This window comes from Bacillus sp. FSL L8-0358 (genome assembly GCF_038593095.1).
Classification (GTDB): domain Bacteria; phylum Bacillota; class Bacilli; order Bacillales; family Bacillaceae; genus Bacillus; species Bacillus subtilis.
In genome coordinates, this window is the sequence record NZ_CP151962.1 from 280,344 (window position 1) to 625,000 (window position 344,657).

General features: G+C 43.9%; 322 protein-coding genes, 9 tRNA genes, 1 rRNA gene, 11 pseudogenes and 2 riboswitches (2 of these 345 cut by a window edge). Of the genes and pseudogenes, 224 read left to right on the forward strand and 119 right to left on the reverse strand.

The window, feature by feature from the left end:
* The 3 genes from natA to NYE49_RS01575 all read left to right on the forward strand — a co-directional run.
* On the forward strand, window positions 1–614 hold the 3' portion of the coding sequence (natA, locus tag NYE49_RS01565; RefSeq protein ID WP_342410832.1) for a sodium ABC transporter ATP-binding protein NatA. It extends 127 nt beyond the left edge of the window; the window shows 614 of its 741 coding nt (coding positions 128–741); its start codon lies beyond the left edge, outside the window; it ends in the stop codon at window positions 612–614.
* On the forward strand, window positions 615–1,775 hold the full coding sequence (gene natB / locus NYE49_RS01570; protein ID WP_047182033.1) for a sodium ABC transporter permease NatB: 1,161 nt from the start codon (window positions 615–617) through the stop codon (window positions 1,773–1,775). It begins immediately after the preceding gene.
* A gap of 135 nt (window positions 1,776–1,910) precedes the next feature.
* On the forward strand, window positions 1,911–2,843 hold the full coding sequence (locus tag NYE49_RS01575; protein WP_047182034.1) for an aldo/keto reductase: 933 nt from the start codon (window positions 1,911–1,913) through the stop codon (window positions 2,841–2,843).
* A gap of 38 nt (window positions 2,844–2,881) precedes the next feature.
* On the opposite strand, the gene NYE49_RS01580 is transcribed toward NYE49_RS01575, so the two are convergent.
* Together NYE49_RS01580 and NYE49_RS01585 are read right to left on the reverse strand one after the other, a co-directional pair.
* Window positions 2,882–3,946, reverse strand: coding sequence for a DUF4352 domain-containing protein (locus NYE49_RS01580; RefSeq protein ID WP_003234750.1), 1,065 nt, complete (start codon window positions 3,944–3,946; stop codon window positions 2,882–2,884).
* 22 nt (window positions 3,947–3,968) lie between these two features.
* The gene (locus NYE49_RS01585) at window positions 3,969–4,100 is read right to left on the reverse strand and encodes a hypothetical protein (protein ID WP_003246334.1); all 132 of its coding nucleotides are present in this window, start codon (window positions 4,098–4,100) and stop codon (window positions 3,969–3,971) included.
* Window positions 4,101–4,273: 173 nt separating this feature from the next.
* On the opposite strand from NYE49_RS01585, the gene NYE49_RS01590 reads away from it, so the two are divergent.
* Together NYE49_RS01590 and NYE49_RS01595 are read left to right on the forward strand one after the other, a co-directional pair.
* Window positions 4,274–5,695 (forward strand): YcdB/YcdC domain-containing protein, encoded by a 1,422-nt coding sequence (locus NYE49_RS01590; protein WP_047182035.1) that lies wholly within the window; start codon window positions 4,274–4,276, stop codon window positions 5,693–5,695.
* 186 nt (window positions 5,696–5,881) lie between these two features.
* Entirely contained in the window at window positions 5,882–7,243 is a 1,362-nt protein-coding gene (locus tag NYE49_RS01595; protein ID WP_047183527.1) for a YcdB/YcdC domain-containing protein, read from the forward strand.
* Between the two features lie 7 nt (window positions 7,244–7,250).
* Here the strand turns inward: NYE49_RS01595 and cwlK are convergent, their stop codons facing one another.
* The gene (cwlK, locus tag NYE49_RS01600) at window positions 7,251–7,754 is read right to left on the reverse strand and encodes a peptidoglycan L-alanyl-D-glutamate endopeptidase CwlK (protein WP_047182036.1); all 504 of its coding nucleotides are present in this window, start codon (window positions 7,752–7,754) and stop codon (window positions 7,251–7,253) included.
* Window positions 7,755–7,876: 122 nt separating this feature from the next.
* On the opposite strand from cwlK, the gene rapJ reads away from it, so the two are divergent.
* The 6 genes from rapJ to znuB all read left to right on the forward strand — a co-directional run bounded on the left by rapJ (window position 7,877) and on the right by znuB (window position 14,289).
* Complete coding sequence (gene rapJ, locus NYE49_RS01605; RefSeq protein WP_015715201.1) at window positions 7,877–8,998, forward strand: response regulator aspartate phosphatase RapJ; 1,122 nt, start codon at window positions 7,877–7,879, stop codon at window positions 8,996–8,998.
* A 107-nt stretch (window positions 8,999–9,105) separates the two neighbouring features.
* Window positions 9,106–9,882 carry an SDR family oxidoreductase gene (locus NYE49_RS01610; protein ID WP_015382686.1) on the forward strand — a complete coding sequence of 259 codons (777 nt, stop codon included), beginning with the start codon at window positions 9,106–9,108 and terminating at the stop codon, window positions 9,880–9,882.
* Window positions 9,883–9,906: 24 nt separating this feature from the next.
* Window positions 9,907–11,592 carry an alpha-glucosidase gene (locus tag NYE49_RS01615; protein WP_047182037.1) on the forward strand — a complete coding sequence of 562 codons (1,686 nt, stop codon included), beginning with the start codon at window positions 9,907–9,909 and terminating at the stop codon, window positions 11,590–11,592.
* Between the two features lie 187 nt (window positions 11,593–11,779).
* Window positions 11,780–12,739 carry a metal ABC transporter substrate-binding protein gene (locus NYE49_RS01620; RefSeq protein WP_047182038.1) on the forward strand — a complete coding sequence of 320 codons (960 nt, stop codon included), beginning with the start codon at window positions 11,780–11,782 and terminating at the stop codon, window positions 12,737–12,739.
* A 54-nt stretch (window positions 12,740–12,793) separates the two neighbouring features.
* Complete coding sequence (znuC, locus tag NYE49_RS01625) at window positions 12,794–13,489, forward strand: zinc ABC transporter ATP-binding protein ZnuC (protein WP_014475714.1); 696 nt, start codon at window positions 12,794–12,796, stop codon at window positions 13,487–13,489.
* The gene (gene znuB, locus NYE49_RS01630) at window positions 13,447–14,289 is read left to right on the forward strand and encodes a zinc ABC transporter permease ZnuB (protein ID WP_047182039.1); all 843 of its coding nucleotides are present in this window, start codon (window positions 13,447–13,449) and stop codon (window positions 14,287–14,289) included. The genes znuC and znuB overlap by 43 nt, the downstream gene beginning before the upstream one ends.
* Window positions 14,290–14,326: 37 nt before the next feature.
* Here znuB and NYE49_RS01635 read toward each other — a convergent pair whose 3' ends face one another.
* Window positions 14,327–15,322, reverse strand: coding sequence for an LLM class flavin-dependent oxidoreductase (locus NYE49_RS01635; protein ID WP_047182040.1), 996 nt, complete (start codon window positions 15,320–15,322; stop codon window positions 14,327–14,329).
* Window positions 15,323–15,605: 283 nt separating this feature from the next.
* Between NYE49_RS01635 and NYE49_RS01640 the strand changes: the two genes are divergently transcribed.
* The 7 genes from NYE49_RS01640 (at window position 15,606) to niaP (ending at window position 22,374) form a co-directional block, all read left to right on the forward strand.
* Window positions 15,606–16,205: a TerD family protein gene (locus NYE49_RS01640; protein ID WP_015482760.1), complete on the forward strand. Its 600-nt coding sequence runs from the start codon at window positions 15,606–15,608 to the stop codon at window positions 16,203–16,205.
* Between the two features lie 21 nt (window positions 16,206–16,226).
* Window positions 16,227–16,808, forward strand: coding sequence for a TerD family protein (locus tag NYE49_RS01645; protein WP_003234723.1), 582 nt, complete (start codon window positions 16,227–16,229; stop codon window positions 16,806–16,808).
* A 34-nt stretch (window positions 16,809–16,842) separates the two neighbouring features.
* A complete protein-coding gene (locus tag NYE49_RS01650; protein WP_047182041.1) occupies window positions 16,843–17,421 on the forward strand; it encodes a TerD family protein in 579 nt (192 codons plus the stop codon).
* 51 nt (window positions 17,422–17,472) lie between these two features.
* A complete protein-coding gene (locus NYE49_RS01655; protein ID WP_003246458.1) occupies window positions 17,473–18,246 on the forward strand; it encodes a TerC family protein in 774 nt (257 codons plus the stop codon).
* Window positions 18,247–18,329: 83 nt separating this feature from the next.
* A complete protein-coding gene (locus tag NYE49_RS01660; RefSeq protein ID WP_047182042.1) occupies window positions 18,330–19,943 on the forward strand; it encodes a YceG family protein in 1,614 nt (537 codons plus the stop codon).
* Window positions 19,944–19,958: 15 nt separating this feature from the next.
* Window positions 19,959–21,050, forward strand: a complete 1,092-nt coding sequence (locus NYE49_RS01665; protein WP_015382693.1) for a toxic anion resistance protein — start codon at window positions 19,959–19,961, stop codon at window positions 21,048–21,050.
* A gap of 121 nt (window positions 21,051–21,171) precedes the next feature.
* Window positions 21,172–22,374 (forward strand): niacin permease NiaP, encoded by a 1,203-nt coding sequence (gene niaP / locus NYE49_RS01670; protein WP_047182043.1) that lies wholly within the window; start codon window positions 21,172–21,174, stop codon window positions 22,372–22,374.
* 287 nt (window positions 22,375–22,661) lie between these two features.
* Here niaP and NYE49_RS01675 read toward each other — a convergent pair whose 3' ends face one another.
* The gene (locus tag NYE49_RS01675; RefSeq protein ID WP_015382694.1) at window positions 22,662–23,834 is read right to left on the reverse strand and encodes an MFS transporter; all 1,173 of its coding nucleotides are present in this window, start codon (window positions 23,832–23,834) and stop codon (window positions 22,662–22,664) included.
* Between the two features lie 68 nt (window positions 23,835–23,902).
* Complete coding sequence (locus tag NYE49_RS01680) at window positions 23,903–24,205, reverse strand: metalloregulator ArsR/SmtB family transcription factor (protein ID WP_080344148.1); 303 nt, start codon at window positions 24,203–24,205, stop codon at window positions 23,903–23,905.
* 289 nt (window positions 24,206–24,494) lie between these two features.
* Here NYE49_RS01680 and opuAA point away from each other — a divergent pair, with 289 nt between their 5' ends.
* The 3 genes from opuAA to opuAC are packed head-to-tail and all read left to right on the forward strand — an operon-like array spanning window position 24,495 to window position 27,482.
* Complete coding sequence (gene opuAA / locus NYE49_RS01685; RefSeq protein WP_015382695.1) at window positions 24,495–25,751, forward strand: glycine/proline betaine ABC transporter ATP-binding protein OpuAA; 1,257 nt, start codon at window positions 24,495–24,497, stop codon at window positions 25,749–25,751.
* A 1-nt stretch (window position 25,752) separates the two neighbouring features.
* Window positions 25,753–26,601 (forward strand): glycine/proline betaine ABC transporter permease subunit OpuAB, encoded by an 849-nt coding sequence (opuAB, locus tag NYE49_RS01690; protein ID WP_003234703.1) that lies wholly within the window; start codon window positions 25,753–25,755, stop codon window positions 26,599–26,601.
* Window positions 26,601–27,482: a glycine/proline betaine ABC transporter substrate-binding protein OpuAC gene (gene opuAC / locus NYE49_RS01695; RefSeq protein ID WP_015382696.1), complete on the forward strand. Its 882-nt coding sequence runs from the start codon at window positions 26,601–26,603 to the stop codon at window positions 27,480–27,482. Before opuAB ends, opuAC begins: the two co-directional genes overlap by 1 nt.
* 37 nt (window positions 27,483–27,519) lie before the next feature.
* Here the strand turns inward: opuAC and NYE49_RS01700 are convergent, their stop codons facing one another.
* The gene (locus NYE49_RS01700; RefSeq protein WP_047182044.1) at window positions 27,520–28,671 is read right to left on the reverse strand and encodes a M20 peptidase aminoacylase family protein; all 1,152 of its coding nucleotides are present in this window, start codon (window positions 28,669–28,671) and stop codon (window positions 27,520–27,522) included.
* Window positions 28,672–28,820: 149 nt separating this feature from the next.
* On the opposite strand from NYE49_RS01700, the gene NYE49_RS01705 reads away from it, so the two are divergent.
* The 5 genes and pseudogenes from NYE49_RS01705 (at window position 28,821) to NYE49_RS01725 (ending at window position 35,893) form a co-directional block, all read left to right on the forward strand.
* Window positions 28,821–30,254 carry a YfcC family protein gene (locus NYE49_RS01705; protein ID WP_003246402.1) on the forward strand — a complete coding sequence of 478 codons (1,434 nt, stop codon included), beginning with the start codon at window positions 28,821–28,823 and terminating at the stop codon, window positions 30,252–30,254.
* Between the two features lie 115 nt (window positions 30,255–30,369).
* Window positions 30,370–30,989 (forward strand): annotated as a pseudogene (locus tag NYE49_RS01710) (DUF6773 family protein).
* A 125-nt stretch (window positions 30,990–31,114) separates the two neighbouring features.
* Entirely contained in the window at window positions 31,115–33,094 is a 1,980-nt protein-coding gene (gene amyE / locus NYE49_RS01715; protein WP_047182045.1) for an alpha-amylase, read from the forward strand.
* Between the two features lie 176 nt (window positions 33,095–33,270).
* Window positions 33,271–34,236: an L-lactate dehydrogenase gene (locus NYE49_RS01720; RefSeq protein ID WP_047182046.1), complete on the forward strand. Its 966-nt coding sequence runs from the start codon at window positions 33,271–33,273 to the stop codon at window positions 34,234–34,236.
* Between the two features lie 31 nt (window positions 34,237–34,267).
* Entirely contained in the window at window positions 34,268–35,893 is a 1,626-nt protein-coding gene (locus NYE49_RS01725) for an L-lactate permease (protein WP_047182047.1), read from the forward strand.
* Window positions 35,894–35,937: 44 nt separating this feature from the next.
* Here the strand turns inward: NYE49_RS01725 and bmr3 are convergent, their stop codons facing one another.
* Window positions 35,938–37,476 carry a multidrug efflux MFS transporter Bmr3 gene (gene bmr3 / locus NYE49_RS01730; RefSeq protein ID WP_047182049.1) on the reverse strand — a complete coding sequence of 513 codons (1,539 nt, stop codon included), beginning with the start codon at window positions 37,474–37,476 and terminating at the stop codon, window positions 35,938–35,940.
* Between the two features lie 112 nt (window positions 37,477–37,588).
* Between bmr3 and NYE49_RS01735 the strand changes: the two genes are divergently transcribed.
* The 3 genes from NYE49_RS01735 (at window position 37,589) to NYE49_RS01745 (ending at window position 39,587) form a co-directional block, all read left to right on the forward strand.
* The gene (locus NYE49_RS01735; RefSeq protein WP_003246360.1) at window positions 37,589–38,053 is read left to right on the forward strand and encodes a MarR family transcriptional regulator; all 465 of its coding nucleotides are present in this window, start codon (window positions 37,589–37,591) and stop codon (window positions 38,051–38,053) included.
* A 73-nt stretch (window positions 38,054–38,126) separates the two neighbouring features.
* Complete coding sequence (locus tag NYE49_RS01740) at window positions 38,127–38,756, forward strand: LysE family translocator (RefSeq protein WP_003246469.1); 630 nt, start codon at window positions 38,127–38,129, stop codon at window positions 38,754–38,756.
* Window positions 38,757–38,825: 69 nt separating this feature from the next.
* The gene (locus NYE49_RS01745; protein ID WP_015382704.1) at window positions 38,826–39,587 is read left to right on the forward strand and encodes a YqcI/YcgG family protein; all 762 of its coding nucleotides are present in this window, start codon (window positions 38,826–38,828) and stop codon (window positions 39,585–39,587) included.
* Window position 39,588: 1 nt separating this feature from the next.
* Here NYE49_RS01745 and NYE49_RS01750 read toward each other — a convergent pair whose 3' ends face one another.
* Entirely contained in the window at window positions 39,589–40,929 is a 1,341-nt protein-coding gene (locus NYE49_RS01750; protein WP_015382705.1) for an amino acid permease, read from the reverse strand.
* A 129-nt stretch (window positions 40,930–41,058) separates the two neighbouring features.
* On the opposite strand from NYE49_RS01750, the gene NYE49_RS01755 reads away from it, so the two are divergent.
* Window positions 41,059–41,655: a DUF1989 domain-containing protein gene (locus NYE49_RS01755; RefSeq protein ID WP_003246345.1), complete on the forward strand. Its 597-nt coding sequence runs from the start codon at window positions 41,059–41,061 to the stop codon at window positions 41,653–41,655.
* A 129-nt stretch (window positions 41,656–41,784) separates the two neighbouring features.
* Window positions 41,785–42,603 (forward strand): ammonia-dependent NAD(+) synthetase, encoded by an 819-nt coding sequence (nadE, locus tag NYE49_RS01760; protein WP_003246440.1) that lies wholly within the window; start codon window positions 41,785–41,787, stop codon window positions 42,601–42,603.
* A 49-nt stretch (window positions 42,604–42,652) separates the two neighbouring features.
* On the opposite strand, the gene tmrB is transcribed toward nadE, so the two are convergent.
* The gene (tmrB, locus tag NYE49_RS01765; protein WP_047183529.1) at window positions 42,653–43,246 is read right to left on the reverse strand and encodes a tunicamycin resistance ATP-binding TmrB; all 594 of its coding nucleotides are present in this window, start codon (window positions 43,244–43,246) and stop codon (window positions 42,653–42,655) included.
* A gap of 277 nt (window positions 43,247–43,523) precedes the next feature.
* On the opposite strand from tmrB, the gene NYE49_RS01770 reads away from it, so the two are divergent.
* Window positions 43,524–44,084 (forward strand): shikimate kinase, encoded by a 561-nt coding sequence (locus NYE49_RS01770; RefSeq protein ID WP_047182050.1) that lies wholly within the window; start codon window positions 43,524–43,526, stop codon window positions 44,082–44,084.
* A 27-nt stretch (window positions 44,085–44,111) separates the two neighbouring features.
* Here NYE49_RS01770 and NYE49_RS01775 read toward each other — a convergent pair whose 3' ends face one another.
* Entirely contained in the window at window positions 44,112–44,873 is a 762-nt protein-coding gene (locus NYE49_RS01775) for a class I SAM-dependent methyltransferase (RefSeq protein WP_047182051.1), read from the reverse strand.
* A 116-nt stretch (window positions 44,874–44,989) separates the two neighbouring features.
* Between NYE49_RS01775 and NYE49_RS01780 the strand changes: the two genes are divergently transcribed.
* From NYE49_RS01780 to putR, 7 genes are all read left to right on the forward strand, one after another.
* On the forward strand, window positions 44,990–45,964 hold the full coding sequence (locus tag NYE49_RS01780; protein ID WP_342410847.1) for a LysR family transcriptional regulator: 975 nt from the start codon (window positions 44,990–44,992) through the stop codon (window positions 45,962–45,964).
* A gap of 71 nt (window positions 45,965–46,035) precedes the next feature.
* Window positions 46,036–46,992, forward strand: coding sequence for a cephalosporin C deacetylase (cah, locus tag NYE49_RS01785; RefSeq protein WP_015715213.1), 957 nt, complete (start codon window positions 46,036–46,038; stop codon window positions 46,990–46,992).
* An 85-nt stretch (window positions 46,993–47,077) separates the two neighbouring features.
* Window positions 47,078–47,860: a nucleotidyltransferase domain-containing protein gene (locus NYE49_RS01790; RefSeq protein WP_047183530.1), complete on the forward strand. Its 783-nt coding sequence runs from the start codon at window positions 47,078–47,080 to the stop codon at window positions 47,858–47,860.
* 189 nt (window positions 47,861–48,049) lie between these two features.
* A complete protein-coding gene (gene putB / locus NYE49_RS01795) occupies window positions 48,050–48,961 on the forward strand; it encodes a proline dehydrogenase PutB (RefSeq protein WP_080030710.1) in 912 nt (303 codons plus the stop codon).
* Window positions 48,962–48,977: 16 nt separating this feature from the next.
* Complete coding sequence (gene pruA / locus NYE49_RS01800) at window positions 48,978–50,525, forward strand: L-glutamate gamma-semialdehyde dehydrogenase (RefSeq protein WP_003234655.1); 1,548 nt, start codon at window positions 48,978–48,980, stop codon at window positions 50,523–50,525.
* Window positions 50,526–50,648: 123 nt separating this feature from the next.
* Window positions 50,649–52,070 (forward strand): sodium/proline symporter PutP, encoded by a 1,422-nt coding sequence (putP, locus tag NYE49_RS01805; RefSeq protein WP_234398237.1) that lies wholly within the window; start codon window positions 50,649–50,651, stop codon window positions 52,068–52,070.
* 152 nt (window positions 52,071–52,222) lie between these two features.
* Window positions 52,223–53,458: a proline utilization transcriptional regulator PutR gene (putR, locus tag NYE49_RS01810; RefSeq protein WP_015382716.1), complete on the forward strand. Its 1,236-nt coding sequence runs from the start codon at window positions 52,223–52,225 to the stop codon at window positions 53,456–53,458.
* Between the two features lie 36 nt (window positions 53,459–53,494).
* On the opposite strand, the gene NYE49_RS01815 is transcribed toward putR, so the two are convergent.
* The 3 genes from NYE49_RS01815 to NYE49_RS01825 form a co-directional block, all read right to left on the reverse strand.
* Entirely contained in the window at window positions 53,495–54,352 is an 858-nt protein-coding gene (locus NYE49_RS01815) for a TIGR03943 family protein (protein ID WP_047182053.1), read from the reverse strand.
* A 4-nt stretch (window positions 54,353–54,356) separates the two neighbouring features.
* Window positions 54,357–55,238, reverse strand: a complete 882-nt coding sequence (locus NYE49_RS01820; protein ID WP_080344253.1) for a permease — start codon at window positions 55,236–55,238, stop codon at window positions 54,357–54,359.
* A gap of 100 nt (window positions 55,239–55,338) precedes the next feature.
* Window positions 55,339–56,193: an alpha/beta hydrolase gene (locus tag NYE49_RS01825; protein ID WP_047182055.1), complete on the reverse strand. Its 855-nt coding sequence runs from the start codon at window positions 56,191–56,193 to the stop codon at window positions 55,339–55,341.
* Window positions 56,194–56,358: 165 nt separating this feature from the next.
* Between NYE49_RS01825 and ffoR the strand changes: the two genes are divergently transcribed.
* A complete protein-coding gene (gene ffoR / locus NYE49_RS01830) occupies window positions 56,359–57,369 on the forward strand; it encodes a ferredoxin--NADP(+) reductase (protein WP_047182056.1) in 1,011 nt (336 codons plus the stop codon).
* 31 nt (window positions 57,370–57,400) lie between these two features.
* Here the strand turns inward: ffoR and cobA are convergent, their stop codons facing one another.
* The 5 genes from cobA to nasB form a co-directional block, all read right to left on the reverse strand.
* A complete protein-coding gene (gene cobA / locus NYE49_RS01835; RefSeq protein ID WP_080344149.1) occupies window positions 57,401–58,852 on the reverse strand; it encodes a uroporphyrinogen-III C-methyltransferase in 1,452 nt (483 codons plus the stop codon).
* A gap of 60 nt (window positions 58,853–58,912) precedes the next feature.
* On the reverse strand, window positions 58,913–59,233 hold the full coding sequence (nirD, locus tag NYE49_RS01840; RefSeq protein WP_014475751.1) for a nitrite reductase small subunit NirD: 321 nt from the start codon (window positions 59,231–59,233) through the stop codon (window positions 58,913–58,915).
* Between the two features lie 31 nt (window positions 59,234–59,264).
* Window positions 59,265–61,682, reverse strand: coding sequence for an NADPH-nitrite reductase (gene nasD, locus NYE49_RS01845; protein WP_047182058.1), 2,418 nt, complete (start codon window positions 61,680–61,682; stop codon window positions 59,265–59,267).
* Window positions 61,683–61,802: 120 nt separating this feature from the next.
* Window positions 61,803–63,935 carry an assimilatory nitrate reductase catalytic subunit gene (gene nasC, locus NYE49_RS01850; RefSeq protein ID WP_047182059.1) on the reverse strand — a complete coding sequence of 711 codons (2,133 nt, stop codon included), beginning with the start codon at window positions 63,933–63,935 and terminating at the stop codon, window positions 61,803–61,805.
* A 6-nt stretch (window positions 63,936–63,941) separates the two neighbouring features.
* Window positions 63,942–66,257, reverse strand: coding sequence for an assimilatory nitrate reductase electron transfer subunit NasB (nasB, locus tag NYE49_RS01855; protein WP_174616573.1), 2,316 nt, complete (start codon window positions 66,255–66,257; stop codon window positions 63,942–63,944).
* A 179-nt stretch (window positions 66,258–66,436) separates the two neighbouring features.
* Here nasB and NYE49_RS01860 point away from each other — a divergent pair, with 179 nt between their 5' ends.
* The 5 genes from NYE49_RS01860 (at window position 66,437) to zinU (ending at window position 70,882) form a co-directional block, all read left to right on the forward strand.
* Window positions 66,437–67,642 (forward strand): nitrate/nitrite transporter, encoded by a 1,206-nt coding sequence (locus tag NYE49_RS01860; RefSeq protein WP_015252853.1) that lies wholly within the window; start codon window positions 66,437–66,439, stop codon window positions 67,640–67,642.
* A 116-nt stretch (window positions 67,643–67,758) separates the two neighbouring features.
* On the forward strand, window positions 67,759–68,673 hold the full coding sequence (gene folE2, locus NYE49_RS01865) for a GTP cyclohydrolase FolE2 (RefSeq protein ID WP_174616572.1): 915 nt from the start codon (window positions 67,759–67,761) through the stop codon (window positions 68,671–68,673).
* Entirely contained in the window at window positions 68,670–69,254 is a 585-nt protein-coding gene (locus NYE49_RS01870) for a L,D-transpeptidase (protein ID WP_015382728.1), read from the forward strand. Before folE2 ends, NYE49_RS01870 begins: the two co-directional genes overlap by 4 nt.
* 218 nt (window positions 69,255–69,472) lie before the next feature.
* Window positions 69,473–69,661 carry a hypothetical protein gene (locus tag NYE49_RS01875; protein ID WP_047182062.1) on the forward strand — a complete coding sequence of 63 codons (189 nt, stop codon included), beginning with the start codon at window positions 69,473–69,475 and terminating at the stop codon, window positions 69,659–69,661.
* Between the two features lie 27 nt (window positions 69,662–69,688).
* Complete coding sequence (zinU, locus tag NYE49_RS01880; RefSeq protein ID WP_047182063.1) at window positions 69,689–70,882, forward strand: zinc metallochaperone ZinU; 1,194 nt, start codon at window positions 69,689–69,691, stop codon at window positions 70,880–70,882.
* 48 nt (window positions 70,883–70,930) lie between these two features.
* On the opposite strand, the gene NYE49_RS01885 is transcribed toward zinU, so the two are convergent.
* Complete coding sequence (locus NYE49_RS01885) at window positions 70,931–71,611, reverse strand: amino acid ABC transporter permease (protein WP_003234624.1); 681 nt, start codon at window positions 71,609–71,611, stop codon at window positions 70,931–70,933.
* A gap of 9 nt (window positions 71,612–71,620) precedes the next feature.
* Entirely contained in the window at window positions 71,621–72,484 is an 864-nt protein-coding gene (locus NYE49_RS01890; RefSeq protein WP_080344150.1) for a transporter substrate-binding domain-containing protein, read from the reverse strand.
* Between the two features lie 161 nt (window positions 72,485–72,645).
* Here NYE49_RS01890 and NYE49_RS01895 point away from each other — a divergent pair, with 161 nt between their 5' ends.
* The 7 genes from NYE49_RS01895 (at window position 72,646) to bglC (ending at window position 76,848) form a co-directional block, all read left to right on the forward strand.
* Complete coding sequence (locus NYE49_RS01895; protein ID WP_144052033.1) at window positions 72,646–72,843, forward strand: hypothetical protein; 198 nt, start codon at window positions 72,646–72,648, stop codon at window positions 72,841–72,843.
* Between the two features lie 50 nt (window positions 72,844–72,893).
* Window positions 72,894–73,319, forward strand: coding sequence for an RDD family protein (locus tag NYE49_RS01900; RefSeq protein ID WP_047182064.1), 426 nt, complete (start codon window positions 72,894–72,896; stop codon window positions 73,317–73,319).
* A gap of 81 nt (window positions 73,320–73,400) precedes the next feature.
* Window positions 73,401–73,733, forward strand: a complete 333-nt coding sequence (locus tag NYE49_RS01905) for a YckD family protein (protein WP_047182065.1) — start codon at window positions 73,401–73,403, stop codon at window positions 73,731–73,733.
* Window positions 73,734–73,844: 111 nt separating this feature from the next.
* Window positions 73,845–74,267: a MarR family transcriptional regulator gene (locus NYE49_RS01910; protein WP_174616579.1), complete on the forward strand. Its 423-nt coding sequence runs from the start codon at window positions 73,845–73,847 to the stop codon at window positions 74,265–74,267.
* Window positions 74,255–74,596 carry a DUF3147 family protein gene (locus NYE49_RS01915; protein ID WP_032724911.1) on the forward strand — a complete coding sequence of 114 codons (342 nt, stop codon included), beginning with the start codon at window positions 74,255–74,257 and terminating at the stop codon, window positions 74,594–74,596. Before NYE49_RS01910 ends, NYE49_RS01915 begins: the two co-directional genes overlap by 13 nt.
* 18 nt (window positions 74,597–74,614) lie before the next feature.
* A complete protein-coding gene (locus tag NYE49_RS01920; protein WP_021481826.1) occupies window positions 74,615–75,343 on the forward strand; it encodes an AAA family ATPase in 729 nt (242 codons plus the stop codon).
* Between the two features lie 71 nt (window positions 75,344–75,414).
* Window positions 75,415–76,848, forward strand: coding sequence for a 6-phospho-beta-glucosidase (gene bglC, locus NYE49_RS01925; RefSeq protein WP_047182066.1), 1,434 nt, complete (start codon window positions 75,415–75,417; stop codon window positions 76,846–76,848).
* A 36-nt stretch (window positions 76,849–76,884) separates the two neighbouring features.
* Here the strand turns inward: bglC and nin are convergent, their stop codons facing one another.
* From nin to hxlA, 5 genes are all read right to left on the reverse strand, one after another.
* Window positions 76,885–77,283: a DNA-entry nuclease inhibitor gene (gene nin, locus NYE49_RS01930; RefSeq protein ID WP_015252845.1), complete on the reverse strand. Its 399-nt coding sequence runs from the start codon at window positions 77,281–77,283 to the stop codon at window positions 76,885–76,887.
* A 26-nt stretch (window positions 77,284–77,309) separates the two neighbouring features.
* Window positions 77,310–77,759 (reverse strand): DNA-entry nuclease, encoded by a 450-nt coding sequence (gene nucA / locus NYE49_RS01935; RefSeq protein WP_014475770.1) that lies wholly within the window; start codon window positions 77,757–77,759, stop codon window positions 77,310–77,312.
* 167 nt (window positions 77,760–77,926) lie between these two features.
* The gene (gene tlpC / locus NYE49_RS01940; protein WP_047182067.1) at window positions 77,927–79,648 is read right to left on the reverse strand and encodes a methyl-accepting chemotaxis protein TlpC; all 1,722 of its coding nucleotides are present in this window, start codon (window positions 79,646–79,648) and stop codon (window positions 77,927–77,929) included.
* Window positions 79,649–79,758: 110 nt separating this feature from the next.
* Entirely contained in the window at window positions 79,759–80,316 is a 558-nt protein-coding gene (gene hxlB, locus NYE49_RS01945; RefSeq protein ID WP_047182068.1) for a 6-phospho-3-hexuloisomerase, read from the reverse strand.
* Between the two features lie 5 nt (window positions 80,317–80,321).
* Window positions 80,322–80,954, reverse strand: coding sequence for a 3-hexulose-6-phosphate synthase (gene hxlA, locus NYE49_RS01950; protein WP_047182069.1), 633 nt, complete (start codon window positions 80,952–80,954; stop codon window positions 80,322–80,324).
* Between the two features lie 231 nt (window positions 80,955–81,185).
* Between hxlA and hxlR the strand changes: the two genes are divergently transcribed.
* From hxlR to NYE49_RS01990, 8 genes and pseudogenes are all read left to right on the forward strand, one after another.
* Complete coding sequence (hxlR, locus tag NYE49_RS01955) at window positions 81,186–81,548, forward strand: transcriptional activator HxlR (protein ID WP_047182070.1); 363 nt, start codon at window positions 81,186–81,188, stop codon at window positions 81,546–81,548.
* Between the two features lie 575 nt (window positions 81,549–82,123).
* Window positions 82,124–92,887: a surfactin non-ribosomal peptide synthetase SrfAA gene (gene srfAA / locus NYE49_RS01960; protein WP_342410859.1), complete on the forward strand. Its 10,764-nt coding sequence runs from the start codon at window positions 82,124–82,126 to the stop codon at window positions 92,885–92,887.
* Window positions 92,888–92,899: 12 nt separating this feature from the next.
* Window positions 92,900–95,992: pseudogene (srfAB, locus tag NYE49_RS01965) on the forward strand (surfactin non-ribosomal peptide synthetase SrfAB); the annotation flags it as partial.
* A 43-nt stretch (window positions 95,993–96,035) separates the two neighbouring features.
* Window positions 96,036–96,176, forward strand: a complete 141-nt coding sequence (gene comS / locus NYE49_RS01970; RefSeq protein WP_010886404.1) for a competence protein ComS — start codon at window positions 96,036–96,038, stop codon at window positions 96,174–96,176.
* Window positions 96,122–103,651 (forward strand): annotated as a pseudogene (gene srfAB / locus NYE49_RS01975) (surfactin non-ribosomal peptide synthetase SrfAB); the annotation flags it as partial. The gene comS and the pseudogene srfAB (NYE49_RS01975), both read left to right, overlap by 55 nt.
* 36 nt (window positions 103,652–103,687) lie before the next feature.
* A complete protein-coding gene (srfAC, locus tag NYE49_RS01980; protein WP_174616560.1) occupies window positions 103,688–107,515 on the forward strand; it encodes a surfactin non-ribosomal peptide synthetase SrfAC in 3,828 nt (1,275 codons plus the stop codon).
* Window positions 107,516–107,543: 28 nt separating this feature from the next.
* On the forward strand, window positions 107,544–108,272 hold the full coding sequence (srfAD, locus tag NYE49_RS01985) for a surfactin biosynthesis thioesterase SrfAD (protein WP_047182074.1): 729 nt from the start codon (window positions 107,544–107,546) through the stop codon (window positions 108,270–108,272).
* Window positions 108,273–108,372: 100 nt separating this feature from the next.
* Complete coding sequence (locus tag NYE49_RS01990) at window positions 108,373–109,599, forward strand: MFS transporter (protein WP_047182075.1); 1,227 nt, start codon at window positions 108,373–108,375, stop codon at window positions 109,597–109,599.
* Window positions 109,600–109,613: 14 nt separating this feature from the next.
* Here NYE49_RS01990 and NYE49_RS01995 read toward each other — a convergent pair whose 3' ends face one another.
* A complete protein-coding gene (locus NYE49_RS01995) occupies window positions 109,614–110,171 on the reverse strand; it encodes a YcxB family protein (RefSeq protein WP_047182076.1) in 558 nt (185 codons plus the stop codon).
* A gap of 53 nt (window positions 110,172–110,224) precedes the next feature.
* Window positions 110,225–111,163: a DMT family transporter gene (locus NYE49_RS02000; RefSeq protein ID WP_047182077.1), complete on the reverse strand. Its 939-nt coding sequence runs from the start codon at window positions 111,161–111,163 to the stop codon at window positions 110,225–110,227.
* A gap of 123 nt (window positions 111,164–111,286) precedes the next feature.
* Between NYE49_RS02000 and NYE49_RS02005 the strand changes: the two genes are divergently transcribed.
* Window positions 111,287–112,621, forward strand: coding sequence for a PLP-dependent aminotransferase family protein (locus tag NYE49_RS02005; RefSeq protein ID WP_047182078.1), 1,335 nt, complete (start codon window positions 111,287–111,289; stop codon window positions 112,619–112,621).
* Here NYE49_RS02005 and NYE49_RS02010 read toward each other — a convergent pair.
* The 6 genes from NYE49_RS02010 to bsdA form a co-directional block, all read right to left on the reverse strand.
* Entirely contained in the window at window positions 112,616–113,290 is a 675-nt protein-coding gene (locus NYE49_RS02010) for a 4'-phosphopantetheinyl transferase (protein WP_047182079.1), read from the reverse strand. The genes NYE49_RS02005 and NYE49_RS02010 overlap by 6 nt on opposite strands.
* 104 nt (window positions 113,291–113,394) lie before the next feature.
* Window positions 113,395–114,042 (reverse strand): YitT family protein, encoded by a 648-nt coding sequence (locus tag NYE49_RS02015; protein WP_003234545.1) that lies wholly within the window; start codon window positions 114,040–114,042, stop codon window positions 113,395–113,397.
* Window positions 114,043–114,360: 318 nt separating this feature from the next.
* Window positions 114,361–115,104, reverse strand: a complete 744-nt coding sequence (gene tcyC, locus NYE49_RS02020) for a cystine ABC transporter ATP-binding protein TcyC (protein WP_047182080.1) — start codon at window positions 115,102–115,104, stop codon at window positions 114,361–114,363.
* Between the two features lie 13 nt (window positions 115,105–115,117).
* Entirely contained in the window at window positions 115,118–115,822 is a 705-nt protein-coding gene (gene tcyB / locus NYE49_RS02025) for a cystine ABC transporter permease TcyB (protein WP_003234541.1), read from the reverse strand.
* The gene (tcyA, locus tag NYE49_RS02030) at window positions 115,809–116,615 is read right to left on the reverse strand and encodes a cystine ABC transporter substrate-binding lipoprotein TcyA (protein ID WP_015382752.1); all 807 of its coding nucleotides are present in this window, start codon (window positions 116,613–116,615) and stop codon (window positions 115,809–115,811) included. The genes tcyB and tcyA overlap by 14 nt, the downstream gene beginning before the upstream one ends.
* A 115-nt stretch (window positions 116,616–116,730) precedes the next feature.
* Window positions 116,731–117,603: a transcriptional regulator BsdA gene (gene bsdA, locus NYE49_RS02035; RefSeq protein WP_003234533.1), complete on the reverse strand. Its 873-nt coding sequence runs from the start codon at window positions 117,601–117,603 to the stop codon at window positions 116,731–116,733.
* 89 nt (window positions 117,604–117,692) lie between these two features.
* On the opposite strand from bsdA, the gene NYE49_RS02040 reads away from it, so the two are divergent.
* The 5 genes from NYE49_RS02040 to NYE49_RS02060 all read left to right on the forward strand — a co-directional run bounded on the left by NYE49_RS02040 (window position 117,693) and on the right by NYE49_RS02060 (window position 121,347).
* Window positions 117,693–118,307, forward strand: a complete 615-nt coding sequence (locus NYE49_RS02040; protein WP_014478815.1) for a non-oxidative hydroxyarylic acid decarboxylases subunit B — start codon at window positions 117,693–117,695, stop codon at window positions 118,305–118,307.
* A 2-nt stretch (window positions 118,308–118,309) separates the two neighbouring features.
* A complete protein-coding gene (gene bsdC / locus NYE49_RS02045; RefSeq protein ID WP_047182081.1) occupies window positions 118,310–119,731 on the forward strand; it encodes a phenolic acid decarboxylase BsdC in 1,422 nt (473 codons plus the stop codon).
* 16 nt (window positions 119,732–119,747) lie between these two features.
* Window positions 119,748–119,975, forward strand: coding sequence for a phenolic acid decarboxylase subunit BsdD (gene bsdD, locus NYE49_RS02050; protein ID WP_010886405.1), 228 nt, complete (start codon window positions 119,748–119,750; stop codon window positions 119,973–119,975).
* On the forward strand, window positions 119,972–120,436 hold the full coding sequence (locus NYE49_RS02055; protein WP_080344152.1) for a pyridoxamine 5'-phosphate oxidase family protein: 465 nt from the start codon (window positions 119,972–119,974) through the stop codon (window positions 120,434–120,436). The genes bsdD and NYE49_RS02055 overlap by 4 nt, the downstream gene beginning before the upstream one ends.
* Window positions 120,437–120,501: 65 nt before the next feature.
* Window positions 120,502–121,347, forward strand: coding sequence for an alpha/beta hydrolase (locus NYE49_RS02060; RefSeq protein WP_047182082.1), 846 nt, complete (start codon window positions 120,502–120,504; stop codon window positions 121,345–121,347).
* Between the two features lie 40 nt (window positions 121,348–121,387).
* Here NYE49_RS02060 and NYE49_RS02065 read toward each other — a convergent pair whose 3' ends face one another.
* Entirely contained in the window at window positions 121,388–122,866 is a 1,479-nt protein-coding gene (locus tag NYE49_RS02065; RefSeq protein WP_015482789.1) for a peptide MFS transporter, read from the reverse strand.
* Window positions 122,867–123,145: 279 nt separating this feature from the next.
* Between NYE49_RS02065 and NYE49_RS02070 the strand changes: the two genes are divergently transcribed.
* Window positions 123,146–124,900 carry a right-handed parallel beta-helix repeat-containing protein gene (locus tag NYE49_RS02070; RefSeq protein ID WP_047182083.1) on the forward strand — a complete coding sequence of 585 codons (1,755 nt, stop codon included), beginning with the start codon at window positions 123,146–123,148 and terminating at the stop codon, window positions 124,898–124,900.
* 14 nt (window positions 124,901–124,914) lie between these two features.
* Here NYE49_RS02070 and NYE49_RS02075 read toward each other — a convergent pair whose 3' ends face one another.
* Entirely contained in the window at window positions 124,915–125,136 is a 222-nt protein-coding gene (locus NYE49_RS02075) for a hypothetical protein (protein ID WP_015715241.1), read from the reverse strand.
* Window positions 125,137–125,261: 125 nt separating this feature from the next.
* On the opposite strand from NYE49_RS02075, the gene gerKA reads away from it, so the two are divergent.
* The 3 genes from gerKA to gerKB are packed head-to-tail and all read left to right on the forward strand — an operon-like array spanning window position 125,262 to window position 129,255.
* Window positions 125,262–126,896, forward strand: coding sequence for a spore germination protein GerKA (gene gerKA / locus NYE49_RS02080; RefSeq protein ID WP_174616557.1), 1,635 nt, complete (start codon window positions 125,262–125,264; stop codon window positions 126,894–126,896).
* Complete coding sequence (gerKC, locus tag NYE49_RS02085; RefSeq protein ID WP_174616556.1) at window positions 126,886–128,109, forward strand: spore germination protein GerKC; 1,224 nt, start codon at window positions 126,886–126,888, stop codon at window positions 128,107–128,109. The genes gerKA and gerKC overlap by 11 nt, the downstream gene beginning before the upstream one ends.
* 24 nt (window positions 128,110–128,133) lie before the next feature.
* A complete protein-coding gene (gerKB, locus tag NYE49_RS02090) occupies window positions 128,134–129,255 on the forward strand; it encodes a spore germination protein GerKB (RefSeq protein WP_174616555.1) in 1,122 nt (373 codons plus the stop codon).
* Between the two features lie 104 nt (window positions 129,256–129,359).
* Here gerKB and NYE49_RS02095 read toward each other — a convergent pair whose 3' ends face one another.
* Together NYE49_RS02095 and NYE49_RS02100 are read right to left on the reverse strand one after the other, a co-directional pair.
* Window positions 129,360–130,040, reverse strand: a complete 681-nt coding sequence (locus NYE49_RS02095) for an ABC transporter ATP-binding protein (protein ID WP_342410875.1) — start codon at window positions 130,038–130,040, stop codon at window positions 129,360–129,362.
* 15 nt (window positions 130,041–130,055) lie between these two features.
* Window positions 130,056–131,510 carry an ABC transporter permease gene (locus NYE49_RS02100; protein WP_342410877.1) on the reverse strand — a complete coding sequence of 485 codons (1,455 nt, stop codon included), beginning with the start codon at window positions 131,508–131,510 and terminating at the stop codon, window positions 130,056–130,058.
* Between the two features lie 211 nt (window positions 131,511–131,721).
* On the opposite strand from NYE49_RS02100, the gene yclJ reads away from it, so the two are divergent.
* The 4 genes from yclJ to phrC all read left to right on the forward strand — a co-directional run bounded on the left by yclJ (window position 131,722) and on the right by phrC (window position 135,230).
* A complete protein-coding gene (yclJ, locus tag NYE49_RS02105) occupies window positions 131,722–132,405 on the forward strand; it encodes a two-component system response regulator YclJ (RefSeq protein ID WP_003246532.1) in 684 nt (227 codons plus the stop codon).
* Complete coding sequence (yclK, locus tag NYE49_RS02110; RefSeq protein ID WP_080344153.1) at window positions 132,392–133,813, forward strand: two-component system sensor histidine kinase YclK; 1,422 nt, start codon at window positions 132,392–132,394, stop codon at window positions 133,811–133,813. Before yclJ ends, yclK begins: the two co-directional genes overlap by 14 nt.
* A 162-nt stretch (window positions 133,814–133,975) precedes the next feature.
* Window positions 133,976–135,124, forward strand: a complete 1,149-nt coding sequence (gene rapC, locus NYE49_RS02115) for a response regulator aspartate phosphatase RapC (RefSeq protein WP_014475800.1) — start codon at window positions 133,976–133,978, stop codon at window positions 135,122–135,124.
* Window positions 135,108–135,230, forward strand: coding sequence for a phosphatase RapC inhibitor PhrC (gene phrC, locus NYE49_RS02120; protein ID WP_003224994.1), 123 nt, complete (start codon window positions 135,108–135,110; stop codon window positions 135,228–135,230). The genes rapC and phrC overlap by 17 nt, the downstream gene beginning before the upstream one ends.
* A gap of 99 nt (window positions 135,231–135,329) precedes the next feature.
* On the opposite strand, the gene NYE49_RS02125 is transcribed toward phrC, so the two are convergent.
* From NYE49_RS02125 to NYE49_RS02135, 3 genes are all read right to left on the reverse strand, one after another.
* On the reverse strand, window positions 135,330–135,419 hold the full coding sequence (locus tag NYE49_RS02125; protein WP_015482794.1) for a YjcZ family sporulation protein: 90 nt from the start codon (window positions 135,417–135,419) through the stop codon (window positions 135,330–135,332).
* An 83-nt stretch (window positions 135,420–135,502) separates the two neighbouring features.
* Window positions 135,503–135,616, reverse strand: a complete 114-nt coding sequence (locus NYE49_RS02130; protein ID WP_003234495.1) for a YjcZ family sporulation protein — start codon at window positions 135,614–135,616, stop codon at window positions 135,503–135,505.
* A gap of 152 nt (window positions 135,617–135,768) precedes the next feature.
* A complete protein-coding gene (locus tag NYE49_RS02135; RefSeq protein WP_342410880.1) occupies window positions 135,769–137,133 on the reverse strand; it encodes an aspartate kinase in 1,365 nt (454 codons plus the stop codon).
* A 384-nt stretch (window positions 137,134–137,517) separates the two neighbouring features.
* On the opposite strand from NYE49_RS02135, the gene yclN reads away from it, so the two are divergent.
* Genes yclN through yclQ form a run of 4 tightly spaced genes read left to right on the forward strand, consistent with a single transcriptional unit; the run spans window position 137,518 to window position 141,135 of the window.
* Complete coding sequence (gene yclN, locus NYE49_RS02140; RefSeq protein ID WP_015382768.1) at window positions 137,518–138,468, forward strand: petrobactin ABC transporter permease YclN; 951 nt, start codon at window positions 137,518–137,520, stop codon at window positions 138,466–138,468.
* A complete protein-coding gene (gene yclO, locus NYE49_RS02145) occupies window positions 138,461–139,408 on the forward strand; it encodes a petrobactin ABC transporter permease YclO (RefSeq protein WP_014475805.1) in 948 nt (315 codons plus the stop codon). The genes yclN and yclO overlap by 8 nt, the downstream gene beginning before the upstream one ends.
* Window positions 139,402–140,160 carry a petrobactin ABC transporter ATP-binding protein YclP gene (gene yclP, locus NYE49_RS02150; protein ID WP_003234487.1) on the forward strand — a complete coding sequence of 253 codons (759 nt, stop codon included), beginning with the start codon at window positions 139,402–139,404 and terminating at the stop codon, window positions 140,158–140,160. The genes yclO and yclP overlap by 7 nt, the downstream gene beginning before the upstream one ends.
* 21 nt (window positions 140,161–140,181) lie before the next feature.
* The gene (yclQ, locus tag NYE49_RS02155; protein WP_063336060.1) at window positions 140,182–141,135 is read left to right on the forward strand and encodes a petrobactin ABC transporter substrate-binding protein YclQ; all 954 of its coding nucleotides are present in this window, start codon (window positions 140,182–140,184) and stop codon (window positions 141,133–141,135) included.
* Between the two features lie 45 nt (window positions 141,136–141,180).
* On the opposite strand, the gene NYE49_RS02160 is transcribed toward yclQ, so the two are convergent.
* The 4 genes from NYE49_RS02160 to NYE49_RS02175 all read right to left on the reverse strand — a co-directional run bounded on the left by NYE49_RS02160 (window position 141,181) and on the right by NYE49_RS02175 (window position 144,714).
* Window positions 141,181–142,599, reverse strand: coding sequence for an MDR family MFS transporter (locus NYE49_RS02160; RefSeq protein ID WP_014478836.1), 1,419 nt, complete (start codon window positions 142,597–142,599; stop codon window positions 141,181–141,183).
* A gap of 19 nt (window positions 142,600–142,618) precedes the next feature.
* On the reverse strand, window positions 142,619–143,497 hold the full coding sequence (locus NYE49_RS02165; RefSeq protein ID WP_174616552.1) for a TetR/AcrR family transcriptional regulator: 879 nt from the start codon (window positions 143,495–143,497) through the stop codon (window positions 142,619–142,621).
* 163 nt (window positions 143,498–143,660) lie between these two features.
* Window positions 143,661–144,410, reverse strand: a complete 750-nt coding sequence (nfsA, locus tag NYE49_RS02170) for an oxygen-insensitive NADPH nitroreductase (protein WP_003234479.1) — start codon at window positions 144,408–144,410, stop codon at window positions 143,661–143,663.
* A gap of 16 nt (window positions 144,411–144,426) precedes the next feature.
* On the reverse strand, window positions 144,427–144,714 hold the full coding sequence (locus tag NYE49_RS02175; RefSeq protein WP_003234477.1) for a putative quinol monooxygenase: 288 nt from the start codon (window positions 144,712–144,714) through the stop codon (window positions 144,427–144,429).
* Between the two features lie 139 nt (window positions 144,715–144,853).
* Between NYE49_RS02175 and NYE49_RS02180 the strand changes: the two genes are divergently transcribed.
* Entirely contained in the window at window positions 144,854–145,168 is a 315-nt protein-coding gene (locus NYE49_RS02180; RefSeq protein WP_003234476.1) for a metalloregulator ArsR/SmtB family transcription factor, read from the forward strand.
* Window position 145,169: 1 nt separating this feature from the next.
* Here the strand turns inward: NYE49_RS02180 and gabR are convergent, their stop codons facing one another.
* A complete protein-coding gene (gabR, locus tag NYE49_RS02185; RefSeq protein WP_174616551.1) occupies window positions 145,170–146,609 on the reverse strand; it encodes a transcriptional regulator GabR in 1,440 nt (479 codons plus the stop codon).
* Window positions 146,610–146,714: 105 nt separating this feature from the next.
* Here gabR and gabT point away from each other — a divergent pair, with 105 nt between their 5' ends.
* From gabT to gdh, 4 genes are all read left to right on the forward strand, one after another.
* Window positions 146,715–148,025, forward strand: a complete 1,311-nt coding sequence (gene gabT / locus NYE49_RS02190; protein ID WP_174616550.1) for a 4-aminobutyrate--2-oxoglutarate transaminase — start codon at window positions 146,715–146,717, stop codon at window positions 148,023–148,025.
* Window positions 148,026–148,093: 68 nt separating this feature from the next.
* Window positions 148,094–149,482: a succinate-semialdehyde dehydrogenase gene (gene gabD, locus NYE49_RS02195; RefSeq protein ID WP_174616549.1), complete on the forward strand. Its 1,389-nt coding sequence runs from the start codon at window positions 148,094–148,096 to the stop codon at window positions 149,480–149,482.
* A 122-nt stretch (window positions 149,483–149,604) separates the two neighbouring features.
* The gene (glcU, locus tag NYE49_RS02200; RefSeq protein WP_003234455.1) at window positions 149,605–150,468 is read left to right on the forward strand and encodes a glucose uptake protein GlcU; all 864 of its coding nucleotides are present in this window, start codon (window positions 149,605–149,607) and stop codon (window positions 150,466–150,468) included.
* 19 nt (window positions 150,469–150,487) lie between these two features.
* Window positions 150,488–151,273, forward strand: coding sequence for a glucose 1-dehydrogenase (gene gdh, locus NYE49_RS02205; protein WP_014475815.1), 786 nt, complete (start codon window positions 150,488–150,490; stop codon window positions 151,271–151,273).
* Between the two features lie 44 nt (window positions 151,274–151,317).
* Here gdh and NYE49_RS02210 read toward each other — a convergent pair whose 3' ends face one another.
* From NYE49_RS02210 to ycnK, 3 genes are read right to left on the reverse strand one after another with little or no spacing between them, the layout of a single operon-like run.
* Window positions 151,318–151,932 carry a DUF1775 domain-containing protein gene (locus NYE49_RS02210; RefSeq protein ID WP_063336066.1) on the reverse strand — a complete coding sequence of 205 codons (615 nt, stop codon included), beginning with the start codon at window positions 151,930–151,932 and terminating at the stop codon, window positions 151,318–151,320.
* A 12-nt stretch (window positions 151,933–151,944) separates the two neighbouring features.
* The gene (gene ycnJ / locus NYE49_RS02215) at window positions 151,945–153,570 is read right to left on the reverse strand and encodes a copper transporter YcnJ (RefSeq protein ID WP_174616562.1); all 1,626 of its coding nucleotides are present in this window, start codon (window positions 153,568–153,570) and stop codon (window positions 151,945–151,947) included.
* A 34-nt stretch (window positions 153,571–153,604) separates the two neighbouring features.
* Window positions 153,605–154,177: a copper uptake transcriptional regulator YcnK gene (gene ycnK / locus NYE49_RS02220; RefSeq protein WP_047182098.1), complete on the reverse strand. Its 573-nt coding sequence runs from the start codon at window positions 154,175–154,177 to the stop codon at window positions 153,605–153,607.
* 164 nt (window positions 154,178–154,341) lie between these two features.
* Between ycnK and NYE49_RS02225 the strand changes: the two genes are divergently transcribed.
* The 6 genes from NYE49_RS02225 to lepB all read left to right on the forward strand — a co-directional run bounded on the left by NYE49_RS02225 (window position 154,342) and on the right by lepB (window position 159,735).
* On the forward strand, window positions 154,342–154,695 hold the full coding sequence (locus NYE49_RS02225; RefSeq protein ID WP_123372807.1) for a hypothetical protein: 354 nt from the start codon (window positions 154,342–154,344) through the stop codon (window positions 154,693–154,695).
* Window positions 154,696–154,867: 172 nt separating this feature from the next.
* Window positions 154,868–156,304, forward strand: a complete 1,437-nt coding sequence (locus NYE49_RS02230; RefSeq protein ID WP_010886406.1) for a PTS mannitol transporter subunit IICB — start codon at window positions 154,868–154,870, stop codon at window positions 156,302–156,304.
* Window positions 156,305–156,328: 24 nt separating this feature from the next.
* The gene (locus tag NYE49_RS02235; protein ID WP_003246714.1) at window positions 156,329–156,760 is read left to right on the forward strand and encodes a PTS sugar transporter subunit IIA; all 432 of its coding nucleotides are present in this window, start codon (window positions 156,329–156,331) and stop codon (window positions 156,758–156,760) included.
* Between the two features lies 1 nt (window position 156,761).
* Window positions 156,762–157,883 carry a mannitol-1-phosphate 5-dehydrogenase gene (locus tag NYE49_RS02240; protein ID WP_047182101.1) on the forward strand — a complete coding sequence of 374 codons (1,122 nt, stop codon included), beginning with the start codon at window positions 156,762–156,764 and terminating at the stop codon, window positions 157,881–157,883.
* A 90-nt stretch (window positions 157,884–157,973) separates the two neighbouring features.
* Window positions 157,974–159,038: a tartrate dehydrogenase gene (locus NYE49_RS02245; RefSeq protein ID WP_003234436.1), complete on the forward strand. Its 1,065-nt coding sequence runs from the start codon at window positions 157,974–157,976 to the stop codon at window positions 159,036–159,038.
* 133 nt (window positions 159,039–159,171) lie between these two features.
* Window positions 159,172–159,735 (forward strand): signal peptidase I, encoded by a 564-nt coding sequence (lepB, locus tag NYE49_RS02250; RefSeq protein WP_015382785.1) that lies wholly within the window; start codon window positions 159,172–159,174, stop codon window positions 159,733–159,735.
* Window positions 159,736–159,803: 68 nt separating this feature from the next.
* Here the strand turns inward: lepB and NYE49_RS02255 are convergent, their stop codons facing one another.
* Complete coding sequence (locus NYE49_RS02255; protein ID WP_047182102.1) at window positions 159,804–160,412, reverse strand: dienelactone hydrolase family protein; 609 nt, start codon at window positions 160,410–160,412, stop codon at window positions 159,804–159,806.
* Window positions 160,413–160,497: 85 nt separating this feature from the next.
* On the opposite strand from NYE49_RS02255, the gene NYE49_RS02260 reads away from it, so the two are divergent.
* Window positions 160,498–160,890 (forward strand): 3-hydroxyacyl-ACP dehydratase FabZ family protein, encoded by a 393-nt coding sequence (locus NYE49_RS02260; protein WP_003246580.1) that lies wholly within the window; start codon window positions 160,498–160,500, stop codon window positions 160,888–160,890.
* A gap of 32 nt (window positions 160,891–160,922) precedes the next feature.
* Here the strand turns inward: NYE49_RS02260 and NYE49_RS02265 are convergent, their stop codons facing one another.
* Window positions 160,923–161,087 (reverse strand): hypothetical protein, encoded by a 165-nt coding sequence (locus NYE49_RS02265; protein ID WP_003234425.1) that lies wholly within the window; start codon window positions 161,085–161,087, stop codon window positions 160,923–160,925.
* Window positions 161,088–161,219: 132 nt separating this feature from the next.
* Here NYE49_RS02265 and NYE49_RS02270 point away from each other — a divergent pair, with 132 nt between their 5' ends.
* The 9 genes from NYE49_RS02270 (at window position 161,220) to NYE49_RS02310 (ending at window position 168,643) form a co-directional block, all read left to right on the forward strand.
* Complete coding sequence (locus NYE49_RS02270) at window positions 161,220–161,969, forward strand: phosphoglycolate phosphatase (RefSeq protein WP_003234424.1); 750 nt, start codon at window positions 161,220–161,222, stop codon at window positions 161,967–161,969.
* Window positions 161,970–162,175: 206 nt separating this feature from the next.
* Window positions 162,176–162,949 (forward strand): 5-oxoprolinase subunit PpxA, encoded by a 774-nt coding sequence (gene pxpA, locus NYE49_RS02275; protein WP_047182103.1) that lies wholly within the window; start codon window positions 162,176–162,178, stop codon window positions 162,947–162,949.
* A 14-nt stretch (window positions 162,950–162,963) separates the two neighbouring features.
* A complete protein-coding gene (locus NYE49_RS02280; protein WP_003234422.1) occupies window positions 162,964–164,178 on the forward strand; it encodes an NRAMP family divalent metal transporter in 1,215 nt (404 codons plus the stop codon).
* A gap of 23 nt (window positions 164,179–164,201) precedes the next feature.
* Window positions 164,202–164,975: a putative hydro-lyase gene (locus tag NYE49_RS02285; protein WP_080344254.1), complete on the forward strand. Its 774-nt coding sequence runs from the start codon at window positions 164,202–164,204 to the stop codon at window positions 164,973–164,975.
* A gap of 44 nt (window positions 164,976–165,019) precedes the next feature.
* On the forward strand, window positions 165,020–165,742 hold the full coding sequence (pxpB, locus tag NYE49_RS02290; RefSeq protein WP_029317303.1) for a 5-oxoprolinase subunit B: 723 nt from the start codon (window positions 165,020–165,022) through the stop codon (window positions 165,740–165,742).
* A 2-nt stretch (window positions 165,743–165,744) separates the two neighbouring features.
* Window positions 165,745–166,752 carry a 5-oxoprolinase subunit PxpC gene (pxpC, locus tag NYE49_RS02295; protein ID WP_174616561.1) on the forward strand — a complete coding sequence of 336 codons (1,008 nt, stop codon included), beginning with the start codon at window positions 165,745–165,747 and terminating at the stop codon, window positions 166,750–166,752.
* 15 nt (window positions 166,753–166,767) lie between these two features.
* Window positions 166,768–167,520 (forward strand): IclR family transcriptional regulator, encoded by a 753-nt coding sequence (locus NYE49_RS02300; RefSeq protein ID WP_014478857.1) that lies wholly within the window; start codon window positions 166,768–166,770, stop codon window positions 167,518–167,520.
* Between the two features lie 63 nt (window positions 167,521–167,583).
* The gene (gene lipC, locus NYE49_RS02305) at window positions 167,584–168,213 is read left to right on the forward strand and encodes a spore germination lipase LipC (protein WP_047182106.1); all 630 of its coding nucleotides are present in this window, start codon (window positions 167,584–167,586) and stop codon (window positions 168,211–168,213) included.
* Between the two features lie 184 nt (window positions 168,214–168,397).
* A complete protein-coding gene (locus NYE49_RS02310) occupies window positions 168,398–168,643 on the forward strand; it encodes a YczI family protein (protein ID WP_003240256.1) in 246 nt (81 codons plus the stop codon).
* Between the two features lie 5 nt (window positions 168,644–168,648).
* Here NYE49_RS02310 and NYE49_RS02315 read toward each other — a convergent pair whose 3' ends face one another.
* Window positions 168,649–168,936 carry an antibiotic biosynthesis monooxygenase gene (locus NYE49_RS02315; RefSeq protein WP_003234413.1) on the reverse strand — a complete coding sequence of 96 codons (288 nt, stop codon included), beginning with the start codon at window positions 168,934–168,936 and terminating at the stop codon, window positions 168,649–168,651.
* Window positions 168,937–169,086: 150 nt separating this feature from the next.
* On the opposite strand from NYE49_RS02315, the gene pbpC reads away from it, so the two are divergent.
* The 4 genes from pbpC (at window position 169,087) to NYE49_RS02335 (ending at window position 176,089) form a co-directional block, all read left to right on the forward strand.
* Complete coding sequence (pbpC, locus tag NYE49_RS02320; RefSeq protein ID WP_047182107.1) at window positions 169,087–171,093, forward strand: penicillin-binding protein 3; 2,007 nt, start codon at window positions 169,087–169,089, stop codon at window positions 171,091–171,093.
* Between the two features lie 100 nt (window positions 171,094–171,193).
* On the forward strand, window positions 171,194–172,096 hold the full coding sequence (locus NYE49_RS02325) for an aldo/keto reductase family oxidoreductase (RefSeq protein WP_047182108.1): 903 nt from the start codon (window positions 171,194–171,196) through the stop codon (window positions 172,094–172,096).
* 185 nt (window positions 172,097–172,281) lie between these two features.
* Entirely contained in the window at window positions 172,282–174,366 is a 2,085-nt protein-coding gene (gene mtlR / locus NYE49_RS02330; protein ID WP_342410883.1) for a mannitol operon transcriptional activator MtlR, read from the forward strand.
* Between the two features lie 211 nt (window positions 174,367–174,577).
* A complete protein-coding gene (locus NYE49_RS02335) occupies window positions 174,578–176,089 on the forward strand; it encodes a class I adenylate-forming enzyme family protein (RefSeq protein WP_015382796.1) in 1,512 nt (503 codons plus the stop codon).
* A 19-nt stretch (window positions 176,090–176,108) separates the two neighbouring features.
* Here the strand turns inward: NYE49_RS02335 and NYE49_RS02340 are convergent, their stop codons facing one another.
* Window positions 176,109–176,705 (reverse strand): class I SAM-dependent methyltransferase, encoded by a 597-nt coding sequence (locus NYE49_RS02340; protein ID WP_047182110.1) that lies wholly within the window; start codon window positions 176,703–176,705, stop codon window positions 176,109–176,111.
* A gap of 155 nt (window positions 176,706–176,860) precedes the next feature.
* On the opposite strand from NYE49_RS02340, the gene NYE49_RS02345 reads away from it, so the two are divergent.
* The 5 genes from NYE49_RS02345 to amj all read left to right on the forward strand — a co-directional run bounded on the left by NYE49_RS02345 (window position 176,861) and on the right by amj (window position 180,695).
* Window positions 176,861–177,721, forward strand: a complete 861-nt coding sequence (locus NYE49_RS02345) for an SDR family oxidoreductase (protein WP_042977133.1) — start codon at window positions 176,861–176,863, stop codon at window positions 177,719–177,721.
* Window positions 177,722–177,736: 15 nt separating this feature from the next.
* Window positions 177,737–178,240, forward strand: coding sequence for a D-lyxose ketol-isomerase (lyxE, locus tag NYE49_RS02350; RefSeq protein ID WP_003234400.1), 504 nt, complete (start codon window positions 177,737–177,739; stop codon window positions 178,238–178,240).
* An 88-nt stretch (window positions 178,241–178,328) separates the two neighbouring features.
* On the forward strand, window positions 178,329–178,880 hold the full coding sequence (locus NYE49_RS02355; RefSeq protein ID WP_047182111.1) for a GNAT family protein: 552 nt from the start codon (window positions 178,329–178,331) through the stop codon (window positions 178,878–178,880).
* Between the two features lie 77 nt (window positions 178,881–178,957).
* Window positions 178,958–179,380, forward strand: coding sequence for a pyridoxamine 5'-phosphate oxidase family protein (locus NYE49_RS02360; protein WP_003234396.1), 423 nt, complete (start codon window positions 178,958–178,960; stop codon window positions 179,378–179,380).
* A gap of 505 nt (window positions 179,381–179,885) precedes the next feature.
* Window positions 179,886–180,695, forward strand: a complete 810-nt coding sequence (gene amj, locus NYE49_RS02365; RefSeq protein WP_015715258.1) for a lipid II flippase Amj — start codon at window positions 179,886–179,888, stop codon at window positions 180,693–180,695.
* 44 nt (window positions 180,696–180,739) lie between these two features.
* Here amj and NYE49_RS02370 read toward each other — a convergent pair whose 3' ends face one another.
* The gene (locus NYE49_RS02370) at window positions 180,740–181,030 is read right to left on the reverse strand and encodes a DUF3817 domain-containing protein (protein WP_015252794.1); all 291 of its coding nucleotides are present in this window, start codon (window positions 181,028–181,030) and stop codon (window positions 180,740–180,742) included.
* 184 nt (window positions 181,031–181,214) lie between these two features.
* On the opposite strand from NYE49_RS02370, the gene lrpC reads away from it, so the two are divergent.
* From lrpC to NYE49_RS02420, 10 genes and pseudogenes are all read left to right on the forward strand, one after another.
* Window positions 181,215–181,649, forward strand: a complete 435-nt coding sequence (lrpC, locus tag NYE49_RS02375; RefSeq protein WP_003246585.1) for a transcriptional regulator LrpC — start codon at window positions 181,215–181,217, stop codon at window positions 181,647–181,649.
* Between the two features lie 64 nt (window positions 181,650–181,713).
* On the forward strand, window positions 181,714–183,897 hold the full coding sequence (locus NYE49_RS02380) for a DNA topoisomerase III (protein ID WP_047182112.1): 2,184 nt from the start codon (window positions 181,714–181,716) through the stop codon (window positions 183,895–183,897).
* A 202-nt stretch (window positions 183,898–184,099) separates the two neighbouring features.
* Window positions 184,100–185,188, forward strand: a complete 1,089-nt coding sequence (locus tag NYE49_RS02385) for a hypothetical protein (RefSeq protein WP_047182113.1) — start codon at window positions 184,100–184,102, stop codon at window positions 185,186–185,188.
* Window positions 185,169–186,020, forward strand: coding sequence for a cyclic-di-GMP receptor EpsK (gene epsK / locus NYE49_RS02390; RefSeq protein ID WP_047182114.1), 852 nt, complete (start codon window positions 185,169–185,171; stop codon window positions 186,018–186,020). Before NYE49_RS02385 ends, epsK begins: the two co-directional genes overlap by 20 nt.
* A gap of 10 nt (window positions 186,021–186,030) precedes the next feature.
* Window positions 186,031–187,740 (forward strand): DUF2334 domain-containing protein, encoded by a 1,710-nt coding sequence (locus NYE49_RS02395; RefSeq protein ID WP_080344257.1) that lies wholly within the window; start codon window positions 186,031–186,033, stop codon window positions 187,738–187,740.
* Complete coding sequence (locus NYE49_RS02400; protein WP_047182116.1) at window positions 187,733–188,995, forward strand: glycosyltransferase family 2 protein; 1,263 nt, start codon at window positions 187,733–187,735, stop codon at window positions 188,993–188,995. The genes NYE49_RS02395 and NYE49_RS02400 overlap by 8 nt, the downstream gene beginning before the upstream one ends.
* Window positions 188,996–189,000: 5 nt before the next feature.
* Window positions 189,001–191,112, forward strand: coding sequence for a cellulose biosynthesis cyclic di-GMP-binding regulatory protein BcsB (locus tag NYE49_RS02405; protein ID WP_174616548.1), 2,112 nt, complete (start codon window positions 189,001–189,003; stop codon window positions 191,110–191,112).
* A gap of 135 nt (window positions 191,113–191,247) precedes the next feature.
* Window positions 191,248–191,391, forward strand: a riboswitch (cyclic di-AMP (ydaO/yuaA leader).
* A 192-nt stretch (window positions 191,392–191,583) separates the two neighbouring features.
* Window positions 191,584–193,407, forward strand: a complete 1,824-nt coding sequence (gene kimA / locus NYE49_RS02410) for a potassium transporter KimA (RefSeq protein ID WP_003234374.1) — start codon at window positions 191,584–191,586, stop codon at window positions 193,405–193,407.
* A 58-nt stretch (window positions 193,408–193,465) separates the two neighbouring features.
* Window positions 193,466–193,918, forward strand: a pseudogene (gene mutT / locus NYE49_RS02415) (8-oxo-dGTP diphosphatase MutT).
* Window positions 193,919–193,981: 63 nt separating this feature from the next.
* Window positions 193,982–195,706 (forward strand): pyruvate oxidase, encoded by a 1,725-nt coding sequence (locus tag NYE49_RS02420; RefSeq protein ID WP_047182118.1) that lies wholly within the window; start codon window positions 193,982–193,984, stop codon window positions 195,704–195,706.
* 63 nt (window positions 195,707–195,769) lie between these two features.
* Here the strand turns inward: NYE49_RS02420 and NYE49_RS02425 are convergent, their stop codons facing one another.
* The 5 genes from NYE49_RS02425 to NYE49_RS02445 form a co-directional block, all read right to left on the reverse strand.
* Window positions 195,770–195,910: a hypothetical protein gene (locus tag NYE49_RS02425; protein WP_046340207.1), complete on the reverse strand. Its 141-nt coding sequence runs from the start codon at window positions 195,908–195,910 to the stop codon at window positions 195,770–195,772.
* A 28-nt stretch (window positions 195,911–195,938) separates the two neighbouring features.
* Window positions 195,939–196,205: a hypothetical protein gene (locus NYE49_RS02430; protein ID WP_009966591.1), complete on the reverse strand. Its 267-nt coding sequence runs from the start codon at window positions 196,203–196,205 to the stop codon at window positions 195,939–195,941.
* A gap of 103 nt (window positions 196,206–196,308) precedes the next feature.
* Window positions 196,309–197,586 carry an Nramp family divalent metal transporter gene (locus NYE49_RS02435; protein ID WP_046340208.1) on the reverse strand — a complete coding sequence of 426 codons (1,278 nt, stop codon included), beginning with the start codon at window positions 197,584–197,586 and terminating at the stop codon, window positions 196,309–196,311.
* Window positions 197,587–197,815: 229 nt separating this feature from the next.
* A complete protein-coding gene (locus NYE49_RS02440; protein ID WP_003246519.1) occupies window positions 197,816–198,073 on the reverse strand; it encodes a GlsB/YeaQ/YmgE family stress response membrane protein in 258 nt (85 codons plus the stop codon).
* A 77-nt stretch (window positions 198,074–198,150) separates the two neighbouring features.
* Entirely contained in the window at window positions 198,151–198,603 is a 453-nt protein-coding gene (locus tag NYE49_RS02445) for a DUF2188 domain-containing protein (RefSeq protein ID WP_047182119.1), read from the reverse strand.
* Between the two features lie 117 nt (window positions 198,604–198,720).
* Here NYE49_RS02445 and NYE49_RS02450 point away from each other — a divergent pair, with 117 nt between their 5' ends.
* From NYE49_RS02450 to NYE49_RS02465, 4 genes and pseudogenes are all read left to right on the forward strand, one after another.
* Window positions 198,721–199,539, forward strand: a complete 819-nt coding sequence (locus NYE49_RS02450; RefSeq protein ID WP_047182120.1) for an EcsC family protein — start codon at window positions 198,721–198,723, stop codon at window positions 199,537–199,539.
* Window positions 199,540–199,667: 128 nt separating this feature from the next.
* Window positions 199,668–200,039, forward strand: a complete 372-nt coding sequence (gene gsiB, locus NYE49_RS02455) for a glucose starvation-inducible protein GsiB (RefSeq protein WP_015382813.1) — start codon at window positions 199,668–199,670, stop codon at window positions 200,037–200,039.
* 131 nt (window positions 200,040–200,170) lie between these two features.
* On the forward strand, window positions 200,171–200,503 hold the full coding sequence (locus tag NYE49_RS02460) for a cupin domain-containing protein (protein WP_015482823.1): 333 nt from the start codon (window positions 200,171–200,173) through the stop codon (window positions 200,501–200,503).
* A gap of 2 nt (window positions 200,504–200,505) precedes the next feature.
* Window positions 200,506–200,864, forward strand: a pseudogene (locus NYE49_RS02465) (YdbC family protein).
* A gap of 36 nt (window positions 200,865–200,900) precedes the next feature.
* Here the strand turns inward: NYE49_RS02465 and NYE49_RS02470 are convergent.
* Together NYE49_RS02470 and dctB are read right to left on the reverse strand one after the other, a co-directional pair.
* Complete coding sequence (locus NYE49_RS02470) at window positions 200,901–201,722, reverse strand: manganese catalase family protein (protein WP_015382816.1); 822 nt, start codon at window positions 201,720–201,722, stop codon at window positions 200,901–200,903.
* A gap of 84 nt (window positions 201,723–201,806) precedes the next feature.
* Window positions 201,807–202,859, reverse strand: coding sequence for a C4-dicarboxylate TRAP transporter substrate-binding protein DctB (gene dctB, locus NYE49_RS02475; RefSeq protein WP_047182121.1), 1,053 nt, complete (start codon window positions 202,857–202,859; stop codon window positions 201,807–201,809).
* A 69-nt stretch (window positions 202,860–202,928) separates the two neighbouring features.
* On the opposite strand from dctB, the gene dctS reads away from it, so the two are divergent.
* From dctS to NYE49_RS02520, 9 genes are all read left to right on the forward strand, one after another.
* Complete coding sequence (gene dctS / locus NYE49_RS02480) at window positions 202,929–204,536, forward strand: two-component system sensor histidine kinase DctS (RefSeq protein ID WP_015382818.1); 1,608 nt, start codon at window positions 202,929–202,931, stop codon at window positions 204,534–204,536.
* Window positions 204,526–205,206, forward strand: coding sequence for a two-component system response regulator DctR (dctR, locus tag NYE49_RS02485; protein ID WP_047182122.1), 681 nt, complete (start codon window positions 204,526–204,528; stop codon window positions 205,204–205,206). The genes dctS and dctR overlap by 11 nt, the downstream gene beginning before the upstream one ends.
* 120 nt (window positions 205,207–205,326) lie before the next feature.
* Window positions 205,327–206,592, forward strand: a complete 1,266-nt coding sequence (dctP, locus tag NYE49_RS02490; protein WP_014475862.1) for a C4-dicarboxylate transporter DctP — start codon at window positions 205,327–205,329, stop codon at window positions 206,590–206,592.
* A 148-nt stretch (window positions 206,593–206,740) separates the two neighbouring features.
* The gene (locus NYE49_RS02495; protein WP_003246523.1) at window positions 206,741–207,793 is read left to right on the forward strand and encodes an AI-2E family transporter; all 1,053 of its coding nucleotides are present in this window, start codon (window positions 206,741–206,743) and stop codon (window positions 207,791–207,793) included.
* A 119-nt stretch (window positions 207,794–207,912) separates the two neighbouring features.
* Entirely contained in the window at window positions 207,913–208,077 is a 165-nt protein-coding gene (locus NYE49_RS02500) for a hypothetical protein (protein WP_014475863.1), read from the forward strand.
* Complete coding sequence (locus NYE49_RS02505; protein ID WP_003246573.1) at window positions 208,070–208,996, forward strand: ABC transporter ATP-binding protein; 927 nt, start codon at window positions 208,070–208,072, stop codon at window positions 208,994–208,996. The genes NYE49_RS02500 and NYE49_RS02505 overlap by 8 nt, the downstream gene beginning before the upstream one ends.
* A complete protein-coding gene (locus tag NYE49_RS02510; RefSeq protein WP_015715273.1) occupies window positions 208,989–209,756 on the forward strand; it encodes an ABC transporter permease in 768 nt (255 codons plus the stop codon). The genes NYE49_RS02505 and NYE49_RS02510 overlap by 8 nt, the downstream gene beginning before the upstream one ends.
* A 94-nt stretch (window positions 209,757–209,850) precedes the next feature.
* Window positions 209,851–210,186, forward strand: a complete 336-nt coding sequence (locus NYE49_RS02515; RefSeq protein WP_003225151.1) for a hypothetical protein — start codon at window positions 209,851–209,853, stop codon at window positions 210,184–210,186.
* A gap of 127 nt (window positions 210,187–210,313) precedes the next feature.
* Window positions 210,314–211,459, forward strand: a complete 1,146-nt coding sequence (locus NYE49_RS02520; RefSeq protein ID WP_047182123.1) for an acyl-CoA dehydrogenase family protein — start codon at window positions 210,314–210,316, stop codon at window positions 211,457–211,459.
* Between the two features lie 23 nt (window positions 211,460–211,482).
* Here the strand turns inward: NYE49_RS02520 and fbpB are convergent, their stop codons facing one another.
* On the reverse strand, window positions 211,483–211,662 hold the full coding sequence (gene fbpB, locus NYE49_RS02525; RefSeq protein ID WP_080344154.1) for a Fur-regulated basic protein FbpB: 180 nt from the start codon (window positions 211,660–211,662) through the stop codon (window positions 211,483–211,485).
* Window positions 211,616–211,780 (reverse strand): Fur-regulated basic protein FbpA, encoded by a 165-nt coding sequence (locus tag NYE49_RS02530; protein ID WP_003225157.1) that lies wholly within the window; start codon window positions 211,778–211,780, stop codon window positions 211,616–211,618. Before NYE49_RS02530 ends, fbpB begins: the two co-directional genes overlap by 47 nt.
* A gap of 246 nt (window positions 211,781–212,026) precedes the next feature.
* Here NYE49_RS02530 and NYE49_RS02535 point away from each other — a divergent pair, with 246 nt between their 5' ends.
* Window positions 212,027–212,899 (forward strand): cation diffusion facilitator family transporter, encoded by an 873-nt coding sequence (locus NYE49_RS02535; RefSeq protein WP_014475869.1) that lies wholly within the window; start codon window positions 212,027–212,029, stop codon window positions 212,897–212,899.
* A 14-nt stretch (window positions 212,900–212,913) separates the two neighbouring features.
* Here NYE49_RS02535 and NYE49_RS02540 read toward each other — a convergent pair whose 3' ends face one another.
* A complete protein-coding gene (locus NYE49_RS02540; RefSeq protein WP_003234326.1) occupies window positions 212,914–213,234 on the reverse strand; it encodes a thioredoxin family protein in 321 nt (106 codons plus the stop codon).
* A 153-nt stretch (window positions 213,235–213,387) separates the two neighbouring features.
* Between NYE49_RS02540 and NYE49_RS02545 the strand changes: the two genes are divergently transcribed.
* From NYE49_RS02545 to NYE49_RS02565, 5 genes are all read left to right on the forward strand, one after another.
* On the forward strand, window positions 213,388–214,473 hold the full coding sequence (locus tag NYE49_RS02545; protein ID WP_014475870.1) for a D-alanine--D-alanine ligase: 1,086 nt from the start codon (window positions 213,388–213,390) through the stop codon (window positions 214,471–214,473).
* 71 nt (window positions 214,474–214,544) lie between these two features.
* Complete coding sequence (gene murF / locus NYE49_RS02550; RefSeq protein WP_047183533.1) at window positions 214,545–215,918, forward strand: UDP-N-acetylmuramoyl-tripeptide--D-alanyl-D-alanine ligase; 1,374 nt, start codon at window positions 214,545–214,547, stop codon at window positions 215,916–215,918.
* A 399-nt stretch (window positions 215,919–216,317) separates the two neighbouring features.
* A complete protein-coding gene (gene cshA, locus NYE49_RS02555) occupies window positions 216,318–217,802 on the forward strand; it encodes an ATP-dependent RNA helicase CshA (RefSeq protein ID WP_003246685.1) in 1,485 nt (494 codons plus the stop codon).
* 172 nt (window positions 217,803–217,974) lie between these two features.
* The gene (locus tag NYE49_RS02560; protein ID WP_015382829.1) at window positions 217,975–218,454 is read left to right on the forward strand and encodes a PH domain-containing protein; all 480 of its coding nucleotides are present in this window, start codon (window positions 217,975–217,977) and stop codon (window positions 218,452–218,454) included.
* Window positions 218,444–219,925 (forward strand): PH domain-containing protein, encoded by a 1,482-nt coding sequence (locus NYE49_RS02565; protein ID WP_038428384.1) that lies wholly within the window; start codon window positions 218,444–218,446, stop codon window positions 219,923–219,925. The genes NYE49_RS02560 and NYE49_RS02565 overlap by 11 nt, the downstream gene beginning before the upstream one ends.
* 196 nt (window positions 219,926–220,121) lie before the next feature.
* On the opposite strand, the gene NYE49_RS02570 is transcribed toward NYE49_RS02565, so the two are convergent.
* Window positions 220,122–220,721 carry a rhomboid family intramembrane serine protease gene (locus tag NYE49_RS02570; RefSeq protein WP_015482831.1) on the reverse strand — a complete coding sequence of 200 codons (600 nt, stop codon included), beginning with the start codon at window positions 220,719–220,721 and terminating at the stop codon, window positions 220,122–220,124.
* Between the two features lie 94 nt (window positions 220,722–220,815).
* Here NYE49_RS02570 and acpS point away from each other — a divergent pair, with 94 nt between their 5' ends.
* From acpS to NYE49_RS02640, 14 genes are all read left to right on the forward strand, one after another.
* Window positions 220,816–221,181, forward strand: coding sequence for a holo-ACP synthase (gene acpS / locus NYE49_RS02575; protein ID WP_015252768.1), 366 nt, complete (start codon window positions 220,816–220,818; stop codon window positions 221,179–221,181).
* Window positions 221,182–221,346: 165 nt separating this feature from the next.
* Window positions 221,347–222,363, forward strand: a complete 1,017-nt coding sequence (locus tag NYE49_RS02580) for an outer membrane lipoprotein carrier protein LolA (protein ID WP_080030712.1) — start codon at window positions 221,347–221,349, stop codon at window positions 222,361–222,363.
* 114 nt (window positions 222,364–222,477) lie between these two features.
* Window positions 222,478–223,647 (forward strand): alanine racemase, encoded by a 1,170-nt coding sequence (alr, locus tag NYE49_RS02585; RefSeq protein ID WP_015252766.1) that lies wholly within the window; start codon window positions 222,478–222,480, stop codon window positions 223,645–223,647.
* Window positions 223,648–223,762: 115 nt separating this feature from the next.
* On the forward strand, window positions 223,763–224,044 hold the full coding sequence (gene endB / locus NYE49_RS02590; protein ID WP_003225183.1) for a type II toxin-antitoxin system antitoxin EndoAI: 282 nt from the start codon (window positions 223,763–223,765) through the stop codon (window positions 224,042–224,044).
* Between the two features lie 4 nt (window positions 224,045–224,048).
* Complete coding sequence (ndoA, locus tag NYE49_RS02595; protein ID WP_003156187.1) at window positions 224,049–224,399, forward strand: type II toxin-antitoxin system endoribonuclease NdoA; 351 nt, start codon at window positions 224,049–224,051, stop codon at window positions 224,397–224,399.
* A 115-nt stretch (window positions 224,400–224,514) separates the two neighbouring features.
* On the forward strand, window positions 224,515–225,339 hold the full coding sequence (gene rsbRA / locus NYE49_RS02600; RefSeq protein WP_009966610.1) for an RsbT co-antagonist protein RsbRA: 825 nt from the start codon (window positions 224,515–224,517) through the stop codon (window positions 225,337–225,339).
* Between the two features lie 4 nt (window positions 225,340–225,343).
* Complete coding sequence (gene rsbS, locus NYE49_RS02605; protein WP_003225190.1) at window positions 225,344–225,709, forward strand: RsbT antagonist protein RsbS; 366 nt, start codon at window positions 225,344–225,346, stop codon at window positions 225,707–225,709.
* A 3-nt stretch (window positions 225,710–225,712) separates the two neighbouring features.
* On the forward strand, window positions 225,713–226,114 hold the full coding sequence (rsbT, locus tag NYE49_RS02610) for a serine/threonine-protein kinase RsbT (protein WP_003246640.1): 402 nt from the start codon (window positions 225,713–225,715) through the stop codon (window positions 226,112–226,114).
* An 11-nt stretch (window positions 226,115–226,125) separates the two neighbouring features.
* Window positions 226,126–227,133: a phosphoserine phosphatase RsbU gene (gene rsbU / locus NYE49_RS02615; RefSeq protein ID WP_047182124.1), complete on the forward strand. Its 1,008-nt coding sequence runs from the start codon at window positions 226,126–226,128 to the stop codon at window positions 227,131–227,133.
* A gap of 61 nt (window positions 227,134–227,194) precedes the next feature.
* Window positions 227,195–227,524, forward strand: coding sequence for an anti-sigma factor antagonist RsbV (rsbV, locus tag NYE49_RS02620; RefSeq protein WP_003234298.1), 330 nt, complete (start codon window positions 227,195–227,197; stop codon window positions 227,522–227,524).
* Complete coding sequence (gene rsbW, locus NYE49_RS02625) at window positions 227,521–228,003, forward strand: anti-sigma B factor RsbW (protein WP_003234299.1); 483 nt, start codon at window positions 227,521–227,523, stop codon at window positions 228,001–228,003. The genes rsbV and rsbW overlap by 4 nt, the downstream gene beginning before the upstream one ends.
* A complete protein-coding gene (sigB, locus tag NYE49_RS02630; protein ID WP_003246715.1) occupies window positions 227,969–228,757 on the forward strand; it encodes an RNA polymerase sigma factor SigB in 789 nt (262 codons plus the stop codon). The genes rsbW and sigB overlap by 35 nt, the downstream gene beginning before the upstream one ends.
* Window positions 228,757–229,356: a phosphoserine phosphatase RsbX gene (gene rsbX, locus NYE49_RS02635; protein ID WP_015382836.1), complete on the forward strand. Its 600-nt coding sequence runs from the start codon at window positions 228,757–228,759 to the stop codon at window positions 229,354–229,356. Before sigB ends, rsbX begins: the two co-directional genes overlap by 1 nt.
* Before the next feature lie 108 nt (window positions 229,357–229,464).
* Window positions 229,465–231,624 (forward strand): Tex family protein, encoded by a 2,160-nt coding sequence (locus NYE49_RS02640; protein ID WP_047182125.1) that lies wholly within the window; start codon window positions 229,465–229,467, stop codon window positions 231,622–231,624.
* 9 nt (window positions 231,625–231,633) lie between these two features.
* On the opposite strand, the gene cmpA is transcribed toward NYE49_RS02640, so the two are convergent.
* On the reverse strand, window positions 231,634–231,747 hold the full coding sequence (gene cmpA / locus NYE49_RS02645; protein WP_003225207.1) for a cortex morphogenetic protein CmpA: 114 nt from the start codon (window positions 231,745–231,747) through the stop codon (window positions 231,634–231,636).
* A 103-nt stretch (window positions 231,748–231,850) separates the two neighbouring features.
* Here cmpA and NYE49_RS02650 point away from each other — a divergent pair, with 103 nt between their 5' ends.
* The 8 genes from NYE49_RS02650 to NYE49_RS02685 all read left to right on the forward strand — a co-directional run bounded on the left by NYE49_RS02650 (window position 231,851) and on the right by NYE49_RS02685 (window position 233,143).
* A complete protein-coding gene (locus NYE49_RS02650) occupies window positions 231,851–232,303 on the forward strand; it encodes a SprT family protein (RefSeq protein WP_047182126.1) in 453 nt (150 codons plus the stop codon).
* 122 nt (window positions 232,304–232,425) lie between these two features.
* Window positions 232,426–232,500, forward strand: a tRNA-Asn gene (locus tag NYE49_RS02655).
* Window positions 232,501–232,504: 4 nt separating this feature from the next.
* Window positions 232,505–232,595 (forward strand) — tRNA-Ser (locus tag NYE49_RS02660).
* Between the two features lie 29 nt (window positions 232,596–232,624).
* Window positions 232,625–232,696, forward strand: a tRNA-Glu gene (locus NYE49_RS02665).
* 11 nt (window positions 232,697–232,707) lie between these two features.
* Window positions 232,708–232,782: transfer RNA gene (locus NYE49_RS02670), tRNA-Gln, on the forward strand.
* Between the two features lie 27 nt (window positions 232,783–232,809).
* Window positions 232,810–232,885, forward strand: a tRNA-Lys gene (locus NYE49_RS02675).
* 11 nt (window positions 232,886–232,896) lie between these two features.
* Window positions 232,897–232,978: transfer RNA gene (locus NYE49_RS02680), tRNA-Leu, on the forward strand.
* Window positions 232,979–233,059: 81 nt separating this feature from the next.
* A tRNA-Leu gene (locus NYE49_RS02685) sits at window positions 233,060–233,143 on the forward strand.
* A gap of 84 nt (window positions 233,144–233,227) precedes the next feature.
* Here the strand turns inward: NYE49_RS02685 and NYE49_RS02690 are convergent.
* From NYE49_RS02690 to NYE49_RS02700, 3 genes and pseudogenes are all read right to left on the reverse strand, one after another.
* Window positions 233,228–233,757 (reverse strand): annotated as a pseudogene (locus tag NYE49_RS02690) (site-specific integrase); the annotation flags it as partial.
* Window positions 233,758–234,029: 272 nt separating this feature from the next.
* On the reverse strand, window positions 234,030–234,494 hold the full coding sequence (locus NYE49_RS02695) for a GNAT family N-acetyltransferase (protein ID WP_047182127.1): 465 nt from the start codon (window positions 234,492–234,494) through the stop codon (window positions 234,030–234,032).
* 424 nt (window positions 234,495–234,918) lie between these two features.
* Window positions 234,919–235,017, reverse strand: a pseudogene (locus NYE49_RS02700) (Replication initiation factor); the annotation flags it as partial.
* A 28-nt stretch (window positions 235,018–235,045) separates the two neighbouring features.
* Here NYE49_RS02700 and NYE49_RS02705 point away from each other — a divergent pair.
* The 3 genes from NYE49_RS02705 (at window position 235,046) to NYE49_RS02715 (ending at window position 237,158) form a co-directional block, all read left to right on the forward strand.
* On the forward strand, window positions 235,046–235,543 hold the full coding sequence (locus NYE49_RS02705) for a phage integrase SAM-like domain-containing protein (RefSeq protein ID WP_052771588.1): 498 nt from the start codon (window positions 235,046–235,048) through the stop codon (window positions 235,541–235,543).
* A 104-nt stretch (window positions 235,544–235,647) separates the two neighbouring features.
* Window positions 235,648–236,637 carry a bifunctional lytic transglycosylase/C40 family peptidase gene (locus NYE49_RS02710; RefSeq protein WP_047182128.1) on the forward strand — a complete coding sequence of 330 codons (990 nt, stop codon included), beginning with the start codon at window positions 235,648–235,650 and terminating at the stop codon, window positions 236,635–236,637.
* Between the two features lie 14 nt (window positions 236,638–236,651).
* A complete protein-coding gene (locus tag NYE49_RS02715) occupies window positions 236,652–237,158 on the forward strand; it encodes a hypothetical protein (RefSeq protein WP_047182129.1) in 507 nt (168 codons plus the stop codon).
* Window positions 237,159–237,502: 344 nt separating this feature from the next.
* On the opposite strand, the gene NYE49_RS02720 is transcribed toward NYE49_RS02715, so the two are convergent.
* On the reverse strand, window positions 237,503–237,601 hold the full coding sequence (locus NYE49_RS02720) for a putative holin-like toxin (protein ID WP_186437250.1): 99 nt from the start codon (window positions 237,599–237,601) through the stop codon (window positions 237,503–237,505).
* A 245-nt stretch (window positions 237,602–237,846) separates the two neighbouring features.
* On the opposite strand from NYE49_RS02720, the gene NYE49_RS02725 reads away from it, so the two are divergent.
* Window positions 237,847–238,233 (forward strand): cystatin-like fold lipoprotein, encoded by a 387-nt coding sequence (locus tag NYE49_RS02725; protein WP_047182130.1) that lies wholly within the window; start codon window positions 237,847–237,849, stop codon window positions 238,231–238,233.
* A 113-nt stretch (window positions 238,234–238,346) separates the two neighbouring features.
* Here the strand turns inward: NYE49_RS02725 and NYE49_RS02730 are convergent, their stop codons facing one another.
* A complete protein-coding gene (locus NYE49_RS02730; protein ID WP_047182131.1) occupies window positions 238,347–239,873 on the reverse strand; it encodes a hypothetical protein in 1,527 nt (508 codons plus the stop codon).
* A gap of 20 nt (window positions 239,874–239,893) precedes the next feature.
* Window positions 239,894–240,328, reverse strand: coding sequence for a hypothetical protein (locus NYE49_RS02735; RefSeq protein ID WP_047182132.1), 435 nt, complete (start codon window positions 240,326–240,328; stop codon window positions 239,894–239,896).
* A 374-nt stretch (window positions 240,329–240,702) separates the two neighbouring features.
* Between NYE49_RS02735 and NYE49_RS02740 the strand changes: the two genes are divergently transcribed.
* Together NYE49_RS02740 and NYE49_RS02745 are read left to right on the forward strand one after the other, a co-directional pair.
* Window positions 240,703–241,878, forward strand: coding sequence for an aspartate phosphatase (locus NYE49_RS02740; protein WP_047182133.1), 1,176 nt, complete (start codon window positions 240,703–240,705; stop codon window positions 241,876–241,878).
* Window positions 241,879–242,069: 191 nt separating this feature from the next.
* Window positions 242,070–243,347 carry a hypothetical protein gene (locus tag NYE49_RS02745; protein WP_047182134.1) on the forward strand — a complete coding sequence of 426 codons (1,278 nt, stop codon included), beginning with the start codon at window positions 242,070–242,072 and terminating at the stop codon, window positions 243,345–243,347.
* Window positions 243,348–243,650: 303 nt separating this feature from the next.
* Here the strand turns inward: NYE49_RS02745 and NYE49_RS02750 are convergent, their stop codons facing one another.
* Entirely contained in the window at window positions 243,651–244,109 is a 459-nt protein-coding gene (locus tag NYE49_RS02750) for an SMI1/KNR4 family protein (protein WP_047182136.1), read from the reverse strand.
* A gap of 12 nt (window positions 244,110–244,121) precedes the next feature.
* Window positions 244,122–245,918: a T7SS effector LXG polymorphic toxin gene (locus NYE49_RS02755; RefSeq protein WP_047182137.1), complete on the reverse strand. Its 1,797-nt coding sequence runs from the start codon at window positions 245,916–245,918 to the stop codon at window positions 244,122–244,124.
* 242 nt (window positions 245,919–246,160) lie between these two features.
* Here NYE49_RS02755 and NYE49_RS02760 point away from each other — a divergent pair, with 242 nt between their 5' ends.
* Both NYE49_RS02760 and NYE49_RS02765 read left to right on the forward strand, forming a co-directional pair.
* On the forward strand, window positions 246,161–247,459 hold the full coding sequence (locus NYE49_RS02760; RefSeq protein WP_250540419.1) for a DUF3427 domain-containing protein: 1,299 nt from the start codon (window positions 246,161–246,163) through the stop codon (window positions 247,457–247,459).
* Between the two features lie 297 nt (window positions 247,460–247,756).
* The gene (locus NYE49_RS02765) at window positions 247,757–247,915 is read left to right on the forward strand and encodes a cystatin-like fold lipoprotein (protein WP_250540421.1); all 159 of its coding nucleotides are present in this window, start codon (window positions 247,757–247,759) and stop codon (window positions 247,913–247,915) included.
* 305 nt (window positions 247,916–248,220) lie between these two features.
* Here NYE49_RS02765 and NYE49_RS02770 read toward each other — a convergent pair whose 3' ends face one another.
* Window positions 248,221–248,709, reverse strand: coding sequence for a DinB family protein (locus tag NYE49_RS02770; protein ID WP_174616604.1), 489 nt, complete (start codon window positions 248,707–248,709; stop codon window positions 248,221–248,223).
* A 461-nt stretch (window positions 248,710–249,170) separates the two neighbouring features.
* Here NYE49_RS02770 and NYE49_RS02775 point away from each other — a divergent pair.
* From NYE49_RS02775 to NYE49_RS02795, 5 genes and pseudogenes are all read left to right on the forward strand, one after another.
* Window positions 249,171–249,522 (forward strand): annotated as a pseudogene (locus NYE49_RS02775) (tetratricopeptide repeat protein); the annotation flags it as partial.
* A gap of 10 nt (window positions 249,523–249,532) precedes the next feature.
* Window positions 249,533–249,652, forward strand: a complete 120-nt coding sequence (locus tag NYE49_RS02780) for a hypothetical protein (RefSeq protein ID WP_047182139.1) — start codon at window positions 249,533–249,535, stop codon at window positions 249,650–249,652.
* 198 nt (window positions 249,653–249,850) lie between these two features.
* Entirely contained in the window at window positions 249,851–250,375 is a 525-nt protein-coding gene (locus NYE49_RS02785; protein WP_045206853.1) for an NAD(P)H-dependent oxidoreductase, read from the forward strand.
* Window positions 250,376–251,120: 745 nt separating this feature from the next.
* Entirely contained in the window at window positions 251,121–254,870 is a 3,750-nt protein-coding gene (locus NYE49_RS02790) for an isopeptide-forming domain-containing fimbrial protein (RefSeq protein ID WP_158336007.1), read from the forward strand.
* 6 nt (window positions 254,871–254,876) lie between these two features.
* Complete coding sequence (locus tag NYE49_RS02795; protein ID WP_047182140.1) at window positions 254,877–255,449, forward strand: class D sortase; 573 nt, start codon at window positions 254,877–254,879, stop codon at window positions 255,447–255,449.
* A 429-nt stretch (window positions 255,450–255,878) separates the two neighbouring features.
* Here the strand turns inward: NYE49_RS02795 and NYE49_RS02800 are convergent, their stop codons facing one another.
* Window positions 255,879–256,907 carry a fatty acid desaturase gene (locus NYE49_RS02800; protein WP_047182141.1) on the reverse strand — a complete coding sequence of 343 codons (1,029 nt, stop codon included), beginning with the start codon at window positions 256,905–256,907 and terminating at the stop codon, window positions 255,879–255,881.
* A gap of 718 nt (window positions 256,908–257,625) precedes the next feature.
* Between NYE49_RS02800 and cspC the strand changes: the two genes are divergently transcribed.
* Window positions 257,626–257,826 (forward strand): cold shock protein CspC, encoded by a 201-nt coding sequence (gene cspC, locus NYE49_RS02805; RefSeq protein ID WP_003234247.1) that lies wholly within the window; start codon window positions 257,626–257,628, stop codon window positions 257,824–257,826.
* A gap of 689 nt (window positions 257,827–258,515) precedes the next feature.
* On the opposite strand, the gene NYE49_RS02810 is transcribed toward cspC, so the two are convergent.
* Together NYE49_RS02810 and NYE49_RS02815 are read right to left on the reverse strand one after the other, a co-directional pair.
* Window positions 258,516–258,977 carry a CarD family transcriptional regulator gene (locus NYE49_RS02810; RefSeq protein ID WP_029317377.1) on the reverse strand — a complete coding sequence of 154 codons (462 nt, stop codon included), beginning with the start codon at window positions 258,975–258,977 and terminating at the stop codon, window positions 258,516–258,518.
* A gap of 653 nt (window positions 258,978–259,630) precedes the next feature.
* A complete protein-coding gene (locus NYE49_RS02815; RefSeq protein ID WP_047182142.1) occupies window positions 259,631–260,518 on the reverse strand; it encodes an AraC family transcriptional regulator in 888 nt (295 codons plus the stop codon).
* A 113-nt stretch (window positions 260,519–260,631) separates the two neighbouring features.
* Between NYE49_RS02815 and NYE49_RS02820 the strand changes: the two genes are divergently transcribed.
* Complete coding sequence (locus NYE49_RS02820; RefSeq protein WP_047182143.1) at window positions 260,632–261,591, forward strand: DMT family transporter; 960 nt, start codon at window positions 260,632–260,634, stop codon at window positions 261,589–261,591.
* A 151-nt stretch (window positions 261,592–261,742) separates the two neighbouring features.
* On the opposite strand, the gene NYE49_RS02825 is transcribed toward NYE49_RS02820, so the two are convergent.
* A complete protein-coding gene (locus tag NYE49_RS02825) occupies window positions 261,743–262,615 on the reverse strand; it encodes a GyrI-like domain-containing protein (protein WP_047182144.1) in 873 nt (290 codons plus the stop codon).
* Between the two features lie 227 nt (window positions 262,616–262,842).
* Here NYE49_RS02825 and NYE49_RS02830 point away from each other — a divergent pair, with 227 nt between their 5' ends.
* The 4 genes from NYE49_RS02830 (at window position 262,843) to NYE49_RS02845 (ending at window position 267,111) form a co-directional block, all read left to right on the forward strand.
* Window positions 262,843–264,231: a PLP-dependent aminotransferase family protein gene (locus tag NYE49_RS02830; protein WP_047182145.1), complete on the forward strand. Its 1,389-nt coding sequence runs from the start codon at window positions 262,843–262,845 to the stop codon at window positions 264,229–264,231.
* A 111-nt stretch (window positions 264,232–264,342) separates the two neighbouring features.
* The gene (locus NYE49_RS02835) at window positions 264,343–265,623 is read left to right on the forward strand and encodes an MFS transporter (RefSeq protein ID WP_015482844.1); all 1,281 of its coding nucleotides are present in this window, start codon (window positions 264,343–264,345) and stop codon (window positions 265,621–265,623) included.
* Between the two features lie 222 nt (window positions 265,624–265,845).
* A complete protein-coding gene (locus NYE49_RS02840; RefSeq protein ID WP_015482845.1) occupies window positions 265,846–266,220 on the forward strand; it encodes a hypothetical protein in 375 nt (124 codons plus the stop codon).
* A 297-nt stretch (window positions 266,221–266,517) separates the two neighbouring features.
* Window positions 266,518–267,111: a YdeI family protein gene (locus NYE49_RS02845; RefSeq protein ID WP_015382851.1), complete on the forward strand. Its 594-nt coding sequence runs from the start codon at window positions 266,518–266,520 to the stop codon at window positions 267,109–267,111.
* Window positions 267,112–267,485: 374 nt separating this feature from the next.
* Here the strand turns inward: NYE49_RS02845 and NYE49_RS02850 are convergent, their stop codons facing one another.
* Window positions 267,486–268,145 carry a hypothetical protein gene (locus tag NYE49_RS02850; protein ID WP_015482846.1) on the reverse strand — a complete coding sequence of 220 codons (660 nt, stop codon included), beginning with the start codon at window positions 268,143–268,145 and terminating at the stop codon, window positions 267,486–267,488.
* A 182-nt stretch (window positions 268,146–268,327) separates the two neighbouring features.
* On the opposite strand from NYE49_RS02850, the pseudogene NYE49_RS02855 reads away from it, so the two are divergent.
* Window positions 268,328–268,423: pseudogene (locus NYE49_RS02855) on the forward strand (TetR/AcrR family transcriptional regulator); the annotation flags it as partial.
* 143 nt (window positions 268,424–268,566) lie between these two features.
* Here the strand turns inward: NYE49_RS02855 and NYE49_RS02860 are convergent.
* The gene (locus NYE49_RS02860; protein WP_015382853.1) at window positions 268,567–269,430 is read right to left on the reverse strand and encodes a DMT family transporter; all 864 of its coding nucleotides are present in this window, start codon (window positions 269,428–269,430) and stop codon (window positions 268,567–268,569) included.
* A gap of 154 nt (window positions 269,431–269,584) precedes the next feature.
* On the opposite strand from NYE49_RS02860, the gene NYE49_RS02865 reads away from it, so the two are divergent.
* Window positions 269,585–270,976, forward strand: a complete 1,392-nt coding sequence (locus NYE49_RS02865; RefSeq protein ID WP_015382854.1) for a PLP-dependent aminotransferase family protein — start codon at window positions 269,585–269,587, stop codon at window positions 270,974–270,976.
* A gap of 193 nt (window positions 270,977–271,169) precedes the next feature.
* The gene (locus NYE49_RS02870; protein WP_003234221.1) at window positions 271,170–271,595 is read left to right on the forward strand and encodes a MaoC family dehydratase; all 426 of its coding nucleotides are present in this window, start codon (window positions 271,170–271,172) and stop codon (window positions 271,593–271,595) included.
* 52 nt (window positions 271,596–271,647) lie between these two features.
* On the opposite strand, the gene NYE49_RS02875 is transcribed toward NYE49_RS02870, so the two are convergent.
* Both NYE49_RS02875 and NYE49_RS02880 read right to left on the reverse strand, forming a co-directional pair.
* Window positions 271,648–272,220 carry an alpha/beta hydrolase gene (locus NYE49_RS02875; RefSeq protein WP_015382856.1) on the reverse strand — a complete coding sequence of 191 codons (573 nt, stop codon included), beginning with the start codon at window positions 272,218–272,220 and terminating at the stop codon, window positions 271,648–271,650.
* An 81-nt stretch (window positions 272,221–272,301) separates the two neighbouring features.
* Window positions 272,302–272,631: a winged helix-turn-helix transcriptional regulator gene (locus tag NYE49_RS02880; protein ID WP_015482847.1), complete on the reverse strand. Its 330-nt coding sequence runs from the start codon at window positions 272,629–272,631 to the stop codon at window positions 272,302–272,304.
* A gap of 254 nt (window positions 272,632–272,885) precedes the next feature.
* On the opposite strand from NYE49_RS02880, the gene NYE49_RS02885 reads away from it, so the two are divergent.
* Window positions 272,886–273,758: a YitT family protein gene (locus NYE49_RS02885; protein ID WP_015482848.1), complete on the forward strand. Its 873-nt coding sequence runs from the start codon at window positions 272,886–272,888 to the stop codon at window positions 273,756–273,758.
* A 148-nt stretch (window positions 273,759–273,906) separates the two neighbouring features.
* On the opposite strand, the gene NYE49_RS02890 is transcribed toward NYE49_RS02885, so the two are convergent.
* Window positions 273,907–274,293 (reverse strand): winged helix-turn-helix transcriptional regulator, encoded by a 387-nt coding sequence (locus NYE49_RS02890; protein ID WP_003242640.1) that lies wholly within the window; start codon window positions 274,291–274,293, stop codon window positions 273,907–273,909.
* 110 nt (window positions 274,294–274,403) lie between these two features.
* On the opposite strand from NYE49_RS02890, the gene NYE49_RS02895 reads away from it, so the two are divergent.
* A complete protein-coding gene (locus tag NYE49_RS02895; protein ID WP_015252732.1) occupies window positions 274,404–274,997 on the forward strand; it encodes an NAD(P)H-dependent oxidoreductase in 594 nt (197 codons plus the stop codon).
* Window positions 274,998–275,140: 143 nt separating this feature from the next.
* Here the strand turns inward: NYE49_RS02895 and NYE49_RS02900 are convergent, their stop codons facing one another.
* Entirely contained in the window at window positions 275,141–276,328 is a 1,188-nt protein-coding gene (locus tag NYE49_RS02900) for an MFS transporter (protein ID WP_047182146.1), read from the reverse strand.
* A 206-nt stretch (window positions 276,329–276,534) separates the two neighbouring features.
* Here NYE49_RS02900 and NYE49_RS02905 point away from each other — a divergent pair, with 206 nt between their 5' ends.
* From NYE49_RS02905 to NYE49_RS02925, 5 genes and pseudogenes are all read left to right on the forward strand, one after another.
* Window positions 276,535–277,131 carry a TetR/AcrR family transcriptional regulator gene (locus NYE49_RS02905; RefSeq protein ID WP_020425115.1) on the forward strand — a complete coding sequence of 199 codons (597 nt, stop codon included), beginning with the start codon at window positions 276,535–276,537 and terminating at the stop codon, window positions 277,129–277,131.
* Window positions 277,132–277,892: 761 nt separating this feature from the next.
* The gene (gene aseR, locus NYE49_RS02910; protein WP_015482851.1) at window positions 277,893–278,228 is read left to right on the forward strand and encodes a metal-responsive transcriptional regulator AseR; all 336 of its coding nucleotides are present in this window, start codon (window positions 277,893–277,895) and stop codon (window positions 278,226–278,228) included.
* 12 nt (window positions 278,229–278,240) lie between these two features.
* A complete protein-coding gene (locus NYE49_RS02915; RefSeq protein WP_015482852.1) occupies window positions 278,241–279,548 on the forward strand; it encodes an arsenical efflux pump membrane protein ArsB in 1,308 nt (435 codons plus the stop codon).
* Between the two features lie 58 nt (window positions 279,549–279,606).
* Window positions 279,607–279,851 (forward strand): annotated as a pseudogene (locus NYE49_RS02920) (hypothetical protein).
* Window positions 279,852–280,038: 187 nt separating this feature from the next.
* A complete protein-coding gene (locus tag NYE49_RS02925; protein ID WP_080030713.1) occupies window positions 280,039–280,830 on the forward strand; it encodes a GNAT family N-acetyltransferase in 792 nt (263 codons plus the stop codon).
* Between the two features lie 69 nt (window positions 280,831–280,899).
* Here NYE49_RS02925 and NYE49_RS02930 read toward each other — a convergent pair whose 3' ends face one another.
* The 6 genes from NYE49_RS02930 to NYE49_RS02955 form a co-directional block, all read right to left on the reverse strand.
* The gene (locus NYE49_RS02930) at window positions 280,900–281,787 is read right to left on the reverse strand and encodes an LCP family protein (RefSeq protein WP_015482854.1); all 888 of its coding nucleotides are present in this window, start codon (window positions 281,785–281,787) and stop codon (window positions 280,900–280,902) included.
* A gap of 155 nt (window positions 281,788–281,942) precedes the next feature.
* The gene (locus tag NYE49_RS02935) at window positions 281,943–282,770 is read right to left on the reverse strand and encodes a polysaccharide deacetylase family protein (RefSeq protein ID WP_031315635.1); all 828 of its coding nucleotides are present in this window, start codon (window positions 282,768–282,770) and stop codon (window positions 281,943–281,945) included.
* Window positions 282,771–283,016: 246 nt separating this feature from the next.
* Complete coding sequence (locus NYE49_RS02940) at window positions 283,017–284,156, reverse strand: hypothetical protein (RefSeq protein ID WP_080344159.1); 1,140 nt, start codon at window positions 284,154–284,156, stop codon at window positions 283,017–283,019.
* Window positions 284,153–285,601, reverse strand: a complete 1,449-nt coding sequence (locus tag NYE49_RS02945; RefSeq protein WP_047182147.1) for a HAMP domain-containing sensor histidine kinase — start codon at window positions 285,599–285,601, stop codon at window positions 284,153–284,155. The genes NYE49_RS02940 and NYE49_RS02945 overlap by 4 nt, the downstream gene beginning before the upstream one ends.
* Window positions 285,602–285,604: 3 nt before the next feature.
* Window positions 285,605–286,306: a response regulator transcription factor gene (locus NYE49_RS02950; protein WP_031315634.1), complete on the reverse strand. Its 702-nt coding sequence runs from the start codon at window positions 286,304–286,306 to the stop codon at window positions 285,605–285,607.
* Window positions 286,307–286,524: 218 nt separating this feature from the next.
* Complete coding sequence (locus NYE49_RS02955; RefSeq protein WP_047182148.1) at window positions 286,525–287,451, reverse strand: EamA family transporter; 927 nt, start codon at window positions 287,449–287,451, stop codon at window positions 286,525–286,527.
* Window positions 287,452–287,583: 132 nt separating this feature from the next.
* Here NYE49_RS02955 and NYE49_RS02960 point away from each other — a divergent pair, with 132 nt between their 5' ends.
* Window positions 287,584–289,032, forward strand: a complete 1,449-nt coding sequence (locus NYE49_RS02960) for a PLP-dependent aminotransferase family protein (protein WP_174616606.1) — start codon at window positions 287,584–287,586, stop codon at window positions 289,030–289,032.
* 117 nt (window positions 289,033–289,149) lie between these two features.
* Here the strand turns inward: NYE49_RS02960 and NYE49_RS02965 are convergent, their stop codons facing one another.
* Entirely contained in the window at window positions 289,150–289,773 is a 624-nt protein-coding gene (locus NYE49_RS02965; RefSeq protein ID WP_015482859.1) for a flavin reductase family protein, read from the reverse strand.
* An 89-nt stretch (window positions 289,774–289,862) separates the two neighbouring features.
* Here NYE49_RS02965 and NYE49_RS02970 point away from each other — a divergent pair, with 89 nt between their 5' ends.
* Window positions 289,863–290,543 carry a winged helix-turn-helix domain-containing protein gene (locus tag NYE49_RS02970; protein WP_047182150.1) on the forward strand — a complete coding sequence of 227 codons (681 nt, stop codon included), beginning with the start codon at window positions 289,863–289,865 and terminating at the stop codon, window positions 290,541–290,543.
* A gap of 79 nt (window positions 290,544–290,622) precedes the next feature.
* On the opposite strand, the gene NYE49_RS02975 is transcribed toward NYE49_RS02970, so the two are convergent.
* From NYE49_RS02975 to NYE49_RS02985, 3 genes are all read right to left on the reverse strand, one after another.
* Window positions 290,623–291,066, reverse strand: a complete 444-nt coding sequence (locus NYE49_RS02975; protein WP_015482861.1) for a carboxymuconolactone decarboxylase family protein — start codon at window positions 291,064–291,066, stop codon at window positions 290,623–290,625.
* 85 nt (window positions 291,067–291,151) lie between these two features.
* Complete coding sequence (locus NYE49_RS02980) at window positions 291,152–291,331, reverse strand: hypothetical protein (RefSeq protein ID WP_080030634.1); 180 nt, start codon at window positions 291,329–291,331, stop codon at window positions 291,152–291,154.
* Window positions 291,328–291,477 carry a hypothetical protein gene (locus NYE49_RS02985; protein ID WP_015382874.1) on the reverse strand — a complete coding sequence of 50 codons (150 nt, stop codon included), beginning with the start codon at window positions 291,475–291,477 and terminating at the stop codon, window positions 291,328–291,330. The genes NYE49_RS02980 and NYE49_RS02985 overlap by 4 nt, the downstream gene beginning before the upstream one ends.
* Window positions 291,478–291,719: 242 nt before the next feature.
* Between NYE49_RS02985 and NYE49_RS02990 the strand changes: the two genes are divergently transcribed.
* The 3 genes from NYE49_RS02990 to NYE49_RS03000 all read left to right on the forward strand — a co-directional run bounded on the left by NYE49_RS02990 (window position 291,720) and on the right by NYE49_RS03000 (window position 295,861).
* On the forward strand, window positions 291,720–292,943 hold the full coding sequence (locus NYE49_RS02990) for a sensor histidine kinase (RefSeq protein WP_047182151.1): 1,224 nt from the start codon (window positions 291,720–291,722) through the stop codon (window positions 292,941–292,943).
* On the forward strand, window positions 292,936–293,577 hold the full coding sequence (gene ydfI, locus NYE49_RS02995; RefSeq protein ID WP_015382876.1) for a two-component system response regulator YdfI: 642 nt from the start codon (window positions 292,936–292,938) through the stop codon (window positions 293,575–293,577). Before NYE49_RS02990 ends, ydfI begins: the two co-directional genes overlap by 8 nt.
* Before the next feature lie 112 nt (window positions 293,578–293,689).
* Entirely contained in the window at window positions 293,690–295,861 is a 2,172-nt protein-coding gene (locus NYE49_RS03000; protein ID WP_100506836.1) for an MMPL family transporter, read from the forward strand.
* A 412-nt stretch (window positions 295,862–296,273) separates the two neighbouring features.
* Here NYE49_RS03000 and NYE49_RS03005 read toward each other — a convergent pair whose 3' ends face one another.
* The 4 genes from NYE49_RS03005 to mneP all read right to left on the reverse strand — a co-directional run bounded on the left by NYE49_RS03005 (window position 296,274) and on the right by mneP (window position 299,976).
* A complete protein-coding gene (locus tag NYE49_RS03005; RefSeq protein ID WP_047182153.1) occupies window positions 296,274–297,176 on the reverse strand; it encodes a carboxylesterase in 903 nt (300 codons plus the stop codon).
* A gap of 202 nt (window positions 297,177–297,378) precedes the next feature.
* Window positions 297,379–298,068, reverse strand: coding sequence for a DUF554 domain-containing protein (locus tag NYE49_RS03010; protein WP_015382879.1), 690 nt, complete (start codon window positions 298,066–298,068; stop codon window positions 297,379–297,381).
* 89 nt (window positions 298,069–298,157) lie between these two features.
* Entirely contained in the window at window positions 298,158–298,970 is an 813-nt protein-coding gene (locus NYE49_RS03015; RefSeq protein WP_047182154.1) for a MerR family transcriptional regulator, read from the reverse strand.
* A 112-nt stretch (window positions 298,971–299,082) separates the two neighbouring features.
* Window positions 299,083–299,976, reverse strand: coding sequence for a manganese transporter MneP (mneP, locus tag NYE49_RS03020; protein WP_047182155.1), 894 nt, complete (start codon window positions 299,974–299,976; stop codon window positions 299,083–299,085).
* A gap of 466 nt (window positions 299,977–300,442) precedes the next feature.
* Between mneP and NYE49_RS03025 the strand changes: the two genes are divergently transcribed.
* The 4 genes from NYE49_RS03025 to NYE49_RS03040 all read left to right on the forward strand — a co-directional run bounded on the left by NYE49_RS03025 (window position 300,443) and on the right by NYE49_RS03040 (window position 303,029).
* Window positions 300,443–301,063 carry a nitroreductase family protein gene (locus NYE49_RS03025; RefSeq protein WP_047182156.1) on the forward strand — a complete coding sequence of 207 codons (621 nt, stop codon included), beginning with the start codon at window positions 300,443–300,445 and terminating at the stop codon, window positions 301,061–301,063.
* Window positions 301,064–301,078: 15 nt separating this feature from the next.
* Window positions 301,079–302,017 (forward strand): ring-cleaving dioxygenase, encoded by a 939-nt coding sequence (locus NYE49_RS03030; protein ID WP_047182157.1) that lies wholly within the window; start codon window positions 301,079–301,081, stop codon window positions 302,015–302,017.
* 98 nt (window positions 302,018–302,115) lie between these two features.
* On the forward strand, window positions 302,116–302,505 hold the full coding sequence (locus NYE49_RS03035; RefSeq protein ID WP_003234169.1) for a DoxX family protein: 390 nt from the start codon (window positions 302,116–302,118) through the stop codon (window positions 302,503–302,505).
* Window positions 302,506–302,690: 185 nt separating this feature from the next.
* A complete protein-coding gene (locus tag NYE49_RS03040; protein WP_015482866.1) occupies window positions 302,691–303,029 on the forward strand; it encodes a thioredoxin family protein in 339 nt (112 codons plus the stop codon).
* A gap of 49 nt (window positions 303,030–303,078) precedes the next feature.
* On the opposite strand, the gene NYE49_RS03045 is transcribed toward NYE49_RS03040, so the two are convergent.
* From NYE49_RS03045 to NYE49_RS03060, 4 genes are all read right to left on the reverse strand, one after another.
* Window positions 303,079–303,315: a spore germination protein gene (locus NYE49_RS03045; RefSeq protein WP_015482867.1), complete on the reverse strand. Its 237-nt coding sequence runs from the start codon at window positions 303,313–303,315 to the stop codon at window positions 303,079–303,081.
* 218 nt (window positions 303,316–303,533) lie between these two features.
* A complete protein-coding gene (locus tag NYE49_RS03050) occupies window positions 303,534–303,827 on the reverse strand; it encodes a hypothetical protein (RefSeq protein WP_041517676.1) in 294 nt (97 codons plus the stop codon).
* 32 nt (window positions 303,828–303,859) lie between these two features.
* Window positions 303,860–304,087 (reverse strand): spore germination protein, encoded by a 228-nt coding sequence (locus tag NYE49_RS03055; RefSeq protein WP_015482869.1) that lies wholly within the window; start codon window positions 304,085–304,087, stop codon window positions 303,860–303,862.
* A gap of 123 nt (window positions 304,088–304,210) precedes the next feature.
* Entirely contained in the window at window positions 304,211–304,795 is a 585-nt protein-coding gene (locus NYE49_RS03060; protein ID WP_015382887.1) for a DUF421 domain-containing protein, read from the reverse strand.
* 203 nt (window positions 304,796–304,998) lie between these two features.
* Here NYE49_RS03060 and NYE49_RS03065 point away from each other — a divergent pair.
* Window positions 304,999–305,492, forward strand: a pseudogene (locus NYE49_RS03065) (DUF421 domain-containing protein); the annotation flags it as partial.
* A gap of 14 nt (window positions 305,493–305,506) precedes the next feature.
* On the opposite strand, the gene cotP reads toward NYE49_RS03065, so the two are convergent.
* The 3 genes from cotP to NYE49_RS03080 are packed head-to-tail and all read right to left on the reverse strand — an operon-like array spanning window position 305,507 to window position 306,479.
* Window positions 305,507–305,938: a spore coat protein CotP gene (gene cotP / locus NYE49_RS03070; RefSeq protein WP_015482870.1), complete on the reverse strand. Its 432-nt coding sequence runs from the start codon at window positions 305,936–305,938 to the stop codon at window positions 305,507–305,509.
* A 12-nt stretch (window positions 305,939–305,950) separates the two neighbouring features.
* Window positions 305,951–306,193, reverse strand: a complete 243-nt coding sequence (locus tag NYE49_RS03075) for a spore germination protein (RefSeq protein ID WP_014475957.1) — start codon at window positions 306,191–306,193, stop codon at window positions 305,951–305,953.
* 13 nt (window positions 306,194–306,206) lie between these two features.
* Window positions 306,207–306,479 (reverse strand): spore germination protein, encoded by a 273-nt coding sequence (locus tag NYE49_RS03080; RefSeq protein ID WP_038827544.1) that lies wholly within the window; start codon window positions 306,477–306,479, stop codon window positions 306,207–306,209.
* Window positions 306,480–306,833: 354 nt separating this feature from the next.
* Here NYE49_RS03080 and NYE49_RS03085 point away from each other — a divergent pair, with 354 nt between their 5' ends.
* From NYE49_RS03085 to NYE49_RS03095, 3 genes are all read left to right on the forward strand, one after another.
* Window positions 306,834–307,433: a TetR/AcrR family transcriptional regulator gene (locus NYE49_RS03085; protein WP_047182158.1), complete on the forward strand. Its 600-nt coding sequence runs from the start codon at window positions 306,834–306,836 to the stop codon at window positions 307,431–307,433.
* On the forward strand, window positions 307,430–307,774 hold the full coding sequence (locus NYE49_RS03090; RefSeq protein WP_015482872.1) for a DoxX family protein: 345 nt from the start codon (window positions 307,430–307,432) through the stop codon (window positions 307,772–307,774). The genes NYE49_RS03085 and NYE49_RS03090 overlap by 4 nt, the downstream gene beginning before the upstream one ends.
* 162 nt (window positions 307,775–307,936) lie before the next feature.
* On the forward strand, window positions 307,937–308,410 hold the full coding sequence (locus NYE49_RS03095) for a GNAT family N-acetyltransferase (protein WP_015382892.1): 474 nt from the start codon (window positions 307,937–307,939) through the stop codon (window positions 308,408–308,410).
* A gap of 10 nt (window positions 308,411–308,420) precedes the next feature.
* On the opposite strand, the gene NYE49_RS03100 is transcribed toward NYE49_RS03095, so the two are convergent.
* Window positions 308,421–308,750, reverse strand: coding sequence for an HIT domain-containing protein (locus NYE49_RS03100; RefSeq protein ID WP_174616607.1), 330 nt, complete (start codon window positions 308,748–308,750; stop codon window positions 308,421–308,423).
* Window positions 308,751–309,234: 484 nt separating this feature from the next.
* On the opposite strand from NYE49_RS03100, the gene NYE49_RS03105 reads away from it, so the two are divergent.
* Window positions 309,235–310,416 (forward strand): MFS transporter, encoded by a 1,182-nt coding sequence (locus NYE49_RS03105; protein ID WP_047182159.1) that lies wholly within the window; start codon window positions 309,235–309,237, stop codon window positions 310,414–310,416.
* An 18-nt stretch (window positions 310,417–310,434) separates the two neighbouring features.
* The gene (locus tag NYE49_RS03110; protein ID WP_047182160.1) at window positions 310,435–311,001 is read left to right on the forward strand and encodes a TetR/AcrR family transcriptional regulator; all 567 of its coding nucleotides are present in this window, start codon (window positions 310,435–310,437) and stop codon (window positions 310,999–311,001) included.
* 40 nt (window positions 311,002–311,041) lie between these two features.
* Here the strand turns inward: NYE49_RS03110 and vmlR are convergent, their stop codons facing one another.
* The 3 genes from vmlR to dinB form a co-directional block, all read right to left on the reverse strand.
* On the reverse strand, window positions 311,042–312,670 hold the full coding sequence (vmlR, locus tag NYE49_RS03115; protein ID WP_047182161.1) for an ABC-F type ribosomal protection protein VmlR: 1,629 nt from the start codon (window positions 312,668–312,670) through the stop codon (window positions 311,042–311,044).
* A gap of 322 nt (window positions 312,671–312,992) precedes the next feature.
* On the reverse strand, window positions 312,993–314,369 hold the full coding sequence (locus tag NYE49_RS03120) for an amino acid permease (RefSeq protein ID WP_014475969.1): 1,377 nt from the start codon (window positions 314,367–314,369) through the stop codon (window positions 312,993–312,995).
* Window positions 314,370–314,540: 171 nt separating this feature from the next.
* Window positions 314,541–315,059 (reverse strand): damage-inducible protein DinB, encoded by a 519-nt coding sequence (gene dinB, locus NYE49_RS03125; protein ID WP_047182162.1) that lies wholly within the window; start codon window positions 315,057–315,059, stop codon window positions 314,541–314,543.
* Window positions 315,060–315,227: 168 nt separating this feature from the next.
* On the opposite strand from dinB, the gene NYE49_RS03130 reads away from it, so the two are divergent.
* Together NYE49_RS03130 and NYE49_RS03135 are read left to right on the forward strand one after the other, a co-directional pair.
* On the forward strand, window positions 315,228–315,686 hold the full coding sequence (locus NYE49_RS03130; RefSeq protein ID WP_015252707.1) for a MarR family transcriptional regulator: 459 nt from the start codon (window positions 315,228–315,230) through the stop codon (window positions 315,684–315,686).
* Window positions 315,683–318,340, forward strand: a complete 2,658-nt coding sequence (locus NYE49_RS03135; protein WP_047182163.1) for an MMPL family transporter — start codon at window positions 315,683–315,685, stop codon at window positions 318,338–318,340. Before NYE49_RS03130 ends, NYE49_RS03135 begins: the two co-directional genes overlap by 4 nt.
* A gap of 147 nt (window positions 318,341–318,487) precedes the next feature.
* Here the strand turns inward: NYE49_RS03135 and NYE49_RS03140 are convergent, their stop codons facing one another.
* Window positions 318,488–319,117 (reverse strand): nitroreductase family protein, encoded by a 630-nt coding sequence (locus NYE49_RS03140; RefSeq protein WP_003234135.1) that lies wholly within the window; start codon window positions 319,115–319,117, stop codon window positions 318,488–318,490.
* 15 nt (window positions 319,118–319,132) lie between these two features.
* A complete protein-coding gene (locus NYE49_RS03145; RefSeq protein ID WP_072557150.1) occupies window positions 319,133–319,627 on the reverse strand; it encodes a MarR family transcriptional regulator in 495 nt (164 codons plus the stop codon).
* A 208-nt stretch (window positions 319,628–319,835) separates the two neighbouring features.
* On the opposite strand from NYE49_RS03145, the gene NYE49_RS03150 reads away from it, so the two are divergent.
* Entirely contained in the window at window positions 319,836–321,044 is a 1,209-nt protein-coding gene (locus NYE49_RS03150) for an MFS transporter (RefSeq protein ID WP_342410914.1), read from the forward strand.
* Between the two features lie 36 nt (window positions 321,045–321,080).
* Here NYE49_RS03150 and NYE49_RS03155 read toward each other — a convergent pair whose 3' ends face one another.
* The gene (locus NYE49_RS03155) at window positions 321,081–321,818 is read right to left on the reverse strand and encodes a sulfite exporter TauE/SafE family protein (protein ID WP_015482876.1); all 738 of its coding nucleotides are present in this window, start codon (window positions 321,816–321,818) and stop codon (window positions 321,081–321,083) included.
* Window positions 321,819–322,066: 248 nt separating this feature from the next.
* Here NYE49_RS03155 and NYE49_RS03160 point away from each other — a divergent pair, with 248 nt between their 5' ends.
* The 4 genes from NYE49_RS03160 (at window position 322,067) to NYE49_RS03175 (ending at window position 327,256) form a co-directional block, all read left to right on the forward strand.
* A complete protein-coding gene (locus NYE49_RS03160; protein WP_047182164.1) occupies window positions 322,067–322,741 on the forward strand; it encodes a GntR family transcriptional regulator in 675 nt (224 codons plus the stop codon).
* Window positions 322,742–322,867: 126 nt separating this feature from the next.
* Window positions 322,868–324,130, forward strand: coding sequence for a glycoside hydrolase family 18 protein (locus NYE49_RS03165; RefSeq protein WP_047182165.1), 1,263 nt, complete (start codon window positions 322,868–322,870; stop codon window positions 324,128–324,130).
* 160 nt (window positions 324,131–324,290) lie between these two features.
* Entirely contained in the window at window positions 324,291–325,475 is a 1,185-nt protein-coding gene (locus NYE49_RS03170; RefSeq protein WP_123374420.1) for a glycosyltransferase, read from the forward strand.
* Window positions 325,476–325,855: 380 nt separating this feature from the next.
* Entirely contained in the window at window positions 325,856–327,256 is a 1,401-nt protein-coding gene (locus NYE49_RS03175) for a collagen-like protein (RefSeq protein ID WP_339247213.1), read from the forward strand.
* Window positions 327,257–327,836: 580 nt separating this feature from the next.
* Here NYE49_RS03175 and NYE49_RS03180 read toward each other — a convergent pair.
* On the reverse strand, window positions 327,837–328,544 hold the full coding sequence (locus NYE49_RS03180; protein WP_336155195.1) for a DUF4352 domain-containing protein: 708 nt from the start codon (window positions 328,542–328,544) through the stop codon (window positions 327,837–327,839).
* Window positions 328,545–328,609: 65 nt separating this feature from the next.
* Window positions 328,610–329,998 carry an alkaline phosphatase PhoB gene (gene phoB, locus NYE49_RS03185; RefSeq protein ID WP_342410918.1) on the reverse strand — a complete coding sequence of 463 codons (1,389 nt, stop codon included), beginning with the start codon at window positions 329,996–329,998 and terminating at the stop codon, window positions 328,610–328,612.
* Window positions 329,999–330,329: 331 nt separating this feature from the next.
* Between phoB and fra the strand changes: the two genes are divergently transcribed.
* Window positions 330,330–330,701: an iron chaperone frataxin gene (gene fra, locus NYE49_RS03190; protein WP_174616608.1), complete on the forward strand. Its 372-nt coding sequence runs from the start codon at window positions 330,330–330,332 to the stop codon at window positions 330,699–330,701.
* A gap of 74 nt (window positions 330,702–330,775) precedes the next feature.
* Here the strand turns inward: fra and NYE49_RS03195 are convergent, their stop codons facing one another.
* Window positions 330,776–331,273, reverse strand: a complete 498-nt coding sequence (locus NYE49_RS03195; protein WP_015382906.1) for a YdhH/YoaO family protein — start codon at window positions 331,271–331,273, stop codon at window positions 330,776–330,778.
* 17 nt (window positions 331,274–331,290) lie between these two features.
* Window positions 331,291–331,773 carry a GNAT family N-acetyltransferase gene (locus tag NYE49_RS03200; protein ID WP_080344161.1) on the reverse strand — a complete coding sequence of 161 codons (483 nt, stop codon included), beginning with the start codon at window positions 331,771–331,773 and terminating at the stop codon, window positions 331,291–331,293.
* A gap of 82 nt (window positions 331,774–331,855) precedes the next feature.
* On the opposite strand from NYE49_RS03200, the gene NYE49_RS03205 reads away from it, so the two are divergent.
* Window positions 331,856–332,833, forward strand: a complete 978-nt coding sequence (locus NYE49_RS03205; protein WP_047182170.1) for an HD domain-containing protein — start codon at window positions 331,856–331,858, stop codon at window positions 332,831–332,833.
* A gap of 142 nt (window positions 332,834–332,975) precedes the next feature.
* On the forward strand, window positions 332,976–333,593 hold the full coding sequence (locus NYE49_RS03210; protein ID WP_080344259.1) for a YdhK family protein: 618 nt from the start codon (window positions 332,976–332,978) through the stop codon (window positions 333,591–333,593).
* A 15-nt stretch (window positions 333,594–333,608) separates the two neighbouring features.
* On the opposite strand, the gene pbuE is transcribed toward NYE49_RS03210, so the two are convergent.
* Entirely contained in the window at window positions 333,609–334,775 is a 1,167-nt protein-coding gene (pbuE, locus tag NYE49_RS03215; RefSeq protein WP_003234105.1) for a purine transporter PbuE, read from the reverse strand.
* Between the two features lie 55 nt (window positions 334,776–334,830).
* A riboswitch (purine riboswitch) is annotated at window positions 334,831–334,930 on the reverse strand.
* 176 nt (window positions 334,931–335,106) lie between these two features.
* Between pbuE and NYE49_RS03220 the strand changes: the two genes are divergently transcribed.
* The 8 genes from NYE49_RS03220 to gmuG all read left to right on the forward strand — a co-directional run bounded on the left by NYE49_RS03220 (window position 335,107) and on the right by gmuG (window position 342,353).
* Window positions 335,107–335,418 (forward strand): PTS sugar transporter subunit IIB, encoded by a 312-nt coding sequence (locus tag NYE49_RS03220; RefSeq protein WP_047182172.1) that lies wholly within the window; start codon window positions 335,107–335,109, stop codon window positions 335,416–335,418.
* On the forward strand, window positions 335,418–335,750 hold the full coding sequence (locus NYE49_RS03225) for a PTS lactose/cellobiose transporter subunit IIA (protein WP_015382911.1): 333 nt from the start codon (window positions 335,418–335,420) through the stop codon (window positions 335,748–335,750). The genes NYE49_RS03220 and NYE49_RS03225 overlap by 1 nt, the downstream gene beginning before the upstream one ends.
* 18 nt (window positions 335,751–335,768) lie before the next feature.
* The gene (gene celB, locus NYE49_RS03230) at window positions 335,769–337,097 is read left to right on the forward strand and encodes a PTS cellobiose transporter subunit IIC (protein ID WP_047182173.1); all 1,329 of its coding nucleotides are present in this window, start codon (window positions 335,769–335,771) and stop codon (window positions 337,095–337,097) included.
* A 17-nt stretch (window positions 337,098–337,114) separates the two neighbouring features.
* The gene (gmuD, locus tag NYE49_RS03235) at window positions 337,115–338,512 is read left to right on the forward strand and encodes a 6-phospho-beta-glucosidase GmuD (protein ID WP_047182174.1); all 1,398 of its coding nucleotides are present in this window, start codon (window positions 337,115–337,117) and stop codon (window positions 338,510–338,512) included.
* Between the two features lie 148 nt (window positions 338,513–338,660).
* Window positions 338,661–339,374 (forward strand): transcriptional regulator GmuR, encoded by a 714-nt coding sequence (gene gmuR, locus NYE49_RS03240; protein WP_015382914.1) that lies wholly within the window; start codon window positions 338,661–338,663, stop codon window positions 339,372–339,374.
* A 28-nt stretch (window positions 339,375–339,402) separates the two neighbouring features.
* A complete protein-coding gene (gmuE, locus tag NYE49_RS03245) occupies window positions 339,403–340,302 on the forward strand; it encodes a fructokinase GmuE (protein ID WP_047182175.1) in 900 nt (299 codons plus the stop codon).
* Entirely contained in the window at window positions 340,299–341,246 is a 948-nt protein-coding gene (gene manA, locus NYE49_RS03250) for a mannose-6-phosphate isomerase, class I (RefSeq protein WP_047182176.1), read from the forward strand. Before gmuE ends, manA begins: the two co-directional genes overlap by 4 nt.
* Window positions 341,247–341,264: 18 nt before the next feature.
* A complete protein-coding gene (gene gmuG, locus NYE49_RS03255; RefSeq protein WP_047182177.1) occupies window positions 341,265–342,353 on the forward strand; it encodes a mannan endo-1,4-beta-mannosidase in 1,089 nt (362 codons plus the stop codon).
* A gap of 54 nt (window positions 342,354–342,407) precedes the next feature.
* Here gmuG and NYE49_RS03260 read toward each other — a convergent pair whose 3' ends face one another.
* Complete coding sequence (locus tag NYE49_RS03260) at window positions 342,408–343,262, reverse strand: manganese catalase family protein (protein WP_042976998.1); 855 nt, start codon at window positions 343,260–343,262, stop codon at window positions 342,408–342,410.
* Window positions 343,263–343,608: 346 nt separating this feature from the next.
* Here NYE49_RS03260 and NYE49_RS03265 point away from each other — a divergent pair.
* From NYE49_RS03265 to NYE49_RS03275, 3 genes are all read left to right on the forward strand, one after another.
* Window positions 343,609–343,685: transfer RNA gene (locus NYE49_RS03265), tRNA-Arg, on the forward strand.
* Window positions 343,686–343,699: 14 nt separating this feature from the next.
* Window positions 343,700–343,773: transfer RNA gene (locus NYE49_RS03270), tRNA-Gly, on the forward strand.
* A 160-nt stretch (window positions 343,774–343,933) separates the two neighbouring features.
* Window positions 343,934–344,657: ribosomal RNA gene (locus tag NYE49_RS03275) — 16S ribosomal RNA — on the forward strand (it continues 826 nt past the right edge of the window).

Genomic DNA, 344,657 nt, shown 5'->3' on the forward strand with positions numbered 1-344,657 from the left:
GCAAAACCACGATGCTGAGAATGATTGCTTCCTTGCTTGAACCATCACAGGGTGTAATCACAGTAGACGGCTTTGACACGGTCAAGCAGCCGGCTGAGGTCAAAAAAAGAATCGGTGTCTTATTCGGAGGAGAAACCGGGCTTTACGACAGGATGACCGCTAAAGAAAATCTCCAATACTTCGGCAGGCTGTATGGGCTGAACCGCCACGAGATCAAAGCAAGAATAGAAGATTTATCGAAACGGTTCGGCATGCGCGATTATATGAACCGGAGAGTGGGCGGGTTTTCGAAAGGCATGAGGCAGAAAGTCGCCATTGCCAGAGCGCTGATTCACGATCCGGACATCATTTTATTTGATGAGCCGACAACTGGGCTTGATATTACGTCAAGCAACATCTTCCGCGAATTTATTCAGCAGCTGAAAAGAGAACAAAAAACGATTCTTTTCTCCAGCCACATTATGGAGGAAGTGCAGGCGCTCTGTGACAGTGTCATCATGATTCACAGCGGAGAGGTGATTTACCGAGGAGCGCTTGAATCCCTATACGAGAGCAAGCGCAGTGAGGATTTGAATTACATCTTTATGTCTAAGCTTGTCAGGGGGATTTCTTAAATGCTGAGCCATATTTATAAAAAAGAAATGATCGACGCTTTGCGCGACAGAAAAACGATTTTACTCACAATCTTAGTGCCGATGATTATGATGCTTGGACTTGTCTTCTTTTATGAAAGCATGCTGTCCGACAAAGGGGAGCAGTACACGCTGGCTGTCGGCCATTCGCTTCCGCCCGCACTGGAAAGCAAGCTTAATGAGATTGACGAAATCAGCGTAAAAACATTTGCAAAGCCTGAAGAGGCAGTTGATGAAGGAAAAGCAGATGCCTATCTGAACGTCCCGAAAGAGTTCGACTCTTATGTCAACAGCATGACACCTTTTAAGGTTGATGTTTACGGCAATTCAATCGATCAAGGGTCGTCAAATGCCATGCAGTTTGTGCAGTCTGCCTTAGATCAGTACAAAAATGAAATTGTGCAGCAACGTTTAACAAATAAGCATATTGATCAATCGGTGATCCAGCCGTTTACGATTCAGCAAAAGGAAGCGGATGAGGAGAAAGGGACTTCCGCTATTATGCTTTCCGCCATTCTGCCCATGCTGATTCTGACTTCCATTGTTTCCGGCGCAATGCCGATCGCTCTTGATATCATGGCCGGTGAAAAGGACCGGAAGTCAATCGAGGCGCTGCTATTAACGCCAGTCAGCAGAAACAAAATGCTGGTCGGCAAGTGGCTTGCGGTTTCCACTTTTGGCGTGGCTTCAGGTGTATTGGCTTTGGTGTTTTTGATTTTGTCCACCGTGTTATTTACCGAAAATTTAAAAACGGCCTTCCAGCTGGGAGATCATATGTGGATTGTAATCGGCGCTTCAGCCTTAATCATTGTGCTCTCTGCATTGCTGATCTCTGCGATGGAGCTTTTCATCAGCATCATGTCCAGCTCGGTAAAAGAAGCGCAAAGTTATATGTCTCTCGTCGTCTTTCTGCCTGTGTTCCCGATGTTTTTCATCTTCAGCAAGGCACCGAACCAATTTGACTTATCATACTTTCTCATCCCGTTTCTGAACCTGCATGCGTTATTTAAACAGCTTTTATTCGGGATGGTTGACTCGGCTGCCATTTTGTCTACGTCAGGAACCATCGCCGTGCTCATCGCCATCTTCTTTTTACTAGCCAGAGCCTGCTTCCTGAAAGACAAATGGGTTCTTCCAAAATAAACTTGCGAAAGGAGAAATACACTTTCTCCTTTTTGTATATCCTGAAAAAAGAAGGAAAATAGAAAAAGGATATCTAATACAAAAAGTGACCCTGCACTATTTTTCATCAAAATTGGTTTCAAAGGAGAAGGAACAATGGATCAAACACGTACACTCGGCAAAACGAAGCTGAAGGTGAAGCGGATCGGATTCGGCGCGAATGCGGTCGGCGGGCATAATCTATTTCCAAATCTAAATGATGAAACAGGGAAGGATTTAGTGCGCACGGCATTGGATGGCGGCGTCAATTTTATCGATACCGCCTTTATATATGGATTGGGGCGATCTGAAGAATTAATCGGCGAAGTCTTACAGGAACGCGGCGTGCGGAATGAGCTCATCATCGCCACCAAAGGAGCTCATAAAGAAGTGGACGGCAGCATTGAATTAGACAATAGCCGGGAGTTTCTTCGCAGCGAGGTCGAGAAGAGCCTGAAGCGGCTGAAAACAGATTACATTGATTTGTATTATGTTCACTTTCCGGATGGAAAAACACCTCTCGCTGAAGTGGCGGGCACTTTGAAAGAGCTGAAGGATGAGGGGAAAATCAAAGCAATCGGCGCTTCGAACCTCGATTATCAGCAATTGCAGGAATTTAATGCTGACGGCTATTTGGAGGTCTTCCAGGCCGAATATTCTCTCATACAGCGTGATGCCGAGAAAGAGCTTCTTCCGTACTGTGAAAAACAAGGCATCTCCTTTATTCCTTACTTTCCGCTTGCGTCCGGACTGCTGACAGGAAAATTCACGCGAGACACCGTCTTTGATGATTTCAGAAAGGATAAACCTCAATTTCAGGGTGAAACGTTTATCCACAATCTCAAAAAAGTAGATAAGCTGAAAGCAGTAGCGGAGGAAAAACAAGCGGATACGGCACATGTCGCCTTGGCGTGGCTGTTAACGAGACCGGCGATTGATGCCATTATTCCAGGAGCTAAACGACCTGAGCAATTACAGGATAACCTGAAAACCTTGAACATTGAACTGACCGAAGACGAAGTGAATTTCATCAGCGACATTTTTAAATAAAAAGGAAATAGCCGTCACGGCTATTTCCTTTTGGTGTTTTATTCTTTGATGAATGCTTCGACTAATTCTGCTGCTCTGTAATCATCCATATCAAGCTGCCATTGGTCGATGTCATTTTTCTTCATTTTCACTTCAACTGTTTTTTCAGATGAAGCAGGTCCAAGCTTTTTGAATTCCTCAGGATAGACTTGAAGCGCGTATTTCACTGCCTCTTCATAGCTGGCACTAGAGTTTTTACTGTAGTAGTCTTTCACTTTGTCTTCGATACGGTCTGAAAGAGAAGATGCATCTACAGGTTTAACTGTGGCTTCAACAATTGCTTCGTCTTTAGAGATTGAAGTCGTTTTTGCCTGAATGGAAGAGTTTTTGCTTAATCCCTCTTTAATGCCGTTCACGATATTATCAAGCGCTTTGCTGTCCGCATATGTGCTGGAAAGGCCGGAAGCTGAGAGATAACCGTCTTTGGCTGATTCATTAAAATCATTTACAATTTCATTTTTGTTAGCGCCGGTGATTTTTTCGAAATCGGCGTTATCTTTGCCGAAAAGAAGGACATCAACATAAGCTGATAACGCTTTTGCAGAATCTTGGAGCTTATCTGCCGTCGCCAGGATTTTTTTGTCTTTTCCGTCAATTTTAAAAGTAACTGATTTTGGCTTTTTATCACCGTAAGATTCCGGCGTATAGTTAAGCTCGTATTGCTTGCCTTTATCTACAACGAAGAAAAGATTTCCTTCAACGGATTTGTCAGCGTTAATCGTGCTGCCTTGAAGCTTTTCGCTATAGTCTTCAGGGTCTGTGTCAGACATTTTGGTATCACCTTGATACAATGTGAAATCCATACTGTCTACATTCAGCGGGTCTTTTCCTGTGTTTTTCACCGCGACATTGACTTTTAACACAAGCTGGTCATCTGAAGTGGACTTATCATATTTAGACGGAAGCGTGTAAGAGACATCCTTGATTTTGACTTGAGCTATATCTGAGCTTTTTTCTGTTTCTGATTCTTTCTTCTCCGCGCTTGTTTTGCTGCCGGAACAAGCAGCTGTAAACATCATCAGCAGAAGAATTAGGAAAACAGCGTACGTTTTTTTCTGAAACATTCATTTTTCCTCCTCAAATGGTTTAGGAAAGGGGAGTCTTTTGTCTTTGAGAAATGGATCTTTTTGAATGGATTAGCATCATATAACCAAAAAAATCAGTTCTTTTCTCACGGTTTTCACCGGATTTTCTGGAAACTCCGCCCTCCTTTGTCATGAATGGACCTATAAAAAGTTACAACGGAATTAATTTTAAGATTATTAGCTTTTATATTGAATAGGTTCATCATCCTATTTTTGGTGAAAAATGTTCTGGTAAAACTGGTAAACTCAGAAAACTGTGTATTTTAGACTATTACTTTTTGATTAGTTGGAGGGAACTTAAGAAGGATGAAAGGGGCTGCCTTTGTGAAGAAAGAGGGACTGAAACAAAAAGCACTGGAAATCGGCCGGGTGCCGACACACTTAAAACTGGAAATTGAAGATTATGGCGGTGATGACAAAAAAGCTCATTTTTGTTGGGCAGATCCTCAGGATGAGAATATCGGCATTATCGTGGAACTTGGACCGGACGGAGAGCTGGAATCCCTTTCCCGTGATATTGAACCTGAAAGCGGAGAAAGGCTGTCTGAGGAGAAACTAGAGGATATCATGCGCCAATTTGTCGAGACTCATCATCCGGGGGCACTCTCTGGCTTTGTTCGTGAAGAAAATGACCGTGCATACGGCAATAAAGTGAGATTTTCATATGTTCAAATGGAGGCTGGGCTTCCTCTCCCCATGAGCGGATTTATGGCTGATGTTTCCTTATCAGGTGAGATCGTTTACTTCCGCTATTACGGCGAAGCAGGCAGCATCATCAAGCCAAAGAGGGTCGCGGATGTTGAAGAGGCACTTGCCTTTATCAAGAAGGACGTGGAGTTCGACCTTTTGTTTCAGGTTCTCCATCGTTCTGTTTACGAAAATGGAGATGATCAGCCGCATTTGGTGTATGAGCCTGAATGTAGGGCGATTACCGTACCTGCGGATTTGGTTCAAGAAGAACAAGGAGGAGTTGATGATGACGATAATTACAGGGAGCCTGAGAGCTTTCCTCTCCCTTTATTCGAGGGCATCCACGAAAAGGCCGATCCTGACAGCATGATTGGTATTGAAAATGGGTTTGTCAAAGAGCGGGAAGCGGATTTGGGAGATGGGAGAATCGGAATCGTTTGGCGGAATCCGGATGACCCTGTGTATCAGCCGGCGGATAAAAGCATGGACAGCTGGTTTAAGGGACGGACTCATCAAGTGCTGAAAACCATCTATAACAAAGAAACCGGAAAACTTGAAGGCGTCATGTCATTTATGGAGAAAAAAGGGCCGCTGACAGTAACTTTGGCAGAGTGCGAAAAAATCGCGCTTCGCTTTCTGTTTGCTTTATTTCCGAATGCCGATCAATATTTTAGGATCAGATACGACGAAAAGGATGAAGAAGAAAACGCAGTCGCTGTTTTTACATTTGAAGCGCATTGTCACGGAGTTCCGATCCGATTTGGGCAGATCAAAATTTGTGTCAGCCGCCAGACAGGGTATATCACCGTTTATATGGGACCGGATATTGACCCAAATGAGCTGGCAACCATTAATCCTGTGCCGGCCATTTCAGTTGAACAAGCCAAGTCTATCTTTTGGCAGCATTTTAAAGTTGAGCTTGGCTGGGAAAGAGAATATCACGATAATGAAGAACACAGCTACCGGCTCGTCTATAGGCCGGTGTATCCGCGTTTTATCGATGCACATACAGGAGAGGCTGTCTTCAGCTTATGGTGAAACAGTCAAAAGTCACGCAATTGCCTCGGATATAGAAGAGAGTATGTGATGAAAGTAACAGAAAGAATCTTGAAAAACAATGACAATAATAGAAAAGGACCTTTCTTCACTTTAAATGAAGAAAGGTCTTTTTATATAATAAACAGGATTCTCTTTGTCGTAGACTCTTTGAAAGGGATGACTTCATTGGTTAATAAACAGCTGAAAAAGAAGGCGCAGGAGATCGGAAATGTACCGACGCATTATGAGCTTGAGATAGAAGATTACGACCAAAAGCAAAAGAAGAACGGGCAGGCATATTTTATCTGGAAGGACCCTAAAGATCCGGAAAAGCACATTACAGTTGAACTTAGAAATGACGGCGCTTTGCTCACCTTTTCAACAACTGTCCGCTCCGAGACAGACAAACAACTTCCAGATGCCGAGCTGAAGCTGACGGCTCTTCAGTTTGCCGCTGCCAATCATCCCGGCACATTTATGAATTTTCATTTTCAAGGCAAGGAAGAACGGGGGCAGCACATCCGGTTTGTCTATACCAAAATGGAGCTGGGGCTTCCGATTCCCAATTCAGGCTTTTTAATTGATATGACACGAAGCGGTCAGATTGTCCACTTTCTATATTACGGGGAAGGGCATAAAGCCGAAGTTCCGACAGAATTTGTAGCAAAAGAGAAGGTTGTGTCCCATTACTTAAACACAATGTCTTTTGAGCTGATGTATGATGTCATTGATGGCGAACAGGAACCAAGGCTTGTTTATGAACCGATTCTCCCGGGATACAGCTATCCCGCAGATATAGACGAAATTGTGCCCGACCAGCATATCGCAGATGAAAGAATAGAAAACACGGCGTCACTGCCGCCGCTTCAGAACAAGGAAGAAGTTGATATATTTGCCTTGCTGGGTTTTACCTCTGATATGCAGAAAGTCAGTGAAAGAGACTTTGGAGAACAAATTGGAAGCACATGGCGCAGGGGCGCTGCGCCGGAGCGTAAGGATTTAAGCATAGGAAGCTATTTTGAAACGAGAAATAAAAACACAATCAAAATGAAGACGGATAAAAGAACTGGAAAATTAAAAGCAGCGCTTTCTTTTATGGAGCGGCCGAACAACCGCCAATGCTCCACGGAAGAATGCCAAGAGATAGCGCTTCAATTTTTGTATGCCCTCTATCCGAGAGCGGCTGAGTTTTTCAGGGTGAATCCCGTCCGAATTGATGAGAGAGGGAGAGTCCGCAACCATTTTTCTGTCTGGTATAAAGGAGTGCCGCTGCGGTTCGGCGCTGCCCGCATCATTGTCAATCCGGAAACTGGGTTGATTGACGCTTTTATGGCGCCTGATATTGAACCTGAACAATTGGAAGCGATAAATCACAGGCCGGATGTTTCCGCTGAAGAAGCGAGAGAAGCGTTTTTAGCCGCTTTTGATGTGAAGCTGGAATGGCAGCCCGATTTTACTGCAGGCAGTGACCAGCACTACAAACTTGTCTATAAGCCGGTTTACCCTTCCTATATTGATGCGCACATAAGGAAAAAGAAAAGGCTGTGAGGGGTGTCTAGTTAGGAATCATCTCCAAGTGGGGGTAGTCCTTGAATCGTTTCCAATCCCCGCCCCATTCAAAACCGAGTGTCTTAGCGATCCCGACAACCTCCAGCCAATCTGATTTTCCGTTTTGATTGCCGTCATATTCCATATCCCATATGATGCTTCCATCCTTTTTTTGAAGGGCGAAATCAATCGCTAAACCATAGTTATGATACGATTCCCCTCCTCTTGCATAGGTGACAATATTCCCTTTTTTTGTACGTCCCTGTTTATATAATTCATCTTGTTCCTTAAAGGACCTGAATCCTTCAGTAATGACGACGGTAATGCCTTTATTCGCTGCAGCGGCTTTGAGTGCATCGGCATTCTGCTTCACAATCGGATGAAGATCCGAAGGGACAGGCATGTCCTGCAAGGCGTTTTGAGAATGCCATTCATGCCGAATATAACTAAAACAAAGATCTAGAAGAAATAGAATACATAAGATGACAAATGTTTTTGCGGGTAACTTCATATCGGTCTCACTTTCTCAAGATGTGCTGAATGTTAACGCTTTCAAGTGATTGACTCTCTCTAAAAGCGAACAGCTATGATAAAATATAACATAAATAGTAGCAGGAGGAAGGAGGCAGACCGATGAGAGCAAAGATTCCATCAGAAGAAGTAGCAGTAAAGCTGAATGAATGGTACAAGCTCATTCGCGCATTTGAAGCAGATCAAGCAGAAGCGTTAAAGCAGGAGATTGAATACGATTTAGAAGATATGGAAGAGAACCAGGACTTGCTTTTATATTTTTCTTTGATGGAATTCCGCCATCGAATCATGCTTGATAAGCTGATGCCGGTGAAAGACAGCGACACCAAGCCTCCGTTCTCTGATATGCTGAACGAAATTGAAAGCAATCAGCAAAAACTCACGGGCTTATTGGAATACTACTTTTATTATTTCAGAGGAATGTACGAATTCAAGCAGAAAAATTTCATATTAGCGATCGACCATTATAAACATGCCGAGGAAAAGCTCGAGTATGTCGAGGATGAGATCGAAAAAGCTGAGTTTCTTTTTAAAGTCGCAGAAGTGTATTATCACATCAAACAAACGTATTTTTCCATGAATTATGCGAGCCAGGCGCTTGATATCTATACGAAATATGAACTGTACGGTCGCCGCCGGGTTCAGTGTGAATTTATCATCGCCGGAAATTTGACCGATGTGTATCATCATGAAAAAGCACTGACCCACTTGTGCAGCGCTTTAGATCATGCCAGGCAGCTTGAAGAAGCATACATGATCGCCGCTGCCTATTATAATGTCGGACACTGTAAGTACAGTCTGGGTGATTACAAAGAAGCGGAGGGCTATTTCAAAACAGCCGCCGCCATTTTTGAGGAGCACAACTTTCAGCAAGCTGTTCAAGCTGTATTTTCACTGACCCATATCTACTGTAAAGAGGGAAAATACGACAAGGCAGTAGAGGCGTATGACCGCGGGATAAAGAGCGCGGCTGAATGGGAGGATGACATGTACTTGACGAAATTCCGCCTCATTCATGAGCTGTATCTTGGAAGCGGCGACCTGAACGTGCTTACAGAATGCTTTGACCTGCTGGAATCCAGGCAGCTTCTTGCCGACGCCGAAGATCTGCTGCATGATACAGCGGAACGTTTCAATCAGCTGGAACATTACGAGTCCGCCGCTTTCTTTTACCGCAGGCTGATGAATATTAAAAAGAAGCTTGCCGAGCAGCGTTTTCAATAGGAAATGGCAGAGAACTACAGGTTCTCTGCTTTTTTTGTGCTGTTTTCAACTCGGAAAAACAGGGTATTTTCCACTGCATAGTGAGAAATCAGAGGAGGATATCAAGTATGTACAAAGATTTAACCGGAAAAACAGCGATTGTGACAGGGTCTTCAAAAGGAATCGGGAAAGCCATTGCGGAACGGTTCGGACAGGAGAAAATGAATGTTGTTGTAAACTACCACAGCGACCCGTCTGGAGCCGATGAAACTCTGGAAATCATTAAGCAGAACGGAGGGAAAGCCGTCGCAGTTGAGGCGGACGTGTCAAAAGAAGAGGGGATTCAGGCGCTCTTGGACACAGCTTTAGAGCATTTCGGCACGCTCGATGTGATGGTAAACAACTCCGGTTTTAACGGCGTTGAGGCGATGCCGCATGAGATGAGTCTTGAAGATTGGCAGAGAGTGATTGATGTCAATGTTACCGGAACCTTTCTGGGAGCGAAAGCAGCACTTAACCACATGATGAAAAACAATATCAAGGGCAATGTGCTGAATATCTCAAGTGTTCATCAGCAGATTCCGCGCCCTGTAAATGTTCAGTATTCCACATCCAAAGGCGGCATCAAGATGATGACGGAAACGCTGGCGCTCAATTATGCGGATAAGGGAATCCGCGTCAATGCGATAGCGCCCGGCACCATTGCCACAGAATCAAATGTTGATACGAAAAAGGAAGAGAGCAGGCAAAAACAATTGAAAAAAATTCCGATGAAAGCCTTCGGAAAGCCTGAAGAAGTGGCGGCAGCAGCAGCTTGGCTCGTATCTGAGGAAGCAAGCTATGTGACCGGCACAACACTTTTCGTCGACGGCGGAATGACACTTTATCCATCTCAGCTTGAATAGAAGACAAAACAGGGGGATTGCGGGATGAAAACAGACTGGTGGAAGGATGCAGTGGTGTACCAAATTTACCCGAGAAGCTTTCAGGACAGCAATGGAGACGGAATTGGGGATTTGCGGGGGATTATTTCCCGTCTTGACTACATAAAGGAGCTCGGGGCAGATGTGATTTGGATTTGCCCGATCTATCCTTCTCCGAATGTTGATTACGGCTATGATGTGACAAACCATAAGGCGATTATGGATTCTTACGGAACAATGGACGATTTTCACGAGCTGCTGGACCAGGTGCATCAGCGGGGATTAAAGCTGGTGATGGACTTTGTGTTAAATCACACCTCGGTCGAGCATCCGTGGTTTAAAGAAGCGGAGCTGGACAAAAACAGTAAATACCGCAGCTATTATTATTGGCGTCCCGGCACAAAGAACGGCCCGCCGACGGACTGGCTCTCAGACTATGGATGCCCGGTCTGGCAATACGAAGAGCACACCGGAGAGTACTATCTCCATATGAATGCCGTCAAACAAGCTGATTTAAACTGGGAAAATCCCGAAGTTCGCCAGGCGGTGTATGACATGATGAAATTTTGGCTCGATAAAGGGGTCGACGGTTTGCGAATTGATCAGCTCCATCTCATTTCTAAGAAAGAATATCTTCCTTCGTATGAGGACTATATCAATCAGCAGGCAGAGCCGAGGCCCTTTCAGCCAAATGGCGAAAGAATCCATGACTATTTAAAAGAAATGACAGATGAAGTGTTTTCTCAATATGATGTCATGTCTGTCGGAGAGGTCGGCAGTGTCACACCGGAAGAAGGCCTGAAATATACGGGAACAGATATGCATGAGCTGAATATGATTTTTCACTTTCAGCATATGGAGCTTGATCAGCAGCCCGGAAAAGAACATTGGGATTTGAAGCCCCTTGAGCTTTCTGATTTAAAATCGGTTTTGACAAAATGGCAAAAGAAGCTTGAACATCAAGGCTGGAATACATTGTTTTGGTGCAACCACGACCAGCCCCGGATTGTGTCCAGATTCGGAGACGATGGGGAATACCGTAAAACATCAGCGAAAATGCTGGCAACCGTACTTTATTTTATGAAGGGCACGCCGTATATTTATCAGGGAGAAGAAATCGGGATGACAAATGCGCCGTTTACCCGGATTGAAGACTACAAAGATATCCAAACGATCAATATGTATCATAAACGGGTGTTTGAAAAAGGCTATGATCCAAATGATGTGATGAGATCGATCTTAGCCAAAAGCCGGGATCACGCCCGGACCCCGATGCAGTGGAACAGCGGCAAAAATGCCGGATTTACTGACGGCACGCCTTGGCTGAAGGTCAATCCGAACTTCACCGCAATCAATGTGGAGGAAGCGCAGGGAGATCCTGATTCGGTCTTAATCTATTACAAAAAGCTGATCAGCCTGAGAAAGCAGTACGCTGACCTCATGAAAGGGAGCTTTGATCTTTTGCTTCCGGACGATCCGCAGTTGTTTGTATACATGAGAGAAAACAGTAAACAGCAGCTTTTGTCGGTCAATAATTTTTCAAAAGAGCAGGCTGTTTTTCAGTGGCCTAAGAACTGCGGCAAAGCTCAGGCCTCTCTGCTTCTCAGCAATTATAACAACGATGATCTTGCTGACGAAATGGTGTTCCGGCCTTATGAGAGCAGGGTTTATCTTCTGGACAAAACAAACTAATGATTTAAGTAGCCCGGCATTCTTAGCCGGGTTTTTTTAGTACATATATTCGCTCTGCAGGCGGGAAGAATAAATGAAAATGAAATTTATTCTTGCAAAACGTAATGACTTCGGTTTATTATGATATAGGATTACAAAATCGTTATCATTTTGATTTAAAGTTACTGAAAAAGAGGGGATATACGATATGTTTAAAAAATGGAGCGGTTTGTTTGTGATTGCAGCGTGCTTTTTATTAGTTGCAGCATGCGGCAACTCATCAACAAAAGGGTCGGCGGATTCAAAGGGTGATAAACTGCACGTTGTCACAACGTTCTACCCGATGTATGAATTCACAAAACAAATTGTAAAAGACAAAGGCGATGTGGATCTGTTAATCCCATCTTCCGTTGAACCGCATGATTGGGAACCGACGCCGAAAGACATTGCCAACATTCAGGATGCTGATTTGTTCGTTTATAATAGTGAATACATGGAGACATGGGTTCCATCAACTGAAAAAAGCATGGGCCAAGGCCATGCCGTTTTCGTTAATGCAAGCAAAGGCATTGATTTAATGGAAGGCTCTGAAGAAGAACACGAAGAGCATGATCATGGGGAGCATGAGCACAGTCATGCAATGGACCCTCACGTATGGCTCAGCCCTGTTCTGGCACAGAAGGAAGTTAAAAATATTACGGCGCAAATCGTGAAGCAGGACCCGGATAACAAAGAATACTATGAGAAAAATAGTAAAGAATATATTGCAAAACTGCAGGATCTTGATAAACTATATCGTACAACCGCAAAAAAAGCGGAGAAAAAAGAATTTATCACGCAGCATACAGCTTTTGGCTATCTGGCAAAAGAATACGGCTTGAAGCAGGTTCCGATTGCAGGGCTTTCACCTGACCAAGAACCGACTGCAGCCAGCTTGGCAAAGCTGAAAACATATGCCAAAGAACATAATGTAAAAGTCATTTACTTTGAAGAAATTGCATCCTCAAAGGTCGCAGATACGCTCGCCAGTGAAATCGGCGCGAAGACAGAAGTGCTGAATACACTGGAAGGCTTGAGCAAAGAAGAACAGGATAAAGGTTTAGGGTATATCGACATTATGAAACAAAATCTCGATGCCCTGAAAGATTCACTATTGGTTAAATCATAAGATAGTGTGCGCCGGAGGGTGCACACTATTTCTTTGTGAGAAAGGAAGATTAACATGAATCTCGTCTCATTGAAAGATATCGTTTTCGGCTATTCCCATACGCCTGTTTTAGATAAAGTATCACTTGATATTGAAAGCGGTGAGTTCGTCGGCATCACTGGACCAAACGGCGCCTCTAAATCGACGCTCATAAAGGTAATGCTCGGCATGCTGAAACCGTGGGAAGGCACAGTGACGATCAGTAAAAGGAATACAGAAGGGAAACGCCTGACCATAGGGTACGTCCCGCAGCAAATTTCTTCATTTAATGCCGGCTTTCCGAGCACGGTGCTGGAGCTTGTTCAGTCAGGCCGCTATACAAAAGGGAAATGGTTTAAACGTTTAAATGAAGAAGATCATCTTGAAGTAGAAAAAGCACTGAAAATGGTGGAAATGTGGGAGCTCCGCCATCGTAAAATCGGTGATTTATCAGGCGGACAGAAACAGAAAATCTGTATCGCCAGAATGCTTGCCAGCAACCCGGATCTGCTGATGCTGGACGAACCGACGACAGCTGTTGATTACGACAGCAGAAAAGGATTTTACGAATTTATGCATCACCTAGTGAAAAATCACAACCGCACAGTTGTGATGGTTACTCACGAACAAAACGAAGTACAGCAATTTTTAGATAAAGTGATTCGATTAGAGAGAGGAGAAAAAGGCGGATGGAAATGTTTGACTTGGAATTCATGCGACGAGCTTTTCTAGCAGGCGGCATGATCGCCGTCATGGCTCCGATACTAGGAGTGTATCTCGTTCTCAGAAGACAGGCCTTAATGGCTGACACACTTTCACATATCTCATTGTCAGGTGTTGCCATCGGCTTTTTTCTCAGCACCAATGTAACCGCAGCAAGCATAGTCGTCGTGACCATCGGCGCAATCGGAATTGAATACATGCGGCGGGCGTATCGGACTTATTCAGAAGTGTCCATTGCGATCTTGATGGCAGCTGGTTTGTCCTTCGCGATGTTTTTAATCAGCCTTTCCAAAGGCACAGCCAATATGAGCATCGATCAATACCTATTTGGATCGCTTGTGACAGTAAACCAGCAGCAGGTCTATATTATCAGTATTATCACACTGCTGATCCTGCTTTATTTTATCGTACTGAGAAGGCCGCTCTACCTGCTGACGTTTGATGAAGCAACAGCCAAAACATCAGGAATCAATACAAACGTTCTCTCGTTGTCATTCAGTATTGTCACAGGCCTTGCGATTTCAGTCATTATTCCGATCATCGGGGTCCTTCTTGTCTCGGCCCTGCTCGTATTGCCGGCAGCATTCGCCATCAGAATTGCAAAAGGCTTTAACATGGTTTTCATTACAGCCATACTCATTTCGTTATTCAGTGTATTTACGGGACTGACATCGTCCTATCAGCTCGGGACGCCGCCAGGTCCGTCTATTACCCTGCTATTGATCGTTTTGCTATTAATCGGATTTGCAGTTCAGGGAGTTTGGACGTTTATCAAAAAAGAAGCTCAGCGCAAAAAAAGGCGCCGATAACATGAAAAGCAGTTTTCCCCAGGGAAAACTGCTTTTTTTATAGAAACAATCCGGCAAGGCGCTCATACGATTCTTTTTTCGCCTCAAAATCAAACACATTGCACAGAACCATGATTTCATTTGTTTCATAGCGGCCTGTGAGGTCTAACAGCTGTTGTTTGACAGTGGTTGGAGAACCGATCACCATCCGCTTTCTGTTTTCTTCTATGAGTTTTTTATCGGACGCTGTATAGAGATGGGCTTTCGCTTCCTCGATGCTTGGCACGCGGCTGTCCAAGCCTTTTCCGACGCGAAGAAGCCACAAATCCTGGCTTAATGCGAGTTCTTCTGCCTCTTCATCTGTTTTTGCGCAAATGACAAAAATCGTAAACAGTGCGGACGGATTCGAAAAATGGGCTGAGGGCCGAAAGCTTTCCCGGTAGATGCGGAATGCATTTTCTCCTCGCTCGGGATTAATGAAATGCCCAAATACATATCCAATCCCCTGGTGCGCCGCGCGTCTTGCGCTGTTTTCACCAAGACCGAGCACCCATAGCTCGGGTGCCGTGCCAATAAGGGGCGCCGCTTTGATTCCGGCATACGGATGGTCGGGAGGAAGGGAATCTGTTAGAAAATAAGAGACATCCTGCAGCTGTCTGTTAAATTCGGTTAAGCTTTTTTTCACCCCGTCCGTTAATGCAAGCCTGGTTTTTGTCGTGCCGCCGGGAGAACGACCGACGCCGAGGTCAATCCGGTTTGGATACAGGGCCTCAAGCTGGCGAAAGGTTTCAGCCACTTTAAATGGGCTGTATTGGGGCAGAAGCACGCCGCCTGATCCGACACGAATTGTGTTTGTCTGTGCTGCGATGCGGGCGATCATGATTTCAGGCGCTGTGCTTGCCAGTCCTTTCGTGCTGTGATGCTCGGCAAACCAATAACGCTTATAGCCCCACTCTTCGCTTAATTGGGCAAGCTCAACCGAATGCTGAAGAGTTGTCACAGGGCTTTCTCCTTTAGAAACAGGTGCCTGATCAAGTATGCTTAAATGAATCAAAAGGCCGCTTCCTTTCTGTCTGTTTTTAGATGGTGACACCAGAATAGGCAAAATGACTTGCCCGCGTCAAATGGTTTGTTTAAGAAGCGCACTTTATAGCATTTGCAAATCATATATCAAATATGGAAGTTTTTTTTCGAGGTTTTTCGTCAATTATTCTTAACTTTTACGAAACTTTGATATAATAACAAACGTATATATTAGTAATTTACGGCTTATTTTCCTTGTGAGCGTAAAAATAAATGTGACTATCCTCACATTTCGATGAGTAGGAGTGAATCGTGTGGCAATTTCTTTAGAAAAAGGTCAACGAATTGATTTAACAAAAGGAAAAGCCGGTCTGTCAAAATTGATGGTCGGTCTCGGCTGGGACCCAGTGTCCTCAGGCGGAGGATTCTTCAGCAAACTGCTTGGCGGAGGCGGTCCGAATATCGACTGTGACGCTTCAGTGCTGATGCTGGAAAACGGAAAATTTACCGATAAGAAAAACCTGATTTATTTCGGCAACCTGAAAAGCCGCTGCGGCGGTGTACAGCATACAGGCGACAACCTGACGGGTGACGGTGCGGGCGATGACGAGCAAATTATGATAGATTTAGATAAAGTGCCTGCAAACATCGATAAGCTTGTATTTGTAGTAAACATTTACGATTGTGTCAGAAGAAAACAAGATTTCGGCATGATTCAAAATGCGTTTATCCGCGTAGTTGATCAATCTCATCATGAAGAAATGCTCAAGTACAATTTGAGAGACAATTATGCCGGCAGAACAAGCCTGATTACAGCAGAAATCTACCGCAGCGGCAGTGAGTGGAAGTTTGCGGCGATCGGTGAGGGCACAAACGATACGAGATTAGAAGATATTATCAGCAGATACGTATAAAAGAAAAGGAGTGGATGAAACATGACAATTTCATTGGCAAAAGGACAAAAAGTAGATTTAACAAAAACAAATCCGGGTCTTTCAAAGGTTGTTGTCGGTTTAGGCTGGGATACGAACAAGTATGACGGCGGGCACGACTTTGATCTTGACTCAAGTGTGTTTCTGTTAGACGCTGCAGGCAAATGCGCATCTCCAAACGACTTTATTTTCTACAACCAGCTTGAAGGCGGCAACGGTTCAGTCGTTCATTCAGGCGACAACCTGACTGGTGCTGGCGAAGGCGACGATGAGAATGTAAAAGTAAATCTCAGCGCTGTACCGGCAAACATTGATAAAATCTCATTTGTTATTACCATTCACGATGCAGAAGCGCGCAGCCAAAACTTTGGACAAGTATCAAACGCGTTTGTCCGCATCGTAAATGAAGAAACAAATGAAGAGCTCATCCGTTACGATCTTGCAGAAGATTTCTCTATTGAAACGGCAATCATTGCAGGGGAGCTTTACAGACATAACGGCGAGTGGAAATTCTCCGCAATCGGCTCAGGCTACCAAGGCGGCCTTGCCCGCATTGCAACAGACTACGGTTTGCAAGTCGGTTAAGACAAATACGAAGAGCAGAAAGGAGAGAGGCAGTATGGCCATTCAATTATCAAAAGGACAGCGCATTGATTTAACAAAAACAAATCCGGGACTGACAAAAGCGGTGATCGGCTTAGGCTGGGATACAAACAAGTACTCCGGCGGAGACGATTTTGACCTGGATGCTTCGGCCTTTTTAGTTGATGCGCATGATAACTGCGTAAATGATCTCGATTTCGTCTTCTATAATAACCTTGAACATCCGAGCGGCGGTGTCATCCATACGGGTGACAACCGCACGGGTGAGGGCGACGGAGATGATGAGCAGATTATCGTTGATTTCTCAAAAATCCCTGCTCACATTGAGAAAATCGGCATCACAGTGACCATTCACGACGCTGAAGCACGCAGCCAAAACTTTGGACAAGTTTCCAATGCATTTGTCCGCGTTGTGGATGAAGAAACGCAGAATGAGCTTCTTCGCTTCGATTTGGGAGAAGACTTCTCCATTGAAACAGCTGTTGTCGTTTGTGAGCTTTACAGACACGGCGGCGAGTGGAAATTCAATGCGATCGGCAGCGGATTTTCCGGCGGGCTGGCTGCATTGTGCCGGAATTACGGTTTGCAAGTGTAAGCGAGTGACAAATAGAGAAGTCACCGTTTCAAATTAATAGGAGGAAAAAACTTGGACTTTTTACATCATATTTTGTCTACGTATGCTTCATTTTTCGATTGGAAAATGTGGGGGGAAGTTCTGACTGATCCTGTTTCTTGGGGTTTGATCGGTTCCCTTGTTGTTCTGGAAGGCCTTTTATCGGCCGATAACGCGCTTGTTCTTGCGGTCATGGTTAAACACCTGCCGGAAAAACAGCGGAAAAAAGCGTTAACATATGGTTTGTTTGGAGCTTATATTTTCAGGTTTATTTTCATCGGGCTCGGTATGCTTCTCATTAAATTCTGGTGGATCAAGGTCCTTGGCGCGCTTTACCTGGCTTGGCTCGTCATTAAGCACTTCTGGATAGGCGAAAAAGAAGAGGAAGCGGACGGCATGAAGAAAAACTCTTGGATGGTCCGCACGTTCGGGATCTTCTGGGCGACTGTCATTTCAGTAGAATTAATGGATCTTGCCTTCTCTGTGGACAGCATCCTGGCCGCGTTTGCAGTATCTGAAAAAGTATGGGTGCTTCTGATCGGCGGTATGCTTGGTATTTTAATGATGCGTACAGTGGCAAAAGTGTTCCTTGTGCTGATTGATAAAATTCCTGAGCTGGAAAACACAGCATTCGTCTTAATCGGCATTATCGCGCTGAAAATGGCGGGGAGCGCTTTCCATTACGAAATGCCGCACTCCGTATTCTTCATCATCATTATCGCTGCATTTGCGGTAACATTGATTATTCACTACATCAATAAACAAAAGCAGGTGCGCGAACAAACAGCCGCTTCAAAAGAAGAATAAAACAAAACAAGGAGGGAGGTTCAATGTCCTTCCTTTTTTGTTACCGAAATATCGTTCAATGACAAACCGGAAAGGAGGATATGATGAGACAAGAAGAACTAACCATTCATAAAGCACTTCCGGCTGATGGCGATTGGAAAAGCCTGCTGTTTCAGCCATTGCCGGAGCGGGATCACTATGAAACTGCACAAGGCCTTTCTTTTTCTCGTCTTGCCGGTCAGATATTGGGCACGCCTATTGATGAGACGGACTACTATAACGAGCTGTATGAGCTGTCTGTAAACGACCGCATAACGATTTTGAGTGAAACGCTTGATAAAACAATCGAACCGGAAACATTTCAAAAGCTTCAGCATATTCATTCCATCAATCAGAAAGAAAAAGGGCTGTCAGTCAGCCGCTTTGTTGCCTTTCTGGACGGGGAAAAGCTGATTGCGAAGCACTCAAATCCCCTGATGCACCGCCATTTAAGAAAAGCGCTGATGACGCTTTTACATACCTTTGCGGACAGTCATGAAAAGGGGCTGAATCATCCTGATTTTCGCAGAGTGCTGCTTGATGTCTCGAAGTTTTCCTTAAACCATCTGAACCCTTGGCTTGAAAAAACCGATATAGAGCGGGAGATGCCGAAGGTTGTTTGGTATGGAGATGCGACGAAAAGCCAGCTCTATTTCTTATATTATCTGATGCTAGTCGGCTGTGATGTACTACTGTTCCATCCGGCGGGAACGGATCAGCTGGCGCTTGTCGACCCGAAGCAGGAGCTCGGTTTTACGGAAAAGCTCCCGGATGTTTCGGAGCTTCAGCCGTTTCCGAAAGAAAAACCAGACCGGAAATCAACAGTGGCTTACCGCTCAACAAAGGAAATTGAACATGTGCTGAATCACGAGGAATCCATGCTGTATAAGCCGTGGCAGTTCAGAGATCACACACCGGTGTCCGTTACGCTGAAAACGACCTATGATGAATTGTTTTTAATCACGAAAGAACGCGCCTTTATTCGGCCGAATTTCAAAGCAGATAAACATTCAATTGAGATTCCGAATGTATTCGCCAAAATTATGGGCGTGTCGAAAGACAATAAGGAATATTGGAACAGGCTTCATACTCTAGCGGATTATCAGGAAACAGAAATGGTAAGAAGCTTTCCATTTACAGAAGAAATAAAGTCGAACTATCAATTTCACTACAGCCACGCACTTGATCAAGAAGGGAACATTGATCCGGACAAGCTGATGGCAAGCAATGTGTGGCAGTACAAACAGCTGCCGGCGGGCGTTCAGACTGCCATTGCCAAAACGATTTCGAGAATGTGCAGGCACCCGCGGCTTAAGGCTTTGCATCAGGAACAAGTCAAGGATGTTCAAATCTATTTGTTTAAACAAACAACAAACCTGCCTGCTAATCTGCTGAAATTGATTCAAATGTTCGACTATGCGCAAACCGTTCCGAAACTCGTTTTATATCATACGGAAATGAGCGGCGGACTCACGCGATCGGATGCTGCCGCCCTGCTGTTCCTGAATGAAATCGGAATCGATATCATCACTTATAATCCGCCCGGACACCAAGATATTGAGCAGTTTATTGAAGAGGACCAGTATGATATCCACTGGCTGGACGACATGGTGTTTCAGCAGGACTACAAAGAGCCTTCGCTTGTAAAAAGGCTCTTCAGAACCATTACCCAAAAATAAGGAGAGAAGAAAAGCATGACAACAGAAAATCAAAATCCGCTTGTTCTCGATAAAAATGAAGAGATTTCCCAGCAAAAAGCTGACGATATTCGTCTTCAGCTCCGTCAGGAACCAGAAGTAAAGCGGCTTGCTCAACAAATTGACGTCAAAAACCAAATGGAGCTGCTTGAGTATGGCAAGGAGCCGGCCGTTGAAATATCCAAGTTCTCTGACCGCATCTTGGGGATGATGAAAACAACAAGCGTGACAGACTCCGGCACAATGCTGACTCAGCTTGGGAAAATCATGGACCGCTTCGACAAAAATGATTTTGATGAGCCAAAGGGATTAATGGCGAAAATTTTCAAACGCGGCGGCAGCATGATTGAAAAAATCTTTAAAAAGTATCAGACACTTGGCGGAGAGATTGAAAAAATCCACGTTGAGATTTCAAAATACAAAGATGAGATGACGAAGACGAACTACACGCTCGATGAAATGTATGAAAACAATATCAAATACTATATGGAGCTTGAAAAATACGTCGTTGCCGGGCAGATGAAACTGGAAGAGATGCAGTCGATCCTTCCTTCATATGAGGAAAAAGCGGCAAGCGGGAACCAGCTGGCGCAAATGCAGCTCGATACGTTGCGCAACGGCATTCAGGCGCTTGAGGAACGGGTGTATGATCTGGACATGGCACGGATGGTGGCGCTTCAAACCGCACCTCAAATCCGTCTCCTGCAGCGAGGAAATGCAAAGCTGATCGGGAAAATCAACTCCGCGTTTATCATTACCATTCCGATTTTCAAAAACGGCATTATTCAGGCTGTTACGGTAAAGCGGCAAAAGCTTGTGGCTGATTCCATGAGCGAGCTTGACCGCCGGACAAACGAGATGCTGAAACGAAATGCTGAAAACATCTCGAGCCAAAGTGTTGAAATTGCCAGAATGGCCGGCAGACCGAGCATAGATATTGAAACGATCGAATCGTCTTGGAACACCATTGTCAGCGGCATGCAGGAAACAAAACAAATCGAGGAAGAAAACAAACGCCTCCGCGAAGACGGCGCGAAACGAATTGCACAGCTTCAGGATAATATTAAAAAAGCAGCATTGCAGCAATAATAAAAACCCCGCTTGTGGAACATAAGCGGGGTTTTTCATTTACATCATTTAGTTAATGACAATGTGTAAAGACAGGTGTAAACTTAAACGGTAATCATTTTGCATATCAGAGGTGTTGGCAATGGGAAAACAACAGCCTATATCCCAGCGTAAACTGCTGGGCGTCGCCGGTTTGGGGTGGCTGTTTGATGCAATGGATGTCGGAATATTATCGTTTATTATCGCCGCGCTCCATGTAGAGTGGAATCTGTCGCCCGAGGAAATGAAATGGATCGGAAGCGTCAATTCCATCGGCATGGCTGCGGGTGCGTTTTTGTTTGGTTTGCTTGCTGATCGAATCGGCCGCAAAAAAGTGTTCATCATCACCCTTTTATGCTTTTCCATCGGAAGCGGCATCTCCGCTTTTGTGACGAGCTTATCGGCATTTCTAATCCTTCGTTTCGTGATTGGTATGGGACTTGGCGGCGAGCTTCCAGTCGCTTCAACACTCGTTTCGGAAGCGGTTGTGCCTGAAAAGCGGGGCAGAGTGATTGTGCTTTTGGAAAGCTTTTGGGCCGTGGGCTGGCTCGCAGCGGCCTTGATTTCTTACTTTGTGATACCAAGTTTCGGCTGGCAGGCTGCCCTTCTGTTAACTGCGCTGACTGCTTTTTATGCGCTGTACCTGCGGACGAGTCTGCCTGATTCGCCGAAATATGAATCGCTTTCTGCCAAAAAGAGGTCGGTGTGGGAGAATATAAAAAGCGTCTGGGCAAGACAGTATATACGGCCGACCGTAATGCTGTCGATCGTTTGGTTCTGTGTGGTGTTTTCTTATTACGGCATGTTCTTATGGCTGCCGAGTGTCATGCTGCTGAAAGGCTTCAGCATGATTCAAAGCTTTGAATATGTCCTGCTGATGACGCTTGCTCAGCTACCGGGCTATTTCTCTGCCGCCTGGCTGATTGAAAAAGCAGGCCGGAAGTGGATACTCGTCATTTACTTGATTGGTACAGCAGGAAGCGCCTATTTCTTCGGAACGGCGGATTCCTTAAGTCTTCTGCTTACGGCTGGAATGCTGTTATCGTTTTTCAATCTCGGTGCGTGGGGCGTGCTGTATGCTTATACCCCGGAGCAATACCCGACTGCGATTCGAGCAACAGGTTCAGGAACGACAGCAGCGTTTGGAAGAATCGGCGGCATCTTCGGGCCTTTGCTCGTCGGAACCCTGGCAGCCCGTCATATTTCGTTTTCGGTCATCTTTTCAATCTTTTGCATTGCAATCTTACTCGCGGTTGCTTGTATTTTGATTATGGGGAAAGAAACGAAACAAACTGAGCTAGAATAGGAAAAGCACCTCTTAAAAGAGGTGCTTTCAGCGTGTCGACAAACCCTCGCATTCGTTGTCAGGACTGCGCTTCGGCGCTCAATGCGAAGTGGATCAACGGCTAAATTCTCAGGCGTCCTGCCTAAACGCCGTCGTCATCACATCCTGTGAATGTCCGCTCCTATGCTCGTCCTTCCTAGACTTCAAGGGTTTTCAATCACGCTGAAAAGATGACAAAATCCTAAAATGAAAACCATTTTAGGATTTTGTCAACAATCTGAGGCACCTCTTGAATGAGGTGCTTTTTTTTACAATTGCGCCCGGGCTGCGGATTGGCGTTTCCCGGTTTTACTGATTGTTTGGTAGAGCGTCATAGAAAGTATGAACAGAATGGCAGTAAATCCTGTGACAGCTCCGAAATGCTGTGTGCTTTGATATAAAAAACCTGCAATACTTGTACCGACAGTGGTTCCGGCATACATAGCGGCATTGGAAAGGGAAGCGATGGTTCCTCGCGCATTTGGTGCAATGGATTGAAAGACACTCATCATTAACGGAAAGATGATGCCAGCTGTAAAGAACGTGAGAAAAAAGCCGGCTTCTACAAAAAACAAGTTTGGAAAGAACGGAAGAGCGAAATAGAGAGCGCCCATTAGCAGCATCCCGCTGATCAGTGTTTTAAACATGCCCAGCTTTTCTGAAACCCGGCTGCCGATAAGGCTCCCGAGCATATTTCCCAGTCCGAGTACAAGCATAGCTGCGCCAATTTGTGACACGGTTAAATGATAATCTGCGGAAAGCCAAGTACCCAGAAAGCTGAACGAAGCGAAGTTTCCGGTTTGAAACAGAAAATAGGCAAGCAGAATAACCGATGTTTTCGGCAATGAAAAAAGCTCCCGATAGGGGTTTACAATTGATGGGCGTATCAATTGTTCAGAAGGTCGGATATCAGGCATGACCGCCGCCAGGATCAATAGAAGAATAAGCGAGCACGCTGACAAAACGAAAAATGGCGTATGCCATGTAAAGGAAGCGAGAAACCCTCCAATAGGAAGTCCGAGCATTTGTGAAGCGGCCAAACCTGCTGTCGCAATCCCCATGCCTTTTATGATCTGAGAAGGGTGGACAATGACTGGGATGGACGCCCAAATTTGAGGCGTCACAAACGCAGCGCTAACGCCTGCGGCAAAACGGAACAGGCACATGGCGGCAAAAGAGGGAGCGATGCCGCATAAAAACGTGGATACGATAAAGCCTGCAAGTCCCCACAGCATGACTGTTTTCCTGTTCAGCCGGTCTGAGATTGGGCCTGCAATGAAAGCGAAGAGCGCATAACCGAGTGCATAAGCACTGACCATCCAGCCTGACAAATCAGTAGAAACATGAAACTGATCCTGTAAAAGGGGGAGAAGCGGCGAAAGCAAAAAGGTATCCGTGCCAATGACAAACATGACACTGAAGAAAAGCCAAATGCGATTCAAATTTTATCACTCCTATTGTTTTATAACTTTGAAACTATAAAACAGATATGTATAGAGAAAACCCTTTGTTAGAGGGTTTCCAAAAAGCCAGGCAGGTAAGTTTGAAATGTGTCTTCACGCAGACTGACGTATTTTGTCCGCGAATCTTTCCGAGTTGCCGTCAATCCCGCTTCACGCAGCGTTTTAAAATGATAAGATGCCGTGGTTTTGACAATATTGCACTTTTCACCTACTTCACCGCAGCTGAGTTCTTTTCCGCTGACATAAAGCGTACGAATAATGGCAAGCCTTGATTCATCAGACAGTGCTTTAAAAATTTGCGCTCTGATTTGATCATCTAATTGTTTCATAGTCATGAAACTATAATACATAATGGGTGTTAAAAAAGCAACTTATTTTTCCAGTAAAGGAGCAGGAAGTCATAAGAGGAAGGAGGAATTCAATTCCAATAAAAGCGTTTTCAACTAAAGATAGGCGAAAAATCACCCGTAAAATACAATCATATAGGAGGATTACAGAGCATTTAGAAGCATAAATAAGATTATGTGGTCACATGGATGTTTATAAAGAAATGGTACAGAATAAAAGAGAATATGCTGTTTGTGCGGGGAGTTACATAAATGTTACGGTAATAAAGATTGCTTAATATGGAGGGAAAATATGAGTGTAGATGAGAAACCAATTAAGATAAAAGTCGAGAAAGTCTCTAAGATTTTTGGAAAACAAACAAAGAAGGCAGTTCAAATGCTTGCCAACGGAAAGACAAAAAAAGAGATCCTGAAAGCAACCGGATCAACCGTTGGGGTTAATCAGGCAGATTTTGAAGTATATGATGGTGAGATATTTGTCATCATGGGTCTATCAGGGAGCGGTAAATCAACTTTAGTACGGATGTTAAACCGGCTTATTGAACCGACTGCCGGAAGTATTTACATTGATGGTGACATGATAACAAATATGTCAAAAGACCAGCTCCGGGAAGTCCGCCGGAAAAAAATCAGCATGGTCTTCCAAAAGTTCGCTCTGTTCCCGCACAGAACGATACTTGAAAACACAGAATACGGACTGGAGCTTCAAGGCGTAGACAAACAAGAGCGGGAGCAAAAAGCGCTTGAGTCTCTTAAGCTCGTCGGGCTCGAAGGATTTGAACATCAATATCCAGACCAGCTCTCCGGCGGGATGCAGCAGCGTGTCGGCCTTGCCCGCGCGTTGACGAATGATCCTGACATCCTTCTGATGGACGAAGCGTTCAGTGCGCTTGATCCATTGATTCGTAAAGATATGCAGGATGAGCTCCTTGATCTTCACGATAATGTTGGAAAAACAATTATCTTTATTACGCACGACTTGGATGAAGCGTTGCGGATCGGCGACAGAATTGTCCTAATGAAGGACGGTAACATCGTTCAGATTGGCACGCCTGAAGAAATCTTGATGAATCCATCTAACGAATATGTTGCAAAATTCGTCGAGGATGTTGATTTGTCTAAAGTCCTCACAGCAGGCCACATTATGAAACGCGCTGAAACAGTGCGGATTGATAAAGGGCCTCGCGTAGCATTGACGCTGATGAAAAACCTTGGAATTTCTTCGATTTACGCAGTGGATAAACAAAAGAAATTGTTAGGTGTTATCTATGCGTCTGATGCGAAAAAAGCGGCTGAGTCTGATTTGTCACTTCAAGACATCTTGAATACAGAATTTACGACTGTACCAGAGAATACGTATCTGACAGAGATTTTTGACGTTGTGTCTGACGCGAATATTCCAATTGCGGTTGTAGATGAGAAGCAAAGAATGAAAGGGATTGTCGTAAGAGGCGCGCTGATTGGCGCACTTGCCGGCAATAACGAGTATATCAATGCTGAAGGCACTGACGGACAAACTCAAGATCCTTCTGCACAGGAGGTGAAGTAAGATGGATAGACTGCCTAGAATACCTTTAGCAGATATCATTGACCGTTTTGTTGACTGGATTACGATGACGTTTGGCGGATTCTTCGACGGAATTGCAAACGGATTGGCCGCTTTTGTAAATGGAATTGTCACTGGTCTTGGATTTATTCCATCTATTTTGTTAACGATTATTTTCGCCGCACTTGCGTGGTGGATCAGTACAAGGGGAATTGCGTTATTTACATTGATTGGATTCCTCCTGATCGATTATTTAGGATATTGGGACCCAATGCTGCAAACATTGGCGCTTGTTTTGACATCTGTGATTATTTCGATTGTGGTCGGAGTTCCGATCGGAATTTGGGCGTCCCAGAAAGAAACGGTTCGCCGTATTGTAACGCCAATTCTTGATTTAATGCAGACAATGCCTGCTTTCGTATATCTATTGCCGGCGATTTTCTTCTTTAACATCGGTGTTGTGCCGGGTGTTGTTGCATCTGTTATCTTCGCGATGCCGCCGACAATCCGCATGACTGTTCTCGGTATTAAACAAGTGCCGGCGGATCTGATTGAAGCGACTGAGGCATTCGGTTCTACAACAGCTCAGCGTTTGTTTAAAGTTCAGCTGCCGCTTGCGACAAAAACCATTTTGGCCGGAATTAACCAAAGCATCATGCTTGCGTTATCAATGGTTGTTATCGCCGCAATGGTCGGTGCACCGGGACTTGGTTCTGAAGTATACAGTGCCGTTACACAGCTGAAAACCGGGGTCGGAGTAGAGGCCGGTATCGCCATCGTTATCGTTGCCATTACCCTGGACCGTATTACTCAAAATATTAAAGTGAAGAAGAAAAGCAGGGGGAATGCCTGATGCTTAAAAAAATCATCGGCATCGGCGTTTCCGCCATGCTGGCGCTCTCACTTGCGGCCTGCGGTTCAGAAAACGATGAAAATGCATCCGCAGCAGAACAGGTGAATAAGACCATCATCGGGATTGACCCCGGTTCAGGGATTATGTCCCTGACTGACAAAGCGATGAAGGATTATGACCTGAATGACTGGACATTGATTTCAGCGTCAAGTGCTGCGATGACCGCTACACTTAAAAAGTCATACGACCGTAAGAAACCGATTATCATTACAGGATGGACACCGCACTGGATGTTCTCCAGATATAAGCTGAAATATCTCGATGATCCGAAACAATCTTATGGCAGCGCAGAGGAAATCCATACGATCACACGCAAAGGCTTCAGCAAAGAACAGCCGAATGCCGCAAAGCTTCTGAGCCAGTTTAAATGGACGCAAGACGAAATGGGCGAAATCATGATCAAGGTGGAAGAAGGCGAGAAACCTTCCAAAGTTGCTGCTGAGTACGTCAATAAACACAAGGATCAGATTGCCGAATGGACAAAAGGCGTTCAAAAGGTGAAGGGAGACAAAATCAACCTTGCCTATGTTGCGTGGGACAGTGAGATTGCAAGTACAAACGTCATAGGCAAAGTCTTAGAAGACTTGGGCTATGAGGTAACACTTACTCAGGTAGAGGCTGGGCCGATGTGGACTGCAATTGCGACGGGAAGTGCGGATGCATCCCTTTCCGCATGGCTGCCGAATACCCATAAAGCATACGCCGCTAAATATAAAGGCAAATATGATGATATTGGCACCAGTATGACTGGTGTGAAGATGGGGCTTGTTGTTCCTCAATATATGAAAAATGTCAACTCAATTGAAGATTTGAAGAAGTAATCAAAAAAGCAGCCTGTGTCAGGCTGCTTTTTTTGCGTTATTTTACGTAAGCGGCAGCGGGTGAATCAGCCTTTTGAAAAGTTTTTAATACGGCATTCGCTAAAATGTGAATGCCGTTGAACATCGCATTTCTGTCAAAGGTCATGTGCGGATGATGGAGCCCCGGCTGGAGCCCGCAGCCTAGTCCGAGCATCGTTGTTTTCAGATTCGGCACCTTCACGGCGTAAAAATGAAAATCCTCGCCGCCGGTGGTGACAAGCGGGTCATCAAGCCCCTCAGCCCCGATGATATCTGTAATGGCTTCTGCCATGATCGCTTCAGCTTCTTTGTTTTGTGTTGCTGCAGGAAGGCTGTGTTCTTTTTGCAGCTCGATTTTTGCGCCGAATGCAGCGGCGGCCGCTTCACAGGCTCTTTCTGTTTCGGCGATTAACGCCTCCATGGCTTCATTGGTCTGTGCGCGCAAATCAAGGCTGAACGATGCTTTTCCTGGAATGATGTTAGAGCTTTCACCGCCGGCTTGAAGTTTTGTCATTTTGACGGTATGCGGGATTTGCGGGTCAATATGAATGAGTCCGAGCTTATGTACAAGAAATGCCGCAATTTCAATGCTGTTTTTCCCGAGGTGCGGACGGGCGCCATGAGCCTCTTCCCCGATGATCGTTCCCTCAATGTGCTGGCTTGATCCGTGCAGAATAGACGGAGCGCAGCGGCCGTTCTGTGTTTCCTGAATCGGACGGACGTGAACGCCGTACAAATAGTCGACATCATCAAGCACGCCTTCTTCTATCATTTTCAAGGCGCCGCCGCCTTTTTCTTCTGCCGGCTGAAAGATAAAACGGATTGTGCCCTTCGAAAGCTCAGGTTGTTTTTTGAGCAGCATTAACGTGCCCAATGCCATTGTCATATGTGAATCGTGTCCGCAGGAATGGTTGGCGCGAAATGTGCCGTTAACCTCCTGCCACAGCGCGTCAATATCAGCGCGTACCGCTACAACAGGTGAGCCTGGGCCGATTTCGCCGACAACCCCGGTGCAGTCTGAAAACGTGCGCGTCCGGCACCCTAAATCCTCAAGCTTTTGTTTCAAAAATGAAGTTGTTTCATATTCCTTCCAGCTGACTTCAGGGTTCGCGTGCAGATGCTCGAAGATATCCATAATGGTTTGTTTCATGTCTTCTGAAAGCTTTTGCATGGTAAGAAATACCTCCTTCTATCAGAATGAATTTTTACCTTCTTTACTTTATTTATATTGAAACAGGAAGATAGGCTGTATATAATATAGCACATATTGCTACTTTTCAGAATAATTAATATTTTCAAACAGAGGGGATGGATCGAAATATGAGTATGCCAGCAGCCGAAACACAGCCTAAGAAAAAACGTATGACATTTAAAATGCCTGACGCCTATGTCCTCTTATTTATGATTGCTTTCATTTGCGCAATCGCTTCATATATTGTGCCGGCAGGTGAATTTGACCGCGTGACGAAGGGGGATGTCACGACCGCTGTTCCAGGAAGCTATCATTCAATTGAACAGTCTCCGGTCAGCTTGATCAGCTTTTTTACTTCTCTACAGGATGGAATGGTTGGATCAGCACCCATCATCTTTCTGATTTTATTCACAGGCGGCACCATTGCTATTCTAGAAAAAACGGGTGCCATCAATGGCCTGATTTACAATGTCATCAGCAAATTCCGCACAAAGCAATTATTATTTATTTGTATTGTCGGCGCATTGTTCTCCATTCTCGGAACAACCGGGATTGTCGTGAATTCAGTTATCGGTTTTATCCCCATAGGCCTCATTGTGGCACGATCCTTAAAATGGGACGCAGTCGCGGGAGCCGCTGTTATTTACATCGGCTGCTACGCTGGATTTAACTCCACCATATTATCACCGTCACCGCTCGGTTTATCACAATCAATCGCGGAGCTCCCTCTTTTTTCTGGAATCGGCCTGCGAGTTGTGATATACATATGCTTTTTGCTGTCTTCTATTATTTATATCTATTTGTATACGAGAAAATTAAAAAAATCAAAAGATGCCAGCGTGTTAGGAACAGATTGGTTCCCTGCGGCAGGAATGGGCGAAGCCGGTAAAGAAGAAGATCAGTCAGTGCCGTTTACCGTTCGCCATAAGCTGATTTTGGCTGTGGCGGGACTCTCACTTGTCGGATTTTTATACGGCGCTTTGAAGCTTGGCTGGTCAGATTCCCAAATGGCTGCGACATTTATTTTTATTTCTGTCCTTGCCGGTTTAATAGGCGGGCTTGCGGCGAACGATATTGCCAAAACCTTCATTACGGGCTGCCAAAGCCTTGTATACGGGGCGCTGATTGTCGGGATGGCACGAAGCATTTCCGTTATCCTTGAAAATGGAAAGCTCCTCGATACTGTCGTCAATGCTTTGGCTTCACTTTTGGACGGATTCAGCCCGATTGCCGGGGCAATCGGCATGTATATCGCTAGTGCGCTGCTTCATTTTCTCATCTCTTCAGGGTCTGGCGAAGCCGTTGTATTTATTCCAATCCTGGCGCCGCTCGCTGATTTGATGGGAATCACGAGACAGGTTGCAGTGGAGGCAGTTATGCTTGGAGAAGGGGTCGTCAACTGTGTGAACCCGACATCCGGCGTTCTCATGGCAGTGCTTGCCGCCAGCGGTATTCCGTATGTCAAGTGGCTGCGGTTTATGGTGCCGCTTGCTCTGATTTGGTTCTTGATCGGGCTTGTCTTTATCGTGATCGGCGTCATGATCAATTGGGGGCCGTTTTAACGATTGCTGCCCGCCGGCTTGTACGGCGGGCTTTTGAGTTATTCATTGCAGAAGCGCAGGCTGTTATTGTAACATGTAAGCCATAAGCCATTCGTAAAAGTGCGGGAGGAAGGTCATGAATAATCTGCGTAATAGACTTTCAGGCGTGAATGGGAAAAATAAGAGAGTAAAAGAAAAAGAACAAAAAATCTGGTCGGAGATTGGGATGATAGCGGGAGCATTTGCGCTGCTTGATGTGATCATCCGCGGCATTATGTTTGAATTTCCGTTTAAAGAATGGGCTGCAAGCCTTGTGTTTTTGTTCATCATTATCTTATATTACTGCATCAGGGCTGCGGCATCCGGAATGCTCATGCCGAGAATAGACACCAAAGAAGAACTGCAAAAACGGGTGAAGCAGCAGCGAATAGAATCAATTGCGGTCGCCTTTGCGGTAGTGGTGCTTACGATGTACGACAGGGGGATTCCCCATACATTCTTCGCTTGGCTGAAAATGATTCTTCTTTTTATCGTCTGCGGCGGCGTTCTGTTTCTGCTTCGGTATGTGATTGTGAAGCTGGCTTACAGAAGAGCGGTAAAAGAAGAAATAAAAAAGAAATCATCTTGAAAAATAGATGGTTTCTTTTTTTGTTTGGAAAGCGAGGGAAGCGTTCACAGTTTCGGGCCGCTTTTTTTATAGGAACATTGATTTGTATTCTGCCAAGTTGTTTTGATAGAGTGATTGTGATAATTTAAAATGTAAGCGTTAACAAAATTCTCCAGTCTTCACATCAGTTTGAAAGGAGGAAGCGGAAGAATGAAGTAAGAGGGATTTTTGACTCCGAAGTAAGTCTTCAAAAATCAAATAAGGAGTGTCAAGAATGTTTGCAAAACGATTCAAAACCTCTTTACTGCCGTTATTCGCTGGATTTTTATTGCTGTTTCATTTGGTTCTGGCAGGACCAACGGCTGCGAATGCTGAAACGGCTAACAAATCAAATGAGCTTACAGCGCCATCGATCAAAAGCGGAACCATTCTTCATGCTTGGAATTGGTCGTTTAATACGTTAAAACACAATATGAAGGATATTCATGATGCAGGATATACAGCCATTCAGACGTCTCCGATTAACCAAGTAAAGGAAGGGAACCAAGGAAATAAAAGCATGTCGAACTGGTACTGGCTCTATCAGCCGACATCGTACCAAATTGGCAACCGTTACTTAGGAACTGAACAAGAATTTAAAGAAATGTGTGCAGCCGCTGAAGAATATGGCATAAAGGTCATTGTTGACGCGGTCATCAATCATACCACTAGTGACTATGCCGTGATTTCCAATGAGATTAAGAGTATTCCAAACTGGACACATGGAAACACACAAATTAAAAACTGGTCTGATCGATGGGATGTCACGCAGAATTCATTGCTCGGGCTGTATGACTGGAATACACAAAATACACAAGTACAGTCCTATTTGAAACGTTTCTTAGAAAGAGCATTGAATGACGGGGCAGACGGTTTTCGATTTGATGCCGCCAAACATATAGAGCTTCCGGATGATGGGAGTTACGGCAGTCAATTTTGGCCGAATATCACAAATACATCTGCAGAGTTCCAATACGGAGAAATCCTGCAGGATAGTGCCTCAAGAGATGCTGCCTATGCGAATTATATGAATGTGACAGCGTCTAACTATGGGCATTCCATAAGGTCCGCTTTAAAGAATCGTAATCTGGGCGTGTCGAATATCTCCCACTATGCATCAGATGTGTCTGCGGACAAGCTAGTGACATGGGTAGAGTCGCATGATACGTATGCCAATGATGATGAAGAGTCGACATGGATGAGCGATGATGATATCCGTTTAGGCTGGGCGGTGATAGCTTCTCGTTCAGGCAGTACGCCTCTTTTCTTTTCTAGACCTGAGGGAGGCGGAAATGGTGTGAGATTCCCGGGGAAAAGCCAAATAGGCGATCGCGGGAGTGCTTTATTTGAAGATCAGGCTATCACTGCGGTCAATAGATTTCACAATGTGATGGCTGGACAGCCTGAGGAACTCTCGAACCCGAATGGAAACAACCAGATATTTATGAATCAGCGCGGCTCACATGGCGTTGTGCTGGCAAATACAGGTTCTTCCTCTGTTTCTATCAATACGCCAACAAAATTGCCTAATGGCAGGTATGATAATAAAGCTGGGGCGGGTTCATTTCAAGTGAACGATGGTAAACTGACAGGCACGATCAATGCCAGATCTGTGGCTGTGCTTTATCCTGATGATATTGCAAAAGCGCCTCATGTTTTCCTTGAGAATTACAAAACAGGTGTAACACATTCTTTCAATGATCAACTGACGATTACCTTGCGTGCAGATGCAAATACAACAAAAGCCGTTTATCAAATCAATAATGGACCAGAGACAGCGTTTAAGGATGGAGATCAATTCACAATCGGAAAAGGAGATCCATTTGGCAAAACATACACCATCATGTTAAAAGGAACGAACAGTGATGGGGTAACGAAGACCGAGGAATACAGCTTTGTTAAAAGAGATCCAGCTTCGGCCAAAACCATCGGCTATCAAAATCCGAATCATTGGAGCCAAGTAAATGCTTATATCTATAAACATGATGGGGGCCGGGCAATTGAATTGACCGGATCTTGGCCTGGAAAACCAATGACTAAAAATGCAGATGGAATTTACACGCTGACGCTGCCCGTGGACACGGATACAACCAACGCCAAAGTGATTTTTAATAATGGCAGCGCCCAAGTGCCCGGTCAGAATCAGCCTGGCTTTGATTATGTGCAAAATGGTTTATATAATGACTCGGGCTTAAGCGGTTCTCTTCCTCATTGAGGGCAATGCTAGACGGGACTTACCGAAAGAAACCATCAATGATGGTTTCTTTTTTGTTCATAAATCAGACAAAACTTTTCTCTTGCAAAAGTTTGTGAAGTGTTGCACAATATAAATGTGAAATACTTCACAAACAAAAAGACATCAAAGAGAAACATACCCTGGAAGGATGATTAATGATGAACAAACATGTAAATAAAGTAGCTTTAATCGGAGCGGGTTTTGTTGGAAGCAGTTATGCATTTGCGTTAATTAACCAAGGGATCACAGATGAGCTTGTGGTCATTGATGTAAATAAAGAAAAAGCAATGGGCGATGTGATGGATTTAAACCACGGAAAGGCGTTTGCGCCACAACCGGTCAAAACATCTTACGGAACATATGAAGACTGCAAGGATGCTGATATTGTCTGCATTTGCGCCGGAGCAAACCAAAAACCTGGTGAGACACGCCTTGAATTAGTAGAAAAGAACTTGAAGATTTTCAAAGGCATCGTCAGTGAGGTCATGGCGAGCGGATTTGACGGCATTTTCTTAATCGCGACAAATCCGGTTGATATCCTGACTTACGCAACATGGAAATTCAGCGGCCTGCCAAAAGAGCGGGTGATTGGAAGCGGCACAACACTTGATTCTGCGAGATTCCGTTTCATGCTGAGCGAATACTTTGGCGCAGCGCCTCAAAACGTGCACGCGCATATTATCGGAGAGCACGGCGACACAGAGCTTCCTGTTTGGAGCCGCGCGAATGTCGGCGGTGTGCCGGTCAGTGAACTCGTTGAGAAAAACGATGCGTACAAACAAGAGGAGCTGGACCAAATTGTAGATGATGTGAAAAACGCAGCTTACCATATCATTGAGAAAAAAGGCGCGACTTATTATGGAGTTGCGATGAGTCTTGCTCGCATTACAAAAGCCATTCTTCATAATGAAAACAGCATATTAACTGTCAGCACATATTTGGACGGGCAATACGGTGCAGATGACGTGTACATCGGTGTGCCGGCTGTCGTGAACCGCGGAGGGATCGCAGGTATCACTGAGCTGAACTTAAATGAGAAAGAAAAAGAACAGTTCCTTCACAGCGCCGGTGTCCTTAAAAACATTTTAAAACCTCATTTTGCAGAACAAAAAGTCAACTAACCGCAACTTTAGAGTAAAGGGCTGATTGTCAATGTGGGAGCAGTTGTATGATCCGTTTGGAAACGAGTATGTGAGCGCACTTGTGGCGCTCACTCCGATTCTCTTTTTTCTTTTGGCTTTAACTGTTTTGAAAATGAAAGGAATTCTTGCGGCATTTCTTACCCTAGCCGTCAGTTTCTTCGTCTCCGTTTTGGCATTTCATATGCCGGTTGAAAAAGCGATTTCTTCTGTTTTGTTAGGAATCGGGAGCGGGCTGTGGCCCATTGGCTACATCGTCCTGATGGCGGTGTGGCTGTATAAAATCGCAGTGAAAACCGGGAAATTTACCATTATTCGGTCCAGCATTGCCGGCATTTCGCCTGACCAACGATTACAGCTATTATTAATTGGTTTTTGTTTTAACGCGTTTTTAGAAGGCGCGGCCGGTTTTGGTGTTCCGATTGCGATTAGTGCGGCGCTGCTCGTCGAACTTGGTTTTAAACCGTTAAAAGCGGCGGCGCTCTGCTTGATTGCAAACGCCGCCTCCGGAGCCTTTGGGGCGATCGGGATTCCTGTCATCACAGGGGCGCAGATTGGTGATTTGTCTGCTCTTGAGTTGTCACGGACATTAATGTGGACACTGCCGATGATCTCATTTTTAATACCATTCCTGCTTGTATTCTTATTAGACCGAATGAAAGGAATCAAACAGACATGGCCCGCTCTTCTGGTTGTGAGCGGTGGGTATACAGCGGTTCAGACACTGACAATGGCGGTGCTCGGGCCGGAATTAGCAAACATTTTGGCGGCCTTATTCAGCATGGGCGGGCTTGCCCTCTTCCTCCGCAAATGGCAGCCGAAAGAGATTTACCGCGAGGAAGAGGCCGGCGATGCTGGTGAGAAAAAGGCATACCGTGCCGCTGATATTGCGAAAGCGTGGTCTCCTTTCTACATTTTAACTGCGGCGATCACCATCTGGAGCCTTCCTGCCTTCAAAGCGCTTTTCCAAGAAGGCGGACTGTTATATCAATCAACGCTCCTGTTCAAAATGCCTTTTCTGCATCAGCAAATTATGAAAATGCCGCCGATCGCGCCATCTGCCATGCCGTTAGATGCAGTCTTTAAAGTTGATCTGCTGTCAGCGACTGGTACAGCGATTTTAGCGGCGGTCATCGTGACAGGGCTGTTCAGCAAAAAGTTCTCCTCCCGGGATGCCTTTGCTTCCCTGAAGGAGACAGGAAAAGAGCTGTGGGTGCCGATTATGACGATCTGCTTCGTGATGGGTTTTGCCAATCTGGCCAACTTCGCAGGGCTCAGCTCTTCAATTGGGTTAGCATTGGCGAAAACAGGAGACCTGTTCCCGTTTGTCAGTCCTGTTCTCGGCTGGATTGGCGTGTTTATCACAGGTTCTGTTGTCAGCAATAACGCTTTGTTTGGCCATTTGCAGGTTGTCACCGGAGCGCAGATCGGTGCGGGTTCAGACTTGCTGTTAGGCGCAAATACGGCGGGCGGTGTCATGGCGAAACTTGTTTCTCCTCAATCTATCGCCATCGCTGCCGCAGCGGTCGGCCAAACAGGCAAGGAATCTAAACTGTTTAAAAGGACAGTGGCGTATAGCCTGATTCTGTTATTGATCATTTGTATATGGACGTTTATTCTTGCAAGATTAGGAGTGTAATAGAAAAAAGCAGTACATGCTCAGCATGTACTGCTTTTTTTATGTTAATTTGCTTTCTTTGTCATTTCGGCTGTTGTTTTCACTCTGGCTTTTCCCATAAACAAAATGGTAACCGCCGCGAGGACAATTGGAATCAAAGCGAGCAAAAAGACATACGTAATACTTGATGACATCGCGTCAATAATGCGATTCAGGATCGCATCAGGAATCTGGGAACGTGTTCCCGCTTGGAATATCTCCTGCGGGTCGCCAATATTTTGCGCAGCGCCTGATCCCGCTGAGCCTTTCATACCGCTGAAGGAGTCGGTCAGCTTGTTCGTGAATACGTTTGTTTGCACCGTTCCGAAAATGGTGACGCCTAAGGTCATGCCAAATGATCGCAAAAAGGAATTTGTAGAGTTTGCCGTTCCCCGAAAGCGAGGTTCAAGATCATTCATCGATGCCGCCGGCAGCAGGGAGAAGTTAAAGCCTACACCAAAGCCTGAAATCATCATAAAGACTGTCAGCCATACCCGTGCTGTGTCAGGCGTCATATTGGAAAGAAGCAGCATGCCGATAAAGAAAGCTATAACAGATATCAGCATCAAATTGCGGAAGCTTGCCTTCGTTTGGAAGATTCCGCCGATCATGCTTCCGATGACTGATCCAATCATCATCGGCGTCAGAATGAAGCCCGCGCTTGTCGCCGAGCTGCCGTAGACCGCCTGAACGAAAATCGGAATAAATACCGCTAAAATAATAAATGTTCCGCCATACAGAAAAGCGAGAATCTGCGCTGTGGCAAACAAGCGGTTCTTAAACATCCAGAAAGAAATAATCGGCTCTTCTGCTTTTCTCTCCACAATAAAAAAGGCAATGAAGAAAACGGCGAATACAATAAACAGCCCAATGATCTGAATGGAGTTCCAATCGTATGTTTTGCCGCCAAGCTCAAGGGCGAACATCAGGCATACAATGGATACGACTAAGGTAATCGCGCCGCCCCAGTCTATTTTCTGCTTTCTGTGCTCCAAAGATTCTTTGTAGTAGCGAATAATGAAAAACAATGACAATGCGCCGATCGGCACATTGATGTAAAACACCCAGTGCCAGCTGATCGAATCTGTTATGATCGCGCCTAAGAGCGGACCAAGAACACTGGATAATCCAAATACAGCACCGAACATGCCGGACATTTTTCCGCGTTTTTCCGGCGGAAACAAATCAAAGATAATGGTAAAGGCAATCGGCAGGAGCGCGCCGCCCCCGATCCCTTGAATAGCCCGGAAGATGATCAGCTGATTCATCGTCTGGGCTATTCCGCATAAAGCCGAGCCGATTAAGAAAAAAATAAGTCCAAACAGGAAAAAACGTTTTCGGCCGTACATATCGGAAAGCTTGCCGTAAATCGGCATGCCAGCCATAACCGCCACCATATAGGATGCCGTCACCCAGGCAAATTTATCGAAGCTTCCAAGGTCGGCTACGATATTGCCCATCGCGGTGGCAACAATCGTATTGTCCATTGCAGACATCAAGATGCCCAGCAGGAGACCGAGGACCACAAATTTGGTGGAAGCCTGTTTTGCAATTGTTGTGTCCATTTGTTCTACCTCCTCTTACTTTTCTATGTAAGTTCTGATATCATGATAATAGTTTGATCGTTGAATATCTCGATTATCAAGATAAACTCGATTTTATAGGGAGGACTGTCAGTTGTCAACAAGAAATTCCAGAAGTGAGTTGGAAAAGACTGCTGTTCAGCTTTTTCGAAAACTGGGCACAAGAACGGTTCTGTTTCATCAGGCAGCCGCTCAAGCTCTCGGTCTGTTTCCCACCGATTTGAAATCAGCTGACATTTTAAATGAAGCAGGGCCGATGACGGCCGGAGAGCTGGGAAAAAAAACCGGCCTCAGCACGGGTTCCGTCACGGCGCTTGTTGACCGGCTGGAAAAAGCGGGGTATGTGGCTCGTGAAAAGGACCCGAACGATCGCAGGAGAGTCGTAATCGTCCCTTTGACTGCTTCGAAAAAACATATAAAGGATTTGTTCCGTCCTCTGTCTGAGTCGACGATGGATTTGTGCCGCGAATATACGGAAGAGGAGCTGGAACTCATTTTCAGTTTTGTAGGCAAAGCCGCCGATATTATGGAGGAAGAGCTTGAACGTCTGAAACAGTAAGTGAATTTGTGCATAGCTTGGCCCGTTCCCGAATAAATTGTACAAGTTACATAAGAGAAGGGAGTACGGGCCGGTGAACATTTTTTTGAGCTATATTGTGCTGGGGCTGTCCTTGTCTGCGCCTGTGGGGCCAGTGAATGCGGCGCAAATAGACAAAGGAATTAAAAACGGTTTTTGGCATGCATGGATTTTCGGTTTAGGCGCCATGACAGCGGATGGGCTGTACATGCTTTTTATCTATTTCGGGCTGTCACAGTTCTTGACTGCTCCATTTGTGAAAACGTTTTTGTGGCTCTTCGGCTTTTTTGTCCTGACCTATACCGGAATTGAAACGCTGAAAAACGTCAGAGAACCGATGGATGTGCGAAGCTCGCGGGGGAAACCGTCATACAGGAAAACATTCGCATCGGGTTTTCTCATTTCATTGTCAAACCCATTGAGCATCCTTTTTTGGCTTGGAATTTACGGAAGCATTCTTGCGAAAACAGCAGAGGCCTACAATATGAATCAGCTTCTAATCTATAGCTCCGGCATCATGATCGGCATTTTAATTTGGGATTTCTGCATGGCTATCACAGCCAGTACGTTCAGAAACCTGCTTCATGAAAAGCTATTGAGAGGATTGACCGGAATCGCCGGTGTATCCCTCCTTGTGTTTGGCTTTTACTTTGGTTATCAGGGCATCAAACAGTTATTGGGCTGATTCATGAAGGACAGTCACCTTCCGCCTCCAGTTTTAATATAGTATCCAGATGATACTGGAGGTGGATCAATGGTGAATGGGATTTACACCAAAAGTTTTCTGGAACGTAGTCAAGATGAGCTCCCGGAATGGCAAAGAATCGCTTTTGAGCTGCTGGCAGAAACGCTGGGGGACGAAGCGGATATGTTTCCGTGCATTCCCGGACGTCAGGCGTTTCTGACTGATCAGCTTCGGATTGCTTTTGCCGGAGATCCGCGGGAAAACCGTACAGCGGAGGACCTGGCTCCGTTGCTTGCGGAGTACGGCAAGATATCGCGGGACACGGGAAAATACGCATCCTTCGTTGTGTTGTTTGATACGCCGGAAGATTTGGCTGAGCACTATTCGATTGAAGCGTATGAAGAGCTGTTTTGGCGCTTTTTAAATAGACTGAGTCATCAAGACGAAAAAGAATGGCCGGAAGACATTCCGGCCGATCCCGAGCATTATAAATGGGAGTTTTGTTTTGACGGCGAGCCGTACTTTCTTCTCTGCGCTACACCGGCGCACGAGGCGAGAAAAAGCCGAAGCTTTCCTTTTTTTATGATAACGTTTCAGCCAAGGTGGGTGTTTGAGGACCTAAATGGATCAACTGCATTTGGCCGTAACATGAGCAGGCTGATCCGATCTCGTTTAGAGGCCTATGATCAGGCTCCAATTCACCCGCAATTAGGCTGGTACGGAGGAAAGGATAATCGTGAATGGAAGCAGTATTTCCTCCGTGACGACGAAAAACAGGTATCGAAGTGCCCGTTTTCTTATTTAAAGAATATGTTCAACAAAATGAAATAAATCACGAGCTGGCAGGGCGATCTTTATGACCCTGCTTTTTTTGATAGATCATGGTTACAATGGCGATGATCACGAGAAAACCTATGCTGACGAAAAAACCGGGCCGGCTTGATTTTTCAAACAATGTACCGGACACAGCTGCAGCAATCAGAACCATCGCTAAATAAATTTGCGTTTTTCCCATGCCCTCGGGATCAGTCAGCTTTTTGCTGGAGAACAGGATAAACAGCCAAGTGTATAAAAGCATAAGCCCCGCAGCTGTTGTCATATGCTCATAAATGTTTTTAGGCAGCACTAACGACAGAATAATGGAGAGAACAAGCCCCGCAAACGTCAGCCCAAGTGCCGGCCAGCATATTTTTTTGCCTTCCTTTAGAGTAAAGCATTTCGGCGCGTCGCCGTCATCAGCCATTGTACAAAGCAATGTCGTAACGGCAAAAAGCGAAGCGACAAGGGTCGAGAACCCGGCGATGATGAAAATCCCATTAAATATATCAAGGATGATCTCAAGGTTATATCCTTTTAATGACGTAATGAACGGACTGTCCTGTTCAGTAAACGCGTGTAACGGAACCAAAAGCAGAGCAAGCCCGATTGAAATGATATAAATAATCGCCAGCGTCGCCAGCATCAGTTTCCCTGATTTAGACGCTTCCTCAGGTTTTTTTAAGTGAACCGCCATCAACCCCATGACCTCAATTCCGCCAAAAGCGTAAAACGCGTAGATTAAACCTGTCCACAGCCCCATGACGCCGTATGGGAAAAGCTCTCTCGTCTTATTTGGAACATGTATGCCATGATTTCCGCCGGACAGGATACCGCATAATGCCAGGATGGCAATGACAATAAACATAAAAATAGCAGCTGTTTTAATGACTGCCAGCACGTTTTCTGTTTTTTCAAAGACGGACAGGCCGGTGAAAATAATAAGGAGCCCCAGTACCGCGTAGATTGAGGCAAACACCCATAGCGGCACTTGAGGAAACCAATGCTTCGTAAATAGCGAAATGGCTGTCAGCTGGCTTCCGGTAATCAGCATTTCTGATGACCAGTACACCCAGCCGTTGCTGAAGCCTGCCCATTTGCCGAATGCTTTTCGGGCATACGCACAAAACGAACCTTTCTCCGGCTGCTTCGCCGACAGCTTGGCGAGCTGTTCAAAGACAAAATACGTACCGATCCCTGCGATCAGAAATGAAAGGAGAACGGAAAAACCGCTTTTTACAATAGCGATGCTGGAACCGAGAAAGAAGCCTGTTCCAATCGTGCAGCCGACTCCGATCAGTGACAGCTGCCACCAAGCCAGATTCCCTTTTGGCTGGTCTTTTTTTGTTTGGCTCATTATTTATTCAACCCCTTTTATCTAAGGTTAGATTGTGATCTGTCCGAAGCTTATATACATCGGATTTTTGCCTCTTTTTACATGAAGAAGGAAGCGGACGCTCATACTAATGAAAAAAGGAGCAAACCAATGACACAGCAATATATTGTGGAGCCGAAAAAAGGGCTTGGGCTGAAGCTGAAAAAGGGGCAGATTTTAAAGGTGGTTGATGTAGAAGGGCAGCAGGTGGCTGATTTTGTCGCATACCATGCCAAGGATTTTTATGAACACCTTGATCAGGGAGCGACGATAGACGCCAATCACTCCATTCATGTGAAGGTCAACGACCATCTCTACTCCAACCTGTATAAGCCGATGTTAACCCTGATTGAAGATACGGTCGGCAAGCATGATCTGCTGCTGCCCGCCTGCCGTCCTGATATGAACAGGCTCTTATATGGGAAGCAAAAGGATGAGTTTCAGGATACGTGCTATGACAATATGAACCGTGCGCTTGAGCAGTTTGGCGTACCGAAGCCTCACATGCATTACCCATTTGCGATTTTTATGAATACTGTCCTTGATGAGAAAGGGAATCTGTCTGTGGAAACGCCGCTTTCGAATGCCGGAGATTATGTAAGGCTCAGGGCGGAGATGGATTTAATTGTCGCGTTTTCTTCCTGCCCGATTGAAAAAGGGAAATGCAATGGCGACAGTGTGACATCCATACGGGTTGAAGTCAGCTGATCTCTCTTGTTCACTGTGAATGAAGACCTGTGCTATATTTAATAGGGATACATAACAGTCATGATTCATTTTCATTGATTTGGGGAAATGATCAGTAACAAGGGAAAATGTACAGGAGGAATGATTGGGATGAGCATGCAGGAAAAGATTATGCGTGAGTTACATGTGAAGCCCTCAATTGATCCAAAGCAAGAAATTGAGGACCGAGTCAATTTTTTAAAACAATATGTAAAGAAAACCGGTGCTAAAGGCTTTGTATTGGGAATCAGCGGAGGCCAGGATTCAACACTTGCGGGAAGACTCGCTCAGCTTGCGGTGGAGAGCATTCGCGAGGAGGGCGGAGACGCTCAATTTATCGCGGTCCGTCTTCCGCATGGCACACAGCAGGATGAAGACGATGCCCAGCTTGCTTTGAAGTTTATTAAGCCGGATAAATCATGGAAGTTTGATATTAAATCGACAGTCAGCGCTTTTTCTGATCAGTATCAGCAGGAAACAGGCGATCAGCTGACTGACTTTAATAAAGGAAACGTAAAAGCAAGAACAAGAATGATCGCGCAATACGCGATCGGCGGCCAGGAAGGCCTTCTTGTGTTAGGAACAGACCATGCTGCTGAAGCAGTGACTGGTTTCTTTACGAAGTACGGTGACGGCGGAGCAGACCTCCTGCCGCTGACAGGCTTGACGAAGCGCCAGGGAAGAACCCTGCTGAAAGAGCTGGGTGCACCGGAACGCTTATACTTAAAAGAGCCGACTGCCGATCTGCTCGACGAAAAACCGCAGCAGTCGGATGAAACAGAGCTTGGCATTTCCTACGACGAGATTGACGATTATCTCGAAGGAAAAGAAGTATCAGCGAAAGTATCAGAAGCGCTGGAAAAACGCTACAGCATGACTGAACATAAACGCCAGGTTCCGGCGTCTATGTTTGATGACTGGTGGAAATAAGTTGAAGAAAGCCCGCTCTCGGAGCGGGCTTTTGTTGTGTACAGAAGCTTTATTTGATGCGGATATGATTCAGCTTTACCATTAATCTGTCGGCGAGCCTTCGGAGGCTGCCTCTCGTATCAGGATCTAATGGGAGTTCGGCTCTCGCGGCAATGTTCTCTGCCACATCCTGAATCGACAGGTTGTCTGTTTGAATGTGGTCCTCAAAAATGGGTGATGATAAACCTTCAACGCAGCGGTCAATTTGTTTGGCGGCCCATGAGTTTTTTCCTTCTGCTCTGGTGCGCAGCCTTTTTAACAAGGTTTCCTTTGAAGCCATTAATGTAAAGTGGTGAACGATCCTGCCTTCATGTCTGAGCCTGCCGATGATCTCATTGAAGTATTCAGGATGTACAATCGTCATAGGCACAATAATGATGCCGCGGTATGTATCTGTCAGAGAAGCTAGCAAACTGTAATTGAACGCCCGCCATAAAGGATAGCTTTGAAAATCGTCCTTTGCGATCTCCTGCGGCACCATGGAGCGCAGCGCAAAACCCATTTTCTCGGGATCATACACGTAAGATGGGTTCAGCCTTCTGTGCAGTTCGAAGGCTGTTTGTGTTTTTCCGGAACCGAATGCCCCGTTTATCCAAATGATCATCGCCATTTCTCCCTTCCTATTTATCATACAGAAAAAGACCCTTCCATCGAAGAGTCAGCTGGAAAAACAATAAAGGCGGAAGGTTTTAATGCTTTTTTGCGTCGAAGTATTAAAATACCTGCAGAAATGTTGTACAATGAATGTCATTCAGGCAAAAATGGCTAAACAACAAAGCGCACTATAAGCTTGACCGGTAAAGCCGGTATCTATATAAATATTCGCTAAATAAGCATATAATGAATATAAAATTTCATTCCTTAGGAGGATTTCGCCGAAGATGAACGCTAAACGAGCCATCCCAGTAAGAGAAAGAAATATCGTCCTGATCGGATTCATGGGTGTAGGAAAAACAACAATCGGCCAATTGGTCGCTAAAAAATTATATAGAGATTTTATTGATATTGACCAACAGATCGAAAGGGATTTCAATATGTCAATTCCTGAGATATTTGAGAAAAAGGGAGAAGACTTTTTCCGGAAAACGGAGAAGGAATATATTTTAGACATCTGCCATCATAAACGATTCAAAATCGTATCTCTGGGCGGGGGATCTTTTAAACAAGAAGAAATCAGAAATTGCTGTCTGGAAAACTGTCTCGTGCTTCATCTTGACCTGTCATGGGAGAACTGGAAGCAGCGCGCGGATTTATTGATCGAAAGCCGCCCTGTACTGCATAACCGTTCAATGGATGAAATGGAACAGCTGTTTAACGAAAGAAAAGTCATTTATGACAAGCACAATTCAAAAGTGGCAACAGACAACCTTTCCCCGGAAGAGGTTGCCGATTACATTGTTGAGACATTAAAAATTGGCTGGGATCTTTATCAGCCGATGTAAAAAGCCGTGCGCAGCGCACGGCTTTTTTTATCGTTTTATCCCTTGTATCAAAATCGCTTTTAAACAAAAGGAGACGGGCTGTCCGTTTCGGTTTAATGTAATACAGAACGTGTCGCGTGCTTCGTCTGATGCGTGATTCAAGTGGGTAATGATTTGTTTTTCCCGGTCAGCGGGAGTTCCGCCTCGTTTGATCCAGCTATCGTATTGAATCGGCAAATTCCACTTTTGGATGTCTTGATAGGCCAGTTGATTGGCGCTGAACATCGCCTGCCATTCTGATAATGAGCTTTCTCGAACATGGGAAGGGTCTCGAAGCCGGTTCAACTGATTGACAAACTCATCAAGAATGGGATCTTCAGGCGCGTAATGATCAACTAAGAGAAAACGTCCGTCCTGTTTCAGTACGCGTGCAACCTCGCTGACAGCTTTGCGGACATCTGAAAAATGGTGGGCTGCGTATCGGCAGGTAATGATGTCAAATGAATCGTCGGGGAAGGGGAGTGACTCTGCCGTTCCTTGCTGAAAGCGTACGTTTTCAGCTCCTTTTTCTTGCGCGAAGGAGGACGCAACCTCAACCATCTCTTTCGTCGCATCAACACCGATGCACTCCTGTACATAAGGAGAAAATGCCAGGGCCGTATGGCCGGCGCCCGCTCCGATATCCAGCACCCGATGCTCTGCCCGGCATTCCGCTGTTTTGATCATCAACCCCAAATCTTCCCCCTCGGCAAATACCTTTTCATCCCGATACATCTCGGCGTTTTTAGAAAACGGTGTTTCATTTGTCATTTGAACCAGCTCCTTCTTTTGTAAATGATGATATGGATTATGTTAGCAATTTTTGTTATGATTCGTCCAAGATATAAAAATGATGAAAACGATAGGTTCAACCTATGGGGGCTGAAATGGATATTAAAGTGATGGAATATGCAGCGGAAATTGCCCGGCGCCAAAGCTTTACAAAGGCGGCGGAACATCTTCATATCGCACAGCCGTCTCTCAGCCAGCAAATCAAAAAGCTTGAGGCTGAGCTGGGGCTTACCCTTTTTCACAGATCTCATGGCTCTGTTACACTGACGCCTCACGGCAGGCGTTTCATTGAAAAAGCCGAGGGCATCATTCGTTCCAGAGATGATTTGCTTCGGGAAATGCAGGAGCGATCACAGGGAATCGGTCATAAATTATCCATCGGGATTCCTGCTGTAACAGGGAGATATCTCTTTCCTCCGCTGCTGAAGCAGTTTTTGGCGCGCTATCCTCATGTGGAGGTTCAGCTTGTTGAAAAAGATCCGGTTTCATTAGAGGAGATGACGGCAAAGGGAGAAGTTGACCTTTCTGTTTTATCCTTGCCGATCGAGGATGAACGGCTCTCCATTACACCCTTTCTCACGGAACCGATTGTTCTCGCGGTGCCGAAGGAAAAACAAAGGTGGATGCCGCCGGAAATGGTCGCGCTGATTGAGAAAGCGCTGGAAGAAGATGAGGGACACCAGCCGTGTGTGCCGCTTGACATGGTAAGGAACGTGCCATTTATTCTGTTAAAAGAAGGCTTCGGCTTTCGCAGGACAGTTCTCGATCTCTGTGCGGAAAGCGGCTTTAAGCCGAATGCCGCCTTTAAGACAAGCCATATTGAAACCGCCCAATCTCTTGTGGCTAACGGATTAGGTGTGACAATGGCACCGAATATGGTCAGAAGGGATAAAGATCCGGGTGTGATCTATTTATCGATTCAATCCGCGCCATCACGAACCCTCGTCTTCGTCTTTTTAAAGAACCGCTATGTCAGTCTGACCGCCCGGGCCTTTATGGAACTAAGCCGGGAAAGTCTTAAACAAACGTTTGATGAAGGCTGTCTGGGAAACAATGATGAAAATATTTAGAAAACAAAGCCGAAACGTGGTAGTATAGGAATACAAACTATATCTTATAAAACAAAGGGGAATAATCGGAAATGCAACTATTCGATCTGCCGCTCGACCAATTGCAAACATATAAGCCTGAAAAAACAGCACCGAAAGATTTTTCTGAGTTTTGGAAATTGTCTTTGGAGGAACTTGCAAAAGTCCAAGCAGAACCTGATTTACAGCCGGTTGACTATCCTGCTGACGGAGTAAAAGTGTACCGTCTCACATATAAAAGCTTCGGAAACGCCCGCATTACCGGATGGTACGCGGTGCCTGACAAGGAAGGCCCGCATCCGGCGATCGTGAAATATCATGGCTACAATGCAAGCTATGATGGTGAGATTCATGAAATGGTAAACTGGGCACTCCATGGCTACGCCGCATTCGGCATGCTTGTCCGCGGCCAGCAGAGCAGCGAGGATACGAGTATTTCACCGCACGGTCACGCTTTGGGCTGGATGACGAAAGGAATTCTTGATAAAGATACATACTATTACCGCGGTGTTTATTTGGACGCCGTCCGCGCGCTTGAGGTCATCAGCAGCTTCGACGAGGTTGACGAAACAAGGATCGGTGTGACAGGAGGAAGCCAAGGCGGAGGTTTAACCATTGCCGCAGCAGCGCTGTCAGACATTCCAAAAGCCGCGGTTGCCGATTATCCTTATTTAAGCAACTTTGAACGGGCCATTGATGTGGCGCTTGAACAGCCGTACCTTGAAATCAATTCCTTCTTCAGAAGAAATGGCAGCCCGGAAACAGAAGTGCAGGCGATGAAGACACTTTCATATTTCGATATTATGAATCTCGCTGACCGAGTGAAGGTGCCTGTCCTGATGTCAATCGGCCTGATTGACAAGGTCACGCCGCCGTCCACCGTGTTTGCCGCCTACAATCATTTGGAAACAGAGAAAGAGCTGAAGGTGTACCGCTACTTCGGACATGAGTATATCCCTGCTTTTCAAACGGAAAAACTTGCTTTCTTTAAGCAGCATCTTAAAGGCTGATAAATGTGAAAAGCCGCCGCGCATATCATCAGGCGGTTTTTTTCTGCGAACTGCCGGAATGAGAACAGACTGGAGACGAATAGATATGAAACAAAGAATCATTGATGAATTAAAACGGATCGAGCAGTCATACGGAGTTAAAATCGTGTATGCCGTCGAGTCAGGAAGCCGCGCATGGGGATTTCCCTCGCAGGATAGTGATTACGACGTCCGCTTTATTTATGTGCCGAAAAAGGAGTGGTATTTTTCAATTGAGCAGGAGCGTGATGTCATTGAGGAACCGATTCACGATTTGCTGGATATCAGCGGCTGGGAGCTGAGAAAAACGCTTCGGCTTTTCAAAAAGTCAAACCCTCCGCTCCTCGAATGGCTGTCCTCAGACATTGTGTATTATGAAGCATTTACGACCGCAGAGCAGTTAAGAAAACTGCGGACGGAGGCATTTAAGCCTGAAGCAAGCGTGTATCACTATATCAATATGGCGAGAAGAAACGTCAAGGATTATCTACAAGGACAAGAGGTCAAAATTAAAAAGTACTTCTACGTTCTTCGGCCTATTTTGGCCTGCCAATGGATTGAAAAGCACGGAACCATTCCGCCAATGGACTTTACTGTTTTGATGAATGAACTTATTGCTGAACCCGAGCTGAAGGCTGAAATGGAAACTTTGCTTGAACGGAAAAGAAGAGGAGAAGAGCTTGACCTCGAAGCAAGAATCGATGTTATTCACCAATTCATTGAAACGGAAATCGAAAGAATCATGGAAGCGGCAAAAGAACTGAAGGCAGAGAAAAAAGATATGACACCTGAGTTGAACCGTTTGCTTTTGAATACGGTTGAAGAAGTGTGGAAGGATGGAGGAAGCTGATGTTTTTTATCGCTTCCTTTTCTCCTTTATTCGACAAAATCCCCCCCGACTTTCTAACTATCTGATTGTGGCAAACCCACAAAAATAATCAGAATCTTTGTATTTTGAGAATATTGTGAACGCCGGTTTTGTCCATTTACAATAAACTCATACAAATACTTCTTAGATTGCGGGGTGTTGAGGTTGGAAGTGATCACAAGAGATTTTTTCTTATTTTTATCCAAAAGCGGCTTTCTCAATAAAATGGCGAGGAACTGGGGAAGCCGGGTAGCAGCGGGTAAAATTATCGGCGGGAATGACTTTAACAGTTCAATCCCGACCATTCGACAGCTTAACAGCCAAGGCCTGTCAGTTACTGTCGATCATTTAGGCGAGTTCGTGAACAGCGCCGAGGTCGCACGGGAGCGTACGGAAGAGTGCATTCAAACCATTGCGACCATCGCGGATCAGGAGCTGAACTCACACGTTTCTTTAAAAATGACGTCTTTAGGTTTGGATATAGATATGGATTTGGTGTATGAAAATATGACAAAAATCCTTCAGACGGCCGAGAAACATAAAATCATGGTCACCATTGACATGGAGGACGAAGTCAGATGCCAGAAAACGCTTGATATTTTCAAAGATTTCAGAAAGAAATACGAGCATGTGAGCACAGTGCTGCAAGCCTATCTGTACCGGACGGAAAAAGACATTGACGATTTGGATTCTTTAAACCCGTTCCTTCGCCTTGTAAAAGGAGCTTATAAAGAATCAGAAAAAGTAGCTTTCCCGGAGAAAAGCGATGTCGATGAAAATTACAAAAAAATCATCCGAAAGCAGCTCTTAAACGGTCACTATACAGCGATTGCCACACATGACGACAAAATGATCGACTTTACAAAGCAGCTTGCCAAGGAACATGGCATTGCCCATGACAAGTTTGAATTTCAGATGCTGTACGGCATGCGGTCGCAAACCCAGCTCAGCCTCGTAAAAGAAGGTTATAACATGAGAGTCTACCTGCCATACGGCGAGGATTGGTACGGCTACTTTATGAGACGCCTTGCAGAACGTCCGTCAAACATTGCATTTGCTTTCAAAGGAATGACAAAGAAGTAAAAAAGGAGAGATTATCATGACAACACCTTACAAACACGAGCCATTCACAAATTTCCAAGATCAAAACAACGTGGAAGCGTTTAAAAAAGCGCTTGCGACAGTAAGCGAATATTTAGGAAAAGACTATCCGCTTGTCATTAACGGCGAGAGAGTGGAAACGGAAGCGAAAATCGTTTCAATCAACCCGGCTGATAAAGAAGAAGTCGTCGGCCGAGTGTCAAAAGCGTCTCAAGAGCACGCTGAGCAAGCGATTCAAGCGGCTGCAAAAGCATTTGAAGAGTGGAGATACACGTCTCCTGAAGAGAGAGCGGCTGTCCTGTTCCGCGCTGCTGCCAAAGTCCGCAGAAGAAAACATGAATTCTCAGCTTTGCTTGTGAAAGAAGCAGGAAAGCCTTGGAACGAGGCGGATGCCGATACGGCTGAAGCGATCGACTTCATGGAGTATTATGCACGCCAAATGATCGAACTGGCAAAAGGCAAACCGGTCAACAGCCGTGAAGGCGAGAAAAACCAATATGTATACACGCCGACTGGAGTGACAGTCGTGATCCCGCCTTGGAACTTCTTGTTTGCGATCATGGCAGGCACAACAGTGGCGCCGATCGTTACTGGAAACACAGTGGTTCTGAAACCTGCGAGTGCTACACCTGTTATTGCAGCAAAATTTGTTGAGGTGCTTGAAGAGTCCGGATTGCCAAAAGGCGTAGTCAACTTTGTTCCGGGAAGCGGAGCGGAAGTAGGCGACTATCTTGTTGACCATCCGAAAACAAGCCTTATCACATTTACGGGATCAAGAGAAGTTGGTACGAGAATTTTCGAACGCGCGGCGAAGGTTCAGCCGGGCCAGCAGCATTTAAAGCGTGTCATCGCTGAAATGGGCGGTAAAGATACGGTTGTTGTTGATGAGGATGCGGACATTGAATTAGCGGCTCAATCGATCTTTACTTCAGCATTCGGCTTTGCGGGACAAAAATGCTCTGCAGGTTCACGTGCAGTTGTTCATGAAAAAGTGTATGATCAAGTATTAGAGCGTGTCATTGAAATTACGGAATCAAAAGTAACAGCTAAACCTGACAGTGCAGATGTTTATATGGGACCTGTCATTGACCAAGGTTCTTATGATAAAATTATGAGCTATATTGAAATCGGAAAACAGGAAGGGCGTTTAGTAAGCGGCGGTACCGGTGATGATTCGAAAGGATACTTCATCAAACCGACGATCTTCGCTGACCTTGATCCGAAAGCAAGACTCATGCAGGAAGAAATTTTCGGACCTGTCGTTGCATTTTGTAAAGTGTCAGACTTTGATGAAGCTTTAGAAGTGGCAAACAATACTGAATATGGTTTGACAGGCGCGGTTATCACAAACAACCGCAAGCACATCGAGCGTGCGAAACAGGAATTCCATGTCGGAAACCTATACTTCAACCGCAACTGTACAGGTGCTATCGTCGGCTACCATCCGTTTGGCGGCTTCAAAATGTCGGGAACGGATTCAAAAGCAGGCGGGCCGGATTACTTGGCTCTGCATATGCAAGCAAAAACAATCAGTGAAATGTTCTAAGCGGGACTAAATGGGCATCCTCCCTGCGGGGGTGTCCATTTCATCCATATACTATAAAAAAGAGGAGGAAGTGCCATAGAAAACACACAGCTGATTATTTCGATTTGTATTTATATGGCGGGAATGCTGCTGATCGGCTACTTTGCTTACAAGCGTACGTCGAATCTGACGGATTACATGCTGGGAGGACGCTCTTTGGGTCCGGCAGTAACCGCTCTCAGTGCCGGCGCTGCCGATATGAGCGGCTGGCTGCTAATGGGGCTCCCGGGCGCCATGTTTTCAACAGGTCTGAGCGGAGTTTGGATTGTGTTCGGACTTTGCCTTGGAGCATGGGCGAACTGGCTCTACGTTGCGCCGCGGCTGAGAACCTATACTGAAAAAGCGGGGAATTCAATTACAATTCCCGGATTCCTGGAGAATCGCTTCGGAGATCAAACAAAGCTTCTCAGACTGTTTTCGGGAATTGTCATTTTAGTCTTTTTCACGTTTTATGTATCGTCCGGAATGGTGTCCGGCGGCGTCTTATTCAACAGCATCTTGGGGATGGATTATCACACCGGCCTGTGGATTGTGACGGGTGTTGTTGTGGCATATACCCTGTTTGGCGGCTTTTTGGCAGTCAGCTGGACAGATTTTGTTCAGGGGATCATTATGTTTGCCGCACTCATTCTTGTGCCGATCGTTACGTTTTTCCACACAGGAGGAGCAGGTGATACAGTTGCTGAAATCCGCTCTGTAGACCCTGATATGTTTAATATTTTCAAAGGAACGAGCGTCCTTGGCATTATTTCTTTGTTTGCCTGGGGGCTGGGATACTTTGGCCAGCCGCATATTATTGTGCGTTTTATGGCGATCACGTCTGTCAAAGAGATCAAAAGAGCGCGCAGAATCGGGATGGGCTGGATGATTTTGTCTGCAGTAGGCGCAGTGCTGACCGGTTTGGGCGGAATCGCTTATTACCATCAGCGGGGCATGACACTGAAGGACCCTGAGACGATTTTTATTCAGTTAGGGAATATCTTGTTCCATCCGATTATCACGGGTTTTCTGATTTCAGCGATTTTGGCTGCGATTATGAGTACCATTTCTTCTCAGCTGCTTGTGACATCAAGCTCTCTGGTAGAAGATTTGTATAAGTCGATGTTCAGACGCTCAGCTTCAGATAAAGAACTGGTGTTTTTAGGCCGACTGGCTGTTCTGGCTGTTTCAATTGTCGCGTTGGTTCTGGCTTGGGAGAAAAATAACACCATCCTTGGATTGGTCAGCTACGCGTGGGCGGGCTTCGGTGCATCATTCGGGCCAGTTGTACTGCTCAGTCTGTTTTGGAAACGAATGACCAAATGGGGGGCACTCGCCGGCATGATTGTGGGAGCAGCGACTGTAATCATTTGGGCGAATGCCGGTCTTTCGGACTTTCTGTATGAAATGATACCTGGTTTTGCTGCGAGTCTATTATCTGTCTTTTTTGTCAGCATATTGACGCAGGCTCCGTCACAAGCTGTCACAGACCAGTTCAACGACTACCAAGATACAATGTCACAATAAAGATCGAAAGGAGGAGGAAGGGGCTGTCCCTTTTTCCTCTTTTCTCCTTTTAAGCGGCTATTTTTTTCTTTTGGAAACAAACGTATTTTTTTCTATACAAAAAGACCCCGTATGGATATGATTAAAGTAAAAAAAGTATAGGAGAAAAAGGTATGGAAGAGCTTTTAGAGAGAGTTTTTTCATTTTCAGATGTTGATAAGCTGATTGATTTTATTAGCTATGAGCTGCAAAAGCCAGTGATACTGGAAAGCGCGGATTTCTTTTTGTTAGCCTATAATTCTTACTATATTAACCATTTTGATTCTGCCAACCAGCAGACTATTTTTTCGAAAAAGTGTCCGGTCCAGATTTTTGAGAGGTTTCTGAAGGACGGAATTATTGAAAAATTGAAAACAGAGCCTGAGCCTTTTCGCGTCAATAAAATTGAAAGCATCGGGTTAAACCAGAGGGTGGTCGTGAGTGCAAAGCACAAAGGGGAAGTCATGGGCTACATCTGGATACAGGAGCTGGACCAAAATCTGACGGATGAAGAGCTCGACTTTTTGTACGAGACCTCCTTCCATGTCGGGAAAATCATTTATAAAACGAATAAATTGAAACAGGAAAAGGAAGAAAAAGCAGAGAATCTCATCAAACGGGCGATCTATCAGCAATTTACCTCTGAGAAGGAACTCAGACGGGAAGCTGAAAGGATCAACACCGTGCTGCCTTCCATGTTTTCAGTTGTTATCCTGCACGCCGCAAATGGGGATGGGGAAGCGGTTGAGGATCTAAAGGAAAATATCAGGTCGTACCTGAATTTACGGGATAAGGTCAGTCATGTCTTAACGATCGAATCAAATATTGTCATCGTCGTAGCGAGTTTTTCCCAAAAAAGCTCCGTCTCCTCAGCAGCTTCTGAGTTTATTAACAAGCTGTTAACACATTTTCACTTTCAAAAAATACCTACCCCTATTTATATCGGTATCGGAAACGAATATAATCACCTATTAAAACTTGGCAAGAGTTACACAGAAGCACTTGAAGTCATCAAAGCCGCAGAAATCACCGGCAATCAGGAAAACATTCCATATGAATATGCCAAACTCGGCATTTACCGCTATTTAGAAAGCATCGAACAGAAAAATGAATTTTTAGAATACGAGAATAAAGATTTAGCTTTATTAAAAGCGAAAGACGAAGAAAGCAGCACTGAGCTGCTCAAAACCTTGGAAATCTATCTCCTCAACAACTGCAAAACAAAACCAGCGGCAGAACAGCTGTTTATTCATCAAAATACATTGAATTACCGCATCAAACAGATTACTGAGATGACGTCGATCGATTTAAGCGATTTCAGAACGAGGTGCCAGCTCTATCTCGATTTGATGCTGATGAAAAAGAAATAAAAAAGAAACCAGTACTTGTACTGGTTTCGTCTTCACTTAAAATCCTCTGTAAACATACGGATCATCAGGTTTTTTAATGGTATTCCAGTCAGTTACTTTGACGACAGGGAGAGTTGACTTGAATGGCTGGTAATATTCTGAGGCCAGAGTGCCCTTAATGTGAATCCATTCATCATCCTTGATGTCCATGTCCTTCGGAAATTCCACAAGCATCCCGTACACGCCGGAATCAGCGATACAGTGAATGACGCCAAACCTTAATACGAACAACTGATTTTTGTTAATTGCGTTTCCTTTGTAAGCAAATCCATGAAATTCTATCGTCCGTCCGAGAAATTCACCCGGATAGTTATAGATGGTTTCCATTCCTTTTAGGAAATCGTCATCGGTCAGAGAAATCTCTTTTTTGCTGGAATACTTATTAAACAGCTGTTTCATTTGTTTGTCATAGCTGTCTTGCGCGTAATAAAGGCTGGCATCAGGCCGCAAATACTGTGTTTGGGAGTAGTGATCTCCGCTCTCCATCGCCTTAAACGAGAACCCTTTTGTTTTGACTATGGATGAGTCAAGCGTTGCAATCGGGAAGAAGATGCCTGACACCAAAGGAAAAAGAAAAACAACATAAATCAAATAACGCTGATAAAATGGCTTGTTTTGTTCATGGTCATGCTCATGATCATGGCCGCACCCGCAATCATGGTCATGATGATGCCTTCTTTTTTCAGGCGACTTGATAAATAGGTACGCTTGAACGGCTGTCAAAATGGCCAGCAGGAAGATCGCAATAAAGGATAGATAGGCATATTTCATATTGATATATTTTGTTAGATTTCCTGAGGCATGCAGATGATAAAAGAAAAACGTAAATCCCATCAGCACCAATAAACGAAACATCCAATCACCCCTTTACCAGTAGTGATCCCGCTAAAACAATCACGACAATGTACGTAATCAGCAGGAAAACAAATCGTTTTTTGAAGGCCGCAAGCATCATCAATAGATTCTTAATATCCACCATCGCGCCAAAGACGAGAAAGGCGATTAACGAGCCTAATGAAAATGTGCTGCTGAAGGAAGACGCGATGAACGCATCGACCTCTGAACAAAGCGACAAGACAAACGCCAGTCCCATCATCACGAGTGAAGAGGATACATCATTCTGCCCGATCGCAAGCAAAGTGGATGTTTTGACATACGTCTGCATAGCGGCTGCGATAAAGGCGCCGATGATTAAATATTTTCCCACGGAGAAAAATTCATCAATGGCGTGACGCAAGGTCCCTCCCAGCTTTTGAAGCAGGGTGTGATGATGATGATGGTGGCCGGGTTCATCAGGCTTTAAAAGCTGGTTATCCCTAAATTGATAGGATAAGATGATCCCGATGATCAGCGAGACGGCGAGAGCCAGTCCGCCTCTGTAAAAGACAACGCTCCATCTATTCCCGAACGCAATATAAGTAGAAAATAAAACGATAGGATTAATGATAGGCGCGGTCAGCATGAAAGCAACGCCCGCATGCAGAGGAACTCCCTTTAACAGAAGCCGCCTCGTAATCGGGATGATGCCGCATTCGCAGGCGGGAAATAAAACGCCGGCCAGCGCACCGAATAAAACGGCGAGAAAACGGTTTTTCGGCATGATTCTTGCAATCATTTCTTCAGAAACAAACATTTGAATGATTCCGGAAAGTATGACGCCAATCAGAATAAACGGAATGGCTTCTATTAAAATGCTGATAAAAATAGAATTCAGCTGAAGAAAAGATGATTGTGCTGTCACAATAAAACCTCCGCTCATGTTAAGCTGCCTTTCTTATGATACCAGAAAAAAAAGGCACTGCTTGTTTGACGGAGGAGGGGAAAGGATCGTTTCACTTTGGTTAGGATTCCAAAAAGCCGAGCAGGATACTGTCTGTTTCTGCAGCTTCTTTTCCGAGCCAAATCAGATGCCCCCATGAGTGAAGCAAACAGAGAGAAGCGCCACGAATGTGCTCTTTTGCATGATGTGCATGTGACAAGTCAACCAATCCATCATAAACACTTTGCATAATCAGCACGGGACATATGATGGCTTGCAGCTCTTTTGAAGAGACAGCGGCGGTTTGTGACAAGTCAAGCAGAAATCCTTCACCCGAGCGCTGCCGGCTGTTCATTTTCCGAAATGCTTCTATGTCTTTTTCATCCATCAAGGACTTGATTCGCTGAAACGGAATGGTGCTGAATTGGGGGCTCATAGCTCGAAACATCAAACGCGGGAAAGCGTTATTCAAAGAAGAAATCAGCTTCCATATCCACTTTTCCACCGGCGGGCGGAAGAGAATTCTCCCCAATTTATATTCAGTGTTTTTTGGAGTGAGCCACTCTTTGGTGACCGCGGATTGCAGGGTCAATGTATTTACTCTTTCCGGATAATGTGAGGCAAAGCATATGCCGCTCAGCCCTCCTGCTGAGATGGCGATCACATGGACACTATCGATTTGTAGATGATCTAATAATTTCACATAGAAACGGCAGGCGTTGGCAAGACTTTTTCCAATTTCTTTTGACGTTCGTCCATAGCCGGGCCTTGAAGGCGTAATGATGGAATACCCTTGCAAAATCAACGCTGTGTATCCGAATTCCTCGTAACAATTTGAATGCCCGCCATGCATGACAAGGATTGGGGTTCCCTTGCCTGTCACAGAATATTCTAGTGTACGGCCATCGAAGGTGATCGTTTCGACTCGTCTTTTCATCTGTTTCACCCATTTGTTTTTTGCCTATTATAGAGTTTTCAGCAATTGACCACAAGGTAGAAGAAATGAATAAACAAAGGCCCTTGAAATATGATATACTTTGTATTGATATTCATTCTCAATTAAAATTTTGATATAGATGTGAACAAACGGGAGGCAGGACGCATGGCTGAGAATCAAGAGGTATATGACGTTACGATTATAGGCGGGGGGCCGATTGGGCTGTTTACTGCTTTTTACTGCGGGATGCGGGAGCTGAAAACAAAGGTAATCGAATTTTTGCCGAAGCTCGGAGGGAAGGTGTCTTTATTCTTTCCTGAGAAAATCATTCGCGATATCGGCGGCATACCGGGGATTGCGGGAAAGCAGCTGATCGAGCAGCTGAAGGAGCAGGCGGCAACGTTTGATCCTGATATCGTATTGAATCAGCGTGTGACCGGGTTTGAACGCCTGGATGACGGCACCATTGTACTGACGGGTTCTGAAGGGGAAAAGCACTATACAAGAACTGTGATTTTGGCTTGCGGCATGGGTACGCTTGAGGTCAATGAGTTTGACAGCGAGGATGCGGCCCGATATGCGGGCAAAAATCTTCATTATGGAGTGGAGAAGCTCGATGCGTTTAAAGATAAGCGCGTGGTGATATCAGGCGGCGGAGATACTGCGGTTGATTGGGCTAATGAGCTTGAACCGCTTGCGGCGTCTGTGACTGTCGTTCATCGCCGCGAGGAATTCGGAGGAATGGAAAGCAGCGTGACGAAAATGAAACAATCATCGGTGCGGGTGCTTACTCCTTATTGTCTGGAGCAGCTGAGCGGCGATGAAGAGCGCATCAAAAGCGTGACGATTTGTCATACTGAATCAGGCAAAAGGGAAGATATAGAGGTTGATGAGCTGATCATTAATCATGGTTTCAAAATTGATCTAGGGCCGATGATGGAGTGGGGGCTGGAGATTGAAGAAGGAAGGGTGAAAGCTGACAGACATATGCGAACGAATCTTCCGGGCGTGTTTGTGGCGGGCGACGCGGCTTTTTATGAAAGCAAGCTGAGATTAATTGCCGGCGGCTTTACCGAAGGCCCGACAGCAGTCAACAGCGCTAAGGCTTATTTGGATCCTAAGGCTGAGAATATGGCGATGTATTCAACCCATCATAAAAAATTGGTACATAAATAAAACAGCCCTTGGGGGAAAGGGCTGTTTGCCATCAGCTGTGAAGGAGTTTTCTTTCCGCTTGTTGGTTTTGGATGAAAGCAAACAATTCATCCTGTTCTTGGATGGCTGTGAATCCATAAGCCCCGGCAGCTGAGTCATCGCCTAAACAGACGATAGGAGGCCGGCTTGCTGACGGTTCCGGCGACATGCCAATTTGTTCGCCAGTATTGATCAATTGCTGAACGGACAGCTTGTTCGGGCAAATGACCATGTGCAGCGGGGATTCACTGATGGTACGCTGAATCATGTGGGTGAACCGGTCATCTATGACGTTTTCATGAGTGATATAAAACGAACAGGATTCATGCTTTTGCATGTTTTCCACTGCATGGCGGCTCCCCACAACAAGACGTTTCTCTGAATCAGGCTGAATGGCGGTGATAAGAAAGCCCCGTTTCTCAAGCTCTGTCTTTGCTTGCTCAGATGCTGCACTCAGTTTGGCTGTCAGCTGGCGGATGTCGATTTTCTGAGAAGCCAGTGCTCTGAAAAATTCACAAACCGCCCGGCGCGATGTGAAAAAAACGTCTTCAAAGGTGCCAATCTTTCGAAGAATGTCTTCATTGACTGGCATGTTTTCGGTCCGCCATTTCGGCCACTCGATGACATCGGCGCCGGAATCGCGCAGCTTGTCTGCAAGCGGGTCTTCATCTTCGCCATGAGTCACAACCATCAAATGCCGTCCGATAAGCGGTTTGCTTTCAAACCAGCTGTGTGTTTGAAAGTTGACGATGTCTCCGATGACGATAATCGCGGGGTTTGTAATCTGGTGTTCCTGCACTTTTTGCTGGATGTTCTCAAGTGTTCCTTTCACACTCCGCTGGCGGCCCCACGTTCCCCATTGGATGACAATGACAGGGACAGAAGGCGATTTCCCGTATGAAATAAGCTGCTGGCAAATATAAGACAAGTTCTTGACACCCATGTAAAAAACAAGGGTTTGAACGCTTCGGGCAAGCCCTTCCCAGTCAAGGTTCGGCGTGCCTTTTAATGATTTATCATGCGCTGTAATCATGGCAAAAGACGATGCAAAATCCCGATGCGTGACGGGGATGCCCGCATATAGCGGCGCTGCAATTCCAGAGGTGATTCCCGGCACCATTTCATAGCGAATGCCGTGCTCATGAAGAGCATCTGCTTCCTCGCCGACTCTGCCGAATACGCTCGGATCTCCGCCCTTCAAGCGAACGACGGTTAACCCATTTAATGCTTTTTCAACCAGCAGGGCGTTAATTTCTTTTTGTTTCATAAAATGGCGGTCTGGCAGTTTTCCGCAATAAATAAACTGACAATCCGGTGATGCAAATTCGAGCAGCTTCGGGTTGGCGAGCCGGTCATATAAAATCACATCTGCTTCCTCGAGCGCCTGTTTTCCTTTGATGGTGAGCAGGCCTGGGTCGCCGGGCCCGGCTCCCACGAAATATACGATTCCGTTCTTCATGATCATGTCATCCTTCCGTCACTGTAAAAAATGAAGGACCACTAGAAAAGTGATCCGGTCTTTTGATCAATATACGAGATAAACATGTTCTCCTTCGATCAGCGTTTCATATGTTTTGACGCATCCGTGGTCAGGTTCTTGGACGATTCCGTCTTCTAAGGAAATTTTCCAGTCGTGCATCGGGCAGAAAACATATTCACCGCTGACGATGCCTTCTGCCAGGACGCCGCCCTTATGCGGACAGCGGTTTTCGATGGCGCGGATGCTTCCGTCTGAAAGCTTGAAAACCGCGAGCTCCTTATCTTCAATATACACTGTTTTGCCTAATTGTTCAGGCAATTCTTCAATTTTTCCGATACATACTTTTGTTACGTCTTTGTTTACCATGTCCATTCCTCCTCAATGATTGTTTTTGTCATTATGATGTGGTCACGACATTTTCAAATAATTCTTTAGAGGTTTGTTTATCCTCTAAAAAGTCTTTCCACGGATCCTTGTGGACAGAGAGTGTTTCATTCATTCGGTCGTTAAGCTCCTGCCGCTTTTCCGGATCGTTTAACACGGATTGGACATGGGATAAACCGACGCGCTCAAGCCATGCGGACGTACGCTCCAGATAGTTTGCGGTTTCCCTGTAATATTGCAGGTAAGCGCCTGCGTATTCTAAGACTTCTTCATTTGTTTTCACCTTCATCAGCAAATCGCCGGCACGCAAATGGGTTCCGCCGTTTCCGCCGACATAAAGCTCCCAGCCTCCGTCGATGCCGACAACGCCAAGGTCCTTAATGCCGGATTCCGCACAGTTTCGCGGGCAGGCAGACACGGCCATTTTGACTTTGTGAGGCGTGTTCAGCCCTTCGAATTTTTTCTCAAGCGCAATGCCCAGTGCCATGGAGTCTTGTGTGCCGAAGCGGCAGAATTGCTCGCCTACACATGTTTTCACTGTGCGGAGCGTTTTTCCGTACGCGTAGCCCGACGGCATATCAAGATCTTCCCATACTTTCGGAAGGTCTTCTTTTTTCACGCCGATAAGATCAATTCGCTGGCCGCCTGTCATTTTCACGAGTGGGATCTCATATTTGTCAACGACATCGGCAATCTTGCGCAAATCTGTGGAGTTGGTCACGCCGCCGTACATCCGAGGAACGACTGAGTATGTTCCGTCTTTTTGAATATTGGCGTGCATTCGTTCATTAACAAAGCGGGATGTCCGGTCATCCTCGTATTTGGTTGGATTGATCATGCCTAAGTAGTAGTTCAGAGCGGGCCGGCATTTGGAACAGCCTTCTGGTGTTTTCCAGCCGAGCACATTCATGATTTCTCTTGTATGTGACAGCCCTTTGGCTTTGATTTCTTCTACGACTTCATCTCTCGACAATGTGGTGCAGCCGCAAATGGCTTCTTTTTGCGCTGACGCATCAAAGTCTGATCCGAGCGTATGCTGGAGGATTTCTTCTACGAGCGGCTTACAGCCTCCGCATGAGCGGGATGCGCCAGTGCATGCTTTGATTTCGTCCGTTGACGAGCAGCCCTTTTCCTGTATGGCTTGAATAATCGCACCTTTTGACACGCCGTTGCAGCCGCAGATGATTTCATCGTCGCTCATCGCTGCGGTAATGCTTGTGCCTGCTTCTTGGCTGAGAGGCTGTAAGATTGATATTTTAGAGGTTTCAGAGATATCGGCTTCTTTTTGAATCATAGAAAACAGGCGATTGCCTTCACTGCTGTCGCCGAATAAAACAGCACCGACAATTTGATTGCCTCTCAGGACGATTTTTTTATAGATGCCGTCCTGCTCATCGAAGACTTTAATCGCTTTTTTCTCCTCTGATTCGTTAAAGTCACCGGCAGAGAAGACCTCGACGCCTGATACCTTTAACTGTGTGGAGAGAACGGAGCCCTCATACGGTTTTGTTTCGATGCCGCAAATATGCTTTGCCAGCACTTTTGCCTGTTCATAGAGCGGCGCCACAAGCCCGTAGGCGATTCCGCGGTGCTCGGCACATTCGCCGACCGCGTAAATGTGCGGGATTTCAGTCTGCATATAATCGTTGACGATGATGCCGCGGTTAACCGGAATGCCGCTCTCGGCCCCGAGTGTTGTATTCGGACGAATGCCGACAGCCATGACGACTAAATCAGCTTCAATGCTTGTGCCATCTTTGAAGCGGAGGCCTTCGACACGGTCATCACCGACAATTTCTTCGGTTTGCTTTTCAAGTAAAAAGGTCATACCTTGTTTTTCTAACTCGTTTTGCAGCAGGCGTCCTGCCGTTGCATCAAGCTGGCGCTCCATCAGGAATGGGGCAAGGTGGATGACGGACACATCCATGCCAAGATTCAGCAGTCCGCGAGCTGCTTCCAAACCAAGAAGTCCTCCGCCGATGACGGCTGCTTTTTTATATTGTTTTGACGCGGCGAGCATTGTGTCTGTATCTTTTATATCCCGGAAAGCTGTGACGCCTTTTTTGTCTGCACCCGGAATCGGAAGGATAAAAGGGACCGAGCCTGTCGCCAGAATCAATTCATCGTAAGGCTGGATTCTGTCTGCATCTGTGATGACTGTTTTGTTTTCCGTGTCCACTTTGATGACTGTTTCATTTGTATACAATTGAATGTTGTTTTCTTCGTACCAGTCCCAATCGTTTAACGTAATATCTTTAATATCTGTATCGCCTTGAAGCACTTTTGACAAAAGGATTCGGTTGTAATTGGGATGCGGTTCGGCACCGAAAATTGTGATCTGAAACTCGTCTTTAGCAACACTCAGTATCTCTTCAATGGCCCTTACCCCGGCCATTCCATTACCAACAAGAACTAGCTGTTTTTTTCCCATCAGATGATCCGCTCCTTATCAATGTTTTTTCCAGCGTAGCACAGCAAAAAGGAATATTTAAGATACATGTTATAAAATGTAACAAAATATACGAAAAGTTCTAAAAATTTTATGAAAAATTTAAATAGGTCTGATTCGGACGGCGCATACCTTAAAACCGGGCATTTTACAGGCTGGATCTAAGGCTTCCCCGATTAAATCATTCACATTTTGAGCGTCTGTCCAATGGATGGGAACAAAAACGGTATCTTTTCTGATTTGTTCTGATAATTTGCTGCGGACGGTGATGCTTCCCCGCGGCGATTCTATTTTTACCAGTACACGGTCCTCGATATTGTAGGTCGCTGCTGTTTGCGGATGGATTTCCATAAACGATTCAAAATGTCTCGCGGCAAGGGCGGCGCTTTTTCTTGTTTGGACGCCTGTTAAGTAGTGAGACATGACTCTGCCTGTCGTTAAATAAAGCGGATAATCGGCTGTCGGCTTCTCTTTTGGAACAGGCGGTTCGTTTGGAATCACACTTAATGCCGCTTTTTGATCCGGATGAGCAAATGATTCTGTAAACAAGCGCCGAGTTCCGGGATGATCAGGTTCCGGACACGGCCAATGAATTCCGCCTTCACGTCTGAGCCTGCCGTATGAAATGCCTGAATAATCGGCAATCCCGCCTCGGCTCGCTTCTCTCAATTCATTAAAAATATCCTCCGCTGACGTATAAGAAAAGTAGCGGCCCTTGCCGAGAGCGGATGCGAGATCACAAATGATCTGCCAATCATGCTTTGCTTCGCCGGGACATGGCCGGCTTGCTTCTCTTAATGTCACGCGTCCTTCTACATTTGTCATGGTGCCTTCATCTTCTAAGTAAGAGGAGGCGGGTAAAATCACATCTGCGTATTTCGCAGTCTCAGAAATAAACAAATCGATTGCAACAAAGAATGTCAGTTTACTTAAAGCCTTTTTCACGAGATTCGCATTTGGGCTGGAGACAGCAGGATTGGAGCACATAAGGAACAGTCCTTTGATGTCGCCGTCATTGATTTTTTCCATCATTTCATAGGCTGAGACACCTTTTCGCGGCAGATCATCCTGATGGATTCCCCACACTTTCGCAATATGTGCCCGGTGTTGTTCGTTTTCAATAGATCGATAGCCCGGAAGCTGATCGGCTTTTTGGCCATGCTCTCTTGCACCTTGCCCGTTGCCTTGTCCGGTGATCGCCCCGTAACCTGAGTAAGGCTTGCCGATTTTCCCTGTGATCAGCACCATGTTTAAGAAGCCTTTCACAGCCGCTGTTCCATCGGTTTGCTGTTCAATCCCGCGGGCTGTAAACAGCATGCCGGATGTTTCCTTGGCAAACTTTACAGCAGCTTTTCTTATATCCGCCAGCGGGACACTCGTCTGTTCGGCGATGTCATTCAGGTCCAACGAGTCAGTATGCTGCTTCAGCTCTTCGAATCCATTTGTTCGTGATTGAATGAAATCCTCGTTTATAAGCTGTTCGTCAATGATGATTTTGACGAGGCCGTTGGCAAGAGCGGCGTCTGTGCCGGGTTTGATTTTCAGATGAAGATCGGCGATTTTTGTTGTCGCTGTTTCACGCGGATCAATGGCAATGATGTAAGCTCCGTTTTCTTTCGCTTTTTCAAAATATGGCATAATCGTAGGCTGGCACTCCGCGATATTGGTGCCGGCCAGAATGATCACACGGGTGTGGGGAATGTCTGATAAGGGATTCGTTAAGCCTCTGTCCGCGCCGAATGTTTGGTTGGCTGCGGTTGCTGCGGCGGACATACAAAGCCTCCCGTTGTAGTCGATGTATTTTGTCTGTAAGCCCACCCGTGCGAATTTCCCTAACAAATACGCCTCTTCATTTGTAATCGAGGCGCTTCCGTATACCGCCATGGCGTCATGGCTGTGTTCTGCCTGGATCATCGTCACTTGGTCTTTCATGTAATTCAATGCTTCTTCCCAGGAAACAGGGATAAACTCGCCGTTTTTCTTCAGCAGAGGGCGGGTGATGCGAGAGGAGTTCAAGGCATGCTGGTGAGCATTCATGCCCTTCATGCATAGCCGACCCTGTGTTGTAGGATTATCAATCCCGATCGCAGTGTATTTTTTGCGCGTGACGATGGTTTGTTCCACGAGCTGCATTTTGCACTGCATGCTGCAAAACGGGCATTGAGTGTCATATGTTTTTTCTGATTGGACGTCTTGCTGTTTATCACGGAAATATCTAAGCAGTCGTTCAGTCAAAATGCCTCATCCTTTCTTATATGCGCCCGTCTCTACAGTCGGGTTTTGAATCAGTGACAGATCTGTTTGGAGGCTTTCCAGCAGCTGTGCCCTTAGGTCTTCTTCGAATAGCACTTCTCTGATATGAACGATCCCGAGACGGTCTATCCACTGATGAACAGCTTCTAAGTAATGAGCCGTTTCCCGATAATACTGGATCAGTCCTTTGATCATGCCGGCAGTGCTGTCTTCATTCTCAGTCACGCAAAACAGAGCTCCTGAACGGGCATGAGTTCCCCGGACGCCGCCGATGTAAATGTCCCAGCCAGCTTGTGTCCGAATTGCGCCGACATCTTGCAGGGCGGCATCGGTGCAGTCTGTTTCACATGATAAGCTGATAGAAATGGGAGCGGGTAAGGGAAGCATCTCAAGTTGTCTTTCGATTTGGGCTGCCAGCTGCTGAATCGATCGATTTTGCCCGCATGTACATGCTTTGATGCTTTGCAGCGCGTGTCGGTGTTCATTGGTGTAAACGGGCATTTTCAGGTCTTTTTTTATATTCGGGAGATCCGCAGGCTTGATCCCGGAAAGCTTCAGCCTTTGGCCGTGAGTGATGGATACGTCGGGAATGCTGTATGCCTCAATGATGTTGGCGATGGTTCTTAGCTGCTCCGCGTTTGTCCGTCCGCCGTACATTTGCGGAATCAGGATGCATGCCTCTTCAGTGGCTGGCTCCGGCTGGACAAACCCGGGGTACAGCATTTCCAGATAGTATTGAATCGCAGGAACACAAGTACTGCATCCTTTTTTTGTTTTCCAGTCAAGCTGGTTCATCACTTCTGCCGGATTAGTGAATGGCCTGCGCTGAAGCTCAGCGATGATGTCGTCTTCTGTAAAATCAGTACAGCTGCAAAACGAAGGTGTGCCGGCGGGCTTCGTATATTCGCTGTTGGTCATGTGCCTCAAAAGGTCTTCAACGAGCGGTTTGCATCCTCCGCAGGACCCAGTGGCTTTGGTGCAGTGCTTGACTTCCTCAACAGTTGTTAAGCTTTTCGTGTTCACCGCGTCTTCAATCGCGCCTTTCGTCACTGTGTTGCATTGGCAAATCGTTTCACTGGAAGGCATGGATTCAAATAAAGGGCCGCTTGTCTCCGGTTCGATGATCTGCTTTTTGACAATGGAGATGTCTCGTTGTTTAAGCAGGCTGTCGAGAAGCCGCTGCTTGTCACGGGTGTCTCCGAATAAAATAACGCCGGCCAGTTTGTCATCTACAAAAAGCGCTTTTTTATAAACGCCTGCTTGTTCGTCGTAGATTTTGATGCTCGTCGTGCGTTCATCCTCTTGGATCTTTCCTGCTGACCACACATCGATTCCAGCTATTTTTAACGCCGCAGATGGTGCTGAGCCTTGATATTTCTCACATGGAACGCCGCAAATATGACAGGCGAGAGCTTTTCCCTGCTCATAAAGCGGAGCCACCAATCCGTACACCGTTCCGTTATGCTCGGCGCATTCACCAACGGCGTAGATATTCGGTTCGCTTGTCTGCATGAAGTCATTCACGATGATCCCGCGGTTCACTTTGATTCCAGCGGATACAGCCAATTCAATATTCGGTCTGACGCCGGCCGCCATCACAATCAAGTCTGCTTTTAATGAAGAGCCATCTTTAAAATGGAGTCGGTCTGCCTTGGTGGTGCCGGAAATGGAGACGGTGTCTTTCTCCAAAAGAAAGGTTAGGCCTTTTTGTTCCAGCTCTGTTTGCAGCAGCCGCGCCGCTGTTTGATCGAGCTGTTTTTGCATAATGCCGGCGGAGTGGTGAATGACACTGACATCCATACCGAGATGCTGTAAACCGACTGCAGCTTCCAGTCCTAATAAGCCGGCTCCGATTACCGCAGCCTTTTGAAAGTGCTGGGCCATGTTCATCAGCGCTTGGCAGTCTCCTATTGTCCGAAATCCATAGACGCCTTCTTTGTCTGCCCCGGGGATAGGGAGAATATGAGGGGAGGAACCTGTTGCCACAATGAATTTGTCATAAGACAGGATGCGCTTGCGATCCGTTATGACCTGCTGCTGATCTGTATCAATTTGAATAACCGTTTCGCCTGTGTAAAGCGTGATCCCGTGCTTGTCGTACCAATCCTTGCTGTTCAGTGTAATATCATCGAGTGACGCTTCACCCTGCAATACAGAGGATAAGAGAATGCGATTGTAATTGGGATGCGGCTCGCTGCCGAAAATGACAATCTCAAACATGTGGCGATTCAGCTTTAATACTTCTTCAATACAGCGGATTCCGGCCATGCCGTTTCCCGCTAACACCAATCTTTGTTTCTTCATGTATCAGACCTCCTTTGGCGAAGCTCGTAAGTTTTCTCCTATTAAAAATTATGTCACAATGCACTGTTAACGCATTAAACGTGTCACAAAAACTTACACATGTCTTTTCCAGAAAATAATGGTCCTATATCCTTGATTCAGAAAATGTAAAATAATGAGGGTCTAGAAAGGGGAATCTTATGAAGCTGTCGGAACTGAAAACTAGCGGTCATCCACTCACTTTGCTCTGTTCCTTTTTATACTTTGATGTCAGTTTTATGATATGGGTTATGCTTGGGGCGCTGGGTGTTTATATTTCTCAGGATTTTGGCCTGTCTCCTTTTGAGAAAGGGCTTGTCGTAGCTGTGCCGATTTTATCTGGATCTGTGTTTCGTATCATTCTTGGTATTTTAACGGACAGAATCGGACCGAAAAAAACGGCAGTGATCGGGATGCTGGTGACGATGATTCCGCTGCTTTGGGGGACATTCGGCGGCCGTTCCCTGACTGAGCTGTATGCCATCGGGATTCTGCTTGGCGTGGCGGGGGCAAGCTTTGCTGTAGCGCTGCCTATGGCCAGCCGCTGGTATCCGCCTCATTTGCAGGGACTTGCGATGGGGATTGCTGGAGCGGGGAACAGCGGCACGTTGTTTGCAACCCTGTTTGGCCCTCGTCTGGCAGAGCAGTTCGGCTGGCACATTGTCATGGGAATTGCGCTTATTCCATTATTGATCGTCTTTATTCTTTTTGTATCCATGGCAAAGGATTCTCCTGCACAGCCGGCTCCGCAGCCGCTCAAAAGCTATCTGCATGTGTTCGGGCAAAAGGAAACATGGTTTTTCTGCCTGCTGTACAGCGTCACATTTGGCGGATTTGTCGGGCTCTCAAGCTTTTTATCAATTTTCTTTGTTGATCAATACCAGCTGTCAAAAATTCACGCGGGCGACTTCGTTACATTATGTGTGGCGGCGGGGAGCTTTTTCCGGCCTGTCGGGGGCTTGATTTCGGATCGTGTCGGCGGCACGAAAGTTCTTTCTGTACTGTTTGTCATCGTGGCACTGTGTATGGCCGGAGTCAGCAGCCTGCCATCTCTCTCAATGGTTATTGTTCTATTGTTTGTCGGAATGATGGGGCTCGGAATGGGTAACGGCGCAGTATTCCAGCTCGTGCCGCAGCGTTTTCGCAAAGAAATTGGCATGGTGACGGGAATCGTCGGTGCGGCCGGAGGAATCGGAGGGTTTTTCCTGCCGAACATCTTAGGATCTCTCAAACAGATGACAGGCACATATGCTATCGGTTTTATCACGTTTTCCTGTATCGCGCTGCTGGCGTTTGCACTTGTGCTTGCCGCAGGCTATTACTGGCGGAAAAGCTGGAGCGCGGAAAGCAGCCCGGCGGATGTTTAGGATTTTGACGGACACGCGTTTGTGCGTGTCTTTTTTATTTTCTCTTGATTTTCAACAGTGAACCGATCAAAATAAATAGTAATTATTACGATTTGTTAGCGAGAGGAGTTTTCTGAATGAATCAACATACGCTGCTCCCGAAAAAAACGGAGCGTCTTCAATACTTTGGATCGGTCAGTCCGATCAAAGGCGAGAAACCAGTGGAAAAAGAGAAAATGAAGGACCTGCAAAATATCAGGAAGGATTATTTTTTTGACATTCAGCATGTAGGTGTCGCTAATGTGTCCCATCCAGTGACAATCACTTCTGCCATGATGCCTGCCGAGCAAACAACGGCTGCGAACTTTACAATGACTTGTAATTTGCCGAGAAATCAGAAGGGGATTAACATGAGCCGGTTAACAGAGCTGCTGCAAGTCTATCATCAAAACGGCTGGATTCTCTCATTTTCCTCTCTTCAGCAATTTACGAAAGAGCTTGCAGAAAACATGGACACATCATCTGCCTCAGTTGAAGTGAGGTTTCCGTGGTTTTTCGAACGGAAAAGCCCGAAGCTTGAGAAAGCGGGTTTGATGTATGCTGATATATTCATGTCTGTCACCTATCGCAAAGATCAGCCGTTTAAACAGCGTGCCGGCATCTCAGCAAAAGTAACGACTCTGTGCCCTTGCTCCAAGGAAATCAGCGAATACAGTGCCCATAATCAGAGGGGAACGGTCAGCATTTGGGCGGATATTCACCCGGCCGCATCGCTGCCAAGTGATGTTAAAGCTGATTTGCTTCACGCCGCAGAATCAAATGCCTCTGCGAGACTGCATCCGGTATTGAAGCGGCCTGATGAAAAAGCCGTGACAGAAACGGCCTATGAAAACCCGAGATTTGTTGAAGATCTCGTCCGGCTGATTGCTGCAGATTTGTTTGAGCTTGAATGGGTGTCAGCCTTTGAGATTGAATGCCGCAATGAAGAATCGATCCATCTCCACGATGCCTATGCGAAGCTGTGTTTTTCGAAGGAAGTTGATAAAATATGAAACTCTCATTATTCATTATTGCAGTTCTTATGCCAGCCTGCCTGCTGTCAGCCTGCTCCGATCATGCAGAAGAACACGCAAGTATCAATACAAAGAAAACGGTCGAAAACATAACGGACGTTCGAAAAACAGCAAAAACAAGCATTGATTGGACAAAGCCTTCGGGCGGAGAATACCCGGATATTAAACAGAAGCATGTCTGGATTGATGTGAATGTGAAGGAGCAGAAGGCTTACATCAAGGAAGGAAGCAACACCATCTATACAATGATGATCTCTTCTGGTCTTGATCAAACAAAAGATGATGCTACGCCAAAGGGCACCTTTTATGTAGAGCCTGAACGGGGAGAATGGTTTTTCTCCGAAGGATACCAGGAAGGCGCAGAATACTGGGTATCATGGAAAAATCACGGTGAATTTCTATTTCATAGTGTGCCAATGACTAAGGATCAAAAAGTCATCAAAACGGAAGCAGAAAAACTAGGAACGAAAGCATCTCACGGATGTATCAGGCTGACCATTCCAGATGCGAAATGGGTATATGAAAATATCCCTGAACATACAAAAGTGGTGATCAGCTGAATTGAAAACCGTTGACAAAAAGGAAAAAAGACCATACAATTTAAATCGTAACAATTACGTTTTGTGATAAATGGCTTATCATTGTCTGTATCTGTGAAAAGCGGAAAGGCTAAGGATCTTGCTGTCATTGATCCCCATGAAGCGTCTCTTGAAAACTGGAAACGAAACCCAAGCTACTTTCTGATGAGATAGCGCTTTCCATCGGTTCAGCAACGCAAGTGGAGCAATTGCCTTATGCAAGCTGCGGTTTTCCGATTGTAGGCAAGTATTTGCGATGGGGAAAAGGATTAAACGCGGTTGGAGCCTTTACGGATTTAGAAATCGGGCGGCAACGCGAATGTTTTCGGAGCGCGAAAAGCTGCTCTACACCATTGTACATACGGCGAAGTGTTCAATTTAAATCGTAATCATTCTATTTTAATGGAGGCATTATTATGAAAAAAATTCCGGTTACCGTACTGAGCGGTTATCTCGGTGCGGGAAAAACAACATTGCTGAACAGCATTCTGCAAAATCGCGAAGGCTTGAAAATAGCGGTTATCGTAAACGATATGAGCGAGGTAAACATTGACGCGGGTTTGGTTAAGCAGGAAGGGGGCCTTTCCAGAACAGATGAAAAGCTTGTGGAAATGTCAAACGGCTGCATTTGCTGCACGCTTCGCGAAGACTTATTAATTGAAGTTGAGAAGCTGGCAAAAGACGGACGGTTTGATTATATCGTCATCGAATCGACAGGAATCAGCGAACCGATCCCGGTGGCCCAGACTTTCTCTTATATCGATGAAGAGATGGGAATCGATCTTACAAAATTCTGTCAGCTGGATACGATGGTGACAGTGGTTGATGCCAACCGTTTTTGGCATGATTATCAGTCAGGCGAAAGCCTTCTGGACCGCAAAGAAGCATTGGGGGAAGAGGATGAAAGAGAAATCGCCGACCTCTTGATCGATCAAATTGAGTTTTGCGATGTACTGATCTTAAATAAATGTGATTTGGTCAGCGAGCAAGAGCTCGAACAGCTTGAAAACGTTCTTCGTAAACTGCAGCCAAGAGCCAGGTTCATTCGTTCCGTCAAAGGAAATGTAAAACCGCAGGAGATTCTGCATACAGGGTTATTTAATTTCGAGGAAGCGAGCGGATCGGCCGGCTGGATTCAAGAGCTGACGGCAGGCCATGCGGAACACACCCCGGAAACAGAAGAATACGGTATCTCTTCATTTGTATATAAGAGACGTTTGCCGTTTCATTCTACACGGTTTTATCATTGGATGGATCAAATGCCAAAGAACGTGGTTCGTGCCAAAGGAATCGTCTGGTGCGCATCTCATAACAACCTCGCTTTGCTGATGTCGCAAGCAGGTCCGTCGGTTACGATTGAGCCTGTATCTTATTGGGTGGCGGCGCTGCCGAAGCTTGAGCAGGAGCAAGTCAAACAGCAGGAGCCGGAAATCCTGGAGGAGTGGGACCCGGAGTTCGGCGACCGCCTAACGCAGCTAGTTTTTATCGGAACTGACCTGGATGAAGAAACGATCACGAAAGAGCTTGATCAATGCCTGCTGACTGAGTATGAATTTGATTCCGACTGGTCGCTGTTTGAGGACCCGTTTAAATGGAAGCTGAATCAATAGAAAAAAAGCCGTCCCCTGGGGGAGCGGCTTTTTTAATGAAACGTTTGTTTAAACATAATGAGCGTATTTTTTCTCAAGGATATTCTGAAAGACCGCGGCAATGGAGCAGATGGCCCAATAAATGAGAGCGGTCAGAATATACATGGTCATATAATCAAACTCTCTGCCCCCGATGATTTTCGCATGCTGGAGCAATTCCGGCACTGTAATCATCGCAGCGAGAGAGGACGCCTTGATTAAGTCGAGTAATACATTGGCAAGCGGAGGCAGCGCAATACGTATCGATTGCGGCAAAATGATGCCCCTCATCGTCTGCCAATAGGAAAGACCCAGCGAGGATGCGGCTTCCCACTGCCCTTTTTCGACGGATGAAATGGCTGAACGGTTAATTTCCGCAATGTAGGCGGCGCTGTTTAGGCTAAACCCGATTAAAGCAGCCGTGACAGCGGAAAATTCAATGCCGATATAAGGAAACCCGAAATAAAGGATAAACAAAATCACCAAAATCGGAACGCCCCGCATAAATGAGATATAGAGCTTCGCCGGCCATCTTAACAAAGCAAGCTTTGACATTCTGGCGAGTGATATGAACAGGCCGATCACAGTTCCCGCAAACATGCTTACAAAAGAGATGAGCAGTGTATATCCAATGCCTTTTATGACATAAGGGAACGATTCAATAGCCAGCTTCGTGTTGAAAATATATTCCCACTGAATGCTATTGATCATGGCGTCCGATTACAAATCAACGTCCTGAACGTCGGCATCAATTTTTTTTGATACATCTGCTTTATTGAAGAATTGTTTCGACAGTTTAGTCAAAGAGCCATCCTTGCTCATCTCTTTCAATGCTTCGTTCATCTTTTGCTGAAGTGCCGCATTGCTTTTTTTCATGACAAGGGCCTGTTTGTTCGGCATGTACTTGATGTCAGGATGAATTGTAATGTTGAGATCCGGGAATGCCGCGAGCGCAAGTGTCTGCAGGTAATAGTCGTTTAAAATGACGTCAGTGCGTCCGTTGGCAACATCTTTTAAATATTGCTCATTCGTCGCATTATCATAAATCACTTCTTTGGCGCCGTATTTTCTCGCGACATCCATGTAGACGGTGGTAGCCGCGCCAGCCGCTTTCTTCCCTTTTAAATCCTTAAGCGTTTTAATCCCTGATAAATCGTCTTTTCGGACAATTGCCGTGCCGTATGAATATTTATATGGAGTGGAAAATGCGAACTTCTCCTCACGGTCCTTCGTGACATCGATGTCATTTGCGGCTGCGTCAACCTGTCCGCTGTTCACCGCTGTCAGCATCCCGTCAATGCCCATCTCCTTGAACTCAACCTTCAGCCCCAAGCGTTTTGCCGCTTCACGAACAACTTCAACCTCGTAGCCCGTCAGCTTATCGGAGCCTGAGTCAGTATCGTGATAAGAAGTGGGATAGAGCGTGCCTGATGTAGCGACTACGATTTTCCCTTTTTCCTTGATTTGCTCCCAGCCTGTATCCTTGGAATCGGATTCATTTTTGCCGGAACAGGCTGCCAATATAAGAAAGAAAGCCATTGTGAAACTGAATATAACGGCTTTGGAATGCATGAATGATTTCACCTATAGTTCCCCCAATCTGTTAATCAACTAAAAAGATAGCATTGAACATAAGGGGTTGCAATATGTTGATGACGTTTTCAAAAAGTTCGAATTGTGTATACAAAAGGCATGGGTGGGTGTTTAAAAGCGTCTATGAAGGGAAGAGGTGATGAAAAAAGGAGTTGTCCAAGGATGAATGCCAGGCGTACCAAGGAAACGCATGTGAAAGTGAAGGATGCAGCAGACCCGTCACTCATCTATGCCAATACCGGAAGAAATGGTCAAGAGGCATGAAACCGATCTTCAGAATAAATTTAAGTTTTGCTGATGCCCCTAAGGCATATGATATATTCGATGAGAAAGAAAATGGAAACATTTAAACCATAATGGGGGAGTCAAAATGAATATTTACAAACCAGCCTGATTTTGGATCAGACTTGGAGCTGCATTGTTAGACTACATTATAGTCTCCGTGCCTCTTTTGCTGATCTATTGGCTGATTACAGGAAAAGACCCGAACGACAGCATGTTCATCAGTTTGGTTGTTCTGCTGTACTCTATTTTGCTGCCGGTGTTTTGGCGCGGTTATCTTATCGGAAAAAGGATATGCGGAATCAGAATCGTAAAAAAAGACGGATCACAGGTCAGCCTGTTAACAATGTTTTTACGGGTTATTGTAGCCGGCCTGGTTTACGGTATAACCTTCGGACTCGGCTTGATCGCCAGCCTGATTCTGATTGCCGTACGAGAAGACAAACGGACCCTGCATGATTTAATCGCGGGAACATATGTCACTTATGCGACACCAGGTGAAGAAGAACTTAATGCTGACGAAGAGATTAGAAAGAGCGAATAATGGTTCGCTCTTTTTATTTTTATGCATAAAAAATACAAGGCAGCAAACCATATGAAAAATAGGATTGGAGGAATAAACTGGATGAAACGAATAACCATTAACATCATCACAATGTTCATTGCAGCGGCTGTCATTTCTCTGACCGGTACAGCTGAGGCCGCTGAAAAACAGCAGCAGCCTCCCGCAAATGTTACACTGACAGATCAGCAAAAGAAAGAGGTTGAACAACTGGAAGCAGAGATTCTTAAAAAGCGCAAAGACGTGATCTCAAAGTATGTACAATATGGTGTCCTGCCTAAAGAAAGAGGAGAACACATCAAAAATCACTTGGACAAACACTTTGAAATGATGAAACAAAACGGCTTTGTTCCAAAGCACCATCCTCATCCGCATAAATTTGAAAAAAGACATTAAGATGGTAAGCATCCAATGGGAATTGGGTGCTTTTTTATTGTTAAAAGTTACTGAATGAATTTTCCGAAAATGATTATATCTTATAATAAGATATAAATGGGGTGTATAATGATGGAAATGGATTTAATCTCTAAACTTAATCAGCAGTGGACAGATATTTATTATTTATTACATTATCAACATAAAGATAATATTTCTCACCAGGCAATACGGATTATGCAGCATATTGAAAAGCAAGGTGAGGCGACAATAGGAGCTTTGGCTGAATACTTGTCTGTCTCTCACAATACAGCGTCAGAGCATACTAAACGTTTGATTCAAAAGGGATTTATAGCTAAACGGCGAAGTCAACAGGATGAACGAAAAGTTTTAGTTTTCTTAACACAAGAAGGAAGATCTGTTCTTGAACAGCACACACAGCTAGATAAAGAGAAATTAAAAGAAATAATTGAACGAATGAGCACATCAGAAAAGGAATTACTTGAACAGGCATTTGAACTTTTAAGTAGGGAAGCTAAACAATGGCAGTTTTAAGTAAAGTAATCATCTCTGCGTTGATTATCGGTTTTGTTACTGAAATATCAAAAAGACATCCGACCTATGGCGGCATCATTGCCGCTTTGCCCTTGGTCAGTTTATTAAGCCTTTTTTGGATGCAAATACAAGGTGAAAAAACAGCTCAATTAAGTCAATTTGCATCTGGTGTGCTTACAGGAATCCCAGCTACAGTTTGTTTACTAGCTATTTTGGCTTTTTTGCTGAAAATTCATGTGCCGTTTTGGTTTGCATTATGTGTTGGAATACTAGGATGGGCTATGTTTTTATGGATGCAGAAGATCTTTCTCAATATATTATTTAACTGAGTATAGAAAGGAGATGCTATGTTTTTAAAAAAGGTTACTCTTCTTCGAGATAAGATTTTGGACTTTGACAGATTTCCTTTTACTATCCCAGCTATAAGTCAATTAAATGACATCTTATTTACTAGCCAAGTGACTTTTTTTGTGGGGGAAAATGGATCTGGAAAATCTACTTTGCTTGAAGCGATAGCAGATAAGTGTGAATTCAATACAGCGGGCGGAAGCCGAAATAATGTCTATGAATTACGGGAGTCAGATTCCCATTTAGGAGATTACATACGTTTATCTTGGCTTCCAAAGGTAACAAATGGCTTCTTCTTAAGGGCTGAATCGTTTTATCATCTTTCTCTTCATCTGGATGAGATGGAACTAGATGCTCCTCAGCCATACCGTTCCTATGGAGGGAGGCCGCTACACAATCAATCACATGGAGAGTCCTTTATGTCTCTATTCCGTCATCGTTTTAAAGAGAAAGCGATTTACCTTTTAGATGAGCCAGAAGCAGCACTTTCTCCAGCTAGACAATTAGCTTTTTTGAGAGTTATACATGATTTGGTGAAGGGCGGAAATGTACAGATGATCATTGCGACTCACTCCCCAATCCTACTGGGCTATCCCAATGCTAATATTTTAAGCTTTGATGGTGGAAGAATACATCATATTGAATATGAGAATACAGAGCATGTTCAATTAACACGATATTTTCTTGGACAAAGAGAAAAAATATTAGCTGAGCTGTTCCGCGACTAACATCGAGTTGATATGAAACGCGTTTCATAGCCTATGATAGGTTTATCAATAATTCAGGAGTGATAAACACTATGATCCACCAGCATCCAGAATCTTTTCCGAAACATTTTTTGTGGGGCTCTGCTTCTGCAGCGTACCAGATTGAAGGCGCTTGGAATGAAGATGGCAAAGGCCCTTCTGTTTGGGATGTGTTTACGAAAATACCGGGCAAAACGTTTAAAGGAACCAATGGCGACATTGCGGTTGACCATTATCACCGATTTAAAGAAGATGTCGCTCTGATGGCTGAGATGGGGTTAAAAGTATATCGATTTTCCGTCAGCTGGCCACGGGTTTTTCCAAAAGGAAAAGGAGAGATCAATGAAGCAGGTCTAGCGTTTTACGATAGACTGATTGATGAATTGCTTTCTCATCACATCGAGCCGGTTCTGACTTTATATCACTGGGATTTACCTCAAGCGCTTATGGACGAATACGGCGGGTTTGAATCCAGAAACATCATAGAGGATTTTAATCACTACTGTATTACTCTTTATAAACGTTTTGGAGACAGGGTGAAATATTGGGTTACGTTAAACGAACAGAACTACAATTTTAATCACGGATTTATTACAGCCATGCATCCGCCTGGAGTGAAAGACAGAAAACGATTTTACGAAGCAAACCATATTGCGTTTCTGGCTAATGCAAAAGCCATCGAATCATTTAGAGAATATGTGCCTGAAGGCAAAATAGGTCCTAGCTTTGCTTATTCTCCGGCTTACCCTTTATCAAGCCATCCAGAGGATATACTGGCATTTGAAAACGCCGAAGAATTTATGAACAATTGGTGGCTTGACATGTATTGCTGGGGAACCTACCCGCAAATTCCATTCCGCTACTTGGTAAAACAGGGATGGGCGCCGACAATCGAAGCAGGAGATATGGAGCTGCTTGCCAAAGGGAAGCCTGATTTTGTAGGTGTCAATTATTATCAGACGATCACCTATGAACGAAATCCGCTTGATGGTGTGTCTGAAGGGAAAATGAATACGACAGGCCAAAAGGGAACCAATCAGGAGACGGGGATACCCGGAGTGTTCAAAACGAAAAAAAATCCGCATCTGACAACGAGCAACTGGGATTGGACAATTGACCCAATTGGGCTGCGTATCGGTCTTCGCCGAATTACAAGCCGCTATCAGCTTCCAGTGTTTATAACAGAGAACGGTTTGGGTGAATTTGATAAAGTTGATAACGGCACTGTACAGGATGATTATCGAATTGATTATTTACGTTCGCATCTTGAGCAATGCAGACAAGCCATCAGTGACGGTGTCGATTTAATCGGCTATTGCAGCTGGTCGTTTACTGACCTGTTAAGCTGGCTGAACGGCTACCAAAAAAGATACGGATTTGTATATGTCAATCGTGATGAAGAAAGCACATGCGATTTAAAACGCTTGAAGAAAAAAAGCTTTTATTGGTATCAAGATGTCATCAAGACGAACGGAGAAAGTTTATAAAGAGTCCCTGAGAGTTATTCTCTCAGGGGTTTTTCATTACACAGAAACAGCATCAATAATATAAGTGTCGGCGTGCAAATCTGACATTTCAGCCGGCACAGTCCAGCATGTCAATTGATAGTCTCCTTTAGGCAGATCAAAGGACAGTCTTTTAGACATGATGCTTTCAATATGAATTCCGTTTTCTGTGACATGAAAAGGAACAGTCACTTTTGTTTCGTAGGAGTTTACTGTTTCTGAACTGTTCAGGCGCAAAAGAATAAAGGCCTTTGTATTTCGCTGTGCCTCAAAGGAAATGGCTCCGTCTGCCGCAGCATATCCTTTTTCAATCGCTTCGTCAGTCCAATCCATTACAGGAGGTGTAGAATCCTTTTGAAATACAGTAAATTGATGATATGAAATAGAAAGTTCTTGCGGCTTCCATGATTTGATCAATGTGCTGTTCCTCCTCTATGTACTGTTTACTGAATTGTGAATAAAACCTTTGTGCCGTCTGGGTAATCGGTAAGCTGATGCCCGACCCAAGAGCCTGCTCCGCGGTTGTCAGCGGGAGAAATGTATTCTACAGAAGCTCCCTCACCGCCTTCTTTGCACATGGCCATTGGCCATTCATCTCTGTCATACCCCTTTTTGGAAGGTACGTCCTTTAATGATTGCTCGCGGCGTTCTTCAGCTCCGTCTCTGTCAATAGTGCACACCTCAGAGTGCCCCTCATTTATCGCATCCTTAATATGCTTGGCAGTTTCGGGATACCGGTCAGATGGGAAGGCGATTGTTTCATCATATTCTTTCGTTTGAGACGTTTTTTGATCAGCTGAGAAAAAGTCTCCTTTTATCAGGCCGACAGCTGCAGCTGCTATGATGACGATGACGAGAAGTATCGTTTTTATGATGTCCGTCGTGATGTTCACCTCCCGCTTTTAAAACTGACACAAGAGTAATCCAGAAAGCATTTGGTGTAAAGGTTTAAATTTTATGTTTTACGCTCAGTTTATTGCAGAAATCGTAATTTTAGCAGGTCGAAATATTTGTTTTCAGCAAAATACGATTGCCAATTTACAATAATGATAGTAAGTCATCAGCCGTTTTCGGCTTGATTAATCATTTTAAATTGGCTTATGATACCGGTAAGCTCCTCAGCTAATTGAGAAAGCGTTTCAGAAGCTGCGGTAATCTCCTCCATTGCAGCAAATTGCTCCTCTGTTAATGCAGCCGCTTGCCGGGTATTTTTAGTAGATTCTTTAATGTCGGCCGTATTGGCTGCAAAGGAATCATTTATTTGATGTGCACTGGCTGAAATGTTTGTTACAGATGATGATAAATCACTGATCTCGGCGCTGATTTCACCTGTTGCAGCTGCAATTTCCTTAAATGCATCTCTGGTGCGCTGGATCATGGTGACTCCTTCTGCAGCTTCTGTTTTCACATGCTCAACAGATCTTGCAGACCGGTTCATATCCTTTTGTATTTCTATGATCAGTTTTGAAATCTGTCCCGCAGACTGTTGAGACTCTTCTGCTAATTTCCGTACTTCATCAGCAACAACAGCAAAGCCTTTTCCTTGTTCACCGGCTCTGGCAGCTTCAATCGCTGCATTCAGCGCAAGCAGGTTTGTCTGATCGGCAATTTGGGTGATTACCGATAAAATTTGCTCAATTTGTTTAGAGCGGCCGTCTAACTGGTGTATGATTTCTCCGCTTTTCTGAATTGACTGGTGAATCGCATCCATTTGCGCCTGTACATTTGCAATTTCCTTTTGCCCAATGTCTGCTTTTGATTGAGCGAGCTGCCCTTTGTCAGCGATAGCGGCAGTATTTGCAGAAATATCCCGGATGTCTGCTGAAGCTTGTTTTAATGAGCTTTCACTGTTTTCAATTCGGGCGATCTGATCTTGGGCTCCATTTGCAATCTGCTGTACAGCTTCTGTGATCTTTTCTGAAGCTTGATTTGTTTCCTCTGCTCCGGCTGAGAGCTGCTGAGAGGCTGACGCAAGCTGAAGGGCTGATTGTTGTACGGTTTGTATGGTATCGTTCAGCTTTATTCTCATCTTATTATAATAGTTGCTTAGTTCTGATAGCTCGTCACCGGTTTTGTCTGACACCTCTATTGTCATATCTCCGTTTCCGGCACTTTCAAAGGCGCTTTTTAAAGAGTTCAGCCGCTTATTGATTTTTCTGGTGAAAACCAAGACAAGGATGACTGATACCATAATGACGATAACAAGAACGATAGCGAATTGAGTGAAAAGTGATTGTGTAAGTGATGCTAAAATACTTTGATTAGCTCCGGTATACAGCATGCCGATGATGTTCCCATTTTGATCTTTTAAAGGCATGTATGCAGTCTGATAAGAAGAACCTGCTACATCTGCTTGTCCGTAAAAACGCTTTCCTTTCTTTAAAACAGCGGCAATAACTTCAGAAGAAGCCTGGGTGCCGACAGCTCTTTCGCCATTCTTCATGACATTGGTTGCAACACGAGTATCGCCTTGGAAAATGGTAATTGTATCACCTGTTTTTTCACCAAGCAGATCAACAATATCTTCATTTCCATTGATTTGTGTTTGCCCTTTATAGAGCTTATTGTTTTTCACCTGCCAGTCGCCTGACACGACATCATCAATATAAGTGCTGCTTAAAGCGAGATCACCTTTCGCTTTTTCAGTTGCCATTTGTTTCATGCTTTCTGTAATTTCCTTAAGCATCACAGTGCCAACTGATGCCGAAAACAAAAGAATCACCACGAAAACAAGGCAAAGAATTTTAGTTCCTAGCTTCATCTTAAGTCGTTTTATCAACATAATTCCTCCTTTTACGATTTGTAGGTCATATTACTTATCGGGTTTTTAGGTTTAAAGTTTTATTTTAGAAAAAATAAAACCGGCCTGATCTTCAGGCCGGTTGTGTGATGCTATTCAAGGTTTGCGTGGTGAGTGAACATAGTTTCAGAATCGAGTCCTTTTTTCTCCATGAGTTTTAAAATCACTGCATCATAGAAGAGCAGCAAAGTTTGTTCAAATAATGATCCCATTGGCTGAATGGTTTTATAGCTTCCGTTTGACTGGTCTTTAGGAGAACCAGGCATTCTGATGATGAGGTCCGCTTGTTTTCCGATGCTTGATTCCGGATTGATGGTTAAAGCGGCAACAATTCCGTGTAAGCTTTTTGCTTTTGCTGCGGTATGAATCAAGCTTTTTGTCTCGCCTGATCCTGAGCCGATAATAACTAGATCTCCTTCGCGGAGCGGCGGAGTGAGAATCTCACCGACAATATGGGCGTTGAAGCCCATGTGCATCAATCTCATTGCGAAGGATTTTGCCATCAGGCCAGAACGACCCGCGCCCGCAGTGAAAATTTGATTGGACGAAAGAATGTGATCGGCAAGCTGGTCAGCTTCTTTATTAGAAATATAAGCCGCTGAACGGTGTAACTCATTGAGAATTTCCGTTACGTATTCAGTCGTTTTCATCTGATTTATCCTTGGGCAATAAGCCGCTTCATTTTTGAAGCTGTTTCTGCCTTATCAGCTGCGCTTGTAATTCCGCCCCCAACAATGACAAGGTCAGGCTTTTGCTGGATCACTTCTGGCAGTGTATCAAGTTTGATGCCACCCGCGATTGCGGTTTTTGCGTTTTTTACGGTGTTTTTGATTGTCGTTAATTCTTCGAAAGAGTTTTTACCCTCTGCTTGAAGATCATAGCCAGTGTGGACGCAGATGTAGTCAACACCGAGTGCGTCAATTTCTTTCGCACGGGATTCGATATCTTTCACGTTAATCATGTCCACTAAGATTTTCTTCTTTTGTTTTTTGGCTTCTTCTACTGCGCCTTTAATCGTTGCATCGTCTGTAGCACCTAAAACGGTGATGATGTCAGCGCCTGCTTCCGACGCTTTCATAATTTCGTAGCCTCCAGCATCCATGATTTTCAGGTCTGCAAGAACCTTCAATTGAGGAAATGCTTCTTTTATTTCTTTAACGGCTCTTAGGCCTTCATTAATGACGACCGGTGTTCCGATTTCAACTACGTCGATGTATTGTTCTACCTCTTTGACTAGCTCAATGGCTTCTGGGATGTTGACGAGGTCTAATGCAAGCTGTAATTCCATTGTTGATCCACTCCCTTTTTCGAATTATTGTCCATTCTATAGGTTCCCTCTTTTGTTGAGAAGTAGGCACTTTAAAGTCAACAAGTTACTTGGAGGATACTGTGAGGAGAGGCAATCAGATTTCTTTCGCTTAATTTTATGAGTGAGTATAATGAAAAAAGAGTCTGCAAAAAAGTAAGTAAGTGATGATACGTATCTAACATACAAAAAGGTTACTAAGGGGGGATTCTATTGAGCCGGATGGACGACAAAAGGTTTAATTGTGAGAAGGAATTAACGCTTGCAGTGATTGGCGGTAAATGGAAAATGCTCATTTTGTGGCATTTAGGAAAAGAAGGCACAAAACGGTTCAATGAATTAAAAACATTGATTCCTGATATTACGCAGAAGATCCTCGTGAATCAGCTGAGAGAGCTTGAGCAGGATATGATTGTTCACAGGGAAGTGTATCCGGTTGTCCCGCCGAAGGTTGAATATTCTCTGACCCCGCACGGAGAAAGCCTCATGCCTATTCTTGAAGCCATGTATGAGTGGGGGAAAGGCTATATGGAATTGATTAATATCGACAAAAATATCATGAAAGAATCGTTGTAAGACGCTCTTCGCAAGGGTGTCTTTTTTTTGCCTTTTTTTCGGTTTTTGCGCGGTACACATAGTCATGTAAAGATTGTAAATTGCAGTCAGCAATAAAAAAAGATTGAACGCAGGAGTTTGGTTTAAAAATTTTTATTTTTCTGTAAATAATGTTTAGTAGAAATGATTGCGGCATCCCGCAAAAATATCCCTGTAAATAATCTGGAATCTTTCGGCATCCCGCATGAAACTTTTCACCCATTTTTCGGTGATAAAAACATTTTTTTCATTTAAAGTGAACGGTAGTAAGATAAAAAATATTGAAAACAATGAATAAATAGCCAAAATTGTTTCCTATTAGGATAGGGGATCTTGAGGTCTTTATCCGCTTATGTTAAACGCCGCAATGCTGACTGACGGCTGCCCGTTTTAATAGCGGCAATCTGTTTTTTTGTTTGGAAGCACTGCTTTTTAAGTGTAGTACTTTGGGCTATTTCGGCTGTTAGTTCATAAGCATTAAAAGCTGATATGGATAAGAAAGAGAAAATGCGTTGCACATGTTCACTGCTTATAAAGATTAGGGGAGGTATGACAATATGGAAATAACTTTTTACCCTTTAACAAATGCACAAAAACGAATTTGGTACACAGAAAAATTTTATCCTCACACGAGCATTTCAAATCTTGCGGGGATTGGTAAGCTGGTTTCAGCTGATGCGATTGATTATGTGCTTGTTGAGCAGGCGATTCAAGAGTTTATTCGCAGAAATGACGCCATGCGCCTTCGGTTGCGGCTAGATGAAAACGGGGAGCCTGTTCAATATATTAGCGAGTATCGGCCTGTTGATATAAAACATACTGACACTACTGAAGATCCGAATGCGATAGAGTTTATTTCACAATGGAGCCGGGAGGAAACGAAGAAACCGTTGCCGTTGTACGATTGTGATTTGTTCCGTTTTTCCTTGTTCACCATAAAGGAAAATGAAGTGTGGTTTTACGCAAATGTTCATCACGTGATTTCTGATGGTATCTCCATGAATATTCTCGGAAATGCGATCATGCACATTTATTTAGAATTAGCCAGCGGCTCAGAGACAAAAGAAGGAATCTCGCATTCATTTATCGATCATGTTTTATCTGAACAGGACTATGCTCAATCGAAGCGGTTTGAAAAGGACAAGGCGTTTTGGAACAAACAATTTGAATCGGTGCCTGAACTTGTTTCCTTGAAACGGAATGCTTCCGCAGGAGGAAGTTTAGATGCTGAGAGGTTCTCTAAAGATGTGCCTGAAGCGCTTCATCAGCAGATTCTGTCGTTTTGTGAGGCGAATAAAGTCAGTGTTCTTTCGGTATTTCAATCGTTGCTCGCCGCCTATTTATACAGGGTCAGCGGCCAGAATGATGTTGTGACGGGAACCTTTATGGGCAACCGGACAAATGCGAAAGAGAAGCAGATGCTTGGCATGTTTGTTTCTACGGTTCCGCTTCGGACAAACATTGACGGCGGGCAGGCGTTTTTAGAATTTGTCAAAGACCGGATGAAGGATCTCATGAAGACGCTTCGCCACCAAAAGTACCCGTATAATCTCCTGATCAACGATTTGCGTGAAACAAAGAGCTCTCTGACCAAGCTGTTTACTGTTTCTCTTGAATATCAGGTGATGCAGTGGCAAAAAGAAGAGGACCTTGCCTTTTTGACTGAGCCGATTTTCAGCGGCAGCGGATTAAATGATGTCTCGATCCATGTAAAGGATCGATGGGATACTGGGAAACTCACCATAGATTTTGATTACCGCACTGATTTATTTTCACGTGAAGAAATCAACATGATTTGTGAGCGCATGATTACGATGCTGGAGAACGCGTTAACGCATCCAGAACATACAATTGATGAATTAACGATGATTTCTGATGCGGAGAAAGAGAAGCTGCTTGCGAGGGCCGGCGGTGAATCTGTGAGCTACCGTAAGGACATGACGATCCCCGAACTGTTCCAAGAAAAGGCTGAGCAGCTTTCAGATCATCCAGCGGTTGTATTTGAAGGTCGTACATTGTCCTATCGAACGTTACATGAACAATCCGCACGCATCGCCAATGTGCTGAAACAAAAAGGGGTTGGCCCGGACAGTCCTGTCGCGGTTTTGATTGAACGTTCTGAACGGATGATTACAGCTATCATGGGGATTTTAAAAGCCGGCGGAGCCTATGTGCCGATTGATCCGGGTTTTCCTGCTGAGCGCATTCAATATATTTTGGAGGATTGCGGGGCGGACTTCATCCTGACTGAATCGAAGGTTGCGGCGCCTGAAGCCGATGCTGAGCTGATTGACTTAGATCAGGCGATTGCGGAAGGTGCAGAAGAAAGCCTGAATGCAGATGTGAACGCACGGAACCTTGCCTACATTATTTACACATCGGGAACAACCGGACGCCCGAAAGGCGTTATGATCGAGCATCGCCAGGTTCATCATTTGGTTGAATCTCTGCAGCAGACGATTTATCAAAGCGGCAGCCAAACCCTGCGGATGGCATTGCTTGCGCCGTTCCACTTTGATGCGTCAGTGAAGCAGATCTTCGCGTCGCTTCTTTTGGGCCAAACCCTTTATATCGTACCGAAGAAAACAGTGACGAACGGGGCCGCCCTTGCTGCATATTATCGGAAGAACAGCATTGAGGCGACGGACGGAACACCGGCTCATTTGCAAATGCTGGTAGCAGCGGGCGATTTTGAAGGCCTAAAACTGAAGCACATGCTGATCGGAGGAGAAGGCCTGTCATCTGTTGTTGCGGACAAGCTGCTGAAGCTGTTTAAAGAAGCCGGCACAGCGCCGCGTTTGACTAATGTGTACGGGCCGACTGAAACGTGCGTTGACGCGTCTGTTCATCCGGTTATCCCTGAGAATGCAGTTCAATCAGCGTATGTGCCGATCGGGAAAGCGCTGGGGAATAACCGCTTATATATTTTGGATCAAAAAGGCCGGCTGCAGCCTGAAGGCGTGGCGGGCGAGCTTTATATCGCGGGAGACGGTGTGGGCCGAGGCTATTTGCATTTGCCTGAATTAACGGAAGAGAAGTTTTTACAAGATCCATTCGTGCCGGGCGATCGCATGTACCGGACCGGAGACGTGGTGCGCTGGCTTCCAGATGGAACAATCGAATATTTAGGCAGAGAGGATGACCAGGTCAAAGTCCGCGGATACCGGATTGAGCTTGGGGAAATTGAGGCCGTGATTCAGCAGGCGCCAGACGTTGCAAAAGCCGTTGTTTTGGCACGCCCTGACGAACAGGGAAATCTTGAGGTTTGTGCATATGTTGTGCAGAAGCCTGGAAGCGAATTTGCGCCAGCCGGCTTGAGGGAGCATGCGGCCAGACAGCTTCCTGACTATATGGTGCCGGCTTACTTTACAGAAGTGACAGAAATTCCGCTTACGCCAAGCGGCAAAGTCGACCGCCGCAAGCTGTTTGCGCTAGAGGTGAAGGCTGTCAGCGGCACTGCCTATACAGCGCCGCGAAATGAGACTGAAAAAGCAATCGCAGCCATTTGGCAGGACGTGCTGAACGTTGAGAAGGCGGGGGTCTTTGACAATTTCTTTGAAACGGGCGGGCATTCATTGAAGGCCATGACCCTTTTAACAAAGATTCATAAGGAAGCAGGCGTCGAGATTCCGCTTCAATATTTGTTTGAGCATCCGACGATTGCGGCTCTTGCAGAGGAAGCTGATCACAGAGAAAGCCGGGCATTTTCGGTGATTGAACCTGCTGAAAAACAGGAACATTATCCGCTTTCTCTGGCACAGCAGCGAACATATATCGTCAGCCAATTCGAGGATGCGGGAGTCGGCTACAACATGCCGGCAGCAGCAATTCTGGAAGGGCCTTTAGATATTCAAAAGCTGGAGCGCGCATTTCGGGGGTTAATCCGACGCCACGAGTCATTGAGAACATCATTTGTTCTTGAAAACAGCACGCCGAGACAGAAAATTCACGATAGTGTTGATTTCAACATCGAAATGATTGAAAGAGGCGGCCGCTCAGATGAGGCAATTATGGCTTCATTCGTTCGGACATTTGATTTGGCGAAAGCTCCGCTGTTCAGAATCGGTTTGCTGGGGCTTGAAGAGAACCGTCATATGCTGCTGTTTGATATGCACCATTTGATTTCTGACGGTGTATCCATTGGCATTATGCTGGAGGAGTTAGCACGCATTTATAAAGGCGAACAGCTTCCTGAGCTTCGTCTCCAGTATAAGGACTACGCTGTATGGCAAAGCAGACAGGCTGCTGAAGGGTACAAGAAGGACCAGGCTTATTGGAAGGAAGTCTTTGCAGGCGAGCTCCCGGTGCTTCAGCTTCTGTCCGATTACCCAAGACCGCCTGTCCAAAGCTTTGAAGGGGATCGGGTGTCAATCAAGCTGGATGCGGGGATAAAGGATCGCCTCAATCGTTTGGCTGAACAAAACGGCGCCACTTTGTATATGGTGATGCTGTCCGCTTACTATACGCTTTTGTCAAAGTATACGGGACAGGATGACATCATTGTCGGGACGCCGTCAGCCGGCAGAAATCACTCCGATACAGAGGGCATTATCGGGATGTTCGTCAATACGCTTGCGATTCGCAGTGAGGTGAAGCAGGATGAGACGTTTACCCAATTGATCTCGCGTGTTCGTAAACAGGTGCTGGATGCCTTTTCTCATCAGGACTATCCGTTTGAGTGGCTTGTTGAAGACTTGAATATCCCGCGTGATGTAAGCAGGCATCCGCTGTTTGACACGATGTTCAGCCTTCAAAACGCGACAGAGGGCATTCCGGCTGTCGGCGATCTGTCCTTGTCTGTTCATGAGACCAATTTTAAGATTGCCAAATTTGATTTGACGGTGCAGGCGAGAGAAACCGATGAAGGCATTGAGCTTGATTTGGATTACAGCACGAAGCTGTTTAAACAAAGCACGGCAAACAGGCTGCTTACGCATTTTGCGCGTTTGCTTGAAGATGCTGCGGCTGATCCGGAGAAGCGGATTTCCGAGTATAAGCTTCTTTCTGAAGAGGAGGCTGCTTCGCAAATTCAGCAGTTTAACCCGGGCAGAACACCTTATCCGAAAGACAAAACAATTGTTCAGCTGTTTGAGGAGCAAGCGGCGAAAACGCCAGACCAGCCGGCGCTTCAATATGAAGGTGAAACACTCACTTATCGTGAGCTGAATAAACGGGCCAATCGTTTAGCCCGCGGCATTCTTTCTCTTGGAGCTGGCGAAGGCAGAACTGCGGCTGTCTTATGCGAGCGGTCAATGGATATGATTGTGTCGATCTTGGCAGTATTAAAATCAGGTTCGGCTTATGTTCCGATTGATCCGGAACATCCGATTCAGCGGATGCAGCATTTCTTCCGTGACAGCGGAGCAAAGGTGCTTCTCACTCAGAGGAAATTAAAGGCTTTGGCGGAAGAAGCGGAATTTAAGGGCGTTATCGTGCTAGCCGATGAGGAAGAAAGCTATCATGCCGATGCGCGCAATCTCGCACTGCCTCTTGATTCTGAAGCAATGGCAAACCTGACGTATACCTCTGGAACGACTGGAACACCTAAGGGGAATATCGTGACACATGCCAATATTCTCCGCACGGTGAAGGAAACGAATTATCTCAGCATTACAGAACAGGATACGATTCTCGGTCTTTCCAATTACGTGTTTGACGCGTTTATGTTCGATATGTTCGGCTCTTTGTTAAACGGAGCCAAGCTGGTGCTGATACCCAAGGAAACCGTTTTGGACATGGCTCGCCTGTCCCGCGTCATTGAACGGGAGAACATCAGCATTCTCATGATTACAACCGCTTTGTTCCACTTGCTTGTGGACTTGAATCCGGCGTGCTTGTCAACGCTTCGCAAGATTATGTTTGGAGGGGAACGGGCTTCGGTTGAGCATGTCAGAAAAGCTTTGCAAACGGTTGGAAAGGGCAAGCTCCTTCACATGTATGGGCCGTCTGAAAGCACGGTTTTCGCGACGTATCATCCGGTTGATGAATTGGAGGAGCACACGCTGTCTGTTCCGATTGGAAAACCGGTTAGCAATACGGAAGTATACATTCTTGACCGCACGGGACACGTGCAGCCTGCCGGGATTGCCGGAGAGCTTTGCGTCAGCGGCGAAGGACTCGTGAAAGGCTATTACAACCGTCCAGAACTGACTGAGGAGAAATTTGTTCCCCATCCGTTTACATCTGGCGAACGCATGTATAAAACGGGAGACCTTGCGAGATGGCTGCCGAATGGCGACATCGAATTTATCGGGCGAATCGACCATCAGGTGAAGATTCGCGGACAGCGCATCGAGCTTGGAGAAATCGAACATCAGCTGCAAACCCATGATCGTGTTCAGGAAAGTGTTGTGCTTGCCGTTGATCAAGGAGCGGGAGATAAACTGCTTTGCGCTTACTATGTCGGAGAGGGAGACATCTCATCACAAGAGATGAGAGAGCATGCTGCGAAGGACTTGCCGGCATATATGGTTCCTGCGGTGTTTATCCAAATGGACGAGCTGCCGCTGACAGGGAACGGAAAAATTGACCGAAGAGCGCTGCCGATTCCTGATGCCAACGTTTCAAGAGGTGTTTCATATGTGGCGCCACGCAATGAAACGGAACAAAAAGTCGCAGACATTTGGGCGCAGGTGCTTCAGGCTGAACAAGTCGGCGTTTATGACCACTTCTTTGACGTTGGCGGACATTCATTAGCAGGCATGAAGATGCTTGCCTTGGTTCATCAGGAACTGGGCGTTGAGCTGTCACTCAAGGATCTCTTCCAGTCACCGACGGTTGAGGGCTTGGCACAGGTGATTGCCTCTGCTGAAAAAGGGACAGCCGCAAGTATCAGCCCAGCAGAGAAACAAGATACGTATCCTGTTTCTTCACCGCAAAAACGGATGTACGTGCTTCAGCAGCTTGAGGATGCGCAAACGAGCTATAACATGCCTGCGGTTCTGCGCCTTACAGGTGAGCTTGATGTTGAAAGGCTTAACAGCGTCATGCAGCAGTTAATGCAGCGTCATGAAGCCTTGAGAACCACGTTTGAAATAAAAGATGGAGAAACGGTGCAGCGGATCTGGGAAGAGGCTGAGTGTGAGATAGCCTATTTCGAAGCCCCGGAAGAAGAGACAGAGCGGATCGTTTCTGAGTTTATTAAGCCTTTCAAAATCGACCAACTTCCACTGTTCAGAATAGGGCTGATCAAGCATTCAGACACTGAGCATGTGCTGCTGTTCGATATGCATCACATTATTTCTGACGGTGCGTCTGTCGGTGTGCTGATTGAGGAGCTTTCAAAGCTGTACGACGGAGAAATCCTTGAGCCGCTCCGTATTCAATATAAGGATTATGCCGTGTGGCAGCAGCAGTTCATTCAGTCTGAGCTTTACAAGAAGCAAGAGGAGCATTGGCTGAAGGAGCTGGACGGAGAACTGCCGGTGTTGACGCTTCCGACTGATTACAGTCGGCCTGCCGTTCAAACATTTGAGGGAGACCGCATTGCATTTTCATTAGAAGCAGGCAAAGCTGATGCTCTGCGCAGGCTTGCAAAAGAAACGGATTCCACGCTTTACATGGTGCTTCTGGCTTCATACAGTGCGTTTTTATCAAAACTTAGCGGGCAAGACGATATCATCGTCGGTTCACCTGTGGCCGGACGATCTCAAGCGGACGTCAGCCGTGTCATCGGAATGTTTGTCAATACACTGGCGCTCCGCACGTATCCGAAGGGTGAAAAGACGTTTGCTGACTATCTTAACGAAGTGAAAGAAACGGCACTAAGCGCTTTTGATGCGCAGGATTATCCGCTTGAGGACTTGATCGGAAATGTTCAGGTTCAGCGTGACACAAGCAGAAATCCGTTATTTGATGCAGTTTTTTCAATGCAAAATGCGAACATAAAGGATTTAACAATGAAAGGGATTCAGCTTGAGCCGCATCCGTTTGAACGGAAAACAGCCAAGTTTGACCTCACGCTGACGGCTGACGAAACCGACGGAGGGCTTACATTCGTACTCGAATACAATACAGCTCTGTTTAAGCAGGAAACGATTGAACGATGGAAGCAATATTGGATGCAGCTTTTGGATGCTGTTACTGGGAACCCGAACCAGCCGCTTTCCAGCCTGTCATTTGTCACTGAAACAGAAAAACAAGCGCTTCTTGAGGCATGGAAGGGTAAAGCGCTGCCTGTGCCGACAGACAAAACGGTTCATCAGCTATTCGAAGAGACTGTCCAGCGCCACAAAGACCGTCCGGCTGTCACATACAACGGCCAGTCTTGGACGTACGGCGAGCTGAATGCGAAGGCAAATCGTCTTGCGCGGATTCTGATGGACTGCGGCATCAGCCCGGATGACCGCGTCGGCATTCTCACGAAGCCGTCGCTTGAAATGTCCGCCGCGGTGCTCGGTGTCTTAAAGGCGGGAGCGGCGTTTGTGCCGATTGATCCTGACTACCCGGATCAGCGGATTGAATATATTTTACAGGACAGCGGCGCGAAGCTTCTCTTGAAGCAAGAGGGGATTTCAGTGCCGGACAGCTATACGGGAGATGTCATTCTTCTCGACGGAAGCCGCACGATTCTAAGCCTGCCGCTTGATGAAAACGACGAGGAAAATCCAGAGACGGCTGTAACCGCGGAGAACTTGGCGTACATGATTTACACGTCTGGAACGACCGGACAGCCGAAGGGTGTCATGGTCGAGCACCATGCGCTTGTGAACCTGTGCTTCTGGCACCACGACGCGTTCAGCATGACAGCGGAGGACCGCAGTGCGAAGTACGCAGGCTTTGGGTTCGACGCTTCCATTTGGGAGATGTTCCCGACCTGGACGATCGGTGCTGAGCTTCACGTCATTGATGAAGCGATCCGCCTCGATATCGTCCGCCTGAACGATTATTTTGAAACGAACGGCATAACGATCACGTTCCTGCCGACACAGCTTGCGGAACAGTTCATGGAGCTAGAGAACACATCGCTACGCGTATTGCTCACAGGCGGAGACAAGCTGAAGCGCGCAGTGAAAAAGCCGTACACATTCGTCAACAACTACGGGCCGACAGAGAATACGGTCGTTGCCACAAGCGGAGAAATCCATCCGGAGGAAGGCTCGCTTTCCATCGGACGGGCCATTGCCAATACGAGAGTATATATTCTCGGCGAGGGCAATCAGGTGCAGCCGGAAGGCGTAGCCGGAGAGCTTTGCGTGGCGGGGCGCGGACTGGCACGCGGCTATCTGAATCGAGAAGACGAAACCGCGAAGCGGTTTGTCGCTGATCCGTTTGTGCCGGGTGAGCGCATGTACCGTACCGGCGATTTAGTGAAATGGACGGGCGGCGGCATTGAGTACATCGGCCGGATCGACCAGCAGGTCAAGGTCCGCGGCTACCGGATCGAGCTCTCAGAAATTGAAGTCCAGCTCGCCCAGCTTTCTGAGGTGCAGGATGCGGCGGTGACAGCTGTCAAAGATAAAGGCGGCAACACAGCGATCGCGGCGTATGTCACACCGGAAACAGCTGACATAGAAGCACTGAAATCAGCACTGAAGGAAACCCTGCCGGATTACATGATCCCGGCGTTCTGGGTGACGCTGAACGAGCTTCCGGTTACGGCAAACGGCAAAGTGGACCGCAAAGCCTTGCCTGAGCCGGACATCGAAGCGGGAAGCGGAGAATACAAAGCGCCGACGACCGACATGGAAGAGCTGCTTGCCGGCATCTGGCAGGACGTGCTTGGAATGTCTGAAGTCGGTGTCACCGACAATTTCTTCTCGCTTGGCGGAGATTCCATCAAAGGAATTCAAATGGCGAGCCGCTTGAATCAGCACGGCTGGAAGCTGGAAATGAAAGATCTCTTCCAGCATCCGACGATCGAAGAGCTTACCCAATATGTAGAGCGTGCCGAAGGCAAACAGGCAGACCAAGGCCCGGTGGAGGGCGAAGTCATCCTGACGCCGATCCAGCGCTGGTTCTTTGAAAAGAACTTCACGAACAAGCACCACTGGAACCAATCGGTGATGCTTCACGCCAAGAAGGGCTTTGATCCTGAACGGGTGGAGAAAACATTGCAGGCGCTGATCGAGCATCATGACGCGCTCCGTATGATCTACCGTGAGGGACAGGAAGACGTCATTCAATACAACAGAGATCTTGAAGCTGCTTCAGCTCAATTGGAGGTCATCCAGATTGAGGGCCAAGCTGCAGATTACGAAGACCGTATAGAGAGAGAAGCGGAGCGTTTGCAAAGCAGCATCGACTTGCAGGAAGGCGGCTTGTTAAAAGCAGGCTTGTTCCAAGCGGAAGACGGAGACCACTTGCTTCTTGCCATTCATCACTTAGTGGTTGACGGCGTGTCGTGGCGGATTCTACTGGAGGATTTCGCCGCAGTATATACACAGCTTGAGCAAGGCAATGAACCGGTTCTCCCGCAGAAAACACATTCATTTGCAGAGTATGCAGAGAGATTGCAAGACTACGCGAACTCCAAAGCCTTTTTGAAAGAAAAAGAGTATTGGAGACAGCTTGAAGAACCAGCAGTCGCGGCAAAGCTTCCGAAAGACCGCGAATCTGGTGATCAGCGAATGAAACATACAAAGACAATTGAATTCTCGCTGACTGCTGAAGAGACAGAACAGCTCACCACAAAGGTGCATGAGGCATATCACACAGAAATGAATGATATTTTGCTGACGGCATTCGGATTGGCAATGAAGGAGTGGACGGGTCAAGATCGAGTAAGTGTTCATTTAGAGGGGCATGGACGTGAAGAAATCATAGAAGACCTGACCATTTCCCGCACAGTCGGCTGGTTTACAAGTATGTACCCAATGGTGCTCGATATGAAGCATGCGGATGATCTGGGCTACCAGCTGAAGCAAATGAAAGAAGATATCAGACATGTGCCGAATAAGGGAGTCGGATACGGCATTCTGCGCTATCTGACGGCACCGGAACATAAAGAAGATGTGGCGTTCTCGATTCAGCCGGATGTCAGCTTCAACTATTTAGGTCAGTTTGACGAAATGTCGGATGCAGGTTTGTTTACGAGATCAGAGCTGCCATCAGGACAGTCATTAAGCCCTGAAACAGAAAAACCGAATGCGCTGGATGTTGTTGGATATATCGAAAACGGAAAACTGACGATGTCACTGGCCTATCATTCTCTTGAATTTCATGAAAAAACAGTACAAACATTCAGTGACAGCTTTAAAGCGCATCTTCTCAGAATCATTGAACATTGCCTATCTCAAGACGGTACGGAACTGACCCCGAGTGATCTTGGTGACGACGATTTGACGCTGGATGAGCTGGATAAATTAATGGAAATTTTCTAATAGAGGTGGCATATGAGCAAAAAATCGATTCAAAAGGTGTACGCACTGACACCAATGCAGGAGGGAATGCTGTATCATGCGATGCTTGATCCGCATTCTTCCTCGTACTTCACACAATTAGAGCTTGGGATTCACGGCGCTTTTGATCTTGAAATCTTTGAGAAAAGCGTCAATGAACTGATTCGGTCATACGATATTCTCCGTACGGTATTTGTGCATCAGCAGCTGCAAAAACCGCGTCAGGTCGTGTTAGCGGAACGCAAAACAAAGGTGCATTATGAGGATATCAGTCATGCAGACGAGAACCGCCAGAAAGAGCACATTGAGCGTTACAAACAAGACGTTCAGCGCCAAGGCTTTAACCTGGCAAAAGACATATTGTTCAAGGTAGCGGTTTTCCGCCTTGATGCAGATCAGCTGTATCTTGTCTGGAGCAATCATCATATTATGATGGACGGCTGGAGCATGGGCGTCCTCATGAAAAGCCTGTTCCAAAACTATGAAGCGCTCAGAGCAGGCAGGACACCTGCAAACGGTCAGGGCAAGCCTTATTCCGATTACATCAAGTGGCTTGGAAAACAGGACAATGAAGAAGCGGAGAGCTACTGGAGCGAGCGCTTGGCGGGTTTTGAACAGCCAAGCGTGCTCCCGGGCCGCCTGCCTGTAAAAAAAGACGAATACGTCAATAAAGAATATTCCTTTACATGGGACGAAACATTGGTTGCCCGTATTCAGCAAACCGCAAATCTCCATCAAGTGACAGGGCCTAACCTATTTCAGGCCGTTTGGGGCATTGTTCTCAGCAAATACAACTTTACGGATGATGTTGTCTTCGGAACGGTCGTCTCAGGAAGGCCGTCTGAAATCAACGGAATTGAAACGATGGCGGGGCTGTTTATCAACACCATTCCGGTGCGGGTGAAAGTTGAACGAGATGCTGCATTCGCTGATATTTTCACAGCTGTTCAGCAGCATGCAGTAGAGGCAGAGCGTTACGATTACGTGCCGCTCTATGAGATTCAAAAACGCTCAGCCCTTGATGGCAATCTCTTAAACCATCTGGTCGCGTTTGAAAATTATCCGCTTGATCAAGAGCTTGAAAACGGCAGCATGGAAGACCGCCTCGGGTTTTCGATTAAGGTAGAAAGCGCATTTGAACAAACGAGCTTCGATTTCAACCTGATTGTGTATCCAGGCAAAACATGGACCGTCAAAATTAAATATAACGGAGCCGCCTTTGATTCCGCTTTTATCGAACGGACAGCGGAGCACCTTACCCGCATGATGGAAGCAGCTGTCGATCAGCCGGCCGCTTTTGTGCGTGAGTACGGGCTTGTTGGAGACCAAGAGCAGCGGCAAATTGTCGAGGTGTTTAACAGCACGAAAGCCGAATTCCCTGAAGGAATGGCTGTTCACCAAGTGTTTGAAGAGCAAGCGAAACGGACGCCGGCGAGCACTGCCGTCGTATATGAAGGAACCGAGCTGACGTACCGCGAGTTGAATGCAGCGGCTAACCGTCTGGCGAGAAAGCTTGTCGAACAAGGGCTTCAAAAAGGGGAAACAGCAGCGATTATGAACGATCGCTCAGTAGAAACCGTTGTCGGCATGCTGGCTGTGTTAAAAGCAGGCGCCGCATATGTGCCGCTTGATCCAGCGCTTCCTGGGGATCGTCTTCGTTTCATGGCAGAGGACAGCTCTGTTCGAATGGTTTTGACCGGAAATTCTTATACAGGGCAGGCACATCAGCTGCAGGTGCCGGTTCTTACACTGGACATAGGCTTTGAAGAGAGTGAAGCGGCTGACAATCTCAACCTGCCATCCGCCCCGTCTGATTTGGCGTACATCATGTACACATCCGGTTCAACGGGCAAACCGAAAGGCGTCATGATCGAACATAAAAGCATTCTGCGCCTCGTCAAAAATGCCGGGTACGTTCCTGTTACTGAAGAGGACCGCATGGCGCAAACGGGAGCTGTCAGCTTTGATGCCGGAACGTTTGAGGTATTCGGCGCACTGCTGAATGGCGCAGCGCTTTATCCGGTCAAAAAAGAGACGCTGCTTGATGCGAAACAATTTGCTGCATTTCTGCGTGAGCAAAGAATCTCGACGATGTGGCTGACGTCACCTTTATTCAACCAGCTTGCCGCAAAGGATGCTGGTATGTTCGGCACACTGCGCCATTTAATCATCGGCGGAGACGCACTTGTCCCGCATATAGTCAGCAAAGTAAAACAGGCATCGCCGTCACTTTCATTGTGGAACGGATACGGCCCGACAGAAAACACGACGTTTTCAACCAGTTTTCTGATCGACCGTGAGTATGGCGGCTCTATCCCAATCGGGAAGCCGATCGGAAATTCCACTGCCTACATCCTGGATGAGCAGCAATGTCTGCAGCCAATCGGCGCGCCTGGTGAGCTTTGCGTAGGCGGAATCGGTGTAGCGCGAGGATATGTGAATCTCCCTGAGCTGACGGAGAAGCAATTTCTCGAAGACCCGTTCAGACCGGGTGAGAGAATTTATCGCACTGGTGACTTGGCAAGATGGCTGCCGGACGGCAATATCGAATTTTTAGGCAGAATCGACAACCAAGTGAAGGTGCGCGGCTTCCGAATTGAGCTTGGCGAAATTGAAACAAAACTGAACATGGCTGAGCATGTGACAGAAGCTGCGGTGATCATCCGCAAGAACAAAGCGGATGAAAATGAAATTTGCGCGTACTTCACGGCGGATCGTGAAGTGCCTGTGAGTGAGCTGAGAAAAACACTGTCTCAGTCTTTGCCTGACTATATGGTCCCTGCCCACCTGATTCAAATGGAAAGTCTGCCGCTCACGCCAAACGGGAAAATCAACAAAAAGGAACTGCCTGCACCGCAATCAGAAGCCGTGCAGCCGGAATACGCAGCACCAGAAACAGAGAGTGAAAAGAAATTAGCGGAGATCTGGGAAGGAATACTCGGCGTCAGAGCAGGCGTTACCGATAACTTCTTTATGATCGGCGGTCATTCTTTGAAAGCGATGATGATGACGGCGAAAATCCAAGAGCATTTTCATAAGGAAGTTCCGATAAAAGTGCTTTTTGAAAAGCCGACTATTCAAGAACTGGCACTGTATTTGGAAGAGAACGAGAGCAAGGAGGAGCAGACGTTTGAACCGATCAGGCAAGCACCTTATCAGCAGCATTATCCTGTATCCCCGGCCCAGCGGAGAATGTATATCCTCAATCAGCTTGGACAAGCAAACACAAGCTACAACGTCCCCGCTGTACTTCTGCTGGAGGGAGAAGTAGATAAAGACCGGCTTGAAAACGCGATACAGCAATTAATCAATCGGCACGAAATCCTCCGTACATCGTTTGACATGATCGACGGAGAGGTTGTGCAAACCGTTCATAAAAACATATCGTTCCAGCTGGAGGCTGCCAAGGGACAGGAAGAAGACGCGGAAGAGATAATCAAAGCATTTGTTCAGCCGTTTGAATTAAACCGCGCGCCGCTCGTCCGTTCGAAGCTTGTCCAGCTGGAAGAAAAACGCCACCTGCTGCTCATTGATATGCATCATATTATTACTGACGGCAGTTCAACAGGCATTCTAATCGGTGATCTTGCCAAAATATATCAAGGCGCAGATCTGGAACTGCCACAAATTCACTATAAAGATTACGCAGTTTGGCACAAAGAACAAACTGATTATCAAAAAGATGAGGAATACTGGCTTGATGTCTTTAAAGGCGAATTGCCAATACTGGATCTTCCCGCGGATTTCGAGCGGCCTGCTGAACGGAGCTTTGCGGGAGAGCGCGTGATGTTTGGGCTTGATAAGCAAATCACGGCTCAAATCAAATCGCTCATGGCAGAAACAGATACGACAATGTACATGTTTTTGCTGGCGGCGTTCAATGTACTCCTTTCCAAGTACGCGTCACAGGATGATATCATTGTCGGCTCGCCGACAGCTGGCAGAACACATCCTGATCTGCAAGGTGTGCCGGGTATGTTTGTCAACACGGTGGCACTCAGAACGGCACCAGCGGGAGATAAAACCTTCGCGCAATTTCTTGAAGAGGTCAAAACAGCCAGCCTTCAAGCATTTGAGCACCAGAGCTATCCGCTTGAGGAGCTGATTGAAAAGCTTCCGCTTACAAGGGATACAAGCAGAAGTCCGCTGTTCAGCGTGATGTTCAACATGCAGAATATGGAGATTCCTTCATTAAGATTAGGAGATTTGAAGATTTCCTCGTATTCCATGCTTCATCATGTTGCGAAATTCGATCTTTCCTTGGAAGCGGTCGAGCGTGAAGAGGATATCGGCCTAAGCTTTGACTATGCGACTGCCTTGTTTAAGGACGAGACGATCCGCCGCTGGAGCCGCCACTTTGTCAATATCATCAAAGCGGCCGCGGCTAATCCGAACGTTCGGCTGTCTGATGTAGATCTGCTTTCATCTGCAGAAACGGCTGCTTTGCTAGAAGAAAGACATATGACTCAAATTACCGAAGCAACCTTTGCAGCTCTTTTTGAAAAACAGGCCCAGCAAACACCTGACCATCCTGCGGTGAAGGCTGGCGGAAATCTGCTGACCTATCGTGAGCTTGATGAACAGGCGAACCAGCTGGCGCATCATCTTCGTGCCCAAGGGGCAGGAAATGAAGACATTGTCGCGATTGTTATGGACCGGTCAGCTGAGGTTATGGTATCGATTCTCGGTGTCATGAAGGCGGGGGCAGCTTTCCTTCCGATTGATCCTGATACACCTGAAGAACGAATCCGTTATTCATTAGAGGACAGCGGAGCAAAATTTGCGGTCGTGAATGAAAGAAACATGACGGCTATTGGGCAATATGAAGGGACAATCGTCAGCCTTGATGACGGTAAATGGAGAAATGAAAGCAAGGAGCGCCCATCATCCATTTCCGGGTCTCGCAATCTTGCATACGTCATTTATACGTCCGGTACGACCGGAAAGCCGAAGGGCGTGCAGATTGAGCATCGCAATCTGACAAACTATGTCTCTTGGTTTAGTGAAGAGGCGGGCCTGAAGGAAAATGATAAGACTGTATTGCTTTCATCTTACGCATTTGACCTTGGCTATACGAGCATGTTCCCCGTACTTCTGGGCGGGGGCGAGCTCCATATCGTCCAGAAGGAAACCTATACGGCGCCGGATGAAATAGCGCACTATATCAAGGAGCATGGGATCACTTATATCAAGTTGACACCGTCTCTGTTCCATACAATGGTGAACACCGCCAGTTTTGCAAAAGATGCGAACTTTGAATCCGTGCGCTTGATCGTCTTGGGAGGAGAAAAAATCATCCCGACTGATGTTCTCGCCTTCCGTAAGATGTATGGACATACCGAATTTATCAATCACTACGGCCCGACAGAAGCAACAATCGGCGCCATCGCCGGGCGGGTTGATCTGTCTGAGCCGGATGCATTTGCGAAACGCCCGACAATCGGACGGCCGATTGCGAATGCCGGCGCGCTTGTCTTAAATGAAGCATTGAAGCTTGTGCCGCCAGGGGCGAGCGGACAGCTCTATATCACGGGACAGGGGCTTGCGAGAGGGTATCTCAACAGGCCTCAGCTGACAGCCGAGAGATTTGTGGAAAATCCATATTCGCCGGGAAGCCTCATGTACAAAACCGGAGATGTCGTACGGAGACTTTCTGACGGTACGCTTGCATTTATCGGCCGGGCTGATGATCAGGTGAAAATCCGCGGCTACCGCATTGAGCCGAAAGAAATTGAAACGGTCATGCTCAGCCTCAGCGGAATTCAAGAAGCGGTTGTATTAGCGGTTTCCGAGGGCGGCCTTCAAGAGCTTTGCGCGTATTATACGTCGGATCAAGCCATTGAAAAAGCAGAGCTTCGGAACCAGCTTTCCCTAACATTGCCGTCTCATATGATTCCTGCTTTCTTTGTGCAGGTTGACGCGATTCCGCTGACGGCAAACGGAAAAACCGACAGAAACGCTTTGCCGAAGCCGAACGCGGCACAATCCGGAGGCAAGGCCTTGGCCGCACCGGAGACAGCGCTTGAAGAAAGCTTATGCCGCATTTGGCAGAAAACGCTTGGCATAGAAGCCATCGGCATTGACGACAATTTTTTCGATTTAGGCGGCCATTCATTAAAAGGGATGATGCTGATTGCCAACATTCAGGCGGAATTGGAGAAAAGCGTACCGCTTAAAGCACTGTTCGAGCAGCCGACTGTTCGCCAGCTGGCGGCTTATATGGAGGCGTCTGCCGTTTCAGGCGGCCATCAAGTCCTCAAACCGGCTGACAAGCAGGCTATGTATCCATTGTCATCCGCACAGAAACGGATGTACGTGCTCAATCAGCTTGACCGCCAGACGATAAGCTACAACATGCCATCTGTTCTTCTAATGGAAGGCGAGCTTGATATTTCGCGCCTGCGCGACTCACTCAATCAGCTTGTGAACCGTCACGAATCATTGCGGACGTCATTTATGGAAGCTAATGGTGAGCCTGTTCAGCGCATCATTGAGAAGGCGGAGGTTGATCTTCATGTGTTTGAAGCCAAAGAAGACGAAGCGGACCAAAAGATTAAGGAATTTATCCGGCCATTCGACTTAAACGACGCACCGCTCATTCGCGCTGCTTTGCTTCGAATAGAAGCGAAAAAACATTTGCTGCTTTTAGATATGCATCATATCATCGCAGACGGCGTCTCAAGAGGCATTTTTGTAAAAGAATTGGCGCTGCTTTACAAAGGAGAGCAGGTTCCGGAGCCGGCGCTTCATTATAAAGATTTCGCCGTTTGGCAAAATGAAGCTGAGCAAAAAGAACGACTGAAGGAGCATGAGGCGTACTGGCTGTCGGTTCTTTCAGGAGAGCTGCCAGAGCTTGATCTCCCGCTCGATTACGCCCGTCCGCCTGTGCAAAGCTTTAAAGGAGATACGATCCGTTTCCGTACGGAAAGTGAGACGGCAAAGGCGGTAGAAAAACTGCTTACGGAAACCGGAACGACCTTGCACATGGTGCTCCATGCTGTTTTCCACGTCTTTTTAAGCAAAATTTCCGGACAGCGGGATATCGTCATCGGCTCCGTTACTGCCGGCCGGACGAATGCTGATATTCAGGACATGCCGGGAATGTTCGTCAATACACTTGCCCTGAGAATGGAAGCGAAAGAACAGCAAACATTTGCGGAGCTTTTGGAGCAAGCAAAGCAGACGAACCTGTCAGCGCTTGAGCATCAGGAGTATCCGTTTGAAGATCTGGTTAATCAGCTTGATCTCCCTCGGGATATGAGCCGAAACCCATTGTTTAATGTGATGGTGACGACAGAAAACCCTGATAAAGAACAGCTTACATTGCAAAATCTGAGCATTTCACCTTATGAGGCTCATCAGGGAACTTCTAAGTTTGATCTGACACTGGGCGGATTTACCGATGAAAATGGCATTGGCTTGCAGCTCGAATATGCGACAGATCTGTTCGCAAAAGAAACAGCTGAAAAATGGAGCGAATACGTTCTGCGGCTACTAAAGGCTGTTGCGGATAACCCGAACCAGCCGCTTTCCAGCCTGTCACTGGTCACCGAGACAGAAAAGCAAGCGCTTCTTGAGGCATGGAAGGGCAAATCGCTGCCTGTGCCGACAGACAAAACGGTTCATCAGCTATTCGAAGAGACTGTCCAGCGCCACAAAGACCGCCCGGCTGTCACATACAACGGCCAGTCTTGGACGTACGGCGAGCTGAATGCGAAGGCAAACCGTCTTGCGCGGATTCTGATGGACTGCGGCATCAGCCCGGATGACCGCGTCGGCGTTCTCACGAAGCCGTCGCTTGAAATGTCCGCCGCGGTGCTCGGCGTCTTGAAAGCCGGAGCGGCGTTTGTGCCGATTGATCCTGACTACCCGGATCAGCGGATTGAGTATATTTTACAGGACAGCGGCGCGAAGCTTCTCTTGAAACAGGAAGGCATTTCAGTGCCGGACAGCTATACGGGAGATGTCATTCTTCTCGACGGAAGCCGCACGATTCTAAGCCTGCCGCTTGATGAAAACGACGAGGAAAATCCAGAGACGGCTGTAACCGCGGAGAACTTGGCGTACATGATTTACACGTCTGGAACGACCGGACAGCCGAAGGGTGTCATGGTCGAGCACCATGCGCTTGTGAACCTGTGCTTCTGGCACCACGACGCGTTCAGCATGACAGCGGAGGACCGCAGTGCGAAGTACGCAGGCTTTGGGTTCGACGCTTCCATTTGGGAGATGTTCCCGACCTGGACGATCGGTGCTGAGCTTCACGTCATTGATGAAGCGATCCGCCTCGATATCGTCCGCCTGAACGATTATTTTGAAACGAACGGCATAACGATCACGTTCCTGCCGACACAGCTTGCGGAACAGTTCATGGAGCTAGAGAACACATCGCTACGCGTATTGCTCACAGGCGGAGACAAGCTGAAGCGCGCAGTGAAAAAGCCGTACACACTCGTCAATAACTACGGGCCGACAGAGAATACGGTCGTTGCCACAAGCGGAGAAATCCATCCGGAGGAAGGCTCGCTTTCCATCGGACGGGCCATTGCCAATACGAGAGTGTACATTCTCGGCGAGGGCAATCAGGTGCAGCCGGAAGGCGTAGCCGGAGAGCTTTGCGTGGCGGGGCGCGGACTGGCACGCGGCTATCTGAATCGAGAAGACGAAACCGCGAAGCGGTTTGTCGCTGATCCGTTTGTGCCGGGTGAGCGCATGTACCGTACCGGCGATTTAGTGAAATGGACGGGCGGCGGCATTGAGTACATCGGCCGGATCGACCAGCAGGTCAAGGTCCGCGGCTACCGGATCGAGCTCTCAGAAATTGAAGTCCAGCTCGCCCAGCTTTCTGAGGTGCAGGATGCGGCGGTGACAGCTGTCAAAGATAAAGGCGGCAACACAGCGATCGCGGCGTATGTCACACCGGAAACAGCTGACATAGAAGCCCTGAAATCAGCACTGAAGGAAACCCTGCCGGATTACATGATCCCGGCGTTCTGGGTGACGCTGAACGAGCTTCCGGTTACGGCAAACGGCAAAGTGGACCGCAAAGCCTTGCCTGAGCCGGACATTGAAGCGGGAAGCGGAGAATACAAAGCGCCGACGACCGACATGGAAGAGCTGCTTGCCGGCATCTGGCAGGATGTGCTTGGAATGTCTGAAGTCGGTGTCACCGACAATTTCTTCTCGCTTGGCGGAGATTCCATCAAAGGAATTCAAATGGCGAGCCGCTTGAACCAGCACGGCTGGAAGCTGGAAATGAAAGATCTCTTCCAGCACCCGACGATCGAAGAGCTTACCCAATATGTAGAGCGTGCCGAAGGCAAACAGGCAGACCAAGGCCCGGTGGAGGGCGAAGTCATCCTGACGCCGATCCAGCGCTGGTTCTTTGAAAAGAACTTCACGAACAAGCACCACTGGAACCAATCGGTGATGCTTCACGCCAAGAAGGGCTTTGATCCTGAACGGGTGGAGAAAACATTGCAGGCGCTGATCGAGCATCATGACGCGCTCCGCATGGTCTACCGTGAGGAAAACGGGGACCTCGTTCAGGCGTATAAATCGATCGGTGAGAGCAAGGTCAGCTTCGAAATCGTGGATCTGTACGGCTCCGATGAAGAGATGCTGAGAAGCCAGATTAAGATTCTCGCGAACAAGCTGCAAAGCAGTCTCGATCTGCGAACCGGGCCGCTTTTAAAGGCGGAGCAATATCGCACAGAAGCTGGGGATCACCTGCTCATTGCTGTACACCATCTCGTGGTCGACGGTGTGTCATGGCGGATTTTGCTTGAAGATTTTGCTTCAGGCTACATGCAGGCTGAGAAAGAAGAGAGCCTTGTCTTCCCACAAAAAACAAACTCCTTCAAGGACTGGGCGGAAGAACTGGCGGCATTCAGCCAATCAGCGCATCTTTTACAGCAGGCTGAATACTGGTCGCAAATTGCCGCTGAACAGGTTTCTCCTTTACCGAAGGATTGTGAAACAGAGCAGCGGATCGTCAAGGATACATCATCCGTCCTATGTGAACTAACGGAAGAAGACACGAAGCATCTTTTAACAGATGTTCATCAGCCATATGGAACTGAAATCAACGATATTCTTCTCAGCGCGCTCGGTTTGACAATGAAAGAATGGACAAAGGGTGCCAAAATTGGCATTAACCTTGAGGGACACGGCCGGGAGGACATTATCCCGAATGTGAATATCTCCAGAACGGTCGGCTGGTTTACGGCACAATACCCTGTTGTGCTCGACATATCTGAAGCAGATGCCTCAGCTGTGATCAAAACAGTCAAAGAAAACCTGCGCCGTATTCCGGACAAAGGTGTTGGCTACGGCATTCTTCGTTATTTCACAGAAACAGCGGAAACAAAGGGCCTCACACCGGAAATCAGCTTCAACTATTTGGGCCAATTCGACAGTGAAGTCAAAACCGATTTCTTTGAACCGTCCGCTTTCGATATGGGGCGCCAAGTAAGCGGAGAATCAGAGGCGCTGTACGCTTTAAGCTTCAGCGGCATGATCAGAAATGGCCGGTTTGTGCTTTCCTGCTCCTACAATGAAAAGGAGTTTGAAAGAGCCACGATTGAAGAGCGAATGGAACGGTTTAAAGAAAACCTCCTGATGCTAATCCGCCATTGCACGGAAAAAGAAGACAAGGAATTCACACCAAGCGACTTCAGCGCAGAAGACCTTGAAATGGACGAGATGGGAGATATCTTTGACATGCTTGAGGAGAATTTAAAATAAAACGCAAGGGAATTACAGAAGGCGGGAGCGAAACATATGAGTCAATTTAGCAAGGATCAGGTTCAAGATATGTATTACCTATCGCCGATGCAGGAAGGGATGCTTTTTCATGCCATCCTGAATCCCGGCCAAAGCTTTTACCTTGAACAAATCACGATGAAAGTAAAAGGCAGCTTGAATATCAAATGTCTTGAAGAAAGCATGAATGTCATCATGGACCGGTACGATGTATTTCGTACCGTGTTCATTCACGAAAAAGTAAAAAGACCTGTCCAAGTCGTATTGAAAAAACGGCAGTTCCATATAGAAGAAATCGATCTGACACACTTAACGGGCAGCGAGCAAACAGCCAAAATCAATGAGTACAAAGAACAGGATAAGATCAGGGGTTTTGATTTGACGCGGGATATTCCGATGCGGGCAGCCATTTTCAAGAAAGCTGAAGAAAGCTTTGAATGGGTGTGGAGCTACCACCACATTATTTTGGACGGATGGTGCTTCGGCATCGTCGTACAGGATCTATTTAAGGTATACAATGCTCTGCGCGAACAAAAGCCGTACAGCCTGCCGCCCGTCAAACCGTATAAAGACTACATCAAGTGGCTTGAAAAGCAGGATAAACAAGCATCACTGCGTTACTGGCGCGAGTATTTAGAGGACTTTGAAGGACAAACGACGTTTGCGGAGCAAAGAAAGAAACAAAAGGACGGCTATGAGCCGAAAGAGCTGCTCTTTTCACTGCCGGAGGCGGAAACAAAGGCCTTTACCGAGCTTGCAAAATCGCAGCATACCACTTTAAGTACGGCGCTGCAGGCAGTCTGGAGCGTATTGATCAGCCGCTATCAGCAGTCTGGCGATTTGGCCTTCGGTACAGTTGTTTCAGGGCGTCCCGCGGAAATCAAAGGCGTTGAACATATGGTTGGGCTGTTTATCAACGTCGTCCCGAGACGTGTGAAGCTGTCTGAGGGTATCACATTTAACGGCTTGCTCAAGCAGCTGCAGGAGCAATCGCTGCAGTCTGAGCCGCATCAATATGTGCCGCTTTATGACATCCAAAGCCAGGCTGATCAGCCGAAACTGATTGACCACATCATTGTTTTTGAGAACTATCCGCTTCAGGATGCAAAAAATGAAGAAAGCAGTGAAAACGGCTTTGATATGGTGGATGTTCATGTTTTTGAGAAGTCGAATTATGATCTCAACCTGATGGCTTCCCCGGGAGATGAGATGCTGATTAAGCTTGCCTATAATGAGAATGTGTTTGATGAGGCGTTTATCCTGCGCTTGAAATCTCAGCTTCTTACAGCAATTCAGCAGCTCATCCAGAATCCGGATCAGCCTGTCAGCACGATCAACCTCGTTGACGACAGGGAGAGAGAATTTTTGCTAACCGGCTTAAACCCGCCGGCTCAAGCTCATGAAACAAAGCCTCTGACGGATTGGTTCAAGGAAGCAGTGAACGGCAATCCGGATGCGCCGGCGCTTACGTATTCCGGCCAGACCCTGTCTTATCGCGAATTAGATGAGGAAGCGAACCGCCTTGCACGCCGGCTGCAAAAACACGGTGCGGGCAAAGGCTCTGTTGTAGCGCTGTACACGAAGCGCTCACTTGAACTGGTGATCGGCATTCTCGGTGTATTAAAGGCGGGAGCAGCCTATCTGCCGGTTGATCCGAAGCTGCCAGAGGACCGAATCTCGTATATGCTGGCTGACAGTGCGGCAGCCTGTCTTCTGACGCATCAGGAGATGAAAGAACAAGCGGCTGAGCTGCCGTATACAGGCACAACGCTCTTCATTGATGATCAAACACGGTTTGAAGAACAGGCAAGCGATCCTGCAACCGCGATTGATCCTAATGATCCGGCATATATCATGTACACGTCCGGCACAACCGGAAAGCCAAAGGGCAATATGACCACTCATGCCAATATTCAAGGATTGGTCAAGCATGTAGACTACATGGCATTCTCTGAGAAAGATACATTCTTATCTGTTTCCAATTACGCCTTTGACGCATTTACCTTTGATTTCTACGCTTCAATATTGAATGCGTCACGTCTCATTATCGCAGATGAACATACGCTGCTTGATACAGAACGGCTCACAGATCTGATCCTGCAAGAGAATGTCAATGTCATGTTTGCGACAACCGCACTATTTAACCTTCTCACAGATAGGGGAGAGGATTGGATGAAGGGACTACGCTGTATATTATTCGGCGGAGAGCGCGCCTCAGTGCCTCATGTCAGAAAAGCGCTGCGGGTCATGGGGCCGGGCAAGCTGATTAACTGCTACGGGCCGACTGAGGGAACAGTGTTTGCGACTGCTCACGTCGTGCATGATATACCGGATTCCATCTCCTCATTGCCGATCGGAAAGCCGATCAGCAATGCCAGTGTTTATATTCTGAACGAGCAAAGCCAGCTCCAGCCATTCGGGGCGATCGGTGAACTGTGCATCAGCGGAATGGGCGTGTCAAAAGGATATGTAAATCGTGCTGACCTCACGAAGGAAAAGTTTATTAAGAACCCGTTCAAGCCGGGAGAAACGCTTTACCGCACAGGGGATTTAGCACGCTGGCTGCCGGATGGAACGATTGAATACGCCGGCCGTATTGACGACCAGGTCAAAATACGCGGACACCGGATTGAGCTTGAAGAAATCGAAAAGCAGCTGCAGGAATACCCAGGTGTGAAAGATGCGGTCGTTGTGGCGGACCGACATGAGTCTGGCGATGCATCAATCAATGCCTACCTCGTGAACCGGACGCAGCTTTCAGCTGAAGACGTGAAGGCGCACCTGAAAAAACAGCTTCCTGCTTATATGGTGCCGCAAACCTTTACCTTCTTGGATGAGCTTCCTTTAACGACGAACGGGAAAGTCAATAAACGGCTGCTTCCAAAACCTGATCAGGATCAGCTGGCGGAAGAATGGATCGGACCGCGGAACGAGATGGAAGAAACAATCGCACAAATCTGGTCTGAGGTTCTCGGCAGAAAGCAAATTGGCATTCATGACGATTTCTTTGCGCTCGGAGGGCATTCCTTGAAGGCCATGACCGCCGCTTCCCGAATCAAGAAAGAGCTCGGGATTGATCTTCCAGTAAAGCTTTTGTTTGAAACGCCGACGATCTCCGGCATTTCAGCGTATTTGAAAAACGGGGGCCCTGATGGCTTGCAGGATGTAACGATAATGAATCAGGATCAGGAGCAGATCATTTTCGCATTTCCGCCGGTCTTGGGCTATGGCCTTATGTACCAAAATCTGTCCAGCCGCTTGCCGTCATACAAGCTGTGCGCCTTTGATTTTATTGAGGGGGAAGACCGGCTTGACCGCTATGCGGATTTGATCCAGAAGCTGCAGCCGGAAGGGCCTTTAACATTGTTTGGATATTCAGCGGGATGCAGCCTGGCGTTTGAAGCTGCCAAAAAGCTTGAGGAACAAGGCCGTATTGTTCAGCGGATCATCATGGTGGATTCCTATAAAAAACAAGGTGTTAGTGATCTGGACGGACGCACGGTTGAAAGTGATGTCGAAGCGTTGATGAATGTCAATCGGGACAATGAAGCGCTCAACAGCGAAGCCGTCAAACAAGGCCTCAAGCAAAAAACACATGCCTTTTACTCATACTACGTCAACCTGATCAGCACAGGCCAGGTGAAAGCAGATATTGATCTGTTGACTTCCGGCGCTGATTTTGACATGCCGGAATGGCTTGCATCATGGGAAGAAGCTACAACAGGTGCTTACCGTATGAAAAGAGGCTTCGGAACACACGCAGAAATGCTGCAGGGCGAAACGCTAGATAGGAATGCGGGGATTTTGCTCGAATTTCTTAATACACAAACCGTAACGGTTTCATAAATGAAGTGATGAAAGGAGGAGACAGCCAATGAGCCAACTCTTCAAATCATTTGATGCGTCGGAAAAAACGCAGCTCATCTGTTTTCCGTTTGCCGGCGGCTACTCGGCGTCGTTTCGCCCTCTCCATGCTTTTTTGCAGGGGGAGTGCGAGATGCTCGCTGCCGAGCCGCCGGGACACGGCACGAATCAAACGTCAACTATTGAGGATCTCGAAGAGCTGACGGATTTGTACAAGCAAGAACTGAACCTTCGCCCTGATCGGCCGTTTGTGCTGTTCGGACACAGTATGGGCGGAATGATCACCTTCAGGCTGGCGCAAAAGCTTGAGCGTGAAGGCGTCTTTCCGCAGGCGGTTATCATTTCTGCAATCCAGCCGCCTCATATTCAGCGGAAGAAAGTGTCCCACCTGCCTGATGATCAGTTTCTCGATCATATTATCCAATTAGGCGGAATGCCCGCAGAGCTTGTTGAAAATAAGGAGGTCATGTCCTTTTTCCTGCCTTCTTTCCGATCAGATTACCGGGCTCTTGAACAATTTGAGCTTCACGATCTGGCCCAGATCCAGTCGCCTGTTCATGTCTTTAACGGGCTTGGTGATAAAAAATGCATACGAGATGCGGAAGGCTGGAAGAAGTGGGCAAAAGACATCACATTCCATCAATTTGACGGCGGGCACATGTTCCTGCTGTCACAAACGGAAGAAGTCGCAGAACGGATTTTTGCGATCTTGAATCAGCATCCGATCATTCAACCGTGATCAAAAGCGGACAGCTTCGGCTGTTCCGCTTTTTTTGTATTGAATGCCAATTTTTGCATGGTATAATAGTCGAAATACTCAAATAAAGGCAGGTTGAAACATGCGCACGTCTCCCAGGATGAAATGGTTTGTATTGCTGTTTACGTTTGTTTTCGCCATCGGAATGAACTCATTCAGAAATTCCTTTCAATTTTTTATGCTGCCAATGGCGGATGCCTTCCATGCCGACAGGTCGCTGATTTCGGTTTCTGTCAGCATTTTTATGATCACAACCGGCATCGTCCAGTTTTTTGTCGGTTTTTTCATCGACCGTTTCAGTGTCAGAAAAATTATGGCGCTTGGAGCTGTCTGCATCAGCGCAAGCTTTTTGGTGCTTCCTTATTCACCGAATGTTCATGTGTTTTCCGCCATTTACGGTGTGCTTGGCGGAATCGGCTATTCCTGCGCGGTCGGCGTGACGACCCAGTATTTCATCAGCCGTTGGTTTGACACACACAAAGGCCTTGCGCTTGCTATTTTGACCAATGCCAACTCTGCGGGCCTGCTGCTTCTCTCGCCCATTTGGGCTGCGGCTCCGTATCATGCCGGCTGGCAGAGCACCTATACGATTTTGGGAATCGTCATGGCGGCTGTTCTGCTGCCGCTCCTCGTCTTTGGGATGAAGCACCCGCCACATGCGCAAGCGGAGTCTGTGAAAAAATCTTATGATTGGCGGGGATTTTGGAACGTGATGAAGCAATCCCGCCTCATTCATATCCTGTACTTTGGCGTGTTTACTTGCGGATTTACAATGGGAATTATTGATGCTCACCTCGTCCCGATACTGAAGGATGCGCATGTCTCTCATGTCAACGGAATGATGGCCGCGTTCGGAGCATTTATCATCATTGGCGGATTATTGGCGGGCTGGCTGTCCGATCTCCTCGGCAGCAGAAGCGTCATGCTATCCATCTTATTTTTCATTCGGCTGCTCAGCCTCATTTGCCTGCTCATTCCCATTCTCAGAATTCATCACAGCGAACTTTGGTATTTTGGCTTTATCCTGTTATTTGGACTCAGTTACACAGGCGTGATCCCGCTGACCGCGGCGTCAATTTCGGAAAGCTATCAAACAGGATTGATCGGATCGCTGTTAGGCATCAATTTCTTTATCCATCAGGTTGCCGGAGCTCTCAGCGTGTATGCGGGCGGTTTGTTTTTTGACATGACTCATGGTTATTTGCTGATTGTCGCTGTGTGCATCGTGTTTGTGGGTTTATCGGCTGTAATAGAGCTGGTGCCGTTTTTAGATAAACAAAAGGCAAAAGAAACCCACCAATCAATATAAAAGGATCAGCACTGTCAATGCTGATCCTTTTTAAATTTGAGTTTTTTTGTTTCGGTATTTTTAAGGATAATCTCCTTGAATCTGTTCATTTCCTCTTTGGAATGAAAAAAACGTTTTGGGATCGCAATATATTGGCCGCTTGATGTATTGACCCTGAAGATATTTTTATATTCGAAAACAGCTGTGATTTCATCCCAATTGAAAATGAGGTCATATTTTTTAGAACATATACGAATTCCTTCTTGGTTCAGAGTATATGTTCTTTTAGATTTCATCCGTTCGTTCTTCTTGTATGCTCTGGAAAACTTCACATATAGAAGAAGGAGGAGCAGAAGTGTAAACAGAACGGACATCACGATAATCAACATACTGTTCATAAACAAGTTAAGCGCGTCACTGCCATAAACGATACGGGGCCATCCGTTAATGAAGTTAACTGCAGCAAATATGGCGCAAAACAACAGAAAGTAAAAACATGATAATTTTGCGATTTGATAAAAAAAGATTTCTCTTACATCCTTAAAAGTGATTTCTCCTGGAAGATTGATACTTTCACTAGCATATTGAACCATACGGTAAACCTACACCTCTAACCATGTTTTTCCTTTCAGTCTAGCATAATTTCTCATTTTTTTGCAGGCATACCAGGGCGCTTTGTTTTTTTCTCCAGATTGATATTGCTCCCCACCACGCCAATCATAATACAAACAGCTCCGGCAAGATGATACCAGGCCAGGCTTTCGTTGAGAATCACAACTCCTGCAATCATCGTCACAATGGTAGATACATGATTAAAAGCGCTCATTTTAAACGCCTCAATTCGCGACAGCGTATAGTTAGACAGAAATGAAGTGACGAGTGAAGACAGCACGCCCAAATACACGATGGCGAGAACGAAGCCGGGCTCCCGGAACGGCAGAAAATAAGTGCCGACTGTTCCCGCCGCTCCGTGACGCACAAGGGCGATGGCGTTGAAGACGACAAAGCCGATGGATGACATGATGTAGGTGAGCTCGGTCAGCTTGAACCGCTGTGTCATTTTTCTGGCAGCAGTATTGTACATCGCTGAAGACAAAGCGGACAATAGGATCAGCAAAGACCCTTTTAAGCTGGCTGATTCCACGTCAACGCCTTTCATCACAAAAATAAACATGACGCCGGCAACGGATAAAACCGTGAACCCCTTTTGCGTCCACGTTGGGCGTTCCTTTAAAACATAAGCGGCAAAGACCATCGTGAAAATCGGAATGGCTGCCTGAATAATTCCCGCTTCAGAGGAGGACGAGTACACAAGGCCGAATGCCTGAAAGCTGAAAAATAACGCGGGATACAGCAGGGCGAGCGGCAAAATGGCAATGACGTCCTCTACGCGGATTGATAGCTTTACCCAGCCGAATAAGATCGGTATAGTGGCCGCAGCAAACGCAATGGTGAACCGATGCGCCAAAATATCAAACGGCTCTGCTGTTTGCAGTGCGATTTTTACGAATAGAAAGGATAAACCGATAATGAACGAATATAAAATAGCCGCCATATAAGCGGGGGCTTGCTGATGTTTAACCATAATGGGAAGTGCTCCTTTACCTGAATTGCAGCGCCGGTCGCTCCCTTTATTGTATGGCCGCGGTCAGAACGGTACAATGAGAAAAACAATGAACTGTACCGGTACAAAACAGGGGGAGAAGGCATGGAGAAATATATGAGTCTAGTAACGAGGATAGAGGAGATGATGCAAAGCACCGCCTATCAAGAAGGAGACAGGCTTCCATCTATCCGTCAGATGTCCGCCCGCTACCAAGTCAGCAAAAGCACAGTGATCCGCGCGCTGCAGGAGCTGGAAAAGCGCCACCTTATCTATTCTGTTCCGAAAAGCGGCTATTATATTGTGAAAAAGACAGGAAAAGCCAAAAGCGGGCAGCAGGGTCCCATCGACTTTGCCACATCTGCGCCGGACCCAGATGTGTTTCCGTATCTTGATTTTCAGCACTGTATCAACAAAGCGATTGATACATACAAAAACGATTTGTTTATTTATGGGACGCCAAAGGGGCTTCCATCACTCATCCGTGTACTCCGAAAGCTCTTGGCCAATCAGCAGGTATTTGCGGATGAACGGCATATTTTCATTACATCAGGTGTCCAGCAGGCGTTATCTCTGCTTTGTGCCATGCCATTTCCAAATGGGAAAGAAAAGATCGCCATTGAACAGCCGGGCTACCATTTGATGGTCGAACAGCTTGAGACGCTTGGGATTCCCGCCATCGGGGTGAAACGAACGGAAGAAGGGCTTGATATAGCCGAGGTTGAGCGGTTATTTCAAACAGAATCGATTAAATTTTTTTATACGATGCCCCGCTTCCATAACCCGCTTGGCTGCTCTTTGTCAGAGCGTGATAAACAGGAGCTTGTGAGACTGGCAGAAGCGTATGATGTCTATCTCGTTGAGGATGATTACCTCGGTGATCTGGAGGAAAATAAAAAGGCAGATCCGCTGTACGCATATGATCTGTCCACACATGTCATCTATTTGAAAAGCTTCTCGAAAATGATGTTCCCCGGCCTTCGCGTGGGGGCGGCTGTTTTGCCCGAAGCGCTGACTGACACGTTCTATGCGTACAAAAAGCTGAACGACATCGACTGTTCGATGATTTCTCAAGCGGCATTGGAGATTTACCTGAAAAGCGGTATGTACGGCAGGCATAAGGAGAAAATCAGAGATTCTTATAAAGAGCGGTCGCTGAGGCTACATCAAGCCATTCAAACACACAGGCAGCTGGGAAGCGGCCGCTTTACGTTCTCCAGCGGGCAGGCACCCTGTATGCACACCCATCTGGTGCTTCCTCAGGATCTGCCCGCCTCAAGAGTGATTCATAGACTGAAAAAACAAGGGGTTCTCCTTGAGGCGATAGACCGTCATTATTTATCAGATTATCCGAAAGAAAATCTATTAAAAATCAATATTTCCAATGTGAAAACGGAAGATATTGAGCGCGGTGTCAAGCTGTTGATGAGCCATTTATAAAAGCTCTTCGTACGAGACCATTGTGATATCCTCGGGGAAATCAGGGTGTGCGGCGCATACAGCCATTTTGTAGCCGGAATCGACCTCATACGTTTTGATATAGCATGGGGAATGGCTGTCCGGAAGCTCAATGGATACTTGTCCGTCCTGATGCAGGCGCACTGAAAAGGAATCAAGCGGAAGCGATAAGCCTTTGCCTTCCTGTTTGATAAAGCTTTCTTTCATTGACCATAGATGATAAAAATAGTCTGTCTGCTCGTCCTTGTCTTTTGCTAAAAGGTCGCTGTACTCTGTTTTTGAAAAGAAGCGCTTGGCGATCTCAAGGCTGATCGGTTTCGTTTTTTCGATATCTATGCCGATCGGCTGTGAATCAAACGCGCAAATGACCCAGCGGCCGGAGTGAGAAATGTTGAAATGAGCGTCGGGAAGATCAGGGATGCACGGCTTCCCGTATTCCTGCGTGCTAAAGCGGATATCGGATTTGTCCAACTGATACTGCCTGCTTATGACTGAGCGAACGAGCACATCTCCCAGCAGGGTGCGGTGAGCATCTTCTTTATGATAAAATCTCCGGCATTTCTCCCGTTTTTCAGGTGATATGAAAGACATGAACCGTTCATTTTCTTCCTGTGAAAGCGGGCGGTCCATATAAATTCCGTAAATCTTCATTCTAGATCCTCCGTCTGCAAAAGATTGTCAAAACCATCCTATCATACTTCAACAAGACTCATATAGAGGAGAAAATAAAAAAACAAAGCCAAGGTGGCTTTGTTTTAGTGTACAGGCGGAGATGCTTTCACAGCGGCTGTCCGCCTTGCCACAGCATAATTCAGCAACTGGATTGACTGGGGCAATGAAAAGCGCAAAATAAGTCCGGTGAGGATGGCGGTCAAGATGGTGCCAAAACCGATCGGGCCGCCCATGCCCCATGCCGCAAACAAAATGGTTAATTCCATGCCGTTCCGCACCCATTGCACATTCCATCCGGTCTTTTCTGTAATCAGCATCATCAGTGAATCACGCGGCCCCGCGCCAAGGCCTGCTGATACATAAACACCGACGCCGTAACCGATTAGCACTACGCCGAGAGAGAAGACGATGATCGAGCCTGTGTAGGTCGAGGGGGCAGGCAGAATGAAATTGAAAAAATCTATAAATACACCAATGAGCACCATATTCAGGAGGGCCCCAATTTTCGGCCAAGCTCTCGTAAACAATGACGTGAATCCGACGATGAGCGCTCCAATAATGATGGACCACTGGCCGACGGTAAGCCCGAAGTGCTGAAACAGGCTGTAATGAAATGCATCCCACGGACTAATGCCGAGTGCTTTTCCTTCTATCGTCAGGGATACACCAAAAGCCAAAATGATCAAACCGGCAAAATAAAATGTCCAGCGCAGAACAAGTTCTTGCTTCACGTGAGGTCCCTTCTTTCGTAAAAATCAGTCGATTGTCATTGTAGCACATCTGACAGAAGGGCGGAATAGGCGAAAGGAGCTCAACAAAAAAACAGGGCCGCCGCGGGCGCCCTGTTTCAGCGTGTTGGAAAACCCTTGCATTCGTTGTCAGGCCTGCGCTTCGGTGCTCACGAATTTAACATTCGCTGTGCTCCAATGCTCGCCCTTCCTAGACTTCAAAGGTTTTCAATCACGCTGAAAATGACAAATCCTAAAACGAAAATCGTTTTAGGATTTTGTCAACAATCTGTAACAGGCGCAGGCGCCCTGTTTTTCTTATTACAGCGGGTTCAAAATCCGGTTCAAGAACCGCTGTGTCCGTTCTTCTTTTGGTGCGGAGAAAATTTGCTCCGGCGGTCCTTGCTCCACGATAACGCCGCCGTCGATGAAGATGACTTCATCCGCAACTTCCTGTGCGAACTTGATTTCGTGGGTCACGACGACCATGGTCCAGCCTTCATTGGCCAAGTCCTTGATAACCTTCAGCACCTCTCCGACAAGCTCGGGATCAAGCGCTGAGGTCGGTTCGTCAAACAGCATGAGCTCAGGCTGAATCGCCAGTGCGCGGGCGATGCCGACGCGCTGCTGCTGGCCGCCGGAAAGCTGGAACGGATATAAATCCATTTTGTCCTTCAATCCGACTTTATCAAGAAGCTGAATCGCTTCTTTTTTGACTTCCTCTTTGTTTCGTTTTTGCACCTGAACAGGGCCCTCCATCACGTTTTCGAGGGCTGTGCGGTGCGGGAACAGGTGATACGCCTGAAACACCATTCCGGATTTTCGGCGAAGCTTTAGGATATCCGCCTGTTTCACCTTTTTGGAGAAATCGATGGAGAAATCATCAAATGCAAGCTCTCCGCGATTCGGGATCTCCAGAGCGTTCAGGCAGCGGAGCAGCGTCGTTTTCCCTGAACCTGAAGGCCCAAGTATGGCGATGACTTTTCCTTTTTCAATCTTCATATCTATCTTTTTTAAAATTTCATTTTCACCGAATGATTTGTTTAATCCTTTAACGGTAAGCATACTCGGAACCTCCTTATTTGGCCACGTAGCGGTCAAGACGCCGTTCGATGACATGCTGGACGAGTGAAAGCAGGAAGCAGATAATCCAATAAATAAAAGCTGCTTCAATATAGATCACTAAAATTTGATCAAGATTCCGCGCGCCGATTTCCTGGGCTTTTCTGAACAGCTCAGCGACCAGAATTTGAGAGGCGAGGGATGTATCTTTAATCAGGCTGATAAAGGTATTGGATAATGGCGGGATCGACACACGAAACGCCTGCGGCAAAATGACGCGGAACAGCGTTTTTTGATGTGTCATGCCGATTGTGTAGCCGGCTTCCCATTGCCCTTTCGGCACGGATAAAATAGATGCCCGGATGATTTCAGATGCATAGGCGCCGACGTTTAATGAAAAGGCGATAACTGCGCTTGGAAATGGATCTAATGTGACGTTAAAGGCCGGGAACAGATAGAAAATGATGAACAATTGAACGAGAAGAGGAGTGCCGCGTATTGCGGATACGTATACGCTGAACACCCATCTCAAAGGTCTCACTTTCGACATTCTGGCAAGCGCCGTAATCAGCGCCAAGATCATTCCGAATATAAAGGAAAGAATCGTAAGGGGAATCGTATAGTAGATTCCCCCTGAAAGTATCGGCCAGAATGACTGCTGCACCAGATCCCACGGGATCGCCGTGCCAAGCGTCAATGCCGGCAGATTATTTAGAAACATCTTCGCCGAACCATTTTTTAGATATTTTAGAAAGAGTCCCGTCCTCTTTCATTTCTTTTAATGCTTTGTTGACTTGATCAACAACCTCGCCGCTTCCTTTGCGGAACGTGAAATATGTTGACTGAGGATCACCTGTTTCAAACGCGATTTTCACGTTTTTATTGCCAGATGTTTTTAAGTAGTTCAATACGGCAAGCTTATCGTTGTATGTCATATCGACGCGGCCTTGCTGGATCATTTGAAGGGCCTGCGCCATGCCTTCAACGCCTTCTACTTTAGCGCCGGCATTTGTAGCTAATTTGTTGTAGTTGCTTGTCAGTGATTGAGCTGACGTTTTTCCTTTTACATCTGCTTCAGACTTAATATCGTTGTTGTCTTTTTTCGTTACGACAACGGCTCTTGATGTTGTGTATTTATCTGAGAAATCATATTTGTCTTCACGATCTGTTTTTCCGACTTGGTTGGCAACAACGTCAAACCGTTTGGAATTCAGGCCGGCAAACATACTGTCCCACTGTGTTTCCTTAAAGTCGACTTTAAGCCCGAGGCGTTTTGCGACTTCTGTGATAACTTCGACATCATAGCCAGTCAGTTTATCAGTGTCTTTGTCGTGGTAAGTGAACGGCTCATATGTTCCTTCCGTTCCGACTGTGAGCACACCTTTTTTCTTAATTGAAGCCCAAAGATCGCCATCTTTGGCATTATCTTTTGACTGATTGTCATTTCCTGCTCCGCAAGCTGCAAGAGCTGCAATACTTACGACCATGAATAAAGCCAATAATGCTTTTTTCATCTTATTCCCCACTTTTCTGGTTGATTTTATTGAAATAAAAAAATAGCTTACAAATCTAAAGGATAACTTTTTTTTAGTATGAGTCAAGTAATTGGTTTTCATAAGGCAAAATCTTTTAAAATAAATCCAAAAATTGCTGTGCCGGTTTAGGCAAATAACTGTCCGTTCTCCACATGACAGCCGGTGTCATAATGAAGGGATTATTTTCGATATGAACGGTGTGAACGTGATTTCTCATATGAACGGGAATCATTGTGACAGGCAAAATAGACGCGCCGAATCCGGATGACACGAGGCTGAGCAAAGTTGCAGAGTCGTGGCATTCACAAACAATGCGCGGCTCCAGGTTCAAACGATGAAATTCATTCATGACCTGATTATAGACGCCTTTTCCGTTGACAGGCCTCAGCAGGATCAGCGGAAATGAAGGAATGTCCTCCATCTTAATGGTGTCTCCGCACGGATATCCGGCTTCATCTGAAAGCACGAGCACACATGGAATGTCATCAAGCTGCTTGAATTGTACTGTGTCACTTTTGATCAGTGTTGTCGTGACCGCCGCATCGATTTGCCGGCTTTCCAGCAGTTCCAACAGTGTCGCGGGCTCATTTTCCCAAATATTAAAGGTGAGATGGGGGTATCTCTCTTTGATCTGTGTTACTTTTTCAAGCATCAGAGCCGCGCAATAAATCGTTGATCCCACGGCAAGTGTGCCGGCTACTTCCTCCTTCAGCTCCTGTACCTCAATGACTGCATCTTCAAACCTATGCAGAATCTCTTTTGCTCTTTTTAGAAAAACAGCTCCTTCATATGTAAGAGTCATTTGTTTTTTCTTGTTACGGTCAAACAGAACAACACCAAGTTCGTCCTCCAGCTGTTTGAGCTGCCTGCTTAAAGGCGGCTGCGCCATATGAAGCTTTTTGGCTGCGGACGTAATTTTCTGTTCTTGGGCAATGGTAATGAAGTATCGAAGCTGGCGAATATCCAAAAGAAAGCGCCTCCTTATCATACCTTTTAGGTATTAAATATAGATTTAATAGATATTTTTCATATGGATATATCAGGAGTATGATTGAAATGAAAGCAGAATTCAAGCGTAAAGGAGGGGGCAAAGTGAAACTCGTTGTCGGAATGACAGGGGCAACAGGGGCCATTTTCGGGGTCAGGCTGCTGCAGTGGCTGAAGGCCGCCGGAGTGGAAACCCATCTCGTTGTGTCTCCTTGGGCAAACGTCACGATCAAACACGAAACAGGCTATACCTTACAAGAAGTAGAACAACTGGCCACATACACTTACTCACATAAGGATCAGGCGGCAGCCATTTCAAGCGGGTCGTTTGATACCGATGGAATGATTGTTGCGCCGTGCAGCATGAAATCTCTCGCAAGCATTCGCACCGGCATGGCGGATAATCTGCTGACACGTGCGGCGGATGTCATGCTCAAGGAGAGAAAAAAACTCGTCCTCTTAACGAGAGAGACGCCTTTGAACCAAATACATCTCGAAAATATGCTAGCGCTTACGAAAATGGGCACCATCATTCTTCCTCCGATGCCGGCATTTTATAATCAGCCGAGCAGCTTAGAGGAAATGGTTGACCATATTGTATTCAGAACGTTGGACCAATTCGGCATTCGGCTTCCTGAAGCGAAACGCTGGAATGGGATTGAAAAACAAAAAGGAGGAGCTTGATCATGGCTTATCAAGATTTCAGAGAATTTCTCGCTGCCCTTGAAAAAGAAGGACAGCTGCTTACAGTGAATGAAGAGGTAAAGCCGGAACCGGATTTAGGGGCCGCCGCACGGGCAGCCAGCAATCTTGGCGATAAAAGCCCCGCGCTCTTATTTAACAACATTTACGGCTATCATAACGCGCGAATTGCGATGAATGTCATCGGCTCTTGGCCAAACCATGCCATGATGCTGGGCATGCCGAAAGACACACCGGTAAAAGAACAGTTTTTTGAATTCGCAAAGCGTTATGACCAGTTTCCGATGCCGGTCAAACGTGAGGAAACAGCGCCATTTCATGAAAATGAAATCACAGAAGATATCAATTTGTTCGATATACTGCCTCTTTTCAGAATAAACCAAGGAGACGGAGGCTACTATCTAGACAAAGCGTGTGTTATTTCCCGTGATCTTGAGGACCCTGACAACTTCGGCAAACAAAATGTCGGCATTTACAGAATGCAGGTCAAAGGAAAAGACCGTCTCGGCATTCAGCCTGTCCCGCAGCACGATATTGCAATCCATCTGCGCCAAGCTGAAGAACGCGGCATCAATCTTCCGGTCACCATTGCGCTCGGCTGTGAGCCGGTCATTACAACGGCGGCATCGACTCCGCTTCTCTATGATCAATCAGAATACGAAATGGCAGGTGCGATTCAAGGCGAACCATATCGCATCGTCAAATCAAAGCTGTCTGATCTTGATGTTCCGTGGGGCGCTGAAGTGGTGCTTGAAGGTGAGATCATTGCTGGAGAGCGCGAATATGAAGGGCCGTTCGGTGAATTCACAGGCCATTATTCCGGCGGACGCAGCATGCCAATTATTAAAATTAAACGCGTCTATCACAGAAACAATCCGATCTTTGAACATTTATACTTAGGCATGCCTTGGACAGAATGCGATTACATGATCGGCATTAACACATGCGTGCCGCTTTATCAGCAGTTAAAAGAAGCGTATCCGAACGAAATTGTGGCAGTGAACGCCATGTACACACACGGTTTAATCGCGATTGTTTCCACAAAAAACCGCTATGGCGGATTTGCGAAAGCGGTCGGCATGCGCGCACTCACAACGCCGCACGGACTTGGCTATTGCAAAATGGTCGTTGTCGTTGATGAGGATGTCGATCCATTCAACCTTCCGCAGGTCATGTGGGCGCTTTCGACCAAAATGCATCCGAAACACGATGCGGTCATCATTCCGGACTTATCTGTCCTGCCGCTTGATCCGGGATCCAATCCATCAGGAATCACTCACAAAATGATTCTTGACGCCACTACACCGGTTGCGCCGGAAACAAGAGGCCATTATTCACAGCCGCTTGATTCTCCGCTAACAACGAAAGAATGGGAACAAAAACTAATGGACTTAATGAATAAATAAGGAAAGGATGTTCGAAATGCATACATGTCCTCGATGTGACTCAAAAAAGGGAGAAGTCATGAGCAAATCGCCTGTAGAAGGCGCATGGGAAGTTTATCAGTGCCAAACATGCTTTTTCACATGGAGATCCTGTGAACCGGAAAGCATTACAAATCCCGAAAAATACAATCCAGCGTTTAAAATTGATCCAAAGGAAACAGAAACAGCAATTGAAGTTCCGGCGGTGCCGGAACGAAAGGCTTGATCCGCGTGAACTGTATGTCAGACCGTCTCTTTGAGCTGCTTGACGGGAGCTGCCTGAATGAGAAGCAGCATGAGGCCTTCGTTCTGCAAACAGTATCAGAGGATGGCTGGCCGCATGCCGCTATGATCAGTGCAGGTGAAATTATCGCGCTGAGCCGAACTGATATCCGAATCGCTCTGTGGAAAAACACAATGACTTCGGCCAACATCCTTCGTACAGGAAAAGCACAGTTCACGGCATGGTGGAAGGGAGCGGCCTATTATGTAAAGCTTGAATGCGCGCCTTTACCGCCTTTGAAAGATGCCGAATATGATAGAGACCGTTTTTCCTGCCGCATCGTTTCAGTGAAGGAGGACGTTGCGAAATACGCTGATTTGACTTCTGGTGTCCGTATACAGCTTCATAGAGCTGAAGAGGTGCTGGGCAGATGGGAAAAGACCCTGGAAGATTTAAAGCGGTAATATCGATAGCCTGACGCCATGCGTCAGGCTTTTTTTATATAATGAAAACAAAGGGGGTGTGAAAAATGGAACGTGCGGGGATCTGTCATTCGGACGGCTTTGATTTAGCTTATCGAATTGAGGGCGAGGGTGCACCCATCCTTGTGATCGGGAGTGCGGTTTACTATCCGCGCCTTTTTTCCTCAGATATCAAACAGAAATATCAATGGGTCTTTGTCGACCATAGGGGATTTGCTAAGCCTAAGCGGGAGCTTCGTGCGGAGGATTCGAGGCTTGATGCCGTCTTGGCTGATATCGAAAGGATGAGAACATTTCTTCAGCTTGAGGATGTTACTATCCTGGGACATTCCGGGCACGCTTTTATGGCTTTAGAGTATGCCAGGACATATCCCAAACAAGTTCGGAAGTTGGCGCTCTTCAATACTGCGCCTGATAACAGTGAAGAAAGACAGCGAAAAAGCGAATCATTTTTCAGGGAAGCAGCCAGTCTTGAGAGAAAGAAACGCTTTGAAAAAGACATCGCGAATTTGCCGCAGGACATCGACAAAGATCCTGAAAGGCGCTTTGTGCACATGTGTATTCGCGCTGAAGCGAAAAGCTTTTATCAAGAGCGGCCGCATGCAGCTGCCTTATGGGACGGTGTATTCACGAATATGCCGATCATTGATGAATTATGGGGCAATACATTTGCCCGGCTTGATCTTATTCAGCGGTTAGCTGATGTTCGTATGCCGGTGTATATTGGATTAGGGAGATATGACTATTTGGTTGCGCCCGTTTCGCTATGGGATGCAGTTGACGGTTTATATCCCCATGTGGATAAGGTTATTTTTGAAAGGAGCGGCCATCAGCCGATGCTGGAAGAACCGGAAGCCTTTGATCAAAGCTTCAGCAAATGGCTGGATCAATAAAAAAACAGCCCGCAGATCAAAATCCGCGGGCTGTTTCTGATTATAAGACCCCTTTCATCGCGCGTTTGATCATCGGCGAGAGCAGCAGGAGAATGCCGCCAAGAACGATAGAAATCAAACCGATGGTGCCGAAGTACATTGTTTCAGGAATTTTATCAAACAATCCGGCTACTTGGGCATTGATCGCTTGGGCTGCTGCGTTAGTCAGAAACCACATACTCATTGTCTGTGCAGAGAATGCAGCTGGCGCCAGTTTCGTTGTTACGGATAAACCGACTGGAGACAGGCACAGCTCTCCAAGCACGACAAGCAGGAAGCTGAGAACGAGCCAAAGCGGGCTTACGAGTGCTTCTTTTCCTTGCATAGCAGGGAATACCATAATGATAAAAGACAATCCGGCTAAAATAATTCCGATTGAGAATTTAACTGGTGTAGACGGCTGGCGTTTGCCAAGCTTCATCCAGAGCCATGCGAATATTGGCGCAAAAATGACAACAAACAATGGATTTAATGATTGGAACCATGATGACTGAAGTTCGAATCCGCCCAATGAAAGTCTAATGCGTTCATCAGCGTATACCGCAAGAATGGTCGCCCCCTGTTCCTGAATGGCCCAGAACATGACAGCACCGATAAACAAAGGAACGTAAGCGGCAAGACGGGATTTTTCTGTGCTGTCCGCTTTTTTGCTTGTAAACATGATGATGAAATAAATGACAGGAATCAAAATACCGAGAATACTTACAAGGTCGATAAAACGATTGATCGTCAGCACGCCTGTTTGTACAGAGATAATCACTGCGATCGCCACGATGATAACACCGATTCCGGTGCCAATCGCAGATTTTTTAGACAGCGGATTCGGCACATTGGAACCTGCAAGCCCGAGGTTTTTCTTCCTTGTCAAAGCAAATACGATAAGTCCGAGAAGCATTCCGACCGCGGCAGCTCCGAAGCCGAGATGATAGTTGTACTTCTGTCCGAGTGTTCCGACAATTAATGGCGCAAGTAAACCACCGAGGTTAATCCCCATGTAGAAAATACTGAAACCTGAGTCGCGGCGCGGGTCTTCTTTCGTGTAAAGATCCCCAACCACGCTTGAAACGTTTGGTTTTAATAAGCCTGTTCCGACAATAATAAGCACCATGCTGATATAGAATGCGATCGCGCTGCCCGGATAGGCGAGTGCAATGTGGCCGAACATAATGAATATGCCGCCGTAAAACACGGTGTTTGCGGTACCGAATACCCGGTCAGCGAGCCATCCGCCAATAATGGTGGACATGTATACGAGTGATCCGTAAATCGACATAATGGCAACCGCAGTGCCCTTATCAAAGCCGAGCCCTCCGTTTACCGTCTCTGTATACAAATAGTAAAGTAAGATTGCTCTCATTCCATAGTAAGAGAAACGCTCCCAAAATTCGGTGAAAAATAGTGTAAATAGTCCTCGCGGGTGACCAAAGAACCCTTTTTGCGGGACGCTTTTAATGATACTTTCGTTATCAATCGAAGCCATGTCAGCCAAACCCTTTCTAAAAAAAGTGTATTATAAAAATCATATTCTTATATAATACTTGTGTCAATATAATTTATACTCATTTCAAATAGTTCCATATTGGAAAAATTATAAATACCTAAAAATAGTGATTTCCTCCTAATTTTTAAACTTTTTATCGTGAGATTTTCTTACATAACTCTTCCTTTATATTTTTTTAATAAAATTTTAGAGAAATGTACAAGCAGATCGGGCCTTTGTGAGTAACATGATAGTAATCATAGAGAAGGAGGCTCGCAATTGGCTGAATTCATATTAAATGCAGCGGATTTCGGTGTTCCTGGAGATGGTAAAACGGATTCTACAGAACGGATTAATCAGTGCCTCAGTACAGCTGTATCGAAAGGCTATCATACTGTCTGGTTTCCAAAGGGAACATATTTAATAGACGGAACGCTTGGCGGAGATCTTAATCAGAAGTTTCGAAACGCGGGGATCATTGTTCCCGGCAACCTTGAGATTATGATGGACCCCGAATGTATCATGAAAGTGATACCGAATAGTTCGTGGGGTTATTCCGCATTTTATGTAGGCAAGCAAGAGAATATAACCATTTCCGGGGGACAAATTATCGGCGAACGGGATGAGCATACGTATGCTTCGGCGGGGATAAGATCAACCCATGAATGGGGCTTTGGCATATGTATTGAAGGATGCTCGAATGTTGTCATTGATGATGTGAAAATTTCTGATTTTACCGGCGATGGGATCATAGTCAGCCCAAGGGGATTAAAGACCAATCAAGACTATCGAACGTCAGAGCAAATTATCATCCGCCGCTGTGAGGTTCGGCGGTCGAGGAGAAATAACATTTCCATTACCGGATGTGACATGGTCACGGTGGAGGAATGCTTGATTGAAGATGCCGGAACGGGGAATGGAACAGCCCCGAAATTCGGAATTGACATTGAAGGATATGGCGAAGGTGACGTTGATTATGAGGAACCGATTAATGTATCAATTCGCAATAACCACTTTGTTGGAAACGTTTCAAGTTCTGTGACCAATTTTAACGGGTATGGCATTTTAATAGAAGGAAATCACTCAGACAATACAATCAGCTACGGATATGGGACGCAAACAGTGATCAAAGGAAATATACTGAGACGCCCTGAAGACGCGGCGGCTGCGCCAAGAGTCGGGATAACCGGACTCGGTGTATCACAAGGAAAAGAGTCCAGTGATGCAGTGATCGCTGGCAACCTCATTACCGGATTTTCAACAGGAATTGATGTCAGGGGAAAGAGCGTTCTTGTGACGAACAACAAAATCAGCAACTTTGAAAACACAGGGATATTGGTTTATCAGTCCTCCGACGTAAAGGTAGACGGAAACCAAATTCAAAACGGACTGTCTGAAACAAGGCGCAGCATCGGTCTTCGCGCAGTGCTGTCAGATGACATCGCTTTTCTGAATAACTGTCTCATTCAAGTCGTTGACGGTGTGAACGTTTCCGGCGGCAATATGATCATTAAAGATAATCTCCTGAGAAAATTCAGCCGGGGCATTTGGATTGCTCAAGGGAACGCGGTGATTGAAGGGAATACACTGAATCCTGATGCGTTTGAAGCAGTGCCGGAATCATATTCTGTTTCCGTCACAAACAATGCCGGCGCTATCATCAAAAACAATACATTTAAAGAGTTCAAAAATTACCCCATTTATTGCTCCACAAGTGCAAAAACCTCAATTATCGGCAACCACTTAGAGAGATCTCCGCTTTTGGTCACCATCTATATCAGCGCCGGTGTGCATGAGATTTTTGATAATACCATTTCAGTCAACAGAACAGCCGGGAATCCGATTGTGATTTATATCAATGGCTCGGCAGGCTCTATCATCTCAGGAAACACCATCAATAACCTCTCCGCGGGCACTGCGATAGCTATTCAAACAAACACGGCAACCAATTCTAAAATCATCGGCAACCGCATTTTTAAAGGGACCATCAACAAACACAGCAGTGACACAATAGACGGCAATATTATTGTCTGAAAAAAGCGCCCCCTCTAGGGGTTCTTTTTTTTCGATTTATAGATCACGTACATTTCTCTCACAAGTACTAAAACAAAAAATAAAAGCACGACCCATTCCGCAAATGTTGTCATCTTAAAGCTGGACATATTGTTATAAACGGCTTTTGTTAAACTGAACCCTTGAAGCATGTCCATCAATACAGAAATAGCTAATAAACAAATTAATATAACTCCTGTCACGCCCAATATCTTCATGCTTCATCATCCTCCGTTTTTAGTGTCTATCGTTGGCGGAGAAGTTATACCGCATCTAAACCTAATGCATAATCTCAATTTTAAAAGGAAGAATATGAGAAAACGACAAGGAAAGGTATTTGTGTATGCCTTTATTTTCTAAGCAAAAGAACAATACCGATTCAAAAGACAAGCAGAATACAGACGAAAGGAATCAGGAACAGCAGCAAGAAAAAGAAAGGCCGGTTCTCATTTCTCCAAGTTTGGCAAAGAATATAGCGGAAACGAAAAAGGAAGTCGGAAGCAGCTCTGACGTCATCATTCGTGAGATTAAAATCGGGGAGCAGGATCATGTCCATTTGGCTGTTATTTATATTGCAGGCCTGGTCGATAATAACACAATCCATGAGTCGTTAATCGATCCTTTGGTACAGGATGAGTCTATCCAGAATTCCCATGCGATCCAGCAAATTCTTGAAAAAACGCTCCCGCTGGGCGGGGTGAAAGCGGAAAAGAGCTGGGACAAGCTTTTTTCCGAGTTAATGCTCGGCAATGCGCTCATTTTTGCAGATGGCTATGATGAAGCTTTGATTTGCAGCACTCAAGGGGGAGAGCAGCGCTCCATCCAAGAGCCGAGCACCCAGGTGTCATTCCGCGGCCCGCGCCAAGGGTTTACAGAGTCTCTGCAAACCAATATTTCCATGATCCGGCGATACATTAAAAATCCGAATTTATGGGTTGAAAAAATGAAAAAAGGTTCTGTTACGAATACGGATATCGCTCTCATGTACATTCAAGGAATATGTGATGAAAAGGTGCTGAAGGAAGTGAAACAGCGCCTAGAAAAAATAGATATTGACAGTATTTTGGAATCTGGATATATTGAGCAGCTGATTGAAGATGAAACCTTTACGACATTTCCGACCATGTATCATACAGAACGTCCTGATGTTGTAGCGGGAAATCTGTTAGAAGGAAGATTCGCGATAATTGTGGACGGAACACCGTTTGTGCTTATTGCTCCGGCCTTATTTGTTCAATTTTTTCAGTCTGTTGAGGATTATTATTCACGTTTTGACATTGCGACAAGCATACGGATTCTTCGTGTTTTAGTCTTTTTCATTTCGCTTGTGGCTCCGGCTGTATACGTGGCAGCCACGACGTTTCATCAAGAAATGATACCGACTCAGCTGTTAGTGGTCATTGCGGCCCAGCGGGAAATTGTTCCGTTTCCGGCTGTTGTGGAGGCGCTGACGATGGAGGTTGCTTTTGAGATTCTGAGGGAAGCGGGAGTCAGGCTGCCCCGGGTTGTCGGCTCGGCAGTGTCAATCGTAGGCGCGCTCGTAATCGGCCAGGCTGCCGTACAGGCTGGCATCGTCTCCCCGGCAATGGTTATTGTCGTTGCACTCACCGCGATTGCGAGCTTCGCAACACCTGCGTTCGCGATGGCCATTTCAGCCCGGCTTATTCGGTTTATTTTTATTATTGCCTCAGCTGTTTTGGGTTTTTACGGGCTGATTTTAGGGATCATTATGATGTTTGTCCACTTATGCAGTCTTCGTTCATTCGGCGTTCCATATATGTCGCCGCTTGCACCTTTTTCTTCACAAGGCGTAAAGGACGCGCTTTTCCGTGTTCCGTGGTGGGCCGATGAAAAAAGGCCGGAATCGGTCAGTAAGGAAGATAAGGTGCGGCAGGGGCAAGATCAACGCCCAGAGCCGGCCGCTTCACGAGGAATGGTGAACAAAGATCTGGAAGAAGGGGATCAGAATGGTACGTAAATGTCTATTAGCCGTTCTCATGATTTTGAGCGTCATTGTGCTGCCCGGCTGCTGGGATAAGCGGGAACTGACAGATCTTGCGATTATCTCGGCAATTGGCATCGATCGGACAAACGAAGGCAACTACGTGCTGCATCTTCAAATTATCAATCCCGGAAATGTCGCCGGCGGGCTTCAGGGAGGCGGTGCTGGAGACAGGCCGCCTGTATCTGTCTATTCGATTGAAGGCGACAATTTGACGGAAGCACTCAGAAAAGCCTCCATGAAGGTATCGCGGCGGCTTTATTTTGCCCATACCAACCTGGTCGTAATCAGCGAAAAGCTGGCGAAAGAGGAAGGGCTGGATTTTGTATTAGACAATCTTGACCGGGACACGGAATTCAGGACAACGGCGACCTTCGTCGTTGCCCATAAAACAAAAGCAGAAAATATCGTGAAAATCCTGACTCCGATTGATAAAATTCCGTCAAACAAAGTCAATAAAACACTCGATTTCACGGAGGCGCAATACGGACGGGTGGTCAAAACCAATATTCAGGACGTTTTGAAAACACTTGCCAGCGACACAAGGGCACCGATTATTCCGGGTTATTTGATGATTGGCGATGATAAAAAAGGAGTCAGCATGGAAAACACGCAGGCGACTGACCCGAAAGCCATTCTTCAGGCAGATGGTTTGGCGATTTTTGATAAGGCTGGGTATTTAAAGTATTGGATTGAAGATGATGAAAGCGTGGGGGCAGTCTGGCTTATGAATAAGGTCCAGCATACGTTTATTAATGCTGATTGGGGCAAGACGAAGGATGCGGTCAGCTTGCAGGTTACCCATCAAGATACAAAGCTGGTACCCGATATGCGGAACGGACGTCCGCACATCCATGTGAAAGTGACGGTTGAAGGAATTATAGATGCTGTCAAATACCCTTTCCAATTATCTAATCCGAAGGTGCTGGCCGCTATTGAAAAAGCGCTCAACAAAGAGCTTGAAATGGAAATTAGCCATACTGTGAAAAAAATCAAGAAGAATAAAATAGATTTTATCGGTTTTGGTGACACGATATATAGAAAGTATCCGGAGCAGTGGGAGAAAATGAAGGCCACATGGGACAAAGAATATTTGCCCGAACTGCCTATCGATGTGAAGGCCGAGACGTATATCAGAAGAACGGGATTGCGAAACAATCCGATCAAACACCAGTTTAAAGATGATTAGGTCTGGAGAAAGGGGAAGTGACAGATGGAAAAAGCCAGAATAAGCATCAGGCAGCTGTTTGTCATGATTATCATTTTTGAGCTGGGCAGCTCCTTATTGATTACACCGGGATCAATGGCGGGCAGGGATGCTTGGATCGCAGTTCTGTTAGGGTGTGCAGCCGGTTTGTTTCTTTTCTATTTGTATCAAGGCATTTATCAATGTTACCCGAATTCTTCTCCGAAAGAATATATGGATGATATGCTGGGAACCAAGCTGAGCTGGCTGTTTTCATTTCTCTATATCTTGTACTTTGCCTATATTGCCGCAAGGGTCCTGCGTGACTTTGGAGAAATGCTGCTGACATTTGCTTATCATGATACACCTATCATTATTGTAAATGGTTTGTTAGTGGTAGTTAGCATATACGCCGTAAGAAAAGGAATCGAAGTGCTCGCCCGCGCGGCTGAGCTGCTTTTCGGAGCCATGTATTTACTGGGCGCAATCGGGCTCTTGCTGATTGTTGTCTCAGGTTCTATAGACCCGCATAACTTAAAACCGGTTTTGGCAGACGGCATTTCTCCTGTCCTTTACTCTGTTTTCACTCAGACCATGTACGTTCCGTTTGGCGAAGTCGTTTTATTTGTGATGATTTTCCCTAACCTGAATGACAGAAAAGATGTGAAAAAAGTGGGGATGATCGCCATGGCTATTAGCGGATTGGTTGTGGCGCTCACCGTGGCGATTAATATCAGCGTGCTTGATGTTGATCTTACACTCAGATCCCAGTTCCCGCTTTTAAGTACGATTCAGACAATCAAGGTCGAAGAATTTTTAGACCGGCTCGATGTCTTTTTTATGCTGGCGCTGATCATCGGCGGCTTCTTTAAGGTTAGCCTCTACTTATATGCCACTGTGGTTGGGACATCTACGCTCTTTAAGGAAAAGAACCCCTCTCAATTGGCTTATCCGATGGGATTGGGCATCTTAATCCTTTCTATAACGATCGCTACTAACTTTTCAGAGCACTTGAACGAAGGCTTGAAAGTGGTGCCGCTGTATATTCATTTGCCTTTTCAATTATTGTTTCCGCTCTTTCTGTTTATTGTGGCTGTTTGGAAAAAGAAACGAAGAGAGAAGTCAAAAGGGGCGGAAGCAAAAAAATGATAAAAAGAGCGGGGGGATGCAGCCGCCGCTCTTTTTATGTTCACTTCTATATAAAAGGGGGATATAGGGTGCGCCCCTGTCTGCACTGGCAGAGGCGCGTTTTGTTATACGACTGCGACGTTTTCCTTCACAGTAAAGCTTCCTCTTGAAAGTCTGATATTGATGTCTGACACTTTTGCAATTTGTTCATCGTGCGTCACCATAATGACGCATTTATTTTCCTTGTGCGCCAGATCTTGAAAGAGCCGTACGATCTCTTTTGATGTGTCCTCATCAAGGTTTCCGGTCGGTTCATCGGCTACGATAAGATCCGTGTCACAGCAGAAAGCCCTTGTAATTGATACCCGCTGCTGCTGTCCGCCGCTCAGTGTGAGCACTTTTTGCCGGGCTTGTTTTTCGTTGATGCCAACCTTCTGCAGCATGTCAAGCGCATATGATTCTTTGTTCTTTTCTTTAGAACCTGTGATTTCCATAGCGGTTGTGACGTTCTGCAAAGCCGTCATATACGGGAGCAGATTGTACGCCTGAAAGACGATTGATACATATTGATTTCTGAAATTGGTTAAGCCAATTTTAGAAACTGCTTTTCCGCCGTAAAGGATGTTTCCTTCTTTTGGTGCGTCAAGTCCGCCTGCCAGAGACAGGAAAGTGGTTTTCCCCGTCCCTGATGTTCCGACGATTGTGTAGAATTTTCCTTTTTGAAAGCTGATGTTAATATCCTGAAACAATGGCTGGCTTTTGTCTTTATACCAGTAGCCGACTTGTTGAAATTGTAATAAGCTCATAGGTTCCGCCTCTTTCTATTCCTGTTTTGTCAATATCGTTTTCGGATGAAGCCGCAGTACTGAAATTGACGGCAGCAATGTTGCAATGATTGCGATTAGGATGCCGATCCCGCCAAGAATAAGCATGTCGTTCATAGAAACCGTGACGTTCAGTGAATCGATAACGTCCACGTTTGATGAACTGTGGCCGAACATTTTGCCGCCCATGCCGCCGCCGGGCATTTGTCCGCTTGCGGTTTGCGTTGAATCGGTTGATGAACTGATTTGCTGGGATAAAAGCTGATTTCCAAGCTGATTCGCGACGAGATTTCCTGTCACAGATGCAAGGCCGATAGCGATAACGGCCACGATCAGAATCTCAGTCAAGAACTGTCCAATCAATTTCCATCGTTTTTCACCGATGGCCATTAACACGCCCATTTCGTATTTGCGCTCCCTGATTGACATCATGACAATCAGGCCAAGAATGACGGCGCCTGCCACTGATACAAGATACACCACGTTTTTAGAGAAAGAAGCCACATTTTCAATCGGCCCGACCATTTGCTGGTAAAGCTGATCGTTTGTATTCAGTGTGTACGTATCGAAGTCAATTGATGTTTTCTTCGCTGCTTTTACGAAAGCATCCATATTTTTCGCGTCGTCCATATAGTAAACAGCTGAGTCAACCGTATTTTTATAGTCGTCGCCTTTCAGCGCCGCTGTTGCTGTGTAAGGCGTATAAAGCTTGTTATAAGGATTTAAGAAAGAGAAATTTTGGGCTTGGTCATCACCTGAAGATGTTGTTTTATAAATACCGACGATCTTCAGTTTTACTGTTGTATCCTCATCCGTTGCTGATTCAATTGTGATCGAATCGCCAACGCTTAAATCATTTTCTTGCGCTAATGTTTCATTGATCACTGTTACTTTTTTGCCGACATCTGATTTTGTAATCGCGCGTCCGTCTGTGATTTTTGAATCCCCGTCAGAGAAATCATCAACTAATTCTGTGCTGATGACACCTTCAATAGAAAGATCAGCTTGAACCATTTGCGGTCCGCCTTGTCCTCCGCCTTGACTGTTTTTAGCGTTTGAGCTTGAACTGCTTGAGCTGGAATCACTTGAACTAGAGCTTTCAATCGCATCAAAGTTTCCCGCGTTGGCTGAAGCTGATGTGGTGTAATTGTAGCTCTTCACATGATCAAGTGCTGCAAGCTTATTCGCATCAGACACTTTGATCGGTGTGGATTCGAAGCTGCGTTTTTCACCGCTGTCCTGCTGCTTTTCCATTTGCTTTTGGCGGTCAACCTGAAGTGTCACGCTTCCGCCGAGTTCCTGTCTGGCCAGTTCGCTTGACTTTTGTGCTGCCGACTGGATGGTGAGGCCTGATAGAACAAAGACACATATGACTGTAAACACAAATAATTGCAATAACGTTTTTCCCTTTTTAGCCTTCATATTCCAAAAGGCCCGTTTGATAAAGTTCATTTATGTTCCTCCGTATTGGTATTTTTATGGATAAGACCGCCTCTGGGGGCGCCCGCTTGCTGATAAATTAATAGTAGTCCAAAGGTATGAAAAAAATATGAACAATCTATTTCTAGTTGATGAAATAAAAACTAACAATTGTGAAACGCAAAACCTTCTGTTTAAAATGGTGCTATTATATAAAAAAGCGTCAAAACAACCGGAGGATATAATGAAAATATTAATGATAGAAGATAATGTTAGTGTATGTACGATGACGGAGATGTTCTTTTTTAAAGAAGGTTTTGAAGCGGAATTCGTTCATGACGGGTTAGAAGGGTACCAGCGTTTTACGGAAGAAAATTGGGATCTGATCATTTTGGATATCATGCTTCCATCTATGGACGGCGTGACCATCTGCAGAAAAATAAGAGAGACAAGCACGGTGCCGATTATCATGCTGACTGCCAAAGACACTGAATCAGATCAGGTCATCGGCTTTGAGATGGGGGCGGACGATTATGTCACAAAGCCGTTCAGCCCGCTGACATTGGTTGCCCGCATCAAAGCCGTCATCAGAAGATACAAGGCGACAGGCAAAGCGGTTATTGATGAAGATATGATTGAAACGGAATGCTTTACCATTAATAAGAAGACGAGAGAAGTATTATTAAACGGAGAGCCTGTAGAAAATCTCACGCCGAAGGAATTCGATCTGCTTTATTACCTTGTCCAAAATCCGCGGCAGGTGTTCTCCAGAGAACAGCTGCTTGAGCAGGTATGGGGCTATCAGTTTTATGGAGATGAGCGAACGGTTGACGTTCATATCAAACGGCTGCGGAAAAAGCTTGCCAGCGAGGACAAGCCTTTCCTGTATACTGTGTGGGGAGTAGGGTATAAATTTGATGAAGATTAAATATTTATATCAGCTGCTGCTAAGCCATATCAGCATTTTGATTTTAGCGTTTGTCATTATCATTTCTCTGTTTTCCCACTTTGTGAAGGAATTTGCCTATCAGAACAAAGTAGAGGAATTGACGTCATATGCGGTGCAGATTGCAAATGAATTCCAAGCCGGCCAGGTGGACATGCGCAGGCTCTATCCTTATCAGGACATGTTAAGCACAAGAAAGACGCAGTTTATCATCTTTAATGAAGAGCAACAGCCCTATTTTCTTCCTGAAGGCTTTCATCACCCACCAAGGGAACAGCTGAAGAAATCAGAATGGAATAAGCTAAAAAAAGGGCAGACTGTCATGATCAGGGCAGATGGCCGTTTTGATGATGAAGTGTCACTTGTGGCGCAGCCTATATTTGTTCAGAACGAATTTAAAGGCGCCGTTCTGCTGATTTCTCCGATCAGCGGTGTTGAACAGATGGTCAATCAGGTCAACCTCTATATGTTTTACGCTGTGATCAGCACGCTTGTGATTACGATTCTAGTGAGTTGGCTTCTGTCCAAATTCCATGTCAAGCGGATTCAAAAGCTGAGAGAAGCGACAGATAAAGTGGCTTCCGGCGATTATGACATCCATTTGGAAAACAGCTACGGGGACGAAATCGGCGTACTGGCGTCTGACTTTAATATCATGGCGAAAAAACTAAAGCAGTCAAGGGATGAAATCGAGCGCCTTGAGAAGCGGAGAAGGCAGTTTATCGCTGACGTGTCACATGAATTAAAAACACCGCTGACGACGATCAACGGTTTGGTTGAAGGGTTGAACAGCCATACGATTCCTGAGGATAAAAAGGATAAATGCTTCTCTCTGATCAGTGAGGAAACGAAGCGCATGCTGCGGCTCGTAAAAGAAAACCTGGATTATGAAAAAATCAGATCCCAGCAAATTACCTTGAACAAGCTAGATGTTCCGCTGATCGAGGTGTTTGAAATTGTGAAAGAGCACTTGCAGCAGCAGGCGGAAGAAAAACAAAACAAGCTGATGATCCAAGTAGAGGATCACGTCATCGTACATGCCGATTATGACCGGTTCATTCAAATTCTCGTCAACATTACGAAAAACAGCATCCAATTTACGCAAAACGGTGACATTTGGCTGCGCGGAATGGAAGGTTATAAAGAGACGATTATTGAAATTGAAGACACGGGAATCGGCATTTCAAAAGAGGATATTGAGCATATTTGGGAGCGATTCTATAAAGCAGATATTTCAAGAACGAACACGGCATATGGTGAATACGGACTCGGTCTCTCGATCGTCAAGCAGCTCGTTGAAATGCACCAGGGCACAGTAGAAATCCAGAGTGAAGAAGGGAAAGGCACAAAGTTCATCATCCGCCTTCCTTTAACGGCAAAACAGCAATAGCATACAGGGCGGCGCATCAACTGATGCAGCCGCCTTTTTTGCACACCGCTTCGGTTTATTGCGTGCTCCCGAAAACAAAGATTGCGTGTTTTTCGGGTTGGGACGGTCTATAAACATGATAAAATATGACATAAACAGTTTTTGATGGGAGAGGGTGAAGGAATGAAGAGCGGGGTAATTCCTTCTTCAGCGGTCGGTCAAAAAATTAACGAGTGGTACAGATATATCCGGACATTCAGCGTGCCGGATGCCGAAGTGTTAAAAGCTGAAATCCAGCAGGAACTGAAACACATGCAGCATGATTCCAACTTGCTGCTTTATTATTCACTAATGGAATTCCGGCACCAGCTTATGCTGGATTATCTTGAGCCGTTAGAGAAATTAAATATCGAAGACCAGCCAAGCCTGTCTGAATTATCGAGAAACATTGACAGCAACCAGGCAGATCTCAAAGGGCTTCTCGACTATTACGTGAATTTTTTTCGCGGGATGTATGAGTTTGATAAGCGTGAATTTATTTCTGCTATTACATACTATAAACAGGCGGAGAAAAAGCTCTCCTTTGTCGCAGACCATATTGAACGGGCTGAATTCTATTTTAAAATCGCGGAAGCTTATTATTATATGAAGCAAACGTATTTTTCATTGATTAATATAAAAAACGCCTATGAAATTTACGTGGAGCAGGAAACCTATAATGTGAGAATCATTCAGTGCCACTTCGTGTTCGGGGTCAACCTGATGGATGAAAGAAATTTCGAACAAGCCGCACGCCATTTCAAATTGGCGCTCAACATGGCCCAAGCAGAACAAAAAGCCCAGCTGGTCGGAAGAGCATACTACAATCTCGGATTATGCTATTACAATCAAGACCTTCTAGACCCTGCCATTGATTACTTTGAAAAAGCGGTCTCCACGTTTGAAAGCAGCAGGATCGTCAATTCTCTCCCGCAAGCCTATTTTTTAATCACCCTGATTTATTATAAACAGGGAAAACATGATAAAGCTTCGGAATATCACAAGCGGGGCTATGAATATGCTAAAGAAACAGACGATGCAGACTATGCCGTAAAATTCGAGTTTTTGCAATCCCTATATCAGGATCAGCCCAATGAAGAAGGAATCGAACGATGTTTCCAGTACTTAAAAAATAAAAATATGTACGCTGATATAGAGGATTTAGCCCTAGAAGTAGCAAAATATTACTATGAACAGAAATGGTTTAAACTGTCTGCTTCCTACTTTCTACAAGTTGAAGAGGCAAGAAAACAAATACAAAGGAGTGAAGGTTTGTATGAAATTGAAATCTAAGTTGTTTGTTATTTGTTTGGCCGCAGCCGCGATTTTTACAGCGGCTGGCGTTTCTGCTAATGCGGAAGCACTCGACTTTCATGTGACAGAAAGAGGAATGACGTAAGAACAAGCCCCTTCTCATTAGCGAGAAGGGGTTTTTCTTTTTAAAAAAACACCGCAAGACATAGTCTTGCGGTGCCGCCTTCATGGAGATTACGTTTATTTAGTAGCCTCCTACAAATGCAGTTCCCACAATGATCAAGAGGATAAATAACACAACAATCAAAGCGAAAGAAGTTCCGTAACCTGACATTTTGTGCACCCCCTTCGAGATTGCTTTAGCAAATGCTGCTGCAAAACTGTGGCGGACAGGGTCCCGCAGAGACGGTCAGCAGCTTAGAAGCCGCCAACAAACGCAGTCCCTACGATAATTAAAAGAATAAACAATACAACGATTAAAGCGAAAGAACTGATGCCGCCGTAACCGCCGCCGTTAGAGTATCCTGACATAAGGTTTCACCTCCCTATGAAGGATACTATAAGATATGCTGAACCGATCCATTTGGCAGGGATAATAGTGGACAAGAGAAAAAATGAACAATTCGGCTATAGGAAGGTAATATAAAAAATAGCGGGCGCTGCCGCCCGCTATTTATGTACGATTAAGAGATTAATACGCCCGCGAAAAATTCCTGGTATAACGCTTGAACGGCTTTTCTTTCTTCGGCTTCTTTTACGCCAAACATCATGCTCACTTCAGAAGATCCCTGATTGATCATTTCGATATTCACCTGTGCCTCTGATAATGCTTTGGCGGCTCTTGCCGTTGTACCGACATTGTGGCGCATCGCTTCCCCTACAACCATAATCAGGGCGAGATGATGCTCGACGATGACTTCATCGGCATGCAAATCCTCTTCGATCCGCTTGATGACGCTGCGTTCAGTGGCGGCATCCATTTGCCCCTGCCGTAAAATGATCGTCATGTCATCGATTCCCGATGGAACATGCTCATACGTCAAACCATGCTCCTCCAGGATGTGAAGGGCCCTTCGGCCAAAACCGATTTCTCTGTTCATGAGATACTTGCTGATATAAATGCTGCAAAAACCGGTGTCGCTGGCAATGCCGACGACAGGCCCGTTTTTGTTATCCCGCTTGTTGACGACGCGGGTGCCTTCGGCTGAGGGGTTGTTCGTATTTTTGATCTGAACAGGAATCCCCGCTCTGAATGCCGGAATGAGCGCTTCATCATGAAACACTGAAAAACCCGCGTAGGACAGCTCCCGCATCTCTCTGTATGTCAGCTCGCTGATTTCCTTTGGATTCTGAACGAAGGACGGATTGACAGAATACACAGCGTCTACGTCTGTAAAGTTTTCGTACAAATCGGCTTGAAGTCCGTTGGCAAGAATCGAACCGGTAATATCAGAACCGCTCCGTGAGAATGTGATCACATCGCCATCCTTGCTGAATCCGAAAAAACCGGGAAAAATGATGAGTCCGTCACGTTCCCGAAGACGATAGAGGTTTTGATAGGATTCAGGAAGAACTTGCGCGTTGCCGGGTTCATTTGTCACAAAGAGGCCGGCATCCTTCGGGTTTACATATTCCGCTTTGACGCCTTTATAGCGGAAATAAGCGGCAATCAGCTTGGCATTGTTATCCTCCCCGCTGGCCTTGACTGTGTCAAGGTATTGCTCGGGATTGCTTTTATCTCCTTCTAAAAGCGTAAACAGATCATCTCTGATTTTTTCGATAATGCTTTGCCCCAGCTGAAGCTCATTGGCGATGAGAGCGTACCGTTCCACAACAGCTTCCGCCAGTTCAGGTGCGCTGCCTGTTGCCAAATATTGTTCTGCACATGCGATTAAGAGATCAGTCACTTTCGTATCCTCGGCATAGCGTTTCCCCGGAGCTGAAACGACTACAGCTTTCCGTGCCGGGTCTGAGGTAACGATGTGAAACACCTTGTCAAGCTGGGCACCTGAAGCAAGTGAGCTGCCTCCGAATTTAACGACCTTCATGTTTACATCTCCTAATGTTTAAAATTTTCACACAAATTTAGTATTTATTATCTCTCTTTCAGTCCTGTAAATCAAGGGTTAATTTCTTTCTGGAGAGAACATTTGTATTTTCCACGAGGAATAATGTCAAGTTTGCTGACCGTATACCTGCGTTATAAAGATAAATATGGTAAACAGCCTAACGTTTTGGGATGGAAAATGGTTAGAATGATTAGTAAAATGGATAAATGACTAGGTTAATATTTTTAAAGAATATTGACTAACCCTAAAAAAATGGTAACATGTAAATGATAATGATAATCAATTACTATATGGCCATATTGTTTTGAGTCCTTGCGGAGTAGGAGATACGTTCTTTTTGCTGTAAGGATGTAAGGAGGCAGCATGAAGCTACGTTACTTATTTATTCTACTTATCATATTAGCAGTCACATCTGTATTTATCGGTGTAGAAGATCTGTCGCCGCTTGATCTCTTCGATTTAAGCAAACAAGAGGCGTCAACGCTGTTTGCAAGCCGTTTGCCGCGATTGATCAGCATTGTCATCGCGGGATTAAGCATGAGCATCTGCGGTTTGATTATGCAACAGATCAGCAGAAATAAATTCGTGTCACCGACGACGGCGGGCACGATGGATTGGGCGAGGCTCGGCATTTTAATTTCCTTGCTGCTGTTTACATCCGCCAGTCCTTTAATCAAAATGCTGATTGCGTTTGTCTTTGCCCTTGCAGGAAATTTTCTGTTTATGAAAATCCTTGAAAGAATCAAGTTTAACGACACCATCTTTATTCCGCTTGTCGGTTTAATGCTCGGGAATATCGTCAGTTCAATCGCGACATTTATCGCATATAAATATGACTTGATCCAGAATGTGTCATCATGGCTGCAGGGAGACTTCTCTTTAGTCGTGAAAGGAAGATACGAGCTTCTTTATCTGAGTATTCCGCTCGTCATCATTGCCTATGTGTATGCGGATAAATTCACATTGGCCGGTATGGGTGAAAGCTTTTCTGTCAACCTAGGCCTCAAGTACAAACGGGTTGTGAACATCGGGCTCATTATCGTGTCCCTGATCACGTCCCTTGTCATTTTGACTGTCGGTATGCTGCCGTTTCTCGGTTTAATCATCCCGAATATTGTATCGATTTACAGAGGAGACAATCTGAAGAGCAGCCTGCCGCATACTGCGCTGTTGGGAGCGGTGTTTGTGCTGTTTTGCGATATACTGGGCAGAATCATTATCTTCCCTTATGAAATCTCGATTGGCCTGATGGTCGGAATCATCGGCAGCGGCATTTTCCTGTTTATGCTGTTAAGGAGAAAAGCCTATGCGTAACCAGATGAAAATAGCTTTGCTCGTTGTTTTAGCCATTGTATGTATCGGCTTGTTTTTGTTTTATGACTTAGGCAATTGGGATTACACCCTGCCGAGACGAATCAAAAAAGTCGCTGCCATTGTGCTGACGGGGGGAGCGATTGCGTTTTCGACCATGATCTTTCAAACGATTACGAACAACCGCATCCTGACGCCGAGCATTTTGGGCCTTGATTCTCTCTACATGCTGATTCAGACTGGCATTATCTTTTTGTTCGGTTCTGCGAATATGGTCATCATGAATAAAAACATCAACTTTATCATATCTGTTCTGCTGATGATCCTGTTTTCTCTTGTTTTGTATCAGATCATGTTCAAGGGTGAGGGGAGAAATATCTTTTTCCTTCTGCTTATCGGAATCGTGTTTGGCACGCTGTTCAGCAGCCTGTCTTCCTTTATGCAGATGCTGATTGATCCGAACGAGTTCCAAGTTGTGCAGGACAAGATGTTTGCCAGCTTTAACAATATCAATACGGATTTGTTATGGCTCGCGTTCATCATCTTCCTGCTGACAGGCGTTTATGTCTGGCGTTTTACAAAATTTTTCGATGTGCTGTCGCTCGGACGCGAGCACGCCGTGAATTTGGGCATTGACTACGACAAAGTGGTGAAGCAGATGCTGATCGTGGTTGCGATTTTGGTTTCTGTTTCAACAGCGCTAGTCGGGCCGATTATGTTTTTAGGCCTTCTGGTCGTCAACCTGGCGAGAGAATTCCTGAAAACCTATAAGCATTCATACTTAATCGCAGGCTCCGTTTTCATCAGCATCATTGCGCTGGTCGGAGGGCAGTTTGTGGTTGAGAAAGTGTTTACCTTCTCAACGACGCTGAGCGTCATTATTAATTTTGCCGGCGGGATTTATTTTATCTACTTGCTGTTAAAGGAGAATAAATCATGGTAGAGGTCAGAAATGTAAGCAAACAATATGGCGGGAAAGTTGTCCTTGAAGAGACGTCAGTCACGATTCAAAAGGGCAAAATCACCTCGTTTATCGGTCCTAACGGCGCCGGCAAAAGTACGCTGCTGTCTATCATGAGCCGCCTGATCAAAAAAGATTCCGGCGAGATTTACATAGACGGACAAGAGATTGGAGCATGTGACAGCAAAGAGCTTGCCAAGAAAATGAGCATTTTGAAGCAGGCGAACCAAATCAATATCAGGCTCACGATCAAAGACCTCGTTAGTTTTGGCAGGTTTCCGTACTCACAGGGCCGGCTGACAGAGGAAGACTGGGTTCATATCAACCAGGCGCTTAGCTATATGAAGCTGGAAGACATTCAAGACAAATACTTGGATCAGCTGAGCGGCGGACAGTGCCAAAGGGCATTTATCGCTATGGTCATTGCCCAGGACACAGATTATATCTTTCTGGATGAGCCGCTGAACAATCTGGATATGAAACACTCAGTTGAAATTATGAAACTGCTGAAACGGTTGGTAGAGGAGCTTGGAAAAACGATCGTGATCGTCATTCACGATATCAATTTTGCTTCAGTCTATTCTGACTATATCGTCGCTTTGAAAAACGGCCGAATTGTTAAAGAAGGACCGCCTGAAGAAATGATAGAAACATCAGTGCTTGAGGAAATCTACGATATGACCATCCCGATTCAGACGATTGATAATCAAAGAATAGGTGTCTATTTTTCTTAATATATAGAAGAGGTGAAGAGCATGAAAAAGTTCGCATTACTATTCATCGCTTTGGTGACGGCAGTTGTGATTTCTGCATGCGGAAACCAAAGCACAAGCAGCAAAGGTTCTGATTCTAAGGAAGAACAAATCACGGTGAAACACCAGCTGGACAAAAACGGAACAAAAGTACCGAAAAGCCCTAAAAAAGTTGTCGTATTTGACTTTGGAAGCTTAGATACACTAGATAAACTTGGTCTTGATGATAAAGTAGCGGGACTGCCGAAACAAGCCCTTCCTAAATATCTGTCCAAATTCAAGGATGACAAATATGCTGACGTCGGAAGCTTAAAAGAGCCAGACTTCGAGAAAGTGGCAGATGTAGACCCTGACTTGATCATTATCTCAGGAAGACAATCTGAGTCTTACAAAGAATTCTCTAAAATTGCGCCGACAATTTACCTTGGCGTAGACACAGCGAAGTATATGGAATCATTTAAGTCTGACGCAGAAACAATCGGTAAGATCTTCGATAAAGAAGATGAAGTGAAGGATGAACTCGCAAAAATCGATCATTCAATCGCAGATGTAAAGAAAACGGCTGAAAAGCTTAACAAAAACGGTCTCGTCATCATGGCGAACGACGGGAAGATCAGCGCATTCGGTCCTAAATCAAGATACGGCCTGATCCATGACGTGTTCGGCGTGACACCGGCTGATAAAAACATCAAAGCGTCTACTCACGGACAAAGCGTTTCTTACGAGTACATTTCAAAAACAAACCCGGATTACCTGTTTGTCATTGACCGCGGTACAGCGATCGGTGAAACATCATCTACTAAACAAGTCGTTGAAAATGATTATGTGAAAAATGTAAACGCAGTGAAAAATGATCATGTCGTCTACCTTGATTCTGCTACTTGGTACTTATCAGGAGGCGGTCTTGAGTCTATGGCGCAAATGATTAAAGAAGTGAAAGACGGTTTAGAAAAGTAAAACCAAAAAGAGCCTCCGCTAAATAGCGGGGCTCTTTTTGGTTGATCAGCGTGCCGGCTGCTGTTCGGCAGGGCGCTGAGGTTTCTTTAATGTGAATGAGAGAAGGAAGCCGACAAGTGCAATGACGGCAGCCACAATAAAAGCGGCGTTCATGCCGTGCAGGGCGGCGTGCTTCACATTTGTCGTGCCTGCATGTGCCGCCTGGTTGCTCATCACGGAAACCAATAGTGCGGTTCCGATCGAGCCGCCGACTTGGCGAATCGTGTTGTTCATCGCAGTTCCGTGCGGAATCAAGTGGCGCGGCAGCGCGTTGATTCCGGCTGTTGTCACCGGCATCATGATCATGGCGGTGCCTAAGAGACGAACGGTGTATAAAACGACAATCCAAGCGAGTGACGTATGGTCAGTCAGTTGCATAAACGGCAGAGATGTCAGGAAGATGATGCAGAAACCGGCAATCGCCAGCCCTCTTCCGCCGACTCGGTCAAAAATTCTGCCGATAATCGGCGACATAAAGCCCATCACAACGGCTCCCGGAAGGAGCATAAGCCCTGTATCAAAAGCTGTGACGTCTCTGACATTTTGTGTATAAAGCGGCAGGATGGTTTCCGTACCGATCAATAATGCAAAGACGAGGGTTCCCAGCAGTGTTGTTAAGCTGAAAACGCCAAACGTGAAGACGCGGAATTCCAGCATCGGTTTTTCAAGCTTCATTTGTCTTGTGATAAACAAGAGCAGCGCGATGACACCCACCAGCAGTGAAATCAAGACGGTTGAACTGGACCAGCCGTAAGAGCCGACGCTTGAGAAGCCGTATAGAAGGCCGCCGAACCCAAATGTTGAAAGGATGACTGATAAAATATCAATCTGTGTTTTTCTTAAAGTCGTCACGTTTTTCATCAGGATGCTGGCAAGAATCAAATCAATCACAGCAAACGGAAGAATAATATAAAACAATGATCTCCAAGAGAAAGCTTCGACAGCCCATCCGGAAAGAGTCGGTCCGATCGCAGGCGCGAATGAGATGACCAATCCGACCATACCCATAGCCTGGCCGCGCTTTTCAATCGGAAAGATTGTCAGGAATACAGTCTGCATGAGCGGCATCATAATGCCGGCTCCGGCCGCTTGAATGATACGCGCTGTCAGCAGAACCGGGAAGTTCGGCGCGAACGCTCCGACGACTGTTCCGGCAGTGAAAATGCTCATTGCTGTGATGAGCAGCGCCCGGCTTGTGAATTTCTCAATTAAAAACGCAGTAATCGGAATTAAAATCCCGTTGGTTAACATAAATGATGTAGTCAGCCATTGTGCTTGGTTGGCATCGACATTGAAATCCCTCATGATATGGGGAAGTGCGGTAATCAACAATGTCTGGTTCAAAATCGCCACAAACGCTCCGGCTAACAAAATGCCGACAATGACAGAACGGTTAAAAGGTTTTTGTTCAATACTTGTGTTCAATACATATCCCTTCTTTTCTCTAAGTAATTAACAGTGTTTTTAACATGGAAACAGGCAGTGTTAAAACACCGGTTTGTTCCAGATAGCCAATCAGTGATTTGAGTAAAAAAGCGCGGGGTTCTTCCTTCTTCGCTTCTTCCTCCAGCATGGCGGCTGCGGAAGTCAGTTCATCTACGTCATAGTCCGCGGCGGACAGGGAAGAGATGCCTTTATGTAATTCTTTCAGGCTTTCCGATAATAGGACTGATTTATCCTTTGGCTTGTAGGAGGATGCTGAATGAATATAAAGCTCGATGGCTTCGGGCGGAAGAAGAGACTGGCGGGTTTCCCTGTTTTTGATAATCTGATTGAGGGTGCTGATGATAAACTCTGCGATCGGGTCAAGCTCAAGCGGTTTTTCCTCGATTTTGATCAGCATTAAAAACTCACGCATCATGCCGTGAAGAATGATGACCAAATCCCACACAAACGGGAGAATGGTTTCTCCATACGCCTGGATCAGCGAATCGCGGTGCCAGCAGATAATCGTCGATCTGGTCTGATGGATATGCTGTTTGACCCGGTCATTGTGCAGCTTGGGGTTTTCGTAGGTCAGCATATTGAAAAACTGCTGATTCCGCCTGAAGCCCTCCAGTTCCATTTTGACCTTTTGCGTCAAACGCTCCTCCGGTGTAAGTGCGGTATTTTCCTGAAGTCTTGAGGCCGCAGCCACCATTTGCTTCTGGTTAAATGACAGCAGCTCCAAAAGCAGATCTTCTTTAGATTGGAACAGCTTATATATCGAAGCTTTTGACATCTTACATTCTTCTGCGATCGCCTGCATGGAAACCGACGTAAAATCCTTTTCCGAAAAAAGCTTTCGCGCGGCTAACAAGATATCTGTTTTTTTATCAAGCATCTCATGGCTTCCTTCTTTCTTGAACATTAGAAAACCCATTGGTTCACAGAAAACCAATGAGTAACTATGAAAAAATTTTACCAAATAAACAAAATAGAAGTCAATGGATTTTAACCGGGTAAATGAAAGGCCTGCCGGAAAATCCGACAGGCCGAATAAGAGCTTATTTTTCAACTTTAAATCCTTGTTTTTCAAGCATTTCACGGATGTGCGGATAGTACAGGCGCTCATAGTAAGAAGCGATGCTCTGTGACCAGTTTCTTGTTTCTTTTCCGTTTGTCCGCTTATTCATGTATTCAGACATCTGTTCGTCGTATGCCTGAATGTGAGACGTCAGCTCATCCTGATTCAAATAAGTTTCCTGATGATTGACAGCTTCTTGCGGCAAGCGCGGTTTTTTCGCTGAACGGTCGGCAGGATGCCCAATGACAAGGCCGGATAAAGGGAACACGTATTTTGGAAGCTCTAGCAGTTCGATCAGCTCTTGAGGGTTTCCGCGAACTGCACCGATCGGAACTGTGCCAAGTCCGAGTGACTCAGCCGCTGCTGTTGCTGTGCCGAGGGCAATACCAGCGTCTACTGCGCCGACAAGAACAGATTCCAATCCATTTGTGATTTCCATTTTGAAATCATGCAGATCTTCAAGCGCGATTTTGGCCCGGTTGAAATCTGCGCAGAACAGCAGGAAAACAGGAGCTTGATCGATCCATGGCTGGCCGCCTGCCAGCTCGGAGATTTTCTTTTTGCGCTCTTTATCCTGGACTGTGATCACAGTCACTTGCTGTCCGTTGATAGAAGAAGGGGCTGATTGCACCGCTTCAATGATTTGGTCCAATTGCTCCTGAGCTACAGGCTCATCTGTGTAGCTGCGAATCGAGCGGTGGTCTGTTAAAGATTTAATCACTTCATTCATATAAGACACCCTTCCTTTACTCGCTAAGCTCTGTGCGGACAACATCAAGAGGAGCGCTCAGCAGTTCTTTTCCTTTTGCGACAAATCCTTGGAAATGCGCAGTTTCGTTATGGAATTTCATTGCCGCTTCATCTTTCCATTTTTCAAGCATGACAAATGTATTTTCTTCGCCTACTTTTTCAAATAGGTCGTATTGCGCGTTGCCTTCCTCAGCTCTTGAATGCTGAACAAGTGATTGAGCCTCGCTCAAAAATTCCTCGCGTTTTTCTGGTTTTACTTTGATGTAAGCTTGTAATACGATCATGTAAATCTCCTCCGTTGTTATGTGAATTTATTGTTCGAATTTCATCGAACTAAATGTAACATGTATTCTAAATGAGGTAAAGGAAAAACCCTTAAATAGTAAAATTGTCATTCTAATTGTTGTGTGATACATTTGTGTCATGAACATTCCAAACCATCCAGAAACAGAAACATTGCAGCTGACAAAGGTTCTTCATGCACTTAGTGATCCGCTTCGTTTAGAGCTCGTCAAGCAATTAGCTGAAGCAAAAGAAAAAACGTGCAGCACCTGTGCAGATGTGCAGGTTGCCAAATCGACTTTGTCGCATCATTTTAAAGTTTTGAGAGAATCAGGTATCGCTCAAGTTCGGATAGAAGGAAAGCGCCGGTATTATTCGCTTCGCGCTGAAGACCTTGAAAAGGCATTTCCGGGCCTGCTTGAAGCCGTGCTGAATGTAGACCAGGACCGCTGGTGAATCAATCCCCTGTAACGGGGATTTTTTTATGTCCGTAAACCGCTTTGAAAAGCCGCTGCACACCCTTCTGAATATCTTCTTCCTTCAGCCGTGCAAAGCCGATAATGAGAGCGGGCCTGCCCGTTTGCCGCTTGTTTTCCTTCAAGTTAAATCGGCTCATTCCGAATATTTCAAGCTGCAGCCCGGCAGCATGTGACAGGATGTCTTGTTCGGTGCGCCTGGTATCAAATTCGGTAACAAAATGCAGCCCCGCATTTGCCCCTTTTACGGTAACCTCTCCGCTGAACTCTGCTTCTAAAGCGGTGATCAGGCGTTCTCTCTTTTCTTTATAATGCTGCTTCATTTTTTTTATATGCTTCTGATATTCACCAGACTCGATAAATTCCTGCAGGGTGAGCTGTGTAAGTGATGAGCAAGTCTGCAGATCATAGCCCCGCTGTTTGTATGTCCTCAACAGCTCAGGCGGCAACACCATATAGCTGATCCGCAAGCCGGGGAGAAGGGACTTTGAAAAGGTTCCCATATAGATGACATTTTGAAAACGGTCGAGGCTTTGCAGCGCCGGAATACTGTCTACATCATATGTGAATTCACTATCATAATCGTCCTCAATGATATATCGGCGCGGCTCCTCGGCTGCCCAGTTCAGCAGCTGAATTCTTCTGGATACAGGCATAATCGTTCCGGCCGGAAACTGATGCGACGGGGTGGTCACCAGCACATCAGGCTGCTGTCTGGTGATTTCAGCAATCGACATGCCTTTTTCATCCAGCATGATCGTCTTTACTAGTTTTCCGGCATTCTTCAAAAGCTGATACATGCGCCTGTAGCCAGGCTCCTCCATCGCATACACGGCTTCCTTGGGTAAAAGCTCAGTCAACAGCTGCATGAGCACCTGTGTGCCTGCCCCTATGATCATTTGTTCCGGCCTGCATTTTACACCCCTCGTCAGGGAAATGAGCCTGGTAATGGCCGCTCTCACTTCATATATCCCTTGCGGATGTGACATATCGCCGAGCGTGCGGTATGAGCGGGAGGCCGCTTTTTGCTCGCAGCGGAACCAGCTTTTGATCGGAAAATGGTCTGTATCGGAACTCATGTGTGAAAACGATATCCAATCGCTCTGGTCGATGTGAAACTCTTTTAGATCATCCGGCAGTGCAAATGGAGGGTGCTCCTCGGCGGAAAACATGTCTAGTTCCTCCACGAAGAAACCCTTTCGTTCAATGGCGTACAAATACCCTTCAGCCAGCAGCTGCTGATAGGCTGAATTCACTGAATTTACGCTGACCTTGAGATTTTCAGCCAGCTCCCGCTTGGAGGGAACCTTCGAGTGCGGCAGCAGATTGCGGCTGAGGATTTCTTTTTTCAGCTTTTGATAAATTTGCTGATAGATATAATCGGCTTGTTCTGAACGATCGAGTGTAATCGTGATATCCATTTGTAGTTTCTCCTTCTGATACCATCAAAAAGTTATAATTGGTACTTTTCATCATACCAAAGAGAAGTCAGAATGATAAGAAAATACCGACAGGGGGATATTCATATGAGTCAAACAACAGCAAGCATCACAACTGCACAATGGCAGCAAAAACGGGATCAATTTGTGTCAAAAGGTGTGAGCAACGGCAACCGCAGTCTGGCGGTCAAAGGAGAAGGGGCCGAGCTGTACGATCTGGACGGCCGGAGATTTATTGATTTTGCAGGCGCCATCGGCACGTTAAATGTCGGACACTCGCATCCGAAGGTGGTTGAGGCTGTGAAGCGGCAGGCGGAGGAGCTGATTCATCCTGGCTTCAATGTCATGATGTACCCGACTTATATCGAGTTAGCCGAAAAACTGTGCGGCATAGCACCGGGCAGCCATGGGAAAAAAGCGATTTTTCTTAACTCAGGGGCGGAAGCGGTCGAAAACGCTGTGAAAATTGCCAGAAAGTATACAAAGCGCCAAGGCGTTGTCTCGTTTACGCGCGGGTTTCATGGACGCACGAATATGACGATGAGCATGACAAGCAAGGTAAAACCTTATAAATTCGGTTTCGGGCCTTTTGCGCCAGAGGTTTATCAAGCGCCGTTCCCTTATTATTATCAGAAGCCGGCCGGCATGAGTGATGAAAGCTATGACGATATGGTCATTCAAGCATTTAATGATTTTTTTATCGCTTCAGTGGCGCCTGAAACGGTGGCGTGTGTCGTGATGGAGCCAGTGCAGGGAGAAGGCGGGTTTATTATTCCTTCGAAACGGTTCGTGCAGCACGTCGCTTCATTCTGCAAAGAACACGGCATTGTTTTTGTTGCTGATGAAATCCAAACCGGCTTTGCCAGAACTGGCACTTATTTCGCAATTGAGCACTTTGATGTAGTGCCCGATCTGATCACGGTTTCTAAATCGCTTGCGGCAGGCCTGCCATTAAGCGGTGTGATCGGGCGTGCGGAAATGCTTGATGCGGCAGCGCCAGGGGAGCTGGGCGGCACGTATGCCGGCAGCCCGCTCGGCTGCGCGGCGGCTTTGGCAGTCCTGGATATTATCGAAGAAGAAGGACTGAATGAGCGATCTGAAGAAATTGGCAAAATCATTGAAGACAAGGCGTATGAGTGGAAAGAAGAATTCCCGTTCATCGGTGACATCCGCAGGCTCGGGGCGATGGCCGCAATCGAAATCGTCAAGGATCCAGACACGCGTGAGCCTGATAAAGCAAAAGCAGCAGCGATCGCGGCCTATGCGAATCAAAACGGATTACTTTTGCTGACAGCGGGAATTAACGGTAATATCATCCGCTTTTTGACACCGCTCGTCATCTCAGACAGCCTTTTAAATGAAGGGCTCAGCATCTTGGAGGCGGGCCTGCGAGCTTAATCATTGGAAAGAAAACGGCTGGGTCTGCTATCATTTTAAGTAATCATGAAAAGAAAGGAATGTTCAATATGCCAGATCAATTAACGGTCTACAACCCGGCTACGGGCGAGGAGATCAAAACGATTCCTCAGCAATCAGCCACAGAGGTAGAAGAAGCCATTGAACGTTCACATCAAGCGTTTAAAACGTGGTCTAAAACATCAGCGAACGAAAGAGCGTCTCTTTTGAAAAAATGGTATGAGCTGATTGTTGAACATAAAGAAGAGCTTGCAGATTTAATTACAAAGGAAAACGGAAAACCATACCAGGAAGCAGTCGGCGAGGTACTTTACGGCGCAGGCTATATCGAATGGTTCGCAGAGGAAGCGAAGCGTGTGTACGGAAGAACGGTCCCGGCCCCGACAACTGGTAAACGAATTGTTGTCACACGCCAGCCGGTCGGCCCCGTTGCTGCTATCACGCCCTGGAATTTCCCGAATGCGATGATTACACGCAAAGCGGCGCCTGCTCTTGCCGCTGGCTGTACATTTATCATCAAGCCGGCGCCAGACACACCGCTGTCTGCTTATGAACTAGCGCGCCTCGCATATGAAGCTGGCATTCCGAAGGATGTTCTTCAGGTTGTGATCGGTGATGGAGAAGAAATCGGAAATGTGTTCACAAGCAGTCCGAAAATCCGCAAAATCACGTTTACAGGCTCAACACCTGTAGGGAAAATCCTTATGAAAAACAGCGCGGACACCGTGAAGCACGTCTCAATGGAACTCGGCGGACACGCCCCGCTGATCGTAGATGAAGATGCAGACATTGACCTTGCCGTTGAACAGGCGATGGCGTCCAAATACCGAAACGCCGGCCAAACCTGCGTATGTGCCAACCGCCTGATCGTTCATGAGTCCATCAAGGATGAATTTGCTGCGAAATTGAGCGAGCAAGTGTCTAAGCTGAGAGTCGGAAATGGACTTGAGGAAGGCGTCAATGTCGGACCGATCATCAACAAACGAGGCTTCGAAAAAATCGTCAGCCAAATAGATGATGCGGTTGAAAAAGGCGCAAAAATTATTGCTGGGGGCACATATGACCGAAACGATGACAAAGGGTGCTACTTTGTGAATCCGACAGTGCTCACCGATGTCGATACGTCCATGAACATCATGCATGAGGAAACATTCGGCCCGGTCGCCCCGATCGTCACGTTTTCTGATATTGATGAAGCGATTCAGCTTGCCAACGATACACCGTATGGCTTGGCTGCATACTTCTTCACAGAAAACTACCGCCGCGGCATCTATATTTCCGAGAATCTAGAGTATGGCATTATCGGCTGGAATGACGGCGGACCGTCAGCGGTTCAAGCGCCATTCGGCGGAATGAAAGAAAGCGGCATTGGCCGTGAAGGCGGTTCAGAAGGTATCGAGCCGTACCTTGAAACAAAATATTTGTCCATCGGTTTATAAAAGAATGCAAGCTCCTGAGAGCTGCCGGATTTTCCGGCAGCTCTTTTTGTGTTCCGGCGAATAATCACAACAATTCCAGCCAAAATAACAGCAAATACATTTTGAAAGAAGGTTCCCCAACAATGGATTTATTATTGGCTCTTCTCCCGGCTTTGTTTTGGGGGAGCATTGTTCTCTTCAATGTGAAATTAGGCGGCGGGCCGTACAGCCAGACACTGGGAACGACGATCGGGGCACTCATTGTTTCTATCGTTATTTACTTTTTTGTTCAGCCCGTTCTGTCACTTCGCATTTTTATTGTTGGAATCGTATCCGGCTTATTTTGGTCACTTGGACAGGCCAACCAGCTGAAAAGCATTCAATTGATGGGCGTGTCGAAAACAATGCCGATTTCTACAGGAATGCAGCTCGTTTCCACCTCGCTGTTCGGTGTGATCGTGTTCCGCGAATGGTCAACACCGATTGCGATTACGCTTGGCGTTCTCGCTTTGATCTTTATCATTGTGGGAATCATTCTCACGTCCTTGGAAGATAAGAATGATAAAAAAGAGGGCGAGCCAAGCAATTTGAAAAAGGGCATTTTGATTCTCCTTGTTTCGACTCTTGGTTATTTGGTTTATGTAGTCGTGGCTAGATTATTCAATGTGTCCGGCTGGTCCGCGCTGCTGCCACAGGCAATTGGCATGGTGGTCGGGGGGTTAGTTTTAACCTATAGACACAAACCCTTTAACAAGTATGCGATCAGAAATATTCTCCCAGGGTTAATCTGGGCAGGCGGAAATATGTTTTTGTTTATTTCTCAGCCGCGAGTCGGCGTTGCAACGAGCTTTTCCCTTTCACAAATGGGAATTGTCATTTCTACGCTCGGCGGTATTTTCATCTTGCGTGAAAAGAAAACGAAACGCCAGCTTATAGCAATTGCGATAGGGATTATCCTGATTATTGCCGCTGCCGTATTCTTAGGAATCGCCAAAACAAATTCATAACAAATGGAGGAGGATGTATATGTATCCGGATTTAAAAGGAAAAGTCGTCGCTATTACAGGAGCTGCTTCAGGGCTCGGAAAGGCAATGGCCATTCGCTTCGGCAAGGAGCAGGCAAAAGTGGTTATCAACTATTATAGTAATAAACAAGATCCGAACGAGGTAAAAGAAGAGGTCATCAAGGCGGGCGGTGAAGCTGTTGTCGTCCAAGGAGATGTCACGAAAGAGGAAGATGTAAAAAATATCGTGCAAACGGCAATCAAGGAGTTCGGCACACTCGATATTATGATTAATAATGCCGGTCTTGAAAATCCTGTGCCGTCTCACGAAATGCCGCTCAAGGATTGGGATAAAGTCATCGGCACGAACTTAACAGGTGCCTTTTTAGGAAGCCGTGAAGCGATTAAATATTTCGTAGAAAACGATATCAAGGGAAATGTCATCAACATGTCCAGCGTGCATGAAAGGATTCCGTGGCCGTTATTTGTCCACTATGCAGCTAGTAAAGGCGGAATTAAGCTGATGTCTGAAACGTTGGCTTTGGAATACGCGCCGAAAGGCATTCGCGTCAACAATATCGGGCCAGGTGCGATCAACACGCCAATCAATGCTGAAAAATTCGCTGACCCTAAACAGAAAGCAGATGTAGAGAGCATGATCCCGATGGGCTATATCGGCGAACCGGAGGAGATTGCCGCAGTGGCAGTGTGGCTTGCTTCGAAGGAATCCAGCTATGTTACAGGCATCACGTTGTTTGCGGACGGCGGAATGACGAAATATCCTGCTTTCCAGGCAGGCCGCGGTTAAACATAAAAAGCGACCCAGACATGACATCTGGATCGCTTTCTTTATTAGGCACGCTTTTTCTTTACAAGTGCTGCTACAGATAAAATAATAGCAGCCGCAGACAGCACAATCGCTGTGATGTCCAGAGCTGAAGAACCTGAGTTTTCGGAATCGTCTTCTGTTTTCGTGGCGCCGTGCTCATCTGTCACTTGTTTTGCAGACGTGATGTTTGTAATGGAATGAGGTGTATCGGCATCCTCGTCACCTGTCCACTCAACAATGCTGCCGTCTTTGTAATATTGGTATGCGTCCCAAGCAGCTTCCCCCGCTTTATCAGGGTTTTTGGCAACAAAGGTAAACTGCTGGAACTGTCCTTCCTGAATGCCTCCGTCAGTCGCCTCCCATGTCACGGACACTGATTTGTCATCATGTTTTTGAGTGGAAACCTTCCAGCCCGGAATTGGCTCATATTGCTGGAATTCAACATCCTTCGGCATTTTGAGGACAACCTTCGTTGTCGGCAGATTTTTCTCAGAAGGAACCTTCATTGTATATGTTTCCCAAGAGCCTGCAGCAGACTCAGCCGGTTTTACAGAAACGTGCGCGCTGGCAGGGGCCGTAAAGAATAAGAGGGAGCCGACAATAGCCGGACATAGTGTCAATGCGATTTTTTTCAACAACGTAAACACTCCTTAATTGGTCTTTGTAAACATGATATTGATTTCGTTAAAGTCGCCGGTTAGGCCGTGGACTTTGATCTTCCAGTTTCCTTTTTCATTAATCGACAGGTTTTGATCCTGGAAGACGCCTTTTGTTTTTTCTTTTAATGTAAAGGTGCTTTTGTTTTCGCTGCCTGACAGGCCTGTTTTATAAACGGTTAACGTGATTTGCTGGATGTTTTTCACGGGATCTCCGTTATGGTCGGTGACCCGCAGCTCAAAAACATTTTTTCCGGGCTGGTTTGGGCTGATGCTGAGAGAAACGCTTTGTCCGTTCTCAATCGCTTTGGTTTGGTAGAACGGTTCCGGCGCTGGCTCAGGCGGGCTTGGCAGGCTTGTAAACACGGCCGCTGTGATCAATACAGCGATGCCGATTGCCCACTCCGCTTTCAACGTTTGGCTGATTCCTGTGCGGCGCTGCTTTCTGGTAAGCAGAAAATGAAACGCACCTAAGACCAGCATGAAAACAAACAGCCCGCTTTTCACTAAAAGAGCTTGGCCGTACGCTGTATGGAACAGTGAATCCATTGAACGAATGATGAAAAATCCATTGAGCAAGCCTGAAAACAAAATGACGCCGACTGCAGTGAGCGCCCATGGGGAGAACCGTCTGACCGTCTCCCACGCGAGCGTTTTGTCAGGCTGCCTCCAATCTTTTGAGAGCAGCAAAACAAGTGCCGCTATTCCGCCGACCCAGATGGAAGCGGAAGTTAAATGAAGGAAATCCATCAAAATGCCGACCGTTTTTTCTTCAACGACAGCAGCATGCCCTGTAAACGCCTTGGCAAGCAGGAGACCGAAAAAGAAAATGAGCGGCGCTGTCCAATAGCCAAAGGATGAAAAGCGGTTTTTTCGTATCGCAGGGATTACAGACAATGCGAGCAGCACGAACAGCGCGGCCTGTATGATCCAAATGGAGCCGCCTGCTGTCTCAAACAGTGTTTCTCTGATGTAGCCCAGCTGGAATGCGCTGCCCCAGCCGCCGCCTGCGTTAGCTTTTGTCTGAATCGGAAGCTGAAGCAAAAGCGCCAGACCCAGTGCTGCGATCGAGCCGGTCAGGATACGTCTCGTCCGTTTGACGAGCTGTTCTGATTTCCCTTTATACCAGAAAAGATGGAAGAAAACCGTTCCGATAAACAGAGATAGGGCTGTATACAGAATCGCGCGATCTGCTGCTGTTCCCGGATTCAGCGCTGAATCGGCTGCTTTTTGGCTGCTGAATCCGCCATCCGCTTTCCCGATACTGAACGGAATGACGCCGGAAACAGGATGCCCGTCCGCGGATACGGCATTCCATTCCGCTCTGTACACATCTTTAGACAGATTCTTCTTCAGCTTCACTGTCATGATGTGATGATTATCTTTTCTGATTTCAGTCTTGTCCGTATCCACACGGTCGCCGTTTGAATTATAGACTTTAATGTAATGAAACCCTTCTTCAATCGGTTCATTAAATTCGATTTCCACCTGCGCAGGGGCGCTTTTTAATTCGCTGTTTTCCCCAGGTGAAGATTTGACAATATAGGCGTGAGCAAAGCTTGTTTTCGGCAGGAAAACAAGAAAAAGCAGAAGGATGATCCACCATCTGTTTCGCTTCATCACTCAGACACCACCTTCCGCTGTATGTGTTGTGTTATTTCTTGGTGCAGGTGCAGCGTTTCTTTCTGTCTTGAAGCATGTCTTCCAGCGCTTGGTCGAAAGTGCGGACGGCTCCGCCGAATCCTTTTTGAAATCGTTCGGCATGGTCAAGTGTCGCAAACGGAATGGCCTGCGGCTGGCAGCAGTGCAGGTTTAATTCAGCATTTACGACGAAATAAGCCGAACCGGCACTGACGGTTGTCTGTAACAGAAAATCTCTGCAAATCAAGTGTGAAACCTCTTCCGTTTTATCGGCATAACGCAAAAACGCACAATGTGCGCAGCATAGCTGTTCAATGTCTTGGTTTACCGTAATCATCTGAACCGAATGAGCTTGATTGACGGGCTTCAAGCAATAGCTGCACATATGATCCGTTTGAGGTGTTCTGGCGGGGAGCGTGATGCCGCCGGCCGTTTTAATGACCTGATTTGACTGAACCAGCTGATTGACATCTCTGTATACCGTCATTTCCGAAACGCCAAACTTTGCGCTGATGTCAGAAATTCTGAGCGCGCCTTCTTCTTTCAGCCACTTCAGTATGTGTTGCTGTCTATTAATCGGAAGCATTCATACACCCTCTTCATTAAGATCTATTTAAGCGTAGAGGATTTTAGAGACAGAGACAAGTAAGCTGATGATAAAAAATGTGAAAATGTGTTGAACAGCAACAAAACGAAACAGAAGGGACTCTGGTATAATAGACATATGGAATAGAAAGTGAGGAATACCCTATGAAAGAAACACCATGCCCGAACTGCGGCAAACCTTTGACAGGCGACATGGTCAGATCATCAAATGTGCCTTGTCAATTTCGCTGCGGACACTGCCGGGAACGGCTTTATGAATATAAAGTATCAGCTCCGATTATGCTGGTATCATTAGCTGCCATTGTGCTGCTCATTTATCTTTTGCTGCTCCTCCGCAATGCGGCAAGTTCAATGCTGCCGGCTGTACAGCACGTGCCAATGGCTGTTTTTGCGCTTGTGTGCGCCTATCCCGTTTTTATTGTAAGTGAGCGAATGATCGCAAAGTACGTGATTCAAAACGGCAATATTATTTATAGAGGAAAGAGAAAAGGCTCCTGAAACCAGGAGCCTTTTTATTTTTAAAAAATTGTCACAGTCATGTGCCAAAGTCCTCTTTACTTTCAATTGTATAGGGACTGTAAGCGTTTTAACATATAGTCAAAGGGAAGCATCATTCTCTGAACATATTTTTGTATCTTACAGCGACAAACAAAACAGGGAGGGTTTATATATGCAGCAGCAAGAACAGCAGCAAGGCGGCATGAAAGTGAAAGTGCAGCGCTTTGGGAGTTATTTGAGCGGGATGATCATGCCGAATATCGGCGCGTTTATCGCGTGGGGTATCATTACCGCGCTGTTTATTCCGGCAGGATGGTTTCCGAATGAACAGCTGAACACGCTGGTCAGCCCGATGATTACGTATTTATTGCCGCTTTTGATAGCGTATACAGGCGGAAAAATGATCTACGACCACCGCGGCGGAGTTGTCGGAGCGACAGCGGCAATTGGGGTGATTGTCGGATCGGATATTCCAATGTTTTTAGGCGCAATGATTATGGGACCGCTTGGCGGATACCTCATTAAACAGACTGATAAATTATTCAAGGATAAAGTCAAACAAGGCTTTGAAATGCTGATCAACAACTTTACGGCAGGGATTGTCGGCGCGGCTTTAACGATTCTCGCGTTTTACGCCATCGGCCCGGTTGTCCTGACGCTAAATAAATTGCTGGCGGCTGGTGTGGAAGTCATTGTACACGCTAATTTACTGCCGGTAGCCAGTGTTTTTGTAGAACCGGCGAAAGTATTGTTCCTCAACAACGCCATTAACCACGGAATCTTAAGCCCGATCGGAATCGAGCAAGCATCCCAAACAGGAAAATCAATTCTGTTTTTAGTAGAAGCAAACCCTGGACCGGGGCTCGGCATTTTGCTGGCGTACATGTTCTTTGGCAAAGGATCTTCCAAATCAACGGCTCCTGGTGCGGCGATCATCCATTTCTTCGGCGGGATTCACGAGATTTACTTCCCGTACATTCTGATGAAACCAGCCCTGATTCTTGCAGCCATTGCCGGCGGAGCAAGCGGACTCTTAACGTTTACGATCTTTAATGCCGGACTTGTCGCGGCAGCGTCACCGGGAAGCATTATCGCATTGATGGCAATGACGCCAAGAGGAGGCTATTTCGGTGTATTGGCGGGTGTATTGGTCGCTGCTGCTGTATCGTTCATCGTTTCAGCAGTGATCCTGAAATCCTCAAAAGCAAGTGAAGAAGACCTGGCTGCTGCAACAGAAAAAATGCAGTCCATGAAGGGAAAGAAAAGCCAAGCAGCAGCTGCTTTAGAGGCGGAACAAGCCAAAGCAGAGGAAGCGTCTGAGCTGTCTCCTGAAAGCGTGAACAAAATTATCTTTGCGTGTGATGCGGGAATGGGATCAAGTGCGATGGGGGCATCCATCTTAAGGAACAAAGTGAAAAAAGCAGAGCTTGACATCAGTGTGACCAACACGGCCATTAACAATCTGCCAAGCGATGCGGATATTGTCATCACCCACAAAGATTTAACAGATCGCGCGAAAGCAAAGCTGCCGAACGCGACGCACATATCAGTGGATAACTTCTTAAACAGCCCGAAATACGACGAGCTGATTGAAAAGCTGAAAAAGTAATCTTATAGAAAGAGAGTGATACTCATGCAAGTACTCGCAAAGGAAAATATTAAACTCAATCAAACGGTATCATCAAAAGAAGAGGCCATCAAATTGGCAGGCCAGACGCTGATTGACAACGGCTACGTGACAGAGGATTACATTAGCAAAATGTTTGAACGTGAAGAAACGTCTTCTACGTTTATGGGGAATTTCATTGCCATTCCACACGGCACAGAAGAAGCGAAAAGCGAGGTGCTTCATTCCGGAATCTCAATTATACAAATTCCAGAGGGTGTTGAGTACGGAGAAGGCAACACGGCAAAAGTGGTATTCGGCATTGCGGGTAAAAATAATGAGCATTTAGACATTTTGTCTAATATCGCCATTATCTGCTCAGAAGAAGAAAATATTGAACGCCTGATCTCCGCTAAAAGCGAAGAAGATTTGATCGCCATTTTCAACGAGGTGAACTGACATGATCGCCTTACATTTCGGTGCGGGAAATATCGGGAGAGGGTTTATCGGCGCACTGCTTCACCACTCCGGCTATGATGTGGTGTTTGCGGATGTAAACGACACGATGGTCAGCCTCCTCAACGAAAAAAAAGAATACACAGTCGAACTGGCGGAAGAGGGACGTTCATCAGAGGTCATTGGCCCGGTCAGCGCGATTAACAGCGGCAGTCAGCCCGAAGAGCTGTATCGGCTGATGAATGAGGCGGCGCTCATCACAACAGCTGTCGGCCCGAATGTGCTGAAGCTGATTGCTCCGTCGATCGCAGAAGGCTTAAGACGGAGAAACGCTGCAAACACACTGAATATCATTGCCTGCGAAAATATGATTGGCGGAAGCAGCTTCTTAAAGAAAGAAATATACAGCCATTTAACGGAAGCAGAGCAGAAATCCGTCAGTGAAACGGTAGGTTTTCCGAATTCTGCCGTTGACCGGATCGTCCCGATTCAGCATCATGAAGACCCGCTGAAAGTATCGGTTGAACCATTTTTCGAATGGGTCATTGATGAATCAGGCTTTAAAGGGAAAACACCAGTCATAAACGGCGCACTGTTTGTTGATGATTTAACGCCGTACATCGAACGGAAGCTGTTTACGGTCAATACCGGACACGCGGTGACAGCGTATGTCGGCTATCAGCGCGGACTCAAAACGGTCAAAGAAGCAATCGATCATCCGGAAATCCGCCGTGTTGTTCATTCGGCGCTGCTTGAAACTGGTGACTATCTCGTCAAATCGTATGGCTTTAAGCAAACTGAACACGAACAATATATCAAAAAAATCATCGGTCGCTTTGAAAATCCTTTCATTTCGGACGATGTGACCCGCGTAGCGAGGTCACCTCTCAGAAAACTGGGAGAAAATGATAGACTTGTAGGCCCGGCAAAGAAAATAAAAGAACCGAATGCACTGGCGGAAGGAATTGCCGCAGCACTGCGCTTCGATTTCACCGGTGATCCTGAAGCGGTTGAACTGCAAGCGCTGATCGAAGAAAAAGGATACAGCGGCGTACTTCAAGAGGTGTGCGGCATTCAGTCCCATGAACCGTTGCACGCCATCATTTTAAAGAAACTTAATCAATAACCGACCACCCGTGACACAATGTCACGGGCTTTTTTTACTATCTCGCAATCTAGTATAATAGAAAGCGCTTACGAAAACAGGGGAAGGAGAATGACGATGAAACAATTCGAGATTGCGGCAATACCGGGAGACGGAGTAGGAAAAGAGGTTGTAGCGGCTGCTGAGAAAGTGCTTCATACAGCGGCTGAGGTACACGGAGGTTTGTCATTCTCATTCACGGCTTTTCCATGGAGCTGTGATTATTACTTGGAGCACGGCAAAATGATGCCCGAAGATGGAATACATACGCTTACTCAATTTGAAGCGGTTTTTTTGGGAGCCGTCGGAAATCCGAAGCTGGTTCCCGATCATATATCGTTATGGGGACTGCTGCTGAAAATCCGGAGGGAGCTTGAGCTTTCCATTAATATGAGACCCGCCAAACAAATGGCGGGCATTACGTCGCCGCTTCTGCATCCAAATGATTTTGACTTCGTGGTGATTCGCGAGAACAGTGAAGGTGAATACAGTGAAGTCGGCGGGCGCATTCACAGAGGCGATGATGAAATCGCCATCCAGAATGCCGTGTTTACGAGAAAAGCGACAGAACGTGTCATGCGCTTTGCCTTCGAATTGGCGAAAAAACGGCGCAGCCATGTGACAAGCGCCACAAAGTCTAACGGCATTTATCACGCGATGCCGTTTTGGGACGAAGTCTTTCAGCAGACAGCCGCTGATTATAGCGGAATCGAAACATCATCTCAGCATATTGATGCGCTGGCCGCTTTTTTTGTGACGCGTCCGGAAACGTTTGATGTCATTGTGGCGAGCAACTTGTTCGGTGATATTTTAACCGACATCAGCTCAAGCCTGATGGGAAGCATCGGCATTGCGCCTTCTGCGAACATCAATCCATCCGGCAAATATCCGTCCATGTTTGAACCGGTTCACGGCTCTGCTCCTGACATTGCCGGACAGGGCCTTGCCAATCCGATCGGCCAGATTTGGACAGCGAAGCTGATGCTCGACCACTTCGGAGAGGAAGAATTGGGGGCGAAAATTCTGGATGTAATGGAGCAAGTGACTGCCGACGGCATCAAAACACGCGACATTGGGGGACAAAGCACAACGGCTGAGGTCACTGATGAAATCTGTTCGCGCTTAAGAAAGCTCTGATGAATCAGGCCGGGGCAGATGGCTGCCCCGGCCTGTCCATTTCCTTACGAAAATTTCCACGAAAGTCTAACCAAGCAGTTCCAAATGCTGTATAATAATTTGGAATTCTTAGGAAAGCATCGGGTGAAGGAAGTTGAATGCAAAAACAATCACGTTAAAGAAAAAAAGAAAAGTCAAAACGATCGTTGTACTCAGTATCATTATGATCGCAGCTCTCATTTTTACGATCAGATTGGTGTTTTACAAGCCTTTTCTTATTGAAGGATCATCAATGGCCCCAACGCTTAAAGACTCAGAAAGAATTCTGGTTGATAAAGCAGTCAAATGGACTGGCGGGTTTCACAGAGGCGACATCATAGTCATTCATGACAAAAAGAGCGGCCGCTCATTTGTCAAACGTTTAATCGGTTTGCCTGGTGACAGCATTAAAATGAAAAATGATCAGCTGTACATAAATGATAAAAAGGTGGAAGAACCGTACTTAAAGGAACAACAACAAGAGGTCAAAGAATCGGGTGTAACCTTAACGGGTGATTTCGAGGTTGAGGTTCCTACCGGTAAATATTTTGTAATGGGAGATAACCGTCTCAATTCACTGGATAGCAGAAACGGAATGGGCATGCCTTCTGAGGACGATATCATCGGTACTGAATCTCTCGTCTTTTATCCATTCGGTGAGATGAGACAGGCAAAATAAAACTCAGTGCAACAAAGAACATGGAACGTATGGAACCAAAACACGCGATAATAAAGCACTGTAAGCGATTAATAAATTTCTGATGAAACAGGGCGGAGCCGTTTTTCCGCCCCGTTTTTTATGATAGAAAGCGTTTGGAAGAAAAGGGTCCTGTTGAAATAAACAGAATCAGGATTGGCGAAACCGTGAAGCGCATCGAATTGATAAATCTCAAGATGGGTATGCTGTTTTTCCCGCAGTTTATTGATAAGAAGCGCTACGTCAAACGACGGCTCATAATTAGGGAAAAACAATAGGACCGGGCAGGCTGGCACGTGATGAAGAGAGTCGCGTATCCGGGAACCGTAATAACAAACCGATCCGCTCACCTCAGGCATACTGCTGCATTTCCATGCGATAGTAGCCCCCACGCTGAAGCCAATCACAAAGATGTGCCGTCCGGCGTTTTGCCTGATCACATTCTGGATGATGGTTTCTCCCGTTTTCAGCCGTTCGTGTTTTGTAAATTGTTCGTATGCCGTTTTTTCTTCTTGCAGTGTGTAGACTTCATCTTCGCCGAGCAGGTTGGGCGTCAACACATCATATCCAGCCATTTTGATCAGCCGGCCCATCTTTTTCATATGGCTGTTTACACCGTATATTTCGTGTGCGAGAATGACAAGCGGTTTTGGGGACATAGCGGCCTCCTTTTGTGTTTTTTCCATTATATCCTATCGTTTCGCTTTAGGCTGAGATATAATGGTCAAAAAAAGGAGATATAAAATGAACTCATTATCTTTGCCTCACCGCTATCCATTTTTGTTTATTGATGGCGTGACGGATAGCGAGCCCGGCAAACACGCGGCAGCTTATAAGCTGATTAGTGAGAACGACTGGTTTATCACTGATACGCAAACAGAAATGCCGTTTTCACTTGTGATTGAAGCGCTTGCGCAAACCGCGGCTTTTACAGGAATTACAGATGAGAACAGCTTGGGATTATTGTCTTCGGTGAAGAAAGCGGAAAAGCTGGGAGAAGCTGTGCCCGGTGACCGGCTTGATCTTACGTTTGAAGTCACGCGCAATCGGCGCGGGTTTGTGTTCGGACATGCCAAGGCATCAGTTGGAGAGCAGCCTGTTGCTGAAGCTGAAATCGGCATCTATATTGAAAAATGAAAAAAACCCTTCACAACATTTTGTGAGGGGTTCTATTTTGTGTCGTAATCCCGTTCGCTTTGAGAGTTATCTCTTTGCTGGCGTTTGTGTTTTTCATCATTCATATTTTCCTTCAGCTCTTCATTAGGAATCGGATCGGTTAAGTCGTTGTGCTCGGGGTTTTCATTTGGTTTGTTTTGCTGTTTTTTTTCTGTCATGTTTGATCACCTCATCGTTTGTTTTCCTCTTATCCGTTCTCCTCAAACATAGGAAATCGCTTTTTTGTCCCGCTGGGTATAATGTATTAGAATAGAGAGAAGCACAACAAAAAGATAAAGAGAGGTACATATATGTCTGTTCAAAGAGAAGATGTAGATATCAAGCTGATCGCAATTGATATGGATGGTACACTGCTGAACGACGAGCAGCTGATCTCGGATGAAAACCGCAAAGCCATTCGTGAAGCGGAGGATAAAGGTGTGTATGTGGTGATCAGCACGGGCCGGACGCTGATGACGTGCCGGGAGCTGGCGGAATCGCTAAAGCTGTCATCCTTTCTAATCACGGCAAACGGAAGTGAAATTTGGGATTCGAATTTTAATTTGGTGGAACGGAAGCTGCTCCATACGGACCATATTCAAATGATGTGGGATTTGCGGAATAAGCACAACACTAATTTCTGGGCCTCTACGGTGAATAAAGTATGGAGAGGCGAGTTTCCGGAAAACATTACGGATCATGAATGGCTCAAATTCGGCTTTGACATCGAGGATGATGATATCCGAAATGAAGTGCTGGAGGAGCTGAGAAAAAACAAAGAGCTTGAAATCACAAATTCAAGTCCGACAAACATTGAAGTCAACGCGCTTGGCATCAACAAAGCTGCAGCCCTTGCCAAGGTTACGGAAAAACTCGGCTTTACAATGGAGAATGTGATGGCGATGGGTGACAGCCTTAATGACATTGCGATGATCAAAGAAGCGGGTCTTGGCGTCGCAATGGGCAATGCGCAAGACATCGTAAAAGAAACGGCTGATTATATCACGGATACAAATATTGAGGATGGTGTCGCTAAAGCGATTCGCCATTGGGTACTATAAAAAAAAGAGAGTCCTAAGATGGACTCTCTTTTTTAGTTTGGCAGGTTTTCTTCTGGGACCATGGTAGGTTTTCTGACAAAAGTATTTCACAAACTGATATGATTCACTTATAATGAAATAAAGTTCAAAAATTCGGAATAGTCGTTCCGAATTTCGGGACAATAAATGACATAAAGCATATCGTTTGCTTTGGCAGGAGGGATTCTGTGTTTCAGATTGATTTAAACTGTGATTTAGGAGAAAGCTTCGGAGCCTACAAGATAGGCCTTGACCAAGATATTTTAGAGTATGTGACATCAGCGAATATCGCATGCGGATTTCATGCAGGAGATCCTAGTGTTATGCGAAAAACCGTCGCGCTTGCAGCGGAAAAAGGCGTAAAAATCGGCGCGCACCCGGGCTTGCCGGATTTACTCGGTTTTGGGCGCCGCAATATGGCGATTTCTCCTGAGGAAGCGTATGATCTTGTCGTTTATCAAATTGGCGCGCTCTCTGGCTTTCTAAAAGCAGAGGGACTTCACATGCAGCACGTCAAGCCGCATGGCGCTTTATACAATATGGCGGCAGTCGATCAAAAACTGTCGGATGCTATCGCGAAAGCTGTCTATAAGATTGATCCAGGCCTGATTCTTTTCGGTCTTGCTGAGAGCGAGCTTGTAAAAGCGGGAGAACGGATCGGACTTCAGACCGCAAATGAAGTGTTCGCCGACAGAACATACCAATCGGACGGCACGCTGACACCGCGCTCCCAGCCGGACGCACTCATTGAAAGTGATGATGCCGCCGTCACCCAGGTCATCAAAATGGTGAAAGAAGGGGCGGTCAAATCTCAGCAAGGACATGATGTGCCATTAAAAGCAGATACAGTCTGCATTCATGGAGATGGAGCCCATGCGCTGACATTTGCGCGAAAAATCAGAAAACAGCTCAAAGCGGCTGGAATTGAAGTGACAGCTATTTCAGAACAGAAGTCAACATAAAGGAGGAACAATAGATGGAGCAGCAGAAAAAGACAGCAGGAAAAAAAGCGGGCAGCTGGTCATTGCTGATGGGCGCCGCCTTTTTAATGGCGACATCAGCAATCGGACCGGGTTTCCTCACCCAAACCGCAACATTCACAAACACACTCGCAGCAAGCTTCGGTTTTGTCATCTTAATCTCTATTATTTTAGATATTTTCGCCCAAACCAATGTGTGGCGCATCATCGCAGTTTCTGGAAAACGAGGTCAGGAAATTGCGAATATGGTGCTTCCCGGATTGGGGTATTTCATCGCCATTCTCGTCGTGCTTGGCGGACTAGCTTTTAATATTGGGAATATCGGAGGGGCCGGGCTGGGGCTTCAGGTGCTGTTCGGCATTACACCTGAAACAGGCGCTTTAATCAGTGCCGTTATCGCCATTTTGATTTTTGTCATCAAGGAAGCAGGAAAAGCGATGGACCGTTTTACGCAAATCGCGGGATTCGTGATGATTATTTTAACGGTCTACGTTGCGGCGACGACAGCTCCTCCGGTCGGACAGGCAGTCGCAAATACATTCGTCCCGGAACACATCAGCATATTTGCCATTGTCACCCTAGTGGGCGGAACCGTCGGCGGTTATATCACATTTGCCGGGGGACACCGTTTGCTTGATGCCGGAATTAAAGGGAAGGAATCCATTCCGCAGGTGACAAAAAGCTCGGTTGTCGGCATTTTAATTACATCTGTCATGCGTATCGCTCTTTTTCTTGCGGTTCTAGGCGTTGTATCGAAAGGCCTGCACATCGATGAAAGCAACCCGGCGGCTTCTGTCTTCAAGCTGGCTGCTGGAAATGTCGGTTATAAAATTTTCGGATTGATCATGTGGTCTGCGGCGATTACGTCTGTTATTGGAGCAGCCTATACATCTGTTTCATTTTTCAAAACCTTTTCTCCAAAAATTGAAAAGAATTCACGGGGTATTATTATCGGATTTATTGTGGTTTCTACGTTAGCTTTTGTCACAATCGGCCAGCCTGCGAAGATCCTCGTCCTTGTCGGTTCACTGAACGGCTTAATTCTGCCGATTGCGCTCGGAACGCTGCTTGTTGCCGCCTACAAGAAAAACATTGTCGGTGATTATAAGCATCCGCTTTGGCTGACAAGCACAGGCGCGCTTGTAGTGATTGTAATGGCAGTTATGGGAATCTACACGTTATGTACACAACTTCCTCAATTGTGGAGCTGATATAAGTGGAGCAATTAAACAAAATGGCGCCAAAGGATGTACGCGCCCTGATACGAGAGGGGAAAATAAACGGGCCGACCGCTGGCATGTCCGGCGGCTACGCCCAAGCGAATCTTGTGGTTTTGAAAAAGGACCTTGCGTTTGACTTTCTGCTGTTTTGCCAGCGAAATCAAAAGCCCTGCCCCGTGCTGGATGTGACTGAAGCAGGTTCGCTCGTGCCGTCTCTGGCTGCGCCTGATGCTGATATCAGAACGGACTTTCCGAAATACCGTATTTACAGGCACGGTATCTTAACGGAAGAAGTATCTGATATTACGCCATACTGGGAGGACGATTTTGTCGGCTTTCTGATCGGATGCAGTTTCTCCTTTGAACAGGCACTGATCAATAATGGGATAGCTGTCCGGCATATTGATGAGGGGACAAACGTCTCAATGTATAAAACGAATATCGATTGTGTTCCGGCGGGGGCGTTTCATGGACAGATGGTTGTCAGCATGAGGCCGGTTCCTGAACGGCTGGCTGTACGTGCCGCACAAGTGACCTCGCGTTTTCCGGCTGTGCACGGAGGGCCGATCCATATCGGCAATCCGGGAGCAATCGGGATTCGCGATCTCGGGAAACCGGATTTCGGAGATGCCGTTTCCATTCGTGACGGCGAGGTTCCTGTTTTTTGGGCATGCGGGGTGACCCCGCAAGCCGTGGCTATGAATGTAAAGCCTGAAATGGTCATCACACATGCGCCGGGGCATATGCTCATCACAGATATTCGAGACGAGTCGCTTGCGGTGCTGTAACCTCTCGTCATCCTGATGAACGAGAAATAAAAGAGGTGAGAAAGATGACTGTACGATATCAAATCGAACAGCTCGGTGATTCTGCAATGATGATCCGATTCGGAGAAGAAATCAATGAACAGGTCAACGGCATTGTCCATGCCGCGGCCGCTTATATAGAAGAACAGCCATTTCCGGGATTCATTGAATGTATCCCGGCTTTTACAAGTCTAACCGTATTTTATGATATGTATGAAGTGTACAAGCATTTGCCTCAAGGCATAAGCTCACCTTTTGAGAAGGTCAAGCGCGATGTCGAAGAGCGGCTGGTAGAAATAGCCGAAGACTATGAGGTCAACCGCCGCATTGTAGAAATTCCTGTCTGCTATGGCGGTGAATTCGGTCCGGATTTAGAAGAGGTGGCGAAGATCAATCAGCTGTCACCGGAGGAAGTAATCGACATTCATACAAACGGTGAATATGTGGTGTATATGCTTGGCTTCGCGCCCGGTTTTCCTTTTCTAGGCGGGATGTCAAAACGCATTGCTGCTCCGAGAAAATCATCGCCAAGACCGTCGATTCCCGCAGGTTCAGTCGGTATTGCGGGATTGCAGACAGGCGTTTATCCGATTTCAACGCCGGGCGGCTGGCAACTGATCGGCAAAACGCCGCTGGCTCTTTTCCGGCCGCAGGAAAATCCGCCGACATTGCTGCGGGCGGGAGATACTGTGAAATTCGTTCGCATCTCAGAAAAAGACTATCACGCCTATAAGGAGGAGTCCAATTGAGCATGAAAGTATTAAAGCCCGGACTGCTCACAACGGTTCAGGATATAGGCAGAACGGGTTACCAAAAATACGGCGTTCTGGCCAGCGGCGCTATGGACACGGTTTCACTGCGCATTGCCAATCTGTTGATAGGAAACGGCGAAAATGAAGCAGGTCTCGAAATAACGATGATGGGGCCCGGTCCGTCGTTTCATTTTTCAAAACAGACACTGATTGCTGTGACAGGGGCGGACTTCACGCTGCGTATTAATGACGAGGAAGCGCCTTTATGGAAGCCTGTGCTCATCAAGGAAAACAGCACGGTCAGCTTCGGCCCCTGCAAACTCGGCAGCCGTGCTTATTTGGCGGCAGCCGGCGGCATCGAGGTGCCTGCCGTCATGGAAAGTAAAAGCACATACGTCAGAGGAAGCATCGGCGGACTTCATGGCAGAGCGCTTCAAAAAGAAGATGAACTGAACATTGGAGAGATGTCAGCTCTTTCGCAAACCATCCTTTCCCGCTTAAGTTCGCAGATTGGAAAACAGGGATTTGCAGCACCGAAGTGGTCAGTCAGCCGCGGCAGATTTCTGCCATTGAAGAAGAATCCCGTCATTCGGGTGCTGGAAGGAAAGCAATTTGCCTTTTTCACAGAAGAATCAAAAACGCGTTTTTATGAAGAAGCATTTCGTGTCACGCCGCAGTCTGACCGTATGGGCTACAGGCTCAAAGGAGAACCGCTCGAACTGAAAGCACCGCTTGAGATGGTGTCGGAAGCGGTTTCATTCGGAACAGTTCAGGTGCCGCCTGACGGCAACCCGATTATCCTGCTTGCAGACCGGCAGACGACTGGCGGCTATCCGAGGATCGCGCACATCATATCCGCTGATCTTCCGATTGTTTCCCAAATCATGCCGGGCGAGCACGTCCAGTTTGAGCCTGTGTCCCTTCAGGAGGCAGAAGCGCTTGCGGTAGAACGGGAACAGCATATAAAAGAACTGAAAACGAGAATGAAGATGGAATGGCTGACATAGCAAAGGGGATGAATGATGCAGAATAAAAATAAAACCGTAGTTAAATCTATGGCGCTGCTTAATTTGTTTTTGCATAAACCAAGCCTAACCTTAAGTGAACTGGTGTCGCTGACAGGAATGCCGAAGACCTCTGTTCACCGGATGGTCAGCTCTTTGGAGGAAATGGGGTTCCTCAGTCGGGATGCGTCCGGCGCTTATTCGCTGGGATTGGTGTTTTTGGAATTCGGACAGCTTGTCGCTGACAGGCTGGATATCAGAAAAATAGCGAAACCGGTGATGGAAGAGCTGTGCCGGGAAGTGGATGAAGCCGTGCAGTTGATCATGAGAGACGGCAATGAAGCGATATACGTTGAGAAAATAGAAGGGACACAGACTGTGCGGCTGTATACGGCGATCGGCAGGCGTTCCCCCCTATACGCGGGAGCGTGCGCCAGAAGCATTCTGTCCTTTCTTCCCCGTGAAGAAATCGAAGCATACATCAAACAAACCGAGCTCATTTCGATTGGCTCCGGAACGATTACCGATCCCGAGAAACTGCTTCAGGAGATTGATGCCTCTGTGCAAAATGGCTATACTGTCAGCTATTCAGAGCTCGAAAACTATACGGCGGCGATCGGCGCCCCGATCTTTAACCATAAGCGTCAGGTGGCAGCCGGCATTAGCATTGCAGGCTTTGAAGCGAGATTTACAGAAGACAGGCTGCCCTATTTAACAGAAAAGGTGAAGGACGCCGCTTTACAGATTTCAAGAAAAATAGGATATACATAAGTAGCCAATCTTTTCTCTGCTGCGTACATTAACGTATCGACGTTCAAGAGTGGAGGAAAGAACATGGTGCTTCAATATACAGCTCTGGGCGATTCCTTAACGACAGGGAGAGGCTCCGGGCTGTTTTCACCCGGCTTCGTCCAGCGTTTTGGGGACATGATGGAAGCTGACTTGAAAACAAGAACGGCAATAAACATATTTGCCAGATCAGGCCTGAATACAGAAGAGATTTTGGGACTCCTGTCATATCCCTATGTGCAAAAATGCATTCGAGATGCTGATATGATAACGATCACAGGGTGCGGAAACGATCTCATCGATTCGGTCTTAGCCTACCAAACCTCTAAGGATGAAACGATTTTCAGCCGTGTATCCGCCCATTGCCATGAGAATTTTGAAAAGATGATTGCCAAAATCGCCGAGATTAAAGGAGAAAATCCTTCCCCGTACGCCATCCGAGTGTTCAACTTATACAATCCATTTCCCGGCATTGAAATCGCCGGCAAATGGATCACATCCTTTAATTCACATTTAGAAACACTTGCATCAGCACCCCATGTCAAAATCGCGGATGCCTATAGCATCTTCAAAGGCAAGGAGCGGGAATATCTGTCCTTTGACGGTGTCCATCCGAACTGCAAAGGCTATCAAGCGATGGCTGAAGCCGTTCACAAGTTAGGCTATAAAGAATGATCAGTTTCATAGAAAACGCGCCTCATGACAGGCGCGTTTTTTATGTGTGATCGAAATATTAAAAGAAACTTAAAATTCACTGTCTTCTGTTCTACAGACAAACAAAGTGCGCTAGAATAATGGAGGGCGTAGGCAAATATAGCCATAACGTTCAATATTTCGTATATAAGGAAGGATGGTCCTTTTGTTTCGGATTTTTAAAATGTCTTTTGCGGTTATCATTATTATACTGGCGCTTATTGCTTTTAACTATACGGAACACACCTCTGTTATCCAATCGGTCATGCTCGTCTTTCTTGGCGCCGTCATGTTTATGCAGGGGCTTGAAGAGCGCAAAAAAGAAAACGACGGCTCAGGCGCTTTTAATATTTATACCGCCGTTTTTGTATGGTCTGTCTCCCTTATCGGTTTTACACTTCATATTATATAAATCTATTACACATCCTGAAAATGCTCGACCGTCGGGAACGGGGTATAGAACCGATGAAGCAAGGCTTTCCACTCTTGATACTCTGAAGAACCGCGAAAGCCTTCCGTATGGTCCTCAAGTGTTTCCCACTCCACAAGAAGCAGATATTTATGCGTTTCCTCCATGCATTTTGATAACGAGTGAGTGATATAGCCCTTCATGCCGGAAATAATCGGCGCCGCTTGCCGGAATGCATCCTCAAACTCTTGTTCAAGGCCTTCTTTAATGTGAAGCATTGCTGCCTCTCTGACCATGCTATCCCTTCTTTCTGTCTTTTCAAATAGTCTACAGCAAACGATAGGAGATTTCTGCAAAATCGGTGAACTTTTCCTTCATTTTCAAAAAAATCTTGCACGCACCAATTCAATTAAGAGAAAATAACAAGTGGAAGGCAGGGGAAAGTCATGTTAAAAAAGTGTATTCTACTAGTATTTCTATGCGTCGGATTGATTGGGTTAATCGGATGCTCCAAAACAGATTCACCACAGGATCGCATGGAAGCATTCGTGAAACAGTGGAACGATCAGCAATTCGATGACATGTATCAAAGCCTGACTAAAGATGTCAAAAAAGAAATCTCCAAAAAAGATTTCGTCAACAGGTATAAAGCCATCTATGAGCAGGCCGGCGTAAAAGATTTGAAAGTCACTGCGGGAGAAGTAGATAAGGACGATCAAGACAACAAGACAATGAAACATATCCCGTATAAAGTCAGCATGAACACAAATGCCGGCAAAGTCAGCTTCAAGAATACTGCTGTGCTGAAATTAGAAAAAACAGATGACGAGGAGTCATGGAATATAGATTGGGACCCATCGTTTATTTTCAAGCAGCTGGCTGACGACAAAACCGTGCAAATTATGAGCATTGAGCCGAAACGAGGCCAAATTTACGATAAAAATGGAAAAGGTTTAGCCGTCAATACAGATGTTCCGGAAATTGGAATTGTTCCCGGAGAGCTTGGCGATAAAAAAGAGAAAGTCATAAAAGAACTCGCCCAAAAACTTGATTTGACTGAAGACGACATCAAGAAAAAGCTGGATCAAGGCTGGGTAAAAGACGATTCGTTTGTGCCGCTCAAAAAGGTCAAGCCTGACCAGGAGAAATTAGTTTCTGAAGCGACGTCATTACAAGGCGTAACAAGAACGAATGTCAGCTCCCGCTACTATCCGTATGGCGAAAAGACAGCCCATTTGACAGGCTATGTCCGCGCCATTACAGCGGAAGAACTGAAGAAAAAGAAAGAAGGAACGTACAGCGATACGTCTAACATCGGTATCGCCGGAATTGAAAATGTGTATGAAGACAAGCTAAGAGGCACAACTGGCTGGAAAATCTACGTGCCGCAAACCGGGGAAGTCATCGCTGAAAAGAAAGCAAAGGACGGCGAGGATCTTCACCTCACAATTGATATCAAAACGCAAACGAAGCTTTATGATGAACTGAAGGATGACAGCGGGGCGGCAGTCGCGCTGCAGCCGAAGACAGGCGAAACACTCGCCCTTGTCAGCGCGCCTTCCTACGATCCAAACGGATTTATTTTCGGCTGGAACGATAAGGAATGGAAAAAGCTAAACAAAGATAAAAACAATCCGTTTTCAGCGAAATTCAATAAGACATACGCGCCAGGTTCTACCATTAAACCGATTGCGGCTGCTATTGGAATCAAAAACGGCACCCTTAAAGCCGATGAGAAGAAAACAATCAAAGGCAAGGAGTGGCAAAAAGATTCGAGCTGGGGCGGCTATTCAGTGACACGTGTGTCTGAGAGACTTCAACAAGTCGATTTGGAAAACGCCCTTATTACGTCAGACAATATTTATTTTGCCCAGAATGCGCTTGATATGGGAGCGGACACCTTCACAAAAGGCTTGAAGACATTCGGTTTTTCAGAGGACGTTCCGTATGAATTCCCGATCCAGAAATCGTCTATTGCAAATGATAAGCTTGATTCAGACATTTTGCTTGCGGATACAGGCTACGGACAAGGGCAAATGCAAATGTCTCCGCTTCACTTGGCAGCTGCTTACACGCCATTTGTTGACAATGGAGACCTTGTCAAACCGACGCTGATCAAAAAAGATTCACAAACAGCTGATGTTTGGCACAAGCAAGTGGTCACCAAGGAAGGAGCGGCAGACATTACAAAAGGTCTGAAAGGTGTTGTGGAAGATGAGCGCGGATCAGCGTATCAGCCTGTCGTGAAAGGAATCACAGTGGCCGGGAAAACAGGAACAGCCGAGCTGAAAACATCAAAAGATGATAAAGACGGCACGGAAAATGGCTGGTTTGTCGGCTACGATTACAAAAACAAAGACCTGCTTGTCGCCATGATGATCCAAAATGTGCAGGACCGCGGCGGCAGCCACTATGTCGTTGAGAAAGCGAAAAAGCAATTTCAATCGAATTAAAATGTCTTTTTAAAAGGAGCGAAAGGAAAAAGGGGATATGAGGCCGAATGAACTAGTAAGGGGCAAAACCCGGTTTATACAAAGAAAAGAGGGATTTTGCATGCAGCGTATTCAATTGGCGGAGGATCTTCAATTTTCAAGAGTCATACACGGGCTTTGGCGGCTGAATGAATGGAACTATTCAGATGCTGAACTCCTGAGCCTCATTGAATGGTGTATCGATCACGGCATCACGACCTTTGATCATGCGGATATTTACGGAGGCTATACGTGCGAAAAGCTGTTTGGAAACGCCCTTGCCCTTTCGCCTGGATTAAGAGAAAACATAGAGCTGGTCACAAAATGCGGTATCGTTCTTGAATCGCCTGAACGGCCCGCTCACAGATCGCATCATTATAACACAAGCAAATCGCATATTTTGGCATCCGTTGAGCAATCGCTTATGAACTTAAGGACGGATTATATTGATGTGCTGTTGATTCACAGACCGGACCCGCTCATGGATCCGGAGGGGGTAGCAGAGGCGTTTCAGGCCTTGAAATGCTCTGGCAAGGTCAGGTACTTTGGCGTTTCAAATTTTAAAGATCACCAGTATCGGATGCTGGAATCGTATTTGCCTGAGAAGCTTGTGACCAACCAGATTGAGCTTTCCGCATACGAATTAGAAAATATGCTCGACGGCACTTTGAACCTGTGCCAGGAAAAACGGATTCCGCCGATGGCTTGGTCGCCTCTGGCAGGCGGCAAAGTATTCACTGGAAACACGGATAAAGACCGGCGTGTCCGCACGGCGCTAGAATCTGTCCAAGGGGAAATCGGCGCCGCTTCATTGGGCGAGGTCATGTACGCATGGCTGTTCACGCATCCGGCCGGCATCATGCCGATTGTCGGAAGCGGAAAGCGCGAGCGGATTTCCGCCGCGATAAATGCGTTGTCATACAAGCTTGACCAGGATCAATGGTTCCGCATTTTTACAGCCGTACAGGGTTACGATATTCCATAAAAAGCATCAGCTTACCAGCTGATGCTTTTTCAATATTGTCACACCGCTTAGTGCCAAATTACCATTTATAAGTGATTGATTCTTTCTTGAAAGCGTTTTATATTAAAAGGAAACCTCTCTATATCCTCTACTGCATCTCCTTGCGACTTCATCCGCACATCAAGATTGTCTAGGAGGTCTTTTTTATGTATATGACTGCCAGAGAACAAAAGCTGTTAAAGCACTTATTATTACAAAACAGATATATAACCGTAACTGAGCTTGCTGAGCTGATGCAAGTCAGCACGAGAACCATTCACAGGGAACTCAAATCAATTAAACCGCTGATGGAAACCGTGGGGCTTACATTAGATAAACAGCCCGGTAAAGGGTTGAAAGCAGTGGGAAGTCCCGAGGATAAACAAAAGCTGCTTACTGATTTATCATATGAACAGCATGAATACAGCGCAGACGAACGGAAACTGCTCATTCTTTGTTCGTTATTAGAGTCTCAGGAGCCCGTCAAACTGTACACGCTTGCTCATGATCTCCAGGTGACGAATGCCACGGTCAGCTATGACTTAGATGAGCTCGAGAAGTGGATTTCTCCCTTCGGACTGACACTGATCCGCAAAAGAGGTTTTGGCATCCAGCTCATAGGGCCGGAGAATGCGAAACGGAAAATTGTCGGCAACTTGATTGTGAACCGTCTCGACATCCAAATGTTTTTGGAAGCGGTTGAATTAAACATCAAAGGAAAAACCGATTCTTCAGAGAAAATGTTCGGTGTTGTCAGCAAAGGTGAGCTGCTAAAAATGGAGCGCATCTTATTTCAGCTCAAAGAAAAAATCGCTTTTTCATTGTCCGACAGCTCCTATATAGCGCTTGTCGTCCATCTGACGTATGCGATCGAACGAATTAAGCTTGGGGAAACCATCACCATGGAGGAAAATGAGCTTGAGGAACTGAAGAATGCGAAAGAATACAGTTCGGCTCTTGAAATCGCGGGCGAGCTTGAACGTGCCTTCGGCGTGACGATTCCAGAGGCGGAGGTCGGCTATATTACAATCCACCTTCGAAGCGCCAATCGAAAATATAAAACAGAATATAAAGCGCAGGAAATTGAGCTGGAAACAGCCCTGCAAACAAAGCGGCTCATTGCTTTTATTTCAGACAAAATCAGAATGGATCTGACGAAAAACTACTCTTTATATGAAGGCTTGATTGCCCATTTGGAGCCGGCCGTCAGCCGCATAAAAGAAAATATTGAGATATACAATCCGATGAAGGAACAGATCAAGCGCGATTATTTTCTGCTTTATATGGCGATCGAAGAAGGCGTCGAAAAGTATTTTCCGGGCATGTCCTTTTCTGATGATGAAATCGCTTTTATCGTTCTTCACTTTGGCTCGGCTCTTGAAATCAAAAAAGAAGAAGCAAAAGTGAAAGCGCTTGTCGTCTGCTCAAGCGGGATCGGCTCCTCGAAAATGCTTGCCTCCAGACTGAAAAAAGAGCTGCCGGAAATTGAATCGTTTGATATGTCATCTCTGATCGAGCTAAAGGGGAAGGATGTTCAAGCCTATGATATGATTGTGTCCACTGTACCGATTCCTTATGAAAACATTGATTACATCATGGTCAGCCCGCTATTAAATGAGGAAGACGCAAACCAGGTCAAGCAGTATATCAAGCGGAAGATTCCCCTTATTCTTAACAAAAAAAGAAGCCCGACGGAAGAGGCGCAGCAAGCTGATGTACCTGACATGCTAGAGGCGGCGGAAAGCATAGGGCGGTATATGGAGGTTATCCAAGATGTTCTGCGCCATTTTACGCTAGCTCCACTCAAAACAAATTCGGACCATAGCATGCTTCTGCTAGAGCTTTTTCAACAGCTGAAGAAGGATGGCCTGATCCGTGATCCGGAAAAAGCCGCGGTTTGCCTGGCTGAGCGGGAGAAACAAGGGGGATTGGGAATCCCCGGAACAAACATGGCGCTTTATCATCTCAAAAATGATGAAATCGTCCTGCCTTTTTTCAAAATGTTTGATCTCAGCACCTCCTATGAAGTGGATGGCATGGACGGAAATACCCTCAGGATGACACGCATCCTCGTCATGATGGCGCCTAGCTCATTATCTGCTGAAGGCTCGGAGATTTTAAGCGCGATCAGCTCGGCAATTATCGAGAGCGGAGAAAGCATGGCGGGGTTTCAGGAAGAAGGAGAACAAGAATTGTATCAGCGGTTAAACCGCATATTTTTCACTTGGATGAAAGAAAAAAACATACTGTAAACCTGCATGGCACACGTCAAAAATTTGGCGTGTGTTTTTCTGTGGATGGGGAACAAAATAAGAAAATGTGGGACTATTTTATCATTCAGTATTGGAATAATTCCAAAATGAAATAGTTTTACAAGTTATCTTTTTTGGGTTAAAATGGGTGAGGTAAGGAAGAAAATCTAACAAATTATTGAAGATTCAAGAGAATATAGGAGATGACGATATGGAAACATTACAGCATCTGATTCTGCATGACATGCCGAATAGCGAAGAAATAGAGGCTGTAAAAAGCGGAGACCATACACTGACATATAAAGGTTACCGTAAACGGATTAATCAGCTGGCGAATGCCATGCTTCAAAAAGGAATTCAAAAGGGCGACCGTGTTGCATTGCTTTGCAAAAACGGCCATCCCGCATCAACTGTTATGTTCGCCGCACTTGAAATAGGTGCTGTTGTCGTACCTGTCAGCTGGCAGTTGAAACCATATGAAATGACAGGCATTTTAAAAGCAAGTGAACCGAAAGCGATGTTTTACGGAGCGGAGTTTAAAGAGACACTGGATGAAGTTCTTCCTGAATTGTCCTCACTGTGTGTAACAATGGAAACAGGAACAGCTTACGAAACATCGGCTGAATTTGAAGCGCTGTTTGCAGGTCCTGATCATTTGCCAGAGACGGAAATGGTTTCCCCTGATGATACAGCACTTCTGATGTTTACATCTGGAACAACGGGAAACCCGAAAAGATGCATGATTACACATGGCGGCATATACAGATACGTTAAAAAATCCAACAGCTCAATAGCACGCATGAAGGGCCTTCGTTTTCTCGCGTGCCATCCGATTTATCATACGAGTGCGCTCATTTGCATCATGCTTGGAACGTTTGCAGAAACAACCTTTGTGTTTACAAAGGATCAAGATCCTGTTCACATGCTGAAGGTCATTGAAGAAGAAAAAATTCAAACTGTGATGGCTCTTCCTGTGTTTTACACGTATTTGCTTGAAGCGTGGGAAACGCATCAAACCGACTTATCTTCGCTTGTGATTTTAATGACAGGCGGAACAAAAGTGCCGAGCAGCCTGATCCGCCGCTATCTTGATATCGGCATTCCGCTCGCGCACGGCTATGGAAGCACTGAGGCTTGGGGCATCAGCACATGGCTGCCTGAGATGGGAATGGATAAAGCGGCATCTGCGGGGAAACCTGTGGAAGGCGTTAAAGTCAAAGTCGAAGATCCTGAGACGGGAGAAGAACTCCCTCAAGGAGAAATCGGCGAAATCGTTGTTCACACGCCATTCTTATTTAAAGGCTATGAAGACAATCCTGAAGCAACAGCGAAAGTGCTGAAAAACGGCTGGTTCAAAACCGGAGATTCAGGATATGTAGATGAAGATGGCTTTATTTTCATCACGGGACGCTACAAGGATGTCATTATTTACGGAGGCGATAACGTCTATCCTGATCAGGTTGAAGAAGTTATCCAGCAGATCCCGGGAATCCTTGAAACGGCTGTGGTCGGTATTCCAGACCCGCTTTACGGTGAAAAACCGAAAGCTTTTATCGTGAAAAATGGCGGCCAGCGCATCACGGAAGAGGATGTCATCGCATTTTGTAAAGAACGCCTGTCCGCTTACAAAATACCTGAAGTTGAATTTGTTAACGAACTGCCGAAAAACAACCTTGGCAAGGTGAAAAAAGACGTCCTGCGCAATCAGGCTGTACATTCATAAAAGAAGAAGCCCGCCCACTTTATGTGGCGGGCTTCTTTGCAGTTGCACAGACGGAAAGCTCAGGCTTAATGTTCTTAAATTGTATATCAATGTCTTCGAAGTCGGCTGCTTTAAAGTCAGCAATCATCTGTCTTCCAAATGATTTGGTTTTCTCAGGACTGGCATCCGCTTCCCGCGGCTGCATCGTAATGGCTGCTTTGCCGCCTGGCTTTAATGCCCGATAAATCTGTTTCATGCCTTTTGTTTGGTCATTCCAAATGGTGTAGTTGTTAACGGAAATCACTTTATCATAAAACGAGGCGGGGAGAGGAAATGTCTCGATGCTTCCTTGTATCAGGCGTACGCCCTTTGGTTTCACTCTGCGGGCGGCCAGTTTCAGCATGGCCTCTGACACATCAATCCCATGAAGATGAACATCCTTCTCGCGTTTCAGCATCTGCTGCATGCAGTATCCCGGGCCAAACCCGACTTCTAAAATGCTGTCCCCGCGCGTGATACCCAACTGATTGATTGTCCACTGATTCAGTGTTTGATTTTCAGCAGCCATGATGTACCCGGCAATCATGCCGATGACGCCCTTTGGCCTGCTGAATCTTCTAGAAAGCATGTTAATCATTCAGCAACCAACCCCCTTTTTGAGTTAATTTCCTCCCAGCGTTCCATGTGAAACATTTTTCTGATAAAGCAATGCGAAGGTGCCAAGCCATGTTTATCCAAAGAGTGTGTGAGGTACACAACAAATAGACATGAAAACAAAGGAGGAGAATCATCATGGCAAATTATCCAAAAGAACTGCCGGCACAAACTCAAAGTCGCCAGCCGGGAATTGAAAGCGAAATGAATCCAAGTCCGGTGTATGAGTACGAGGATTATAAAGGGGCAGACAAATTAAAAGGAAAAGTAGCTCTTATTACAGGCGGCGACAGCGGAATCGGACGCGCGGTTTCCGTCGCTTACGCAAAGGAAGGCGCAGACATCGCCATTGTGTATAAGGATGAGCATGAAGACGCTGAGGAGACGAAGAAACGTGTTGAACAAGAGGGCGTAAAATGCCTGCTGATTGCTGGTGACGTAGGTGAAGAGGAATTCTGCAATGAAGCGGTTGAAAAAACAGTCAAGGAACTAGGCGGCCTTGATATCCTTGTCAACAATGCAGGTGAACAGCATCCGAAAGAAAGCATCAAAGAGATTACGAGCGAACAGCTTCACCGCACATTCAAAACAAACTTTTATTCTCAATTTTATTTGACTAAAAAAGCAATTGATTACCTGAAACCAGGCAGCGCCATCATCAATACGACATCCATCAACCCGTACGTAGGGAACCCGACACTGATTGATTATACAGCGACAAAAGGGGCGATCAACGCCTTTACAAGAACAATGGCGCAGGCGCTTGTCAAAGACGGCATCCGTGTAAATGCAGTCGCGCCGGGTCCAATCTGGACGCCACTGATCCCAGCTACGTTCCCTGAAGAAACAGTTGCTCAATTTGGGCAAGATACGCCGATGGGCCGTCCTGGACAGCCTGTTGAGCACGTCGGCTGTTATGTGCTTCTGGCATCAGATGAGTCCTCTTACATGACAGGACAGACCCTGCATGTCAACGGCGGAAACTTTGTGACGACATAAGAGGGAGTGAGACATATGGGCATCACGAAAGAAGAAGTGAACAGCTACTATCAAAAAGCAGGGATTGTATTAACGGACGAGGAAGTAGACCAAATTCAGCTGATGGATTACGGCTTAGGAAAAGAAAGAAAAGTCGGGCTCCAGCTCTTCGTCTACGTCAATACAGACCGTTATTGCTCAAAGGAATTGGTGCTGTTTCCGGGACAGACTTGCCCGGAACACCGACATCCACCGGTCGACGGCCAGGAAGGCAAGCAGGAGACCTTCCGCTGCCGCTACGGAAAAGTGTATCTTTACGTAGAAGGAGAAAAAACGCCGCTTCCAAAAGTTCTCCCTCCTCAGGAAGACAGAGAACACTATACGGTCTGGCACGAAATTGAGCTAGAACCGGGCGGGCAATACACGATTCCACCAAACACAAAGCATTGGTTCCAGGCCGGGGAAGAAGGTGCTGTCGTGACGGAAATGTCATCGACGAGCACGGATAAACATGATATCTTTACCGATCCAAGAATATAAGGATGGGCTTAAACAGCCCATCCTTTTTTTGTATTGAAAAAAACAGAATCATCGCTATAATGGGTAAAAAAGGAAAGAGGGCGAGGCAATGTTCACTTGCAAGGTAAATGAGCACATCACCATCCGATTATTGGAGCCGAATGATGCGGAGCGGCTTGCCGAACTCATTATCCAAAATCAGCAGCGGCTCAGCCAGTGGCTGTTTTTTGCGGAAAATCCAAGCAGCGCTGAAACGTATAGAGAAACACTCATTCCAGATTGGCGGCGGCAATATGCCGACCTGAATGGCATCGAAGCGGGGCTCCTTTATGACGGCAGCCTATGCGGCATGATCGGGCTGCATAACCTTGATCAAGTGAATCAAAAGGCGGAAATCGGATATTGGATTGCCAAAGAATTTGAAGGTCAAGGCATTATTACAGCTGCCTGCCGAAAACTCGTTACGTATGCTTTTGAAGAGCTTGGGCTGAATCGTGTGGCAATCTGTGCGGCAGTCGGAAACAAAAAAAGCAGAGCGATTCCGGAGCGGCTCGGGTTTCTAGAGGAAGGAAGGGCACGGGATGGCTTATACGTAAACGGCAGGCATCACGACCTCGTCTACTACAGTCTGTTAAAGCGTGAATGGGAAGGCGAAAAATAAAGAGCACACTTTCTTGTTTAAATCTTCCCCGGATGTGGAAAAGTAACAGCGGAGACGTTAAAAAGGAGTGATTCGAGATGAATCAGCAAGACATTAAACAAAAAGTGCTTGATGTTCTAGATCACCATAAAGTAGGTTCGCTCGCAACAGTTCAAAAGGGCAAACCGCATTCCCGCTACATGACTTTTTTCCATGACGGGCTGACGATTTACACACCGACAAGCAAGGAAACTCATAAAGCAGAAGAAATTGAGAACAACCCCAATGTCCACATTTTATTAGGCTATGATTGTGAAGGTTTTGGCGACGCATATGTCGAGGTTGCCGGAAAAGCCAAAATCAACAATTCGGCAGAACTCAAGGACAAAATATGGAGTTCCAAATTAGAGCGCTGGTTTGACGGCAAGGATGATCCGAATCTGGTGATTCTTGAAATTGAACCGGAGGATATCAGATTAATGAATGCCGGGGAGAAAACACCGGTCTCACTCGAACTATAAAAAATTTGTGTTTTCAGGGGCAATATGTTATTATGAATAGCTAGTAAGAAAAATAAGCAAATAAAAAAGAAAGTAAACTTCTTTTTTCTGTTTTGAGAGAGAAGCTTACCGCTTCCCAAGCAGCATAACCAGCTGCCCTTATTCTTTTCCTTCATAACAAATCGCCCCTAACGATGAGATGGAAAAAAGACTTTTTTGTTTTACAATTCACACCGGCGCGGCTTCGGAGCCGCAGTGACGATTGAGAGGTAGGGCTTTCGTTGTCTTGTGTTCAAGAAATTTCCATGGTGTTTACTTTCCAGAATGATTCTTCGGAACAATGCTTTTATGAATCTAACCCGCCTGACTTGGCGGATGATATAATCTTTATTTGCGTATAGAAAAGAATAAGACAAACCGCCCGGCGTACGCCGGACGGTTTTTTATTGCAAAAAACACATCGTACTGAAACCTCCTTGTCTTCTTTCTAGTCTTATCTCTAGGATGAAATTGGAGGAAAAATAACGTGCATGTCATTACAACACAAGTACTTTTTATTTTTTGTTTTTTATTGCTGATTCACTCGATAGAAACCTTAGCCTATGCCACAAGGCTTTCCGGGGCCCGCGTTGGATTTATTGCGTCCGCGCTTTCTCTGTTTAATGTCATGGTCATCGTATCCAGAATGTCGAACATGGTGCAGCAGCCCTTTACCGGGCATTTAATTGATGATGCTGGAAAAAACGCACTGGCGATTGTAGGGGAGCAGTTCCGCTTTTTAATTTTCGGATCGACAGTCGGCACCATTTTGGGCATTATCCTGCTCCCGTCTTTTGTCGCTCTTTTTTCACGGGCGATTATTCACTTGGCGGGCGGCGGCGGCTCCGTTTTTCAAGTTTTCCGAAAGGGATTCTCGAAACAAGGATTCAAAAATGCCCTTTCCTATTTGCGTCTGCCGTCTATTTCATATGTAAAAGGATTTCATATGCGCTTGATTCCGAAGCGTTTGTTTGTCATCAACATGCTGATTACATCGATTTATACAATTGGCGTGCTTTCGGCTTTATACGCAGGCCTTCTGGCGCCGGAGCGCAGTACGACAGCCGTCATGGCTTCGGGTTTGATCAACGGAATTGCGACGATGCTGCTGGCCATTTTTGTTGATCCTAAAGTATCCGTTCTAGCTGATGATGTGGCAAAAGGAAAACGAAGCTATCTCTATTTAAAATGGACCTCTGTCACAATGGTCACATCAAGGGTGGCGGGCACACTCCTCGCCCAGCTCATGTTTATTCCAGGGGCCTACTATATCGCTTGGCTGACAAAGTGGTTTTAATAAAAAAGGCTGGATCATAAAAATCCAGCCTTTTTTGCGTTCCCTTATTTATATTTCCTTAATCCGCGGTCGTACAAAAAATTTCCGAATGGGACGAAAGCGGCGACGAAGCCGGCAGCTGACCATTTCAGCGGCCATTTGACAGAGAAGGTTGCATAAGCCAAGACAAGCAAATACAAAATGAACAACCCGCCGTGAACCGAACCGACAATTGTCACCGCAAGCGGAAGGCCTGCCCAATATTTAAGCGGCATAGCGATGAACAACAGGATTAAGAGTGACATTCCTTCAATAAAACCCATCGTGCGAAGTCTTCCGATCGGCGTGTGCAGCATAAATCGCCCTCCTTGTGGACACGTTTTCATTTTATACTATAAACAATCCGGAGGGGCATATGACAGCTTCCAAAAAATGTTCGGAAAACATTCATTTTTACATGCCTTTTCTAGGGAACTGTACTTGTCATTTACAAAAATACCCGAGATAATGTGTACAAAATCAAAAAAGAAGGATGTTGAAATGAAACTTGACCAGATTGATCTGAATATCATTGAGGAGCTGAAGAAGGACAGCCGTTTGTCGATGAGGGAATTAGGCAGAAAAATTAAACTGTCGCCTCCATCTGTAACAGAACGGGTAAGACAGCTTGAATCGTTTGGCATCATCAAGCAATACACGCTGGAGGTCGACCAGAAAAAACTTGGGCTTCCTGTTTCCTGCATTGTGGAAGCAACCGTTAAAAACGCGGATTATGAGCGGTTCAAAAGCTATATTCAAACATTGCCGAATATTGAATTTTGCTACCGGATTGCGGGTGCAGCCTGCTATATGCTGAAAATCAATGCCGAAAGCCTCGAAGCGGTAGAAGATTTCATTAACAAAACATCGCCCTACGCGCAAACCGTCACTCACGTCATTTTCTCAGAAATTGACACGAAAAACGGGCGCGGTTAGAGAGTGCCGCGTGAAGTCTGTTATAATAACAGGATGAGCGCGAAAGAAAGAGAAGTGATCAAGCATGTCAAAAACAGTTGTATTAGCTGAAAAACCTTCAGTCGGCCGGGATTTAGCCCGGGTGCTGAAGTGCCATAAAAAAGGAAACGGTTATCTCGAAGGCGATCAATATATTGTGACCTGGGCTTTAGGCCATTTGGTGACGCTTGCTGATCCGGAAGGCTACGGAAAAGAATTTCAATCATGGCGCCTAGAGGATCTGCCGATTATCCCAGAACCCTTGAAGCTTGTGGTGATAAAAAAAACCGGAAAGCAGTTCAATGCAGTCAAATCCCAGCTTACCCGTAAAGACGTCAATCAGATTGTCATCGCGACTGACGCAGGCCGGGAAGGTGAGCTTGTTGCGCGCTGGATCATTGAGAAAGCGAATGTCCGAAAACCAATCAAGCGGCTGTGGATTTCATCTGTGACGGATAAAGCGATCAAGGAAGGTTTTCAGAAGCTGCGCAGCGGCAAAGAATATGAAAACCTGTACCATTCTGCCGTTGCCAGAGCGGAAGCGGATTGGATTGTGGGGATCAATGCCACCCGTGCACTTACCACAAAATTCAATGCCCAGCTCTCATGCGGGCGTGTGCAGACTCCGACGCTTGCCATGATTGCAAAGCGCGAGGCAGACATTCAAGCGTTTACGCCCGTTCCGTATTACGGCATCCGTGCTGCAGTCGACGGCATGACGCTGACGTGGCAGGATAAGAAATCAAAGCAGACGAGAACGTTCAATCAAGATGTAACAAGCCGTTTGCTAAAAAATCTCCAAGGAAAGCAAGCGGTCGTAGCTGAGCTGAAAAAAACAGCGAAAAAAAGCTTTGCGCCTGCGCTTTATGATTTAACGGAGCTGCAGCGTGACGCCCACAAGCGCTTCGGTTTTTCTGCTAAAGAAACGCTTTCTGTACTGCAGAAGCTATATGAGCAGCATAAGCTCGTCACATATCCGCGGACGGACTCTAGATTTTTATCCAGTGACATCGTCCCGACGTTAAAAGACCGTCTGGAAGGCATGGAAGTAAAACCGTATGCCCAATATGTCAGCCAAATTAAAAAACGCGGCATTAAATCTCATAAAGGATATGTCAATGACGCGAAGGTGTCAGACCACCACGCGATTATCCCGACCGAAGAGCCGCTCGTTCTCAGCAGTCTGAGTGATAAAGAACGAAAGCTGTATGACCTGATTGCGAAACGTTTCCTGGCTGTATTAATGCCTGCATTCGAATATGAGGAAACAAAGGTCATCGCAGAAATCGGCGGAGAAACCTTTACGGCGAAAGGCAAAACCGTGCAGTCGCAAGGGTGGAAAGCCGTTTATGATATGGCGGATGAGGATGATGAGCAGGAGGATGACAGAGATCAGACACTTCCTGCGCTTCAAAAAGGCGACACACTTGCCGTCCGCACGTTAACGGAAACAAGCGGCCAAACGAAGCCGCCTTCCCGCTTTAATGAAGGGACCTTGCTGTCAGCGATGGAAAACCCAAGCGCATTTATGCAGGGAGAAGAAAAAGGCCTCGTCAAAACGCTTGGAGAAACAGGCGGCCTCGGCACGGTGGCAACGCGTGCCGACATTATTGAAAAACTGTTCAACAGCTTTTTAATCGAGAAAAAAAACCAAGATATTTTTATCACTTCTAAAGGAAAACAGCTCCTGCAGCTTGTTCCGGAGGATCTGAAATCACCGGCCTTAACAGCAGAATGGGAGCAAAAGCTGTCTGCGATTGCGGCCGGCAAATTGAAATCGGCTGTTTTTATTAAAGATATGAAGGCTTACGCTCACCAAACGGTAAAAGAAATCAAAAACAGCAGCCAAACCTTCCGACATGACAACATCACGGGAACGGCATGTCCGGAATGCGGCAAAATGATGCTGAAAGTAAACGGCAAACGCGGGACGATGCTCGTGTGCCAAGATCGTGAATGCGGAAGCAGAAAAACGATTGCACGAAAAACAAACGCACGCTGCCCGAATTGCCATAAAAGAATGGAGCTTCGCGGCCAAGGCGAGGGCCAAACCTTTGCGTGTGTGTGCGGTCACCGTGAGAAGCTCTCTGTATTTGAAAAACGAAAAAACAAAGACAAAGCGCGTGCTACCAAACGGGACGTATCCTCTTATATGAAAAAACAAAATAAAGATGAGCCGATTAACAACGCGCTGGCAGAACAGCTGAAAAAACTCGGTTTGGATAAATAATAAAAAAACCTGTGCCTATCGCACAGGTTTTTCTATTGGACTTAGGTCCTGTTTTCTTAATGTTCAAAAAGGGGAAAAAAAGCTAGCAATCTGCATTTTTTTCTTTTATAGTAAATGTACTTTGTAACATGGCAGTCATATTTTCGTCTATAACTATTTGTGAGCGTCTGATTTGCTTCAGGCGACAAAGGGGGATTTGCCTGTGAGGCATGTACTAATTGCTGTCATCTTATTCTTCTTATCTATCGGACTTTCCGCAGGGTGTGCTGAAGCTGGAAACAAGATCCAAAATCAGTCGGCGACAGAAGTGAATGCCAGCCCGCTCCAGCCGGCGGAATATTTCATCTATCACAATTTAATGAATGACAAAGGGCTGATCAAAACCGATTTTTCAGACCAGCCTTCTTACTTGTCGGAATCTCTCGGACTGTGGATGGAGTTTCTGCTCAGCAAAAATGACGCACCGCATTTCCAGGATCAATATCAGCATCTGACTGATTCATTTCTGATGAGCAATCACTTGGTGACGTGGAAGATTCAAAATGGCCAAGCGAGCGGGACGAATGCGCTGATAGATGATATGAGAATTATGCTGTCTCTTGACCAAGCCGCCGCAAAATGGGGCCGCAGCGACTACGCGCAAACGGCTAGGGATATCGGCACGTCTTTGAAGACATACAATATGAACAACGGGTTTTTTACAGACTTTTACGACTCACAGGCCGCTTCAAAGGATGTGACAATTTCATACGTCATGCCTGATGCCTTAGCTGTCTTAAAGAAGAATGGAATCATAGACGAAGAAACAGAACAGCGGAATGCCAATGTTCTCTATTCAGCTCCTTTAAAAAATGGCTTTCTGCCGAAGACATACAGCTCGGAGACGAAGGAATACACATATGATAGTGAAATCAACCTGATTGATCAGCTTTATGCTGCTTGGCATTTGCCGGAAGGGGATGAAAAAGCATCTGTTTTAGCGGACTGGATCAAGCAGGAATTTCAGAAAAACGGAAAGCTGTACGGGCGGTATTCGGCAGATACCAAGGAGCCTGCCGTCCAATATGAGTCTCCATCCGTATATGCATTAGCCGCATTGTTTTTGACAAAACAGCATGAAAACAGTTATGTCATCAAAGCCATATATGACAGAATGAATGACTTTGAAATTCATGATCCGGTGAAATCGTATTATGGAGGCTATATGAGCGGCACTCAGACGCATTCATTTGACAATCTGCTGCCGCTGTTAGCCGAAAGGAAGCTTTTTAATGAAAATATCATTCAGTGAATCACAAAAATTATTTGCTTATTTTTCAGGGCTCATCGCGGCCCTGTCTTTGTTTATTTATTATGTGCCAGCCCAGCAATCAGAAGGTGCTCTGATCCTTTGCATCACATTTGTCGTCATCGCCGCAGGCATCTGGTTCGGCCCGATTTATGCACTGGCAGTGACCTTAATCGTACTCTTTGTTCTCGGCACCTTAATGATGTTTTTCCAGACTGGACAGACATCGCTTTTTCTGGCTGAGGAAGGGCTGCGAATGCTTGTCGTGTGGGGAATCGCGCTTTTGCTGTTTTCTTTTATTTCTGGAAGAATCCACGATATTACAGCAGAGCTTCGACTCTCAATGACACGGCTTCAATCCGAAATTAAAAGCTTTGTTGCTGTTGACAGAGTGACCGGTTTTGATAACAAGCAAAGGATGAAGCTGGAGCTTTCAGAAGAAATCAAGCGGGCGGAGCGCTACGGCAATTCTTTTGTGTTTTTGCTGCTCCATGTGCATTATTTCAAAGAGTTTAAGTCTTTGTACGGTGAAAAAGAAACGGACCGCCTCTTCCAATATGTCAGTCAGCAAATCAGGACAAGTGTTCGGGAAACGGATAAGAAATTCCGTCCCTCTGACGAGCGTATCGGGATCGTGCTGACGCACACGTCTGCTGAACATATGCCGGCAGTTCTGACTAAGCTGAAGAAACAATTGGATACATATCAGCTGGAGAATGGAAAGTATGTGTCGCTTACGTTCCACGTTTGCTTTTTGCCTTACCGCAACGATATCAGAACAGCTGAACAATTTTTAGAAGAACTGGAAAACGAGATGATGATGAATGAACTATAAAGGAATCACACTGCTATGCGTCATGATGCTTCTATTTTCAGCTATTGCGTCTTTTCCCGTTTCTGCGCAAGCGAAAGATCAAGATGCCGGCATTCTCATCATCTATTCAACCTTGGATGGCAAAGAGTCGTCACAAGTCAAAATGCTCGATTTGCTTGCGGGCCACTTTACATCCCATGTGACAGTCAAAAAAGATTCAGACGTTGAAGCGTCGGATTTCAAAGGGAAAGACCATGTGATTTATTACGGCCAAACGAAAAGAAAGCTCAGCAAAAAACTGCTGTCTCTTATCAGCGGCGTAAAAAAACCGGTTGTCGCCATTGGCTATAACGCAGGCCAAATCAGCCAATTTTCCGGGCTTTCATTAGCCCGCAAAGAAAATGTGTTTCAGGTTCACAGCAGGTCGGAAAAGGCCGATGTGTCTCTGGAAAGCGGGCTTAACGTGCTGAGTGTATCAGGCCTGAAAGGAACGGCGCTTTACACCTTCAAAGCCGATGACGGCACAACGCATTCTTTTATATGGAAAACAAAAAAAGGGAATGTGTACATTGGATTAACAAATTTGTTAAATGACAATTTAATCGTGGCGAAACAGCTCAGAGGAGCTTTCGGAGAGAAGGCGGGGACGACGTTATTGTATTTGCGTCTCGAGGATATCAGCCCGATGTCTGATGAAAAATTGCTGCTTCAAGCCGGTACATACCTGCATAAGCGGCATATTCCTTTTATCCTGGCGGTCATTCCGGTTTACTTGAATCCGGAAACAGGCGACAAAGTGTATTTGTCTGATCAACCGAAGATGGTCAAGGTGCTGAAAAAGCTGCAAAGCATGGGCGGCAGTATCATTGTTCACGGCTATACTCACGCTTATCGCTACAGTGAAACGGGAGAGGGCTTTGAATTTTGGGATGCAAAGGCGGATCAGCCGATTACATCCGGAAATGCCGAAGACCCCCCGTCCGTTTTGGAGAAAGAACAGGACTTCCCGAACGAACAAGCCTATCACAGCTATCTCGAACCATTTCGGGAAAAGGAAGAAACGTATACAAAACAAAAACTGACGCGTGCCATTGAGGATTTGACATCATCGGGTCTTTACCCGCTGGCGTTTGAAGCGCCGCATTACACGATGTCCGATTATGGCTATCAAATCGCCTCGCAGTATTTTACAAGCATTTTCGGCCAGGTCCAGCTCAGCAGCACAACATGGAAAACATCCGGTGCACCTCCGTTTGTGACTGCTCCTTCGATATTGCACGGAATGACGCTTTATCCGGAAACGATCGGTTTTGTCGACACATCAAAGCAAAACCCGCTCGGTGAGATGGAGGAGCACATCTCCCAGATGATTGATTTTGAAGGCGGAGTAGCCGGTGGATTTTATCACCCGTACCTTGGGATGAAATATCTGCCGGAGCTGGTTGATCAGATGGAACGCATTCCAGACAGTGAATGGCTTGATTTAAAGAAAACGAAACAAACCGTCAAAACAGACAAAGTGGAAATTCATACAAGCGGTGACGGAACGATTCAGGTGAAAAACGGCGTAAGCGCCATTGACGAGTTTTTCGATCATCACCGGCAAACCCCTCTTGAAAAGGCGTTATGGATTCTCTCCGCTGTTGTGCTCTTATTTGTCATCATGTTTGTCAGTTATACGTTTTACTTGAGAGCCACATTGAAAAAACGAATTTTTAAGGAGAGAAGAAGCCTTGGGTAATACGCTGTTCTTTATTTCGCTAAGTTTAATATGGGTGATGCTTCTCTACCACATGTTCCTCATGCAGGGCGGGTTTCGCCACTATATGACCTTCGAACGGAATATCTCGAAGTGGAGAGAAAACATGAAGGAATTGCCGAAGGTCAGCGTTCTCATCCCGGCGCATAACGAAGAGGTTGTGATTCGGCAGACGCTGAAGGCGATGGTCAACCTTTATTATCCGAAGGACCGGCTGGAGATTATCGTCGTTAATGATAATTCATCAGACCGGACGGGTGATATCGTCAATGAATTTTCCGAGAAATACGATTTCATCAAAATGGTGATTACGAAGCCGCCAAATGCAGGAAAAGGAAAATCCTCTGCACTTAACTCGGGTTTTGCCGAATCGAACGGCGATGTGATCTGTGTGTATGACGCCGACAACACGCCTGAGAAAATGGCCGTGTATTACCTCGTGCTCGGCCTGATGAATGACGAAAAGGCAGGCGCCGTGGTAGGAAAATTCCGCGTCATCAATGCAGCAAAGACGCTGCTGACAAGGTTTATTAATATCGAAACGATCTGTTTTCAGTGGATGGCCCAGGGAGGCAGATGGAAGTGGTTCAAAATCGCCACGATCCCAGGCACCAACTTCGCGATCCGCAGAAGCATTATCGAAAAGCTCGGAGGCTGGGATGACAAAGCGCTCGCTGAGGATACTGAGCTGACCATCCGGGTGTATAATCTCGGCTACCACATCCGCTTTTTCCCTGCCGCCATCACGTGGGAGCAGGAACCGGAAACATGGAAGGTATGGTGGCGCCAGCGCACCCGATGGGCGCGCGGCAATCAATATGTCGTGCTCAAATTTTTGGCGCAGTTTTTTAAGCTGAAACGAAAACGGATTATCTTTGATTTGTTTTATTTTTTCTTTACGTACTTCCTGTTTTTCTTTGGCGTGATCATGTCAAATGCGATTTTTGTAGTGAATTTGTTTTATGATCTGCATTTGTCTGTTGGATTTTTGGCAATGATTCTCTGGATTTTGGCGTTTTTCTTATTTATGACAGAGGTCATGATTACGTTGAGCATTGAAAAAACAGAAATGAACAAGCAAAACTTTTTTATCGTATTTCTCATGTACTTCACATACTCGCAGGCATGGATTGTGCTTGTTATCTACTCTTTATTCGTAGAAATCAAGCACCGTTTATTCAAGCAAGAGGTCAAATGGTACAAGACAGAACGATACAATCAACATAAAAGCGGGTGACCTTTTTGAAACAAATAATGATTTTTCTCACAAGCTTCATGCTGCTGGTGATGACTGGACAAACGGCTCTTGCCAAAGACGTACAGGTCAGCGGTTCGCTCCTCGGGAAAAGCAGCCAAGAACAAGCCAAACAGCAGGTGCTGACAAGCGAGCTGATTACACTGTATGGATCAAAAGACAGCGCAGAGCTGACGTATCAGATCCCGGCAGGCGCCTCTTCGGGCAATCAGCAATTGGTAATCGAATACGAGGCATCAAATCTTTTAATTTCTCCATCATCGTTAACGGCTGTCATTGATGATGAACCGGTCAAGACGTTAAAGCTTGATGGTGATTCCAAACGGAAAACAGTGAAGCTGAATCTGAATAAAAGCCAGTCTGCGCAAGGCTATCACAACGTATCGCTGAAATTCTACGGCGTAATGAAAGAGGGCGTGTGCGTCAGACAGGATACATCAGGCAACTGGATCAAAATTTATCCGGACAGCCGGCTGACACTTGCTGACAGCAGTGAAGCGAAGGGAACGTCGCTGGACCATTATCCGTATCCTTTCGCCCAATCTGGAAATACAGCGGAAGAAACAGCCATCGTCATTCCGGATGACCCAAGTTCGGCAGAAATAGAAGCTGCTGTTAAAACAGAAGGCTATTTGAAAACGGTGGACAGCAGTGTCAGTATTGCGTATGTCACGGAATCTGAACTGAAAAAAATCGATAAGCCGACGATTGTTATCGGTGTGGACAAGCATTGGAACGGCAAAGTGAAAAAACTGTTGAAACAAGCCGGGCTACAGGCAAAAGGAGAAAACCTTCTGCTTGCGGAGCGGGTGCTGAAAGCAGAGGGCAAACAGCAGCCGGTTCTGTTTGCGCAAGCGGCGTCCGAGGACGCGCTCACTAAAAAAATCAGCGTGATGACAGATCAGACATATACAGGCCAACTCAGCGGCGATACACTTTCAATCAGCAAGCTTCAGCAGACTGAAAAAAAAGAAAGCGATAAGCTGACCCTTGAGAATTTTGGAGCGGGCGATATCACAATTGGAGCCGACAAAACATCTTCAGCACATTATTTTTATCCGGCTTCGGCTGTTTTAGATGAAAACCAATCGGCGAAGCTGTCGCTTAAACTGAAAAAGTCTGAAACGATTCAAGCCTCAACGGCTGAAAACGAGTCAGCCTCTCAGGCCGCAGAACTGAAAGTGATGATCAACGGCCAGCCGCACTCGGTCCGACTTGATGAATTAGGAAAAGAAGATAAAAACGGATTCTATCATGTCACAGTGAAAGTGGACCCTAAGCTGCTGCAAAAAAACCGCTACATTGATATTCAGTTCGTCACGACCGGTTTAAAGGAAAACAACCCTTGCAACACCACTGATGAAGAAAAGTGGGTTTTTATCGATAAAAACAGTACATTATCATACGCCATCAAAGGCATGTCTCCGTCAGCGGATTTTCAAGAGTGGCCGCTGCCTTACGCCGGAAACCAGGATCAAACAACGTTAATCGTGCTTCCTGACACCGTAAGCCAATCGAAGCTAGAGGAGCTTTCTCTCGTAACGGAATCCTTTGGCAGCGAAGCACAGCATTCATATACGGTAAAGAAATCATCTGACGTTACAGCAAAGGATGCGAAAGGACGAAACCTCATTTTCATAGGGGGGATCAATCAATTTTCTCTTCTGAAGGAGAAATCATCAGATCTGCTTGTGCCGCAGGAAAAGAACGGCTCGTTTGATGTATCTGGTTTCGAGATGCTGAATGAGACGACAAAACAAGTGGTATTTACCCAAGCATCGGTTTGGGATTCACGCTATACAATGGCTGTCTTTGCACCGTCAAAAGGAGATGGCACGGCTGTCACAAAAGAGATCATCAGTTATCTGAACAGCAACGATGAGTCGGCAACCGTCCTTAATGAAACAAATAGCCAGCAGGTGTTTACAAACCACCAGCAGCTCAAATCGGAAACAAACAGTTCCGACGCAGAACAATCAACACAGGATCATAGCCAGAAATGGATGTATATTGGTGTGCTGGCACTCATTATGGTGATTGCGGCAGTATTCATTTGGATTGCTGTAAGACGCAGAAAAAGAAAGACAGATACAGAATAAAACAGAGGCGATTTTAGCCTCTGTTTTTTTATTTTTGGTAAGTAAATTCCATTTGTGGAACCTGTCATTTTATTTTTTTCTCTCAGCCAATAAGCCTCTTTACAACGTGCGGGAACGGGAGTATGATCTCTTTTAGAAAACAAATCGCTTAATCTGAAATCAGAGCGGGGGACCCAATAGAACGGCTTTTTGCCGTTGGGGTGAATCCTTTTTAGGTAGGGCTAACTCTCATATGCCCGAATCCGTCAGCTAACCTCGTAAGCGTTCGTGAGAGGAGATGAATGAAACCTGTGTTCGATGTTATGGCACAGGGGCATCCGTTTGCCTCTGTGTTTTTTGTTGTTCATTTTTGAATGCAAATCGCATACAGAGACATCATAGCAGAAAGGACTATCATCAACATGTGAGAGCAAGACACTGATGTTTTATTGTTTTAATTGAAAAATGAGAAATTAAAAGGGGAAGACATCGATGTATCATTCAATCAAACGTTTTTTGATTGGGAAACCACTAAAATCCCAAGCAGCTGGAGAGCAAAAACTGACGAAATTAAAAGCCTTGGCTATGCTTTCCTCAGATGCGCTGTCATCTGTCGCATATGGGACAGAACAAATTCTAATCATTTTGGCAACAATCAGTGCTGCCGCATTTTGGTACTCCATTCCGATTGCGGTTGGCGTTCTCATCTTGCTGCTCGCACTGATTCTTTCATACAGGCAAATTATTTACGCTTATCCGCAGGGCGGCGGGGCGTATGTCGTTTCTAAAGAAAATCTCGGTGAAAAACCGGGATTGATTGCGGGCGGTTCATTGCTTGTTGATTATATTTTAACAGTAGCGGTAAGTATTTCCGCAGGCACGGACGCCATCACGTCAGCCTTTCCTGCATTGCATGATTATCATGTGCCGATCGCTATTTTTCTCGTGTTAGTGATTATGATTTTGAACCTGCGCGGGCTTTCGGAATCGGCATCCATACTTGCCTACCCGGTTTATCTGTTTGTGGTGGCGCTTTTGGTTCTCATTGCAGTCGGGTTGTTTAAACTCATGACAGGACAAATAGACCAGCCAGCCCATCATACACCGCTCGGCACACCTGTAGCCGGCATTACGCTGTTTTTGCTGCTTAAGGCTTTTTCCTCCGGCTGCTCAGCATTGACCGGGGTTGAGGCCATTTCTAATGCGATTCCTGCATTCAAAAACCCGCCTGCGCGAAACGCGGCAAGAACGCTTGCGATGATGGGGATTTTGCTGGCGATTCTGTTTTCCGGCATCACGGTGCTCGCGTACGGGTATGGTACGGCGCCGAAGCCTGATGAAACAGTGGTTTCACAAATTGCGTCCGAAACCTTCGGGCGGAATGTGTTCTACTATGTCATCCAAGGTGTCACATCGCTTATTTTGGTTCTTGCGGCAAATACGGGATTTTCAGCCTTCCCGCAGCTTGCCTTCAACCTGGCGAGAGACCAGTATATGCCGCGAATGTTTACAGTCAGGGGCGACCGCTTAGGCTTCTCAAATGGGATTATCTTTTTAGGCTTTGCCTCCATTGTTCTCATTATCTTATTCGGAGGACAGACGGAGCACTTAATCCCGTTATATGCTGTGGGCGTATTTATTCCATTTACGCTTTCACAAACCGGCATGTGCATGAAATGGATCAAGCAAAAACCAAAAGGCTGGATCGGAAAAATGCTGATCAACTCCTGTGGCGCTCTGATCTCATTTATGGTTCTATCCATTCTGTTTGTGACGAAGTTTAATGTCGTATGGCCTGTGTTAATCTTTATGCCTATCGTCGTTTTGCTGTTTTTTGCGATTAAAAATCACTATACAGCGGTTGGCGAACAGCTTCGCATCGTAGACAAAGAGCCGGAAGAAATCAAAGGCACCGTTGTGATTGTGCCTGTGGCTGGTGTCACCACCGTCGTGCAAAAATCGATTCACTATGCGAAATCACTGTCCGATCAGGTGATCGCCGTTCACGTGTCATTTGACAGAGAACAGGAAAAGAAATTCGAAAAACGCTGGGAAGAGCTTAATAACGGCGTGCGTCTCGTGACGCTTCACTCCTCGTACAGAAGCCTTGTCCATCCGTTTGATAAGTTTTTGGAAACAGTTGAGGCAAAAGCGAAGAAGGAGCAGTTTTCCGTTATGGTGCTATTTCCGCAATTTATAACGAAAAAACGCTGGCACACCATCCTTCACAACCAATCGGCCTTCCTCCTCAGAGTCCGGCTGTTCTGGAAAAAGGACATAATGGTTGCCACACTGCCGTATCACTTTAAAAAGTAAAGCTCTAGGACCAAGGGAATTACCTTGGTCCTTTTTTGTTGGAATGGGAGGTATGGCGGTGTATACACAAGGTGCTTTTGTGATCGTACTGAACGAAAGTCAGCAAATTCTGCTGGTGAAACGAAAAGATGTCCCTCTATGAGATTTGCCGGGCGGCAGGGTTGACCCCGGGGAATCGGCTGAGGAAGCGGCAGTGCGGGAGGTATTGGAAGAAACGGGATACAATGCAGCGCTTTCTGCGAAAATAGGTGTTTACCTAAGGCCAAAGTTTCAAGATGAACAGCATGTGTTTTTCGGAAGCATAACAGGCGGACAAGCAATGGCTAACGGCACAGAGACAGCGGGATTAAAGTGGGTTTCTCCGGGGCGTTTGCCGCTTTTTATGGTGCCGAACCGAAAAAGGCAGATCAATGATTTCAAAAACGGCGCTCAAGATGTAAATGTCACCGTCAAGGATATAGGGTTGCTCGCGGCGATCGACCTGTTGAAAAGAAGACTGGGCAAGCGATAAAGGTCTCCGGGTTTTAAAGCCTTTCTCCTGTGGTATTGAAAAAAGGAAAAAGGAGGATACGTTATGACACACAAAACTGCAGGACAAGTAATGACAGAGCTGCTTGAGCAATGGGGAGTTGATCATGTATACGGCATCCCCGGAGACAGTATAAATGAGTTTATTGAAGAATTAAGACACGAAAGAAATCAACTGAAGTTCATTCAAACCCGCCACGAAGAGGTAGCGGCACTGGCAGCCGCGGCTGAAGCAAAACTCACCGGCAAGATCGGAGTCTGTCTGTCAATCGCAGGGCCGGGAGCGGTGCACTTATTAAATGGTTTATATGATGCAAAAGCGGACGGCGCCCCTGTGCTGGCGATTGCAGGACAGGTTTCTTCTGGCGAAGTCGGACGGGACTATTTCCAGGAGATTAAGCTGGAGCAAATGTTTGAGGACGTGGCTGTGTTCAACAGAGAGGTACATAGCGCAGAATCACTTCCGGATCTCTTAAATCAGGCGATCAGGACCGCCTACAGCAAAAAAGGCGTTGCGGTATTGAGCGTGTCAGATGATTTGTTTGCGGAGAAAATCAAACGGGAGCCCGTGTATACTTCACCAGTGTATATTGAAGGGAACCTTGAACCGAAAAAAGAACAGCTCGTCACCTGCGCCCAATATATTAATAACGCTAAGAAGCCGATTATCCTGGCAGGGCAGGGAATGAAAAAGGCGAAACGGGAGCTCTTAGAATTTGCGGACAAAGCCGCCGCTCCGATCGTTGTTACACTCCCGGCAAAGGGTGTTGTTCCCGATAAGCATCCGCATTTTCTCGGCAACCTCGGGCAGATCGGAACAAAGCCGGCTTATGAGGCAATGGAGGAATGTGATTTATTAATCATGCTTGGAACGTCCTTCCCGTACCGTGATTATTTGCCTGATGACACGCCGGCGATACAGCTCGATTCAGATCCGGCAAAAATCGGAAAACGGTATCCGGTGACAGCGGGCCTTGTCTGCGATTCGGCTCTCGGCCTGCGCGAATTGACAGAGTATATTGAACGCAAGGAAGATAGAAGATTCCTGAATGCCTGCACAGAACATATGCAGCATTGGTGGAACGAAATTGAAAAAGATGAGACAGAGGCAACAACACCGCTTAAACCTCAGCAGGTCGTGGCACGTCTTCAGGAAGCGGCAGCCGATGATGCGGTGCTCTCTGTAGATGTCGGCACTGTGACAGTCTGGATGGCGCGTCATTTCAAAATGAACGCGAACCAGGATTTCATCGTTTCCAGCTGGCTTGCGACAATGGGTTTCGGCCTGCCGGGAGCGATCGCAGCAAGCTTGTCCGAACCGGAACGCCAGGCGATCGCCGTCTGCGGTGACGGGGGATTTTCCATGGTCATGCAGGACCTCCCGACCGCCGTCAAATATAAGCTCCCGATCACAGTCGTTATTTTAAACAACGAAAATCTCGGCATGATTGAGTACGAGCAGCAGGTCAAAGGCAATATCGACTATGTCACAAAACTTCAAAATGTCGACTATGCCGCATTTGCAGAAAGCTGCGGAGCAAAGGGCATCAAAGTGACCAAAGCGGAAGAGCTTGCGCCGGCTTTCCATGAGGCGCTGCACTCTGACCAACCTGTCGTTGTGGATGTCATGATTGGAAACGAACCGCCGCTGCCTGGCAAAATCACCTACGGGCAGGCGAAAGGCTTTAGCAAGTACATGCTGAAAAACTTCTTCGAAAACCAAAAATTTGAAATGCCGTCACTGAAGAAAAGTTTGAAACGGTTATTTTAAAAAAACAGAAAACAGAGGCCCCAAAAGGCCTCTGTTTTTTGTTGGAAACAAACGTATTTTCAGCTATAACATGTTTGAATTCATAAAATGATCGGTGTATGTATTAGGAACTGATTTGGCCATACTCAATACAGACAAAAGGACAAATGCATCTTGTTTCAAAGTAATGAGATGCATTTGTCCTTGTATGTTTATTCTTATCAAATCTTACAGAACTCTTCTCATAATAGGGTTATTTCTCTTTTTTCTTCAGCCCGAAGAAGAAAGGAAAAGCAGAACCGACCAAGAAGGTGCCGAATAAAAACATGCCGCCGATAAACACGTGGAAATTTGTGTGTCCGGCCGTAAACGCCGTGATTAGGGAAATGATACTGAGCACGATCATGGCAATGCCGGGCGCGACTCTCATTTTTCCCTTGGATTTATGGGCAGCAACAGAACATAAAATGCCGATAACAATAGGAACAATCCACAAATAAAACAGAATAAATACTGACATCATCAAAACTCCGATTTTTCTTTTATCATAACAAATTTCTGTCAAAAAGGGTATCAATGAGCTTTTGCGAAAAAATAAAAACCGGCTTTAGAAGCCGGTTTTTTTATCGAAACGTATCTACAATTAAAAACACATTCAAAGCGACGATCAATACCGCAATCAGCCAAGACACCACTGTGACCCATTTGGCGTTGATTAGAGATCCCATGATCCGTTTATTGCTTGTAAACATAATAAGCGGAATGAGGGCAAAGGCGATCCCGAAGGACAGCACGACTTGGCTCAGTACGAGAGCGGTCGTCGGATTAACGCCTGACGCGATGATCAAGATCGGCGGAATGATCGTGATAAAACGCCGTACATACAGCGGAATTCGGTAGTTGATAAATCCTTGCATAATCACGTCCCCTGAAAGTGTGCCGACAGACGAACTGGATAGACCGGCAACGAGCAGCCCGATCCCGAATAAAGCCGCAGACATAGGGCTGACTAGATGTCCGAATTGCTGAAATGCGACGTCGAGATCCTCAACAAACAGGCCGTTTTTGAAGAATAATGCGGCAGCCACAATCAGCATACTTGCATTAATAGCCCCTGCAATCAGCATCGCTATTAAAATATCAATAAATTCAAACCTAAAGATTTTTTTTCGTTCTGCATCAGTTTTGCCAATCACCCGCCGCTGTGTAAGGGCAGAGTGTAAATAAATGGCGTGCGGCATAACAGTTGCGCCAAGAATACCCGCTGCAAGAAGCACACTGTCAGTGCCATGAAACGCCGGGACAAAAAGGCCCTTCATCACTGACACGGCATCAGGCTTTGCGAAAAAGGTCTGCAGCGCAAAGGCGATCACGACCACAAACAGCATACCGGCAATACCGGCTTCAAGTGAGCGATAACCGCGGCGCTGAAGCTCCAATATCGCGAAAGAACCGATCGCAGCTATAATAGACGCTTCAAGCATCGGAATGCCGAACAGCAAATACAGTCCCAGAGCCGCTCCGATAAATTCCGCCAGATCAGTTGCGATAATGACCAGCTCGCCCTGAATCCATAATCCGATCGAAACAGGCTTCGGGAATTCTTCACGGGCAACCTCAGGCAGATTTTTGCCTGTCGCAATACCGAGTTTGGCGGATAGGGATTGAATTAAAAGCGCCATGATATTAGAAAATAAGATCACCCATAAGAGCATATATCCGTATTTAGAACCCGCCGAAATATTCGTTGCGAAGTTGCCGGGATCAATATAGGCAATGGCTGCTATAAATGCAGGGCCGAGAAAAGGGAGCAGCCCTCTGAATCCTCTGATTTTCCCGTCAAGCGCATCTTGGACGGCTTTGGAACGGGGAGATTGTGCTGTGATGTCCTTGTTCATCATGTCTCACCTGAATTCTGTTTGTTTTTGCCGTACAACAAAGAGTTTCCTTAAGGCAAATTATTTTATCTACATCATATGACCATCCCGGTTTCTTGTCAACCGAAAATGTTCAAAATACACTTCTGAATTTTTCCCTGTTATGTAACATGATATGTAGGGATTCGGGATAAGGTCCCATATAAAAAGACATCGTTTCAGTTCGAAACGATGCCTTCTGTATCTAATGAGTCTAGGCTTCCTTCCGCAGCCCGCGGAATATAAGGCCCAGCAAGAATACGAAGATGGCTGCCCCGATGATGGCCGGGAAAATAGCAAAGCCGGCGAGGCTCGGTCCCCATGTGCCAAGAAGTCCGTGCCCAATCCAAGCGCCGATCAGCCCGGCAATCATAGAGCCGAAAATTCCTCCCGGCAGCCGGTTTCCTACAATGGCGCTCCCAATTAATCCGATAACAATAGCAACAACTAATGAAACCAAAAAGCTAAGCATCATGATCACCTCTCATAAATGATTTACCAATCAATAACCGCTCCTGATCATTTCGAAACACTTAAAAGCATATTCCTTTATGATCCTGTTTTAATCTTTCTCTGCACACTGCCGTCAGCTAAATGAACAATGACCTCAGTGCCTTTATGCGTCGCGATTTCCTTTGCCCGTTCAATCGCTTCTTTCTTTGTATCCTTGATTTCAGACACACGTTTGGCGCCCTCGGCTTTGACTGCCCAGCCTTTTTTATGCTTAATAACATGCTCTGGTTTATTCATGAGCTCGGGGCCGCTGCCGCTGCTTGGATCAGCATCGCGTTCTGTCTCATCATCATGCGTCAGGAAATCATCAATTTCATCTGTAGAGGCGTTTTCCGCCCATTCCTTCGCTTTGCTTGTCGCAATTGGAATCGCGCGCCCTTCCCCATAGCCTTCATCAATCATCGCATTCGCAATGTCTATCGCCTTTTTTCTCACCGGCTTCTCAAGATTTTTTAATGAAGCAGGATAATCCTTCATCGACCAAGGCATGTCCATCACTCCTTTTCCTTTTATAAAAATGGTACCCGCAGGTGAAAAATAAAAACGCATCCGAAAAAATGAAGGTATACTATATAGTAGAAAAAACGGAAGGGAAGTGCGGGTTGGGTGACAACGGAACGAAAAGAAGACTTACATCAGCAATTAAAAGAGATAGAGAAATGGGAAAAAGATCAGCAAAAAATCTGGTTTTGGGAAAAGCTCAGCCGTCTCCCGTTTCAGCTGCTGGACAAGCTGACACCGGAATTCATCCAGAAAAAGATCGGCAAGCTCTTGGATGAGGTCGGCAGCTTTGTTCAAACAGGCGGACAGTACCTGACATCTGAAAAACAGATTATCAGGATGTTTCAAAAGAAACTGCCGGAGGAGATCTTTGAATCACTGGAGGACATCCGGAAAGCGCCTCTTCCTGTCATGGATGAAATTGCGGAAGGAATGGGCAAAAACAGAACCAACGCAGCAACCGTTCAAGGCGCGACAACCGGTGTGGGCGGCGTGTTTACGCTGGCGGCAGACATTCCGGCAGTGCTTGGCTTATCACTAAAAACATTACAGGATATCGCAGTCGCATACGGCTATGATCCAAAGGAGAAAAAAGAACGCGTCTTCATTGTGAAATGTCTGCAGCTGACGTCGGCTGATGTTGTCGGCAAAAGAACGATTTTGCAGGAATTAAAACACTACGATCAAGACCGTACATATAAGAATGTCGCTTCTCAAATCCAAGGCTGGCGAGAAGTCGTTTTGGGCTATCGAGACACGTTTGGCTGGAAAAAACTTTTCCAGATGGTGCCGGTTGCCGGAATGGTTTTTGGCGCCGCTGCCAATCGCTCAACATTAAACGACATTACCGAGACAGGCATGATGCTGTACAAAAAGAGGCGCATTCTTGAACGACTGAAAGAAACAGAACGAGAGATGGAATAGCAGAAAGCAGACGGACACCGCGATCCGCCTGCTTTTTTTAGTGGAAACATACCCAATGTGTTTTGTTTGTTTAAAAGAATTGTGAGCGGGAATACAACAACCAACACCAATTAAAGGAGGAATTCAAAATGGCAGACGATAACAAAATGAGCAGAGAAGAAGCAGGTAGAAAAGGCGGAGAAACAACAAGCAAGAACCATGACAAAGAATTCTATCAAGAGATTGGGAAAAAAGGCGGAGAAGCCACAAGCAAAAACCATGACAAAGAATTCTATCAAGAAATCGGTGAAAAAGGCGGAGAAGCCACTAGCGAAAATCATGACAAAGAGTTCTATCAAGAAATCGGCGAAAAAGGCGGAGAAGCCACTAGCGAAAACCATGACAAAGAATTCTATCAAGATATCGGCCGTAAAGGCGGAGAGGCTACAAGCAAAAATCATGATAAAGAATTCTACCAAGAAATTGGCTCAAAAGGCGGAAACGCCCGCAACAACGACTAATCAAAAGCATAAAGGCAGACAACCTGTAAATAAAAAAGCGATCCGGCACATCAGCTGGATCGCTTTTTTTTGGAATCTTCTCAATTTATGCCACTATTGCGATACAATAAGTGAAAAAGGGGTTTTCGCTAATGTCCAAGATGCAAAACTTGCTCGCCATCGCAAATGAAGTCAAAGAAAAGCACGCCAATTTTTCAATCTCAGAGGTCAACGACCATTGTGTGCGCCTTGCGGTGTTTACGGGAGAATATGACTGGCACCATCACCCTGACTCAGACGAATTGTTTATTGTTCTTGAAGGTGAGCTGCTGATCGATTTTAAAGACAAAGAAACCGCGGTGCTCAAAGCAAATGACAGCCTGCTGATCCCGAAAGGCACGGTTCACCGCACACGCTCTTACGTCAGGACGGTAAATCTCTGTGTGGAGCATAAACAAGCCGAAACCGTCATCATAGAGGAGTAGCCATGCTGATCAAAAGGATTGTATGTGAAGTAGACGCTGCAAACGCTGAAGCATTTGCAAAAGCGCAGTCACAATGGGGGGCGTTATCGCATATAAGCGGCTTCATCAAACAGGCCGGCGGCTGGCGAAAAACGATAGACGAGCCGCTCACTGCAGAAATCATCAGTGTATGGGAAAACAGAGAAGCCTACGATCATTTTATGGAGAACGAACATGACAGCATATACGAGGAAACGATCAGAAGGCTGTAATTCTTTCGATAGAGGTGACGGTATACGAAGAGGATAAACCGTTCGTTCACGATCTGTTACATAACCCTGATATCCGGTACGAACCAGACTGGACGGTTCTGAAGGCATAATCAAAGCCCAAAACATCATGTTTTGGGCTTGTCTCTTTACTCGCGTCCCGGAAGTGTATTATGAACAAAAGGCGGTGCTGGTTTTAACTCCGGTTTTTCTCCAAACGTTTTTGCTTCTTTCACATATTCAAAGGCTTCTCCGTCCGGCGCTTTTTCATTCAGCCAGTTTTGTTTGGCGCTTTCTTCGCCTTCAGAGAAATTGATAAGCTGATGTGAGAACTCTTGTTTTTCGAGCGCTTTCGGGAATGTACCCGGCACAACCGGACCTTCCTGTGCTTCTAATTCTTTAATGGCGGCGAGCCATTGATTTTGGTGCATCGTGTCACGCGCCAGCAGGAAGCTGAGCATATCTTTGACGCCTTTGTCATCCGTCATTTCAAACAGGCGTGCGACCTGCAGACGGCCCTGAGATTCCGCATTCAGGTTGGCGCGGAAGTCTGCCAGCAGGTTTCCGCTTGCTACGATATAACCGCCGCTCCAAGGTACGCCTGTACTACTTTCCGGCATGGCGCCAAGTCCTGATACAATCGCATGGTGAGGGTTCATGCCGCCCAGGATGGAGCCGATGACCGGATCTTCAGCAGCTTTTTCCTGCTGATCAAGAGGGGCATCCTCAAGAAGCCTGGCAATCATCGTTGCGATCATTTCAACATGCCCGAGCTCCTCAGTTGCCGTATCCATCAGCAAGTCCTTGTATTTTTCATTTCCTCTTGTGTTCCAGCCTTGAAATAAGTACTGCATGGCAACTGAAATTTCTCCGAATTGCCCGCCTAAAATTTCTTGCATTTTTTTAGCGAATAATGGATCTGGACGATCTGGTTTAGCAGGATGCTGCAGCATTTTTGTGTGCTTAAACATGTACCCATCTCCTTTTTCGATTATCTCTTTTTATATTTCCTCTCGATAGAAAGATAAACGAAAAACAGCGTATCGAGATGGGAACTATGAATCTTTTCGCAGCTCCAACAGTTCCCGGATCAGATCCCGGCCAAAGATGGGCTCATACTGCCGGTAAACAGGGTCAAGACGCTTCATCCATTCTTGTTTCTCTTTATCTGACAGCTCATAAATACGTATAGCAGAATTCTTTTTGATTTCTTCCAGCTGCTCCTTGTTCATTTGTTCGGCATACGTTTCATTCCACTCCGTCGTCTCCTTCATCGCTTCAGTCAAAATGCGTCTTGTTTCTGGTGTTTGCGCCTTCCAGAAGTGTTCATCAGTCATGACAGCGTAGCCGAGGTAACCGTGGCTGCTTATTGTCAAATAGTCCTGAACATTATAAAATTTTTTAGAATAGATGTTTGAAATTGTATTTTCTTCGCCATCGACTACATTGTTTTCTAACAGCTGAAAGGTAGAATTGAAGGATTCCTGATGAGGTGTTGCGCCAAGCAGCTTGAACTGATCCTCAATTACATCGCTTTGCATAATGCGCAGATCCTGCCCTTTTAAATCATCAGGTGTTTTGACCGGCCCTTGATTTGTTGTGATTTGCTTAAAGCCGTTCGTCCAATAGGCCAGTCCTTTTAATTGGTTTTTCTTTAGAGAATCAAACAGCTGTGTGCCGATGCTTCCGTTCAGCCCTTTTTTGACGGCGTTGTAATCTGTAAATGCATACGGCAGATCCAGCACTCCCCATTCAGGCGAGAGCATGCCGAGCTTCGATGTGGAGGGGGCGATAAATTGAACATCGCCGTTTTGCAATGCTTCAATTTCTTCAATGTCCGAGTACAGGCTTCCATTCGGAAATACTTCTATTTTTATTTTTCCGCCTGATTTTTCGTTCACCAGATCAGCGAATTTATTGGCGGCCAGCCCTTTTGGCGTATTTTCAGCAACCACGTGGCTGAATTTAAACACGATTTGATCTTGCAGGCCTTCCTGGTCGTCATCATAAACAATCTCTTTATTGCCGGTATGATCATGGAATCCGATAAATAAAGCGGTTGCAATTCCAGCGATCATCAGTGTGAGACATGCAAGCAAACTCTTCATGAAAAGCCCTCCCCTATGTTAAGGATAATGGGGGCAATCACATTCGTAAAGACCCGAAAGGAGAAGCTGATGAACAAAAAGAAGCTCTCAATCCGTTGGAAAATCACGATCTTATCCTATATACTCGTCATTTTCTCCTTTTTGATCGGCGGCATTGTGCTCATCGGCAACATTCAGCATACAGAGGAGCGGGAGCTGAAAAAGCGGCTGATGAATACGGCCCGGACAGTGTCAGAGATGACAGAAGTGAAAGAAGCCTTGGCGCGAAAAAAACAAACAGAAGCTGTTCGCCATGCGGTTGAAGAAATCAGGATGATTAATGAAGCAGACTATATTGTCGTCATGGATATGAATCACATCCGATATACGCATCCTGTCAGCACAAGCATCGGAAAGAAATCAGAAGGTGCAGACGAGGAGGCAGCGTTTGCGGAGCACATTTATTTCTCTGAAGCAAAGGGTGAGATCGGCACGGCGGTTCGCGCTTTTTATCCGGTTAAGGATCAAGACCTGAACCAAATAGGCGTGGTGCTTGTCGGAAAAACGCTGCCGGGGATCGCTGACATCCTGCTTCATTTAAAGCGTGATATCGCATTCATCGTTGTGCTGACACTCGGCTTCGGCCTTGCGGGTTCCTTTTTGCTGGCCCGCCATATCAAAAAACAAATGTTTCAGCTTGAACCTCATGAGATTGTCCGAATGTATGAAGAACGGACAGCGACGTTTCACTCGATGAATGAAGGGGTGATCGCCATTGACAATCGTCTCATCATTACGATTTTTAATGAAAAAGCGAAACAGATCTTTGAAGTGCAGGGGGATCTGATCGGCAAGGTGATTTGGGAGGTTCTCAAGGATTCGCGCCTGCCCGAAATCGTGGAGCGGAACAAAGCGGTTTATAATGAAGAAATTCGTGTCAGCGGAAAAGTCATCATGAGCAGCAGAATTCCGATCGTCATGAAGAAAAAAGTGATCGGCGCCGTTGCGATTTTTCAGGACAGAACGGAAGCGGCCAAGATGGCAGAGGAATTGACTGGTGTCAGAAACTTTGTGGAGGCGCTCCGTGTCCAAAACCATGAGCATATGAATAAGCTGCACACGATCGCCGGTCTCATCCAGCTGGGGAAATCTGAAAAAGCCTTGCAGCTTGCATTCCAGGCGTCAACTGAGCAGGAAAATGTGACTGAATTTCTGCACCGCTCGATTCAAAATGACGCTGCGGCAGGCCTTCTATTAAGTAAAATCAGAAGGGGAAGAGAGCTCGGCATTGCTGTTCATATAGATGAAAACAGCAGTCTTCAGCAATTTCCCGAGCATGTTGATCAGCATGATATCGTCGTGCTTTTGGGGAATCTGATTGAAAATGCCTTCGGCTCATTTGAAACCGTTCAATCTGAAGACAAAAGAATTGACATTAGTATCGAACAAACAGATGATATCCTTGCTATTTTAATAGAAGATAACGGCTGCGGAATTGATCCGGCACATATGCCTCGCCTTTACGACAAAGGTTTTACGGTCAATAAAACTGGCGGCACAGGCTATGGCTTGTATCTAGTGAAACAAATCATAGACAAAGGATCGGGCACGATAGAAGTTGATTCACATGCGGGGCAGGGGACATCTTTTTCTATCGTTTTTCCAATGAAGGGGGAGGAAGCACAGCATGGCTCGTAAAGAATGGAAGGTTCTGCTCATTGAAGACGATCCGATGGTTCAAGAGGTCAATAAGGATTTTATTACAACTGTTAAAGGCGTTACTGTCTGTGCAACGGCAGGAAACGGAGAGGAAGGCATGAAGCTGATTAAAGAAGAACAGCCGGATCTCGTCATTCTCGATGTGTACATGCCGAAAAAAGACGGCATCAAGACCTTGCAGGAGATCAGAAAGCAAAAGCTTGAAGTGGATGTCATTGTCGTCTCCGCTGCAAAAGACAAGGAAACGATCTCACTCATGCTGCAAAACGGGGCGGTTGACTATATCTTAAAGCCGTTTAAGCTTGAGCGAATGAGACAGGCGCTCGAAAAGTACAAGCAATATAAACAAAAAATCGAAGCGAATGATACGCTCTCCCAGGAACAGCTCGATGCGATCCTGAATATTCCGCAGCAGGCCGTACAGGATCTGCCGAAAGGGTTGAATCACTTCACGATGAATGAAGTCACTGCTTTTTTGAAACAGCAAACCGCATCCCTTTCTGCTGAAGAGGTTGCCAAGGCGCTCGGCATCGCCAGAGTGACAGCCAGACGATATCTTGATTACTTAGAAAAAACCGGGGCCATCCAATTGGACGTTCAATACGGAGGAGTCGGCCGGCCGGTCAACCGCTACGTGTTAAAAGGATAAACCTGAGACCAAAAAGACCAAAATGTCCGTTATGATCATAAACTTCCCCAGACGTTATGAAAACGCTATCATTCTAGTAAGAAAGACACAAAAGGCGAATAGGACAGGGGGATGAAGGATATGAAACTGTTTAAAAATTTAACAGTTCAAGTCATAACCGCGGTCATCATCGGGGTCATTGTCGGGCTGGTCTGGCCGGATGTCGGCAAAGAAATGAAACCGCTTGGCGATACATTTATCAACGCTGTTAAAATGGTGATCGCACCAATTATTTTCTTCACAATCGTTCTCGGGATTGCAAAAATGGGCGATATGAAGAAGGTTGGAAAAGTAGGGGGAAAAGCGTTTATCTATTTCGAGGTTGTCACCACCCTCGCACTCATTATCGGTTTATTTGTCGTCAATATTATGAAGCCGGGTGCGGGTCTTGATTACAGCAAGCTTGAAAAGGGAGATGTATCACAATACACGCAAAATGGCGGTCAGGGAATCGACTGGATTGAATTTGTTACACACATTGTTCCATCCAACATGGTTGATGCCTTCGCAAAAGGGGACATTTTGCAGGTCTTATTCTTTTCTATTCTTTTCGGAGTGGGTCTTGCGGCATTAGGTGAAAAAGGGAAAAGCGTCATTGATTTCTTCGACAAGGTTTCTCATGTTTTTTTCAAAATTATCGGCTACATTATGCGTGCCGCGCCAATCGGGGCATTCGGGGCGATGGCGTATACAATCGGACACTTCGGGCTCGATTCCATCAAACCGCTGGCAAGCTTAATGATGTCTGTTTATATTACGATGTTCCTGTTCGTATTTGTTGCTTTAAATATCATCTGCAAGCTTTACGGATTCAGCCTGTGGAATTACCTTCGCTTCATTAAGGATGAGCTTTTGATCGTGCTTGGCACAAGCTCTTCCGAATCGGTGCTTCCGCGTATGATGGATAAAATGGAGCGCTACGGCTGTTCCAAATCAGTTGTCGGGCTAGTTATTCCGACGGGCTATTCGTTTAACCTCGACGGCACATCCATTTATTTATCAATGGCGACTGTCTTTTTGGCACAGGTGTTTGGAGTAGACCTCAGCATCGGCCAGCAAATTACGATTATCCTCGTTCTGATGCTGACATCGAAGGGAGCGGCAGGTGTGACGGGAAGCGGATTTATCGTCCTTGCCTCAACGCTGTCAGCGCTGCAGGTCATTCCGCTGGAGGGTCTTGCACTCCTGCTCGGGGTCGACCGTTTCATGAGTGAAGGAAGAGCCATTGTGAACCTGATCGGAAACGGAATCGCCACGATCATTGTTGCAAAAAGCGAAAATGAATTTGATGAAGCAAAAAGCGTAGAGGCTGTTGAAGGCATGAAAAAAATGAAAACAGCAGTCTGAAAAAAGAACGGCCCATCCATGGGGCCGTTTTTTTAATTGTTTAAGAATTATTAAGGTAAGGACAGAGACCTCAGCATTTTTTTGTTATATAATTTACAAATGGATACTATATTGAATGAAGGACGTTTGTCCTAACAGGAGTGTATAAATGGCCGCTTTAGTTAAATTTTTTCAGCACCCGGGAGTAAGGCGTTTCTCCATCTTTGTCGTGTTAACTGGTGTGTTATATCTATTTAAGAGCATGATCAACTTAATATTGCTTACCTTCATTTTCACATTTCTAATGGATCGTTTGGAGCTTGTCGTGCGGCAGTTTGTAAGCCAGTTCTTCCGCGTGAGCCAGCGGGTTGTCATTACGTTTCTTTACATGTTGCTGGCTGTGCTGCTTACAGTCGGGGGCTTTGTGTTTTATCCGGTCGTCGCGGCGCAGATCCAGCAGCTGGTAAAGCAGATTAAACATATTGCGTATCATCCTGACAGCATCCCTTTCTTTGATGAGATCACCAGTGTCTTCGGAGATATTAACATCAGTTCATATGTCAAAGAGGGCTTCAATGTAGTGTATACGTATCTGGCCGATATCAGCACATTCGGTTTGCAGGTCGTGATGGCGCTCATTCTCAGCATGTTTTTCTTATTTGAGAAAAAACGGCTTTCTGAATTCATGGCGAAATTTAAAACGAGCAAACTGAGGGTCTTTTATGAGGAGATTGCTTTTTTCGGAAGCAAATTTGCAAGAACGTTCGGCAAGGTGCTCGAGGCTCAATTTATCATTGCGCTCGTCAACTGTATTCTGACGTTTATCGCGCTTTGGATTATGCATTTTCCGCAGCTGTTTGGGCTTTCGATTATGGTGTTCTTCCTTGGATTGATCCCTGTAGCAGGCGTCGTCATTTCCCTGATTCCGCTCAGCATTATCGCCTACAGCACTGGCGGTGGAATGTATGTGCTCTACATTGTCCTTGTCATATTCGCCATTCATGCGATCGAAACATATTTCTTAAATCCGAAGCTGATGTCGGCGAAAACAGAGCTGCCAATCTTTTTCACCTTCACTGTACTCATTTTCTCTGAACACTTTTTTGGCATATGGGGTTTAATTATCGGGATTCCGATCTTTGTGTTTCTCCTTGATATTCTGGATGTCACCAACAAGGAAGATAGGTCTAAAGGACCCCGAGAGAATAGCGATAAAAAGTAGTTTAAAATCGAATAATGAGTGTGCCTCGATCTCCCGGCCTGCCTGTTCAGGGCATGGAATTAAGACTCGGAATCGGGGCTTGGCATTGCTTCGCACAGTGGTGAACACAACAGGTGACAATGCCTGTCATCATTACAGAAACTGAAAAGAACAAACAGTCGGAGCAAACGCTCATCATCGGTTTAACCAAACATTTGGAAGCAACAAATGCTATAATACAAACAGTGCCTAATGTTGGGCACTGTTTATTTTTTGTCGAAAAAGGAGGAAGGCTTTATGGCTGAGCCGATTTTACATATTGAAGGCCTCGATAAAAAGATTGGGTCTAAACAGATTTTAAAACAGATCAGCATGGACGTCATGGAGGGTGAAATCATCGGCTTGCTCGGTCCGAATGGTTCCGGAAAAACAACACTCATCCGTATCATCGTCGGGCTGCTGAAACAAAATAGCGGAAGCGTGACAATCAGCGGATTCCAGCATGATACAGAGTTTGAAAAAGCGATGGAGGCGGTTGGAGCGATTGTTGAGAACCCTGAGTTCTATCCGTACCTGACAGGCTGGGAAAACCTCAAGCACTTTGCGAATATGCACAAAAAAATAGCGGATGAACGGCTTGATGAAGTGGTGGAACGTGTCGGGCTGACGTCAGCGATTCATGATAAGGTGAAAACCTATTCCCTTGGGATGCGCCAGCGTCTGGGAATCGCCCAGGCCATTCTTCACCGGCCGAAGCTTCTCATTCTAGATGAACCGACAAACGGCCTCGATCCTGCGGGGATGAAGGATTTTCGCGATCATATTAAGGAACTCGCAGAAATGGAAGGAACAGCTGTCCTGTTCGCCACTCATTTATTGCGCGAGGTTGAAGACTTGTGCGATCGTGTCATCATCATTCAAAAAGGTGAGATCAAAGCGGAAGTCAGCTTACAAGGAACTGATCAAACCACAGAAAAAGCGATTATAGAAGTGCAGCCGCAAGAAAAAGCGCTCAATTGGCTGACAGGCAATCAATATCAAGCTGAGAGCCAAGACGGGACGATTGTAGTTGAGGTGGCAAAAGAAAACATACCGGAGCTGAACCGATCACTTGTCGGACAAGATCTGAATGTATTTTCCATTACGCCTTACACGCAGTCACTGGAAGACGAATTTATAAAAGCGACAACAGCTCATCAAGAGGAGGGAGAAGAGCTTGTCTAAATTAATTTGGAATGAACATATGAAACTTTTTAATCGGAAGGTCACTTTGGTTTCCCTTATCCTGATGGCTGTCTTTCAATTCTTCATGGCATTGATCATTAAACGGATTGTCATCAGTGCCGGAACAGATGAAAACTTCATCGGCTATTTATCGTATACACCGAGCCTGAACATTTTGCTGCAGGCTTTAACGATCGTAATTGCAGCAACAATTGTTTCGATGGAATTTGATAAAAAGACGATCAAATTTTTGCTCATTCGTCCGGTTAAACGCCAAAAGGTCTTTTGGTCAAAATTAATCACAGTCGTGATGGTCAGCTTCTATTTGTATCTGGCATACTACATTCTGGCATTATTATTCGGTCTCGTGTTTTTTGGCACATCGGTGACTGCGGAATCAAAGACATTGCTGGTCAACACTTTGGCGCTGATCGGGTCAAACTGGCTTGAAGCTGTAATGATGGGATTATTCGGGCTGCTTTGTTCTTCGCTGTTCCGCAATAGCGCGGTAGCAGTTGTTGTTTCTTTTGTCGTTTTATACGGAGCGAGTACACTTGTTCAGCTCATGAAGTTGTTTGAAAACAAGTGGGGCAGCTTTTTGCTTTTTGCGAACACTGACTTTACGCAATACAGAAGCGGAGAGACAGCGTTGTTTTCAGGTATGACGCCATTGTTTTCAATTGGAATTCTCATCATACATGCCATATTCTTCATCGTTGTTGGCTGGTGGTGCTTCTGTAAACGGGATGTTCGGGTCTAAAGGCAAGGAATGACATTTTTGTGAAAAAGCTCACGTAAATCAATATCAAGTGATATTTTGGTTTATACTAAAGGTACTGACGGAGGTGTCTCGATTGAGGAACTTTATTACCGCTTTACCGATTGTATTGCTGCTTGGATTCTCATTTGTGTCATTCATGTTTCAGTTTGAACATCTTGTTTATTTCAGGCTCGCGCTTGGGTTGTTTTCTCTCGTGGGACTGTACATGATATATAAAATGAAGACGGGCATCCGCTATTTTATCATCTATCTGTATGCCAGCTGGATTGTGTTGGCCGCAGTGACCGCTTTTGAAGAGCCGATTTTCTCAAGCTTTTTCTTTGGCGGCCTGGTGATGACGATGGGTTACCTGACATATATGCTGATTTATCTCGGCATGAAACAAGACCGGGATGCAAATCCTGTGTAATCGCGCTGTTCCCTTGGGGAACAGCGTGTTTTTCTATACTGGGCAAAAGATTAACAGTTGCGGAAAAATGGCAGGAAATCTATAATACATATTAAATTTATCGGAATTAAAACTGGGGGGCTGCCGGATGTCATTATTTATACAAAACGATCAACAGCGGCAATGGATGGAGAAAATCGGACGGATTGCGGATGAATTTCAGCAAACAGCTGCTGAAGATGACGAGCAGGGACGTTTTCCTGCAGAGAAAATACAAAAACTGCGTGATGCTGGGTATACAGCATTAACATTGCCGGTATCTCATGGCGGAGGGGGCATTTCTGTTTACGATATGCTCCTGTTTCAAGAACGGCTTGCACGGGGAGATGCTCCTGCGGCTCTTAGCATCGGCTGGCATTTGAGTGTAATCGGGGAGCTTGGAGAAGGCAACAGCTGGGATAAAGACGTGTTTGCGTTTGTTGCCAAGGAAGTCCAGGATGGTGCTGTCATTAACAGGGCGGCGACTGAAGCGAAAACCGGAAGCCCGACAAGAGGAGGGCGCCCCGGTACACACGCCGTCAAAAAGGATGGCAAATGGGCAGTGAACGGAAGAAAAACCTTTACGACGATGTCACAAGCACTGGATTATTTTTTAGTAACCGCATGGATTGAGGAAAAACAAACAACAGGCGTGTTTCTCATTCATAAAGATGATCCCGGTTTGTCGATTGAAGAAACGTGGAATATGATGGCGATGCGGGCGACTGGAAGCCATGACCTCGTACTGAACGAAGTCATGCTTGATGAGAATAAGCTGGTGGAACTGCTTCAAGGGCCTCGCGGAGCTAAGCCGAATGGCTGGCTGCTTCATATTCCGGCGATTTATCTTGGTGTTGCTCAAGCTGCTCGTGACTATGCAGTGCAATTTGCATCTGAGTATTCTCCAAACAGTTTGAATGGACCGATCAAGAATGTCCCGGCCGTACAGCAAAGAACAGGCGAGATGGAGCTTGAACTGCTCAATGCCAGACACTTTCTATTCCATATCGCTCAATTGTATGACGATCCGGAGCGGCGTCCACACTTGACCAGCGAGCTAGGTGCGGCGAAACATATCGTCACAAACGCTGCGCTGTCTGTTGTTGATAAAGCGATGAGAATTGTCGGGGCCAAAAGCCTGGAACGAACCAACCCGCTTCAACGCTATTACCGTGATGTGCGCGCCGGTCTTCACAACCCGCCGATGGATGACGCCGTGATACACAAGCTGGCAGCTGAAGCATTTGAGTCATAAAAAAAGAGCCTTACCGGCTCTTTTTATGTATTGTTTTGCTCCTGCAGATTTTTTTGATGCTTGCTGTCGATCCTGTCATAAATAACGTTCATCAGCTTTGGATTGCCCATAATCGCCTCTTTGTTTTCCTGGATCAGCTGTTGGTAAGTTTTCACTTTACGCTTCGGCATGCTCCGGCGCCCTCCTGACATGTTTGTATTCACTTTCTAACTCCGTCAGCGACAATTCATACAGATGACGCTTTGACTTTTTGTATATACCATTCTGTATTAACAGATGAATGAGCTGTTTTTTTCTGATTTCTGCAGACTGAGGTGTCATTGTGTCACCAACCTCCAATCAAACGATATTGATAATCATTATCAATTAACTTCAGTATACAATGTCCGCAATAGCCTGTAAAGATGAAAAGAGTCCTATTCTTGGCCAATTTACAAACATTCAACAAATCGACAAAAAGTTTCCCGGGCAATAATGTGCTGTCGAAATATTCCGCTTCATTGAACGCGTCCTGCTATTTTTCATGTTTTGAACCATACTATGTAATAGAATGGAGGCTGGTATTCAATGGAGCGGACAGAAAATCTGAAAAAGGGAGAAAAAGGGGCGCTCCTCAATATTTTTGCATATGTCATTCTTGCTGTTGTAAAGCTAGTCATCGGGATTCTATATCATTCTGAAGCGCTGAGAGCAGACGGGTTAAATAATGGAACAGATATTGTTGCGTCAGTAGCAGTGCTGATAGGATTGCGGATTTCTCAAAGACCGGCTGACAGCGATCATCCATACGGCCATTATCGGGCTGAAACAATTTCGTCTCTTGTTGCGTCTTTTATTATGATGGCAGTCGGCATTGAAGTGTTAATCGGCGGAGGAAAAGCGATTGCGGGCGGCACAACGGAAACGCCAAATCTTATCGCGGCATGGACGGCGTTAGGCAGTGCTGTGTTTATGTATGGCATCTATTTATATAACAAAAGGCTGGCAGCGTCCATTAAAAGCTCTGCCCTGATGGCAGCGGCAAAGGACAGCAGGTCAGACGCTTTTGTAAGTGCCGGCGCGTTTATCGGTGTTTTTTCGTCCCAGCTGAAGCTGCCGTGGATTGATCCGGTAACGGCTTTTATCATCGGCATCATCATTTGCAAAACTGCTTGGGATATCTTTAAAGACGCTTCACATTCCTTAACAGACGGCTTCCATTTAAAAGATCTTGAGCCTTACAAACAGACAGTCGGCAGGATCGAAAATGTGCATCGCCTAAAGGATGTGAAAGCGAGGTATTTAGGCAGTACAGTTCATATTGAGATGGTCATTACGGTTGATCCGAAGCTTACAGTAGAAGAAGGCCATGGAGTGGCGGATGAAGTAGAAGACAAAATAAAACATGAACACGATGTCACTCATGTTCATGTTCATGTAGAGCCTGACGACATAAAATAAGGCTGTTTAACGAATTAGCTTATATGTTCAGATAAAAATTCAGTCACTTCTTCAGGCGTTTTGGCATTGGCGCTGTGAAGGTGAGCTGTTTTTTCACCGTTTTTGAAGATAAGCAGGCTGGGAATGCCCATTACTTGGTATTTTTCAGCCAGGTCAGGAAGCTCGTCCTTATTCAGCTCATACCAATCGTTTTGGTTATACTCTTCCAAAATATCGCCGATGAACATATTCATGCGTGTGCAGTCTGGGCACCAATCAGCATAAAACTTTACAATGATTTCTTTATCGGATTGAATCAGTTCATTAAATTGTTCGTTTGTTGTGATTTTTTTCATATGTCACATCTCCTTTTCAATGCCATTTTAATATAAAATAAAAAGGAATTACATACAAATGCATTCAACATCAGCATGCCCAAAAATAATTAGATCATTTTCCGGTGAAAATGATAAGATAGTAAAGATGAATTGTAGTGGGGGGAGTATCCATTGAAAACAAGTCTAGGATTAGTGTACGGAGGAAAGTCGGCAGAACATAATGTTTCCCTGCAGACAGCTCTGGCTGTAATCAAAGCGCTAAATACTGAGAAGTTTGATATACATCCGATTTATATAACAGAAAAAGGCGAATGGGTTAGAGGCGCCCGTTTAACTGAGCCTGTTTCAAACGTGAAAATGCTTCAATTTGAGCAAGGAGGCAGTGCTTTTTCTCCAGCTGCCCTGAACCAGGAGATGTTTCCGCAGGAAGCGTCACAGCAAAATGAAGCCATCGACGTCGTATTCCCGCTCCTCCACGGACCGAACGGAGAAGACGGTACGATCCAGGGAATGCTCGAGCTGTTGAACATTCCTTATGTCGGCAACGGAGTGCTTGCTTCCTCAGCTGGCATGGATAAAGTTGTCATGAAACATTTATTTGCGCAGGCCGGCCTTGCTCAGGCTAAATACGCAGCTTTCCTTAAGAAAGACTGGACTCGTTCTCCGAAAGAAAGCTGTGAGCAGGTTGAACAGGAATTAGGCTACCCTTGCTTCGTAAAACCGGCGAACCTCGGCTCAAGTGTCGGAATCAGCAAATGCCGAAACCGTGAAGAACTGCAAAAAGCGTTTGAGCTTGCTTTCCAATATGATCGCAAAGTCGTCGTTGAAGAAGGAATTAACGGCCGCGAGATTGAGATCGGCGTTCTTGGAAATGACGATCCTAAATGCTCTGTTGTGGGAGAAATCGCACCGAAGACAGATTTCTACGATTACAAAGCGAAATATGAGGATGGAGATACTGATCTGATGATTCCGGCAATTGTGACCGATGAGGAATACGCAACAATCAGTGATATGGCGATCAAAGCGTTTAAAGCGATCGATGGTTCAGGACTCGTCAGAGCGGACTTTTTCCTGACAGCTGACGGCGAAGTTCTGATCAATGAAGTCAACACAATGCCTGGCTTTACACCTTTCAGCATGTTCCCGCTGCTCTGGAAAGAAGCCGGAGTGGAATATGCTGACCTGATTGAACAGCTTGTGGAGCTTGCAAAAGAACGCCACGCTGAAAAACAATTGATTAAGCATACATTCTAATGAAGAAGGACACTGCCGGTAAAAGGGCAGTGTTTTTTCCCGTATATACAAAAGAAAGAGAGGGACCTTACTTGATTAAGCGAACAGTAAAAAACATTGCCGAAATGGTTAAAGGCACACTAACAAATCCGCAATATGAACAAACAGTCATTCATGGAGTGGCAACCGATACAAGAAAACTGGAACAACATCAGCTCTTCATTCCGCTGAAAGGGGAACGTTTTGACGGCCACACTTTTGTGGAGCAGGCTTTTGAAGCTGGTGTAGCGGCTGTTCTTTGGGATCGGTCAGAACCAAATCCGCCCGAGAATCACGCCGTCATTTTAGTGGACGATACCCTTACCGCACTTCAGCAGCTTGCAAAAGCCTATTTGCAGGAGCTTGGCACGCGTGTCATCGGAGTAACTGGAAGCAATGGCAAAACGACAACAAAAGATATGATTCACGCCGTACTGGGGACCCAGTACCGTGTTCACAAAACAGGAGGAAACTTCAATAATCACATCGGTCTGCCGCTGACGGTTTTAGCGATGCCTGAAAATACGGAGATCGCCGTATTGGAGATGGGAATGAGCGCCAAAGGAGAAATTGACCTCTTGAGCCGACTGGCAAACCCGGATGCGGCAGTGATTACGAATATCGGCGAATCGCATATGCAAGACCTGGGCTCTAGAGAGGGCATCGCGGAGGCGAAGCTTGAAATCATTAACGGGCTTAAAGAAGACGGAGTGCTGATTTATATCGGGGACGAACCGCTTCTTCAAAATGCATACAGCTGCCAGACGAAAACGTACGGGACGGGAGCGCATAATGATTATCAGCTTCAGGATGTCAGCCAGAGTGAGGAAGGAACCCATTTTACAATCAAAGGGATAGAACAAACGTTTTTTATTCCGATTCTCGGCAAGCACAATGTGATGAACGCCATGGCTGCGATTGCTGCAGGGGCTTATTTTGGCATCACGCCTGAGGGTGCGGCAAAAGGACTGAGCAGCCTAAAGGTAACCGGGATGAGACTTGAACTCATCAAAACAGACAGCGGCCTTTCGATAATCAATGACGCTTATAATGCGAGCCCGACTTCCATGAAAGCTGCAATTCAATTGACAGAAAGCCTCGAAGGCTACGGCAAAAAAATGCTCGTGCTCGGTGATATGCTTGAACTCGGCGATCTTGAAGAAACGTTCCATAAAGAGTGCGGCGCTGTGATCAGCCCTGAGAAGATCGACCGCGTCTTTACGTACGGAAAACTGGGAGCTTTTATCGCGGAAGGCGCCCTGAAACACTTTGAGAAAGACCGCGTCAGCCATTACACTGAAAAAAAAGATCTCCTCCAAGCTGTGAAGGAAAACGCATCAAAAGGCGATTTGATTTTAATAAAAGCGTCCAGAGGTATGAAGCTTGAAGAAATCGTTAAAGATTTAATAGAGAGCCCGCTTTCATAAGAAAATATTTTGCGAAAAAACGCATATTGCATCATAAAATAACATGATATGCAAACACTAATGTATGCCGGCCGAAAATTATGTATATCTGGCCGGCTGCGGCTATGATACAATATATATAGGTTATTTCGCGATACGAACATATTCGTCCGGACTTTTCATCGTGACCCGAAGTTCTCCGCCGGATTCTTGGGAGCGGATGGAGCAGCAGCCGGCATATTCGAGATGCCGATCTGCTTCTCATCTTATTGAAAAACAAATAGTGTAATGGTAAGATAAAACTTAAAGTAATTCGGGCTTTGTATACGGATGGATCCTGTCCTTCTTGTCTAAAGGGCAGTTTTATAAGTGGTAAATCACGACATTACTGAAACAGCAATTAGAAGGAGTTTGAATAATTTGACTATAACGTTTCAAGATTTTAATTTAAGTTCTGATCTCATGAAAGCAATTAATCGTATGGGATTTGAAGAAGCAACACCGATTCAGGCACAAACGATACCGCTCGGACTTTCAAATAAAGACGTCATTGGACAAGCGCAAACAGGTACAGGTAAAACAGCTGCGTTTGGTATACCCCTTGTTGAAAAAATTAACCCCGAGTCTCCTAATATTCAAGCAATCGTAATCGCGCCAACCCGTGAATTAGCCATTCAAGTATCTGAAGAATTGTATAAAATCGGACAAGATAAACGTGCGAAGGTTCTTCCTATTTACGGCGGACAGGATATTGGACGGCAAATCCGGGCGTTAAAGAAGAATCCGAATATTATTGTCGGAACACCTGGACGTCTTCTTGACCACATCAACCGCCGCACAATTCGTTTAAACAATGTAAATACCGTTGTAATGGATGAAGCGGATGAAATGCTGAACATGGGATTCATTGATGATATTGAATCTATTCTTTCAAACGTGCCAAGCGAGCATCAGACACTTCTGTTCTCTGCCACAATGCCTGCGCCGATCAAACGCATTGCAGAGCGATTCATGACTGAGCCGGAACACGTAAAAGTAAAAGCGAAAGAAATGACGGTTTCTAACATTCAGCAGTTCTATTTGGAAGTGCAAGAACGCAAAAAATTCGATACACTGACTCGCCTTCTTGACATTCAGTCTCCTGAGCTTGCGATCGTATTCGGACGTACAAAACGCCGTGTCGATGAGCTTGCTGAAGCCCTGAACCTTCGCGGATATGCAGCTGAAGGAATTCACGGTGACTTAACGCAGGCGAAACGTATGGTTGCGCTTCGTAAATTTAAAGAAGGCGCAATCGAAGTTCTAGTCGCAACTGATGTTGCCGCTCGCGGACTTGATATCTCAGGTGTTACACACGTATACAACTTCGACGTGCCTCAAGATCCTGAAAGCTACGTTCACCGTATCGGAAGAACGGGCCGTGCAGGAAAAACAGGTATGGCGATGACGTTCATTACACCGCGTGAGAAAAGCATGCTTCGCGCAATTGAACAAACAACAAAACGCAAAATGGACCGCATGAAAGAGCCTACACTTGATGAAGCGTTAGAAGGCCAGCAGCAGGTTACTGTTGAACGTCTTCGCACAACAATCAGTGAAAACAACCTGAACTTCTACATGACAGCGGCAGCTGAGCTGCTTGAAGATCATGATGCAGTAACAGTGGTTGCGGCGGCTATCAAAATGGCTACAAAAGAGCCAGACGACACACCGGTTCGCTTAACAGACGAAGCGCCGATGGTCAGCAAACGCTACAAGAACCAGCGCTCTTCTAAACGCAGAGACGGACAAGGCGGCGGCTACCGCGGCGGAAAAGGGAAAAGCAACAACCGTTCTTCCTATGACAAAAAGCGTTCAAACGATCGCCGTTCTTCAGGTGACAGACGCCAGAAAAAATCTTACTAATTTGATCGATTCAGAGCCCAAAACATGATGTTTTGGGCTTTTTTATGTTCGCGATTTGTTATTCAGCAAACTTTCAGCTGACGGAAGCCATTTTTCTCTGTATGCTTAAGAATGAAACCTTTCTGTAAAAGAGACGTATAAATAACGACGAAAAAAAGGGAGGTAGGTATTTTTGAGAGAGCAGCCAAAAAACCAAATCAGTCCAGACGGATTAAAGGTTTGGCGACTTCAAGAGATCATCATATCCGCTGTTTGCTTGCTTATTGTCATTGCAGTTGCAGTGTTAAGCTATTATTTTCATTGGCCGTACTGGATCAGCAGCGTGCTCGGCGCGGTTTGGCTGCTGGGATCGATTGTGACGGTCTTTATCATTCCGAAAGTCCGTCATAAGGTGTGGCGATATGAAGTCCATGAACATGAAATAGATATTCAGTCAGGTATTTTTGTGGTGACACGTGTGATTGTTCCGATGGTCAGAGTTCAGCACGTCGATACGTCACAAGGTCCATTATTGAAAAAATACAACCTGGCAACGGTGAAAATTTCCACGGCCGCGACCGTTCATTCGATCCCCGCTTTAGAGATGGAGGAAGCGGATCGGCTGAGAGACTCCATTTCCCGTCTGGCAAGGGTGACTGACGATGATGTCTGAACCGAAACGCCTGCACCCGGCAGCAGTTATTTTGAATTTATGCCATACCATTATTCAAACGATAAAAAATATCATTCTGCCATTCTTTTTTGTGTATATTGTCAATTCAAACCATACTGTCCGTTTTTACGGGGCCATTGCGCTCGGTGTGCTGTTCATCTGGCTTGTAGCGGCAAGCATTATCAAATGGAGAAGGTTTACCTATCGAATTGAAGATGATGAATTTAGAATCGAAGAAGGCTTATTTGTGACGAAAAAGCGATACATATCGATTGATCGCATTCAAACGATGAATACAAGCGCAGGCCTTGTACAGCAAATCTTTAAGCTTGTGAAGCTGCAAATTGAAACAGCAGGCGGAGGCAAGGAGGCAGAAGCCGTCCTTTCTGCTATTTCTGTTGAAGAAGCCGAGCGCATCAAAGAAGCTGTCTTTAAGAAAAAAGCGCAAAGACGAGAAAATGAACTTGATGAAGAACGGCTTGAAGCTGAAGAGGAGTTGGTTCCGGCCGTTGAGGTGCAAGAGCACTATCGCATGAACGCGAAAGAATTGCTCATGGCCGCTTCTACCTCCGGCGGAATCGGAGTCATTATCTCCGCTGTATTTGCACTTATTTCCCAGCTTGATGAAGTGCTGCCAATGGATTGGTTATTCGATAAATTTTCCTTCCTTCAGCACGCCAGTATTGGTATTTACGCGGTACTCATTTTTATCGGTTTATTTATCGCCTGGATTTTCAGTATCGCGGGCATGATGTTTAGATACGCGAACTTTCAAATTATAAAAAAAGAGCAGGAACTGGTGATTTCAAGGGGAATTATTGAAAAACATCAAGTCACGATTCCGCTGCGAAAAATACAAGCCATTAAAATCAAAGAAAATATTATTCGCCAGCTTTTCGGATTTGTAACGGTGTCCATCGTCAGCGCAGGAGGCGGCGACCGGGAAAAAGAAGAAGGCGCTTTGACCATTCTCTTTCCAATGATTCATAAAAAAAAGCTTCCGCACATGCTCCGAACATTTACGCCGGAATACACGCTGGAAGAAAACTGCCGCCGCCTGCCGCGGCGCGCGTTGAAACGCTATTTGTTCCGTTCTGTCATTTTTTCACTCTTTTTAATCATTCCGTTATGTATCTTCTTTCAGCCATGGGGCTATCTGTCAGTCATCCTGCTGCCGATAGAATTGTTCTTCGGCTATCTCGCGTATAAAGAGGCTGCATGGACGATCAACGGGGACCGTCTTCAGCTGACGTCTAGATTTATAGGCAGAACAACCGCCATTGTATTGAAAAAACGAATGCAGGTCTGCAAGTTCAGCCAATCCTATTTCCAAAAGAAAGGCCGCTTGTATACCATTTCTACTTCGGTGAAATCATCGAGCCACATGGAAGAATTAACGGTGAGGGATGTAGGTGAAGAGGATGCAGCCTTCATTTTAAAGTGGTACTCATATGAAAAAGCGGACGGTTAATACCGCCGCTCCAGCGTGTCGGCAAACCCTCGCATTCGTTGTCAGGACTGCGTTTCGGTGCTCACGAATTAGAACATTCGCTCCGCTCCTATGCTCGTCCTTCCTAGACTTCAAGGGTTTTCAATCACGCTGAAAAGATGACAAAATCCTAAAATGAAAACCATTTTAGGATTTTGTCAACAATCTGAAGCGGCGGTTAATACCGCCGCTCTTTTTTTTGCACGCATAAAAACGAAAGAAGAAACCCGCCGCATAGTCCAAACAGATGGGCCATCATGTTAATATTGGAGTTGATAAACGACATGAGAACGGCAAATGCGAGCAGTGTGATGATCATTTTGGAATGCTCCTGCCCTATTAGCTCATTGCGAAAAAGAACCATAAACAGGTACACGCCGAATAGCCCGAAAATTGCGCCTGAAGCACCGACATGCACGTAATCAAGCGGCTCTGTAACATAAGTGCCGATATTGCCGATGATGCCGGAGCCGGCGTATACAAGAAGGAAACGCGCTTTTCCCAGCATGCGTTCCAAAGCCGGGGCAAATAAAAAGATGGACATGGAATTAAACAGCAGATGTGTGAAACCGGCGTGCAGCAAAATCGGTGTGATCAGCCGCCACCATTCACCGTTTGCGACACCTAGATTATAGCCTGTGACGGTATCCCTCCATAACACGACTGAATGGGCAGGAAGTGAAAAAAACAGCCAGAGAACAGCTTGCAAAGCCAATATAAAGGTGACAACGGGGTAAAACCTGATAAACGTTTGAAAATTTTCAGTCCGTATAAACATTCCGAGCCCCTTTTCTTCATTTTGGTATATCTATAGTAACACGTTTATGAGACAAACCATTTAAATAGTACGTACGCAAAGGAGGTTATCATACATGATTTACGGCATTGGGCTGGACATTACCGAGCTTAAACGGATCGCCTCTATGGCTGGACGCCAGAAAAGGTTTGCCGAGCGGATTTTGACGCGAAGCGAGCTTGACCAATACTATGAGCTTTCAGAGAAAAGAAAAATCGAATTTCTCGCGGGCAGATTCGCGGCAAAAGAAGCTTTCTCGAAAGCGTTTGGCACCGGCATTGGGAGACAGCTCAGCTTTCAGGACATTGAAATTAGGAAAGACCAAAATGGCAAGCCCTATATCATTTGCACGAAACTGAGCCAGGCTGCCGTTCACGTATCGATCACTCATACAAAAGAATACGCTGCCGCGCAGGTTGTGATTGAAAGGTTGTCAAGCTAGTCTGCATATTAGGGAAACCCCACTCATATATTTGATAGTGCATTAAGGGAGACAAGTTGTTTGAGGCTTTTATGGTACGCATCTGTTCTGCCTAAACGTGTACCGAGCGTACCGTTAAAGTCAAACAAGCGATTTCTTCCTTTTACATCAATTGAGAAAAAGGGGTTGAAAAAGGTGAGAAAAAGCTTTGTTTTGCTTTTAACGGGACTGCTTGCTGTTCTTATTCTTTCTGCCTGCGGGCAAAAAACACAGCAAGATATTGTGGCCGGGTTAGATGAAAAGGCGAAAGAATACACCTCGTACAAAGCAAAAGCGAAAATGACCATCGAGACAGGGAGTGAGCCTCAAGTATACAATGTGGAAATCTGGCACAAAAAGCCGTCTCTGTACAGGGTTTATTTAGAAAATCCGAAAAAGGACCAAAACCAAGTCATTTTACGAAATGAAAACGGAGTATTCGTTCTCACGCCGTCTTTAAATAAGAGCTTCAGATTTCAAAGCGATTGGCCGAACAACAGCAGCCAGGTTTATCTGTTTGAATCGCTCGTAAAGGATGTTCAAAACGATTCGGATGCAGTTTTCACAGCGAAAGAAAAGAAATACGTATTCGAAACAAAAACAAACTATCAGCATAACAAAATGCTGCCCACGCAAGAAATTACATTTAACAAAAAAGATATGAGCCCGTCATCTGTCAAAGTGATGGATACTGACCGGAAAGTGATGGTCAAAGTAGAATTCAGCAGCTTTGAATTTAATAAACAATTTGATAAAGAATCATTTGATGAAAAGAAAAATATGACCCTTTCTCAAATGGATGTCGCCACAAGCGCGAAGCCTTCCGATACATTTGCGGTCAAAACGCCGCTGGAACTGCCGCTTGGCGTCAAGTTGCTTGAAGAAAAAGATCTATCTACTGAAGACGGGAAGCGCATCATCATGACGTACGGAGGAGAAAAATCATTTACGTTAATTCAGGAAAAAGCCCAGATTGCCAAGGCTTCCTCCTCCGTTACGCTGAACGGCGAACCGGTAAATCTCGGCTACACCATCGGCGCCCTGTCGGATGCATCATTATCATGGACATATGACGGCGTAGATTACCTTCTCTCTTCTAAAGATCTTTCTAAAGAGGAAATGGTGACAGTAGCGAAAAGCATGCAGGGACAATCATCGAAATAACCGCCAAAGGCCAAACATGATTTGGCCTTTTTTTCGTTAGACATCGTTTCCCTTTAGCCTTTAATTTTAGTATGATATGTAAATGATATTGAATAAAAGCTAGGAAGTGTCGTAATGAGCACAAAACCTTTTTACAGAGATACGTGGGCGGAAATTGACTTGTCCGCGATAAAGGAAAATGTCAGCAATATGAAAAAACATATCGGTGAACATGTCCACTTGATGGCAGTTGTGAAAGCAAACGCCTACGGGCATGGTGATGCAGAAACAGCAAAGGCTGCTCTTGACGCAGGTGCTTCATGCTTGGCTGTGGCCATTTTGGATGAAGCGATTTCACTGCGCAAAAAGGGCTTGAAGGCGCCTATATTGGTGCTTGGCGCGGTTCCCCCGGAGTATGTGGCAATCGCTGCTGAGTATGATGTGACCTTAACAGGTTATTCTGTTGAATGGCTTCAGGAGGCAGCCCGCCACACGAAAAAAGGTTCTCTTCATTTTCATCTGAAGGTCGATACGGGGATGAACAGGCTTGGTGTAAAAACAGAGGAAGAAGTTCAGAACGTGATGGCAATTCTTGACCGCAACCCTCGTTTAAAGTGCAAAGGGGTATTTACCCATTTTGCGACAGCGGATGAAAAAGAAAGAGGCTATTTCTTAATGCAGTTTGAGCGTTTTAAAGAGCTGATTGCTCCGCTGCCGTTAAAGAATCTGATGGTCCACTGCGCGAACAGCGCCGCCGGACTCCGGCTGAAAAAAGGCTTTTTTAATGCAGTCAGATTCGGCATCGGCATGTATGGCCTTCGCCCGTCTGCTGACATTTCGGACGAGATACCGTTTCAGCTGCGTCCGGCATTTACCCTGCATTCGACGTTGTCACATGTCAAACTGATTAGAAAAGGCGAGAGCGTCAGCTACGGAGCCGAGTACACAGCAGAAAAAGATACATGGATCGGGACGGTGCCTGTAGGCTATGCGGACGGGTGGCTCCGAAAATTGAAAGGGACCGACATCCTTGTGAAGGGAAAACGCCTGAAAATTGCCGGCCGAATTTGCATGGACCAATTTATGGTGGAGCTGGATCAGGAATATCCGCCGGGCACAAAAGTCACATTAATAGGCCGGCAGGGGGATGAATATATTTCCATGGATGAGATTGCAGGAAGGCTCGAAACCATTAACTATGAGGTGGCCTGTACAATAAGTTCCCGTGTTCCCCGTATGTTTTTGGAAAATGGGAGTATAATGGAAGTAAGAAATCCTTTATTGCAGGTAAATACAAGCAATTAACTTACCTAAATGGAGAATTCATAAAACAGCTTTGCTTGAAGAGTGAATAATGGTATCATTATCACTGGATGGATAAAAGAGTCGTATCCGTAAGTTTGGTGGAGGTGTATGTTTTTTGTCTGAATCCAGCGCAAGAACCGAAATGAAAATCAGCTTGCCCGAAAACCTAGTAGCTGAATTGGATGGTGTAGCGATGCGGGAGAAACGAAGCAGAAACGAACTGATATCACAAGCAGTGAGAGCGTATGTCAGCGAACGAACAACTCGTCACAACCGTGATTTGATGAGACGCGGCTATATGGAAATGGCGAAAATCAACCTGAATATTTCTTCTGAGGCTCACTTTGCGGAGTGCGAGGCTGAAACGACAGTTGAGCGCTTAGTCAGCGGAGGATAATCATTTGATTGTGAAACGCGGCGATGTTTATTTTGCTGATTTATCTCCTGTTGTTGGCTCAGAGCAAGGCGGGGTGCGCCCGGTTTTAGTGATCCAAAATGACATCGGAAATCGCTTCAGCCCAACTGCTATTGTTGCAGCCATAACAGCACAAATACAGAAAGCGAAATTACCAACCCACGTCGAAATCGATGCAAAACGCTACGGTTTTGAAAGAGATTCCGTTATTTTGCTGGAGCAAATTCGGACGATTGACAAGCAAAGGTTAACGGATAAGATTACTCATCTGGATGATGAAATGATGGATAAGGTTGATGAAGCCTTACAAATCAGTTTGGCACTCATTGATTTTTAGACATATTTGCAGGTTGCTCACGTAGAGCAACTTTTTTTGTTTTCAAAAAACATAAGCGATATAATAGTGAAATAACGAAAAAAATATGTTGTTTTTTATTGGGAGGTAAGCGAATTTGATGTCGAATCAGACTGTATACCAGTTCATTGCCGAAAATCAAAATGAACTGCTCCAACTGTGGACTGACACACTAAAAGAATTAAGCGAGCAAGAATCCTATCAGCTGACTGACCAAGTGTATGAAAATATATCTAAAGAATATATCGACATTCTGCTGCTGTCTGTTAAGGACGAAAACGCTGCTGAAAGCCAAATCAGCGAACTGGCGCTTCGAGCGGTCCAAATCGGACTATCTATGAAGTTTTTGGCTACTGCGCTTGCTGAATTCTGGAAGCGTCTCTACACGAAAATGAATGATAAGAGATTGCCAGATCAAGAGAGCACGGAATTAATCTGGCAGATTGACCGCTTTTTCAGCCCGATTAACACAGAAATTTTTAATCAATACTCAATCTCATGGGAAAAAACAGTATCCCTGCAAAAAATCGCGCTGCAAGAGCTGTCTGCGCCGCTTATCCCGGTGTTTGAAAATATCACTGTGATGCCTCTTGTCGGAACAATTGATACCGAACGCGCGAAACGAATTATGGAAAACCTTCTTAATGGCGTCGTCAAACACCGTTCCCAAGTCGTGCTGATTGACATTACAGGTGTCCCTGTCGTCGATACGATGGTTGCCCATCATATTATTCAGGCATCAGAAGCTGTAAGGCTTGTCGGAGCAAAATGCCTGCTGGCCGGAATCCGCCCGGAAATTGCTCAAACAATCGTCAACCTGGGGATTGATTTATCCCAAGTTATAACTAAGAATACCCTGCAAAAAGGAATTCAAACAGCATTGGAAATGACGGATCGAAAAATCGTTTCATTGGGGGAATAACATTTTGAGACATCCGAAAATCCCGATCTTGAAACTGTATAATTGCTTATTAGTATCCATTCAATGGGAACTTGATGACCAGACAGCATTAACTTTTCAAGAAGACTTATTAAATAAAATATACGAAACAGGTGCTAACGGAGTCGTCATTGACCTGACATCTGTGGATATGATTGATTCATTTATCGCGAAAGTGCTGGGCGACGTCATTACAATGTCTAAGTTAATGGGGGCTAAAGTCGTCTTGACCGGAATTCAGCCTGCTGTGGCAGTGACGCTGATTGAACTTGGAATCGCACTTGAGGAAATCGAAACTGCGCTCGACTTAGAGCAGGGGCTTGAGACATTGAAGCGGGAATTGGGGGAATAGCGAATGAACGACCAATCCTGTGTAAGAATCATGACAGAATGGGATATTGTGGCCGCCAGACAGCTGGGACGAAACGTTGCAAAAGAACTGGGTTTCGGCACGGTAGACCAGGCTAGAATTACAACGGCTATTTCAGAATTAGCCAGGAATATTTATTTATATGCCGGCAAAGGGCAGATTGGAATTGAACAGGTCGCAGACAGAGGAAAAAAAGGCCTGAAAATCATAGCGGAAGACCAAGGGCCGGGAATTCCTGATATCCGAAAAGTCATGGAAGACGGGTTTTCAACGTCTGGAGGACTTGGTGCGGGACTTCCCGGGGTCAAAAGGCTGATGGATGAATTCAGCTTAAATTCCGTAGCGGGGGAAGGAACAGAGATACAAGCCATCAAATGGCTTCGGTAGGAGGTAAGAACGTGGATTTTAGGGAGGTTATTGAGCAGCGGTATCATCAGCTGCTTAGTCGATATATAGCCGAATTAACAGAAACATCTTTATATCAAGCCCAAAAATTCAGCCGAAAAACAATCGAGCACCAAATTCCTCCGGAAGAAATCATCAGCATTCACAGAAAAGTGCTGAAGGAGCTGTATCCAAGTCTCCCGGAAGATGTGTTTCATTCGCTGGATTTTTTAATAGAAGTCATGATTGGTTATGGAATGGCTTATCAGGAGCATCAAACCCTTAGAGGGATACAGCAGGAAATCAAATCAGAAATTGAAATCGCGGCAAATGTCCAGCAGACGCTGCTCGGAACTAAAGTTCCTCAGGAGGAAGCGCTGGATATCGGCGCCATCAGTGTTCCCGCTAAACAGATGAGCGGTGATTACTACCACTTTGTCAAAGACAAGGAATCCATCAATATCGCAATCGCGGACGTGATCGGAAAAGGCATTCCAGCGGCTTTATGCATGTCCATGATTAAATACGCGATGGACTCTTTGCCGGAAACGGGCATACACCCTTCTCAAGTGCTGAAAAATTTGAATCGTGTTGTTGAACAAAACGTTGATGCCAGTATGTTTATTACGATGTTTTATGCGAATTACAATATGGACAAGCATCAATTTACATATGCTTCAGCGGGACATGAACCGGGATTCTATTATTCTCAAAAAGACAACACGTTTTACGATTTAGAGGCCAAAGGACTCGTTCTCGGCATCTCGCAGGACTATGACTACAAACAATTCGATCAGCATCTGGAAAAGGGCGATATGATTGTTTTATTTTCTGACGGCGTCACAGAATGCAGAACGGATAACGGTTTCTTGGAGCGTCCTGATCTGCAGAAGCTCATTGAGGAACATATGTGTTCCTCCGCGCAGGAAATGGTCAAAAACATTTATGACAGCCTCCTCAAATTGCAGGATTTTCAGCTTCACGATGATTTTACGTTAATTGTTTTGCGGAGAAAGGTTTAACGTCTGTCAGACGAGGGTATAAAGCAACTAGTGATTTGAAGGAAAATTTGAGGTGATACGAATGAATATAAATGTTGATGTGAAGCAAAACGAGAATGATATACAAGTAAACATTGCAGGAGAAATTGATGTATACTCAGCACCGGTGCTTAGAGAGAAGCTCGTTCCTCTGGCAGAACAAGGAGCTGACTTAAGAATTTGCCTGAAAGATGTCAGCTACATGGACAGTACCGGATTGGGCGTTTTTGTAGGGACCTTTAAAATGGTGAAAAAACAAGGTGGTTCGCTGAAACTTGAAAATCTTTCTGAACGGCTGATCCGACTGTTTGACATTACAGGCTTGAAGGACATCATTGATATTTCTGCAAAGTCAGAAGGTGGAGTGCAATGAAGAATAATGCTGATTACATCGAAATGAAAGTGCCGGCCCAACCTGAATATGTGGGAATTATAAGACTGACGCTGTCAGGGGTCGCAAGCAGAATGGGCTATACGTACGATGAAATTGAAGATTTGAAAATCGCAGTCAGCGAGGCGTGCACAAATGCGGTTCAGCACGCTTACAAAGAAGATAAAAATGGGGAAGTGTCAATCCGATTCGGTGTGTTTGAAGACCGTTTAGAGGTTATTGTGGCGGATGAAGGAGACAGCTTTGACTTTGATCAAAAGCAGCAGGATCTAGGGCCGTACACACCTTCGCACACAGTTGATCAATTATCAGAAGGAGGGCTCGGTCTATATTTAATGGAAACGCTCATGGATGAAGTCAGAGTGCAAAACCACTCCGGCGTCACCGTAGCGATGACAAAGTATTTAAATGGGGAGCGAGTTGATCATGACACAACCATCAAAAACTACGAAACTAACTAAAGATGAAGTCGATCGGCTCATAAGCGATTACCAAACAAAGCAAGATGAACAGGCGCAGGAAACGCTTGTGCGGGTGTATACAAATCTGGTTGACATGCTTGCGAAAAAATACTCAAAAGGCAAAAGCTTCCACGAGGATCTCCGCCAGGTCGGCATGATCGGGCTGCTAGGCGCGATTAAGCGATACGATCCTGTTGTCGGCAAATCGTTTGAAGCTTTTGCAATCCCGACAATCATCGGTGAAATTAAACGTTTCCTCAGAGATAAAACATGGAGCGTTCATGTGCCGAGACGAATTAAGGAACTGGGTCCAAGAATCAAAATGGCGGTTGATCAGCTGACCACTGAAACACAAAGATCGCCGAAAGTCGAAGAGATTGCCGAATTCCTCGATGTTTCTGAAGAAGAGGTTCTTGAAACGATGGAAATGGGCAAAAGCTATCAAGCCTTATCCGTTGACCACAGCATTGAAGCGGATTCGGACGGAAGCACCGTCACGATTCTTGATATCGTCGGATCACAGGAGGACGGATATGAGCGGGTCAATCAGCAATTGATGCTGCAAAGCGTGCTTCATGTCCTTTCAGATCGTGAAAAACAAATCATAGACCTTACGTATATTCAAAACAAAAGCCAAAAAGAAACTGGGGACATTCTCGGTATATCTCAAATGCACGTCTCGCGCTTGCAGCGCAAAGCTGTGAAGAAGCTCAGAGAGGCCTTGATTGAAGATCCCTCGATGGAGTTAATGTAATGATCCAGGTTGAAGAAAACGAGCATATTCAAACTCTAGTATATCAACTGAATAAAGAAGGGAAATCGATTTGCGGTGACAGCTTTTTTATGAAAGCTGATGATAAGGAGTTAATTTGTGCGGTTGCTGACGGACTGGGAAGTGGATCACTTGCTAACGAATCCTCTGCAGCCATCAAAGACTTAGTGGAAAACTATGCGAATGAAGACGTAGAAAGCATTATCGAACGCTGTAATCAGGCGATGAAAAACAAAAGAGGCGCTACAGCATCTATCCTGAAAATCAATTTTGAGCAAAGGCAGTTTACGTACTGCTCTGTCGGAAATGTACGGTTTATTCTGCATTCCCCGTCTGGTGAAAGCTTTTATCCTCTGCCGATTTCGGGCTATTTATCAGGCAAGCCGCAAAAATACAAAACGCACACCGCCACCTATGAAAAGGGTTCAAAGTTCATTATACATACAGATGGACTCAACGTACCTGATATCCGCTCCCATTTGAAAAAAGGCCAATCGGTAGAAGACATATCGAATTCGCTGAAAATGTATACGACATCGAGAAAAGATGACCTGACCTATATTCTCGGACAGCTGTCCTAAGAGAATAAGAACAAGAAGAAGCTGGAATACCGGCTTCTTTTTTTTATGTGTTTTTTTCGGTTTTTGATACACTAGAGAAAGAACGACAAAATTGGAGGCTTTGGTTACATGGAAACGTCAGCCCTTTTAAAACAGCAAATTGCGAAAGAAATAGGTTTATCACAAAAACACGTTGAAAGTGTCATCCGCCTGCTTGAGGACGGCAATACAGTCCCGTTTATTGCCCGGTATCGAAAAGAGCAGACGGGTTCAATGGATGAGGTTCAGATTCAGACGATTTCTGAACGCTGGCAATACATACAAAACCTGAATCAGCGAAAAGAAGAAGTCATCAGGCTGATTGCAGAGCAGGATAAACTGACAGATGATCTAAAACGTAAAATCGAGCAATCGGTGAAGCTTCAGGAAGTGGAAGACCTTTACCGCCCTTATAAACAAAAGCGTAAAACAAAGGCGACAGTCGCCAAAAGCAAAGGCCTTGAGCCGCTTGCCGACTATATCCTGACACTTCCCCAAGATGATCGTCTGGCAGCAACAGCAGACCAATACATCAGCGAAGAAAAAGAAGTGTTCACACGAGAAGAAGCGATTGAAGGCGCCAAGCACATTATTGCGGAACAAATCTCAGACGAGCCGACCTTCAGAAAGTGGATTCGTCAGGAAACCTTCAAAAGAGGAACCATTAAGTCTGCAGCCGGAAAGTCGGCAGACACCGATGAGAAAAATGTGTATGAAATGTATTACGAGTATGAAGAGCCAATTGCAAAAGTCGTTCCGCATAGGGTGCTGGCAATGAACCGCGGCGAAAAAGAAGACATTTTAAAGGTGTCGATCGAACCGCCTGCGGATCACATTAAGGCGTATTTAGAAAAACAAATCATCAAAAATCGCTCAACATCCGTAAAAGAGATTTTGCAGGAGACAATTGAAGACAGCTATAAAAGGCTGATCCAGCCGGCAATCGAGCGTGAAATCAGGAAAGAGCTCTCAGAAAAAGCTGATGAACAGGCGATTCATATTTTCTCAGAGAATTTGAGAAAGCTTCTTTTGCAGCCGCCGATGAAAGGCAAAACCGTTCTCGGTGTTGACCCAGCCTTTCGAACTGGCTGTAAGCTCGCTGTGTCAGATGAGACCGGAAAAGTCTTGAAAATTGATGTGATCTATCCGCATGCGCCAGTCAACAAAACAAAAGAAGCCCATGAAAAAGTAAAAAAGATTCTTGAGCAGTATCAAGTCGAGATGGTGGCGATCGGAAACGGCACAGCATCCAGAGAAACAGAGCAATTCATCGTAAATGTACTGAAAGACATGCCGCGCAAAATTTATTATGTGATTGTCAATGAAGCGGGAGCAAGCGTCTATTCGGCTTCAGAGCTTGCCAGAGAAGAATTCCCTGACCTTAAGGTTGAAGAGCGCAGTGCCGTATCTATTGCGCGAAGACTTCAAGACCCGCTCGCGGAGCTCGTTAAGATCGATCCGAAGTCTGTTGGTGTTGGGCAGTATCAGCATGACGTCAGCCAAAAACGCTTAAATGAATCTCTGCGGTTCGTCGTCGAAACGGTCGTAAACCAGGTGGGAGTAAACGTTAACACAGCCTCCGCCGCGCTGCTTCAATATGTAGCTGGATTATCGAAGTCTGTAGCAGGCAACGTTGTCAAAAAACGTGAGGAAATCGGAAAGTTTTCAAATCGAAAAGAACTGAAGGACATCCCGAGGCTCGGTGCGAAAACCTATGAGCAATGTATCGGTTTCTTAAGAGTGCAGGAAGGGACAGAGCCTTTGGATAGAACAGGCATCCACCCGGAAAGCTATAAAGAAACAAAAGCGCTTTTGAAAAAACTCGGACTTTCAACAGAACATATCGGCACGGCGGAATTGAAGGATAAAATCAATCAGCTGGCGCTTTCTGAAACGGCAAAAGAGCTGGGAATCGGAGAAATCACTCTGAAAGATATTTGTGAACAGCTGACAAGGCCGGAACGCGATCCACGTGATGAGGTGCCTAAGCCTTTGCTGAAAACAGACGTCCTTCAGCTGGAAGATTTGAAAGAGGGAATGGAACTGCAGGGCACCGTGCGCAATGTAGTGGACTTCGGAGCGTTTGTTGATATCGGAGTTAAACAAGACGGGCTTGTGCATATCTCAAAACTGAGCAATCAATTTGTTAAGCATCCTCTTGATGTCGTATCTGTCGGCGATATCGTGACAGTTTGGGTTGACGGCGTAGATGTACATAAAGGCAGAGTATCGCTGTCTATGGTAAAATAAAAGCACTGCTTACGAGCAGTGTTTTTTCCTATAGAAATACCAGCATTGATTCAGCAGTTTAATTTGGTAATTATCTTTTTCAAGGAACGCTTTTTGCATCTGCTTTTTAAGCCAATTTGGCATAGGCTCATTCCTCCTCAGCTTTTATCATAAGAGGGACGGTGATTACCATATTGTATGCGAACGGTGAATTGTCCCGTTCAATGTTTTTTAAGTGAGGTGCACTATGGATAATATAGAGCTTCAAAAGCTGACAGAGGATATTTCTAAAACATATTTTAAAAAGCCGTTCCGCCATCAGGCGCTTTTTAATGACAGGCTTAAAACCACGGGCGGAAGGTACCTGTTAACCTCCCATAACATTGAATTGAACAGAAAATATTTGATTGAACACGGCAGGGAGGAACTGGTCGGCATCATCAAGCATGAGCTCTGCCATTATCATCTTCATCTTGAAGGAAAAGGGTACAAGCACAGAGACAGAGATTTTAGAATGCTTTTGCAGCAAGTCAACGCGCCGAGGTTCTGTACACCCCTTAAGAAAAAAGCGGAAAACAAAAAAACTTATATGTATATCTGTACGGCCTGCGGCCAACAGTATATAAAGAAGCGCGCCATGAACCCTGACAGATACAGGTGCGGAAAATGCCGCGGAAAAATAAAAAGAATTTTTTCGTGAAAAAGGTTGACGAATATGGCAAGCCTGTGTTACATTATAAAAGTCGTTACGAGAGATAAATAAAAACATTTACCTCTTGACACTGTAAATCAAGGTTGATATAATAAGTCTTGTCTCATTATTCCACAGTAGCTCAGTGGTAGAGCTATCGGCTGTTAACCGATCGGTCGCAGGTTCGAATCCTGCCTGTGGAGCCATATTGGAGAAGTACTCAAGTGGCTGAAGAGGCGCCCCTGCTAAGGGTGTAGGTCGCGTAAGCGGCGCGAGGGTTCAAATCCCTCCTTCTCCGCCATAAGATTTCGATATAAGTTCTCAACCATCGGCCCGTTGGTCAAGCGGTTAAGACACCGCCCTTTCACGGCGGTAACACGGGTTCGAATCCCGTACGGGTCATTCCATTTCGTTGGGCTATAGCCAAGCGGTAAGGCAACGGACTTTGACTCCGTCATGCGTTGGTTCGAATCCAGCTAGCCCAGCCATTTTTATTTTTTAAAATCTAATAGTAAGAGCCATTAGCTCAGTTGGTAGAGCATCTGACTTTTAATCAGAGGGTCGAAGGTTCGAGTCCTTCATGGCTCACCATTTATCTTTTTGCGGGTGTGGCGGAATTGGCAGACGCGCTAGACTTAGGATCTAGTGTCTTACGACGTGGGGGTTCGAGTCCCTTCACCCGCACTTTATTTACAAAGTGCACGCAAATAGTTTTTAATAGGTTAAGAGCCTACTAAACCAGCACAAACACAATTTCATGATCACGCGGTCGTGGCGGAATGGCAGACGCGCTAGGTTGAGGGCCTAGTGGGTGAATAACCCGTGGAGGTTCAAGTCCTCTCGGCCGCATCAATGATACCAAGGGTTGTAGACCCCTGGTATTTTTTTATGCTCTCTTTTAATTTTAAGGTTTACTCCTTTTTACTCCACTTGTTAGAATAATTCATCCAGCTATCAGCAGTTTCTTTTTGTTTATTAGGAAAGAGATGACCATAAACCTCGATTGTTGTTTTGATGGAAGCATGTCCTAGTCGTTCTTATATTGTGATGTAATCTTCCCTTTGATGAATTAACAATGCGACATGTGAATGTCTCAGATCATGAAGGCGGATCGGTTCTACCTCTCCTCGCGCACAAATTGTTTTGATTTTTCGGCTAAAAATGTCTTTATTGGCTGGGCTCTCTTTGTATTGAAAAATAAAAGTGTTATCTGATGATGATACTTGAAGTTTTTCTAATATGTCTTTTTGTTTCTCTTTCCACTCCAGTAACATTTCAAGTAATTTTGTATTAACACTGATCCTTCTATTAGAATTTTTGGTCTCTGGTGGAGTGATTTTATATTCACCTTTAATAAATGATAGTGACTTATACACATTTATTTCTTTTCTTACGCTATCAATATCATTCCAAGTCAAAGCGAGCAGTTCTCCACATCTCATTCCCGTGAAATAAGCAACAGAGTCGGGCCTGATTCAACAGATTAATGTTAAACATCTTATCCCTCCGATTTAAGTTCTTGGGTTTCACCCAAACCCACCAACGGAAGCCCGTTGGATTGCTGTTTAATCTAATTTTGCACACGCAAAAAAGAACAGCAGAATTAACACTCATACTGTTCTTAAACGTTTTTTTCGATTGGTAATATTATGACAAATGACCATAAAACAAGGATCCTTAATTTATTCATGATAAATCTTTATTGAAATAAGCACTACCTAGCTGATTAAGATTACTATTCCAATTTCATTTTTAATCCTTCATGCGTCGATTTAAAACCTAATCGTTTATAAAAACGTAATGCGTCGACTCTGTGCTTATCTGTTGTAAGTTGAATTAAGTGACAACCACGTTTCTTTGCACGTTGAATTGCCCATTTTATAAGTTCAGTTCCAACCCCCTTACCACGCACGGATGAGGCTGTTCTAACTCCTTCAATAGTAGATCTCCATCCACCTTGGTGTGTAATATACGGAGTAAATGTAATTTGAAGTACACCGATCACTTCATCGTCTTGAAAAGCTACTACCAACTCATTATTAGGGTCAGACGTGATAGCTCGAAATGCTTTTGTATAACTTTCCGGAAGTGGTTGTTCATAACGCTCACGAAGCCTTCCCAATTCATCATCAGCAAGCATTTTCACAATTCTATCTAAATCTAGTTCAGTAGCTATTCTAAACTTGGTTTCTTGTTCCAACAAATTTCCCTCCTTAATGAGCGCTGAATCATTTTAACTAAAATTCTACCTCATTAAATCCCATACGTTAACATTTGTTTTCCAATGGTATTACATAAGTAATTCTTATAAATTTCCTCTCCAAACATAAAATCATTGTTAAAATATTACATGCAAAATGTGAAATAATTACTTAAAACTTTTGGGTTTCACCCAAACCCACCAACGGAAGCCCGTTGGATTGCTAATATTCTATCCCCCTATTCCCCCGAATCATCGGGGGACTCTCTCGCCGGTAGGCAGGAACAAACGGTTGTTTGTTCAATGCCAAGAGGGTTTTGGTGGCGCTGAATATGTCAACTCCTTATCCTCACTTCGTTCCGGTACCGTTGACACATACGTTTAATCGCATCACTTATGTTTATAAAGGTTTAGCAGCTTGTTTTTAAACGACCATATCAGCAACATCAGCTATAAACACATTCAACATTTTTTCATGTTTTTCCGCCAGTTCAGCTTCTGCGATCATATCTGACAGCAAAGTCGAGGCATTTGGATAGGAGTTGACAGTCATGCCAATTAAAAAGCTGAAGAACGGTTCATACAAAGTAGATATAAGCGTCGGTGTAGATCCAGTTACAGGAAGGCGCAGAAGAAAAATAAGAATGGCAAAAACAAAAAAAGAGGCAGAAGAATTGTACATTGCACTCAAACATAAATACAATTCTGGCTTACAACCAAGCCAAAGAAACTTAAGTTTTAACGAGGTGAAAGATATATACTTGGAGAATTGCACACTTCACAACAAACCTAACTATTATCAGATTCAGTTATACACAATTGATAAACATATTACTCCTCACTTTATAAATAGTAATATCAAGAAGCTTACTCATACAGAAATAAGACTTTTTCAGAAACAATTGATTGATACAGGATTATCTAACAAAACTGTTAACAACATAATGATCATATTAAAAAAGTTATTTGATACCGCAATTAATGAAAAAATTATTAATGCAAATCCATGCGATGGAGTACCTAATCTTTCAATACTAAAAAACAAATGAAATTTTGGACACCTGAGCAATTTAAAACATTTATAAAATTAATAGATAAAAGTGAAGAGCAGCTTTTTAAAGTATTCTACACTGAGAAGGGATGAAAGAACAAAATGATAAGTAAAAAGGTAGTTCTTCCTGTGGTGTTCTCGGCTCCTTTTATCTTCTATTTTGTTTTATGTATCGTAGTGGTTATGACGATATCAAGAGAAAATCAAGTCGGAGACGATTTCATAGGCGGCGGGGATGGCGAATATGAGACGGTTGGCATTGCGCCGAAAGTCGAACGATTTAGGGCTGTATTTGAGAAGTACGCCCGTCAGGAAGGTGTTTTTGATCAAGTGAATATTATTATGGCGCTCACCATGCAAGAAAGTGGTGGGCGTTCTTTAGATATCATGCAAAGTTCCGAGAGTATCGGTTTACCTCCAAACTCCATAACTGACCCAGAACGTTCGATTGAAGTTGGCATTAAACATTTTAAGAAGGTTTTTAAACAGGCTGGCGGTGATGTTCGTTTAACCTTACAGGCATACAATTGCGGTTCTGGATTTATAGACTATGTGAAAAAGAATGGCGGGAAATACACTAAGAAATTAGCACTTGATTTTAGCCGACTGCAAGCTTTTAAAATGGGCTGGAAAAGCTACGGTGACCCAAGTTATGTTGACCATGTCATGAGGTATGTGAAAGGCTCTGATAAAAATGTAAAGCCTGTGAACGGTTCTATGGATTTCTATGAAACGGTCATGAAAGAAGCTTTGAAATATGAAGGGCAACCGTATGCCTGGGGCGGTTCAAACCCGAAAACTGGATTTGATTGTTCGGGCCTTGTTCAGTGGTCTATTGCGAAAGCTGGAATTACTCTTCCTAGAACAGCACAAGAACAACATGGGGCAACAAAGAAAATAAGTGAAAAAGAAGCGACTGCGGGTGACTTGGTGTTCTTTTGCGGCACATATGAAGGAAAAGCCATTACTCATGTTGGCATCTATGTAGGCAATGGCAGAATGTTTAATTCAAATGACAGTGGAATCGAATATTCTGATCTGAAATCAGGTTATTGGAGAGATCACCTTGTATCTTTTGGAAGAATCAAATAACTAGGGGTGAAAGCATGAAAACACATATTGCATGGGCTTCAGCTTGTTTATTATTGATATTGCTGACCGGATTTTTTACGAATGGACAGCAAACGTATAAGATTGAAAAGTTAAAGGATCAAAATGAAGTTCTCACAGAAAAAATCAAGGAATTGAACCATATAGAATCAACTAGTAGCGCTTCGGAAAATAAGGCATTTTTTGAAGTGTTTTTTAATTACTCCGATATAGATAAGCGGTATGAAACAGTTAAGAAGTATACAACTGGAAAAGGATTTGACTATGCATTCCCTTCTCGTTCTGATCAAAAACATACAGTCAGCGTGCAAAGTGAATTACTTTCATTAGAGAGCTATTCAAAGCCGTTAGATAAGTCCCGGGAATTGTTTTTAAATATTGTTGAAATCTCAACGACTGCAAATTCAGTCACTACGAATCAAGTGTTGATTGTTCAAACGACTATGAAGAAAGAAAAAGATGGTTGGTTAGTCGATAATGTGCAGGTCAAGGGAAATGGATAACCCTTCAATTGTCCGTGTAGGATTCTGAAAGAAGGGAGCAAGATTCCTCTTTAGGGCTTTGTGTTCCCTTTCAGGGTAGACAAAGCAATAAGTTTGTTGCTAAAATGGAAGTGTGTTACACGAGATGACACAGTGACACACGAGATAGCACAGAAACACACGAGTAATACAATTCAAAGTACATGAATATAATTTGTTTTAAAGAGTATACTGTGAATAAAAAAGATCGAAGATGCTGGTAACATCTCCGATCTGCAATAGAAAGCTCCTGCAAGGGAGTCGGCTTTTTTCCAAAAGTCTAATTTATGAGTAGGAACGCCAAGATGTAGGAGTCAGGGGCGTTCTTACTTTTTTTTGTTTGTGAAATTATAGGCTAACGTCAGAATCGCTACAATTAGGATTCCAAAAGAAAGCATCAATTGAATTGCACTTTCTACTGCCATATTCTCACCTCCCTTCTTTCCAAACATGGAGGTGAGCCGAACGCCCCTACAAAAGCCGATCTATCGCTAAGTTTTACTTTATAGGAACTTAATGGAGAATACAAGTAGCAAAGTTGGTTTTATAAATACTCATAGCTTTGGGATTGATTCTTTTAAGACGTACTTAATTTGTATCATTCTGGATAAAAAGTGGAAAAGTTCAAATTGTTTGTTTATACTAAATATTGAAAAAGGAGGGAATGATTTTGAAAAACCTTTTTATTTTTCTTAGTTTGATGATGATGTTTGTTTTAACTGCATGTGGTGGAAACAAGTATGATGATGCTATAAATGAAGTTATTGATCTAGACAAAAAAAGTGCAAAAGAATCGGGCGCTGATACTAGTATATATACAAGAGAGAATGCTTTAATTCGAGTGTATGATGGGGGGAAGTATATACAAGTTGCATTTTATCTTCCAGAAGATCATTCTCGTGAACTTTCACCATATGATTACTTTGAAAAACAAGGTGATAAATATGAAGAAATGGATAGCATGCCTGGAAACGGAGAGAATGATAGATTGGGTTTGTCAAAGAAAACACCAGACTATGAAGAAGCAAAAGGTGAGGAGACAAAGTTAGAGGAGTAGACACACTGTGTTTGCTCCTCTTTTTTCTGTTTATAAAAGGATTGCGTAATGTTGATGTCAAGTCGCAAAGTATTGTTATAAAAGCAAATAAATCGTAAAGAGTGTAGATATAATCATTTATTTTGATGAATTGCTAATAGATAAAAATGATTTAAAGCATGATCAATACTATCAATTAACTCATAAATTAATTTAGAGTTTTCTATAATAGCATGAAAAATTTTATAATCTACAACTTCTTTGTACGTCTTTGGCAAAACGTACTGGGGTGTAAGCAAATGGAAATGATTTTGTCGAGATTTATAGATTTCCTTGAAAGCAGAATTACTTTGAATACGATTACATATCTTCATTGGTGGGAGTCCACTATAGAATTTCTCATTTAATCGAATGTATTCAATCGTGCCTTCAAACGTTTTTCTTTTTGGATTAACCTCAAATAACTCCTGAATAACAATGGCTAATTTATCGTATACTGAATATACACGTAATAGTGAACTTAACAAAAAGTAACGGTAGTTTAAACCATCAAAATGTATCCAGTATTCCTCAGGATGTGAGTAATGCTGTAAACCAAACTCATGCATATCAACCATTTGAGCTAGACTGCGTGCTGCTTCATGGAGTCTAACTGAAACATCGAACAATCTATAATAGAGTAATGCAATTGGAGGAGAAGAATATTTTAATTTCCAACTTTTTGCTTCTAATAAACGTGATGAATATTTAAGGAGGTAGACTTTTGATTTCTCCTGATAGGTTTCTAAATCTTTTATTTTTATCTTTTCTTGAATTTTAATCATATTCTTCTTATATAATTTTTCATCTACTTCTGGTAATTTAAATTGAAAATCAATTACGAACTTTTCGGGAGAAACTCTCATACTTTTTTTAAATAAGTCAATGCAATCTTCTAAGCATTTATATAATGAACTACAGTGTTTAGATAGTGTATTTACAATGTTAGTTGTTGCAAAAATATCACTCCCAGCTTCATAAGATAATTTGTGATCGTAGGTCTTCCTTGTTTCATCAATATCTTTGAATAAACTTTTACTTTTTAAAACATATAATTCTTTATAAGTAATGGTTTTTAGATAATCAGTTTTGTTTAGCTTTCGTTGTAGGTTCACTAAGGTATTTCTTTTTTTATTCTTATCAAAAGTAATACCAAAATAGAGCGAATGAAACCGTATGATCTTCTCCCAAGCTCCAATAACTTTGGAAACTGCATTCCTTTGAAAAAAATGATCAGAAAAAAAACTTTTATCTTCCTCTTTAAAATAGTTAGTATAAAGTATACATTCGTAACTTGCCTCATATGAAAATTTATGAATTTCCTCTAGTAGCGAAAACATATATTTACGTAATTCTATCGACCCTTTATGTAATGTGCTTTTTTGAAGTTGATTTGAGTTTACAAAAATGTAATCAAATTCATCTTTAGCGACTGAATCTAGCAGGGCATTTAAATGAGTATTTTTCTGAATGTTTTCCAACGACTTATTTTGAATTTCTGATATTAGTTTTAGTTGTTGAGTTTCACATTCTTTACATAATTTATTAATAGAGCTATCGTTTTTGAGAGTAAAGGTTGGAACCTGTTTGAAACAACTTAAGCACTGGTTTAATGGATTCAATGGGAATGACTCCAATCTTATTAAAGATTCATATAATTTCCTGTTTCACGATTGTAATCTAAATCAGAAAAAAACTCACATACTATTTTTGAAGTTTCAATTTCGTCAGTTTCATCCCAAAAATGATGAACAAATTCTTCAAGTATACAAATAAGTTTTTGTCTATTATCGTAATTAGCCCATATTGAATAATTAAATGCCGCATAGTTACCTTGGGAACCTATTTGGTTAGGGGGGAACGTAAGAGTAAAACTTCCACTATTCGTAAAAATAACTGTAAGAATTCTCTTCCTTAAATTAGGGAACTCTGGATGGCTTGCTAGTCTAGTTGTTGCTTCTGCAAACAGATATTGCTCCTCTTCAGTTAATTCGACAGTTGCCATGTAATTTATTAAAGGCAGTACATCTTTATGGGCTATATATTCTGCCCCTAGTAGTGCATTTTCAAGTATCATTACTATCATCCCTTCAATTTTTTGTAGCTGCTTTTATATTAACATTTTTTTGGTCGCGCTTTCATTAATATTGAGAATACATAGCAATTATTTATAACGTTGAGGGCGTAGTAGGTGAATAGCCCTTGAGGAAGTATGTGAATTTTTCAGATAAAGACTCTAGGATAAGTAAAATCAAAGAGAGGCATTTTAGTTTTTTTTGTTTGCGTTGTTACTGTCAAGTCGCAAAAGAATTGCTATGACCGCAAAAAAACCGCAGAGGAGTAGATATAATGTACCTTTTTGCAATTCATCTTTGTATACTTAGTTTAAATCTGACATAATACAATTAATGTAAAAAATAAGACAATTTATGTAAGGGTGGGGGATATTTCTTGCGTCCGATTCTTTTAGATAAAAATAAAATTCCGTATGATCTAGTTACGAAAAAATTAAATGCTTGGTACACTTCGATAAAGAATGAACAGGTTGAAAAAGCTGAGAGAATAAAAAAGGAAGTTGAAGCTGAATTAGTAAATATGGAAGAGAACCAAGACGCTTTGTTATATTATCAATTGTTAGAATTCAGACATGAGATAATGTTATCTTATATGGAATCGAAAAAAATAGATGATCTAAATAGTGCTTATGAAACGATAAAGGAAATAGAAGAGCAAGGGCAACTGACAGGAATGCTTGAATATTATTATTTCTTTTTCTTGGGTATGTATGAATTTAGGCGAAAGGAGTTAACTACTGCTATTAGCGCTTATAGGATTGCGGAAACTAAGTTATATCAGGTTGAGGATGAGATAGAAAGGGCAGAATTTTTCTTCAAAGTGTCGTACGTTTATTATTATATGAAACAGACTTATTTCTCAATGAATTATGCTAATCGAGCGCTAAAGATATTTAAGAAATATGATGAATATGCTGTTCAGACATTAAGATGTCAATTTATTGTAGCAGGTAATTTGATTGATTCTTTAGAGTTTGAAATGGCTTTACAACAATTTTTAAAGGCTTTAGATATTGCAAAGGATATAAAGGTTGATCATTTGATTGGCATGTCTCAGATGAATATTGGAATTTGTTATGAGGAATTAAAGGATTACGATAATGCTGCTAATTATCTAGATTCATCGATTAAAATTTTCGAAAAATCTGAACATAGTTTTTTAACAAAAGCTTTATTTGCTATGGCTCATGTTGAGGCGAAAAGAAGTAATTTTAAAGTTGCTCAGAAATACTTTTTGCAGGGTAAAGAGGTAGCTGAAAAGAACAAGGATAAGGAATACACAGCAAAGTTTAAAATTTTGGAAGGACTTTATTTTTCGAATGGTGAATATCATTTAATTAATGAAGCATTTTCTTATCTTACAGACAGAAAAATGTTTGCTGACGTTGAAAATTTCGCTACTGAAATTGGGCATTATTTTCATCATCAGGGTAATTTAGAGCTATCAAATGAGTATTATCGTATTAGCATTGAGGCGAGACGAAAAATAAAGAAAGGAGAGATTATAAATGAAAATCAGCCAAGTTCTATTAACAGTAATGGTATTAAGTAGCTTCTTAACATTTAATCACTTTTCTGATACAGATAGTGCTTTAAATGGTGATTTCAAAATTGCAGCAGATCGAGTTGGTGCATAAAGAGAAGGGGTTAACCCTTCTTTTTTGTGTTTTTTTGTAAAAAAAAGAGTATAATATTACTAGTACAATAGACTGTTTATTATATGAAAAAGTTGGAGGCGTTTCTATGAGCAAAATAAAAGCAAGTCAAGTATTCACTCCGGGTTTGGTTCCTGAGTATACATACAATGATAGGAAAGAAAAAAAACTTGAAAATGATCTTCAAATCGAACTAGAGTTTGGAGGAAAGATAATAGTTCTATCAGGCCCTTCTAAAATTGGAAAAACAGTTTTAGCGAAAAAATGCTTGCCGGCTGACAAGGTGGTCTTTATTCAACCAAGTGATTTAAAAGGGGAAATCCTAGAAGAAGTTATAGCATCTTTAATTGAGGTTCCTAGTAATGAAACTAATACAGTTAAAACTAAAGGTGCTGTTGATACAAATATTTCTGCTGGAGTAGAATTATCTATGGGGAAAACATTTCTTCATTTTTTTAAAGCTAAGTTTAACAGTTCAGCAGGAATTAAAGGTGAAATGAGAAGTGAAAATGAAGTTACTCAAGAATATAAAAAAAGTTTGCTCAAACAAACGACAAAGTATCTAATAGATAATGATTTTATATTAGTATTTGATGATTTTCATTATTTAGAACCACACGAACAAACTGAAATAATACATAAGTTAAAACCATACATACTGGAGAAACTCCATGTTTGTATTATATTAATTCCTAATAGAGGTGAGGATGTAGTTAAAGCTGAAAGAGATATGGAAGCTAGAATTAAGAACATTAGAGTACCTGAGTGGGAAGAAAAGGAACTAGAGTTCATACCGACATCCGGTTTTGAAAAATTAAATATTCTGCTTGAGGAAGATGTTATTAAATCTTTCATAGAGAACAGCTTTAAAAACCCTTATCTTATGCAAGAGATTTGTGCACATTTTTGTAAAGAATATGGAGTACGAGAGCAATTTGATAGTGAGTATAAAATTAATTTAGATTCCAAGGATCTGAAAAACATTTATTCTAACTTGCCTCAAACTAATGTAACCTTGTTAGAGCGATTAAAAAACGGAAAAGTTACTAAAGGTCAAAAAAGAAACTTGTATAATATGTTAGATGGTTCAAAGTTAGACTCATATGAGATTATTCTTAAAGGACTTGCAAAAGTAGCACATCATGAAGAGATCCCTATTAAATCCTTTGTAAAAGTAATAAACGACTTATGTATTCCGACAGAAAAGGATATATCTAGAAGTCATACAGTATATACATTAAATAAAATGGTTGATATCTGTAAGGAAACTTCTCCTTTAGAGCCTGCTTTAGATTATAATACTGATACAGAAAAAATTATTATGAACGATCCATTTTTTCGTTTTGGTGTTAGATGGCAGGTATAACTTTAATTGCAATGATTTATTTCACATAACATCAGAAATTTGGAGAGATACAGGACTCGATTTAGAGGAAGGTACAAAACCATATTAGTAACTTTATTATCTTTGCTTTAGAGTTATAAGTCTCTATAGTATCTATTCAAATTTAATCATTACCAAAAACTCATAAAAAACGTAATAAATGATGGGAATGAAAAAGGAATTGCCATGAATATAGATTTCAAAAGGTGAGAGTCTATCTTAGAAAACCATACCAAAACATCTTGGTATGGTTTTCTAACACCTTTATTTTGAGAATTGTTAAGATTAATCTCCCCAATCCTCATCTTCATCTAAGTCCTCTTTACCTTTTTCAAGTCGCTGAAGAAAAAATTCAAGAAAATTACTTGCAGCAGTAAAACCATATCCTTCATGGTTATCCCAAAGAATAACTGGACACTCTCCATCTACCATTCTGTTTGTATCAAGACAATAAGAGAATTCATCTATATACTCTATAACAACAAGACCTGGTATAAGACCGTAAAATGTTCTGTATTCTTTTGTTTGCTCTACAACTTCAGCGCCTTCAGAGTCATAACCAAGGATCATTGTTCCGTATGCACCACCAGAACCATACTCTTTTAAAAACCATTTATAACTTTCGGGGAGAGAAACTTCAAGTTCTTCTTCTATCTCAAAAATCTCTTTCTCGCTGACTCCTCCAGTGATGATAGAGAATTCTTTGTTTTCTTCTAAAAACTTTTGTATTGTTGAGTAATCCATAACATTCACCTCTTACTGTTGTTTTTCAAATTGTTGTGCTCTCCACTTCCAATATCTCTTTCTAAAACTGTCGTATTGAGCAGAAAGTTCGGGATTGTTTCTAAAACTTTGCCCGTTTTCCTTTAAACCATGGAGAATATTGTGATATTTTTTGTGCAGGCTTTCAGGAACTTCAACCATTGTACCAGGTTCTTCTTGGATTAAATGATGTAGGTTTATTTGTGTTCCGTCCTTTGCAAAAGGTGCATTGCCAAGTTTCATTAATTGAAGATTTGTTTGGCCTTTACGATTTTTTTGATTTAGGTCTATATCTTTTAACATATACACTTTTCGGCTTACGTCTTTTATATTTCCTTTAGCTTTCACTTTTCCTTCTATTTCAGCAGCAGTATATTTTTCTTTATTTAACCAAGGAACATCAATGTATTTCCCCGTAAAAGGTTTTCGAGTTACATCAGCTACCTTTTTGGAAAACTGATGAAATGATTTTTTATAACTCTCCCCATCTATTGTGTTGAATGGAAAAGTCCCTGAACCACCAGCCATTGCATACTGTTGTTCAAAAACATTTGGTATTTTAACGTATTCGCTACCTTTTTTTATTCCTGCTTTTGAAGCTTCAAGTGTCTTAATTGCAGCAACTTTTGAACCGGCTTTTGCAACTTTGGATACTTTATCAATACCCTTCGGACCAACTATTGCAAGAACAACAGTACTGCCTACATAGGAAACCCATTTTGCTCTGCTGTAGCTATCTCCATTAATCATATCACGTTGAAATGTGTCTTCTATGTCTTTTGCTATGATCTTATAAGTATCGATTGGATGTAAGGCTGCGTTCACAGTTCCAGAAAGTGATTCAATCGGGTGTCTTGCAAGTTGATAGAGACCCATCACTGTATCTTTACCTGCTTCATACATTCCCACTGCAATACCTTTTCCAATTTCAGCTTTTTGTTGGAGTTCTTCGAGTTGGCGGAAATAAACTAGCTGCTCAGGTTCCAAATTCTCGTATCCTATTTTCTTCGCAATTTTTAAATACTCGTCTGGATCTGTTACCTTTACAAGCTGCTTTTTCAAATCTTTTATTTCACGTTTGTTAGCTTCTTCTTTTTTTATCTTTAAATATGCTTCAGATTGCTTTTCGATATTGCCTTTTTTCTTATGTATATCGCTCTCACGATATGCCTTGGCATTATAGTGAAGGGGTGTAGCATTCTTGCCCTTACCTGTTGATTCCTGTAACTTTTGAAAGTCTGCTTTAATGAATTGTTCGTTAGGTTCAGTTATTGCATATTCAGTTTTTAAGTTTTCGTCCACATCGCCTATTTTATCAACAGTCTTTTTCCGTTTGTTTTCGGCAGAAGAGAGCTCATCCTTAAAAGTCTCTGTTGAAAATAAATCAAGTGGAAGAATGTCATCAATGTCATTCAGAATATCTTTCATTGCTTTCTTCTGTTCAGACATAATTGATTTTGATTTTTTATATGCGTTTGCTAGTTCATGTTCTAAGAATGATTCTTCGACATATGCATCGGATAGGCTGGCATCTTCTAGAACACCGGAGATACTAGTAAGGAAAGCGATCTTCATTTCAATTAAATCAATCCATTGATCAGTGACACCCACATGATCGTGATAAAATGCTTTGATATTGTTTGCTCCCTTGCCAGAGAACTCACTGTCATCCAGATCAGCAACAGCCTTAAATGCTTTTCTTAGCTTAATCATTTGATTTTTCAATTCTTTATAATCTTTTGCTCGATTTTCAGCTTCAGATAACAAAGACTTAGCTTCAAATACCTTCATTGTCCAATCCTTTCAGTGATTTTATATCTAAATATTACCATGGAATAGATGTGAAAGTTTTAAAAAAGTTTAAGGGGAGAGAACGAATTTTTAGATCACTTGGCATAATGTAAGTTGGAGAAGTAACAGTTGTTTATATTCAAAATATATTTGTCTTTCATTTTTGAAACGGAATCAAAAACATTTAATTAAATTCCGAAGATAGTGTTAGGAAGACTGTATAATAAAAAGAGATACAGAATATGGGGGAACTAAAAGTGAGTTTAGGGAAAACAATTGCACTAAACATAAAAGAAAAACAAGCCATTAAACCGACAGGGTTCTGGACATTTTTCTGTAACCCAAAGGTTTGGGCTATTGATGATTTTTTGAGTTCGAACCAAATAGAAGATACATTTTCCATTACAAGTTGGCAAAAAGAGTGGTTTAAGGAAGGTCAACAAGGGATTATTAGAGTTGGACATGATAACCGGAATAAAGAAATGTTAAATGGTAAACCAAAATTAAATCGAGGTATTTATGCGGTAGTAGAAATAACGGGAAAACCCGTCTACTCATCTGATAAGGATGAAAATTATTATTATGAAGAAAGTGATCATTTCAATTACCGAGTACCAGTTAGATACATAAAGAATTTGCTGCATTCGCCAATCTTACTTGAGGATCTAGACTTTGAAAATGATGAATATGATAAATACTTAATAAAAGGATTTCAAGCCTCATCAATGCCGTTAAATCCAAAAACATTTACAAAAATAACTTCATTGATTCATAACACTGATGCACATCCTTTGAAAATTGGAGAACAATACTCAAGAAAAGATATATACAAGATTTTTAACGTACCAGAAGGTAAACAGGGCGGGAATTGGAACACGGGGTATACTTCATTTAATAATGACGTATTTGTCTTTGTTAATATAAGTTCAGCCGGAAGAACGGGGCATGATTACGACAATAAATTTATCGGAGATGACCTTCAATGGTTTGGTAAGAATAGTCACTCATTACAAAATGCTTCTATTCAGTCTATGTTAAAACCAAAAGGTAATATTTATATTTTCACACGTGAAGATAGTAATATTCCCCTCTTTACTTACCAAGGAAATGCCAGAGTAAAAGAATTTCATGACACTAAGCCAGTCAAAATTATTTGGGAATTTAATGATGAAAAAGAAATCCGACATAATCAAATGGCTGAAGAAATTGATAACCCAACAAGATATATAGAAGGAGCCACAAAAAAGGTCTCAGTCAACGTCTATGAGAGAAATCCCATGGCAAGGAAAAAGTGTTTAGAGCATTATGGTTTTAGTTGTGTCATTTGTGGGTTTGATTTTGAAAAGGTATTCGGAGAATTGGGTAAAGGCTTTATACACGTACATCATATAATTGAGTTAAATCAGATAGGCAAGGAGTACGAAATTGACCCGATCAACGATTTACGACCAGTTTGTCCAAATTGTCATGCTATGTTGCATAAGAAGAAACCAGCTTTCACAGTCGAGGAGTTAAAAGACATTATAAACGATAATAGATAAAAGCAACCATTACTTTAATCGGGGGGCTACTCCATTTTTACTCCTGAATATGAATTAACAAGTGTAAGTGCGCATAATCAAAATAAACAAACACTGATATATAAAGGTTTTATAACAGAAAACGCAGATTCACTTTATTGAGGGCCTAGTGGGTGAATAACCCGTGGAGGTTCAAGTCCTCTCGACCGCATCTCAATAATACCAAGGGTAGTTGACCTTTGGTATTTTTTTATGCTTATTTTTAAATTGTCTAGATGATGTAATCAATATAAAGAAAAACTAGATGACAGTGACCTCATATATAAACGAGACAATGCACTTGTTAGAGTTTATGTCGGAGCCAAATATATTCAATTTGTGTTTTATCCTCTGAAAGATGCTTTTCGTGAACTGACATCGTATCCTATTAATGAGAAAGTCGGCGAAAAGTATCGAGAGATGGAGGTATGCCAATGAACGATGAAAATGATCGACTCGGCTTATAACAGCAGACTATGAAGAAGCAACAGGTAAAGAAACTAAGTTAGAGGAGTATTAACCATGTGTTTACTTCTCAGCTTCGAAGGGAAAGCGCAAAAGGCGTTAGTTCAGCTTTAATGTGTTTTTAGAATGCAGATCCTTTAGGGCTCAAAGAAACTTAAACAAATAGAGGGGCTTTAATCCTTTTTGGATCAATGCCCTCTGTGATCTTTACCCAATTGAACGAACAATATCAACAAACTCGCTGATAATGGAATAACTGTAGAGCTAATGAGGCTTTTTTAAAAGCTGCGTTTCCTTGCCCAGGCTCCTTGCATTTTACTGAGGAATACAATTTGCCCAATATGATATGCGTTGTGAATTGCTAAACTCTTCAGTTCAAGCACTAATGGATTGTCAGCAGGAATCGGTCTATATAAATCTTCTAGTTCTGATTTTGCTAGTATTTTTTCAAGTTCACGATGAACAGAAAAGTATTCTTGTTTTGTTTGCTTCCAATTTTGAAAGGTCTCAGTTGGTAATCGATATGTAGCGTCATTATTTTCTGCCTTTGGTTCATTTGCTGTTTCACCAAGAAAGCGTAACAGAATTCTCTTTTCATAGAAAAGTAAATGACAAACTAATTCCCAAATGGAATGTGCCTCCTCAACTGGTTTCCAAATTGCCTGTTCCAAAGAAATATTCTCTAATACTTTTTCAAGTGGTGGAAACCAGTCTTCTTTATCTAAGCAGCTTGCCCATTGTAGTAACAAAAGTGTCCTTACATCCATTTTCTATTCGCTCCAATCTTATCCCTTTTAATAGATAATCCCTTCGGTCAATATTCATTTGCGGAGTGTTGTTTTGGCATAACTTACAATTTCGAGATGAACCATCTGATTACCTTCCATACTCCACAATGAGGAGTAACTCATGTATTTACTTCTCTTTTTTTGTGTCTATGAAAGGATTGCTGCCGTGATGTGGCGTCAAGTCGCAAAAGTATTGGTATAACCTCAAAAAAACCGCAAAGGAGTAGATATAATGTATCTTTTTGCAACTTCATCTTTGTAAAGTAAAGGGTGTTCGTACATAATACAATTAATGTAAATATTCAAATAATTTATGTAAGGATGGGAATTTTCTTGCGGGGTGTTTTCTTAGATAAAGATAAAATTCCGTACGGCATAGTCACGAAAAAGTAAATGAATGGTATACATCAATAAATAATGTTCAAGAAGCAAGCAGAGATTATAGTTTCCTAACAAAGACTTTATTCACTTTAACTTACGTTGAAGCAAAACAACCAAATTATGATGTTGCTTTGACATAACTTTAGGAAAGGCCGATTTATTGCCGATAAAAGTGATGATAAGGAATACTCAGCGAAATTCAAAATATTAGAGGGATTATTTTTTTCTCATGGAGAGACTCAATTAATAGAGAATGCATTTTCATATTTGGGTTCGAGGAAGATGTTTGCTGATGTTGAAAATTTTTCGATTGAAGTCGCTGATTATTATCATAAACAAGGAAATTTAATGCTCTCTAATGAATATTATCGCATGAGTATTGAAGCAAGACGAAAAATTAAAAAAAGGTGAGATTATTGATTTGAAAATCAGCCTGGTTCTATTGGCAGCAGTCATTTTAAGTAGTGTTTTTTCAATAACTTATTTGCAAAGTAATCTTAGTACAGAAGTCAAAGTGGCTGCAGATAGGGTAGGCGCATGAGGGTACTAAAAAGGCTTAATCTTTATTAAAAGGTTAAGCTTTTTTGGACTATAAATGTAATCGGTGCCCAATTAGTTGCCCTGAATTCATGAAAAGGGATAAAATAGGTGTAAATAAAGTTACTATTTTAAAATTAGAATCAATTCATTATCGTAAAAGCAATAATAACTACTCGGCGAAGAAAGGATAATCAGTCAAATGAAAACATTAGTTATCGTTATACACCCTAATTTGGAAACGTCTGTTGTCAACAAAACCTGGATGAATCGTTTAAAGCAAGAGAATGACATTACGGTTCATGACCTGTACGGTGAATACCCTAATTTTATCATTGATGTAGAAAAAGAGCAGCAGCTCCTGTTAGATCATGAGCGTATCGTTTTTCAGTTCCCAATGTATTGGTATAGCAGTCCCGCGTTACTCAAACAATGGGAAGATGATGTGTTAACACATGGCTGGGCTTATGGAACTGGAGGAACTAAATTGCATGGAAAAGAACTACTCTTAGCTATCTCCTTAGGCGCACAGGAATCTGATTATCAAGCAGGCGGAGAATATAATATCACGATCAGCGAGCTTATCAGACCGTTTCAAGTCACTGCTAACTATATAGGAATGCGTTTTCTTCCTGCGTTTACACAATATGGGACACTTCACCTTTCAAAAGAAGATGTTAAGAACAGTGCGGAGAAATTGGTTGACTATCTTAAAGCTGAGCATTGAACCGATATTCGCGAGGGAAGCTGAAACAAATTATGTGTTGTGAAAATAAGGGTTTGCGATAGATTTTAATCAAACGTTATTTCCAAAGTTACATCGAATAATGAATGCAGGGGGGGCATAGAGCGAGGGCTTAAAACTAATTACAGCAGGGCAATGAGTACATATTTCTTGATGAAATGTAGAGTTCCTTGGTCTCTAATAGGTGCCCAATTTCTGCCCAGAATTCATGAAAAATGATGAAAATAAGTATAAATAAAATAAACAGACGCTTTGAATAAAAGCTTTTGTAACTCATGATATGTTTTTACTAGGTTGAGGGACTCGAACTCTCAAAGAAGATACCAAACTATATTGGTATCTTTTTTTGTTTTTGCATCAGAGTGATCAAATGTTTCTAGATTGATGATGTTGATGCCCGGTTTCGAACAGATTTAAACAATAAAGGACTATTTATCATTTACAAATTACGACAAATACTTCATGTTTTTTGTAATTCAACCTTATTTTATGACAAATATATGAATATTTTGTCACATTGTAAAAGATGTACTTATTTAATATATTTAGAAAAAAGAGAGGGGGACCATATAAAGAACGAGAGTGAAATTCAGAGAGAGGGCTTTTTGCCCAGATTCAGAAACCAATTTTGTAAATGTAAACTTCTTTTAAAAATGGTATTTGGGGTGGGGTTATGAGGAAAGCTTTTTTACCTAAGTCTTACAAGCAGCAATTCAGGAAATACTTCATGTTGTTAGCAATCATATTATTAATCGTAAGTAACCTGTTTACTGTTTTGCCTAACACAGTTAAAAAGGCAAAGGCTGTTACTGCGGATAGTAAGTGGCTAACCATGAAATATGATGGGTTTTCCACTGATACTGCAAATCAATTGTTTTATTTAAATGGTTCTGCACAAGTTCCTAATGGGACTGATTTTATACGGCTAACACCAGCATCTGAAACACAAGCTGGGGCAGCTATTAATAAAAATGAGATTTGTCCAAAAGACAATTATTCATTTAGCACAGCCTTTTCGTTTAAAATGAGTAATCCTGGCCCTAAAGGTCCAAGTGACGGGTTAACTTTTACCATACAGGGTGATACAACCAGCTCACTAACTAATGGAGGAAGCCTAGCGTTTTATGGAATTAAACCGAGTTTTACTATTAAATATGACACATTCCTAAACACAGGTTATGGCGATCCTTCTGCAAACTATATCGGACTAGCAGAAAATGGCGATCCGGTTAACAAAGCTGGCTGGTATACTGACCTAGATCAATATAATACAGCTAATGGTACAAACTACGTTTTATCTAACGGAACCCAGTATTATACGTGGATCGATTATGATGGCCTAACTAAGAATGTTCAGGTTCGTCTTGGTACATCACCGGATAGGGCAAGTTCTAAACAAATTTTAGATGTAAATGGTATAGATCTTGGTACTGTATTTAATGGAAAACCTTTTTATGCTGGTTTTACTGGGTCAACAGGATCTCCAAATTATGAGACTCATGATATCTATAACTGGTATTTTGTAAATCACTACAACCCTATTGAGACGCTCAACCAGCAAAATGATTATAAACAAGCGCCTAGCACTGTAAAGGTAACGACTGATCAATCAAATCAGCAAGGGGGATATAATGTTACTGTAACGTTGCTTGATCCACTAGGTAATCCGGTTCAGGGGGCACCACTTGATTCTTTTACTGCTTCTAGCGGAGAGTTAACTGGACCTAACGGAGAAGCTGTAACAAGTTTAGTTTCTGATGCAGATGGGAAAATTCATGCGATATTGAAAAATGCTGATCATTCTAAAGACATTACAATATCGGCATCCAATGGCTGTGCAAATGATTCTGGTACAATTCCAGCTGGCAACAAGCCACCAACTGCCCCGGATGATTCAAAGACTACAACGGTAAATACGCCGGTCTCCGGAGAAGTAAGCGGGTCAGACCCAGATGGTGATAGTTTAACTTATAAAGAAGGTAAGCAACCAAGCCATGGGACGATTAAAGTAAATGATGACGGAACATGGACCTATACACCTGATAAAGACTATTCTGGTGACGATTCATTTACGATTATTGTTGATGATGGATATGGTGGGACGACAGAAACGACAATCACAATTCACGTTAATTATAACCCTCCATCACTAGAGTCGAAAAAAACTGCGGATCTGAAAGAAAAAGCAGCAGGAAATAAGGATGCTGATCATCCAGAAGTGGGAGACACACTGCTTTACACTATTCAGACTCGAAATACGGTTGAAAACAGTCTTGTGAAAAATCTTGTGATCTCGGATTCTCTTCCGGAAGGATTGGAATATGTTCCAGGAACATTAAAAGTAGATGGTACTGGAGTAAGTGATACCAAGGATGATGATCAGGGGTATTACGTCGACGGAAAAGCTACAGGCGAATTTGGAAATGTAAGCGATACGAAATGGCATGCTGTGACATTTGAAGCCAAGGTGCAGCCGGGGCAATCGGGTAAGGATATTGTTAACACAGCAAGCGTGACAGGGGACAATATTGTTACTCCGGATAAACCAAAACAAGAAGTCAAAGTGTATCCGCGAAATCCTGAACTAGAGTCAAAGAAAACATCTTCTATTCAGGAAAAAGGTGAAGGTAATACTGATGCAGATCATCCTGAGGTGGGGGATACACTTCTCTACAAAATTCAGACTCGAAATATTTCTGAAGACAGTCTAGTAAAAAATCTCGTCATTTCAGATGCAATTCCAGAAGGGCTCGAGTATGTCCCAGAAACATTAAAAGTAGACGGCACTGCGGTAAGTGACTCAGAAGGCGATGACCAAGGTCACTACGCAGACGGCAAAATTATAGGAGATTTCGGTGAAGTCACTGACAAGGAATGGCATAATGTCACGTTTGAAGTGAAAGTGAAAACGGGCCAAGCAGGTAAAGACATTGTCAACACTGCGAATATCAGCGGTGATAATGTCGACATTCCTAACAAACCTAGTAACGAGGTCAAAGTATATCCGCGTGATCCTGTTTTAGAGTCAGAAAAAGCGGCGAAGAATTTTGACTCGGCTAAAGAAAAATATGAAGTAGGCGACACTGTAGTCTACACCATTAAGGCACGTAATAAAATAACGGAAAGTACCTTAGAAAATCTTGTGATTTCAGATGAGCTTCCAGCTGGTTTATCATATGTAGATGGCAGCTTAAAAGCAAGCAACGGCGGGGAAGCAACAATCAAGGACGGCAAGGTTACTGCTAACTTTGGCGACGTCACTGACACTGAGTGGCGGACTGTGACATTCCAAGCGGAAATTGAGTCCGGATATGCGGAAAAAACGATTAAAAACGTGGCAACCGTTGACGGCGGCAATATCGATTTACCGGATAAGCCCGAAACAAGTATCAAAATTGATCCTAAGGATCCAAAATTAGAATCAAAGAAAACAGCCTCCATTAAGGAAAAAGCTGATGGAAATAAAGATGCGGACCATCCAGAAGTGGGAGACACACTTCTTTACACAATCGAAACCCGAAACACGATTGAAGACAGCCTTGTCAAAAATCTTGTCATCTCGGATTCTCTTCCGGAAGGATTAGAATATGTTTCGGGAACATTGAAAGTAGATGGCACAGAAGTAAGTGATGATCAAGACGACGATCATGGATATTATGCCGACGGTAAGGTGTCAGGTGAGTTTGGGAATGTAACAGATACGAAGTGGCACTCTGTGACATTTGAAGTAAAAGTGAGGTCTGGTCAAGCAGGTAAAGATATCATCAACACTGCAAACATCAGCGGCGACAATATCACAACTCCTGATAAACCAAGCCATGAAGTGAAGGTATATCCGCGAATTCCTGTTTTAGAATCAGAAAAGACAGCGAAGAACCTTGACACAGACAAAAAGAAATACGAAGTAGGCGACACTGTTGTTTACACGATTAAGACCCGTAATACAGTATCCGATGGTAAAGTGAAAAATCTGGTTATTTCAGATGAACTTCCAGCCGGATTGAAGTATGTCGAAGGCAGCTTGAAAACGAGCAACGGCGGAGAAGCAACAATCAAGGAAGGCAAGGTTACTGCTAACTTTGGCGATGTCACTGACACTGAGTGGCGGACTGTGACATTCCAAGCGAAAATTGAGTCCGGATATGAAGGCAAGACAATTAAAAACGTGGCAACTGTCGAAGGCAGCAGTATTGATAAGCAGGATAAGCCTGAAGCAGACATTACAGTCCAACAGAAAGACCCTGTATCTGACAAACCAGAGGTACCTGGAAAACCAAGCAAGCCTAATAACCCAACTAACACTAGCAATCCAGAAAAGCCAAACCAAACTGAGCCTACAACTAAAGATCAGGGAAGTGACACAGGAAATGAGCTTCCAAATACAGCAACAAATACGTATAATCTGATCCTTGTTGGTTTGGTATTGTTAGTAGCAGGAACTGCACTCTGGTACTTTAGAAGAAAAAGAAATGTCTGATGTTGCATGAAGAAATATCTTCCTATATGCATCATTATTGCTGGACTCGTTTTTACAGGTTACGGAGTCTGGAAAGTGGTGGACATCAATCATAAGACAGAACAAACTTTAGATGAGGCAAAACTTGCACTAAAGAGCCCTTCTAAAAAAAGCGGCGGCTCAGATAAAGAAGAATTTAAGCCTAAGTTCGGAGAGGCGGTTGGCATTCTGGAGATTCCAAAGATCGACGCAGAGCTTCCGATTGTAGAGGGAACCGATGCGGATGATTTGGAAAAAGGAGTCGGCCACTACAAAGGCAGTTATTATCCAGATGAAAACGGGCAAATTGTTCTATCAGGTCATCGGGATACCGTCTTCCGCCGAACGGGTGAACTGAAAAAAGGTGATCAATTAAAGGTTGAGCTGCCATATGGAAGTTTTTCATATGAAATAGACAAAACAAAAATTGTAGACCAAAAAGATAAGTCTATTATTACATTGCAGCATAATAAAGAGGAGCTCATTCTTACAACTTGTTATCCCTTTTCATATATCGGTAATGCGCCGAAACGATATATTATTTATGGAAAACGGATATGAGAACAAAGATTAGGCTGACGATAATTCGTCAGCCTTTTTATAATAAGAAAGGAATAAAATTCTTAATCAAAATAGGTGAAAAAAGTAAGGACATTCATTGGTTTTGGCTCACCATTTTTTAACCATAATTGATGTAAACGTATAAAAATGATGAGAAATGAATATAAGGAGTGTAATGAAAACAAACTTTCATAACCAATGATATGGATTTACTATGTTGAGGGCCCAGTGGGGTGAATAAACCGTAAAGGTTCAAGTTCTCTCGGCCGCACCCCAATAATACCAAGGGCTTAACCATCTTTGGTGTTATTTTTTTGCGGAAAATACGGCAACAAATGTACCGCATTGTGGAGTCCACTAAAAAAGTGCTGACTTCTGCACAACATCGTTGCGCGAGTCTGCACTTTCTGCGATTATGGGGAGTTTATTTTAATCCGTTGTTAGCCGCGCCGATACTTGGCTTTTAGAAGCTTTTTTTAAGTGGCTAAAACCAACAAATTTTTTGCCTTCTTCATCCCATAGGCGGAACTTTAATGATTTAAGGCTTGTTGCCAGTGTAATGGTCGGAACGTTTTGCAATGGTTCAGTGTTGTTATGCACTTTTTCAAGCTTATAGTTTGGGACTCTCGGGCTTAAATGATGAACATGATGAAAACCGATATTGCCTGTTAGCCACTGCATGACTTTTGGAAGTTTATAAAAAGAGCTTCCTTCAACTGCTGCTTTTACATATTCCCAATGCTCATCTTCTTCAAAATAAGAATCCTCAAACGTATGCTGAATATAAAACATCCAAATTCCGAGAGTGCCCGATATCATAAAAATCGGCACCTGAACCAGCAGGAAGTTTTGCCAGCCAATAGCCCAACATAAAAGTGCTGCCAAAGCGACGATCCCCAGGTTCGTTACATACGTATTCATCCGTTCTTTGCGTTTTGCTCCTTTTCGATTAAAACGATTGGCAATCCCGAAAACGTAAATCGGCCCAATAATAAACATAACAAACGGATTTCTGTACAATCGGTACATTATTTTTGTCTTAGTTGAGGCTTCCTTATATTCCTCAACCGTCAGTACCCAAATATCGCCTGTACCGCGTTTGTCCAGATTGCTGCTTGTCGCATGATGGACAGAATGATCGTGTGCCCAATGATCAAAAGGATGCAGAGTCAGAATTCCTGTTAATGTTCCAAGGATTCGATTCGCCTTTCTGTTCTTAAAAAAGGAATAGTGGCAGCAATCATGAAAGATGATGAAGGTTCTCACTAAAAAACCTGCCGCAACTACAGAAATCGCTAATGTAAGGAAATAAGAAATCGACAAGCTCTTATATGCCAAACACCATAACAGGAAAAATGGTACCAATGTGTTAATGATTTGACAAATACTTTTGTGTAAATCGGATTTTTCATAAGGTGTAACCAGTTTTCTCAAAGTCCTTAGGTTTTGTTCTTTCATATTCAAAAGTTTCCCCTTCCCTGGTGATCTTCTAAGTGTAGAAAACGTTTTATAGCCTTTGAAGGCCCAACGTTATACACACCATATATGATAAGTATTCTTCCCATTCATCTGTAAAATTATTGGAAATAATAAACTGATTTCCAGTTCAATTACATCATTTATTAGCAGAGTCAGCCGGGATACAAAAGGCGTATGAAGATTATACCCAGCACTTTATCGGGTCAAACTCTCTCAATGCTCCCCCATGGGGATCGATTTATTTAGACCTTGAACATTGATTGTTTGAAGAAAAAAGGAATGAAGTAATGGGGATATCCATGAGTGACTGTTTGGAAACGTCTGCAGAAACAAAGTTTTACAAGTGAAAAGCCCTGCTTTTAAAAGATTATCTTGCTCTTGAACAAGAAACAGCTGAGCTTTTCATTAATGAAGTACTATTAAGCAAAGAAAGACACTCGTGATTCACTTTTCACGGTGTTTTCAAACCAAAGTTTTTAATAGGCCTCTTACTCTGCGCTGGTATACACATGTTTAACAAATAATGCCATGAATAAATCGGAAATATAATTTGCAGTTATTTCCGATTCCTGATATAATAAAGAAGAATTATTTTTGTTCGGTGTAAAGGATAGTATGAATATTGACTTTTCGTCTTGATGATACTTTGGGCAAGGATAGTATATACTGTGTGGTTACACACTAGGAGGCAACAAAAATGGAACAAGGTACAGTTAAATGGTTTAATGCAGAAAAAGGTTTTGGCTTTATCGAACGCGAAAATGGAGACGATGTATTCGTACACTTTTCTGCAATCCAAAGTGACGGATTCAAATCTTTAGACGAAGGTCAAAAAGTATCGTTTGACGTTGAGCAAGGTGCTCGTGGAGCTCAAGCTGCTAACGTTCAAAAAGCTTAATCTTCAATCGTTTATACAAACAGGCTCTTTATATAGGGCCTGTTTTTTTATGTCTATATCATACTCAATAAAAAACCCTACTCAACGTTCGAGTAGGGAGATGCTACAAGGTAATAGAAAAAGATTTAAAACTTCAAAGGTTTGTTTACAGTATAACATACTGGATTGACAATATGCGGAATGTATATAAATTATTTAATGTTTTGTTCAAATATAACTCTTTGTTTTTTCACTAACCTGCTCGTTAATTTAAGTAAGATTAGATAAATTATAAAAATGGTTTCATTTGGATGTTACCAACTCGCATATCTCTTTTATGAAAAGAAGATAAACAATTATTATTCAATGTGGCAGTGGATATAAGAAATTCTTAAAAATAATGAGGAGATCGATTGTTTTTTCTCCTGGAAATAATCACTTAGAGATACCTAAAACAATGAAAGCCCTACCTCTCTTCCATCCTTACGGCTCCTTGTCCGTGCCAGTGTGAATCAGGATACTAAAAACAAGTGACTATTTTATTGAGTTTTTTGGTAAAACTTCAATCTTCGCAGAAGAAATGTAAATAATAAAAATGGATTAGAATGTAGGAATAACAAAAGAGGTCGTTAATATTCTAAACATAAGTTGGAGAAGATTTGCTTTTTATCATAATATTCCGAAATATTTTTCGGGATGCAATACACTATCTAACCGAAACTTTTTATTTGATTTTCAGTGATTCCTTTAATTACTTCCAGTTCACTAATCAAAAATTCATATGCATTATCCAGCATTTTTTTTTCGCTTGCATTAAGTGCTTTTTCTTTCTTCATACGCATTAAATCACGTACAACTTCAGCGCCTTCTTGTATTTCACCCGTTTTTATTTTGTCCGTGTTTATTTTATACCTTTGCTTCCATGGCAGTAACCTATCTGATTCTCCATGCTGAAAAATGTGCATAATGTGTTTTAATGCAAGTATATCGGTAACTGGTCGTATATTCGAACTCAATATTTTACGCGTTGGAATCATAACTGTCATATTACTGATTGACATTCTTATGACATAATACTGTTGTTTTTCCTCTAAGAATTCTTTTTCTTCTATGGCTTCAATTATACCTGCTCCGTGCATTGGATAAACAATGTTATCGCCAATTTGAAACATATCATCCACCTCCATATATGGTAACCTTCTTAAGATTACCATATATGGAGGTGGAATATCAAACTTTTAATAATAACATGATCGAATTTTTGATGTCAATAACTTTTTTTAATAAAACAGATCGAGCAAAAACAACATCAAAACAATAGGGGAAAGGTCAATTGATCCGTGTATATCCTGAAACCTCGACTAATTAACATAGATCAGTTTTTCATTGAAAATGAGTTATTCAATTTCCTTTGTAATTCATGACTGAGCTCAATGACATCACAGAAATGATTTGAGTAGATAAGAAGGAACGATATTCGTGAAATGTCAGCTAAAAATATTTTAAAACACATGATTGAGGATCGTTCTCAAATTGATATGGATAACAGCCCACTTACTTAATGATGCATTTTCACTTATCTTGCGGACAGAAAAAGGTTTGCTGATATTGAACATTTTTCCACCGAAATTGGCATTATTATCAAGGAAATTGACAACCTTCAAATGGGTATTGAGGTGAGAAGAAAAATAAAAAAAGGAGAGATAATAAATGAAGACCAGAACAAAAAGAAGTAAGGGGAAAGAACAAGGTTAATTGAAAAGCAAACTATATAAAAATAGTTTGCTTTTCTTTTTGTTATGAATTCACTTCTTTTTCTTTCTCTTTAATGACTATGTCTCATATGAATATTTTTGTATGATAATGGCGTCATATTCATCGCTTGTTGAAATTTACTTATGAAATAACTGGTACTGTTAAATCCAACTTGATAAGACACTTCTGTCACATTGGATTCAGGGTGTTGCAGTAATAATAAGCTTTTTTGAATTCTATAATCCATTACATAACGTAATGGCGTCTTATTCAGCATTCGTTTAAAATAACGGCAGCACTCAGAACGGCTCAGTTGGCCAGCTTTTGCAATGTTCTCTAATGTGATTTTTTCAGCATAATGGAGATGAATCCAGTTTAACATTTGTTTCATTCGATGACTTTTTATCATTTCAGATTGATCGTACTCTAATTGAAAACCATTAACGACCAGGTTTTTCCACATTAACGTTAATTGCATGGTAATGTCAATCTCATAGAGCGATGTCTTTTGTTGAATGAATTGATTTATTTTTTTTACAGCATCTAGAATATTTTTTGCCCACTGTTGATTTCCATCCAAAAATAAATAGGGCAAATTGGTTGAAAACATATAGGGCTGAACATAGCTTGAATACAGTTCCTGAGATAAAACGAAATGGGGTGACACATTCAAGCAAATATACGTACAATCCGAGCCTTCCTTTTCTTCGGCCATGTGCAGGCAGCCACTATTGATAAATAATCCATCCCCTTCGTGAACCTCTATTTTTTCTTCATTTATTTGAAAGAGAGCTATCCCTTTTAGTATCAAAACAAATTGGATTTCATCATGCCAATGAAGCGGAATATAGCCATTTATATTTTGATTGATCCTTGTCTCGTAACAGGCAACCGGTAATTCTACCGTTCGGTGCTCTGTTAATTCTTTTAAATTTTGATCGATCACGAAATTCTTCATTCAGACATTCTCACCTCAATATATTTATATTTTTTCATTCGATTTGAGTATTTTTTATGAGGTTATGCATTTATCATAACACTATTATTATATTTATTAGTGAGGAGTCATGTATGGATACTTCCAAAAGAGGAATGGGATTGGTCTATGTTATAACAGGGGCGACATGTTGGGGAATTGGAGGCACAGTAGCCAAAAAACTTTTTCAAGAATATCAAATTGATGTCAATTGGCTTGTAACGACACGTTTGCTTACGGCTGGAATGTTGCTTTTAATGCTGCAATTGTTCAGAAAGGATCGGTCTCAGGTTATTGAGGTTTGGCAAAACAAAGCGTCGGCTGGCCAGCTTCTTATTTTTGGCCTATTGGGAATGCTAGCTGTGCAGTACACATATATGGCATCCATTCAACATGGGAATGCTGCCGTTGCTACATTATTGCAATATTTATCCCCAGTAATCGTCATTATCTACACGCTTTTACGAAAACAAACGGCTCTTACCAAACAAGATATCATTACTGTTGTACTTGCTTTAGTGGGTTGCTTTTTTTTGTTAACAAATGGTTCAATGTCTCAACTTTCAGTGCCGGCAGCTGCAGTAGTATGGGGAGTTTTATCAGGATTCGCGGCAGCTTTTTATACTTTATATGCCGTTGGTTTATTAAATAAATTTGATTCTCTTGTCGTTGTAGGTTGGGCTATGATTATTGGCGGTTTTGCATTGAGCTTTATCCATCCGCCATGGCAACTGGATTTTCAACGATTAACTGCTGAGGCGTATGCATATATTTTATTTGTGATATTATTTGGAACAATGATTGCGTTCTGGTTCTTCATAAAAAGCTTGGAAAGCCTTTCTCCCAAAGAAACAAGCCTATTAGGCAGTTTAGAACCTCTATCCGCTGTTGTAACAACTGTCGTTTGGTTAAAAGCGCCATTTGGTTCTTTTCAATGGATTGGTGCTATTTGTATTATAGGGATAACTTTAATATTGGCTTTACATAAAGAGCCTTCTATGCAGAGTGAAAAATCTTTATTAAAGATTAGGAATCATGCAAATAGGGATATATAAAGGCTTTTTTGCTTACATGAACGGTCCGGCAATGAAAAACACTGGTGGAGTTTGAGCCCTCTCGGCAGTATCAAAAATACCAAGGGTTTTGACACCCTTGGTATTTTTTCTTCAAGAACCTTCAATTCTTCTTCTCTGATCGAAAAACGTATTACTTTTTTGTAATTGGTATCCAAATTTCACTTTTAAAAGATGGTGATGTTACATCCTTATGCTCGTTCCACAGTATTTCTGGGCCTTCTATTTGTTCATAATTTGACGATGGAAACCATTCGGAATAAATGCGTCCCCATACTTCTTGCAGTGTATCCGGAAATGGTCCGATTGATTCGAATACAGCCCATGTTGAGGCAGGAACTTCAAGCCGCGAGAAGTTATCTGGACACTGTTTCGTTGTGGCTGCGCCAATATAGTGATCGAGCTCTCCGTTTTCCTCTGTCCGACCTTCAGAAAAATTCGTGGATGCACTAATGAGTCCTGATGGTGCTACATTAGAAAGCTCTTTTAGTTTATTTATTGCTTTTTCATCTAAACTTTCCCACATAGATGCAATTTCCGGATTAATCCCTTTGAAAATAATAGGAACTCTTTTTTTAATGCCAACGATGCGAAATGCCTCTTTTTCTTCAATACGGTAGTTCATTTCATTTCCTCCTTTAATTGTTAGCTGGAAGGTCATTCGTGGATAAGCTTTAAGGGAATGGCCATTAAGTCTGGCTTTTGATGGGTTTATGCCATGTAAATTTTGGAATGCCCTTGCAAAAGAATCTGGTGAGTTATAACCGTACTTTATTGCAATATCAATCACTTTTACATTGCTGTCTTTCAGTTCAAAAGCTGCAAGAGTAAGACGTCTGCGACGAATATATTCCGATAATGAAATACCTGCAAGGAAGGAAAACATCCTTTTAAAATGATATTCAGAGCAGAAAGCAAGCTTTGCTGCCTCTTTAAAATCAATATCATTAGTGAGGTTTTCTTCAATATACGTTAACGCCCTATTCATACTTTTAAGCAAATCCATTTATTTGGCCTCCTTTAACCAAAAGAATAACAGGAGTGAAATGTATTTATCCGACATTCTGTGCACAGTTTTGCAGGATGACTTATATGAAATAAAGTAAGTGATTCACTTGTATTTGTACAGGTTTTATTGAAGCATGCTGTTCATAAAAAGGCATCAATAAAAGAAAGTTATAATTGTCTTATAAGCAGCACATTCATATAATTGAGTGAAAAAGGATGCGTATCATGCCTATCAATTCTTTTGAAAACTATCCGATGAGCTGGAAGCCATCAATTGATAAAGCTGAAAAGCCTATCTATAAAGCACTTGCAGGGCAATTGGAACAGGATATTATAAACGGAGTTTTAATACCTGGAACAAAACTTCCTCCGCAGCGAGAATTGGCCGATTATTTAGATTTAAATGTGAGTACGATTTCAAAAGCATTTAAAGTGTGTGAGTTAAAGGGGCTGCTGAGTGCGACTGTAGGGAGCGGCACATTTGTATCGTATGATGCGTTGTCGAATGCGTATTTACTTGAGGATACAAAGCCGACACATTTAATTGAAATGGGAGCGACACTTCCAGATCACGCTTCATATGAGCCCTTGTTACTCCAACTGAAAAACATGGTTCAGGAGGAGGATTATGAAAAATGGTTTAGCTATGGCCGGGCAGGTGAAAGCCTTTGGCAAAAAGATGCAGCTGTAAAGCTCATCCAAAGAGGCGGGTTTGAAACAACTGTTGATCACATTTTATTTGCAAATGGGGGACAAAATGCGATTGCTGCGACTTTGGCGAGCCTTTGTAAGCCTGGAGACCGCATCGGTGTTGACCATCATACGTACCCTGGATTAAAAACTGTTGCATCATTGCTTAGTGTGCAAATCGTACCGATAAAATCAGTGAACAATGAAATAAGTCCGCAGTCACTTGAATACGTGTGTAAAAATGAAAATATTAAGGGCGTTTATTTGATTCCGGATTATCATAATCCGACAGCTTCCTTTATGTCTGTTGAGAATCGAAGAATGGTTGTAGATATTGCAAAGAAATATAATCTATTTGTTATTGAGGATGCATCGTACCATCTTCTCAACAAAAATCCGCTTCCGGCACTCGCCTCATTCGCACCGCAACAGGTTATTCATATTGCAAGTTTATCAAAATCGTTAGCGCCTGGGCTTCGGCTAGCCTATGTAGCGGCGCCGAGTCAATTTAAGGAGGCGATTTCAAAGGCACTTTATAATTTAAATATAACCGTTTCCCCGCTATTAGCTGAACTTACTGCACGCACGATTGTATCAAATCAATTTGAAGTCTTAATTGAGAGTCATCGTGAACAAACCATTCGCAGAAATCAAATCGTAAACCGATATTTTGCGGGATATACATGTTTAGGTGTTGAAACAGGCATTTTTCGTTGGTTGATGTTACCGGGTAAAATGACTGGCGCTCAATTTGAAGAGTTGGCTGCTCGACATGGCGTGCAAGTGTATGCGGCTGAACGCTTTGTTGTAGGAAATAGTTGTCCAGAAAGGGCTGTAAGGGTTTCTGTCTGTGCACCAAAAACACTTGAAGAGCTTGAGCAAGGATTAATGATCCTGAGACGTTTGCTAGACGATCTTACCTAATATTGTTTGCCATACAATTATGAAATTGTATGGCTTTTTTTTGTGTGTTATGATGATCCACATCTAGATGGAGGTTTATATCATTAGGCTTTACGAAAGGCAGGTCAGAGTATGTTAAATACAACAGACGTTCAAACAGCTTTATTAAAAAGCTACATCAGTTCACCAGAAAAACAAAAATCGTTATACAAGCGTACATTGTTCGTTGTGAGTATCTCGCAAATTTTTGGCGGTGCGGGGCTGGCGGCAGGAGTGACTGTCGGTGCGCTTATTGCACAGCAAATGCTTGGCACTGATGCGTTTGCTGGTTTGCCTTCTGCTTTATTTACTTTAGGGTCAGCAGGATCTGCATTAATTGTAGGAAGACTTTCTCAACGTTATGGCCGTCGAACAGGTCTTTCAGCTGGCTTTATGATTGGCGGACTTGGAGCAATAGGCGTTATTATGGCAGCAATCATAAATAGTATTTTCTTGTTATTTATTTCATTGCTTATTTACGGTGCAGGTACAGCCACTAATTTACAGGCCCGTTATGCAGGTACAGACTTAGCAAATCATAAACAGCGAGCGACTGCTGTTAGTATTACAATGGTTTTTACTACATTTGGCGCAGTGGCAGGTCCAAGCTTAGTGAATGTGATGGGGGATTTCGCTCTTTCTATTGGAGTTCCATCACTTGCTGGCCCTTTCATTTTAGCCGCCGCAGCATATATTTTAGCAGGTGTGGTCCTTTTCATTATGCTTCGTCCAGATCCATTAGTTATAGCAAGAACAATAGAAGCGGCAAATGAAGAGCCTGGTGATAAAGGACATTTGGCGGCAACTGAGCATACAGAAAACAAAAAAGGGATAATCGTTGGGGCAACGGTTATGGTTCTTACCCAAATCGTAATGGTAGCTATTATGACAATGACACCGATTCATATGAGACATCATGGGCATGACTTGGGTGCAGTCGGTCTTGTTATTGGTTTTCATATAGGTGCTATGTATCTCCCTTCACTGGTTACAGGTGTTCTTGTAGATAGGTTGGGACGTACCGCAATGGCTATTTCCTCTGGAACAACGTTGCTTTTGGCAGGTGTAATAGGAGCATTTGCACCGGGAGATTCTATGGTTCTTCTCGTCATTGCTCTTTCTTTACTCGGATTAGGGTGGAATTTTGGTTTGATAAGCGGGACTGCCCTTATTGTAGATTCAACTGATACTGCCACGCGAGCTAAAACGCAGGGGACGGTGGATGTTCTGATTGCGTTGTCAGGAGCTGCTGGCGGGGCATTATCTGGAATGATTGTGGCAGGTTCAAGTTACCTAGCATTATCATTTACTGGAGGGATTATGTCCTTATTACTCATTCCAGTGGTGGTATGGTCTAGGGCCGATAAAGGGTAGGATTGTTTAATTTACATTAATTTGTTATATTGTTAGATAAAGTTATTTTATCGTCTAATATTCTAACGAACTATAGTTGCTCCATTAAATCTATTATAAAGATTTGACCAGAATTCCTCATAGCTGTGTCACTCACTGCATATTCTTTAATTGAATCACATAAAATGGTTATCGGATTTGAAAAAGGCAGGATTACTCGCTTTAGGTAAAGGAGTCATAACGTTGTTAAAAAGGTTTTCTCTTGTTTTTGTCACACTAATGATGTCTATCGTTGTTGTTTTAGCGGCCGCTAAAGAGTCGCCTGGAGATTATGTCATCTCATTTGATGAACCTATTATCTTGATGATCTCAATTGGAATCGTTGTATTTTTATTTATCCCTCCATTAGTCATGTCCTTTTTTGGCAATTTGGTTGTAAGAATAATATCTGGTGTATACCAATGTTTTATCGTTTTTACTTTTCTGGGGCTCATTCCAATTGGATTTCTTATTCCCAATGGCTTTTTGACATTTCTAGTTTCTATTGCAGGAACTTTAGTCAGTATAGCTAGTGTTGCTGTAACTTTATGCATTGGCAAGAATAAAAAAGATATATAATAATCGAATTGTTATTTTTTCAGATTGTCAGTGAAATAATTATACAAGAAGAGAAGGCTTATGGGCCTTCTCTTTTTATGTTATGGACATGGATATAGCCCATGATATTTTTTGTTGTTGCATCATCCCCACTTTAAGCTTAATCTATTGAATAATAAGAGAAGGAACCTATAGAAGAATAAAATAAATACCGAGATGTCAAAAATAAAACTGGACTTCATTATTGTCAATTCACGTAAATGTATGAGGAACCATTAAGCCTTAATTAAAAAAGCTTGGAAAGAGGGGAATTCCTTCATGACAAACAGCAGAACGAATCCGAAGGTTGATGAATTTTTAAGTAAAGCGAAAAAGTGGAAGGAAGAATTTGAGAAGTTGAGAACCATCATTCTTGACTGTGAGCTGACTGAAGATTTTAAGTGGATGCATCCTTGTTACACATATCATAATAAAAATATTGTTTTAATACATGGGTTTAAAGAATATTGTGCGCTTCTGTTCCACAAAGGCGCCCTATTACAGGATACCGATGGAATTCTCATTCAACAAACGGAGAATGTACAGGCGGCGCGCCAGGTTCGGTTTACAAATGTTCAGGAAATAAATGAGCTAGAAAACATTTTGAAAGCCTATATTCACGAAGCCATTGAAGTTGAAAAAGCCGGTTTGAAAGTGGAAGTTAACAAAAATATTGAATTGAACATTCCTGAAGAACTTCAAAATAAATTCGATGAAATCCCTGCCTTGAAAACTGCTTTTGAAGCATTGACCCCGGGACGGCAAAGAGCATACACTCTTTATTTTTCTCAAGCCAAACAATCCAAAACCCGAGAATCGAGAGTCGAAAAATATGTGCAAAAAATTCTCGATGGAAAGGGATTAAAGGATTAGGCACGCCAAGGTTCAGGCTAAAGGAATAGCATCATAGCGTAATAAGATACTTTCTATAGAAGAAAAAACAAGCATAGTAAGATGCTTGTTTTTTCTTAGGACAACATTCACTTACTGCTGAAATGCTTCTTTTGATTAACATTGTATGCCACTAGACAGTGCTATAAAATATTAATGCAACACCTAGAAATCATACCCATCCAATGAAATAGCTAAATGGTATGGCTCATCACATTTAGAATGCCTAGGAGAACTAATAGAACCGGAAGATTTTTCAGCAAGTTACTACACTTCAAACTTTGTTTTTATATTAATATATCTTATTTCCCTATTAACCATTGTTTACTAGTCAGGTGCAGACAAACGAATACTGATTAATGAATCATCATAATATCAATGAGCCGCTTGATTTTTTCATTGTCACCTGTATCAACATACACTGTTTTTCTATTTTTTATGATATTCTCAGTCACTTCCCTCATGACGCCTTTTTCTACATCATCAGCGGAATCCCAGCGTAAAGGCACATTATATACATGAATCGTGCCATCCCCATTGCCATGATAAGTGACTGATCCATCCACTAAACGAGAACCAGCTAACTGGGTTACATCTTCTGGATAGCTGGCACTTGTATCATCATTAGGATTAATTGGCTCGCCAGCCGAAATATGTCGAACATTTAATTCATCTATCTCTTGATTAGGTCCAAGTTGAAGCCAAACCCTGGCATATTCAATTTTTTCCGAAGAGTATGCTGCAAATACATTGTCTTCTTTGCTTTTCTCTTCTGCTGAAGAGGTCTCATTTGCAGCTTTTGTTGCGGATTCTTCTGATTCTGTTATTGGCTCCGCTTCATCCTTGTGTATTTTGGTGCTGTCTTCAGTCTCAGTGTGTTTTTCGTCAGATTGTACAGCAGAAGCTTGATTTGAAGGTTGTTGTGCTTCTTCATCCTTACTGTCCGTACATCCAGCAAGCAAAATCATAAGCAGCAGGACCGTATTGCAATAACATATCTTTCTGCATTTCTTCATTCTTTCATTCCTCTCTATTAATTCAGGTCAGCTTCATATATAAGTTTATGTATCTAAATATTACCATGGAATAGATAGGATGATATTGAAAACTGTTTAAGTAGAGGAAACGATCTTGAATAGCATCGTGAAAACTTAAGAATTCTTAAGAAGTTTTGCCCCTTTTTCTTCAGGTTTTGAATGTAAAGTGGGATATAAATGCAAACAAAAACGAGATGCCTTATCCGCCTCGTGTCATGGCAGAAAAAGTGGGGGATTTACTAGAGCGGATTTTATAATGGCGGCAGGTAAATGGGTGTTGACTTATATGTCTAAGCGGGAGATTCAAGTCTCCTCGATCGCATACAAAAAACCAAGGGTTGCTGGCCCTTGGTTTTTTATACCTTCATGCATTTTTGAAGTTTATGCTTAAAGGTCTGCCTTACTTTGCAAATCGCCGAGCTGCTGCAACGCACATGATAACGGCGATATTCACTGCTACGAGTGCCCAGCCCACTTTCTCGTGCAGAATCACTGAGGCAAGCAGCAGCCCAAAAAAAGGCTGGAGAAGCTGGAGCTGCCCAACCGCCGCAATTCCTCCTTGGGCAAGACCTCGATACCAGAACACAAAGCCGATCAGCATGCTGAATAAGGATACATATGCAAGACTGAGCAGTGCGGGAACGCCGATGTCCGACCATGAGTCCGGCGTAAAAAAGAACGACAATGGCAGCATAAGAGGAAGCGACAGAACGAGTGCCCATGAGATTACCTGCCAATTCCCCAGACGCCGTGAAAGCCTTGCCCCTTCTGCATAACCGAGACCGCATACGACAATAGAAGCCAGCATGTACGCGTCGCCAAGCGGGGATGAACCTCCCCCCTGAATGAGGGCAAAACCTGCTACTAACAAGCTGCCAACGGTTGAGAAAATCCAGAAGACGGGGCGAGGGCGTTCACCCCCGCGCAGTACGCCGAAGACTGCCGTTGCAAGCGGAAGAAGTCCAATAAAGACAATGGCGTGTGCGGATGTGACATGCTGAAGCGCTAAAGCTGTCAGCAACGGGAAACCAATCACTACGCCAAACGCTACCACTAATAATGAAATGAGGTCTCTTTTGGCAGGATGCTGCTGCCGGAAGATGAGAAGGAGACCTCCCGCCAGTACACCAGCTATCGCAGCGCGGCATACGGTGAGGAACAGCGGATCGAAGTCCGACACAGCCAAACGGGTCGCAGGCAGCGAGCCGCTGAAAATGAGTACGCCTATAAAACCATTTATCCAGCCATTTGTTCGTTTGTTCATTACAATCACTCCACATATCTTTCTTGTTCATTGTCTGTATTTTCTTAACAAAACCATTAGCTAAGGATTACAATGACTATAAACTGGAATTGGCCTTTTATAAACAGCCAGTTTTCATAAAAAAATGCATACCAGTTAGGAGAACAACACGCAAATGGATATCACGCCTTTTTTGAATAGAAATCTGGATATTCCGCTTTATCAGCAGCTTTACCGATATTTTAAAGAAAACATGCATCGGGGCCGTATTCAAAAAGGAATGAAGCTTCCTTCAAAAAGACTCCTGGCGAATCAGCTTTCCATCAGCCAAACGACTGTAGAACGTGCCTATGAACAGCTCGCTGCTGAGGGCTATATTGTGAGCAAGCCAAGAAGCGGGTGGTTTGCTGATTATCATGATTCTGATTTTGCCTATGATAGAATGCCAAGCACAACACCCATTCAACAAGAAGCAGAAGAAAATAAACAATGGATTGATTTTCATTATGGGAATGTAGATTCTTCTTACTTCCCTTTTTCCGCATGGCGAAAAAGCATGGTCAATAGCTTAGACCAATATGGACACGAGCTTTATCGGCCGGGACATGTTTTAGGAGAGTTTGCGCTGAGAACACTCATTGCAGAGTACCTGTATCAATCTCGGGGTGTTCATTGCGGCCCTGAACAAGTGATTATAGGTGCTGGGAACCCTATTCTGCTGCAAATCTTGTGCCAAGTTTTTGAGCCGAATATTTCTATAGGGTATGAGGATCCTGGTTATCCAAGAGCACGCAAAATTTTTGAAGCCAATCGCATGAATATTGTTCCGATACCAGTCGATGAGGAAGGAATCTGTATACAGAAGATCAAAGAACAGCAGCCAAACCTTGTATATGTCACACCTTCCCATCAATTTACGCTGGGAACCATAATGACAATAAACAGAAGAATTCAGCTGCTCAAATGGGCGGCCGAAAATCAATCCTTTATCATAGAGGATGATTATGACGGCGAATTTAGGTACACAGGACAGCCGGTTCCTTCTCTGCAAGGGCTTGATCAGCATAACCGTGTCATTTATATGGGCACTTTTTCTAAGTCTCTATTGCCCTCGCTGCGTATCAGCTATATGATTCTTCCTTCGCCTCTTTTAAAAAAGGGGCATGAAATCACGTCCTTATATAAGCAAACAGTGTCCTGCCACAGTCAGCTAACCCTAGCTGAATTTATAAAAAATGGAGAGTGGCAAAAACACATCAACAGAATGAGAAAACTTTACCGCAAAAAAAGAGCCATTGTATTAGAGGCAGTGCAAAGGGAATTAGGAGAGCATGTCAGAATTCGCGGAGAAAACTCTGGGCTTCGTATCTTACTTGACGTTTATTTGCCATTTGGTGAAAAAGAGTTAATTGAGAAGGCGAAAAAACATGGAGTAAAAATTTATCCTGTTTCTCTTTCTTATCAAAATCATCCTCCTACAAAAACGGTCTCGCTCGGGTTTGCAGGGGTTTCTGAATCCGACATAAGAGAAGGCATAAAAAAACTGAAGGCTGCCTGGAAGATATGAGGGAGCTTTCAGTTTAGCAAAACGGCCAAGTGACGGAACTAAGTGTTGAGAGCTGTTCAATATTTTTTAGTATATGATGAGTGCCAGCAGTCCAGCCCACGATATGTCTGTTTAGCGAAAAACAGAATTTTTTATTTGCTCATCACAGTGCTAAAATAAACAAAATAGACAATTGAAAAACAGAGGTGTAAGAATGAAGTTAGATGAGTTTACAATTGGCCAGGTCTTCAAAACGAAATCATTAAAAGTATCAAAAGATGATATTATGCGGTTTGCGGGTGAATTTGACCCTCAGTATATGCATGTAGATGAAGAAAAAGCGAGTAAAGGCAGATTTAATGGAATTATCGCTTCCGGCATACAAACACTGGCCATATCTTTTAAACTTTGGATTGAAGAAGGTTTCTATGGAGACGATATTATAGCCGGAACAGAGATGAATCATATGACATTCATAAAACCCGTATATCCGGATGATGAATTGTTTACAATTGTTGAGGTTCTTGATAAGCAGCCAAAGAGAAATGAATTGGGAATACTCACTGTATTGCTATCTACTTATAATCAAAAAGAAGTAAAAGTGTTTGAAGGTGAGTTATCCGTATTGATCAAACGATAACTCAGAAAGCCCGCTTTTCGCGGGCTCGATTGAAGCAGATGGGTGAAAGATGTTAGCGAGTTTCCTTTGAAAAATAAGAGGTTAAAACATTATAAACAATAGGCAAAGAAGTAAATCCCTCATCTTCTAGAAAATGACCTCCGTGCTGAACTTCATATAACGCAGCGTCAATTTGTTGTGCCAGCTCCTTGCTCCATGAAAATGGAACAATTTGGTCGTTCTTAGAAGCAATGACAGCACGGTGCTTCGCGGACTCGATGATTTTTTGATGATCAAACGATCCCTGTGTAAATTCATCTAACATCTGTAAAGTGGGCAATGATTTGGCAAAGCCGGAAACAAGTATGATTCCGCCAAGCTGTTTTCGTAATTGAATATGTTCCAAAAATCTCAAAATGGCGGGGCACCCTAAGCTGTGAGCAACCAAATACGTATTTTCATGTAAAGTATGTTGATAAAAAGAGAGTGTCTCCAGCCAATCCTCAAGTCTTGGCTGGAGCGGATTAGGCATGTTTAAAATGTCTGCTTTGACCCCATCTGCGAGCAGACGTTTTTTCAGCCAAGGGAACCAATGATTTGTTGAGGAGGCTCTGTAGCCATGAATGATATAGACCTGTTTTTTCATTTTTTCTCCAAACGAAGTATTTTCATTCAGTATAAAATTCCTCTCATTGGGAAACAAGTACGCACTTTTTTGTAAGTAGCTTTACATATGAGGCATTCCTTGTGCCATTCCCCACTTACACATTTCATCTATGAGGGGGTACAAAGATCGCCCTCTGTCAGATAACGAATACTCTACTTTCAGTGGGGTTTGAGAAACCTCAGTCCGATGAATAAGGCCGTCAGTTTGCAATTCCTTAAGCTGTGCGCTTAACATTTTATGGGTAATGGAGGGCATAGCCCTTTTCAGCTCGCCGTATCTCATCGTTTTTTCACACCCTAACTCATAGAGAATTCTCATTTTCCATTTGCCCCCTATAAGAGACAAGGTGTATTCAAATGGGGCTTGTTTACTGCGGCACAAGCTATTCACTGTAATCAAACCTCCTTTTTTAAGTATCATATCAGAATAAATCAGGATTTTCGGTGTTGAAGTTTGAGGGCGATTCACGATCTAAACTGAAAGGGGCCGCTTGCTCAACAGGCGGCACGGTACATGAATGTTCTAAGTCAAAGAGGGTTACCTTACTGATAATTACTTTATTTAAAAAAACGCATGTTTTTAGCTGAAAATATCTATTATGGTATATTTAAATATAACGAAATATTTGAGAAATGAGGAATGGTATGAATACACCCAAAAAACATAAGAAATTTAAAGCGAAAATGATTTTCCAAATCATCATGGTTATCATTGGAGGAATCATAGCGGCGTATGGACTAGAAACAGTGCTCATTCCAAACAGTGTATCTGATGGAGGGGTAACAGGTCTTAGCATCGTTAGTTCACAGCTATTCAACTTGCCGCTGGGGATTTTGATTGCTGTGATCAACATTCCATTTGTCTGGTTAGGATATAAGCAAATTGGCAAAAGCTTTGCGTTATTATCCATTATCGGAATCGTATCACTCGCCGCAGGTACAAGCTTTTTCCACCACACCCCGGCTATCTTAGAGGGAGATACCCTGTTAATTACCGTTGTTGGCGGGATTATCATTGGTTTCGGAATGGGGTTAGCGCTGCGTAATGGAGGCGCATTAGATGGAATTGATATGCTTGCTGTGCTGTTATCCCGAAAACTGCCGTTTGGTACGAGCGATCTTATTTTATTCTTAAACCTTTTTGTGTTTATTTTTGTTTCCATAGTATTTGGTTTTCAAGGGGCATTGCTTTCAGTCATTGCTTACTACATTGCATCCAAAGTCATTCATGTCGTTGAGGAAGGCTTAAGCGGTTCTAAAACGTTTCAAATTATTACTGCCGAACCTGAATTAATGGTAGAGACCATACGTGATCAATTAGGCCGAAGCGCCACATATAAAGAAGCTTACGGGGGTTTTTCCCACGAGAAATTTAAAGAAATCACATGTGTCATCAACCGTTTAGAAGAAACCAAACTAAAGGAAATTATTAATGATATTGATAAATCCGCCTTTGTCACCGTATATGACGTAGCTGAAGTGAAGGGCAGCAATTTTAGAAATCTTAATCATCATTAAAAAATAGAATGACCTTTTTAACGGTAACTGACATGCCGCCGGTAAATGTAATCAAAAACACTTTTTGAGGGCTTGTGGGTGTCAGCGGTGAAGGTCTGAATCACAGAAATACCAAGGGCGTCAAAACCCTTGGTATTTTTTCTGGTTATTAGATTTTATCTTCAGCTTTACGTGCTGCTTCGAGCTTATCAATCCTGTCTTTATATTTTTCTCCCCAGTCCTTCATGTGCAGGATAACAGGTTCTAATGTTCTTCCAAACTCAGTTAAAGAGTATTCGACTTTTGGAGGGACCTGTTTATAAACCTCGCGGTGAATCACGCCATCCCGTTCCAATTCTCTTAATTGTAGCGTGAGCATACGCTGGGTAATTTTTGGGTATAGTTTTCGAAACTCATTAAACCTCTTTTTACCGTCAATGAGATGATAAAGAAGAATGCCTTTCCACTTACCTCCGATGATATCTAATGTTGTCTCCACCGGACATCCTTCAAAGTCATCAGAAGAATAATCAATGCCGAGTTTACGATTTCTCAAGCTGTTCACTCCTAATAGTATACTTTTTGATACTATATACATTCAATGTGCGTACTTTTTGTATTTTAATATACATCATATAATGATGTCACATCAAAGGAATGAAAGGAATGGATCATATGAAAACACTCGTACTCGTTGTACATCCGAATATAGAATCCTCTCGTATCAATAAAAAGTGGAAAGAAGCCGTTTTAAGTGAACCAGATGTAACTGTCCATGATCTTTATGAAAAATATCGCGATCAACCAATTGATGTGGAATTTGAACAACAGCAGCTCCTCGCCCATGACCGTATCGTTTTTCAGTTTCCGTTATACTGGTACAGCAGCCCACCGCTTTTAAAACAGTGGTTTGATGAAGTGTTTACGTTTGGCTGGGCTCATGGTCCCGGCGGAAATAAATTGAAGGGGAAAGAGTGGGTAACTGCCATGTCCATCGGTTCACCTGAACACTCTTATCAAGCCGGCGGATATAACTTGTTTTCGATAAGCGAGCTGACAAAACCGTTCCAAGCATCTGCCCATTTAGTAGGCATGACCTATCTGCCTTCCTTTGCCGAATATCGCGCCAATACAATCAGTGACCAAGAAATTGCCGAAAGTGCGAATCGGTATGTAAAGCATATTACAAATATAGAATTAAACCCGAAGGTTCGCCTGCAAAGATATTTGAAACAGCTGGAGGGTGTCGATTTAACATAAAGATTGATTTTGGAAAATCCTGTACTCACCAAGCAGGACTTTTTCTTGTTCAGCAGAGGGATTTTAACATATAGCGAAAAAAGAAGAAGCCACCAAAAATAAGCTATTTGCTTGGTCCTGACTGCTTATTTTTGGTGAATGATTTATTTCTCTGTGATGAAATAAAGCAAAGCGATGACCGGAAAAGCGATTCCAATCCATAATGCTGTACCCCATCCGCCTGAGGCATATGCCCATCCTCCAATTGATGACCCTATCGCACCGCCTAGAAAGAAGATTGCCATGAATAATCCGTTTAATCGACTGCGAATTTCAGGCGCCAACGAAAAAATGGCACGTTGACTGAGCACAAGGTTTGCAGATACACCCATATCTAACAGAATAGCTGCTGCCACTAGAACTGTTATACCGACGGGGGAGCTGCTCTGAATCATGAGCGGCAGTAATAAAGAGACAACGACTACACCGAGAGCGATTCCAGTGGCAAGCCTGGTTAAGCCTCGATCAGCCAGCCGGCCGCCTATTGGTGCAGCGACTGCACCCGCAATGCCCACCAATGCGTAGAGTGCTATTGCCTTCTGAGAAAAATGAAAACCAGGACCGGACAATAATAAAGGAACGGTAGTCCAGAACAAGCTGAAAGCTCCAAATACAAACGCATGATAGATGGCACGGCGGCGTAAGACTGGAGTCGTGCGCAGCAGCTTCCACATTGAACCGAGTAAGGCAGTATAGTTTGTATTTGCTGTTGGTTTTCTGGCAGGAAGCACTTTTGATAATACGATGGCCAGGATAACACTTACCACGGCGGACAAAGCGAATATTGCATTCCACCCCCAGATATCAGCGACTAGACTAGATATCGGACGGGAAAGCATAATACCGAGTAATAAGCCGCTCATGACATTGCCGACAACCCGGCCGCGTGCAGCGTCTGATGCAAGGTATGATGCAAATGGAACAAGCACTTGGGCTGCGATTGATCCCAATCCGACGAAAAACGCAGCTGCTAAAAACAGTGTTCCATGCTTCACAAATGCTGTTAGTGTCAAAGCCGCTGCGCTTAGAAGGAGCGATACAACAATAAGTTTTTTGTTTTCGATGATATCTCCTAAAGGGACAAGAAATAGTAAGCCGGCAACGTATCCGATTTGGGTGAGTGTAACAATCAATCCAGCACTGCTTGGAGAAAGTCCAATTGCCTTACTAATTAATCCGACCAAGGGTTGTGCATAGTAAAGATTAGCAACAATGATACCGCATGCAGTTGCGAGAAGAAGGGTTAAACTGGGTGAAATCCTCTGACCTGCTTGTTTGTTACTATTAGCCATAAGAATGAACTCCTTTTTAAGTGGTTTTTTGAGTGTAATCATGACTTCTCAACACAAGTGATTTTGTAAACTGAACGTTCAGTTTTGTTGATTAATGAAAATAATATACTAAACGTTCAGTTTTGTAAATGGATTTCTGTTTTCTTTTTTTATTCAAGTTAAGTATACTGAACGTATAGTTTATATTTCGGGAAGGAATGATTCATGTGCAGAGTAAACGAGGGCGGCCGCGTGATGAAGGAACGCATAAGGCGATTCTCTCTGCAGCCTATGGCCTATTGCTGGAAAAAGGCTTTGATGCGGTGACAGTCGATAAAATTGCAGAGCGTGCGAAAGTGAGTAAAGCAACGATTTATAAATGGTGGTCTAACAAAGCTGCCGTTATCATGGACAGCTTTCTTTCGACCGCGACGGACAGGCTCCCTGTGCCTGATACAGGGTCGTCAGTACAAGATATAGTAACCCACGCCACGAATTTAGCTAGGTTTTTGACAAGCAGGGAAGGAACCGTTATTAAGGAATTAATAGGTGCAGGGCAGTTGGATGAAAAATTGGCAGAAGAATATCGCACGCGATTTTTCCAGCCTCGCCGCCTCCAAGCGAAAGGCCTTCTAGAAAAGGGAATTCAGAAAGGTGAATTGAGAGAGAATCTTGATATTGAAGTAAGCATAGATCTCATTTACGGACCAATTTTCTACCGTCTGCTTATAACAGGGGATGAGGTGAATGATTCCTATGTGCATGATTTGGTGATGAATGCGTTTAAGGGAGTTCAAGCTACCTCTGCTACAGAGAGTATGTAGCTGATAAGAACTGCAAAAGCTACGGATTATATGGCAAATTGGTTCCATCGTACAGTGAAATATAAGATTTTTGTTGCTGAGCGGAATCATCGAGGGAACTCTTATCGGATGTCGAAAAAGAAGTCATTCAATCGTGAATACATAACATCATATTATTACATTCCTTTTCATCGATTGGAACAAGGGTTCTATACTTCAATGGAATATCGCAAAGTTGGAGTATTTAAAGAACAGGGGAAAATCGATGGCCATTATGTAGGTGTCATGGCAATGGAAAAAATACTTGCAATGTAAACAGGCCTCTAAAGAGACCTGTTTTTTAATATCCAAAAGATTGTCTATTTTCATCTTGGGCTCTATGACCACTCCCATAACTGAAATAGTCTAATATTTATACCAGACTGGATTATGATTGAAAACACCCGGAATCCCATAATAAACTTGATTAAAATAGAAACGCATTCTTTAAAAATGGAGCAGCTTCGACAATGGATAAAGGCAAATAAGGCAGAGTTCTCATAAAGAGATTGATATTCATTGAATCAAAAATATTTGATATTCCAAATATAAGGGATTGTTTATATAAATAAAAGTTTATATAATGACGGGGGCGCTAAGGAAACGCGGGGAGCGACTCAGGTTTTCGTTTCGAAGTTTTGATTCTTAAGAGCGCTACATATGGAAACGTAAAGGGGAATGTATAATCATTTGGCGTGTATATAACGATTTGCTTATATATTGATTTGGGAAGGAGGAGCCATATGACGATTGATGTTGCGGCGATGACTCGCTGTTTAAAAACACTTAGTGATCAAACTAGGCTTATAATGATGAGATTATTTCTTGAAAAAGAATATTGTGTCTGTCAATTGGTTGATATGTTCGAAATGAGCCAGCCCGCCATAAGCCAGCATTTGCGGAAATTAAAAAACGCAGGTTTTGTGAATGAGGACAGAAGAGGCCAATGGCGTTATTATTCAATAAATGGTTCCTGTCCTGAGTTTGATACATTGCAATTGATCTTACATCAAATCGATCAGGAGGATGAATTGTTAAACCATATCAAACAAAAGAAAACTCAAGCGTGTTGCCAGTAAGGAGGCATTAGATTGACATCAATGATTTTGGCAGTATTCATCTTTTTATTAACTCTAGTATTGGTCATATGGCAGCCCAAAAATTTATCTATAGGGTGGTCAGCCTGTGGAGGCGCAGTTTTAGCTCTAATAGCAGGTGTTGTCAATTTTCATGATGTGTTAACTGTGACAGGGATTGTTTGGAATGCGACCTTGGCTTTTGTGGCCATCATACTGATATCGTTAATTCTTGATAATATCGGTTTCTTTGAATGGGCAGCGCTTCATATGGCGAAGGCTGCAAAAGGAAACGGTGTGCGGATGTTCGTTTATGTATCTCTATTAGGAGCTATTGTCGCCGCGTTATTTGCAAATGACGGTGCAGCTCTTATATTGACACCAATCGTATTAGCGATGGTCAGAGCATTACATTTTAATGAAAAATTAGTTTTTCCTTTTATCATTGCCAGCGGATTTATTGCGGATACCACTTCGCTTCCTTTAGTAGTGAGCAATTTGGTCAACATTGTTTCAGCGGACTATTTTCATATTACGTTTATTGATTATGCATCCAGAATGGTTGTCCCGTACTTGTTTTCGCTGCTGGCGAGCATCATTGTACTTTACCTTTTCTTTAGAAAAAGCATACCAAAACGCTATGATCTGACTGAGGTTAAAAAACCTGTTGAAGCAATTAAAGATCAAAACATGTTCAGACTGTCATGGTATATCTTAGGGCTGCTGTTAATTGGATATTTTGCAAGTGAATTTTTTTCTATCCCTGTATCAGTGGTAGCGGGTAGCATTGCGGTCATTTTCTTAATCGCTGCGCAAAAGAGTCCGGCCGTCCATACAAAGAAAGTGGTGAAAGAGGCGCCATGGGCTATCGTATTCTTTTCAATTGGCATGTATGTTGTTGTGTATGGTGTCCGAAATGCTGGATTGACAGATGTCCTTTCAGATGTGATTCAAGCCGCAGCTGATCAAGGATTGTTTGCAGGTACGATTGGAATGGGCTTTATCGCGGCAATTCTTTCTTCCATTATGAATAACCTGCCGACTGTCATGATTGATGCACTGGCTATTGCCGGTACAGATACACATGGGATGATGAGAGAAGCGCTCATATATGCAAATGTCATCGGTTCAGATTTAGGACCTAAAATAACACCGATTGGTTCCTTGGCGACATTATTATGGCTTCATGTTCTTTCGCACAAAGGTATGAAAATTTCCTGGGGCACGTATTTTAAAACAGGAATTATCCTCACGATACCCACTTTATTGATCACACTTGTCGGCCTGTATATTTGGCTGCTGATAATCCATTCTTGTTTCTAAAAGGACAAGGTCACTATATCAAGGAAAACAATGCACAGGTAACTCTTGCCGCAGCCAAATGGCTGAAGAGTGGGGGGAAAATACCTTGGAGACAAGTGGAATGTGTACAGCGCAGGAATCGAAGTTCATGGATGACATCGAATGCTGTCAAAGCAATGAAAGAAGCAGGGATTGATATTTCAAATCAAACATCGGATAAATTTGATGATCCGGCAAAAGCACACGGAACAGAAGAAGTGTTTCCAAAGGGTCCGTGCTGAAATTGGTGACCGTTTAAAACAGTTTGCTGTAACTGGGGAATAAAGAATCGATATACTCAGCGTTTTCTTGGGTTATATAATGCAATGTGTTGTTCAACAGGTGTCTGCGGGCTGAAGGCAGACACCTGTTTTTATTAGTATGAGATTTGTAACAGGGAAGTTATTTAGCTGGTGACAGAGGAAAATTGATTTGTGAACAGAATCATGAAGGAGACGGTGTTTTAAAGGAGTTGTCTGTTTTGCAGGAATTAACAAAAGAAAAATACAGTAGCTTAAAAACAATGATTGATGACAAATATTGTCCAACATTTGTCTATTCAATATTAGACCAAACCATTCCGGGAGCTGTTTATGCAGATGATCAAACCTTTCCTAAATCGTTTTTTATAGGAACTGAATCAGGCATTTATTTTATTGCGGGAGACCAAGGGAATCGGGATTTTCATGATTTCATTGCAGGATATTATGAAGAACAAGTGAAATCATCAAAACGATTTACCTTGTTTTCTTCCAGTGATACATGGGATAGCGTACTGAAACCCTTACTGAAAGATGACTTGAACCAAATGAGAAGAGCTGCATTTTCTTATCAAGCAAAATCTTTCAAAAAGACTTTGCAACTGCCAAAGGGTCTTGTATTGAAAAGAATAGACGAAGACATTATTTCACACAGCACAGCGTTTAACAGCGCGTATTATGAGGAGTATTGGGATTCTGTCTCACAGTTTGCTTCAAAAGGTTTTGGATTTGCCGTATTACATGGCAATCATGTAGTAAGTGAGTGTACCTCTATATTTTTAGGGCATAATCGAGCGGAAATGGATATCTATACACTTGAGGAATATAGAGGACTGGGGTTAGCTTATTGCGTAGCAAATAGGTTTATAGTGTTTTGTATGGAAAATGGGATTGTTCCTAGCTGGGATTGTGATATTTGCAACAATTCTTCCATTGCATTAGCAGCTAAACTAGGGTTTAAGAAAATAATCGAATACTCTCTTTTTTATTCCGGGAAATCATAAAAAAGAGAAGAGGCAAGAACTCTTCTCTTTACATGAGTAAGCGGTTGGTGAATACCGGTTTTTATTTTATTAAGAATCTAGATTTAATTGCTGGCGAAGTTTCTTCGATAAGTCCTTTCTCGTTTCATCAGTTACAACATGATACCATAAGTGATCTATCTTTTTATCCTCACCTTTTATTTCGATCTGTTTGACATGATGAACGGCTTCTTTATAAGAGCGTTGAATATCAATCATTTTATCAAGTGTTAAGTTTGTTTGTATATTTTTTTCTAAGGCAGCCAAAATTCCTTGATAGTTTTTTAAAGATTTTAATTGTGCTCCTTCGTGAATAATTTGGTTAATGATTTCTCGCTGCCGCTGCTGCCGCCCAAAATCACCGCGAGGATCTTCTTTTCTCATCCGTGCGTATTTAAGGGCAACCTTTCCATCCAGGTGCTGTTCCCCTTTTGGTATATGCACCCCTTCAAGGGTAAAAGGGAAATCATTATTCACTGTGATTCCGCCAATCTCATCTACAATATCTTTAAACCCTTCCATATTGACTTTGATATAATAATTGATTGTGATGTTTAAAAATTGTTCAACGGTTTGAACGGCACCTTCAATACCCTCGTAAGTATATGCTGCGTTCATTTTAATATTGGTATTCTTTGATCGCATAAATACTCTGGTATCACGCGGTATACTTACCATCGTCGATGTTTTCGTCTCTGGATTTAAAGTCAGTACGATCATCGAATCCGGTCGTCCTTTATCACCGGGGCGCTCATCTACTCCCAGCAAAAGAATCGATATAGGATCATGTCCAAGACTAGCATCTTGTTGCTTAGAATCTCTTTGCAGAGGTTCATACATATGGTTGACCGATTTTGCTACGTTTCGGTAAATGCTATAGCAGGTCAGGCTTCCAATGGTTAACAAGAGGGCTAGAACAAACAATAAAATACTCTGCATTTTCAGTTTCCTTCTCCCAATTTTCACTATCAAATTCCTTCCTGATCAAGTTGAAATATTTATATGTTGTACTGGTTCTTAACGGTTCTCTAATAAATAATTCTTTTATCTCCGTGATATTTTGTAGTTCATATAAGATACTTTAAATTTATACTTCAATTGAATCTGAATTGTACCGGTTTGATTGAATCATGAATTGCTTTCATTTCGTATCCACTTTCCCGGAAATATTTTAATAATTGTTCCAAATAGGCCGCGGTAGTCGGCTTTTCATGCATTAATACAATAAGCGGCTCTTTTCCTTCAAGGGTTTTGACTTGCTGAATGACACTCTTAACAAACTCTCCATGAGTGTACTTCCAGTCCTCTGAGTCAACTGTCCAATCCCACAGGTTAAAATGATCACGCTCCACAACATCTCTAAAAGGGCCAGTAATGTAAGGCTTTGACCCGTAAGGTGCTCTTATTAAATGCGTGTTGACTTTGGTTGTTTCTTTAATGTAGTCCAATGTATCGTTCATTTCTGCAGCAAAGCTTTCAGGGGATTTATAGATTTCGGAAACCTGGTGCGTCACGCCGTGAGACCCAACAGAATGACCGTTTTCCGCCATTTTTCTCACAATATTAGGATTTCGCTCGATATTTGGTTTTAACATAAAAAACGTTCCCTTTGCATTGTATTTATGAAGCAAATCCATAATTTTCTCTGAAGCAGCAGGGTTTGGTCCGTCATCAAATGTTAAATAAACGACCTTCCCGATTTCAGCAGGTTTTTTTTGTTCTTTTTTCTGTGCTGAATTTTTGTGTGTTTCTATATGCGCCTGCTCAGAAGCGTTTGTACTTTCTTTTATTGGTTCCTGCTTTGGGCCGGCAAGTGCCTTCCAGGAAATGCATAGTAACGTTACACCTAGAATAATCAATATCCCAAAACCTATTTTTCCTATTTGATTCAACTTACGATCCCTTCTTGGTGAATTTGACACTTTTTCCAACTCCTCAATAGTAGATATCAAAACTAGTTTTCTCGCGAACGAGTCACATAAATTAGAAGGCCAATGAAACTTTGGAGACAAAGCCCGGTAAAAGTGATGCTCTTTTAATATAGATGGGAGTTATCGCAGAAGTTTGATCAACTTGTAAACAAAATGTCAACAAATGAAGGAATCATTGTTATGTAATATCTTGCAGGTATAAGAAAAAACCTTATTTCTATTCAATAGAAATAAGGTTTACTTGAAGGATATGATATAAGAGCGATCGTCAAAAAATCGGGCTGATGAGTTTTCCATAGAAGTATACTGGTTTTGTTCATAAACAAGCAGGTTGCTGCCATCTGGATTCCAATATATTTCTGATGGGTTGGCGCCGTGGTATATAGGTTCTGCGTAGAGGACATTTTTCCCTTGCAGCTTTCCTGCATAAGTATTGTCCTTGTCATATAAAGAGTAAGCGATCTTCTTTCGATCATTAGATATGGTAAAAACAGCTACATTTTCGAGCAGAACAGAGAGCTCACTGTTTCTGAGGTCGTATTCGTATAAGGTTTCTCCGATACCTAAAAATACAAATTGGTCATTGTTTAACCAAACAGGTTTACCATAGGGGCTAATCTGCCGCTTATTTTGAATAGTGATGCTGTCACCGCTGATGGTCCCCGTCATAATGCGGTATTGTTGCCCTTGTAACATGGTAAGCAGCAAACTACGTCCATCATCTGAAATGGAAACTGCCGTAAGCGAATCCTTTTCATCAACATTCTTCAATGGATACGTTTTGAGGGTTCCGGAATCTATGTTGAATACATTGACCGCAGTCTGGTCATTTTTTGTCGTGTCAATGACAAGATAACAAATGTATTTGCTATTATTTGACCATGAAATATCCTGTACAAAGGCATCCTTGCTAGAAGAAAAGCTGGCTATTTCCTTTTTGTTTCTGTTCGTCAGTGATATTAGATTTAGTGTTATCTTATTTGATGACATCGTTAATCCGGCGATACTTTTCCCGTCGGGAGACAACTTAAGGTTGGAAGTATTGCGGTCAATGCTCTGCAGAGTTTCAGGTTTTTCAAAAGGATAGGAGACATTCTGAAGATGCTGCGCTTTACCTTCCGTTGTGTCATTTCCTTTGAAAAAACCAACTACAGAGTTTGATGAAGACCAGCCAAGCAACTGGTCAGCTTGAGGGAGGCGATATATCTTCTTCACCTGAAAGGAGCCCGACTTCTGATCGTCATCAATCTGGCTCTCTTCCTTGTTTGGAATGATAATGGTTTCAGATCGCTTGCCCATATTATAGCTGGATACAAAAATCAAGGAAATCAATAATATCCCTGACAATATAATAAACCGTTTGTTCTTCATGATCATTTCTCAACCTTCATGTAAGCTAGTTCAATAGTGATGATTGTATGGTTTTCTTCGTAGAACATCTTGATTGTTCCTCCATGTTTTTCGACAATTGTTTTAACTATGCTTAACCCCAACCCTAAACTTCCTTCTTCCGTCACCTTTTGGTTTATTGAATAAAAAGGCTGAAACACTTTTGTGTATTGGTTGTCGTCATATGGATCACTTGGATTTTTGAACATAAAAAGAACCTGATCTCCCGTAACTTTAGCCTGAATCATGATTTCAGAATGAGATAAACTGTATTTGATTGCATTGTCCAAAAGATTAATAAAGAGTTGGCGCACTCTATTCTTTTGACCATACACATAGAGAATGTCTTCTATCTCATAGGTGATCTTCTTTTTATATCGTTCTGCACGAAATTTCATAGATTCGCATACATCTTTCAAAATCGTTCCTGCATCAATCCTATCGAATTGTTCTTTAGAGGTTTCTCTAGATACCTCAAGAAGTTTTATAACCAAATTGTGCAGACGCCGGCTTTCTTTAACAATATGATTCATTCCTTTATCAAAAAACGCCTGATCTGATTCCCCTTTTTGTTTTATGATTTCAGCATAGCCTTGAATAGAAGTCAGAGGTGTTTTCAGTTCATGGGTCATATTGTCAAAAAAACGTTTTTCCTGTTCATTAAGTTCCTTTAACCTGTCCCGATCTTTTTCGATAGTTGAAATTTGATCCCTAATTCTGGTGATCATATCATTGAAATTAACCGTAAGCTGGCCAATTTCATCTTTTCTAGAAAAATGGATATCCACATCCAGCTTTCCCTTTTTGACTTCTGAGGTGGCCTCTGTCAGCTTGACGATTGGAATCGTGATGTGTCTGGAGAGTATATAAGAGAAAAGAAACGCCGCCACAAATATCGCAAGAGCGATATAAAAAATAATATTTAAAATCTCTCCGCTTTGTTTGTAAAGCAAATTAAAATCTTTAGAAAAACGCAATATGCCAACTTTTGCACCATCAATGACAACTGGATAAGAAAAAAACACCTGTGCTTGATTTCGATCATAGGTGATATGATAAGCATTTTTTCCGTTAATTGCTTTTGCTAGGTCCTCGTCAATACCTTGCGAAAACACTGTTTTATTAGAAGAAGACAACAAAATGCCATCTACGGTATAAACGCCTACATTGCTTCCTGTTGAATGAGTTAAACTATCCACTATTTCATCGGCCATATCGCCGAAGTATAGTTCATTGTTTTTATAATGATTGATTAAAAATGCTTGATTGATATACATGATGCTGTTTTTTTTTAAGTCTATTAAATCTGAGGTCACAATTTTTTCATTGCTTGACCAAATGACACTTTTGACCGTTTGATTGAGCACTAGGAAAGAGAGAGAAAAAATCAGAAAAAAACCAATAATAAATTTACCCTTGATCGTCCGTAACACTCTCTACTCCTCCTGCTTCTCGAATTTATATCCAATGCCAAACACTGTTTTAATGAGGTCGCTTGCATCCAGTTTTTTACGGAGTCTTTGGATATGAGTATCTACCGTACGTGTATCCCCGGCAAAATCGTAGCCCCAAACGAATTCCAACAGCTCTGAACGTGTAAAGATTTTTCCACGATGGTCAATCAATGTCTTAAGCAGATCAAATTCTTTAGGAGTCAAATCAACAATGATCCCATCTTTTTTTACTATTCTTTCGTCTGGGATCATCACAATATTTTTTAATTGAATGTGATCCTCATTAGACGATCCTCGATCATTCACGTGGTTAGCTTGTTCAAGACGCCTGAGTATTGTACGAATTCTGGCGATAACTTCACGCAAGTCAAATGGCTTTGTAATATAATCGTCAGCCCCAAATTCCAACCCAAGGACTTTATCAGTGATATCTGACTTTGCGGTGATCATAAGTATAGGGATATTATAGCGTTGGGTCACTTTTTTACAGATATCCAATCCGCTGCAATCTGGCAGCATCCAATCAAGCAGCAGAAGATCGGGTTTGAATTGGTCTAACTGTTTCATCCCTAAAGTTCCGTTAGATTCAGTACACGTTTGAAAACCTTCCTGCGTAAGCCCGTATGAAAGCAGATCTGCTATTGCTCCATCATCTTCAATAATAAGTATTTTCGTTTTATCCATTATTTCATTCATTCCCTGTTTCATGATTAAATTGAATATATCTATCTTAGAGTCTGCAATATCACTCATTATAGCATCCTTTTTAATAGCGATTATTCAGAACTTCAGATCAAACTATAATTGGATATATTTTCACCATCGTCAACAAAATCGGGGGAATTGAGCTATCGTTGGATTAGAGGACTATGGTAAACAATTTTAATTGATAAATGAGCTTATTAAAAAGAGATGCGGGTATCTTCTTTATTTATGTATAAGAGCGTTTCCATATCGTTTGATTTATTGGGTGTTAAATAGGTAAAACATACCCCGCCAACTGTAACCACTCCGCCTAGCAGAGAGATCAATGTGGGTATCTCGCCGATCCAGAGCCAAGATATGATCAAGGCTAAAGCCGGTGTAACATAAAGTGAAAGGGTTGCTTCTGAAGCACCGACGAGTGAAGTGACATATGCTAGTGCGAAGTAAGGAATAACCGTCGGCAATAATCCTAAGTAAACGATAGACAAAGTTGCGCTTATTGAAGCGTTCATCATCTCTTCGCCTAAGCCTGGCAGAAACACAAGCATAGGTATTGTTCCGCCCCAAATGGTGAATGTAACGAATGGAATAAAACCATATTTTTTTATATAGCGGGCTTGAAAAACGAAATAAATACTCTCCGAAGATGCTGCCAGCAGGATGACCAAGATACCGCTCATTGAATATGTAAAGTCTCCCGCCCCAAATGTAATCAATAATACACCCAATAAACTGATCATAGAGCCAAGCCATTTCGTAAATCCAAAATGCTCTTTATAAAACAGGCGGGATAGCATGGCTGAGAAGATCGGTGCCGTAGTAACGAGTAAGCTTGCAACTCCGGCACTAACTGTTTTTTCACCGATGTTCAGCAAAATGTGATAGAGTGCAAATCCTAAAAACCCTAAAAGAAAAATGGCAGGAATGTCTTTCAAGTCGGGTAGGCGCATCTGAGTCAAAACAGCAAAAAGCAATAATGCCATAGAGCCGATTAACAAACGAAATAAAGCAAGGTGTTCTGGTGTGTACCCTTCTAGTCCTGCGCGAATTCCCGGAAAAGCAGATGCCCATAAACCAATCATGAGACTATGAGATATAATTATTTGAACTGTTTTCTTTCGCATTCCTCTCACTCCTCTTTACAAAAACCAACCAGTTATTTAATGTGTTTTTATATTAATAAAGATTTGGTGATATGGCTTCAACCAGTTAAATGGATTTTGACCCAACCAATTTATTTTAAGGAGACCGATTCTATGAGCTTTCCAGAAGAAAAAAAGATGAAAAAGCTCCCTAAGTACAGACAAATCGTTCATTTTATTAAAGAGAAAATAGGAAATGGAGAGTGGCCGATTGGGAGCAAGATTCCAAGCCAGCGCACGCTTGCAAAAGATTTTCAGGTAAATCGGAGCACAGTGATTACAGCGTTAGAGGAATTGATGGCCGATGGGTTAATAGAAGGCACAATGGGGAAAGGCACAGTTGTTATCAACAACACATGGACACTGATGGCTAAGAATTCTGCTCCCGATTGGGATCAATATGTCACCTCTGGCATTCAGATGCCAAGTCGGAAAATCGTTCAAGAGATAAATCAATCAGAATCAAATACAGACCTTATACAGCTCAGTAAAGGTGAACTTTCAGCTGAGATTTTTCCTTTGGCTGTTATGAAAGAAATGATGGGGAAGGTATCTCAACACATGGAGGCATTCGGATATGAAGAACCAAAAGGTTACTTACCTTTGAGGGAGGCATTAAGCAACTATTTAAAAACCATTGGAATCAACGTCTCATCTTCTTCCATTCTGATTGTCTCAGGAGCGTTGCAAGCCTTGCAGCTGATATCAATGGGGCTGTTACAAAGAGGATCAACCGTTTATCTTGATCAGCCCTCCTACCTTTATTCATTACACGTATTTCAATCAGCTGGTATGAAGCTGACTGGACTTCCTATTGATAATGAAGGACTTTTGCCTGAAAATGTTCATTTAACAAGAGGAGAGCGGGGAAGGGCTATCTTATATACAAATCCATGTTTTCACAATCCGACTGGTATTCTTATGTCTAAAAAGCGGCGTGAAGAGATCCTAGCAGTAAGTGAGAATACACAGCTTCCTATTATTGAAGATGACATTTATCGTGAGTTATGGATCGATGAAATTCCGCCATATCCTATTAAAACAATTGATAAAAATGGACACGTACTGTACATAGGAAGTTTATCGAAAACATTAAGCCCAGGTTTGAGGATTGGATGGATCGTCGGACCGGAACCGGTGATTGAACGTTTATCTGACATTAAAATGCAAACAGATTACGGATCCAGTTCGCTATCCCAGAGAGTAGCGGCAGAGTGGTTTACTTCCGGCCACTACCAGCAGCATGTAGAAAAGGTTAGGCAGCAATTAAAGGTGAGAAGAGAATTGGCCTTGAGTGCTATAGAAACTCATTTGAAAGATGTGGCGACATGGAATATCCCAAAAGGAGGGTTTTTTGTCTGGATAAAAATATTGCCTTCCATATCAATGAAATTACTTTATACTAAAGCCTTATCAAAAGGGATTCTGCTCAATCTCGGCAGTATCTATGCTCAGGAAAAAGGGAATTATATTCGCTTATCATATGCTTATGCATCTCTTGAAGACCTTCAAAAGGGGATTTATGAGTTGGGTTTAATGATAAAAGAATTGGCAAGTAAGTAACTTTTATATCCTTAAATGTATGTTTCACTAAAAAAGAGATCAAGCCTAATGATCGCTTGATCTGATAATAACAAGGGTTACTAGAATAGACCAAATCATGGCTTGGTCTTAAAATGATCATGTCTCTGAACGAAAAGTCTTTCCGACTTCTCTTCCTAAACCAAAGTAATGTCTGAAATTATAGATAAGCGGGCTCCATTTGGAAGGGTCGATATGGTTTTCGTCCAGTATAATACTTTCCTCGGCATGAAAATGTAGTGCCTGCGTCTCTACAATTGCGAATGACGATTCATATTCTGGAAGCCGAATGTGTTTCACTTCGGCTTCTATTTGGATAGGGCATTCTTTGATTCGTGTTGGTGATACTGTTTTTGATTGTAAAGGCGTTAACCCTGCTGCCTCGTATTTTTCTTTTTTATATGTAAATCCGAGCTGTTTCTTCAAAGGCGGTATACTCTTTTTTCCGCTATAAGATGAAATTCTTTCAATGTTTTCCCATAATTCCGGGCCAGGCAAGTTTATGACACACTCTTTGTGTCTTTCCAAATTGTCGATGGCTTTTCCTCCCAGTCCTACTCCAAGGATTATATAATGTCCAAGAGCCCAAGAAGAAGACATAGGACTAATATTAGTGGTTCCATCCTCATTCAATGTGGTTAGAAGAAATGTCGAGGTACCATAATACATGATCTTGGGTTTGATTTCTTTAAATCGACGAGTGTCTCGTTTTTTGATGTTCAACGTTTTTTCCTCCTTGTCACGCTTACATTTATATTGTAAAGGATTAACATTTCAACTATCATCGAAATATGAATGTAAGGAGGAAAATCATGAATCCTAATATTGCAAAAATCTCTTCGTTGCTTTCAGATCCCTCGCGTTCTTCCATTCTTCTCAGTCTAATGGATGGAAGGATACACCCTGCGGGAGAGCTTGCATATCTCGCTAACATTAAACCTCAAACCGCAAGTTTTCACCTGAATAAATTGCTTGAAGCAAAGCTGATTAGCGTAGAGAAGCATGGGAGACATCGGTATTACAGATTGTCTGACTCAGATGCTGCAAATGTGATCGAACAATTGCTTCATATTGCGCCTAAAGCAAAAGTCAAATCTTTAAAAGAGTCAAAAGAGAAAAAGGACTTGCATTTCGCCCGTACCTGTTATGATCATTTGGCAGGTTATGTGGGCGTGCAAATGGCACATTCACTAGTTGAGCGGGGGATGTTAAAAAAAGTTGATTTAAACTTTGAGGTGACTTCAGAGGGTGCTTTATTCTTTTCGAAGTTAGGCATCAATGAAGAGCAACAACGGAATAAGAGGAGAGCTTTTGCACGCTGCTGTTTGGATTGGAGTGAACGGCAGCATCATATTGCAGGAGCATTAGGAAACGCCCTATTGGTGCGCATGTTAGAAGAAGAATGGATCGTTCGTATGCCTAAAACGAGAGCGATTAGGATTACACAAAGCGGGAAAATCGCGTTTGAGAAGCATCTAAACGTGAAGATTTAGGATTTTGAAGCGGAAACACCAGATGATGAGGCACGATATCTAGGAGGAGTAAGATTTGTTCTAATCTTACTCCTTCTTCTTATTTTGAAGCAGCTCGATTCCCCATTGCAATAGAGATGCGGTTCCAACTGTTTATTTGATTAATGATCAGGACAAGGTCAACATATTGTTTCTCATCATAATGTTCCCGCACCCGATGATATAGCTCATCAGGAACCCTTTTAGATGGGATGAGCGTGATGTGTTCAGATAGTTCGAGAGCCGCTTTCTCTTCAGGTGAGTAAAAATCACATTCATTCCAAGCATGTAAACAGTAAATTCGCTGTTCAGTTTCGCCCATTTTGCGGGCATCAGAAGTATGCATATCTAAGCAGAAGGCACAGCCGTTCATTTGAGAGACTCTGATTTTAATTAGCTCTCTCGTAGTTCGGTTAATTGAAGATTGTTTCGTGTATTTCTCCATATCCATCATGATTTTCATACCTTCAGGTGCAATCTCATAGTAGGACACTCTTTGACTCATAAGGCAAGACTCCTTTTCGTAGAATACCTAGATTGTATCCCGGTATTGATCATTTTACCAATGTGCGGTTTGAATGACAGCTGTTTCATTGTCTTTTGGAAAGAAGCTTCTTTGAATAAAAATAAGGGTAGCCAGCAATGATGAGTGGAGCTGCTAATGCAAGCAGTCTCCATGAGCCTGATTGGCTGTCTTTAGTGACTCCAATGAATATATAAGTACCGATCAGAAAATATAATAAAGCGCCTAAAAACCAATACATGTTCATTCCTCTTTTTCCTTGCATGTGATTTTTGATTGAGTATGTTTGTCTTTCTCATTGCTTAATCGATCAAGGCACTGATTTTTTAACACTTTTTCAGTCCGGATTCCTTTTCTTTTTAATGATAAAATTGTGAGATCAATCGATTTCAATGATGATCATTCCTTTTAAATAGTGACTTCTCCATTATTGTAAATGGAAATTCGGAAAGATAAAACGTACATAAAGGCAGAACGCTTATGTACGTTTGGGCAATGATCCATGTTGGAAACGCTTATGCTTCACCGCATCTTTGTATTGTTGAGTACCTTCTCTTCCTATAAAATGATGGGATACATGTATATGTGGCTGGAGTGTATATCGCTTCTGCCAATGGAAAGGAAGTGAATGAGGTTTGCGTATCAGGAATCCTTTCAAAGAAAAATACTACTCGCATGATAGACGGGCATTAAACATGCTTGCGCTCAGAGTGCCAGGGCTGGCTTTTATTCTCATGATCTATGTAGCCTCTGTCGTGCTGCAATTTATTACTGCGAGCTGGTCCATTTTATTGCTTAATGTCTTCACGATATTGATGGCTGTTTTTTCTTTTCTGCATTGGCATTCATATCGCTGGGTGAAGAAAAGGGTCATTCTATACTTTGTACTGCAAGGTTTGATCACTTTTACACTTGCTAATCTCATGACGGGCTTCTTAGTGCTGGTCCTCATTGGCCTTTATGCATTTTTGATTGGACAGATTATAGGAATGGCAGACAGAAGAAAAACTTTCCTCATTCTATTTTTATTGCTTCTTCTGTTAATAAATGTAGCTAATCAGATTCACAAAGGTGAATATTTGCATTTTATTGTGATTGCTGCACCTATCATGATCGTGATTATTACTTATGCCGCTACATTATTTGCCCAAGTCGATGAAAGGATAAAAGCGCAGCTGACTCTCGAAAGGCTGGAGCTGGCTCATCAGCAGGTAGAACAGCTGACGCTGCAGAACGAAAGACAGCGGATGGCCCGAGACTTACACGATACGCTTGCTCAAGGTCTTGTCAGTTTAAATATGCAGCTGGATGCGATTCATGTTCATCTCGCCAAAGGCAACACAGAGAGAGCGAAGGAAATCATACAACAATCGATGAAAAGAGTGAAAAGCACATTAGCTGATGCACGTTCAGCTATTGACGATCTCCGCAGCAAATCAGAAGAAATCGGTGTTTTAAAAGAAAGAATTACCTCGCTGATGGATCATTTTATAGAGTCGACAGGCATGGCTTGTTTATTAGATTACAGATTGCATCAGGTGCTGGATGTGCGTACAGCTGAAAACTGTTATTACATCATTGGAGAATGCATGACGAATGCGGCAAAGCATGCTGAGGCGAAAACAATCTGGATATCCATTTGGGATGATGAAAAGGGAAGGCTCCATTTAACAGTTAAGGATAACGGCAAGGGATTTGATGTTGAAAAAGGAAAGAAAAAGAGAGGACATTATGGGCTTCTTGGCATACAAGAACGCGTCAGGGCAATAAATGGCCAATTCAATATCAAGAGTACAAAATTGAAAGGAACACAAATTGAGATCACTGTACCAATTCAGGGAGAGATGCAAGATGAATAAGGTTTTAATCGTTGATGACCATCTTGTCGTGAGGGAAGGTCTGAAGCTTTTAATTGAAACGAATGATCAATACACCATTATAGGAGAGGCGGAAAATGGAAAAGTCGCAGTCCGTCTTGCAGATGAGTTAGAACCGGATATCATTCTGATGGATTTGTATATGCCGGAGATGAGCGGGTTAGAGGCCATTAAACAAATAAAAGAAAAACACGATACCCCCATCATTATTTTGACTACATATAATGAAGATCACTTAATGATCGAAGGGATTGAATTAGGAGCGAAAGGATATCTGTTAAAGGATACGAGTTCAGAAACTCTTTTTCACACAATGGATGCAGCGATCAGAGGTAATGTGCTGTTGCAGCCTGATATCCTCAAACGTCTTCAAGAAATCCAATTTGAGCGGATGAAAAAGCAGCGCAGTGAGACGCAGCTGACAGAAAAGGAAGTCATTGTTCTAAAAGCAATTGCTAAAGGTCTTAAAAGCAAAGCGATTGCCTTTGATTTGGGCGTCTCTGAGCGAACAGTAAAGTCCAGATTAACGTCCATTTACAATAAATTAGGCGCGAATTCAAGAACTGAGGCAGTAACGATTGCCATGCAAAAAGGTATTCTGACAATAGACAACTAAACTCCATATTTGAAAATTGCCCAAACGTACATGCCCGAATGTACGTTTTTTTTATTTCATTCTCCACTACAATGAGAAATGTGATCAAGCAATGTGTTGAAAGGAGATTATCATGTCAAAAATGTTATATACATTAGGAGGATGGGTTGCTCGCAATCGCATAAAAGTAATATGTGCGTGGATCGTTGTGTTAGTTGCTTCGATAGGCCTTGCAGTCACCTTAAAACCAAGTTTTTCTGAGGATATGTCCATACCTGACACACCTTCGGAAAAAGCGATGGATGTGATTCAAAAAGAATTTCCTCACGGTCCTGATAAAGGGAGCATACGGGTTATTTTCGGTGCTGGTGATGGGGAGAAACTTACTGGGAAGCCAGCAAAAAAAGCAATAGAAGATACGTTCAAAGAAATCAGTAAAGATGATTCTGTTGACTCGATTGCAAGTCCTTTTGTGACAGGGACAATCGCGAAAGATGGCACAGTTGCCTATGCTGATATCAAGTATAAATCATCAGCAGATGATATAAAGGATTACTCTATCAAACACTTAAAAGACAGTTTGAAAATGGCTGATGATGAAGGATTGCAAACTGAGCTAAGCGGAGATGTACCGGGAGCCGAGATGGAGATAGGCGGTGTCTCTGAAATTGTCGGCATTATCTTGGCTTTTGTCGTTTTAGCCATTACATTCGGTTCTTTATTAATAGCAGGTTTGCCGATTTTAACTGCACTGATTGGTTTAGGTGTAAGTATTGGACTGGTTTTGATTGGGACACAAGTATTTGATATTGCTTCCGTCAGTCTTTCATTAGCCGGAATGATTGGCCTTGCTGTTGGTATTGATTATGCTTTATTTATTTTTACGAAACACCGCCAGTTTTTAGGCGAAGGCATACAAAAGAATGAATCAATTGCGAGAGCCGTGGGAACAGCGGGAAGCGCAGTCGTTTTTGCCGGACTTACAGTTATCGTTGCACTTTGCGGATTGACTGTCGTTAACATTCCTTTTATGTCTGCGATGGGGCTGACAGCAGGGCTTAGTGTACTGATGGCTGTTTTGGCTTCCATCACACTTGTGCCTGCGGTCTTATCGATTGCAGGGAAGCGGATGATTCCGAAATCAAACAAGAAAATAGAAAAACAAAGCACTGAAACAAATGTCTGGGGACGCTTTGTCACCAAAAATCCTATCATGCTAAGTGTATGCAGCATTCTGATTTTGCTCGTCATTAGTATCCCGTCTATGCATTTGGAACTGGGCTTGCCTGATGCTGGGATGAAAGCTAAGGATAATCCGGATCGCCGGGCATATGACTTGCTTGCCGAAGGCTTTGGAGAAGGATTTAATGGCCAATTAACAATCGTAGCGGATGCCACAAATGCTGCAGAAAATAAGGCGGAGGCTTTCGCAGATGCAGTGAAAGAAATAAAGGGCTTAGACCATGTAGCAAGTGTCACCCCTGCAATGCCTAATAAAGAAGGGAACTTTGCCATCATTACGGTCGTTCCGGAAACAGGTCCAAATGATGTCACAACAAAAGATTTGGTACACGATGTACGCAGTTTGTCAGATAAAAACGGAGTAGATTTGCTTGTTACTGGATCGACTGCAGTGAATATTGACATTTCAGATCGCCTGAATGATGCGATACCGGTGTTTGCTGTACTTATTGTTGGATTTGCGTTTGTATTGCTGACCATCGTTTTCCGTTCGCTGCTTGTGCCGCTTGTTGCTGTTGCAGGTTTCATGTTGACGATGACAGCCACTCTTGGAATCTGTGTATTTGTCTTACAAGACGGGAATCTCATCGACTTTTTCAAAATACCTGAAAAAGGGCCGATACTCGCCTTCCTGCCGATTTTATCTATTGGCATTCTGTTCGGATTAGCCATGGATTATCAAGTATTTCTTGTCAGCAGAATGCGTGAAGAATATGTAAAAACTAAGAATCCAGTACAAGCCATTCAGGCTGGATTAAAACACAGTGGTCCTGTTGTTACCGCAGCCGGCTTGATCATGATCTTCGTGTTTGCAGGATTTATCTTTGCCGGCGAAGCTTCTATTAAAGCCAATGGGCTGGCTCTTTCCTTTGGTGTACTCTTTGATGCCTTTATTGTAAGAATGACACTGATTCCAAGTGTCATGAAGCTGATGGGGAATGCAGCCTGGTATTTGCCGAAATGGCTGGACAAGATGATTCCGAATGTGGATATAGAAGGGCATCAACTGACAAAGGAAATACAGCCAGAAATAGATCATGAACAAAAGAAACAAATCATGTAATAGAAAAAGCAGATCTTTTATGATCTGCTTTTTTAATTATGGTATTATTTGGAAGATTAAGTCGGCAGTTAAAAGGAGACGCTTATGGCGCAATCACTCATTTTCGATATGGATGGAACTTTGTTTCATATTGGCAGAAGCTGCGTCATGCTAGCAGGCATCCCAGGAGAAGTGATAAAGCACATCAAATGATTTTTTTGACGCTGCCTTCTCTCCATAATGCCTAGGTTCTTGATAATTCTAAGAATAAACCAACTGATCATATAAGAAACCTAAAGAAACAAGCACACAAAACCAGCTGCGGGTTTTGTCCAAGAAAAATAGAGTCCATAAGAGAGACTCTATTTTTTGAAATGCCCGGCTAGAAGCATATTCAGGACTTTAGAAATGCAAATCACTATCTTATAGGCCCTTACCGTGAAATGCCTGTTTCTGCACTGAAAAAACGCATTACACGTTCATTTACGTAAGCGGGTTGTTCCATCGATAAAACATGTCCGGCATTTTTAATGACTTCCGCCTCAATATCAGGAACGAATGAAGAGGCTCGGTGCAGGGCTGAGTGGGGATCATAGATGACTTCATGTTCACCAAGTAATAATAGGATAGGAACTCTTGCTGAATGTAATTCCTCATCGGTAAAAACATACGGAAATCCGTCGGCTTTAGGATTTGGATTTCTTGATCCATCCTGCCACATTACCCCTGCCTGAAACTGCTTCACAAAAATCGGGTGCAGCACATTCTGATCATTCATCATCCAATTTAAGAATTTTTCAACTCCATTTGACGCTGTAAGGCCAAGAGCGTATTTGTAGAAATCGTGATGAAATGGCAAAAACGTTTCTGCCGGACTCAGTATAGCTGCGCTTTTTACTCTCTCAGGCATACGTAAAAGGAAATTCATCGTATGGAGACCGCCAAGCGAAAGTCCGATCATGTGGGACTTTTCGATCCCCAGATTGTCAAACACATCAAGAAGCCAATTGGCGTAATCCGTTCTTGTACCGCTTAAATTCTCAGGAATACTCTTGTTTTTATCACCTATGATATCAACTGCATAAGTTCTGTAGTTGCTGCTCCAATCGGCGATGTTGGGATACCACATCGTCGAGCTGAATAATGCTCCGTGGAGTAATACAAGCGGCGGGGCATCCTCTGGGCCGCTTGCAATCACATGTGTTTGACCAAAACGAGTAGATATATAGAATGATTTGCAACGGACCGGCCAAAGACTAAGGCTTTCATTATAAGTTTGATAATAGCGGATACCGTTGTCACTTAATTCGGGAATACTAGATGAATGGTTTGACATACAAATGCCCCTCCCAATTTTGTTTATATGAATGTGCCGTTTCGTGATGGGGAATCTGATTTTGATATAACAGACTTTATTTACAATATAATACAGTTGTTATTCGACGTCAAATCCAAGATGAAAAGGAAATAAAACGATTGAAACAGATTATTGAAAATCAATATAACAGAATATTAACCTCCTTTGTGGAGCCGCTTCATTAAAACCGCAATTCAAATGCATGAATCACAAAAATCACAACAGGAGGGATCAAGAGGGAAGGCAGCAAATTCAATGTTTTGAACTTCTTGATTCCAAGAATGCTTAGACCTGAACTGAGGATGAGTATGCCTCCCACAATTGTGATTTCATTAATAAGGTCTGTATTGATTGCGCTCTCCATTACTTTAGCAAATAAATAGATGGAGCCTTGCCAGGCAAATAATACAATGGCAGCAGCCGCTATTCCAAAACCAAAAGTTGAAGCGAGCACAATGGAGGTGATCCCATCTAACATCCCGTTTGTCAGGAGATATGTATAATCTCCATGCAAAGCGGCTTCAACAGGGCCCAATATTGACAGCGAACCGATACAAAATAATAAGACCGCAGTTGATAAGCCCTCTGCTAAATTGCTTTTAGAAAATTTGTTCACCAGCTTGTTGAATCGTAATTCTAAATTGATGATCTGGCCTAGCAAACCTCCAATGGCTAAACTCACGATGAATAGAATGGGATATTTACTATCAGGCAAATGCTGTGTAATGGCGTTGATCCCCAGCGCGACCGCAGCGAATCCCATTGCCTGCATCAAAATATCCTGGTATTCATCTTTAATGCCTTTTTTGAATATCCCCCCGATTATGCTTCCTGCAATGATCATCACTGTGTTAAAAATCGTTCCAAACATAAGCTTTCTCCTCCAAAAATCATTCCTGCATAAAAAATAAACCCTCTAGTTAGTAGAGAGTCAAGGGAGATAAAAACATATTCATGAGATTATTTGATGGGCAGCAGGATTTCAGTCACGTAATTATCTAGGTTATTCGTAATGCCATAATCAATGAGTGTGATTTCGATTGAGTCCCCTGCTACCTCATAATGATGTTCTTTCATATATGCCAGTAATTTTTTGTAGTATGGTTCGGCTTCTGGATGTGACCCTTTAAACCTAATTTGCAGATATTCTTTTGAAGGAAAGATGATTTCTGAAGAAGTTTTTTCATTTTCATCTTCAAGAATCATAAATATACTGGAATATTTGTCAAACTGTTTTGCTTTCACATTTGCTGCTGATATGGATAAACCGATCTTGCCTATGAATATATCTTCGTTCACATTCAGGTGGGTTCTCAATTCAGCTAACGAATGTTCGATATCATGGCCGAGAACATATTCATGCTGCAAGTAAGCCACACGCATTGCAGGAAGTTTGATTTTTGAAATTTGATGTAACGGCATGTTAACGGCATCTTCTATATGTGCGATGCGTCGGGAGATCTTTCGTTCGATGCGTTCCAATTCTTTCTTCTTGCGATCAATTTCAGCCTGCTGGCTTTTTAGTAAATGAAGAAGAGTGTTTGTATTTTGAGAGTTATAAAAATCAAGAAGCTTATTGATTGGCAGGCCTAGGGCCCTCAAATACTTGATGGTATCCAGCCGCTCAAACTGTTGGGTAGAATAATATCTATAGTTCGTTTGCTCGTCTTTATATTCCGGTTTCAAAAGACCGATTTCATCATAATACCGAAGAGCAGAGATTTTCACATTGAATAACTTTGACACTTCTCCAATCGAAAAAAATTCCTTCATTCTAACAACCTTTCTGTCCCTATGATTGATATACACACATTATATAGTACGGCGAGTTCTAAAGGTAAAGTTTGCAGCATAAAGAAAAAACTCCTTCTAAAAAAGGAGCTTTTCATTCTTCGAAATAAGGATTCACATGGATGAGCACTTCTTCTACATCTGAAAACTGTCTTTTGATTTCATTTCGAATTTCGCGGGCAATGTCGTGTCCCTGCTTAATTGTCAAATCATAATCCAAAGATAAACGGACATCAAGCAATTTATAGTGGCCATGTTCTCGCGCGCGGATTCTATCGATTCGTTTTACCTGATCACATTGAAAAATAACAGCTTTATATTCCTCTATCAGCTCGGGATCAACACTCTTTTCCATGAGCACATCAACAGACGGCCTGATTAATTCCATTGAAATCTTAAAAATGAGGTAAGCAACGATTGCACTGGCAATGGCATCGGCGTACAACAGATAGGACCATCCGCGGGTGTTTCCGATGATAGCCAACAGGACGCCGATAAAAGCGGCAAGAGAGGCCACGATATCGCCTTTATGATCGTATGCGATCGCTATAATCGCCTTACTGTTCCATTTCTCCCCCTGTTTGATGGAATAACGATATAAGATCTGCTTAGCCATGTAGGAAATCAGTGCCGCAAACAATGCGCTATATTGGGGAACGCTTGGCCCTTTAACAAAGGACAGAATCGCTTCTATGAGGATATAAACGGATACGATCACTAAGATAATTCCTACAATCGCCTCACTAATGACTTCAGCTTTTCCGTGACCAAAAGGATGGTCTTGATCGGGCGGTTTATTGGAAATGCCGATCACTGCCAAGACTGCAATCGAAGCAACGACATCTGCCGCGGAATGTATTCCGTCTGCAAACACGGCTTCACTATCGCCTACCAGCCCAAAAAAGACCTTTCCTGCCATTAAGATCAGATTGGCGATCAATGCAATCAAAGCAACTTTTCTGCTTATTTGTTCTCTTTCACTTGCCATTTTTCCCTCCTATAAAACTGCACAAAAAAATAGGAGTGCTCTATATACGCTCTCCGTATCCTTTCTTGTGTAATCACTTTGCTTATCATACCAATTCAATTTCGAGTGGGTCTATAGCAACGTTGTTTCCTGTTTACTAATAAATAAGGTGACAGAAAAAAAGTTGGAGTTGTGCTAAAAGGTCATACAATGAGTTCTAATGTAACAACAGTGATGATTCGCAATTAAAATGCTGTCGTCAGAGAAAAATTTCCACCTGATTCTCAAAAACCTATTGACATGAGAAGATCTGTATTTTATTATTATCTCATATTAAAGATATTTTAATTCGAGATATTTGATTGAAAAGATCAGCGATCAAGCGCAATTCTAAGTGTTCAATCGTTGTCAGTTCTTTTACACAATATTCAATATGATTTTTTATAACATAATATCTCGAATTCGAGATAAAAGGGAGTGTAGCGTAATGGCTGAATTTACACAGTTAGTCAATGAAAGACGATCTGCAAGCAATTTTCTTTCAGGTCATCCAATCACAAAAGAAGATCTCAATGAGATGTTTGAATTGGTTGCATTGGCACCATCGGCTTTTAATTTGCAGCATACAAAATATGTGACGGTTCTTGACCAGGACGTAAAAGAAAAGCTGAAGCATGCCGCAAATGGACAATATAAAGTGGTTAGCTCTTCTGCGGTTCTCTTGGTATTAGGGGATAAGCAGGCATATCAACAAGCGGCCGATATCTATGAAGGTTTAAAGGTATTGGGGATATTAAATAAGCAAGAGTATGACCACATGGTGCACGACACTGTTTCGTTTTATGAAAACAGGGGAGAACAATTTAAGAGAGATGAGGCGATAAGGAATGCTTCACTTTCTGCGATGATGTTTATGCTGAGTGCTAAGGAAAAAGGCTGGGATACCTGCCCGATGATCGGCTTTGATGCGGAAGCCGTAAAACGGATTTTGAACATAGACGACCAATTTGAGGTTGTCATGATGATTACGATTGGAAAAGAAAAAACAGAGAGCAGAAGACCGCGCGGCTACCGGAAGCCTGTGAATGAGTTTGTTGAGTATATGTAAAAGGAGCGGATAAAAATGGCTAAAAAAACGATGGGAATTCATCATATTACGGCGATTGTCGGTCACCCTCAAGAGAACACAGATTTCTACGCAGGAGTGCTTGGGCTTCGTTTGGTCAAGCAAACTGTCAATTTTGATGACCCAGGTACGTATCATCTTTATTTTGGGAATGAAGGCGGGAAGCCGGGAACAATCATTACCTTCTTTCCGTGGGCCGGAGCCCGCCAAGGCGTCATTGGAGACGGTCAAGTTGGCGTGACTTCGTATGTCGTGCCGAAAGGGGCTATGGCATTTTGGGAAAAGAGACTAGAAAAGTTCAACGTTCCATACACCAAAATCGAGCGCTTTGGGGAACAATATGTAGAATTTGATGATCCTCATGGACTGCACTTAGAAATCGTGGAAAGAGAAGAAGGAGAGGCTAACAAATGGACTTTCGGAGATGTAACGCCCGATGTTGCCATTAAAGGTTTTGGGGGTGCAACCCTATTATCAGCGCAGCCTGACAAAACCGCTGACCTTTTAGAAAACATCATGGGGCTGGAGCGAGTCGGCAAAGAAGGAGACTTCGTTCGTTATCGTTCCGCCGGTGATATCGGAAATGTGATTGACCTTAAGTTAACGCCTATTGGCCGCGGGCAAATGGGGGCCGGAACGGTGCATCACATCGCTTGGCGGGCTAACGATGATGAAGATCAGTTAGATTGGCAAAGATATATTGCTTCCCACGGATATGGTGTAACTCCTGTTCGGGATAGAAACTATTTTAATGCCACTTACTTCAGGGAACATGGGGAAATCCTGTTTGAAATCGCAACTGATCTCCCGGGCTTTGCACATGATGAAACACAAGATACAATGGGCGAAAAACTGATGCTACCTGTGCAATATGAACCGCATCGCACACAAATTGAACAAGGGCTGCTGCCGTTTGAAGTAAGAGAGTTAGATTGATTTGACACATAAAAAATAAAGAAACATATATTCAATTGATGATTGCTGGATACTGTCAGCAAAGAATCAGATGAAATCAAAGATGAGGAGAGATACAAATGGAAGATGCAGGACTGTTGCTTATTCGTATAATGATTGGTGTGGTGTTTTTGTTTTATGGCACACAAAAATTATTCGGCTGGTTTGGCGGATACGGGATTAAAGGAACCGGACAATGGTTCGAATCAATTGGGGTGAAACCAGGAAACGTTGCGGCCGCGCTATCAGGTCTTGGGGAGTTAGTAAGCGGAATTCTATTTATTTTAGGCGTATTCCTCCCGCTTGGAGCTGCTATCATAACGATCATTATGTTAGGTGCCATCGTAAAAGTCCATGGAGCGAAAGGTTTTGCGAATGGCGCGGGAGGTTTTGAATATAACCTGGTGCTCATTGCAGTTTCCATAGGGGTTGCACTCATCGGTTCAGGAGCTTACGCTTTGCATTTTTAATAAGAAAGTATGTAAGAACAGTTGCTGCTTGTCAGTAACTGTTCTTTTATTTTGATATTTTCGGCAAACTTGCAGGTACTCTGCAAAGCAAAAAAGCGGATATCATAAATATAAATCTGTATAGTGAATGATACGTATTGATGAGCTTGGTCATGAAAAACAGACCTATTTGAAGGAGTAAATGGATGAAAGAGATGACAGGATTACATTCATTAGATTCTATAGAAAATTTTATCAAACAGCACAAATTCAGTTTTATTTATATATCAAGGCCTGGCTGTACAGTATGTCACGCAGTTCTGCCCCAGCTCAGAATAGTATTGGATCAGTTTCCAAACATCAAATTGGGGCATATCAATGCTGACGATGTAACAGAGGTCGCCGGCAGATTTTCAGTTTTCACCGTTCCTGTGCTTCTTTTGTTCATTGATGGGACTGAGTTTCTAAGAGAAGCCCGTTTTGTTCATTTTGAACAGCTTGAACAAAAGCTGAAAAGGGTTTATCGATTATATGAAGGTGAATAAAGAAATAAGGTAAATAAAGAACTCAAATGAGTTCTTTTTTTGCATCAATTTATTCTTCACTAGGTGAAGAAGGGTTATCAACCTGCCCTTGATCACTTGTATCATTATCACAACTTGCTGAAATAATAATTGAATTAGAAGGAGAATAATCTCCTAATGTGAAATTGACTCCGTAATTTTTGCTGTTCGCAGTATGGCTGTTTTGCAAGTTTTGTCCGATATCTGTATTGGCGTTTTGTGTCATTCCATTTATCGTGAGATTTGAAATGTTGATTTGAGATCGCATGCTTCAAAAACTCCTTTCACTCAGAAGTAGCCGTCATAGAGGACGCTGGCAGTCTATTTACTTCTATGATATTGCGTTTTTATATCATTGCATCAACATAATGGTAAAAATAATAGCGCCTCTTTAAGCGAGTGATTGAGCATCTTTTTTGAAGATGATCAACCTATCAGCAGAAATAAAGCCGCCTGATAAAGAGGCGGCAGATCGTTATATGTCATCTATGAATTTGATGTATCGTTTTTCGTTTGCCTAAAGGATAAGATGGTCGTTTTTAATGATGAGTAGGAGCCTATAGCAGCGTAGCCATAAAACCAGCCCATAAATACGCCAGAAAAGAGGCTGTGTCGATGGCTTATGAAAACAGAAATGACAAGGCCTGTTATTAAGGCAACTGACGGTACAAATGTTTTGGGGATTTTCAATAATATTTTGAGGATTTGGGTTATCAATATAATGATTGGAACAGCTATTACAGCATCCCAAAAGTTTGTGTGAATAATTGGAAAATCCATACGGCACCTCATGAAGTGTTCATTTCTTATGTTTACGCTAAAAGCTTGGAAAGCAGTTCTTGGACCGCATTTGTAACATGTAGGGCTTGATTGGCGGAGCTTGTTTGGCTTAAAGCATTGGATTCAAAAACCAAACCTGTATTATTCCCTCCGGAACCATCTGTCTCTTTAGAAACAGAGAAAGGGCTGATGGAGAATGCAAAACCGTTATTAAAAATGCTGTTTCCGGATATCGAATGAATATATACTGGGAATTTCATCTTTCATCTCTCCTCTCTGTTATGACTGTTTATACAATATGGTGTGTGAGCAGCAATTGCTTAAACAAAACGGCAAAAACATTCAACGAGAGACAAAAACCTGCAAAATTCCACAAGTGCCTGTTAATGCAGTTTTTTAGGGATGTTTTTTTTATTCTTTTTACCAATTTCATCAAAAATATTCTGATTGCTAGACAAATGGGCTTGTCCGTCCTTATTTATGAAATCCGGGTGAATGAGTTTTTTCAGATCCCTGACAGTTAAGGGTTTGGCGTCATCAGTTAATTCTATTCCTAATTGCCCGTTTGCCTCTAATGTCGCAATTTTGACATCTTGTATAGCCGTAACGCCGTGAAGCCTTAGATGCATTTCAAGTTGATCAACTGTAAGTCTCATCTTCTTTAAGTTTTCGATATGAAGCTGTCCGTTTTCAATAACAACTTTTGCTTTTCCGGTCAACATCTTTTCAATGAAGTTCGATCTCATTTGGATCCATTCTATAACGATGAGTGTTATTGTGAAAATTGCCGCCGCAATTAATGTTTTGAAAAGGCTGTACTTGATGATTGGCTGCACGATAATAGTTCCGATTGAAATCATGACAACCGTTTGAGTTGAAGTCATTTGTGCGATTGATTTCATTCCTGAAATTCTCAGCAAAATGACTCCGGCTACAATGAGAACAAGAGATTCCCAAGTGAAATTCATGCTACCACCTGACCAATGATGAATTAGATTTGTCATGGGATTGGCTTTTCTATCGGCCAATCGCAATTTAATATATCCGAAAGGCAGTTGGTTCATTCTGTCCTAAACCAAACGATATTTTTGGTATAGATGGATATATTAAGCCAAATAATGATAGCAGCAGGAGTTTTTTGGCCAAAACAATCTGGGAGGCGGGGAACGCCATTTTTCTTATTTCGTTCTGTCGATAAAGAACAGGAAGCTGAGGAAATTTTTTGCTGAAGATCCTACAGTGCTGATTCAAAACGGGAAGATACTTGAATCAAATATGAGGAAAATGCGTTACACACTTGATTATTTTAATCAGCAATTACGGGAAAAAGAAATATTTAATATCGAAGAAGTACTTTTTGCCATTCTTGAAACGAATGGTCAGCTGACTGTGTTAAGAAAACCGCAATTCCGGCATGTGACCAAACAGGATTTAATGATTGCGGTAAACCAAGAACACAGGCTTCCGATAGAGCTTATTATGGACGGAGAAATCATTGAGAATAATTTAAAGCAGAATCGTTTGACGGAATCCTGGCTTTTGGAAGAATTGCGAAAAAGAGACATAAAGGTGAAAGAGACCGTGTACGCAGTGCTGCTGGGTAATGGGGATATTTATGTGGATCAATATAAAGACCATATATCAGCCCCTATGGATAAGGAATGAAGGAACAATCAATCTTAAAGCCCCTTATTGAACGCAATGGTTTCAACTTGTCTTGGGTACGAAATGTGCAGAAGCCCGTTTAACATCTGAAACTGTAATAAATGAAATTCAGTAGCTTCAGGAAGCTGAATCGTCCGCTCAATTTCGCCGTAATACCGTTCACGCTGCACCTCCATTTCGGCTGGAAAAACCGGCGTGATCGTTCCTTTGATCAGCAGCTGGGTTTTAGATAGTAAGCGGATCGTTAATTCTTCCTCATACAAACCGGGCATTTCCACAATGATAAAATTATATTCTTCATCTTGATAAAAGTCGTAAACGAGAGTATAGGTGTTGGTATTAAAAAATTGTTCCGGGGCTTTATACTTGAGCACATTTGTCCAAAAGTCATTTTGCTTATATTCATTTGTAATCTCAAGCCACTTTCTCATTTTTTCGAGATCCATCTAGGATCCTCCTTAAATTTGGTTTGAAATCGGTGCAGAAGGGTTTCCAATTTGGTCTTGATCACTGATATCAGTATCGAGGTTCCCGGTATTTAAAAGAGAAGAAGAAGGCGAAAAATCCCCTAGAGAAAAGTTTGCCCCAAAGTATTTGCTGTTCGCTGTATGGCTGTTGTGTACGGTTGGACCGACATCAATATTTCCGTTTTGTGTGACGCCGTTCACCTTAATATTTGCGATGTTAATTTGGTATGGCATAGCGAAACTCCTTTTAATCTAAAATTGGTGGTACTGGAAGCTGAGGAGCATTCATAGTGGTATTATCAGAGTTTCCGAGTTCTGTCTGGTCGTTGACATCAGGATCATTTAAGAAGTTTTCCATGATTGATTCTGCAGGTGATGTATCACCGAAAGAGGAGTTGATCCCTTGGGATTTATTATTTGCGGTATGGCTGTTATGCGCGGCTTCACCTATTGTAATTGAACCATTGCCCGAAATACTGTTGATCTTTAAATAATATAGGTTGATTATTGTAGACGGCATCCCATCACACCCTTCCATCATTCTGTACAGTACATTATGCGCCGCTGCACCCAATTGTTCCTTGCATTTGCGGGCAAAACTCTATCTGGCCCCGGAGTGATGCTCGTTAGAAAAAAAGAATAAAGTTTGTCACAGCCTGAATTTCAATCTATTGGCAAATACTTATCAGTGAATGAAAAGCCATTGATATAGGAATCAATGAATTGATTCAGTTATTCGAAATACATGAGACCCTTTAATAAAGGAAGCTGGCAAACAGGATCAGTTTGAAATCATTGACAATGAAGTTAATGCCATGAAATAATACTCGTGAGTAATATTACTTGCGAGTATTATTTTTGGGGGTGGTCCTCGTTGAAAAGTAAAAAAGGACGTAAAGGAGAAGAAAGCCGGAAACGGTTACTCAAAGCTGCCGCTAATGAATTTTCGATTCGGGGATTCCATGACGCGAAGGTAAGTGAAATTGTGAAAAAAGCTGGGTTCACACAGCCTTCATTTTACCTGTACTTTCAAAGCAAAGAAGCCATCTTTGCCGAGTTAATCACCGATTTTCACTCTCGAGTCAAAAAGCTGACAGAGTCACTTCTTCTGGAAAACGGATTAAACACGGAGGATGTGTCAAAACGGGTACTGCTAGCTGTAGAGACTGTTTTTCAATTTTTGGCTGAGGACAAGGATGTAACCAAGATCGGCTTTTTTCTCAACCCGGAAGCAAAACAAATGAAAAAAGACTTGGCGATGGTTTTGAAAGAGAATTTAGAAGCAGAACAGCGGCTTGGCTATTTTCACTCTGAACTGGATATGGAAACTGTCGCTGAGTGTTTGGTCGGCATGATTGAACATTTAACCGATTCATTTTTGTTAACCGGAATCAAAGATCCGGCAAGCCTCGCAGCAGAGGTTGTGAATCTTTTAATATACGGGATGCTTCCGAAAGGGAATGACGTAAGATGATATCTATTATTATGAAAGTCAGTTTGACAGTTTTTATGCTTGCGGGAGGCATCATAAAGGTAAGCCGCGTTCCCTTTCAAGTTGAGCATTGGCGGCATTATCAATATCCATTATGGTTTCTGACTGTTACTGGCATTCTTGAAATAGCCGGGGCACTTGCTATGACCGCGGGAATTTGGAATCGGTATGCAGCGATTGGAGCAGGTGTTCTGTTTGTCGTTCTCATGGCGGGAGCAATTCATGCGCATATGTTTCGAGCAAGACAATCGGTCATCATGGCGATACCAGCGATGATCTGTTTGATTGTTTCTATCATGATCATCATGGGGAGTTACACGTAAGCTTTTCACTAATGTTTAAGAACAAGCCCATTTGCAGGAAATCTCCTTTTCTTATCGAATAATAGAAAGTCCAGGAATTAACTGAATCAGTAAAATAGAGCTCCATTTCTGCGTTATTCGTCCGGCATCAGCTGGGCTTTTTTTATAAAGGAGGAATACAGGATGGCATTAACTTTGGAAGACATGACTGAGGAAGAGTTCGAAGCCTTTCGCGGGATGTCCGTGCAAAATTATGCGAAACAAAACATAACGTCAGGAACTTGGACGGAAAAAGAGGCATTTGAGAAATCGGAGCAAGCATATGAGAACATGATTCCGAATGGGCGAGACAGCAGCAATCATTATTTTTGGAACATCACAAATGACCAAGGGGAAAGAATGGGCTGGCTCTGGCTGTATGCTGATCCATTTCATCCGCAAAAGGAAGCGTTTATCTATTCCTTTGGATTGTATGAAGCCTTTCGCGGAAAAGGACTTGCTCAATTGGCGCTTCAAACGCTTGATGAAAGAGCAAGAGAGCTTGGTGCGGAAAGGCTGGCTCTACATGTATTTGCACACAACGAGACAGCCGTCTATCTTTATCAGAAGATGGGTTATGCCATGACCAATATACGTATGCGGAAACAGCTGTGCTGACCCCAGACGCTTACTTAAGCGGTTCTCCAAACACAATATGCCAATGTAAATGTTTAGAGTCCTGGTAAGCTCCTAAGTTGGTGATTACACGGCATGCGCCTTTTTCGTCCGTCACCATGGAAGCGACTTCTTGAATGACACTCATTAATTCAAGAAGTAAGTCATGATCGGACTCTTCCAAGGTGATTAACGAAGAGATATGTCTCTTGGAAACAGCTACAATATGAACCGGATAAAAAGGCTTTGTATGATAGTAAGCCAATATGTTATCCGTCTCTATTACCTTATTCACTTTCGTTTTGCCGCTAAATACCTCATCACAGTAAAAGTTTTCAGTCATATGATCCATCTTCATTTTGTTTGTTGGGTTTATCCTTCTACTGTCTTCCGTTATTTCCCTTCTTTTGCATTTGATTTAGGGGAACACTTTTTATCATTTTCAGTTCGTTTTGATGTTTGAAAACAAAATGGTGTCCTATGACGGCAGCAGGCTCTGATCCTTTCCTCCAGTATGGAAATGCCTATCTGGAAGTGGTGACAGGGTACTTTAAGATATAAACAAGGACAACGTGTGTTGTTCTTTTTTTATGTGCATTATTATTGAAATCGTCAACATTTTACGGAGCTTCTCGCCTATAACGATCGAATCAAACTTATTTTCTTTCATTTGGAAGTCTGACTATTGTCAGTTTTTTTGAGTGAAAACATTTAAAAATAAATGGTTATCATAATTTTTTCGTGGATTTCCAGTTTACAATCTGACTATAGTCAGATAAAGTGAGTGTAACCAATTAAATCGATCAACAGAAAAGGAGAAGAAGCTCATGGAGTTACAGGCGGAAAAAATACATACTGCAAAAATGTGGTCCTTATCATTTATTTTTGTCACACTTTCAAATGCCTTTTTATTTATGGTGTTTGAAATGTTATTGCCGACATTGCCATTGTTTGTAACTGCTATCGGAGGAGGGGCAAAGCAAGTCGGATTGGTTACAGGTATTTTTATGATATCTGCCATTGCCATACGTCCTTTTGCAGGGGTTTTGGCAAAACGATTTAATAAAAAATATTTACTTATATTTGGAATTGTTATCAGTGCCTGCTCAACCGGTGCATATTATTTGGCGTCAGATGTGAGCGTCCTATTGCTCATTCGCTTAATACATGGTGCCGGTTTTGGATTAGCAACTACTTATTTTGCCACGATTGCCGCGGAAATTATTCCGAAGGAGCGCCGAGGCGAGGGGATTGGCTATTTTGGGGTAGGCGAAACGATTGCTGTTTCGGTTGGGCCTATGATTGGTATCTCAGCACTGGAGCTTTATGATTTTGAGAGGCTTTTTCTAGGCGGGATGTCCATTCTTTTACTGGCAGTGCTTATGGCTGCACTTGTGCGGAGGCGGCCTGAAGCAAAAGACACGGGTGAAAAGGGAAGGATAAAGATAAAGGTGTTAGAAAGACGTGTGCTGTTTCCTTCGTTTCTAATTTTTTTAGTCGGCATTGCTGCATCTGGGATTATGTCCTTCTTTGCGCTCTATGCGATCGAAAAGGGTTTCCGAAGTGTCGGAATGTTTTTCTTTCTGATTGCAGCAGCCAGTTTTTTTATACGTCTTATCTCCGGGAAAATATTTGACCGATTCGGAGCGGCAGCCATCCTTATCCCCGCATCAATATTCTCAATAGCAGGCCTTTCAATATTATATATTGCCCAAACCAATGCAATGTTTTTTACTGCGGCGATATGTTACGGATTTGGGTTCGGCTCAATATTTCCGGCTATCCAGACATGGTGTATCAATCTTGTAGAAGAGCATGAACATGAGGATGCTATGGGGACATTCTTTAATTTTTTTGATATGGGAATTGGCGGAGGATCATTGTTATTAGGTGTGGTGGCAACGATTTATTCTTATCGGGAGCTTTATATCGCTTCTATTTTGGTGTACCTGTTGTTTCTTTTATTATATATTTTATTTATCTGTTCCAAGAGAAAACGGATGAAATAATTTTGGGAGGGCAGAACAGTGACCCGTGAGAATATAAAACGCACAGCCGTTCGCCAATTTAATGAACTTGGCTACGAGGGAGTCAAAATGGCGCATATTGCAAAAGAATTAGGAATTCGGAAACAATCTCTGTCCTACCATTTCTCGTCAAAAAAGGATCTGCTGATGGAAGTATACCCCGAGATTGTTGAAGAAGAAGTAGCGTTTATCAATGATTTTTTTGAATCACGAAAGCATATGCCAGCCAAGAATCTTATATATGATTTTTTAAAAGAAACACAGGTGCGCTTTCATGCTATGCCTAATGTAGCCTTTTTGCAGGCGATGTCGTTTAAGGCTCCTGCTGAAGTAAGTGATTTTATTTCAGCCCAGTACTTGATGTTTCTGCATGCTTTGAAAAGCCGGGTTGCACTTGTTTTTAAAGAATCGGTCATCACCTGTCCGCCCGAGAAGTGTGCGATAGCCTTCATCACTCTTTTTGACGGGCTGAACATTCAGCTGGTTTATGAGAATAAACAATCATTTGAGCGGTCTTTAGAGATTTCCTTCGATATTTTTTGGCGAGGGCTGAAGGCAAAAGCTTGAAAAATACCAAGGGCGAACAGCCCTTGGTATCCCCTACACGCTATTGATCCAGCTCTTTCATTCGTTTCGTAAGCTCATTGAAAGCCTGATCAAGCTCCTTGTACCCTTTATCATTTGGCGTCATAAAACTGAGCTTGCCCAGCACTTCTTGTCTTTCTGTCTCAAGCTTTAATCGAAGCTCCTCCCGCTCATTTCTTTCTGAAGGAGCGTCGTTTAACTGCTTTTCGATGCCGTTGTTTGAGATGATGAGTTTACTGTTTGTTGTTTTTTCGAGAAAGTATCGGTCATGTGAAACCGCCAGCAATGTGCCGCTGTATTGTGACAGTGTTTCTTCCAGCTGTTCGCGTGAAGGCAGGTCGAGATGGTTTGTCGGCTCATCTAAAATCAGCACGTCTTTTTCCTCCAGCATATATGCCATCAGCTTGATCTTTACACGCTCACCCATACTCATATGCTTGATCGGTTCAGTCCATTGGGCAGCTGTAAAACCTAAGTGCCTCATCAGACTTTGAACGTGCCCTCTTGCTTTGTATGTTTCATGATCAAATAACTCTTCCGGTGTTTGTTCTAAAGGCAAATCAAACACCTCTTGCGTTAAATAGCCGATATTTGCAGACGGCGATACCCATACGCTTCCCTCAGCCGTTTCCTGTCCCAGAATGATTTTCAATAATGTTGTTTTTCCGCTGCCATTGGGTCCTATGATCGCAACCTTTTCGCCGTGCTGAATTGTAAAGTTTGCGTTTTTAAAGAGGGTCCTTTCTCCAAACGCTTTTGTTACATTCTGAACTTCTAAAAAACGTTTTCCTGTTTTGTGGGTTGTATCGATTGAAAAGCGGACTGTATATTCTGGGGTAACGGGTTCCGCCTTTGCTTTTTCCAGCTCTTTTTCAAGCCGCTTCTGCTTGGATTTTATCTGGGCATCCGTACGCTTCGCTTTTACCCTGTGATATTCTTTAAACCCTTCCTTTTTCGTCGATTGGGCGTGGGCTTTTTCCGACCAAGAAGCGAGCTCATTCATTTGTGCTTCAATCCGTTCAACCATTTTTTGCTGCTTTTCATATTCACGCTGCTGGGTGAGTCTTTTCTTTTCCCGGAACTTCATATACCCGGAGTAATTCCCTTTGAATTCAATCAGCGTCTGATCCTCAAGCGACCATATTTTTGTTGCGGCTTCGTCTAAAAAATAACGATCATGAGAAATAAGAATTACAGTGCCTCTATAACTTTTCAGCTGTTGAATGAGAAATCGCAAGCTTTTTTCATCAAGGTGGTTTGTCGGTTCATCTAACAGCAGCAGATCTGCATCCTCTGATAGTCCTTTCGCCAGCCGCGCTTTCAGTTTTTCACCGCCGCTTAACTGTTGGAAATCACGGACGGGCACACGCCATTTCTCCAATAATTTCTTTTCGGCAGGTGTCTGATCCGCAAAGGAATACGCCGCGGTTTCCTGTTCAACCATCGTCATTTTTATATCCTGCCGAAGGATTTGTCCCTGTGCAGGGGCTAAGTCATTGTGAATGAGGTGCAGCAGCGTAGATTTCCCAGCACCGTTTTTGCCGATAATCCCAATGATATCTCCTTGCTGAACACTGGCTTTTATGTTTTTAAAAACAGTCAGATCCTTCACTTCATAGCTGACATTTGTTAATGTTACGATCTCTTTCATCCATATCCCTCGCTTTAAAGGGAGAATAAAAAAATCCTCCCAAAATGTGTTGGAAGGATTAGCCGCGCCGTTGCATGATCAAATAAGCTATTTATTTATAAATAGCAATGTCGTATATATAGAAAATGGGCAGACTAATCCTATTTTTTCTGATTTGAAATATTGATTTCAAACGGTAAAAATAAGATTAGTTAATCATTGTCCACCCATCATCCCTTCTTGTTTGATTACAAATACTATAGCATACCTTCAAATTCAAAAGCAAAGGTCATTTTCATCAAAAAAACTCCTGCACTCATTTTTGAGGCAGGAGTTTCGAGTCTTATTGATGCTTAGCTTTTCTCACTTTATAAATCACAATCAGCAAAATAAACCACACAGGTGTGACAAATAAGGAAACACGAGTATCCTGTGCCAGTGCCAGCACAACCAGAACAAACGCCAGGAACGCAAGAATCAGGTAATTTGTAAACGGATAAAGCGGAAGCTTAAACTTGTTTGTTTTCGCTAATTCAGGTCTTGTTTTGCGGTATTTCATATGGCAGATGACCGTAATCCCCCAAATATAGATAAAGCATACGGTTGAAATACTTGTGATCAGGGTGAATACGCCTTCTGGCATGATGTAGTTTAACGTAACACCGATTAAAATCACGATAGCCGAAAAGAATAAAGCATTTCTAGGCACTTTACGCTGAGTCAGTTTCGCCATTGACTCAGGCGCATTGTGATCTTTCGCCAGGGAATAGACCATACGGCTTGTACTGAATACAGCGCTGTTGCATGCTGAAGCAGCGGATGTCAACACAACAAAGTTGATAATACTTGCAGCCCCGACGATGCCAACCGCAACAAATACTTGTACGAATGGGCTTTCGCTGGGATTGATGACATCCCAAGGATAGATGCTCATAATCACGAGAAGAGCCCCGATATAAAAAAGCAGCACACGGACAGGAATATTGTTGATCGCCTTAGGGATTACTTTTTCAGGGTTTTCTGTTTCACCGGCCGTAAGCCCGACAAGCTCAATGCCGACAAAAGCAAACACAACCATCTGGAACGAGAGGATAAACCCGTGCATGCCATTCGGGAACAGGCCTCCGTGGCTCCAGAGATTTGTGAAGCTGGACACTCCTGAGCTTGTGGAAAAGCCTTTGAAAATCATCACAAGGCCAATGACGATTAACGCCAAAATGGCAATGACTTTAATCAAAGCAAACCAAAATTCTAATTCTCCAAAAAGCTTGACTGTCGCCAGATTCATAATCAGTAAAATAATAAGAGCGATTAAGCCAGGCACCCATTGCGGCACACCCGGGAGCCAATATTGAGTGTAGAGCCCGACTGCTGTCAGATCAGCCATCGCAATGGAAATCCAGCAGAACCAATATGTCCAGCCGGTGATAAATGCTGCCATATCGCCTAGGTAGTCTTGTACAAAATCCACAAAAGAGTGATAGTTCAAGTTTGATAACAGCAGTTCACCCAGCGATCTCATAATTAAAAAGCAAATGATCCCTGTGATCATATAAGCAAATAAAATCGACGGTCCGGCAAAATGAATCGATTTGCCTGAGCCGAGAAATAAGCCTGTCCCAATGGCTCCGCCGATGGCGATGAGCTGGATATGCCTGTTTTTCAAGCCTCTCTGCAACGTTTGCTGATTTATATTGTCTTTCGTCATGTCGTCTGTCACTTTATGTGTTCCTCCATTGAAAATTGTTTATTGAGTCAGCAATCTATTTTTAATGATTATTATAACACTAAAATTTCTATCTTTTTTACTAAAAAAGGATTGATGAAAAGAATTTTAATGTGATTTGGACTATTTCCCGAAAAAAGCGGCTCCATTTAGGGAGCCGCTTTCTTATGCTTTTTCAGTTTTTTTCATAAACAGGTAGAGCCCGTAATCTGTCGGTGCGGATGCGTAGCCTGCCTGCCGCAGCATTGCTGTGATATTGCCGCGGTGGTATGTCCCGTGATTGACAACGTGGGGAATCAGTTCGGAAACAGTTGTTTTCATGATGCCGCTTGAGGGATTTTGAATCTGGAGTGGCTTATTGAGCTGTTCTTTTTGCTGTAAAAATAGTGTAAAGCGCTCGGATAACCTCAGAAAAAGGTCTTCCATTTCCTCTATTTCTTTTGCCTCTGTCTGTTCTTTAAGCTGTTCAGCTAAAGCCAACGCATCGCTCAAGGTTTTGCCGGAAAACACTTCAATCCAGCCGAGATCAGAAAGATAAACATGAGACAATACATGGGATATTGACGGAAACACACTTTGAATTTCTTGATGGTATACCTCTTTTGGAAGCTCTTTTAATCGGTTGAATATTTGTTGATTGGCCCAGACGTTATATTCATACAATTTGTATGCCAAATCTGACATGTTAAAATTCCCCCTTTCGTGTGTATATCTTCCATTATACACGAACATGGGTTCTTATGTAGAGTGCTCGTGAATAAAATCTGTTGACATATATGGTTTAGGGGAATAAACTAATTGACATTGAACATAAAGTTTAGCGGGGTAAACTATAATGAGGAGGGGAAGATATTGAATGAACAAAAGCTATGTCAGGCGATAAACCTGTTTGTGGAAGTCCTGCTTGAAGGGACAGAATTTGTGCATCGTGAAATCAATCAGGATGTCTTCAAGCATATCTCAAGGGAACAGGCAGACCTGTTGAAAATTTTAAAAGTCAAGGGCCCAACCTCTCCCGGCAGCCTGGCCATGTACCAAAATGTACATAAGAGCGCGATCTCTAACAGACTGAAAAAGCTGCTCGAAAAGGGATTGGTTCAATGGGACGACTGTCCGGCAAAAAGTGATAGGCGCTCTAAGCTTATTAACATTACACCGAGCGGTGAACACATACTAGAAGAATTAGATTCTGCCATCTTTAATGCGCTCAAACCGCTGATCGATGATATAGATGAGGAACACTTACATTCCATCATCGAGATATTCACCATTTTAAAAAGTAAATTTAAAGGAGGAGATTCTGCCGAATGAGAGCAATCATCAAATTCAAGTGGGCAATTGCAGCCATAGTATTAGCACTAACCGTCGTTTTGAGTTTGTTTTCTCCGAACTTAACGGAGCTGGCCAATCAAAAGGGGCAGGCCCAGCTTCCCGCTGATGCTGTTTCAGAAAGGGCAAACGCCATTTTAAAACAAGCGGGAGAAGACAATAATTCGATCAGTGTTGTCTTTACATTAGACCACGCTTTAAAGAAAGAAACAGAGGACCAGCTCCGCGCCATGATCGATAAAATCAAAAAGATCGACGGTGTAGAAGATGTAACATCTCCTCTGTCAGCGGAAAAAGAAGTCAAAGACCAGTTGATGTCGAAAGACAAGAAAACCGTTCTCATGCCTGTCACGATTACAGGTTCTGATAAAAAGGCGGAAAAAATTGCGGACGAGATTTATCAAATCGTTCCTGATGATTTGACGGCATATATTACGGGAGCTTCCCTTATCAACCAGGATTTCGCTCACAGCTCAGAGGAAGGGCTTAAGAAAACGGAAGTGATCACAGTCTGCCTGATAATCGGTTTACTGTTGATCGTGTTCCGATCTGTTGTGACGCCTTTTATTCCGATTGTGGTTGTCGGTTTTTCTTATCTGATCAGTCAATCCATACTGGGCATCCTTGTATACAATGTTGATTTTCCTATCTCGACGTTCACGCAAACCTTCTTAGTTGCGATCATGTTCGGCATTGGAACAGATTACTGCATACTGCTTCTTACACGATTCCGTGAAGAATTGGCAAACGGGCATGATAAAAAAGAAGCGGCGCTTATCGCTTACCGCACAGGGGGAAAAACCTTATTTATCAGCGGATTTGCGGTATTGATCGGATTTTCCGCCTTAGGATTTGCGAAGTTTGCGATTTTCCAATCCGCAGTAGGGGTAGCAGTCGGTGTGGGAATTTTAATGATCATCCTCTACACACTGCTGCCATTATTTATGGTGACGCTGGGTGAAAAATTATTCTGGCCTTCTAAGAAAGTGCTGTCGCACAGTGATAACAAATTATGGGCGTTTCTCGGCAGGCATTCCGTCGCTCGTCCGTTTCTGTTTATAGTCATCACGGTCATTATCACGCTTCCGTTCATCTTGACCTATGATGACCAGATTTCATTCGACTCAACTGCGGAAATCAGCAGCGATTATAAATCTATAAAAGCTCTCGAGGCCATTAAGGATGGATTCGGGGAAGGAAAAGCGTTCCCGATCAATGTTGTCGTAAAAGGAGACAAAGATCTTACAACAGCTGATACAATCCCTTATCTAGGAAATATCAGCAAAGCGATCGAGAAAGTTGATCATGTTGACTCTGTTATGACTATTACGCAGCCGACTGGTAAAAAAATCAAAGATTTATATATTGATAACCAGCTAGGATCGGTTTCAGACGGGCTGGATAAGACGGTAAAAGGGATTGCCGATGTCCAAAGCGGATTAACGGATATAGAAAACGGACTGAATCAAATGGCAGGGCAAACCGGCTCGGCCTCAAATGGAGAGTCTGGCGGTTCACTGGGCGATGCGGCAGATGGCTTGGGCAAAATCAATCAGCAGCTGCAGCTCATGAGCAAACAGATTTCCCAAACCGGCAATACCGCACAGACCGTGCAGCAGCTTACGGCAATCAGCGGACAGCTTGGCCAGATTCAAACCGGCCTTGAACAAGCGAACCAGCAGCTCTCAGGCCAGCAGGCACAAGCCGGAACGCTGACAGAAAGCCTGAAGAAGCTGTCCGAAGGCGTGAAAAGCGCAAATGATGGCCTGACGAAAGTCTCTGACGGTATTACAGCTTCCAGTGATATGTTAGAGGACATGAGCAAAAGTCCAACTGTAAGAGATACAGGCATATTCATTCCTGATCAAGTAATGAAGGACAAAGACTTTAAGAAGTCAATTGACCAGTATTCCTTTGCGGACGGAAAAGGTGTTCAATTAAGTGTCGTTCTGGATTCAAATCCTTACTCAGAACAAGCTATTACGACAATAAACCAAATTAAAAAAGCTGTCGCAAACGAAGTTGACGGCACTCCTTTGGAGGATGCACAGATCGTATACGGCGGGGTCACGAGTATGAATGCGGACTTAAAAGAGCTGTCCACAACGGACTTCTCCAGAACAATGGTGATCATGATTATAGGCCTGTTTATCGTGTTAACCATTTTGTTCCGCTCCATGATCATGCCGATTTATATGCTCGCGTCACTGCTGCTGACGTACTATACGTCGATATCCATAACAGAATTAATTTTTGTAAACGGCTTAGGAAACGCCGGCGTCAGCTGGGCAGTACCATTCTTCAGCTTTGTCATCTTGATCGCGTTAGGGGTAGATTATTCAATCTTCTTGCTTGATCGATTTAAGGAAGAGGTGCACCTTGGCATTCAGCAAGGTGTCGTCAGGTCAATGAGCAAAATGGGATCTGTCATTATTACAGCTGCCATTATATTGGCCGGTACGTTCGCGGCGATGATGCCTTCAGGCGTCAATACACTGATGCAGGTGGCAAGTGTTATCATCATCGGACTCTTGCTTTACGGCCTTGTCATACTTCCGCTCTTCATTCCGGCAATCATTGCGACCTTTGGAGAAGGAAACTGGTGGCCGTTCGGCAGGAAGAAAGGAAAAGAATAATTGAGAGAAGAGTGATGAATGGTCATCACTCTTTTTTCATGACTAAACGACTAACTTCAGACGTGTTACCCGAAAAAGGTCAGACGATCAAACGGCGGCTGTACTTAAAAACAAAGAGCCCGGAAAACATTCCTGGGCTCTTTGTTTTTATTTCCATTCTGCAATTGTATCAATCGGCAGACGGTAGGAAGCATAGCCTTCATCTGCAGCTTTTCCGATAGAAAGTAGCATAACCGGTACATAACGTTCTTTATCTAATCCGAAGGTTTCCGCGATGTTTTCTTTATCGTATCCGCCGATCGGGTTTGTATCGTAGCCATGCGCGCGTGCAGTCAGCATCAGCTGCATGGAAACAAGACCTCCGTCAATCAGGATCGTTTCACGGTTGACCTGTGCCGGAAGCTTTTCAAAATGTGCGGTCAGCGCGGCGATTTGTCTGTCTTTGACCTCCTGCGGCATGTAACCGAGTTCCACAGCTTTTGAATAGATTTCTTCTAAGTAGTCTGCATTATTCATGTCTGCAAATACAGCGATGACAGCAGATGATGTTGTGACCTGTGTTTGGTTAAAGCTTGCAAGCGGTGCGAGTTTTTCTTTTCCTTCCGGGCTGTCAATGACAAGAAAACGCCATGGCTGCGCGTTAACAGAAGATGGGGCAGTTGTTGCTTCCTCTAAGATCTCTGTCATTTCTTCTTTGCTGATTTTTACTGCCGGATCATAGTTGCGGATAGAACGGCGGCCTTTCATAATTTCCATAAAATCGTTTGTTTTGATCATGTTGATACACTCCTCTTAAGCTTCGATATTATCTATATTGTTTCGCATGCGCGCCAGCACATCAATGAGCAGGCGGCGTTCTTCTGCGCTTACATTTGCGAGCATTTCCTTCATGAAACGCTCCTTTTCCTTCTTAGAAGACTCAATTCGCTCTCTTCCTTGGTCTGTTAACCGAACAAGGGTGATGCGGTTGTCCTCAGGCTTGCGCCGCCTTGATACCATGCCTTTGGCTTCCAGCTGTTTCAGGTGTCTGGTAACGGCTGCGCTATCGATATTTACTTTCTTTTGAAGGTCGCTTTGACTGATCTCATCTGCATGATAAAGCAATGTCAGCAATTCCAAACGAGATTGGCTGATGCCCGTGCATGCCTCGAACTTCACGCCAATCACCTTGTTCACGCCTTGCAGCTGATATAAAATCTCGGCTTCCTCTGAACAAAATGACGCCAAAACCCATCCCTTCTTTCCTGTCAAAACTATTAATTGATATATCAATGATTGACACGTCAATTAATATACAACGAATGATTTCATCTTGCAAGCCATTTGCATCTTCGAAAAACCTCCCAGAGGAATATCACTTTGCCGAGCCCGTGCTCAAGCGGCTTTCACAGGCTGAAAGTTATGATACAATATACAAATGTTTCACGGCTTCAATCCATTGTTGGAGCTGACATCCATTATATAAGGGACTAGGTTGAAGGGAAGGTTTGATAACATGCTGCACAATCCAACTAGAAAAGAACGCTTGGCACTAGCGTTTCTGCTCGGCATGCTTGCTATATTGGGCCCGCTTAATATAGATATGTATTTGCCAAGTTTTCCTGAAATCGCGGAAGATTTATCAGCAAGTGCTTCACTTGTTCAGTTAAGTTTAACAGCCTGTCTGGTCGGGCTTACGATCGGCCAGCTGATTGTCGGGCCGGTCAGCGATGCGCAGGGAAGACGAAAACCGCTATTAATCTGTATTTTTTTATTTGCGTTATCTTCTCTGTTTTGTGCACTGTCGCCCAATATAACAACTTTAGTGGCTGCGCGTTTTTTACAGGGCTTCACTGCTTCTGCAGGGCTTGTGCTGTCTCGCGCAATCGTCCGCGATGTGTTTACCGGAAGAGAGCTTTCTAAATTTTTCTCGCTGTTAATGGTCATTACCGCGGTGGCGCCAATGGTTGCGCCTATGACAGGCGGTGCCATTTTGCTTTTGCCGTTCGCAACGTGGCATACAATTTTTCACGTCCTCATGATCATCGGATTTTTACTCGTTCTTCTGATTGCATTGAGGTTAAAAGAAACGCTTCCGCCGGAAAAACGGATTCCAAGCTCAATCGGAACATCCGTCAAAACGATGGGCAGCCTGCTGAAGGATCGATCCTTTATGGGGTACGCGTTAACTGTCGGATTTATTCACGGGGGAAGCTTTGCATATGTGTCTGGTACGCCTTTTGTATACCAGGACATCTACGGGGTGTCTCCGCAGGTATTTAGTATTCTTTTTGGCATTAACGGGCTGGCGATTATATCGGGCAGCTTTATCATCGGACGCTTTGGCGGAATCATTCATGAAAAAAGCCTTCTTCGTATAGCGGTCATTACGGCTGTGATTGCGACGGCTGTGCTATTAACCATGACCATGATTCACGGTCCTCTTGCTACATTAGTCATATCCATTTTCATTTACATGATTACGATCGGCATGGTTCTGACCAGCACGTTTACCTTGGCCATGGAAAAGCAGGGGCACCGCGCCGGAAGTGCAAGTGCGCTGCTTGGAATGCTCCCGCTGCTCCTCGGTTCAATCGTGTCACCGCTTGTAGGCATTAATGAGACAACAGCCGTTCCGATGGGAGCCATCATGTTTGTAACAGCTGTCATCGGCTCACTGGCGTTTTTTGGATTAACGAAAGAACGAGTAGGGCAGAATTCATAAAAAAAACCTGACATGACGTCAGGTTTTTTGTTTTATTTAGAATAATAACAGCAGGCCTGCAATCGCCGGAGTCAAAAAGATGGCTGATTTCAAAACCACCTTTGGCATAAGGTTGGTGAATTTTGCGCCTACATAGGCACCGCACATTGTCCCGACCAGAACTTTGATCAGCAATACATAATCAACAAAACCTTCTGTGATATATCCGATGCCTCCACCTACAGCCAGAGGGATGATCACAAGCATCGTCGTTCCGACAGAATGGCGAATGGACAGATTCAGCATAATCATTAAACCGATTTGAATAAAAGGTGCCGACCCGATGCCGAATGTGCCGGAAAGAACGCCGGCTACAATTCCTAAGATGACCGCTCTCGTATACGTTGAAAGAGTGCTTTGATTCACTTGAGCCTTCTCTTTTAAAATAAATAATCTGATTAAAATGAGAATTGCTGATAAAAATAACATTCCAGCCGTCAAATAATGAAGCAAATCAGCCGGAATAAAAGATGTCAGCTTGGCGCCGAAAAATGAGCCAACCGCAGCAAAGCCTCCGACTATTAAGCCGATTTTCATTTGAATGTTGCCCTCGCGATAGTGGCTGTATGCCCCTGATAAGCTTGTAAAAGCCATGCCGGCAAGCGAAGTGCCTAACGCCGTATGAATCGGGATATGGAAAAGAAGCGTTAAAAGGGCAATGACAAAGCCGGCTCCACCGGCGCCAATAAAGCCTAAAATAATTCCTAGAAGAAACATAACAAGAATAATGAGCATATTTTTTCCTCCATTGAAAAGATGTAAAAATGTAATCGTGCGCTATTCTGGCGGAGGTATGGTGTCCTATTGACGAAGAAAAACACGCCGTTTTTTCAGTTGCCAGTAGTCCGTCGACCGTCGTTCAGCAAACATATCGTACCTCAAATTCTGGGATCTGACAAGGCAGTTTGTTGCTTCCCATTACCATCTGTTATATGATTTTGATGAAGAAAAGCCCTTGAATATATTCAAAAGAGGTATTATATATGGACGATTTTAAATTAGATAAGCCGACTCCCTACTACCTGCAATTTTATAACCAGCTAAAAAAAATGATCTTCAACGGGACTTTTAAGCCTGGGGAACGGATAAACGAAACACAGCTGGCGAAAAGCTTTGGCGTCAGCCGCTCTCCGATAAGGGAAGCCATGCGATTGCTTGAGAAAGATGGTTTGTTAAAAGCGGATGACCGAAATGGATTTTCGATCACGTCATTAACGGCAAAAGATGTAGATGAGATTTATAAAATCAGAATTCCGCTGGAGCAGCTGGCAGTCGAATTAGTCATAGACGAAGCGGACGAAGAAGAGCTGACCATACTCGAAAAACAGCTTGAAGAAACAGAGAAAGCGATTCACAACGGCACGGAAGATACGGAAATCATTCGTTTAAACCAAAAATTTCATGAGCTGCTGGTTGATTTCAGCCATAACAGACATTTGAAAAATTTGCTTGAGCATGTAAATGATCTGATTCACTTTTGCAGAATCCTTAATTATACTGGTGACCACCGTGCAGAAACGATCCTGAGTGAACACCGCAAGATATTTGAAGAAGTGAAAAAGAAAAACAAAGAAGCAGCCAAACAGTATGTGCTGGCTCATTTCAATCATGACTGTGAGCATTTGAAGCATGTACTTGAAGAAGGAAAAGAGAATTGATTTGTATGATCCGGTACCAAGGGGGAGCAGAACCCTTGGTATTTTTTTATGTATTCACCACATATCTAAGAGGCCCCGTTAATAAGATTTTATGATGGTTTGACTAACGAATAATGGGGGTTAAACATGTTTATCCATATCGTCGGGCCTGGTGATTCTTTGTTTTCGATAGGCAGAAGATACGGTGCTTCTGTTGATCAAATACGGGGTGTGAATGGTTTAGATGAAACGAATATCGTGCCGGGGCAGGCTCTGCTTATCCCTCTTTATGTATATACAGTCCAGCCGGGAGATACGCTTACCGCCATTGCAGCTAAAGCGTTTGTGCCATTAGAGCGTCTGCGAGCCGCCAATCCGGGCATCAGCCCAAATGCTTTACAAGCGGGAGCAAAAATAACGATTCCTTCGATCTCAAATTACATTGCGGGAACATTAAGTTTTTACGTGCTCCGAAATCCTGACCTCGATCGGGAGCTGATCAATGATTATGCGCCATACTCGTCTTCAATTTCGATTTTCGAATACCATATTGCACCGAACGGCGACATTGCAAACCAATTGAATGATGCGGCTGCTATCGAGACAACTTGGCAAAGACGGGTGACGCCGCTTGCGACCATAACAAACCTTACATCAACAGGATTCAGTACAGAACTCGTTCACCAAGTCCTGAACAACCCGACAGCGAGAACCAATCTGGTCAACAATATTTATTACTTAGTTTCCACAAGGGGATATGGCGGTGTGACAATCGATTTTGAACAGGTGAGCGCCGAGGATCGTGACCTTTTCACTGGTTTTTTGCGTCAGCTGAGAGATCGCCTTCAGGCGGGAGGATATGTGCTGACGATAGCTGTTCCGGCAAAAACAAGCGATAATATCCCCTGGCTGAGAGGCTATGATTACGGAGGAATAGGAGCGGTTGTTAATTATATGTTTATCATGGCTTATGATTGGCATCATGCCGGAAGTGAGCCGGGTCCTGTAGCGCCGATTACTGAAATAAGGAGAACCATTGAGTTTACGATTGCGCAGGTGCCGAGCAGAAAAATCATTATCGGAGTCCCGCTCTACGGGTACGACTGGATCATCCCGTATCAGCCGGGCACAGTTGCTTCAGCGATTTCAAATCAAAACGCAATCGAAAGAGCGATGAGGTACCAAGCCCCGATACAATATTCAGCCGAATATCAATCACCGTTTTTCCGGTACAGTGATCAGCAGGGGCGGACGCATGAGGTATGGTTTGAGGATGTCAGGAGCATGAGCCGGAAGATGCAGATCGTCCGCGAATACAGATTGCAGGCTATTGGCGCTTGGCAGTTAACGCTGGGCTTTACACCGGGCCCATGGCTTCTGCGGAAATTTTTTACGATCAGAAAAGTATAAAAAAAGACACCAGAGTTTGGGTGTCTTTTTTTTGATTAAGTCCAGAGCAGCAGAATAGTTCATTCATTTGTACCTTGCATGGGTTGTGTTCCCATTTTACGATTAGTAGTAGTCTGATCAAACAAAGAGTCAGAATACGATTTGAGAGGGAGTTGTCTACATGAAGACAGTATTGATTTTGAATTTTCCTGCGGAAGGCCATGTGAATCCTACCTTAGGCATTACAAAAGCGTTTTCCGATAAGGGATATGATGTCCATTATATATCCACTGAAAAATATAAAAAACGATTAGAAGCAGCGGGAGCAACGGTCCATCTTCACCGGGATCTGCTGCGAACGACACCTATTCATGTCGGTTCGCCCAATGGCATTCTTGATTTCTTGAAAATCCATATCAAAACGTCATTGGACATTTTACAGATTGTCAAAGACTTATCTAAGAGCATTCAATTTGATTTTGTTTATTATGATAAATTCGGCGCGGGGGAATTGGTGAGGGATTACTTAGATATTCCAGGGGTCTCTTCATCGGCGTCTTTCTTGTTTGGCGAGGAGCACCTGAAAATCCTGCCGCTGCATCCGGAGTCTGGAGCGCCGCTTGAATTGGATCAAGAGTGCGAAGATCTTTTGGCAAAAATGAAAGAAACGTACGGTGTCGCTCCGAAAAACCTGGTTCAATTCATGAACAATCAAGGGGAATTGAATGTGGTGTATACGAGCCGTTATTTTCAGCCTGAAAGCGATCGTTTCGGGGATGAATATCTGTTTATCGGTCCCAGCTTTCCAAAAAGAGCGGAAAAAACAGATTTCCCGATAGAACAGCTAAAAGGTGAAAAGGTCATTTATATTTCAATGGGGACTGTACTAGACGAAACAGAAGAGTTTTTCAACTTATGTATAGATGCATTTTCTGATGTCAAGGGCAAGGTCGTGATAGCTGCGGGAGAAAAAGCTGATCTGACAAAATTAAAGCAAGCGCCTGAGAACTTTATCATTGCTTCGTATGTGCCTCAATTGGAAGTGCTGGAACAATCAGATGTTTTCATCACTCACGGGGGAATGAACAGTGTAAATGAAGGCATTCATTTTAACGTTCCGTTAGTTGTAATGCCGCACGATAAGGACCAACCAATGGTGGCCCAGCGGCTGACTGAATTACAAGCCGGTTATACAGTATCTAAAGACCATGTAACCGCACAGTCATTAAAACATGCAGTGGAAGAAGTGTTGAATAACGATCGATATATAGAAGGGATTCAAAAAATCAATCAAAGCTTTCAGGATTGCATGAATATGGAAGAGGCAATGGAGCGGATCGATCAATTTATAGAGCAGAGAAAATAAACAGCAAAAATACCTTCGCATGAAATAAGAAAAAAGAGTGAGATGAAAACGGTCTCACTCTTTTTACTGATAGAGTCTTATTGGCATTGTGGAGATAACCGGAGCCATTTTGCGGATCATCGGTTTTGGCAAAAGGATGATATATGTAAGGGCTCATTTTCAGAGGGAGACGGCAGCAGAAGGAATACTTTCGATTAATTCACACTCAAAATCATTTTTCATATTATGAATAAGCGTATGGAAAGTGCAGTTATAAAAGGATGTGAATAGAAACTATGTCTTGGAAATCGTCACATAGGTGCCCTTACTGTGGATCTAACTCTTCAAGCCCCAGTTGTAGAGTGGGCCCCAAAAAAAATCATGAGCCTAAACATTCATGTATGTGCTGCTGTTGCGTAAGGGTAGCAAGAGGGCCGCAGGGACCACGCGGATTACGCGGTATTCCAGGCAGTATTGGAGCCACAGGACCACAAGGACCACAAGGACCACCGGGGCTGCCAGGGCTGCCCGGAGCAACAGGGGCCACAGGACCACCAGGACTGGCCGGAGCCACGGGAGCCACGGGAGCGACAGGAGCTACGGGGGCCACGGGGGCCACAGGAGCTACAGGGGATGCCGGACCAGCCGGAGCGACAGGAGCCACAGGGGACGCCGGACCAGCCGGAGCCACGGGAGCCACGGGAGCGACAGGAGCTACGGGGGCCACGGGGGCCACGGGGGCCACAGGGGATGCCGGACCAGCCGGAGCGACAGGAGCCACAGGGGACGCCGGACCAGCCGGAGCCACGGGAGCGACGGGAGCCACAGGAGACGCCGGACCAGCCGGAGCCACCGGAGCGACGGGAGCCACAGGGGACGCCGGAGCCACGGGAGCCACCGGAGCGACGGGAGCCACAGGACCACTAGGGGCGACCGGAGCAACAGGAGTCACGGGAGCCACAGGAGACGCCGGACCAGCCGGAGCCACGGGAGCGACGGGAGCCACGGGAGCTACAGGGGACGTCGGACCAGCCGGAGCCACGGGAGCGACGGGAGCCACGGGAGCTACAGGGGACGTCGGACCAGCCGGAGCCACCGGAGCGACGGGAGCCACAGGAGCAACCGGGAACGCCGGACCAGCCGGAGGCACAGGGGCCACAGGAGCTACAGGGGACGCCGGACCAGCCGGAGCCACCGGAGCGACGGGAGCCACGGGAGCTACAGGGGACGTCGGACCAGCCGGAGCCACCGGAGCGACGGGAGCCACAGGAGCAACCGGGAACGCCGGACCAGCCGGAGGCACAGGGGCCACAGGAGCTACAGGGGACGCCGGACCAGCCGGAGCCACTGGAGCGACAGGGGCCACAGGAGCAACCGGCACAGGAGCAGCTGGGTTATCCGAATACGGGTATATATATAACTTAAGCGCTCAAACGGTAGCTATAGAGGCTGATGTCATTTTTGATTCAACAGGGATAACCACCCCAGGAATTACACATGCTCCCGGAACTTCTCAAATTGCAATTACCACTCCGGGAGACTATGAGGTCACTTTTTCTGTTTCGGGAGTAGAACCTAACCAATTCACACTATTTTTAAATGGTGCGCCGATTACGAATACAGTCTACGGTTCGGGTGCAGGTACTCAGCAAAACAATGGTCAGGCTATAATAGCCATAGCAGCTGGCGATGTTCTAACTCTTCGAAATCATACGTCCGCTGCCGCAGTGACTCTGCAGACTTTGGCAGGAGGGACACAAACTAACGTAAACGCTTCAATTGTAATTAAAAAATTAGACTAACAATTAGCACTGTGTCATGAACAAACAAAAAGTACTCTATTGATTTTACTAGTACTTAATACTTCAACAGTGCTTTTTTTTGATCTTGTTTATGTTAATCATACAAACGATCCAAGTCCTTTTTATCTCAGGTATTTATTTTGTATGGGGAGAAGAAAAAAATACTGAATTTCATAACTCACTGATAGACTTTTATCACTATAGCAAAGAAAAAGAAGTTCGATTTACTTTATTTCCTTCAAGTGATAACTGGGATAGGGTGCGTAAAACACTAAAAATCGGTATTGTAGAAATGAGAAGATATACCTTTTCTTTTAATCGCTTAAACAGGGTTTACAGCATCTAAAGATTGCACTATAAAAAGAATTGACGAAGAAATGACTACAAACAGCTCAACTAAACGTTTTGGATATGCCATCACCAAGATAGGATAGTGAAGTTAACAATTTAGCATCGATAAGAACAGCTCCAAAGTTAGGGCTTGATGAACAGATGAATTATTCTATTTTCGCCCAAAAAAATAAGATCGTATCTGTTTAACTTCACCGATAAAAAAACCTTCCATGTTGGAAGGCAATCGTTAAAATTCAATTTTGATCTTTTTAGAATTACTGATCTTCTTATGGTTTTGGTCAAAAACGTCACTTGTTGTAATTTCAATCCACTTGATCTCTTTTTTCTTCTTATCAGCTGATTGTTCATCATGAGCATGGCCGCTTGATGCGTTTACAATAAAACCGAGATTTCCGGACTTTTCGGCTCCGCCTTCCAATTCGCCATTTAACTCTTCAAGATAAATATCTTTGTTCCAATCAAAAGTTTCCCCTGTATTTGTTTTCATCAAGGCAATCGGCGCAACATTTACTTTCTTTGAAGATGTGTTCTTGATGTCAACAAAGACCTTAACAAAATCAAACTCTTCATCGTGTGTTAACACATGAAAGTAATCAATCATGCTGTAGTCTGGGCGCAAGTGGATCAGCTTCATTTCTTTTACTGTTAACTCCACGTCGCTAATCTTATATGTTTGATTCACTTGCTTGATATCCTTTAAAGCAGCTTTTCCCTTGTCATCAGAAAACGTTTGGCCCACCTTCAGCAATGACCGGTCATCGGTTACTTGGGAATTAGGCTGGTAGTCATCTATGCTGTCTTTTTGAGATGATGTGCTTTGCGGTGTAGCTTTTACCGCTTGCTCTCCGCCAGCACTTTGTTTTTCTGTATTGGTGTTCGATGAGCAGCCCGCGAGCACGACGATAAAAACGAAGATCGAAAGAATTCCTCTCATGATGATTCCCCCATTAATAAGAGAGCCCGTTACTTCATACAAGCAACGGGACACCTTGTATTCTTTTACTTATCTTTAATCTTAATGTTGTATTGTAAAGCGTTGAAGACATTTTTGGCAATTTCAGTATTATCAATTTGGCCTGCAAATTCCTCGCTAGACGGTCCGTACGCATAGACCGGAACATCTTCACCAGTATGTCCGCCTGTCGTCCAGCCGGTGTGGGAGCGTTTATTGAATATTTCCTCGATCGCATTATCGATTTCAAGCACTTCTTTCGTTTTTGCGGCTTTTTCAACAGATTGAATTTCTGATTCAGTTAAAGCTAATTTCTTTTGATCAATATACGTTTTTAATATTTTTTCAACATCCGCGCCGTCAGCGATCTTTTCTGCCATAAAGTCTGGTGTGTGTTTTGCGGCTTTAATGGGTTCACTGAACCAGTTGTAGATGCCGTCCGCACCGATGGAATATCCGCCGGTTGAGTGGTCAGCCGTTGCGACAACCAATGTGTGCTTGTCTTTTTTAGCGAAATCAATAGCCGCCTTATAAGCTTGTTCGAAGTCTTCCATCTCGCTCATGGCGCCGACGATATCATTGTCATGGCCCGCCCAGTCAATTTGGCTGCCTTCCACCATGAGGAAGAATCCGTCTTTATCCTTGTTTAATTTTTTAATGGCTGTGTTTGTCATATCTTTAAGTGATGGAATATCCTTCGTACGGTCAATCTTTTTAGGCAGGCCGCCGTCAGCGAATAGGCCGAGAACTTGGCTGTCTTTGTTTTTCAGCATGTCCTTGCGGTTATCCACATAGCTGTACCCCGCTTTTTTGAATTCCTTAATCAAATTACGGTCCTTACGGTCAAAATTGCTTTTTCCCCCGCCTAAAAGGACATCAATTTTGTGCTTGCCGTTGACCATCTCATCAAAATAATCATTCGCAATTGAGTTCATATTTTTTCGGCTGTGGTCGTGTGAACCGAAAGAGGCCGGAGTGGCGTGTGTAATTTCTGAAGTGGCCACAAGTCCTGTTGCTTTTCCTTTTTCTTTCGCAGCTTCAAGCACCGTTTTGGCTTCTGATCCGTCGTTATCCACCGCTATGGCATTATTGTATGTTTTAATTCCCGCAGACATAGCCGTTGCCGCCGCTGCAGAATCCGTTACATTTTGTTCAGGATCATCGGGGTAAGTTGTTTGCTGGCCGACAAGATACTGATCAAAAGCCGTAGGCTCCACAACTTTTGTCTTTTTATTATCCTTTAAGTATCGATAAGCAGACGTATAAGACACACCCATACCATCACCAATCAGAACAATAACATTCTTAATTTCGTCGTGGTTCCCCTTTTTCTTTTCCTGGGCGCTGGCTTCAGGCACACTGCCGCTGGCTAAGCTGCTGAACGCAATTGATGATAAAACCGCGATAGGCAGTAATTTCTTCGGGAATTTTTTCAACTGGATAACCTCCTAAATATAGATGAATCTCAATGACAACCCAATTATATTTTTAAACTGTTAAGCTAGTATTAATCGATTTTAAAGATTGGATTTACAAGAATAATGAACTGCTATCAAAGGAAAGGAAAGAGTGATAGTACTAAAAAAATAAATGGGAGGAATAGATACTGGCCGTGGATAGGCGGACTGAAATCTGCTATAGTCGCATAGAAGCAACCCGCTTACATCTTGAACAATTTTAAGTATTATGTTGGAAAGAGGTATTGTGTAAGTACATGTCTGAGCAGTTCATATGGAGTGGCATCATTTTATTTTAGGAGGGAACAACATGGACGTTTTTTCTGAGTATTTAGCGGGGATTGATGACCCGTTCCACCGAGAAAGAACGGAAGAGGTGTTGACTTGGATCAAAGATAAATATCCAAATTTACATACAGAAATAAAATGGAACCAGCCGATGTTTACGGATCACGGTACATTTATTATTGGCTTTAGTGTTTCTAAAAAGCATTTAGCTGTCGCTCCTGAAAAAGTAACGATAGCGCACGTAGAGGATGATTTTGTGAAGGCCGGATATGATTACACCGAGCAGCTAATACGTATCCCTTGGAACGGTCCAGTTGATTACACGCTACTTGAGAAAATGATTGAGTTTAATATTCGGGATAAGGCAGACTGCTCCACTTTTTGGCGAAAATGAAGGAAAAGGCATAACATATGAGCTGTATAAAATATGTTACACCTTTTCATTTGTCTATTTTTCGTTTTGATCATCTATTGCTGCTTTTCTTCAAACAAGGTCTTTTCATTGAGCGTAAGCTGGCTCGCAGAATAATGATTACCTTGTTTCCATTTCACTTCAATCGTAATATCATGGCCTTCAAGCTCATGTTCATCTAACCGCTCTAAAAAAGAAACGGACTTTTCTTTTGCGCTTCCATCAGAAAAAGTGCCTCCAGAATAATCATGCATCGGGATTTCCGTGTCAGAACTCAGCAGAACTTCATCATCCTTTTTTACAATCAGTGATTCCAAATAAGTGTTGTCTGTTTCATGTGGTTCACCGATCCAATAAAGTTCGCCGCTGTATTCATTTGGTGCATCTTCATTTTTTTTGAAAACAGCTTCCCAATTCTGGTCTTTGCTTTCTCCCTGCCAATTCGGATACTCCAAACGAACATGATGAATCAGGTGATAGGAAAAAAAGATCAAGCAGAAAGCGATTAATAGGAATGCCGTGAAAATGAGAGGGTATTTATAATGACTGGACATAAAAGACTCCTATTCGTTTAATCAATTACCTTCGAAAATAGAATTTCATCCCGAATCAAAATGCCGTTTTCAGCCACCTCGGGAATCTCCGGCTTGAGTCGGCGCGCTTTTTCAACTGCGTTCGGAAACACTGCGGCGAATTGATAGCCTCTCTTTTGATAAAACGCCATCGCATGTACATTATCATTCGTTGTGATAAGCTTTATTCGTTGACAATGTGCATATTTAACCGTCTCTTCAACCTGCTGAAGTAAAGCTGTGCCGATTCCTTTATTTTCAATCATACTATCTAATGAAATAATTTCACAATCTTTCCCATCTATCAAGTATGTAATACAGCCAATGATTTCGCCGCTTTCATTTACTGCGGCAAATCCATCTAATTCATCACACCGAAAAATGCCGCTGGAAATCGCCATCTCGGGTGTACCCCATTGCTTGGCAAAAAAATCGGACAACATATGTTTCGCTATCTCATCGTTTGGGATGATGATCATCATAACACTCCTCTATTGAAAGATTGCATATGTACTATCAATATAAACAATATATAACAAAAAAAATAGATATTGAGGTGACGGCATGGAAATCAGCGATGTTATTTACGGGCACCACCATATAGATGGAGTACTGAAAGAGCTTATCAAAAGCGCTCCTGTGCAAAGATTAAAAGGGATCTATCAAGGCGGAGCAAGCTTTTTAGTCAATCGAAGGTGGAATGTGACCAGGTATGAGCACTCCATCGGCGTAATGCTCCTCATCAAAAAGCTCGGAGGAACGATAGAAGAACAGATTGCGGGTCTGCTCCACGACGTATCACACACAGCTTTTTCTCATGTGGTCGACGTTGTCTTTGAAAATCAAGCAGAAGACTATCATGAAAACATCTTTCAACAAGTCATTGTTCACTCTGAAATCCCGGACATTTTACAAAAACACGGCTATCATACTGAAGAACTTTTAGCTGACGATTCAAGGTGGACATTGCTCGAACAGCCCGCACCGGAGCTGTGTGCTGATCGGACAGACTATACGCTGCGTGATATGTACCGATATGGACACATTAACCTGCACGAAGCGCAAACCTTTTTGGATCATCTTATTGTGAGAAACGGAAGGATGTTTCCTGATAGTATTGAAGCCGCCGAATGGTTTGTCAGTGTGTACTACAAGGAAGTGATTGATTTCTTTTTGAATCCTGTGAATGTATATGGATATGAATATTTAGCGCGAGCATTGAAGGCAGCGCTGCGGCATGATGTCATATCCGCAGAGGATCTGCTGAAAACGGACCAAGAGGTACTGAACATCCTGCGTGCATCAAAAAATGAAGAAGTTCTGAGCTTGCTTACATCTATTCATCCCGGCATACAAGTAATAGAAGATGACATCCAGTACGATTTCCATCAAAAGAAGAAAATGCGCCTAATCGATCCATCCATTTTTTTTGATGACGAATGGATCAAATCCTCAGATGCTTCTGAAAAGGTGAGGAAAATGGGTGAGACCGCTTATCAAAAAGCAAAAAAAGGTGTGTATATAAAAGTCTTAAATCAGTAAATGCCGTCTGACAGCGGCCTTTTTTCATGTTTGGCTTTGCAAACAAAGGGGAATAGGACAAACTGCGGGAACGCTTTATGAGAATATCAGCGTATTTACATACCGTTCGGGGGTATAGTATTATCGAGAGGGCATGTTTTCATTGTCTGCGGGCAAAAGTTACAGGAAAAAAATGAAGCAAAGGAGAATGAACATGAAAATCTCTAAAAATGCACTGGGAATTCTGATGTTATCTCTTGTTTTTGTTTTATCAGCATGCGGCAATAACAACAGTACGAAAGAAAGCACACATGACAATCATTCAGACTCCTCATCACATGAAAAGATGGACCATTCCGGATCAGCTGACGTTCCAGAGGGATTACAGGAATCTAAAAATCCGAAATACAAAGTAGGCAGCCAGGCAATCATCAATACTTCCCATATGAAAGGCATGAAAGGTGCTGAAGCTACGGTAACAGGCGCCTATGATACAACGGCGTATGTTGTTTCTTATACTCCGACTAATGGGGGACAGCGTGTGGATCATCATAAATGGGTGATCCAAGAAGAAATCAAAGATGCCGGAGATAAAACGTTACAACCCGGAGATCAGGTGATTTTAGAAGCTTCTCATATGAAAGGCATGAAAGGAGCAACAGCTGAGATCGACTCTGCAGAAAAAACAACTGTATACATGGTTGACTATACATCGACAACGAGCGGCGAAAAAGTGAAAAACCACAAATGGGTCACAGAAGATGAGCTTTCAGCTAAATAATAAAAAATCCTCCTTTTACAAGGAGGATTTTTTTGCTGTCTGAACAGGTCTTGTTAAAGAAATGAAAGCAAACAGGACAGCGATGATCACAATTGACCCGCCACACCATGCTGTTGACACCACAGTACCCGTCTGATCCAAAACAACACCGCCAATGGCTGAGCCAAGGGCAATTCCGACTTGGAGGGCCGATGTGTTAAAGCTTTGCTGAATGTCAGACGAATCAGGTGCAATTTCAATTAAATAGCTTTGCTGAGCCGGGGCGAGGCTCCAGCTCAGAAGACCCCAAATCACCATGACAGGCAAAAAGAAAATCATAGACGATGTAGACAGCGGCAGTAAGAACATAATGATGGCAAAGGAACCGGTCACCAGCAAAATGCTCTTAAAGGAACCAAGCCGGTCAGATAGCGCTCCTCCGAAAGGGCCTCCGCATACAGCAGATATCCCGAAAAGGAAATAACAAATGCTGACCCAGAAAGAGCTCAGGTGAAGAGTCTCTTCTAAAAACGGCGCAAAGTAAGCGTAAAGCGTGTAGTGGCCAGCTAATGTAAACATCGTGACGAGGTGTGAACTCGCGATTTTCAGATTACCGATCGTCTTGAGTTGTTCCCGGAAAGGAATCATTTTCTCCGCCGGTATTCTTTCAAAGAAGATTGAAATAATCAGCATGGAGATCAGTGCCAACAGGCCAATGCCAAGGAACAAAATCCGCCACCCGAAGGAATCGCTGATTAAGATTCCGAGCGGCACGCCTAATGCGATAGCAGAGCTGAAACCCATAAAAATAATTCCGATTGCGCGGGCTCTGTATTCAGGCGCTACAATTTTCGGGGCAATTGTTAAAGAAAGCACAACAATCAGCCCTGTACTCATTGCTGCCAATACCCTAGATACCATCAGTGTTGCGAAATTAGGGCTGAAATAGGCGACAAGATTGCTAAGGAAGAAAACAAATAAAGCAATTAGATATAAGCGCTTCCGCTCAATCTTCGCAGTCAATGCCAAAAGCAGCGGCCCAGACACTGCATATCCCAGCGCAAACACACTGATCAACTGTCCGGCTGAAACAATGGAAATGTCTAAATCATTTGCGATCTGAGGAAGAATTCCCCCCACAATTAACTCAACCAATCCGACTGCAATCGTAGAAGCTGCAAGCAGGAAAACTTTGAAATTCATAACAAACTCCTTTACTTAAATGTTTTGATAAATAAAAAAAATCCTGATTACAAAAAATGTCATAAACAAATTTTGTAATCAGGATTTTACGGTTCCTGGTAGACACCCTCAAACCATATTATTGAGGTTATACAAGTGATAATAGCTATTTAATTGATTCGTTTCCGTTGATGAGTGTACCACATTATGAATGAATCTTCCATAGAAAAATTTACAAAATGATGAACCGGACAAGTATATGATTATATTTATTTTATAAAAGTATAGACATTTAAAAATAAATGACTATAATAATTCATGTAAGCGTTTTAATCACAAGGGGGGATAGCAGTTGAAAAAAATATTACTCGCGTGCAGTTCAGGAATGTCTACCAGTTTATTGGTGACAAAAATGAAGGAATACGCACAGTCTATCGGTGAGGATGCGGAGATTTGGGCTGTTGGCCAGGATAAAGCAAAAGAAGACATGAGAAAAGCGGATGCCGTTTTGATCGGTCCGCAAATGAGCTTTCTGAAAAGCGAACTCCAAAAAGAGGCGGATCAATACAACATTCGGGTTGAAGTCATTGACATGATGGCTTACGGAATGGCAGATGGGAAAAAAGCGTATGAGCAGGCATTGTCCTTAATGGAGAATCAATAATGGAACAGGTGAAAATCACGAATTTAACAGATGAACAAATCAGTTTTCAGCTTATCTTGCACAGCGGCAATGCCCGCAGCTGCATCATACAATCACTGCGCGCCTACAAAGAAGGGAACAAGGATGAGGCGGATGCCCTCATTACCAAGGCTGAGCAGGATTTATCCGCGGCCCATGACATTCACTTTCAAATGATACAGAAGGAATCCGGCGGAGAAGCACAAGCTTTCTCATTGCTGCTCATGCATGCGGAGGATCACCTGATGTCAACATTATCCATGAAAGAATTAGTGAAAGAGATGCTTGATATTTTTAAAACAAAGAATCTATAAATAATCGGGGTGGATAGGGTGTTCGAGAAAATCAGCCAATTCCTTGTTCCAATTGCAGGGAGGTTAAACAATAACCGTTATTTGCAAGTGCTGCGTGATGCATTTATGCTGGCTTTCCCGCTTACGATATTCGGGTCCATTTTTGTCGTGTTAACGAATTTGCCGTTTCTAAACAAAATCATGAACGCCTCAACGCTTACATCGTTTCAGTCTCATTTCGGCATTGCCTCCACGGCGACTATGGGCATTATGTCTGTCTTTGTTGTGTTCGGGATAGGCTATTACCTGTCAAAAAGCTATCAGGTCGAAGCTGTATTTGGCGGAGCGATTGCTTTGGTTTCCTTTTTGCTCTTAACGCCATTTATCGTTCAGCCGGAAACAGGAGATGCCATTACAGGGGTTATCCCGGTCGACCGTCTCGGTGCAAAAGGGATGTTTCTTGGGATGATTACGGCATTTCTTTCTGGTGAAATTTACAGAAGAATTGTTCAAAAAAACCTGACAATCAAAATGCCAGCCGGCGTTCCGCCTGCTGTAGCAAAATCATTCGCCGCACTTATTCCGGCTTTTATCACATTGACTGTATTTTTGCTGATTAACGTAATGGTGACTCTGTTTTTTAAAACAAATATGCACGACGTCATTTATCACGCGATACAGGCTCCGCTTGTCGGACTTGGAAGCGGTATCATCCCAACGCTGATTGCCGTGTTTTTCATTCAAATTCTTTGGTTTTTCGGACTGCATGGACAGATCATTATCAACTCCGTGATGGATCCGATTTGGAATACATTGCAGGTAGAAAACCTTTCTGCTTACACGGCGGGAAAAGAAATCCCTCATATTATTTCAAAACCGTTTATGGAGATTTATACAGTAGGGATGGGCGGAACCGGGATGACGCTTGCGATTGTGTTTACCATTCTCATATTCATGAAAAGCAGGCAGATGAAGCAAGTATCAAAACTTGGCCTCGCCCCCGGTATTTTTAACGTAAACGAACCGATTATCTTCGGGCTTCCGATAGTCATGAATCCGATCATTATTGTGCCTTGGGTGCTGGCACCGATGGTTGTTACGCTCGTCACCTATTTGGCCATGTCAGCCGGGCTCGTTCCGCCTCCGACTGGTGTGACAGTGCCGTGGACGGTTCCATTGTTCATTAATGGCATCATGGCGACGAACTCAATCATGGGGGGCGTGATGCAGCTTATCAATCTGCTGATTGTCTTCGTGATCTGGTTTCCGTTCCTAAAAGCAATGGATAAATTAAATCTGGCAAAAGAAAAAGAACAGGCTGTGCAGGAGACAGCTGCTCAGCAAAATGATAACAGCATAAAAATGTGACATAAGGGGAGAGAGACTTGGCACAAACAGAACAATATCGTTTTCCAAAGGATTTTTGGTGGGGATCATCCGCTTCAGCAACACAAACGGAGGGTGCCGCCGACAGAGACGGAAAAGGCCAGAATATATGGGATTATTGGTTTGAAAAAGAACCGCATCGTTTTTTTGATCATGTCGGACCCGCAGACACATCTCAATTTTACGACAACTATAAAGAAGATATCAGGCTGATGAAGGAGCTTGGCCACAACTCGTTCCGGATGTCGATTTCCTGGTCACGTTTAATACCAAACGGAACGGGCGAGATCAACGATAAAGCCGCAGATTTCTATAACAATGTCATTGATGAGTTGATCGCTAACGGAATTGAACCTTTTGTCAATTTGTTTCATTTCGATATGCCGATGGCGCTTCAAAAAATCGGCGGCTGGGTAAACAGAGAGACAGTTGACGCGTATGAAAACTATGCAAGAACTTGCTTCCGTTTGTTTGGCGGCCGGGTGAAAAAATGGTTTACGCATAATGAACCAATCGTTCCCGTAGAAGGCGGATACCTATATGATTTTCATTATCCAAACAAGGTCGACTTTAAAGAGGCCGTCCAGGTTGGATTTCATACGATGCTATCAAGTGCCCGCGCTATTCAGGCTTACAGGGAGATGAAGCAGGACGGGAAAATCGGCATCATCTTAAATTTGACCCCTTCATACCCGAGAAGCAGCCATCCGGCGGATGTGAAAGCCGGGGAAATCGCAGACGCGTTTTTTAACAGATCTTTTTTAGACCCATCTGTTAAAGGCGAATATCCCAAAGAGCTGGTTGACATTTTGAAGCATGAAGGCTTTATGCCTGATTACAACGCTGAAGATCTTGACATCATCAAAAAGAACACGGTTGACCTGTTGGGAGTGAATTATTATCAGCCGAGACGTGTGAAAGCGAAAGAACATCTTCCGAATCCCGACGCTCCTTTTTTACCGGACAGATATTTTGATCCCTACGTCATGCCGGGCCGCAAAATGAATCCGCATCGCGGCTGGGAGATCTATGAAAAAGGCGTTTATGATATTTTGATTAATTTAAAAGAAAACTACGGCAACATCGAGTGTTTTATTTCTGAAAACGGTATGGGGGTTGAAGGTGAAGAGCGCTTCAGGGATGAACAAGGCATCATTCAAGATGATTACCGGATTGAATTTATAAAAGAGCACCTCAAATGGATTCACCGCGCCATACAGGAAGGCTCGAACGTAAAAGGCTATCACTTATGGACGTTCATGGACAACTGGTCTTGGACAAATGCCTATAAAAACCGATATGGGTTTGTATCAGTTAATCTTGAGAAAGACGGAGAAAGAACCGTCAAAAAGAGCGGAAAATGGTTCAAAAAGGTTGCTGAGCATAGCGGTTTCTAGATTTTCCTAAAGGTCAAGATCTTCCGGCAATCATCATAACGAATAGAGATGACGAAAATCCGCAACATTGATGAAATAGGGAAAAGAACTTATGATATCCGTAAAAGCTTATGTGATATCAGACTCTAACAGCTGCCGGAGGATACCAATGAATAAATACGAAATTATTGCAAATGAAATGAGAAATAGAATTAAAAATAACGTATATCCGATCGATCAGCCCATTCCTGATGAAGTATCTCTTGCAAAAGAATTTAACTCAAGCCGCATGACGATGAAGAGAGCCTTGGATAATTTAGTTGCCGAGGGTCTGCTGTTTAGAAAACGAGGCCATGGCACGTTTATTATTCAATCTGCAATACAGGATGACCATGTCCATGTAGTCAGCAATGAGATTCTCGGATTGACCAACTTGCTGAAAGATAAAAAAATCCAAAGCAAGGTCATTCAGTTTGAAGTGCAATTTCCCACTGAGGAAGTGGCCGCCCATTTGTCTATTGATCAGAAAACACCGGTTTATTATGTCGTTCGGCTGCGAATTGTAGAAGGTGAACCCTATGTATTGGAAAAAACATATATGCCGACTCATTTAATACCGGGCATTAATGATGATGTCCTTCATGGTTCGGTCTATAACCACATCTCAAACGAGCTGCAGCTCAAAATTGCCGGCTCACATCGGAAAATCAGAGCCTGCAAATCTGATCATATTGACCAGCAGCATCTAGGCTGTAAACAGGATGATCCAATTCTTGAAGTTGAACATGTGGGCTTCTTAGATAACGGCATTCCATTTGAATATTCCTTTTCACGTCATCGGCATGACAAGTTTGTTGTGACTTCTGTAAACATACGGCGCTGATTGCGGAGACAACAAGGAGGCCACCTGCATGCTTGGCGGTATTGAAGCAGGCGGCACAAAGATTGTTTGTGCTGTCGGTAAAGAAGATGGAACAATCATTGACCGAATAGAATTCCCCACAAAGATGCCGGAAGAAACGATAGAGAAAGTAATTCAATATTTTCGGCAATTTTCATTACAGGCCATCGGCATTGGCTCCTTTGGTCCCGTTGATAACGATAAAACCAGTCAAACATACGGTACCATTATGGCCACGCCGAAAGCGGGCTGGAGACACTACCCCTTTTTGCAAACCGTTAAGAACGAAATGAAAATCCCAGTCGGATTTAGTACGGATGTCAACGCTGCAGCGTTGGGTGAATTCCTTTTCGGTGAAGCGAAGGGTCTTGACAGCTGCCTGTATATAACGATTGGCACTGGCATCGGAGCGGGGGCTATTGTAGAGGGGAGGCTCCTTCAGGGCCTGTCACACCCAGAGATGGGCCATATTTATATCCGGAGGCACCCGGATGACGTATACCAAGGGAAGTGCCCTTATCATGAAGATTGCTTTGAAGGCTTGGCTTCCGGTCCCGCCATTGAAGCGCGCTGGGGAAAAAAAGCCGCGGATTTATCAGATATAGCCCAAGTCTGGGAACTGGAAGGGTACTATATTGCCCAAGCGCTGGTTCAGTATATTTTGATCCTTGCACCTAAAAAAATCATTCTTGGCGGCGGCGTCATGCAACAGAAACAAGTGTTTTCTTATATCTATCAATATGTACCGAAAATCATGAACAGCTACTTAGATTTTTCTGAATTGTCAGATGATATAAGTGATTATATTGTACCTCCACGTTTAGGCAGTAACGCCGGAATCATCGGCACGCTAGTTTTGGCGCATCAGGCCTTACAAGCAGAGGCAGCATCCGGGGAGGTGCGATCATGACACATCCTTTATTTTTAGAGCCTGTCTTTAAAGAAAGAATATGGGGAGGGACGAAGCTTCGTGACGCTTTTGGCTACGCAATACCCTCACAAAAAACAGGTGAGTGCTGGGCCGTTTCTGCACATGCCCATGGCCCGTCGGCTGTAAAAAATGGCCCGCTGGCAGGAAAGACACTAGATCAAGTATGGCAAGATCATCCAGAGATTTTCGGTTTTCCAGATAGGAAGGTGTTTCCGCTGCTGGTAAAGCTGCTGGACGCCAATATGGATCTCTCCGTGCAAGTCCATCCTGATGATGATTATGCAAAACTGCACGAAAATGGCGACCTTGGTAAAACGGAGTGCTGGTATATCATTGATTGCAAAGATGACGCCGAACTAATTTTGGGACATCATGCAAGCACAAAGGAAGAGTTCAAACAACGAATAGAAAGCGGTGATTGGAACGGTCTGCTGAGGCGAATCAAAATCAAGCCCGGAGATTTCTTTTATGTGCCAAGCGGTACACTCCATGCTTTATGTGAGGGAACCCTTGTCCTTGAAATCCAGCAAAACTCTGATACAACGTATCGCGTATACGATTATGACCGCTGTAATGACCAGGGCCAAAAAAGAACACTTCATATAGAAAAAGCCATGGAAGTTATAACGATACCGTATATCGATAAAGTGCATACACCGGAAGTAAAAGAAGTTGGTAACGCTGAGATCATTGTTTATGTGCAATCAGATTATTTCTCAGTGTACAAATGGAAGATTAGCGGCCGAGCTGCTTTTCCTTCACATCAAACCTATTTGCTGGGGAGTATTCTGAGCGGATCAGGACGAATCATAAATAATGGTATTCAGTATGAATGCAATGCAGGCTCACACTTTGTCTTGCCTGCGCATTTTGGCGAGTTTTCAATAGAAGGAACATGTGAATTCATGATATCTCATCCTTAATGAATGGGGGAGTTGCATTTGTTTAAGAAACATACGATCTCTTTGCTCATTTTATTTTTACTTGCGTCTGCTGTTTTAGCAAAACCAATTGAAGCGCATACTGTGTCGCCTGTGAATCCTAATGCACAGCAGACAACAAAAGCAGTGATGAACTGGCTTGCGCACCTGCCGAACCGAACGGAAAACAGAGTCCTTTCCGGAGCGTTCGGAGGTTACAGTCATGACACATTTTCTATGGCTGAGGCTGATAGAATCCGAAGCGCCACCGGGCAATCGCCTGCTATTTACGGCTGCGATTATGCCAGAGGATGGCTTGAAACAGCAAATATTGAAGATTCAATAGATGTAAGCTGCAACAGCGATTTAATATCGTATTGGAAAAATGGTGGAATCCCGCAAATCAGCATGCACCTGGCGAATCCTGCTTTTCAGTCAGGGCATTTTAAAACACCGATTACAAACGATCAGTATAAAAAAATACTAGATTCTTCAACAGCAGAAGGGAAGCGGCTGAATGCCATGCTCAGCAAAATTGCTGACGGACTTCAAGAGCTGGAGAACCAAGGTGTGCCTGTTTTGTTCAGGCCGCTGCATGAAATGAACGGTGAATGGTTTTGGTGGGGACTTACATCATATAACCAAAAGGATAATGAAAGAATCTCTCTATATAAACAGCTCTACAAGAAAATCTATCATTATATGACCGACACAAGAGGACTTGATCATTTGATTTGGGTTTACTCTCCCGACGCCAACCGAGATTTTAAAACTGATTTTTACCCGGGCGCGTCTTACGTGGATATTGTCGGATTAGATGCGTATTTTCAAGATGCCTACTCGATCAATGGATACGATCAGCTAACAGCGCTTAATAAACCATTTGCTTTTACAGAAGTCGGCCCGCAAACAGCAAACGGCAGCTTTGATTACAGCCTATTTATCAATGCAATAAAACAAAGATATCCTAAAACCATTTACTTTCTGGCATGGAATGATGAATGGAGCCCAGCAGTAAACAAGGGTGCTTCAGTTTTATATCATGACAGCTGGACACTCAACAAGGGAGAAATATGGAATGGTGATTCTTTAACGCCAATCGTTGAATGAATCTGTTTGTCATAATTAAGAAGGTGCTCAAGAAGTTTCTTGAGCACCTTTGGATTAAGCATTCATATCGCCTAACCCAGGACTGTGTTCATTCGGTATTTCAGGAAGCACTGGTACGGGAAACCCTGCCGGAGGATCTATTACTTGTAACTCTCCGCCATTTCGGCTTGGAGATTTCCCTTGATAGATTTCACCGATTCTCGTTTCATCCAACCTAAAGTTAAACTGTGCATTATGGTAGCCTAATTCGACATACTTTCTGCACTCAGGATATTTATTAATGTCATAATTCGGCACAGGGAGCAGCTTCGCCCATTCAACGCCCAATGTCTCGAGCGCTTTCGCGAATGCATTCTGGTGAGCATTGTCGCGTACAATCAGAAAAGCAAGTGTTTCGCGGAACGTCTGATTAGAGCTCATTTCATAAATTCTTGTTTTTTGCAGCACACCTGTCGACTCAAGAAGCAGGTTATCCAGCAGGTCAGTAATTAAGTTTCCGTGGTTATACACCCACGACCCGTTCCACGGATTGCCCCCTGCATCAACAGGAAGGGAACTTTGCGCTCCAATAATATAATGATGAGGATTAGCATGTTTAACCGCTTCATCAAGTGGCGCTTGATCTGTACCTTGACTGCCGACACCTTCACCGCCTGATTCATCTAATAAAGCATTGATTGTGTTTTGAACCAGTTCAACGTGGGCAATCTCCTCTAAAAAAATGCCGCGAAGCAGATCGCGGTACTGTTTCTGCTTTCCTCTGAAATTAGAGCTTTGGAAAAAAAACTGCATCATTGTACGCATTTCTCCGTAATGACCGCCTAATATCTCCTGCAGGACCTTAGCAGCTGCCGGGTCTGGCTTGTCCGGTTTAATGATATTAATCAGTTCCTCTTTGTAGTAATACATAACACGCCTCATTTCTTCTTAAGAGATTTTCTTATATTATTTGTAAGGTGAGATAAAATATATACATGATAAGCATGGGAAGGCGTGAAAGAAGAAAATAAAAAAATACAGGAAAAGTGTTGACCAAATAAAACAGGCATGGTATATTATTAAACGTCGCTGATGAACAGCGTGAAACAAAACAGAAAAACAAAAAAGTTTTTCTAAAGTGTTTACAAGATTTTAAAAATGTGTATAATAAGAAAAGTCGAATTGAAAAACATTCGAAAAACATTCGAAAAACATTTTTAAAAAACTTCTTGACTTCAACATCAAATGATAGTATGATAGTTAAGTCGCTTAATAAGCGCCCGTAGCTCAATTGGATAGAGCGTTTGACTACGGATCAAAAGGTTAGGGGTTCGACTCCTCTCGGGCGCGCCAATATAAGATGCTACGCGGGTGTAGTTTAGTGGTAAAACCTCAGCCTTCCAAGCTGATGTCGTGAGTTCGATTCTCATCACCCGCTCCATTATTGAATGATCTTTGAAAACTAAACAAGACAAAACGTACCTGTTAATTCATTTTTATAAATCGCACAGCGATGTGCGTAGTCAGTCAAACTAGGGCCTGCACGACGCAGGTCACACGGGTGTCGCCGCAGGATGCGGTGAACTTAACCTGTGATCCATTTATCGGAGAGTTTGATCCTGGCTCAGGACGAACGCTGGCGGCGTGCCTAATACATGCAAGTCGAGCGGACAGATGGGAGCTTGCTCCCTGATGTTAGCGGCGGACGGGTGAGTAACACGTGGGTAACCTGCCTGTAAGACTGGGATAACTCCGGGAAACCGGGGCTAATACCGGATGGTTGTTTGAACCGCATGGTTCAAACATAAAAGGTGGCTTCGGCTACCACTTACAGATGGACCCGCGGCGCATTAGCTAGTTGGTGAGGTAACGGCTCACCAAGGCAACGATGCGTAGCCGACCTGAGAGGGTGATCGGCCACACTGGGACTGAGACACGGCCCAGACTCCTACGGGAGGCAGCAGTAGGGAATCTTCCGCAATGGACGAAAGTCTGACGGAGCAACGCCGCGTGAGTGATGAAGGTTTTCGGATCGTAAAGCTCTGTTGTTAGGGAAGAACAAGTGCCGTTCGAATAGGGCGGCACCTTGACGGTACCTAACCAGAAAGCCACGGCTAACTACGTGCCAGCAGCCGCGGTAATACGTAGGTGGCAAGCGTTGTCCGGAATTATTGGGCGTAAAGGGCTCGCAGGCGGTTTCTTAAGTCTGATGTGAAAGCCCCCGGCTCAACCGGGGAGGGTCATTGGAAACTGGGGAACTTGAGTGCAGAAGAGGAGAGTGGAATTCCACGTGTAGCGGTGAAATGCGTAGAGATGTGGAGGAAC

Bases quoted from the DNA above. Each gene is read 5' to 3' on its own strand.
- natB (WP_047182033.1), top strand. From the start codon at position 615: ATGCTGAGCCATATTTATAAAAAAGAAATGATCGACGCTTTGCGCGAC.
- NYE49_RS01575 (WP_047182034.1), top strand. From the start codon at position 1,911: ATGGATCAAACACGTACACTCGGCAAAACGAAGCTGAAGGTGAAGCGG.
- NYE49_RS01580 (WP_003234750.1), bottom strand. From the start codon at position 3,946: ATGTTTCAGAAAAAAACGTACGCTGTTTTCCTAATTCTTCTGCTGATG.
- NYE49_RS01585 (WP_003246334.1), bottom strand. From the start codon at position 4,100: ATGACAAAGGAGGGCGGAGTTTCCAGAAAATCCGGTGAAAACCGTGAG.
- NYE49_RS01590 (WP_047182035.1), top strand. From the start codon at position 4,274: ATGAAAGGGGCTGCCTTTGTGAAGAAAGAGGGACTGAAACAAAAAGCA.
- cwlK (WP_047182036.1), bottom strand. From the start codon at position 7,754: ATGAAGTTACCCGCAAAAACATTTGTCATCTTATGTATTCTATTTCTT.
- rapJ (WP_015715201.1), top strand. From the start codon at position 7,877: ATGAGAGCAAAGATTCCATCAGAAGAAGTAGCAGTAAAGCTGAATGAA.
- NYE49_RS01610 (WP_015382686.1), top strand. From the start codon at position 9,106: ATGTACAAAGATTTAACCGGAAAAACAGCGATTGTGACAGGGTCTTCA.
- NYE49_RS01615 (WP_047182037.1), top strand. From the start codon at position 9,907: ATGAAAACAGACTGGTGGAAGGATGCAGTGGTGTACCAAATTTACCCG.
- NYE49_RS01620 (WP_047182038.1), top strand. From the start codon at position 11,780: ATGTTTAAAAAATGGAGCGGTTTGTTTGTGATTGCAGCGTGCTTTTTA.
- znuC (WP_014475714.1), top strand. From the start codon at position 12,794: ATGAATCTCGTCTCATTGAAAGATATCGTTTTCGGCTATTCCCATACG.
- znuB (WP_047182039.1), top strand. From the start codon at position 13,447: ATGGAAATGTTTGACTTGGAATTCATGCGACGAGCTTTTCTAGCAGGC.
- NYE49_RS01645 (WP_003234723.1), top strand. From the start codon at position 16,227: ATGACAATTTCATTGGCAAAAGGACAAAAAGTAGATTTAACAAAAACA.
- NYE49_RS01650 (WP_047182041.1), top strand. From the start codon at position 16,843: ATGGCCATTCAATTATCAAAAGGACAGCGCATTGATTTAACAAAAACA.
- NYE49_RS01660 (WP_047182042.1), top strand. From the start codon at position 18,330: ATGAGACAAGAAGAACTAACCATTCATAAAGCACTTCCGGCTGATGGC.
- NYE49_RS01665 (WP_015382693.1), top strand. From the start codon at position 19,959: ATGACAACAGAAAATCAAAATCCGCTTGTTCTCGATAAAAATGAAGAG.
- niaP (WP_047182043.1), top strand. From the start codon at position 21,172: ATGGGAAAACAACAGCCTATATCCCAGCGTAAACTGCTGGGCGTCGCC.
- NYE49_RS01680 (WP_080344148.1), bottom strand. From the start codon at position 24,205: ATGTATTATAGTTTCATGACTATGAAACAATTAGATGATCAAATCAGA.
- opuAA (WP_015382695.1), top strand. From the start codon at position 24,495: ATGAGTGTAGATGAGAAACCAATTAAGATAAAAGTCGAGAAAGTCTCT.
- opuAB (WP_003234703.1), top strand. From the start codon at position 25,753: ATGGATAGACTGCCTAGAATACCTTTAGCAGATATCATTGACCGTTTT.
- opuAC (WP_015382696.1), top strand. From the start codon at position 26,601: ATGCTTAAAAAAATCATCGGCATCGGCGTTTCCGCCATGCTGGCGCTC.
- NYE49_RS01700 (WP_047182044.1), bottom strand. From the start codon at position 28,671: ATGCAAAAGCTTTCAGAAGACATGAAACAAACCATTATGGATATCTTC.
- NYE49_RS01705 (WP_003246402.1), top strand. From the start codon at position 28,821: ATGAGTATGCCAGCAGCCGAAACACAGCCTAAGAAAAAACGTATGACA.
- amyE (WP_047182045.1), top strand. From the start codon at position 31,115: ATGTTTGCAAAACGATTCAAAACCTCTTTACTGCCGTTATTCGCTGGA.
- NYE49_RS01720 (WP_047182046.1), top strand. From the start codon at position 33,271: ATGATGAACAAACATGTAAATAAAGTAGCTTTAATCGGAGCGGGTTTT.
- NYE49_RS01725 (WP_047182047.1), top strand. From the start codon at position 34,268: ATGTGGGAGCAGTTGTATGATCCGTTTGGAAACGAGTATGTGAGCGCA.
- bmr3 (WP_047182049.1), bottom strand. From the start codon at position 37,476: ATGGACACAACAATTGCAAAACAGGCTTCCACCAAATTTGTGGTCCTC.
- NYE49_RS01745 (WP_015382704.1), top strand. From the start codon at position 38,826: ATGGTGAATGGGATTTACACCAAAAGTTTTCTGGAACGTAGTCAAGAT.
- NYE49_RS01750 (WP_015382705.1), bottom strand. From the start codon at position 40,929: ATGAGCCAAACAAAAAAAGACCAGCCAAAAGGGAATCTGGCTTGGTGG.
- NYE49_RS01755 (WP_003246345.1), top strand. From the start codon at position 41,059: ATGACACAGCAATATATTGTGGAGCCGAAAAAAGGGCTTGGGCTGAAG.
- nadE (WP_003246440.1), top strand. From the start codon at position 41,785: ATGAGCATGCAGGAAAAGATTATGCGTGAGTTACATGTGAAGCCCTCA.
- tmrB (WP_047183529.1), bottom strand. From the start codon at position 43,246: ATGATCATTTGGATAAACGGGGCATTCGGTTCCGGAAAAACACAAACA.
- NYE49_RS01770 (WP_047182050.1), top strand. From the start codon at position 43,524: ATGAACGCTAAACGAGCCATCCCAGTAAGAGAAAGAAATATCGTCCTG.
- NYE49_RS01775 (WP_047182051.1), bottom strand. From the start codon at position 44,873: ATGACAAATGAAACACCGTTTTCTAAAAACGCCGAGATGTATCGGGAT.
- NYE49_RS01780 (WP_342410847.1), top strand. From the start codon at position 44,990: ATGGATATTAAAGTGATGGAATATGCAGCGGAAATTGCCCGGCGCCAA.
- cah (WP_015715213.1), top strand. From the start codon at position 46,036: ATGCAACTATTCGATCTGCCGCTCGACCAATTGCAAACATATAAGCCT.
- NYE49_RS01790 (WP_047183530.1), top strand. From the start codon at position 47,078: ATGAAACAAAGAATCATTGATGAATTAAAACGGATCGAGCAGTCATAC.
- pruA (WP_003234655.1), top strand. From the start codon at position 48,978: ATGACAACACCTTACAAACACGAGCCATTCACAAATTTCCAAGATCAA.
- putP (WP_234398237.1), top strand. From the start codon at position 50,649: ATGCTGCTGATCGGCTACTTTGCTTACAAGCGTACGTCGAATCTGACG.
- putR (WP_015382716.1), top strand. From the start codon at position 52,223: ATGGAAGAGCTTTTAGAGAGAGTTTTTTCATTTTCAGATGTTGATAAG.
- NYE49_RS01815 (WP_047182053.1), bottom strand. From the start codon at position 54,352: ATGTTTCGTTTATTGGTGCTGATGGGATTTACGTTTTTCTTTTATCAT.
- NYE49_RS01825 (WP_047182055.1), bottom strand. From the start codon at position 56,193: ATGAAAAGACGAGTCGAAACGATCACCTTCGATGGCCGTACACTAGAA.
- ffoR (WP_047182056.1), top strand. From the start codon at position 56,359: ATGGCTGAGAATCAAGAGGTATATGACGTTACGATTATAGGCGGGGGG.
- cobA (WP_080344149.1), bottom strand. From the start codon at position 58,852: ATGATCATGAAGAACGGAATCGTATATTTCGTGGGAGCCGGGCCCGGC.
- nirD (WP_014475751.1), bottom strand. From the start codon at position 59,233: ATGGTAAACAAAGACGTAACAAAAGTATGTATCGGAAAAATTGAAGAA.
- nasD (WP_047182058.1), bottom strand. From the start codon at position 61,682: ATGGGAAAAAAACAGCTAGTTCTTGTTGGTAATGGAATGGCCGGGGTA.
- nasB (WP_174616573.1), bottom strand. From the start codon at position 66,257: ATGAAGAAACAAAGATTGGTGTTAGCGGGAAACGGCATGGCCGGAATC.
- NYE49_RS01860 (WP_015252853.1), top strand. From the start codon at position 66,437: ATGAAGCTGTCGGAACTGAAAACTAGCGGTCATCCACTCACTTTGCTC.
- folE2 (WP_174616572.1), top strand. From the start codon at position 67,759: ATGAATCAACATACGCTGCTCCCGAAAAAAACGGAGCGTCTTCAATAC.
- NYE49_RS01870 (WP_015382728.1), top strand. From the start codon at position 68,670: ATGAAACTCTCATTATTCATTATTGCAGTTCTTATGCCAGCCTGCCTG.
- zinU (WP_047182063.1), top strand. From the start codon at position 69,689: ATGAAAAAAATTCCGGTTACCGTACTGAGCGGTTATCTCGGTGCGGGA.
- NYE49_RS01885 (WP_003234624.1), bottom strand. From the start codon at position 71,611: ATGATCAATAGCATTCAGTGGGAATATATTTTCAACACGAAGCTGGCT.
- NYE49_RS01905 (WP_047182065.1), top strand. From the start codon at position 73,401: ATGAAACGAATAACCATTAACATCATCACAATGTTCATTGCAGCGGCT.
- NYE49_RS01910 (WP_174616579.1), top strand. From the start codon at position 73,845: ATGGAAATGGATTTAATCTCTAAACTTAATCAGCAGTGGACAGATATT.
- NYE49_RS01915 (WP_032724911.1), top strand. From the start codon at position 74,255: ATGGCAGTTTTAAGTAAAGTAATCATCTCTGCGTTGATTATCGGTTTT.
- NYE49_RS01920 (WP_021481826.1), top strand. From the start codon at position 74,615: ATGTTTTTAAAAAAGGTTACTCTTCTTCGAGATAAGATTTTGGACTTT.
- bglC (WP_047182066.1), top strand. From the start codon at position 75,415: ATGATCCACCAGCATCCAGAATCTTTTCCGAAACATTTTTTGTGGGGC.
- tlpC (WP_047182067.1), bottom strand. From the start codon at position 79,648: ATGTTGATAAAACGACTTAAGATGAAGCTAGGAACTAAAATTCTTTGC.
- hxlB (WP_047182068.1), bottom strand. From the start codon at position 80,316: ATGAAAACGACTGAATACGTAACGGAAATTCTCAATGAGTTACACCGT.
- hxlA (WP_047182069.1), bottom strand. From the start codon at position 80,954: ATGGAATTACAGCTTGCATTAGACCTCGTCAACATCCCAGAAGCCATT.
- srfAA (WP_342410859.1), top strand. From the start codon at position 82,124: ATGGAAATAACTTTTTACCCTTTAACAAATGCACAAAAACGAATTTGG.
- srfAC (WP_174616560.1), top strand. From the start codon at position 103,688: ATGAGTCAATTTAGCAAGGATCAGGTTCAAGATATGTATTACCTATCG.
- srfAD (WP_047182074.1), top strand. From the start codon at position 107,544: ATGAGCCAACTCTTCAAATCATTTGATGCGTCGGAAAAAACGCAGCTC.
- NYE49_RS01990 (WP_047182075.1), top strand. From the start codon at position 108,373: ATGCGCACGTCTCCCAGGATGAAATGGTTTGTATTGCTGTTTACGTTT.
- NYE49_RS01995 (WP_047182076.1), bottom strand. From the start codon at position 110,171: ATGGTTCAATATGCTAGTGAAAGTATCAATCTTCCAGGAGAAATCACT.
- NYE49_RS02000 (WP_047182077.1), bottom strand. From the start codon at position 111,163: ATGGTTAAACATCAGCAAGCCCCCGCTTATATGGCGGCTATTTTATAT.
- NYE49_RS02005 (WP_047182078.1), top strand. From the start codon at position 111,287: ATGGAGAAATATATGAGTCTAGTAACGAGGATAGAGGAGATGATGCAA.
- NYE49_RS02010 (WP_047182079.1), bottom strand. From the start codon at position 113,290: ATGAAGATTTACGGAATTTATATGGACCGCCCGCTTTCACAGGAAGAA.
- tcyC (WP_047182080.1), bottom strand. From the start codon at position 115,104: ATGCTTACCGTTAAAGGATTAAACAAATCATTCGGTGAAAATGAAATT.
- tcyB (WP_003234541.1), bottom strand. From the start codon at position 115,822: ATGTTTCTAAATAATCTGCCGGCATTGACGCTTGGCACGGCGATCCCG.
- tcyA (WP_015382752.1), bottom strand. From the start codon at position 116,615: ATGAAAAAAGCATTATTGGCTTTATTCATGGTCGTAAGTATTGCAGCT.
- NYE49_RS02040 (WP_014478815.1), top strand. From the start codon at position 117,693: ATGAAAGCAGAATTCAAGCGTAAAGGAGGGGGCAAAGTGAAACTCGTT.
- bsdC (WP_047182081.1), top strand. From the start codon at position 118,310: ATGGCTTATCAAGATTTCAGAGAATTTCTCGCTGCCCTTGAAAAAGAA.
- bsdD (WP_010886405.1), top strand. From the start codon at position 119,748: ATGCATACATGTCCTCGATGTGACTCAAAAAAGGGAGAAGTCATGAGC.
- NYE49_RS02060 (WP_047182082.1), top strand. From the start codon at position 120,502: ATGGAACGTGCGGGGATCTGTCATTCGGACGGCTTTGATTTAGCTTAT.
- NYE49_RS02065 (WP_015482789.1), bottom strand. From the start codon at position 122,866: ATGGCTTCGATTGATAACGAAAGTATCATTAAAAGCGTCCCGCAAAAA.
- NYE49_RS02075 (WP_015715241.1), bottom strand. From the start codon at position 125,136: ATGAAGATATTGGGCGTGACAGGAGTTATATTAATTTGTTTATTAGCT.
- gerKA (WP_174616557.1), top strand. From the start codon at position 125,262: ATGCCTTTATTTTCTAAGCAAAAGAACAATACCGATTCAAAAGACAAG.
- gerKC (WP_174616556.1), top strand. From the start codon at position 126,886: ATGGTACGTAAATGTCTATTAGCCGTTCTCATGATTTTGAGCGTCATT.
- gerKB (WP_174616555.1), top strand. From the start codon at position 128,134: ATGGAAAAAGCCAGAATAAGCATCAGGCAGCTGTTTGTCATGATTATC.
- NYE49_RS02095 (WP_342410875.1), bottom strand. From the start codon at position 130,040: ATGAGCTTATTACAATTTCAACAAGTCGGCTACTGGTATAAAGACAAA.
- NYE49_RS02100 (WP_342410877.1), bottom strand. From the start codon at position 131,510: ATGAACTTTATCAAACGGGCCTTTTGGAATATGAAGGCTAAAAAGGGA.
- yclJ (WP_003246532.1), top strand. From the start codon at position 131,722: ATGAAAATATTAATGATAGAAGATAATGTTAGTGTATGTACGATGACG.
- rapC (WP_014475800.1), top strand. From the start codon at position 133,976: ATGAAGAGCGGGGTAATTCCTTCTTCAGCGGTCGGTCAAAAAATTAAC.
- phrC (WP_003224994.1), top strand. From the start codon at position 135,108: ATGAAATTGAAATCTAAGTTGTTTGTTATTTGTTTGGCCGCAGCCGCG.
- NYE49_RS02125 (WP_015482794.1), bottom strand. From the start codon at position 135,419: ATGTCAGGTTACGGAACTTCTTTCGCTTTGATTGTTGTGTTATTTATC.
- NYE49_RS02130 (WP_003234495.1), bottom strand. From the start codon at position 135,616: ATGTCAGGATACTCTAACGGCGGCGGTTACGGCGGCATCAGTTCTTTC.
- NYE49_RS02135 (WP_342410880.1), bottom strand. From the start codon at position 137,133: ATGAAGGTCGTTAAATTCGGAGGCAGCTCACTTGCTTCAGGTGCCCAG.
- yclN (WP_015382768.1), top strand. From the start codon at position 137,518: ATGAAGCTACGTTACTTATTTATTCTACTTATCATATTAGCAGTCACA.
- yclO (WP_014475805.1), top strand. From the start codon at position 138,461: ATGCGTAACCAGATGAAAATAGCTTTGCTCGTTGTTTTAGCCATTGTA.
- yclP (WP_003234487.1), top strand. From the start codon at position 139,402: ATGGTAGAGGTCAGAAATGTAAGCAAACAATATGGCGGGAAAGTTGTC.
- yclQ (WP_063336060.1), top strand. From the start codon at position 140,182: ATGAAAAAGTTCGCATTACTATTCATCGCTTTGGTGACGGCAGTTGTG.
- NYE49_RS02165 (WP_174616552.1), bottom strand. From the start codon at position 143,497: ATGCTTGATAAAAAAACAGATATCTTGTTAGCCGCGCGAAAGCTTTTT.
- nfsA (WP_003234479.1), bottom strand. From the start codon at position 144,410: ATGAATGAAGTGATTAAATCTTTAACAGACCACCGCTCGATTCGCAGC.
- NYE49_RS02175 (WP_003234477.1), bottom strand. From the start codon at position 144,714: ATGATCGTATTACAAGCTTACATCAAAGTAAAACCAGAAAAACGCGAG.
- NYE49_RS02180 (WP_003234476.1), top strand. From the start codon at position 144,854: ATGAACATTCCAAACCATCCAGAAACAGAAACATTGCAGCTGACAAAG.
- gabR (WP_174616551.1), bottom strand. From the start codon at position 146,609: ATGGATATCACGATTACACTCGATCGTTCAGAACAAGCCGATTATATC.
- gabT (WP_174616550.1), top strand. From the start codon at position 146,715: ATGAGTCAAACAACAGCAAGCATCACAACTGCACAATGGCAGCAAAAA.
- gabD (WP_174616549.1), top strand. From the start codon at position 148,094: ATGCCAGATCAATTAACGGTCTACAACCCGGCTACGGGCGAGGAGATC.
- glcU (WP_003234455.1), top strand. From the start codon at position 149,605: ATGGATTTATTATTGGCTCTTCTCCCGGCTTTGTTTTGGGGGAGCATT.
- gdh (WP_014475815.1), top strand. From the start codon at position 150,488: ATGTATCCGGATTTAAAAGGAAAAGTCGTCGCTATTACAGGAGCTGCT.
- ycnJ (WP_174616562.1), bottom strand. From the start codon at position 153,570: ATGAAGCGAAACAGATGGTGGATCATCCTTCTGCTTTTTCTTGTTTTC.
- ycnK (WP_047182098.1), bottom strand. From the start codon at position 154,177: ATGCTTCCGATTAATAGACAGCAACACATACTGAAGTGGCTGAAAGAA.
- NYE49_RS02225 (WP_123372807.1), top strand. From the start codon at position 154,342: ATGAAAGAAACACCATGCCCGAACTGCGGCAAACCTTTGACAGGCGAC.
- NYE49_RS02230 (WP_010886406.1), top strand. From the start codon at position 154,868: ATGCAGCAGCAAGAACAGCAGCAAGGCGGCATGAAAGTGAAAGTGCAG.
- NYE49_RS02235 (WP_003246714.1), top strand. From the start codon at position 156,329: ATGCAAGTACTCGCAAAGGAAAATATTAAACTCAATCAAACGGTATCA.
- NYE49_RS02240 (WP_047182101.1), top strand. From the start codon at position 156,762: ATGATCGCCTTACATTTCGGTGCGGGAAATATCGGGAGAGGGTTTATC.
- NYE49_RS02245 (WP_003234436.1), top strand. From the start codon at position 157,974: ATGACGATGAAACAATTCGAGATTGCGGCAATACCGGGAGACGGAGTA.
- NYE49_RS02255 (WP_047182102.1), bottom strand. From the start codon at position 160,412: ATGTCCCCAAAACCGCTTGTCATTCTCGCACACGAAATATACGGTGTA.
- NYE49_RS02260 (WP_003246580.1), top strand. From the start codon at position 160,498: ATGAACTCATTATCTTTGCCTCACCGCTATCCATTTTTGTTTATTGAT.
- NYE49_RS02265 (WP_003234425.1), bottom strand. From the start codon at position 161,087: ATGACAGAAAAAAAACAGCAAAACAAACCAAATGAAAACCCCGAGCAC.
- NYE49_RS02270 (WP_003234424.1), top strand. From the start codon at position 161,220: ATGTCTGTTCAAAGAGAAGATGTAGATATCAAGCTGATCGCAATTGAT.
- NYE49_RS02280 (WP_003234422.1), top strand. From the start codon at position 162,964: ATGGAGCAGCAGAAAAAGACAGCAGGAAAAAAAGCGGGCAGCTGGTCA.
- NYE49_RS02285 (WP_080344254.1), top strand. From the start codon at position 164,202: ATGGCGCCAAAGGATGTACGCGCCCTGATACGAGAGGGGAAAATAAAC.
- pxpB (WP_029317303.1), top strand. From the start codon at position 165,020: ATGACTGTACGATATCAAATCGAACAGCTCGGTGATTCTGCAATGATG.
- pxpC (WP_174616561.1), top strand. From the start codon at position 165,745: ATGAAAGTATTAAAGCCCGGACTGCTCACAACGGTTCAGGATATAGGC.
- NYE49_RS02300 (WP_014478857.1), top strand. From the start codon at position 166,768: ATGCAGAATAAAAATAAAACCGTAGTTAAATCTATGGCGCTGCTTAAT.
- lipC (WP_047182106.1), top strand. From the start codon at position 167,584: ATGGTGCTTCAATATACAGCTCTGGGCGATTCCTTAACGACAGGGAGA.
- NYE49_RS02315 (WP_003234413.1), bottom strand. From the start codon at position 168,936: ATGGTCAGAGAGGCAGCAATGCTTCACATTAAAGAAGGCCTTGAACAA.
- pbpC (WP_047182107.1), top strand. From the start codon at position 169,087: ATGTTAAAAAAGTGTATTCTACTAGTATTTCTATGCGTCGGATTGATT.
- NYE49_RS02325 (WP_047182108.1), top strand. From the start codon at position 171,194: ATGCAGCGTATTCAATTGGCGGAGGATCTTCAATTTTCAAGAGTCATA.
- mtlR (WP_342410883.1), top strand. From the start codon at position 172,282: ATGTATATGACTGCCAGAGAACAAAAGCTGTTAAAGCACTTATTATTA.
- NYE49_RS02335 (WP_015382796.1), top strand. From the start codon at position 174,578: ATGGAAACATTACAGCATCTGATTCTGCATGACATGCCGAATAGCGAA.
- NYE49_RS02340 (WP_047182110.1), bottom strand. From the start codon at position 176,705: ATGATTAACATGCTTTCTAGAAGATTCAGCAGGCCAAAGGGCGTCATC.
- NYE49_RS02345 (WP_042977133.1), top strand. From the start codon at position 176,861: ATGGCAAATTATCCAAAAGAACTGCCGGCACAAACTCAAAGTCGCCAG.
- lyxE (WP_003234400.1), top strand. From the start codon at position 177,737: ATGGGCATCACGAAAGAAGAAGTGAACAGCTACTATCAAAAAGCAGGG.
- NYE49_RS02355 (WP_047182111.1), top strand. From the start codon at position 178,329: ATGTTCACTTGCAAGGTAAATGAGCACATCACCATCCGATTATTGGAG.
- NYE49_RS02360 (WP_003234396.1), top strand. From the start codon at position 178,958: ATGAATCAGCAAGACATTAAACAAAAAGTGCTTGATGTTCTAGATCAC.
- NYE49_RS02370 (WP_015252794.1), bottom strand. From the start codon at position 181,030: ATGCTGCACACGCCGATCGGAAGACTTCGCACGATGGGTTTTATTGAA.
- lrpC (WP_003246585.1), top strand. From the start codon at position 181,215: ATGAAACTTGACCAGATTGATCTGAATATCATTGAGGAGCTGAAGAAG.
- NYE49_RS02380 (WP_047182112.1), top strand. From the start codon at position 181,714: ATGTCAAAAACAGTTGTATTAGCTGAAAAACCTTCAGTCGGCCGGGAT.
- epsK (WP_047182114.1), top strand. From the start codon at position 185,169: ATGAAAATATCATTCAGTGAATCACAAAAATTATTTGCTTATTTTTCA.
- kimA (WP_003234374.1), top strand. From the start codon at position 191,584: ATGTATCATTCAATCAAACGTTTTTTGATTGGGAAACCACTAAAATCC.
- NYE49_RS02420 (WP_047182118.1), top strand. From the start codon at position 193,982: ATGACACACAAAACTGCAGGACAAGTAATGACAGAGCTGCTTGAGCAA.
- NYE49_RS02430 (WP_009966591.1), bottom strand. From the start codon at position 196,205: ATGTCAGTATTTATTCTGTTTTATTTGTGGATTGTTCCTATTGTTATC.
- NYE49_RS02435 (WP_046340208.1), bottom strand. From the start codon at position 197,586: ATGATGAACAAGGACATCACAGCACAATCTCCCCGTTCCAAAGCCGTC.
- NYE49_RS02440 (WP_003246519.1), bottom strand. From the start codon at position 198,073: ATGCTTAGCTTTTTGGTTTCATTAGTTGTTGCTATTGTTATCGGATTA.
- NYE49_RS02445 (WP_047182119.1), bottom strand. From the start codon at position 198,603: ATGCCTTGGTCGATGAAGGATTATCCTGCTTCATTAAAAAATCTTGAG.
- gsiB (WP_015382813.1), top strand. From the start codon at position 199,668: ATGGCAGACGATAACAAAATGAGCAGAGAAGAAGCAGGTAGAAAAGGC.
- NYE49_RS02460 (WP_015482823.1), top strand. From the start codon at position 200,171: ATGTCCAAGATGCAAAACTTGCTCGCCATCGCAAATGAAGTCAAAGAA.
- NYE49_RS02470 (WP_015382816.1), bottom strand. From the start codon at position 201,722: ATGTTTAAGCACACAAAAATGCTGCAGCATCCTGCTAAACCAGATCGT.
- dctB (WP_047182121.1), bottom strand. From the start codon at position 202,859: ATGAAGAGTTTGCTTGCATGTCTCACACTGATGATCGCTGGAATTGCA.
- dctS (WP_015382818.1), top strand. From the start codon at position 202,929: ATGAACAAAAAGAAGCTCTCAATCCGTTGGAAAATCACGATCTTATCC.
- dctR (WP_047182122.1), top strand. From the start codon at position 204,526: ATGGCTCGTAAAGAATGGAAGGTTCTGCTCATTGAAGACGATCCGATG.
- dctP (WP_014475862.1), top strand. From the start codon at position 205,327: ATGAAACTGTTTAAAAATTTAACAGTTCAAGTCATAACCGCGGTCATC.
- NYE49_RS02495 (WP_003246523.1), top strand. From the start codon at position 206,741: ATGGCCGCTTTAGTTAAATTTTTTCAGCACCCGGGAGTAAGGCGTTTC.
- NYE49_RS02500 (WP_014475863.1), top strand. From the start codon at position 207,913: ATGCCTGTCATCATTACAGAAACTGAAAAGAACAAACAGTCGGAGCAA.
- NYE49_RS02505 (WP_003246573.1), top strand. From the start codon at position 208,070: ATGGCTGAGCCGATTTTACATATTGAAGGCCTCGATAAAAAGATTGGG.
- NYE49_RS02520 (WP_047182123.1), top strand. From the start codon at position 210,314: ATGTCATTATTTATACAAAACGATCAACAGCGGCAATGGATGGAGAAA.
- NYE49_RS02530 (WP_003225157.1), bottom strand. From the start codon at position 211,780: ATGACACCTCAGTCTGCAGAAATCAGAAAAAAACAGCTCATTCATCTG.
- NYE49_RS02535 (WP_014475869.1), top strand. From the start codon at position 212,027: ATGGAGCGGACAGAAAATCTGAAAAAGGGAGAAAAAGGGGCGCTCCTC.
- NYE49_RS02540 (WP_003234326.1), bottom strand. From the start codon at position 213,234: ATGAAAAAAATCACAACAAACGAACAATTTAATGAACTGATTCAATCC.
- NYE49_RS02565 (WP_038428384.1), top strand. From the start codon at position 218,444: ATGATGTCTGAACCGAAACGCCTGCACCCGGCAGCAGTTATTTTGAAT.
- NYE49_RS02570 (WP_015482831.1), bottom strand. From the start codon at position 220,721: ATGTTTATACGGACTGAAAATTTTCAAACGTTTATCAGGTTTTACCCC.
- acpS (WP_015252768.1), top strand. From the start codon at position 220,816: ATGATTTACGGCATTGGGCTGGACATTACCGAGCTTAAACGGATCGCC.
- alr (WP_015252766.1), top strand. From the start codon at position 222,478: ATGAGCACAAAACCTTTTTACAGAGATACGTGGGCGGAAATTGACTTG.
- rsbT (WP_003246640.1), top strand. From the start codon at position 225,713: ATGAACGACCAATCCTGTGTAAGAATCATGACAGAATGGGATATTGTG.
- rsbV (WP_003234298.1), top strand. From the start codon at position 227,195: ATGAATATAAATGTTGATGTGAAGCAAAACGAGAATGATATACAAGTA.
- rsbW (WP_003234299.1), top strand. From the start codon at position 227,521: ATGAAGAATAATGCTGATTACATCGAAATGAAAGTGCCGGCCCAACCT.
- sigB (WP_003246715.1), top strand. From the start codon at position 227,969: ATGACACAACCATCAAAAACTACGAAACTAACTAAAGATGAAGTCGAT.
- rsbX (WP_015382836.1), top strand. From the start codon at position 228,757: ATGATCCAGGTTGAAGAAAACGAGCATATTCAAACTCTAGTATATCAA.
- NYE49_RS02640 (WP_047182125.1), top strand. From the start codon at position 229,465: ATGGAAACGTCAGCCCTTTTAAAACAGCAAATTGCGAAAGAAATAGGT.
- cmpA (WP_003225207.1), bottom strand. From the start codon at position 231,747: ATGCCAAATTGGCTTAAAAAGCAGATGCAAAAAGCGTTCCTTGAAAAA.
- NYE49_RS02650 (WP_047182126.1), top strand. From the start codon at position 231,851: ATGGATAATATAGAGCTTCAAAAGCTGACAGAGGATATTTCTAAAACA.
- NYE49_RS02705 (WP_052771588.1), top strand. From the start codon at position 235,046: ATGCCAATTAAAAAGCTGAAGAACGGTTCATACAAAGTAGATATAAGC.
- NYE49_RS02710 (WP_047182128.1), top strand. From the start codon at position 235,648: ATGATAAGTAAAAAGGTAGTTCTTCCTGTGGTGTTCTCGGCTCCTTTT.
- NYE49_RS02715 (WP_047182129.1), top strand. From the start codon at position 236,652: ATGAAAACACATATTGCATGGGCTTCAGCTTGTTTATTATTGATATTG.
- NYE49_RS02720 (WP_186437250.1), bottom strand. From the start codon at position 237,601: ATGGCAGTAGAAAGTGCAATTCAATTGATGCTTTCTTTTGGAATCCTA.
- NYE49_RS02735 (WP_047182132.1), bottom strand. From the start codon at position 240,328: ATGATACTTGAAAATGCACTACTAGGGGCAGAATATATAGCCCATAAA.
- NYE49_RS02745 (WP_047182134.1), top strand. From the start codon at position 242,070: ATGAGCAAAATAAAAGCAAGTCAAGTATTCACTCCGGGTTTGGTTCCT.
- NYE49_RS02750 (WP_047182136.1), bottom strand. From the start codon at position 244,109: ATGGATTACTCAACAATACAAAAGTTTTTAGAAGAAAACAAAGAATTC.
- NYE49_RS02755 (WP_047182137.1), bottom strand. From the start codon at position 245,918: ATGAAGGTATTTGAAGCTAAGTCTTTGTTATCTGAAGCTGAAAATCGA.
- NYE49_RS02760 (WP_250540419.1), top strand. From the start codon at position 246,161: ATGGGGGAACTAAAAGTGAGTTTAGGGAAAACAATTGCACTAAACATA.
- NYE49_RS02770 (WP_174616604.1), bottom strand. From the start codon at position 248,709: ATGGATGTAAGGACACTTTTGTTACTACAATGGGCAAGCTGCTTAGAT.
- NYE49_RS02785 (WP_045206853.1), top strand. From the start codon at position 249,851: ATGAAAACATTAGTTATCGTTATACACCCTAATTTGGAAACGTCTGTT.
- NYE49_RS02790 (WP_158336007.1), top strand. From the start codon at position 251,121: ATGTTGTTAGCAATCATATTATTAATCGTAAGTAACCTGTTTACTGTT.
- NYE49_RS02795 (WP_047182140.1), top strand. From the start codon at position 254,877: ATGAAGAAATATCTTCCTATATGCATCATTATTGCTGGACTCGTTTTT.
- NYE49_RS02800 (WP_047182141.1), bottom strand. From the start codon at position 256,907: ATGAAAGAACAAAACCTAAGGACTTTGAGAAAACTGGTTACACCTTAT.
- cspC (WP_003234247.1), top strand. From the start codon at position 257,626: ATGGAACAAGGTACAGTTAAATGGTTTAATGCAGAAAAAGGTTTTGGC.
- NYE49_RS02810 (WP_029317377.1), bottom strand. From the start codon at position 258,977: ATGTTTCAAATTGGCGATAACATTGTTTATCCAATGCACGGAGCAGGT.
- NYE49_RS02815 (WP_047182142.1), bottom strand. From the start codon at position 260,518: ATGAAGAATTTCGTGATCGATCAAAATTTAAAAGAATTAACAGAGCAC.
- NYE49_RS02820 (WP_047182143.1), top strand. From the start codon at position 260,632: ATGGATACTTCCAAAAGAGGAATGGGATTGGTCTATGTTATAACAGGG.
- NYE49_RS02825 (WP_047182144.1), bottom strand. From the start codon at position 262,615: ATGGATTTGCTTAAAAGTATGAATAGGGCGTTAACGTATATTGAAGAA.
- NYE49_RS02830 (WP_047182145.1), top strand. From the start codon at position 262,843: ATGCCTATCAATTCTTTTGAAAACTATCCGATGAGCTGGAAGCCATCA.
- NYE49_RS02835 (WP_015482844.1), top strand. From the start codon at position 264,343: ATGTTAAATACAACAGACGTTCAAACAGCTTTATTAAAAAGCTACATC.
- NYE49_RS02845 (WP_015382851.1), top strand. From the start codon at position 266,518: ATGACAAACAGCAGAACGAATCCGAAGGTTGATGAATTTTTAAGTAAA.
- NYE49_RS02850 (WP_015482846.1), bottom strand. From the start codon at position 268,145: ATGAAGAAATGCAGAAAGATATGTTATTGCAATACGGTCCTGCTGCTT.
- NYE49_RS02860 (WP_015382853.1), bottom strand. From the start codon at position 269,430: ATGAACAAACGAACAAATGGCTGGATAAATGGTTTTATAGGCGTACTC.
- NYE49_RS02865 (WP_015382854.1), top strand. From the start codon at position 269,585: ATGGATATCACGCCTTTTTTGAATAGAAATCTGGATATTCCGCTTTAT.
- NYE49_RS02870 (WP_003234221.1), top strand. From the start codon at position 271,170: ATGAAGTTAGATGAGTTTACAATTGGCCAGGTCTTCAAAACGAAATCA.
- NYE49_RS02875 (WP_015382856.1), bottom strand. From the start codon at position 272,220: ATGAAAAAACAGGTCTATATCATTCATGGCTACAGAGCCTCCTCAACA.
- NYE49_RS02885 (WP_015482848.1), top strand. From the start codon at position 272,886: ATGAATACACCCAAAAAACATAAGAAATTTAAAGCGAAAATGATTTTC.
- NYE49_RS02895 (WP_015252732.1), top strand. From the start codon at position 274,404: ATGGATCATATGAAAACACTCGTACTCGTTGTACATCCGAATATAGAA.
- NYE49_RS02900 (WP_047182146.1), bottom strand. From the start codon at position 276,328: ATGGCTAATAGTAACAAACAAGCAGGTCAGAGGATTTCACCCAGTTTA.
- aseR (WP_015482851.1), top strand. From the start codon at position 277,893: ATGACGATTGATGTTGCGGCGATGACTCGCTGTTTAAAAACACTTAGT.
- NYE49_RS02930 (WP_015482854.1), bottom strand. From the start codon at position 281,787: ATGCAGAGTATTTTATTGTTTGTTCTAGCCCTCTTGTTAACCATTGGA.
- NYE49_RS02940 (WP_080344159.1), bottom strand. From the start codon at position 284,156: ATGATCATGAAGAACAAACGGTTTATTATATTGTCAGGGATATTATTG.
- NYE49_RS02950 (WP_031315634.1), bottom strand. From the start codon at position 286,306: ATGGATAAAACGAAAATACTTATTATTGAAGATGATGGAGCAATAGCA.
- NYE49_RS02955 (WP_047182148.1), bottom strand. From the start codon at position 287,451: ATGCGAAAGAAAACAGTTCAAATAATTATATCTCATAGTCTCATGATT.
- NYE49_RS02960 (WP_174616606.1), top strand. From the start codon at position 287,584: ATGAGCTTTCCAGAAGAAAAAAAGATGAAAAAGCTCCCTAAGTACAGA.
- NYE49_RS02970 (WP_047182150.1), top strand. From the start codon at position 289,863: ATGAATCCTAATATTGCAAAAATCTCTTCGTTGCTTTCAGATCCCTCG.
- NYE49_RS02975 (WP_015482861.1), bottom strand. From the start codon at position 291,066: ATGAGTCAAAGAGTGTCCTACTATGAGATTGCACCTGAAGGTATGAAA.
- NYE49_RS02980 (WP_080030634.1), bottom strand. From the start codon at position 291,331: ATGAACATGTATTGGTTTTTAGGCGCTTTATTATATTTTCTGATCGGT.
- ydfI (WP_015382876.1), top strand. From the start codon at position 292,936: ATGAATAAGGTTTTAATCGTTGATGACCATCTTGTCGTGAGGGAAGGT.
- NYE49_RS03000 (WP_100506836.1), top strand. From the start codon at position 293,690: ATGTCAAAAATGTTATATACATTAGGAGGATGGGTTGCTCGCAATCGC.
- NYE49_RS03005 (WP_047182153.1), bottom strand. From the start codon at position 297,176: ATGTCAAACCATTCATCTAGTATTCCCGAATTAAGTGACAACGGTATC.
- NYE49_RS03010 (WP_015382879.1), bottom strand. From the start codon at position 298,068: ATGTTTGGAACGATTTTTAACACAGTGATGATCATTGCAGGAAGCATA.
- NYE49_RS03015 (WP_047182154.1), bottom strand. From the start codon at position 298,970: ATGAAGGAATTTTTTTCGATTGGAGAAGTGTCAAAGTTATTCAATGTG.
- mneP (WP_047182155.1), bottom strand. From the start codon at position 299,976: ATGGCAAGTGAAAGAGAACAAATAAGCAGAAAAGTTGCTTTGATTGCA.
- NYE49_RS03025 (WP_047182156.1), top strand. From the start codon at position 300,443: ATGGCTGAATTTACACAGTTAGTCAATGAAAGACGATCTGCAAGCAAT.
- NYE49_RS03030 (WP_047182157.1), top strand. From the start codon at position 301,079: ATGGCTAAAAAAACGATGGGAATTCATCATATTACGGCGATTGTCGGT.
- NYE49_RS03035 (WP_003234169.1), top strand. From the start codon at position 302,116: ATGGAAGATGCAGGACTGTTGCTTATTCGTATAATGATTGGTGTGGTG.
- NYE49_RS03040 (WP_015482866.1), top strand. From the start codon at position 302,691: ATGAAAGAGATGACAGGATTACATTCATTAGATTCTATAGAAAATTTT.
- NYE49_RS03045 (WP_015482867.1), bottom strand. From the start codon at position 303,315: ATGCGATCTCAAATCAACATTTCAAATCTCACGATAAATGGAATGACA.
- NYE49_RS03050 (WP_041517676.1), bottom strand. From the start codon at position 303,827: ATGGATTTTCCAATTATTCACACAAACTTTTGGGATGCTGTAATAGCT.
- NYE49_RS03055 (WP_015482869.1), bottom strand. From the start codon at position 304,087: ATGAAATTCCCAGTATATATTCATTCGATATCCGGAAACAGCATTTTT.
- NYE49_RS03060 (WP_015382887.1), bottom strand. From the start codon at position 304,795: ATGAATTTCACTTGGGAATCTCTTGTTCTCATTGTAGCCGGAGTCATT.
- cotP (WP_015482870.1), bottom strand. From the start codon at position 305,938: ATGGATCTCGAAAAAATGAGAAAGTGGCTTGAGATTACAAATGAATAT.
- NYE49_RS03075 (WP_014475957.1), bottom strand. From the start codon at position 306,193: ATGCCATACCAAATTAACATCGCAAATATTAAGGTGAACGGCGTCACA.
- NYE49_RS03080 (WP_038827544.1), bottom strand. From the start codon at position 306,479: ATGCCGTCTACAATAATCAACCTATATTATTTAAAGATCAACAGTATT.
- NYE49_RS03090 (WP_015482872.1), top strand. From the start codon at position 307,430: ATGATATCTATTATTATGAAAGTCAGTTTGACAGTTTTTATGCTTGCG.
- NYE49_RS03095 (WP_015382892.1), top strand. From the start codon at position 307,937: ATGGCATTAACTTTGGAAGACATGACTGAGGAAGAGTTCGAAGCCTTT.
- NYE49_RS03100 (WP_174616607.1), bottom strand. From the start codon at position 308,750: ATGACTGAAAACTTTTACTGTGATGAGGTATTTAGCGGCAAAACGAAA.
- NYE49_RS03105 (WP_047182159.1), top strand. From the start codon at position 309,235: ATGGAGTTACAGGCGGAAAAAATACATACTGCAAAAATGTGGTCCTTA.
- vmlR (WP_047182161.1), bottom strand. From the start codon at position 312,670: ATGAAAGAGATCGTAACATTAACAAATGTCAGCTATGAAGTGAAGGAT.
- dinB (WP_047182162.1), bottom strand. From the start codon at position 315,059: ATGTCAGATTTGGCATACAAATTGTATGAATATAACGTCTGGGCCAAT.
- NYE49_RS03135 (WP_047182163.1), top strand. From the start codon at position 315,683: ATGAGAGCAATCATCAAATTCAAGTGGGCAATTGCAGCCATAGTATTA.
- NYE49_RS03140 (WP_003234135.1), bottom strand. From the start codon at position 319,117: ATGATCAAAACAAACGATTTTATGGAAATTATGAAAGGCCGCCGTTCT.
- NYE49_RS03150 (WP_342410914.1), top strand. From the start codon at position 319,836: ATGCTGCACAATCCAACTAGAAAAGAACGCTTGGCACTAGCGTTTCTG.
- NYE49_RS03155 (WP_015482876.1), bottom strand. From the start codon at position 321,818: ATGCTCATTATTCTTGTTATGTTTCTTCTAGGAATTATTTTAGGCTTT.
- NYE49_RS03160 (WP_047182164.1), top strand. From the start codon at position 322,067: ATGGACGATTTTAAATTAGATAAGCCGACTCCCTACTACCTGCAATTT.
- NYE49_RS03165 (WP_047182165.1), top strand. From the start codon at position 322,868: ATGTTTATCCATATCGTCGGGCCTGGTGATTCTTTGTTTTCGATAGGC.
- NYE49_RS03170 (WP_123374420.1), top strand. From the start codon at position 324,291: ATGAAGACAGTATTGATTTTGAATTTTCCTGCGGAAGGCCATGTGAAT.
- NYE49_RS03175 (WP_339247213.1), top strand. From the start codon at position 325,856: ATGTGCTGCTGTTGCGTAAGGGTAGCAAGAGGGCCGCAGGGACCACGC.
- NYE49_RS03180 (WP_336155195.1), bottom strand. From the start codon at position 328,544: ATGAGAGGAATTCTTTCGATCTTCGTTTTTATCGTCGTGCTCGCGGGC.
- fra (WP_174616608.1), top strand. From the start codon at position 330,330: ATGGACGTTTTTTCTGAGTATTTAGCGGGGATTGATGACCCGTTCCAC.
- NYE49_RS03195 (WP_015382906.1), bottom strand. From the start codon at position 331,273: ATGTCCAGTCATTATAAATACCCTCTCATTTTCACGGCATTCCTATTA.
- NYE49_RS03200 (WP_080344161.1), bottom strand. From the start codon at position 331,773: ATGATGATCATCATCCCAAACGATGAGATAGCGAAACATATGTTGTCC.
- NYE49_RS03205 (WP_047182170.1), top strand. From the start codon at position 331,856: ATGGAAATCAGCGATGTTATTTACGGGCACCACCATATAGATGGAGTA.
- pbuE (WP_003234105.1), bottom strand. From the start codon at position 334,775: ATGAATTTCAAAGTTTTCCTGCTTGCAGCTTCTACGATTGCAGTCGGA.
- NYE49_RS03225 (WP_015382911.1), top strand. From the start codon at position 335,418: ATGGAACAGGTGAAAATCACGAATTTAACAGATGAACAAATCAGTTTT.
- gmuR (WP_015382914.1), top strand. From the start codon at position 338,661: ATGAATAAATACGAAATTATTGCAAATGAAATGAGAAATAGAATTAAA.
- gmuE (WP_047182175.1), top strand. From the start codon at position 339,403: ATGCTTGGCGGTATTGAAGCAGGCGGCACAAAGATTGTTTGTGCTGTC.
- manA (WP_047182176.1), top strand. From the start codon at position 340,299: ATGACACATCCTTTATTTTTAGAGCCTGTCTTTAAAGAAAGAATATGG.
- NYE49_RS03260 (WP_042976998.1), bottom strand. From the start codon at position 343,262: ATGTATTACTACAAAGAGGAACTGATTAATATCATTAAACCGGACAAG.